Source organism: Dactylosporangium sp. CS-033363 (assembly GCF_050942475.1).
Classification (GTDB): Bacteria; Actinomycetota; Actinomycetes; order Mycobacteriales; family Micromonosporaceae; genus Dactylosporangium.
Genome location: NZ_CP192032.1, coordinates 8,998,291 through 9,448,836 on the forward strand (window position 1 = coordinate 8,998,291; position 450,546 = coordinate 9,448,836).

General features: G+C 72.3%; 411 protein-coding genes, 7 tRNA genes, 1 other RNA gene, 7 pseudogenes and 1 riboswitch (1 of these 427 only partly in view). Of the genes and pseudogenes, 174 read left to right on the top strand and 252 right to left on the bottom strand.

From position 1 onward, the window contains the following. Window positions 1-81 precede the first annotated feature (81 nt). Together ACQPZ4_RS41430 and ACQPZ4_RS41435 are read left to right on the top strand one after the other, a co-directional pair. Window positions 82-1,863: a sensor histidine kinase gene (locus tag ACQPZ4_RS41430; protein WP_433048963.1), complete on the top strand. Its 1,782-nt coding sequence runs from the start codon at window positions 82-84 to the stop codon at window positions 1,861-1,863. After that, window positions 1,827-2,483 carry a response regulator transcription factor gene (locus ACQPZ4_RS41435; RefSeq protein WP_433048966.1) on the top strand — a complete coding sequence of 219 codons (657 nt, stop codon included), beginning with the start codon at window positions 1,827-1,829 and terminating at the stop codon, window positions 2,481-2,483. Before ACQPZ4_RS41430 ends, ACQPZ4_RS41435 begins: the two co-directional genes overlap by 37 nt. 130 nt (window positions 2,484-2,613) lie before the next feature. Here the strand turns inward: ACQPZ4_RS41435 and ACQPZ4_RS41440 are convergent, their stop codons facing one another. Then, window positions 2,614-3,639 carry an ROK family protein gene (locus ACQPZ4_RS41440; protein WP_433048969.1) on the bottom strand — a complete coding sequence of 342 codons (1,026 nt, stop codon included), beginning with the start codon at window positions 3,637-3,639 and terminating at the stop codon, window positions 2,614-2,616. Between the two features lie 179 nt (window positions 3,640-3,818). Here ACQPZ4_RS41440 and ACQPZ4_RS41445 point away from each other — a divergent pair, with 179 nt between their 5' ends. Continuing rightward, the gene (locus ACQPZ4_RS41445; protein ID WP_433048972.1) at window positions 3,819-4,721 is read left to right on the top strand and encodes an NADP-dependent oxidoreductase; all 903 of its coding nucleotides are present in this window, start codon (window positions 3,819-3,821) and stop codon (window positions 4,719-4,721) included. Between the two features lie 66 nt (window positions 4,722-4,787). Here the strand turns inward: ACQPZ4_RS41445 and ACQPZ4_RS41450 are convergent, their stop codons facing one another. Continuing rightward, window positions 4,788-5,366: a hypothetical protein gene (locus tag ACQPZ4_RS41450; protein ID WP_433048975.1), complete on the bottom strand. Its 579-nt coding sequence runs from the start codon at window positions 5,364-5,366 to the stop codon at window positions 4,788-4,790. Window positions 5,367-5,621: 255 nt separating this feature from the next. Between ACQPZ4_RS41450 and ACQPZ4_RS41455 the strand changes: the two genes are divergently transcribed. Further along, window positions 5,622-6,590: a pirin family protein gene (locus ACQPZ4_RS41455; RefSeq protein ID WP_433048978.1), complete on the top strand. Its 969-nt coding sequence runs from the start codon at window positions 5,622-5,624 to the stop codon at window positions 6,588-6,590. A 40-nt stretch (window positions 6,591-6,630) separates the two neighbouring features. Here ACQPZ4_RS41455 and ACQPZ4_RS41460 read toward each other — a convergent pair whose 3' ends face one another. From ACQPZ4_RS41460 to ACQPZ4_RS41480, 5 genes are all read right to left on the bottom strand, one after another. Continuing rightward, window positions 6,631-9,522: an RICIN domain-containing protein gene (locus ACQPZ4_RS41460; RefSeq protein ID WP_433048981.1), complete on the bottom strand. Its 2,892-nt coding sequence runs from the start codon at window positions 9,520-9,522 to the stop codon at window positions 6,631-6,633. A gap of 88 nt (window positions 9,523-9,610) precedes the next feature. Continuing rightward, entirely contained in the window at window positions 9,611-10,690 is a 1,080-nt protein-coding gene (locus ACQPZ4_RS41465; protein ID WP_433048984.1) for a hypothetical protein, read from the bottom strand. 471 nt (window positions 10,691-11,161) lie between these two features. Continuing rightward, window positions 11,162-11,710: a sigma-70 family RNA polymerase sigma factor gene (locus ACQPZ4_RS41470; RefSeq protein WP_433048987.1), complete on the bottom strand. Its 549-nt coding sequence runs from the start codon at window positions 11,708-11,710 to the stop codon at window positions 11,162-11,164. 1,097 nt (window positions 11,711-12,807) lie between these two features. Next, the gene (locus ACQPZ4_RS41475; protein ID WP_433048990.1) at window positions 12,808-13,329 is read right to left on the bottom strand and encodes a hypothetical protein; all 522 of its coding nucleotides are present in this window, start codon (window positions 13,327-13,329) and stop codon (window positions 12,808-12,810) included. Window positions 13,330-13,339: 10 nt separating this feature from the next. After that, window positions 13,340-14,356 carry a potassium channel family protein gene (locus tag ACQPZ4_RS41480; protein WP_433048993.1) on the bottom strand — a complete coding sequence of 339 codons (1,017 nt, stop codon included), beginning with the start codon at window positions 14,354-14,356 and terminating at the stop codon, window positions 13,340-13,342. Between the two features lie 77 nt (window positions 14,357-14,433). Between ACQPZ4_RS41480 and ACQPZ4_RS41485 the strand changes: the two genes are divergently transcribed. The 6 genes from ACQPZ4_RS41485 to ACQPZ4_RS41510 all read left to right on the top strand — a co-directional run bounded on the left by ACQPZ4_RS41485 (window position 14,434) and on the right by ACQPZ4_RS41510 (window position 19,939). After that, window positions 14,434-15,582 (top strand): polysaccharide pyruvyl transferase family protein, encoded by a 1,149-nt coding sequence (locus ACQPZ4_RS41485; protein ID WP_433048996.1) that lies wholly within the window; start codon window positions 14,434-14,436, stop codon window positions 15,580-15,582. After that, window positions 15,579-16,994, top strand: a complete 1,416-nt coding sequence (locus tag ACQPZ4_RS41490) for an FAD-dependent oxidoreductase (protein ID WP_433048999.1) — start codon at window positions 15,579-15,581, stop codon at window positions 16,992-16,994. The genes ACQPZ4_RS41485 and ACQPZ4_RS41490 overlap by 4 nt, the downstream gene beginning before the upstream one ends. A 31-nt stretch (window positions 16,995-17,025) precedes the next feature. After that, window positions 17,026-17,643 carry an FMN-binding negative transcriptional regulator gene (locus ACQPZ4_RS41495; protein WP_433049002.1) on the top strand — a complete coding sequence of 206 codons (618 nt, stop codon included), beginning with the start codon at window positions 17,026-17,028 and terminating at the stop codon, window positions 17,641-17,643. 134 nt (window positions 17,644-17,777) lie between these two features. Next, complete coding sequence (locus ACQPZ4_RS41500) at window positions 17,778-18,719, top strand: hypothetical protein (protein ID WP_433049005.1); 942 nt, start codon at window positions 17,778-17,780, stop codon at window positions 18,717-18,719. 9 nt (window positions 18,720-18,728) lie between these two features. Then, window positions 18,729-19,376 carry a 4'-phosphopantetheinyl transferase family protein gene (locus ACQPZ4_RS41505; RefSeq protein ID WP_433049008.1) on the top strand — a complete coding sequence of 216 codons (648 nt, stop codon included), beginning with the start codon at window positions 18,729-18,731 and terminating at the stop codon, window positions 19,374-19,376. After that, window positions 19,373-19,939, top strand: coding sequence for an HD domain-containing protein (locus tag ACQPZ4_RS41510; RefSeq protein WP_433049011.1), 567 nt, complete (start codon window positions 19,373-19,375; stop codon window positions 19,937-19,939). Before ACQPZ4_RS41505 ends, ACQPZ4_RS41510 begins: the two co-directional genes overlap by 4 nt. 66 nt (window positions 19,940-20,005) lie before the next feature. Here ACQPZ4_RS41510 and ACQPZ4_RS41515 read toward each other — a convergent pair whose 3' ends face one another. The 8 genes from ACQPZ4_RS41515 to ACQPZ4_RS41550 form a co-directional block, all read right to left on the bottom strand. Next, complete coding sequence (locus ACQPZ4_RS41515) at window positions 20,006-21,352, bottom strand: rhamnulokinase (protein WP_433049014.1); 1,347 nt, start codon at window positions 21,350-21,352, stop codon at window positions 20,006-20,008. Next, window positions 21,349-23,352, bottom strand: coding sequence for a bifunctional aldolase/short-chain dehydrogenase (locus tag ACQPZ4_RS41520; RefSeq protein ID WP_433049017.1), 2,004 nt, complete (start codon window positions 23,350-23,352; stop codon window positions 21,349-21,351). Before ACQPZ4_RS41520 ends, ACQPZ4_RS41515 begins: the two co-directional genes overlap by 4 nt. Continuing rightward, on the bottom strand, window positions 23,349-24,527 hold the full coding sequence (rhaI, locus tag ACQPZ4_RS41525) for an L-rhamnose isomerase (protein WP_433049020.1): 1,179 nt from the start codon (window positions 24,525-24,527) through the stop codon (window positions 23,349-23,351). The genes ACQPZ4_RS41520 and rhaI overlap by 4 nt, the downstream gene beginning before the upstream one ends. Next, window positions 24,524-24,847: an L-rhamnose mutarotase gene (locus ACQPZ4_RS41530; RefSeq protein ID WP_433049023.1), complete on the bottom strand. Its 324-nt coding sequence runs from the start codon at window positions 24,845-24,847 to the stop codon at window positions 24,524-24,526. Before ACQPZ4_RS41530 ends, rhaI begins: the two co-directional genes overlap by 4 nt. A gap of 84 nt (window positions 24,848-24,931) precedes the next feature. Beyond that, complete coding sequence (gene rhaS, locus ACQPZ4_RS41535) at window positions 24,932-25,987, bottom strand: rhamnose ABC transporter substrate-binding protein (protein WP_433049026.1); 1,056 nt, start codon at window positions 25,985-25,987, stop codon at window positions 24,932-24,934. Between the two features lie 56 nt (window positions 25,988-26,043). After that, complete coding sequence (locus ACQPZ4_RS41540) at window positions 26,044-27,018, bottom strand: ABC transporter permease (RefSeq protein WP_433049029.1); 975 nt, start codon at window positions 27,016-27,018, stop codon at window positions 26,044-26,046. After that, window positions 27,015-28,043, bottom strand: a complete 1,029-nt coding sequence (locus tag ACQPZ4_RS41545; protein WP_433049032.1) for an ABC transporter permease — start codon at window positions 28,041-28,043, stop codon at window positions 27,015-27,017. Before ACQPZ4_RS41545 ends, ACQPZ4_RS41540 begins: the two co-directional genes overlap by 4 nt. Beyond that, window positions 28,040-29,524: a sugar ABC transporter ATP-binding protein gene (locus ACQPZ4_RS41550; protein WP_433049035.1), complete on the bottom strand. Its 1,485-nt coding sequence runs from the start codon at window positions 29,522-29,524 to the stop codon at window positions 28,040-28,042. Before ACQPZ4_RS41550 ends, ACQPZ4_RS41545 begins: the two co-directional genes overlap by 4 nt. 166 nt (window positions 29,525-29,690) lie before the next feature. Between ACQPZ4_RS41550 and ACQPZ4_RS41555 the strand changes: the two genes are divergently transcribed. The 6 genes from ACQPZ4_RS41555 to ACQPZ4_RS41580 are packed head-to-tail and all read left to right on the top strand — an operon-like array spanning window position 29,691 to window position 34,930. Further along, window positions 29,691-30,722, top strand: coding sequence for a LacI family DNA-binding transcriptional regulator (locus tag ACQPZ4_RS41555; RefSeq protein WP_433049038.1), 1,032 nt, complete (start codon window positions 29,691-29,693; stop codon window positions 30,720-30,722). A 5-nt stretch (window positions 30,723-30,727) separates the two neighbouring features. Further along, window positions 30,728-31,453 (top strand): (Fe-S)-binding protein, encoded by a 726-nt coding sequence (locus ACQPZ4_RS41560; protein WP_433066899.1) that lies wholly within the window; start codon window positions 30,728-30,730, stop codon window positions 31,451-31,453. Beyond that, complete coding sequence (locus ACQPZ4_RS41565) at window positions 31,450-32,904, top strand: LutB/LldF family L-lactate oxidation iron-sulfur protein (RefSeq protein ID WP_433049041.1); 1,455 nt, start codon at window positions 31,450-31,452, stop codon at window positions 32,902-32,904. Before ACQPZ4_RS41560 ends, ACQPZ4_RS41565 begins: the two co-directional genes overlap by 4 nt. Continuing rightward, on the top strand, window positions 32,897-33,499 hold the full coding sequence (locus ACQPZ4_RS41570; protein WP_433049044.1) for a LutC/YkgG family protein: 603 nt from the start codon (window positions 32,897-32,899) through the stop codon (window positions 33,497-33,499). Before ACQPZ4_RS41565 ends, ACQPZ4_RS41570 begins: the two co-directional genes overlap by 8 nt. Beyond that, complete coding sequence (locus ACQPZ4_RS41575; RefSeq protein WP_433049047.1) at window positions 33,500-34,453, top strand: helix-turn-helix domain-containing protein; 954 nt, start codon at window positions 33,500-33,502, stop codon at window positions 34,451-34,453. Window positions 34,454-34,468: 15 nt separating this feature from the next. Continuing rightward, a complete protein-coding gene (locus tag ACQPZ4_RS41580; protein WP_433049050.1) occupies window positions 34,469-34,930 on the top strand; it encodes a cupin domain-containing protein in 462 nt (153 codons plus the stop codon). On the opposite strand, the gene ACQPZ4_RS41585 is transcribed toward ACQPZ4_RS41580, so the two are convergent. From ACQPZ4_RS41585 to ACQPZ4_RS41645, 13 genes are all read right to left on the bottom strand, one after another. Beyond that, entirely contained in the window at window positions 34,894-35,568 is a 675-nt protein-coding gene (locus ACQPZ4_RS41585) for a 4Fe-4S single cluster domain-containing protein (RefSeq protein ID WP_433049053.1), read from the bottom strand. The genes ACQPZ4_RS41580 and ACQPZ4_RS41585 overlap by 37 nt on opposite strands. Further along, the gene (locus ACQPZ4_RS41590; RefSeq protein ID WP_433049056.1) at window positions 35,552-36,316 is read right to left on the bottom strand and encodes a ComEA family DNA-binding protein; all 765 of its coding nucleotides are present in this window, start codon (window positions 36,314-36,316) and stop codon (window positions 35,552-35,554) included. The genes ACQPZ4_RS41585 and ACQPZ4_RS41590 overlap by 17 nt, the downstream gene beginning before the upstream one ends. After that, window positions 36,306-36,506, bottom strand: a complete 201-nt coding sequence (locus ACQPZ4_RS41595) for a DUF2997 domain-containing protein (protein WP_433049058.1) — start codon at window positions 36,504-36,506, stop codon at window positions 36,306-36,308. Before ACQPZ4_RS41595 ends, ACQPZ4_RS41590 begins: the two co-directional genes overlap by 11 nt. Next, window positions 36,503-36,952, bottom strand: coding sequence for a hypothetical protein (locus tag ACQPZ4_RS41600; protein WP_433049061.1), 450 nt, complete (start codon window positions 36,950-36,952; stop codon window positions 36,503-36,505). Before ACQPZ4_RS41600 ends, ACQPZ4_RS41595 begins: the two co-directional genes overlap by 4 nt. Before the next feature lie 2 nt (window positions 36,953-36,954). Beyond that, the gene (locus ACQPZ4_RS41605; protein WP_433049064.1) at window positions 36,955-38,571 is read right to left on the bottom strand and encodes an AAA family ATPase; all 1,617 of its coding nucleotides are present in this window, start codon (window positions 38,569-38,571) and stop codon (window positions 36,955-36,957) included. 60 nt (window positions 38,572-38,631) lie between these two features. Beyond that, window positions 38,632-39,048, bottom strand: a complete 417-nt coding sequence (locus tag ACQPZ4_RS41610; protein ID WP_433049067.1) for a hypothetical protein — start codon at window positions 39,046-39,048, stop codon at window positions 38,632-38,634. A gap of 4 nt (window positions 39,049-39,052) precedes the next feature. After that, the gene (locus ACQPZ4_RS41615; protein WP_433049070.1) at window positions 39,053-39,601 is read right to left on the bottom strand and encodes a M15 family metallopeptidase; all 549 of its coding nucleotides are present in this window, start codon (window positions 39,599-39,601) and stop codon (window positions 39,053-39,055) included. Window positions 39,602-39,648: 47 nt separating this feature from the next. Beyond that, window positions 39,649-40,068, bottom strand: coding sequence for a PIN domain-containing protein (locus tag ACQPZ4_RS41620; protein WP_433049073.1), 420 nt, complete (start codon window positions 40,066-40,068; stop codon window positions 39,649-39,651). Then, a complete protein-coding gene (locus tag ACQPZ4_RS41625; protein WP_433049076.1) occupies window positions 40,065-40,271 on the bottom strand; it encodes a type II toxin-antitoxin system VapB family antitoxin in 207 nt (68 codons plus the stop codon). The genes ACQPZ4_RS41620 and ACQPZ4_RS41625 overlap by 4 nt, the downstream gene beginning before the upstream one ends. Window positions 40,272-40,382: 111 nt before the next feature. Then, window positions 40,383-41,108: a YcnI family protein gene (locus ACQPZ4_RS41630; protein WP_433049078.1), complete on the bottom strand. Its 726-nt coding sequence runs from the start codon at window positions 41,106-41,108 to the stop codon at window positions 40,383-40,385. A gap of 65 nt (window positions 41,109-41,173) precedes the next feature. Beyond that, window positions 41,174-41,650 (bottom strand): vitamin K epoxide reductase family protein, encoded by a 477-nt coding sequence (locus tag ACQPZ4_RS41635; RefSeq protein WP_433049080.1) that lies wholly within the window; start codon window positions 41,648-41,650, stop codon window positions 41,174-41,176. Then, window positions 41,637-42,563: a DUF929 family protein gene (locus tag ACQPZ4_RS41640; protein WP_433049083.1), complete on the bottom strand. Its 927-nt coding sequence runs from the start codon at window positions 42,561-42,563 to the stop codon at window positions 41,637-41,639. Before ACQPZ4_RS41640 ends, ACQPZ4_RS41635 begins: the two co-directional genes overlap by 14 nt. Window positions 42,564-42,680: 117 nt before the next feature. Beyond that, a complete protein-coding gene (locus ACQPZ4_RS41645; protein WP_433049086.1) occupies window positions 42,681-43,298 on the bottom strand; it encodes a TetR/AcrR family transcriptional regulator in 618 nt (205 codons plus the stop codon). Window positions 43,299-43,347: 49 nt separating this feature from the next. Here ACQPZ4_RS41645 and ACQPZ4_RS41650 point away from each other — a divergent pair, with 49 nt between their 5' ends. Genes ACQPZ4_RS41650 through ACQPZ4_RS41660 form a run of 3 tightly spaced genes read left to right on the top strand, consistent with a single transcriptional unit; the run spans window position 43,348 to window position 45,795 of the window. Then, complete coding sequence (locus ACQPZ4_RS41650; protein WP_433049089.1) at window positions 43,348-44,682, top strand: FAD-dependent monooxygenase; 1,335 nt, start codon at window positions 43,348-43,350, stop codon at window positions 44,680-44,682. A 5-nt stretch (window positions 44,683-44,687) separates the two neighbouring features. Next, window positions 44,688-45,515 (top strand): cyclase family protein, encoded by an 828-nt coding sequence (locus ACQPZ4_RS41655; RefSeq protein WP_433049092.1) that lies wholly within the window; start codon window positions 44,688-44,690, stop codon window positions 45,513-45,515. A gap of 55 nt (window positions 45,516-45,570) precedes the next feature. Continuing rightward, complete coding sequence (locus ACQPZ4_RS41660) at window positions 45,571-45,795, top strand: CbtB domain-containing protein (RefSeq protein ID WP_433049095.1); 225 nt, start codon at window positions 45,571-45,573, stop codon at window positions 45,793-45,795. Here the strand turns inward: ACQPZ4_RS41660 and ACQPZ4_RS41665 are convergent. After that, entirely contained in the window at window positions 45,792-46,412 is a 621-nt protein-coding gene (locus tag ACQPZ4_RS41665; RefSeq protein ID WP_433049097.1) for a (2Fe-2S)-binding protein, read from the bottom strand. The genes ACQPZ4_RS41660 and ACQPZ4_RS41665 overlap by 4 nt on opposite strands. A 31-nt stretch (window positions 46,413-46,443) precedes the next feature. Between ACQPZ4_RS41665 and ACQPZ4_RS41670 the strand changes: the two genes are divergently transcribed. The 5 genes from ACQPZ4_RS41670 (at window position 46,444) to ACQPZ4_RS41690 (ending at window position 49,319) form a co-directional block, all read left to right on the top strand. Beyond that, window positions 46,444-46,818 carry a hypothetical protein gene (locus ACQPZ4_RS41670; RefSeq protein ID WP_433049100.1) on the top strand — a complete coding sequence of 125 codons (375 nt, stop codon included), beginning with the start codon at window positions 46,444-46,446 and terminating at the stop codon, window positions 46,816-46,818. Window positions 46,819-46,885: 67 nt separating this feature from the next. Beyond that, window positions 46,886-47,395, top strand: a complete 510-nt coding sequence (locus ACQPZ4_RS41675; protein WP_433049103.1) for a sigma-70 family RNA polymerase sigma factor — start codon at window positions 46,886-46,888, stop codon at window positions 47,393-47,395. After that, window positions 47,392-48,060 carry an anti-sigma factor family protein gene (locus tag ACQPZ4_RS41680; RefSeq protein WP_433049105.1) on the top strand — a complete coding sequence of 223 codons (669 nt, stop codon included), beginning with the start codon at window positions 47,392-47,394 and terminating at the stop codon, window positions 48,058-48,060. The genes ACQPZ4_RS41675 and ACQPZ4_RS41680 overlap by 4 nt, the downstream gene beginning before the upstream one ends. A gap of 72 nt (window positions 48,061-48,132) precedes the next feature. After that, complete coding sequence (locus tag ACQPZ4_RS41685; protein ID WP_433049108.1) at window positions 48,133-48,537, top strand: GntR family transcriptional regulator; 405 nt, start codon at window positions 48,133-48,135, stop codon at window positions 48,535-48,537. Window positions 48,538-48,548: 11 nt separating this feature from the next. Further along, a complete protein-coding gene (locus tag ACQPZ4_RS41690; RefSeq protein WP_433049111.1) occupies window positions 48,549-49,319 on the top strand; it encodes an SDR family NAD(P)-dependent oxidoreductase in 771 nt (256 codons plus the stop codon). Between the two features lie 8 nt (window positions 49,320-49,327). On the opposite strand, the gene ACQPZ4_RS41695 is transcribed toward ACQPZ4_RS41690, so the two are convergent. From ACQPZ4_RS41695 to ACQPZ4_RS41715, 5 genes are all read right to left on the bottom strand, one after another. Next, window positions 49,328-50,008, bottom strand: coding sequence for a PP2C family protein-serine/threonine phosphatase (locus ACQPZ4_RS41695; protein WP_433049114.1), 681 nt, complete (start codon window positions 50,006-50,008; stop codon window positions 49,328-49,330). A 105-nt stretch (window positions 50,009-50,113) separates the two neighbouring features. After that, window positions 50,114-50,776: a hypothetical protein gene (locus ACQPZ4_RS41700; protein WP_433049117.1), complete on the bottom strand. Its 663-nt coding sequence runs from the start codon at window positions 50,774-50,776 to the stop codon at window positions 50,114-50,116. Between the two features lie 17 nt (window positions 50,777-50,793). Then, complete coding sequence (locus tag ACQPZ4_RS41705) at window positions 50,794-55,590, bottom strand: diguanylate cyclase domain-containing protein (protein WP_433049120.1); 4,797 nt, start codon at window positions 55,588-55,590, stop codon at window positions 50,794-50,796. A 632-nt stretch (window positions 55,591-56,222) separates the two neighbouring features. Continuing rightward, complete coding sequence (locus ACQPZ4_RS41710) at window positions 56,223-57,557, bottom strand: IS4 family transposase (protein WP_433046682.1); 1,335 nt, start codon at window positions 57,555-57,557, stop codon at window positions 56,223-56,225. Window positions 57,558-58,100: 543 nt separating this feature from the next. Then, window positions 58,101-58,979 (bottom strand): LysR family transcriptional regulator, encoded by an 879-nt coding sequence (locus ACQPZ4_RS41715; RefSeq protein WP_433049123.1) that lies wholly within the window; start codon window positions 58,977-58,979, stop codon window positions 58,101-58,103. Between the two features lie 71 nt (window positions 58,980-59,050). Between ACQPZ4_RS41715 and ACQPZ4_RS41720 the strand changes: the two genes are divergently transcribed. After that, window positions 59,051-59,848, top strand: coding sequence for an SDR family NAD(P)-dependent oxidoreductase (locus tag ACQPZ4_RS41720; protein ID WP_433049125.1), 798 nt, complete (start codon window positions 59,051-59,053; stop codon window positions 59,846-59,848). On the opposite strand, the gene ACQPZ4_RS41725 is transcribed toward ACQPZ4_RS41720, so the two are convergent. Further along, window positions 59,845-61,656, bottom strand: a complete 1,812-nt coding sequence (locus ACQPZ4_RS41725) for a hypothetical protein (RefSeq protein WP_433049128.1) — start codon at window positions 61,654-61,656, stop codon at window positions 59,845-59,847. The two genes, ACQPZ4_RS41720 and ACQPZ4_RS41725, sit on opposite strands and share 4 nt — an antisense overlap. 128 nt (window positions 61,657-61,784) lie before the next feature. Here ACQPZ4_RS41725 and ACQPZ4_RS41730 point away from each other — a divergent pair, with 128 nt between their 5' ends. After that, the gene (locus ACQPZ4_RS41730) at window positions 61,785-62,330 is read left to right on the top strand and encodes a GNAT family N-acetyltransferase (protein ID WP_433049131.1); all 546 of its coding nucleotides are present in this window, start codon (window positions 61,785-61,787) and stop codon (window positions 62,328-62,330) included. On the opposite strand, the gene ACQPZ4_RS41735 is transcribed toward ACQPZ4_RS41730, so the two are convergent. From ACQPZ4_RS41735 to ACQPZ4_RS41745, 3 genes are read right to left on the bottom strand one after another with little or no spacing between them, the layout of a single operon-like run. After that, window positions 62,270-63,457 (bottom strand): amidohydrolase family protein, encoded by a 1,188-nt coding sequence (locus tag ACQPZ4_RS41735; RefSeq protein WP_433049134.1) that lies wholly within the window; start codon window positions 63,455-63,457, stop codon window positions 62,270-62,272. The two genes, ACQPZ4_RS41730 and ACQPZ4_RS41735, sit on opposite strands and share 61 nt — an antisense overlap. A gap of 45 nt (window positions 63,458-63,502) precedes the next feature. After that, window positions 63,503-66,193 carry an AAA family ATPase gene (locus ACQPZ4_RS41740; protein WP_433049137.1) on the bottom strand — a complete coding sequence of 897 codons (2,691 nt, stop codon included), beginning with the start codon at window positions 66,191-66,193 and terminating at the stop codon, window positions 63,503-63,505. Between the two features lie 15 nt (window positions 66,194-66,208). Beyond that, window positions 66,209-66,649, bottom strand: a complete 441-nt coding sequence (locus ACQPZ4_RS41745) for a MarR family winged helix-turn-helix transcriptional regulator (protein WP_433049140.1) — start codon at window positions 66,647-66,649, stop codon at window positions 66,209-66,211. Window positions 66,650-66,697: 48 nt separating this feature from the next. On the opposite strand from ACQPZ4_RS41745, the gene ACQPZ4_RS41750 reads away from it, so the two are divergent. Then, on the top strand, window positions 66,698-67,045 hold the full coding sequence (locus tag ACQPZ4_RS41750) for a nuclear transport factor 2 family protein (protein WP_433049143.1): 348 nt from the start codon (window positions 66,698-66,700) through the stop codon (window positions 67,043-67,045). Here ACQPZ4_RS41750 and ACQPZ4_RS41755 read toward each other — a convergent pair. Genes ACQPZ4_RS41755 through ACQPZ4_RS41765 form a run of 3 tightly spaced genes read right to left on the bottom strand, consistent with a single transcriptional unit; the run spans window position 67,010 to window position 70,173 of the window. Beyond that, window positions 67,010-67,471: an HIT family protein gene (locus ACQPZ4_RS41755; RefSeq protein ID WP_433049146.1), complete on the bottom strand. Its 462-nt coding sequence runs from the start codon at window positions 67,469-67,471 to the stop codon at window positions 67,010-67,012. The genes ACQPZ4_RS41750 and ACQPZ4_RS41755 overlap by 36 nt on opposite strands. After that, window positions 67,468-69,501, bottom strand: a complete 2,034-nt coding sequence (locus ACQPZ4_RS41760; protein ID WP_433049149.1) for an NAD(+) synthase — start codon at window positions 69,499-69,501, stop codon at window positions 67,468-67,470. Before ACQPZ4_RS41760 ends, ACQPZ4_RS41755 begins: the two co-directional genes overlap by 4 nt. Window positions 69,502-69,549: 48 nt before the next feature. Beyond that, window positions 69,550-70,173 (bottom strand): hypothetical protein, encoded by a 624-nt coding sequence (locus ACQPZ4_RS41765; RefSeq protein WP_433049152.1) that lies wholly within the window; start codon window positions 70,171-70,173, stop codon window positions 69,550-69,552. A gap of 415 nt (window positions 70,174-70,588) precedes the next feature. Here ACQPZ4_RS41765 and ACQPZ4_RS41770 point away from each other — a divergent pair, with 415 nt between their 5' ends. Further along, window positions 70,589-71,389 (top strand): hypothetical protein, encoded by an 801-nt coding sequence (locus ACQPZ4_RS41770; protein WP_433049155.1) that lies wholly within the window; start codon window positions 70,589-70,591, stop codon window positions 71,387-71,389. A gap of 222 nt (window positions 71,390-71,611) precedes the next feature. On the opposite strand, the gene ACQPZ4_RS41775 is transcribed toward ACQPZ4_RS41770, so the two are convergent. The 5 genes and pseudogenes from ACQPZ4_RS41775 to ACQPZ4_RS41795 all read right to left on the bottom strand — a co-directional run bounded on the left by ACQPZ4_RS41775 (window position 71,612) and on the right by ACQPZ4_RS41795 (window position 73,058). Next, window positions 71,612-71,941 (bottom strand): helix-turn-helix domain-containing protein, encoded by a 330-nt coding sequence (locus ACQPZ4_RS41775; protein WP_433049158.1) that lies wholly within the window; start codon window positions 71,939-71,941, stop codon window positions 71,612-71,614. Beyond that, window positions 71,938-72,310: pseudogene (locus tag ACQPZ4_RS41780) on the bottom strand (type II toxin-antitoxin system RelE/ParE family toxin). Before ACQPZ4_RS41780 ends, ACQPZ4_RS41775 begins: the two are co-directional and overlap by 4 nt. A 119-nt stretch (window positions 72,311-72,429) precedes the next feature. Then, window positions 72,430-72,504: transfer RNA gene (locus ACQPZ4_RS41785), tRNA-Val, on the bottom strand. Window positions 72,505-72,539: 35 nt separating this feature from the next. Further along, window positions 72,540-72,609: transfer RNA gene (locus ACQPZ4_RS41790), tRNA-Cys, on the bottom strand. A 179-nt stretch (window positions 72,610-72,788) separates the two neighbouring features. Further along, entirely contained in the window at window positions 72,789-73,058 is a 270-nt protein-coding gene (locus ACQPZ4_RS41795) for a hypothetical protein (RefSeq protein WP_433049161.1), read from the bottom strand. An 89-nt stretch (window positions 73,059-73,147) separates the two neighbouring features. Here ACQPZ4_RS41795 and ACQPZ4_RS41800 point away from each other — a divergent pair, with 89 nt between their 5' ends. The 3 genes from ACQPZ4_RS41800 to ACQPZ4_RS41810 are packed head-to-tail and all read left to right on the top strand — an operon-like array spanning window position 73,148 to window position 76,089. Further along, a complete protein-coding gene (locus tag ACQPZ4_RS41800; protein ID WP_433049164.1) occupies window positions 73,148-73,570 on the top strand; it encodes a GntR family transcriptional regulator in 423 nt (140 codons plus the stop codon). A 16-nt stretch (window positions 73,571-73,586) separates the two neighbouring features. Then, window positions 73,587-74,327: a peroxide stress protein YaaA gene (yaaA, locus tag ACQPZ4_RS41805; RefSeq protein WP_433049167.1), complete on the top strand. Its 741-nt coding sequence runs from the start codon at window positions 73,587-73,589 to the stop codon at window positions 74,325-74,327. After that, entirely contained in the window at window positions 74,260-76,089 is a 1,830-nt protein-coding gene (locus tag ACQPZ4_RS41810; RefSeq protein WP_433049170.1) for a hypothetical protein, read from the top strand. The genes yaaA and ACQPZ4_RS41810 overlap by 68 nt, the downstream gene beginning before the upstream one ends. Before the next feature lie 4 nt (window positions 76,090-76,093). Here ACQPZ4_RS41810 and ACQPZ4_RS41815 read toward each other — a convergent pair. Then, a tRNA-Gly gene (locus ACQPZ4_RS41815) sits at window positions 76,094-76,166 on the bottom strand. Between the two features lie 71 nt (window positions 76,167-76,237). Here ACQPZ4_RS41815 and ACQPZ4_RS41820 point away from each other — a divergent pair. The 7 genes from ACQPZ4_RS41820 (at window position 76,238) to ACQPZ4_RS41850 (ending at window position 82,401) form a co-directional block, all read left to right on the top strand. Next, window positions 76,238-77,284 (top strand): CapA family protein, encoded by a 1,047-nt coding sequence (locus ACQPZ4_RS41820; RefSeq protein ID WP_433049173.1) that lies wholly within the window; start codon window positions 76,238-76,240, stop codon window positions 77,282-77,284. A gap of 110 nt (window positions 77,285-77,394) precedes the next feature. Next, window positions 77,395-77,467 (top strand) — tRNA-Gly (locus ACQPZ4_RS41825). Between the two features lie 14 nt (window positions 77,468-77,481). Next, window positions 77,482-77,552: transfer RNA gene (locus tag ACQPZ4_RS41830), tRNA-Cys, on the top strand. A gap of 35 nt (window positions 77,553-77,587) precedes the next feature. Next, window positions 77,588-77,662: transfer RNA gene (locus tag ACQPZ4_RS41835), tRNA-Val, on the top strand. 332 nt (window positions 77,663-77,994) lie between these two features. Further along, window positions 77,995-80,187: a WD40 repeat domain-containing protein gene (locus ACQPZ4_RS41840; protein ID WP_433049176.1), complete on the top strand. Its 2,193-nt coding sequence runs from the start codon at window positions 77,995-77,997 to the stop codon at window positions 80,185-80,187. 73 nt (window positions 80,188-80,260) lie between these two features. Continuing rightward, window positions 80,261-82,036, top strand: a complete 1,776-nt coding sequence (locus ACQPZ4_RS41845) for a hypothetical protein (RefSeq protein ID WP_433049179.1) — start codon at window positions 80,261-80,263, stop codon at window positions 82,034-82,036. A 14-nt stretch (window positions 82,037-82,050) separates the two neighbouring features. Then, the gene (locus tag ACQPZ4_RS41850) at window positions 82,051-82,401 is read left to right on the top strand and encodes a death domain-containing protein (protein WP_433049182.1); all 351 of its coding nucleotides are present in this window, start codon (window positions 82,051-82,053) and stop codon (window positions 82,399-82,401) included. A gap of 3 nt (window positions 82,402-82,404) precedes the next feature. Here the strand turns inward: ACQPZ4_RS41850 and ACQPZ4_RS41855 are convergent, their stop codons facing one another. The 3 genes from ACQPZ4_RS41855 to ACQPZ4_RS41865 form a co-directional block, all read right to left on the bottom strand. After that, window positions 82,405-85,311: a PQQ-dependent sugar dehydrogenase gene (locus ACQPZ4_RS41855; protein ID WP_433049185.1), complete on the bottom strand. Its 2,907-nt coding sequence runs from the start codon at window positions 85,309-85,311 to the stop codon at window positions 82,405-82,407. Window positions 85,312-85,520: 209 nt separating this feature from the next. Next, on the bottom strand, window positions 85,521-86,687 hold the full coding sequence (locus ACQPZ4_RS41860; protein WP_433049188.1) for a glycoside hydrolase family 16 protein: 1,167 nt from the start codon (window positions 86,685-86,687) through the stop codon (window positions 85,521-85,523). Between the two features lie 149 nt (window positions 86,688-86,836). After that, window positions 86,837-87,724 carry a sigma-70 family RNA polymerase sigma factor gene (locus ACQPZ4_RS41865; RefSeq protein ID WP_433049191.1) on the bottom strand — a complete coding sequence of 296 codons (888 nt, stop codon included), beginning with the start codon at window positions 87,722-87,724 and terminating at the stop codon, window positions 86,837-86,839. A 191-nt stretch (window positions 87,725-87,915) separates the two neighbouring features. On the opposite strand from ACQPZ4_RS41865, the gene ACQPZ4_RS41870 reads away from it, so the two are divergent. Next, the gene (locus tag ACQPZ4_RS41870; RefSeq protein ID WP_433049194.1) at window positions 87,916-89,634 is read left to right on the top strand and encodes a RecQ family ATP-dependent DNA helicase; all 1,719 of its coding nucleotides are present in this window, start codon (window positions 87,916-87,918) and stop codon (window positions 89,632-89,634) included. A 27-nt stretch (window positions 89,635-89,661) separates the two neighbouring features. Further along, complete coding sequence (locus ACQPZ4_RS41875; RefSeq protein ID WP_433049196.1) at window positions 89,662-90,078, top strand: nitroreductase/quinone reductase family protein; 417 nt, start codon at window positions 89,662-89,664, stop codon at window positions 90,076-90,078. On the opposite strand, the gene ACQPZ4_RS41880 is transcribed toward ACQPZ4_RS41875, so the two are convergent. Further along, a complete protein-coding gene (locus ACQPZ4_RS41880) occupies window positions 90,065-90,421 on the bottom strand; it encodes a DUF6980 family protein (protein ID WP_433049201.1) in 357 nt (118 codons plus the stop codon). The two genes, ACQPZ4_RS41875 and ACQPZ4_RS41880, sit on opposite strands and share 14 nt — an antisense overlap. Before the next feature lie 163 nt (window positions 90,422-90,584). Here ACQPZ4_RS41880 and ACQPZ4_RS41885 point away from each other — a divergent pair, with 163 nt between their 5' ends. Next, window positions 90,585-91,025 carry a hypothetical protein gene (locus ACQPZ4_RS41885; RefSeq protein WP_433049204.1) on the top strand — a complete coding sequence of 147 codons (441 nt, stop codon included), beginning with the start codon at window positions 90,585-90,587 and terminating at the stop codon, window positions 91,023-91,025. Between the two features lie 37 nt (window positions 91,026-91,062). On the opposite strand, the gene ACQPZ4_RS41890 is transcribed toward ACQPZ4_RS41885, so the two are convergent. Then, on the bottom strand, window positions 91,063-91,977 hold the full coding sequence (locus ACQPZ4_RS41890; protein ID WP_433049207.1) for a helix-turn-helix domain-containing protein: 915 nt from the start codon (window positions 91,975-91,977) through the stop codon (window positions 91,063-91,065). A 67-nt stretch (window positions 91,978-92,044) separates the two neighbouring features. On the opposite strand from ACQPZ4_RS41890, the gene ACQPZ4_RS41895 reads away from it, so the two are divergent. Continuing rightward, window positions 92,045-92,854: an isocitrate lyase/PEP mutase family protein gene (locus ACQPZ4_RS41895; protein ID WP_433049209.1), complete on the top strand. Its 810-nt coding sequence runs from the start codon at window positions 92,045-92,047 to the stop codon at window positions 92,852-92,854. On the opposite strand, the gene ACQPZ4_RS41900 is transcribed toward ACQPZ4_RS41895, so the two are convergent. After that, entirely contained in the window at window positions 92,835-93,650 is an 816-nt protein-coding gene (locus ACQPZ4_RS41900) for an oxidoreductase (protein ID WP_433049212.1), read from the bottom strand. The genes ACQPZ4_RS41895 and ACQPZ4_RS41900 overlap by 20 nt on opposite strands. Before the next feature lie 71 nt (window positions 93,651-93,721). Here ACQPZ4_RS41900 and ACQPZ4_RS41905 point away from each other — a divergent pair, with 71 nt between their 5' ends. Further along, the gene (locus tag ACQPZ4_RS41905; protein WP_433066902.1) at window positions 93,722-94,621 is read left to right on the top strand and encodes a LysR family transcriptional regulator; all 900 of its coding nucleotides are present in this window, start codon (window positions 93,722-93,724) and stop codon (window positions 94,619-94,621) included. Window positions 94,622-94,687: 66 nt separating this feature from the next. Here ACQPZ4_RS41905 and ACQPZ4_RS41910 read toward each other — a convergent pair. Next, window positions 94,688-95,773, bottom strand: a pseudogene (locus tag ACQPZ4_RS41910) (diguanylate cyclase domain-containing protein); the annotation flags it as partial. 300 nt (window positions 95,774-96,073) lie between these two features. Between ACQPZ4_RS41910 and ACQPZ4_RS41915 the strand changes: the two are divergent. Next, window positions 96,074-96,502 (top strand): hypothetical protein, encoded by a 429-nt coding sequence (locus ACQPZ4_RS41915; protein ID WP_433049215.1) that lies wholly within the window; start codon window positions 96,074-96,076, stop codon window positions 96,500-96,502. 5 nt (window positions 96,503-96,507) lie between these two features. Here the strand turns inward: ACQPZ4_RS41915 and ACQPZ4_RS41920 are convergent, their stop codons facing one another. Both ACQPZ4_RS41920 and ACQPZ4_RS41925 read right to left on the bottom strand, forming a co-directional pair. Continuing rightward, window positions 96,508-97,089 (bottom strand): hypothetical protein, encoded by a 582-nt coding sequence (locus tag ACQPZ4_RS41920; RefSeq protein WP_433049218.1) that lies wholly within the window; start codon window positions 97,087-97,089, stop codon window positions 96,508-96,510. Window positions 97,090-97,253: 164 nt separating this feature from the next. Then, on the bottom strand, window positions 97,254-97,739 hold the full coding sequence (locus ACQPZ4_RS41925; RefSeq protein WP_433049221.1) for a beta-class carbonic anhydrase: 486 nt from the start codon (window positions 97,737-97,739) through the stop codon (window positions 97,254-97,256). A gap of 85 nt (window positions 97,740-97,824) precedes the next feature. Here ACQPZ4_RS41925 and ACQPZ4_RS41930 point away from each other — a divergent pair, with 85 nt between their 5' ends. Together ACQPZ4_RS41930 and ACQPZ4_RS41935 are read left to right on the top strand one after the other, a co-directional pair. Further along, window positions 97,825-98,943 carry a geranylgeranyl reductase family protein gene (locus tag ACQPZ4_RS41930; RefSeq protein ID WP_433049224.1) on the top strand — a complete coding sequence of 373 codons (1,119 nt, stop codon included), beginning with the start codon at window positions 97,825-97,827 and terminating at the stop codon, window positions 98,941-98,943. 5 nt (window positions 98,944-98,948) lie between these two features. Beyond that, a complete protein-coding gene (locus ACQPZ4_RS41935; protein ID WP_433049227.1) occupies window positions 98,949-99,395 on the top strand; it encodes a YdeI/OmpD-associated family protein in 447 nt (148 codons plus the stop codon). On the opposite strand, the gene ACQPZ4_RS41940 is transcribed toward ACQPZ4_RS41935, so the two are convergent. Further along, window positions 99,375-100,028, bottom strand: a complete 654-nt coding sequence (locus ACQPZ4_RS41940) for a pentapeptide repeat-containing protein (protein WP_433049230.1) — start codon at window positions 100,026-100,028, stop codon at window positions 99,375-99,377. The two genes, ACQPZ4_RS41935 and ACQPZ4_RS41940, sit on opposite strands and share 21 nt — an antisense overlap. A gap of 68 nt (window positions 100,029-100,096) precedes the next feature. On the opposite strand from ACQPZ4_RS41940, the gene ACQPZ4_RS41945 reads away from it, so the two are divergent. Continuing rightward, window positions 100,097-102,349 carry a tetratricopeptide repeat protein gene (locus tag ACQPZ4_RS41945; protein ID WP_433049233.1) on the top strand — a complete coding sequence of 751 codons (2,253 nt, stop codon included), beginning with the start codon at window positions 100,097-100,099 and terminating at the stop codon, window positions 102,347-102,349. Here ACQPZ4_RS41945 and ACQPZ4_RS41950 read toward each other — a convergent pair. Next, on the bottom strand, window positions 102,289-103,296 hold the full coding sequence (locus ACQPZ4_RS41950) for a LacI family DNA-binding transcriptional regulator (RefSeq protein WP_433049236.1): 1,008 nt from the start codon (window positions 103,294-103,296) through the stop codon (window positions 102,289-102,291). The two genes, ACQPZ4_RS41945 and ACQPZ4_RS41950, sit on opposite strands and share 61 nt — an antisense overlap. A 36-nt stretch (window positions 103,297-103,332) precedes the next feature. Beyond that, window positions 103,333-104,478: a low temperature requirement protein A gene (locus tag ACQPZ4_RS41955; protein WP_433049239.1), complete on the bottom strand. Its 1,146-nt coding sequence runs from the start codon at window positions 104,476-104,478 to the stop codon at window positions 103,333-103,335. 80 nt (window positions 104,479-104,558) lie between these two features. Here ACQPZ4_RS41955 and ACQPZ4_RS41960 point away from each other — a divergent pair, with 80 nt between their 5' ends. Further along, a complete protein-coding gene (locus ACQPZ4_RS41960; protein ID WP_433049242.1) occupies window positions 104,559-105,146 on the top strand; it encodes an ArsR/SmtB family transcription factor in 588 nt (195 codons plus the stop codon). A gap of 1 nt (window position 105,147) precedes the next feature. Beyond that, window positions 105,148-105,891 (top strand): SRPBCC family protein, encoded by a 744-nt coding sequence (locus ACQPZ4_RS41965; protein WP_433049245.1) that lies wholly within the window; start codon window positions 105,148-105,150, stop codon window positions 105,889-105,891. Here ACQPZ4_RS41965 and ACQPZ4_RS41970 read toward each other — a convergent pair. From ACQPZ4_RS41970 to ACQPZ4_RS41990, 5 genes are read right to left on the bottom strand one after another with little or no spacing between them, the layout of a single operon-like run. Further along, a complete protein-coding gene (locus ACQPZ4_RS41970; RefSeq protein ID WP_433049248.1) occupies window positions 105,888-106,508 on the bottom strand; it encodes a response regulator in 621 nt (206 codons plus the stop codon). The two genes, ACQPZ4_RS41965 and ACQPZ4_RS41970, sit on opposite strands and share 4 nt — an antisense overlap. Next, entirely contained in the window at window positions 106,505-107,686 is a 1,182-nt protein-coding gene (locus ACQPZ4_RS41975; RefSeq protein WP_433049251.1) for a sensor histidine kinase, read from the bottom strand. Before ACQPZ4_RS41975 ends, ACQPZ4_RS41970 begins: the two co-directional genes overlap by 4 nt. Then, entirely contained in the window at window positions 107,629-108,423 is a 795-nt protein-coding gene (locus ACQPZ4_RS41980; protein ID WP_433066905.1) for an ABC transporter permease, read from the bottom strand. Before ACQPZ4_RS41980 ends, ACQPZ4_RS41975 begins: the two co-directional genes overlap by 58 nt. Before the next feature lie 2 nt (window positions 108,424-108,425). Beyond that, window positions 108,426-109,253 (bottom strand): ABC transporter ATP-binding protein, encoded by an 828-nt coding sequence (locus ACQPZ4_RS41985; RefSeq protein WP_433049254.1) that lies wholly within the window; start codon window positions 109,251-109,253, stop codon window positions 108,426-108,428. Between the two features lie 19 nt (window positions 109,254-109,272). Beyond that, window positions 109,273-110,427, bottom strand: a complete 1,155-nt coding sequence (locus tag ACQPZ4_RS41990) for an ROK family transcriptional regulator (RefSeq protein WP_433049257.1) — start codon at window positions 110,425-110,427, stop codon at window positions 109,273-109,275. A gap of 225 nt (window positions 110,428-110,652) precedes the next feature. On the opposite strand from ACQPZ4_RS41990, the gene ACQPZ4_RS41995 reads away from it, so the two are divergent. The 3 genes from ACQPZ4_RS41995 to ACQPZ4_RS42005 are packed head-to-tail and all read left to right on the top strand — an operon-like array spanning window position 110,653 to window position 113,829. Continuing rightward, window positions 110,653-111,951 (top strand): ABC transporter substrate-binding protein, encoded by a 1,299-nt coding sequence (locus ACQPZ4_RS41995; protein ID WP_433049260.1) that lies wholly within the window; start codon window positions 110,653-110,655, stop codon window positions 111,949-111,951. Between the two features lie 21 nt (window positions 111,952-111,972). Then, window positions 111,973-113,331 (top strand): GH1 family beta-glucosidase, encoded by a 1,359-nt coding sequence (locus ACQPZ4_RS42000; protein ID WP_433049263.1) that lies wholly within the window; start codon window positions 111,973-111,975, stop codon window positions 113,329-113,331. Between the two features lie 54 nt (window positions 113,332-113,385). After that, window positions 113,386-113,829, top strand: coding sequence for a DUF5709 domain-containing protein (locus tag ACQPZ4_RS42005; RefSeq protein WP_433049266.1), 444 nt, complete (start codon window positions 113,386-113,388; stop codon window positions 113,827-113,829). Window positions 113,830-113,849: 20 nt separating this feature from the next. On the opposite strand, the pseudogene ACQPZ4_RS42010 reads toward ACQPZ4_RS42005, so the two are convergent. Further along, window positions 113,850-115,046, bottom strand: a pseudogene (locus tag ACQPZ4_RS42010) (amino acid permease); the annotation flags it as partial. Between the two features lie 72 nt (window positions 115,047-115,118). Between ACQPZ4_RS42010 and ACQPZ4_RS42015 the strand changes: the two are divergent. After that, window positions 115,119-116,534, top strand: a complete 1,416-nt coding sequence (locus tag ACQPZ4_RS42015; protein ID WP_433049269.1) for a PLP-dependent aminotransferase family protein — start codon at window positions 115,119-115,121, stop codon at window positions 116,532-116,534. A gap of 10 nt (window positions 116,535-116,544) precedes the next feature. Then, entirely contained in the window at window positions 116,545-117,390 is an 846-nt protein-coding gene (locus ACQPZ4_RS42020) for a L,D-transpeptidase (RefSeq protein WP_433049272.1), read from the top strand. Window positions 117,391-117,459: 69 nt separating this feature from the next. Here the strand turns inward: ACQPZ4_RS42020 and ACQPZ4_RS42025 are convergent, their stop codons facing one another. Continuing rightward, window positions 117,460-118,254 carry an ArsR/SmtB family transcription factor gene (locus ACQPZ4_RS42025; protein ID WP_433049275.1) on the bottom strand — a complete coding sequence of 265 codons (795 nt, stop codon included), beginning with the start codon at window positions 118,252-118,254 and terminating at the stop codon, window positions 117,460-117,462. Between the two features lie 145 nt (window positions 118,255-118,399). On the opposite strand from ACQPZ4_RS42025, the gene ACQPZ4_RS42030 reads away from it, so the two are divergent. Next, complete coding sequence (locus ACQPZ4_RS42030; RefSeq protein WP_433049278.1) at window positions 118,400-119,056, top strand: histidine kinase dimerization/phospho-acceptor domain-containing protein; 657 nt, start codon at window positions 118,400-118,402, stop codon at window positions 119,054-119,056. A gap of 154 nt (window positions 119,057-119,210) precedes the next feature. Here ACQPZ4_RS42030 and bioD read toward each other — a convergent pair whose 3' ends face one another. Then, window positions 119,211-119,960: a dethiobiotin synthase gene (gene bioD, locus ACQPZ4_RS42035; protein WP_433049281.1), complete on the bottom strand. Its 750-nt coding sequence runs from the start codon at window positions 119,958-119,960 to the stop codon at window positions 119,211-119,213. 22 nt (window positions 119,961-119,982) lie between these two features. Next, entirely contained in the window at window positions 119,983-121,134 is a 1,152-nt protein-coding gene (locus ACQPZ4_RS42040; RefSeq protein ID WP_433049284.1) for an 8-amino-7-oxononanoate synthase, read from the bottom strand. A 104-nt stretch (window positions 121,135-121,238) separates the two neighbouring features. Here ACQPZ4_RS42040 and bioB point away from each other — a divergent pair, with 104 nt between their 5' ends. Together bioB and ACQPZ4_RS42050 are read left to right on the top strand one after the other, a co-directional pair. Then, on the top strand, window positions 121,239-122,222 hold the full coding sequence (gene bioB, locus ACQPZ4_RS42045; RefSeq protein WP_433049287.1) for a biotin synthase BioB: 984 nt from the start codon (window positions 121,239-121,241) through the stop codon (window positions 122,220-122,222). Further along, window positions 122,168-122,401, top strand: a pseudogene (locus ACQPZ4_RS42050) (hypothetical protein); the annotation flags it as partial. The gene bioB and the pseudogene ACQPZ4_RS42050, both read left to right, overlap by 55 nt. Here the strand turns inward: ACQPZ4_RS42050 and ACQPZ4_RS42055 are convergent. After that, window positions 122,391-123,551, bottom strand: a complete 1,161-nt coding sequence (locus ACQPZ4_RS42055) for an FAD-dependent oxidoreductase (protein ID WP_433049290.1) — start codon at window positions 123,549-123,551, stop codon at window positions 122,391-122,393. The pseudogene ACQPZ4_RS42050 and the gene ACQPZ4_RS42055 overlap by 11 nt on opposite strands. Further along, complete coding sequence (lgt, locus tag ACQPZ4_RS42060) at window positions 123,551-124,555, bottom strand: prolipoprotein diacylglyceryl transferase (protein WP_433049293.1); 1,005 nt, start codon at window positions 124,553-124,555, stop codon at window positions 123,551-123,553. Before lgt ends, ACQPZ4_RS42055 begins: the two co-directional genes overlap by 1 nt. A gap of 120 nt (window positions 124,556-124,675) precedes the next feature. Between lgt and ACQPZ4_RS42065 the strand changes: the two genes are divergently transcribed. Both ACQPZ4_RS42065 and ACQPZ4_RS42070 read left to right on the top strand, forming a co-directional pair. Then, entirely contained in the window at window positions 124,676-125,161 is a 486-nt protein-coding gene (locus ACQPZ4_RS42065; RefSeq protein WP_433049296.1) for an NUDIX hydrolase, read from the top strand. An 84-nt stretch (window positions 125,162-125,245) separates the two neighbouring features. After that, window positions 125,246-125,902: an SGNH/GDSL hydrolase family protein gene (locus tag ACQPZ4_RS42070; RefSeq protein ID WP_433049299.1), complete on the top strand. Its 657-nt coding sequence runs from the start codon at window positions 125,246-125,248 to the stop codon at window positions 125,900-125,902. Here the strand turns inward: ACQPZ4_RS42070 and ACQPZ4_RS42075 are convergent. Genes ACQPZ4_RS42075 through trpC form a run of 4 tightly spaced genes read right to left on the bottom strand, consistent with a single transcriptional unit; the run spans window position 125,889 to window position 130,007 of the window. Next, a complete protein-coding gene (locus ACQPZ4_RS42075; RefSeq protein ID WP_433049302.1) occupies window positions 125,889-127,115 on the bottom strand; it encodes a PQQ-binding-like beta-propeller repeat protein in 1,227 nt (408 codons plus the stop codon). The two genes, ACQPZ4_RS42070 and ACQPZ4_RS42075, sit on opposite strands and share 14 nt — an antisense overlap. 56 nt (window positions 127,116-127,171) lie before the next feature. Then, window positions 127,172-127,969, bottom strand: coding sequence for a tryptophan synthase subunit alpha (gene trpA, locus ACQPZ4_RS42080; protein WP_433049305.1), 798 nt, complete (start codon window positions 127,967-127,969; stop codon window positions 127,172-127,174). Then, window positions 127,966-129,183 carry a tryptophan synthase subunit beta gene (gene trpB, locus ACQPZ4_RS42085; protein ID WP_433066908.1) on the bottom strand — a complete coding sequence of 406 codons (1,218 nt, stop codon included), beginning with the start codon at window positions 129,181-129,183 and terminating at the stop codon, window positions 127,966-127,968. The genes trpA and trpB overlap by 4 nt, the downstream gene beginning before the upstream one ends. Window positions 129,184-129,203: 20 nt before the next feature. Continuing rightward, entirely contained in the window at window positions 129,204-130,007 is an 804-nt protein-coding gene (gene trpC / locus ACQPZ4_RS42090; protein ID WP_350617520.1) for an indole-3-glycerol phosphate synthase TrpC, read from the bottom strand. Between the two features lie 173 nt (window positions 130,008-130,180). On the opposite strand from trpC, the gene ACQPZ4_RS42095 reads away from it, so the two are divergent. Beyond that, window positions 130,181-131,260 carry a hypothetical protein gene (locus ACQPZ4_RS42095; protein WP_433049308.1) on the top strand — a complete coding sequence of 360 codons (1,080 nt, stop codon included), beginning with the start codon at window positions 130,181-130,183 and terminating at the stop codon, window positions 131,258-131,260. A 1,116-nt stretch (window positions 131,261-132,376) separates the two neighbouring features. On the opposite strand, the gene ligD is transcribed toward ACQPZ4_RS42095, so the two are convergent. From ligD to hisI, 4 genes are all read right to left on the bottom strand, one after another. Then, window positions 132,377-133,669, bottom strand: a complete 1,293-nt coding sequence (gene ligD, locus ACQPZ4_RS42100) for a non-homologous end-joining DNA ligase (protein WP_433049311.1) — start codon at window positions 133,667-133,669, stop codon at window positions 132,377-132,379. A gap of 62 nt (window positions 133,670-133,731) precedes the next feature. Further along, complete coding sequence (locus ACQPZ4_RS42105; RefSeq protein ID WP_433049314.1) at window positions 133,732-134,223, bottom strand: Trp biosynthesis-associated membrane protein; 492 nt, start codon at window positions 134,221-134,223, stop codon at window positions 133,732-133,734. A gap of 59 nt (window positions 134,224-134,282) precedes the next feature. Beyond that, window positions 134,283-135,818, bottom strand: a complete 1,536-nt coding sequence (locus ACQPZ4_RS42110; RefSeq protein ID WP_433049317.1) for an anthranilate synthase component I — start codon at window positions 135,816-135,818, stop codon at window positions 134,283-134,285. Further along, complete coding sequence (gene hisI / locus ACQPZ4_RS42115) at window positions 135,815-136,162, bottom strand: phosphoribosyl-AMP cyclohydrolase (protein ID WP_433049320.1); 348 nt, start codon at window positions 136,160-136,162, stop codon at window positions 135,815-135,817. Before hisI ends, ACQPZ4_RS42110 begins: the two co-directional genes overlap by 4 nt. Window positions 136,163-136,456: 294 nt before the next feature. Here hisI and ACQPZ4_RS42120 point away from each other — a divergent pair, with 294 nt between their 5' ends. Both ACQPZ4_RS42120 and ACQPZ4_RS42125 read left to right on the top strand, forming a co-directional pair. After that, entirely contained in the window at window positions 136,457-139,594 is a 3,138-nt protein-coding gene (locus tag ACQPZ4_RS42120; protein ID WP_433049323.1) for a hypothetical protein, read from the top strand. Between the two features lie 61 nt (window positions 139,595-139,655). Further along, on the top strand, window positions 139,656-140,093 hold the full coding sequence (locus ACQPZ4_RS42125) for a hypothetical protein (RefSeq protein ID WP_433049326.1): 438 nt from the start codon (window positions 139,656-139,658) through the stop codon (window positions 140,091-140,093). On the opposite strand, the gene ACQPZ4_RS42130 is transcribed toward ACQPZ4_RS42125, so the two are convergent. From ACQPZ4_RS42130 to ACQPZ4_RS42150, 5 genes are all read right to left on the bottom strand, one after another. Further along, the gene (locus ACQPZ4_RS42130) at window positions 140,090-140,680 is read right to left on the bottom strand and encodes a TetR family transcriptional regulator (RefSeq protein ID WP_433049329.1); all 591 of its coding nucleotides are present in this window, start codon (window positions 140,678-140,680) and stop codon (window positions 140,090-140,092) included. The genes ACQPZ4_RS42125 and ACQPZ4_RS42130 overlap by 4 nt on opposite strands. A gap of 10 nt (window positions 140,681-140,690) precedes the next feature. Then, entirely contained in the window at window positions 140,691-141,428 is a 738-nt protein-coding gene (locus ACQPZ4_RS42135; RefSeq protein ID WP_433049332.1) for an ABC transporter permease, read from the bottom strand. A 3-nt stretch (window positions 141,429-141,431) separates the two neighbouring features. After that, entirely contained in the window at window positions 141,432-142,172 is a 741-nt protein-coding gene (locus ACQPZ4_RS42140) for an ABC transporter ATP-binding protein (RefSeq protein ID WP_433049335.1), read from the bottom strand. A 197-nt stretch (window positions 142,173-142,369) separates the two neighbouring features. After that, window positions 142,370-144,166: an ABC transporter ATP-binding protein gene (locus ACQPZ4_RS42145; RefSeq protein WP_433049338.1), complete on the bottom strand. Its 1,797-nt coding sequence runs from the start codon at window positions 144,164-144,166 to the stop codon at window positions 142,370-142,372. Continuing rightward, complete coding sequence (locus tag ACQPZ4_RS42150) at window positions 144,163-146,019, bottom strand: ABC transporter ATP-binding protein (RefSeq protein ID WP_433066912.1); 1,857 nt, start codon at window positions 146,017-146,019, stop codon at window positions 144,163-144,165. The genes ACQPZ4_RS42145 and ACQPZ4_RS42150 overlap by 4 nt, the downstream gene beginning before the upstream one ends. A gap of 108 nt (window positions 146,020-146,127) precedes the next feature. Here ACQPZ4_RS42150 and ACQPZ4_RS42155 point away from each other — a divergent pair, with 108 nt between their 5' ends. Together ACQPZ4_RS42155 and ACQPZ4_RS42160 are read left to right on the top strand one after the other, a co-directional pair. After that, window positions 146,128-146,748, top strand: a complete 621-nt coding sequence (locus ACQPZ4_RS42155) for a TIGR03085 family metal-binding protein (RefSeq protein ID WP_433049341.1) — start codon at window positions 146,128-146,130, stop codon at window positions 146,746-146,748. A gap of 199 nt (window positions 146,749-146,947) precedes the next feature. Further along, window positions 146,948-148,789, top strand: coding sequence for an AMP-dependent synthetase/ligase (locus ACQPZ4_RS42160; protein WP_433049344.1), 1,842 nt, complete (start codon window positions 146,948-146,950; stop codon window positions 148,787-148,789). An 84-nt stretch (window positions 148,790-148,873) separates the two neighbouring features. On the opposite strand, the gene ACQPZ4_RS42165 is transcribed toward ACQPZ4_RS42160, so the two are convergent. Both ACQPZ4_RS42165 and ACQPZ4_RS42170 read right to left on the bottom strand, forming a co-directional pair. Beyond that, a complete protein-coding gene (locus ACQPZ4_RS42165) occupies window positions 148,874-150,346 on the bottom strand; it encodes a PLP-dependent aminotransferase family protein (RefSeq protein WP_433049346.1) in 1,473 nt (490 codons plus the stop codon). A gap of 12 nt (window positions 150,347-150,358) precedes the next feature. Beyond that, a complete protein-coding gene (locus tag ACQPZ4_RS42170) occupies window positions 150,359-151,261 on the bottom strand; it encodes an EamA family transporter (RefSeq protein WP_433049349.1) in 903 nt (300 codons plus the stop codon). A gap of 72 nt (window positions 151,262-151,333) precedes the next feature. On the opposite strand from ACQPZ4_RS42170, the gene ACQPZ4_RS42175 reads away from it, so the two are divergent. Next, window positions 151,334-152,281 carry a LysR family transcriptional regulator gene (locus tag ACQPZ4_RS42175; RefSeq protein ID WP_433049352.1) on the top strand — a complete coding sequence of 316 codons (948 nt, stop codon included), beginning with the start codon at window positions 151,334-151,336 and terminating at the stop codon, window positions 152,279-152,281. A 67-nt stretch (window positions 152,282-152,348) separates the two neighbouring features. Further along, window positions 152,349-152,834: a hypothetical protein gene (locus ACQPZ4_RS42180; RefSeq protein ID WP_433049355.1), complete on the top strand. Its 486-nt coding sequence runs from the start codon at window positions 152,349-152,351 to the stop codon at window positions 152,832-152,834. On the opposite strand, the gene hisF is transcribed toward ACQPZ4_RS42180, so the two are convergent. From hisF to ACQPZ4_RS42225, 9 genes are all read right to left on the bottom strand, one after another. Beyond that, the gene (hisF, locus tag ACQPZ4_RS42185; protein WP_433049358.1) at window positions 152,831-153,592 is read right to left on the bottom strand and encodes an imidazole glycerol phosphate synthase subunit HisF; all 762 of its coding nucleotides are present in this window, start codon (window positions 153,590-153,592) and stop codon (window positions 152,831-152,833) included. The two genes, ACQPZ4_RS42180 and hisF, sit on opposite strands and share 4 nt — an antisense overlap. Then, the gene (gene priA / locus ACQPZ4_RS42190; protein WP_433049361.1) at window positions 153,589-154,317 is read right to left on the bottom strand and encodes a bifunctional 1-(5-phosphoribosyl)-5-((5-phosphoribosylamino)methylideneamino)imidazole-4-carboxamide isomerase/phosphoribosylanthranilate isomerase PriA; all 729 of its coding nucleotides are present in this window, start codon (window positions 154,315-154,317) and stop codon (window positions 153,589-153,591) included. The genes hisF and priA overlap by 4 nt, the downstream gene beginning before the upstream one ends. 32 nt (window positions 154,318-154,349) lie before the next feature. Next, on the bottom strand, window positions 154,350-154,664 hold the full coding sequence (locus tag ACQPZ4_RS42195) for a hypothetical protein (protein ID WP_433049364.1): 315 nt from the start codon (window positions 154,662-154,664) through the stop codon (window positions 154,350-154,352). Next, complete coding sequence (gene hisH, locus ACQPZ4_RS42200) at window positions 154,661-155,266, bottom strand: imidazole glycerol phosphate synthase subunit HisH (RefSeq protein WP_433049367.1); 606 nt, start codon at window positions 155,264-155,266, stop codon at window positions 154,661-154,663. Before hisH ends, ACQPZ4_RS42195 begins: the two co-directional genes overlap by 4 nt. Window positions 155,267-155,276: 10 nt before the next feature. After that, a complete protein-coding gene (locus ACQPZ4_RS42205; RefSeq protein WP_433049370.1) occupies window positions 155,277-155,423 on the bottom strand; it encodes a hypothetical protein in 147 nt (48 codons plus the stop codon). An 82-nt stretch (window positions 155,424-155,505) separates the two neighbouring features. Then, complete coding sequence (hisB, locus tag ACQPZ4_RS42210) at window positions 155,506-156,120, bottom strand: imidazoleglycerol-phosphate dehydratase HisB (RefSeq protein ID WP_433049373.1); 615 nt, start codon at window positions 156,118-156,120, stop codon at window positions 155,506-155,508. Then, window positions 156,117-157,193, bottom strand: a complete 1,077-nt coding sequence (locus ACQPZ4_RS42215) for a histidinol-phosphate transaminase (RefSeq protein WP_433049376.1) — start codon at window positions 157,191-157,193, stop codon at window positions 156,117-156,119. The genes hisB and ACQPZ4_RS42215 overlap by 4 nt, the downstream gene beginning before the upstream one ends. Further along, window positions 157,190-158,491, bottom strand: a complete 1,302-nt coding sequence (gene hisD, locus ACQPZ4_RS42220) for a histidinol dehydrogenase (protein WP_433049379.1) — start codon at window positions 158,489-158,491, stop codon at window positions 157,190-157,192. The genes ACQPZ4_RS42215 and hisD overlap by 4 nt, the downstream gene beginning before the upstream one ends. A gap of 30 nt (window positions 158,492-158,521) precedes the next feature. Further along, entirely contained in the window at window positions 158,522-159,163 is a 642-nt protein-coding gene (locus tag ACQPZ4_RS42225; protein ID WP_433049382.1) for a TetR/AcrR family transcriptional regulator, read from the bottom strand. Between the two features lie 94 nt (window positions 159,164-159,257). Between ACQPZ4_RS42225 and ACQPZ4_RS42230 the strand changes: the two genes are divergently transcribed. Further along, window positions 159,258-159,956 carry an LON peptidase substrate-binding domain-containing protein gene (locus ACQPZ4_RS42230; protein ID WP_433049385.1) on the top strand — a complete coding sequence of 233 codons (699 nt, stop codon included), beginning with the start codon at window positions 159,258-159,260 and terminating at the stop codon, window positions 159,954-159,956. An 8-nt stretch (window positions 159,957-159,964) separates the two neighbouring features. On the opposite strand, the gene ACQPZ4_RS42235 is transcribed toward ACQPZ4_RS42230, so the two are convergent. From ACQPZ4_RS42235 to dnaE, 3 genes and pseudogenes are all read right to left on the bottom strand, one after another. Beyond that, the gene (locus tag ACQPZ4_RS42235; RefSeq protein WP_433049388.1) at window positions 159,965-160,363 is read right to left on the bottom strand and encodes a hypothetical protein; all 399 of its coding nucleotides are present in this window, start codon (window positions 160,361-160,363) and stop codon (window positions 159,965-159,967) included. Between the two features lie 117 nt (window positions 160,364-160,480). Then, entirely contained in the window at window positions 160,481-161,446 is a 966-nt protein-coding gene (locus ACQPZ4_RS42240; RefSeq protein WP_433049391.1) for a DUF2567 domain-containing protein, read from the bottom strand. 104 nt (window positions 161,447-161,550) lie between these two features. Further along, window positions 161,551-164,817 (bottom strand): annotated as a pseudogene (gene dnaE, locus ACQPZ4_RS42245) (DNA polymerase III subunit alpha); the annotation flags it as partial. A 50-nt stretch (window positions 164,818-164,867) separates the two neighbouring features. Between dnaE and ACQPZ4_RS42250 the strand changes: the two are divergent. After that, window positions 164,868-166,232: a transaminase gene (locus tag ACQPZ4_RS42250; RefSeq protein ID WP_433049394.1), complete on the top strand. Its 1,365-nt coding sequence runs from the start codon at window positions 164,868-164,870 to the stop codon at window positions 166,230-166,232. Here ACQPZ4_RS42250 and ACQPZ4_RS42255 read toward each other — a convergent pair. Then, a pseudogene (locus tag ACQPZ4_RS42255) lies at window positions 166,207-167,283 on the bottom strand (MinD/ParA family ATP-binding protein); the annotation flags it as partial. The gene ACQPZ4_RS42250 and the pseudogene ACQPZ4_RS42255 overlap by 26 nt on opposite strands. A 150-nt stretch (window positions 167,284-167,433) precedes the next feature. After that, on the bottom strand, window positions 167,434-168,243 hold the full coding sequence (locus ACQPZ4_RS42260; RefSeq protein ID WP_433049397.1) for a hypothetical protein: 810 nt from the start codon (window positions 168,241-168,243) through the stop codon (window positions 167,434-167,436). Window positions 168,244-168,353: 110 nt separating this feature from the next. Here ACQPZ4_RS42260 and ACQPZ4_RS42265 point away from each other — a divergent pair, with 110 nt between their 5' ends. After that, entirely contained in the window at window positions 168,354-169,877 is a 1,524-nt protein-coding gene (locus ACQPZ4_RS42265) for a carbohydrate binding domain-containing protein (protein WP_433049400.1), read from the top strand. 7 nt (window positions 169,878-169,884) lie between these two features. Here ACQPZ4_RS42265 and ACQPZ4_RS42270 read toward each other — a convergent pair whose 3' ends face one another. The 23 genes from ACQPZ4_RS42270 to mraZ all read right to left on the bottom strand — a co-directional run bounded on the left by ACQPZ4_RS42270 (window position 169,885) and on the right by mraZ (window position 193,029). After that, window positions 169,885-170,814 (bottom strand): RluA family pseudouridine synthase, encoded by a 930-nt coding sequence (locus ACQPZ4_RS42270; RefSeq protein WP_433049403.1) that lies wholly within the window; start codon window positions 170,812-170,814, stop codon window positions 169,885-169,887. Beyond that, on the bottom strand, window positions 170,807-171,358 hold the full coding sequence (gene lspA, locus ACQPZ4_RS42275; protein ID WP_433049406.1) for a signal peptidase II: 552 nt from the start codon (window positions 171,356-171,358) through the stop codon (window positions 170,807-170,809). The genes ACQPZ4_RS42270 and lspA overlap by 8 nt, the downstream gene beginning before the upstream one ends. Before the next feature lie 35 nt (window positions 171,359-171,393). Further along, entirely contained in the window at window positions 171,394-171,825 is a 432-nt protein-coding gene (locus ACQPZ4_RS42280; RefSeq protein WP_433049409.1) for a TraR/DksA family transcriptional regulator, read from the bottom strand. A 361-nt stretch (window positions 171,826-172,186) separates the two neighbouring features. Then, window positions 172,187-173,704, bottom strand: coding sequence for a potassium/proton antiporter (locus ACQPZ4_RS42285; RefSeq protein ID WP_433049412.1), 1,518 nt, complete (start codon window positions 173,702-173,704; stop codon window positions 172,187-172,189). Continuing rightward, window positions 173,701-173,988: a DUF167 domain-containing protein gene (locus ACQPZ4_RS42290; RefSeq protein ID WP_433049415.1), complete on the bottom strand. Its 288-nt coding sequence runs from the start codon at window positions 173,986-173,988 to the stop codon at window positions 173,701-173,703. Before ACQPZ4_RS42290 ends, ACQPZ4_RS42285 begins: the two co-directional genes overlap by 4 nt. A 64-nt stretch (window positions 173,989-174,052) precedes the next feature. Continuing rightward, window positions 174,053-174,823 (bottom strand): hypothetical protein, encoded by a 771-nt coding sequence (locus tag ACQPZ4_RS42295; RefSeq protein ID WP_433049418.1) that lies wholly within the window; start codon window positions 174,821-174,823, stop codon window positions 174,053-174,055. Between the two features lie 250 nt (window positions 174,824-175,073). Then, entirely contained in the window at window positions 175,074-175,868 is a 795-nt protein-coding gene (locus ACQPZ4_RS42300) for a DivIVA domain-containing protein (RefSeq protein ID WP_433049421.1), read from the bottom strand. A gap of 49 nt (window positions 175,869-175,917) precedes the next feature. Next, on the bottom strand, window positions 175,918-176,223 hold the full coding sequence (locus ACQPZ4_RS42305; protein ID WP_223096957.1) for a YggT family protein: 306 nt from the start codon (window positions 176,221-176,223) through the stop codon (window positions 175,918-175,920). A 19-nt stretch (window positions 176,224-176,242) separates the two neighbouring features. Next, window positions 176,243-176,908 carry a cell division protein SepF gene (locus ACQPZ4_RS42310; RefSeq protein ID WP_433049426.1) on the bottom strand — a complete coding sequence of 222 codons (666 nt, stop codon included), beginning with the start codon at window positions 176,906-176,908 and terminating at the stop codon, window positions 176,243-176,245. A gap of 126 nt (window positions 176,909-177,034) precedes the next feature. Then, window positions 177,035-177,742 (bottom strand): YggS family pyridoxal phosphate-dependent enzyme, encoded by a 708-nt coding sequence (locus ACQPZ4_RS42315; RefSeq protein WP_433049429.1) that lies wholly within the window; start codon window positions 177,740-177,742, stop codon window positions 177,035-177,037. An 80-nt stretch (window positions 177,743-177,822) separates the two neighbouring features. Beyond that, window positions 177,823-178,935 carry a cell division protein FtsZ gene (ftsZ, locus tag ACQPZ4_RS42320; protein WP_433049432.1) on the bottom strand — a complete coding sequence of 371 codons (1,113 nt, stop codon included), beginning with the start codon at window positions 178,933-178,935 and terminating at the stop codon, window positions 177,823-177,825. 198 nt (window positions 178,936-179,133) lie between these two features. After that, entirely contained in the window at window positions 179,134-179,634 is a 501-nt protein-coding gene (locus tag ACQPZ4_RS42325) for a DinB family protein (RefSeq protein WP_433049435.1), read from the bottom strand. Then, entirely contained in the window at window positions 179,631-180,392 is a 762-nt protein-coding gene (locus ACQPZ4_RS42330; RefSeq protein WP_433049438.1) for a cell division protein FtsQ/DivIB, read from the bottom strand. Before ACQPZ4_RS42330 ends, ACQPZ4_RS42325 begins: the two co-directional genes overlap by 4 nt. A gap of 59 nt (window positions 180,393-180,451) precedes the next feature. Next, window positions 180,452-181,894, bottom strand: coding sequence for a UDP-N-acetylmuramate--L-alanine ligase (gene murC / locus ACQPZ4_RS42335; protein ID WP_433049441.1), 1,443 nt, complete (start codon window positions 181,892-181,894; stop codon window positions 180,452-180,454). Continuing rightward, window positions 181,891-182,997, bottom strand: coding sequence for an undecaprenyldiphospho-muramoylpentapeptide beta-N-acetylglucosaminyltransferase (gene murG / locus ACQPZ4_RS42340; RefSeq protein ID WP_433049444.1), 1,107 nt, complete (start codon window positions 182,995-182,997; stop codon window positions 181,891-181,893). Before murG ends, murC begins: the two co-directional genes overlap by 4 nt. Continuing rightward, window positions 182,997-184,394 (bottom strand): FtsW/RodA/SpoVE family cell cycle protein, encoded by a 1,398-nt coding sequence (locus ACQPZ4_RS42345; RefSeq protein WP_433049447.1) that lies wholly within the window; start codon window positions 184,392-184,394, stop codon window positions 182,997-182,999. The genes murG and ACQPZ4_RS42345 overlap by 1 nt, the downstream gene beginning before the upstream one ends. Before the next feature lie 49 nt (window positions 184,395-184,443). Continuing rightward, window positions 184,444-185,565 (bottom strand): phospho-N-acetylmuramoyl-pentapeptide-transferase, encoded by a 1,122-nt coding sequence (gene mraY, locus ACQPZ4_RS42350; protein ID WP_433049450.1) that lies wholly within the window; start codon window positions 185,563-185,565, stop codon window positions 184,444-184,446. Further along, on the bottom strand, window positions 185,562-186,962 hold the full coding sequence (locus ACQPZ4_RS42355) for a UDP-N-acetylmuramoyl-tripeptide--D-alanyl-D-alanine ligase (RefSeq protein WP_433049453.1): 1,401 nt from the start codon (window positions 186,960-186,962) through the stop codon (window positions 185,562-185,564). The genes mraY and ACQPZ4_RS42355 overlap by 4 nt, the downstream gene beginning before the upstream one ends. Continuing rightward, window positions 186,959-188,455 (bottom strand): UDP-N-acetylmuramoyl-L-alanyl-D-glutamate--2,6-diaminopimelate ligase, encoded by a 1,497-nt coding sequence (locus ACQPZ4_RS42360; RefSeq protein WP_433049456.1) that lies wholly within the window; start codon window positions 188,453-188,455, stop codon window positions 186,959-186,961. The genes ACQPZ4_RS42355 and ACQPZ4_RS42360 overlap by 4 nt, the downstream gene beginning before the upstream one ends. A 45-nt stretch (window positions 188,456-188,500) precedes the next feature. Next, window positions 188,501-190,828: a peptidoglycan D,D-transpeptidase FtsI family protein gene (locus ACQPZ4_RS42365; RefSeq protein ID WP_433049459.1), complete on the bottom strand. Its 2,328-nt coding sequence runs from the start codon at window positions 190,826-190,828 to the stop codon at window positions 188,501-188,503. Window positions 190,829-190,877: 49 nt separating this feature from the next. Further along, window positions 190,878-191,363 carry a hypothetical protein gene (locus tag ACQPZ4_RS42370; protein ID WP_433049462.1) on the bottom strand — a complete coding sequence of 162 codons (486 nt, stop codon included), beginning with the start codon at window positions 191,361-191,363 and terminating at the stop codon, window positions 190,878-190,880. A 50-nt stretch (window positions 191,364-191,413) separates the two neighbouring features. After that, on the bottom strand, window positions 191,414-192,400 hold the full coding sequence (gene rsmH, locus ACQPZ4_RS42375) for a 16S rRNA (cytosine(1402)-N(4))-methyltransferase RsmH (protein ID WP_433049465.1): 987 nt from the start codon (window positions 192,398-192,400) through the stop codon (window positions 191,414-191,416). Between the two features lie 197 nt (window positions 192,401-192,597). Beyond that, complete coding sequence (gene mraZ, locus ACQPZ4_RS42380; RefSeq protein WP_433049467.1) at window positions 192,598-193,029, bottom strand: division/cell wall cluster transcriptional repressor MraZ; 432 nt, start codon at window positions 193,027-193,029, stop codon at window positions 192,598-192,600. A 396-nt stretch (window positions 193,030-193,425) separates the two neighbouring features. Here mraZ and ACQPZ4_RS42385 point away from each other — a divergent pair, with 396 nt between their 5' ends. Then, a complete protein-coding gene (locus ACQPZ4_RS42385; RefSeq protein WP_433049470.1) occupies window positions 193,426-194,670 on the top strand; it encodes a MurT ligase domain-containing protein in 1,245 nt (414 codons plus the stop codon). Then, window positions 194,660-195,370 carry a type 1 glutamine amidotransferase gene (locus tag ACQPZ4_RS42390; RefSeq protein WP_433049473.1) on the top strand — a complete coding sequence of 237 codons (711 nt, stop codon included), beginning with the start codon at window positions 194,660-194,662 and terminating at the stop codon, window positions 195,368-195,370. The genes ACQPZ4_RS42385 and ACQPZ4_RS42390 overlap by 11 nt, the downstream gene beginning before the upstream one ends. 42 nt (window positions 195,371-195,412) lie before the next feature. Here the strand turns inward: ACQPZ4_RS42390 and ACQPZ4_RS42395 are convergent, their stop codons facing one another. The 3 genes from ACQPZ4_RS42395 to ACQPZ4_RS42405 all read right to left on the bottom strand — a co-directional run bounded on the left by ACQPZ4_RS42395 (window position 195,413) and on the right by ACQPZ4_RS42405 (window position 200,502). Then, window positions 195,413-195,967: a Uma2 family endonuclease gene (locus tag ACQPZ4_RS42395; RefSeq protein ID WP_433049476.1), complete on the bottom strand. Its 555-nt coding sequence runs from the start codon at window positions 195,965-195,967 to the stop codon at window positions 195,413-195,415. A 75-nt stretch (window positions 195,968-196,042) separates the two neighbouring features. Beyond that, window positions 196,043-198,880 (bottom strand): leucine--tRNA ligase, encoded by a 2,838-nt coding sequence (leuS, locus tag ACQPZ4_RS42400; RefSeq protein WP_433049479.1) that lies wholly within the window; start codon window positions 198,878-198,880, stop codon window positions 196,043-196,045. Window positions 198,881-199,065: 185 nt separating this feature from the next. Beyond that, the gene (locus ACQPZ4_RS42405) at window positions 199,066-200,502 is read right to left on the bottom strand and encodes a serine/threonine-protein kinase (protein WP_433049482.1); all 1,437 of its coding nucleotides are present in this window, start codon (window positions 200,500-200,502) and stop codon (window positions 199,066-199,068) included. A gap of 283 nt (window positions 200,503-200,785) precedes the next feature. Here ACQPZ4_RS42405 and ACQPZ4_RS42410 point away from each other — a divergent pair, with 283 nt between their 5' ends. From ACQPZ4_RS42410 to ACQPZ4_RS42420, 3 genes are read left to right on the top strand one after another with little or no spacing between them, the layout of a single operon-like run. Continuing rightward, window positions 200,786-201,841, top strand: coding sequence for an AAA family ATPase (locus tag ACQPZ4_RS42410; RefSeq protein WP_433049485.1), 1,056 nt, complete (start codon window positions 200,786-200,788; stop codon window positions 201,839-201,841). A gap of 2 nt (window positions 201,842-201,843) precedes the next feature. Beyond that, window positions 201,844-203,142 (top strand): DUF58 domain-containing protein, encoded by a 1,299-nt coding sequence (locus ACQPZ4_RS42415; RefSeq protein WP_433049488.1) that lies wholly within the window; start codon window positions 201,844-201,846, stop codon window positions 203,140-203,142. Between the two features lie 22 nt (window positions 203,143-203,164). Further along, on the top strand, window positions 203,165-205,651 hold the full coding sequence (locus ACQPZ4_RS42420; protein ID WP_433049491.1) for a transglutaminase TgpA family protein: 2,487 nt from the start codon (window positions 203,165-203,167) through the stop codon (window positions 205,649-205,651). 1,037 nt (window positions 205,652-206,688) lie between these two features. On the opposite strand, the gene ACQPZ4_RS42425 is transcribed toward ACQPZ4_RS42420, so the two are convergent. Together ACQPZ4_RS42425 and ACQPZ4_RS42430 are read right to left on the bottom strand one after the other, a co-directional pair. Beyond that, window positions 206,689-207,072 carry a DUF3040 domain-containing protein gene (locus ACQPZ4_RS42425; protein ID WP_433049494.1) on the bottom strand — a complete coding sequence of 128 codons (384 nt, stop codon included), beginning with the start codon at window positions 207,070-207,072 and terminating at the stop codon, window positions 206,689-206,691. 153 nt (window positions 207,073-207,225) lie between these two features. Next, a complete protein-coding gene (locus tag ACQPZ4_RS42430; protein WP_433049496.1) occupies window positions 207,226-208,533 on the bottom strand; it encodes a DNA polymerase IV in 1,308 nt (435 codons plus the stop codon). A gap of 67 nt (window positions 208,534-208,600) precedes the next feature. On the opposite strand from ACQPZ4_RS42430, the gene ACQPZ4_RS42435 reads away from it, so the two are divergent. Further along, window positions 208,601-209,074 carry a hypothetical protein gene (locus ACQPZ4_RS42435; RefSeq protein ID WP_433049499.1) on the top strand — a complete coding sequence of 158 codons (474 nt, stop codon included), beginning with the start codon at window positions 208,601-208,603 and terminating at the stop codon, window positions 209,072-209,074. Window positions 209,075-209,562: 488 nt separating this feature from the next. Here the strand turns inward: ACQPZ4_RS42435 and ACQPZ4_RS42440 are convergent, their stop codons facing one another. The 9 genes from ACQPZ4_RS42440 to thiE form a co-directional block, all read right to left on the bottom strand. Next, a complete protein-coding gene (locus tag ACQPZ4_RS42440; protein WP_433049502.1) occupies window positions 209,563-210,711 on the bottom strand; it encodes an alkaline phosphatase family protein in 1,149 nt (382 codons plus the stop codon). Then, window positions 210,708-211,424, bottom strand: a complete 717-nt coding sequence (locus ACQPZ4_RS42445; protein ID WP_433049505.1) for a methyltransferase domain-containing protein — start codon at window positions 211,422-211,424, stop codon at window positions 210,708-210,710. Before ACQPZ4_RS42445 ends, ACQPZ4_RS42440 begins: the two co-directional genes overlap by 4 nt. Before the next feature lie 10 nt (window positions 211,425-211,434). Next, complete coding sequence (gene thiC / locus ACQPZ4_RS42450; protein ID WP_433049508.1) at window positions 211,435-212,952, bottom strand: phosphomethylpyrimidine synthase ThiC; 1,518 nt, start codon at window positions 212,950-212,952, stop codon at window positions 211,435-211,437. Between the two features lie 58 nt (window positions 212,953-213,010). Then, window positions 213,011-213,826 carry a bifunctional hydroxymethylpyrimidine kinase/phosphomethylpyrimidine kinase gene (gene thiD, locus ACQPZ4_RS42455; RefSeq protein WP_433049511.1) on the bottom strand — a complete coding sequence of 272 codons (816 nt, stop codon included), beginning with the start codon at window positions 213,824-213,826 and terminating at the stop codon, window positions 213,011-213,013. Continuing rightward, complete coding sequence (locus ACQPZ4_RS42460; protein ID WP_433049514.1) at window positions 213,823-214,347, bottom strand: thiamine phosphate synthase; 525 nt, start codon at window positions 214,345-214,347, stop codon at window positions 213,823-213,825. The genes thiD and ACQPZ4_RS42460 overlap by 4 nt, the downstream gene beginning before the upstream one ends. Then, window positions 214,341-215,093, bottom strand: coding sequence for a thiazole synthase (locus ACQPZ4_RS42465; protein ID WP_433066915.1), 753 nt, complete (start codon window positions 215,091-215,093; stop codon window positions 214,341-214,343). The genes ACQPZ4_RS42460 and ACQPZ4_RS42465 overlap by 7 nt, the downstream gene beginning before the upstream one ends. Window positions 215,094-215,106: 13 nt before the next feature. Next, on the bottom strand, window positions 215,107-215,319 hold the full coding sequence (gene thiS / locus ACQPZ4_RS42470) for a sulfur carrier protein ThiS (protein WP_433049517.1): 213 nt from the start codon (window positions 215,317-215,319) through the stop codon (window positions 215,107-215,109). After that, window positions 215,313-215,423: riboswitch (TPP riboswitch) on the bottom strand. Its footprint overlaps the gene before it by 7 nt. 24 nt (window positions 215,424-215,447) lie before the next feature. Continuing rightward, the gene (gene thiO / locus ACQPZ4_RS42475; RefSeq protein ID WP_433049520.1) at window positions 215,448-216,485 is read right to left on the bottom strand and encodes a glycine oxidase ThiO; all 1,038 of its coding nucleotides are present in this window, start codon (window positions 216,483-216,485) and stop codon (window positions 215,448-215,450) included. After that, the gene (thiE, locus tag ACQPZ4_RS42480) at window positions 216,482-217,090 is read right to left on the bottom strand and encodes a thiamine phosphate synthase (RefSeq protein ID WP_433049523.1); all 609 of its coding nucleotides are present in this window, start codon (window positions 217,088-217,090) and stop codon (window positions 216,482-216,484) included. The genes thiO and thiE overlap by 4 nt, the downstream gene beginning before the upstream one ends. Window positions 217,091-217,108: 18 nt before the next feature. On the opposite strand from thiE, the gene ACQPZ4_RS42485 reads away from it, so the two are divergent. Then, entirely contained in the window at window positions 217,109-218,089 is a 981-nt protein-coding gene (locus ACQPZ4_RS42485) for an aldo/keto reductase (protein ID WP_433049526.1), read from the top strand. Between the two features lie 65 nt (window positions 218,090-218,154). Here ACQPZ4_RS42485 and ACQPZ4_RS42490 read toward each other — a convergent pair whose 3' ends face one another. Further along, a complete protein-coding gene (locus ACQPZ4_RS42490; protein ID WP_433049529.1) occupies window positions 218,155-218,580 on the bottom strand; it encodes a hypothetical protein in 426 nt (141 codons plus the stop codon). Window positions 218,581-218,774: 194 nt separating this feature from the next. Between ACQPZ4_RS42490 and ACQPZ4_RS42495 the strand changes: the two genes are divergently transcribed. From ACQPZ4_RS42495 to ACQPZ4_RS42505, 3 genes are read left to right on the top strand one after another with little or no spacing between them, the layout of a single operon-like run. Further along, a complete protein-coding gene (locus ACQPZ4_RS42495; protein WP_433049532.1) occupies window positions 218,775-219,137 on the top strand; it encodes a hypothetical protein in 363 nt (120 codons plus the stop codon). Beyond that, the gene (locus ACQPZ4_RS42500; RefSeq protein ID WP_433049535.1) at window positions 219,130-219,567 is read left to right on the top strand and encodes a hypothetical protein; all 438 of its coding nucleotides are present in this window, start codon (window positions 219,130-219,132) and stop codon (window positions 219,565-219,567) included. The genes ACQPZ4_RS42495 and ACQPZ4_RS42500 overlap by 8 nt, the downstream gene beginning before the upstream one ends. A 19-nt stretch (window positions 219,568-219,586) precedes the next feature. Beyond that, on the top strand, window positions 219,587-220,369 hold the full coding sequence (locus ACQPZ4_RS42505; RefSeq protein WP_433049538.1) for a hypothetical protein: 783 nt from the start codon (window positions 219,587-219,589) through the stop codon (window positions 220,367-220,369). Between the two features lie 42 nt (window positions 220,370-220,411). Here ACQPZ4_RS42505 and ACQPZ4_RS42510 read toward each other — a convergent pair whose 3' ends face one another. From ACQPZ4_RS42510 to ACQPZ4_RS42535, 6 genes are all read right to left on the bottom strand, one after another. Then, a complete protein-coding gene (locus ACQPZ4_RS42510; RefSeq protein ID WP_433049541.1) occupies window positions 220,412-223,717 on the bottom strand; it encodes an error-prone DNA polymerase in 3,306 nt (1,101 codons plus the stop codon). After that, on the bottom strand, window positions 223,717-225,234 hold the full coding sequence (locus ACQPZ4_RS42515) for a DNA polymerase Y family protein (protein WP_433049544.1): 1,518 nt from the start codon (window positions 225,232-225,234) through the stop codon (window positions 223,717-223,719). Before ACQPZ4_RS42515 ends, ACQPZ4_RS42510 begins: the two co-directional genes overlap by 1 nt. Next, window positions 225,231-225,959: a hypothetical protein gene (locus ACQPZ4_RS42520; protein WP_433066917.1), complete on the bottom strand. Its 729-nt coding sequence runs from the start codon at window positions 225,957-225,959 to the stop codon at window positions 225,231-225,233. The genes ACQPZ4_RS42515 and ACQPZ4_RS42520 overlap by 4 nt, the downstream gene beginning before the upstream one ends. A gap of 485 nt (window positions 225,960-226,444) precedes the next feature. Next, on the bottom strand, window positions 226,445-226,900 hold the full coding sequence (locus ACQPZ4_RS42525; RefSeq protein WP_433049547.1) for a hypothetical protein: 456 nt from the start codon (window positions 226,898-226,900) through the stop codon (window positions 226,445-226,447). Between the two features lie 259 nt (window positions 226,901-227,159). After that, window positions 227,160-227,681, bottom strand: a complete 522-nt coding sequence (locus ACQPZ4_RS42530; RefSeq protein ID WP_433049550.1) for an SAV_6107 family HEPN domain-containing protein — start codon at window positions 227,679-227,681, stop codon at window positions 227,160-227,162. A 932-nt stretch (window positions 227,682-228,613) separates the two neighbouring features. After that, the gene (locus ACQPZ4_RS42535) at window positions 228,614-229,687 is read right to left on the bottom strand and encodes a winged helix DNA-binding domain-containing protein (protein WP_433049553.1); all 1,074 of its coding nucleotides are present in this window, start codon (window positions 229,685-229,687) and stop codon (window positions 228,614-228,616) included. Between the two features lie 261 nt (window positions 229,688-229,948). Between ACQPZ4_RS42535 and ACQPZ4_RS42540 the strand changes: the two genes are divergently transcribed. From ACQPZ4_RS42540 to ACQPZ4_RS42565, 6 genes are read left to right on the top strand one after another with little or no spacing between them, the layout of a single operon-like run. Continuing rightward, window positions 229,949-230,437 carry a YbaK/EbsC family protein gene (locus ACQPZ4_RS42540; RefSeq protein ID WP_433049556.1) on the top strand — a complete coding sequence of 163 codons (489 nt, stop codon included), beginning with the start codon at window positions 229,949-229,951 and terminating at the stop codon, window positions 230,435-230,437. A 47-nt stretch (window positions 230,438-230,484) separates the two neighbouring features. Further along, window positions 230,485-231,102 carry a monooxygenase gene (locus ACQPZ4_RS42545; protein ID WP_433066920.1) on the top strand — a complete coding sequence of 206 codons (618 nt, stop codon included), beginning with the start codon at window positions 230,485-230,487 and terminating at the stop codon, window positions 231,100-231,102. Then, entirely contained in the window at window positions 231,099-231,635 is a 537-nt protein-coding gene (locus ACQPZ4_RS42550) for a GNAT family N-acetyltransferase (RefSeq protein ID WP_433049559.1), read from the top strand. Before ACQPZ4_RS42545 ends, ACQPZ4_RS42550 begins: the two co-directional genes overlap by 4 nt. Continuing rightward, the gene (locus tag ACQPZ4_RS42555) at window positions 231,632-232,372 is read left to right on the top strand and encodes a carotenoid biosynthesis protein (protein ID WP_433049562.1); all 741 of its coding nucleotides are present in this window, start codon (window positions 231,632-231,634) and stop codon (window positions 232,370-232,372) included. Before ACQPZ4_RS42550 ends, ACQPZ4_RS42555 begins: the two co-directional genes overlap by 4 nt. Then, window positions 232,360-233,466, top strand: coding sequence for a glycosyltransferase (locus tag ACQPZ4_RS42560; RefSeq protein WP_433049565.1), 1,107 nt, complete (start codon window positions 232,360-232,362; stop codon window positions 233,464-233,466). Before ACQPZ4_RS42555 ends, ACQPZ4_RS42560 begins: the two co-directional genes overlap by 13 nt. Further along, window positions 233,454-234,893 carry a phytoene desaturase family protein gene (locus tag ACQPZ4_RS42565; protein ID WP_433049568.1) on the top strand — a complete coding sequence of 480 codons (1,440 nt, stop codon included), beginning with the start codon at window positions 233,454-233,456 and terminating at the stop codon, window positions 234,891-234,893. Before ACQPZ4_RS42560 ends, ACQPZ4_RS42565 begins: the two co-directional genes overlap by 13 nt. Here the strand turns inward: ACQPZ4_RS42565 and ACQPZ4_RS42570 are convergent. The 3 genes from ACQPZ4_RS42570 to metF form a co-directional block, all read right to left on the bottom strand. Next, the gene (locus ACQPZ4_RS42570; RefSeq protein ID WP_433049571.1) at window positions 234,877-235,233 is read right to left on the bottom strand and encodes a hemerythrin domain-containing protein; all 357 of its coding nucleotides are present in this window, start codon (window positions 235,231-235,233) and stop codon (window positions 234,877-234,879) included. The two genes, ACQPZ4_RS42565 and ACQPZ4_RS42570, sit on opposite strands and share 17 nt — an antisense overlap. A 168-nt stretch (window positions 235,234-235,401) precedes the next feature. After that, window positions 235,402-236,061, bottom strand: a complete 660-nt coding sequence (locus tag ACQPZ4_RS42575; protein WP_433049574.1) for a CDP-alcohol phosphatidyltransferase family protein — start codon at window positions 236,059-236,061, stop codon at window positions 235,402-235,404. Continuing rightward, the gene (gene metF / locus ACQPZ4_RS42580) at window positions 236,048-236,965 is read right to left on the bottom strand and encodes a methylenetetrahydrofolate reductase [NAD(P)H] (RefSeq protein ID WP_433049577.1); all 918 of its coding nucleotides are present in this window, start codon (window positions 236,963-236,965) and stop codon (window positions 236,048-236,050) included. The genes ACQPZ4_RS42575 and metF overlap by 14 nt, the downstream gene beginning before the upstream one ends. A 146-nt stretch (window positions 236,966-237,111) precedes the next feature. Here metF and ACQPZ4_RS42585 point away from each other — a divergent pair, with 146 nt between their 5' ends. Both ACQPZ4_RS42585 and ACQPZ4_RS42590 read left to right on the top strand, forming a co-directional pair. Beyond that, on the top strand, window positions 237,112-238,782 hold the full coding sequence (locus tag ACQPZ4_RS42585; protein ID WP_433049580.1) for a hypothetical protein: 1,671 nt from the start codon (window positions 237,112-237,114) through the stop codon (window positions 238,780-238,782). 379 nt (window positions 238,783-239,161) lie between these two features. After that, the gene (locus tag ACQPZ4_RS42590; RefSeq protein ID WP_433049583.1) at window positions 239,162-240,223 is read left to right on the top strand and encodes a polyprenyl synthetase family protein; all 1,062 of its coding nucleotides are present in this window, start codon (window positions 239,162-239,164) and stop codon (window positions 240,221-240,223) included. A gap of 51 nt (window positions 240,224-240,274) precedes the next feature. Here ACQPZ4_RS42590 and ACQPZ4_RS42595 read toward each other — a convergent pair whose 3' ends face one another. The 3 genes from ACQPZ4_RS42595 to ACQPZ4_RS42605 are packed head-to-tail and all read right to left on the bottom strand — an operon-like array spanning window position 240,275 to window position 241,208. After that, window positions 240,275-240,580 carry a lycopene cyclase domain-containing protein gene (locus tag ACQPZ4_RS42595; RefSeq protein WP_433049586.1) on the bottom strand — a complete coding sequence of 102 codons (306 nt, stop codon included), beginning with the start codon at window positions 240,578-240,580 and terminating at the stop codon, window positions 240,275-240,277. Next, window positions 240,577-240,897, bottom strand: coding sequence for a lycopene cyclase domain-containing protein (locus ACQPZ4_RS42600; protein ID WP_433049589.1), 321 nt, complete (start codon window positions 240,895-240,897; stop codon window positions 240,577-240,579). Before ACQPZ4_RS42600 ends, ACQPZ4_RS42595 begins: the two co-directional genes overlap by 4 nt. A gap of 2 nt (window positions 240,898-240,899) precedes the next feature. Continuing rightward, window positions 240,900-241,208 carry an Rv2175c family DNA-binding protein gene (locus tag ACQPZ4_RS42605; protein WP_433066922.1) on the bottom strand — a complete coding sequence of 103 codons (309 nt, stop codon included), beginning with the start codon at window positions 241,206-241,208 and terminating at the stop codon, window positions 240,900-240,902. Between the two features lie 92 nt (window positions 241,209-241,300). Here ACQPZ4_RS42605 and ACQPZ4_RS42610 point away from each other — a divergent pair, with 92 nt between their 5' ends. From ACQPZ4_RS42610 to ACQPZ4_RS42625, 4 genes are all read left to right on the top strand, one after another. After that, the gene (locus tag ACQPZ4_RS42610) at window positions 241,301-241,936 is read left to right on the top strand and encodes a hypothetical protein (RefSeq protein WP_433049592.1); all 636 of its coding nucleotides are present in this window, start codon (window positions 241,301-241,303) and stop codon (window positions 241,934-241,936) included. A 34-nt stretch (window positions 241,937-241,970) separates the two neighbouring features. Beyond that, on the top strand, window positions 241,971-243,965 hold the full coding sequence (locus ACQPZ4_RS42615) for a protein kinase domain-containing protein (RefSeq protein WP_433049595.1): 1,995 nt from the start codon (window positions 241,971-241,973) through the stop codon (window positions 243,963-243,965). Beyond that, the gene (locus ACQPZ4_RS42620; protein WP_433049598.1) at window positions 243,965-244,825 is read left to right on the top strand and encodes a deoxyribonuclease IV; all 861 of its coding nucleotides are present in this window, start codon (window positions 243,965-243,967) and stop codon (window positions 244,823-244,825) included. The genes ACQPZ4_RS42615 and ACQPZ4_RS42620 overlap by 1 nt, the downstream gene beginning before the upstream one ends. 156 nt (window positions 244,826-244,981) lie before the next feature. Then, entirely contained in the window at window positions 244,982-246,148 is a 1,167-nt protein-coding gene (locus tag ACQPZ4_RS42625; RefSeq protein WP_433049601.1) for an MFS transporter, read from the top strand. Window positions 246,149-246,196: 48 nt separating this feature from the next. On the opposite strand, the gene ACQPZ4_RS42630 is transcribed toward ACQPZ4_RS42625, so the two are convergent. The 4 genes from ACQPZ4_RS42630 to ACQPZ4_RS42645 all read right to left on the bottom strand — a co-directional run bounded on the left by ACQPZ4_RS42630 (window position 246,197) and on the right by ACQPZ4_RS42645 (window position 251,061). Further along, window positions 246,197-247,225, bottom strand: coding sequence for a threonine aldolase family protein (locus ACQPZ4_RS42630; protein ID WP_433066923.1), 1,029 nt, complete (start codon window positions 247,223-247,225; stop codon window positions 246,197-246,199). Between the two features lie 4 nt (window positions 247,226-247,229). Further along, window positions 247,230-248,624: a class II 3-deoxy-7-phosphoheptulonate synthase gene (locus ACQPZ4_RS42635; RefSeq protein ID WP_433049604.1), complete on the bottom strand. Its 1,395-nt coding sequence runs from the start codon at window positions 248,622-248,624 to the stop codon at window positions 247,230-247,232. An 83-nt stretch (window positions 248,625-248,707) separates the two neighbouring features. Continuing rightward, window positions 248,708-250,087, bottom strand: a complete 1,380-nt coding sequence (gene lpdA, locus ACQPZ4_RS42640; RefSeq protein WP_433049607.1) for a dihydrolipoyl dehydrogenase — start codon at window positions 250,085-250,087, stop codon at window positions 248,708-248,710. Beyond that, window positions 250,084-251,061 (bottom strand): magnesium transporter CorA family protein, encoded by a 978-nt coding sequence (locus tag ACQPZ4_RS42645; protein ID WP_433049610.1) that lies wholly within the window; start codon window positions 251,059-251,061, stop codon window positions 250,084-250,086. The genes lpdA (ACQPZ4_RS42640) and ACQPZ4_RS42645 overlap by 4 nt, the downstream gene beginning before the upstream one ends. 28 nt (window positions 251,062-251,089) lie before the next feature. On the opposite strand from ACQPZ4_RS42645, the gene ACQPZ4_RS42650 reads away from it, so the two are divergent. Beyond that, a complete protein-coding gene (locus ACQPZ4_RS42650; RefSeq protein WP_433049613.1) occupies window positions 251,090-251,845 on the top strand; it encodes a thioesterase family protein in 756 nt (251 codons plus the stop codon). Here the strand turns inward: ACQPZ4_RS42650 and ACQPZ4_RS42655 are convergent. Next, entirely contained in the window at window positions 251,838-253,829 is a 1,992-nt protein-coding gene (locus tag ACQPZ4_RS42655; RefSeq protein WP_433049616.1) for a diguanylate cyclase domain-containing protein, read from the bottom strand. The genes ACQPZ4_RS42650 and ACQPZ4_RS42655 overlap by 8 nt on opposite strands. 92 nt (window positions 253,830-253,921) lie before the next feature. Here ACQPZ4_RS42655 and ACQPZ4_RS42660 point away from each other — a divergent pair, with 92 nt between their 5' ends. The 4 genes from ACQPZ4_RS42660 (at window position 253,922) to ACQPZ4_RS42675 (ending at window position 257,509) form a co-directional block, all read left to right on the top strand. Then, the gene (locus ACQPZ4_RS42660) at window positions 253,922-254,311 is read left to right on the top strand and encodes a hypothetical protein (RefSeq protein ID WP_433049619.1); all 390 of its coding nucleotides are present in this window, start codon (window positions 253,922-253,924) and stop codon (window positions 254,309-254,311) included. 374 nt (window positions 254,312-254,685) lie between these two features. Next, complete coding sequence (locus ACQPZ4_RS42665) at window positions 254,686-255,309, top strand: winged helix-turn-helix domain-containing protein (RefSeq protein ID WP_433049622.1); 624 nt, start codon at window positions 254,686-254,688, stop codon at window positions 255,307-255,309. Further along, complete coding sequence (locus ACQPZ4_RS42670) at window positions 255,272-257,128, top strand: endonuclease/exonuclease/phosphatase family protein (RefSeq protein WP_433049625.1); 1,857 nt, start codon at window positions 255,272-255,274, stop codon at window positions 257,126-257,128. The genes ACQPZ4_RS42665 and ACQPZ4_RS42670 overlap by 38 nt, the downstream gene beginning before the upstream one ends. Window positions 257,129-257,209: 81 nt before the next feature. After that, complete coding sequence (locus tag ACQPZ4_RS42675) at window positions 257,210-257,509, top strand: hypothetical protein (protein WP_433049628.1); 300 nt, start codon at window positions 257,210-257,212, stop codon at window positions 257,507-257,509. 90 nt (window positions 257,510-257,599) lie between these two features. Here the strand turns inward: ACQPZ4_RS42675 and ACQPZ4_RS42680 are convergent, their stop codons facing one another. The 13 genes from ACQPZ4_RS42680 to ACQPZ4_RS42740 all read right to left on the bottom strand — a co-directional run bounded on the left by ACQPZ4_RS42680 (window position 257,600) and on the right by ACQPZ4_RS42740 (window position 272,845). Beyond that, on the bottom strand, window positions 257,600-258,886 hold the full coding sequence (locus ACQPZ4_RS42680; protein ID WP_433049631.1) for an AAA domain-containing protein: 1,287 nt from the start codon (window positions 258,884-258,886) through the stop codon (window positions 257,600-257,602). Then, window positions 258,883-260,358 carry a hypothetical protein gene (locus ACQPZ4_RS42685; protein ID WP_433049634.1) on the bottom strand — a complete coding sequence of 492 codons (1,476 nt, stop codon included), beginning with the start codon at window positions 260,356-260,358 and terminating at the stop codon, window positions 258,883-258,885. Before ACQPZ4_RS42685 ends, ACQPZ4_RS42680 begins: the two co-directional genes overlap by 4 nt. Further along, the gene (locus ACQPZ4_RS42690) at window positions 260,355-261,482 is read right to left on the bottom strand and encodes a hypothetical protein (protein WP_433049637.1); all 1,128 of its coding nucleotides are present in this window, start codon (window positions 261,480-261,482) and stop codon (window positions 260,355-260,357) included. Before ACQPZ4_RS42690 ends, ACQPZ4_RS42685 begins: the two co-directional genes overlap by 4 nt. A 12-nt stretch (window positions 261,483-261,494) precedes the next feature. Then, window positions 261,495-262,313, bottom strand: a complete 819-nt coding sequence (locus ACQPZ4_RS42695) for a hypothetical protein (protein ID WP_433049640.1) — start codon at window positions 262,311-262,313, stop codon at window positions 261,495-261,497. A gap of 78 nt (window positions 262,314-262,391) precedes the next feature. Next, window positions 262,392-263,429: an acyltransferase family protein gene (locus ACQPZ4_RS42700; RefSeq protein ID WP_433049643.1), complete on the bottom strand. Its 1,038-nt coding sequence runs from the start codon at window positions 263,427-263,429 to the stop codon at window positions 262,392-262,394. Window positions 263,430-263,548: 119 nt separating this feature from the next. Next, complete coding sequence (locus ACQPZ4_RS42705; protein WP_433049646.1) at window positions 263,549-264,025, bottom strand: DsbA family protein; 477 nt, start codon at window positions 264,023-264,025, stop codon at window positions 263,549-263,551. A 72-nt stretch (window positions 264,026-264,097) separates the two neighbouring features. Continuing rightward, window positions 264,098-265,285, bottom strand: a complete 1,188-nt coding sequence (gene tuf / locus ACQPZ4_RS42710) for an elongation factor Tu (protein WP_433049649.1) — start codon at window positions 265,283-265,285, stop codon at window positions 264,098-264,100. Between the two features lie 638 nt (window positions 265,286-265,923). Continuing rightward, complete coding sequence (locus ACQPZ4_RS42715; protein ID WP_433049652.1) at window positions 265,924-267,012, bottom strand: FHA domain-containing protein; 1,089 nt, start codon at window positions 267,010-267,012, stop codon at window positions 265,924-265,926. A 283-nt stretch (window positions 267,013-267,295) separates the two neighbouring features. Continuing rightward, a complete protein-coding gene (locus ACQPZ4_RS42720; protein WP_433049655.1) occupies window positions 267,296-267,796 on the bottom strand; it encodes a DUF2199 domain-containing protein in 501 nt (166 codons plus the stop codon). A 548-nt stretch (window positions 267,797-268,344) separates the two neighbouring features. Beyond that, the gene (locus ACQPZ4_RS42725; RefSeq protein WP_433046682.1) at window positions 268,345-269,679 is read right to left on the bottom strand and encodes an IS4 family transposase; all 1,335 of its coding nucleotides are present in this window, start codon (window positions 269,677-269,679) and stop codon (window positions 268,345-268,347) included. A gap of 509 nt (window positions 269,680-270,188) precedes the next feature. Continuing rightward, a complete protein-coding gene (gene proC / locus ACQPZ4_RS42730; protein ID WP_433049658.1) occupies window positions 270,189-270,992 on the bottom strand; it encodes a pyrroline-5-carboxylate reductase in 804 nt (267 codons plus the stop codon). A 64-nt stretch (window positions 270,993-271,056) separates the two neighbouring features. Then, window positions 271,057-272,085 carry a 6-phosphofructokinase gene (locus ACQPZ4_RS42735; RefSeq protein ID WP_433049661.1) on the bottom strand — a complete coding sequence of 343 codons (1,029 nt, stop codon included), beginning with the start codon at window positions 272,083-272,085 and terminating at the stop codon, window positions 271,057-271,059. 121 nt (window positions 272,086-272,206) lie between these two features. Beyond that, window positions 272,207-272,845: a MerR family transcriptional regulator gene (locus tag ACQPZ4_RS42740; protein WP_433049664.1), complete on the bottom strand. Its 639-nt coding sequence runs from the start codon at window positions 272,843-272,845 to the stop codon at window positions 272,207-272,209. A gap of 181 nt (window positions 272,846-273,026) precedes the next feature. On the opposite strand from ACQPZ4_RS42740, the gene ACQPZ4_RS42745 reads away from it, so the two are divergent. Both ACQPZ4_RS42745 and ACQPZ4_RS42750 read left to right on the top strand, forming a co-directional pair. Beyond that, on the top strand, window positions 273,027-273,956 hold the full coding sequence (locus ACQPZ4_RS42745; protein WP_433049667.1) for a hypothetical protein: 930 nt from the start codon (window positions 273,027-273,029) through the stop codon (window positions 273,954-273,956). Continuing rightward, entirely contained in the window at window positions 273,956-274,426 is a 471-nt protein-coding gene (locus ACQPZ4_RS42750) for an ABA4-like family protein (RefSeq protein ID WP_433049670.1), read from the top strand. Before ACQPZ4_RS42745 ends, ACQPZ4_RS42750 begins: the two co-directional genes overlap by 1 nt. Here ACQPZ4_RS42750 and ACQPZ4_RS42755 read toward each other — a convergent pair. Next, window positions 274,376-274,870: a polyadenylate-specific 3'-exoribonuclease AS gene (locus tag ACQPZ4_RS42755; protein WP_433049673.1), complete on the bottom strand. Its 495-nt coding sequence runs from the start codon at window positions 274,868-274,870 to the stop codon at window positions 274,376-274,378. The two genes, ACQPZ4_RS42750 and ACQPZ4_RS42755, sit on opposite strands and share 51 nt — an antisense overlap. 33 nt (window positions 274,871-274,903) lie before the next feature. Next, window positions 274,904-275,788 (bottom strand): phosphotransferase, encoded by an 885-nt coding sequence (locus ACQPZ4_RS42760; protein WP_433049676.1) that lies wholly within the window; start codon window positions 275,786-275,788, stop codon window positions 274,904-274,906. A 312-nt stretch (window positions 275,789-276,100) separates the two neighbouring features. On the opposite strand from ACQPZ4_RS42760, the gene ACQPZ4_RS42765 reads away from it, so the two are divergent. Then, window positions 276,101-276,793: a Crp/Fnr family transcriptional regulator gene (locus ACQPZ4_RS42765; RefSeq protein WP_223097114.1), complete on the top strand. Its 693-nt coding sequence runs from the start codon at window positions 276,101-276,103 to the stop codon at window positions 276,791-276,793. A 114-nt stretch (window positions 276,794-276,907) separates the two neighbouring features. Further along, complete coding sequence (locus ACQPZ4_RS42770) at window positions 276,908-280,495, top strand: ATP-binding protein (protein ID WP_433049679.1); 3,588 nt, start codon at window positions 276,908-276,910, stop codon at window positions 280,493-280,495. Here ACQPZ4_RS42770 and ACQPZ4_RS42775 read toward each other — a convergent pair. Then, window positions 280,437-281,153 (bottom strand): lysophospholipid acyltransferase family protein, encoded by a 717-nt coding sequence (locus ACQPZ4_RS42775; RefSeq protein ID WP_433049682.1) that lies wholly within the window; start codon window positions 281,151-281,153, stop codon window positions 280,437-280,439. The genes ACQPZ4_RS42770 and ACQPZ4_RS42775 overlap by 59 nt on opposite strands. Before the next feature lie 178 nt (window positions 281,154-281,331). Here ACQPZ4_RS42775 and ACQPZ4_RS42780 point away from each other — a divergent pair, with 178 nt between their 5' ends. Beyond that, complete coding sequence (locus tag ACQPZ4_RS42780) at window positions 281,332-282,159, top strand: DUF308 domain-containing protein (protein WP_433049685.1); 828 nt, start codon at window positions 281,332-281,334, stop codon at window positions 282,157-282,159. A 4-nt stretch (window positions 282,160-282,163) separates the two neighbouring features. Here the strand turns inward: ACQPZ4_RS42780 and ACQPZ4_RS42785 are convergent, their stop codons facing one another. From ACQPZ4_RS42785 to ACQPZ4_RS42810, 6 genes and pseudogenes are all read right to left on the bottom strand, one after another. Beyond that, entirely contained in the window at window positions 282,164-282,955 is a 792-nt protein-coding gene (locus ACQPZ4_RS42785; protein WP_433049688.1) for an alpha/beta hydrolase, read from the bottom strand. Between the two features lie 11 nt (window positions 282,956-282,966). Beyond that, on the bottom strand, window positions 282,967-284,379 hold the full coding sequence (locus tag ACQPZ4_RS42790) for a flavin-containing monooxygenase (protein WP_433049691.1): 1,413 nt from the start codon (window positions 284,377-284,379) through the stop codon (window positions 282,967-282,969). Between the two features lie 18 nt (window positions 284,380-284,397). Further along, the gene (locus tag ACQPZ4_RS42795) at window positions 284,398-285,072 is read right to left on the bottom strand and encodes an endonuclease/exonuclease/phosphatase family protein (protein WP_433049694.1); all 675 of its coding nucleotides are present in this window, start codon (window positions 285,070-285,072) and stop codon (window positions 284,398-284,400) included. Between the two features lie 12 nt (window positions 285,073-285,084). Beyond that, window positions 285,085-286,029, bottom strand: a complete 945-nt coding sequence (locus ACQPZ4_RS42800) for an ROK family glucokinase (RefSeq protein ID WP_433049697.1) — start codon at window positions 286,027-286,029, stop codon at window positions 285,085-285,087. A gap of 47 nt (window positions 286,030-286,076) precedes the next feature. Continuing rightward, window positions 286,077-286,364 (bottom strand): annotated as a pseudogene (locus tag ACQPZ4_RS42805) (hypothetical protein); the annotation flags it as partial. Then, the gene (locus ACQPZ4_RS42810; RefSeq protein WP_433049700.1) at window positions 286,361-286,804 is read right to left on the bottom strand and encodes an SRPBCC family protein; all 444 of its coding nucleotides are present in this window, start codon (window positions 286,802-286,804) and stop codon (window positions 286,361-286,363) included. The pseudogene ACQPZ4_RS42805 and the gene ACQPZ4_RS42810, both read right to left, overlap by 4 nt. Window positions 286,805-286,945: 141 nt before the next feature. Between ACQPZ4_RS42810 and ACQPZ4_RS42815 the strand changes: the two genes are divergently transcribed. The 3 genes from ACQPZ4_RS42815 to ACQPZ4_RS42825 all read left to right on the top strand — a co-directional run bounded on the left by ACQPZ4_RS42815 (window position 286,946) and on the right by ACQPZ4_RS42825 (window position 291,220). Further along, window positions 286,946-288,736, top strand: a complete 1,791-nt coding sequence (locus ACQPZ4_RS42815; RefSeq protein ID WP_433049703.1) for an AMP-dependent synthetase/ligase — start codon at window positions 286,946-286,948, stop codon at window positions 288,734-288,736. Window positions 288,737-288,952: 216 nt separating this feature from the next. Beyond that, window positions 288,953-290,518 carry a sensor histidine kinase gene (locus ACQPZ4_RS42820; RefSeq protein ID WP_433066925.1) on the top strand — a complete coding sequence of 522 codons (1,566 nt, stop codon included), beginning with the start codon at window positions 288,953-288,955 and terminating at the stop codon, window positions 290,516-290,518. Window positions 290,519-290,551: 33 nt separating this feature from the next. Continuing rightward, window positions 290,552-291,220 carry a response regulator transcription factor gene (locus tag ACQPZ4_RS42825; RefSeq protein ID WP_344610478.1) on the top strand — a complete coding sequence of 223 codons (669 nt, stop codon included), beginning with the start codon at window positions 290,552-290,554 and terminating at the stop codon, window positions 291,218-291,220. Between the two features lie 397 nt (window positions 291,221-291,617). On the opposite strand, the gene ACQPZ4_RS42830 is transcribed toward ACQPZ4_RS42825, so the two are convergent. After that, window positions 291,618-292,745 (bottom strand): glycosyltransferase family 4 protein, encoded by a 1,128-nt coding sequence (locus ACQPZ4_RS42830; protein ID WP_433049708.1) that lies wholly within the window; start codon window positions 292,743-292,745, stop codon window positions 291,618-291,620. A 42-nt stretch (window positions 292,746-292,787) separates the two neighbouring features. Further along, window positions 292,788-293,366, bottom strand: a complete 579-nt coding sequence (locus ACQPZ4_RS42835; RefSeq protein ID WP_433049711.1) for a GDSL-type esterase/lipase family protein — start codon at window positions 293,364-293,366, stop codon at window positions 292,788-292,790. 88 nt (window positions 293,367-293,454) lie between these two features. Here ACQPZ4_RS42835 and ACQPZ4_RS42840 point away from each other — a divergent pair, with 88 nt between their 5' ends. Beyond that, window positions 293,455-294,681, top strand: coding sequence for a D-alanyl-D-alanine carboxypeptidase family protein (locus ACQPZ4_RS42840; protein WP_433049714.1), 1,227 nt, complete (start codon window positions 293,455-293,457; stop codon window positions 294,679-294,681). Between the two features lie 8 nt (window positions 294,682-294,689). Continuing rightward, complete coding sequence (macS, locus tag ACQPZ4_RS42845; RefSeq protein WP_433049717.1) at window positions 294,690-296,684, top strand: MacS family sensor histidine kinase; 1,995 nt, start codon at window positions 294,690-294,692, stop codon at window positions 296,682-296,684. A 697-nt stretch (window positions 296,685-297,381) separates the two neighbouring features. Here the strand turns inward: macS and ACQPZ4_RS42850 are convergent. The 3 genes from ACQPZ4_RS42850 to ACQPZ4_RS42860 form a co-directional block, all read right to left on the bottom strand. Then, a complete protein-coding gene (locus ACQPZ4_RS42850) occupies window positions 297,382-298,638 on the bottom strand; it encodes a M48 family metallopeptidase (RefSeq protein ID WP_433049720.1) in 1,257 nt (418 codons plus the stop codon). A 9-nt stretch (window positions 298,639-298,647) separates the two neighbouring features. Further along, complete coding sequence (locus tag ACQPZ4_RS42855) at window positions 298,648-298,887, bottom strand: hypothetical protein (protein ID WP_433049723.1); 240 nt, start codon at window positions 298,885-298,887, stop codon at window positions 298,648-298,650. A 117-nt stretch (window positions 298,888-299,004) separates the two neighbouring features. Beyond that, window positions 299,005-300,477, bottom strand: coding sequence for an NYN domain-containing protein (locus ACQPZ4_RS42860; RefSeq protein ID WP_433049726.1), 1,473 nt, complete (start codon window positions 300,475-300,477; stop codon window positions 299,005-299,007). Between the two features lie 128 nt (window positions 300,478-300,605). Between ACQPZ4_RS42860 and ACQPZ4_RS42865 the strand changes: the two genes are divergently transcribed. The 7 genes from ACQPZ4_RS42865 (at window position 300,606) to ACQPZ4_RS42895 (ending at window position 310,541) form a co-directional block, all read left to right on the top strand. Further along, window positions 300,606-301,553, top strand: a complete 948-nt coding sequence (locus tag ACQPZ4_RS42865) for a GAF domain-containing protein (RefSeq protein ID WP_433049729.1) — start codon at window positions 300,606-300,608, stop codon at window positions 301,551-301,553. Between the two features lie 35 nt (window positions 301,554-301,588). Next, window positions 301,589-303,322 carry a DEDD exonuclease domain-containing protein gene (locus ACQPZ4_RS42870; protein WP_433049732.1) on the top strand — a complete coding sequence of 578 codons (1,734 nt, stop codon included), beginning with the start codon at window positions 301,589-301,591 and terminating at the stop codon, window positions 303,320-303,322. A gap of 2,005 nt (window positions 303,323-305,327) precedes the next feature. Continuing rightward, on the top strand, window positions 305,328-307,118 hold the full coding sequence (locus ACQPZ4_RS42875) for a RelA/SpoT family protein (protein WP_433066928.1): 1,791 nt from the start codon (window positions 305,328-305,330) through the stop codon (window positions 307,116-307,118). A 17-nt stretch (window positions 307,119-307,135) separates the two neighbouring features. Beyond that, window positions 307,136-307,654 carry an NUDIX hydrolase gene (locus tag ACQPZ4_RS42880; protein ID WP_433049735.1) on the top strand — a complete coding sequence of 173 codons (519 nt, stop codon included), beginning with the start codon at window positions 307,136-307,138 and terminating at the stop codon, window positions 307,652-307,654. Between the two features lie 369 nt (window positions 307,655-308,023). Then, on the top strand, window positions 308,024-308,842 hold the full coding sequence (locus ACQPZ4_RS42885; RefSeq protein WP_433049738.1) for a nucleotidyltransferase family protein: 819 nt from the start codon (window positions 308,024-308,026) through the stop codon (window positions 308,840-308,842). Between the two features lie 280 nt (window positions 308,843-309,122). Next, entirely contained in the window at window positions 309,123-309,410 is a 288-nt protein-coding gene (locus ACQPZ4_RS42890) for an Lrp/AsnC family transcriptional regulator (protein ID WP_433049741.1), read from the top strand. Window positions 309,411-309,524: 114 nt separating this feature from the next. After that, window positions 309,525-310,541, top strand: a complete 1,017-nt coding sequence (locus ACQPZ4_RS42895) for an aspartate-semialdehyde dehydrogenase (protein ID WP_433049744.1) — start codon at window positions 309,525-309,527, stop codon at window positions 310,539-310,541. Window positions 310,542-310,598: 57 nt separating this feature from the next. Here the strand turns inward: ACQPZ4_RS42895 and ACQPZ4_RS42900 are convergent, their stop codons facing one another. Further along, a complete protein-coding gene (locus ACQPZ4_RS42900; RefSeq protein ID WP_433049747.1) occupies window positions 310,599-312,461 on the bottom strand; it encodes a S9 family peptidase in 1,863 nt (620 codons plus the stop codon). A gap of 57 nt (window positions 312,462-312,518) precedes the next feature. On the opposite strand from ACQPZ4_RS42900, the gene ACQPZ4_RS42905 reads away from it, so the two are divergent. Further along, entirely contained in the window at window positions 312,519-313,337 is an 819-nt protein-coding gene (locus ACQPZ4_RS42905) for an alpha/beta hydrolase family protein (protein ID WP_433049749.1), read from the top strand. Between the two features lie 51 nt (window positions 313,338-313,388). Here ACQPZ4_RS42905 and qcrB read toward each other — a convergent pair whose 3' ends face one another. The 4 genes from qcrB to ctaE form a co-directional block, all read right to left on the bottom strand. Beyond that, window positions 313,389-315,020, bottom strand: coding sequence for a cytochrome bc1 complex cytochrome b subunit (gene qcrB, locus ACQPZ4_RS42910; RefSeq protein ID WP_433049752.1), 1,632 nt, complete (start codon window positions 315,018-315,020; stop codon window positions 313,389-313,391). Beyond that, window positions 315,017-316,117 carry a cytochrome bc1 complex Rieske iron-sulfur subunit gene (qcrA, locus tag ACQPZ4_RS42915; RefSeq protein WP_433049755.1) on the bottom strand — a complete coding sequence of 367 codons (1,101 nt, stop codon included), beginning with the start codon at window positions 316,115-316,117 and terminating at the stop codon, window positions 315,017-315,019. Before qcrA ends, qcrB begins: the two co-directional genes overlap by 4 nt. Continuing rightward, a complete protein-coding gene (gene qcrC, locus ACQPZ4_RS42920; RefSeq protein ID WP_433049758.1) occupies window positions 316,114-316,980 on the bottom strand; it encodes a cytochrome bc1 complex diheme cytochrome c subunit in 867 nt (288 codons plus the stop codon). Before qcrC ends, qcrA begins: the two co-directional genes overlap by 4 nt. A gap of 105 nt (window positions 316,981-317,085) precedes the next feature. Beyond that, on the bottom strand, window positions 317,086-317,685 hold the full coding sequence (ctaE, locus tag ACQPZ4_RS42925; RefSeq protein ID WP_433049761.1) for an aa3-type cytochrome oxidase subunit III: 600 nt from the start codon (window positions 317,683-317,685) through the stop codon (window positions 317,086-317,088). A 128-nt stretch (window positions 317,686-317,813) separates the two neighbouring features. On the opposite strand from ctaE, the gene ACQPZ4_RS42930 reads away from it, so the two are divergent. The 6 genes from ACQPZ4_RS42930 to ACQPZ4_RS42955 all read left to right on the top strand — a co-directional run bounded on the left by ACQPZ4_RS42930 (window position 317,814) and on the right by ACQPZ4_RS42955 (window position 321,900). Then, the gene (locus ACQPZ4_RS42930) at window positions 317,814-318,740 is read left to right on the top strand and encodes a cytochrome c oxidase assembly protein (RefSeq protein WP_433066931.1); all 927 of its coding nucleotides are present in this window, start codon (window positions 317,814-317,816) and stop codon (window positions 318,738-318,740) included. Continuing rightward, complete coding sequence (locus ACQPZ4_RS42935) at window positions 318,737-319,132, top strand: hypothetical protein (RefSeq protein ID WP_433049764.1); 396 nt, start codon at window positions 318,737-318,739, stop codon at window positions 319,130-319,132. The genes ACQPZ4_RS42930 and ACQPZ4_RS42935 overlap by 4 nt, the downstream gene beginning before the upstream one ends. Before the next feature lie 72 nt (window positions 319,133-319,204). Beyond that, on the top strand, window positions 319,205-320,266 hold the full coding sequence (gene trpD, locus ACQPZ4_RS42940) for an anthranilate phosphoribosyltransferase (RefSeq protein WP_433049767.1): 1,062 nt from the start codon (window positions 319,205-319,207) through the stop codon (window positions 320,264-320,266). A gap of 31 nt (window positions 320,267-320,297) precedes the next feature. Continuing rightward, window positions 320,298-321,044, top strand: coding sequence for a hypothetical protein (locus ACQPZ4_RS42945; RefSeq protein ID WP_433049770.1), 747 nt, complete (start codon window positions 320,298-320,300; stop codon window positions 321,042-321,044). A gap of 57 nt (window positions 321,045-321,101) precedes the next feature. Next, the gene (locus tag ACQPZ4_RS42950) at window positions 321,102-321,284 is read left to right on the top strand and encodes a hypothetical protein (RefSeq protein WP_433049773.1); all 183 of its coding nucleotides are present in this window, start codon (window positions 321,102-321,104) and stop codon (window positions 321,282-321,284) included. A 79-nt stretch (window positions 321,285-321,363) separates the two neighbouring features. Next, complete coding sequence (locus tag ACQPZ4_RS42955; RefSeq protein WP_433049776.1) at window positions 321,364-321,900, top strand: phospholipase; 537 nt, start codon at window positions 321,364-321,366, stop codon at window positions 321,898-321,900. Window positions 321,901-321,948: 48 nt separating this feature from the next. On the opposite strand, the gene ACQPZ4_RS42960 is transcribed toward ACQPZ4_RS42955, so the two are convergent. Beyond that, window positions 321,949-322,392, bottom strand: a complete 444-nt coding sequence (locus ACQPZ4_RS42960; protein ID WP_433049779.1) for a cytochrome c oxidase subunit 4 — start codon at window positions 322,390-322,392, stop codon at window positions 321,949-321,951. Between the two features lie 13 nt (window positions 322,393-322,405). Further along, a complete protein-coding gene (ctaC, locus tag ACQPZ4_RS42965) occupies window positions 322,406-323,284 on the bottom strand; it encodes an aa3-type cytochrome oxidase subunit II (RefSeq protein WP_433049782.1) in 879 nt (292 codons plus the stop codon). Between the two features lie 89 nt (window positions 323,285-323,373). Here ctaC and ACQPZ4_RS42970 point away from each other — a divergent pair, with 89 nt between their 5' ends. Next, window positions 323,374-324,522: a cysteine desulfurase family protein gene (locus ACQPZ4_RS42970; RefSeq protein WP_433049785.1), complete on the top strand. Its 1,149-nt coding sequence runs from the start codon at window positions 323,374-323,376 to the stop codon at window positions 324,520-324,522. Window positions 324,523-324,569: 47 nt separating this feature from the next. Further along, window positions 324,570-324,725: a sulfurtransferase TusA family protein gene (locus tag ACQPZ4_RS42975; protein WP_433066933.1), complete on the top strand. Its 156-nt coding sequence runs from the start codon at window positions 324,570-324,572 to the stop codon at window positions 324,723-324,725. On the opposite strand, the gene ACQPZ4_RS42980 is transcribed toward ACQPZ4_RS42975, so the two are convergent. The 6 genes from ACQPZ4_RS42980 to ACQPZ4_RS43005 all read right to left on the bottom strand — a co-directional run bounded on the left by ACQPZ4_RS42980 (window position 324,722) and on the right by ACQPZ4_RS43005 (window position 328,772). Next, the gene (locus tag ACQPZ4_RS42980; RefSeq protein ID WP_433049788.1) at window positions 324,722-325,174 is read right to left on the bottom strand and encodes a hypothetical protein; all 453 of its coding nucleotides are present in this window, start codon (window positions 325,172-325,174) and stop codon (window positions 324,722-324,724) included. The two genes, ACQPZ4_RS42975 and ACQPZ4_RS42980, sit on opposite strands and share 4 nt — an antisense overlap. Before the next feature lie 43 nt (window positions 325,175-325,217). Then, the gene (locus ACQPZ4_RS42985; RefSeq protein WP_433049791.1) at window positions 325,218-325,643 is read right to left on the bottom strand and encodes a DUF4395 domain-containing protein; all 426 of its coding nucleotides are present in this window, start codon (window positions 325,641-325,643) and stop codon (window positions 325,218-325,220) included. Beyond that, the gene (locus ACQPZ4_RS42990; protein WP_433049794.1) at window positions 325,640-326,041 is read right to left on the bottom strand and encodes a thioredoxin family protein; all 402 of its coding nucleotides are present in this window, start codon (window positions 326,039-326,041) and stop codon (window positions 325,640-325,642) included. The genes ACQPZ4_RS42985 and ACQPZ4_RS42990 overlap by 4 nt, the downstream gene beginning before the upstream one ends. Before the next feature lie 61 nt (window positions 326,042-326,102). Next, window positions 326,103-327,083 (bottom strand): carbohydrate kinase family protein, encoded by a 981-nt coding sequence (locus tag ACQPZ4_RS42995; RefSeq protein ID WP_433049797.1) that lies wholly within the window; start codon window positions 327,081-327,083, stop codon window positions 326,103-326,105. Between the two features lie 107 nt (window positions 327,084-327,190). Then, window positions 327,191-327,559, bottom strand: coding sequence for a HesB/IscA family protein (locus tag ACQPZ4_RS43000; protein WP_392812907.1), 369 nt, complete (start codon window positions 327,557-327,559; stop codon window positions 327,191-327,193). Window positions 327,560-327,653: 94 nt separating this feature from the next. After that, window positions 327,654-328,772: a glycerate kinase family protein gene (locus ACQPZ4_RS43005; protein ID WP_433049801.1), complete on the bottom strand. Its 1,119-nt coding sequence runs from the start codon at window positions 328,770-328,772 to the stop codon at window positions 327,654-327,656. Between the two features lie 56 nt (window positions 328,773-328,828). On the opposite strand from ACQPZ4_RS43005, the gene nadA reads away from it, so the two are divergent. The 3 genes from nadA (at window position 328,829) to ACQPZ4_RS43020 (ending at window position 332,204) form a co-directional block, all read left to right on the top strand. Beyond that, window positions 328,829-329,992, top strand: coding sequence for a quinolinate synthase NadA (gene nadA, locus ACQPZ4_RS43010; RefSeq protein WP_433049804.1), 1,164 nt, complete (start codon window positions 328,829-328,831; stop codon window positions 329,990-329,992). 183 nt (window positions 329,993-330,175) lie between these two features. Further along, window positions 330,176-331,519: a UDP-N-acetylglucosamine 1-carboxyvinyltransferase gene (gene murA, locus ACQPZ4_RS43015; RefSeq protein WP_433049807.1), complete on the top strand. Its 1,344-nt coding sequence runs from the start codon at window positions 330,176-330,178 to the stop codon at window positions 331,517-331,519. A 64-nt stretch (window positions 331,520-331,583) separates the two neighbouring features. Then, window positions 331,584-332,204 carry a DUF3043 domain-containing protein gene (locus ACQPZ4_RS43020; protein ID WP_433049810.1) on the top strand — a complete coding sequence of 207 codons (621 nt, stop codon included), beginning with the start codon at window positions 331,584-331,586 and terminating at the stop codon, window positions 332,202-332,204. Window positions 332,205-332,877: 673 nt separating this feature from the next. On the opposite strand, the gene ACQPZ4_RS43025 is transcribed toward ACQPZ4_RS43020, so the two are convergent. From ACQPZ4_RS43025 to ACQPZ4_RS43035, 3 genes are all read right to left on the bottom strand, one after another. After that, window positions 332,878-333,165 (bottom strand): hypothetical protein, encoded by a 288-nt coding sequence (locus ACQPZ4_RS43025; RefSeq protein WP_433049813.1) that lies wholly within the window; start codon window positions 333,163-333,165, stop codon window positions 332,878-332,880. Between the two features lie 12 nt (window positions 333,166-333,177). Beyond that, window positions 333,178-333,990: a hypothetical protein gene (locus tag ACQPZ4_RS43030; RefSeq protein WP_433049815.1), complete on the bottom strand. Its 813-nt coding sequence runs from the start codon at window positions 333,988-333,990 to the stop codon at window positions 333,178-333,180. Window positions 333,991-334,349: 359 nt separating this feature from the next. Further along, the gene (locus ACQPZ4_RS43035; RefSeq protein ID WP_433049818.1) at window positions 334,350-334,481 is read right to left on the bottom strand and encodes a hypothetical protein; all 132 of its coding nucleotides are present in this window, start codon (window positions 334,479-334,481) and stop codon (window positions 334,350-334,352) included. Window positions 334,482-335,409: 928 nt separating this feature from the next. Between ACQPZ4_RS43035 and ACQPZ4_RS43040 the strand changes: the two genes are divergently transcribed. Together ACQPZ4_RS43040 and ACQPZ4_RS43045 are read left to right on the top strand one after the other, a co-directional pair. Further along, entirely contained in the window at window positions 335,410-337,002 is a 1,593-nt protein-coding gene (locus ACQPZ4_RS43040; RefSeq protein ID WP_433049821.1) for a WG repeat-containing protein, read from the top strand. A 27-nt stretch (window positions 337,003-337,029) separates the two neighbouring features. Continuing rightward, window positions 337,030-338,028 (top strand): aldo/keto reductase family protein, encoded by a 999-nt coding sequence (locus tag ACQPZ4_RS43045; protein WP_433049824.1) that lies wholly within the window; start codon window positions 337,030-337,032, stop codon window positions 338,026-338,028. 15 nt (window positions 338,029-338,043) lie between these two features. On the opposite strand, the gene ACQPZ4_RS43050 is transcribed toward ACQPZ4_RS43045, so the two are convergent. Further along, entirely contained in the window at window positions 338,044-338,847 is an 804-nt protein-coding gene (locus ACQPZ4_RS43050) for a site-2 protease family protein (RefSeq protein WP_433049826.1), read from the bottom strand. A 2-nt stretch (window positions 338,848-338,849) separates the two neighbouring features. Continuing rightward, entirely contained in the window at window positions 338,850-339,050 is a 201-nt protein-coding gene (locus ACQPZ4_RS43055; RefSeq protein ID WP_433049828.1) for a hypothetical protein, read from the bottom strand. Window positions 339,051-339,145: 95 nt separating this feature from the next. On the opposite strand from ACQPZ4_RS43055, the gene ACQPZ4_RS43060 reads away from it, so the two are divergent. Further along, entirely contained in the window at window positions 339,146-340,912 is a 1,767-nt protein-coding gene (locus tag ACQPZ4_RS43060) for a bifunctional adenosylcobinamide kinase/adenosylcobinamide-phosphate guanylyltransferase (protein ID WP_433049830.1), read from the top strand. Next, the gene (cobS, locus tag ACQPZ4_RS43065; RefSeq protein ID WP_433049833.1) at window positions 340,900-341,625 is read left to right on the top strand and encodes an adenosylcobinamide-GDP ribazoletransferase; all 726 of its coding nucleotides are present in this window, start codon (window positions 340,900-340,902) and stop codon (window positions 341,623-341,625) included. The genes ACQPZ4_RS43060 and cobS overlap by 13 nt, the downstream gene beginning before the upstream one ends. On the opposite strand, the gene gcvT is transcribed toward cobS, so the two are convergent. After that, entirely contained in the window at window positions 341,618-342,715 is a 1,098-nt protein-coding gene (gene gcvT, locus ACQPZ4_RS43070; RefSeq protein WP_433049836.1) for a glycine cleavage system aminomethyltransferase GcvT, read from the bottom strand. The genes cobS and gcvT overlap by 8 nt on opposite strands. Window positions 342,716-342,841: 126 nt before the next feature. Between gcvT and ACQPZ4_RS43075 the strand changes: the two genes are divergently transcribed. Then, window positions 342,842-344,389 (top strand): leucyl aminopeptidase, encoded by a 1,548-nt coding sequence (locus ACQPZ4_RS43075; RefSeq protein ID WP_433049839.1) that lies wholly within the window; start codon window positions 342,842-342,844, stop codon window positions 344,387-344,389. Here the strand turns inward: ACQPZ4_RS43075 and ACQPZ4_RS43080 are convergent, their stop codons facing one another. Next, window positions 344,390-344,695: a hypothetical protein gene (locus ACQPZ4_RS43080; protein ID WP_433049842.1), complete on the bottom strand. Its 306-nt coding sequence runs from the start codon at window positions 344,693-344,695 to the stop codon at window positions 344,390-344,392. Window positions 344,696-344,900: 205 nt separating this feature from the next. Between ACQPZ4_RS43080 and lpdA (ACQPZ4_RS43085) the strand changes: the two genes are divergently transcribed. The 3 genes from lpdA (ACQPZ4_RS43085) (at window position 344,901) to ACQPZ4_RS43095 (ending at window position 349,174) form a co-directional block, all read left to right on the top strand. Then, on the top strand, window positions 344,901-346,286 hold the full coding sequence (lpdA, locus tag ACQPZ4_RS43085) for a dihydrolipoyl dehydrogenase (protein WP_433049845.1): 1,386 nt from the start codon (window positions 344,901-344,903) through the stop codon (window positions 346,284-346,286). Between the two features lie 42 nt (window positions 346,287-346,328). Continuing rightward, entirely contained in the window at window positions 346,329-348,155 is a 1,827-nt protein-coding gene (sucB, locus tag ACQPZ4_RS43090; RefSeq protein WP_433049848.1) for a 2-oxoglutarate dehydrogenase, E2 component, dihydrolipoamide succinyltransferase, read from the top strand. Window positions 348,156-348,280: 125 nt separating this feature from the next. Next, complete coding sequence (locus ACQPZ4_RS43095; protein WP_433049851.1) at window positions 348,281-349,174, top strand: TIGR01777 family oxidoreductase; 894 nt, start codon at window positions 348,281-348,283, stop codon at window positions 349,172-349,174. On the opposite strand, the gene ACQPZ4_RS43100 is transcribed toward ACQPZ4_RS43095, so the two are convergent. Next, complete coding sequence (locus ACQPZ4_RS43100; protein WP_433049858.1) at window positions 349,147-350,382, bottom strand: extracellular catalytic domain type 1 short-chain-length polyhydroxyalkanoate depolymerase; 1,236 nt, start codon at window positions 350,380-350,382, stop codon at window positions 349,147-349,149. The genes ACQPZ4_RS43095 and ACQPZ4_RS43100 overlap by 28 nt on opposite strands. A gap of 132 nt (window positions 350,383-350,514) precedes the next feature. On the opposite strand from ACQPZ4_RS43100, the gene lipB reads away from it, so the two are divergent. Continuing rightward, entirely contained in the window at window positions 350,515-351,129 is a 615-nt protein-coding gene (gene lipB / locus ACQPZ4_RS43105; RefSeq protein WP_433066935.1) for a lipoyl(octanoyl) transferase LipB, read from the top strand. 13 nt (window positions 351,130-351,142) lie between these two features. Here the strand turns inward: lipB and ACQPZ4_RS43110 are convergent, their stop codons facing one another. Continuing rightward, window positions 351,143-351,718 carry a DUF6928 family protein gene (locus tag ACQPZ4_RS43110; protein WP_433049863.1) on the bottom strand — a complete coding sequence of 192 codons (576 nt, stop codon included), beginning with the start codon at window positions 351,716-351,718 and terminating at the stop codon, window positions 351,143-351,145. Between the two features lie 100 nt (window positions 351,719-351,818). Here ACQPZ4_RS43110 and lipA point away from each other — a divergent pair, with 100 nt between their 5' ends. Further along, entirely contained in the window at window positions 351,819-352,754 is a 936-nt protein-coding gene (gene lipA / locus ACQPZ4_RS43115; RefSeq protein WP_433049866.1) for a lipoyl synthase, read from the top strand. Window positions 352,755-352,823: 69 nt separating this feature from the next. Then, on the top strand, window positions 352,824-353,522 hold the full coding sequence (locus ACQPZ4_RS43120; RefSeq protein WP_433049869.1) for a DUF4191 domain-containing protein: 699 nt from the start codon (window positions 352,824-352,826) through the stop codon (window positions 353,520-353,522). 12 nt (window positions 353,523-353,534) lie between these two features. Here the strand turns inward: ACQPZ4_RS43120 and ACQPZ4_RS43125 are convergent, their stop codons facing one another. Further along, window positions 353,535-353,894, bottom strand: coding sequence for an RDD family protein (locus ACQPZ4_RS43125; protein ID WP_433049872.1), 360 nt, complete (start codon window positions 353,892-353,894; stop codon window positions 353,535-353,537). A 179-nt stretch (window positions 353,895-354,073) separates the two neighbouring features. Between ACQPZ4_RS43125 and glnA (ACQPZ4_RS43130) the strand changes: the two genes are divergently transcribed. Continuing rightward, window positions 354,074-355,498: a type I glutamate--ammonia ligase gene (gene glnA, locus ACQPZ4_RS43130; RefSeq protein WP_433049875.1), complete on the top strand. Its 1,425-nt coding sequence runs from the start codon at window positions 354,074-354,076 to the stop codon at window positions 355,496-355,498. Window positions 355,499-355,561: 63 nt separating this feature from the next. On the opposite strand, the gene ACQPZ4_RS43135 is transcribed toward glnA (ACQPZ4_RS43130), so the two are convergent. From ACQPZ4_RS43135 to ACQPZ4_RS43145, 3 genes are all read right to left on the bottom strand, one after another. Then, window positions 355,562-356,122, bottom strand: coding sequence for a hypothetical protein (locus ACQPZ4_RS43135; RefSeq protein ID WP_433049878.1), 561 nt, complete (start codon window positions 356,120-356,122; stop codon window positions 355,562-355,564). Window positions 356,123-356,215: 93 nt separating this feature from the next. After that, window positions 356,216-359,128, bottom strand: coding sequence for a bifunctional [glutamine synthetase] adenylyltransferase/[glutamine synthetase]-adenylyl-L-tyrosine phosphorylase (locus tag ACQPZ4_RS43140; RefSeq protein WP_433049881.1), 2,913 nt, complete (start codon window positions 359,126-359,128; stop codon window positions 356,216-356,218). Continuing rightward, window positions 359,128-359,916 carry a type 1 glutamine amidotransferase gene (locus tag ACQPZ4_RS43145; protein WP_433049884.1) on the bottom strand — a complete coding sequence of 263 codons (789 nt, stop codon included), beginning with the start codon at window positions 359,914-359,916 and terminating at the stop codon, window positions 359,128-359,130. The genes ACQPZ4_RS43140 and ACQPZ4_RS43145 overlap by 1 nt, the downstream gene beginning before the upstream one ends. A gap of 44 nt (window positions 359,917-359,960) precedes the next feature. Here ACQPZ4_RS43145 and ACQPZ4_RS43150 point away from each other — a divergent pair, with 44 nt between their 5' ends. Beyond that, on the top strand, window positions 359,961-360,560 hold the full coding sequence (locus tag ACQPZ4_RS43150) for a sulfite oxidase-like oxidoreductase (RefSeq protein WP_433049887.1): 600 nt from the start codon (window positions 359,961-359,963) through the stop codon (window positions 360,558-360,560). Then, window positions 360,530-361,240 carry a ferredoxin reductase gene (locus ACQPZ4_RS43155; protein ID WP_433049890.1) on the top strand — a complete coding sequence of 237 codons (711 nt, stop codon included), beginning with the start codon at window positions 360,530-360,532 and terminating at the stop codon, window positions 361,238-361,240. The genes ACQPZ4_RS43150 and ACQPZ4_RS43155 overlap by 31 nt, the downstream gene beginning before the upstream one ends. 5 nt (window positions 361,241-361,245) lie before the next feature. Here the strand turns inward: ACQPZ4_RS43155 and glnA (ACQPZ4_RS43160) are convergent, their stop codons facing one another. Further along, window positions 361,246-362,598 carry a type I glutamate--ammonia ligase gene (gene glnA, locus ACQPZ4_RS43160; RefSeq protein WP_433049893.1) on the bottom strand — a complete coding sequence of 451 codons (1,353 nt, stop codon included), beginning with the start codon at window positions 362,596-362,598 and terminating at the stop codon, window positions 361,246-361,248. 132 nt (window positions 362,599-362,730) lie between these two features. Here glnA (ACQPZ4_RS43160) and ACQPZ4_RS43165 point away from each other — a divergent pair, with 132 nt between their 5' ends. Together ACQPZ4_RS43165 and panB are read left to right on the top strand one after the other, a co-directional pair. Then, on the top strand, window positions 362,731-363,207 hold the full coding sequence (locus ACQPZ4_RS43165; protein ID WP_433049896.1) for a hypothetical protein: 477 nt from the start codon (window positions 362,731-362,733) through the stop codon (window positions 363,205-363,207). A 103-nt stretch (window positions 363,208-363,310) separates the two neighbouring features. Further along, window positions 363,311-364,144 (top strand): 3-methyl-2-oxobutanoate hydroxymethyltransferase, encoded by an 834-nt coding sequence (gene panB, locus ACQPZ4_RS43170; protein ID WP_433049899.1) that lies wholly within the window; start codon window positions 363,311-363,313, stop codon window positions 364,142-364,144. Window positions 364,145-364,253: 109 nt separating this feature from the next. On the opposite strand, the gene ACQPZ4_RS43175 is transcribed toward panB, so the two are convergent. From ACQPZ4_RS43175 to ACQPZ4_RS43190, 4 genes are all read right to left on the bottom strand, one after another. Continuing rightward, window positions 364,254-365,822, bottom strand: coding sequence for a methyl-accepting chemotaxis protein (locus ACQPZ4_RS43175; protein ID WP_433049902.1), 1,569 nt, complete (start codon window positions 365,820-365,822; stop codon window positions 364,254-364,256). Window positions 365,823-365,901: 79 nt separating this feature from the next. Next, entirely contained in the window at window positions 365,902-367,095 is a 1,194-nt protein-coding gene (locus ACQPZ4_RS43180) for a cytochrome P450 (protein WP_433049905.1), read from the bottom strand. Next, window positions 367,092-367,784 carry an NADPH-dependent F420 reductase gene (npdG, locus tag ACQPZ4_RS43185; protein WP_433049908.1) on the bottom strand — a complete coding sequence of 231 codons (693 nt, stop codon included), beginning with the start codon at window positions 367,782-367,784 and terminating at the stop codon, window positions 367,092-367,094. The genes ACQPZ4_RS43180 and npdG overlap by 4 nt, the downstream gene beginning before the upstream one ends. Before the next feature lie 527 nt (window positions 367,785-368,311). Beyond that, window positions 368,312-369,718 (bottom strand): RNB domain-containing ribonuclease, encoded by a 1,407-nt coding sequence (locus ACQPZ4_RS43190; RefSeq protein ID WP_433049911.1) that lies wholly within the window; start codon window positions 369,716-369,718, stop codon window positions 368,312-368,314. Window positions 369,719-371,589: 1,871 nt separating this feature from the next. Here ACQPZ4_RS43190 and ACQPZ4_RS43195 point away from each other — a divergent pair. After that, window positions 371,590-373,860 (top strand): hypothetical protein, encoded by a 2,271-nt coding sequence (locus ACQPZ4_RS43195; RefSeq protein WP_433049914.1) that lies wholly within the window; start codon window positions 371,590-371,592, stop codon window positions 373,858-373,860. A 749-nt stretch (window positions 373,861-374,609) separates the two neighbouring features. Then, window positions 374,610-375,884 (top strand): 3-phosphoshikimate 1-carboxyvinyltransferase, encoded by a 1,275-nt coding sequence (gene aroA / locus ACQPZ4_RS43200; protein WP_433049917.1) that lies wholly within the window; start codon window positions 374,610-374,612, stop codon window positions 375,882-375,884. 7 nt (window positions 375,885-375,891) lie between these two features. Here aroA and ACQPZ4_RS43205 read toward each other — a convergent pair whose 3' ends face one another. Then, entirely contained in the window at window positions 375,892-376,134 is a 243-nt protein-coding gene (locus ACQPZ4_RS43205) for an excalibur calcium-binding domain-containing protein (protein WP_433049920.1), read from the bottom strand. A gap of 40 nt (window positions 376,135-376,174) precedes the next feature. After that, window positions 376,175-376,855, bottom strand: a complete 681-nt coding sequence (locus ACQPZ4_RS43210; RefSeq protein WP_433049923.1) for a fascin domain-containing protein — start codon at window positions 376,853-376,855, stop codon at window positions 376,175-376,177. Between the two features lie 385 nt (window positions 376,856-377,240). Here ACQPZ4_RS43210 and ACQPZ4_RS43215 point away from each other — a divergent pair, with 385 nt between their 5' ends. Beyond that, the gene (locus ACQPZ4_RS43215; RefSeq protein ID WP_433049926.1) at window positions 377,241-377,510 is read left to right on the top strand and encodes a hypothetical protein; all 270 of its coding nucleotides are present in this window, start codon (window positions 377,241-377,243) and stop codon (window positions 377,508-377,510) included. A 16-nt stretch (window positions 377,511-377,526) separates the two neighbouring features. Here ACQPZ4_RS43215 and rnpB read toward each other — a convergent pair. After that, window positions 377,527-377,914, bottom strand: an RNA gene (gene rnpB, locus ACQPZ4_RS43220) — RNase P RNA component class A. Window positions 377,915-377,943: 29 nt separating this feature from the next. Here rnpB and ACQPZ4_RS43225 point away from each other — a divergent pair. Continuing rightward, window positions 377,944-378,702: a sulfite exporter TauE/SafE family protein gene (locus tag ACQPZ4_RS43225; RefSeq protein WP_433049928.1), complete on the top strand. Its 759-nt coding sequence runs from the start codon at window positions 377,944-377,946 to the stop codon at window positions 378,700-378,702. 4 nt (window positions 378,703-378,706) lie between these two features. Here ACQPZ4_RS43225 and ACQPZ4_RS43230 read toward each other — a convergent pair whose 3' ends face one another. The 5 genes from ACQPZ4_RS43230 to ACQPZ4_RS43250 all read right to left on the bottom strand — a co-directional run bounded on the left by ACQPZ4_RS43230 (window position 378,707) and on the right by ACQPZ4_RS43250 (window position 383,283). Next, on the bottom strand, window positions 378,707-379,753 hold the full coding sequence (locus ACQPZ4_RS43230; RefSeq protein ID WP_433049931.1) for a histidine phosphatase family protein: 1,047 nt from the start codon (window positions 379,751-379,753) through the stop codon (window positions 378,707-378,709). A gap of 4 nt (window positions 379,754-379,757) precedes the next feature. Next, complete coding sequence (locus tag ACQPZ4_RS43235; RefSeq protein ID WP_433049934.1) at window positions 379,758-380,498, bottom strand: zinc ribbon domain-containing protein; 741 nt, start codon at window positions 380,496-380,498, stop codon at window positions 379,758-379,760. Further along, entirely contained in the window at window positions 380,495-381,301 is an 807-nt protein-coding gene (locus ACQPZ4_RS43240) for a Nif3-like dinuclear metal center hexameric protein (protein WP_433049937.1), read from the bottom strand. The genes ACQPZ4_RS43235 and ACQPZ4_RS43240 overlap by 4 nt, the downstream gene beginning before the upstream one ends. Before the next feature lie 9 nt (window positions 381,302-381,310). Beyond that, entirely contained in the window at window positions 381,311-381,865 is a 555-nt protein-coding gene (locus tag ACQPZ4_RS43245; RefSeq protein WP_433049940.1) for a flavoprotein, read from the bottom strand. A 185-nt stretch (window positions 381,866-382,050) separates the two neighbouring features. Beyond that, window positions 382,051-383,283, bottom strand: a complete 1,233-nt coding sequence (locus tag ACQPZ4_RS43250; protein ID WP_433049943.1) for a helix-turn-helix domain-containing protein — start codon at window positions 383,281-383,283, stop codon at window positions 382,051-382,053. Between the two features lie 193 nt (window positions 383,284-383,476). Between ACQPZ4_RS43250 and ACQPZ4_RS43255 the strand changes: the two genes are divergently transcribed. Further along, window positions 383,477-384,091 carry a bifunctional DNA primase/polymerase gene (locus ACQPZ4_RS43255; RefSeq protein ID WP_433049946.1) on the top strand — a complete coding sequence of 205 codons (615 nt, stop codon included), beginning with the start codon at window positions 383,477-383,479 and terminating at the stop codon, window positions 384,089-384,091. A 1,145-nt stretch (window positions 384,092-385,236) separates the two neighbouring features. Here the strand turns inward: ACQPZ4_RS43255 and ACQPZ4_RS43260 are convergent. Both ACQPZ4_RS43260 and aceE read right to left on the bottom strand, forming a co-directional pair. After that, a complete protein-coding gene (locus ACQPZ4_RS43260; protein WP_433049949.1) occupies window positions 385,237-385,386 on the bottom strand; it encodes a hypothetical protein in 150 nt (49 codons plus the stop codon). Window positions 385,387-385,811: 425 nt separating this feature from the next. Continuing rightward, window positions 385,812-388,571, bottom strand: coding sequence for a pyruvate dehydrogenase (acetyl-transferring), homodimeric type (aceE, locus tag ACQPZ4_RS43265; RefSeq protein WP_433049952.1), 2,760 nt, complete (start codon window positions 388,569-388,571; stop codon window positions 385,812-385,814). 280 nt (window positions 388,572-388,851) lie between these two features. On the opposite strand from aceE, the gene ACQPZ4_RS43270 reads away from it, so the two are divergent. The 5 genes from ACQPZ4_RS43270 to ACQPZ4_RS43290 all read left to right on the top strand — a co-directional run bounded on the left by ACQPZ4_RS43270 (window position 388,852) and on the right by ACQPZ4_RS43290 (window position 393,197). Further along, window positions 388,852-389,250, top strand: coding sequence for a hypothetical protein (locus ACQPZ4_RS43270; RefSeq protein ID WP_433049955.1), 399 nt, complete (start codon window positions 388,852-388,854; stop codon window positions 389,248-389,250). 19 nt (window positions 389,251-389,269) lie between these two features. Continuing rightward, entirely contained in the window at window positions 389,270-389,674 is a 405-nt protein-coding gene (locus ACQPZ4_RS43275; protein ID WP_433049958.1) for a YjbQ family protein, read from the top strand. A gap of 12 nt (window positions 389,675-389,686) precedes the next feature. Further along, window positions 389,687-390,121, top strand: coding sequence for an NUDIX hydrolase (locus tag ACQPZ4_RS43280; RefSeq protein WP_433049961.1), 435 nt, complete (start codon window positions 389,687-389,689; stop codon window positions 390,119-390,121). A gap of 74 nt (window positions 390,122-390,195) precedes the next feature. Beyond that, complete coding sequence (locus ACQPZ4_RS43285; RefSeq protein WP_433049964.1) at window positions 390,196-392,658, top strand: transketolase C-terminal domain-containing protein; 2,463 nt, start codon at window positions 390,196-390,198, stop codon at window positions 392,656-392,658. 107 nt (window positions 392,659-392,765) lie between these two features. Then, entirely contained in the window at window positions 392,766-393,197 is a 432-nt protein-coding gene (locus ACQPZ4_RS43290) for a DUF3052 domain-containing protein (protein ID WP_360379081.1), read from the top strand. 145 nt (window positions 393,198-393,342) lie between these two features. On the opposite strand, the gene ACQPZ4_RS43295 is transcribed toward ACQPZ4_RS43290, so the two are convergent. After that, window positions 393,343-396,129 (bottom strand): Hsp70 family protein, encoded by a 2,787-nt coding sequence (locus ACQPZ4_RS43295; protein ID WP_433049967.1) that lies wholly within the window; start codon window positions 396,127-396,129, stop codon window positions 393,343-393,345. A 46-nt stretch (window positions 396,130-396,175) separates the two neighbouring features. Between ACQPZ4_RS43295 and ACQPZ4_RS43300 the strand changes: the two genes are divergently transcribed. Further along, complete coding sequence (locus ACQPZ4_RS43300; protein ID WP_433049970.1) at window positions 396,176-396,634, top strand: peroxiredoxin; 459 nt, start codon at window positions 396,176-396,178, stop codon at window positions 396,632-396,634. A gap of 27 nt (window positions 396,635-396,661) precedes the next feature. Further along, a tRNA-Val gene (locus tag ACQPZ4_RS43305) sits at window positions 396,662-396,733 on the top strand. A gap of 43 nt (window positions 396,734-396,776) precedes the next feature. Here the strand turns inward: ACQPZ4_RS43305 and ACQPZ4_RS43310 are convergent. After that, on the bottom strand, window positions 396,777-397,763 hold the full coding sequence (locus tag ACQPZ4_RS43310) for a hypothetical protein (RefSeq protein ID WP_433049973.1): 987 nt from the start codon (window positions 397,761-397,763) through the stop codon (window positions 396,777-396,779). Between the two features lie 42 nt (window positions 397,764-397,805). After that, complete coding sequence (locus ACQPZ4_RS43315) at window positions 397,806-398,225, bottom strand: GntR family transcriptional regulator (RefSeq protein WP_433049976.1); 420 nt, start codon at window positions 398,223-398,225, stop codon at window positions 397,806-397,808. Window positions 398,226-398,303: 78 nt separating this feature from the next. Between ACQPZ4_RS43315 and ACQPZ4_RS43320 the strand changes: the two genes are divergently transcribed. Then, the gene (locus ACQPZ4_RS43320) at window positions 398,304-398,729 is read left to right on the top strand and encodes a hypothetical protein (protein ID WP_433049979.1); all 426 of its coding nucleotides are present in this window, start codon (window positions 398,304-398,306) and stop codon (window positions 398,727-398,729) included. A gap of 4 nt (window positions 398,730-398,733) precedes the next feature. Here ACQPZ4_RS43320 and ACQPZ4_RS43325 read toward each other — a convergent pair whose 3' ends face one another. Further along, entirely contained in the window at window positions 398,734-400,302 is a 1,569-nt protein-coding gene (locus tag ACQPZ4_RS43325; protein WP_433049982.1) for a methyl-accepting chemotaxis protein, read from the bottom strand. A gap of 150 nt (window positions 400,303-400,452) precedes the next feature. Between ACQPZ4_RS43325 and ACQPZ4_RS43330 the strand changes: the two genes are divergently transcribed. Both ACQPZ4_RS43330 and ACQPZ4_RS43335 read left to right on the top strand, forming a co-directional pair. Continuing rightward, window positions 400,453-401,631: a cellulose binding domain-containing protein gene (locus ACQPZ4_RS43330; RefSeq protein ID WP_433049985.1), complete on the top strand. Its 1,179-nt coding sequence runs from the start codon at window positions 400,453-400,455 to the stop codon at window positions 401,629-401,631. Between the two features lie 24 nt (window positions 401,632-401,655). After that, window positions 401,656-402,120 (top strand): hypothetical protein, encoded by a 465-nt coding sequence (locus ACQPZ4_RS43335; protein ID WP_433049988.1) that lies wholly within the window; start codon window positions 401,656-401,658, stop codon window positions 402,118-402,120. Here the strand turns inward: ACQPZ4_RS43335 and ACQPZ4_RS43340 are convergent. Further along, a complete protein-coding gene (locus ACQPZ4_RS43340) occupies window positions 402,107-402,880 on the bottom strand; it encodes an aldo/keto reductase (protein WP_433049991.1) in 774 nt (257 codons plus the stop codon). The genes ACQPZ4_RS43335 and ACQPZ4_RS43340 overlap by 14 nt on opposite strands. Before the next feature lie 36 nt (window positions 402,881-402,916). Here ACQPZ4_RS43340 and ACQPZ4_RS43345 point away from each other — a divergent pair, with 36 nt between their 5' ends. The 3 genes from ACQPZ4_RS43345 to ACQPZ4_RS43355 all read left to right on the top strand — a co-directional run bounded on the left by ACQPZ4_RS43345 (window position 402,917) and on the right by ACQPZ4_RS43355 (window position 405,296). Continuing rightward, entirely contained in the window at window positions 402,917-404,272 is a 1,356-nt protein-coding gene (locus ACQPZ4_RS43345; protein ID WP_433049994.1) for a GH1 family beta-glucosidase, read from the top strand. A 69-nt stretch (window positions 404,273-404,341) separates the two neighbouring features. Beyond that, on the top strand, window positions 404,342-404,752 hold the full coding sequence (locus tag ACQPZ4_RS43350) for a hypothetical protein (protein ID WP_433049997.1): 411 nt from the start codon (window positions 404,342-404,344) through the stop codon (window positions 404,750-404,752). 124 nt (window positions 404,753-404,876) lie between these two features. Continuing rightward, complete coding sequence (locus ACQPZ4_RS43355) at window positions 404,877-405,296, top strand: winged helix-turn-helix domain-containing protein (RefSeq protein WP_433050000.1); 420 nt, start codon at window positions 404,877-404,879, stop codon at window positions 405,294-405,296. 10 nt (window positions 405,297-405,306) lie between these two features. On the opposite strand, the gene ACQPZ4_RS43360 is transcribed toward ACQPZ4_RS43355, so the two are convergent. Further along, complete coding sequence (locus ACQPZ4_RS43360; protein WP_433050003.1) at window positions 405,307-408,168, bottom strand: BTAD domain-containing putative transcriptional regulator; 2,862 nt, start codon at window positions 408,166-408,168, stop codon at window positions 405,307-405,309. A gap of 56 nt (window positions 408,169-408,224) precedes the next feature. Between ACQPZ4_RS43360 and ACQPZ4_RS43365 the strand changes: the two genes are divergently transcribed. After that, complete coding sequence (locus tag ACQPZ4_RS43365; protein ID WP_433050006.1) at window positions 408,225-409,124, top strand: alpha/beta fold hydrolase; 900 nt, start codon at window positions 408,225-408,227, stop codon at window positions 409,122-409,124. A 17-nt stretch (window positions 409,125-409,141) separates the two neighbouring features. Here the strand turns inward: ACQPZ4_RS43365 and ACQPZ4_RS43370 are convergent, their stop codons facing one another. From ACQPZ4_RS43370 to ACQPZ4_RS43390, 5 genes are all read right to left on the bottom strand, one after another. Then, entirely contained in the window at window positions 409,142-409,882 is a 741-nt protein-coding gene (locus ACQPZ4_RS43370; protein WP_433050009.1) for an ABC transporter permease, read from the bottom strand. A gap of 5 nt (window positions 409,883-409,887) precedes the next feature. Next, entirely contained in the window at window positions 409,888-410,754 is an 867-nt protein-coding gene (locus ACQPZ4_RS43375; protein ID WP_433050012.1) for an ABC transporter ATP-binding protein, read from the bottom strand. Further along, a complete protein-coding gene (locus ACQPZ4_RS43380; protein ID WP_433050015.1) occupies window positions 410,754-411,059 on the bottom strand; it encodes a winged helix-turn-helix domain-containing protein in 306 nt (101 codons plus the stop codon). Before ACQPZ4_RS43380 ends, ACQPZ4_RS43375 begins: the two co-directional genes overlap by 1 nt. Further along, window positions 411,056-411,700 (bottom strand): transporter, encoded by a 645-nt coding sequence (locus ACQPZ4_RS43385; RefSeq protein ID WP_433050018.1) that lies wholly within the window; start codon window positions 411,698-411,700, stop codon window positions 411,056-411,058. The genes ACQPZ4_RS43380 and ACQPZ4_RS43385 overlap by 4 nt, the downstream gene beginning before the upstream one ends. Window positions 411,701-413,524: 1,824 nt before the next feature. Next, complete coding sequence (locus ACQPZ4_RS43390; protein ID WP_433050021.1) at window positions 413,525-416,701, bottom strand: efflux RND transporter permease subunit; 3,177 nt, start codon at window positions 416,699-416,701, stop codon at window positions 413,525-413,527. Window positions 416,702-416,826: 125 nt separating this feature from the next. Between ACQPZ4_RS43390 and ACQPZ4_RS43395 the strand changes: the two genes are divergently transcribed. Continuing rightward, window positions 416,827-417,303, top strand: coding sequence for a MarR family winged helix-turn-helix transcriptional regulator (locus ACQPZ4_RS43395; RefSeq protein ID WP_433050023.1), 477 nt, complete (start codon window positions 416,827-416,829; stop codon window positions 417,301-417,303). Window positions 417,304-417,334: 31 nt separating this feature from the next. Then, window positions 417,335-418,585 (top strand): cellulase family glycosylhydrolase, encoded by a 1,251-nt coding sequence (locus ACQPZ4_RS43400; RefSeq protein WP_433050025.1) that lies wholly within the window; start codon window positions 417,335-417,337, stop codon window positions 418,583-418,585. 9 nt (window positions 418,586-418,594) lie between these two features. On the opposite strand, the gene ACQPZ4_RS43405 is transcribed toward ACQPZ4_RS43400, so the two are convergent. The 3 genes from ACQPZ4_RS43405 to ACQPZ4_RS43415 all read right to left on the bottom strand — a co-directional run bounded on the left by ACQPZ4_RS43405 (window position 418,595) and on the right by ACQPZ4_RS43415 (window position 422,825). After that, the gene (locus ACQPZ4_RS43405; protein WP_433050027.1) at window positions 418,595-419,602 is read right to left on the bottom strand and encodes a WxL protein peptidoglycan domain-containing protein; all 1,008 of its coding nucleotides are present in this window, start codon (window positions 419,600-419,602) and stop codon (window positions 418,595-418,597) included. A 59-nt stretch (window positions 419,603-419,661) separates the two neighbouring features. Then, complete coding sequence (locus ACQPZ4_RS43410) at window positions 419,662-421,614, bottom strand: fibronectin type III domain-containing protein (protein ID WP_433050029.1); 1,953 nt, start codon at window positions 421,612-421,614, stop codon at window positions 419,662-419,664. Window positions 421,615-421,709: 95 nt separating this feature from the next. Beyond that, window positions 421,710-422,825, bottom strand: a complete 1,116-nt coding sequence (locus ACQPZ4_RS43415) for a HupE/UreJ family protein (RefSeq protein WP_433050031.1) — start codon at window positions 422,823-422,825, stop codon at window positions 421,710-421,712. Between ACQPZ4_RS43415 and ACQPZ4_RS43420 the strand changes: the two genes are divergently transcribed. Further along, window positions 422,824-423,594 carry a hypothetical protein gene (locus ACQPZ4_RS43420; protein ID WP_433050033.1) on the top strand — a complete coding sequence of 257 codons (771 nt, stop codon included), beginning with the start codon at window positions 422,824-422,826 and terminating at the stop codon, window positions 423,592-423,594. The two genes, ACQPZ4_RS43415 and ACQPZ4_RS43420, sit on opposite strands and share 2 nt — an antisense overlap. On the opposite strand, the gene ACQPZ4_RS43425 is transcribed toward ACQPZ4_RS43420, so the two are convergent. From ACQPZ4_RS43425 to ACQPZ4_RS43435, 3 genes are read right to left on the bottom strand one after another with little or no spacing between them, the layout of a single operon-like run. Continuing rightward, a complete protein-coding gene (locus ACQPZ4_RS43425; RefSeq protein WP_433050035.1) occupies window positions 423,511-424,884 on the bottom strand; it encodes a TIGR04013 family B12-binding domain/radical SAM domain-containing protein in 1,374 nt (457 codons plus the stop codon). The two genes, ACQPZ4_RS43420 and ACQPZ4_RS43425, sit on opposite strands and share 84 nt — an antisense overlap. 36 nt (window positions 424,885-424,920) lie before the next feature. Beyond that, window positions 424,921-426,450: an MFS transporter gene (locus tag ACQPZ4_RS43430; protein ID WP_433050037.1), complete on the bottom strand. Its 1,530-nt coding sequence runs from the start codon at window positions 426,448-426,450 to the stop codon at window positions 424,921-424,923. Beyond that, window positions 426,447-427,220 (bottom strand): SDR family NAD(P)-dependent oxidoreductase, encoded by a 774-nt coding sequence (locus ACQPZ4_RS43435; protein ID WP_433050039.1) that lies wholly within the window; start codon window positions 427,218-427,220, stop codon window positions 426,447-426,449. Before ACQPZ4_RS43435 ends, ACQPZ4_RS43430 begins: the two co-directional genes overlap by 4 nt. Window positions 427,221-427,334: 114 nt before the next feature. Here ACQPZ4_RS43435 and ACQPZ4_RS43440 point away from each other — a divergent pair, with 114 nt between their 5' ends. Further along, the gene (locus tag ACQPZ4_RS43440) at window positions 427,335-428,216 is read left to right on the top strand and encodes a LysR family transcriptional regulator (protein WP_433050041.1); all 882 of its coding nucleotides are present in this window, start codon (window positions 427,335-427,337) and stop codon (window positions 428,214-428,216) included. Here the strand turns inward: ACQPZ4_RS43440 and ACQPZ4_RS43445 are convergent. The 5 genes from ACQPZ4_RS43445 to ACQPZ4_RS43465 are packed head-to-tail and all read right to left on the bottom strand — an operon-like array spanning window position 428,213 to window position 432,797. After that, window positions 428,213-428,680 carry a hypothetical protein gene (locus ACQPZ4_RS43445; protein WP_433050043.1) on the bottom strand — a complete coding sequence of 156 codons (468 nt, stop codon included), beginning with the start codon at window positions 428,678-428,680 and terminating at the stop codon, window positions 428,213-428,215. The two genes, ACQPZ4_RS43440 and ACQPZ4_RS43445, sit on opposite strands and share 4 nt — an antisense overlap. Next, a complete protein-coding gene (locus ACQPZ4_RS43450; RefSeq protein WP_433050045.1) occupies window positions 428,677-429,261 on the bottom strand; it encodes a MarR family transcriptional regulator in 585 nt (194 codons plus the stop codon). Before ACQPZ4_RS43450 ends, ACQPZ4_RS43445 begins: the two co-directional genes overlap by 4 nt. 39 nt (window positions 429,262-429,300) lie before the next feature. Further along, window positions 429,301-429,684, bottom strand: coding sequence for a hypothetical protein (locus tag ACQPZ4_RS43455; protein ID WP_433050047.1), 384 nt, complete (start codon window positions 429,682-429,684; stop codon window positions 429,301-429,303). Between the two features lie 12 nt (window positions 429,685-429,696). Then, window positions 429,697-430,593, bottom strand: a complete 897-nt coding sequence (locus ACQPZ4_RS43460) for a ParA family protein (protein WP_433050049.1) — start codon at window positions 430,591-430,593, stop codon at window positions 429,697-429,699. Then, window positions 430,590-432,797, bottom strand: coding sequence for a HelD family protein (locus tag ACQPZ4_RS43465; RefSeq protein WP_433050051.1), 2,208 nt, complete (start codon window positions 432,795-432,797; stop codon window positions 430,590-430,592). The genes ACQPZ4_RS43460 and ACQPZ4_RS43465 overlap by 4 nt, the downstream gene beginning before the upstream one ends. A gap of 127 nt (window positions 432,798-432,924) precedes the next feature. On the opposite strand from ACQPZ4_RS43465, the gene ACQPZ4_RS43470 reads away from it, so the two are divergent. The 6 genes from ACQPZ4_RS43470 to fabF all read left to right on the top strand — a co-directional run bounded on the left by ACQPZ4_RS43470 (window position 432,925) and on the right by fabF (window position 439,104). Further along, a complete protein-coding gene (locus tag ACQPZ4_RS43470; RefSeq protein ID WP_433050053.1) occupies window positions 432,925-433,944 on the top strand; it encodes a glycoside hydrolase family 5 protein in 1,020 nt (339 codons plus the stop codon). 66 nt (window positions 433,945-434,010) lie between these two features. Continuing rightward, window positions 434,011-435,234 carry a PucR family transcriptional regulator gene (locus ACQPZ4_RS43475; protein WP_433066937.1) on the top strand — a complete coding sequence of 408 codons (1,224 nt, stop codon included), beginning with the start codon at window positions 434,011-434,013 and terminating at the stop codon, window positions 435,232-435,234. A gap of 171 nt (window positions 435,235-435,405) precedes the next feature. After that, on the top strand, window positions 435,406-436,569 hold the full coding sequence (locus tag ACQPZ4_RS43480) for an acyltransferase domain-containing protein (RefSeq protein ID WP_433050055.1): 1,164 nt from the start codon (window positions 435,406-435,408) through the stop codon (window positions 436,567-436,569). Further along, complete coding sequence (locus ACQPZ4_RS43485) at window positions 436,566-437,519, top strand: beta-ketoacyl-ACP synthase III (RefSeq protein WP_433050057.1); 954 nt, start codon at window positions 436,566-436,568, stop codon at window positions 437,517-437,519. The genes ACQPZ4_RS43480 and ACQPZ4_RS43485 overlap by 4 nt, the downstream gene beginning before the upstream one ends. Window positions 437,520-437,572: 53 nt before the next feature. Continuing rightward, window positions 437,573-437,818, top strand: a complete 246-nt coding sequence (locus ACQPZ4_RS43490) for an acyl carrier protein (RefSeq protein ID WP_223097536.1) — start codon at window positions 437,573-437,575, stop codon at window positions 437,816-437,818. 68 nt (window positions 437,819-437,886) lie between these two features. Beyond that, a complete protein-coding gene (gene fabF / locus ACQPZ4_RS43495) occupies window positions 437,887-439,104 on the top strand; it encodes a beta-ketoacyl-ACP synthase II (RefSeq protein ID WP_433050060.1) in 1,218 nt (405 codons plus the stop codon). Window positions 439,105-439,164: 60 nt separating this feature from the next. Here the strand turns inward: fabF and ACQPZ4_RS43500 are convergent, their stop codons facing one another. Both ACQPZ4_RS43500 and ACQPZ4_RS43505 read right to left on the bottom strand, forming a co-directional pair. Beyond that, window positions 439,165-440,823 (bottom strand): glycoside hydrolase family 3 protein, encoded by a 1,659-nt coding sequence (locus tag ACQPZ4_RS43500; protein ID WP_433050063.1) that lies wholly within the window; start codon window positions 440,821-440,823, stop codon window positions 439,165-439,167. Window positions 440,824-440,883: 60 nt separating this feature from the next. Next, window positions 440,884-441,375, bottom strand: a complete 492-nt coding sequence (locus tag ACQPZ4_RS43505; protein WP_433050066.1) for a DUF3145 domain-containing protein — start codon at window positions 441,373-441,375, stop codon at window positions 440,884-440,886. 254 nt (window positions 441,376-441,629) lie between these two features. Here ACQPZ4_RS43505 and ACQPZ4_RS43510 point away from each other — a divergent pair, with 254 nt between their 5' ends. Together ACQPZ4_RS43510 and ACQPZ4_RS43515 are read left to right on the top strand one after the other, a co-directional pair. Next, window positions 441,630-441,962 carry a hypothetical protein gene (locus tag ACQPZ4_RS43510; protein WP_433050069.1) on the top strand — a complete coding sequence of 111 codons (333 nt, stop codon included), beginning with the start codon at window positions 441,630-441,632 and terminating at the stop codon, window positions 441,960-441,962. Window positions 441,963-442,671: 709 nt separating this feature from the next. Continuing rightward, complete coding sequence (locus tag ACQPZ4_RS43515; protein WP_433050072.1) at window positions 442,672-443,658, top strand: alpha/beta fold hydrolase; 987 nt, start codon at window positions 442,672-442,674, stop codon at window positions 443,656-443,658. Window positions 443,659-443,689: 31 nt separating this feature from the next. Here the strand turns inward: ACQPZ4_RS43515 and ACQPZ4_RS43520 are convergent, their stop codons facing one another. Further along, window positions 443,690-444,691, bottom strand: a complete 1,002-nt coding sequence (locus tag ACQPZ4_RS43520; protein ID WP_433050075.1) for a saccharopine dehydrogenase family protein — start codon at window positions 444,689-444,691, stop codon at window positions 443,690-443,692. A gap of 58 nt (window positions 444,692-444,749) precedes the next feature. On the opposite strand from ACQPZ4_RS43520, the gene ACQPZ4_RS43525 reads away from it, so the two are divergent. Beyond that, window positions 444,750-445,400 (top strand): DedA family protein, encoded by a 651-nt coding sequence (locus tag ACQPZ4_RS43525; RefSeq protein WP_433050078.1) that lies wholly within the window; start codon window positions 444,750-444,752, stop codon window positions 445,398-445,400. A 68-nt stretch (window positions 445,401-445,468) separates the two neighbouring features. Beyond that, window positions 445,469-447,622 (top strand): HelD family protein, encoded by a 2,154-nt coding sequence (locus ACQPZ4_RS43530; protein WP_433050081.1) that lies wholly within the window; start codon window positions 445,469-445,471, stop codon window positions 447,620-447,622. Between the two features lie 25 nt (window positions 447,623-447,647). On the opposite strand, the gene ACQPZ4_RS43535 is transcribed toward ACQPZ4_RS43530, so the two are convergent. From ACQPZ4_RS43535 to ACQPZ4_RS43555, 5 genes are all read right to left on the bottom strand, one after another. Next, window positions 447,648-448,019 carry a type II toxin-antitoxin system VapC family toxin gene (locus tag ACQPZ4_RS43535; RefSeq protein WP_433050084.1) on the bottom strand — a complete coding sequence of 124 codons (372 nt, stop codon included), beginning with the start codon at window positions 448,017-448,019 and terminating at the stop codon, window positions 447,648-447,650. After that, a complete protein-coding gene (locus ACQPZ4_RS43540; RefSeq protein WP_433050087.1) occupies window positions 448,016-448,264 on the bottom strand; it encodes a type II toxin-antitoxin system Phd/YefM family antitoxin in 249 nt (82 codons plus the stop codon). Before ACQPZ4_RS43540 ends, ACQPZ4_RS43535 begins: the two co-directional genes overlap by 4 nt. Window positions 448,265-448,326: 62 nt before the next feature. Continuing rightward, complete coding sequence (locus tag ACQPZ4_RS43545; protein WP_433050090.1) at window positions 448,327-449,184, bottom strand: carbohydrate ABC transporter permease; 858 nt, start codon at window positions 449,182-449,184, stop codon at window positions 448,327-448,329. Further along, on the bottom strand, window positions 449,181-450,056 hold the full coding sequence (locus ACQPZ4_RS43550; protein ID WP_433050093.1) for a carbohydrate ABC transporter permease: 876 nt from the start codon (window positions 450,054-450,056) through the stop codon (window positions 449,181-449,183). The genes ACQPZ4_RS43545 and ACQPZ4_RS43550 overlap by 4 nt, the downstream gene beginning before the upstream one ends. Next, window positions 450,053-450,546 carry the 3' portion of an ABC transporter substrate-binding protein gene (locus ACQPZ4_RS43555; protein ID WP_433050096.1) on the bottom strand. Its footprint extends 781 nt past the window's final position, so the window shows 494 of its 1,275 coding nt (coding positions 782-1,275); the start codon falls outside the window, past its right edge; the stop codon is at window positions 450,053-450,055. The genes ACQPZ4_RS43550 and ACQPZ4_RS43555 overlap by 4 nt, the downstream gene beginning before the upstream one ends.

Below are 450,546 nucleotides of genomic sequence, written 5' to 3' on the forward strand. Positions count from 1 at the left end.
ACGCGGGGGTGCAGTTATCTGCACCCCGGACGGCAGTCAGGGCCGATGTGCGGGGCGACGGGGAAGGCGAGGCTCGGTGGCATGACGTACCCCAAGGCGCTCGCCCGCAGCGCGCTGCTGCTCGGCCTGACCGTGGTCGTGTTCGCCCAGTTCCTGGTCACCGTGCTGGGGGCGTGCCTGATCCTGATCCAGCCGGGCATCGCGAGCCGCCGGCTGACCAACCGGTGGCGGGCGATGTTCGGCGAGTGGCTCGGCCGCGTGATCCCCGTGCCGTACCTCCGGGCGCCCGAGCCGCCCCGGCCGGACGAGGAGGGGCTGTACCGGCACGACACGCAGCTGTACCGCTCGCCGCGCTTCCCCGCCTACATGGCCCGGATCGACTGGTTCACCAAGGACCCGGCGCTCGCCCGGGACCTGCGGTGGCAGTGGCAGTTCCCGTTCGCCGTGCTGCTCATCATCCCGATCGGCCTGCCGGTCGCGCCCTGGGCGGTGCGCGCGGTCGCCGCCTGGAGCGCGTGTCTCCTGCGCCCGGCCGACGCCCCGCGCAAGGCCCGGGTCAGGCGCACGGACCGGGTCCTGCTCGCGTGGGCCCGCTGCGGCTTCCTCGTGCTCAGCGCCGCCATGCAGGTCGCGCTGTTCGCGGTCACCGCGGTCCTGTGGACCTTCGGCTTCGGGCTCGGCCTGGTGTTCCTGATCCCGCTCGGGCTGACCCACTTCCGGTGGCTGGCCAACCTCCGCCGCTCGTACGCGTCCTGGGCCGGGGTCGCCATCGAGCGCCCGTACACCCCGCGGCGCCGGCCGGAGCTGCGCGAGGACGGGATGTACCGGGTGGGGCGGACGCTGTACAAGACGGAGAACTGGGCGCAGTTCAACGCCAACTGGCAATGGGTCTGGCACGACCCCGCCTCGTGGCGGGACCTGGTGTGGCTCGTCGCCGACGCGGTCGTGGTGGGTGTCGTGGCCGGCATCCCGGTGGTGGCGGGCATCTACGGCGCCTGGGGACTGGCCCTGCCGTGGCTGTGGACCGAGCTGTTCGACGCCGGCTGGAGCCGCTGGTACGGCGCCTTCGACGGCAACCGCCCGCTCGGCCTGACGATCGGCCTGGTGCTCGTGGCCGGCGCGCTCGCGCTCGCCCACCCGGTGCTTGCGTTCGCCTCCCGCTGGACGGCGCTGCTGCTGCGCCCGACCGCGAAGGAGGAGCTGCGGCGGCGGGTCGCGCGGCTCACCGAGACCCGCGCGGACGCGGTGGACGCGCAGGCGGCGGAGGTACGCCGGATCGAGCGCGACCTGCACGACGGCGCGCAGGCCCGGCTCATCTCGGTCGGGCTGACCCTGGGCGCCATCGAGCGGCTCATGGACACCGACCCCGACGCCGCCCGCAAGCTCGTGGCGCAGGCCCGGGAGACGTCGCAGACCGCCCTGACCGAGCTGCGCGACCTGGTGCGCGGCATCCACCCGCCGGTGCTGTCCGAGCGCGGCCTGCCCGACGCGGTGCGGGCCCTCGCGCTGGACACCGCGGCCGACGTCACCGTCACCGGCCGGCTCCCGGGCCGGCTGGCCGCGCCGGTCGAGTCCGCGGCCTACTTCGCGGTCAGCGAGCTGCTGGCCAACGCGGTCCGGCACGGTCGCGCCACCACCGTCATGGTGCACATCGTGCACGGCGACGGCCGGCTGCGCATCACGGTGACCGACGACGGCGAGGGTGGCGCCGATCCCTCCCGCGGGACCGGGCTGCGCGGCATCGAGCGGCGGTTGGGTACCTTCGACGGAACGCTCGCCATGCACAGCCCCGCCGGCGGGCCGACCGTCGCCTCGCTGGAGCTGCCGTGCGCGTTGTCCTCGCCGAAGACCTCTACCTCCTGAGGGACGGCATGGTCCTGCTGCTGCAGAGCCATGGCTTCGAGATCGTGGCGGCCGTCGACACCGGCCCGACCCTGCTCGCCGCCCTCCTCGAACACCGCCCCGACGTGGCCGTGGTCGACGTGCGGCTGCCCCCGTCGTTCACCGACGAGGGCCTGCAGGCCGCGCTGGCCGCCCGGCGCGAGGTGCCGGGCCTGCCGGTGCTGGTCCTCTCCCAGCACGTGGAGCAGTTGTACGCCCGCGAGCTGCTCGCCGACGGCACCGGCGCGGTGGGCTACCTGCTCAAGGACCGCGTGTTCAACGCCGGCCAGTTCATCGACGCGGTACGGCGGGTGGCCTCGGGCGGCACCGTCATGGATCCCTCGGTGATCGCGAAGCTGGTGGCCCGGCCGACGCCGCAGACGGGCACCCTGACCCCGCGGGAGCGGGAGGTGCTGACGCTGATGGCGGAGGGGCGCTCGAACGCGGCGATCGCGAAGCAGCTCTTTCTCAGCGAGAGCGCGGTGAACAAGCACATCGCGTCGATCTTCGGGAAGCTCAACCTGCCGGTGTCGGACGACGACAACCGGCGGGTGCTCGCGGTGCTTGCCCATCTTCAAGGCGCGAAAAATCCCGACGCCTAGCGGCGTCAGGATTTTTCGGACATATCATGATTTAGCGGGGCAGTGAACAGTTCAGCGCTTGAACAGTTCAGCGTTTGAACAGTTCAGCGTTTGAACAGTTCAGCGTTTGGACAGTTCAGCGCTTGATCGACTACGCGACGACGGTCCCGGCGGCGGCGATCGCGGCCCCGCGTGCGCCCGCCATGTCCCGCTCGGGCACCAGCGAGAACTCGGCCACCGCGGCCTGCTCCTCGCGCAGCAGCGTGTGCTCGCGCACCCGGGCCAGGAACCAGTCGCGGAAGTGCGGCGCCGCCTCGACCACGCCGCCGCCCACGAAGTAGCAGTCGGGGTCGGTGAAGTTGGCGGCGATCGTGAACAGCCGCCCGAGCCCCATCGCCTGCTGCTCGAAGATCTTCAGCGCCAGCCCGTCGCCCTGCTCGGCGTAGGAGCGGACCTGCTTGGCCGCCGACTTGAGGGAATCGGCACCGTGGAGCGGGTGGTCGGGGAAGCGAGTCAGCCAGTACGGGAGAAGGTTGCGCACGATCCCGGTGAGCGACGAGACGCTCTCCACGTCGCCGAGGAACCCGCACCCGCAGGACGGCAGCGGCTGGCCCTCCTCGAGCAGCCCGTGCATCGGGATGTGCACGTGGCCCAGCTCGCCCGCCATGCCGGCCGCGCCCCGGATGACCCGGCCCTGCTCGATCACGCCGCCGCCCAGGCCGGTGCCGACGATCGCGGAGACCGACGACTTGCTGTCGGAGGCGGCGCCGAAGTAGACGTGGTGGGCGTACAGGGCGGCCGCGTTGCCGTCGTTGTTGTAGACGACGGGCAGGCCGAGGCGGCGCTCGAGCGCGCCGCGGAAGTCGTAGCCCCACCAGGCCGGCTGCGAGAAGTTCGTCGCGCCCTTGGAGGAGATCACCCCGTCGGCGCTGGCCGGGCCCGGCGTGTCGAGCCCGACGGCAACGACGCGGGACCGCTCGACCTTGGTCACGGCCAGGATGTTCTCGAACGCGCCGGCCAGCGACTCGACCGCCGCCTCCGGCCCGTCGAGCACCCGGCTCGGCACCTCGACCAGCCCGTCCACCAGGAACGAGCCCTCGTGGTCGAGCACCGTCGCGTTGTTCGCCGTGCCGCCGTTGTCGAGCCCGACTACGACCCAGTCCTTCGCGTTCACCATCGCCGACTCCCTGAAGACTTCACGACGCGGTGCACGGTACCCCATTGACCTCGACCGCGCTTGAGGTCGCACAGCCGTTGCCCATACGAGCCTTGACCTCAACCTCGCTTGAGGTCGCACAGCCGTTGCCCATGCGAGCCTTGACCTCAACCTCGCTTGAGGTCGCACAGTTGTTGCTCATGAGAGCCGCTGCCTTCGCCGAGCCCGGTCCGCCCGACGTCCTCCGCCTCCACGACCTGCCCGAGCCGCAGGCCGGACCGGGTGAGGTCCGGGTGCGTGTACGTTTCGCCGGCGTCCAGCCCTTCGACGCGGCCCTGCGCGGCGGCTGGGTCCCGCCGTACGCGGCCGTCACCCTCCCCCAGCCCCCCGGCAACGAGTTCGCCGGCGTCGTCGACCAGGGCACCGAGGCCGTACCGGCGGGAACGGAGGTGCTCGGCTTCAGCGTCTTCGGCGCGTACGCGGAGTACATCGTGGTGCCGCAGGACCAGGTGACCCCGAAGCCCCCGAGCGTCCCGTGGGAGGTGGCCGGCGGCTTCACCGCGGGCTGGCAGACGGCCCGCCTGGCCCTCACGGAGATCGGCGTCGGCCCGGGCGACACGGTCCTGATCAACGCGGCCGCCGGCGCCACGGGCACGGCCGGCGTCCAGCTGGCGCGCATCATGGGCGCCACGGTCATCGGCACGGCCAGCGAGTCCAACCAGGACTACGTGTCCTCCCTCGGCGCCATTCCCGTCGTGTACGGCCCAGGCCTCGCCGACCGCGCCCGCGCCCTGGCCCCGGGCGGCTTCACGGCGTCCATCGACGGCGCCGGCGGGGAGGGCCTGGAGACTTCACTCGAGCTCGTACCCGACCGCAAGCGCATCATCACCCTCGTCGCCCACGACCGCATCGAAGAGCTGGGCCTGGCGAACATCCAGGGCCGCCGCAGCGCCGCGGCGCTCGCGGAGCTGATCGCCCTCTACGCTTCCGGCCGTACGCAGTGGCACGTCCGGCGGGTCTATCCGCTGGCGGAGGCGGCCGACGCGCACCGCGAGATCGAGACGGGGCATGGGCGCGGCAAGATCGTGCTGTCTGTCGGGTGATGTTGGCGCGATATGTCGGGCGCTGGCGCGCCGCGACATATCTCGATTTTTCGCCTGACGGGGTATTTATTCGGACTTCGCGGACAATTCGGCGGGAGCGGGCGCTCGCGCGACGTTCTCGGCCGTGAGGTTCAGCTGCCCCTTGTCGTCGCGCTGCCAACGCCGGCCGCTCGCGTCGGTGAAGCGCAGCTCGACGTGCATGTCGGCCGACGGGGCGAGCCGGATCGTGCCGTCGTCGTTGATGCGGTCCCGCTCCACGGGTCCGTCGGTCGACTCCTGGTCGAAGCCGGCGTACACCTCGGGCTGCTCCCCCGGCGGCACGATCCGGACCCGCCTGATCGCCGTCCAGGCGGCGGGCGGGTCACGGAACACGATCTCGACGTCGTACACGGGCGCCTGGCCCGCATTGCGCACCGCGGCCCCGACCACGCCACGCGTGATGATCTTCTCGAAGGTCTCGCGCTCGCTGACGGCCCAGGCGCACACGCGCTCGGCGTCGCGGCGGTCCTCAGCCATGGTGTACTGCGCGATCAGCTCGCCCACCGCGACCGCCGCCTGACGGGCGGCCTGCAGCGCGGTCCAGCCGACGTAGACGGCGGCCCCGGCGACGAGGACGGCGAGGACCGCGGCGACGAGAAGCCCCACGATCGACAACGTACCTGGGGTTCGTCCGCTTCGCCCCGGCTATTCGGACATTGCGCTTTTATCGCCTGACGACGGATAAATCCGATAAGTCGCGGCGTGCCAGCGCCCGACTTATCGTTCACCAGCACCGCGCGAGCCGCGTAAGTCGCGACGTTCCCACCCTTTTGCGCACCAGAGTCCGGCGCGGCGTTCCAACGCACGTCGCGGCGCGCCGGAGCTGACGCCGCGGCACCGAGGCGCGGCACAATCGGGGGCGTGAGCAATCTGGAAGGGCAGCCGGCCGAGGTGGAGCTGCCGGTCGAGACCGATGCCGCCCCCTGCGCCGAGCTGCTCGAGGGCCGCGACGTCCCCCTCGGGCGGTACACCGTCGTGCGGCGGAGTCTGCCCAACAAGAGTCGCCGTACCGTCGGGGCCTGGTGTTTTCTCGACCACTTCGGGCCCGAGGACGTCACCGGCAAGCCCGGCATGCGGGTGCCGCCGCATCCGCACATCGGGTTGCAGACGGTCAGCTGGCTGCTCGGCGGCGAGGTCCGCCACCGCGACAGCCTCGGGTCCGACCAGGTCATCGTGCCGGGGCAGCTCAACATCATGACGTCCGGGCGCGGGATCGCGCACTCGGAGAACTCGCCCAGCGAGAAGCCGCCGATCCTGCACGGGCTGCAGCTGTGGGTGGCGCTGCCCGCCGAGCAGCGCGACCGCGCGGCCGCCTTTCAGCACATCGCCGACCTGCCCGAGCTGTCGGACGGGGCGGCGCGGATCACGGTCGCGGTCGGGGAGCTGGAGGGGGCGCGCTCGCCCGCGACGGTGTACTCCGAACTGCTCGGGGCCGACATCCGCCTGGCCGGGAGCACGCGGCTGGCGGTGCGCCCCGACTTCGAGCACGCGGTCGTGGTGACCGAGGGCACGGCCCGCGTCGAGGGGGTCGACGTCGCCCCGGGATCGCTCCTGTACCTCGGGGCAGATCGCGATCGCATCGAGTTCTCGGTGAAGGAAGCGGACCGGCCGGCGCGGCTGTTTCTGCTCGGCGGGGTGCCGTTCGAGGAGGAGCTCGTCATGTGGTGGAACTTCGTCGGGCGCTCACACGAGGACATCGTCGCCGCCCGCGACGAATGGATGAGCGGGTCTGCGCGGTTCGGGACGGTTCCGGGCGGCGAGCAGCCGTTGCCCGCGCCCGGTCTGCCCACGACGCGCCTGATGCCACGGCCCCGGCACCGGCGCCTCTAGCGGAGAGGCGCCGGCACAGGGGGTACAAGAGCGGCAGTTCTTACAGCAGTTTCCACAAATGGTCGGCGGTGCCGTTGTCGGCGAACTGCACCACCTGCGCGCTGTTGGCCGTGGACATTCCGGAGACGCCCAGCACCTTGAGGCTGTGCTGGACCTGGATGCGGACCCAGCCGTCGCCGTTGTCGACGAGCCGCCACAGGTGGTCGGCGCTGCCGTTGTCGTCGAACTGCTGGACGAGCGCGCCGTCGGCGGTGGACATGTTCTGCACGGCGAGCAGTTTGCCGCTGTTCTGGTTCATGATTTTGTACCATCCACCGCCCGCGTCGATCAGGCGCCAGTTGTGGTCCGCCGTACCGTTGTCGTCGTACTGCACGACATTGGCGCTGTTCGCTGTGGACATGCCCGCGACGCCCAGCACCTTGAGGCTGTTCTTGTTCTGGATGCGCTTCCAGGCGATCGGCGCCGTGGTGCCCTCGACGCGCATCTCCAGGATGCCGCCCGAGAAGCCGGCCTTGAGCTGGACGGCCACGCGCAGGGCGGACGTGGTCACCGCGTTGAAGGTCACGCGGTTGAGGGTGTTCAGCGCGGTACCGTACGCCGACGCCCCGCTCACCGCCGTCCACTGCCCGCTCGCGTTGAGGTACTGCACCTGCCACGACTGCGGGACGCGGCACTGGCCGGCGCCGGTGTCGTCGAACCAGTACACGGAAACCGCGCCCGTGTTGATCGGCGTCGCGTAGGACAGCTGCGCCCACTCGCTCGTGCCGACGTGGTCCCACCAGGTCAGCCGCGGGATCGACTGGTCGCCGGAGCTGCTCGGGACCTTGCCGTCGTTGATCGCCCCGACGCTGTCGCCGCCCCAGCACCAGGAGGCCGACGGGGTCGCCGGGATCGACCACTCGATCGCATCCGAACCGTCGCTGATGCGCGGGAACGTCGTGATGCGCACGCGCTGCGCGCCCATCGGCAGCAGCGTGACGGTCTCATTGGGCTGGGTCGAGCGCGCCGGGCTCTGCTGCAGCGTGCGCACGACCCCCTCGGCGTCGGCCTGCCAGTTCGGAATCTTCCTGGCGGTCGCGGTCAGCGAGATCGGCGCGCCGTCGCGCGTGAACGGGTTCGCGGCGAGCGCGCCGGGCTTGCGCGTGACGGTCACCGCCGGATTGCCCGGATCGAGCAGAAGACCATAATTCCAAGCGCCGTCCGTGTACACCTCGTTCGTCGGCCAGGCGTCGCTGCCCCCGATGCGCGACCACCGCTCGGGAATGGACAGCGAGAACGTGAGCGGGCCGTTGTCCACGCTGATCGCATTGCCGTTCTTGGCCCAGGTCCGCACCGTCGTGCGCATCGGCAGCGTGACGGTCACCTTGTCGCCGTTGTTGAACGTCTGGTCGACGATGACGAACGAGCCGGACTGCAGCGTGCCGGTGACGAGCGTGCCGTTCACGCGCACCTGCGCACCCTGCGACCAGGCCGGGATCCGCAGGTACAGCGGGAAGCTCACGGCCCCCGGCGTGCCCAGCGTCAGCGTGATCGTGTCGCTGAACGGGTAGTCCGTGTCCTCGGTGACGGTGACGGTCGTGCCGTTCGCGCCGACCTTCGCGGTCACCTGTGAGGCCCCGTACATCGCGGCGCACAGGCCGTTGTCCCACGTGCCGAACCAGAGCTCCTGCGCGTAGTACGGCCAGCCCATGCCGTAGTTGTGCGGGCAGCAGCGGTAGTTGTGGATGCCCAGCATGTACGCGAGCATCGGGAAGCCGTTCTGGAACTGCCCCTGCGTGAGCGTACGGTCGGTCAGCCCGATACTGTTCGCGCACGTGATGTAGTGGATGCCCTTCTGCCCCGGGTCGAGCGCGGCGGGCAGCGAGTTGAACGCGAGGTCCTCGCAGCGGTCCAGCCACACCGAGTCGCCGGTCATCCGGGCCAGCATCTGGTGGCTGTGCATGAACTCGACGATGCCGCAGGTCTCGAAGCCCTGGCGCGGATCGGTGTACCCGGAGCGGCAGTTCTCGTCGCCGGCGAACCCACCGCCGGGAAAGTTGCCGTATAGCCCCATCACGGTGTTGTAGTCGTTGTACGTCGCCTGCGGGTACTTCGGGTCGGAGTCGAGCAGCCCGAACTGGGCCGGCTCCCGGAACCCCTGCGCGAGGTTCACGTTGTGCCAGTTCGGAATGCCGTTGGTGTAGTCGGCCGACCCCGCGTGGATCTTCCGCACCAGGTCGAGCAGCCAGCTCTCGTTGATCCGGTTGTACAGCCAGTAGATGCTGTCGATGTTGTCGCCCCACCGCAGCGCGGCCCAGCTCCGATTGAACACGGCGGCCGGCTGCGCGTTCTGGAACTGGAAGTACTTGCGCATGAACGGCACGACCCGGGTGTCCCCGCTGTACTCGGCCCAGCTCCGCAGCGCGTCGAGCAGCGGCATGTGCGGCCAGAAGTCGGGCCCGTTCTCCAGGCTCGTCCGCAGCGCGTTGGGCCCGAAGAACCCGTCGGCCGCCTGGTTGGCGATGATGCCGTCGATCCACTGCTTGGCGAGCGCCAGGATGCGCGTGTTGCCGGTGACGTACCCGAGGTCGCCGAAGCCGCGCAGCCAGTACGGCAGCTCCTCCCAGCCGCCCTTGGTCTTGTCGACCCACCCGTTGCCGGCGTACACGAGGTAGTCCGAGACCTCGGTCATCCGCCCGCACAGCCCGTCGGCCTCGATGTTGAGCTGGTTGCGGATCCACCCCCGCGGCTGCACGGCCCCCGGCGGCAGCTTGAGGAACGGGGTGGCCTTGAGCGGCGCGAGGTTGGGCGAGTACCGCCCTGTCCGCGCCCCGGCCGTAACGGTCTTGGCGGTCCGCACAGCCGCGTCAGCCCGAGACGCAACGGCAGTACTGAGCGCAATCGCGCCGCCGGTGACGACGGCCCCTCGCGCGACGAACGTCCTACGGTCCACGATCGGACTCCTTTGCTCCTGGCGGGGAACATCGATGCCCGATTATGCAAAGAAAAGGGGGTTCATGAAAGAACCCGTGCGCTTTTGTTTACTTCTCCTGCCCCGTGTGTGCGTTCTTGATGCCGTCACCGTGTCCCGGGCGCTCTCGCTCACCGGCAGCGCCGCGTCTCGGGCGCTCCTGTTCGCCGGCAGCAGCGTGTCCCGGGCGCTCTGGTTCGCCGGCAACTCCGTGTCCCGGGCGCTCTTGTTCGCCGGTCGCCCGGTACCACCGCAGTCCCCCGGCGACGGCAAGGCCGGCTCCCACGGCAAACGCGACGGCAACGGCAACCCGCCCCCAGCCGGGCCCGGCAAGCGTCCCGTACCGGAACACGGAGGAGTCCCCGACCCCGATCATGACGGCCAGACAGGCCCCGGCAATCCCCACGACGATGTCGACACGTTTGAACACCAACAGCACCCCGGCGCCGACGACCCCGACCGCGGTGACCAACGGCCAAAGCCTCGCAAGCAGCTGCACCCCCACCCCGTCGGCCGGCGACGCGGCAAGCGAAGCGGACTGAACAATCCACACGCCCGCGACAAGGCCCCCCACGACGGCCGCCCCGGTCAGCGCGGCCCGCCACCGCCACAACAGCCCGACAACCACGGCCCCGAGCAGTCCGCCGACCCACCACCACCCGGTCTCGGGGGTCTTGGCCGCCTCGACGGTACCGCGCACAATCCCCGGTTCCCGCCCGTCCACCAGCAACGGAACACTCCAAGCCCGAGCAGGCAGTTCCCGCGCCCGCTCGTCATGCCACCGCACGTCGGGCGTGGCGGCCACCAGATGCCACTCAGGCACAGCGGCAGCGTCGCCGCCGTTGGCCACCCCATTGATGGACCGACTGGCAAACCAGGTAGGCGCCTGCCGATTCTCCTCAACCCCCCGCGGCCCGACCCGGAGAAACTCCTCCCCTTGCAGCCCCAGCACAGTGACTTCCCGCGCCGACCTGTTGACAAGCTGCAGCCGAGCGCCCCCCTCAACGGCCCGAACCTCAACCCCGGGGACAGAAACCGACTGCACCCGAACGACGTAGTTGACGGCCACAGGCGCATCAGCCCCGTGCGCGGAGGCAGGCCCGCCGTAGAGCACCACGCCGAGAAGCCCGACGCAGACCGCAACAAGCACCCGCCACACCGTCAAACGCGAGTCGGCAACCTGCCGCCAGCGACCCCGATCACGCCCGCGCGCCGCTCCCCCGGCGAGGCTCGTTTCCCCGCCGCGGCTCGTTTGCCCGCCGCGGCTCGTTTCCCCGCCGCGGCTCGTTTCCCCGCCGCGGCTCGTTTCCCCGCCGCGGCTCGTTTCCCCGCCGCGGCTCGTTTCCCCGCCGCGGCTCGTTTCCCCGCCGCGGCTCGTTTCCCCGCCGCGGCTCGTTTGCCCGCCGCGGCTAGAGCCCGCGGCGTAGCTCGCAGATCGCTTTTCCGCGGCGTGGCTCGCACCCGCGACGTGGCTCGCAGATCGCGCAACGGCCAGGCGCCAACCGCCGATCATGCGGCGACCCCGATCACGGCCGTAGACCGGCTCCAGACGCAGGCCTCGGATCGCGCAGCGGTACGCGAGCGGCGGAGCGGCAACGGGCAAGTCATGCGGCGGAAGGCTTCATCCGGCGCGGGAAGCGGCAATCGCGGCAACGAGGTCGGCGCGGGCCCGGGCCACGCGGGAGCGGATGGTGCCGACGGGGACGTCCTCGATCTCGGCAGCTTCCGCGTACGAGATGCCGAGGACCTGTGTCAGCACGAACGCCACCCGCCGCTCGGCCGGCAGTGCCGCAACCAGCGCGTTCGTGGCGTGCAGCCCGGCGTGGTCGCCCTCGGCCAGCGTCGTGGGCTCGCCCACGACCCGGGCCTCGAGCCGCCGCGCCCGCACGGCCGCCCGCACCTGGTCGGCGCACGCCCGCCGCGCGATGGCCAGCACCCACGTGCGCGCCGAGGAGCGGCCGGCGAACTCGGGCAGCGCCCGGAACGCCCGCAGGTACGTGTCCTGGGTCACGTCATCGGCCTGCCCGACCCCAACCAGCGCCGCCACGAACCGCCAGACCTCCGCCTGCGTGGCCCGCACGAACGCCGCCGCGGCCCGCTCGTCGCCCGTGCGCGCGGCCAGCAGCGCCTCGGTCGCCGGGTCCACCTCGCCGTTGGCCTCAGCAGTCACGCAGCGAGCCTAGCGCCCCACCCTGGAAACACTCCTTCCGCCTCACCAGGGTGTAGCCCGCGCAACGTCCGGACCACCCGGCCGCCGCCGCCCGCCGACCCCGATCCGCCTCGGCATCCGCGCCCGAGCCGGCAACGACACCACAGCCAATCGGGCGGCGCCCGAACTCCGACCTGAGCCATCGATGCACGCCACCGTCTTGGGGGCACCGCCACGAAGACGCGCGCCGCCGGCGCCGCCCGCGCCGTCCAGGCCTCGCGACTCGGCCCGCGCGCAGGAGAAGTCCGCCGACCCCGCCCGCGACTTCGAGCGCAGGGTGTGGAACTTTCCGACGCCCGCATTGGACCACCGGAGCCCGTGCCACCGAGGGCCCGATCGCCACGAGCCGGGCTAGTCCGAGGCGCCGGGCCCCCACCGCGGGCCGGATCGCCGCAACGAGCTAGCTCACCGCAACGAGCCGGGTCGCCGCCCGGGGGAGCAGAGCCACCGTCCGGAGCAGCCCCAACGTCCAGAGGAGCCGGGTCCCCGCCCGGAGCCGCCGCACCGCCCGGAGCCACCCCACCGACCGGAGAGGCCAAATCGCCACCCGGAACCGCCGCACCGCCCGGAGCCACCCCACCGACCGGAGAGGCCAAATCGCCACCCGGAACCGCCCCACCGCCCGGAGCCACCCCACCGACCGGAGAGGCCAAATCGCCACCCGGAGCCACCCCACCGCCCGGAGGAGCCGGATCGCCAGCCGGAGGAGCCGGGCCCCCGCCGGAAGCCGGGCCGCCACCACCATCACCCCGAGCGGAACCACCCCCACCAGAGCCCCGCCCCGCCCGCGCATCGCGCTGCGCCCACCCAGCCAAAACCTCCGCCGACGCCGCCTCCCGGTCCAACAGCGCCAACCGCTCCGCCTGCCGAGCCTCCAACCCCCGCCGCCGAGCCTCCGCGAACGAGGCCCGCCCCGCCGCGCGCCGGGAGCGGCGGAGCCGGTGCTCGGCCAGCATCGTCTCCAGCCGGTCGCGCCATTCCGCCGGTCCTTCTGCTGCCAGCACCCCACTCATGCGGCCAGATTAGAACAAGGGTACGACAGAAATCGCGACCCAAGATCAAGAGCGGCGGGACAAGTAGACAGCCAGGCCCGCGCCCAAGACGACCAGGGCGCCCAGCGTGATCCACAGCGGGGTCAGGCTGCCGCCGGAGGACGAGGGGGCGGGGGGAGCCGAGGTGGCCGGGATCAGGCAGGCGACCTCCGTCGGCTGCGCCGTGGCCGCGGGGTCGGCGACCTGGATCAGGGCCTGGCAGTGGCCGTTCACCGGGGTGCCGAGGTCGATCGCGACGCGCCACGAGCCGGGGGTCAGGGTGCCGCTGTACGTCTGCGTGCCACGCTCGTCGCCGGTTTGTCGCAGTACCGACGGAGCCACGGAAGCGGCCGAAGCGCTGTTCGCGGCGGTCATGGTGACGGCGGTGGGCTCGTTGATCGGGTGGCCGTCCTGCCACTGGGCGGTGATCCACACGGAGCCGTGGCCGTCGGAGTGGATGGTGACGGACGCGCCGCCGTGGGCCTGCGCCGGAGTGGCCATCAGCAGCAGGAGCACCACGGCGGACAGGATCGTTCCCACGCGCGCCACGCGTGGGAATCTACGGCATGTTGGGGATCACTTCGGGGCGGTCGTCGCGCACGTAGACGATCATGTCGCCCGTCTGGATGGCGGTGCCCTCGGGGTCGGCGAGGGAGAGGACCTTGCCGCGCCGGAAGAGGGCGATGACGAGCTCCTTGAGCTCGCGCGGGGCCGTGCCGACCTCGTCGCGGCGGGCCGAGCGCATGGCCAGGGCCATCCCCTGCCCGGGCGTGAGCAGGTCCTCGACCACCTCGATGAGCGGCGGCGCGGTCGTCGACAGGCCGAGCAGCCGGCCGGCGGTCGCGGAGGACACGACGACGTGGTGGGCGCCGGACTGGCGCAGCAGCGGCGCGTTCTCGGCCTCGCGGACGGCCGCGATGATCGAGACCTTGCCCGCCGTGAGCTGCCGGACGGTCAGCGTGACGAGCACCGAGGCGTCGTCGCTGTCGGTGGCGATGATGACGGCCTTGCACTCCTGCACGCGGGCCTCGACCAGGATGGCCGAGCGCGTCGCGGAGCCCTCGATCGCCACGAGCCCGTCGGCCGTGGCCTGGCGCAGCGCGGCGCGGTCGCTCTCGACGACCACCACGCTGGTCTTGTCGTAGCCGTTCTCGAGCAGGGTGCTGACGGCCGCGCGGCCCTTGGTGCCGTAGCCGCACACGATGACGTGGTTCTTCACGCGCTTCCTCCACCGCTGCAACCTGAGGTTCGTGCGGTACTGATCGGTCAGGACTTCGAGGGTGGTGCCGACCAAGATGATCAGGAACAGCACGCGGGCCGGGGTGATGATCAGGATGTTGACGAGACGGGCGGACTGGGAGATGGGGGTGATGTCGCCGTAGCCCGTCGTCGACAGCGTCACGACGGCGTAGTAGAAGCAGTCCAGCAGCGACAGGCCGTCCTCGTTGACGTCCCGGTACCCGTTCCGGTCGATGAAGATGACCGCGACGATCACGCAGACCAGGCCGACGGCGAGGCCGAGACGGGCACTGATCGCTCGCAACGGACCGCGTCGTACAGCCGGAAGGTGGATCACGAAATCCACCATAAGGGTCGGGTGTGACAGTTTCGCTCGTGGGTAGTGGCGCGCATTCCGGCGACGGGAGGGGCGTCATGTCCGAACACGGTCCACGGGTGGGAGTCCTCGGCTCCTACGGCGGGTACAACCTCGGCGACGAGGCGATCCTGGCCAGTCTCCTCTCCGACCTGCGGGCCAGGCGCCCGGACGCCGATGTCCTCGTCTTCTCCCGGGACCCCGACCACACGGCCAGGGAGCATCCCGGCGTCGCGGTGGCGCCGTGGGAGGGCGTCGGACGCGACCGCACCGCCGAGGCGCTCGGCCGGCTGGACCTGCTCGTCCTGGGCGGCGGCGGCATCCTGTACGACACCGAGGCCCGCCGCTACCTGCGCGTCGTGCGCACCGCGCAGGAGCAGCGGGTCCCCGTGTTCACGTACGCCATCGGCGCCGGCCCGCTCACCGAGGAGCTCGACTGCCGGATGGCCCGCGACGTGCTCGGCGCGGCCACGGAGCTGACGGTGCGCGACGAGGAGTCGAAGGTCGCGCTGGAGGAGGCGGGCGTGACCGCGCCGGTCACCGTGACCGCGGACCCCGCGCTGCTGCTGCAACCGGAGGAGTTCGACGCCGCGGTACTGCACGACTCGCTCCCCCCGGGCCGCCGCGTCGTCGGCATGAGCGTGCGGGAGCCGGGCCGCGCCGCGCAGCACCTCGCCGCCGACGAGTACCACCAGCTGCTCGCCCAGGTCGGCGACTTCATCGTGCACCGGCTCGACGCGTCGCTGGTCTTCGTGCCGATGGAGCGCTCCGACATACGGCACTCGCACGCAGTACTGTCGCGGATGACGGCGGCCGAGCACTGCCGGGTCCTCAACGGGCAGTATCGCCCCGGGCAGATCCTCGACCTGATGCGCCATCTGGACCTCGCGGTCGGCATGCGGCTGCACTTCCTCATCTTCGCGGCTCTGGCGGGGGTACCGCTGCTCGCCCTGCCGTACGCCGGCAAGGTTTTCGACTTTGCGCAACGCATCGGTGCACCCGTTCCGCGCGGGGTCGTCCGGGAGGCGGCCGGGCCGCTCATCGCCCAGGTCGACCGGCTGTGGGACGAGCGCCCGCAGCGGCAGGAGGAGACCGCCGCCCGGGTCGCCGCCCTGCGCCAGCGCGCGACGGAGACCGGCCGCCGGCTGGGTGCGCAGCTCGATCGGCTGTCCCCGCTGACGGAGCGGGAGCCGGTGGTGAGCGCATGATGAACGCCCTCGAGCAACCGCACGGGATGCCGTCGGTACAGCTCCCGCCCCGCAAGGCCACGCACGGCGGACGGGCGGAGGTGCTGGTCGTCGGGGGTGGACCGGCCGGCATCGGCGCCGCGACCGGCGCGGCCGCGGCGGGTGCCGACGTGGTCCTCGTGGAGCGCTACGGGTTCCTCGGCGGCAACGCGACGGCCGCCCTGGTCATGCCGCTGATGAGCTTCCACAACGAGATGAAGCAGGCGGTCGGCGGGGACGACAACCGGCTGCTGCCGACCGACCACGGCGAGGGCGAGCCCGTCGTCGCCGGCGTGCTGTGGACCCTCCTCGACCACCTGGTCCGGGCCGGGGGTGCCACGCCGCCGGACCCGAGCACCGGCTACACCGTGCCCTTCGACCCCGAGCTGTTCAAGCTCGTCACCTACGACATGCTGGCCGGCTGCGGCGTCCGGCTCCTGCTGCACGCCTTCGCCTCCGACCTGATGCCGCTGCCCGACGGCGGTTCGCGGGTCGTGTTCGAGACGAAGTCGGGTCCGGTCGTGCTCGACGCCGACGTGGTCGTCGACTGTACGGGCGACGGCGACCTCGCCGCCGCGACCGGCGCGCCCTACGAGATCGGCCGCCCCGACGACGGCCTGACCCAGCCGATGACCCTGATGTTCCGGATCGGCAACATGGACCGCGCGGGCTTCCTCGAGTACGCCCACGAGCACCCCGACCAGTGGAAGGGCGTGCACGGCCTGTGGGACCTGATCCGCCAGGCGCGCGACGCGGGCGAGCTCGACCTGCCGCGCGAGGACATCCTCTTCTTCGCCACGCCGCACCCCGACGAGGTCTCGGTGAACTCGACCCGGGTCGGCGGCCTCGGCATCAGCGTGTGGGACCTGACCCGCGCCGAGCTGGCCACGCACCAGCAGCTGGCCCAGATCGCGCGGTTCCTGCACACGCGCGTCCCGGGCTTCGAGCACTCGTACGTCATGCAGAGCGGCGTCCAGGTCGGCGTCCGCGAGACCCGCCGCGTGCTGGGCGACTACCAGCTCACCGGCGAGGACGTGCTGAGCGCCCGCTCGTTCGACGACGTGATCGCCCGCGGCGCGTACCCGGTCGACATCCACAACCCCAACGGCCCCGGTACGATCCTGCGCCGCCTGCCCCAGGGCTGCTCCTACGACATCCCGCTGCGCACGCTCCTCCCCCGCGACACCGACGGCCTGCTCGTGGCGGGCCGCTGCATCTCCGGCGACCACGTGGCCCACAGCTCGTACCGCATCATGCCCATCTCGATGGCCACCGGCCAGGCCGCGGGCGTGTGCGCGGCCCTCGCCGCCCACGCGGGCAAGCCGCCGCGCGAGATCCCGGCGTCGCAGGTCCAGCGCGTCCTGCGCGCCCAGGGTGCCAGCCTCCCGACCTGATCGCTTGGCCCCGCATGGCACGCTGGCAGCCGTGCTGGTACATCCATGGGACGCGCCCATCGACGAGTCCGAGTGGCGGCGGTGGCTTTCCGCGCACGACTTCGGGCAGCTGATCGCCCCCGGCCGCGGGCGGGACCTGCCGGTCGTGGTGCCGACCCATTTCTCGTACGACGGGGCGGAGACCGTCTGGCTGCACCTGGCGCGGCCGAACCCGGTGTGGGCCGCGCTGGACGAGCGCCCGCGGGCGCTGCTGACGCTGGTCGGCGACTACGTGTACGTGCCCTCGGACTGGAACGCCAAGCCGGGCACCGATCCGCTCGACGGGGTGCCGACGTCGTACTACGCGGCCGTGCAGCTGTCGTGCGACGTGCGCGTCGTCGACGACCCGGCCGAGAAGGCGGCCATCCTGCGGCGGCAGCTCGCGCAGTTCCAGCCGGCGACCGAGCGCTCGCCCGTGCTGCCGACCGATCGCAACCTGCCGGGGATTCGCGGCATCGAGCTGACGATCACCGCGGTGGCGGGCAAGTTCAAGTACGGCGGGAACCGTACCGCCGAGCACCGCCACGAGCTCGCCGGACACCTGGCCGAGCGGGGCGGGCCGATGGACGCGGAAGCTCGCGCGCACCTGTTGCGCCGCCTCACCCCCTGACACCCCAAATGGGTGGTTCGCCGAACGGGGCTGTGCTCATGGGCACGATGCGTCAGGATCGATGGGTGGCGACGACCGTCTCTGAACGTACCGCTGTCCGCCGGCCGGTTTCGAGCGCGCGGCGGGATCTGATCGTGGCGCTGGCGTCGGTCTGGCTGGCCGGCGGGCTGTTCATGGACGGGTGGGCGCACACGCACGTGCCGTCCCTCGAAACGTTCTTCACGCCCTGGCACGGGGTCTTGTACAGCGGGTACGCCGCCCTGGCGATCAGCCTCGTGCCGGCCCGGCTGTGGCGCGGCCGCCCCGAGGGCCCGGTGCAGACCTGGGTGCCGGCCGGCTACGGGCTCGGGCTGCTCGGCGCGGTGCTCTTCGCCGTCGGCGGGGCGCTCGACATGACCTGGCACATCACGTTCGGGATCGAGGTCAACCTCGAGGCGCTGCTCAGCCCGCCGCACCTGCTGCTGCTCACGGCCGGGTCGCTGATGATCGCCACCCCGATCCGCGCCGCGGCCGCCAAGCGCGAGGCCGCCTCCATCACCAACGACGTGCCGGTGCTCATCAGCGCCGTCAGCGGCACCTCCGTGGCCGCGTTCTTCCTCGACTACCTCTCGCCGTTCACCGACGCGCCCGCCGCCAACAGCGGGTACGGCAACGGGCAGGCGTTCGGGCTGGCGCAGTACCTGACGTACACGATGCTGGTGCTCGTCGCGGTGCTCTTCGCCTGGACGCGCCTGCGGCGGGTGCCGTTCGGGCTCGTCACGCTCGTGGTGGCCGCGGCGTCGGTGCCCAACGGGGTGTTCGACGACTTCGAGAACCTCTCGGCGCAGCTCTGGCCGCTGCTCGGGGCGGTCATCGCCGACATCGCGGTGCAGGGCGTGGCGGCCCGCCGGCCCGACCTGGTGCCGCTGGCGATCGGCGCCGTGGTGCCGATGATGGTGTGGACCACGCACCTCGTCGGGGTGCAGCTCTCCCTGGGCGTGGCCTGGTCGCTCGAGCTCTGGAGCGGGGTCGTCGTGCTGACCGCGCTCGCCGGTTCCGTACTCGGCGGCCTGTTCCTGACGAAAAAGCCCGGTTAAAGTCGCGGGGTGCAGGACCTGTTGCCGGACTGGGTGGCCGTCGAGGTCGCCGGCGAGGCCGACTACACGGCCGAGCTGCTCCCCGCCGAGGCCGCCGGCCTCAGTCCCCGGGCCGTGGAGAGCCGCCGCCGCGAGTTCACCGCCGGGCGCAGCTGTGCCCGGCGCGCCCTGGGCCGGCTCGGCGTGCACGGGCATCCGCTGGTGCCGTCGGAGAACCGGGCGCCGCTCTGGCCCGACGGCACGACCGGCAGCATCACGCACACCGGCGGGTACTGCGCCGCCGCCGTCGCGCTGCGCAAGGACGTGCGCGCGATCGGGATCGACGCCGAGCGCCGCACCGTCCTGCCCACCAACGTCCGGGGCGCGATCTGCCTGCCCGAGGAGCTCGCCTGGTGCGACCGCCGGGGCGACGAGGACTGGTGGCCGGCCGTGCACTTCTCGGCCAAGGAAGTGGTCTACAAGCTCTGGTCGCCGCTCGTCGGCACCTGGCTGGACTTTCTCGACGCCCGGCTCACGATCGACATCGCGACGCAGTCGTTCGAGGCGGAGATCCTCCCGGAGAAGTTGCGGAAGTCGCCCGGGGCGCCGAGCCACTTCCGGGGTCGCTTTCACACCGCCCCCGACCTGGTCAGGAGCGCCGGAGTCAGCACCGCATGAACACGCTCGACCAGGCGCTCACTGAGCCCGGGCTGCGGCCGTTGCCGGAGGCCGCCGCCGAGCTCCTACGCCGGGTCGGGGCGCCGCCGCGGCTCGGTGCCCATCTGCGGGCCGTGCACGATGTTGCCGTACAGATCGTCGACCGGGTCGGGGCCGAGGTCGGCGTGGACCGCGACGCCGTGCTGTTCGGCGCGGCCACCCACGACTTCGGGAAGGTGCGGTTCCCCGCCGAGCTGTCCGGGCCCGGTGCAGAGCACGAGCCGGCCGGGCAGGAGCTGCTCCTGGCGCTCGGGGTCGAGGCCCGGCTGGCCCGGTTCGCCGCGCTCCACGGGCAGTGGGACCGCGCCGGCGCCACGCTCGAGGAGCTGCTCGTCACGCTGGCCGACAAGGTCTGGAAGGGCCGGCGCGAGCACGGCCTCGAGGAGCAGGTCGCGCAGGTCATCGCCGCCGAGCGGGGCGAGCCGGTCTGGTCCGTCTTCATGCGCCTCGACGACGAACTCACCCGCATCGCCGACGGAGCCGACGCGCGGCTGGCGTTCCAGAACCGGTTCCCGGCCGCCTAACTCATGATCTAGAACATCCGTTCTAACCATGCCGTCACCGTACCGCAGGGCTACGACAATTTCCCGTCAGGCGCGCGGTTCGTACCGTGTGATCGGTTGTGTCGCCGCCAGCAGCGCCCGCATGTCGGACAAGTCGGAATCGACGACACCCAACGTCCGCGCCTGCACCAGAATGTTCCCCAGCGCCCCCGCCTCGACCGGCCCGGCGAGCACCGGCAGCTCACAGGCGTCCGCCGTCAGCTGGCACAGCAGCGCGTTCAGCGACCCCCCGCCCACCATGTGCACGACGTCCACGGACACGCCCGCGAGCCGGCGCGCGTCGTCGACCGCCCGCCGGTACGCGAGGGCCAACGAGTCGAGAATGCACCGCGTCATCTCCACGGGCGTCGACGGCACCGGCTGCCCAAGAGCACGACAGGCGGCCGCGATCCGCCCCGGCATGTCCCCCGGCGCCAGGAACGCCGGATCGGTCGCGTCGACGACGCTGCGCCGCGGCTGCGCGGCAGCGGCCCCGGCCAGCAGCGCGTCGAGCGGCAGCGACCACTCCCGCATGCACTCCTGCAACAGCCACAGCCCCATGACGTTGCGCAGGTACCGCACCGTCCCGTCGACGCCGATCTCGTTCGTGAACCCGGCCTCGTACGACTCGCGCGTCACCACCGGCGCGGCCAGTTCCACGCCGACCAGCGACCACGTCCCGCACGAGATGTACGCGAAGTTCCCGGCCCCGGGCACCCCGGCCACCGCCGACGCCGTGTCGTGCGAGGCCACCACGGTGACCGGGGTGCCCGAGTCCCGGATCACGCCCGCGGCGGTCCCCGGCGCGCGCAGCGGCGGCAGCAGCGACTCCTCGATGCCCGCGAGCGCGAGCATCTCCGGCGCCCACCCACCGCCGCCGGCCGCGAGCAGGCCCGTCGTCGAGGCGTTCGTGAGCTCGGTCCCCTCGACGCCCGTCAGGAAGTACGAGAGCAGATCGGGAATCAGCAGAAGACGCCGCGCCGCGGAGAGCTGCGCGCTCCCCCGCGCCGCGACCAGCTGGAACAGCGTGTTGAACGGCAGCGTGGCGATCCCGGAGGCCGCGTAGAGCGCGCGGCCGTCGAACCGCGCGGCCACCCCGTCCGTGCGCGCGTCGCGGTAGTGGACGGGGTTGCCGAGCAGCGCGCCGTCGGCGTCGAGCAGGCCGTAGTCCACGGCCCACGAGTCGATCCCGACGGAGTCGACCGGGCCGGCGGCGCGCAGGCCGTCGAGGACGCCGCGGTACAGCGCCAGGATGTCCCAGTGCAGCGTCCCGTGCACGGACACCGGATCGTTGGCGAAGCGCGCCACCTCGGCGAAGGTGATCGCCGAGGACGACACGTCCGCGACGATCACCCGCCCGTTGGAGGCCCCGAGGTCGACCGCCGCGATCCTCATCGCAGGAACGCCGCCGCGACCCCGGCGTCGACCGGGACGTGCAGGCCCGTCGTCAGCGACAGCTCGCCCGCGGTCAGCGCGAACACCGCGTCGGCCACGTGCGCGGGCAGGACCTCGCGCTTGAGCAGCGTCCGCCGGGCGTAGAAGGCGCCGAGCTCCGACTCCGGCACCCCGTAGACCGCCGCCCGCTGCGCGCCCCAGCCCGAGGCGAAAATGCCCGAGCCCCGGACCACCCCGTCGGGGTTGACGCCGTTGACGCGGATCCCGTACTCCCCCAGCTCCGCCGCCAGCAGCCGGACCTGATGCGCCTGGTCGGCCTTGGTCGCCCCGTACGCGACGTTGTTCGGGCCGGCGAACACCGCGTTCTTGCTCGCGATGTACACGATGTCCCCGCCCATGCCCTGTCTGATCATGGCCCGGGCGGCCTCCCGCGCGACCAGGAACGAGCCGCGCGCCATGACGTCGTGCTGCAGGTCCCAGTCGGCCGCGGTGGTCTCCAGCAGCGGCTTGGAGACGGACAGGCCGGCGTTGTTGACGACCAGGTCCACGCCGCCGAAGGCGAGCACGGCCGCGTCGACGGCGGCCCGTACCGCCGCCTCGTCCGTCACGTCGACGGTGACCGGGATCGCCACGTCGCCGCCGCCGATCTCGGCCGCCACCTTCGCCGCGGCGCCGGCGTCCCGGTCGGCCACGACGACGCACGCGCCCTCGGCGGCCAGCCGCAGCGCGATGGCCCGCCCGATGCCGGAGCCGCCGCCGGTGACCAGCGCGATCCGGGTCGCGAGCGGCTTGGGCTTCGGCATCCGCTGGAGCTTGGCCTCCTCCAGCGCCCAGTACTCGATCCGGAACTTCTCGGCCTCGTCGATCGGCGCGTAGCTGGAGACGGACTCGGCCCCGCGCATCACGTTGATCGCGTTGACGTAGAACTCGCCGGCCACGCGGGCGGTCTGCTTGTTCGCGCCGAACGAGAACAGCCCGACGCCGGGGACGAGCACGATCGCCGGGTCCGCGCCGCGCATGGGCGGCGAATCCGGGGCCGCGTGCCGCCGATAGTACTCTTCGTAGTCGATCCGATACTGCGCGTGCAGTTCCCGGATGCGTTCCTCGGTGCCGCCGCCGGCCTCGAGTACCATCGGGCGCACCTTGGTCCGCAGGAAATGATCGGGGCACGACGTTCCGAGCCGCGCCAGCTCGGGCATCCGCGCCGATCCCACGAAGTCCAGCACCACGTCGTCGTCCCGGAAGTGGCCGACCTGCCGCCGGTCCGTGGACACGAGCCCCCGCAGCAGGGGCATCAGCGCGGCAGCGATATCCCGGCGATCCTCCAGCGGCGCGTGCACCCGCGCGCCGAAGGGTTCGGAGCGGCCCTTCGAAGCCAAGAATGCCGCAGCGGTACCGATCATGCTCAGCGAATTCCGCTCGCACTCCTCCGACGTGGCCCCCCACGCGGTGATCCCGTGCCCGCCCAGGATCACGCCGATCGCCTGTGGGTTGGCGCGCTGGACGGCCGCGATGTCCAGGCCCAGCTGGAACCCCGGGCGCCGCCACGGGACCCACAGCACGCTGTCGCCGAAGCACTCCTTGGTCAGCGCGGGCCCGTCGGCCGCGGTGGCCAGGGCGATGCCGGCGTCGGGGTGCAGGTGGTCGACGTGCGGGGCGTCCACGAGCCCGTGCATCGCGGTGTCGATCGACGGCGCCGCGCCGCCCCGCCCGTGCAGGCAGTAGTCGAACGCGGCGACCATCTCGTCCTCGCGCTCGACGCCCGGGTACACGCCGGCCAGCGCGCGCAGCCGGTCGAGCCGCAGGACGGCGAGCCCGGCGGGCGTGAGCGTGCCCAGGTCGCCCCCGGAACCCTTGACCCACAACAGTTCCACCGGGCCGCCGGTGACCGGATCGGTGTCAGTGCCCTTGGCCGACGTGTTCCCGCCGGCGTAGTTGGTGTTGCGCGGATCGGCGCCCAGCCGGTTCGAGCGCGCGATCAGCTCGTCGGGCGTGCTCACGCGCCCCACCCGGCCTGGGAACCGCCGACGCGCTCGGCGACGATCTTCTCCAGGTAGCCGGAGCGCTTGTACGCGCCGATCGGGTCCGGGTCCAGGCCCATGTCCTCGCGGATCGAGCGCAGCAGCGGCCGCACGTCGGTGTTGTACGCGTCCATGAGCGCCTCGTTGGCCTCGAGCACGTCGCCGGACTCCTGGGCCGCGCGCAACGCCGCGTGGTCGACCAGCAGCGCCTTGGCCGTGGCCTCCTGCACGTTGAGCACCGAGCGGATCACGGCCTGGATCTTCGGCTCGATGTTGTGGCACTGGTCGAGCATGAACGCGATCCCCGGGGCGGCGACCGCGTCCGCCAGCACGATCTCGTGCATGATCCGGAACAGCTGGAACGGGTCGGCCGCGCCCACCATCAGGTCGTCGTCGGCGTAGAAGCGGGAGTTGAAGTCGAAGCCGCCGAGCCGCCCGGCCCGCAGCAGCTGGGCCACGATGAACTCGATGTTCGTCCCGGGCGCGTGGTGGCCGGTGTCGATGACCACCTGGGCCCGCTCGCCGAGCGCCACGCAGTGCAGGTAGGCGGTGCCCCAGTCCGGCACGTCGGTCATGTAGAACGCGGGCTCGAACAGCTTGTACTCCAGCAGGATCCGCTGGTCCTCGCCGAGGCGGTCGTAGGTCTCGCGCAGCGCGGCGGCGAGGCGGTCCTGGCGGGTGCGCACGTCGTCCTGGCCCGGGTAGTTGGTGCCGTCGGAGAACCACAGCTTCAGGTCCCGCGACCCGGTCAGGTCCATGATGTCGACGCACTCCAGCAGGTGCCCGATCGCCTTGCGCCGGATGCCCGGGTCGGGGTTGGTCACGCTGCCGAGCTTGTAGTCGTTGTCCTGGAACACGTTGACGTTGATGGTGCCGGCCCGCACGCCCAGCTCGGTCGCGTGCCGGGCCAGGTCGGCGTAGTCCTCGACGAGGTCCCACGGGATGTGCAGGGCGACGCTGGGCGCCACGCCGGTGAAGCGGTGGACCTGGGCGGCGTCGGCGAGCTTCTCGTACGGGTCCCGGGGCACGCCCTCCTGCGGGAACACCTTGAACCGGGTGCCCGAGTTGCCGTACGCCCAGGACGCCGTCTCGATCCGCTGTTCGCGCAGCCGCGCCGCGACACGCGCCCGCGTCTCCGGGGCGAGCTCAGTCATTGCAATGCTCCAAGCTGGTGCTCCAGGTTGAACACCTCGTCGAGGACGACCAGCTGCCGCCCGTGGGTGAAGAACTCCGCCATCTGCGCCTCCCAGCGCGCGGACACCGCGGTGGCGTCCATGGCGGCCTGCGCGGCGGCCAGATCGCCGGTCAGCAGCGTGCCGACGAGCAGGCCGTCATCGCGGAGGAAGAGCTGATAGTCGTGCCAGCCGGCGTCGCGCAGGGCGACGAGCATCTCCGGCCAGACCTGGGCATGGCGGCGCCGGTACTCCTCCAGCCGCTCCGGCTTGACCTGCAACGTGAAGCAGACCCGGCGCACGCCATGCCCCTTTCGGTCGGGCGTTCCCGACATGTCAGATAAGTCGCGGCGCGCAGCGCCCGACTTATCGGGACCCAACCAGCGTCAGAAGTTGAACTGGTCGATGTTGTCGGCCTTGAAGGTGTACGGGTCGCCGAGCAGCACCGTGCCGTCCTTGCCGACCGTGAACTCGCCGAGCTTGCCGGCGGTGAACTTGTCGCCCTCCTTGCCCTTGATGAGGCCGGAGGCGAGGGCGGCGCCGCCCCAGGCGGCCAGGTAGCCCAGGTCGGCCGGGTTCCACAGGGCGAAGGCCTTGACGGTGCCGTCCTTGACGTAGGCCTTCATCTGGTTCGGGGTGCCGAGGCCGGTGAGCTGGACCTTGCCCTTGTAGGTCGAGCCGGACAGGTAGCGGCCGGCGGCGGCGATGCCCACCGTGGTCGGGGCGATGATGCCCTTGAGGTTGGGGTGCTTGGCCAGCAGGCCCTGGGCCTCCTGGAAGGACTTCTGGTCGTCGTCGTCGCCGTAGACGGTGTCGACGAGCTTGAGCTTGCTGTTCTCCGGCTTGGCCAGCTCGGTCTTCATCTGCTCGATCCAGGCGTTCTGGTTCGTCGCGTTGGCGGTGGCCGACAGGATCGCGATCTCGCCGCCGTCGGGGCCGATCGCGTCGGAGATGAGCTTGATCTGGATCTTCGCGATGCCCTCGCTGCTGGCCTGGTTGATGAACAGGTCGCGGCACTCGGGCTTGGTGTCGGAGTCGAAGGTGACGACCTTGGCGCCGTTCTGGCGGGCCTCGTTCAGCGCGCCGCAGATGGCGTCCTTGTCGTTGGCCGAGACCGCGATGACGTTGGTGCCCTGCTGCGACAGCGTGTTGATGTAGCTGACCTGGGCCGACGGGCTCGCCTCGGACGGGCCGGTCTCGCTGTAGGTGCCCTTGAACTCCTCGACGGCGACCTTGCCGCCCTTGTTGTCGGAGGTGTCGAAGTACGGGTTGTTGACCTGCTTGGGCAGGAACGCCACCTTGAGGCCGGACTTGATGGTGCCCGAGCCGCCGCCGGCCGCGCCGCTGCTGTCGGTGGACGTGGAGGAGTCGTCCTCGGCGCAGGCCGCCATGCTGAACGCGAGCGCGGTCGCGACGACGGCCGCGAGGAGCTTGCTTCTCATGTGAATCCTTTCAACGGGGTGTCAGCTGAGCCGGGGGTGTTTGCCAATGCGGACTTTCAGGCGGTTCGCCGCCGCCGGAGGCGCTCGCGCGCCATGGCGACGGCGTTCGGTCCGACGACCGAGGCGATGAGCAGCGAGCCGGTGACGATGGTGAGGGTGTTCTCCGGCACGGACGCGAGCTGCAAGGTGTTGCGCAGCACGCAGATGAGCACGACGGCGCCGAGGACGCCGAGCAGGCCGCCCCGGCCGCCGAAGATGGAGACGCCGCCGAGCAGCACGGCCGCGACGACCGCGAGCTCGAGGCCGTTGGCGTTGTCGGCCCGGGCGCTGGCGAAGCGGAACGTCCAGAACACGCCGGCCAGCGCGGACATGGTGCTGGTGGTGACGAACAGCCAGAACTTGGTGCGCCCGACCGCGACGCCGGCGAATCGGGCCGCCTCGGCGTTGTTGCCCATCGCGTACAGGCCGCGGCCGATCGGGGTGGCGTGCAGTACCAGAGCGAACAAGACCGCGAGGACGGCGACCACGATGACGAACCAGGGAATGGTGAGTCCGGGGATGGGCTTCGTCGCGCCGCTGGTCCACGAGAACGGATAGTCCGAGATCGCCTTGTCGCCGAGCACGACATAGGCGAGTCCGCGGTACAGCGCGAGGGTCCCGATCGTGACCGCCAGCGACGGCAGCCCGAAGACGGTGATGAACAGCCCGTTGACCGCGCCCAGCACCGCCCCGAGGACCAGGCTCAGCACCACCAGCACCGGCAGCGAGGTCACCCCGTGCGCCCACAGGCTGCCCATCACGGCGCAGGTCAGGCCCATCACGCTGGCCACCGACAGGTCGATCTCGCCGGTGATGACGACCAGCGTCAGCGGCAGCGCCACGAGCGCGATCGGGATGACCTCGAGCGTCACGAACCGCCAGAAGCGCGGGCTGGCCACGCCGTCGACCGCCGACGCGCCGACCGCGACGACGAGCACGAGGGCCAGCAGGACGATCAGGTCCCAGGACCCGATTCTGCGCACGATGCTCACTGGTGTACCCCTCGCTGCAGGCTCTTCGTGACTCGCACCGACAGCGCCCGGTCCAGGCCGATCGCCGCCAGGATCAGCGCGCCGACGGCGGCCCGCTGCCAGAACGGGGTGACGCCGAGCACCGGCAGCGCGCTGCCGATCGTGGTCAGCAGCATCGCGCCCAGCGCCGCGCCGTAGACCGAGCCGCTGCCGCCGAAGATGGCCACGCCGCCGACGACGACCGCGGCCACCACGTTGAGCTCCTGGCCGAGGCCGGCGTTGGCGTCCAGGGTGCCGAAGCGGGCCACGTACAGCACGCCGGCCAGGCCCGCGAGCGCCCCGCAGGTGACGAACGCGAAGAACACCCGGCGCCCGACCGCGATGCCGGACAGCCGGGCCGCGGCGGGGTCGGAGCCGATCGCGTACAGCTCGCGGCCGCTTCGGTACGAGCGCAGGTAGAATCCGGCGGCGAGGACGACGGCGAGGGCGAAGAGCGTCAGCAGCGGTACACCCAGGATCGTCCTGGTCCCCATGTGCAGGAACGACACCGGGATGTCGGCGGCGTTGATCTGCTTGCCGGTGGCCCAGCGGTAGTCGATGCCGCGGAAGACGTACAGCGTGCCGAGCGTGACCACGAGCGCCGGCACCCGGGCGGCGGCGATGAGGGCGCCGTTGACCGCGCCGCACACCGCGCCGAGCGCCGCGCCCGCCACCAGCACCACCGGGATCGGCAGGCCGGGGTGGTTCAGGAACAGCGTGCCGGTGAGGAACGCCGACAGGCCGAGGACGGAGCCGACCGAGAGGTCGACGTTGCGCGTGATGACCACGATCGCCTGCCCGGTGGCCAGGATCGCCAGGATCGTGGCGCCGAGCAGCAGGTCCTTGACGCTCTGCTGGGACAGGAACCGCGGGTTGGTGATCGCGGTGATCCCGATCAGCAGCACCAGCGCGACCAGGATGCCGAGCTCGCGGACCAGGAACACCCGGTGCGTGAGCCGCGTGGCGCGGGCGGTGCGCGGCGGCGCGGGGGTCTCGACTGCCGTCATCGCGACTCCTGCCCGGTGGCGGCCAGCATCACGGACTCCTCGTCGGCTCGGGTGCGGGGGATGTCGGCGGCGAGCCGCCCTTCGTGCATGACGAGGACCCGGTCGGCCATGCCCAGCACCTCGGGCAGCTCGCTGGAGACCATGAGCACCGCGACCCCCTCGCCGGCCAGCCGGCTGAGCAGGCGGTGCACCTCGGCCTTGGTACCGACGTCGATGCCCCGGGTCGGCTCGTCCACGATCAGCACGCGCGGCTCGGTGGCCAGCCACTTGGCCAGCACCACCTTCTGCTGGTTGCCGCCGGACAGCGTGGAGACCGGATCCCCCAGCCGCCGCGCCTTGACCTGCAGCCGGTCGGCCCAGTCGCGGGCCGAGCGCCGCTCGGCGCTGCCGAACAGCAGGCCCAGGCTCGCCAGCGACCACCGCCGGGGCAGGGTCGCGTTGCGCTCGACGGACAGGTCCATGATCAGCCCCTGCTGGCGGCGGTCCTCCGGCACCAGGGCGAGCCCGGCCGCGATCGCCGCCGAGGTGTCGGCCCGCCGCAGCGGCTTGCCGTCGACCAGGACCTCGCCCGAGTCGTACCGGTCCACCCCGAACACGGCCCGGATGACCTCCGAGCGCCCGGCCCCGACCAGCCCGGCCAGGGCCACAATCTCTCCACTGTGGACGGTGAAGGCGATGTCGTGGAACGCGCCCGCCCGGTGCAGCCCGCGCACCTCCAGGCGGGGCTCGCCGATGCTGGCCGGCTCCTTCGGGTACAGGTCGCCGACCTCCCGGCCGACCATGCGCCGCACCACGTCGGCCACGGTCAGCTCGTCGGCCGGGTCCGTGGACACCCACCGCCCGTCGCGCATGACGGTGATGCGCTGGCAGAGCGCGAACACCTCGTCGAAGCGGTGCGAGATGAACAGGACGGCGGCGCCCGCGTCGCGCAGCGAGCGGGCGACCGTGAACAGCCGCTCCACCTCGACGCCGGACAGCGCCGCGGTCGGCTCGTCCATGACCAGGACCTTGGCGTCGAAGGACAGCGCCTTGGCGATCTCGACCAGCTGCTGGTCGGCGATGGACAGCCCGCGCGCGGGGCGGTCGGGGTCCATCTGCACGCCGAGGCGGGCGAACAGGTCGGTGGCGCGGGTGCGCATCGCGGCGGTGTCGATGCGCCGCCCGGACCGCAGCGGCTGGCGGCCCATGAAGATGTTCTCGGCCACCGAGAGGTCGGCGAAGAGCGTCGGCTCCTGGTAGATGACGGCGATGCCGGCCGCGCGGGCGTCGGCGGGGTTGCCCAGCACCAGCGGCCGGCCGTCCATGGTGATCGTGCCGGCGTCGGGCTGATGGGCCCCGGCCAGGATCTTCACCAGCGTGGACTTGCCGGCGCCGTTCTCGCCGACGAGCGCGTGGGCCTCGCCGGCGCGCAGGTCCAGGCGCACGTCGCGGAGCGCCGCGACGGCTCCGAAGGACTTGCTGACATCCTCGAGAACGAGCACCGGGCCCCCTTCCGGGAGATTCTTGTGAAACGTTTCATCGATTGGTTAGAGTGACGGTAGAAGCCGAGCCTCGACCCCGTCAAGGGTTTCGATCGCGTTACCGATTTGATACACCGGACGCGGCGGCTGACCGCGCCCCCGGGGCTTGACACGTTTCAGGAGATAGATGACCACCACCACGGGCATCAAAGAGGTGGCGCGACGCGCCGGGGTCTCCATCGGTACCGTCAGCAACGTCCTCAACCGCCCCGAGCTCGTCGCCACCACGACCCGCCAGCGCGTGCTCGACGCGATCGCCGAGCTCGGGTACGTGCGCAACGACTCCGCCCGGCAGCTGCGGGCCGGGCAGAGCCGGCAGATCGCGCTCGTCGTGCTCGACGTGACCAACCCGTTCTTCACCGACGTGGTCCGGGGCGCGGAGGCCGCCGCCGAGGACCACGGCGTGATGGTCGTGGTCTGCAACAGCGGCGAGGACGCGCACCGCGAGCACCGCCACCTCGAGCTGCTGGAGGAGCAGCGGGTGCGCGGGGTGCTCATCACGCCGGTCGACGAGGGGCCGAGCTCGCGGCTGGAGCAGCTCATTCAGCGCGGTACCCCGGTCGTGCTCGTCGACCGCGGCTCCGGCCGGCACAGCCGCTGCTCGGTCGCGGTCGACGACATCCTGGGCGGGCGCCTCGCCGGGACGCACCTGGCCGAGCAGGGCCACAAGCGCATCGCGTTCGTCGGCGGGCCGATGTCCATCGCGCAGGTCCAGGACCGCCACGCCGGCTTCGCCGAGGCCGTCGACGGCCGGGCCGAGCTCGTGGTGGTGCCGACGCCGAACCTCACCGTCGCGTCGGGCCGGGCCGCCGCCACGCAGATCGCCTCCAGCCCCGCCGACGCCCGGCCGACCGCCATCTTCTGCGCGAACGACCTGCTCGCGCTGGGTGTACTGCAGGAGATGACGCTGCGTGGCGTCCGCGTGCCGCAGGACGTGGCGATCGTCGGGTACGACGACATCGAGTTCGCCGCGGCCGCCGCGGTGCCGTTAAGCTCGGTCCGGCAACCCCGCGAACAGCTCGGCCGCACGGCGGCAGCCCTGCTGCTCGAGGAGATCGAGGACGACGGGCGGCACGAACACCGGCACGTCGTCTTCCAGCCCGAGCTGATCGTCCGCGAGTCGAGCGCCCGCCCACGGGGCCGCAAGAAAGGCCGGTGACGCCGGTGCGCGTCGCGCTGTTCGTCACGTGCCTCGCCGACGCCATGTTCCCGCAGGTCGGGATGGCGACGGTGACGCTGCTGGAGCGGCTCGGGCACGAGGTGGTGTTTCCCGAGGCCCAGACCTGCTGCGGGCAGATGCACGTCAACACCGGGTACCAGCGCCAGGCCGTGAAGCTCGTCGAGCACCACATGCGCACGTTCGAGCCGTACGACGCGATCGTCGCCCCCTCCGGCTCGTGCGTCGGCTCGGTGCGCCACCAGCACGCGGCCGTCGCCACGCGGGCCGGCAAGCACCAGCTCGCGGCCCGGGCCGGCGAGGTCGCCCGGCGCACCTACGAGCTGTCCGAGTTCCTCGTCGACGTGCTCGGCGTGACCGACGTCGGCGCGCGCTACCCGCACCGGGTCACGTACCACCCGACCTGCCACTCGCTGCGCATGCTGCGCGTCGGCGACCGGCCCCTGCAACTGCTGCGCGCGGTGGACGGCATCGACCTGGTCGAGCTGCCCGACGCCGAGCAGTGCTGCGGCTTCGGCGGCACGTTCGCCCTGAAGAACGCCGACACCTCGGCCGCGATGCTCGCCGACAAGCTGCGCAACGTGCTGTCCACGTCCCCCGACGTCGTCTCCGCGGGCGACTCGAGCTGCCTGATGCACATCGGCGGCGGGCTCTCGCGGCTGTCGACGGAGACTCGTCCAGTACACCTGGCGGAGATTTTGGCTTCGACATGACGACCTTTCTGGGCATGCCGCAGGTCGCCCCGCGCGGGGTGGGCCAGCTACGCGGGGACGAGCCGTTCCCGGTCGCGGCGCGCCGCGAGCTGGGCAACGAGCAGCTGCGGCGCAACCTCGGCCACGCGACCCGCACGATCCGGGCCAAGCGCGCCGCGGTGGTGGGCGAGGTGCCGGACTGGGAGCAGCTCCGGCTGGCCGGCGAGGCGCTCAAGGCGGCCACCATGGCCCGCCTGCCCGAGCTCCTCACGCAGCTCGAGGAGCAGGTCACGGCCCGGGGCGGGCACGTGCACTGGGCCCGCGACGCCAACGAGGCGAATGCCATCGTCGCCGATCTGGTACGGGCAGCCGGCGCCGACGAGGTCGTGAAGGTCAAGTCGATGGCCACCCAGGAGATCGGGCTGAACGAGGCCCTGGAGGCGCAAGGAATCGCGGCCTGGGAGACCGACCTGGCCGAGCTCATCGTCCAGCTCGGCCACGACAAGCCGTCGCACATCCTGGTGCCGGCGATCCACCGCAACCGCACCGAGATCCGCGACATCTTCCTGCGTTCCATGCCCTCGGTGCCGGCTGACCTCACCGACGAGCCGCGCCAGCTCGCCATGGCCGCCCGTGCGCATCTGCGCCGCAAGTTCCTGTCGGCCAAGGTTGCCGTGTCGGGCGCCAACTTCGCCGTCGCCGAGACCGGCACGCTCGCCGTGGTCGAGTCCGAGGGCAACGGCCGGATGTGCCTGACGCTGCCGCAGACGCTGATCACCGTCATGGGCATCGAGAAGCTCGTGCCGGCCTGGACCGACCTGGAAGTGTTCCTGCAACTCCTGCCGCGCTCCTCGACCGGCGAGCGGATGAACCCGTACACGTCGCTGTGGACCGGCGTCACGCCCGGCGACGGCCCGCAGGACTTCCACCTGGTGCTGCTGGACAACGGCCGCACCGCGGTGCTCGCCGACGAGGTGGGCCGCTCCGCGCTGCACTGCATCCGCTGCTCGGCCTGCCTGAACGTGTGCCCGGTCTACGAGCGCACGGGCGGGCACGCGTACGGGTCGGTGTACCCGGGCCCGATCGGCGCCGTGCTCTCCCCGCAGCTGACGGGCGTCGAGGACAACGCCTCGCTGCCGTACGCGTCGAGCCTGTGCGGCGCCTGCTTCGACGCCTGCCCGGTGCGCATCGACATTCCCAGCCTGCTGGTCCACCTGCGCGCCCGGCACGTCGAGGAGCACCGCGGCCCGTCGGCCGAGGCGATCTCGATGGCCGCGGTCTCCTGGGTGATGGCGAACCCGGGCCGGTTCCGCGGCGGCGAGCGGCTCATGCGGCTGGGCCGCCTGCTGGGCCGCAAGCGCGACCGGATCGGCGCCCTGCCCCCGCCGATGTCGGCGTGGACGGCGAGCCGCGACCTGCCCCGCCCGCCGGCCCAGACCTTCCGCGAATGGTGGCGCACGCGCAATGGCTGACGACGCCCGCTCGGTCATCCTGGCGCGGATCCGCTCCGCGCTGGGCTCCTCGCCGGACGCCCCGCCGGTCCCCCGCGACTACCACCCGGCCGACCCGTCCCGGCGCGGCGACCTCGACCTGTTCGTCGACCGCCTGGAGGACTACAAGGCGACCGTCATCCAGACCACCGCCGCCGCCCTGGAAGCGGACCTGGCGGCGGCGCTGGCCGGCCTGACCCCGCTGATCGTGCCGCCCTCCCTGCCGTTCGCCGTCCCGGAGTCCACAGTGGACAACGGCACCTTCTCCCCCACCGAGCTGGACGCGTTCGCGGGCGTGGTGACGTGCTGCGCGGCGGCGGTGGCGGAGACCGGGACGATCGCGCTGGACGGGTCCCCGGATCAGGGGCGGCGGGCCGTCACGCTGGTGCCGGACCGGCATTTCTGCGTGGTACGGGCCGATCAGGTCGTACAGTCGGTGCCGGATCTGCTGGCGCGGCTGACGCCCACCCGGCCGCTGACGCTGATCAGCGGGCCCTCGGCCACCAGCGACATCGAGCTGAACCGGGTCGAGGGCGTGCACGGGCCGCGGACGCTCGTCGTCCTGCTGGTGCGATGAATGGCCGGCAATCTCGACACGTTCCGGGACGAGCTGGCCGCCTGCGGGTTTCCGCCGCTGGTCAACAAGCTGGCCGGGGCCGGCTTCCGGGGCCGGATCGCCACCCGTGACCTCGGTCCGCTGCGGCTGGTCTCCCTCGACACGCCCGCGAGCGCCTGTACCGGGCGGGAACGCGACGCCGCCGACGGCGAGAACCTGGCCGTCAAGGTGATGACCCGGGGCCGGACACGGATCGAGCAGGGCCGCGGCGACGCCGAACTCGGGCCGGCCGACCTGGTGCTGCTCGATCCCACGCGCCCGCTCCGGTTCGAGAGCACCGCCGCGGCGCACGTCACCATCCTGGTTCCGCGCCGGGAGCTTCGGATCCGGCCCGCGCAGATCGACCGGCTCATCGGCGAGCGCATCGACGGCAACCGCGGTCCGGGCGCGCTCGTCTCCGTGCTGGCCCGGGAGTCGGCGCGGTCGGCGACCGAGTTCCGCGAGGCGGAGGCGCTGCGGTCGGCGGCGGCCGTCATCGAGCTGATCGCGGTCGCCCTGGAGGCCCGGCTGGGCGACGGACACCCGGCCCCGGACGAGGGACTGCGGAACCGGATCGCCGGCTACATCGAGGCCCGGCTGGCTGATCCCGGCCTGTCTCCGCCCAGCATCGCCGCCGCCCACCACATCTCCGTGCGGCGGCTGCACAAACTGTTCGAGGACCAGCCGCTCACCGTCGCGGCCCTGATCCGCCGTCGCCGCCTGGAGCGCTGCCGGGCCGAGCTGACCGGAGGCGGACGCACGGTCACCGCCGTGGCCGTCCGGTGGGGATTCTCCGATCCCGCCCATTTCAGCAAGCTCTTCACGACGACGTACGGCTACAACCCCCGCGCACTGATAACCGGCAACCGTGCACGGACGACCAAGACGCGCGCAGCCGAACCGGAACAGGATGGTGGTCACCAAGGCCGGCAATAGCAATGGGAGAGCGTCGTGGCGAAGGTACACATCGTCCGCCCCGGTGAGGGCGAGATCCTCGGCAGCGGGGCGCAGCAGATCCGGATCCTGGAGAACGGCGAGCACACCGCCCACCGCCTGGGGTTCGCCGAGGTCACCATTCCGCCGGGCACCCCGAGCCCGTTGCAGCACCGCCACGCGCAGCACGACGAGGGCTTCTACGTGCTGGCGGGAACGTTCCGGTTCACCGTCGGCGCGGACCAGTACGACGCCGGACCGGGCACCTGGGTCATCGTGCCGACCGGAGCCCCGCACACGTTCGCCAACGTGGGCGACGAGAACGCCGTCATGCTCAACACGTTCACCCCCGACCTGTACGTGCAGTACTTCCGCGACTTCAAGGCCATGATCGATTCAGGGCAGCCGGTCAACGCCGAGACCATGCAACCGCTGTGGAAGCACTACGCCACCGAGATCTCGGACGAATACGCATCGTGAAGCGCGTCCGGGCGCTGTCTCCGGCCTAGGTCATACAGGAGGGCGTCGAGCGTCTCGTCGTCGGCCCAGCCGTTCACGGACAGCAGCCCGTCCTCGGCCACCGTGATCTCCAGGCGGTCGGGAGTGCGCGAATACGGCAACCGGTCGCCGCGCTGGACGAACTCCTGGTTGGTGGAGCCGGCCCAGGGGCGCTCGCGGTCGACGAGCTCGGCGACGTACGGCCCGGCGACGAGCAGGTCCGTCGCCTCCAGCAGCGCCGCGACGTCGTCCCGTCCGCTGTGGACCGCTTCGTCCAGCTCGGCCGTCGTGTAGCCGGAGAACGTCATGACCGTGCGGCCCGCCTCGCGCACGCCCGCGGCGATCACGGCGAGGGGCGCGGCGTGGTCGAACGGTTCGCCGCCCAGCAGGGTCAGGCCGTCCGTGTCCGCTTCCAGGACCCGGTGCAGGACCTCGGCGGTCGGGGTCGGGGTGCCGCCGCGGAACGTCCACAGGTGCGGGTTGAAGCAGCCTCGGCAGCGGATGGTGCAGCCCTGGACCCAGATGGCGGTGCGCTCGCCCGGGCCCTCGGCGACGGTGCGCTCCAGGAACCGGCCGACGACCAGGGTGTCCGCCGGTACGGCCTCAGAAATCGAGGACACGCCCAGGTCCCGGCTGCTGTTGCTGCGGCGCGCGCGGGCGCGGGGTGCAGGTCAGCACCGTGCGCAGCCGGGCGAACTCGTGCGGCGGCAGCGCGGCCGCGGCGGCGAACTCCTCGACGGACTGGAACCCGCCCCGCGCCTCACGGTCCGCGACGATCCGCTGCGCCCGCGGCAGATCGAGCCGGGCAACCTGCGCGAGCTGCTCCGGGGTCGCCGCGTTGAGCTCCAGACCGGGCGCGGCATTTGCAAACGCCGGAGGTGGCATCGTCGGCGCGGGCATCGTCGCTGCGGGCATCGTCGCTGCGGGCATCGTCGCTGCGGGCATCGTCGCTGCGGGTGACGGAGTGAAAGCCGGCGGCGGAGCGAAAGCCGGCGGCGGGGCGAAAACGGGCGGCGGGGCCAGCGGGGCGGGCTGCGGCTCGAACCACGGCCGGTTCGCCGCCCGCCAGCGCAGCCAGGAGCCGTTCAACATCAGCGCGTGCACGATGCTCGCGAACCACAGGGCGAAGTACGCGACCGCGATGGCCGAGCTGACGGAGGACTCGCGGGGCAGGCGGTTGATGGCGACGAGCGCGGACCAGGGCAACAGGAGGTACCCGATGCCGATCCCCCACCACGAGGGCTTGCGCGCGGTGATGCCGATGTAGAGGAAGCCGGTGCCGCCCAGGCAGCCCAACCCGAGCACGACCAGCAGCACCCACCAGCTGTTGCGCAGCCGCCAGCCGAAGCTCGCCGGGTTAGAGGCCATCGTGCTGCTCCTGCCTGTGCGTGACGGTGTTCGTGCCATGAAAATCGCGCGTGTACTCGCTGTGCACCGTCTGCGCCGCCAGCAGATCCTCCAGCAGGGCGACGTAGTCCAGGCACTTCGAACCGGTGATGCCGTGCGTCTCGGCGGAGACCGTCCCGTCCTCCGCGACCGTGACGACGATGTGTTTCACGAGGACCGCTCCACCGCGAAGACCAGCCGCACCGCCCGGTCGGGGGTGACCGCGCGCGACTCCAGGCGCAGCCCGGCCGCCGGGGCGCGCTCGGTCAGGCGGGCGAGCACGGCCTGCTGGACCTGCCGCCCGTACGCGACGTCGAGCGCCCGCACGATGTCCACCGCCCGCGGCTCGTCGACGTCGCCGGTGAAGTGGGCGGTCCAGACGTGCTGCTCGTCGCGGACGAAGCGGGCCCGCACGCCCGCCCAGTCCGCGACGAGCCCGTCATCGTCGGGCGTCACCGCCGCCCGGGTGTCCCGCAGCGCGGCGGCGAGCAGGCCCGCGTCGCGCATCCGGGTCTGGACCTGGCACACCGTGGCGTCGCCGGTGCGGCCCTTGGTGAGGCCGGCGTGCGCGGCGGCCGCGGCGATCGCCAGGGGGAGCAGAATCAGGGAGACACTCATCGTCAGACCTCGATCGTCCGGCCGTGCACGCCGATCATCGGCAGCGCCGCGGTCGGTGGCTCCTCGTCGGCGTCCCAGTCCTCGGGCGCCGTCGCCGCCACGGCCCGCGTGCGCGCCCAGTCCCGCAGCGCGTCGAGCTTGGCGGATTGCGTGACGCTGAGGGGTACCGTGGCGGAAATCGCGCGCAGAAGGTCCTCCCGGCGCAGCGGACGCCGCTCGGAGAACGCGTCGAAGAGCGCCGCGACGACCGCCTGCTCGATCTCCGCCCCGGAGTAGCCGTTCGTCACCGTGCACAGCTCGCGCAGCAGCCCGTCGTCGACCAGCAGCGCGCCCTGCACCGCCGGGCGGGACAGGCGCCGGCGCAGGTGCACGCCCCAGATCGAGCTGCGCTCGGCCCGGCTCGGCAGGTCCACGAAGAAGATCTCGTCGAACCGGCCCTTGCGCAGCAGCTCCGGCGGGAGCCGCTCGATGTCGTTGGCCGTCGCGATCACGAACACCGCGCCGGTCTTCTCCTGCATCCAGGTCAGGAACGTGCCGAAGACCCGGTTGCTGGTGCCGCCGTCGTTGCTCCCGCTCGCGAAGCCCTTCTCGATCTCGTCGACCCACAGCACGCACGGCGCGCCGGCCTCGGCGGTGCGCAGCGCGGCCCGCATGTTCTGCTCGCTGGAGCCGATCAGCCCGGAGAAGACCCGCCCGATGTCCAGGCGCAGCAGCGGCAGCCCCCACCCGGCCGCCACGGCCTTCGCGGTCAGCGACTTGCCGCACCCCGGCACGCCGGTGATGAGCACGCCCTTGGGCGCCGGCAGCCCGTACTCCTCCGCCGCCGCCAGCCACGAGTTGTCCCGCTTGGCCAGCCAGCGCTTCAGGTTCTCCAGCCCGCCGACCTCGTCGAGCCGCACGTCGGCCTCGACGTACTCGAGCACGCCGGACTTGCGCACCGCCTGTCGTTTCTCCTCGTGTACCACGCCGAGGTCGTGCAGATCGAGCACGCCGTCGTTCACCATGGCCCGGGCGAACGCGTTCTCGGCCTCGTTGAGCGTGAGCCCGCTCGCGGCCTTGGCGAACTTCTCCCGCCCCACCGGATCGAGCTCGATGCGGATCCGCCCGCCGGCCGCGTTCCCGGCGATCATCGCCTCCAGCACCCCGCGGATCTCGGCCTCGCTCGGCAGCGGGAAGTCGACGATCGTGACGTCCTTCTCCAGGTCCGCCGGAATCCGCAGCACCGGCGCGACAATGACCAGCGTCCGCGGCGCGGCACCGGCCTTGAACGCCGCCGCGATGTCCCGCAGCCGGCGCACCACGCTCGGCAGCACCGGCACGTCCCCGCCCAGCGAATTGTGCAGGTCGCGGAACACGAACAGCCCGGGCTGCTGAATCCGCAGCACCGCATCGAGCGCGTTGTCCGGTTCCGTCGTGTACTGCGTGGCAGCCCCGTCCGGCTGCACCAGCCCACTGGTCGCCGACCACGTCCACACCGGCCGCGGCGTGCGCACCAGCCCGGCATCGGCGGCGACCGCCACGAGCTCGGAGAGCACGCGGTGCTCCTCGTAGGACTCGACGTACAGGACCGGAAATCTGGCCTTGAGCAGTTGTGCCAGATCGTGGCGGAAACCGGTCACGACGCTGTCCTCTCCTTACCCGCGGTTGGCTGTCGCACGACAGTAACCGCGGCAGGGAGATCAGAAGAGTCCGCTGGTTGCCGCCAGAGCTGTCAGAAACGCGCCACCGGCAAGCACCGTCATCGCCCAGGCCTGCACCCGCAACGCCCGCCGGAACCCCTCCCGCTCGGCCGGCAACGCGAACACCCGCTTCGGCCAGTGCCGCCAGCTGACATGCGCAAAGATCCCGGCGGCAACGACGTACAACGGCAGCACGTAATAGATCTTCGCCAGCGTCGCGGTGACGAGCAGCCCCGCAATGAGCGGCGCCACCTTCCACCGGTTCCCGTGCGCCATGACGAGCAGAAAGTCCTCGAGCTGGCCATCGTCCTCGAAGAACCGGGCGGCCTTGGGTTGCACGACGAGCAGGCTGTACCCCATCGCCCCGGCCCACGCAGCCGCCAGCGCGAGGAAGACGAACGTGAAGATCGCGGTCACCCGCTCATTTTGCTCGATACGCCCAGTGCCACGGCTCCCGCGGCGTGGTTTCGGCGAACCCGAACCGCCCCGCGTTCTGGCGCATCCATGCCTGAGCCTTGCCGTCCAGGTCGAGGTCGACGGCGAGCCCCCAGCCGTGATCGCTGGTCCCGGGCTTGGCCGCGAGCCCGCCCTGCGAGTAGAGGCCCTTGCGCTTGGCCAGGTCGACCTGCTCGGCGTACGGGCGGTAGGAGTCGGTGATCCCGATGTTCACACCCTGGCTGCGGGCGGCGCGCATGAGGGCTTCGAGGCTGGTGGCGGCGGGGGCCCACAGCTCGTGGCCGGTGGCGCCGACCTTCTGGAGCGCGTTCTCCGGGACGCGGCCGTTGCCGTACTTGCTCAGCTCGACCGGAACGCCCTCAGGGGTACGCGCGGTCTTGAGCGTGGCGTCGAGGGTCTGCTGGAACGACTCGGCGCCGTCGGCCGCGTTGGTGGCCGGCGGGCGGAACGCGTTGATCTGGCTGCGGATCTCCGCCATGCGGGTCGCGATGCCGGCTACGCCTGTGGCCTCCACATCGCAACCATCGGCCACCCGAACCGCAACCTTTGCAATTCGCCCGGCTACGACACGGAACCTTTCGGCGCCACCCAGTCGACAGGTTGTCCGGTGACCGCAGCAATGTGATCGAAGTCAGCGTCGTAATGCAGGACCGAGGCGCCGTAGTGCTCCGCCGCGGCGGCGGTGAGCAGGTCCATGACGCCCGCGGCGCGGTGTTGGCTCCGCGTAGCCATCAGCGCCTGCACCTCCCGCGCGCGCATCGCGATCTCGTCGATCGACGCGAGCTGGACGAGGTGACTGCGAGTACGGAAAATCCCCTGATGCTCGGCGGGATCGCGGGCCGAGTAGCCCAGCTCAAGATCCACCGTGACGAAGGTGGCGAGCACCCCATCCGCCGCCAACGCCCTGAGGCGCCGCTCCGCCGCCGAGGAACGACGAGCGATCGTGTAGGCCGACGTATCAGCGAGAAACAGCGTGCTCAACGCCGCGCGCCACGCATCACCTCAGCGTCGGTGAGATCCGAGCCGCCGAGGAAGAACGGGTCGTCAAGAACGGCTCGCGAGCGCGCATTTCGCTCAGCTACATAGCGCAGCGCCTCGTTGACCGTGTCTTTCTTCGTAGCGGTGCCGAGCTCCGACTGGGCGGCGTCGAGCAGGGCATCGTCAACATCAATGATCGTCCGCATAGGCCCATGATATCAGCCTGCCCCTGCTGTATACATCGCCGCTGAGATTGCCGGCGGCGCGCCCACCCCACAACAAGGAGGCGCGCCGCCGGCAAGCACAAGGTCAGAAGGTCAGGCGGCGGGAGTGGAAGGCGTCCGGCGGTACGCCAGAATGCCCACCACCAGGCCCGCCAAGCCCAGGACCAGGCCCGCGATCCCCAGCCCGATCGCCGTCCCGTTCGACGGCGACGAGGTGTCCGACGCGTCGGCGGCCACGGTCGGGCCGGCGGAGGTGGTCGTCGAGGCGGCCGCGGTGTCCGACTTCTTCGAGAGCTTCAGCACCGGTGCCGGGTGCTCGGCCTCCGCGCCCGCGGCCGGCTCGTCGATCCAGCGGACCACCTCGCCGCTGGAGTAGGTCTGGAGGGCCTTGAAGACGATCTGGTCGGTCTGGGGCAGGGGGCCCAGCGAGACGTCGAACTCCTGGAACTGGTGGGGCTTGATGGCGGAGTTCGGGTCCGCGGTCCAGGTGATCTTCGAGATGGCCTCGGTGATGTCGCCGTCGTCGGACTTGATGGGGGTGGTCAGCTTGGACGTTTCCGTCACGGCCGTCCAGCCCTGGACCGGCTTCAACGAGACCGACGCGATCGGTTTGTCGGTCGGGATGGCGATCTCGACCTTGGTGGTGCTGGCGTCGTCGCGCTCGGTCGGGACGCGGAAGGTCACCTTGGTGTAGCCGCCCTGGACGGCGGTGTTCGGGTTGACCGTGACGTGTGCCGAGGCGACGGCGGGGAAGGCTAGCGCGGCGGTGGCGGCCGCCGCGGCGGCTACGGCGGCGCGGACCACGTGGGTCAGGCGCATGACGGGGAGGTCCTCTCGGTGGGATGCGTGTCGGCGGATAGTCGGCCCGCATCCCCCGAAAGTTCCTAGAGGTCGGCGGGATCCGCGTACGCGGTGCCCAGGGCGGTGACGGCGAACAGGCCCACCGCCAGCACGTGGACGCCCGTACACCAGAGGCAGATGGCGTCCAGGGTGAAGAACTCGGCGAAGACCAGATAGAAGACGAACAGCACGCCGATCGAGGCCATGGCCAGCCTGCCGTACCGGATGGCCGGCAGTTTGGACCGCCACAGCGGGGCGGGCGACAGGGCGAGCATGACCACGAAGTACACGAGGCCGAGCACCGCCACGGGGATGCCGAACACCGCCGACTGCTCCGAGGTGGTGACCTTCACGCAGTTCAGGGCGCCGGTCTCCGGGCAGGCGAGGGTGGTGGAGGCGGTGAAGTGCTCGATCGTGAGGTACACCGAAACGCCTAGACCGAGCACCGACATGACCAGCGAGGCCAGCGGGACCCACGGCTGGACCAGGGTGCGGTCGAGCTCGACTTCACTGGCCGACATTGGCGAACTCCCCCTGGTAGGCCTTGACGGCGGCGCTGGTGCACACGTCGCCGGGCTGGCCGCCGGTGATCTTGCACAGCAGGGCGGTCATGGCGTTGGCGCTGCCGTCGACGGCGCGGCCGAGCTGGCTGTTCGGGTCCTTGATGGCGTCGACGACCTGCTGGTGGCTGTGGTCGGCGAGCAGCTGCGGGCTGAACGAGGCGCCGGCCTGCAGGGCCTTGTTGCCGAAGTCGATGAACGGGATCGCGCCCGCGGAGTCGGCCGGCACGTACGGGGCGGCGTTGTACTTCTGCAGCACCTGCTGCTGCGCCGGGGTGAGCTGGTCCAGCGGCGCGTACTGGCCGTTGACCCGCTTGTTCGTGGTCGTCTCGACGCCCTGGAAGGACAGGTACTGGCTCGTGTACGTCGCGCCGTGGAACGAGACCGTGGGCGTGTTCGGGTACGTGTCGTCCGCCGCCGACGTGGTGAGCGACAGGCCGGTGAAGGTGCCGAACCGCGACAGCGCGATGACCACGGGCCAGCGCTGGGCGGCGCAGAACGGGCAGTACTCGGCGCCGACATAGAGGATCAGCGGCTTGCCGCCGTCGGTGAGGGCCGGTTGGCCGGTCAGCGCGCTCGGCAGGGTCGGCTTGGTGCCCGCCGCGACCGTGTCGAGCGTGGTGGCCGGGACCGAGGTCAGGCCGGTGATGACCGCCTCGGCCGCGGCGCCGGTCGGCAGGGCGCTGGGTTCCTCGCCGCCGCCCCCGCCGCCCGCGGTGCCGAGCTTGACCAGCCCCATCACCACGAAGACCAGCAGGACGGCGCCGATCGCGGAGTACGCGACGCGCATCCGGCCGCGCCTGGCCGTCGCCCGTTCCTGGATCATGCGCATGCGCCGCGCGTAGTCGCGCGAGTCGCGCTGCCGTTTCGACACCCGGCCAACCTCCTGCTGTGCGGTGCGTCCTCCACTTAGTCGCACACGGTGGGGCGACGGTTCCCGGTTTCGGGCGAAAGATCACCCACCGCGTCCCGATCCTAGGCGAAATGCCACTTACCGCTCCCGGGGCGAAAGTCCCGAGTACGTCGCGACGAGGGGCAGGAACAGCTCGTCGACGATCGCGGTGATCCGCGCCTCGGACGGCGGGCGCAGGTCCATGAGCAGGTCATGGCGTACCAGGTCGAACGGCATGGCGAGGACGGCGGGCGGGATGCGCGCCAGGTCGAGCTCGCCCCGGTCCTGGGCCCGCCGGTAGACGGCCCGCACCGGCGGGAGCGGGTCGGCCTCCATGACCCGGTCGCGGGCCTGGGCCGGGGTCAGCCCGGTCCCGGCCTGCAGCCCGGAGAAGGCGGCCGCCGCGGCGACGGCGAAGAACGCCGCCCGGGCCTCGCTCAGCGCGGTCAGGGTGCCGATGAGGTCGCCGCGCAGGGAGCCGGTGTCCGGGTCCTCCACCGGATGGGTGGCCCGCCGGTGCTCCAGGGCCGCGAGGACCAGCTGATCCTTGTTGCTCCAGCGCCGGTACAGCACCGCCTCGCTCGTCCCGCCCCGCACGGCGATCGACTCCATGGTGAGCCGGCCGTACCCGACCTCGACCAGTTCGTCCCAGGCGGCGGCGAGCAGCGCGGCCTCCAACTGCGGGCCGCGCCGGCGGCGGACGGGTTCGGTCTCCACCCGAGCTAGTCTACTAAGAAAGCTTTTCCTTTCTTAAGGAGGCAAGATCATGGAGACGGTGCTGATCGTGGGAGCCGGCCCGACCGGACTCACGCTGGCCTGCACGCTCGCCCGCGCCGGGGTCCCGTTCCGGATCGTCGACGCCGCGCCCGGGCCGCAGCCCGGCTCGCGCGGCAAGGGCCTGCAGCCGCGCACGCTGGAGGTCTTCGCGGATCTCGGCATCGCCGACCGCGTCCTCGCGCACGGCCGGACGGGGATGCCGATCCACTCCACCGGCCCGGACGGCCAGGTCAAGGTCAGCATCCCGGACATGCCCGCGAGCCTCATCACGCCGCAGTGGCGTACGGAAGAGGCGCTGCGGATGCGGCTCGAGGAACTCGGCGGCGCGGTCGAGTTCGGCACGGCCTATGCAGCACACGACATGCCGAACGCCCGCTGGGTCGTCGGGTGCGACGGCGGGCACAGCGCCGTGCGCAAGGGAGCCGGGATCGGCTTCGTGGGCGACACCCGCGACGAGATCCGGATGATCGTCGCCGACGTCGCCGCCGACGGGCTCGACCGCGACGCCTGGCACGTGTGGCGGCACGCCGAGGGCATGCTCGCCCTGTGCCCGCTGCCCTCGACCGACGTATTCCAGTTCCAGGCGAGCATCGCGCCCGGCCAGGACCCGGACCTGTCCCTGGCCAACCTGCGGGCGATCCTCGAGCGGCGGACCGGGCGCGCCGACCTGAAGCTGCACGAGCCGCAGTGGTCGTCGCTCTGGCGGGCCAACGTCCGGCTCGCCGAGCGGTACCGCGCGGGCAACGTCTTCCTGGCCGGCGATGCCGCGCACATCCACTCCCCCGCGGGCGGGCAGGGCATGAACACCGGCATCCAGGACGCGTACAACCTGGGCTGGAAGCTCGCCGCCGCCGCCCACGGCGCGCCGGAGTCGCTGCTGGACACCTACGAGGCCGAGCGGCGCCCGGTCGCGGCCGGGGTGCTCGCGCTGTCCGACGCCCGGCTCAGGCAGGCCATCGAGGAGCGGGGCATCCCGACGCAGCGCGACGCGAGCACCACGCAGCTCGGCATCGGGTACCGCGGCTCCGTGCTGGCCCGCGACGACCGCGACGACACTTCGGCGGTCCGGGCCGGCGACCGCGCGCCCGGCGGAGCCCCGACCGGCGGCCAGTGGACGCTGCTCAGCTTCGGGCCCGAGGGCGCGCCGGCGGGCGTCCGGGCGGTGCGGGCCCAGCTCGGAAGCGACCTCGCCGCCGCGTACGCCGCGACCGCGCGCACCGTGGTGCTGATCCGCCCGGACGGGTACGTCGGCATGATCTCCGATGCGGGTGACGTGTCGGCCGTGTCGGACTATCTCGCCGAGATCGGCGGCGCCGTACATTGACGACCATGCAGAGACGACACCTGCTCGCAGCCGCCGCCGGAGGAGCCGTCGCCGGCGCCGCCGGACTGGCCGGATCAGCCGCCGCCGCGCCCTCCGGCACCGACGCGTTACGTCCCGGCAAGACGAGGCTGATCAGCCTCTCCCACGTCAACGACCCGGCCAAGACCAACATCTACCCCGGCGACCCGGCGTTCACCCTCGAGACGATCGCGACGATCGAGAACGAGGGGTACTACCTGCAGTACGTCCGCGAGGGCGAGGCGACCGGCACCCACTGGGGCGCGCCGGGCCACTTCAACGCCGGCGAGCCGCTCGCCGACGACCTCGACCCCAACGACCTGTTCCTGCCCGCGGTGAAGATCGACGTGCGTGACAAGTGCGCCCGCAACGCCGACTACGCCCTGACCATCGACGACGTCAAGGCGTGGGAGCGCAAGCACGGCCGCATCCCGGACGAATCCATGATCATCATGTGGACCGGCTGGGAGTACAAATGGGGCACCAAGGCTTTTCCGAACCTCGACCAGGACGGCGTCCTGCACCAGCCCGGCTTCGCGCCCGCGACCGTGCAGTGGTTCATCGACACCGGGCGGATCGGGCGCAACGGCGGCACCGGCATCGACACGTTCGGCCCTGACCTCGGCACCGACCCCGAGTTCCTGGCCTCGCTGCTGATCTACCAACGGCACCGGATCAGCCTGGAGATCCTCGCCAACCTGGCGCAGTTCCCGACGACCGGCGCGTCGGTGCTGGCCGGCGGGTTCATCAACTACAAGGGCTCGGGCTCGACGGCGCTCGTCTTCGGCGTGATTCCGCCGGGGGTACATGTGTGAGTGAGGTCGGGCCGGTCCGATTGACGTAAGGACCGGCCCACCTTAGTGTCCTTTTATGAGCACGATGTCCGGAGCCGAGTCGCCCCAGGCGGCCACCACCCCGCTGGTCCTGCCGCTGAACCGCTCGCTGATCTGGCTCGGGGGCACCGCGCTGCTCGCCCTGCTGCTCTACTACTTCATCGGCATCGACCAGGGCGCCGTCTCGATCTTCGGCAGCGACACCCACGTGCACGAGTTCGTCCACGACGGCCGGCACTTCCTGGGCTTTCCCTGCCACTAGTCCCTGGTGAGGACGCAGTCTCCGCACGTGCCCCCGCCGGGGATGCGGTAGTACAGGCAGCAGTTGTTCCGGCGCAGCCGGCCGTTGCTGACCGCGGCCATGCCCTTGAGCGGCGGACGCTGCAGCAGGCCCGCAACCGTGGGCCAGGCGCCGTCGAGCTGCCCGGCCGCTCCGCCCAGGGCCGACGCCACGTTGCCCCACAGCACCTGCGACGACAGGTGGAACGTGCGCGCGAAGACGTCCTCCAGCGGGTCCACGAGCCCGAACACGACGTCGGACAGCTCCTCGGCCGGCCGCCTTCCATCCAGGTGTACCGCTACCGGCAACGGCCCGCCCGGCACCTCCCGCCACCAGAGGTCGTCCGGTCCCACGTCCGGCACCGAGCCCTCCAGCGCCTGGGCGAGGGGCGGGGAGACGAGGCGGGACGCGTACCCGAGGAAGAGCACCGACGCCACCACCCGCTCCGGCAGCGCGTCGAGCTCCAGGCCGAACATCCCCGCGAGGGCCTGCCGTGAGGCGGCCACCCGCGCCGCCGCCACGTCCGGGTCGAGCAGGTCGGCGAACGGCCGCCACCCGGCGCTGCCGTCGAACGACTCCCAGACGAAGTACGGATTCACGCCCCGACCCTAGCGGCCTACCATCGACGGCGTGCTGTACCGGCCGAAGGTGCTGCGACTGTTGCCCGGGTACCGTGCGCTGCTGCGCGACGGACACCGGGCCAAGGCCGTCGTGATGGCGGAGAAGATGTGGTGGGGCACCTCCGGGTCCGTCGCCCTCAACGCGCGGCTGCGGCTGAAGGTGCACTTCGACGACGGTACGAGCACCGAGATCGACCGCGTCGAGCGCTACCGCGAGCTGGGCGGGCTCAGCGCCGTCGGCTCGATCCTGCCGATGCGCTACGACGGCGACCGGATCGAGGTCGACCTGCCCGAGCTGCGCCGCCGCCGCGAGGTCGAGCGCGCGCGGGACGGGCGCCGCGCGATCCGGGCCGCCGAGGCGAAGCTGCGCAAAAAGTCCCCGTAAAGTTGTTGAACCCTGAACCGTCTGGTGGGGTAGACCTCGACAGGGAGGCCGTCGAGAGGGGCTGCGCGTGACGCGCGACGAGGAGCTCATGACCGCGCTGTACACCGAGCACTACGGTGTGCTGCTCGCGTTCGTCTCGCGGTACGAGCGGGACCGGCACCGCGCCGAGGACCTCGTGCAGGACACCCTGCTGCGCGCCTGGCGGCACATCGAGCGCATCGACGTGAGCCGGGACACCACGCGGGCCTACCTGCTGACCATCGCGCGCAACGTCGTGAGCAACAACTGGCGGGCCGAGCAGCGCCGCCCCAAGCTCGTCTCCGACCCCGACGCGGTCGCCGCCGTCGCCGACTCCGACAACGTCGACGAGCTCGTCGAGGGCTGGCTCATCACCGCCGCCCTGGACCGCCTCTCCGCCGAGCACCGCGAGGTGATCCGCTCCGTCTACTACGACGGCCGCACGGTCGCCGACACGGCCAGACGACTGTCGGTACCGGAAGGTACCGTCAAGTCGCGCGCGTACTACGCGGTCCGTGCGCTTCGGGCGGTGTTCGAGGAGATGGGGGTGTTACGGTGACCGCCGGCCACGACGCGGTGCGCCGGTTGCTCGGGGCGTACGTCCTGGGCGGCCTCGACGACACCGACCAGCACACGGTCGACGCCCACCTGAGCACGTGCGCCGAGTGCCGCACCGAGGTGGGCCGCCTGGCCGCGGTACCGGAGCTGCTGCAACGCCTCCCGTCCGGCCCCGGCGCGCCGCTCGAGCCACCCTCCCGCGCCGGCCTGGACTCCCTCCTGCGCCGGGCCCGCCCGCGCCGCCTGCCAGTGCTGGCGCTCGCCACGGCGTGCGTGATTCTGCTGGTACTGGTCGGCGTGCTGGCCGTCCGCCGCCAGTCCCTGCCGGCCCCGCAGGCCCAGGCCTCGCCCTCTGCGTCCGCCGCCGGCACCATCGTCCAGTTCGTGGCGGCCGACGGCAGCGGCCTGTCGGGCCGGGCGACGCTGAGTCCCCGCCAGTGGGGCGTCTCGGTCTCCCTGGAGCTGGCCGGCCTGCCCGGCGAGGGCCCGTTCACGATGAACGTGCTCGGCCGCGGCGGCCAGTCGGAGCAGGCCGCGTGCTGGGGCCGCACCCAGACCGCCCAGGCCCGGGTCACGGGCGCCAGCTCGATCCAGCTGGCCAACGTCGACTCGATCCAGGTCGCGGACCACGACGGCCACCTGCTCGGCTCGGCTCGGCTGACCTGACCCGTCGCTATTCGTAAATTCGGACATGCCCGCTGGTTCCATCCGTGTGGCCACTTGGCTACATTGAGGGACGTGGCGCGTTACGACCAGATCGCCGAGATTCTGCGACAGCGGGTTGGCTGCGGGCAACTGGCCGTCGGCGCCGAGGTACCCAGCGCCGACCAGCTGGCCCGCGAGTTCGGCGTAGGCCGCGACACCGCCCTCAAGGCCGTGAAGCTCCTCCGCAACGAGGGCCTGCTCACCTTGGGCCGGGACTGCGTGGTCCGGGTCGAGCGCCGGCACACCAGCGTTGTCGAGCAGCCGGGCACGGTCGTCGACGTCCCGGCCGTCAGCGTGGTGAAGGCCAGGATGCCGACCCCGAAGGAGCGCGAGGAACTCCAACTGGCCGAGGGCGTCCCGGTCCTGGTTGTCTGTCTCGGCGACGTCGAGGAGGTCCACCCCGGCGGCGAGACCGGCATCCGAATGTCTGGCGTGTAGAGGAGCGGCTGATGCGGCGGTACGAGGGAAAGGTCGCACTCGTCACGGCCGCGGCCCAGGGCATCGGCGCAGCGGTCGCCCGGCGACTCGCCGCCGAGGGCGCCGCAGTGGTCATCACCGACATCCGCCCGGACGCCGCCGAGGCGCTGGTCTCGGAGATCGGTGTCGAACAAGCGCTTGCTCTGAAGCTCGACGTAGGCTCCCGTACCGACGTCGACGCCGCGGTCGCCGCAACGCTGGACCGCTTCGGCCGGCTGGACCTGCTGGTCAACAACGCGGGCGGTTGCATCGTCACCTCAGAGCCCGAGGACACGACCACGGAGGACTGGCACGGCCAGCTGGACTTCACCCTGGTGAGCGCGGCCCGCTGCATCCAGGCGGCCCTCCCCCACTTGATCGGGGTCCGCGGCAACGTGGTCACCATCAGCTCGGTGAACGGCCTGGCGGCCTTCGGCGGCGTGGAGTACGCGGCGGCGAAGGCCGGGCAGATCGCGATGACCCTGAACTTCGCGGCCCGCTACGGCCGGCTGGGCGTGCGCTTCAACGTGGTGGCCCCCGGCACGGTCCGCACCCCGATCTGGGACGACCAGGCGGACGACCTGGCACGCCTCGAGAAGCTCTACCCCCTCGGCCGAGCCGGCGAACCGGAGGACATCGCCGCCGCGGTGGCCTTCCTCGGCTCGGACGACGCGGCTTGGATCACCGGCCACACCCTGCCGGTGGACGGCGGCATCCTGACCGGCCCCAACCCCCTGGACCTCGGCCCACCGCCGACCCGGTGACCTGCGAGCTAGATGTTGTCGACCACAACGACGGTGACGTTGTCGCGGCCGCCGGCCAGGACGGCCCGCCGCACCAGTTCGTCGGCTGCCGCCTGCGGATCCTCGCAACCGGTCAGAACGTCCGCGATCTCCTCGTCGGTGAGTTCCAGCGAGAGCCCGTCCGAGCAGACCAGGAACCGCTCCCCCGCCTCAGCGGTCCGCACCCAAAGGTCCGGCCGCGGCCCAGGGTCGGTCCCGAGCGCCCGGGTGATGACCCCCCGCCGCATCGTGACCGCCTCAGGCGCCACGTGGTCGACGGTGAGCTGGTCGAGGGTGCCGGCGCCGAAGCGGTACACCCGGGAGTCGCCCACGTTGAAGACGATCCAGCACTCGTCGCCGTCGACCTTGCCCAGGCAGAGGCCGGCTGCGGTGGTGCCCATGCCGCCCTGCGTCGGGTCGGCCGCCGCCGCGGCGAGGATGTCGGCGTTGGCCTGGATGATCTCGTCGCGGATGTCCAACGGGCCCGGGCCCGCCACGCCGTCCAGGCGCTGCAGGGCCGTCACCGCCAGGTGGCTCGCCACGTCGCCGGCCGCGTGGCCGCCCATGCCGTCGGCGACGGTGAAGACGCACTCGCCGATGTAGAAGCTGTCCTCGTTGCGGCGGCGGACCTTCCCGACGTCGGTGGCCGCGCCGGCCCGGATTGTCGCCATCAGTCCTCCACCGCCCCTGAAACCCTGAACGCCATCAAGATCCCACTAATGTCAAGATCGTGCCATCGGCGGAACGACCGGAGACGGCGGGCCGCCCGGTGGCCATTACACGCCCACCGGCTGCGCGAGCAGTGCCAGCAGGCGGGCGACCACGGTCGCGCGGGCCAGGGGGCGGCCCGGGTCCGGTCGTTCCAACGAGTCGGACATGAACCAGGCACCGGTCGCGCTGCGGGCGACCGCGACGCCCGACTCGTCGGCGGCGCCGGCCTGGGTGCGGATGAGGACCGTGGCCGCGCCGTCGCCGGAGGTGCACAGGTCCAGGAAGCGGATCACGGGGGCGGACAGCGGCTCGGCGGCGTCGATCAGTTCGACGGAGAACAGGCCGTACGAGCCGGGGTAGACCGCAAGGCGGCCCGTCACGCCGGAGAACAGGTGCACGACCACCGGGCGCTCGTCGAGCCAGCCGGCCGCCTCGGTGCTGGTGTGCCGGGTGGCCAGGGCGGCGATCGCGCACTGGACGAACTCCCCCGGCACCACCCGGTCGCCGTCGAGGCGGCACAGGTCGCGGGCGACGAGGGAGGCGACCCCGGAGGCGACGACGATCCCGGTCGACACGCCGGGCTGGAAGTTGAGGCGGCGGCGCACGTCGTCCACCTCGACCCCGCGCTCGGCCGCGGAGCGCAGGACGAACTCCAGCTCCGCGAACGTCAGCGTCACCGGCCCGCCGGCCTGCTCGCCGGTGGGCTGGTCCGCGCGGTGGTCGGCCATTCCCGTTGCTTGCTCCCTCAAAACGCTGAGATTACCGGGGGCCGCAAGCCCGGCGCGACCCGGTTGCGCCCTTCGCGCTTCGCGTCGTACAGCGCGACGTCCGCCGCCTCGACGAGTTTCTCGGGCTCGCCGCCCCCGTACGGCCGGTGCGCGGCCACCCCGACGCTCACCGTGACCACGCCCGGGCCGGTGCGCGGGTGCGGCTCGCCGATCGCCTCGACGGCCGCGCGGAGGCGCTCGGCGGCGACCGTGGCGGCGCGCAGGTCGGTGTCGGGCAGGACGACCGCGAACTCCTCCCCGCCGAGCCGCGCCACGAGGTCGGTGGCGCGCACCGTGTGCTGCAGGGCGGCGGCGACCTTGCGCAGGCAGGTGTCGCCGCCCGGGTGGCCGAAGTGGTCGTTGTACGACTTGAAGTGGTCGATGTCGATCATGGCGACGGCGAGGATGCCGTGCGCGCGGGCGGAGCGCCGCCACTCGTCGCCGAGCCGGTCGGTGAAGCGGCGCCGGTTGGCCAGGCCGGTCAGCGGGTCGGTGACGCTGAGCGTGGCCAGGCGCTCGTTGGCCGCCTCCAGGGCCTCGGTGCGCTCGGCCACCTTGCGCTCCAGCGACCCGTACAGCAGCGCATTGTCCAGCGACACGGCCAGCTGACCGGCGATCAGGTCGACGGCGTCGAGCCGGTCGCCGGTGAACGCGCCGCGGCTGAGCCGGTTCTCCAGCACCAGCATGGCCCGCGGCTGGCCCTGCACGAGCACCGGCAGCACCATGAGCGAGCAGGCGGCGAGCCCGGCGAAGTAGGGGTCGCGGGCGAAGCGGCCGTCCTGGACGGCGTCGGCGACCACGAGCGGCTCCCGCACCCGGTCGGCATAGCGCACCGCCGACACCGGCACCAGTCCCGCCGCGCCGGCCGCCTCCAGCCGCCGCTCGCCCTCGGCCGTCGACAGCCGCCAGGCCCGGGCGTCAGAATCCCACAGCAGCAGTTGTACCGCCGAAGCCCCCGTCATCGCGCTCAGCACCTCAGCCACCTGGTCGCGCAGCCGGTCGAGGCTGGTCTGCGAGGACAGCGCCCGGGCGGCGGCCAGCACGGCCATCAGGTCGATCGAGTCCGACGTGACCAGCGCCTCGGCCGGCCCGTGCGCGGCGCCGCGGGACTCGTCGGCGGCCTTGGCGCGGGCCCCCCACGCCGCGTACAGCCGGCGCGCCTCGGCCAGCAGCGCCTGCCCGGTGTGCGAGAGCCCGGCGGCCAGGTGCGCGCGGCCCATCCGCTCGGTGATGAAGGCGCGGTGCCAGGGGCGGGGCTCAGGCGGTACCAAATCCAGGGCTTCTTGAAACGCGCGCAGCGCCGACAGCGGCTCGGTGCACCGCTCGGCCGCGACGAGGGCGGCCAGGTGCGCGAACGTGCCCGGGTTCTCGGCGGCCCGCGCCCGCAGCCACGCGTGGACGCGCTCGAGCTCCTCGTCGTCGCCCTCCCCGCGGGCCGGCGCGCGGACGCCCTCGGACTCCTCATCGCCGCTCTCCCCGCGGGCCGGCGCGCGGACGCCCTCGGACTCCTCGTCGTCGCCCTCCCCGCGGGCCGGCGCGCGGACGCCCTCGGATTCCTCGCCGGCGCCGGGCCCGCGGGTCAGGGCGAGGGCGCGCACCAGGTGGGCGGCGGCCGTGGTGTAGATGCCGGGGATGGCGCCGAGCATCGTCATCGCGGTCGCGCTGTGCTCGCGCAGGAGCCGCTCGTCGCCCAGCAGCGCGCCCTCGAGCGCCCGGTAGACGTGGAAGTTCGCGAGCGCGACCGGCTGCTTGGCGTAGTCGGGGTCGGGCCGCCGCGGCTCCCCGCGCAGGGCCCGGAGCAGCTGCGCGAACGGCTCGTACGCGAGGGTGCCGATCTCGTTGCGGGTCCGCTCGGCCAGGGCCAGCCCGGCGTCGATCTCGGCCCCCCACGCGTCGAGGGTCGGCGCGCAGTCGAGCTGGGCGGCGATCGAGAAGTCGTACGCGAAGCACGCGTACTGCACGTCGCCCGCGTGCAGGACGTCCTCCCGGGCCCGTTCGAGGGTCGCGACGTTGGCCTCGAGCGGCTCGAACCACGGCTGCACGAAGCCGGCGAAGACGTAGCGGACGCGGGCGGCGGCGAGGAAGTACCCGCGGTCCTCCCCGACGGCGAGCACGTGCCGCGCGACGTCGTACGCGGTCCGGTAGTCCTGCGCCATCGCGGTCACGACCGTCGGGATGCGGCCGAGCCCGGCCATGAGCGAGACGCTCGGCCCGTACTCGACCCAGCGCCGGTGGCTCTCCAGCACGACCCAGATGAAGGCGAGGCGGTCGCAGAAGAACGCCGGGGACAGCATCTTCTCCAGGATCTTGCCGATCCCGGCCTGCAGCGGGGCGCGCTGCTCGGGCCGTTCGTCGCGGCCGAGCGCCACCTCGGCCGCCCACCGGGCCAGGCCGCGCAGCCGCTCGGCGATGGTGTCGCCGAGGTCCGCCGGGCGGGTGACGCCGAGGCGCGCGAGGAGGCGCTCGCCGAGCGCGACCGCCTCCGGGGAGCGGTGCCGGTTGGTGAGGCTGTAGATCTGCACGCAGGTGGCGTCGACGAGTTCCAGCGGCTCGGTGCCGCACCGTTCCAGCTCGGCGTAGAGCTCGTCGGCCTCCGCGAGGCGCCCCAGCTGGTACAGGGTGGCGTGCAGGTCGGTCAGCAGCGGCGGGTCGGCCTCGGCGCCGAGGTCGCGCGCGGCGAGCAGGAAGCGCTCGGCGACGGTGCCGTTCATGAGCCGGATCGCGCCGGCCGCGGCCCGGAACATGCCGGCCACCCGCGCCTTCTCGGCCGGGTCGTCGAGCAGGTCCACGGCGTGCAGGTACTGCTCCGCGGCCAGGTTGTCGTCGCCGACCCGCCGGGCGATGTGCAGGTGCCGGGCCCGGCGCTGCTCGGGGGCGAGCATCCGGTACGCGGCCTGCTGCACCCGGTCGTGCCGGAACCGCACGACGTCGCGCTGCTCCTCCAGCACCAGCAGCCCGTCCTCCAGGGCCGGCACGAGCGCCGCGGCGTCCTCCACGTTGCCCAGCTCCACCTCGCCGCCCAGGCAGGCCAGCGACTGCAGCGCGTCGCGGGTGGCGGGCGGCAGCGCCTCGATGCGGGCCACGACGAGGTCGAGGACGTCGGTGGCGCCGATGTGCCCGCGCACCGCGGTCGGGTCCCAGCGCCAGCCCTCGGCCTCCAGGGTCAGCACCCGGTCGCGGCGCAGCGCGTTGACGAGCTCGACGGTGTCGTACGGGTTGCCGCCGGTGTGCCGCCCGACCGCCTCGGCCAGCCCGGCCGCCCGCGCCGGCTCCAGGCGCAGCATCTCGGCGAGGAACTCGGCCAGGTCGGCCGGCGGCAGGTTCGAAAGGCGCAGCACCGCCGGGGCGCCCGGCTGCCGGGCCCAGCGCGCCTGGGTGGCGGCGAGCGGGTGCGCCTCGTCGACCTCGGCGTCGCGGTACGCGCCGACGACGAGCACCCCGTGCAGCGTCGGGTCGGACAGGATCGCGTCGATGACCCCGATCGGGAACGCGCCGGCCCACTGCAGGTCGTCCAGCACCATCACGACCGGGTGCACCGGCGACGCGACCGCGCGCAGGATGTCCACGGCGGCCTGCTGCAGCCGCGCGCCGACCTCCAGCTCGGAGGTGTCGCCCTCGGGTTCGCTCCGCAGCAGTACCGCGAACTCCGGCAACGCCGCCGCCACGAGCCCGGCGTTGGGCCCGAGCGCGTCGCGCAGCCGCGGCCCGAGGTCCTGCCCCGGCTCGGCCAGCAGCAGCCGGGCGAGGGCGCGCATCGCCTGGCGGGCGGCGTCGGATTCGGCGTCGCGGCGGTACTGGTCGAACTTGCCCATGACGAACCAGCCGCCGCTCGCCGTCACGAGCGGCCGCAGCTCGTTGATCAGCGCCGTCTTGCCGACCCCCGGCGCCCCGGCGGCCAGCAACCCCCGCGTCCGCCCGGCGAGCGCGTCGGCGAACGCCCGGTGCAGCGCCTCGACCTCCCGCTCCCGCCCGATGAGCCGCGACGGCGGGCTGAGCCGCTTGGCGAAGTCCCGTTCCCCCAGTACGGCCGGGTGCGTGCGCAGGTCGTGCAGCAGTCCCTCGGCACTCTGGTACCGCCGGTCGGGCTCCTTCTCCAGCAGCTTCGCGATGATCGGCCACAGCTCGCTGTCGATCGCCTCGGGCGCGGTCGCGAGATGGTCGTGCACGAGCTGCAGCGCCGATCCGGCCTGAAACGGCGGCCGCCCGCTGGCGTACTCGTAGAGCGTCGCCCCGAGCGAGTACAGGTCGGCCCGATGGTCGACGGGCCGCCCGGTCCGCCCCGTCTGCTCGGGCGCCAGGTAGGCCAGGGCCCCCGCGATCTCGTCCTGATGCGTGAATCCGGGCCGCTCCTCGGCGAACGTGGTGGCAAGATCAAAGTCAACGAGCAACGGCCCGCGCGGCGTGGCGTACACGTTGGCCGGGTTCACGTTCTTGTGCACGACCCCGCGGTCGTGCACGTCCCGCAGAATCCGCGCCAGCCCCGCCGCGAGCTCGCGCAGCGCCTCCGCCGCCTGCCGCCCGGCGACCGGCTCCCCGCCGGCGTCCTCGAGCAGCAGGCACGCCCCGTCGCACGGTTCGAGCACCACGGGCACTCCGGCAATCCCGCGCAGCCGCCCCAGGATCGCGCCCTCGCGGCGCAGGCGCTCGGACGCGTCCCCGCCCCCGACCCACTCCTTGCGCACGGCCCGCCGCCCGTCGGGCAGCGTGACAGGCGTGAGCGACTTCGCGCCGGTGCGCGGCAGTGCGCCCAGCCGGCCGGCCGCCTCCTGGTCCACACCGCCCCCATCGGCAGGCCCACGGCCCACTTGACCGTTTTATCCGTTTGTTCCGCCCCACCGACTCGGCGCGGACGGCGCGGACGGCGCGGACGGCGCGGACGGCGCGGACGGCGCGGACGGCGCGGACGGCGCGGACGGCGCGGACGGCGCGGACGGCGCGGACGGCGCGGACGGCGCGGACGGCGCGGACGGCGCGGACGGCGCGGACGGCGCGGACGGCGCGGACGGCGCGGACGGCGCGGACGGCGCGGACGGCGCGGACGGCGCGGACGGCGCGGACGGCGCGGACGGCGATCCTTGCCGTCGTCTCCTCATTCACTGGCGGCTGAGTCTGGTCCGCCGCTGCGGAGCAGGCCGATTCCGGCGTCTCTTCGCGCAGCCGCCGCAACTTCTCGGCATGACGCTGGGCCAGTCCCCAGTCGCAATGCCACGTAGCTTAGTTTGATCTTGTGGTGAGTGGGTGGTGGCGGATGGTTGGGGGTTTGTCGTGGCGGGTGCTGGCTGGTTCGCCGGGTTGTTTGAGGCGGTAGTGGCAGTGCCGGACGCGTTTGATGGCGCGGGGGCAGGTGCGTTCGCGTCGTGGCGGGATGCGGTGGGTGGTGATGTGGTGGAGGTGGTCGGGGAGTTGCTCAGTCCAGTGGTGAGGGGGGAATAGCGGCTGTTCCGGTGGCGGTGCGGCGGATCAGGCGGAGGGTTTTGGTGAAGGAGATCTGGTCGGGGTCGAGGTCGGCGGCGGCGGAGGCTTGGGTGATCAGGGCGGTGACGGCGTGGTGGACGATGAGGTAGGCCCAGATTTCCTGGTGGACGAGGTCGGGTAGCCGGGAACGCAGGACTTGGCCGGGGCCGCGGAGGTGGGTTTTGAGCTGGTCATGGCTGGTTTCTTGTTCCCAGCGCTGGTGGTAGGCGGCGGCGAGTTCGTCGGCGCGGGCGTCGGCGGGGTTCAGGATGGTGGTGGTCAGGGCGATGAGTTCGTGGTGGCCGTCGCCGGCGCGGTCGGGGATGTCGTACTCGATGACGCGGACGAGATGCGCGATCGGTTCGCCGTGGCGGTCGAACGCCTCGGGGATGTGATCGAGGTTGTCCAGGTGGGTGCCGGCGCGGGCGGCGGCCAGCAGCCGGTCCCGGCGTGGGATGAACCGGATCTCGGGTTTGATCAGGATGCTGAGGTAGGTGCCGTCGGGCAGGATCTTGATCACGGGCAGGTGCAGGTTCGTCGGGGCCCGCCACAGCAGCGCCGCGCCGGTGGCCTGCGCCGTCTGCCAGCCGCGCCAGGAGTAGAAACCCCGGTCGGCGGTCAGCAGTTCATCGCCGTGCAGCTGTGGGTAGAGCGTGGCGGCGAGGGTTTTCTCGCCGCTGGTGTGGGTGCCGACCGCGGCGGCGACGAACGCGTGGGTGCCGCACTCGGCGAGGGCCACGACCCGGGCTTTGGGGAACGACGACTGTTTCTCACCACTGCCGGCATAGCCGAACTCCGCCACGTTCGCGGGTGTGTCAGGCACGTCGATCTCGAACCCGTCGATCGCCAGGAGCCGCCACGAGCGCAGGAACGAACCCCGTGCCGCGCCCAGCGCCGCCGCGGCCGCCGCCGGACCGGCCCGCCCGGCGACCGGCCCGCAGGTGCCGCGGAACAGTTCGGCGAACAGTTCACGACCCAGCCGTTTCCGGGCCTGCGTGATCGCCGACGAGGTCGGCACGCTCCAGCCCGCGTCCCAGACCCCGAACCGGTCCAGCGACCCTGTCACCTTCGCGGCGACCTCCTCATAGTCATCGTCAGGGAACAACGCCAACGCAAGCGTCAGATACGCCGTCACATGCGCCGGCAGCTTGCCATCCGAACGCCGCTCCCGTACCCCGCACACCGCCACAGCGTCATCCACCGCATCCCGCGGCACCTGCGAGATCAGCACGCCCAGCGTGACCTGATCAGGACGCACCACCGGCCGATCCACCACCACCGAGGTCATGACCCGCGATCCAAACCGGAACCGCCATCGATGTCACCACACCACGCCGAGCACCCAACAAGATCAACTTAAGCTACGTGGCATTGTCCCCAGTCGCGGTGTCTTTTGTGCTCCTGCCGGAATTTCTCCGTGCTGGCGCAGTAGTTTCTTCGTCTCGTGGTGTCTCGCATTGCTGTCAATTCGGCTCGGCCGAACAATGACATCTGGCCCACGTATTTATTATCTCATCGCGGTGGTTCAAAAGCAATGCGCCGGACCGATGGGCACCACATATGTGCCCTCGCCGGAATGTATAAGCGTGGTCCCGGTAACGACTCTGGTCACCGTTCGATGGTCCAGGAGAGAAATTGCAAAAAAAGGATTCCCGAGTTGCACCACCGAATGATGACCACGACGGACCCGGCAGTCCCCGACGGTCTGGACCACCAACGCTGACCAAAGTCGAACCGGGACCACGCCAACCCTGTGGGCCGCCGACAGGCGGCCCGAACCATCGGACGAGCGCACATATCTGGTGCCCATCGGTCCGGCCCAGAAAAGACATCACAGCGCCACAGCCCGAAGCGCCTCAATCAGCCGAACAGCCGCCTCCGTAACAGGACCAGGCCGCCGCGCGAGGGTGAGCCGCCGAAGCTCCCGAGGCCCACCCCGAACCGGCAGCAGCCGCACCCCCTCCGGAACCGCCGGCGCAAGCGAAGCCGGCACCGTAGTAACCCCAAGCCCCGCCGCCACGAGCCGCAGCTTCGCCAGCCAGTCCCGAGCCGTATGCGCCACCACGGGCCGCCCGCCAAGTCCGGGCCACACGCCCATCAAAGGCCCGTCGATCCAGCGCACCCCACGCAGGTCGGACACGTCGACATGATCGCCGGCCGCCAAGGCGTGCCCCAACGGCAGCGCCACCAGCAGCTCCCGCTCCGCCAGCACCTCGATCTCCAACGGCGGATCCTCGGCATCCGGCGGCCGGAACGGCGGCGCCGCCGCGAGCAGCGCCAGATCAAGCGTCCCGGCCCGCAACGCCCGGACCAAAGCCGCGGTCGACCCCTCGCGGCTCAGCACGGTGATGGTCCCGTCCAGCCGAGCCAGGGCGCGCGGCACGATCACCGCCCCCGCGCTCGGGAACCAGCCCAGCCGGACCGTACCGCCACGAGCGGTCAGGCCGGCCAGATCACGCGTCGCCGCGTCGGCCTCGTCGAGCATGGTGGCGGCCCGGCGCAGGACGATGCGGCCCGCGGCGGTGAGCCGGACGCCGTCCGGGCGGCGGTCCAGCAGGCGGGCACCTGTGGCGCGTTCCAGCGCGGCGATCTGCCGGGACACGCCCGACTGGGTGTAGCCGAGCGCGGCCGCGGCGCCGGTCAGGGTGCCGCGGGCCGCGATCTCGCGGAAGACGCGCAGACCTACGAGGGAGACGTCACCGAAGCCCATGACGAATACGCATACCAGACCTGCGGGACTCGCGTTGGCCGCATGGCCGGAGCGCTCCTAGCGTCGGACGCATGACCACCGCACTTGTCACCGGCGCGACGCAGGGCCTCGGGTACGCCCTGGTCGCCGGGCTGGCCCAGCGCCTGGGTTCGGGCGATGTCGTGTACCTCACCGGCCGTACACCCGCCGCGGCTCTTCCGGAAGGGCGGGCGAAGGTCGTCGGCCTCCATTTCGATGTGGCCGATCCCGGCGCGGCCGAGCGGGTCGCGGGCGAGGTCGGCGAGGTCGACATCGTGTTCGGCAACGCGGTCATGCGGGTCGGGCCGGACGACGAGCCGGCCGCGATCGTGGACGCCTACACGCAGGTGAACAACTTCGGCACGACGCGGCTGCTGCGGGCGTTCGCGCCGCGGCTGCGCGACGGCGGGCGGCTGCTGGTCGTGGCCAGCTCGCTCGGGACGCTGCACCACCTGGCGCCGGTGCTGCATCCGCGGTTCGACGGCCTGGACTCGCTTGACGCCGTCGACGCGGCCACGGCCACATGGCGCGACGAGGTGCTCGACGGGCGGGCCAAGGGCATGGCGTGGCCGGGGTTCGTGAACATCCCGTCGAAGATCGCGCAGGTGGCGGCCGTGCGCGCGCTCGCGGCGCAGCGGCGGGACGAGGACGCGCGGCGCGGCATCCTGCTCGCCGCCGTCTGCCCGGGGATGATCAACACGCCGACGTCGGGGCTGTGGTGGGACGTCAGCGGCGCGCCGACGCCGGACGAGGCCGCGGTGGCGCTGCTGGATCTCGCGCTCGGCGAGATCCGGCCCGGCCACTACGGCGAGCTCGTCCGGCACGGCAAGGCGTTGCCCTGGAAGCCCTAGACGGGCCGGTACGAGCACTGCCGCCCGGTGTGGACCGTCTCGCGCAGGTGCCGCCCGAGGCCGGAGTCGGCCTCCTCGACCCGGCCGATGGCGCGGCGGATCGCCTTGCCCACGGCCACCCGGGCGCGCTCGGCGTTGTCGACGAAGCGCCGGCTGCGCCCGCCGATGCCGACGCTGCCCGCGAGCTGGGCCAGCAGCGCCGCGGTCTCCTCGCGGGCCGCGTCCGCGCGCCGGGTGCCCGCCGCCGACTCGATCTCGGTGCGCAGTTCGGCGACGCGGGCGCGGTACCGCCGCATCGCCTCCTGATCGAGCATCTCCTGCGGCACCGTCTGCGCCCCGGCCGCCCGCGCCAGCCCGGTGACCCCCATCGCCAGCTCGACGGCGGGGATCTCGGTGCCGGCGTTGGCCAGCAGCACGGCCAGGTGCAGCATCCCGACGCTGTGCTCGACGAGCACGGTGCGCTCGCCCCAGCCCAGCCGCCAGTGCTGCCGCTCCCGCACGCACGTGGCGCGCGCGGGAGCGGCCGGGCCGAGCCGGTCGAGCGCCTTGCGCGACTCCTCGGCGGCCGGCCAGTGCCCGAGCGCCCGGTTGTGCGCGACCGCGCGGGTCAGGTGCTGCACGGCGAGGTCGCGCCGGCCGGACACGTCCGCCGCGATACCGAGCGCATGGTGTACCGAACCGAAGCACGCGATCCCGAGACTCACCATGGCCGGGAGCTCGGCGTGCGGGAGCAGCAGCTCGTAGGCCTCGGCGGCCAGGTCGGCGTCGCCGACGAGCCGGGCCGCCTCGACGATGCCGTGCATGGTCACCAGCCAGCTGCCCGAGCGCGGCAGTTCCTTGAGCGACGGCCCGCGCAGCCGCGCGAGGGCGCCCGCGGCCGCGCGCAGCTCCCCCGCCTCGGCCGCGGCGACCGCGTGCACCGCGTAGTACGCGTTGTCCACGATGGACAGCGTCGGGGAGTGCACGAGGCGCTCGAGCATGGGGCGCAGTTCCTGCAGGCGTCCCTGGTACCACCGGATCGCCACGAGATGCGCCCCGTACCACCCGGCGGCGTCGGCGTCGCCGGCCTCCTCGCCGCGCCGGAAGCACGCGTGCGCGGCGCGTTCCGCCTCGGCGAACCGCCCGGCCCGGATCTCGCGCATGACGTCGATGGCGTCGGCGACGTACCCGGCGGCGAGGTGCGGGCGCTGCGCGAGGACGGCCCGCAGCTCCTCCAGCCGGCGCTCGGCGTGCCGGTCGCCGTCGAGGAACAGGTCGGCCGTGCGCCACAGCAGCCCCATCACGAGGTCGCCGCGGCGTCCGGTGCGGGCGCTCACCCCGAGCAGCTCCACGGCGATCTCCCGGCGCAGCAGCCGCTGCTCGGGGCCGAGCAGGCAGTGGTGCGCGAGGCTGAGCGCCTCGGCGTGCGCGACGGGGTCGCCGTGCGCGCGGGCGTCCTCCAGCGCGGCCAGGACCGCGTCGCTGCGGCCCTCGCGATAGTCGCGCTCGGCGGCGAGACGGGCGCGCAGGCGTACCGCCAAAGCCCCCTCGGCCTCGGCCAGCCCCAGCAGCCCGTGCAGCCGCTGCTCCAAGATGGCCGCGTCCGCGCCGATGCGGTGCTCGTGCACCCACACACCGGCGAAGCCCAGTGCCGCCTCGGCCATGCCGGGCACGTCCCCGGCCGCCTCCGCGCGCGCGTACGCCGCGTCGAACCACCCCCGTGCGGTGCTCAGGTCCCCGTCGGCGTGCAGCGCGCGCAGCCCCTCGGCGACCGGTTCGTTCACGATGTCGATCTCGGCGCTGCGGTGCGCGCCGGAACCCGACGTCATTGCGGTTCTCCAACCTCTGCCCGCCGCCCATCATCGTCGAACGCCACCGGGATCGGCCGGTCGGCGACGGGTACTCGACACAGTGCAACCGACCGCGCCGCACAGTGATCCGCCGGTACGCTGCTGCGGTGGAGACCCCGGACGTGGTCCTGCGGCCGGTCGCCGCCGCCGACCTGTGGGTGCTGGAGCGCCAGGCCGACGACCCCGAGGCGGGCGGGCTGTTCAACTGGTCCGGCTACCGCGACATCGCCGCCACCCGCCGCCGGTTCGAGGAGAACCGGCTCATCACCGCCGACGGCGGGTGCCTGATCGTGCAGGTCGCCGGGGCCGCCGCCGGCAACGTGGTGTGGAGCCGGCACACCTACGGGGTGCCGATCTGGGCGTGCTGGAACATCGGCATCGCGCTGCTGCCGGAGTTCCGCGGCCGGGGCGCGGGCGCGGTCGCGCAGCGCATGCTGGCGGCCTACCTGCTCGACACCACGCCGCTGGAGCGCGTCGAGGCCTACACGGACGTGGAGAACGTCGCCGAGCAGCGCTCGCTCGCCAAGGCCGGGTTCACCCGGGAGGGCGAGATCCGCTCGGCGCAGTTCCGCGAGGGCCGTTGGCGGAGCCTTTACCTGTACTCGCTGATCCGCGCCGAACTCGCCGGTGCCACGGCCACGCCGCGCACGTAGACCGCGCGGATGCGGTGCAGTGCGGCCGGATCGGTGAGCGGGTCGCCGTCGACGGCCAGGACATCCGCGTCGTACCCGGGCCGCAGCCGCCCCTTGCGGTCGCCGAGGCCGATCGCCGCGGCCGCGCGGGCGGTGACGGCGTGCAGGCACCGCGCCGGGTCGAGGCCGAGCTGGGCCAGGTGCGCGGGGGCGTCGCGGACCACGTCGTGCGGCTTCATCGGGGCGATGCCGGCGTCGGTGCCGACCACGATCGTCGCGCCCGCCTCGGCCATCCGCCGCGCGTTGGCGACGAGCTTCGGCAGCAGCGCCACCATCTCCGGCGGCGGCCCGACGCTCGCGCCCGGGCGGAAGCCCAGCGTCAGGCTGATCACGATGCCGCGGGCGACGATCTCGTCGAGCAGCCCGTCCGGGATGGGGTCGACGTCGTCGGCGGTCATGAACGACGCGTGCTCGAGGCTGTCGACGCCGGCCGCGACCGCGTCCACGATCGCCGCCGTGCCGTGCGCGTGGGCGGCCACCGGCAGGCCCAGCCCGTGCGCCTCGTCCACCAGGGCGCCGAGTTCCCTCCTCGTGTACTGCGAGAGCTCCCACCGGCTCCCGGGCGTCATCCGGCCGCCGCTCGCCATCACCTTGATCACGTCCACGCCGCGGGCATGCCGCTCGCGGACCGCGGCGCGCATCTCCGCCTCGCCGCGCACGCCCTCGCCGAGGAAGTGGCAGTGCCCGCCCGGCGTCGTCACCGGTACACCCGAAGCGACCACGTGCGGCAGCGTCGGATCGGTGCGCGCGGCGTCGCGGACGCCCAGGCCCAGGTAGCCGGAGTCGCCCAGGTCGCGCACGGTCGTCACGCCGCCCTGCACGGCCCGGCGGCCGGCGGCGCACATGGCGGCGAACGCGTCCGCGGCGTCGCGGGCGGCGAGCGCGGCCACCGGGTCCGGGGAGGCGTCGAAGGCCAGGTGCACGTGCGTGTCGACGAGGCCGGGCAGCAGGGTGGCGCCCGGCAGCTCGAGCACCTCCGCCCCCTCGGGGGCGGGGCCGGGGACGATCTTCCCGGCGTCGATGCAGATCTCGGTGTCGGCGGTGACGGCGGTACCGTCGAAGACGCGCGCGGCGCGCAGAACCTTCATGCCCGCCAGCGTCGCCCCGGCGGGGTCCTCGGCGCGTCCGTGGTACTACGTATCCGGGGTACGGCTCCGCGCGTGCCAGGTCGCCAGTTGCGTGCGGTTGGCCAGGCCGAGCTTGGTCAGGATGTGCTGGACGTGGGTCTCGACCGTGCGCTCGGACAGGTGCAGCTCCTGCGCGATGCTCCGGCTGGTCTTGCCCTGCGCGACGTGGGCGGCGATCTCCCGCTCGCGCTTGGTCAGCGGGCCGCCTGCCAACGCGTGCGCGGCGGTCTGCAGGGGGCGCATGCCGAGTTCTGCGGCTTGCGCGGCAGCTTGTAGCGCGTACTTTTCGGACAGTTCCGGATTTTTCACGGTACGGGCGAGGTGGTAGCGCGCGGTCGCGGCGGCCGGGGGCATGCCGGCCCGCTCGGCCAGGTCGATCGCGGCCCGCAGGTGCTCCTCCGCCTCGTCCAGGCGTCCGAGCGCGGCGGCGCCGATGCCGAGCGGGAGCCGCACCGGCCCCTCGATGATGATGACGCCGGCCCCGCCGCAGACGAACCGGGCCGCGTGCGGGAGCAGCTCGCCGTACATCCGCTCGACCATCGCCGTGTCCCCGAACGCGGCCGCCATCTCGATCAGCCCGCTCGCCGCCGGCAGCCGCACGAAGTCGGGCAGCTCGGTGACGCCGGGCAGCCCGCGGTACCACTCCTCGGCCTCGTCGAGGCGCCCGGCCGCGAACATCCACTTCGCCAGCATGCCCCGCAGCCCCACGGTCGCCGACTCGTCGATGTGCCGCAGGATCGTCTCCTCGGGCCGGTCCGTGAAGTCCCCGACCATGGCGCGCACGGCGAGCAGGTACCCGAACGACGGCAGCGTCGACCCGTCGTGCCCGGAGCGCCGCGACAGCGCGATCGCCGCCTCGCCCAGCTCGATCGCCTCGGCGAACCGGCCCCGCGCGGCCGCGAGGGTGGCCCGGGTCCGGATCGCGTGCCACCGGGCGAGCGGGCTGCGCATCCGCTCGGCCATCGCGGTCAGCGCGGACGACTCCCGGGCGACCGCGGTGAGGTCACCGAGCTGCGCGTACGCGTCGAAGCGCCACAGCCGCCCCCACATCGCCGCGTCGTCGTCGCCGCGGCGCATCCCGAGCAGCCGCGTCCCGAGCGCGAGCCGCTCCTCCGCCCCGGCGGGCCCGGCGCACGCGAACTGCCGCGCCCGCAGCGCCTCGACGACGGCGTGCCGGTCCCCGGCCCGCTCGGCCATCCCCAGCGCCGCGCGGGAGCGCGCGTCGGCGTCGGGCGGCACCCGCCACATCTCCATGACGACCGACCCGGCGAGCAGCCGCGCCCGCAGCCCCGAGTCGTCGTCGGGCAGCGCGGCGAGGGCCTCCTCGGCGAGGGCGCGGCCGGTCGGGTCCCAGAGGAAGTCCGACACGCCCTCCATGACGAGCACGGCGCGCGCGATCGCCGCCCCGTCGCCCCGCTCCCGCGCGATCGCGGCCGCCGCGAGCAGCGAGGCCCGGGCGCCTTCGATGTCGTACCCGCGCTTCTGCGCCTGCGCCCGCGCGATGAGGATCTCGGCGCGCCGCGCTCCGGGTTCGGCGGCGAGCGCCCGCCCGTACCAGTCGGCGGCCTCCTCCCACGCGAGCTGCCCGGCCGCGAGGTCCCCGGCCCGGCGCGCCCACTCGGCGGCGGCCGCGGCGTCCCCGAGCGGCAGCGACTCCAGCAGGTGGTGCGCGACGCGCGGCACGTCACCGCTTCCGCGCAGCGCCTCGGCCGCGGCGGCGTGCATGGCGAGCCGCTCCGCCGTCGGCACCTCGGCCGCCGCGGCCTCGCGGATGAGGTCGTGGGTGAACTGGCCGGCGTCGAGGATCCCGGCCGCGCGCGCCTCGTCGACCGCGGCGATCACCGCGGCGCTGGAGACCTGCGCGACCGTGGCGAGCAGCGCGGTCTCGCCCGCACCGACGACGGCGGCGACGGCCACCACGGCCCGCGTCCCGGGCGTGAGCCGGGCGAGGCGGGCCCGGACGGCGTCCCTGATCCCGGCGGGCAGAGCCCCCGCGTCGGTCATCTCACGCCGCGCGAGCTGCGCCCCGAGCTCGCCGACGAAGAACGGATTCCCCCGCGTGCGCCGGTGCACCGCGGCGGCGACGGCCTCCGGCACCGCGAACCCGGCCACGGCGTCGAGCTGCGCGGCGACCTCGTCGGCGGCGAGCCCTTCGAGCCGGATGCGGTCGACGGCGCTCTCGCGCGCGAGGGCGGCGAGCGCGTCCCGCAGCGCCGGCACGGGTTCGGTGTCGCGGTACGTGGCCACGACACAGACCGCCTCCCGCCCGACGTTGCGCGCCAGGTGCACGAGCAGCCGCAGCGATCCCGGATCGGCCCACTGCACGTCGTCGAGGACCACGAACAGCCCGCCCCGCTCGGCGCCGGCCCGCGCCATGATCTCGACGAGGTTCTCGTTGCGCCGCAACCGCTCGTCCCGCTCGTCACCCGCCGGGTCGATCCCGCCCTCGGCGCCGATGGCGCGCAGGATCTGGTTCACGGCGTACAGCGGCGGGCAGCCGTCGTCGTCGACCGCGCGCCCCTGGGCGCAGCACATGCCGAGCGCCGCCGCGGCCTTCGCGGCCTCCTCGGCGAGCCGGGTCTTCCCGACGCCGGGCTCCCCGCCGACCAGCACGACGCCGCCGGCCCCCTGCCGGGCGGCACGGACCCGCTCGGCGAGCAACGCCCGCTCCCTGCCGCGCCCGACGAACGCGCCCACGCGGCCATCGTAGGGCTAGGTCGACGGGTCCAGCCGGGCCTGGGCGTCGACGAGCCGGCCCATGAGCGCGACCAGCGCCCGCACGTCCTCGTCCGGCCAGCCCGCGGTGAGCTCGCGCAGCACGCCGTCCTGCCAGGCGTGCGCGTCCGCGAGCAGCGCCTCGCCCGCAGGTGTGGCGCCGACCGCGCTGGCCGCGCCGACCCCGCGCGGCGCCTCCCGGCGCAGCAGGCCGAGCCGCTCCGCCCGGGTGATCAGCCGGCTGGCCCCGGACTGGTCCAGCCCGAGCTCCCGCGCCACGTCGTTGACCGACGGCGCCGCCCCGCCGCCGCGCCCCGCGAGGGCGGTGATCGCCTCGAGCACCATGACGTCCCGCCCGCGGTCGGGGTCGGCGCCGGTCCAGCGCCGCGACCAGAACCGCACGAACGCGAACAGGACCCGCCCGCTCCCCGCTTCCATGCGCCCGCCCCCTTGTCGTCCCGTATGCAAAACGCATACGGTGCCATCATGGTAGAGGAAGCGATCAACGCCTGGCACGACGCCGTCAACCGGCGCGACCTCGACGCCGCTCAGGCCGCCGTCACCGACCCGGTCGACGTCTCCGGGCCCCGCGGCGCCGGCCCGATCCCGGCCGCCGACTTCGCCGGCTGGATCATCCGGTCGGGCATCCGGCTGTCCCCGCTCTCGTACCACCCGGCCGGCCCCGGCGCGATGGTCGTCGAGCAGGACGCCCGCTGGAACGACGACGGCGAGCCGGCGCGGGTCGCGACGCTGTTCCGGGTGCGCGACGGGAGAATCGCGCTGGCGCATCGCTTCGCGTCACTGCACGAAGCGCTCGCCGCCGCCCAGCAATGACGCCAGCCGGGCGGACAGTTCGTCCACCTGCGCCACGGGAATCTGTCGCTCGGGCGGCGGCCGCAGCACCCCGAACACCCGCGGCCCGATCAGGTCCGCGGGGTGGTCGGCGGCCCGCGGGACGATGTGGAAATGCACGTGCTCGAAGCCTTCCGCCTCCGAGAGCTGCGCCACGTACGTCTTCACGCATCCGGTCGCCTCGTGCAGCGCGCGGGACAGCCGGACCTGCCACGAACCCAGCGCCGCCGCCTCCACGTCGGTCAATTCGGCCAGCGCGGTCACGTGCCGCCGCGGGACCAGAATCAGCCACCCGGGCAGCCCCGTGTCGAAGGCGTGCGCGACCCGCCAGTGCGCGTCGCCCGCGATTCGCTCACGCAGGGGCAGCGCGTCCGGCTGGGCATTCCGGGTACAACTGAAGCAGCTCACGACAGGTCGAACCGGGCCAGATCGCGCAGCCACGCCTCGGCGTTGCCGTCCGAAGGGGCGCGCCAATCGCCGCGCGGGGAAAGGGACCCGCCGGCCGAGACCTTCGGGCCGTTCGGCAGGGCCGAGCGCTTGAATTGCGCGAACCCGAAGAACCGCTTGCAGAACACCTCGAGCCAGTGCCGGATCTCGGGCAGGTCGTAGGCGACGCGGCGGTGCGGCGGGAAATGCACCGGCCACGCCCCGGCCTCCACGTCGCGCCACGCGTGCCAGGCGAGGAAGGCGATTTTCGAGGGGCGCATGCCGTACCGGAGGACATGGAAGAGCGTGAAATCCTGCAGCGCATAGGGTCCGACCTTGGACTCCGACGACTGCAGTTCCTTCCCCGGCACGAGCTCCGGGCTGATCTCCTGCTCGACGATGACGCTCAGAATCTTCCCGACCGACTCGTCGAACTGCCCGCTGTTGCTGACCCAGCGAATCAGGTGCTGGATCAGCGTCTTCGGCACGCCGCCGTTGACGTTGTAGTGGCTCATGTGGTCGCCGACGCCGTACGTCGACCAGCCCAGCGCCAGTTCCGAAAGGTCCCCGGTGCCGAGCACGATGCCGCCGCGGTAATTGGCGATCCGGAACAGATAGTCGTAGCGCAGCCCGGCCTGCACATTCTCGAACGTCACGTCATACACCGGCTCGCCCGACGCGAACGGATGCCCCAGTTCGGCGAGCATCAATCGGGCGGTCGCGGTGATGTCGAGCTCGTGCACACTCACACCGAGCGCCCGCATCAAGGCGAAGGCGTTTTCTTTGGTACCGCCCGAGGTGGCGAAACCCGGCATCGTGTACGCGAGAATGTCCGTGCGCGGACGGCCCGCCCGGTCCATCGCCCGCGCCGCCACGATCAGGGCGTGCGTCGAGTCCAGCCCGCCGGAGACGCCGATCACGACCTTCGGCTCCCCGATCGCGGAGAGCCGCTGCCGCAGGCCCGACACCTGGATGTTGTACGCCTCGTAGCAGTCGAGGGCCAGCCGCTCGACGTCCGCCGGCACGAACGGGAACCGCTCGACGACCCGCCGCAGCCCGAGGTCGGTCGCGGGCGGGTCGAGGGTGAACGGGATGCGCCGGAAGTCGCCGGTCCGGTCCTGGTGCGTGCGCCGGTTGTCGTCGAAGGAGTTCATCCGCTGCCGCTCCTGGCGCAGCAGGTCGAGGTCGACATCGGCCACCGAACGCCGGTCGCCGTCCGGGAACCGCTCGGTCTCGGCGAGCAGCACCCCGTTCTCGTAGATCATCGTCTGCCCGTCCCAGGACAGGTCGGTCGAGGACTCGCCGAGGCCGGCCGCGGCGTACACGTACGCGGCCAGGCACCGCGACGACGCCGACCGGCTCAGCAGCTTGCGGTCCTCGGCGCGGCCGACCGTGATCGGGCTGCCTGACAGGTTCGCCAGCACTGTCGCCCCGGCGAGGGCGGCCTCGGCGCTCGGCGGCACCGGCACCCACATGTCCTCGCACACCTCGACGTGCAGGACGAACCCCGCGACGTCCTCGGCGGCGAACAACAGATCCGGCCCGAACGGCACCTCGCGGTCCCCGACGAGGATCGTCCCGCCGCGTTCGAGATCGCCCGGGGTGAGCTGGCGCGTCTCGTAGAACTCGCGATACGTCGGCAGATACGACTTCGGCGCGACGCCGAGGACCCTGCCCTTGTGTACGACCACCGCGCAGTTGAAGACCCGCCCCCGATGCCGCAGCGGCGCCCCGACCACCAGGACGGTGAGCAGCTCCGCCGAACCGGCCACGACCTGGGCGAGCGCGTCCTCCACCCCGTCGAGGACGACGTCCTGGAGGAGAAGGTCTTCGATGCTGTACCCGCTGAGCCCCAACTCCGGGAACACGGCGAGCGCGACGCCTTCGTCCGAGCACTCGCGCGCCTGCCGCAGGATCGCCTCGGCGTTGGCGGGCGGGTCGGCGATGGCGGTCCGCCCGGTGCAGGCGGCCACCCGGACGAAGCCGTGGGCGTAGATCGACCGGAAGTTCACGTTCCCATCATGGTCCAACCCCGCCCACCGGCTCCGCGCAGGTTGTTTTCAGCGCCTGACCGGCCCGCGCTCGATCACCAGGGTGAGGTGGCCCGGGTACGCGCGGTACTCGGCGGTCGGGTTCACGATGTTCCCGTCCGGGTCGATCGCCTGGCGCAGGATCGACAGGCACGCGGTACCGGCGGGAATCTCCTGCGACCACCGCTGCCCGGACCGGACCGCGAGCAGCCCGTTGCTGGTCCCCGGGAACGGCGCGAAGTTCTCGTTGCCGGTCGAGTACCAGACCCGCAGCCCGTACGCCACACCCGTGTCGTTGCAGAAGTTCAGCCACGCCGACCGCGGATCGGCCGCCCCGGCCTGCACCGGCGGAATGGTCAGCGAGGTGATCCCCTCGCGCTCGATGTTGATCGGACCCAGCGAAGCGCCCATGTCGTCGTCATCCTCCTCGGCAAAAGCCGCGCCGATCGTCTGCCAGGGTTGCGTACCGTCGGCCCGCGAATCGCCGACGACGGAAAGGTGCCCGTGCGTGAAGTGCCGGTCGCCGTTCTTCGGGTTGTACGGTCGCCAGGCCCACGCCGGGTACCCGCTGACCGCATAACTCGAGAAAATCTGCCCGTTCGAGATCCCGTACTTGACCCGGGCATCCCGGGACCGCCGAATATCGTCGAGCACGGCATGGGCATCAAGCCCCAGATCCGGCCGATTGGGAAAGTCCGCCGCGGTGACGATCTGACTCCCCCACCCAGGAAAATCATGCGGCGTGTGATCCGACGTCGGATCATGCGCCGCGTCCCCGATCAGCCCCCACTCATCGGCCCCGGTCCCAGGCGGCCGCGCCCGCGGCGCCCCGGCCTGTAACTGTTGTTGGAGGACCAGCAACGAGCGTGCGGCTCTCCAGGCCATCGCTACCTCCCGTTGTAGGTATCGACGCCGACGCTATCCCCCCGCCGGAAGATCGACGACCACCATCACTCATCCGGTCGGCCACACCCACATGAACGCGCGTCCCCTCGCACCCCGCCCGGCCAGCTGGCGCCTTGGCTTCCATGCCGCACGCGGCCGCACGGGCCATGGCAAGATCGTCGCCGTGCGGAGGACGTTGATGGTGACCCTCGTGGCGTTCGTACTGGCCACGGCGGGCTGTGACGCGAAGCCGGCCGGCTCGGCTCCGGCGTCGCCAGGGCCTGGCTCGCCCGCGGCGTCGTCGTATGCGAGCGCGCGGGCGGAGCTGGCCGCCGGGCTGGTGCGGACGGCGGCGGTCCCGAGCGCGTACACGGTGGAGACGGCCGAGGAGAGCGGCGCCGTGATCGGCACCATGACCGGCGTCAGCGACCCGGCACGCGAGGCCTCCAGCGGCAGGATCGAGGTCCGGTCCCCCGTCGTGGGCAAGCTCGAGACCACGGTGATCGGCGACGATGTGTACAGCCGCGGCAACGCGAGGGCGCTGACCGCCGACCACTGGACGCACCTGAGCCTCGCGCGGGCGCCGCTGGTCGCGGCGATCGGCTTTCCCGGCATCGTGGCGACGGTCGGCTCGGCCGGCGCCCTCGCCGACGTGGCCCGGACGGGGCCCGGGACGTTCACGGGGCACCTGAACCCGTCCAAGGTGAGCCGCACCTCGTTGTTGTACGGCTGGCATGAGCAGGTCTCGTTCGAGGCCACGCTGGACGGGCAGGGCTACATCACGAGCCTGGTCCTGCACACCTCGCCGGCCGTGGACGGCATGGGGATGAAACCGGAACGGATCACGATCCGACTGAGCGAGTTCGGCACGCCGGTGACGGTCGCCGCCCCGCCGCCGGCCGAGGTCAAGGAGGCCGGCGACGAGGCCTACGCCCTGTACGGCGACGTGTCGATGGCCCCGCCGAGCGGCACCGGCCCAAGTTGATGCCGGTAGACGGCCTCGGCCACGGAGTTCCGGCGTGCCCCACGATGCCCGGCCCTGGGACCGGTACGGCGCGACTGGAATGCGCCCGGAGCAGCCGGCAGGCGGACGGCGGCGGACCAGGTGGCTCAGCCGGACCGAATCTTCGCCGGCCAGGACCGGGAAGTAGGGGCGAGCTAGGGAGTCATGTCACCCAGTCGCCACACAGTCATCGGTCGTGAGACCTCACGCGACTCGCAGCGTGAGCGGACCCCGCGACACGACTATCGAGACCTCGGCGCCGAGGGCTTCGGCGTAGGCGCGCAGCATGTCCAGGCTGTCGACCTGACCGTGCTCGATCTGCGAGATCCGGGCCTGACTGACGCCGAGAACGGCGGCTACCTCTGCCTGGGACAGTCCGGCCGATTTCCGCATCTCGGCGAGCTCGTGCCCGCGGATGCGGCCGACGTTCTCCGCGCGGACCTCGGACCGCTGAGCCTCGGCCTCGGCACTGCCCAGCCACGGCTGCCGCTCCTTCGCCTCGGCCTTGACCTCACTCCATCGGCGAGCGGTCATGATCCCTCCACATTCTTACGTTCGACCAGATATTGCTCGTATCGACTCTCCGCGATCGGAATGTTCTCCCGATACCACTGGATCCACTGACCGGCCTTGTTCCCGGCGACGAGGATCACCGCTTCGCGCTCCGCGTCGAAGATGAACAGCAGGCGGATCTCGGAGCGACCGGTCGAGCCCGGTCGTAGCTCCTTGAGATTGTGCAGGTGGCTGCCGTGGACGCGGTCTACCAGGGGTCGCCCGAGGCCGGGACCCGCCTGCGCCAAGTGGTCGATCGCCTCCATGACGCGGTTGGCGGTGGGTCGGATCGGACTCGCACAGGTCCAGGAACCGCTCGCCGACCGGAGCGAGCAGCACGACCTCCCACATGTCGCCAGTATAAACCCCACCTTATAACCGCGGGGTTGCTGCGCCGTGTCGGAGGCGAGCGCCGCAGGCACTCAACACATGAAAGAGGGCCTGTCGACGAATCGACAGGCCCTCTGAGCTGGTGGGCGATACTGGGTTTGAACCAGTGACCTCTTCCGTGTCAAGGAAGCGCGCTCCCACTGCGCCAATCGCCCTTCAAAGGTGCCACACAGAAAATGCTGCGGCTCCGAGGTGGGAACGGGATTTGAACCCGTGTACACGGCTTTGCAGGCCGTTGCCTCGCCTCTCGGCTACCTCACGGACCCTCCCCCTGGCCAGAAGCCGCGGACGCGGGCGCGGCGTGTTACCTCGACTGGCTCACCCTCACGAAGAGGCGCTGACGACTCCCGAACAGCGCCACGAAGCCCGTCGTCCGTGGGGCGCAGAAGTAGATGTGCCCGATCTGCTTCCGGTGGTCCGATTCGTAGCACGCGGTACTCTAGGCGACGTGGCCCTGCTCGGGTTCCTCTGAGGCCGGTAGCTGCTCACGGGTCGCGCGGAGGCCAATCGGGACGCCGCGCGGGGTGCGGCTGTCCTCGTCGTTCCAGAGCGAGATGACGTGCCCCTCGCCGTACGTCTCGACAATCAGCGCCTTCGCGGCAGCCAGTGACGGCGCCAGCAGCTCCAACCGAATCCCCGGTTCGTCGCCGATCCACAGCAGCGCCCGGTACTCCCGCATCAGCGCCCGTCCCTCGCCGTCCACCGTCACCCCGCGCCTTCAATCCCGCCAAGCGTCTTGTACCGCTGCGGCTGAAGCAACTTCGTTGTGTAGGGCCATAGGGGCCTACATTCACCGCCGTGGACAAACGGGGCCGCAAGGGGCAGGCGCGGTACCGCCACATCGCCGACGCCATCCGCGAACGTATCTACGCCGGGGAGTATGTCGCGGGGCTTCCGCTGCCCTCCGAGGCCCTGCTCACCGCGGACTTCGGCGTCAGCCTCATGACCGTCCGGCGGGCGCTCGCCGTGCTGCGCGAGGAGGGTCTGATCGCCACCAAGCGCGGCCGCGTTGCGCGAGTGCGCAAGCCGCCGCCCCGGCGCCGGGTCGTGCTGCCCGCTGGCGCCACGCTGGTCAGCCGCATGCCCAGCGACGACGAGCGTGCGCGACTGAGCATCGAGCGTGGCGTACCGCTGCTCGAAATCCGCTATGCCGACGGCACCGTTGCGCAAGTGAACGCCGAGACCGTCGAGGTGGTGTCCGAAGAGAACACAGAGCCCTGAGCGGTACTGTCCGCAAGTGCTCATCCTCCTCCCGCCCTCCGAAGGCAAGGCCGACGCCCCCCGGCGCGGGACGCCGCTCGATCTGGCCGGCCTCTCCGTGCCGGCGCTCACCGGCGCCCGCCGGGCCGTGCTCGACGACCTGGTGAAGCTCGCCGCCGAGCCGGACAAGGCGCTCGCCGCGCTCGGGCTCACCGAGGGGCAGCTCGGCGAGGTCGAGCGCAACACCCGGCTGGAGACCGCGCCCGCCGTCGCCGCCGGCAAGGTGTACACCGGCGTGCTCTACGACGCGCTCGGGCTGGCCACGCTCGACCCGGCCGCGAAGCGCCGTGCCGCGAAGCAGCTGCTGATCTTCTCGGGGCTGTGGGGCGTGGTGGGCATCGGTGATCGGATCCCGCCGTACCGGTGCTCGATCGGTGTTCGTCTGCCCGAAACCGGAACGCTCACCGCGCACTGGAAACGCGCACTGCAGGCGCCGCTGGACGAGCTGGCCGGGGGCGGGCTCGTGCTCGATCTGCGGTCGTCGGCGTACACCTCGATGTGGGCCCCGCGCAACTGCGTCACTGTCCGTGTGCTGCACGGGGGCAAGGTGGTCAGCCACTTCAACAAGGCCACCAAGGGCCGCATCGTGCGCGCGCTCCTCATCGCCGGCGCGCGGCCCCGTAACACCGTGAAGCTCACGGAAACGTTGCGTGAACTCGGATATCGCGTCGAGGAACCCCGATCGGGTCAACTGGACATCCACGTGGAGCAGCTTTAGCCATTCGGCTGCGGGGCCCGGCGTCGATCCGGGAACGTCAGGGAATGTGGACCACACGCTGACCCGCCGTACCGTGCTCGCGACCGCCGGCGCCGCCCTCGCCGGGGCGATACCGAACTCCGCCGAGCCGACCGAGGATTGGGCCGCCGCACTGCCGGCCGCCGGGAATGCGCGGCCGATCAGCATGGCGATGCACATTCACGGGCCGTTCAGCGAGGGCACCGCGAGCTTCTCCGCGCACTTCGAACAGGCCCGCAAGCTCGGCGTCGACGTGATCTGGTGGACCGATCACGACTTCCGCATCGCCGCGTTCGGGCACCGCCAGGCCGTGCATTTCGACGGCGCGTCCGAGCCGGAGAACGGCGAGGACTGGAAGTGGGTCAAGGAGACCGAGGGAAAGCCGACCGGCACCGTCACCGCGTTCGTCGCGTCGCCCCATTCGCCGCAGGACGGCACCGGCAAGGCCCTCCGGCTGGCTTCCAAGGGCAAGGGCATCATCTGGTACCGCGGGCAGTCCTGGAACAACACCATGAACGCCTGCATCGCCGACACCGAACTCACGCTGGACCTGTTGCCGGAAACGCTTCCGGCCGACGGCTCCCTGCTGTTCGAGCTGCAATTGTCGAACCATCCCGGCAAGGGGGTGCTGACGTTGCGGTACCAGATCGGGCCCTTCCCGGCAGTCACGCACACGGCCAAGGGGGCGGTCGGGACGGTGCGCCTGCCCATCAAGCCGGCGCAATGGCAGGAATTCACGTTCGTGCTCGTCGACGACGTCGCCAAGCTGTGGCCGGACATCGCCGCCGGCGACAATGCGCTGACCGGTCTGCGGATCGGCACGCAGAATGCGGGCTTCGTCGTCGACCGGCTCACGTTCCACCGCTCGCGGCGCGCCGGGCAGGCCGGTGAGCTGCTGCGGGCCGAGGTCATCGCGGCCGCGGCGGCCAGGCACGGGGCCGGGATCACGCATTACCGGGCGCTGGAGGTGTCGCTGGTGCGGCACCTGAACTGGTTCGGCGGCGACCTGCGGTTCCCGTCCTTTCCGAACCCGCCGATCCGCGACAACAACCCCGACCTGACCGCCTCGATGGTCCGCTACCTCAAAGCGCACGGCGGCCTCGTCTGCTGGAACCACCCGATGGACGTGGCCAAGCGCGACGAGCTCGTGAAGCTGATGCTGGAGCGCGATTTCCTCGGCGTGGACCTGGTCGAGATCGGCCGCAAACCGTACGACGATCTGCTCTGGGTCTTCGATGTCGCGGCCCGCAACGCGCTGTTCTTCACCGCCGTCGGCAGCAGCGACGACCACGACGCCAAGGATTGGGCGAAGGAGCCGGAACACGACATCACGTACGTGTGGGCGAACTCGACGGCGCAGGCGGATCTGCTGGCGGCCCTGGCCAAGGGCGCGGCGTGGTTCACGGATCTGGCGCGGTACCGGGGAAGCCTGGATCTGCGCATCGGCGGCGTTTCGCACATGGGCGCGGTACTGCTGAGCAAAACCCCCGTGACCGTCGAGGCGATCGCGACCGGACTGCCCAGCGGGGCCAAGGCGGAAGTGGTCGTGGGGGTGGCGGACGAGGCGGGAACGGTACCGTCGAAAAAGGTCGAAAAATCGAAGACCGTCACGGTGCAGCCCGGCCACTATGTCCGCGTCCAGGTCCGCCTCGCCGGCGGCGACATCGTGGGAGTGTCCAACCCGCTGTGGGTGCTCGCGAAGGCGCCGAAACGGCCGATTCCCGCGGTTCGCCTGCGGGCATGAAAAGAGCGGACGACGGGATTCGAACCCGCGACCCTCACCTTGGCAAGGTGATGCGCTACCAGCTGCGCTACGTCCGCACTGAGAAAGCAGTGTAGCGCATTGCGCGGCGGGACTGCCGCCGGGGGCGGTCACCCGTTAGCGTGACGCCGTGAAGGTGCGCGTGCTCGCCCTGACGCTGCTGCTCGCGGGCTGCAGCGAGTCCCCCGCGGCCCCTACCCCGCCGGCCGCGGCCGCCGCAAGTCCGGCACCGTCCGTGACGACGTCGCCCCCGCCGGCCGAACTGCGCCTCGCCTTCGCCGGTGACGTCCATTTCATGGAGCGCACCGCCAAGCTGCTCGCGAACCCGGAGACGGCGTTCGGCCCGATCGCGTCGACCCTGGCAGACGCCGACATGACCGTGGTGAACCTCGAGACCGCGATCACGTCGCGCGGGACGCCGGAGCCCAAGACGTACCATTTCCGCACCGAACCGAAAGCGATCGACGCACTCAAGGCCGCCGGAATCGACGCCGTCACCATCGCCAACAACCACATCCTCGATTACGGCCGCGTGGGCCTGCTGGACACCCTGGACGCGCTGCACGCCGCCCAGTACCCGTACTTCGGCGCGGGCAAGAACACCGACGACGCGTACGCCCCGCTGTACACGACGGTGAAGGGCGTGAAGATCGCCCTGCTCGGCTTCAGCCAGGTCCACGAACTCGCGTCGACGTGGGGCCCCGGCCCCGACAAGCCCGGCGTGGCGCTGGCCTTCGACACCAAACGCGCGGTAGCCGCCGTGACCGCCGCGCGAGCCCAGTCCGACCTCGTGATCGTCTTCAACCACTGGGGCGAAGAGGCGAACAGCTGCGCCAACGGCGAACAGAAGACCTTCGCCGCCCAGCTCGCCAAGGCCGGCGCCGACCTCATCATCGGCGCGCACGCCCACACCCTGCAGGGCTCTGGCTGGCTGGGCAGCACGTACGTCGCCTACGGCATGGGCAACTTCCTCTGGTACGGCACCTCCAAGAGCACCGAGACCGGCGTCCTGCGGCTCACCGTGCGGGCTCGCAGCGTCATCCGCACCGAGTTCCTGCCCGCGGTCGTCTCCGACACCGGCCAGCCCGTCCTGCTGACCGGCGACAAGGCCCAGAAACTGACGCAGCGGTACAGCGGGCTGCGCGCCTGCGCCGGCCTGGCCCCGTCGGCGAGCTGAATTTCCGCAGCTCAGACCTGTTCGACGCGCCGAAGCGGGATACCGGTTTGGCATGGGGGTTGGCGGTCGGCTAAAGTTTGCATCCGTCGCCGACGAACGCGGTCGGCGGTGCGGACGTAGCGCAGCTGGTAGCGCATCACCTTGCCAAGGTGAGGGTCGCGGGTTCGAATCCCGTCGTCCGCTCGGGAAGTCACCACGGTGGGGTGGCCGAGAGGCGAGGCAACGGCCTGCAAAGCCGTGTACACGGGTTCAAATCCCGTTCCCACCTCGGAGCCGCAGCATTTTCTGTGTGGCACCTTTGAAGGGCGATTGGCGCAGTGGGAGCGCGCTTCCTTGACACGGAAGAGGTCACTGGTTCAAACCCAGTATCGCCCACCAGCTCAGAGGCCATGTCCATGGACATGGCCTCTTTTGCGTCTTGAGTGCACATCTGAGTGCCGAATTTCGCCGTTCGTCGTCGTCGACCGGCGGCCCGCGGGTCCTCCGGCGGTAACCCTCCGGTCCACGCTTCGCCGGCTCGCTTCGATCCGTGCCGCGGTCGGCGTTTTAACGCGACGCGAATGACGATCTCCCGAGACCCGCGGACGATGAGCCGGGACGAGTTGCTGGCGTACTTCGACGGCGGCGGTGACCTCTCGGAGCTGCTCCGCGATGCCGTCCCGGGCCAACCCAATAGCTCCCACCACACGTGGAGGGCCCAGACTGTACTGATGGCTGACGATGCCGGGTCGGTGTTCGAGCGAGAACTGGTCCTTGCCACCCTCGCCGGATGGGCCGCCCTCCCCGTCGACGGAGTGCGGCGCCTGGTCGGGGCGGCCGCCGCCGAAGACCGGCTCGACCAGCTCATCGCGGCGCCCGGCCTACTCACAGCAATCAACCCAGGCGTACTCCTGACAGCCCTCCAAACCGCCGGCGACCGAGGCCGCATGTGGGCCGCGGTACTCGACGCCGCCGACCTCAACGAGCCGAGCAACACGGCCGACCGGGTGCGGCTCGCGCTCGCCGGGTTCAAAAAAGCTCCAAGATGGCCGGAAGGAACGGCACACCCCGTCTGGAGCACCGCCCCCGCCGCAGCCGCCGCGCCGATGGTCGGGCACACCAACGAGGTGCAGGACGTCGCGGCGGTACCGCAGCAGAACCTGGTGGTCTCCGCAAGCCGCGACGGCACGGTGCGGGTGTGGGACCCCGTCACCGGAGTACAGGTCGGCAAGGAGTTCACCGGCCACACCGGCTGGGTGGAGTCGGTCGCGGTGGTACCGCTCGCCGACGGCCGGACGATGATCGCGTCCGGCGGCGAGGACGGCGCGGTGCGGCTGTGGGACCTCGCCACCGGGCGGGCGGAGGTCCTCCAAGGGCACGGCAAGCGCGTCTCCGCCGTCACTGCCCTGCCGCTGTACAACGGGCGGACCCTCGTGGCCTCCGGTGGCCAGGACGGCAAGGTACGCCTGTGGGACCCCGTCACCGCGAAGGCCGTAGGTGCGCCGATCGACACGGAGCACGACTGGGTCTCAGCCCTGGCCGCGGTCCCGCTGGACGACGGCCGGACGGTGCTCGCCTGGAACGCGGCCCGCGCGACGATCCAGCTCTGGGACCCGATCAACGAGCAGCCCGTCGGAAAGCCGATGCGAGGCCACCACAGATCCGTGACGGCCCTCGTGGCCCTCCCACTCAAGAAGACGCTGCTGGCCTCCGGAGGCGACGACGGAATCCGGCTGTGGGATCCCAACACCGGCGAAGCAGTCGGCAAACCAATGACCGCTCCGGTACTGACCCTCGCCGTCCTCCCACGCAAGAAGCCGCTCCTGATCTCCGGCGGCGGCGACGGAGCGGTCCGGCTATGGGATCCCGACACCGGGGCAGCCGTGGGAGTACCGCTGACCGGCCAGTCCCACAACGTCGCGGGCGTCGCGGCCGTCCCGATGCCCGACGGGCGGACGATGATCGCGTCCGGCGGCTGGGACCTGACGGTCCGCATGTGGGACTTCGCCGCACCGCCGATCACCACGCCGCCGCGGACCGGACACACGCGCTGGGTGCGGGCGCTGACCGTCCTGCAGACCCGGCAAGGAACGCTGGTCGCCTCCGGTGGCCTCGACGACACGGTGCGGCTGTGGGACGCCGGCACCGGTGAGCCGTTCGGCAGGCCGCTGACCGGGTTCAAGGACTCGGTCCGGGCGCTGACCGCACTCGACATGCCCGACGGGCGGACGCTGCTGGCCACCGGCGACGGGAACTACCAGGTGCGGCTGTGGGATCCGCTGTCCGGCTGGCCGGTCGGGCGGCCGATGAGCCAGCGCGGCGAGGTGCAGGCCCTGGCCGCGGTACCCCACGAAGGGCGAACCCTGCTCGCCTCGGCCGGCGGCGACAAGACGGTCCGGCTGTGGGATCCCGACACGTGCGAAGAGGTCCGGGAGCCGATGCGGGGCCACAGGTACGCGGTCAGCGCCCTGGTCGCCATCCCGTTGGAACGGGCGCTGCTGGCCTCGGGAAGCCTGGACGACACGATCCGCCTCTGGGACGTCGAGACCGGCGAGCCGGTCGGCGAACCGCTCACGGGGCACTCGGGGTCCATCCACATGCTGGCCTGGGAGCCGCGCACCGAGCTGCTGATCTCCGCCAGCTCGGACCGGACCCTGCGGTTCTGGGACCCGCGCACCGGAAAACCGGCCGGGGACCCGCTGACCGCGCACGACAGCAAGATCCAGGGCGTGGTGGTCACAGGGACGAACATCGCCACCGTCAGCCTGGACCATTCCCTGCGGTGGTGGGACCTCGAAACGCGCACGCAGGTGGGGCGGCTCGACACCCCGGACGTGATGTGGGCGCTCGCCGCGCTGCCGGACGGGCGGGTCGCGATCGGCTACGGCAACGACATCGCCGTCGTGCGCGGGCCGAACGTTTGATTGAAGCTTGTCTGTTTCGGCGATGCCATTCCGCGATCGCAGCGAAAGGGATCGATTGTACGATCCCAGCACCATGACGCTCGCCACCCGGCGCCTGTGTGCCGGAACGTATCTGGACACGCATTTCTGTCAGCGGGTCCTGCTCGACGCCTACGCCGACCGGTCGCGCTACGTGGCGCCGTCCTACGGGTTCTCGCTCGCCCAGGTCGCCTTCCACGCGCGGCGGGCCTGGTGGCTGGACACCGCCCAGCACGTGCTCGTCACCGGCGTACTCCTCGTCGCCCTGGTCCGCTCCCCGCTCGCCCTCGTGCTGGCCGGCGCGGTCCTCCTGCACTGGCACGCGGCCCTGGTGCTCGGCCGGCTCGGTGGGATGATCGCCCGGTACTTCCGCGAACGCCCGTCCTGGAACCAGTTCTCCGGCGACCTCTGGCTGCGGCTGCGGTTCTCGCTCAAGGCGCTCGTGGTGGCGTGGGCGGTGCTGCTGCTGTCCGGGATCGCGGCGCTCGGCTTCAGCAGCGTGGCCAGCATCTGGGACGGCAACCCGCTCGCCGGGCCGATCGTGGTGACCGTCCGGCAGGCCGCCGCCGACCTCGCGATGGTCGCGCTCGTGGTGCTGCTGTTCGCCCTCGCGCGCCAGGTGCTGCTCGCGCACATGCTGGGGATGGGCGAGGTGCCCAAGGAGCGGCTCAACCGCCGGATGCGATACATGCACGACCAGGAGCGCGAGCCCGTCACCTACTACGCCGACTTCCGGCCGTTCATCGGCAGCGGCGAGGAGCTGCAGACCTGGAGCATGGACCTGCGGCTGCGCAACCGGCGGGCGCCCGGCGACGACGGCGGGTTCGAGCTCGAGGCGGACTCCGAGGTGTGGGAGGACGACGGCCAGGACCGGATCGAGTTCACGTCGCGCAAGCTCAACCGGAAGATGCGCGAGCACCTCGAGCGCCTCGCGACCGACGCGAACCCCGAGGTGAAGCTGTCCGGCCTCGAGATCACCGAGCGCGTCTTCGCGGTCGGGAGCGCGGCCCGCGACATGCCCGCGGCGACCCAGGAGGCGATCGAGAAGGCCCGGACCGATCCGACCGGACCGGCGCGGCACTATCTGTCCTGCCGCGTCGACTCCTGGAAGGGCGAGATCGTCACCAACGTCTTCGTCCACGTTTCGTTGCAAGGGCGGCTCTTGTACGTCGAGTTCTCCGCCTGGGCGCTCCTGCCCACCCGCCCCGACTTCCATGTGCCCGACTCCCCCGGTGCGCTGTGGCGCCACGTGCACCCGGTCGCGATCGGCCGGCGGATGGGCAACCTGCCGGAGGAGATCAGGCGGCTGCCGGCGGCTCTGTGGAGCGTCGCGGTCTTCGCCGGTCGGCGGCTGCCGCGGTTCTGGCGGTCGGGGCCGGCGCGCTCGGCCCGCGACCCCGGCGCCCGGTTCAGCGTGCGGGAGGACGGCGCCGTCTCCCGGTATGTGGCGGGCATCGCCGGATACACGCCGACCGACCTGGTGCCTGTGAGCCACCGCAACGTCCTGCTCATCGAGGAGTCGGACCCGCAGTCCGAGCGCAACGCGCTCAAGGCCCTGCGCGAGGCTCAGCGGCTCACCCGGCAGGCGGCCAGGGCGGTGAACTACTTCCAGATCCGCGACGTCATCCGGCACTCGCGGATCGTCGAGCGGCGGGTCCTCGCCGCGCTCAACGACTTCCTGGTCGAGGAGGGCCTGGACACCACCGAGTACCGCGCCCGGGCCCAGCAGATCATCAACGCGAGCATCAATGTCTTCCAGGCGCCGGTCGACGCGCGCGGAGCGACATTCGGCAATAGTGGCACCAGCCCCGCGAACGCGGGCCGGACCTGACGGCTGGAGGGGCGATGCCCGACAACGCGCAGTACAACCAGAACATCTTCAACGCACCCGTGAACGCCCAGGGCGCCTACTTCGGCCCGGTGCACCACCAGAGTGCCGCGCAACCGGGCGCGACAACCCACAGCGGAAGCCTCAAGCGGCAGATCTGCGAGCGGCTCGTGCAGGACTGGCCGGACCTGGCCGACGAGCTCAGCGTCCCGGTCTCCCACCGCGCCCGCTTCCAGCCCGGCCGGCAACCAGCAGACCTGTGGGACTGGCTGGAGCAGCGCGGCCGCCTCGGGGAGCTCAAGGCCGCGCTGCGCAGCATCGGGCGGGGCGACCTCGCCGACCGGCTCGACGGCGAGGTCGCACCCTGAGCATCACGCCGGGGCGAGGCTGAACTTCTCCCAGGCGCCGACCTCGTTGCGGTTGGCGATCAGCGGCCCGTTCCCGCCCTGATCGGCCGTCACGAACTTCCCGTTGGCGTTGGCCCGGAAGCTCACCGTCCCGTCCGGGTTGTTCACCATCTGGAACATCTCCCACGCCCCGACGACGCCGCGGTTCGCGATCAGCGGGCCGTTGCCGCCGTTCGCCGCCGACACGTACTGGTAGTTGGCGTGCGAGATCAGCGCCACGTAGCCGTTGCCGAGGTCCAGGACGTCGTAGGTCTCCCAGGCGCCGACCTGGCCGCGGTTGGCGATCAGCGGGCCGTTGCCGCCGTTGGACGCGGACACCAGCAGGTTGTTGATGTACGCGGTGACGCTGACCGTGGTCGGGGCCTTGACCTTGGTGAACCGCTCCCAGGCGCCGACGGTGTCGCGGTTGGCGATGAGCGGCGCGTTGCCGCCCTGGTCGGCGGTCACGTACTTGCCGTTGGCGTTGGCCTTGAGGCTGACCGTGCCGTCGCCGTTGTCGATGAACTGGAACTTCTCCCAGTCGCCGACGGTGTCGCGGTTGGCGATCAGCGGGTTGTTGCCGCCGGCCTCGGCCGTGACGAACTTGAGGTTCGCGCGGCTGCGCAGGCCGACGAAGCCGCCACCGACGTCCATCACGTCGAACTGCTCCCAGAAGCCGACCACGCCGCGGTTGGCGATCAGCGGGAGGCCGCCGCCGTTGGCCGCCGAGACGTACTGCCCGTTGGCCCCCGCCCGCAGCTCGATCGGCGGGATGCCGTTGTAGGTGGCGGTGTACGTGGTCGCCGAGGCCGGGGCGGTCAGCGTGTGGGTCTGCGCGCCGCCGTCCGACCAGGAGCCGTAGCCGTAGGTCATCGCGGCCGTCGTCTGCGGGCCCGGGGCGCTGATGGTGTTGGTCGAGCCGACGATCACCTTGCGGGTGAACGGCGTGACCCCGGCCGTCGAGCCGACCGCGAGCTGCAGCCCGGACGGCTTGGAGGCGAAGGACATGTCGACCGTCTTGGGCTGCAGGTCGACGGTGGAGACGCTGGTCAGGCCGCCGGAGTCGGTGGCCGTCAGGCGCAGCCGCAGGTAGGACGGGTACTCGTGGTCGGGCGCCGGGAACGAGCCGCTCGCCACGCCGTTGAAGGTCTGCAGGAAGTGCGTGTGGCACGCGTCGGGGGTCGTGCAGTGCTCCAGCAGCACCTCCCACTTCAGCGCCGAGGCCGGCAGGTTGCCCTGCTGCGGGTCGGTGGCGTGGCCGGAGAACGACACCGTGTCCCCGACGCCCCACTTGAAGGTGGCCGTCGGCGAGTCGATCGCGGCCGTCGGCGAGCCGTTGCCCGCGGTGATGGTGACCGAGGACGTGTCGCTGGCCCCGAGCGGGTCGGTGACCTTCAGCTGGGCCGAGTAGCCGCCGTCGCTCGTGTACGTATGGCTGGCCGTCACCCCGGTCGCGTCGAACGTGCCGTTGCCGTCGAAGTCCCACTGGTACGTGAGCTGGTTCTGGTCGGCCACGTCCTGGTCGGTCGAGGCGGACGCGTTGAAGGTCACCGCGAGCGGCGTGGTGCCGGAGGTCGGGGTGGCCGTGAACGAGGCGATCGGCGGGCGGTTGGTCGGGAAGTACCGGATCCGGCGGATGGTGCCGCCGACCATGTCCACGTAGTACAGGTCGTCGCCGGGGCCCATGGTGATGTAGGCCGGGGTCGACGCGCCGCCCGCGAACGTCTGGATCTGCGCCGGGTCGGGCAGGCCGTTGGCGCCCTTCATCATCGCCCAGATGCAGCCGCGCGAGTAGTCGGCGAAGAACAGGGCGCCGTTGTACGCCGACGGGTACGAGCCGCCGCCGGTCGGGTAGAACGCGAGGCCGGTGACCGACGAGCCGCCGGAGCCGCACGCCTCGCCGGGGACGACCTGGCTCATGTGGTTGTACGTGTAGTACGGCCCGGTCTGCCCGGACCCGGTGTACAGGCTCTGGCAGATCGGCAGCGCCGCGCCCTCGTAGCCCGGCTGCACGGCGTTGCCCTCGTAGCAGGGCCAGCCGAAGTTGGTGGCGGTGCCGGCCGGGTTGGTGATCCGGTTGATCTCCTCCCACGAGTTCCAGCCGACGTCGCCGGTCCAGATCTCGCCGGTGCCCGGGCGGGTGGTGAACCGGAACGGGTTGCGCAGGCCGTAGCCGACGATCTTGGCGCCGGCCGGGTTGGCCGGGTCGACGCGGACGATCGAGCCGGAGAACCGCAGCGGGTCACCGGTCGTGCGCAGGTCCTGGGAGCGCAGCGCGCCGCCCTCCATCGCCGGGTCGCCGCACGGGTTGGCCGGGGTGCCGAACTGGCCGTAGTCGGCGCCGCCGAAGCTGGCCCCGTCGCCGCCGGAGACGTAGAGCGCGCCGTCGGAGCCGAAGTGCAGGTCGCCGATGGAGTGGCTGGGGAACTGCTGGCACCAGTCGGTGATCAGCGGCTGCTCGGTGCCGGTCCAGGCGTTGCCGTTGGCGGTCAGCTTCGACAGCCGGCCGCTCATGACGCAGTTGCCGCCGGCGCCGCCGCCGGGGACCACGCAGTCGTCGCCGTAGGTCGGGGCGGCGCCGCCGATCGGGGCGTCGTAGGCGTACAGCACGTAGACCGAGGGGTCGGCCGGGAACGTCGGCGCGAGCGCGAGGCCCAGCATGCCGCGGTCCCAGTAGTCGTGCACCTTGCTGGAGAGGTCGGCGAACACGGACGGGCTCGGGTCCGACAGGTTGTCGAAGACCTTGACCACGCCGTTCTTCTGCGCGACGAAGACGCGCCCGTCCGAGGCGAACTGCACGCTCGTGGGCTGCGTCAGGCCGCTGAACACGACCTGCTCCTGGAAACCGTTCGGCAGCGTCGCCGCATTCGCGGCGGAATGCCCGAAATTCAATGCAATTACTGCGCCCGCGAGGGCTACTGCACCGGTTGTCAAAAACGACAAACGCCGACGCAACGACATTTTTTGCACTCCCTGTTGATGGGCCCCGTCCCCAAAGTGGCGACAGCCTAACCCGGCCCGTCAACAGGCTTCATGGTGCGTAAGGGTGAGTTTTGCTCACCCTCAAGGTCAAAACGACCGTCTATCCCAGGTTTGCCCTGCTAGGCGGCCGTCTGCTGATACACGCGGATGTAGTCGACCTCCAGCTGGCGGGTCAGCGTCGGGTCGGTCAGCCCGACGTTCCAGGAGCGCTGCCACTCGTTGTCGACCATCATGTGCAGCAGCAGCTGCATCGGGCCGTTCTCGATCGCGGAGGCGTCGCTGAACCGGGCGCACTCGACGCCGTCGATGTACCAGGAGATGTGGTCGGGCTCCCAGTCCACGGCCAGGCGGACGTAGTCCTTCGAGTAGTCCTTGGCCGGGCACTTGCCGTTGCTCTTCTTGCCGTCGTTGACGTGGTACTCGTGCTGGCGCTCGCCCCAGTGGTAGGTCATGAACATCGAGGCCGGGTCGTTGCCCATGACCTCGAGGATGTCCAGCTCGGAGCGGTAGTTGTAGGACGGGTCGGCGGGCAGCATCCAGAACGCGGTGAAGAAGCCCTGGGTGCCCGGGAACTTCAGGCGCGACTCGACGTAGCCGTACGTGAACGAGTACAGGTACTTGTTGGTGCCCGAGTTCGGCCGCGCGGTGGAGACCAGGCCCGCCTTGTACGTGCACGAGCCGCCCTGGCAGGCGCTGCTCTTGTAGGCCGGGCTGAGCGGGGCGGCGATGAGCTTGGCGGTGCCGCCGGAGACCTGGACCTGGCTGGGCTGGTAGTGCTCGCGCCCGCCGTTGAAGGTCGAGGTGCAGTCGCCGCTGTTCCAGTCGAAGCACGGGGTGAGCTTGGACTTGTCCAGCGCGGTGCCGTTGAACTCCTCGCTGAAGCCGACCGTCCAGCGCTTGCCGGCCGCGGGCGTGATCGGCGGGGCGCCCGGGGCGTTGGCCGCGCCGCCGGCGGCCTTGGTGGTCGCGCCGGGCTTGCCCGAGGCGGACGCGGCGGCCGAGGCGGGGGCCGACGCCGAACCGGAGGCGCCCGCTTCGAGGAGGCCGGACGCGCCGGCCGGGTCGGCGTTGCCGATGCCCTCGGGGTCCGTGCCGGTGCCGGTGTCGGCGGCCGAGTCGCGGCTCATGAACGCGACCGCGCCGGCGCCCGCCCCGACGAGCAGGACGGCGGCCGCGGCGGCGACGACGATCCAGAGCCGGCGGCCGCCGGAGCGGCGCGCGGGGGCGCCGATATGGTGGATTTCGCCGGTTTCCGGGTGCTCGGATGCTGCCGGTTCGAAACGCATTCGCCCGCCCAATCGGTGCGTATTTCGCAGGTGTGAACATCTGCCGGACCAATGTGCAGCGGCCACCCTACCACCGGAAAACGAGCGGTCTTCAAAACGATCTGGGGCCCGCCATGAAGAATGGCGGGCCCCGGATCGGTGACGGATCTTTATGCGTGGCGGCCGGACTGGATGAACGGCATGCCGTGGTGATTGGTCTGGGCCAGCCGGCTGTTGAGGTTGCCGGCGTTGGCGATCTTGTCGTGGTACGCCTCGCGGCGGCGCGCGACGCAGCCCGTCGGCTTCTCGCTGGCCGAGACCAGGTCCGGGTCGAGGTGGGTGTTGAGCCCGTCGCGCAGCAGCATCAGCGCCTCGGCGCGCAGCTGCGAGACCCGCGACTCGGTGACCCCGAGCTCGTGCGCGATCTCCATCATGGGGCGCTCCTGGAAGAAGTACCCCTTGACGACCTTCCCCAGCCGCTCGGGCAGCGCCTCCACGGCGTTGTGCAGGTACCCGATGCGCTCCCGGTGCAGGATCAGGTCCTCGGGCCCCGCGGCCCGCTCCGGGACCATGTCCTCCGCACTGCCGGCCGCGAAGCCCTGCAGCGACAGCACGGCCGCGCGCTGCACGTCGTCGTCGATCGCCTGCAACTCGTCGACGCCCACCCCGAGCGCCTCCGCGAGCTCGTGGTTCGTCGGGGTGCGGCCGAGCGCCGCGGTGAGCTCCTGTTGCATCGCGTCGACCTGCCTGGCCCTGGCCCGCACGGACCGGCTCGCCCAGTCCAGCCCCCGCAGCTCGTCCAGGATCGCGCCCCGGATGCGCGTCGTGGCGAAGCTGCCGAACGGAATGCCGCGGCTCGGGTCGAACGCCTTCGCGGCGCCGGCCAGAGCCGCCATCCCGGCCGAGACCAGGTCCTCGCGGCTGACGTGGGCAGGCAGGCGGCCGAGCGTCTGGCGCACCAGATGCCCGACGAGCGGCAGGTGCTCGCGGATCAGATCCTCGAGCTCGCGGCCTTCCAACTGGACCTTGAGCGTGGCACCCTCAAGGGTCGTTGTCATCGGTTCCCCCTCGTGTCCGGGTGGACCCCGTGCAGGCGGTCCACCTGCTGACACGAAGAACTTTCGACTACGAAGGGTGCTTACGCCGTCACTTTCGGTTGCATATCGGGTGCAGGACGGTGAGAGTCCTCAAGGCTCGGCGTGTCGCGTAGCGCGCCGAAGCGTTCGAACACCGGTACAGTCCCGAACCGATGAATCTTGTGCCTCCCGGGCCCCGCCTGCGCCGGGCCGCCCGCCAAGAGTTCGGCTGGGACACGCTCCGCCCCGGACAGCTGCCGCCGATGCGCGCCCTGCTCAAGAAGCGTGACGCTCTCGTCGTGTTACCCACCGGCGGCGGAAAATCCGCGATCTATCAGATTCCGGCGACCTTGATCGCCGGCCCGGCCATCGTCATCTCACCACTTCTCGCGCTCCAGCAGGACCAGATCGCCGGTCTCAACCGCCGCCGCGAGGGCCAGGCGGTGCGGATCAGCTCCGCCGAGACCCCCGCGCAGCAGCGCCGCGCGCTCGAGGCGCTGCAGGCCGGCACCGCCCGCTTCCTGTTCATCACGCCCGAGCAGCTCGGCAACCCGGACCGCCTCGCCGAGGTCCGCGCGCTGCGGCCCGGGATGGTGGCCGTCGACGAGGCGCACTGCGTGTCGGCCTGGGGCTACGACTTCCGCCCCGACTACCTGCAGCTCGGGCACCTGATCCGGGAGCTCGGCCGGCCGCCCGTCGTCGCGCTCACCGCGACCGCCTCGCCGCCGGTGCGGGCCGACATCATCGCCGCGCTCGGCCTGCGCGACCCGTTCACCCTGGTGGCCGGGCTCGACCGGGCCAACCTCGAACTCGGCGCGGTGCACTGCACCAGCGACGAGCAGCGCTGGCAGCGCCTGCTGGCCCAGGTGCAACAAGAGCAGAACCCCGGCATCGTGTACGCCCCGACGCGCGCCATCGCCGAGCAGTACGCGCAGCGGCTCGACGAGCGCGGCATCCCCGCCGTCGCCTTCCACGCCGGACTGTCCGCGGGCGAGCGCAACCGGCGCTACGAGGACTTCATGGCGGACAAGATCCCGGTCATGGTCGCCACCAGCGCGTTCGGCATGGGCGTGGACAAGCCCAACATCCGCTGGGTACACCATGTGGCCCTGCCGGACTCGCCCGACAGCTATCTGCAGGAGATCGGGCGCGCCGGACGCGACGGCGCCAAGTCCCGCACGATCCTGTTCTTCCGCCCGGAGGACGTCGCCCTGCAGCGGTTCTTCGCCACCGGCGCGCCGGACGGCAAGGAGCTGACCCAGCTCGCCGCCGCGCTGCGCGAGGGCCCGACGACCCGGACCGGCCTCGCCACCCGCAGCGGGCTGCCGGCCCGCCGGATCACGTCCCTGCTGAGCCTGCTGGAGCAGGTCGGGGCGGTCGAGGTCGGGGCCGGCAACAAGCTCACCGCGCCCCGCTACGCCCCCGCGCCGGCCGAGGCGGCGCGGCTCGCGCTGGCCCAGTTCGAGCGGCACCAGACGCTGCGCAAGTCGCGGATCGACATGATGCGCCAGTACGCCGAGAGCGCCAACTGCCGCGGCCGGTCCCTGCTGGCGTACTTCGGCGAGCAGGCCGACGGGCCGTGCGGGCACTGCGACAACTGCGCGAACGGCACCGTCGTCGTCGACCCCGTCGTGCCGCGGCTGCGCTGGTACCAGAAGCTGTTCCGCAGGGCCTCCGCGCCGATGGCCGCACCCGAGGTCGCGGTGCCCCGGCAGGCCGACCACGAGCGGCCGTTCCCCGTCTCCAGCGAGGTGCGGCACACCACGTGGGGCACGGGCACGGTGATGGCCTACGAGCAGGACCGCGTCGTGGTGCTGTTCGAGGAGGTCGGGTACAAGACGCTGAGCGTGCCGATCGTGCGCAGGTCGAACCTTCTGGAACCCGTCGGATAGCGCTCACCGAGTAGTTAGGGTCGTCGCATGGCTGAGATTCCCGCCGATCTGAACGCCGCCAACGCCGCGCTCATCGAGCAGTTCCGCGCCGCCGGGCGCAAGCTCGACGGCCGGCCGCTGCTGCTGCTCACCACCACCGGGCGGCGCAGCGGCAAGCAGTACACCAACCCGATGATGTTCGTCCGGCTCGACGACCGGCTGCTCGTGGTCGCCTCGGCGGCCGGGGCCGAGCACGACCCGGACTGGTACCGCAACCTCGCCGCCGACCCGGACGTCACGGTGGAGGTCGACGGGGAGCAGTACCCGGCCGCGGCCCGCCCGGCCGAGGGGGCGGACCGCGACGCGCTGTTCGAGCGGATCGCCGGGCAGTACCCGTTCTTCAACGACCACCAGGCCGGCATCGAGCGCCGCATCCCGGTGGTGGAGCTGATCAGACGGGACTGACGACCCGCTCGGGCTCGACGAAGTCCCGGCTCGTGCCGTCCTGCTCCGGGTTCCACCACGCGTCGGTCAGGTACTCCTCGGGGACGTCGTCCTCCCACGGGTCCAGGCCGAGGCGCTCGATCGCGTCGAACCAGGCGTCCCGCCGCGACTCGGGCAGGCGGGCGCCGCACCACGGGCAGAAGCCGATCACGACCATCGAGGAGCCGCCGTCGCGGACGGGCAGGCCGTACTCGTCGAACTTCGGCATGTAGACGACCACGACGTCCGGGTCGTCCCACGGGTCCTCGGTGCGGTCCTCGGCGTCCAGTTGCGCGCGCATCCCGTCGCAGCAGTGTCGTAGCACCGCAGGAGTATGCACGCTTCCCGTCGTTGGGACGAAAACTGGCTGATCAGCTGTCATGTGGGGGATAGTTCCGCCGCTCGTACGGGTCTAGCTTCGAATCCCAGCACCACTTGACCATGAGCAAACGCAACGCGGCTCGCCGCGGCCCTCGAAGGGAACCATCATGAGCGACTACGAGACCGGCGACACCGGCGACACCGGCGCGGACTACGGCCACTACTCGGCCGGCCAGGAGAGCACCGAGCTCGACCAGCTGCACCAGGCCCAGGGCTCCGAGCAGGACGCGCAGTCCCAGTTCGGCGTGTACGAGAACGACCACCACGCCCAGGAGTCGACGGACTTCTCGACCGGCCAGCACGTCGAGTACGACCAGCCGGCCGCCGTGCACTTCGAGTCCGACAACTACACGAACTACAGCCACGACGCGTCCGAGGACGACCACGTCTTCGCCGCCGAGGGCAGCGAGTCCTCGCACTCCGCCGAGTTCTCCGAGCTCGACGCGCTCGAGCAGCGCTTCGACGCCGCCTTCGCCGAGGGGACCCAGTTCCACCAGGACGGGATCCCCGGCGGCGGCGCCGCCGAGCTCGGCCCGGCCGACAAGTAACGCTCTTGCTTGGCAAAACGAACGGCCGGTCGGTGCCCTAGGGCGCCGGCCGGCCGTTCGCTTCGAGCAGGACCTCGGCCGCCGCGGTGCGCACGTTGAGCACGGACCGGCCGTCGCGGTGGGTGCGGACCAGGCCCGCCGCCCGCAGGACGGCCAGGTGCTGGGACACGCCGCCGGGCGTGATCCCGATCCGCCCGGCCAGCTCCGAGGTCGAGGACGGGACGGCGAGCTCGGTCAGCAGCCGCGCCCGGGCCCGCCCCACGAGCGCCCCCAGCGCGTCCGCGCCCGCGTCCGGCGGCGACTCCCACAGCGCGCCGATGCCGCGCGGCGGATAGGCCAGCTGGGCCTGCGCGCCGAACACGGTCAGCACCGACGGCCACACGAACACGGACGGGATGAGCACCAGGTCGCCGCCGTCCGGCACGTCCGCGGCCGTGCACCAGCGCTGCAGCACCGACAGGGTGCCGCCGGCGAACGAGACGTTCGCGTGCAGGTCGTTGAGCAGGCCGCCCACCCCGTCGGCGGCGAGGGTCCGGGCCCGCGCGTACACCTCGGCCTCCAGCAGCGCGCGGATGCGGGGCCAGTCCGGGGCGAGGGCGGCGTCGAAGTACGACCGCAGCTCCTTCGCCAAGGCCGCCGGGTCGGGCGGATCTCCGGCGCCGGTCTGGGCCGCGACCACCTCCGGCGGCGTGGCGGCCAGCACCGCGAGCTCGTCGTCGAGGTCCGGGAACGGGCCCGGCGGGGTCGGGGTGAGGAAGTCGGGGATGTACCCGGGCGCCGGCGCCACCAGCAGCGGCACGCCCAGCCCGCGGACCCGGCGCACCCACGGCAGGTGGACCGCGTGCCCGCCCGGATCCCGCAGGACGCGCAGGCTGGCGATCGTCTCCCAGAGCGGCGAGACGGCGAAACGGATCCGCGCGATCGCGGACGCGGACAGGCCGATCGACACCATGGAGTACCAATGTAGCGGCACCTAAAACGTTGGGGCGGGTGCGCGCGGCGGCGGAAGAATGGCCCGCATGACCAACCGCGCCGCTCACTTCCGGTCCCTGCACACCGCCGCCGCCCCGCTGGTGCTCGCCAACGCCTGGGACCCCGCCTCCGCCCGCATCGTCGCCGCGTCCGGCGCGCCGGCCATCGCGACCACCTCGGCCGGCGTGGCCTGGACGCTGGGCGCCCCCGACGGCGACGTCCTCGCCCGCGACCGCGCCCTGGAGCACCTGGCCCGCATCGTGCGCGCGGTCCCTGAGGCGCTGCCCGTCACCGCCGACATCGAGTCCGGCTTCGGCGACACCCCGGCCGGCGTGGCCGAGACGATCCGCGGCGTGCTCGCGGCCGGCGCCGTCGGGATCAACCTGGAGGACACCGCCCGCGACGGCGCCGCGGCGACCCTGCGCGACGTCGCCGGCCAGCAGGCCCGGATCGCGGCCGCCCGCGCCGCGGCCGACGACGCCGGCGTCGAGCTGTACATCAACGCGCGCGTCGACACGTATTTCCGCGGCCGCCCCGAGGAGACCCTCGCCCGCGCGGAGGCGTACCTGGCGGCCGGCGCGAGCGGGATCTTCGTGCCCGGGGTCGCGGACGCCGACACGATCGGCACCCTGGCCAAGGCGATCCCGGCGCCGCTGAACGTGCTCGCGCAGGACGGGACGCCGCCGGTGGCCGAGCTGGCCGCGCTCGGCGTGGCCCGGGTCAGCCTCGGCTCGTGGATCGCCGAGGCCGCCTACGCCCTGGCCCGGCGGGCCGCCGAGGAGGTCTACTCGGCCGGCACCTACACCTCGCTGGCCGGCTCGTACGACTTCGGGGAGCTCAACTCCCTGATGGCGTGAGATCCGTCGAGCGGCTCAGGTTCTCCCAGCTCGCCAGGTCGGCCGCCAGCCACTCGTGGTGGGCGCGGATCGCGTCCACCGCGTCCGCGCCCAGGGCCAGCCGCAGCGGGGCGTCGGACGCGTCGAGCAGCGCCAGGATCGCCTGGGCCGCGCGGTCCGGGTCGCCGGGCTGGCCGCCGTCCATCGCCTCCACCGCGGCCCGGGTCGCCGCCGTCGTCTCCGCGTACGCGGGCAGCCGCGGCGAGCGGTGCAGGCTCGCGCCGCCGAAGGAGGTGCGGAAGGCGCCCGGCTCGACGATGTGCACGCGGATGCCGAGGGGGCCCGCCTCGGCGTACAACGCCTCCGAAACGGCCTCGAGGGCGAACTTGGCCGCGCAGTAGGCGCCGAAACCGGGCATGGTCAGCTGCCCGCCCATCGACGAGATCTGCACGATCGCGCCCGAGCCGCGGGCGCGCATGTGGGGCAGGACGGCCTGGGTCACGGCGACCGCGCCGAAGAACATCACGTCCATGATCGAGCGCAGGTGCCCTGGCTCGATCTCCTCGACGGCCCCGACCGAGCCGTGCCCCGCGTTGTTCACCAGGACGTCGATCGAGCCGAGGCGCTCGGCGGTCAGCGCCACGGCCGCCGCGACCGAGGCCGGGTCGGTGACGTCGAGGCGGGTCCGGTCCGGGAACCCGGTCAGCGTCGCGGGGTCGCGGCCCGTCGCCATGACGCGGTCGCCCGCGTCCAGGGCGGCCCGCGCGATCGCGGCGCCGAAGCCGGACGAGCAGCCGGTGATCAGCCAGTTTCGCATGCCTCCAGCCTCGGCCCGGGCGGTGCGCGGCGGCCAACACACGCTCCCGGGAGCGGTTACAGTCAGAGCCTGTGACCCTTCCCGAGCTGCGGCAGCTGCGGTACTTCGCCGCCGTCGCCGAGCACCTGAGCTTCACGACCGCGGCGCGGGAGCTGCACCTCGCCCAGCAGTCGCTCTCGCAGCAGATCGCGGCACTCGAGCGGACCGTCGGCGCCCGGCTGTTCGACCGCGACACCCGCGGCACCCGGCTGACCGAGCCCGGGCGGCTGTTCCTGGCCGAGGCGCGGGCCGTCCTCGCCGCCGCCGGGCGCGCGGTCGCCGTCGCCCGCCGCGCCGAGTCCGGCGAGCTCGGCCGGGTGCGGCTCGGGTTCCTCGCCTCCGTCGCGAACTACATGCTGCCCCTCGTCGTCCGGGCCGGGCGCGAGCACCTGCCGGACGTCGAGCTCACCACGGCCGACCTGGCGATCGAGCCGCTCGTCGGCGGGTTGCGCGACGGGACCATCGACCTGGCGTTCACGCGGCCGCCGCTGGTCGCGGACCTGAGCACCCGGACCCTCGCGCGGGAGCCGGTCTGCGCGGTCCTCCCGGCGCGGCACCGGCTGGCCGGGGCGGCCGCGATCGCGCTCGCCGACCTGGCGGACGAGCCGTGGGTGCTCACGCCGCGGGCGTCGTGGCCGCCGTGGCACGAGAAGTACGACCGGGACTTCGCGGCGGCCGGGTTCGCGCCGGCGGTGGTGCACAGGGCGGCCACGGTACCGAACCTGCTCGGTCTCGTCGCCGCCGGTGTCGGGGTCACGAGGCTGGCCGCGTCGGCTCGGACGCTGCGGGACACGGGCGTGGTGTTCGTGCCGATCGCGGGCGACACGGCCGAGACCGTGGCCGCCTGGCGCACCCTCTCCCCCGCCGCCGAGCGGCTGCTGGAGCTGCTCACGGACCTCGCGGCGCGGACGGATCTCACGCGGGCCGGCTAGCGGCCGCCTTCCGGGCGCGTTTTCGGCGTACATCGCGAGGTCCGCGCTCCGCAGCAGCGCCCGCGCCTGGGTCGGCTCGGGGCCCGACACCGCCACGCCGACGCTGCAGCCGACCCGCACGGTGTGCCCGGCCACGTGCATGTCCCGCTCGATCGCGGCGACCAGCCGGGCCGCGACCGCCTCGGCCACGTCGGTGCCGCCGACGCGGGTCAGGATCACGCCGAACTCGTCGCCGCCGAGCCGCCCGACGATGTCCGAGGCCATGGTCGAGCGCCGGATCAGCCGGGCCACCAGGGCCAGCAGCTCGTCCCCGGCCTCGTGCCCGAGCGAGTCGTTGACCTGCTTGAAGCCGTCCAGGTCGACGAAGAGCAGCGCGATGCGCGCGGGCGCGGCCAGCGCCGCCTCCAGCTCCAGCATGAACGTCTGGGCGTTGACCAGGCCGGTGAGGGCGTCGTGGGTGGCCGCGTACGCGACCTCGTCCTGGGCCGCCCGCCGCTCGGTCACGTCGCGGTAGTGCCCGACCACGCCCTGGATGGCCGGGTTGTCCAGCAGGTTGCGGGAGCTGACCTCGAACCAGCGCCACTGCCCGGTCGCGTCGCGGATGCGGAACTCGCCGCGCTCCTCGTTCGTCTCGTCGCCGGCCAGGACCCGCCCGAGCAGCTCCTGGGCGGCGGCGATGTCGTCGGGGTGGATGCGCTGCCACAGCTGCTGGCCGAGCAGCCGGTCGGGCTCGATGCCCAGGACGCGCTCGGCGGCGGGCGAGACGTACGTGAGGCCGGTGTCCGGCCCGGCGATCGCGATCAGGTCGCTGGAGTCCTGCACGAGCACCCGGAACCGCTCGTCGCGGGCGCGCACCGCGGCCTCGGCCCGCTCCCGCCGCGAGACCGCCCGGCCCAGGACCCGGCAGGTGGTGGCGGTGCCGATGGCGACCAGCGCGGCCACGCCGTGAATCTCGGGCGACGGGAGGTACGAGTAGAGGCCCACCGCCACGCAGAGCTGCCCGATCGCGAGGGAGGCGACGCTGCCCAGCGCGCCGGGGCGCCAGGCGCGCGAGCCGGACCACTCCAGGTGCATCGACAGGATGTGGAAGTGCGCGACGGCCAGCAGCGGGCCCCAGCCGAGGATGTACGCGAGTGCGGTGGTGAGCAGCATGTGCACGGTGATGCGCGCGGCGACCCGGTTGCGCAGGTCGTGGCCCGAGAGCCACAGCTGGACCTCGGGCTGCTGGTACACGGCCCCGGCGAGCAGCGGGATCGCCGGCACCCACACCGGGGCCGGTCCCGCCACCCCGAAGTGGTGCAGGACCGCGATCACCAGGAGCACGACGAGCGGCTCGATGCCGTTGCGGGCGTACCGCAGGAGCCTCACCCAGCCCACATCGGCAGCGAAACGGCCGGTTTTCGCCCTTCCGGCCGGTGTCGTTCGGGCTTTTCGCCGCGGGACAATCCCCGGGTGACGCTGCCCGTGCCGTACAGCGGCACTCCCGCCTACAACGGCCCCGACGTGCAGATCGGCGACGTGCGCGTCGACGGGGTGGCGATCTACACGCCGCTGGGCGTCTGGCCGGTGCGCGGGAGCCGCTGGATGGTCGTCTCCCAGCCGATCCCGATCACCACCACCGCGGGCTGGGGCGTCGGGCTGGCGGTGACCTGCGCGATCCTGGCCGTACTGCTGTCCCTGTTCACCTGCGGCCTGAGCTTCTTCCTGCTCTTCGGGCTGCTGTTCCTCACGGCGAAGACGCACTCGATGTCGGGGCCGCTGGTGGTGTCGATCCAGTCCGGGCCCTACCACTACCTCGCCCAGGAGCTGGTGTACTCCCCGGTGCACGCGGCCGAGGCGATCCAGCGGGTCAACTTCGCCCAGGCGCTGGCGACGATGTAAACGGCTCAGCCGGTACCGTATGCGTCGTAACCGGCCAGCAGATGCGCCCGCGTGCCGGTCAGGTGCGGCTCGATGTCGCTGACGCGGGTCAGCGCCAGCCCCTTCGGCTCCACCCCGGACGCGCGCAGCAGCAGGCCCGGCACCTCGTCGAGGATGGCCAGCCAGCCGCGGCCCCGGTCCTCCCCGAGCGGCTCGTCGGGCCAGCGGGAGAACTCGCGGGGCGCGCCGTCGACGGTGATCGCGACCCGCTCCCCGGCCGGACTGGAGGCGGCGTCCAGCGCGCGCTCCAGGGCCCGGCGGTCACCGGGGCGCTCCCCCGCGGCGGCCATGCGCAGGTCGATCAGCTGCGGCATCGGCGGCCCGGCGGTGGTGATCACCTCGATCCAGGGGCCGGCCGCGGCCTCGAAGTGCAGGCCCGCGTGCATCAGCCGGTCGTCTTCCCAGCCCCAGGCGCCCAGGCGGCAAGGACCCGGCCACCCGGCCGGGCCGTACAACGGCAGCGTGGTGACGCTGGCGCGGATTCGGTTCGCCTGCTGGTCGATCAGGGCCGTGAACTCGATCCGGTTGAGTCTCCCCCCGTATCGCATGCGTCCGATGGTGCCGCATTCGTCACCCGTTCTGGACACCTCAGATCCCTCGGCGCCACCCCCGCAACATGCAAATTGCGCACGCACCGCGAGCCCTTCGTACACGTACGGTGCGGGCCGCGCCGGTGTTCACATTGCGGACGCGGGTGTCCGATCTGCGGGACTCAGACGACCTCTTCGATCTTCGCGGTCGCCACGTCGAAGATGAAGCCGCGGACGTCCTCGCGGTTGGGGATCCACGGGCACTCCCGCACCGTGCGGATCGACGTGCGCATGGTGTCGTGCAGGTCGGTGAAGCCCGGCACGTCCCAGCTGGGCGTCCGGCCGGTCGCGGCCAGCTCGGCCCGGAACGCCGGGTCGTCGAAGCCCTCCATGCCGCATTCCGTGTGGTGGATGATCACCACTTCGCGGGTGCCGAGCTTGCGCTGGGAGATCGCGAGCGAGCGCAGGACCTCCTCGGTCGGCAGGCCGCCCGCGTTGCGGATCAGGTGGGCGTCGCCGATCTCCAGGCCCAGCGCGCCGAAGAGGTCCAGGCGCGAGTCCATGCACGCGATGACGGTCAGGCGCAGCTTCGGGCGCAGCGGCCGGGGACCCGGGAACGTCTCGGCGTACCGGGCGTTCGCGTGGATGAGATGGTCGATCGCGGACATGCTCCGAGTGAAGCAGATCCGTCACCCGAACGGCTGATGTGTTGGTCACACGAGGCCAAAGTCACCTGCCCGTTAAGGTTCTCGGGTGACTGACTGGGATGTGGCGATCGTCGGCGGCGGACCGGCGGGACTGTCGGCCGCGTACGAGGCGGCCCGCCGCGGTGCCCGCACGCTCGTCCTGGAGAAGGCGACGCACCCGCGGTACAAGACCTGCGGCGGCGGGCTGATCGGCCAGACAGTGGCGGCGGTGCGCGACCGCATCGCGATCCCGGCGGACGACCGCATCGAGCGCGCCGAGTTCACCCACGACGGGCGGGCCCCGTTCGCCCGCACCGCCAAGCCCGGCAGGACGCTGCTGGCGATGGTCCGCCGGCCCGAGTTCGACGACGCCCTGCGCCTGGCCGCCGAAAAGGCGGGCGCGACGGTACGGCAGGCCACCGCCGTCCGCCGCCTCGAGCAGGACGGCGACGGGGTCGCGATCCGCCTCGGCGACGGCGAGACGATCACGGCCACGTCGGCGATCGGCGCCGACGGCTCGTCCGGCATCACGGCGAAGCACGTCGGCGTGGAGTACGGCCAGGTCGACCTCGGCCTGGAGGTGGAGCTGCCGATCGACCGGGCCCGCCAGGAGCACTGGAAGGGCCGCCTGCTCATCGACTGGGGCCCGCTGCCCGGCTCCTACGCGTGGGTGTTCCCCAAGGGCGACCTGCTGACCGTCGGGGTGATCTCGGCGCGCGGGGACGGCGAGCGGACCAAGGCGTACCTGCGCGACTTCGTCCGGCGGCTCGGCCTCGACGGGATCGAGCCCGTGCACGACTCGGGGCATCTGACGCGGTGCCGTACCGAATCCTCGCCCCTGCGCAACGGCAGCGTCATCGTCGCCGGGGACGCCGCGGGGCTGCTGGAACCGTGGACGCGGGAGGGCATCAGCTTCGCCACCCGCTCCGGCGCGCTCGCGGGAGCGGCGGCGGCCGACGGGGAGCTCGCACGGTACGAGCGGGAGGTCGAAACCACGCTGGTGCCGACGATGCGGGCCGGCACCAAGCTGCTCGCCGCGTTCGCCCGCCGGCCGCGGCTGTTCCACACGATGCTGCGCACGCCGCCCGGCTGGCGGATGTTCGAGCGGTTCTGCCTCGGCGAGACGTCCTTCGAGGGCACGGTCGAACGTTTCCCTGTACGGCAGGCGCTGCGCCTGCTTGGCTGAGCCGCATGAGGTTTCGCACGACGCTGCAGCTGAACGGCAAGACCGCGACCGGCCTGACCGTGCCCGCCGAGATCGTCGAGGCGCTGGGCCAGGGCAAGAAGCCGAAGGTGGCGGTGACGATCAACGGGTACACGTACCGGTCGACGGTCGCCGTCTACGGCGGGGTGCCGATGCTGCCCGTCGCGGCCGAGGTGCGCGCCGGCGCCGGGATCGCGGCCGGCGAGGAGATCGACGTCGACATCGAGCTGGACACCGCCCCGCGCGTCGTCGAGGTCCCGGCCGACCTGGCCGCCGCCCTGGACGCGGAGCCGCAGGCGCGGGCGGCGTTCGACAAGCTGTCGTACAGCAACCAGCGCCAGCACACCCTCTCGGTCGAGGGCGCCAAGACCGAGGAAACTCGAAAGCGCCGCGTGGCCAAGGCGGTCGCCGCGCTACTTGACCAGAATCCCTAGCGCCGCCGCGAGGGCGGGCCCGAGCTCCATGAGCTGCCGCTCGTCCACGATCGCCCCGCGCAGCGAGTCCGCCCCGTCGGCCACGTCGAGCTCCCGCGCCCCGCGAAAGTCCACCTTCTTGCACTTCACCTGCGAGAACCGCGCGCTGCGCACCGCCGACCCGGGAAACGTCACGTTCGTCAGCGACGCCCCGGCACAGTCGAGCTCGTCGATCTCACAGTCCTCGAACACCACGTCGACCAAGGTCGCCCCCCGCAGGTTGAGCGTGTCGATCTTGCACCCGCGGAACGTGACCCGCCGCAGCCGCGAGCTGTAGGCCTGCACCCCGGCGAGCGAACTGTCGAGCACGGCCACGTCGAGCCACTCCCCGTCGACGACCCGCACCCCGACCCACCGGTTCCGGCTGAGCCACACGTCACTGAACCGCGCCCGCTCGAGCCCGACCTCGGCCATGGTCACCCCGGTGAGCGCGGCCTCGATGAACTTGGCACTGGTCGCCTCGCCCCCGGAGAACTCCACCGAGTCGAAGTGCACCTCGGTGTAGTTCCCGTCCGGCTCCAGCGCTTCCCCGTCGGGGTGCACCTGCAGAAACGCGGCGTACGGAAGCTCCGACAACGACTGCGCGACACCCATCGGCCCACCCTAACGGGCCAGCGCCGGGTTGCCGTTCCCGGTTACCCTGCGTCCCCGGAGGTGTACTCGTGGCTCCTCGCTCGTCTCCCCGCACGCGCGGCTGGGCGCTGCTCGTGGTCTCGGCCCTGTCCGTCGCGGCGGCCGGCCTCGCCGCGGCCCGGTGGCCGGACCAGCCGCTGGTGGTGGCCCTCGCCGCCGTGGGGACCGCCGTCCTCGGCGTCGCCGCGGCGCGGGGCGAGGAGCTGCTGGCCCGCCACCGCGAACTGCGGTCGGCACTGCCCGACGGTCTGCTCGTCACCGGCCCGGGCGGCCGCCCACCGCTGGTCCGCGACGTCGACGACCCCCTTGCCGTACGCGTCCACCCCGCCGAGGCCGCAGACGGACTTCTTGATCGGGTGCCGCCCTACATCGCCCGTGACGCCGACGACCGGCTCCGCGCCGCGCTCGACCGCGGCGGCCTGGTGCTGCTCGTCGGCGACTCCACGGCGGGCAAGACCCGCGCGGCGTACGAGGCGGTCCGCGCCCGGTTCCCCCGGCACGCGTTCGTCGCCCCCGCTGACCGCGAGGCCCTGGCCCGCATCATGCCGCTCGTCGCCGAACTCCGCCGGGCCGTCGTCTGGCTCGACGACCTGGAGCGCTTCCTCGGCGTCGGTGGCCTGACCCCCGCCGCGGTCCGCCGGATGCGCGGCCCCGGCGACCGGGACGTGCGGCTGGTGGCCACGCTGCGCAGCGCCGAGTACGACCGCCTCGCCTCCCCCGCCGACCCGTCCGACGCGGCCCGCGGCACCTGGCGCGACGCCCGTGACGTGCTCGGCCAGGCCACCGTCGTGGAGCTGCCCCGCCGGTGGAGCGCCGCCGAACTGGCCCGCGCCCGGACGCGCGGCGACGACCCCCGCATCCGCGCCGCCCTGCGCAACGCCGGCGACTTCGGCGTGGCCGAACTGCTGGCCGCCGGCCCCGACCTGGTGCGGGCGTGGCGGGCCGGTTGGAGTCCGGGCGCGCACCCGCGCGGCGCCGCCCTCGTCGCCGCGGCCGTCGACTGCCGCCGCGCCGGGGTGCACGACCCGCAGCCGGTCGCGTTCCTGGCCGACCTGGCCGAGGAGCGCCTGCGCCGCCGCGGCGGCGCGCTGTTGCGCCCGGAACCCCTCGACGAGGCGGTCCGCTGGGCCACGGCGCCCGCGCACGGCGCGAGCAGCCTGCTGCTGCCGACCGCCGACCCGGACCGCGTGCTCGCCTTCGACTACCTGATCGACGTCGACGGCCAAGACCGCGTGCCTCCGGCGACGTGGACGGCCCTGATCGACCGCGCCGCCCCCGCGCAGGCGTTCGACATCGGCGTCGCCGCCGCGCAGCGCTTCGTCAACGACGCCGCGGTGGCCGCGTTCCGCCGCGCGGCGAGCGGCGGGGTCGCCGACGCGGACGTGGCCGCCGCCTTCCACGCCCGCATGCTCGTCGGCGACCGCACGGCCCTCGACGACCTGGAGAGCGTGTGGCGGGAGCGCGAGCGAGTCCTCGGCCCCGACGACCCGGCGACCCTGCGCGCCCGGGCCAAGCTGGCCGAGGCCTTCGCCGACGGCCACGACCGGGCCGTGGCGGCGCGGATGTACGAGACCCTGGTGCCGGACCTGCAACGGGTGCTGGGCCCGGACGACTCCGACACGCTCAACGCACGGCGGATGCATGGCTACGCGCTGGGCAAACTGGGCCGGGCCACGGCGAGCCTCGCGCTGCTGGAGCAGGTGCGCCGCGATCACGAGCGGGTCTACGGCCCGGACCACCACGACACGGTGCTGACCGACCACTACATCGGCTCGTTCCTGGCCGAGCAACGGCCGGTCGAGGCGCTGGCTCTGCTGGAGGAGGTCCGCGCCGCCTACGCCCGGCTGCTCGGCGCCGACAGCCAGCGGGTGCTGCAGGCTCGCACCCTGATCGCCCAGATCGCCGCGAGCGCCGGGGAGTTCGACCGGGCCGCCCGGCTCGCGCAGGGCCTCGCCGAAGACCGGGAGCGGACCCTCGGCCTGCACCATCCGCACACGCTCGCCTCCTGGCTCGACACCGCCGCGTGGGCGTTCAAAGCGGGCGAGCGCGACGCGGCGGAGGCGATCCTGCGGCGGATGGACACGGACGCGGCACCGGACGAGATCATGCACGCCGTCGTCGGCGGCAGCGAGCGGCTGTTCGAGCGGATCGAGATCAGCCGGCTGCACGCGCGGGCCGAGGCGTGCACCGCGGTGCTCGGGTCCGGGCACCCTCTGGCGGTCTACCTCACCGCGCGGGTCGAGGACCGCACGATCAGGCGCGGGGGAAACACCAGCTCCTGATGGCGGTGGCTGGTGGCCGTCTCGGAGAGCAGCAGCTCGGCGGCGACCCGCCCCAGTTCCCGGATCGGGCGCTGCACCGTGGTCAGGGCCGGCCGGACGTGCGCGGCCCACGGCAGGTCGTCGTAGCCGACCACCGAGAGGTCGTCCGGCACGCTCAGCCCGCGCGCCTGCATGGCCCGGATCACCGCCAGCGCCACCACGTCGTTGACGCACGCCACCGCGGTCGGCGGGTCGGCCATGGAGAGCAGGGCGCCGACCGCGGCATCCGTGCCCTCGGCGAAGCCGCCCGGCGCCAGGCGTACCTCGATCGGGTCGGCCGACAGGGCCCGGCGCAGCCCCTCGCGGCGCTCGCGGACCGGGTCGATGTCGGGGCCGTTGGTGATGAAGGCGACCCGCCGGTGCCCCAGCGCCGTCAGGTGCTCGCCCGCCAGGCGGCCGCCCAGGTCGTGGTCCACCGTCACCGCGCACAGGTCCAGCCCGTCCTGGCGGGCGTCCAGCAGCACCACGGGTGTACCGCGCGAGCTCACCGCCGCGAACCGCCCGCCGTCCTCGCCCGTTGGGGTCACGATGACGCCGCGCGGGGACTGTTCCTCGAGCAGGTGGAGGGCGCGCAGCTCCTTGTCCGGGCGCAGGTCGGTGCTGCACGCCAGCAGCATGCAGTCCTCGCCGTCCAGGTGGTCCTCGATGCCGCGGTTCAGTTCGGCGTAGAACGGGTTGCCCTGGTCCAGCGTCACCGAGCCGACCAGCCGGCTCGGCAGGCCGCGCAGTTGCCGGGCCGGGCCGCTGCGGACGAAGCCGATGGCGTCCATGGCTTCCTCGACGCGGCGGCGGGTGGGTTCGGCGACCACGCCCGGGTTGTTGAGCACGTTGGCGACGGTGCTGACGGACACCCCGGCGGCGGCCGCCACGTCGCGCATTCCCCGGCGCCGGTTGGCGGCATTGACCACGACCGGCACGATACAGCCGTCGATCAATACCGGCGGTCAGCGTCCGAAGTCGTGGATCCGGGTGGTGCGGGTCTGGCGTACCGTCCGCAGGTCCCGCGTGATCGCCGCCGCCATCATGACCAGCAGGACCGCCGCGAGCTGGGCCACCGCGCGCCAGTGGCCGAGCGGGATGACGGCGAGCACTCCCAGGGCGCCGATCAGGCGGTACGAGATGCCGGGTATCCCCATCAGCTGGAGGAACCAGGCGTGGCCGAGCAGGAACACGGCCACGCCGGCGCTGAGCACCACGGCGCTCGGCCAGGGCAGCGGCTCGGTCGCGTGGCCGACGGAGAGCTCGACGCCGACCGCGGTGCCGACGATCCCGGCCAGCAGCAGGACGTGGGCGTAGCCGTACGCGAACACCCCCAGCCGGGCCTTGCGCGCCGGGTCGGCCTCGGCGTGCAGGGCGTGCTCGGCGCGCGCCTCGTCGCCGGAGAAGTACGTCCAGTACAGGTAGTACGCGATCGCCAGCCCCAGCACCGCGACGGCGAGGGTGCCGGCGTCGAGGTGCGCGTCGCGGAAGGCCAGGCCGATCGCGACCACCGACTCGCCGATCGCGACGATGATCACGAGGCCGTGGCGCTCGGCGAAGTGGCCCGCGTTGATCGTCCAGGAGCCCATCCGCTGCAGGTACGGCGCGGCCACGATGACGGCGAGCGCGGCCGCCCACAGGCCGGTGCGCCAGCCGCCGTGCAGGAAGCCGCCGGTGAGGACGAGGGCGGCGCACAGGCCGTTGATCGGGGCCAGGTTGGCGATCGCGCGGCCGATCGAACCGTTGTCGTCGGCGTGCAGGAACAGCGTGCTGTGCACCACGATGACGATCGCGTAGCCGACGCCGAAGGCCCAGCCGTCCTCGTGGAACGCCTCGGGGACGGCCAGCGAGATGATCAGGAAGCCGACCATGCCGGCCAGCAGCAGGGTGCGGCGGGTCGTGCTGCTCGGGGCGACGGCGTTGGTGAGCCAGTTGTAGCCCGCGTACATCCACCAGATCAGCCCCAGCATGAGCAGGACCTGGCCGGTGTGCGCCCAGTCGACGTGGTGCACGAGCACCGACGCCAGCTGGGTCACGGTGAACACGAAGACGAGATCGAAGAACAGCTCGATCGTGGACACCCGCGGCGCGCGCGTATCGGCAGCAGTCACGGCGACACGATAGCGCTCAGGCAGTACCGACAAACTTTTTTGTCTTGACAAGAGAAGTTGTCCGAGCCTAGGGTTGGGCCATGTTCGACGTCAGCGTCATCGAGGAGCCGGCGGCCGCCGAGGTCGCGCTCGACCCGGTCCGGGCCCGGCTGCTGGCCCTGCTGGCCGAGCCGCACTCGGCCACGAGCCTGGCCGCGCTCGTCGGCCTGCCCCGGCAGAAGGTCAACTACCACCTCAAGGCCCTGGAGGCGCACGGCCTCGTGGAGCTGGTCGAGGAGCGGCGCAAGGGCAACATGACCGAGCGGGTGCTGCGGGCGGCCGCGGCCTCGTTCGTCATCTCGCCGATCGCGCTCTCCGCGGTCCAGCCCGATCCGGCCCGCTCCCCCGACCGGCTCTCCGCGCGCTGGCTGCTCGCCCTCGCGGCGCGGCTGGTCCGGGAGACCGGGCAGCTCATCACCGGCGCCGAGAAGGCCGGCAAGCCGGTGGCCACGTTCGCCCTCGACGGCACCGTCCGGTTCGCCTCCGCGGCCGACCGGGCCGCGTTCGCCCAGGAGCTCACGGCGGCCGTGACCGCGCTCGTGAGCCGCTACCACGACGAGGCCGCGCCCGGCGGCCGCGAGCACCGGGTCATCGTCGCCATCCACCCCGTCGCAGAGAAGGAGTCCTGAGATGTCCGAGACCCACGAGTTCGAGCTGACCCACGACATCGACCTCCCGGCGAGCCCCGAGCAGGTCTGGCAGGCCATCGCCACCGGCCCCGGCATCGACTCCTGGTTCATGGGCCGCAACGAGGTCGAGCCGCGCACCGGCGGGCAGACCCGGATGGCGATGCCCGGCTTCGACGCCACGGCGACCGTGACCGCCTACGAGCCGGGGCGGCACTTCGCCTACCGCAGCGAGGCCGGCGAGGACGGCACGTTCATGGCGTTCGAGTACCTCATCGAGGGCCGCGACGGCGGCAGCACCGCCCTGCGCATGGTGCACAGCGGCATCCTCGGCGGGAACTGGGAGGAGGAGTACGACGCGCTGAAGAAGGGCAACCCGCTGTACCTGCGCTCGCTCGCCGAGTACCTGCGGCACTTCCCGGGCCGCACCGCCGTGCCGGTCGCCGCGTTCGGCCCGCAGCAGCCCGACCAGGACACGGTCTGGGCCGGCGTCGCGCAGGCGCTGGGGCTGTCGAAGGACGTCCAGGAGGGCGACGCCGTCCGGCTCACGTTCGGCGGCCGCGAGGTCACCGGCGTGGTGGACATCGCACTCGAGCCCAGCTTCCTCGGGGTGCGCACCGGCGACGCCCTGCTGCGCTTCGTCGGCCGGGGCGGCTTCATCCTCACCGGCCACCACATCTTCGCCGAGGTGGACCGGGAAGAGGCCGAGGCCGCCTGGACGGCCTGGCTCGCCGAGGTGTTCGTCTAGAGAAGGCCCAGCGCCATCGCCGTCGTGACCGCGGCGGTCCGGTCGGCCACGCCCAGCTTGTTGAAGGTCCGCAGCAGGTGGGTCTTCACCGTCGCCTCGGCGATGTGCAGGGCGTGGCCGATCTCGGCGTTGGTCAGCCCCCGCCCGACCAGCGCCAGCACCTCCACCTCCCGCGCGGACAGGATCGGCGGCGCGGCCCGGCGCCGGGTCTCCCGGGCCAGCCGGTCGGCCACCGAGGGCGCCAGCACCGTCTCCCCGCCGGCCGCGGCCCGCACCGCCGCCGCGAGCTCGGCCCGGGTGGCGTCCTTGAGCAGGTACCCGCGGGCCCCGGCCTCGACCGCGCGCAGGATGTCCTCGTCGGTCTCGTACGTCGTCAGCACCACGATCCGCGTCTGCGGCCGCGCGGCCAGGATGCGCTCGGTCGCGCCGACCCCGTCCAGCCCCGGCATCCGCAGGTCCATCAGGATCACGTCGGGCCGGCGCGCGGCCGCGGCGACCACCGCCTCGTCGCCGGAGCCCGCCTCGCCCACCACGTCCAGGTCGGGCTCGGCCTGCAGCATCCCGCGCAGCCCGTCGCGGACCACCGGATGGTCGTCGACCAGCAGGACCGTGATCACGCCGCACCGACCGGCAGGGTCACGGTCACCGTCGTGCCGGCCCCGGGCGCGCTCGCCACGGTGCAGCTCCCGCCGATCTGCTCCGCCCGCGCCCGCATGCCGGCCAGCCCGAAGCCCGCGGTGGCGGCGCCGGGCGTGAACCCCGCGCCGTCGTCGGTGACGGTCAGCTCCACCGCCGCACCTGCAGCGCGCAGGACGACCTCCACAGTGGACGCCCCGGCGTGCCGGCGGGCGTTCGACAGCGCCTCCTGCGCCGCCCTCAGAAGAACGACCTGCAGCGCCGTCGGTACCGCCTCAGCTCCGTCGGCAACGTGCAACGCCGTGCCCAGCCCGGTCTCGGCGGCCAGCCGGTCGAGCTGCCGGCGCAGCGCCGCGCCCAGGCCGGTCGCCTGCAGGTCGGCCGGGGCCAGCGCGGCGACCAGGGCCCGGGCCTCGGCCAGGTTGTCGCGGGCGGTGCGCACCACCAGGTCCAGCCGGCGGGCGGCGGCGGGCGGGTCGGCGTCCAGCTCCGACTCGGCCGCCTGGGTCAGCGCGATGATGCTGGTGAAGCCCTGGGCGAGGGTGTCGTGGATCTCGGCGGCCAGCCGGGACCGCTCGGTCGCGACGCCCGCCTCGTGGGAGAGCCGGGCGACCTCGGCCCGGCTCGCGGTCAGCTCGGCGATCATCGCGGCGCGCTCCTGGTTCTGGTCGGTGAGGCGGGCGACGTACGTGCCGATCAGCGCGGCGAAGGCCAGGCCCAGCGCGGTCAGCGGGAGCAGCCCGTGCACCTTGGCCGTGGTCCCGTCGCGCAGCAGGGCGATCGGGACCGGCAGCAGGTCGAGCGCGGCCACCACGGCGAGGGCCGGGCGCAGCGGCAGCGCCTGGAACACCATCGGGCCCCAGGCGAACAGCGCGAACGCCGCGGTGTGGTCGATCCAGACGGCGGCCAGCTGCACGGCGCCCAGCACCGCCACGAACAGCCACGGGCGGCGGGCCGTCGCGAGGTACCAGAGCAGGCCCAGCACCAGCAGCACCGACGAGACGACCGCCCGGCCCAGTCCCGGGCCGCCGTGGTCGAGCAGCAGGAACGCCACGACCGCGGCGACCACGACGGCGTAGAAGGCGTCCCAGGGCAGCCGGCTCAGCGGCGGTCGGTCCAGCGGAACGTCGCCAGGCTCAGCGCCAGCCCGATCACGCACCAGGCCCCCAGTACCAGCGCGGTCCTCCCAGGCTCCCATGCTCCGGCCACCTCCTCTGCGGCGAGCGCGTCGGGCAGGAACACGGAGCGGAATCCCTGGCCCATCCACTTGACGGGGAACAGCGCCGAGACGTTGACCATGGCGCTCGGCAGTGCGGCGATGTGGACGAAGATCCCGGAGGTGAACTGCAGGACGATGACCGGCACGTTGAGCACGGCGCCCGCGCTGCGGGCGGAGGGGGCCGGCGTGCTCGCCGCGATGCCCAGGAGGGTACAGGCGACCACCGACAGCACCACCAGCCAGCCGAACGTGAACCAGCGCCCGGCGTCGTGCGGCAGCGGCAGGTCGAACAGCGCGACGGCGACCGCGAGCAGCAGCGCCACCTCGAACAGCGTCGCGAAGAACACCAGCAGGATCTTGCCCAGGAAGTACGCCCCGGCGGTGGCGGGCGTGCCGCGCAGGCGCAGCAGGGTGCCGTCCTCCCGGTCGATCGCGATGCCGACGCCGACGCTGATGAACGCCGTGGACAGGATGCCGTAGGCGATCATGCCGGCCGCGAGCACCTGCGAGTGGGTGGTGGCCTCCCCCGGCGTCACCGGGGTGTCGAAGATGGTGCCGAGCAGGACCGTGAGCAGCGCCGGGAAGGCGAACGTGAAGATCACCGCCTCCCGGCTGCGCAGCGTCTGCAGGATCTCGATGCGGCCCCGGGAGGTGCCCACCCGCAGCGTCGACGGCATGGTCATCGGTCCGCTCCGATCAGCGACAGGTAGACGTCCTCGAGGGTGGGGCGGGTGACGCGCAGGTCGGTGAAGCCGGCGCCGAGGCCGGCCACGACCGCGTCGGGCTCGCCGGTGCGCACCTCGTGCCGGCCGTCCGCGTCGCGCCAGCTGACCACGGCCTGGGCCCGGTCGCGGCCGCCGACGGTCGCCGGGGTGCCGGCCGCGACGATCCGCCCGCCGGCCAGTACGGCCAGCCGCCCGGCCAGGGCCTCGGCCTCGTCGAGGTAGTGGGTGGTGAGCAGGATCGTGGTGCCGTCCGCGGCCAGGGACCGGATCAGGTCCCAGAACCGCCGGCGGGCCTCGGGGTCGAAGCCGGTCGTCGGCTCGTCGAGGAAGACCAGCTCGGGCCGGCCGACGATGCCCAGCGCGACGTCGAGGCGGCGGCGCTGCCCGCCGGACAGCGAGCGCACCCGCGCCCCGGCCTTCTCCGTGAGGCCGACGGCGGCGATGACCTCGTCCGGGTCGCGGCGGCTCGGGTAGTACCCGCCGTAGTGCCGCACGGACTCGCGCACGGTGAGCTCGGCGGCGTCGGCCGCGGTCTGCAGCACCACCCCGATCCGGGCCCGCCAGCGCCGCCCGGCCGCGCCCGGGTCCTCGCCGAGCACGCGGACCTCCCCGCCGTCGCGGCGGCGGTGCCCCTCCAGGATCTCCACGGTCGTGGTCTTGCCGGCCCCGTTCGGGCCCAGCAGGGCGAACACCTCGCCCGGTTCGACATCCAGGTCGATGCCGTCGACGGCCGGGTGGGCCCCGTACCGCTTGCGCAGCCCGCGCACTTCGATCGGTCGCATGCATCGATGCTCGCGAGAATCAGGAGGCCCCGGGTCCACCGGACGACGGACACGCGCCGCCCTCGATCAGGAACCGGGCCAGCGGCAGCGTCGCCGCGCCGAGCGCCACCGCGTCCAGGCCGAGCCGGCCCAGCTCGATCGCGGCCTGCTCGTAGGGCTGGCGCAGGGCGTGCCGGCGGGCCGCCTCGCGGATGCGCGGCAGCAGTCCGGACAGCGCGACCGCGGCCCACCCGCCGAGCACCACGACCTCGGGGTTGAACAGGTTGATCAGGTTGGCCACGCCCGCGCCGAGGTAGCCGGCGGTCTCGTCGAGGACCGCGCGGGCCGTCGCCTCGCCGCCGGCGGCCAGCCCGACCAGGGCCGTGAGCCGGGACTCCTCGTCCTGCCCGGGTGCCGGCCGCCCGGCCTGCTCGCGGTAGCGCTCCAGGACCGCCTCGGCCCCGGCGTACGCCTCCAGGCAGCCGCGCGAGCCGCAGCGGCAGGGGCGGCCGCCGTACACGAGCGTGGTGTGGCCCCACTCCCCGGCGCTGCTGGACGCGCCGCGATAGCTCACCCCGTTGGTCACCACGGCGGCGCCGACCCCGGAGCCGAGCAGCGCGAACACGGCGTGCCGGCGCCCGCGTCCGGCGCCGAACCACATCTCGGCCTGGCCCAGCGTCTTGGCCCCGTTGTCGAGGTGCAGCGGCAGGCCGGTGCCGGCCCGCAGCATCGCCTCCAGCGGTACCGCCTCCCAGCCCAGCGTCTGCGCGTGCACGAGGGCGCCCTCGGGCCGCTGCTGGACGATCCCGGAGACGCCGACCCCGACGCCCAGCGGCGCCCGATTCCCGGTCACGCCGGCCAGACCGGCCAGGATGTGCTGGGCCACCGCCTCGGGCGGGGTGCCGCCGGGCTCGATCGGGTGGTCGGCGTCGGCGAGGCGGCGCATCGCGAGGTCGAACAGCTCGACGCGGACCCGGGTCTCGCCGACGTCGACCCCGGCGACCGTGCCGTAGTCCGGCGCCACCCGCAGCATCATGCTGGGCCGGCCGCCCTCGGACTCCAGCGCGCCCGCCTCGGCCACGATCCCGTCGTCGATCAGGTCGCTCACGACGTTGCTCACCGCGGGCTGGCTCAGCCCGGTGCGGCGGGACAGGTCCTGCCGGGTGAGCGGGCCCTCCAGGAACAGCCGGGTCAACAGCGCGGAACGGTTGCGCAGTCGTACCTCTCGATGGCTCGCGCGCTCGACCTGCACTCCGACCCCCGGTGGTCCTTGCCAGTTGCGCTCGCCACTCTAAGGGCCCGGCCTTGACTCGGCATGGCGGCGCCTTTTAAATGGCGACATAAATTAAGTATCGATATAAAGACCTTGGCAGGAGCACCCCCGCCGCCACCTCCCCTCCTGTCGAGAAGGGCGTCACCCATGTCGATCCGCCGTGCAGTTGCGGCCGCCACCGCCATCGTTGCCTTAGCCGGGTCGGCCGCGGGATGCGGCGGTGACAGCGCGGCCGACGCCAGGACGCTCGTCTACTGGGCCAGCAACCAGGGCCCCAGCCTGGACTTCGACCGGGCCACGCTGCAGCCCCAGCTCGACGAGTTCGAGCACGTGACCGGCATCCACGTGCAGCTCGAGGTGGTGCCGTGGTCGGACCTGCTCGACCGGCTGATGGCCGCCACCAAGGACGACGACGGGCCGGACGTGGTCAACATCGGCAACACCTGGTCCGCCTCGCTGCAGGCGACCGGGGCGTTCGTGCCGTTCGACGGGCAGACCCTGGACAAGGTCGGCGGCCGGGACCGGTTCGTGCCCAACGCGCTCGCCGCCGCGGGCGCCGCCGGCACCCCGCCGTCCGCGGTGCCGCTGTACTCGCTGTCCTACGCGCTGTACTACAACAAGCGCATGTTCGCCGAGGCGGGCATCGCGAACCCGCCGAAGACGTGGGACGAGCTCGTCGCCGACGGCAAGAAGCTCACCAAGCCGGCCAAGGGCCAGTGGGGGCTGGCGGTCGAGGGGGCCAACCCCGCCGAGAACGCGCACCACGCCTTCACGTTTTCGCAGCAGTACCGCGGGCAGTGGTTCGGTCCCGGAGGTGATGCCACGTTCGCCACCGAACCGAACGTGGCGGCGATCAAGCGCTACGTCGGGCTGATGGCGGACGAGCACATCGTCAACCCGGCGGACGCGGGGTACAGCAAGAACGAGTCCCGGGCCGACTTCGCCTCCCGCAAGGCGGCGATGCTGATGTGGCAGGCGGCCGGCCCGTCGCTGCAGCAGGCCGGGCTGAACGCCGACGAGTACGGGGTCGCGCCGATGCCGTACCTCGCCGACCCGTACACGGCCGGCGGCGTGCGGATCAACAGCATGGTCGCCGGCATCAACATGGCCGTCTACAAGCACACCCGCAATCGCACCGGGGCCCTGGAGTTCGTCGAGTTCATGACCAGCGACAAGGAGCAGATCATCCTGAACAAGGCGTACGGGTCGCTGCCGTCGGTGCGCTCGGCGTACTCCGACGCGGCGTTCCGCACGCCCGAGCAGGAGGTGCTGTTCCAGGTGCTCAACTCCACCGCGGCCCCGCTGCCGCAGGTGCCCGAGGAGAGCCAGTTCGAGACGCTCGTCGGCACGGCGATGGCGGAGCTGTTCGCCGACGCGGCGGCCGGGAGACCGGTGACCCCCGAGTCCATCAGGGCCAAGCTCAGCGCGGCCGAAGGCAAGCTGTAGACCTAGAGGAGAACGAGTCCCGTGCTGGATCTCTCCGCACTACCCCCCGGCTTCATCTGGGGCTCCGCCACCGCGGCGTACCAGATCGAGGGCGCCGTCGCCGAGGACGGCCGCAAGCCGTCCATCTGGGACACCTTCTCCCACACGCCGGGCGCCGTGGACAACGGCGACACCGGCGACGTGGCCTGCGACCACTACCACCGCTGGGCCGAGGACGTCGCGCTCATGCGCCGGCTCAACCTCGACGCGTACCGCTTCTCCGTCGCCTGGCCCCGCGTGCTGCCCGACGGCACCGGCGCGGTGAACCAGGCCGGGCTGGACTTCTACGACCGCCTCGTCGACGAGCTCCTCGCGGCCGGCATCCGCCCGTTCGCCACGCTCTACCACTGGGACCTGCCGCAGGCCCTGCAGGACGCGGGCGGCTGGCCGGACCGGGCCACGGCCGAGGCGTTCGCCGACTACGCCGCCGTCGTGGCCGGGCGCCTGGGCGACCGCGTCGCCGACTGGAACACCGTCAACGAGCCGCTGTGCGTGTCCTGGATCGGCCACCTCGAGGGCCGCATGGCGCCGGGCGAGCGCGACCTGACCCGGGCCGTGCACACCTCGCACCACGTGCTGCTCGGCCACGGCCTGGTGAACCAGGCGATCCGGGCCTCGGCGCGGCTCGCCCCGAGCGTCGGCATCGTGCTCAACCTGAGCCCCATCGAGCCCGGCAGCGACCGGCCCGAGGACGTCGCCGCCGCCGTACGCGCCGACGGCCACACCAACCGCTGGTGGCTCGACCCGGTCTTCGGCCGCGGCTACCCGGCCGACATGATCGAGGTCTACGGCGTCGAGCCACCCATCCGCGAGGGTGACCTGGCCGTCATCGCCTCCCCGACCGAGTTCCTCGGCATCAACTACTACTTCCGCCAGATCGTCGTGGACGACCCGGCCGGCACCGCGCCGTTCGCGCGGCAGATCCCGGTCCCGGGCTCGGTCGAGACCGCGATGCCGTGGGAGGTCTACGGCAAGGGGCTGGAGGACATCCTGGTGTCGGTGGCCGAGACGTACCGCCCGGCCAGCATCCTCGTCACCGAGAACGGCTCGGCCTGGTACGACACCGTGGAGCCGAACGGCGAGATCCAGGACAAGGAGCGCACCGACTACCTGGAGCAGCACCTGGACGCGGTGCGGGCGGCGGTGCTGCGCGGCGCCCCGGTCGACGGGTACTTCGCGTGGTCGCTGCTGGACAACTTCGAGTGGGCGTACGGCTACGACAAGCGCTTCGGGCTGGTCCGGGTCGACTACGACACCCAGGAGCGCACGATCAAGGCGAGCGGTCACCGGTACGCGGACCTCATCACCACGCACAAACGTTCGCGCGAATCGGTGATCTAGGCTCAGAATCGGGCATCACTGTGCTCGAATCTGCACCTTCGAGGGGATACCGACATGACGCAGCAGACCGACAGTTGGGACCCGGATCCGGACGACGAGGGCCAGCTGTCAGCGGAGGACACCCTGTCCGACCGCGGGCTCGACGACAGCCTCGACGAGGGCTACTCGCCGCCGGAGCGCCCGCGCGGGGTGACCGCGTTCGGTGTCACCCAGGCCGAGGCCGAGCAGGGTGAGTCGCTGGACCAGCGGCTGCGCCAGGAGGAACCGGACCCGAGCACCCGCCTGGACCAGGACGACTACGGCCGCACCACCGAGTCGGGCGAGTTCTTCGACGACGGCGAGGTCGGCGACCGGCGGGCCGGGCGGCTCGTCGCCCCCGACGAGGGCATCGGCGAGGACGAGGAGAAGGACGAGGTCGGCTCGGACGTCGGCATCGACGGCGGCGCGGCGTCGGCCGAGGAGGCCGCCATGCACATCGTCGACGACCGCGACCTGTGAGCGCGCGCGGCGGCGGCCCGGTAGGTGAGGGCCGCCGCCGCGACCAGCGCCGTCCACAGCAGGTACACCCCGGTCAGGGCCAGCAGCCCGGCGACCGAGATCAGGGCGGCGACGGCGGTGCGCCGGGCCCATGACCGGCGCGGCAGCAGCTTCACCGCGGCGGCCGAGCCCAGCAGGTACACGACGACGAACGATCCGGTCGTGAGCAGCATGATCGGCCGCGGACCCAGCCCGGTGACCGCGGCGACGCCGAGCGTCCCGGCGGCCAGGGCGGCGACGACCCCGAGGCTGCGGCGGGGCACCTCGCCGGCGGCGGACCCGCGGGCGAACCAGGCGGGCAGCGCACCGTCCCGGCCGAGCGCGGCCCCGAGGCGGGCGGCCCCGGCGAAGTAGGCGTTCATCGCCCCGGCGGTCAGCAGCAGCGCGACGAGCGCGGTCAGCGCCCGCGAGCCGTCCCCGAAGCCGAGCGCCAGCAGGTCCGCGAGGGGCGCGTCGGACGGGTGGGCGAGGACGAGCTGGCTGGTGGCGGCGACCGCGAGGTACAGCACCCCGACCACGGCGACCGCGATCCAGGTGGCCCGGGGCACGTCCCGGCGCGGGTCGCGGTAGTCGGCGGCGAGCGAGGTCAGCGCCTCCCAGCCGGCGAAGCCCCAGACCAGCACCGCGACCGCCGGTCCGATCGCGAGCCACCCGTGCGGCGCGAACGGCCGCAGGTTGGCCAGGCTCGCGTGCGGCAGCGCGGTGACGATCGCCGCGAGCAGCAGCGCCACGAGCGCCGCGGCCAGGCCGAGCTGGACCCGCCCGCTGGTCCGCACACCCCCGAGGTTCGCAGCGGTCACCAGCGCCACGAGGGCGGCGGCGGTGAGCAGCGTCGTGCGGTACCCGCCGCCGAGCACGGCCGTCACGTACGCGCCGCCGAACGTGGCCGCGGGCAGCGCGCCGACCGGGACGGCGGCGTAGAAGGTCCAGCCGACCACGGCCGCCGCGCGGGGCCCGAAGGCGCGCCCGACGTACGAGGCGACGCCGCCGGTGTCCGGGAACCGCGCCCCGAGCGCCGCGAAGGTCAGCGCGAGCGGCGCCGACAGCACGATCAGCGCGGCCCAGGCGACGAGCGCGGCCGGCCCGGCGATCTGGGCCGCGATCCCGGGCAGCGCGATGACCCCGGTGCCGAGCACGGCCCCGACGGACAGCGCGGCGCCCTGCTTGACGGTGAGCACACCGTCGACGCTAGGGTCGGCGTTGGCCCGGCTGAAGGGCCAATTCGCCGCCAGATCGATTGGGCCAAGGCCGTGGACCTGCACATCAGCCTCGAGGGGCGCGGCGACCGCACCGACCGCATCTACCGCCAGCTGCGCGACGCGATCCTCGACGGCCGCCTGCGCCACGGCGAGCGGGTGCCGCCGAGCCGGGACCTGGCCCGCGACCTGGCCGTCGCCCGCAACACCGTCGCCGCGGCCTACGACCGGCTCGTCGGCGACGGGTTCCTGGCCGGGCGGGCCGGGGCGGGGACGTTCGTGGCGTACACCGGGAAGGTCGCCCAGCCCCGGCGCGCCCCGGCCGGCCCGCTGCGCCCGTCGCGCCGCTTCGGTGCCCTCACCGGTCTCGCCGTCGACGAGCCGACCCCGCCGGCCCGCTACGACCTGCGCATCGGGCACCCGGACGGGACCCTGTTCCCGCTCGCGACCTGGCGCCGGCTGCTGGCCCGCTCGGTGCGCGCGTCGGCCGGCTACGCCGACCCGTCGGGCCTGCCGGCGCTGCGCGCGGCGATCGCCCGGCACGCGGGCCTGTCCCGCTCGGTCCGCGCCGCCCCGGACGACGTGCTCGTCACCGCGGGCGCCCAGCAGGCCATCGACCTGGTCGGCCGGGTGCTCATCGAGCCCGGCACCGTCGCCGCCGTCGAGGAGCCCGGCTACCGCCCGGTGCGCCGGCTGTTCCAGAGCCACGGCGCCCGCGTCGCCGGCGTCCCGGTCGACGCCGACGGCATCGTCGTGGACGCCATCCCCGACACCGCCCGCCTCGTCTACGTCACCCCGTCCCACCAGCACCCGCTCGGCACCGCGATGTCGCTGGAGCGGCGCACCGCCCTGCTGGCCTGGGCCGAGGAGCACCGCGCGGCGATCGTGGAGGACGACTACGACAGCGAGTTCCGCTACTCCGACCGCCCCCTGGAGCCGCTGCAGAGCCTGGACCGCGCGGGCCGCGTCGTCTACGTCGGCTCGTTCTCCAAGACCCTGCTGCCGTCCCTGCGCCTCGGGTTCCTGATCGCCCCCGAGCCGCTGCTGCCCGCCCTGCGCACGGCCCGCCGCCTCGCCGACTGGCACGGCGAGCAGGCCGCCCAGGCCGCCCTGGCCGACTTCATCGACGCGGGCCTCCTGCAGCGCCACCTGCGCCGGGTCGGCCGCGTCTACGCCGCCCGCCACGAGCTCCTGCTGCAAGCGTCGTTCCTCAAAACCTGGTTCGCATTCGTACCGTCCAGTGCCGGCCTCCACCTCGCCCTGCGCAGCCATGCGGACCTGGACATCGACGCCCTCGTGCGCGGCCTGCGCGCGGTGGATGTGGCCGTGGATCCGCTCGCGCGCTTCTACGCGTCACCGCCGCGCGTCCCGGATCCGGGGCTTGCCATCGGCTTCGGCGCGATCGCGACGGCCGACTTGCCGTCCGCCCTTAACCGGCTGGCCGACGTGGCAGCCGCGATCACCGGCTAAGTTGGTGGACATGCTCGCCCGCCGCGCCGTCGTCCTCGCCGCGCTCGCGGCGACCCTGCTCGCGGGATGCTCCTCGAAGCACAAACCGACCGCGACCGCGACCGCCCCGTCGGCCCCCGAGCCGACGACCCTCGTGGTCGGGCCGTCCTCGCCGGCCCCGTCGACCGCCCCGCCCACGGTCGCCGAGGCCCCCGCGGGCCTGACGACGATCACCTACACGCAGGCGGCCACGGGCTTCCCGGCCGACCCCGACCAGACGTCGACGGCCCCCCTGACCGAGGCGCTGCAGCTGCGGGCCAAGTCCGCCGTGTACGACGCGGTGGGCGGCACCGCCCGCGCGTACCTGACCCCGCAGATCAGCGGCGTGGACCTCATCATGCCCATCGTCGCCCGGCAGAGCGGCTGGACCGCGGTCCTGCTCCCGTCGATGAACCGCAGCATCGGCTGGCTCCCGCCCGGCGACTACGTCACCAGTCCCCTGCGCGACCAGATCGTCGTCCACCGCGGCGCCTACACCCTGACCTGGGTCCGCGACGGCCAGCCCCAGCAGACCTGGACGGTGACGGTCGGCGCCCCGGCGACGGAGACCCCGCTGGGCCGCACGTTCGTCCTGGGCCGCTCGTCCCTGCCCAGCAAGGTCTACGCCGGCCTCGACGTGCTGGCCCTGGGCGCCGTCCCGGACGACAAGAAGGCGGTCGCGAGCGGCCTGGCCGACGCTCACACCGGCATCCACGCCTGGTACCGCAACGAGTTCGGCTACCGCAAGTCCAACGGCTGCGTCCGGATGCCCCCGGCGGCCCAGAAGGTGCTGCTCACCAACATCGGCTCCGGCACCAGCGTGGTCGTCCTGCCGTAGGGCGGCTTTGGCCCGATATGTCGGGCGCTGGCGCGCCGCGACATATCGGATTTATCGTATATGCGCGGTCTATGCGGTTTTCAGGGCCGAACCGGTCTCCAGCAGCGACTTCAGGCTCGCGAGCAGCTCCGGCCAGCCCTCGGAGACGCCCGGCAGCACGGCGCTGTCCTCGCCGAACCCGTCGTGGATCACGGTCAGCCGGACGTGCTCACCCTTGGGCTCGAGCTCGAACGTGACCTTCGAGCGCGGCTCGGCGGCGACCTTGGCCACGTACTCCGCGTCGATGTCGTAGGCCTTGGCCCACTCGTCGGTGAAGGTGTGCCACGAGTACGACAGGCGCGTGAACGGCTCGGCCTCGAGCACCACCTGGTCCGGGTGCGCGATCGCGGTGTCGTTGCGGTCGAGCCGCCAGGTCATCGGCGAGCCGGGGCGCCAGTCGGTCTCGAAGGCGGTCCCCCAGTACTGCCGGGTGAACGCGGGGTCCGTGAGCCCCTTCCACAGCTGCTCGGGCGTGGTGCGGACGTACGTGGTGTAGACGAACTCGGGCCTGCTCATCGGCGTTCCCTCCAGGGCCTGCTTCAGGTCGGCGAGCGCGTCGACCCGCCGCCGGTCGTAGCGGCTGATCCAGCGCTCGGCGATGTCGCTGATCGGGGCGGCGTTGAGGTAGTGCAGCTTCTCCCGGCCGCGGCGCACGGTGGTCACCAGGCCGGCCTCCTCGAGCACCGCGAGGTGCTTGCTGACCGACTGCCGGGTCATGGCCAGCCCCGCGCACAGTTCGCGCAGGGTCTGCCCGTTGGCGCGGTTGAGCCCGTCGAGCAGCGCCCGGCGGCTCTCGTCGGCCAGGGCCCGGAACACGTCGCTCACGCGGTCGCCCCTTCATCGGATATGCAGCCTTTCGGTTGCCTATATTAGGCAGCCATTTGGTTGCCTGTCAACCGCCACGCTTTCGGGTGACGGGGCGAACCTTCGCGGTGCGGTTCTCGGTTTGACGGCGTGAAAGGGGGCTCTCTTGTTCGCGACCGGTGATGACCCGGCGGCCCGGATGCGGCACGAGCTGCACACGCCGCTGACCTCGATCAGGGCGTACACCCGCCTGCTGCGTGACGACCTCCCGCCGGACGCCCCCAGCGAGGGCACGGCCTGCCTGGACGCCATCGACCGCAACGCGGTGCGGCTGGAGCGCTATGTCGACAGCGTGGTGCTGCCGCTGGCCGCCGCCCCGGTCCCGGAGCCCCAGGAGCGGGCGACGGACCTGGTGGCCGTCGTCCGCGACGCGGTGGACCTGGCCCGCCGGGTGGCGGTGGCGAGCGCGGTGAGCGTCCACGCCGACGTGCCAGACACCGCGCGCGTGGCCGTCGACGAGATGATCTGCCGCCACCTGGTGAGCCAGCTCGTCCTGTGGCTGACGATCGCCGCCCCGCCCCGCGCCCACGTGGCGATCGCGATGCGCCGCGACCCGTCGGTGACCGTGGACGCCCGGGTCACCCCGGCCGGCGAGCTGACCGCGGCCCAGCAGCGCCGCCCGAGCGACGACCCGCCCCGGCCGGTGCCGGACCTGCAGGTCGCCCGGGCGGTGGCCAACCTGTGCGGCGGCGACCTGCGCCTGGACGAGACCTCGTTCCGGCTGACCCTGCCGTCCTCGGTGCTGGCCCCGGCACCGCGATAACCGGCGCCGCGACAAAACGGCGCCGCGCAAAACCGTGGCCGCGCGAAACCGTGGCCGCACAAACCGTGCGCAAAAACCGTGGCCGCGCGAAACCGTGGCCGCACAAACCGTGCGCAAAAACCGTGGCCGCGCGAAACCGCAGCCGCGCGAAACCTCAGCGGCTGTGGGAGCGGAACGCCACCGGGTCGAAGCGGCCGTGCAGGCGGGGGTCCAGCCAGTGCAGTGACTCGCGGCGGAACACGTCGGGGTCGAGCTCGCCCGCGCCCTCGGGAATGGCGCCGGCCAGGTCGGCGTCCAGGTCGTACAGGTTGGTGCGGTGCACGAGCTCCGGGTCGGCGGGCCAGGTGCCGAACACGACCAGCGCCGGGATGTCCCGCTCGGCCAGGGCGCGCAACGTCAGCGCCGTGTGGTTCAGCGTGCCCAGGCCGGGCCGCGCCACCACGATCGCCGTCGCGCTCAGCGCCGCCGCCAGGTCGAGGATCGTCCAGCCGCCCTCGCCCAGCTGGACCAGCAGGCCGCCGGCGCCCTCGATGAGGGTCAGGTCGTACTCCTCCGCGATCGACCGGATCGCCAGCTGCGCCATGACCGCGGTCAGCGCGTCCTCCCCCGCCACCCGCGCGGCGGCGAGCGGGGCCAGGGCGTCCGGGAAGTCCGACAGCGTGCGGGTCAGCGCCGGCTCGGCCAGCCGGGCCACGGTCAGCGCGTCGGGCTCGTCGCCGTCGGCCGTGCCGGTCTGGGCCGGCTTCACCACCGCGACACTGCGCCCGGCGGCCGTCGCGGCGGCGGCGATGGCCGCGGTGACGATGGTCTTGCCGACGCCGGTGTCCGTCCCCGTGACGATCAGCGGCCCGCCCAGCGGCCCCGCGATCTCCTCCCCGAAGAGCGCATCGAGCGGAGCCGTCACGGGCGCTCCTGCACAAAAGCCATCACGGGCGCTCCTTCACGATGACGTCCAGGGCCTCGTCGAAGGCCTCCGGCGCGAGGCCGACGTTGATGGTGAGCCGCAGCCGCGACCGCCCGTCCGGCGTCGACGGCGGCCGGAAGCACCCCACGGCCACGCCCCGCTCCCGGCAGGCGGCCGCCCACGCGAACGCCTCGTCCGGCCCGGGCGCGCCGACCGACACCACGCCGCCGGCGGGGTCGGAGACCTGCAAGCCCTCCCCGCGCAAGCGATCCACGGCGCGCGCGGCCCGGGACCGCAGCTCGGCCCGCAGCTCCTCGCCTGCGGTCAGCAGGTCGAGCGCCGCGAGGGCGCCCGCCGCGACCGCGGGCGGCAGCGCGGTGTCGAAGATGAACGTCCGCCCGGTGTCGACCAGCTGGCGGCGCAGCTGCGCCGGGCCCGCGACCACGCCGCCGGCCGCGCCCAGGGACTTGGACAGCGTCGCCGTCACCGCGAGCCCGGGTGCGCCCGCCAGGCCGGCCGCGGCCACCCCGCCGGCGCCGCGCGGGCCGAGCACCCCGAGGGCGTGAGCGTCGTCGACGAGCATGAGCGCGCTGTGCTCCCGGGCCACCGCGTACAGCTCGCGCAGCGGCGCCAGGTCCCCGTCGACGGAGAAGACGCTCTCGGTGACCAGCAGCGCCGGCCGGCCCGGGTGGGCCCGCAGCAGCGCCCGCACCGCGTCCGGGTCGGCGTGCGGGGCGACCACCGTCTCGACGCCGTCGCGGCCGGCGCGGGCCATCCGGCAGCCGTCGACGATCGAGGCGTGGTTGTGCGCGTCGGAGACGATCAGCGCGCCGGGGCGGGCCATCGCGCGGACGGCGCCGAGGTTGGCGAGGTACCCGGACGAGTACACCAGCGCCGCCGGGAACCCCAGCAGCGCGGCGAGCCCGTCCTCCAGCGCGTGGTGCGCGTCGGTCGAGCCGCGCACCAGCCGCGACCCGGTCGCGCCGAGCCCGAACGACAGCAGCGCCTCGGCCGCCGCCGCGAGCACCGCGGGGTGCCGGGACAGGCCCAGGTAGTCGTTGCCGGCCAGATCGGCCACCGGTTCCCCGGTCGCGGCGCGCGGGCGCAGCTCACGGCGCAGGCCCGCGGCCTCCCGGGCGGCGGCCTCGGCCTCGAGCGCGTCCAGCCAGTCCAACCGGCCCTCCCCAGCGTTGTAGGACCCCTACCATACCGATTGTCCAGTGTGCACAAAGTCATCGGGTGCGGACAGGCGACCCGAACGCTTTGTAAGGTACGAGCATGCTTGATGCTGCGAAGGCGGTCCTCGACACCGGCCAGGGACTCGACCGCGACGGGGTGCTCGCGGTGCTCAACTGCACCGACGCCGAGCTGCCGGAGTACCTCGCGATCGCCCACGACGTGCGGATGCGCTGGTGCGGCCCGGAGGTCGAGGTCGAGGGGATCGTGTCGCTCAAGACCGGCGGCTGCCCCGAGGACTGCCACTTCTGCTCGCAGTCGGGGCTGTTCGCCTCGCCGGTCCGCGCGGTCTGGCTCGACATCCCCTCGCTGGTCGAGGCGGCCCGGCAGACGGCGGCGACCGGGGCCACCGAGTTCTGCATCGTGGCGGCGGTGCGCGGGCCCGACGAGCGGCTCATGGCGCAGCTCGCCGACGGGGTCGCGGCGATCCGCGCCGCCGTGGACATCAACATCGCCGCCTCGCTCGGCATGCTCGACCAGGCGCAGGTGGACCGGCTCGCGGAGCTGGGCATCCACCGGTACAACCACAACCTGGAGACCGCGAAGTCCTACTTCCCGCAGGTCGTGAGCACCCACACCTGGGACGAGCGGTGGGACACCCTGCGCATGGTGCGCGCCGCGGGCATGGAGGTGTGCTGCGGGGGCATTCTCGGCCTCGGCGAGAGCGTCGAGCAGCGCGCCGAGTTCGCGCTGCAGCTGCAGGAGCTGGACCCGCACGAGGTACCGCTGAACTTCCTCAACCCCCGCCCGGGCACGCCCCTCGCGGAGCAGCCGGTGCTCGACCCGAAGGACGCGCTGCGGGCCATCGCCGCGTTCCGGCTGGCCCTGCCGCGCACGCTGCTGCGCTACGCCGGCGGCCGGGAGATCACGCTCGGCGACCTCGGCACCCGCGACGGCCTGCTCGGCGGCGTGAACGCGGTCATCGTCGGCAACTACCTGACCACGCTGGGCCGCTCCCCCGCGCAGGACCTGGCTCTGCTCGACGAGCTGTCGATGCCGGTCAAGGCGCTGTCGGCGACGCTGTGAACGCCTACTGCGACCGCTGCGGGGAGCCGCTGGCGAGCGGCTCCCACGCGGCGTGCGCGGCGGCCCGGGAACTGGAACCGCCGCGCTACTGCGCGCAGTGCCGCCGCCGCATGAAGGTCCAGGTGCTGCCCGGCGGCTGGTCCGCGTCGTGCGTGGAGCACGGGGTGCTCACCCGGTAGGGCCGGCCCACTCCGTCGCCGCGGCGGCCGCCCGCTCCAGCGTGCGCGGATTGACCCTGGCGAATCGGTTGCGCTGCTGCAGTACTGATGCCGCCTTCTTGGAATGCTGCAGCACCCGCAGGATCCGGGGACGACGGAGCCGGTCGTACTCCGCGAGCGCCGCCGGCACCGCCCCGCCCGCCAGCACCGTCTGCAGGGTGGCCACGTCCTCCAGCGCCAGCGACGCGCCCTGGGCCAGGTGGTGCGGCATGGCGTGGGCCGCGTCGCCGATGAGCGCGTAGCCCCCGCTGCCCGCGACCGGCCCGAACGTCTCCGGCAGCGGCGCGAGCTCGCCGACCGGCTCCTGCACCAGGTCGTCGGCCTCGGTCGCGGCCAGCAGCTGGGCCACCGGCGCGTGCCAGCCGGCGAACCAGCGCCGCAGCAGCGCCAGCTGGCCCGCGGGCGGCTCGGGACGCAGCGCCCCGGGCACGGTCGCGACCCAGTAGATGCCGCCGCGGGTGGAGCCGCCGGCCGAGCCGCGTTCGCCGAGGCTCGCGTACGCGAACCGGTGCCCCGCCCCGAGCAGCTCGCCGTGGGCGGGCAGGCCGGACGGGAGCTCGGGGGCGCGGTACCAGGGGATGACGGCCCGCCACGCGGCGAACCCGGCGCTGGCGAAGGTGCTCGCCGCGCTGAGCCGGCGGCGGACCGCGCTGTCCGGCCCGTCCGCGGCCACGACCAGGTCGCCCTCGAACGTCACGCGGCCGTCGCCGACCGCGGGCCGGTCCCGGTGCACCCGGGCGCTCTGCACGGCGACCCCGCCGCGGACGTCGACCTGCTCGCCGAGGCCCGCGATGAACGCGTCGTGCAGGTCCTCGCGGTGCACCACGACCGGCGGCGTGTCGATGTCGGCCACGCCCGGCGGCACCAGCCACGAGCCGTCGGGCTTGCGGATGCCCGCGGGCGGCACCGGGGTGGAGATGCCCTCCAGCCCGGCGGCCAGGCCCAGGGCCCGCAGCGCGCGGACCCCGTTCGGCCACAGCACGAGCGCGGCCCGGCCCGGCCGGAGCCGGTCGTCGCGCTCGAGCAGGGTGACCTTCCAGCCGGAGCGGGCCAGCGCGCCGGCGGCGGCGAGCCCGCCGATGCCGGCGCCGACCACCACCGCGGCCCGCATCAGCCCTGCGTTTCCTTGGTCTCCTTCTTCGCCTCTTCCGGTTCGTCCTCCGGTTCGTCGGCGGGCTCCTCGACCTCGTCCGGAGCCTCGATCGCCTTCGGCTCCTCCCCGGCCGGTGCCGCGTCAGCGCCGACGAGGGTGATGTGCCCGTCCTCGTCGTACGTGACGTGCTCCTGCGGCCCGCGCACGCGCAGGAAGTACACCAGCGCGGCGGCGAAGACGAGGATCGACGTCCAGTTGTTCAGCCGCATGCCGAGCACGTGGTGCGCGTCGTCGATGCGCAGCAGCTCGACCCAGAAGCGGCCGACGGTGTACAGCATGACGTACAACGCGAACGCCCGGCCCCGCCCGAAGCGGTACTTCCGGTCGAGCAGCCACACCGCCACCGCGACGCCGACGCACCACAGCGACTCGTAGAGGAACGTCGGCTGGAACACGCCCAGGACGATCGGCTGCCCGCCGGCCTCCAGGGCGCGGCCGTGCTCGGTGTCCCAGTTGTAGACCTTGAGGCCCCACGGCAGGGTGGTCTCCTTGCCGTACAGCTCGTTGTTGAACCAGTTCCCCCAGCGCCCGATCGCCTGGGCGACCGGCAGCGCGACGGCGAGCGAGTCGGCCGCCATCGCGAAGGGCAGGTTCATCCGGCGGCAGGCGATCCAGGCGCCGAGCGCACCGGCCGCGATGCCGCCCCAGATGCCGAGGCCGCCCTCCCAGATCTTGAACGCCTTGAGGATCGAGCCGTTCTCGCCGAAGTACGCCTCCGGGGACGTGATCACGTGGTAGAGCCGGGCCCCGACGATGCCGAACGGCACCGCCCAGATGGCCACGTCGAGGATCACCCACGGCGGGGCGCCCCGGGCCCGCAGGCGACGGTCGGCGATGTAGCAGGCGGCCACGATGCCCAGCACGATGCAGAGGGCGTAGGCGCGCAAAGGAATAGGTCCGAGGTCCCAGACGCCACGGGTCGGGCTCGGGATCTCGGCCAGCGGAGACAGGACATCAGTCACGGGTGCACACGCTACCGCCGATGTCGAGCAAAGCGATGCCCGGGCCGGTGCGTCCGTTCGATAAAGATCACCATGAGCGAAGGTATCGCGACGCTGCGCGCCGGAGCCTAAAGTCGGGACATGAGCTACTCGACGCTGAGTAACGGCAGCAAGGTGACCACCGCGGTCGCCGCGGTCATCGAGGACGCGGCCGGCCGCGTCTTGTTGTGCAGGCAGGCCGGTGGCCACCAGCTGTGGGGCCTGCCCGGCGGCAAGACCCGCGCGGACGAGAGCCCGGTGCACGCCGTCATCCGGGACATCCGCGAGGAGACCGGCCTGGAGTCGGAGATCGTCGAGCTGATCGGGCTGTACCAGCTCACCGGCGACGCCTGCGGCAGCACCACCCCCGACCTGTTCGTCCACGTCTTCCGCGGCCGGCTCGACGGCGGCGGCCCGGCCCTCAACGCCCCCGGCCGGATCAGCCAGCTGTCGTGGCACTCGGCCGACGCGCTGCCGGAGCCGCTGACGGTCACCACCCGCACCGCGATCGCCGACGCGGCCGCCGGGCGCACCGGCGTGATCCGCGAGGTGCAGCGCGACAAGGAACCCGACGTCATCGACGCCTGAAAATTTCGCTCACTGAGCTTCCGGTGCGGCTTTCGTACCTGCACCGACGCGAAATCCCGCTGGATCGCCGCCGGGCGATCGTAGATGATCCAGTCCATGGTCCCGCGGTACTTCGCGCTCGGCGACTCGATGTCGATCGACGACTACGCGGGCGGGCCCGGCCTGGGCGCCGCCTCCCTGCTCGCCGACGACCTCGGCATCGAGCTGCTGCTGCTCGCGCGCGACGGCGCGACGAGCGACGACGTGCTGCGCCGCCAGCTCGGCCGGGTGCGCGACCGCCCCGCCCTGGTCACCATCACGATGGGCGGCAACGACCTGCTGACCGCGATCGTCGAGTCCCCCGACAAGGTCCCGGCCGCGGTGGCGGCGACGGCGGCCAACTACGACGCCTGCCTCGCGAGCCTGGCCGCCACGGGCGCGCGGATCGTGGTCAGCACCGTGTACGACCCGACCGACGGCACCGGCGACCTGTCCTGGGCCGGCCTGCCCGACGTCGACGAGGGCCTGGCCCTGCTGCACTCGATGAACGCGGCGATCCGCGCGTCGGCGGCCCGGCACGGCGCGCTGGTGGCCGACCTGCACGGCGCCTTCCTCGGCCACGGCGCCCAGGCCGGCGACATCACCCGGCCCGACTCCCACCCGGCCAACCGCGAGCTGTGGCTGTGCGGGCACATCGAGCCCAACGCCTGGGGCGCGCAGGCGATCCGCGACACCTGGCGGGCGGCGCTCAGGGGCGCTTGATGCCGAGCGCGTGCAGCTGTTGTACCGCCGCGAAGTACAGGTGGTCGCCCGCCAGGATCAGCGGCTCGTCGCCGTGCATCGCGTCCACGTCCAGCTCCAGCCGCCGCAGCAGCTTGCCGGTGCCCGCGTCGGCCGCGACCAGCTCGACGCGGTGGGTGCTGACGCCGCCGCGGACCGCGAAGTGGTACACCACCGCGTACACGACCCCGCCGCCGTTCACCGGGGCCCAGTAGCTGGCGTCGACCTCGGCGTGCAGGCCGTACGTGGTGTGCCAGCGCCCGGCCCCGCTCGCGGCGTCGAACGCGGCCAGCCCGCCGTGCCCGTCGACCACGAACAGCGCCCCCTCGCCGACGCTCGCGTGCACCGGCGACTGCAGCGTCCCGGCGTCGCACCAGCGCTGGGTGCCGTCGGCCGCGGCGTACGCGCAGACGCCGCGCTCCCCCACCGCGTAGACCGCGTCGCCGGCCGCCACGAGCTCGGCCCCGCTCACGTCGCGCCGCCAGGCCGGGGCGCCGGTGCGCGCGTCGAAGGCCTGCAGGTCGCCCGGCTCGGTGGCGGTCAGCACCAGGTCCCCGGCCCGCACGGGCGCGTGGAAGCCGGGCTCGCCGCTGAGCTGGGCGGACCACGCGACGTCGCCCGTCGCGCCGCGATACGCCGTCAGGGTGGCGCCGGCCCCGCGCAGGATCAGGTCGCCGGCCACCGTGAAACCGCCGGAGACCGCGTCCGGAAGGTCCACGGTCCACGTTTTCAGGCCCCCGCGGGTGTACGCCCTGAGCGTCCGTCGCAGCGCCGGCCGCTCGATCGCCTCGACGACCAGGGTGTCCCCGGTCGCCGCCAGCTCGCCGAAGGCCTGGCCGGGCTCGTCCACGAGGGGGCCGAGGTCGTCCCCGGTGGCGGCGTCGTACCGGCGGATCTGGCCGCTGGGGCCGCCCGAGGACCGGTAGACGGTGCCGTCGAGGACCACGGCGCCGCCGACCTGCTCGCCGGTGCGGGTGGCGGGCGCGGACCACGTCGTGCGCAGGGCCTTCGCCGTCGTCGCGTCGAGGGTGCCGGTCAGCGCCTGGTGGCCGCTGCGGCCCTGGTCGCCGCCGTTCTGCCGCCAGTCCGCGTCCGCGCCGGCGCCGTAGCCGGGGGTGGCCGCGCTCGCGTGCGCGCCGGGAGTGGCCGTGTTCGCGTGCGCGCTCGCCGGGGTGAGCGCGGAGAGGACGAGCACTAGCGGTACAAAACGGAAAATAAGCCGCACGAGGGACTCAACGAGCCCTGGACGGGTTAGTTCCGGCGCACGCCCTCGGCGAGTTCGGCGCTCAGTTTGCCGACCGCGGCCACGCCGGCCGCCGGGCTGTCGGCCTCGAGCAGGCACCGGACCAGGGCGCTGCCGACGATCACGCCGTCGGCGAACGCGGCCACCTCGGCCGCCTGCGCGCCGTTGGACACGCCGAGCCCGACCGCGACCGGCACGCTCGACCCGGCCGCGCGGACGCGGGAGACGATCACCGGCGCCGCGCTGCTGGTCTGGTCACGGGCGCCGGTGACGCCCATGACGCTCGTGGCGTACACGAAGCCGCGGCACTGCGCGACCGTGCTCGCGATCCGCGCGTCGGTCGAGGACGGCGAGACCAGGAAGACCCGGTCGAGCCCGTGCTGGTCGGCGGCGGTGATCCACTCCCCGGCCTCGTCGGGGATCAGGTCGGGCGTGATCAGCCCGGCCCCGCCCGCCTGCGCGAGGTCGGCCGAGAAGCGCTCGACGCCGTAGCGCTCGACGAGGTTCCAGTAGGTCATGGTGAGGATCGGCGCGCCGGTCGCGGCGGCCGCCTCGACGGTGCGCAGGCCGTCGCGGACGCGGAACCCGGCGCGCAGGGCGGCCTCGGTGGCGCGCTGGATGGTCGGGCCGTCCATGACCGGGTCGGAGTACGGCAGCCCGACCTCGACGATGTCCACCCCGTTGTCGATCATGGCCTTGATCGCGTCCGTGGCCGTCGGGACGTCCGGGAACCCGGCCGGCAGGTACCCGATGAGCGCGCTGCGCCCCTCGGCCCGGGCCTTGTCGAACGCGGTCTGCACGCTCATACGCCGAACCACTCCCGCGCGGTGTCCATGTCCTTGTCGCCGCGGCCCGACAGGCAGATGATCACGGTCGGCTCGCGGCCCAGGTCGGCGGCCAGCCCCGGGATGACCCGCAGGGCGCCGGCGACCGCGTGCGCGCTCTCGATGGCCGGGATGATGCCCTCGGTGCGGCACAGGAGCTTGAACGCGTCCATCGCCTCGGCGTCGGTGACCGGCTCGTACGCCGCGCGGCCGATGTCGTGCAGGTAGGCGTGCTCCGGCCCGACCGCCGGGTAGTCCAGCCCGGCCGAGATCGAGTGCGACTCGACGGTCTGGCCGTCCTCGTCCTGCAGGAGGTAGGTGCGGGCACCGTGGAGTACACCCATGGAGCCACCGGTGATGCTGGCCGCGTGCCGGCCCGTGTCGACGCCGTCGCCGCCCGCCTCGAAGCCGAACAGCCGCACGCCCTCGTCGGGCACGAACGCGTGGAACGCGCCGATCGCGTTGGATCCGCCGCCGACGCACGCCGCGACCGCGTCCGGAAGCTTCCCGGTCTGCTCGAGGATCTGGCGGCGGGCCTCGACGCTGATCCCGCCGACGAAGTCGCGCACCATCGCCGGGAACGGGTGCGGCCCGGCCGCGGTGCCCAGCAGGTAGTGCGTGTCGTCGACGTTGGTCACCCAGTCGCGCAGGGCCTCGTTGATCGCGTCCTTGAGCGTCCGGGAGCCGGTCGTCACCGGGATGACGGTGGCGCCGAGCATGCGCATCCGGGCGACGTTGAGGGCCTGGCGGCGGGTGTCCTCCTCGCCCATGTACACGACGCACTCGAGGTCGAGCAGCGCACAGGCGGTGGCGCTGGCCACGCCGTGCTGCCCCGCTCCGGTCTCGGCGATGACCCGCGACTTGCCCATGCGCTTGGTCAGCAGGGCCTGGCCGAGGACGTTGCGGACCTTGTGGGCGCCCGTGTGGTTCAGATCCTCGCGCTTGAGAAAGATCGTCGCTCCGGTACCGCGGGCAAGGCGCTCGGCCCGGTACAGCGGGCTCGGCGTGTTGGCGTAGTCGCGCAGCAGCCGCCCGAACTCCGCCTGGAACGCCTCGTCGGCCTGCGCGTGCCGGTAGGCGGCGTCGAGCTCGTCGAGCGCGGCGATGAGCGCCTCGGGGACGAACCGCCCCCCGTACGCGCCGAAGTGCCCCTCCGGATCGGGCAGCAGCCCGGCCGCCGACAGGAACGCGCTCACCGGGGCGCCCGCGGGGAGGCTCACCGGGCCGCCCGCGGGGTGGCCGGGTGGCTGCCCGCCGTGACCAGCTCGGCGACCGCGTCGCGGGGGCTCTTCTGCGTGACCAGGCCCTCGCCGACCAGCACCGCGTCGGCACCGGCGGACGCGTAGCGGATCAGGTCGTGCGGCCCCCGCACCCCCGACTCGGCGATCTTGACGACCTCGGCCGGCAGCCCGGGCGCGATCCGCTCGAACACCGTCCGGTCCACTTCCAGCGTGCGCAGGTTGCGCGCGTTGATCCCGATCACCCGGGCGCCGGCCTCCAGCGCGCGGTCGGTCTCCTCCTCGTCGTGCACCTCGACCAGCGCCGTCATCCCGAGGCTCTCGATGCGGTCGAGCAGCCCGGACAGCGTGTTCTGGTCCAGCGCGGCGACGATCAGCAGCACCAGGTCGGCCCCGTAGGCCCGCGCCTCGTGCACCTGGTAGGACGACACGACGAAGTCCTTGCGCAGCATCGGGATGTCGATCGCGGCCCGCACGGCGGCGAAGTCGTCCAGGCTCCCGCCGAACCACCGGCCCTCGGTCAGCACGCTGACGCAGCGCGCCCCGCCCGCCGCATACTCCTTCGCCAGCTCAGCCGGGTCCGGGATCTCGGCCAGCGCCCCCTTGGACGGGGAGGCCCGCTTGACCTCGGCAATCACGCCAACACCCGGCGCGCGCAGCTTGGCATACGCGTCCCGCGGCGGCGGAGCCTCGGCGGCGCGCTGTTTGATCTCTGCCAGGGGCACCTGGGCCTCGCGGACCGCCAGGTCCTCGCGCACTCCGGCGAGGATCTCGTCGAGCACCCGGCCGCTTTCCGCGTTGATCAAGGAGCTCCCCTCTCCGGTGGTCATGCGACCGATGCTAGGTCGCCCCCGGTCAGTGGACGGTCGCGGGGGTATGGCCGACATCACCTGAGTGGCTAGGGCATAATGCCTCGCCGCCGAGTTTTGTCGTACCCCCGTTCTAGGGTGTCGCCATGAGCGTGACGCGAGCAAACACATTGACGGCCACCTGGGCGTCCATGACCGCCGCGGCCGCTTTCTCGGCGTCGGCGATCTACCCCCTGCTGGCCCTGCTGGCCTCCGTGGCGACCGGCCGCGCCGCGTTCGAGTTGTCGGCCGTGGCCCCCACCCCGCTGGACCTCCCCCTGCGCGGCGCCCTAGGCCTGTGGACCCGCGAGGGAACCCCGCTCACGCTGGACTGGGCGGCGCGCGCGGACCCCCGCCTGACCGGCGACCCGCTGATCGACCGCCCGCTGCTGGACGCCTGGGCGGCGGCCCAGACCGGCGCTCCCGTCCCTCCGTTCCACTTACCCGGCGCGGACGAGGACACCCTCATCCTCGCCGCGGCCCTGGCAGTGACGGCGGACTGGACGACCCCGTTCACGGACGGCGTGCTGCGCCCTTCGACCGGCCCATGGGCAGGCCGCCGCCTGGCGTCGCTGCACCGCCGCACAGCGGACCTGACGCCCTTGCGCGTGGCCGCGACTCCCGCGGGCCCGGTCACGCTGCTGACGATCGCCGGCACCGGGGAGGTGGACGTCATCCTGTGCACGGCGGGCGGCCTGGCCTCGCCGCAGGCCGTCCTGGCCGCAGCCGTGTCGTCCTTCGGGACCGCGGCGCCCGCACGCAAGGGCCCGGGCGTGGTGTCATCGCTGGTGGACGCGCCCGACCCGGCACCGGAGCTGCTGGTGAAAGTTCCGCGCTTCGCCGCCGCGACGGTGCACGACTTGCTGGCCCCCGGCTTGGCGGACGCCTTCGGCCTGCGGTCGGCCACGGGCCCGTCGCCGTTCCCGGGCATCAGCTCCGCGCCCCTGCGGGTGGCGACGGCCGCGGTGAGCGTGGCGGCGGCCTTCACAGCGCCAGGCTTCCGCGCCGCTCCGGTGACACAGACCCCGCTGGTCCCCATGCCGTACGGCCCCCCGGCCCCAGCCACGGCGCGCCGCCTCCAGGTGACGGCCCGCTTCGACGAGCCGTTCGGCTACTTGGCGGTACATCGATCGACGGGCCTGGTGCTGATGGCGGGCTGGATCGACGACCCGGAGCCCGCCCGCTGACTTTTGTTCTTGCTCTTGTCCTGCTGTTGTTCTTGCCGCTCGCCTCGTAGGACAACTCCCCGCCGCCTCAGCCCTCCCCAACCTCAGCCGGCACCCTGATCTCACCTGGCGGGCCCGGGCGCAGTCGACCGCGCCTCTCCCTCGCAATCCGAAGACCCACCCGCGCTCTGATCGCGCAAATCCGCGACGGCCGCAAGATGCGGTCCGTCCTGGGCAGGGTTGGGCGGCTCGGCAACTTGCGTCAACTCATGTAAGAACTTGCGTCAGACAGCCGGCCGATGCCCTGCCGCGTCATTCCGCCGGCGCCTCCGGCGCCCCTCGCTACGCGAACCGCAAGATTCCCCCGGCGCCGCAAGGCGCCCAGCCCCGCAACCCGCAACGAGCCGCAAGATCGTTCCAGGCGCCACCGGCGCCACGGCTTCGCGCCCCTCGACGGACCGGATGCTGCCCCGGGCGCCGCAAGGCGCCCACCACCCGATCCCCACGGCGGCCCGCAAGCCCTTCCCGGCGCCGCCAGCGCCACGACCCGCAACCAACCGCGAACCGCAAGATCCGCCCGGCGCCGCAAGGCGCCCTCCACCCGCAACCCACCACGAACCGCAAGCCTTTCCAGGCGCCGCAAGGCGCCGCCGACCCGCAACCCACCACGAACCGGAAACCCGCTCCTCCGCCGCAGGCGCCCCCGGACCGGGACCACCGAACGACGACCACCACGGACCCGGCAGCGAACGACGGCCTGGACCACCGAACGGTGGCCAAACCACAGACACGGACCACGCCAATCGCGGTGCATAGGGCGGGCCGAAGGCGCCCCAAACCCACGACCAGGTGTGGCCCGGTGCTCCCCAGCCCAAGCGGCCGAACCCCGCCCACCCAACCAACCACACCGGCAAGCCCAACCCCCGAGACCCACGACCAGCACGAGCAACGGCCGGCGTCAACGCGCGCGGGCGTACGAGGGCGACCAACGAGCCGAGCAACAGCCCGACTGCCGAGGCCCATTGCGCACAAACGACGGCGACTGCGGACGTGCGGCGGCGGGGCGTTCCGGTCTTCCCACGCTATCAACCCCCACCAAGTTGATCAGGGATCCAGTCGCCACCCCGCTACGCAGGGCTACTCCGGAGGCGAATCCGGGGTTTCCGCAAGGTCGTCCGGAGCCGCGGCAGCATCGGGACGGCGCCAGCGAGCTGGGATTTCGCCCCTGGCAGCCATCTCCTTCCATTTTGCAAATGGATCAAAGTCGTGTTCCAGCGGTTCCTGCTCCGGGCGCTCCGCCTCCGGGACGTGGATGAGGTTGACGCGGATGCGGTACCAGACGGAATTGATGCCGCGCATGGAGTCGACCAGGACGTCGGCCGGTTCCAGGAGGGGCCAGACCTTGGGGTGGCGGTCCTTCCAGCGGTCGAGGTCGGCCAGGGCCTCCTCGCGCGTGGCGGTGCGGGTGATCTCGATGAGGGGCATCGTCGGCTGGCGGCGGCCCGCGCCCTTCTTGGCCGGGGCTCGCTTCTTGAAGGTCGACGCCAGCTCCAGCAGGGGTTCCAGGGAGCCGCGGGCGTGCTCGATGCCGGTCCACGGGTCGGGGCGGCCGGGGACCGTGTCCATCGTGTACCCGGACGGGTCGCAACCCGGAACCTCGTCCCAGCTCAGCGGGGTCGAGACCTTGGCCTCCTCCGACGGGCGGACCGAGAAGCCCGAGGCGGTGGTGTGGTCCTTGGCGTTCTGGTTGTAGTCCAGGAACACGCCCTGCCGCTCCTCCTTCCACCAGGCGCCGGTCGCGAGGTCCGGGGCGCGGCGGGCGACCTCGCGGGCGAAGCCCTCGGCGGCGCGGCGTACCTCGGCGAAGGTCCACCGCGGCTCGATGCGCGCGTAGATGTGGAAGCCGCGGGAGCCCGAGGTCTTGGGCCAGCCGGCCAGGCCGTACTCCTCCAGGACCTCGCGGGCGATCAGCGCCACGTCCACGACCTGGCCCCACGGCACGCCCGGCACCGGGTCGAGGTCGATGCGCAGCTCGTCCGGGTGGTCGAGATCCTCGGCGAGCACCGAGTGGGTGTGCAGCTCCAGGCAGCCCAGGTTCACGACCCACGCCAGCTGGGCGGCGTCGCGCAGGACGACCTCCTCCGCGGTACGCCCCGACGGGTACCGCAGTTCCGCCGTCTCGATCCAGTCCGGGCGTTTGGCGGGCGCGCGCTTCTGGAAGAAGGCCTCGCCCTCGATGCCGTTCACGTACCGCTTGAGCGCCATCGGCCGCCCGCCCGCCCCGCGCAGGGCGCCGTCGGCCACGGCCAGGTAGTAGCGCACCACGTCGAGCTTGGTGCGGCCGGACTTCGGGAAGTACACCTTGTCCGGATTGGTGATCGTCACCTCGCGCCCGGCGACCTCGATCACGTGCTCAGCGCTGCTCGCCATGCGCCGAACCCTACTAGGGCCGATCTCCCACCGCCCGACCTTCGCGAGGCCCGAAGCGCACCTCAGGGCCGGTCGTCGTCCGTGGGGTCCTCGCCGCGGTCCAGCGCATCCCACAGCTCGGTGTCGGGGTCGCGCTTCCGGTCCCGGGCGGGAGCGGCCGGAGACTCAGAAACAGCAACAGACGGCCGCTCGTACCGCGCACCCATACCCGGCCACGACCGTCCCACCCGCACGGTCACGAACCCCGCCGCCAGCACGACCAGCCCCAGCGGGACGCACACCAGCGGCCACACGAGCCTGACGTCGTCGCCCAGCGTGGCCAGGGAGGCGATCACGATCCCGGCCCCGGCGACGAGCAGCAGCACCCCGACGACCAGCCGGGCCACGGCGCGGGTCGCGAACAACGCGCCCGCCCCGGCCAGGGCGACCACGGCGAGGGCCGGGAGCCACGGCGCCAGCTCGGTGCCGGTGCGGTCGGTGTGCAGGGGTGGCAGCGGCGCGGGCTGGGCGACGGAGAGGGCCTGCCAGGATCGGGTGGCTGCCAGCAGTACCAACGCAGCAGCAACGGCGCAGGCTCCCGCCGTCGTCGCCAGTCCGCGCCGTCCGGTCCACGTCATCGGGCGGGCTTCAGCGTCTCGGCGGTCGCGATGGCGGCCAGCACCGCCGCGGCCTTGTTGCGCGTCTCGGTCTCCTCCGCGGCCGGGTCGGAGTCGGCGACGATGCCCGCCCCGGCCTGCACGTAGGCGATGCGGTCGCGCAGCAGGGCGGTGCGGATCGCGATCGCGGTGTCCATGTCGCCGCCGAAGCCGAAGTAGCCGACGACGCCGCCGTACAGGCCGCGGCGGGTCGGTTCGAGCTCCTCGATGATCTCCATCGCGCGGACCTTCGGGGCGCCGGACAGGGTGCCGGCGGGGAAGGTGGCGGCGAGGGTGTCGAAGGCGGTCCGGTCGTCGTTGAGCTCGCCGACGACGGTGGAGACGATGTGCATGACGTGCGAGTACCGCTCGACGGTCATGAACTCCGGCACCTCGACCGTGCCCGGCTTGCAGACCCGGCCGAGGTCGTTGCGGGCCAGATCGACGAGCATCACGTGCTCGGAGCGCTCCTTGGGGTCGGCGAGCAGGTCCGCCGCGAGCGCCGCGTCCTCCTCCGGCGTCGCCCCGCGCCACCTGGTGCCCGCGATGGGGTGCAGCAGCGCTCTTCTTCCATCGACCTTCACGTGTACTTCCGGTGAGGACCCGACCACGTCGAAGCCCTCGAAGCGCAGGAGGTACATGTACGGGCTCGGATTGGTCGTGCGCAGCACCCGGTAGACGTCGAGGGGGTCGGCGTCGGTCGGGCGCTCGAAGCGCTGGGCGACCACGATCTGGAAGCACTCCCCCGCGCGGATCGCCTCCTTCGCGGCCTCGACCGCCTTCGGGTACTCCCCGGCCGGCGTCCGGCTCACCACCTCGCCGAGCGGCACCCGGTCCACTGTGGACACCAGCGGCGGGGTCGGCCGGGACAGGGCGGTGGTCATCGCGTCGAGCCGGCCGATGGCCTGGTGGTACGCCGCGGTCACGGTCGCCTCGTCCGCCCCCGCCTCCGGCAGCACCGCGTTGGCGATCAGCAGCGCGGCGCCCTCGAAGTGGTCGAGCGCGACCAGGTCGGTGGCGAGCATCATCCCCAGCTCGGGGTGGCCGAGGTCGTCGAGCGCGATCTCGGGCAGGCGCTCGAAGCGGCGCACCGCGTCGTACGAGAGGAATCCGACGAGGCCCCCGGACAGCGGCGGCAGGTTGAGCGCCCGCAGGTCCGAGTCGTCGGCGGTGAGGGCGTCGATCGTGGCGCGCAGCACCTCCGTCGGCGCGCCGTCGGCCGGGACGTTCGCCGGGGGCGCACCCAGCCAGTGCGCGCGCCCTTCGCGCTCGACGAGGGTGGCGACACTGCGGACACCGATGAAGCTGTACCGCGACCACACCGCTCCGGCCGCGCCCGCCCCCTGCTCGGCGGACTCGAGCAGGAACGTGCCCGGGCCGCCGGCGAGCTTGCGGTAGACGCCGACCGGGGTCTCGCCGTCGGCCAGCAGCCGGCGCGTCACCGGGACGACACGGCGGGTGCGCGCGAGCTCGCGGAAGGTGGCCTCGTCGGGGGCCACGGCGCCGGTCGTCATCCGGTTACCTCCAGTGGGCTGTAGAAGCACGTGTGGTTGCCGGTGTGGCACGCGGCGCCGGTCTGCTCGACCGTGACCAGCAACGTGTCGCCGTCGCAGTCGATCGCGACGGCCTTGACGTGCTGGTGGTGGCCGGAGGTCTCGCCCTTCACCCAGTACTCCCCGCGGCTGCGCGACCAGTACGTCGCCCGCCCCGTGGTGAGCGTGCGATGCAACGCCTCGTCGTCCATCCACGCGAGCATCAGCACCTCGCCGGTGCCGTGCTCCTGCACGATCGCCGGCACCAGCCCGGCCTCGTTGCGACGGAGACGGTTCGCGACTTCTGGATCAAGGTTCGACGGCACGACGGCAATTCTCCCGCACGGCACGAACTCGGCGGTTTGGGGTCTATGGCTGCTGGTGTTGAAGGGGTACCTTGCAGGTGCGCCGCCAGGAAGATCTGCGCGGTCGCCCACCCTTCCCCGCCTGCCGACGGCCACCCCCTACCCGTCTTCCAGGGGGCACCCCAGCCGTCCGGCCATGCGGTCGTCGGTCCCGGGCGCCGCACGGCCTCCCGGCGTCCGCGACCCCAGCGCTGAGCCAACCTGCAGTCCGACCGGGAGGCTGCCCCCGTTCGGACCGAGCCGGACGGAGGACCCATGCAACCAAACCTCACCCCGCCGAACGACCAACCACCCACGGACGGCCCCGCCGAGACGGCCGAGGCGGTCGTACCGTCGCCCCGCCAGCCCCTCGACGCCGAGACCGAAGCCACCACCGAAGCCGTCTCGACCGACGCCCCTGCGGCCGAGCCGGCTGACGCCTCCCCCGCCTCCTCGCCCGCCTCCTCGCCCGCCTCCTCGCCCGCCGAGGAGCCCCTCGCCGAAGGCGAACACCTGGCGGACGACCCGGCGATCTCGGTCGCCGTGCCGGACGACATCTCGGCCCTGGTCGGGCCGGCAACCGGGGTCGAGGACGCGGAGACCGTCGCGGAGGACGACACCCCGGCCGTCACCGACTCGGCCACCGCCACCACGGAGAGCGAGGCAACCGATGCCGACCCGCTCACGGACCTCGAAACGCCGCCGACCGACACCGCGCCTGCGGAGACGCCGGACGTCACGCTTGAGGACGACCAGGCGGCACTGACCGACTCGGCGGCTGTCGCCGAGGACGCGGTCGCCGAGGACATCGCAGCCGAGACCGCCGACGACGCCGAGGTTGCCGACGCCGTCGCGGAAGACGTCACGACCGAGACCGCGGACGCCGAGGGCGCGGACGCTGTCGCGGAAGAGGTCGCGACCGAGACCGCGGACGCCGAGGGCGCGGACGCTGTCGCGGAAGAGGTCGCGGCCGAGACCGACGAGACCGCGGACGCCGAGGGTGCGGACGCGGAAGCCGTCGCCGAGGACCTCACCGCCGAACCGACCGACGAAACCGCGGACGCCGACGGTGCGGACGCGGTCGCCGAGGACGTGACCACCGAGACCGCGGACGCCGAGGGCGCGGACGCTGTCGCGGAAGAGGTCGCGGCCGAGACCGACGAGACCGCGGACGCCGTCGCCGAGGACGTTGACGCCGAGACCACCGACGACGCCGAGGTTGCCGACGCCGTCGCGGAAGACGCCACCGCCGAGACCGACGAAGCCGCCGAGGACGAGACCGCGGACGAGCCGGCCGCCGAGGTGGCCGAGGACATCGACGCCGAGTCCGCGGAGGACGCCGAGGCCGAGGTTGCCGACGCCGTCGCCGTCGCCGAGGACGCCACCGCGGAGACCGACGAGGCCGCCGAGGACGAGACCGCAGAAGAGCCGGCCGCCGAGGTGGCCGAAGACGTCGACGCCGAGACCGCTGGGGAAGCCACGGACGCCGTCGCTGAGGACGTGGACGTCGAGACCGACGAGGCCGCGGAAGAGCCGGCCGCCGAGGTCGCCGAAGACGTCGACGCTGAGACCACCGAGGACGCCGCGGCCGAGGCCGACGACGCCGAGGTTGCCGACGCCGTCGCCGAGGACGCCACCGCCGAGACCGACGAGACCGCCGACGCTGAGGCCACGGACGAGCCGGCCGCCGAGGTGGCCGAGGACGTCGAGGCCGAGAGCACCGACGACGCCGGGGACGCGGAAGCCACCGAGGAGCCCGCCGCCGAGACCGACACCGAGTCGGACGAGGACACCGCGGAGGAGCCGGCCGCCGAGGTCGCCGAAGACGTCGACGCCGAGACCAGCGACGACGCCGAGGTTGCGGAGGAGCGGGCTGCCGAGGTCGCCGACGCCGAGACCACCGAGGACGCCGCAGCCGAGGCCGACGACGCCGAGGTTGCCGACGCTATCGCCGAGGACGCCACCGCCGAGACCGACGAAGCCGCCGACGCTGAGGCCGCGGACGAGCCGGCCGCCGAGGTTGCCGAGGACGTCGAGGCCGAGAGCACCGACGACGCCGGGGACGCCGAAGCCAGCGAGGAGCCCACCGCCGAGACCGGCAGCGACTCCGAGGACGAGGCGGCCGAAGAGCTGGCCGCCGAGGTCGCGGAGGCCGTTGACGCTGAGACCACCGAGGACGCCGCGGCCGAGGCCGACGACGCCGAGGTTGCCGAAGCCGTCGCCGAGGACGCCACCGCCGAGACCGACGACGCCGCCGAGGACGAGGCTGCCGAAGAGCCGGCCGCTGAGGTTGTCGAGGACGTCGAGGCTGAGAGCACCGACGAGGCCGGGGACGATCAGGCCGCCGAGGAGGCCGCCGCCGAGGCCGACACCGAGTCGGATGACGAGGCGGCCGAGGAGCCGGTTGCTGAGGTTGCCGACGACGAGGCGGCTGAGGACGTCGACGCCGAGGAGGCCGTTGCTGACGTCGCTGCCGAGGACGAGAGCGCCGTGGAAGACGACGCCGCCGAGGAGCCGGTTGCTGAGGAGGTGGCGGTGATCGAGGTCGTTGCGGACGAGGACGGCGAGAGCGCGGCCACGCCCGAGACGATCGCCATTGCCGAGGAGCAGACCAACGCCGAGCTTGCTCGGGAGGCGGCTCTGGAGGAGGCGGCCGAGGCTGTTGCGGCTGAGGACGTTGCCGAGGAGCTCGCGGCCGAGGCGGACGAGGTGGACGAAGAGGCGGGGGCCGAGGACGTGGTGCTCGTCGTCGTCGAAGCGGACGCTGACGAGGCCGTCGAAGAGGCCGTTGAAGAGGACGCCGCCGAGGAGCCCGCGGTCGAGGTCGAGGCCGTGGTGCTCGTGATCGAGGACGAAGCGGCCCAGGACGAAGCGGCCGAGGACGACGCGGCCGAGGACGACGACGAGGACGAGGACGAGGACGAGGACGGCGACATCGCGGCTGAGGCCGACGATGACGACGAGGACGAAGACGAGGACGTCGTGCTCGTGGTTGCCGATGTCGTCGATGAGGACGGGGTCGAGGAAGGCGTCCTGCTCGTCGTCGCCGAGGTGGACGAGGACGAGGAAGAAGAGGTCGACGAGGACGAGCTGGAGTACGCGGCCGTCGCGCCCGCGCCGTTGCGGCCCGGGGACATTGTCGAAGAGCGGATTGTGCTGTGGAAGCGCAAGCGGGCCGACAAGTTCCGGTCGCGGCTGGTGAAGGCCGAGTCGAAGTTCGTCGACGACCCGGTGAAGGCCGTTGCGCGGGCCAGTGCCGTGGTCAGTGACGCGATCGAGACGCTGGCCGAGAAGTTGCAGGAGCAGCAGCACGCGCTGAACCCGAGCAAGTCGTCGAAGCACCCCGACACCGAGGCGCTGCGGGTGGCGCTGCGGCAGTACAAGGACTTCCTGGAGCGGGTGCTGTCCCTGTAAGGACGCACGAGAAGGCGGGCCGGTTGGAGCCGGTCCGCCTTTTTGCGCATAGATTAAGGCCATGGCAGCCGGGGGGCGCCGATTCGTGCCGCTGCAGGTGCGCATCGCGGTGACGGGGTTCAACGCGGTGGGTGCCGTCATGCTCACGCTCGCGCTGACGGCGCTCGGCGTGCTGCTGTCGGGGATGCAGGTGGATCCGGTGGCTCAGGGCGGTACCGGATATCTGGATTTTGTCCTGTTCTTCAATGCCGCGCTGTTCCTGTCACCGCTGGCCGGGGTCCTGGTGTTCCTCGGCGTGCGGGTGCGCCGCGGCGAGCACTGGGCGTGGCTGTCGAGCCTGGTGTTCTGGGCCTTCGTCGGCACGATGATGCCGCTGCTGGCCTGGGTGCTCGAGGCGCCGCTCGGCCTGCGACTGCTCCCGGTCGTCGGCGCGGCCGCGATGATGGCGCTGCTGATGACGCCGCAGGCGCGGCTGCACTGCGCCGATCTCGAGGACTAGGGCAGCGGGTCGGCCAAATAGCGCTGGATCGTCGGGGCGAGGTTGCGCACGATGTCCTCGGGGGGCATCGAGGCGAGGGGTTCGAGCTTCAGGATGTACCGCAGCATCGCCATCCCGATCATCTGCGAGGCGACCAGGGAGGCCCGCGTCGGCGCCTCCGCCGGGTCGAGGTCCAGGGTCCGCGTGGCGCGTCGCAGGACCTGGCTCACCAGGAACTCGCGCAGCATGCGGGCCGACCAGTCGTGCTGCATGGCGCTGCGCACCAGGGCGACGACGGGCGTGCCGGCCGGGGAGTCCCAGACCGACAGGAACATGCGGACCAGGCGCTCGCCGACCCCGTCGAGGCCGGGTTCGAAGACCTGGGGCAGCAGCTCGCCGGGGTCGATGGGGGCGTTCATGGTGGCCAGGAACAGCTGGTCCTTGGCCCCGAAGTAGTGGTGCACCAGCGCGGGGTCGACCCCCGCGCTGGTCGCGATGTGCCGGATCGACGCCCCGTCGAAGCCGCGCTCGGCGAAGGCCTTGCGGGCCGCCTCCAGGATCGCCTCGCGGGTGTCCTGATTGCCGGGGCGCCGACCGGTACGAGCCATGTGGATCAGCCTATGCGGTACGCCGGCGCAGCGTCGCGGCGCCGAGCAGGAGGGCGACCACCACGCAGCCGACGACGATGCCGAGGTCGCGCCACATGATGCCGGTCGGGTCGGGGTGCGCGCCCAGTTCGGTGAGGGCCTGCACGGCGTACGACATGGGCAGCACGTCGCTGATCGCCTCCATCCAGCCGGGCATGCGGTCGCGGGGCTGGAGCAGGCCGCAGAGCAGGACCTGGGGCAGTACCACGGCGGGCATGAACTGCACGGCCTGGAACTCGCTGTCGGCGAACGCGCTGACCAGCAGGCCGAGGGCCATGCCGAGGACGGAGTTGCCGACGGCGATCACCCCGACCAGCCAGGCTGGGCCGAGGGTGTCCAGACCCAGCAGCCAGTACGCCAACGCCGACGCGATCGCCGCCTGCACCGCGGCCGCCACGGCGAAGGCGAGCCCGTAGCCGAGCAGGATGTCGACCTTGCCGATCGGGGTGGTGAGCAGCCGTTCGAGGGTGCCGCTGGTGCGCTCGCGGAGCATCGCCACGCTGGTGAGCAGGAACATGATCACGAGCGGGAAGACCCCGAGCATGATCAGGCCGACCCGGTCGAACAGGAACGGGTTGTCGTCGTAGAGGTACCGCAGCAGCGTCAGCAGCACCGTCGGCACCACGAGGATCAGCGCGATGGTCCGCCGGTCGTGGCGCAGCTGGCGCAGGATCCGCCCGGCGGTGCCGAAGGTCAGTCGCAGGGACATGGCTCAGCCCACCGTTTCCGTCTCGAGCGTCTGCGTCTCGTGGGCCTGGACGAGGCGCAGGAAGGCCTCGTCGAGGTCGTCGGTGCCGGCGGACTCGCGGACCGCGGCGGGGGTCTGATCGGCGATGAGGTACCCCTCGCGGATCAGCAGCAGGCGGTCGCAGCGGCCCGCCTCGTCCATCACGTGGCTGGACACGAGCAGGGTGGAGCCGGCCGCGGCCATGGCGTGGAAGCGCTGCCAGAGCTCGTTGCGCAGCACCGGGTCCTGCCCGACGGTGGGCTCGTCGAGCACCAGCAGCTGCGGCTTGCCGACGATCGCGCAGGCCAGCGAGGCGCGGGCCCGCTGCCCGCCGGAGAGGCGGCCGACCAGCTGGTCCTTGGCCTTGCTCAGGCCGACGTCGGAGATCGCCGCGTCGGCGTCCTTGGCGCCGAGGCCGTAGAGGGAGGCGAAGTACCGCGCGTTCTCCCGCACGGTGAGGTCGGCGTACACGCTGGGGGCCTGGGTGAGGTAGCCGACCTTGTCGCGCAGCGGCGCCGACCCGGCGGGGTGGCCGAGGACGGTGACGGTGCCGCCCGCGACCTTCTGGACGCCGACCACGGCGCGCATGAGGGTCGTCTTGCCGCTGCCGCTCGGGCCGAGCAGGCCGGTGACGCTGCCGTGCGGCACGGTGCAGGTGAAGTCGTGCAGCACCCGCCGTTTGCCGCGCACGACGACGAGGTGCTCGACCTCGATCGCGTTGCTCATCGGGGTGGTCCTTCCTGGCGGTGGAACCTGGATGGGGGTCGAACTCAACACCTGATGAACTCAACGGTAGATGAAATCCGCGGACATGAGCAAGCCCGCAAAGACGACAGTCGCGAGTTTCAGCGCGCCGCGCCCAGCCCGGCCGCGGCGTGCCGCCGCCAGACGCGGCAGGCCGCGCCGCGAGGGCGTTGGCCCTCCTAGCGGGTCTGCTCCAGCCAGGACGCGTACAAACGCGCGTAAATCGAGTCGGGATCGGTGAGCAGCGCCTGGTGCGCACCCCGCTGCACCACCCGCCCCTTGTCCACCACGATCACCTCGTCGGCGGACTGCGCGGTCGAGAGCCGGTGCGCGATCGCGATCGTGGTCCGCCCCCGGGTCACCGCGTCGAGCGTGCGCTGCAGCCGCACCTCGGTCGCCGGGTCGACGGCGCTCGTGGCCTCGTCGAGCACCAGCAGGTCGGGGTCGGCCACGTACGCCCGCGCGAGGGCCACCAGCTGCCGCTCCCCCACCGACAGCGACTCCCCGCGCTCCCCGACCGCCGTGTGCAGGCCCTCCGGCATCGAGTCGAGCCAGTCGATCAGCCCCAGCTCGGTGAACGCGGCGGTCAGCTCGGCGTCGGTCAGGGCCGGCCGGGCGAAGCGGACGTTGTCGGCGATCGTCGCGTCGAACAGGAACCCGTCCTGCGGCACCATCACGACCCGGCTGCGCAGCGAGTCGAACCGGATCGCGTCCAGCGGCACGCCGGAGAGCAGGACCCGCCCGGTGCTCGGGTCCATGAGCCGGGTCAGCAGCTTGGCGAACGTGGTCTTGCCGCTGCCCGTCTCGCCGACGACGGCCACGCGGGTGCGGGCGGCCACGGTCAGGTCGACGTCGCTGAGGACCTCCGGCCCGTCCGGGTACGCGAAGTGCACGTGATCGAACCGCACGTCGATCGGCCCGTCGGGCAGGGACCGGCCCGACTTGCCCGGATCGGCGACGTCGGGCTCGGTCTCGATGATGTCGAGCACCCGCCGCCAGCCGGCGATCGCGTTCTGCGCCTCGTTGAGCACCTCGGTCGCCACCTGCACCGGCTGGACGAACAGCGTGGCCAGGAACAGGAACGCGGTGAGCTGCCCGACCGTCAGGTGACCGCCCACGCCCAGCAGGGTGCCCACCACGATCACGCCGGCGAGCGCCAGCCCGGCCGCCAGCTCGCCGAAGCTCATGCTGATCACGTTGTTGGTCTGGGCCCGGAACAGGTTGCGGCGGGCCTTCTCGATCGAGCCGTCGAGCCGCTCGCCGGTGCGGCCCTGGATGCCGTAGGCGCGGACGACCGGGGCGCCGACCACGCTCTCCGCGATGACGCCCAGCATGTGCCCGACGCTCTCGCGGACCTCCAGGTAGAGCACGCTCAGCCGGCGCTGGAAGTGCCGCACCACGAAGATCAGCGGGGCGAAGGCGGCGAAGACGACCAGGGTGAGCTGCCAGGAGTACACGAGCATCACGATCGTGGTGACCGTGAGCTGGCCCAGGTTGATCACGAAGAGCAGGCCGCCGAACTGCAGGAACTGGCTGATCTGGTCGACGTCGCCGGTGACCCGGGAGACGAGCGCGCCGCGCCGCTCGGACTGCTGGTGCAGCATCGACAGGTCGTGGATGTGGCGGAAGGTGCGGGCCCGGATGCCGGCCAGCGCGGTCTCGCTGACCGTGAACAGGCGCACGTTCATGAGGTACGCGCTGATCATCGTGAGGAACAGGACGCCCGCCGTCACGGTCACGATCCGCGTGATGACGCCCAGGTCGGGGCCGCCCGGGGCCTGGATGCCGTGGTCGATGCCCTGCTGGATGGCGATCGGCACGGCGACCCGGCCGGCCGTGGCCACCAGGGCCAGGCCGAGCGTGCCGGCCAGGCCGGTGAACAGCTCCGGGGACAGGGCGAGGCCCCGGCGCAGGATCGAGGCCCGGGTGGAGGGGGCAGCCGGGGCGGCGGCGGTGGCGTTCTCGACGGTGGTCATGCGGGCAGGGTCTCCTCGTCGAGACGCGCGGCGGTCTCGCGGCCGTCGTCCAGGCGGTCGCCGTCGAAGGCGTGCTCGCGCTCCCGCTCCTCCTCGGCCTTCTCGTAGGCGGTGACCAGGTCGGCGTAGCCGGGCGCGGTCTCCAGCAGCTCGCCGTGGGTGCCGCGGGCCACGACCCGGCCCCGCTCGAGGTAGACCACCTCGTCGGCCAGGGCGATGGTGGCCCGGCGGTACGCGACGACCAGGATCGAGGCCGCCTGGGTGTCGCCGTCGTCGCGGCGCAGCGCGGCCAGGATTGCCGCCTCCACCCGCGGGTCGACGGCGCTGGTGGCGTCGTCGAGCACGAGCAGCCGCGGCGAGCCGGCCAGCGCGCGGGCGATCGTCAGCCGCTGGCGCTGCCCGCCGGACAGCGACGTGCCGCGCTCGCCGACGGTGGTGTCGAGCCCGTCGGACAGGTGCCCGACGAACCCGTCGGCCTGGGCCAGCCGCAGCGCCTTCCAGGCCTGCCCGTCGTCGACGCCGGGCCGGTCGAGCGTGATGTTGCCGCGGACGGTGTCGTCGAAGACGAACGGGACCTGGGCCACGAGCGCGGTCGCGCCGGTGAGGCTGTCCTGGCTGAGCTCGCGCAGGTCCACCCCGTCGAGGGTCACGGTGCCCACGGCCGGGTCGACCAGCCGGGCGGCGAGCGCGGCCACGGTCGACTTGCCGGAGCCGGTGGGGCCGACCAGCGCGACCGTCCGCCCGGCCGGCACCTCGAACGTCACCCCGTGCAGCACCGCCGGACCGGCCCCGTCCTCGTCGGTGTACGCGAAGTCCACGCCGTCGAAGCGCAGCGCCGCCGGGGCGGTGCCGGTCAGCTCGGCGGTGCCGTAGACGGTGTCGCCCTCGGCGTCGAGCACCCGGCGGATGCGCTCCCAGCCCACGACGCTGCGGGGCAGCTCGGCCAGCACCCAGCCGATCGCCCGGACCGGGAAGGCGAGCACCGTGAACAGGAACGCGACGCTGACCACCTCCTCCACGCCGACCGCGCCGGAGCGGAACCGGTAGCTGCCCACGACCAGCACCGCGAGGGTGCCGATGCTCGGCAGCGCGTCGAGGACCGGGTCGAACATGGCCCGGACCCGCCCGACGCGGATGGTGGCGTCGCGCAGCTCGACCGCCTTGGCGGCGAACCGCTCGGTCTCCGACGCCTCCCGCCCCATGGTCTTGACCACCAGGGCGCCGTCGAAGCTCTCGTGGGCGACCGCGCTGACGTCGGCCCGCAGCTGCTGGGCCCTCGCCACCCGGGGCGACATGCGGCGCGAATACGCCACGTTGACCAGCAGCAGCGCCGGGAAGATGGCCAGCCCGACCAGCGCCATCGCCCAGTCGGTGACGAACAGCGACACCACGGCGGCGGCGAGCATGACGACCGTGCCGACCGCGAACGGGAACGGCGCGATCGGGTACCAGGCCGACTCGACGTCCGCGTTGGCGTTGGACAGCAGCGTGCCGGTGGCGTGGCGCTGGTGCCACGCGAGCGGCAGGCGCAGGTAGCGGCGGGTCACCGCCCGGCGGTACTTCGCCTGCAGGTTGAACTGCATCGCGCCCGCGCCGAGCCGGCGGCCGAAGATCCCGACGATCTTGCCGAGGCTCACCGCGAGCACGGCCAGCCCGCCCAGCAGCAGGGTGCCGGTGGCCACGCTGCCCCGGCTGAAGGCCGGCACCACGATCTCGCCGACCACCCGCCCCGACACGAACGCGGTGGCGATGGTCAGGAGGCTGAACAGCACGCTGCCGAGCACCGACCAGACGAACATGTGAGGCTCGTCACGGACCGCGTGGCCGAGCACCCGGAAGCCCTTCGCGAGCACCTTGCCACTGGTCACAACACGCCCCCCTGGTTCCGCGGCCGTAAGTGTCCCGGTCGCGCAGTTACCTTACCGAGGGGGTACGACAATTCTGGGGCTAGCGTTATGCCCATGACTTCCTACGCCCGCGCCGAGCGGGCGGCGCTCGCCGACGTGCTGCTGGCCGCCGGCCCCGACGCGCCCACCCTCTGCGACGGCTGGGCCACCCGCGACCTGGCCGCCCACATCGTGCTGCGCGAGCGCCGGCCCGACGCCGCCGCGGGCATCATGTTCAAGGCCGCGGCCGGGCACACCCGGAAGGTCCAGGACAAACTGGCCGCGGGCGACTGGCCGGCCCTCGTCGAGCGCCTGCGCACCGGCCCGCTGCTGCTGCGCCCGCTGGACGAGGCGATGAACGCGGTCGAGTTCTTCGTCCACCACGAGGACGTGCGCCGCGCCGCGCCGGACTGGACGCCCCGGGAGATTCCGCCGGGGTACTCCCAGGCGCTCGCCGCCCGCGCGAAGTCCACCGCCCGCCTGTCGGCCCGCCGCTTCCCGGCCCGCCTCGAGGTCTCCGGCCCCGGCGTCGAGCCGTTCACCGTGAACCCGAAACAGGAACAGGCCGTCCAGGTGCAGGGCGCACCGGGCGAGCTGATCCTGTTCTTCACCGGCCGCCAGGCCCACGCCGACGTCGCGATCACCGGCCCCGAGCCCCTGACCTCAAGACTCCGCGGCGCCCGGCTCGGCATCTGAGCGCGCGCAGCGCGCCTGGGCGCTTCGCGAGGAGGCTGGCGTCGTCATCGAAATGTCACAACGGCACATGACGCCAACGTTTCGGTCACAGCACTAGCCCGTTGCGGGATCGACGGTTTACCGTCTGGTAACCGACGGACGTGACGCCAGTCACGGGCGGCGGCGTACTCTCCCGGACGCCCCGGAAGGCACCCCGACCATGACCCAGACCCAGCGGCTCGAACTGCCGTACCGCTCGATCCCGGACATGTTCCTCAACCGGGTGGCCTCCACCCCCGACGCCCGCGCCCTCGCCCGTCCCGCCCCCGACGACGCCGGGGACCCGATCTGGATGACCTGGCGCGAGGTCGACGCGCGCGCCCGGAACATCGCCGCCGGCCTGACCACGCTCGGCGTGCGGCCCGAGGACCGGGTCGGCGTGCTGTCCAGCACGCGGCTGGACTGGATCCTCGCCGACCTCGGCATCATGCTCGCCGGTGCGGCCACCACGACGGTGTACCCCACGACCGAGCCCGAGGAGGCCGTGTACATCGTCACGGACTCCGGCTCCAAGGTGCTCTTCGCCGAGAACCCGGAGCAGGCGGCCAAGCTCGACGGGGCCGATCTGCCGCACCTGACGCACATCGTGCTGATCGACGGTTCCCCCACCGGTACCGAGGTCAGGCCCACGATGAGCATCGCCGACCTCGAAGCCGCGGGGCAGGCCGCCAACGCCGCCGACCCGGGCCTGATCGACGGGATCGTGGCGGGCATCGCCGGCGACCAGCTCGCGACGCTGATCTACACGTCGGGCACGACCGGCCGCCCCAAGGGCGTCGAGCTGCTGCACGCCGGGTGGATCTGGCAGGGCAGGACGCAGCAGGACACGGGCGTGCTCAACAGCAGCGACCTGCAGTACCTCTGGCTGCCCCTGTCGCACTCGTTCGGCAAGACGCTGCTGTGCGGGATCATCTACGTCGGGCTGCCCACGTACGTCGACGGGCGGGTGGACAAGCTCATCGACAACCTCGGGAAGATCCAGCCGACGCTCATGTGCGCGGCGCCGCGGGTGTTCGAGAAGGTCTACAACCGGGTCGTGACCGGGGCCCAGGCCGACGGCGGGGCCAAGCTCAAGATCTTCAGCTGGGCGCTGGGCGTCGGGCGGCGGGTCGTGGCCGAGCGGCAGGCCGGGCGCGAGCCGGGCGGGGCGCTGAAGCTGCAGTACGGGATCGCCGACAAGCTCGTGTTCAGCAAGCTGCGCGCGCGGCTCGGCGGCCGGATGCGCGCGATGGTCTCGGGCTCCGCGCCGCTCGCGCCGGAGATCGCCCAGTTCTTCTTCGCCGCCGGGCTGCCGATCCTGGAGGGGTACGGCCTGACCGAGACCTCCGCCGGCTCGTTCGTCAACCGCGAGGGCAAGGCGAAGATCGGCACCGTCGGGCAGTCCCTGGGCGACCTGGAGTGCCGGCTCGACACCGACGGCGAGGTGCTGCTGCGCGGCACGCCGGTGATGCGGGGGTACCACAACCTGCCCGACGAGACCGCCGCCGCCTTCACCGAGGACGGCTGGTTCCGCACCGGCGACATCGGCGAGCTCGACGACAACGGGTACCTGCGGATCACCGACCGCAAGAAGGACCTCATCAAGACGTCCGGCGGCAAGTACGTGGCCCCGAGTCACATCGAGGGCCTGTTCAAGTCGGTCTGCCCGTACACCTCCCAGGCCATCGTCGTGGGCCAGGCCCGCAACTACGTGACGATGCTGGTGACCCTCGACCCGGACGCGATCAAGGGCTGGGCCGCGGGCACGCCGCTGGAGGGCAGGTCGTACGAGGAGATCGCGGGCTCGAACGAGGCGCAGGAACTCGTCGCCGGATACGTCCAGGAGCTCAACGCGAAGCTCAACCGCTGGGAGCAGATCAAGAAGTTCACGATCCTCGGCCGCGACCTGTCGATCGAGGACGGCGAGCTCACGCCGTCGCTGAAGGTCAAGCGGCGCGCGGTCGAGAAGTCCTTCGCGGCCGACATCGACGGCATGTACGCGGGCACGCTAGCGGAGATCTGACCACAGTCCTCTATTCACACCCCACAGTGTCGTGGCCCCCGGGAACCGCCATCCCCGGGGGCCACGACGCGTCTCACGCAGGTTCTAGGCCAGGACGGTCTGGGCCTGCCAGGTGTGCCGGCGCGGCCGGTCGAGATCCGTGCGGGCCTCCGCGAGCCGCCGCACCGCCTCGATCAGGTCGGCCTCCGGCAGCGTGAACGGCAGCCGCATGAAGCGCTCCATCGTCCCGTCGGCGCCGAAGCGGGGCCCCGGCGCCACCCGCACGCCCAGCTCCTCGGCCGAGCGGGCCAGGGCGCTGGACACCGGCGCGTCGAGCTCGGCCCAGATCACCATCCCGCCCCGCGGCAGGACGAAGCGCCACTCCGGCAGCTCGGCCCGCAGCGCCGCGGCCAGGGTGTCGCGCTGCACGAGCAGCTGCTTGCGGCGCGCGGCGACGATCGTCTCGCGGCGCTGCAGCAGCCGGGTGGCCACCAGCTGGTCGAGGACCGGGGAGGCCATGTCCACGCCGACGCGGGCGGCGGCCAGGCGGGCGATCAGCGAGGCCGGGCCGCGCACCCAGCCGATGCGCAGGCCGCCCCAGAAGGCCTTGCTCATCCCGCCGATCGTCAGCACCCGCGCGGTGCGGTCGAACGCGGCGACGGCGGGCGGCATCGAGCGGGCCAGCTCCGGCTCCAGGGCCAGGTCCACGAACGACTCGTCGATGACCAGGTCGGTGCCGGCGGCGTGGGCGGCCGCGGGCAGCTTCTCGCGCAGGGACACCGGCATCAGGTGGCCGGTCGGGTTGTGGAACTCCGGGATGAGGTACGCCACCCGCGCCTGCGCCGCCCGCACGGTCGACAGCAGCAGGTCGGGATCCCAGCCGTCCGGGCCGATCGCGTACGAGCTGATCCGCGCCCGCCCCGCCAGGAACGCGCTCAGGGCGTTCGGATAGGTCGGGGTCTCCACCAGGGCGCGCTGGCCCGGGGCGACCAGCAGGCGCAGCAGCAGGTCCAGGGCCTGCTGCACGCCGCCGGTGATCATCACCTGGTCGGGGTCGGTGGGCAGGCCGCGCTCGGTGTAGTGGCAGGCGATCGCCTCGCGCAGGGTCAGCAGGCCCATCGGCTGGTAGCCCGGGCCGCACAGGTACGGCTCCAGGTCCGTCACCGCCTCCGCCGCCGCGACCGACAGCTCCGGCGGGGCCGGCATCGCCGCGCAGCCCAGGTCGATCAGGCCGGCGTCGTCGCTGGGCGTCCACAGCCCGGAGGTGCCGACCCGGTGCCCAGCCGGCAGCTCGGTCCAGCTGCCCGCGCCCCGGCGGCTCGACAGGTGCCCGCTCTCGCGCAGTTCCCGATAGGCGGCCGTCACCGTTGTACGCGAAATGCCCAGCGCCGCCGCCAGCTCCCGTTCCGCGGGCAGCCGCACCCCGAGCGCCAGCCGCCCGTCGATGAGCAGGCCGCGCACGGCGTTGGCGAGCACCACGTACTCGGGCCGCTTCCCCGCCGGGCCGCGGACCCCGACGGCGACCTGCCAGGCGTTGAGCATGCGGGCCAGTTGCGCGCCCCGGACGATCGCAGACACCGATTGGCCTCCTTACACCCGCTCCATTGGCCTTACCCTGGCACCTGTGGCCTGCCTGGGCAAGTCCAATTTCAGCGCCGACAGCAGGACCCCACCGAGGATCAATGCCCCGCCCGCGAGGTCGTACCAGTGGATCGCCTCGTGCAGGAACAGCGCCGAGGACAGGATCGCGAAGACCGGCGCGAGGGCCGCGAACGGCGCCACCGTCCCGGCCCCGTAGCGGCCGATCAGCCGGCCCCAGATCCCGAAGCCGAGCAGCGTGCTGAGGTAGGCGATGTAGCCGATCGCCCCGATGGCGACCAGGTCGAGGCCCTGCAGGGCGCCCCAGACGTACCGCGGGCCGTCGACGGTCAGGGTCAGCAGGATCAGCGGCGGGGTCGCGACGGCACTGACCCACACCATGAAGTTGAGCATGTTCTCGGCCGACGCCTTGCGCATCGCGATGTTGGCCAGGCCCCAGGCCGCGCCGGCCGCCACGACCAGCAGGAACGCGCCGAGCGGGCGGTCCAGGCCGAGCTGGGTGGCGATGAGCGCGATGCCGGCGCCGGCCAGGACCACGCCGCCGATGCGCCGGGGGCCGGGGCGGTCGCGCAGCAGTACCGTGGCGAACACCAGCGTGAAGATCACCTGGCTCTGCAGGACCAGGGCCGACAGCCCCGACGGCAGCCCGGCCGCCATCCCGGCGAAGAGCAGCGAGAACTTGACCACGCCGAGCGCGATGCCGGTCGCGATCACCCAGCGCCACGGCGCCTGCGGCCGGCCGACCAGGAACACGGCGGGCAGCGCGGCGACCCCGAAGCGCAGGGCGCAGAACAGCAGCGGGGACATGCTGTCGAGCCCGACGTGGATGACTACGAAGTTGACGCCCCAGATGACGCTGACCACGGTCGCCAGGGCGAGGTCGCGAGGTTTCATGCCCCGATGATTGGCCCGGCGGACCGTGAAGCACCATCGAAAAGTACTGCATGATGGTTTTAGTATTGCTTCATGCTTGACCTCGCGCGCCTCCAGGCGCTCCGCGCGGTGCAGACGTTCGGCACGGTCACGGCCGCCGCCGGGGCGCTGCACATCACCCCGTCGGCCGTGTCGCAGCACCTCGCCAAGCTGGAGCGGGAGACGCGGGCAACACTCGTGGAGAAGGACGGCCGGCGGCTGCGGCTGACCGAGGCCGGGCGGGTCCTGGCCGAGCACGCGGCCCGGGTCCTCGCGGCGGTCGAGGAGGCCGAGGCGGCCCTCGCCGCGCACCAGGAGACGGTGTCGGGCCGGCTGAGCATCGCGTCGTTCCCGACGGCGTGCCGGGGCCTGCTCCCGCACGCGCTGCGCCGGCTCGCGGCCGACCATCCGGCGCTGGAGCCGGCCCTGCTGGAGTCGGACCGGGAGTCGAGCTTCGCCGGCATCCTGCGCGGCACCGTCGACGTCGCCCTGATCGACGAGTGGCTGGAGATCCCGGTGACGTACCCGGCGGGCGTGGCCAGCGTCGAGCTCGGCCTGGACGTCGGGGACCTGATCGTGCCGGCCGGGCACCGCCTCGCCCGCGGGCCGGGCCCGGTCACCCTCGACGAGGTGCGCGAGGAGCGCTGGATCGCCTCGACGCCGAACACCGTCTGCCACGAGTGGCTGCTGCGGATGCTGCCCGGGCTGGAGCCGGCGATCCTGGTCAACGAGTTCGAGACGCAGCTGACGTTCGTGGCCGAGGGGCTGGGCGTGGCATTCATCCCGCGGCTGGCCCGCACCGCCCTGCCGGCCGGGGTGGTCGCGCGCCCGGTCGCCCCGGAGGCGGCCCGGCGGGTCAGCGTCGCGTGGCGGGCGGCGGCCGCGGTCCGGCCCGCCATCGGGGCCACGGTTTCCGCCCTCCGGGAGGCCTGGGCCATGCGTCCGGCGCCGGGCGAAATGCCCGAATGGGCGAATCATCAGGCCGTTGTGCAGGTGGTCTGAACCCCCGGGGGTTTCATTCACACTATTCATTTCAGCGGGGATCCGGAGCGCCCCTTACATTCAGGGCATGGCCCTCTTCCGTTCCCGGACCGCGACCGGCGCAGGCATCCTGGCGACGGTCCTTCTGGTGCTGATCTTCGGCAACCAGATCTTCACTGAGTGGGTCGACCGGCACAGCGACGGGTCGACCGTGTGGGGCTTCTTCCTGCGCAAGCTGGCCTGGCCGCGCTGGTGGATCAGCCCGCGGGACGGTTCGGGCGACGCCGCCCGGGACCTGCTCGCCAACGACCTGCGGGCGCTGCTGACCATCCTCTTCGTCGCGCTGGTGCTGGCCGTCTCGGCCCGCACGGTGGCCGGCGGCGGAGGTGCCTTCGTGGTCGGCTGGGCGGCGCTGATCTTCGGCGCCGCGCTCTCCGCGTTCGCGACCGCCTTCATCGTCTCCAACCCGTCCATGCTCAACGCCTTCCAGGCGGCCGTCGAGGCGTCGGGCTACGGCCTGTTCGTCGGCTGGATCGTCGGCATCGCGGTAACCGCCGGCAAGAAGGCCGACTAGCGGATCGGGTGCCCGGCGACCCGCAGGGCATCCTTCACGTCGCCGATGCTGAGCTCGCCGAAGTGGAACACGCTCGCGGCGAGCACGGCATCGGCGCCCGAATCCACGGCCGGCGCGAAATCCGACACCTTGCCGGCCCCGCCGCTCGCGATCACCGGAATGTCGACCACCGCACGGACGGCCCGGATCAGCTCCAGGTCGAAGCCGTCCTTGGTCCCGTCGGCGTCCATCGAGTTCAGCAGGATCTCCCCCGCCCCGAGCTCGGCCACCTGCGCCGCCCACGCGACCGCGTCCAGCCCCGCCCCGCGGCGCCCGCCGTGCGTGGTCACCTCGAAGCCGCTGGGCTGCCCCTCGCCCCGCCGCACGTCCAGCGACAGCGTCAGCACCTGGTTGCCGAAGCGCTGCGCGATCTCGGCGATGAGCTCCGGGCGCGCGATCGCGGCCGTGTTCACCCCGACCTTGTCCGCGCCCGCGCGCAGCAGCGTGTCGACGTCCCCGACGCTGCGCACGCCGCCGCCGACGGTGAGCGGGATGAAGACCGTTTCCGCGGTACGCCGGACAACTTCGAGCATCGTCGCCCGGCCCTGCGACGACGCGGTCACGTCGAGGAACACGAGCTCGTCCGCGCCGGCGGCGTCATAGGCGGCCCCGAGCTCCACGGGATCGCCGGCGTCGCGCAGATTGAGGAAGTTGACGCCCTTCACCACCCGCCCGGCGTCGACGTCCAGGCACGGGATGACCCGGACGGCGACGCTCACGGCGCCACCCGCAGCGCCTCGAGGGCCTCGGTGACGGTGAACGCGCCCGCGTAGAGCGCCTTGCCCACGATCACGCCCTCGACCCCGGCCGGCTCCAGCGCGGCCAGCTGGCGCAGGTCATCGAGCTTGGACACGCCGCCCGAGGCGATCACGGGCTTCTTGGTCCGGCCGGTGACCTCCAGCAGCAGGGTCAGGTTCGGGCCGGTCAGCGTGCCGTCGCGCATCACGTCGGTGACCACGTACCGCGCGCAGCCCGCCTTCTCCAGCCGGTCGAGCACCTCGAACAGGTCCCCGCCCTCCTTGGTCCAGCCGCGGGCCGCGAGCTGGTGGCCGCGCACGTCGAGGCCGACCGCGACCTGGTCGCCGTAGGTGGCGCAGACGTGGTCGCACCAGTCGGGGTTCTCCAGCGCCGCGGTGCCGAGGTTGACCCGGGTCGCGCCGGTGGACAGGGCCGCCTTCAGCGAGGCCTCGTCGCGGATCCCGCCGGACAGCTCCACCTGCACGTCGAGGCGGCGCACCACGTCGGCGAGCAGCTCGGCGTTGGAGCCGCGGCCGAAGGCGGCGTCGAGGTCGACGAGGTGGATCCACTCCGCGCCCTGCCGCTGCCAGGCGAGGGCGGCCTCGAGCGGGTCGCCGTACGTGGTTTCGCTGCCGGCGGCGCCCTGGACGAGACGGACCGCCTGGCCGTCGGCGACGTCGACGGCGGGCAGGAGCTGCAGGGCCATGGTTTGCGATCCTTCTTGAGAGACGGCGGTTTTCAGATGCGACGGTCGAGGACGAGCACGGTGAGCGCCGGAGTGGCGACGATGACGATCGCGCTGATGCCGATCCGGGCCGGCCAGGAGTCGAAGGACACCCAGACCAGCACCAGGACCGCCAGCACGAGGATGGCGATGATCGCCTTCTGCTTGCGGGAGCGGCGAGCGAAAATCTTACCGGTACGCCCGACCCGGACCTTGGGCACCAGCCGGCGCACGGCGGCCCGCCGGGCCCGCTTGCGCTCGTGGCGCCGCATGCGTTCGGCGCGCTCGGCCTCCAGCAGAGCGCGCCGTTTCGCCCGTTCCTTGCTCAAAGGGTCCGGAGCCAGTTGGCCAGCAGGGTGGCACCCGCGTCGCCGGACTTCTCGGGGTGGAACTGGGTCGCCCGCAGCACGCCGGTCTCGAACGCGGCCACGAACGGCTCGCCGTGCACCGTGATCGCGGTGCCGGCGCCGGCCGAGGTCGCCGCGTAGGAGTGCACGAAGTAGAAGCGGGTGTCGGCGGGGAGGCCGGCGCCGAGCACCGAGTCCTCGGGCCAGGCGACGGTGTTCCAGCCCATGTGCGGTACGACGGGAGCCTGAAGGCGCGTCACCGAACCCGGCGCGAGACCGAGGCCCTTGGTCACCACCCCGTGCTCCGCGCCCTCGTCGAACAGGATCTGCATGCCGACGCAGATGCCGAGCACCGGCGCGCCGGCGCGGACCCGCTCGGCGATCGTCGGACCGGCCCCGAGCGCCTCGATGCCGGCCATGCACGCCGCGTAGGCCCCGACGCCCGGCACGACCAGGCCGTCCGCGCGGGCCGCCCGGTCCAGGTCCGCGGTCACCTCGACGTCGGCGCCGACCCGGGCCACGGCCCGCTCGGCCGAGCGGAGGTTGCCGGAGCCGTAGTCGAGGATCACCACTCGCTTCGCCACGAGACGCCTCCTAGTTGAAGGACCACAGCAGGCCGCCGACCGCCGCGAGGGCGGCCAGGGCGAACGTGATGATCGACGGTACCTTCGACGTGTTCTGCCGCAGCGTGAGCGCCCCGCCGAGCAGCAGCCCGGCCAAGCCGAACAGCAAAATACTCACGCCGTCACCTCCGCAGGCTCCGGCGCCGGCGCGGTCAAACTGTGCCCCCGGTGAGCGGCTCCTCCGCTTCGCTCCAGACCGCTCACAGTGCACCCTTGGTACTGGGCACGACCCCGGCATTGCGCGGGTCGAGCGCGCACGCCTGGCGCAGCGCCCGGGCCACCGCCTTGAACTGGGCCTCGACGATGTGGTGGGCGTCGGGCTGGGCCCCGTGCCGACCGGCCCGCAGGATGCTCACGTGCAGCGTCACCTTGGCCGAGTGCCCGAAGGACTCCCAGATGTGCCGGGTCAGGCTCGTCGGGTAGTTGCCGCCGATGTGCGGGGCGATGTTCGCCGGCTCGTCGTGCACCACGTACGGGCGGCCGGACAGGTCGACGACCGCCGAGGCGAGCACCTCGTCCAGCGGCACCTGCGCGTGGCCGTAGCGGGTCACGCCCGCCTTGTCCCCCAGCGCCTCGGCGAACGCGGCCCCGAGGGCGAGCGCGGTGTCCTCGACGGTGTGGTGCGCGTCGATCTCCAGGTCGCCCACGGTCTGCACGCGCAGGTCGAAGCCGCCGTGCTTGGCGATCTGGTTGAGCATGTGGTCGTAGAAGCCGACCCCGGTCGCGATCTCGCCCACGCCGGTGCCGTCGAGGTCGAGCTCGACCAGGACCTTGGTCTCCTTGGTCACGCGCTCGATCCGGGCGGTACGACTCACAGCAGTTCCTCCAGGGCAGTCAGGAAGGCCCCGGTCTCCTCCGGGGTGCCGGCGGTGACGCGCAGCCAGCCGGGCAGGCCGACGTCGCGGATGAGCACGCCCCGGTCGAGCAGGGCCTGCCACGTCCCCTTGCTGTCCCCGCGCGGGGCGCCGAACAGCACGAAGTTGGCGTCGCTGTCGGCGACCGGCAGCTGCCAGCCGCGCAGCGTGGTGACGATCCGGTCGCGCTGCTCCTTGATCGCGTCCACGGTCGACAGCAGGGCGTCGGTGTGCGCGAGCGCGGCCCGGGCCACGGCCTGGGTCATGGCGCTCAGGTGGTACGGCAGCCGCACCAGCTGCACCGCGTCCACCACGGCGGCGTCGGCGGCCAGATAGCCGACCCGGCCCCCGGCCAGCGCGAACGCCTTGCTCATGGTGCGGGTCACGACCAGCCGCGGGGAGCGCTCGACGAGGCTCAGCGCGAAGACGGTGCCGGGGCGCGCGAACTCCGCGTAGGCCTCGTCGACGATCACCATGCCCCGGGCCGCCCCGACCGCCGCCTCGACGACCTCCAGGGGCAGCGCGGTGCCGGTCGGGTTGTTCGGCGAGCACAGGAACACCAGGTCGGGATCGTGCTCGGCGATCTTCGCGACCACGTGCTCGGCGCTCAGCGTGTAGTCCTCGGCGCGCCGCCCGTCGATCCACGCCGTGCCGGTGCCGGCGGCGAGGAGGGGGTGCATGGAGTACGACGGCGTGAACCCGAGCGCGGTGCGCCCCGGCCCGGCGAAGACCTGCAGCAGCTGCTGCTGGATCTCGTTGGAGCCGTTGGCCGCCCAGACGTTCGCGGCGGTGAGGCCGTGGCCGAGGTACGCCGCGAGGTCCGTCCGCAGCGCCATCGCGTCGCGGTCCGGGTAGCGGTTGAGGTCCCGCAGCACCGTCCCGAGCGCCTTCTCCATCTCGGCGACGGCGGGCTCGGGCACCGGGTACGAGTTCTCGTTGGTGTTGAGCCGCACGGCCACGTCGAGCTGGGGCGCGCCGTACGGGGTCATCCCCCGCAGCTCGTCGCGCAGCGGCAGGTCGTCCAGCGCGGTCATGCCTGGAACCTCACGGTCACCGCGGCCCCGTGCGCGGGCAGATCCTCGGCCGCCGACAGCGCCACGACGTGCCCGGCAACCTCCTGAAGGGCATCGCGGCTGTACTCGATGAGCTGCACGCCCCGCAGGAAGGTCTGGGTCGACAGGCCGGACTGGTGCCGCGCGCAGCCACCGGTCGGGAGCACGTGGTTGGAGCCGGCGCAGTAGTCGCCGAGGGAGACCGGCGACCAGGCCCCGACGAAGACGGCCCCGGCGTTGCGGACCCGCTCGGCCACGGTGCGCGGGTCGCGGGTCTGGATCTCCAGGTGCTCGGCCGCGTACGCGTCGACGACCCGCAGCCCCTGCGCGAGATCGTCGACGAGGACGATCGCCGACTGCGGCCCGGACAGCGCCTCGCGGACGCGCTCGAGGTGCTTGGTCGCGGCCACCTGCCGCTCGACCTCGGCCTCGGTCGCCTCGGCCAGCTCGGCCGACGTGGTGACGAGCACGCTCGCCGCGAGCGGGTCGTGCTCGGCCTGGCTGATCAGGTCGGCGGCCACGTGGCGCGGATCGGCGCTGTCGTCGGCCAGGATCGCGATCTCGGTCGGCCCGGCCTCGGCGTCGATGCCCACCGTCCCGCGCAGCATCCGCTTGGCCGCGGTCACCCAGATGTTGCCCGGCCCGGTGATCATGTCGACCGGCTCGCAGCCGGGCTGCTCGTCGGTGAACCCGTACCCGAGCATGGCGATCGCCTGCGCCCCGCCGACCGCGTAGACCTCGTCCACCCCGAGCAGCGCGCACGCGGCCAGGATGTTGGCGTTGGGCAGGCCGGTGTCCTTCTGCGGCGGGCTGCTCACCGCGATCGACTCGACCCCGGCGGCCTGGGCCGGGACGACGTTCATGACCACGCTGGACGGGTACACGGCCAGCCCGCCCGGCACGTAGAGCCCGACCCGGCCGACCGGCAGCCAGCGCTGGGTGACGGTGCCGCCCTCGGCCAGCACGGTCGTGGTCTCGGTCCGGCGCTGGTCGCCGTGCACCTTGCGGGCCCGCGCGATCGACTCCAGCAGCGCCGCGCGCACGTCGGGGTCGAGCCCGGCCTCGGCCCGCTCGATCTCCTCCCGCGGCACCCGCAGCTGCTTGACGTCGACCCGGTCGAAGCGCAGCGCGGCCTCGCGGATCGCCGCCGCCCCATGCTCCCGGACCCCCTCCACGGTCGAGCGCACCTGCTCGGCGGCGACGGATACGTCGATGGCGGCTCGGGGCAGCAGACGGCGCGGGTCCTCGGCGGAGCCGCGCAGGTCGATCCGGTTCAACACCCTTGCGAGTCTATTCGGCGCCGCCAGCGGTTATGCGTCGCCGTCCCGCCCTGCGGGCTGTCGGGATCTCGTCCACCGCCAGTTCAGCTCGTCCGGCGCCGCGGGCGGACCGGGCAGCTCCCCGCGCTCGCCGCGGCTCATGCCATCGAGGGTCATCGCGAGGTACCGGCGGCGCAATTCGCTCGTTCTGTCCCGATCCGGGAGCCTGATCGCCGCACAGCCCTCCAGCACCAGCCCGACGTCGGTCGGCTGAATCTCGGCCCGCAGCCGCCCGCCGGCCCGCGCCCGCTCGACGAGCGCGTTGGTCAGCACGCCCGACCGCCGGGCGTCGGCCACCATCTCGGGCGTCGAGACGAACGTCCCGGCCAGATGCACGGTGAGCGAATGCACATCCGCATCCACCACGGCGCGCAGGAACGTGGCGAGCGCCTCCCACCCGTCCTCGATCGCGGCGGCGGCCTCGGCCTCGGCGATGAACACCCGCAGACCGTCGTGGCACAGCGTCCTGAGCAGCTCTTCTTTGCTCGTGTACCGCCTGTAGAGCGCACTGATCCCCACGCCCGCCCGCTCGGCGACGGCGGCGATCGGCGCCTTCGGATCCGCGATGAACACGTCCCGCGCGGCGGCGAGAATGACCCCGTCGTTCCGCTCGGCCTCGCGCTTACGTCCCATGGGTCCCATCCTAGCCGGACCTCGGAACGGATTGCTCCGCTCCGTATGCCGTCCTGAGCAACGGTCGCGTTCTTGCTCGGCTACGCTTCCGCTCGTGGAGCTGCTCCCACTCTTTCCGCTGGGCACCGTGCTGTTTCCGGGCCTGGTGCTGCCGCTGCACGTCTTCGAGCCGCGGTACCGGACGCTCGTGCAGCACCTCACCGAGCTCCCCGCCAGCCTCCCCCGCGAGTTCGGCGTCATCGCCATCCGCCGCGGCTGGGAGGTGGGCCGCCAGAGCGAGGCCCAGGACGCCACCATCACGGCCGGCGAGTCCCTCTCCCTGTACGAGGTCGGCTGCGCCGCCGAGATCCGCCAGATCACGGAGCTCCCGGACGGCCGCTTCGACCTGATGACCCTGGGCCGCCGCCGCTTCCGCCTCCTGGGCCTGGCCCGCAACGACGCCCCGTACCTGACGGGCGAGGTCGAATGGCTCCCCGAGCCCAAGGGCGAACCGGACCGCGAGGGCGAACTGGCCGCGGGCGTCCTGGCCGCCTACCAGGACTACCTGCGCGCCGTCCGGGCCGACGACGACGGCGAGCAGCTCCCCGACGACCCGACGGTCCTGTCCCACCTGGTCGCGGCCACGGCGTCGCTGACCATGGAGGACCGCCAGGCCCTGCTGGCCGAACCGGACACCGAGAGCCGCCTCAAGGCGGAGCGCGTGCTCCTCCGCCGCGAAACCGCCCTGCTGGGCCAGGTCCGCGCCGTGCCGGTGGCCTTGGGCGACCTCGCGGTCCCCTCCAGCCCCAACTGACCGCGCCGCTAGCTCTTCCGCCCCACGTGCTCCCAGCGGTCCCCGGGCACCAACATCACCATGCGATGCTCGTAGTTCTGCGTGTCGATGATCCAGGTCCGCTCGTCCTTGAGCGTCTGCCGAATCTTGGCGGGCGACATCGGTTCGCCGCTGTCCCACCGGCCGTCGTGCGGTTCCCGGATCTCGATCCACCCACGCTCGATCATGTCGGCCACCACCCGCGCGAACCGCGGGATCAGCCGCCGCATCCCGTCGTCGTCAAGATTCGAGCTCGCCTGCGGATCGCCGAGCAACTCCCGCCGCCGCCGCGCGTCGTAGTCGGTGATCACGCCGTTGAGATACCCGTTCTCATAGGCGTTGATCATCACCGCGTACTGCTCCGGCGACAGCTTCTGCCACATCGTCACCGCGCAATCCTCAGCCACCACCCGCCGCGCGAGGCACCGATTTTCTGGCCGCCCGGCGTCGCCCCCTGCAGCCGGGCGTCGCCCCCTACAGCCGGGCATCGCTCGGCGGCGGCGGGGTCAGGGGCGCGGCTGGTCCGAGTGCGGCGGGTTCGACGGCTCCGGCGACGGCCACACCGGTGCGTCCGCGGTCGAGGGAGGCGGTGGCGGCGGGGCGCCCGGGTCCTGCCACGACGGGGCGGGCGCGGACGGGGCAGGTGACGACGAGGCGGGGGCGGACGGCGCCGGCGGGAGCTCGGAGCTGACCGGGCCCGGCGGGTAAGGCGACGCCGACGGCGGGAACTGCGGCTGGGCCGCGCCCGGCGGGTAGGGCGACTCGGCCGCCGGGAACGGGTACGGCTGGTACCCCGCGCCCTGGAACTGCGGCTGGTCGGCGGGCTGCGCGGGGTACGACGTGCCCTGCGGGGGCGCCAGGTACTCCGGCGGGATGTTGTCGTAGCGCAGGGTCGGCGAGACGTGGAAGCCCGCCATGCCGGTGTAGATCGCGGCCGCGGCCAGGGCCTGGATCAGCATGGTGCCGCGGACCCAGGGGATGAAGCCCAGGTAGAGGCTCGACACGCCGGTGCGCAGCTTCACCGGGCGGAAGATGTGGGTGTTCACCGGGGCGTGCTCGGCGAGGTCCAGGTAGCGGTCCCAGCCGATCTTGTTGCCCAGCCAGGCGGCGATGACCGAGGCGGCGGCGGAGCCGATGACCAGGCCGGCCAGCATCAGGGGGCCCCGGTAGCGGCGGAGCAGGAACCAGGCGGCCAGGGCGACGACGATGCCCATGCCGATCGACATGAGGACGAACCAGCCGTCGTCGGCCCAGTAGCCCTCGGGCTCGGGGTCGAGCGGGTACGGCCCGTACTGCGTCTGGACCAGCTCGACGTGCGGGGCCAGCTTCGACCACAGCCAGCCGAACGGCGCCCCCAGCGCGGCCACCACGACGGCGGCGAGCAGCGCGAACAGCAGCTCCCGAACGATCGGCACGCGGGCCGGGCGGGCAACCTCCGGCTGTTCGACCGGCGAAATCGGGGCGATGCTCACGATCCCATCCTGCCAGGCGCGGGCGACGTTCCGGCAAGCGCGTCGGCGATCCCGCCCGAACCCGGCGAACCGCCCGAATCGCCGGTTGCGGCGGGCGGCGGCGGGGCGGTCAGGTCGGGCAGGGCGAGGTCCATGGCCATCAGGCGGGGCACCTCCTCGCGGCGGTCCACCCGGCCTTTGACCGAGACGACCGCGTCCTCGATGACCCACTGGTCGACCAGCTCGTAGGTGTCCGGGAAGAACATGACCTCGACGCTGCCGTCCAGGTCCTCGAGCACCGCCTGGGCCCACGGGCGGCCCTGGCGGGTGACCTTGCGCTGGACGCCCGACAGGATGCCGGCCAGCCGGACCACGGCGCCGTCCGGGATCGAGCCGTCCTCGGCCAGAGCGGCGATCGGGCGGTCCGCCGCGGCCCGCAGGACGTGTTCGAGGCCGCGCAGCGGGTGATCGGAGACGTAGAGGCCGAGCATCTCGCGCTCGAAGGCGAGCCGCTCCGGCTTGTCCCACTCCATCGCGGGCACCGGCGGGGCGGTCATGAGCGGCGCCCCGAAGAGGTCGAACTGGCCCATGGCCTCGTTGCGCTTGACGCTCGACACGGCGTCGAGGGCGTCGGCGTGCACGGCGAGCAGGCCGCGGCGGGAGTGGCCCAGGGAGTCGAAGGCGCCGGCCTTGATCAGCGACTCGATGGTCTTGCGGTTGCAGACCACGGCGTCGACCTTGGACAGGAAGTCGTAGAAGTCGGCGAAGGCGCCCCGCTCGCGGCGGGCCCGCAGGATGGCCTCGACGGCGGCGGCGCCGACGTTGCGCACGGCGCCGAGGCCGAAGCGGATGTCGGTGCCGGCGGCGGCGAAGCGGCCCTGGGAGGCGTTGACGTCCGGCGGCAGCACCTTGATCCCCATGTGCCGGCACTCGGCGAGGTAGAGGGCGGAGCGGTCCTTGTCGCCGCCGACCGAGGTCAGCAGGGCGGCCATGTACTCGGCCGGGAAGTTCGCCTTCAGGTACGCCGTCCAGTACGCCACCAGCCCGTAGGCCACACTGTGCGCCTTGTTGAACGCGTAGTCGGAGAACGGCACCAGGATGTCCCACAGCGTGCGGATCGCGCCCTCGGAGTAGCCGCGCTCGCGCATGGCCGGGGCGAACAGCGTGAACTCCTGGTCGAGGATCTCCTTCTTCTTCTTGCCCATGGCCCGCCGGAGCCGGTCGGCGGCGCCCAGGGTGTAGCCGGCGACGCGCTGGGCGATCGCCATGACCTGCTCCTGGTAGACGATCAGCCCGTAGGTGTCGCCGAGGATGTCCGCGAGCGGCTCGGCGAGCTCCGGGTGGATCGGGGTGACCGGGCGGCGGCCGTTCTTGCGGTCCGCGTACTCGTTGTGGGCGTTGGCCGCGATCGGGCCGGGCCGGTAGAGCGCGCCGACCGCGGAGACGTCGGCGAAGCCGTCCGGGGCCATCGAGCGCAGCAGCTGGCGGACCGGCGTCGCCTCGAACTGGAACACGCCCAGGGTGTCGCCGCGGGACAGCAGCGCGTAGGTCGGGACGTCGTCCAGCGCCGCGTCCTCGATCGCCACCTCGCGGCCGCGGTTGTGCCGGATCGCGTCGAGGGCGTCGTCGATGATCGTGAGGTTGCGCAGGCCCAGGAAGTCCATCTTGAGCAGGCCCATGGACTCGCAGGCGCCCATGTCCCACTGGGTGATGATCGCCCCGTCCTGCTCCCGCTTCTGGATCGGCAGGACGTCGATGAGCGGCTCGCGGGACAGGATGACGCCGGCCGCGTGCACGCCCCACTGCCGCTTCAGCCCCTCCAGCCCGCGCGCGGTGTCGACAACCGTGCGCACCTCGGGCTCCGACTCGTACAGCCGCCGCAGCTCCCCGCCCTCCTTGAACCGCGAGTGCGCGGGGTCGAACACGCCCGACAGCGGCATGTCGCGCCCGAGGACCGGCGGCGGCACCGCCTTGCTGATCCGCTCGCCGAGGGAGAACGGGAAGCCCAGCACCCGGGCCGCGTCCTTGATCGCCGCCTTGGCCTTGATCGTCCCGTACGTGATGATCTGCGAGACCCGGTCCTCGCCGTATTGCTCGGTGGCGTAGCGGATCATCTCGCCGCGCCGGCGCTCGTCGAAGTCCATGTCGATGTCGGGCATGCTCGGGCGCTCGGGGTTGAGGAACCGCTCGAAGAGCAGCCCGTGCGCGAGCGGGTCGAGCTCGGTGATCCCGAGCGCGAAGGCGACCAGGGAACCGGCCGCCGAGCCGCGCCCCGGCCCGACCCGGATGCCCTCCCGGTGGGCGTGGGCCACCAGGTCGGCCACCACCAGGAAGTAGCCGGCCAGGTCGGCCCCGAGGATCACCGACAGCTCGTAGTCGGCCTGCCGGGCGTGCGGACCCGGCACCCCGTCCGGGAAGCGCCGGTCCAGCCCGCGGGCGACGGCGGCGCGCAGGTAGGAGTCCTCGGTCTCGCCCGCCGGGACCGGGAACGCCGGCATCAGGCTGCGGTGCGCGAACACCTCCGCATAGGGCCCGATCCGCTCGGCCACGAGCAGGGTGTTGTCGCAGGCGCCGGGCACCTCGGCGTCCCAGATCCGGCGCATCTCCTCGGCGGGCTTGAGATAGAAGTCGCGGGCGTCGAACTTGAAGCGCTTCGGGTCGGCCAGCGTGGTCGCGGACTGCACCGCGAGCAGGGCCTCGTGGGCGTCGGCGTCGCCGGCGAACGTGTAGTGCAGGTCGTTCGTGGCCACCGGGGCCAGCCCGAGCCGCTTGCCCAGCCGCAGCAGGTCGGCCCGGACCCGGCGCTCGATCGGCAGCCCGTGGTCCATCAGCTCCAGGTAGAGGTTGCCCTCGCCGAAGATGTCGCGCAGCTCGCCGGCGGCCGCGCAGGCCCGCTCGAAGTCGCCGATGCGCAGCCAGGTCTGGATCTCCCCGGACGGGCAGCCGGTGGTGGCCAGCACCCCGCCCGCGTATTCGGCCAGCAGCTCGCGGTCGGCCCGGGGCTTGTAGAAATACCCCTCGGTGCTGGAGCGGGACGAGAGCCGGAACAGGTTGCGCAGCCCGGTCGCGCCGGCGGCCAGCAGCGTCAGGTGGGTGTAGGCGCCGCCGCCGGAGACGTCGTTCTCGCCGCCGTCGGCCCAGCGCACCCGGGTCCGGTCGCGCCGGTGGGTGCCCGGGGTCAGGTAGGCCTCGACCCCGATGACCGGCTTGATCCCGGCGGCGGTCGCGGCGGTGTAGAAGTCGTGGGCGCCGAACATGTTGCCGTGGTCGGTCATGGCCAGCGCGGGCTGGCCGAGCCGGGCGGCCTCGGCGAACAGCGGTCCCAGCCGGGCCGCGCCGTCGAGCATCGAATACTCGGTGTGTACGTGCAGGTGTACGAACGAATCCCCCACGGCTGCGAACCTATCGCGGGGGTACGACATTTTCGGCCACACTGCAGGCCATGATGGACCGTGACCGGCTCCGCGCCCTCCTGGCCCGCGAGCGAGCCGCCTTCGCCGCGCGCAATCCCCGCTCGGCCGCCGAGTTCGCGCGCGCCTCGAACCTGTTCGGCCGGGTCCCGATGACCTGGATGAACAAAACCGCGGCGGGCTTTCCCCTGTACCTCGCTGAGGCCCGCGGCGCCCGCGTGACCGACGTGGACGGGCACGAATACACCGACTTCAGCCTGGGTGACACGGCGGCCATGGCCGGGCACTCCCCCGCGCCGGTCGTCGCCGCGGTCAAGGAGCGCTTCGAGACGCTCGGCGGGGCGTGCGCGATGCTGCCGACCGCCGACGCGGCCTGGGTCGGGGCCGAGCTGACCAGGCGCTTCGGGGTCACCCGCTGGAGTTTCGCGCTGACCGCCACCGACGCCAACCGCTGGGCGATCCGGCTGCTGCGGGCGGTCACCGGCCGGCCGAAGATCCTGGTCAACAGCTACTGCTACCACGGCTCGGTCGACGAGTCGCTGATCGTCACCGGTCCGGACGGCGCGCGCAGCCGCGAGGGCAACGTCGGCGCCCCGGTCGACGTGACCGTGACCAGCCGGGTCGCCGAGTTCAACGACCTCGCCGGGCTGGAGCGCGAGCTGGCCCACCGCGATGTGGCCGCCGTGCTGATGGAGCCCGCCCTGACGAACATCGGCATCGTCCTGCCCGAGCCCGGCTATTTGGCCGGCGTACGCGAGCTGACCAGGAGGTACGGCACCTACCTGATCAACGACGAGACGCACACGTTCTCGGCCGGCCCGGGCGGCGCCACCGGCCTGTGGAACCTCGAACCGGACGTGGTGACCATCGGCAAGGCGATCGGCGGCGGCATCCCGGCCGCGGCGTACGGCCTCTCCGAGCAGGTGGCCCGCGACATCGAGGCCATACCCGGCCTCGACCTGATCGACATGGGCGGCGTGGGCGGCACCCTGGCCGGCAACGCCCTGTCGATCGCCGCGACCAGAGCCACCCTGGAGCACGTTCTGACCAACGCCGCCCATGCCGAAATGTCCGAAAAATCCGATATGTGGAGCAGCGGCGTCCAGCGCGTCATCGACGAACACGATCTCCCGTGGTCGGTCACCAGACTGGGCGCCAGAGCCGAGTACCGCTTCGCGAAACCCGCACCCACAAGCGGTACCGAAGCAGCCTCAAAAAATGACGCGGACCTGGAGGACTTCCTGCACGTCCACCTGGCCAACCGCGGCATCCTGCTCACGCCGTTCCACAACATGGCCCTGATGAGCCCCGCGACCACCCGGGATCAGATCGCCGAGCACACCAGGGTCTTCGAGCAGGCCGTCGCGGAACTCACCGCGCGAACGGGTCCATCATGACCGCCGCCGCCCGCAGCCACGCCCGCTTGGTGGCCGGCGCCAGCATCGGGTACTCGATGTTGGAGCCGCTCTCCAGCGCCGGGTCGTAGGGCACCACGACCACGGCCCGCGTCCGCGTCCGGAAGTGCCCGGCAAGGTCGTCGATGAGCGGCGTCGGGTTCGGCGTCGGGCAGGACAGCAGCGTGACCGCGTTCGCGACCAGCTCCTCCATCCCGGCCTCGTCGAGCAGGTCGAGCATCCAGTCGGCGGTGAACGCGGCGTCCTCCCGCGGCACCGAGGTGACCACGAGCTGGTCGGCGGTCTGCAGCACGGTCTGCCAGTTCGGGCTCTCGACGTTGTTGCCGGTGTCGACGCAGATCACGTCGTGGGTGCGCCGCAGCAGCTCCAGGACGCGGCGCACGGTGTGCGGGTCGAGGCGCTGGGCGAAGCGCGGGTTCTCCTCGCCGGCGAGGACGTCGTAGGAGCCGTCGGAGGCGTGCCGGAGATAGTCGTCGAGCATGTCGTACAGGTCGTAGCCCGTCGCGTGCTCCACGCGCACGAGGTCGGCGATCAGGTGGCGGATCGTGCGGGCGTGCCGCGCGCTGCCGGCGCGCAGGCCGAGGGTGCCGCGCAGCTCGTTGTCGTCCCACGCGATGACACCCTTGCCGCGCACGCTGCCGATCGTGGCCGCGGTGAGCACGGTGGCGGTGGTCTTGTGCACCCCGCCCTTGGGGTTGGCGAAGGCCAGGACCTTCGGCGTCGGGATGTCCCGGCGCAGGACCTGCACCATCTGCTCGGTCGGGTCGGCCGCCGCCCGGGGCGCCTGGTACTCGACCTCGGGCCCACGCCGAGGGGCCGCCGCGGCGGTCCGGGGCGGTGCGTCGTCATACGGGCGGGTGCCGTTGGTGGGAGGCATTGGTTCGTCATCGTAGGGCCGCCCGGGCGGGTACGGGGCCGTGGGGCTCTCGAACCGTCCGTCGTAATCCAGATCACTCGGGCTCGATCGGCCCAGCAGGGCCCGGTCCAGCAGCGAGCGCCAGCGGGGAGCCGGCTCGGCCGACCTGTCCTCCCACATGGCATCCGCTCGCTCAGCCACGCCCGGCCCTCCTCACACGCGACGCGTCACAACCCGCTCCCCAGGCTACGGACCGAACAGTATTCGGACCACTCCTGCGAGCCCATCCCCTGCATCAACTGCACGACAGGCCGAAGGGATATCGCCTCAGGACGGACCGGGGGACGCGACGACGGTTCCGGCACCCTCACTGACCGGTTCCGCGACCGTAGTCTGCTCGGGCAACGGGGGCAGGAACACCGTGCGATCAAGCCGTTGCATCTCGGTGATCGGGTCGACGACGCGGGTCTCCGGGCGCGCCCCGACGGCGCGCAGGGCGGCCGGGGATGCGTAGACGACGGCGGCGTACACGCACGAGCAGTGCTCGCGATAGGCGGTGGCCTCCTGATCGGCGACGATGGCGCCGGCGAGGTACAGCTGCCGGTTCTCCTCGGGAATCCCGTCGACCCGGGCCAGCAGGTCCCGGTAGTGCGCCGCCTCCTCGGTCTTGCGCCCGGCGGTCTCGTCCATCGCCGCCACCACGTCGTCGGGCAGCTTGTACGCGCCCAGGCGGACCAGCTCGGTCTGCGCGTCGGGCAGCGGCACCCGGGCGAAGACGCTCGACACCGAGACGTCCGCGAGCACCGGGGTCAGCCGTTCGGGGGCCAGGTAGGCGGTGAACGACACCAGCGCGTAGACCGGCTCGTCGCCCGGCAGCGCGGCCAGCTCGTCCCTGCCCGCCTGCAGGTACGCCGGGATGGAGGCGCCCTCGGCCACCCCGACCCGCAGCACGTCGCCCAGGGACGGGTCGCTGCCGGGCCGGTCGGTGCGGTGCACCGCGAGCAGCGTCGCCGTCACCGCGAGCACGCCGACCACGATCGTGAACGCGCGCAGCCGCTGAGCACCCCGGAAGACCCGGGCGAGGACGTCGCCGACCGGCGGCAGGAGCCACTGGTCGAGCTGGAGGAGCCGCTTCATCGCCCCACGAGGGTCGCACGCCTGCCTTAAGGGTCGGTCATGGGGTCTTGACATCCACGCAGCGAAGGATTTCTATCAGTCAAGTTTACTAATAGAAACGAGGAGGGTCCGTGCGAAGGTCACTCATCGCCGCCGCCGCGGTGGCACTCACCGCCGCCGGCGTCGTGTTCGCGGTCACCCCGTCCGCCCAGGCGGCGACCGCCATCCCCGCCCACGTCTTCGCTCCCTACTTCGAGGCCTACAACGGCGACAGCCTCAACGGGCTGTCCCAGCAGTCCGGTGACAAGTACCTGACCATGGCCTTCATCCAGACGGCGAGCCGCGGCTCGTGCACCGTGTACTGGAACGGCGACACCGGCATGCCGATCTCCAACGCGACGTTCGGCAGCGACATCGCCGCGATCCGGGCCCGCGGCGGCGACGTGATCCCCTCGTTCGGGGGGTACGCGGCCGACAACGGCGGCACCGAGATCGCCGACAGCTGCACCGACGTCAACCAGATCGCGGCGCAGTTCGAGAAGGTCATCACCACGTACGACGTCACCCGCATCGACCTCGACGTCGAGGACAACTCGCTGACGAACACCGCCGGCATCGACCGCCGCAACAAGGCGATCAAGATCGTCGAGGACTGGGCCGCCGCCAACGGCCGGACCATCCAGTTCGTCTACACGCTGCCCACGACCACGAGCGGCCTGGCCGACAGCGGGCTCGCCGTGCTGCGCAACGCGGTCGCCAACAACGCGCGGGTCGACATCGTCAACCAGATGACGTTCGACTACTACGACAACCAGCCGCACCAGATGGCCAACGACACCAAGAGCGCTTCCAACGGCCTGCACAGTCAACTGCAGCAGTTGTACCCCACGAAGAGCAGCCAGCAGCTCTGGTCCATGATCGGCGTGACCGAGATGATCGGCGTCGACGACTTCGGACCGGCGGAGACGTTCACGATCGCGGACGCCAACGCCGTCTACACCTGGGCGACCCAGCAGGGCCTCGCGGAACTGTCGTTCTGGGCGCTGCAGCGCGACAACGGCGGCTGCCCCGGCGGAGCGGCCTCCGACACCTGCTCCGGCATCTCGCAGAGCACCTGGCAGTTCTCACACATCTTCGCGCCCTTCACAAGCGGCGGCGGTACCCCCGGATCCCCGTCCCCCACGCGAACCAGCGCGTCGCCGAGCGCATCCCCTTCGCGGAGCCCGTCCGCGTCCCCCAGCCCTTCGCGGAGCACCAGCACTCCCCCGCCCGCCGGCCTGGCGAACGGCAACTTCGAGACCGGCTCCCTGACGCCCTGGACGGGGAGCCTGTGCAGCGTCGTGAGCACGCCCGTGCACGGCGGCACCAAGGCGCTCAAGGCGGCCGCCACCAGCTCGGACAACGCGCAGTGCGCGCAGACGGTGGCCGTCCAGCCCAACCGGACGTACACCCTCAGCGCCTGGGTGCAGGGAAGCTACGCCTTCCTGGGCGCCACGACGGGGGCGGGCGACACGAGCACCTGGACGGCCGGCGGCTCCACCTGGACCAAGCTGACCGTCAACGTCAGCACCGGCAGCTCGACCTCGATCAAGGTGTGGGTGCACGGCTGGTACGGCACCGGCACCATCTACGTCGACGACGTCACGCTGGTCTAGCGGGCACCTACGCGGCGGCGCTCAGCACCTCGAGCGCCGCCGCCAGGTCGGCCGGGTACTCGCTGACGAACGAGACGTACTCGCCGCCGCGCGGGTGGATGAAGCCCAGCTCGCGGGCGTGCAGCCACTGCCGGGCCAGGCCCAGCCGGGCGCTCAGGGTCGGGTCGGCCCCGTAGGTCAGGTCGCCCACGCACGGGTGCCGCAGCGCCGAGAAGTGCACCCGGATCTGGTGCGTCCGCCCGGTCTCCAGCTTCACGTCGAGCAGGCTCGCGGCCGGGAACGCCTCGATCGTGTCGTAGTGGGTGACGCTCGGCCGCCCGCCGGAGACGACCGCGAACTTGTAGTCGTGGCTCGGGTGCCGGTCGATCGGCGCGTCGATGGTGCCGCGCAGCGGGTCGGGGTGGCCCTGCACCACGGCGTGGTAGCGCTTCTCCACCTCGCGCTCCTTGAAGGCGCGCTTGAGCAGGCTGTACGCCATCTCGCTCTTGGCCACGACCATGAGCCCGGTGGTGCCGACGTCCAGCCGGTGCACCACGCCCTGCCGCTCGGCCGCGCCGCTCGTGGCGATGGTCTGGCCCATGGCCGCCAGCCCGCCGATCACGGTCGGGCCGGTCCAGCCGGGGCTCGGGTGGGCGGCCACGCCGACCGGCTTGTCGACCACGACGATGTCCTCGTCGCTGTAGACGATGGCCAGGCCGTCGACGGGGACCGCCTCGACCTCGACCGCGCCGGGCGGGGCCGGCAGCGTCACCTCGAGCCAGGCGCCCGCCTTGACCTTGTCGGACTTCGCGCGCACGACGCCGTCGACCGCGACGTCCCCGGCCTCGACCAGGTCCGCCGCGGTCGTGCGGCTGAGTCCGAACAGCCGGGTCAGGGCCTGGTCGAGCCGCGTGCCGTCGAGCCCGTCGGGCACCGGCAGGGACCGGACCTCACGCATCTTTCTTGGCCCGGGTCCCGTCGCGGCGCCGGCCCATGAACTCCAGCAGGATCGCCAGCGCCACCCCGACGGTCAGGGCGGAGTCGGCGATGTTGAACACCGGGAAGTGCCCGCCGTGGTCGTCGAGGAAGCTGAACATGTCCACGACGTGGCCCTGGAACGGGCCGGGGGCCCGGAAGAGCCGGTCGCCGAGGTTGCCGGCCGCGCCGCCCAGGACCAGGCCCAGCGCGACCGCCCAGGCGGCCGAGAAGGTGCCCTTGATCATCCAGAACAGCCAGCCGATCACGCCGATCGCGATCAGCGGGAAGATCCAGGTCTGGTCGCGCAGCATGCTGAACGCGGCCCCGCTGTTGCGCGTGTAGATCACGTAGATGAGGCCGCCGAGCAGCTTCACCGGCTCGCCGTGGGCGACGGTCGAGGTCGTCCACTGCTTCACGGCCAGGTCGATCGCGATGATCGCCAGGCCGACAAGGCCGAAGATGCCCCAGGCCCGCGACCGCGCCCGGGGGTCGGGCGGCGGCGTGGGCCCGGCGGTGTCGTCCACCAGCTCGGTCCGATCCTGGGTGGGCTCCTGAGTGGTCAGCGCCGCTCCTCCAACTGCTTGCAGGTGACGCAGAGCGTAGCGGACGGGAACGCGGCCAGGCGCTCCACGGGGATGGCGTTGCCGCACTTCTCACACCAGCCGTAGCCGCCCTCGTCGAGCCGCTCCAGGGCCCGCTCGACCTGCAGGACGCGGTCGGCCAGGTTGTTGGCGATGGTGATCTCCTGCTCGCGCTCCCCGGTCTTGGTCCCGGTGTCGGCCTGGTCGTCGCCGGCGGAGTCCGTGAGCCGGTGCTGCTGCAGCTCGTGGATCTCGGTGAGGGTCTGGTCGTGCTCGGCCTTGAGCTCGTCGCGGCGCTCGGTCAGCGCGGCGCGGATCTTCTCGGTCTCGGCTGCGGTGCGCGTGCCACGGGCGGGCTTCGCCGTAGCGGTCTTGGCCGCGGTGGTCTTCGGTTCTGCGGTCTTGGCCATCGTGGCTCCCTCGGCCGCCCGGGCGGCGTTTGTGGTCGGCGCATTCTTGGTGCTGGTGGTGCGCGGGGCCTTCGCTGCGGCCGGCGCCGCCTTCGTCCCCCGGGACGATGTCCCGGCTTGCCGAGAGGTGGGTTTCTGTGCTCTTGTCACAGTGGTACCTCCCGTCACATCGGCGGCCTTGCCCCGCCCGGCACCGCTCGCCGACGCGCCCTTCGGCACCGCATCAGCCCGCTCGGCCATGGCTCCCCCAGATGCAAAATGGGCGCGCGACGCGCGGTCGCGCACTCCAGTGGCTGGCAAGAATACGGAATGTACACGCGTCCGACAAACACGCCACACGCATTCCGACCAATTTGATCAGTTATTGGCGCCGATCATCGCCATGTTCGGCAAACCAGCGGGCCAGTCTCCCCCGCCTGCTCACGGCCCGCAGGCGCTGTTCCGCCGCGTCACGCACCTGTTCGGTGGCGACGATCAGGAGGCTGTCGCGAGTCTTCAGGCGGGTCTCCGGCGCCGGCACGAACGCACCGCCATCGCGCAACACCAGCGTCACGACCGCACCGAGAGGCAATCGTAACTCGTCCACGTGCACGCCGTTGAGCTTCGAGCCGTCCGGCACCTCGACCTGCAACAAGTCCGCGCGCATGCGTTCGAGCGGGGCCGCCTCGACCTCCAGGTCGGTGGGTTCGGCGGGCGCGGTGACGCCCAGCCGGCGGGCCACCGGGGGCAGCGTCATGCCCTGCAGCGCCGTGTAGATCACGACGAGCACGAAGACCACGTTGAACAGATCCTGCGCGCCGGGCAGCCCGGCCGAGAGCGGGATCGTGGCCAGCACGACCGGCACCGCCCCGCGCAGCCCGGCCCAGGACAGGAAGGCCTGGTCGCGCCAGCCGGGGCCGGTGCTGGTGAGCAGGAACGGGGCGCTGGAGACCAGCACCGACAGCGGGCGGGCCAGCAGCACCAGGACCAGGCCGACGACGAGCGCGGTGACCACCGCCCCGCCCAGCTGGCTCGGCGAGGCGAGCAGGCCCAGCAGCACGAACAGGCCGATCTGGGCGAGCCAGGCCAGGCCGTCGGCGAACCCGAGCATCGCCCGGCGGTGCGGCAGGCGGGCGTTGCCCAGGACGACGCCCGTGACGTACACGGCGAGAAATCCCGAAGCGTGGACAACCGATCCGGCGGAGTAGGCCAGAACGGTCAGACCAATCGCGGCGAGCGGATAGAGCCCGGCGGACGGCAGCGCGGCCCGGCGCAGGGTCCACGCCCCGCCGAACCCGGCCACCAGTCCGATGGCGGCCCCGGCGATCAGCTCGTAGCCGACGAGCCCCGCCTGCTGCCACCACGCGCCCTGGTGGTCCAGCGGCGCGGAGAGCAGCACGACGAGGATCACCACGGGGGCGTCGTTGATCCCGGACTCGGCCTCGAGCAGCGCGGCCAGGCGCGGCCGCACGGGCACCCGGCGCAGCGTGGAGAAGACCGCGGCCGCGTCGGTGGAGGAGAGCACGGCGCCGTACAGCAACGCCTGCTGCCACCCGACCCCCAGCGCGAAGTGCACCACGGCCCCGACGACGGCGACGCTCACCACCACGCCGACGGTCGACAGGACAACGGCCGGCCCGATCACCGGCCGCAGCGTCGACCACCGCGCGGTGAGGCCGCCCTCGGCGATGATCACCACGAGCGCGCAGATGCCGAGGGTCCGGGTCAGCTCGGCGTCGGTGAACTGGATGCCGAGCCCGGCCTCCCCGAGCGCGACCCCGAGCAGCAGGTACACCAGGAGGCTGGGCAGCCCCAGGCGGACCGAGAGCCGGACCGCGCCGACGCACACCAGCAGCACGGCCGCGCCGACGAGCAGCGCGATGTTGAGCTCGTGGTTCAACGGCGGTCCGCCAGCAGGCCGGCGACCCGCGCCCCGAGATCGGCGGGCGGATCGGCCAGCTCGACCAGCTTGTCCCGGCTGGCCGCGCCGGCCTTGAGCCGCAGCGCGGACGGGCGGACCCCGATGGCGGCGGCGAGGGCCTTCAGCGCGGCCTCGGTGGCCTGCCCGTCGACGGGGCGGGCGCCGACCGCGACCACCACGGCGGGCCCGTACGGCCCGGGGTGGCTCCCGCCGACCGCGGTGCGCGACGCACCCGGCCGGACGCGGATCGCGATCGTAGGCATGCCTCATTGTGAGGGTTCACCCGATCGAGGTCGATCCTCCGGCCGGGCGGTATCGCCGCCGGGCTCAGCGGCGGGCGGCCAGCAGGACGTCGTTGGGGGCGCACACCGCGCACGGCGTGAAGCCCAGCTCGACCGCCTCGTGGGCCGGCAGCGGCTCGTGCTCGCGGCCGAGGAGGTGCGGGCAGTTCGGCACGTGGTAGCGCGGCCGGCCGTCGATGACCAGGACGTCGTCGTTGAGGGCGGCGACGCGGGCGAGGTCGGCGGCCGAGGAGTGCTGGATCGCCGGCTCGTCGGCCGGGTCCTCGTCGTCGTAGTCGTCATCGTCGTCGTCATCGTCGTCGTCATGGACGCGGTCCGTGTAGTTGCCGGCCGGCGGGTGCTGGTCGAACTGGGCCGGGTACTCGTCGTAGCGGTCGCCCTGCTGCGGGATCTCCGGCTCGTCGCGGATCGGCGCCATCATGGCGGTCTCGTCCGGGGCGGCCGGGCGGCCGCCGGCGGAGCCGCCGTACGTGGTGCCGGTGCGCGCCCCGGCCGCGACGGCCTGGCGCTCGGAGCGGCGGCCGTACTCCCCCGAGTGCTCCAGGTCCTCGCCACCGAGCTCGTCGGCCCCGAGGTGCGAGGCGAACGGGTCGTAGCGCTCCGACGGCACCTGGCGTCCGGTGCGCGTGCGGGCCGAGCGCGCCGCCGCGGCCTGGCGACCACCGACGATCAGCGCGACCGCGGCCAGCAGGCTCGCCCCGATCGACGCGACGAGCAGCGCGTCCGATCCCTGGAGCAGTCCCAGCACGAGCAGGCCGACGGCTACCACGATCAGCAGCAGGCTTCCGACGATCACGGCCCTGTCCCTCCGCAAAGGCAATCCCGGGGCGAGTGCCGATGGCATCTCCGGGCGAGTGTCTCTCAGCCGGTACAACGACCGAACTCGGCGGAAGTCTCCCAGAATGACCGGCGCCCCAGCCGAATTTCGACTGGGGCGCCGCGTGTCGCATTGACCGGCCGCGTGTCAGGGGTCGCGGCCCGCTGCTGTTCACTCGTGTGGGTGCCGCTCGTGCACTTCCGGGAAGCCGTGCACTTTCAGAAAAGGGTCAGCGACCCGCGCCCTCGTAGCCGCCCGCGAGCCCGGCCGTGGCCAGACCGCCGCCGACCGCCGGACGCTGAGCGCCCTCGCCGCGCTGGGCCATCTCGGCCTCGAGGCTCTGCTCGCGGCCCGTGAGGTCGCGCAGCTGGCTCTCCAGGTAGGCCTTGAGGCGCGTGCGGTACTCGCGCTCGAACTGCTTGAGCTCTTCGATGTGCTTCTGCAGCGCGGTGCGCTTCGCGTCCAGGCCGCCCATGGCCTCCTGGTGGCGCTGGCGGGCGTCGCGCTCGAGCGCGTCGGCCTTCGCCCGCGCGTCGCGGGTGACCTCCTCGGCCTTGGTGCGGGCCTCGGAGAGCAGCTTGTCGGCCTCGCGGCGCGCGTCGGACACGTGGTCGTCCGCGGTGCGCTGGGCCATCATGAGCACGCGCAGGGCCTGCTGCTCGCCGTCGCCGGTGCCACCGCCGACCGCGCCGCCCTGGGCGCGGAGCTGATCGAGCTCCTGCTGCATGCTGCGGGCGGCCGACTCGGCCGACGACTTCTCCCGCTGGACGCGCTCGAACTGCGTCTTGAGGTCGGCGAGCTCGGAGGCCAGGCGGGGGTCGCCACCGGCACCGGGGGCCACACGGGCCGCGCCGCCGCCGCGCTCGAGCTGCGCGCGCAGCTCGTTGTTCTCTTCGATCAGCCGGGCGAGCTCACGCTCGACCTCGTCGAGGAAGGCGTCGACCTCCTCCTCGTCGTAGCCCCGCTTGCCGATCGGGGGCTTCTTGAAGGCGACGTTATGAACGTCGGCCGGGGTCAGCGGCATCGAAACTCCTCGGGTCAGTTGCGGCCGCGTGGCCGCCGAGCGGTGCGTGTCACGAGAACGCCGCGATCAGCCGCCCTAACACGACGTACATCAGCACGAACAGGATAACCAGCAGCACAAGCGAAGACAGGTCCACGGCCACGGTACCAATACGCAGCGGACGAATCACCCGCCTCAACGCTTTGAGCGGCGGATCGGTGACGCTCCACACCACTTCGAGCGCTGCCGCGGCCCCCCGGCCGGGTTGCCAGCGGCGCCCGAACTGCATGACGTAGCCCATCACAAAGCGTCCGAGGAGCGCCACCAGGAAGAGGTAGAGCAGCAGATGCACGATCTGCAAGGTGATGGACACCACGGCCGTTGTCGTCCTCGCATCAGCTCTGGTTGAAGAATCCGCCCTCGGCGATCTTAGCTTTGTCCTCGGCGGTGACCTGGACATTTGCCGGTGAGAGCAGGAAGACGCGGTTGGTCACCCGCTCGAAGTTACCACGCAGGCCGAACACGAGTCCGGCCGCGAAGTCGACCAAACGTTTGGCGTCCGACTCATCCATTTCGGTGAGGTTCATGATCACCGGCACGCCGTCGCGGAAGTGCTCACCGATCGTGCGCGCCTCGTTGTACGTGGTCGGGTGCAGCGTCGTGATCGCGTAACGGCGGTCGTCGCTGTCCTCTTCCACCTGCGGGCGCTCGCGGACCGAGTTGGTGGGAGCAAGTGCGAGATTGTCGCGCGTCGGGTAACTGACGGACGTGGTCGGGCGCGTGATCGAGCGGACGGTGCTCGTGCGGCTCGCGGCGCTCGACTCCATGCGGTCGGCGGCCGACAGGCGCTCGGACGTGGCGAGCCGGTCCGAGGCCGACAGGCGCTCGGAGGCGGACAGCCGCTCGGAGGTCGTGCGGGAGCGCGGCGCCGGCACCTCGTCGACCTCGTCCTCGTCGTCGAGAAGGTCGTCGCCATACCGGTAATGACGATCGTCGTACCCACGATCGTCCTCGTCCTCGACGAGACCGAGCCAGACGCCCGCCCTGCGCAGAGCACCCATACGCGCTCCTCCGTCCACCGCCATGCGGCACTTCCCCCCGTTGTCGGTGCCACCGATCACGTTGTGCGACACCGCCCCGCCGGCGCAGAACCACACCCGTGTAGTTTTCCGTTCCCGCGGGCCAGGCTACCCCAGCGGAGTGCGTTTTCCGAGCAATGCACTGCCGACACGAACGTGTGTCGAGCCGTGCAGAATCGCGGATTCGAGATCGTCGCTCATACCCGCGGATATCCAGTCCGCCGCACCGTCCGGACCGGAAAAACGCTGACGAATGCGTGACGCGATCGCCGCCAGCCGGGCGAACGCCTCGTCCGGCTCCCAGCCCAGCGGCGCGACCGCCATGACCCCGCGCAGGGCGAGGACGGGACTGGCCGCGATCGCCTCGGCGACCTTCTCGACCTGTCCCGTAAGTGCCCCGCCGCGGTGCTCGTCGTCGTCCAGGCTGACCTGCACGAGCGCGCCGAGCGGGGCGGCCCGCCCGGCCTTGACCACCGCGTCGGCCAGGGCATCGACCAGGCGCAGGCTGTCCACGGAGTGCACCGCCTCGGCGTAGCCGGCCACCGAGCGGGCCTTGTTGCGCTGCAGCTGCCCGACGAAGTGCCAGTGCACACCGGGCACGGCGGCGGCCTTGGCGGCCGCCTCCTGATCCCGATTCTCGCCGACCTCGGTCACGCCCAGTTCGGCCAGGCGGGCCACATCCTCGGCCGGGTAGGTCTTCGTCACGGCCACCAGGGTGACCGATTCCGGCTCGCGTCCGGCGGCTCGGCAGGCCGCCGCGATCCGCTCCCGCACCGAGGCGAGATTGGCCGCGATCTGCTCCGTCCGCGCGTCCACGAAAAACCCCCTGAATACGGCGAATGGGTAGGCCGCGCTTGCGACCTACCCAATTCAACCAGAGGTCAAGCAGTGATCAATCACGCACCGTTTTTCAAGAAGTCCGGCACGTCGACATCGTCGAAGAGCACCCGCCGCGGGGGCGGCGGGGCCTGGCGCTCCTGCGGGGCCGGCTCCTTGGGCTGGCTGTGCTGCGGCCCGTGCGACGTGCGCGGGGCGCGCGCCTCGACCGGGCGGTACGCCGGGGCGCCCCCGTCGAAGCCGGCCGCGATGACCGTGACGCGCACCTCGTCGCCGAGCGCGTCGTCGATGACCGCGCCGAAGATGATGTTCGCGTCCGGGTGGGCGGCGTCGGTGACCAGCTGGGCCGCGTCGTTGATCTCGAACAGGCCGAGGTCCGAGCCGCCGGCGATGGACAGCAGCACGCCCCGCGCGCCGTCCATGCTCTGCTCGAGCAGCGGGCTGGAGATCGCCGACTCGGCCGCCTCGACCGCGCGGTTGTCGCCGCGGGCGCTGCCGATGCCCATGAGCGCACTCCCCGCGCCGCTCATGACGCTCTTGACGTCGGCGAAGTCGAGGTTGATCAGGCCCGGCGTGGTGATCAGGTCGGTGATGCCCTGCACACCGGAGAGCAGCACCTGGTCGGCCTGGCGGAACGCGTCCATCATGCTGATGCCGCGGTCGCCGAGGGCCAGCAGCCGGTCGTTGGGGATCACGATGAGCGTGTCGCACTGGTTGCGCAGCTCCTCGATGCCCGCCTCGGCCTGCACCTGGCGGCGCTTGCCCTCGAACGAGAACGGCCGGGTGACCACGCCGATGGTCAGCGCGCCGAGCTTGCGCGCGATGTTGGCCACGACGGGCGCGCCCCCGGTGCCCGTCCCGCCGCCCTCGCCACAGGTGACGAAGACCATGTCGGCGCCCTTGAGCACCTCTTCGATCTCGTCCCGGTGGTCCTCGGCCGCGTTCTTGCCGACGTCCGGGTTGGCGCCGGCGCCGAGGCCGCGGGTCAGCTCGCGGCCGACGTCGAGCTTGACGTCGGCGTCGCTCATCAGCAGGGCCTGGGCGTCGGTGTTGATCGCGATGAACTCGACGCCCTTGAGGCCAACCTCGATCATGCGATTGACGGCATTGACCCCGCCGCCGCCGATGCCGACGACCTTGATGACCGCGAGATAGTTGTGCGGATGAGTCATCGGACCACCTTTCCTTCCGAGGTTGACCAGCGCCGGTCCGGTTGATGACGACGGCGTCGGCCAAATGCGAATCGCACGAGGATGAGGCCCGCAAACCCTCAACCTCTACTAGAGGCTTATAGTTATGTCAACTAATGCCTTATCGCAAGGTAAGGGCCCGACTGTCGTGATCCAAGGACCGTCCTCGGCGTGTCGGAGCTAATCGCCCACGACGCCGTCGACGCATTCCCTAACGGCGTCGAGGTGCCCGTTGTGACGGGCGGTCTCCTCGATCATGTGCAGAAGCACCCAGCGGACCGACACGGCGCTGCCGTGGCGGCGGCCGGCGCACAGCGCGTCCGGGGCGAGGCCGGCCGCGAGGCGGCGGGAGACGTCGCACTGGGCGCGGTACGCCGCGAGCGCCTCCGCCAGCCCTTCCCCCGGCCGCCGGCGCCACTCCAGGTCGGGGTCCTCCGCGGTCCAGTGCGACGGCACCTCGAGCCCGGCCACGACCTGCTCGAACCACATGGACTCGACCGCGGTCAGGTGCTGCACCAGCCCGCCGATCGTGGTCAGCGGCGAGGCCGGCAGCGGCGCGCGCCACGCGTCGGCCTCCGCCACCCCGGCGCACTTCAGGTGCACGGTCTCGCGGTGGAAGTCCAGCCACGCGGCGAGCAGGGCGGGCTCGTCGCCGGTGTAGGGCACCTCGGCGCGGTTCACTTCTCCAGCACCACCCCGGGGGCGCTCACGTCGAGGGTGCGGCCCGGCTCGATGCTGGAGCGCTCCAGGACCCGGACCTTGGCCGCGTTCTGCGTGGCGTCGCCCCAGATCACCGTCCGGTCCCCGGTCAGCTCCAGCCGCAGCCGCGTCGGGGACTCGGCGACCAGGGCGACCATCTGGACCCGCACCGCCGGGGAGAGCGCGGCCAGCACGGTCAGCGCGCTCTCGGTGGTCTCGTCGCCGGGCTCGGGCTGGGCCACCCGCACCGTCGGCAGCCCCGGCGGCGCGGCGTCGACCGGCAGGAACGCCACGCCCTCCTCGTCGAGCAGCGTGAAGCCGCCGACCTTGGGCACGACCGCGACGGCGGTGCGCTCGCGCACGGCGATGGTGAGGGTGTGCGGGTACCGCGCCTGCACGCTCACCGCCCGCGCCGGCTTGAGGGCGGCCTTGACCCGCCGCTCGATGGCCGGCGGGTCCAGGCGCGGCAGCGGGGTGCCCGCGGGCACGGCGGCGGCCGCCCGCACCGCCGCCGGGTCGAGCACCGACACGCCCGCGACCTCGACGTGCTCGACGCCGAGGGCGGGCGTGAGGTACACGATCGCCGCCGCCCCGCCCAGCAGCGCGGCGAGGCCGAGCGCGATCAGCCAGGGCAGGGCCGCGCGGAGGCGGTGCCGCCGGGCCGCCTGCGCGAAGAGCCGCACCGAGCGCGGCGCATCGCGGGGCGCCAGCACGAGCCGCCATCCGCGCGTCTGGGTCACCGGCGATCAGCCTCCGGGAGTCTCACGCCGGCCTCGCACCGGCTCGGCACGGCGTTCGGTCAGTCGTCGGCCCGCGAGTGCCGGCCCACGTACTCGTCGCTCTCCCCGCCGCCCTTGAGCGCGGCGAGCAGCTCGTCGCCCATCAGCGAGATCGGCGGCGCGCCCATGGTGACGACCACGTCGCCCTCGCGGACCCGGGCCACGACCTCGCCGGGGACGTCGTCCCAGGAGGGCACGAACACCTTGCGCTCGTCGGGCAGGTCGATCTCGGCCGTGAGGGCCACGCCGCCCTCCCCCGGCTCGCGGACCTCGCCGGGCCCGAAGACCTCCATGACCACGGCCTCGTCGGCCAGCGACAGCCCGGCCGCGATCTCCGACTGGAAGTCGCGGGTGCGGTAGACGCGGTAGGGCTGGAAGACCACCACGAGCCGGCCCTCGCCCGCCACCTCGCGCAGCGTGCGCAGGGCCGCGGCGATCGGGACCGGGTGGTACGCGTACTCGTCGTAGACCCGCACGCCCGCCTCGGCGCCCTTGAACTCGAAGCGCCGCCGCACGCCCGGGAACGTCGCCAGGCTCTCGATCGCGGTCTCGGCCGGCACCCCCAGCCGCAGCGCGGCCAGGATCGCCCCGGCCGAGTTGAGGCCCAGGTGGGCGCCCGGCACCGGCAGGAACACCTCGCCCAGCGGCACGCCGTCGTGGTGGGCCACGTAGCGCACCCCGTGCACCGACGAGCGGACCTCGCTGATGCGCAGGTCGGCGTCGGGCGCGGTGCCGTAGGTGACGACGTCGGCGCCGGCCGCGCGGGCCCGCACCGCCATCCGCATCGCCCCGGCGTCGTCGGCGCAGGTGACCACGAAGCCGCCCGGCTCCACCTTGCCGCAGAACTCGACGAACGCGTCCTCGAGGCCCTGCAGGTCGCCGTAGGTGTTGAGGTGGTCGGCGTCGATGTTGGTGACCAGCGCGACGTGCGGGCTGTAGAGCAGGAAGGACCGGTCGCTCTCGTCCGCCTCGGCCACGAACAGCTCGCCGCTGCCGTGGTGGGCGCTGGAGCCGATCGCGGAGATCTCGCCGCCGATCACGAACGACGGGTCGAGCCCGGCGTGCTGCAGGATCAGCGTGAGCATCGAGGTGGTGGTGGTCTTGCCGTGGGTACCGGCCACGGCGATCGCCCGCCGCCCGGTCATGGTCGCGGCCAGGGCCTCGGAGCGGTGCAGCAGGCGCAGGCCCCGCTCGCGCGCGGTGGCGAGCTCGATGTGGTCCTGCGGGATGGCAGTGGAGTAGACGACCGTGTCCACGCCGTCGAGGTTGGACGCCTCGTGGGTGCGGTAGATCGTGCCGCCGAGGGCCTTGAGGGCGGCCAGGTGGGGCCACTCCTTCAGCTCGCTGCCCGAGGTCGGGATGCCGCGGGTGAGCAGCAGGCGGGCCAGCCCGCTCATGCCGACCCCGCCGACCCCGACGAGGTGGACCTTGCCCAGCTCCTCGGCCGTCAGGTTGTTGCTCATGCTCCGACCACTCCCAACAGGTACCGGCGCAGGGCCTCGTCGCCGTCCCGGCGCCCGTAACCGGCCGCCGCCTGGCTCATCGCGGCGAGCCGGCGGCCGTCGCGGGCGAGCGGGACGATCTGCTGCGCGATCAGCTCGGACGTCAGGTCGCCGTCCTCGACGATCATGCCCCCGCCGGCCTCGACGACCGGCAGCGCGTTGCGCCGCTGCTCGCCGTTGCCCCACGGCAGCGGCACGTAAACCGCCGGCATGCCGATCGCCGCGGTCTCGGCGCAGGTCATCGCGCCGCCCCGGCACAGGGCCAGGTCGGCCGCGGCGTAGCCGAGCTCCATCTCGGACAGGAACTTGATGCGCACGTAGGGCGCGGCCAGCCCGGCCGGGACGTCGAAGTCCTCGTTGCGGGCGCCGACGATGTGCAGCACCTGCACGCCGGCCGAGGTGATCGCCTTGGCCGCGCCGGCCACCGCGTTGTTGATCGAGCGGGCGCCGGAGGAGGCGCCGAACACGAACAGCGTCGGCAGGTCGGGGTCGAGCCCGAAGTAGCGCCGGGCCTCGGCGCGGCGGGCGAAGCGGTCCAGGGTGGCGATGCTCTGCCGCAGCGGCACGCCCACCACCGGCGCGTCGGCGACGGCGGGCATCTGCTGGGCCTGGTGGGGGAAGCCGAGCACGATGTTCTTGGTGAAGCGCATGCCCATCTTGTTGGCCACGCCGATCGGCACGTTGACCTCGTGGATCACGGTGGGCGTGTGCCGCCGCCAGGCGGCCAGGTAGGCCGGGACCGACACGTACCCGCCGAAACCGACGACGGCGTCGGCGTTGACCTCGTCGAGGATCGCGCGGGTGGCCCGAGCCGCCTTCCACATCCGGTCCGGGGTGCGCACCAGGTTCAGGTTCACCGAGCGCGGCAGTTGGTACGCCGGGACGTGGCGCAGATCGTAGCCGCGCGGCGGGATGAGGTCGTTCTCCATCCCGCTCGGCGACCCGATGCACGTGATGCGGACGTCGGGGTCGTGCCTGCGCAGGCAGTCGGCGAAGGCCAGCAACGGGTAGATGTGCCCGCCCGTGCCTCCGCCGGCCAGCACCACCGAGCGCAGCGCTGCCATCAGGTGCTCCTTCCGCGGGGCGGCACCGTGAGGGTGGGCCGGCCCGTCGTGCGTGTCGAGGGGTCCGTGCCGTCGTCCTCCTCGCGGGCGCGCGGAAGCGGCGGCAACGGCGCCCAGAGTAGTCGCACCCATTTCCGCGGCGGACGCGCGTGCATGGCTCGGGCGCTGTCCGGCTCGGCCCGGGCGGCGGAGGTGAGGATGCCGGCCGCGCCCAGCGCGACCACGAGGGCGCTGCCGCCGTCGGAGATGAACGGCAGGGGAAGGCCGGTGATCGGCATCAGGCCGACGACGCCGCCGATGTTGATGATCGCCTGGCCGACGAACCAGATCGTGATCGCGGCGGCGACCAGCCGGCGGAACGGGTCCTCGACCCGGCGGGCGATGCGCAGGCCGGTGTAGGTGAGCATGCCGAACAGCAGCAGCACCACCATGCAGCCGACCACGCCGAGCTCCTCGGCGATGATGGCGAAGATGAAGTCGTTGTGGGCGTTGGGCAGCCGGCCCCACTTGAGCTGGCCCTGGCCCAGCCCGACGCCGAACCAGCCGCCGTCGGAGACCGCCCACAGGCCGCGCAGGTACTGGTAGCGCCCGTTCTTGGCGTCCGGGTCGATGCTCGGGTCGAAGAAGACCTTGAGCCGGTCGAGCCGGTAGTCCTTGTTCGCCGGCAGCAGGATCAGCGCGACCACGCCGGCCAGGAAGAACGTGCCGAGCCAGGCGAAGACCGGCAGCCGGGCCCCGGCCGCCCACAGCAGGCCGGTGAACAGCACCACCATGCAGATCATCGAGCCGAGGTCGTTGTAGCCGACCATCAGCAGCAGCACGATGGTGACCGGGAAGAGCGGCATGAGCAGCTCGCGCCAGGTGGTGATGGTGCGGCCCTTGCGCACCAGCAGGTCGGCGCCCCAGATCACCAGCGCGATCTTGGCCAGCTCGGCCGGCTGCAGCTGGAACCCGCCGATGTGCAGCCACAGGTCCTCGACCCAGATCGGGCCCAGGTGCACCGGGTCCACCTCGGCCCCGGGCGGCGTGCGGCGGGCCGCCACCCAGCCCATCAGGTCGACGAAGGCCATCAGCACGAACGCGGCGACCAGCGACGGGATGGCCACCGCCCGGAACGTCCGCACCGGCAGCCGCTGGCAGACCCAGAACGCGACCAGCCCGACCACCGCCGAGATCGTCTGCTTGGCGATCGACGTGAACGGGCTGCCCGTGGCCGCGTAGCTGCCGACGCTGGTCACCGAGAAGACCATGACCAGGCCGATGAACACGAGCAGCCCGACGCTGGACAGCAGCAGGTAGTAGGACGCGAGCGGGCGGTCCAGCAGGCCCCGCAGGGACCCCACCAGGTTGCCGAGCCACCCGCCGTCGTTCGGAACTTCCTCCCCGTCGCTCCTCATGCCGCCATCATTCCGGCTGCCCGGTGTCAGCCGGGTGTCGACGCGCCGGTCAGGACGTCCCGCTCATGACGCGCAGGAAGTCGGCGGCGAAGAGGCCCAGGGAGGCCGCGACGCCGAGCCCGGCGATGATCCAGAACCGGACCACGATGTTGACCTCGCTCCATCCGGCCAGCTCGAAGTGGTGCTGGAGCGGGACCATCCGGAAGATGCGTTTGCCGGTCGTGCGGTACGAGCCGATCTGCATGACCCACGTCACCACGATGATCACGAAGAGCAGGCCCAGCAGCGGCAGCAGCAGGACGGTCTTGGTGGCCACCGCGAGCCCCGCGATGAGCGAGCCGAGCGCCATCGAGCCGGTGTCGCCCATGAAGATCCGGGCCGGCGACGTGTTCCACCACAGGAAGCCGACCAGCGCGCCGACGGCGGCCCCGGCGATCAGCGCCATCTCCAGCGGGTCGCGCACGTCGTAGCAGTAGCCCGCCTTGTACGACGGGTCCGCGCACCAGTGCCGGTACTGCCAGAACGCGATCGCCATGTAACTGATGAGCACGAGGATCGAGGTGCCGGTGGCGAGGCCGTCGAGGCCGTCGGTCAGGTTGACCGCGTTGGACATCGACATGACCACGAACACGAAGAAGACGACGGCGCCGATCTTGGTGATGTTGAGCCAGTCGATGTCGTGCACCCACGACAGCTTCGGGCTGCCCACCGTGCGCACGACCTGGCGCCCGGCCTGCTCGGCCGGCACGTAGAGGGCGATCGCGCCGAAGATGGCCCCGATCAGCGCCTGGCCGATGAGCTTGCCGCGCTTGTTGAGCCCGTCACTGTTGCGCTTGGAGACCTTGAGGTAGTCGTCCAGGAAGCCCAGCAGGCCGGTGAAGACGAACAGCCCGAGCAGGACCACGGCGGTGGCGGTCGGCCCGGCCGGGCGCAGCTGCGCGTCGGGCAGCGTGGTGAGCGCGATGTGCCCGCCGGTGTAGGCGACCAGCGTGGCGAAGATGAACACCACGCCGCCCATGGTGGGCGTGCCCTTCTTGCCGAGGTGGGTCTGCGGGCCCTCGGTGCGGATGGGCTGGTCGGCCTTCAGGCGGGTGAAGTACCGGATCGCGATCGGCGTGCCGAACAGCGAGATGAGAAACGCGACGAAGGCCGCGACGAACACGGCCCTCACTTGCGGAAATCTTCCGTACGCAGGGCGTCGACGACGTCCCAGGTGCGGTATCGGGATCCCTTGACCAGGACCACGTCGCGTGGAAGCAGCTCGGCGCGCAGCAGCGCGACGGCGGCCTCCTGATCGGTCACGAGCACCGAGTCTCCTCCCCAACTCGCCACGGCGGCCGCTCCGGTCAGGATCGGCGCGGCCTGCTCGCTGACGGCCACGAGACGGTCGACGCCGAGTTCCGCGGCGAGACGACCGACCTCCTCGTGACCGGCTCGCTCGTACCCGCCGAGCTCGGCCATGAAGCCCAGCACAGCGATCTTCCGCCGCCCGCCGGCCACCGCGACGAGCGCGCGCAGCGCCGCCGCCATGGACGCCGGATTGGCGTTGAACGAGTCGTCGATGACCGTGACATCGTCGGCACGGTCGAAGACATCCATCCTTCGGGTCGACAAACCACCGGGATCGCCGAGTCCGGCCGCGATCGCCTCCGGTGCGAGGCCCGCGAGGGACGCGACGGCCGCGGCGAGCAACGCGTTGCCGACGGAGTGCCGCCCCGCGACGCCGAGCCGGACCGGAACGGCCTGCGCACCCGGAACGTGCAGGGTGAAGCCGAACCGGCCGCGGTCCAGGGCCTCGACGTCGGTGGCCCGGATCTGCGCGTCGGCGGCCTCGCCGGCCAGCACGACGCGGCCGGCGGTGCGGGCGGCCATGGCCCGCACGCGCTCGTCGTCGGCGTTGAGCACCGCGACCCCGCCCGGCCCGAGGGCCTCGACGAGCTCGCCCTTGGCCTGCGCGATGCCCTCGACCGAGCCGAACTCGGCGATGTGCGCGACGCCCACGTTGAGCACGACGGACACGTCGGGAGGGGCGATCTCGCAGAGGTACCGCAGGTGCCCGACCCCCCGCGCACCCATCTCCAGCACCAGGAAGCGGGTGTCCGGCCCGGCCTTGAGCACCGTGTACGGCGTGCCGAGCTCGTTGTTCTCCGACCCGGCGGTCGCCACGGTCGGGCCGTGCGCCTCCAGCAGCCGGGCCACGAGGTCCTTGGTGCTGGTCTTGCCGGAGGAGCCGGTCAGCGCGACGACGGTGAGGTCGCCGTCCGCGTGCAGCCGGTCGAGGACGGCCCGGGCCAGCAGCCCGAGGGCGTGGCGGGGGTCGTCGACCACGACGGTGGGCACGCCCTCGACGGCGCGGCTGCCGAGGACCCCGGCGGCGCCGTCGGCCATCGCCTTGGGGGCGAACTCGTGGGCGTCGATCTTCGCGCCCGCGAACGCCACGAACAGGCTGCCCGGGCCGATCTTGCGGGAGTCGTACTCCACGCCCCCCGACACCACCGCGTCCGCGCCGCCGCCGCGCAGGTCGCCGCCGACGATCGCGGCGATCTCGGCCAGCGTCAGGGCGATCATGAGGCGGCCTCCGCCAGCGCCGCGGCCAGCTCCACCCGGTCGTCGAACGGGAGCACCTCGCCGCCCACCTCCTGGCCCGTCTCGTGGCCCTTACCCAGCAGCGCGATCACGTCGCCGGGCTTGGCCAGCCCGACCGCGTGGGCGATGGCCGCGCGCCGCCCGCCGACCTCGGCCACCGCGCCGGGAGCGGCCGAACCGACGTCCCGGGCACCGGCCAGCACCTCGGCGCGGATCGCGGCCGGGTCCTCGGTGCGCGGGTTGTCGTCCGTCACGATCACCAGGTCGGCGCCCTCGGCGGCGGCCCGGCCCATGAGCGGGCGCTTGCCGCGGTCGCGGTCGCCGCCGGCCCCGACCACGCAGATCACCCGGCCGCCGCGGGCGGCGGCGAGGGTGCGCAGGGCCTTGAGCACCTCGACCATGGCGTCGGGCTTGTGTGCGTAGTCCACGACGCCGACCACCTCGCCGGGGGCCTCGACGCGCTCCATGCGGCCGGGCGAGCCGGGCGCGGCGGCCACGGCCCGGGCGGCCACGTCGAGGTCCACGCCGACGGCGACGCACGAGGCGATGGCCAGCAGCGCGTTGGCGACGTTGTGCCGGCCCGGCAGCTGTACCCCGGACCGCGCGGTCCGGCCCCGCCAGTGCACGTCGAACGTCTGGCCGTACCCGTCGACGGTCACGTTCGAGGCGCCGAAGTCCGCGAGATCATGCTCAACGGAATAGGTCCAGGAGGCCGGTTTGCGCAGTCGCATTACCGACTCGTCGTCGAAGTTGAGGATCTCCACCGCCGCGCGGCCGTCGAACAGCCGCGCCTTGGCCGCGAAGTAGGCCTCCACCGTCGGGTGGAAGTCGAGGTGGTCGAGGCCGAAGTTGGTGAAGCCGGCGGCGGCGAAGCGGACCCCGCCGACCCGGCCGACCTCGAGGGCGTGGCTGGAGACCTCCATGGCCACCGACTGCACGCCGCGCTCGAGCGCCGCCGCGAACAGCGCGTGCAGGTCGGTCGCCTCGGGGGTGGTGCGGATGCTCTTGACGGTCAGGTCGCCGAGCCGGGTCTCGACCGTGCCGATGAGCCCGGTGACCTGCCCGGCGGCGCGCAGGCCGGCCTCGATGAGGTACGTCGTCGAGGTCTTGCCCGCGGTCCCGGTGATGCCGATCGTGGTGAGGCGGCGGGTCGGCTCGCCGTACACCTTGGAGGCGATGTCGCCGAGCACGTCGCGGGGCTTGTCGACCACGATGAACGGCACGCCGGCGTCGGCGCGCACCCCGGCCGGGTCGGTCAGCACCGCGACCGCGCCGCGCTGGAGGGCCTCGGGGATGAACTGGGCCCCGTGCACGCGCGCGCCGGGAAGTGCCGCGTAGAGATCACCCGGCAGCACCGCCGAGCTACTGTGGGTCACCCCCGTGACCGCAACGTCGTCAGCGCCGCCGCCGAGCTCACCGCTGAGCTCGCCGACTTGTACTGGGCGGACATTCCGCGGACGGGGATAGCCGGGCACGGGGTCAGACCCTACCCGCCCGGCCCAGGGCCCCCGGAGCCGGTGTCACGGGTAGATCGTGAGCTTCGGCGGCTCGGTACCGGTCGGCGTCACCCCGAAGCTGGACAGGGTGAGCGCCATCATCTCCTTGAACGCGGGGGCGGCCACCGAGCCGCCGGCGCCGGTGGGGACGTGGGCGGTCACCGCGACCACGTAGCGGGGCGCCTCGGCCGGGGCCATGCCGATGAACGACACCACGTCGCCCTTGGCGTAGCCGCCGGCGTCGGGCAGCTGCGACGTGCCCGTCTTGCCGGCGATGCGGTAGCCGGGGATGGCCGCCTGCTTGCCGGTGGCGTCGTCGAGCGTGGTCACGCCCTCGAGCATGACCCGCAGCTCCTGGGCCACCTGCGGGTCGAGCACCCGGCGGGTCTGCTGGGCGGCGGGCTTGGTCGCGGTGCCGTCCGGCCCGATGATCTTCTTGACCAGGGTCGGCTGGACGTAGAGGCCGTCGTTGGCGATCGTGCCGTACACCGCGGCCATCTGCATCGCGGTCGTGGCCACGCCGTTGCCGATCGGGATCGAGCCCGGGCTGGTGCCCTTCCACTGGTCCGGGGGCAGCAGCTGGCCGGGCGACTCGTTGGGCAGCCCGACGCCGGTCCTGGAACCGAGACCGAACTTCTTCTGGTACTCGTACAGCTTGTCCTTGCCCAGCTGGTCCGCGACCGCGATGGTGCCGACGTTGGAGGACAGCGCCAGGATGCCCGGAATGGTCATCGGCGTGCCGTCCTTCTGCGGCGGGTGATCCGTGTAGTTCACCCCGCCCTTGTTCACCTTCGAGTTCACCGTCACCGCCGTGGTGGGCCTGATGATCCCCTCCTGCAGCGCGGCGCCCATGACGATCACCTTGTGGATCGAGCCGGGGTCGAAGACGGTGGCCGTGCACTGGTCCTTGAGCAGGGCCGGGTCGACGCTGCCGGGGTCGGTGGCGGCGAAGGACGGATAGCTCGCCATCGCCATCACCTCCATCGTGTGCGCGTCGAGCACGATGGCGCTGGCAAAGTCGGCGTTGAGCGGCTTCATCCGCTCGGCCAGGGCGCTCTGCACCGAGTACTGCAGGTCCTGGTCGATGGTGAGCTCGACCGAGCTGCCCGGGCGGGCGGGGTTGAGCTCCTCGTAGCCGTACGGCAGGGGCTTGTCCAGGTCCCCCTCGCCGTGCTCGTAGACGTGCAGCCCGTCGACGCCGCGCAGCACCGAGTCGTACTGCTTCTCGATGCCCATCTGCCCGGCCAGATCGGGCCGGGAGGTGAACCCGATGATGTTGGACGCCAGGTCGTAGCCGGGGATCTCGCGGCGCTCGTCCCGGTCGACCTTGAGCGCGCCGAAGTGCAGCGCCTCGATGCGGTCGCCGTCGGCCACGTCGATCTGGTGCACGAGGTACTCGAAGCGCACGTTGGTCTTGCCGTCCGCCGCCTTGTGCGGGGTCATCTTGCGCACCAGGTCGGAGCGCGGCACGCCGTACTTGTCGAGGATGGTGAAGAGCTTGTCGGCGAGCGCCTCGGGGTCCTTGACCGCCATCGGGTCGACCGCGACGTAGCGGGTCTCGACCGAGTGCACGAGGATCTTGCCGTTGCGGTCCAGGATGGAGCCGCGCGAGGCGGGCAGCACGGCGCGCACGAGGCGGTCCTTGAGCCCCTCGGCGGCGTACGCGCTCGCGTCGGTCAACTGCAGCTGGACCAGTCGCACGCCGATCGCGGCGAACATCACCAGCGCCAGCACGGTGGCCAGGCGCAGGCGGCGGCGCGGCTCGGCGAGCTTGGGCAGGCCCGGGCGGCGCTTCAGCCGCGGTACCGCGACCCGGCTCTGCTTCTTGCGGACCGGTGCCCGCTTCGGCGCCTTTCGCGGGGTGGTTTGCGCCTTTTTCGTGGCCGGGACGGTCGTGCGCCGCGGCCGGGCCGGCGCCTCCCGGGTCTCCCGCACTTCCCGTGGCTCCCGTGGCTCCCGGCGCGGCGGGGCCTCGTCCTCGAGCGGCGGGGCCTGGGTCGCCACGGGCCGGCGGCCGGCGCGGCGCGGCTGCTCGCTGCGCCCGCCCTGGATGACCTCCAGCGCCGGGCGGAACGGGTCCTTGCGCCCGCCCGCGTCGACCGAGGCGTCGCGGACCGTGCGCCCGCGCGGGGTGTACCGCTTCGCCTCGGACATCGTCCCGCGCAGCGGCGGCTCCGGCGGCTCCGGGGACCCGCCGCCCGCATGGGAACGGGCGGAGGCACCGGCACCCCCCGCGCCGGCGCGACCGCCCGTTCGCTGCCGGCCGGCGGCACTCCCGCGCTCGGTGGTCTCCCGGCGCCCGGCGCCCCCGCGCCGCTCGCCGCCCCGCCGATCAGGAGTGTCGCCAGCCATGTCCTGACTTCCGTTAATAGTCCACTATGGACGTGAATGGACCGTTGACCTACTTGCTCGGCCCCGGCATTTCGAGCTTGGTCCCGTCCGGCAGCACCAGGAAGGCCGGCGTGCGCGACGGCACGAGCCCCAGCTGCTTCGCCCGCGACGCGAGCGTCACCGGCGATTCCTTGTTGGCCAGATCGCTGCGCAGCCGCTCCTCGTCGCGGTCGAGGCCCGCCTGCTTCGTCTTCAACGCGTCGAGCTTGAACGCGTTCTCGGCGATCCGGGTGTTGAGCACCAGGATGCCCACCACGCCGGAGAGCACCAGCACGAGCACCAGCGCCACGAAGGGCGCCCGCGGCGCACTGACCGGTGCCGGCGGCGCCGCCCGCAGCCTCTCGGCCGGCGGCGTCCGTCCCTCGTTCGCGGGCTGGCTGCCCGCCGGGAGTACCACCATCTCGTTCGTGGTCTCGTGCTCCGGCTGCAGTGCCGTCGCACCGTCGGTCCGGTGGTCCCGTCGCGGCTCCGTGGTCCGGCCCCCCGACCGCGGCACGCCCCGCTGACTCCTACTCTGCCGATCACTCGGCAGTGTCGTCACGTTCATCACACCTCCCCCAAGGTATTTCGCGCCCGATCCCCAGACGGATCCGGGCGTTGCTTGCGTTCCACCGCGCGGAGTCGCACCGACGCCGCGCGCGGGTTGGCCGCCGTTTCGGCCGCACCGGGGAGCTCGGCCCCCCGGGTGAGCGCCCGCAGCTCCGGTTCGCTGCCGGGCGGCTCGAATGGCAGCTCGACCGGGACGGTCGAGCGGGTCCGCACGGTGATCGCCTGCTTGACCAGGCGGTCCTCGAGCGAGTGGTACGACAGCACGACCAGCCGGCCCCCGGGCCGCAGCGCGTCGAGCGCCGCGGGGATCGCCCGCTCGAGGACCGCGAGCTCGCGGTTGACCTCGATGCGCAGCGCCTGGAAGGTGCGTTTGGCCGGATGCCCGCCGGTGCGCCGGGCGGGCGCGGGGATGGCGTCGCGGACCAGCTCGGCAAGGCGGGCCGAGCTCGACAGCGGCGTCTTCTCCCGTTCCCGGACGATCGAAGCGGCGATGCGGGAGGCGAACTTCTCCTCCCCGTACACGCGCAGGACCCGGGCCAGCTCGCCGTGGCTGTAGGTGTTGAGCACCTCGGCCGCGGTGGTGCCGGTGGTCTGATCCATGCGCATGTCCAGCGGTGCGTCCTGGGCGTAGGCGAACCCCCGCCCGGCCTCGTCGAGCTGCATCGACGACACGCCCAGGTCGAACAGTCCGGCGTCGATCCGCTCGTCGCCGAGGACCTCGGGCAGCTCGTCGTAGACGGCGTGCACGAGGCGGATCCGGTCGGCGAACGGCGCCAGCCGCTCCCCCGCCAGGCGCAGGGCCTGCGGGTCACGGTCCAGGCCCAGCAGCCGGGCCTGCGGATGTGCGGTGAGCACGGCCTCGGCGTGCCCGCCGAGGCCGAGGGTGGCGTCGAGGTACAGGGCGCCCGGCCGGGTGAGCGCGGGGGCCATCAGCTCGAGGCAGCGCTCGAGCAGCACGGGCACGTGAACGTCCCGCTCCCCCATCGTCGACCCCCTGCCGGCGGCGGGTTCGCGGCCCGCCGTGGTGTTGCCCTGCCCAGTTGCGCGAGCGCCGTACCGCCAGCTCCCCATCCGCCCCTCCGCCCTGGCGCCGGGGAAGTGGCGTCAGGACCTCGGATAACGCTGAGCGGCTGGAGAGCTGCCGGTACGGCGGCCTCAAAGTCGGTAACTGCAGTTGGACCTCACAGCCCTCCCGGCAGCACCCCCTCCTCGATGCCCGCGAAGTCCTCTTCGCTGTCGGCGAGGTACGTGTCCCACGCCTGCCGGTCCCAGATCTCCACCCGGGTGCTCGCCCCGATCACGACGAGGTCGCGGTCCAGCCCGGCATACTCGCGGAGATGCTGCGGGATGGTGACCCGGCCCTGGCGGTCGGGAACCTCGTCGTGCGCGCTGGCGAAGAACACCCGGCTGTAGGCACGGGCCGCCTTGTTCGTCATCGGTGTGGCGCGAAGCTGCTCGGCGATCCGGGCGAACTCGGTGCCCGGAAACACGTACAGACAGCGCTCCTGCCCCTTGGTGATCACGACACCTCCCGCCAGTTCGTCCCGAAACTTGGCCGGCAGGATCAACCGGCCCTTTTCGTCCAGGCGAGGAGTGTGGGTGCCCAGAAACACGGAGCATCCACCCCCCTCCTACCGCGAACGGTCCCCCCGGGGCCGGCCGAGCCCCCCGGCTCCGCCATCGCGCTCCACTGTACTCCACTTCCCTCCACCGTCAACGGAAAACACCCTGATCCGGCTGCGAGCGCCGTGAAGAATTCCCACGTCAAACGGGGTGGGGCCGGGTGGAGGAGCCCGGGCGTGCCCGATCGGCGGAGGGCGTTCCCCCTGCCCCAGAATCCGGACATAACGCCCGCTTGGGCGGACATCCCCGCACGCTCGGCGCGTCCGGGGGCCGCGGTGGAGCGAAGTGGGGGGACTTTGGGGATGGTTGTGGAGGACGGTGGTCCGATTGGGGCCGAGGCACGATCCAGGTAGGGTCAGCGCATCCCCGGACACCGTGGAAGCGAGATGACGGACAACAAGCTGCCGATGCGGGCCAAGCTCGCCACCTCACTGTCGCGCGGTGCCGCCGCGCTGTCACGCGCCACCGGGCGAGGAGACGGATCGGTCATCGGTGGCCGCATCGGCCTCATGGTCGACCCGAACCTGCTCGCCGAGCTCGCCGCCGGCCGGGAGATCGCGCTGATCTCCGGGACCAACGGCAAGACGACCACCACCCGGCTGACCGCCGCGGCGATGGGCGTGCTGGGCGACGTGGCCACCAACAGCCTGGGCGCCAACATGCCGACCGGGCACACCTCGGCGCTGGCCAAGGCCGGCGCCACCCCCTACGCGGTGCTCGAGGTCGACGAGCACTACCTCAAGCAGGTGCTCGACCAGACCAGACCGAAGGTCGTCGCGCTGCTCAACCTGAGCCGCGACCAGCTCGACCGGGCCAAGGAGGTCGCCATGATGGCGGCCCTGTGGCGCGACGCGCTGCCCGGCCGCGGCCTGCACATCGTGGCCAACGCCGACGACCCGATGGTCGTCTGGGCCGCGAACAAGGCCGTCGCCGAGGGCACCCCGGTCACCTGGGTCGCCGCCGGCCAGCGCTTCCACGACGACTCCTGGGTGTGCCCGGAGTGCGGCGCCTCCATCGAGCGCTCCGGCGAGCAGTGGGCGTGCGTCCAGGGAAACCTGAGCCGCCCCGTGCCGCACTGGACGGTCAGCGGGGACGGCGTGGTCGACAACACCGGGACGTACCACCAGATCACCCTGCAGCTGCCGGGCCGGGTGAACCGCGCGAACGCCGCGACCGCCCTGGCCGTCGCCGCGCACTTCGGGGCCCCGCCCGCCAAGGCGGTGCCGGAGCTGGCCAAGGTCGCCTCGGTGGCCGGGCGCTACGCCACCGTGCACCGCGACGGGCGGGTCATCCGGCTGCTGCTGGCCAAGAACCCGGCCGGCTGGCTGGAGTCCTTCGACATGGCCGAGGACGTCCCCACCCTGCTGGGCCTCAACGCCCGCGACCCCGACGGGCTCGACACGTCCTGGCTGTACGACGTCGACTTCTCCCCGCTGCGCGGGCGCCGCGTGCTCATCACCGGCGACCGGGCGATGGACCTGGCGGTGCGGCTGGAGGTCAACGAGGTGCGGTTCGAGCACGTGCGCTCGTTCGGCCAGGCGCTCTCGCTGGTGCCGCCGGGCCGGCTCGAGGTCATCGCCAACTACACCGCCTTCCAGGACATCCGAGCGGAGCTGGACCGTGTCAACTGAGTCGCACCTGCGCCTGATCTGGCTGTACCCCGACCTGTTGTCCACGTACGGCGACCGCGGCAACCTGCTGATCCTGGCCCGCCGCGCCGACCTGCGGGGGCTGCCGGTGGAGTGCGCCGAGGTGCGGGCCGACCACCCGGTCCCGACCGACGGCGACGTGTACCTCATCGGCGGCGGCGAGGACGGCCCGCAGGCCCTGGCCGCCCAGCGGCTCATCACCGACGGCGGCCTGCACCGGGCCGTGGAGCGGGGCGCGACGGTGTTCGCGGTCTGCGCCGGCTACCAGCTCATGGGGCACTCGTTCTTCGCCAAGGGCGCGAAGTACCCCGGCCTCGGCCTGCTCGACATCGACTCCAACCGGGGCGAGACCCGGGCCGTGGGCGAGCTGGCCGGGGAGATGCACCCGGCGCTGGGCCTGCCGACGCTGACCGGCTTCGAGAACCACGGCGGCCGCACCCAGCTCGGCCCCGGCGTGAAGCCCCTCGCGAAGGTGACCACCGGGATCGGCAACGACGGGCAGTCCGAGGGCGCCTGGAACGGCCGGATCCTCGGCACGTACTCGCACGGCCCGGCCCTGGCCCGCAACCCCGGCATCGCCGACCTGCTGCTGCGCTGGGCGACCGGGGCCAACATGGAGCCGATCGACGACCGCTGGCCCACGGCCCTGCGCAACGAACGGCTGTCCGCGGTCGCCAAGTAGTGCAAGAGACCGGGCGCCCGAGGCGCCCGGTCTTCCTGCTCGTCAGCCGAGGTGGTCGCTCGGAGCCGTCTGCAGCAGCCAGGCGAGCGGCATCTTGGCGTACTCCTCGTACTCGCCGTCCGGGCCGAGGCGGTTGAGCCCGGCCGTCAGTGCGGCGTCCCGGTTGATGACCCAGTAGTGGGCGATGCCGGCGGCCGCGTACTCACGCCGCTTGATCACCTCGTCCATCGCCTCGGAGCCCGGCGACACGATCTCGACCACCAGCAGGAGCCCTGCGGCGGACAGCCACACGCCGCGCGGCGGCGGAGTCCGCCAGACACTGAGGTCGGGAATACGGCCGCCGACGCCGTTCGGGCCCGGGATGCGCACCCCAGCCACCTGGAATACCTGCTCGGGTGGCCAACCGGCAATGATCAGCCACGCGAAAAGGCGGCTCGCGATCGTCGCGTGCTCCGAATCGGGGGGCGGCATGACCGAGAGAACCCCCTCAGGGCTGGTCTCATACCGGTGGCCATTGCTATCGGCGGCGTTCATTGCCGCCAGGTCAGCGAGCGTCACCACGGCGGGCATGTGCATGCCCACGGCCTCAGCGCTCATGGCGAACATCGTACGTGACTGCCCATGTAAGAAGGGGCCGGCTCGCACTCGAGCCGGCCCCTTGGTTCAGACAGGTCAGACGACGACCGAGACCATCCGGCCCTTGACGACGATGACCTTCTTCGGGGTCTTGCCGCCCAGCTGCTCGGCCACCTCGCTCAGCGCCGCCGCCCGCACGGTGTCCTCGTCCGCGTCGGCCGCGATCTCGACCTTGCCCCGGACCTTGCCGTTGACCTGGACCGGGATCGTCACCGACTCGGCCACCAGGTAGGCCGGGTCGGCCTTCGGGAAGTCCGCGTACGCCACCGAGGTCTCGTGGCCCATCCGCTGCCACAGCTCCTCGGCCAGGTGCGGGGCGAACGGGGCGATCAGCCGGGCCAGCGGGTCGGCGACCTCGCGCGGGGTGCCCGCGGACGAGATCTGGGTGACCCGGTTGGTCAGCTCGATCATCTTGGCGATGGCCGTGTTGAAGCGCATCTCCTCGATGTCGACCCGCACGCCGTCGATGACCCGGTGCAGCAGCCGGCGCGTCTCGCCGTCCAGCGCGTCGTCGGTGACCCGCAGGCCGTCGGTCTGCTCGTCCACGACCAGCCGCCAGACCCGCTGCAGGAAGCGCTGCGCGCCGACGACCGCCCGGGTCTCCCACGGGCGGGAGACGTCCAGCGGGCCCATCGACATCTCGTACACCCGGAAGGTGTCCGCGCCGTAGCGCTCGCACATCTCGTCGGGCGTGACGACGTTCTTCAGCGACTTGCCCATCTTGCCGTACTCCCGGCTGACCTCCCGGTCGCCGAAGAAGAACTTGCCGGTCTGGCGCTCCTCGACCTTCTCCGCCTCGACGTACACGCCACGCGCGTCCTTGTACGCGTACGCCTGGATGTAGCCCTGGTTGAACAGCTTGCGGAACGGCTCCTCGGAGGAGACGAAGCCGCGGTCGAACAGCACCTTGTGCCAGAAGCGCGCGTACAGCAGGTGCAGCACCGCGTGCTCGACGCCGCCCACGTACAGGTCGACGCCGCCGACGTCGCCCGGCTGCTGCGGGCCCATCCAGTACCGCTCGTTCTCCGGTTCGACCAGCTTCGAGGAGTTCGCGGGGTCCAGGTAGCGCAGCTCGTACCAGCTGGAGCCGGCCCACTGCGGCATCACGTTCGTCTCGCGGGTGTAGGTCTTCGGCCCGTCGCCCAGGTCCAGGGTGACCTCGACCCACTCCTTGGCCCGCGACAGCGGCGTCTCCGGCATGCTGTCCGCGTCGTCGACCTCGAACGTGCGCGGCGAGAAGTCCTCGACCTCCGGCAGCTCGACCGGCAGCATCGCCTCGGGCAGCGCGATCGGCATCCCGGTCCCGTCGTAGACGATCGGGAAGGGCTCGCCCCAGTACCGCTGGCGGCTGAACAGCCAGTCGCGCAGGCGGTACGTGATCGCGCCGACGCCGTGCCCGTTCTCCTCCAGCCACTCGATGATCGACGCCTTGGCCTCGGCCACGCCCAGGCCGTTCAGGAACGACGAGTTGATCGCCGGTCCGTCGCCGGTGAACGCCTTGCCCTCGAAGCCGTCGGACGGCTGCACGGTACGGATGATCGGCAGTTCGAAGACCTCGGCGAACTCCCAGTCCCGCTCGTCCTGGCCGGGCACCGCCATGATCGCGCCGGTGCCGTAGCCGGCCAGCACGTAGTCGGCGATGAACACCGGCACGGACCGGCCGTCGACCGGGTTGACCGCGTAGGCGCCGGTGAAGACGCCGGTCTTCTCCTTGGCGTCGGCCTGCCGCTCGACGTCGGACTTGCCCGCGGCGAACGCGCGGTAGGCGGCGACCGCCTCGGCCGGGGTGGCCGCGCCGCCGGTCCACTTCTCGTTGGTCCCGTCCGGCCAGGCCGCGGGCAGCAGCGAGTCGACCAGCTCGTGCTCGGGGGCCAGCACCATGTACGTGGCGCCGAACAGCGTGTCGGGGCGGGTGGTGAAGACCCGGATCGGGGTGCCCGCCTCGGTCGCGAAGTCCACGTGCGCGCCGCGGGACCGGCCGATCCAGTTGCGCTGCATGGACTTGACCTTGTCGGGCCAGTCCAGCCGGTCCAGGTCGTCCAGCAGGCGGTCGCCGTATGCGGTGATTCGCATCATCCACTGGCGCAGGTTGCGCTTGAAGACCGGGAAGTTGCCCCGCTCGCTGCGCCCGTCCGGGGTGACCTCCTCGTTGGCCAGCACGGTGCCCAGGCCCGGGCACCAGTTGACCGGGGCCTCGGAGATGTAGGCCAGGCGGTGCTCGTCGACGATCCTCCGGCGCTCGACCGCGGACAGCGCGTCCCAGGCGCGGCCGTCCGGAGTCGGACGGGAGCCGTCGGCGAACGCGGCGATCAGCTCGTCGATCGGGCGGGCCTTGTTCTGCTCCGCGTCGAACCACGAGTTGAAGATCTGCAGGAAGATCCACTGGGTCCAGTGGTAGAACTCGGTGTCGGTGGTGGCCACGCTGCGCCGGTCGTCGTAGGCCAGGCCCAGGCGGCGCAGCTGGCTGCGGTACCGCTCGATGTTGGCCTCGGTGGTCGTGCGCGGATGGGTACCGGTCTGCACCGCGTACTGCTCCGCCGGCAGGCCGAACGAGTCGAAGCCCATCGGGTGCAGGACGTTGTAGCCCGCCATCCGGAAGTACCGCGTGTAGCAGTCCGTGCCGATGTACCCCAGCGGGTGCCCCACGTGCAGGCCGGCGCCCGACGGGTAGGGGAACATGTCCATCACGTACAGCTTCGGGGCCCCGGCGCGCGGGTGGTTCGGGTCGCTGAGCGGGCCCGTCGGGTTCGGCGCGTGGAACGTGCCGTGCTCGGACCAGTAGTCCTGCCAGCACGCTTCGATGTCCGTCGCCATCGCGGCGGTGTAGCGGTACGGCGGGATGTCGACCGCCCCGTCGGTCACTGCCTCGCTCATGACTTCGTCGCCACCCTCGGGTCTCGGAATTCCCCAACATTGTCCGGGCATGAAAAAACCCCTCGCGCAGGAGGGGTCGCCGTGCTGTTCGCGAGGTGTGTTCGCGTCAGCACGGCTCGCTAAGAAGCCGGACTACCCGGGTCATATCCGCAGTGTACCGCAGCCCGCGAGGGCATTTCCGAGCGCTAATGCTCGGTGGCGACCGGCGCGCCGCCCGCGCACTCGACGTCGTAGCGCAGCCGCTCACCCCGCTTGCGGAACTCGACCTGCGCCTTGGTGTGCACGCCGAGGTCGGCCCGCACCACCTGGGCCCCGCTCGCCGGGAAGACGCCGACCAGGCTGACCTTCTGGCCGACACAGAGCGCGACCACGGTGCCACCCGCGGTGGTCACGCTGGTGCTCGACCGGCCGGGGGTGGTCCGGTCGTCGCCGGCCGGGGTCGCCGCGGTGCTCGCCGGCGGCTCGGTCGCCGCCGGCTCCGCGCTCGGCGGCGGCTCCGGCGGGGCGGGCTCGGACGACGCGGACGACGGGGCGGGCTGCGTGATCACGGGAGCCGGCCGGAGCGGGTCGGCGGTGCTGGTCGGCTCCTCGCCGGAGCCGCGCAGCGCGACGCCGGTGAGCAGGGCGGCGATCGCGACCAGGGCACCCACGCCGAGCAGTACCCGGCGGCGGTCGCCCGGGTGCTCGACCGGCTCGGTCGCGTCCGCGGAGACGCCCGGCAGCAGTGGGAGGGCGACGAGTTCGGTGCTGTCGTCGGGCTGGGCGGTGCCGGGGGCGGGCTCTTGCAGTACCACGGAAAAACGCGGCACGATGCCCGCCGCTCTGGCCAGCCGGGCCGCCACCACCACGGCCTCCGGGCGCCGCCGCGGCTCCTTGGCCAGGCACTGCATGCACAGCTCGCGCACGTCGGCCGGGAGGTCGGCCAGCTCCGGCAGCGGCGCCGGGGCGACCGTCATGTGGGCCATGACCATCTGGGTCGTGGTCTCGGAGTCCCAGGGCAGCCGGCCGGTGAGGCAGCGGTACAGCAGCAGCCCGAACGCATAGACGTCGCTCGCCGTGGTGATCTCGCCCGCGACCAGCCGCTCCGGGGCCAGATAGGCGGGCGTGCCGAGGACCTGCGGGGAGCCCTCGTCGATGTCCGGCACCCCGACGAAGCCGACGATGCCGAAGTCGAGGACCTTGGCCGCGTCCGGCGTGAGGATCACGTTGGCCGGTTTCACGTCGCGGTGCACCAGGTCCTCGGCGTGCGCGGCGGCCAGGCCGGCGGCCACCTCGGCGCAGATGCGCAGCGCGGCCGGCGTCGGCAGCGGGCCGTGCAGGAGCCGCTCGGCGAGGGTCGGGCCGCGGAGCAACTCCATCACGACGAACGGAACCTGATCCGAAGTCTCCCCGTAGTCGTACACACTGGTGATGTTCGGATGGGTCAGCCGCGCGGCCGCCTGCGCCTCGAGCCGGATGCGCCGGCGCCAGTCGTCGTCCGCGGCCAGCCGGGAATTGAGCACCTTGACCGCGACCGCGCGGTCGAGGACCAGGTCGCGGGCGCGCCACACGACGGACATGCCGCCCTCGCCCAGCTGTTCGGCGAGGAGGTACCGCCCGTTGAGCAGTTGCCCGGCATCCATCCTGCCCAGTGTGCCCCAATCGACGCGGACCGACACGGGGAAGGCCCGTTTAGCGCAGATTTCGACGGGTACGTCGGCGCGGCCAGAAAACTCCGGCCGACTGGTCGACTGGGATGTCCGATATCAACGTATTCGCGTCCGGCGGCTTGTCAATTCCCCGGCTAGCCTGAGGGGATAACAACGGCTCGGTTGCAATCTGATGACAACGTTTTTCTGCAACCGGGCGGTTCACCTATGGGTCTTACACCTAACGGTGGCCACGGCACGACCACGAGGAGGCCAGTTGACCAGGCACCGCACGTTCGAGGAACTCGGCGCGCCGCTACCAGCGCCCGAGTTCCGCGCCGCGACCGATGCGATCGTGTCCAACATCGAGCAGGTCATCGAGGGCAAGACCGCCACGGTGCGGCTGGCGCTCGCGGTGATGCTCGCTGAGGGCCACCTCCTCATCGAGGACGTTCCCGGCGTCGGCAAGACCAAACTCGCCAAGGCCCTCGCGCGGTCGATCGACTGCTCGGTCCGGCGGATCCAGTTCACGCCCGACCTGCTGCCCAGCGATGTCACCGGCGTGAGCGTCTACAACCAGGAGACCCGCGACTTCGAGTTCAAGCCCGGCGCGGTGTTCGCGAACATCGTGGTCGGCGACGAGATCAACCGCGCGTCGCCGAAGACCCAGTCGGCGCTGCTGGAGAGCATGGAGGAGCGGCAGGTCACCGTCGACGGCGCGACGTACCCGCTGCAGATCCCCTTCATGGTGGTGGCCACCCAGAACCCGATCGAGATGGAGGGCACCTACCCGCTGCCCGAGGCCCAGCGCGACCGGTTCACCGCCCGCATCGCCATGGGCTACCCGGACATGAACGCGGAGCTGGCGATGCTCGACGTCCACGGCCGCCACGACGCGCTGGACGACCTCGCACCGGTCTCCGACGGCAGCATCATGCGCCGGATGATCGCCACGGTCCGCGACGTGCACGTGGCCGACGCGGTCAAGCAGTACGCGGTCAACATCGTCACCGCCACCCGCGAGTCCGGCGAGCTGCGCCTCGGTGCCTCGCCCCGCGCCACGCTGCAGCTGCTGCGCACCGCCCGGGCCGTCGCCGCCATCGAGGGCCGCGAGTTCGTCCTCCCCGACGACCTGCAGGCGCTCGCCGTGCCCGTGCTCGCCCACCGCGTGATCCCGACCGCCGAGGCCCAGCTGTCCCGGCGCACCACCGACGCGATCATCGCCGAGCTCGTGCACCGCCTGCCCCTGCCGTCCGACCGGCAACCGCGCTCGCCCTACGACACCCGGCCGCAACCGCAGCAGCAGCGGCCCCAGCAGTACGGGGGCCGCTGAGCATGCGAGAGGCGCTGCGGGGGCTCACCACCCGGGGTCGTAGTTTCCTGGCCGCCGCCGCAGCGGCCCTCATCGCCGCGCTGATCCTCGGCGAACGCGACCTGCTGCGGGTGGCCCTGCTGCTCGCCGCGCTGCCGCTGCTCTCGGCGGCCTATGTGGGGCGGACCCGCTACCGCCTCTCCTGCAGCCGCACGCTCGACCCGCACCGCGTCCAGGTGGGCGCGAGCGCGCGGGTCATCCTGCGGCTGCAGAACCTCTCGCGGCTGCCCACCGGCACGATGCTGCTGGAGGACCGGCTGCCCTACGCGCTGGGCAGCCGGCCGCGGCTGGTGCTGGAGAAGCTGGGCGCGCACCAGGCCAGCTCGGTGGCGTACACCGTGCGGGCCGACGTGCGCGGCCGCTACGAGGTCGGCCCGCTGGTCGTGCGCCTGACCGACCCGTTCGGGCTGTGCGAGCTGACCCGGGCCTTCCCGTCCGTGGACCGGCTCACCGTGATCCCGCAGGTCGTGGCGCTGCCGTCGGTGCGCCTGGCCGGCGAGTTCGCCGGGTCCGGGGAGAGCCGGGCCCGCTCCGTCGCCGTGCACGGCGAGGACGACGCGGCCACCCGGGAGTACCGCTACGGCGACGACCTGCGCCGCGTGCACTGGCGCTCCACGGCGCGCACCGGCGAGCTCATGGTGCGCCGCGAGGAGCAGCCGTGGGAGAGCCGGGCGACGGTCGTGCTCGACACCCGCTCCACCGCCCACCGCGGCGAGGGCCCGACGGCGAGCTTCGAGTGGGCCGTGTCCGCGGCGGCGAGCATCGCGGTGCATCTGCGGCACGCGGGGTACAAGATGCGGCTCGTCACGGACGCCGGTGTGGACGTCGACGCGACCGAGATCGACGGCGACGGCCCCCTGCTCGACCAGCTCGCCGACGTGCGGCTGGCCCAGCGCGGGGACATCGCCACCCTCATCGAGCGCGTCCGCCGGCGCAGCGACGGCGGCCTGATCATCGGCATCTTCGGGCTGCTGTCCTCGGCCGAGGCCGAGCTGCTGGCCGGGTTCCGAACCAACAACGCGACCTGCATCGCGCTGTTCATCGACTCCTCGACGTGGCTCAACCTGCCGACGGCGGCGCGCGAGGAGGCGGACAAGGCGCGGGGCGTCGCGTCGCTGGCGCTGCTGCGCAGCGGCTGGCGGGTCGTCGGGGTGCCGCACGGGGCCAAGCTCTCCGGGCTGTGGCCGCAGACCGGCCGCGGTTCGCAGGGCTTCGCCTGGCGGGCCGCGTCGGCTGAAAGCGTCGCCGGAGGAGTGCGTTGAAGTCTTTTGTCTGGGGGGCCAGGTGAACCAGCGCAAGCATTTGACGTTGATCGCGGCCGGGTCGGCGTTTCTCGCGTCGCTGCCGCTGATCAACGTCTTCGACCACTACACCTGGGCCATCCGGGCGTTCCTCGTCGTGGCCGTCATGTGCGGGGTCGGGCTGCTGGTGCGCAGCCTGCGGGCGCCCGCGTGGGCCCCGACGGCGGCCATGGCGCTGGCGGCGCTGCTGTCGCTGACCTGGCTGTACCGCAGCCACGAGGAGTTCCTCGGCATCCTGCCCTCGCCGGGCACGATCGCCCACTTCGGGCAGCTGCTGCGCACGGCGTCGGAGGAGATGAGCGAGTACGCCACGCCCGTCGGCGACCGCGAGGGCTTCCTGTTCCTCGCCACGCTCGGCGTCGCCGCGGTCGCGCTGCTCGTCGACCTGTTCGCGGTCGTGCTGCGCCGGCCCGCGCTCGCGGGTCTGCCGATGCTCGCGATCTACTCGGTGCCGGTCACCGTCGACACCGAGACCACCGCGTGGTTCCCCTTCGCGCTCGGCGCCATCGGCTTCCTGTGGCTGCTGGTCACCGACAACGTCGACCGGGTCCGCCGCTTCGGGCGCCGCTTCACCGGCGACGGCCGCGACGTCGACCTGTGGGAGCCCTCGCCGCTCGCGGCCGCGGGCCAGCGCCTCGGCGCGATCAGCGTGGCCGCGGCCGTGCTCATCCCGTTCGTCCCGTTCGCGATGCCGGCCGGCGTGCTCGACAGCCTCGGCACCGGGGCCGGCGGCGGGGGCGCCGGGGTCGGCAACGGCAAGAACGGCAAGTCGGTCAGCATGTTCGCGCTGCTGTCCGGCCAGCTCACCCGGGACAAGCCGTTCGACATGGTCAAGGTGACCAACAACGACGACGACCACCCGTTCTACCTGCGCTTCAACGTGCTCGAGGACCTCAACAACAAGGGCTTCGCGGCCCGCCCGATCACCGGCGGCGCGCCCGTCAGCAACGGCTTCAGCAAGCCCGAGTGGGGCCCGCAGGTCAAGGCGGAGACGCACACGGCCAAGATCGAGGTCACCAACGAGCTCGCGATCAGCTTCATGCCGATCTACACGTGGCCCTCGAAGATCGACAAGCTGAGCAACCAGTGGGCGTTCGATGCCAAGACCGCCGTCGTGTACTCCACGAAGGACAACACCGCCAAGAAGACCTTCAACATCACGTACCAGCGGCCGGACATCAGCCCGGACCAGCTGCGCGGCGCCCCGGCCGTCAACCTCTCCGACCCGCTGCTCAAGGACCTGGCCACGGCCCCGAGCAACCCGTTCGTCAAGAGCAAGGTCGACGAGCTGATCAAGGGCAAGAACAACGAGTACGACAAGGTCAAGGCGATCTACGACTTCTTCTCGCCGGACAACGGGTTCGTGTACGACATCACCACCGGCCCCGACACCAGCGGCACGAAGATCGCCGACTTCCTGACCAACAAGCGCGGCTACTGCGCCCAGTACGCGGCCGCCTTCGGCTGGATGCTCCGCGAGGCCAAGATCCCGGCCCGGGTGGCCTTCGGCTTCGCCCGCGGCGGCACGCGCAACGGCAACACGATGACGCTGACCAACTTCAACCTGCACGCCTGGACCGAGGTCTACTTCCCCGGGTACGGCTGGCTGCCCTTCGACGCGACCCCGTCGACCCAGATCAGCGGCTCGGTGACGGCGTCGTACCTGCCGGCCGCGGGCGCCGTGACCGGCGACGACTCGGTCGACCGGCCGGGCAACGACCGCAACCCGCAGACCGACACCTCGGCCGCCCCGCAGGCCGCCGACCCGCACAACAACCCGGGCGACACCACGGGCCAGTCGGGCGGCACGGGCGACTCCTTCGGCACGATCGTGAAGGACTTCGTCCTGAGCGCGGCGGGCATCACGCTCTTCGCGGTGATCGTGGCGCTGCTGCTGCTGGCGGCGCCGGCGTTCTCCCGCTCCCGCACCCGGCGGCACAGGCTGAGCTTCGGCCCGACCGTGACACCGATGGCCACGCCGGTCGGCGACGGCCCGGCGATGCAGGTCATCCCGGACGAGGGCACGCTGACAACCGCGCGGAACGATGCGCACAAGGCCTGGGACGAGCTCATCGACACGATGGTCGACTACCGGGTCCCGATCGACGAGGCCGAAACCCCGCGGGCGACCGTGGAACGCCTGGTGGTGAAGGAACGGCTGCAGGAGCAGGCCGCCTCGGGGGCCCGCCTGATCTCGACGGTGGAGGAGCACGCCCGTTACGCGCGGCGGCCTCTCACCGGGCGGGAGTTGCGGTCGGCGATCACGGCGGTGGAGTCGGCGTTCGCCTCCAACGCCACGCGGAAGGTACGGCTTCTGGCCCGCTTCCTGCCCCCGTCGGTACTCCGGCGGTGGCGGACGGCGTTCTCGAACAGCTCCAGCGGGGCGGCGCTCTCGATGGGGCGCGGGTGGGATGCGGCTATGCGTACCTTGAGCGTGCGGCGGATTGTGGCTCGACGGGCTGATCAGTAACGCCGGCACTTTTCTTTGGGGCCGCTCCTGCTTCTTGCGGGGGCGGCTCCTTTTTGTCCGATAAGTCGGGCGCTGACGCGCCGCGACTTATCGGATTTTTCGCCTGGCGGGTCTTATTTCCGATTTGTGGGTGTCGCTGCGGCGGAATTGATCTTTCGTTCGGTGAAACTGTCACGCTCGGCTGCGGTGGAGAGGCTCATTTGAGGCGTGGGACGAGCAGACAAGCGATGTGTGTGCGGCCTGGTCGCCCTCCGCGGCAGCGCTCATCCCGTATGGACCGCACGGGTCCCCCACGGACCGCCACGACCGGATCGAAGTGGGGTGGCGTGTGCGCGGGGTCCAGAGCGGGCCGGCAGGCTTCGGGGCGATGGGATTCGGCAGGCACGGACGCCATGGTCGGCGGTGCGGAGGCTGATGGCAGCGGGCCCCTGGAATGTGGCGAGGCTCGGCAGGCTGGCGGCGACGCGCGGGCTGGTTGCGGCCGTGGCGGAGGGTGGCACAGCCGGCGGCGGGCGATGGCACGGCGGACCGTAGAAAGGCAGCGGCCCTCAGCTCACGGCTCGACCGGCGGGCGATGGCGCGGCGGGCGATGGCACCGCGGGCGATGGCACGGCGGACCGTAGAAACGCGGCGACCCTCAGCTCACGGCTCGACCAGCGGGCGATGGCGCGGCGGGCGATGGGCTGCGGGCGGCGGCAATCGTCAGCTCGCGGCTTGACCGACGGGTCGGGGGCGCGGCGAACGTGCGGACGGCGGCGGCGGGCGGCGGGCGGCGGATCAAGGCTCAGCAGATGGGCGCAGGGCAGCGGCAGACACGCGGATGGCAGCGGCAGACGGGCGGAGAGCGGCGGCGGACACGAGCAGGGCGGCGGCAAGGTCGCGGCGAAAGCGGTGGCGATAAGGCCACTACGCCCGATCAAGCCCGCAAACCACCCACCCCAGGTCGAGCATCCAACTCCGTGGCTGCTCGAGGGCATGGTTGAGCCACCTGGGGCCGTCCGTGGTCAGCGGGCGGCCCGAGCCCAGCCGGCGAGCCGCTAGAGGTCACCCTCAGGACGGCGGCGCCAGCGCTCCTCCAAGCGGTCCACCAGGCCACCACGGCGCTGGCGGGTCCGGCGTGTGGCCGTTCCGCCGACCGCGTGCAGGTCGGTGGACTGGCCGCGGCGGTACGCCTGGACGCCGAACGCCAACGCGCCCAGCATCACCAGGAAGCCACCCACGCCGAGGAGTGGAATTCGAATAGCCACGCCGTAGACAAGCAGCGCCATGCCGGCCAGCAGGAGGATCCCTGCGACGATCATCCGGCGCTTGGCATGGAACCGCGGGTCGGTGGCGCGCACCGCCGAAGCAAACTTGGGATCCTCGGCTAGCGACCGCTCGATCTGCTCGAACAGCCGCTGCTCGTGCTCCGAGAGCGGCACGGCACTCCTCCCCGGTCGCGAAGGCCGGCCCCTGAGAGGACCGGCAGTCCGGCACAGCCGGACGGCTGCGTACTGGCAAGTTTACGAGGGGTTCAACCCGTCGGAAAGCGGGACGATGGTCCGGCCGTGCCGATTTTCCGACGAGTCTTGCTCCTATGTCCTTCCATTGTGTCCTCTCGGTGCCTGTTCCGTCCCCTCCCCGCGCGGTGCGGCTCCGTTTCCGTCGGTGCGCATCCCGTCGCCGCGCAGCAGGCTGGCCGGCTTGACCAGCCCCCGGCCGAACCGCGCGGCGACCGCGTCGGCGGCCCGTTCGGCGTCGCGCCAGCCGTGGTCGCGCTCACCCAGCGTCATCTGCCGCGGCGTACCGTCGGCGTGCACCAGCCCCTCCACCCGCACTCCGACCAGCCGAATGCGCTCGCCCGGGCGCCCGGCCTGGAACAACGCCCAGCCGATCTCGAAGATCTCGCGGGCCACGTCGGTCGGCACGTCTACGGTGCGTGACCGGCTCAGCGTCTGGAAATCGGCCAGCCTGATCTTCACCGCGACCGTCCGCCCGGCCTGCCCGGCGTGCCGGAGGCGCTCGGCGACCTTGCCGGACAGCGCGAGCATGGTGCGTCGGATGGTCGACAGGTCGCTCACGTCGACGTCGAACGTGGTTTCCGCGCCGATCGACTTCTCCACGTGCTCGGGAATCACCCGTCGGGGGTCCCGCGCCCAGGACAGCTCGTGCAGGTGGTGCGCCGCCGCGTCCCCGACGGCCGAGCGCAGCATCCCCACCGGCGCCGCCGACAGGTCGCCGATGGTCTTGAGCCCCAGCCGCTGCAGCGCCTCGGCCGTCCGCTCCCCCACGCCCCAGAGCGCCTCCACCGGCAGCGGATGCAGGTACTCCAGCTCGCGGTCCCGCGGCACGACCACCATCCCGTCCGGCTTGGCCCGCGTCGACCCCAGCTTGGCCAGGAACTTCGTGCCGGCCACCCCGACCGAACACGTCAGCCGCTGCTCCTTGGCGACCCGCGCCCGGATCTGCGCGGCGATCTCGGCCGGCCGCCCGAGCAGCTTGCGCGCCCCCGCCACATCGAGGAACGCCTCGTCGAGCGAGAGCGGCTCCACCAGCGGCGTCACGTCCCGGAAGATCGCCATCACGGCCTGCGACGCCTCCGTGTACGCCGCGAAGTCCGGCGGCAGGAACACCGCCTGCGGGCACAGCCGCTGCGCCCGGCTCCCCGGCATCGCGCTGCGCACACCGTATTTCCGCGCCTCGTAGCTCGCCGCCGACACCACCCCGCGCGGCCCCGCCCCGCCGACGATGACGGGCTTTCCCCGCAGCTCGGGCCGCCGGCGCACCTCCACCGAGGCATAGAACGCGTCCATGTCGACGTGCAACACGGTGCAGCCCGTGTCATCGGCGCCCGGGCCGAACTCCTCGGCGCCTCCGCGTGGTACCACCTGACTTCGCCCCACACCGCAGACCCTAGCGGCCCCCTATGACAAATTTGACGAAAACTTAGGTTTGCCTTACCTTCCGGGCATGGCCAATGTCGCGATGACCTCGCCCCTGGCGCCGGTCGTCGCGGCGCTCGAGGGACTCCGCCGCCGTCACCCGGCCCTGACCTGCAGCGTCGTCCCCGGTCTGGTGATCACCCCGACGGCGGACTGGACAAGAGCCATAAACCCCGAAGCCGCGGCGGTACTCCTAGTGCTCGGCTGGACCCGCGCCCGCCGAGTCCCCCTGTTGCTGCCCAGCGAGACCTACCTGAACCGCGCCGGTCAACTGGGCGTGCGCCGCGCCGACATCGCCGTCCTCGCCGACGACCCCGCGGCTGGCTCCCCGGGCGTGCTGGTCGCCGCCGACCGGGACGAGCTCCTGGCCCTGGTCGCCGACCACGCCGGGCCCGACATGCCGCGCCTGGAACTGGCCCGCCACGTACGCCACCTCACCGCCCTCCTGGCCACCCCCGCCCTGCCGAAGCCGCGCCGCCGCCACCCGGTCCTGCAGCCCTGACCCACCCCGGCCCACGCCGGCACACTGCCCGCCACCCGGTCCTGCAGCCGTGGCCGGCCCCGGGCCGCGCCGACACTGTCCGCCACCCGGTCCCGCAGCCCTGACCCACCCCGGCCCGCGCCCGGCACTGCCCGCCACCCCACACGGCCGTGCGGCGTCAACGCGCGCATCGACGAGGTCGAGCCAGGCCCGCATCAGGCGGCGATCGGAGGCCGCGCGACCTGCACCGCGACCCAAGAACTGTCCGCCGCCCCCACACGGCCGTGCGGCGTCAACGCGCGCGTCGACGAGGTCGAGCCAGGCCGGCATCAGGCGGCGACCCGAGCCCGCGCGACCTGCACCGCGACCCAAGAACCGCTGGTCAATCCTTGATCACCGCCGCCCGAGCCGCCACAAAGCCCGCGAATGCGCATATATGACCGGTCAGGGTATAAGTCCGAAATGTCGGGCCGAGGCACGAGGCCCGACATTTCGTGACAAACAGCACCCTACCGCCGCACGACCAGCAGCGGGATCTCCATCTCCGCCCGGGTACTGGAGCCGTGGAAGGCCACCATCTCCCCCAGCCGCGCCGGCTCGTGGTTGCTCGCCAGCAGAATCCAGCGGTCCCGGCACACCGCCACCACGTCGCCGATGCGCTGCAGATGGGATTCCGGGACCGGGCCGAACCAGCCCGCCGCCACCGCTTCCTCCCGGGGGACGATCCAGGCCCGGTCGCCCAGGACCGAGCGCCACGTGGCCAGGACGTCCGCCTCCGCGCCCGGGACCGTGTGGAGGTAGCGGACCCTTGCCTCGCCCGTGACGAACGCGACGCCCTTGGTCAAGGCCGGCTGGTCCGCCAGGTCCAGGCGAAACTCCGGCGGGATGTTCAACTGGCCGTGGTCGGCCGTCACCAGCAGGGCCGTGTCCGGCGGCAGGGCGTCCACCAGGCGGGTCACCAGGCGGTCCGCGTCCGCCGCGGCCTGGTGCCATTCCGGGGTGGCGATGCCGAAGTCGTGGCCGGCGCGGTCCACGTCCGGGAGGTAGCCGTACACCAGGCGGGACTCCGGCAGCGCGGCCAGCATCTCCTCCGCCACCGCGTCCGCCTCCACGCCCGGGCCGAGGCGGGCGCCGCGGTACGCCGACTGGGACAGGCCCGTGCCGGCGAAGCGGGGATTCGTGACCACCGTCGGGGCCAGGCCGGCCTCGTGGGCCCGGGTGAATGCCGTCGGGATCGGCTGCCAGTCGGCCGGGTCCGGTTCTCCGGTCCAGTGCAGGTGGTTCACCACCTGGTCGGTGCCTGGCCGATGCAAATTGAAGCCGACGATGCCGTGCCGGCCGGGGGCCGTGCCGGTGCCCAGGGTGACCAGGCTGACGGGGGTCGTGGACGGGAAGCCCGAGGTGATCGGGCGGGCCAGGCCCAGGCGGCCCTCGACGATGTCGGTCATGGTGGGGGCGGCGAGGGCGGCCAGGGGGAGCTGGTGCCAGCCGAGGCCGTCGAGCAGGACCACCGCGATCCGGCGGACGCCGTCCAGCTCCGCGGCCAGGTTCAGGACGTCCTCCGCGCCCGGTACGCCCAGGGCGGCCAGCGCGGTCGGGAGGACGTCGGCCAGGCTGTCGTGGCCGTAGCGCGGCTCGACCGGCGCCAGGAGGTTCATCCGCGGCGGGCGAGGAGGTGGAGCTGGGTGGCGATGTCGCGGTACGGCGGGGTGCCGGCCAGGGCCAGCTCGAACGCGGCCAGGGCCTCCGGCTCGCTCTCGGCCACGGTGCCGGGGACCAGGTCGGCGACCACGCGGACGCCGTGGACCTGCTCGACGGTCAGGCCGCACTCGTCCAGCAGGGCGGTGGCGGTGCCGGCGTCGTAGCGGCGGCGGAGGCGGTCGCGGCTGTCGCCCCGGCCGTCGGGGCTCGCCACCAGCAGGGACGCGGCCGCCAGATGGCCGCTGATCGCGCGGGCCAGGACGGCGGCGGCGCGGTTGGCGACCACGACGCTGGCCGCGCCGCCGGGGCGCAGGGTCCCGGCGAGCGCGGCGACGACCTTGTGCGGGTCGTCCACGACCTCGAGCAGGCTGTGGCAGAGGACCAGGTCGACGCTCTCCGGCTCGACCAGGTCGGCCAGGCCGTCGCCGTCGCCCTGGACCGCGCGGACCCGCTCGCCCACGCCGGCCTCGGCGGCGCGGCGGATGAGGGCGGCCAGGGCGTCGGGGCTGGCGTCCACCACGGTGACCGTGTGGCCCGCCTGCGCGAGCGGCACGGCGAAGCCGCCGGTGCCGCCGCCGACGTCGAGGGCGTTCAGCGGACGCTCGGCCCGGGCCAGCTCGCGACGCAGCACCTGCCAGACGACCGCGGTGCGGGGCGCAGAAGACTCCACCCCGGCAACCTTAGTGGAGCAGCGGGAGGTACACCTGACCACCTGCCGCGGTGAACTCGTCGGACTTCTGCCGCATGCCGAGCTCGGCGTACTCGCGCAGGTCCTGGCTGATCCGCATGGAGCAGAACTTGGGCCCGCACATGGAGCAGAAGTGCGCGGTCTTGGCGGGCTCGGCCGGGAGCGTCTCGTCGTGGTACGAGCGCGCCGTGTCCGGGTCCAGGGCCAGGTTGAACTGGTCCTCCCAGCGGAACTCGAACCGGGCCTTGGACAGCGCGTCGTCCCACGCCTGCGCGCCCGGGTGGCCCTTGGCCAGGTCGGCGGCGTGCGCGGCGATCTTGTAGGCGATCACGCCGGCCTTGACGTCGTCGCGGTCGGGCAGGCCGAGATGCTCCTTGGGGGTGACGTAGCAGAGCATCGCGGTGCCGTACATCGCGATCATGGCCGCCCCGATGGCCGAGGTGATGTGGTCGTACGCGGGTGCGATGTCCGTCGTCAGCGGCCCGAGCGTGTAGAACGGCGCCTCGTGGCACCACTCCCGCTGCAGGTCCACGTTCTCCTTGATCTTGTGCATCGGCACGTGCCCGGGGCCCTCGATCATGACCTGCACGTCGTGCTCCCAGGCGATGCCCGTGAGCTCGCCCAGGGTCCTGAGTTCGGCGAGCTGGGCCTCGTCGTTCGCGTCGGCGATGGAGCCCGGGCGCAGGCCGTCGCCGAGCGAGAAGGCCACGTCGTACCGCGCGAAGATCTCGCACAGTTCCGCGAAGTTCGTGAAGAGGAAGTTCTCCTCGTGGTGCGCCAGGCACCAGGCGGCCATGATCGAGCCGCCCCGCGACACGATGCCGGTGACCCGCTTGACGGTCAGCGGCACGTACCGCAGCAGCACGCCCGCGTGCACCGTCATGTAGTCGACGCCCTGCTCCGCCTGCTCGATCACGGTGTCGCGATAGGCCTCCCAGGTCAGCTTCAAGGGATCCCCGCCGACCTTCTCCAGGGCCTGGTAGATCGGCACGGTACCGATGGGCACCGGCGAGTTGCGGATGATCGCCTCCCGCGTGGCGTGGATGTGCTTGCCCGTCGAAAGGTCCATGACCGTGTCGGCGCCCCAGCGGGTGGCCCAGGTCAGCTTGGCCACCTCCTCGTCGACGCCGGAGGACACCGCGCTGGTGCCGATGTTGGCGTTGACCTTCACCAGGAACCGCGACCCGATGATCATCGGCTCGCTCTCCGGGTGGTTGACGTTGTTGGGCAGGATGGCCCGGCCGGCCGCCAGCTCGGCGCGCACCAGCTCCGGCTCGACGCCCTCGCGGATCGCCACGAACTCCATCTCCGGGGTGATCACGCCCTGGCGCGCGTAGTACAGCTGGGTCCGCTCGACCGGGCCGCGCGCGGCGATCCACGGCCGGCGGTCGGTCACCGGCCCCGACGTGTCGTAGAGCCGCACCGGCGGGTTGTCGCCGGCCAGGTCGACCTCGGCGAAGGGGACGCGGAGATCCTCGCGCGAGCCCTGGACGTACACCTTGCGCTTCATGCTCTTCCTTCCTGAAAAAGGGCAGACTCCACCCCAAGAACCGACCGATTTGTCCGAATTAGCGGAAAGGCCCCCAGGCCAGCGGCCCGTGACCGGCACCGAGCGACCAAGCGGCAGCCCGGGTCAGGGCGTTGTGCACATAGGTCTTGGCCCCGTCGAGCGCGGTGGGCAGGTCCTCACCCGAAGCGAGCCGCGACACCACCGAAGCCGCGAACGTGCAGCCGGTCCCGTGGTTGTTGGACGTGGTGATCCAGGGCGCGGTCAGGAGCGAGGTGCGCCCGTCGTACCAGATCGCATCGACCGCCTCCGCGCTCCCCCGCAGGTGGCCGCCCTTCACGACGACGCACCGAGGACCGAAGGCGGCGAGATCCGCGGCGGCCTTCGCGGCGTCGTCGGCGTCGAGCACCTCGCGGCCCAGCAGCACCGACGCCTCGCGCAGGTTCGGGGTGACGACGGCGGCGTGCGGGAAGAGCAGCTCGAGGTACGCCCGCTCGGCATCGGCGGTGAACAGCCGGTCGCCCGAGGACGCGACGAGCACCGGATCGACCACGAGCCCGGGCAGCCGCGGCGCGTACTTCGCGATCACGGCGACGGTCTCGGGCGTGGCCAGCATCCCGGTCTTCACCGCGGCGACGGGCAGGTCGTCGAGCACGGCCTCGAGCTGGGCGGCGACGAACGACGGGTCGACGGCGGAGATGGCCCGCACGCCGGCGGTGTTCTGGGCGGTCAGCGCCGTGATCACGCTGGTGCCGAAGACGCCGTGCGCGGCGAAGGTCTTGAGGTCGGCCTGGATGCCGGCCCCGCCGCCCGAGTCGGAGCCGGCGATCGTCATCGCGACCGGTGGGCCGGCGCTCATGCCAACAACAGCGCTCATGCGGTCAGCAGCTCCTTGACCAGGCGGGCCGGGTCGTCGGCGCGCATCACTGCGCCCATCACGGCCACGCCCGCCGCGCCCTCGTCGAGGCAGTCGCGCACCCGGGCCGGGGTGTCGACGCCGCCGAGCGCGTACACCGGGACCGGCGCCACGACGGCCATCCGGCCGAGCGCGGCCAGTCCGAGGGGCGGGCCGTACCCCGGCTTGCTGCGGGTGGCGAAGATCGGGGAGAGCGTGACGTACCGGAAACCCTCGCCCGCCGCCGCGAACAGCTCCTCCAGGCCGTGGCACTTGCGCAGTGCCCCGTCCTCCTCCAGCAGCAGGCTGCCGCCGACCTGGTCGAGGCGGGTGCGCAGGGCGGCCGCGAGCTGCAGCCGGCGCCGCGGCGGGAGGTCGTGCTCGCGCAGGACCACCACCCGCGCGCCGCCGTCGATCGCGCCCGCGACGACCTCGTCCAGGGGGCGCTCGGCCTGCCGCCGGTCGGTGAACAGGATGAGACGCGGCTCGATCGGCTCTACCACGGCATGCCTCCGGTCGGGCTGGATGCGGTCGCGTGCAGCCGGCGCGGGATGCGCCCGGCCAGGTGGGCCAGCCGCCCGGCCCGCACCGCGAGGCGCATCGCCTCGGCCATGCGCGCGGGGTGCTCGGCCCGGGTGACGGCGGAGGCGAGCAGCACCCCGTCGCAGCCCAGCTCCATGCCGAGGGCGGCGTCGGACGCGGTGCCGATCCCGGCGTCGAGGATGACCGGCACGCTGACCAGCCGCCGGATGAGCGCGATGTTGTGCGGGTTGCGGATGCCCAGCCCGGAGCCGATCGGCGCGCCGAGCGGCATGACCGCGGCACAGCCCACGTCGGCGAGGCGCTGGGCGAGGATCGGGTCGTCGCTCGTGTACGGCAACACGACGAACCCGTCCGCCACGAGCTCGGCCGCCGCGGTGACCAGCTCGACCCCGTCCGGCAGCAGGGTCTCCTCGTCGCCGATCACCTCGAGCTTCACCCAGCTGGTCCCGAAGGCCTCCCGCGCCAGGTGGGCGAGCTTGACCGCCTCGGTGGCGGTGTAGCAGCCGGCGGTGTTGGGCAGCACGCGTACCCCGCACCGCTCGACCACGTCGAGCAGCGAGGGCGCGGCCGGGTCGAGCCGGCGCAGCGCCACGGTGACGAGGGCGGTGCCGCTGGCCCGGATGGCGGCCTCCAGCGCGGCGTGGCTGGTCGCGCCGCCGGTACCGAGAATCAGCCGGGACGGCAGCTCCACCCCGTCGAGGACCATGACGTCCGCGGTGTCAACCACCCTGCACCGCCGTCAGCACCTCGACATGGTCGCCGTCGGCCGGGCGGGTCCGCGCCCAGCTCGACCGGGGCACCACGGCACCGTTGAGGGCGACCGCGATCCCGCGGGGATCGTCCCCGGCGAGCGCGAGCACCACGTCGGCGACGGTGGTGTCGTCGGCGACCGTCGATGCGACGGCGTTGACCACGAGCTGCATATGGCTCATCACTCCTGCCTCCCTGCGCCGGCATGACCCGGATCAGGTTCGACGGTCGGGGGCTCACAGCCCCCCTCTCAGCCCGGTCACACCGGACTCCCGTGGGATACGCCTCGACCATAACGCCGCCGTCGGGCTCAGGTAAAGCGGCCCGACCCGAACGCGCTGATATCGATTTCCGTCGAATCGAAGACGATGAGATCGGCGATCGCCGCCGCGGTGGCCGGGGCCAGCAGGACGCCGTTGCGGTGGTGCCCGGTGGCCACCAGCGCGCCGCCGGGCAGCCGGTCGATCACCGGGGCGTTGTCCGGCGTGCCGGGTCGCAGGCCGGCCAGGGTCTCGGCGAGCACCAGCTCGGCCACCCCGGGCAGCAGGTCGGCGGCCGGGCGGAGCAGGTCCAGCACGCCGCCGGCGGTCACCGTCAGATCGGCCCCGCGCTCCTCCTCCGTGGCCCCGACGACGAGCTCGCCGTCGGCCCGCGGCACGAGGTACACGTCCCGCCCCGCCGCCACGCCCCGCACCACGTGCCGCAGCAGCGGTTCCGGCCCGCGCAGCCGCAGCAGCTGGCCCTTCACCGGCCGCACCGGCAGCCCGGTCAGCGCGGCCGAGCCGATCCCGGTGGCGACGATCGTCACATCTTCCCGAAGCGTGGACAGATCGGTGATCTCGCGCCGCTCGAACCGCACCGGCAGGGTGCGCAGCGCGCGCAGCAGGAGCCGCGGGTCGACCTGGTGATCGCCCGGCGCGAACGCCCCGCCGCGCACCCGCGGGGCCAGCAGCGGCTCCCGCGCGCGGAGCTGGCGGCCGGTGAGGGGCTCGATGGCGGTACCGGCGCGGCGGTAGAACCCGATCAGCCGGTCGACCTCCGCCTGGTCGTCGGCGGTGAGGGCGACGAGCAACGTGCCCTCGGTCCGGTAGGCGATCGGCACGCCGGTCCGCGCCTCGACCCGCGCCGCGAACGACGGCCAGCGCCGCACCGACTCGAGCATCAGGGCCTGCAGGTCCTCCTCGCCGAAGACGGCCTCGGCGGTGGGCGCGAGCATCCCGGCCGCGACCAGCCCGGCCCCCCGCCCCGGATCGCCGTCGTACAGCACGATCCCCTCCACACCCCGCTCGACCAGCTCGAACGCGATGCTCAGGCCGATGATCCCGGCCCCGACGATCGCGACGCTCACCGGAGGAACTCCGCGGCCGCGGCGTAGGGGTCGGCCGCCCCGCTCACGGCACCCACCACGGCGACCGCGTGCGCGCCGGCCGCGTAGAGCTCGGGCGCCCGGCGCGCGGTCACCCCGCCGATCGCCACCACCGGGACCTGGACCGCTTCCGCGACCGCGCGCACCCCCGCCACCCCGATGGCGTCGGGCAGGCCGGCCTTGGTGTCCGTCGCGTAAGCAGGACCTACGCCGAGGTACGAGGCGCCGTCGGCCACCGCCTGGCGCGCCGTGACCGGGTTGCGGGCGGTCGCGCCGAGGATCGCCGACGGGCCGAGGATGCGCCGGGCCGCGGCCACCGGCAGGTCGTCGGCGCCCACGTGCCCGCCGTCGGCCCCGGCCGCCAGCGCGATGTGCAGCCGGTCGTTGACCAGGCAGGTGCGGCCGAGCTCGCGGCACATGGCCAGCACGCGCACGGTCAGCTCGTAGGCCTCGCGATCCGTGACGTGGTCCTCGGGGCGCACCTGTACCACGTCGAAGCCCGCGCGCAGGGCCGCCGCGACGACGGCGAGGGTGTCGCGGCCCGGTCTCGTGTCGGTGATGAGATGCAGTCGTCCAGCAGGATGCACCGCGATAGCTTTTCAGACATGAAGCAAGTACGACTCGGCCGGACCGGCCTGCAGGTCTCGGAAATCTGTCTCGGCATGATGAGCTACGGCGACCCGGCCCAGCGCCCGTGGGCGCTGGAAGAGGAGGGTGCCGACCCGTTCGTGCGCCGCGCCGCCGAGGCCGGCATCACGTTCTTCGACACCGCCGACGTCTACTCCCTCGGGGCCAGCGAGGTCATCACCGGCCGGCTGCTCGCCAAGTACTTCGAGCGCCGCGACGACTACGTGCTGGCGACCAAGGTGCACGGCCGGATGAGCGACGTCCCCAACGACGGCGGCCTGTCGCGCAAGCACATCCTGGCCGGCATCGACAACTCGCTGCGCCGCCTCGGCACCGACTACGTCGACCTCTACCAGATCCACCGCTGGGACCCGAACACGCCGATCGAGGAGACCCTGGAGGCCCTGCACGACGTCGTGCGCGCCGGCAAGGCCCGCTACATCGGCGCGTCGAGCATGTACGCCTGGCAGTTCTCCAAGGCCCAGTACCTCGCCCGCGCGAACGGCTGGACCCCGTTCGTCTCCATGCAGAACCACTACAACCTCGTGTACCGCGAGGAAGAGCGCGAAATGCTCCCGCTCTGCCAGGACCAGGGCGTCGGTGTCATCCCGTGGAGCCCGCTCGCCCGTGGCCTGCTCGCCGGCAACCGGGGCCGCGACGGCGAGCGCCGCACCACGCGGGCCAACAACGACCCGTTCGGCGACTCGCTGTACTCGGAGAGCGCCTTCGACATCGTCGACGCCAACGCCGAACTGGCCGCCGAGCGCGGCGTCACCCCGGCCCAGACCGCGCTGGCCTGGCTCCTCGCCCAGCCGGCCGTGACCGCCCCGATCGTCGGCGCGACCAAGCTGCACCACCTGGAGGACGCCATCGCGGCGACCGACCTGACCCTGGACGAGAAGGAGCTCGAGCGCCTGGCGGCGGGCTACGTCCCGCAGGCCGTCTCCGGGCACTCCTGACCGGCCGCGCACACGAACGAGCGCCCGGCCGACCGGCCGGGCGCTCGCGAAAAAGCTAGGAAAAGCTAGTTGGCCGCGACGCCGAACTGGCCCTCGCCGCCACCCGCGTGGAACTCGGTGCCCTCGGCGAACGCGCCGTCGAAGCGCTGCGACAGGGCGTCGAGCTCGCCGAACTCGGCGGAGTGCGACTGCTCGCTGCCCTCGGCCGCGAAGACGTGGTCGTCCTCGGACGCGTCGTGGCTGTAGTTGGTGAAGTTGTCCGACTCGTAGTGGACGGCGGCCGGCTGGTCGTACTCGACGTGCTGACCGGTCGAGAAGTCCGTCGACTCCTGCGCGTGGTGGTCGTTCTCGTACACGCCGAACTGCGACTGCGCGTCGTGCTCCGAGCCGTGCGCCTGGTGCAGCTGGTCGAGACCATCGTGCTCCTGGCCGGTCTCGAAGTGGCCGTAGTCCACGTCGTGGCCAGTGTCGCCGGCGTCGAAGTCGCTCATCGTGTTCCCCTTGGTCGTCGTATTGCGTTGCCATGAACGTTACGGCCACGGTCGCGCGGAAGAATCCCGGAAACGTGCCAGTGGCGGCTTGCCGACAGAAGTGAACCACGCTCGCGGAGCGCGGCATGTCCTACCGCCGGCCAGGACCGATGCTGCCGAGGATACCGATCCGCGGCGGGGATACGCTGTCGGCCGTGATCGGGCCGCTGGCAATCGCCGCACACGTGCTGTCGCTCGTGGTCGCCGTCTGGGCGTTCGTCGAGTTCTTCCGGCAGCGCGAGCCGTCCCGCCCGCTGTTCATCGGCCTGTGGGCGGTCGAGGCGCTGGTGGTGGTGCAGGTCGTGGCGCTGATTGTCGGGCTGGCCGACGGCAGCCGGCCGACCGGCGGCGACATGGTCACGCTCATCGGGTACCTGCTGACCGCTGTCCTGCTCCCCCCGGCCGGCATCGTGCTGGCCCGCATGGAGCCGACCCGCTGGGGCTCGCTGCTCATCGGGGCGGCGGCGGTCATCGTGCCGGTGCTCATCCTGCGACTCGGACAGATCTGGAATGGCTGACAAGACCGGGAAACCCCTCAACCGCGGCTTCGGGCGCGTGCTCGTGTTCGTGTACGGCGTGTTCGCCCTCTCCGCCAGCGCGCGGGCCGGCGTCCAGATCGGCACCAAGTTCCACGACGCGCCGCTGGCCTATTCGCTCTCGGCGCTGGCCGCGCTGGTCTACATCGTGGCCACCGTCGCCCTCGCCCGCTCCAGCCCGGCCTCCCGCCGGGTCGCCTGGTTCGCGGTCGGCTTCGAGCTGCTCGGCGTGCTCGCGGTCGGCACGGCCAGCCTGGTCGACGAGGCCGCGTTCCGGCACCCGAGCGTCTGGTCCGGCTACGGCGAGGGCTACGGCTGGGTCCCCCTGATCCTGCCGTTCGTCGGACTCTTCTGGCTCTGGCGCACCTCCGGACAGCGCGCGGTCGCGGAGACGACAGCGGCGAACGGCTGACTGCTCCACCATTCGCGCCATGACCACTTCCCGTGGGCCGGCCATCGTGATGTACCTCGTGGCCGTCTTCGAGTTCCTGCTCGGCGGCGTCTTCGTCGGCGTCGGGGCCGTCGTGCCCGAGCTCACCACGACATTCACGCTGGTCGGTGGCGCGCTCATGCTCACCGCCGTGATCCTGTTCCTGTTCGGCCGGCGCTTCCACCGGCGGTTCAAGGACGCCCAGGCCCTGCGCGAGCACGGCGTGCGCGGCACCGCCCAGGTCCTCGGCGCGCGCCAGACCGGGGTGTACATGAACGAGCAGCCCCAGGTCGCGCTCCAGCTGCGGATCACGGCGCCCGGGCACGGCACCTACGACACGACGGTGAAGGAGTACGTGCCGCTGATCGCGACCGGCATGCTCGGCACCGGCCGCCCGCTCACCGTGCTCGTCGACCCGCTCGACCCGGCCAAGGTCGTCATCGAGTGGTCGTTCGCGGCCGAACAGCCGACGGCCGCACCCACGCCTCCCCCCGCCGCCGACCCCTACCTGAAGCAGCAGATCCTGGCCACGGGCATCCCCGGGACCATCCGGGTGCTGTCCGCCGAGTTCGCCGGAAGTCTCGACGAGCAGGGGCGGCCGTTGTACTCCGCGCAGCTGCACATCGCCGTCGACGGTCGCGCGCCCGTGGCGGGGCCGGCCGTCTTCGCGGTACCGCTGGAACGGGTCTCGGTCATGCAGCCCGGCGGGGTGATCCCGATCAAGGCCAACCCCAGCGACCCGATGCAGTTCGCCGCCGACTGGGACCGCCTGGCCACCGGCTGAGCCGTCGCCGGAGCCGCACCGGAAGCCGCGCTCACCGCAGCGTCAGCGGAAGTCGCGGCTCGGCGAGCGGATCGGCAGGGTCAGCGCGGCCAGGTGGTCGGCCCGCAGGTTGAGCACCCCCTCGGCCTTCTCGAGCACCCCGCGGATGACCATCGCGTTGGCCGTGCGGGCCACCCGGCGGTACCGCTGCCACAGCCCCGGCGTGCAGGTCACGTTCAGCATCCCGGTCTCGTCCTCGAGGTTGATGAACGTGACCCCGCCGGCCGTGGCCGGGCGCTGGCGGTGGGTGACGATGCCGCCGACCGACACCCGCCGCCCGGCGCTGACCGCCTGCAGGCCCTCGACCGACACCGCGCCGATGGTGTCGAGGTAGGGCCGGGCGAACTGGGCCGGATGCGCGTCCGGGGCCAGGCCGGTGGCCCACACGTCGGCGACCATCCGCTCGACCGCGTCCATGCCGGGCAGCATCGGCGCGTGCTGGCCGCCGACCGTGCCCGGCAGCCGGTTCGCCGTCTCGCGGGCCGCGGCGCCGGCCGCCCACAGGGCCTCGCGGCGGGTGAGTCCCAGGCTCGCGAAGGCGTCCGCGGTCGCGAGGGCCTCCAGGTGTACCGCGGACAGGCCCGCCCTCCGCGCGACGTCGGTCAGGGAGGTGTAGGGGCCGCCGTCGTGCCGTACCGACGCGAGCTTTTCCGCCACCGCGTCCCCCAGCGTGCGCACGGACCTGAACCCCAGACGGACCGCGGGGCCGTCCCGGCCCCAGTCGCGCGGCAGCTCGGACACGTCGGGCTTGGGGTCGCCCTCCAGCGTGGCCGCCGCCTCGCTCGCGTTGATGTCGGGCCGGCGCACCTCGACCCCGTGCCGGCGGGCGTCGTCGACCAGCGACTGCGGCGAGTAGAACCCCATCGGCTGGGCGTTGAGCAGCGCGGCGCAGAACGCGGCCGGGTGGTAGCGCTTGAGCCAGGCGCTGGCGTAGACCAGATAGGCGAAGCTCATCGCGTGGCTCTCCGGGAAGCCGTAGTTGGCGAACGCGGCCAGCTTCTCGAACAGCTCCTGCGCGAGCGGGCCGGTGATCCCGTTGCGGGCCATGCCGGCGAAGAGCCGGTCGCGGATCGCGCTCATCCGCTCCATCGAGCGCTTCGAGCCCATCGCCCGGCGCAGCTCGTCGGACTCGGCCGGGGTGAAGCCGGCGACGTCGATGGCCATCTGCATGAGCTGCTCCTGGAACAGCGGCACGCCCAGGGTCTTCTCGAGCGACGGCTTGAGCAGCGGATGCGGATAGGTGACCTCCTCCTTGCCGTTCTTGCGCCGGATGTACGGGTGGACGGAGCCGCCCTGGATCGGGCCCGGCCGGATCAGCGCCACCTCGACCACCAGGTCGTAGAACGTCCGCGGCTTGAGCCTCGGCAGCGTCGCCATCTGGGCCCGGCTCTCCACCTGGAACACCCCGACGGAGTCGGCGCGGCAGAGCATGTCGTACACCTCGGGGTCGTCCAGCGGCATGTGCGCGATGTCCAGCTCGGAGTCGATCATCTCGAACGCGTACCGCAGGGCCGAGAGCATGCCGAGCCCGAGCAGGTCGAACTTGACCAGCCCGACGGCGGCGCAGTCGTCCTTGTCCCACTGCAGGACGGTCCGGTTCTCCATGCGGGCGTGCTCGACCGGGCAGACCTCGATCACCGGGCGGTCGCAGATGACCATGCCGCCGGAGTGGATGCCGAGGTGCCTGGGGAACGTCATGAGCTCGTTGGCGAAGTCCACCACCGGCTTGGGGATGTCCTCGCTCTCCGTGACCTGGACGGCGCCCCAGCGCTCGACCTGCTTGCTCCAGGCGTCCTGCTGGCCCGGGGAGTGCCCGAACGCCTTGGCCATGTCGCGGACGGCGGACTTCGGCCGGTACGAGATGACGTTGGCGACCTGGGCGGTGAAGGTGCGGCCGTACTTGCGGTACACGTGCTGGATCACCTCCTCGCGGCGGTCGGACTCGATGTCGATGTCGATGTCCGGCGGCCCGTCGCGCTCCGGGGACAGGAACCGCTCGAACAGCAGCCCCCACCGCACCGCGTCGACGTTGGTGATCTTCAGCGCGTAGCAGACCGCCGAGTTGGCCGCCGAGCCGCGGCCCTGGCAGTAGATGCCGTTGTCGCGGCAGAAGGTGACGATGTCGTGCACGACCAGGAAGTAGCCGGGGAAGTCCAGCTCCTCGATCATCGCCAGCTCGTGTTCCAGCTGGGCGTGGGCCTTCTGGTTTCCTGGGTACCGCTCCTTCGCCCCCTCCGCCGTGAGGTGCCGCAGCCACTCCATCTCGCTCACGCCCGCGACCGGCACGGGGTAGTCGGGCAGGTTGGGGGCGACCAGTTGCAGGTCGAAGGCGAGCTCGCGGCCGAGGCGGGCGGCGTTGGGTACCGCATCCGGATAGGCGGCGAACCGTTTGGCCATCTCGGCGCCGGAGCGCAGGTAGGCGGAGCCGGCGGCGGGGAGCCAGCCGTCGATCTCGTCGAGGCTTCTCCTCGCCCGTACCGCGGCCAGGGCGGTGGCGAGTTTGCGCTGCCTCGGCACGGCGTAGTGGACGTTGTTGGTGGCGATGATGTTGTTTGAGAGGGCGTGGAGGACGTCGTTGCGCTCGTCGTCCAGCGGGTCGCCGTGGGAGGTCAGCTCGACGACGACGTTCTCGCTGCCGAAGAGGGCCTCCAGCTGGTCAAGCGCTTGTCTGGCCGCCTCCGGGCCGTGTTCCAGCAGCGCCGCCTGCACCGGGCCCTTGCGGCAGCCGGTGAGGACCACGGCGTGGTCGCGCAGGGCGGCGGCGGTCTCCTCCAGGTCGTACACCGGACGGCCCTTCTCCCCGCCGCGCAGATGGGCCTCGCTGAGCACGCGGGAGAGCCGGGCGTACCCCTCCGGACCGCGGGCGAGCAGCAGCAGGTGGCGGCCGAGCGGGTCCGGCTCGCCGTTCTGCGGCCCGGGCAGGCCGAGGGAGAGCTCGGCGCCGAACACCGTCTTCAGGTCGAGCGCCCGGGCCGCCTCGGCGAAGCGCACCACGCCGTAGAAGCCGTCGTGGTCGGTGATGGCGAGGGCCTCCAGACCCAGGCGGGCGGCGGTCTCGGCCAGCTCCTCGGGGTGGCTGGCGCCGTCGAGGAAGCTGAAGTTGCTGTGGCAGTGCAGCTCGGCGTACGGCACCGCGTCCCGCGCCTTGGCGATCGCGGGCGGGGTGTACTCCGCGCGCTTGCGCGTCCAGGCCGGCGAGTCGCCGCCGTCGGCCGCCAGCACGTCCGGGTGGTAGTCGGGGCCCGGGGGCTCCCAGCTCATCCGGTCGTGCAGCTTCGACCAGGGGATGTCGGGGTTCGTGAAGCCCATCAGTCGTACAGCGCTTCCATGTGCCAGGCTCCGTTTCGCAGTACCGCCAGAAAGGCCCGGCCGTCCGCCAGCAGCAGCTGGAACCGGGCCGCCCGGACCGCCTCCTCCTCGTCCCACCAGCGCTCGTCGATCGGCCAGGGCCCGGCCCAGCCGGTGATCTCGCTGGTCTCACCGGCGAGCTCGATGTCGTGCGGGTCGCCCGTGAGCTCCAGGCGGCCGCTGACCCCGACCGGTCCGCCGCTCGCGTCGCGGACCACGGCGGGGATCGGCTCCGGGTACACCGTGGCCGGGCTCGGGCTCGGAATGCGGCCGGGCCACGGCGCCTCGGTCGCACGGGCCTCGCGCTCGTCGCCCCAGGGCACGAGCCTGACCCGGCTCTGGTCCGCCCGCCCGCCGTCGAGGACCGCGGTGAGCACCGAGTCGGGCCCGAGCAGCCCCTGCACCCGGGACATGGCGCGGTGGGCCCGGTCCCGCTCCTCGCCGGCCTCGCCCCAGAGCCCCGGCTGCAGGCCCAGGTGCTGGATGACCCCCTCGGGGACGAGCGTGAGCGTCTTGACGGCGCGGTCCTGCCCGCTCCTGACCCACCCCTCCAGCTGCCACCGCAGCCGGTCGGCGACGGCGTTGATGCTGAGCAGCCCGTCGTGCCGCCAGGTCCGCACCAGCTCCTCGCCCGTCTCGGTGACGGCCTCGATGGCCAGGCGCGTGCAGGCCAGCCCGTGCCGCCCGAGCCGGTCGTGCAGCCGCTCGGCCAGATTCCGCGCGGCGAACGCGGCGGCGTCGACCCGCTCGACCGGCTCGTCGAACGTCTCGCTCACCATGAGATCGGGCGGCGCCTGCCGCGGCGCGAGCGGCCGCTCGTCCCGCCCGCCCGCGAGCCGGTGCGCGAGCGCGGCATCGAACCCGAACCGGTCCAGCACGTCGGCCCCCGGCAGCGCCGCGAACTCCCCCAGCGTGTGGATGCCCAGCCGGCGCAGCAGGTCGACGAGGTTGGGCCGCCCGATCGCCGCGATGCTCTGCAGCGCCAGGAACTCCGCCGTCTCCCCGTCGGGCACGATGATCCCGGCCCGCGCGGCGAGCCCGGCCGCGAACGTCCCGTCGGCGATCCCGGCCTGCGCCTCGACTCCGCACTGCTGCGCGATGTGCTCGACGATCCGCTCGGCCGCGACCGCCTCCCCTCCGTAGTACCGCGCGGGCCCGCGCACCGCCAGCGCGCACGCCCCCGGCCGCAGCGCCTCGACCCCGGCGGCCACGGCCTCGACGGCGGCGAGCACGGGCTCGAACGCGAGCATGTCCCGCCCGGGGTCGTAGTCGAGCACAATGAGATGCGGGCAGCGGCCTTGCGCCTCGCGCTTGCGCAGCCCCCGCCGGACCCCCTCTTCTCTTGCTGCGGGCGAGGCCACGAGCACCTTGTTGGCGTGCAGCACGGCGACGGGCTCCTGCGACGGGTACCCGTCCACGATCTCGGCCGCCACGATGGGCCAGTCGGGACACCAGACGACGATCGTGCGCATGCTCATCCCACCCTGCGCAGCTTGACCGGTGCTTGTTCGGGCTGCTCCCCGGTCGTCACCGGTGGCGCTTGTATCGAGGGCAGGACGCCGGTCATCTCGGGGAGCTGCAGCGTCGCCTCGCGCGGCGCGCTGGCGGCCCCGCGGCCGCGCGCCTGGACGGTGAGCTCGCGGTGGCGGAGGCGGCCTCGTCCGGTACCGATGCCGCTCCAAACGCCGTCGACGGGCGCCAGCGTGAGGTCGGCCCCGGCCCACGACCCCGCCGCCATGAGCACGCTCCCCCGCTGCCGGGCCCGCGCGGCGAGCCGCCCGGCCACGACCGGCGCGATCGCCCCCGGCGGCGCCGTCACCACGATGTCGAACCCATCAAGCATGGCGGCGACGATGGTCGTCCATTCGGTGCCGGGATGCGGCACCAGCACCAACCGCTCGAGCGCGATCCCCATCTCGGCCGCCGCGACGGGATTGAACGACGGCAGCCCCACGACCGCACACCAGGACCCGGCCTTGGACGCGGCGGCCAGCATCGCGAGCAACACCGACGAGGTGTGCACGGCAATGGTCGCCCCGCGGCGCAGCCCGCCGCCCGGCAGCAGCTCCCGCAGTCCCGCGACCACCGGCAACGTCCTGGTCCCGGCGACGACCTCGACGTCCCGCTCCCCCGCGGTGCGCACGACCCCGTCGAGCTTGGCCGGCCGCACGACCTGCAGCCGCTCCTTGGGCTTCCCGGCCAGCCCGACGACAAAGGCCCGCGCGGCCTCGATCTCCTTGGCTTTCGCGACGCTCTTGTCGGCGCTCGCGGCGCTTTTGCCGGCGCTCGCGCTCTTGTCGGCGTTCGCGGCGCTCGCGCTCTTGTCGGCGTTCGCGCTTTTGTCGGCGTTCGCGGCCGACCGGTCGATGCGCCGGGACGCGCGGCCACCGACGACGCTGATCGTGGACCAGTCGTCGTCCTCGGGCCGCACGTCGTCGTACGCCCCATCCTCGAGCTCGGCAACCGCCAAAGCCGATGCGCCAGCCACGGCCTTTCTTGCTCCCCCACGCGCTCGTATCAGCCTGTACAAATATGGGCAAATCGCCCACACTTATGAAAAGCTCCCCCTTCCTTCACCAGCGACAGTTCGACCCTCGCGCCCTGCTGGACTGGTCTTCCCGCTCGCGGCCGGCGGTTCGGCCCTTCCACGTACCGCCGGGCGATCAGTTCTCGCAGTCGGCGCGGGACTCAACCCTCGCGGTCACCATCGGGCGGCGCCGTGAGAAACCCCGCCCAGGCCGACCCAGGCCCGGGCGGAACGACCCGCGAATCGGACTCCGCGTCGGGGGAAACCGGGACCGGCACGAACACGACGGTGGGGGCCATCGGCACGAACCCAATCCCAGGCGACGACGCAGTCCCACCCACGGCCGGCGACGAGAACTCAAGCAGCGGAACGGCCCCACCCACGACGGGCTGCTCGGCGGGCACAGGCGCGGAGCCGCTCTCCTTGAACGCGGCGCCCTCGAACGCGGAGCCGCTCTCCTCGAACGCAGCGCCCTCGACCGAGAAGGCGGGCACGGCGAAGCCCCACCGCGGCACGAGCGTCGAACTCGCGACCACGGCGGGCTTCACCTGAGACGTGGATGCAGCGACGCCGCCCTCTTCAGCGATCCCGATCCCGCGGGCGATGTCAGCGGCCACGGCGTCAACTACCGCCACACCGCTCTCCTGCCCGGCGCTTGAGCCCGCGGAACCGGGCTCGAGCGAAGCCGGGCCGGGCGCCACGGCGTGGAGGTGCTGCGGGCGTTCACCGCCGGATCGCCACCGAACGGCCGGCGCGGACGGCCGGGCCGACGTCGGATCAGGGCCGGGCGTTGGGGCCGGCGTCGGAGTCGAGGGCGCGGCGAACGGTGAACGCGGGCGGCCGGCTGTCGGATGCACGAGCTTGGCTGAGCGCGGGTCAGCTGGCCAGGCCTTCGAGCCTCGGCTGGTACGAGTAGCCGAGGGCGACCTCAACAACAGCAATGAACTGCTCCGCGGAGCGCATCAGGTCATCGGCCTCGCGAGCGGTGACCACGCGGGGGATGCCGGCCTCGGCGGCGGAGCGCTTGCTCGCCGTCGCGGCGAAGAAGGCGGACCACTCGCTCAGCTCCGGCGCGACCAGGACCAGCAGCGACCAGACACTGGTCACCCGGCTGCGGCGGCCGGGAGCGGCGGGCACGGCACGAGCGGCGAGCACCGCGGCGGCCGCGCGCAGGGCCGCGAGGTGGGCCGTCGCGTACCGCATGCCGTCGGCCCGAATCTCGGCGGCCTCTTCCAACCCGTGGCGGGCCATGGTGAGCAGCTCGCGCGGCGTGCGGTGGGGAAGCGCATGCGCGGGAACCGGAAGCTGCTGGCGGGAAGCACCGCTCGGCCCGGCGGCCGGAGTCGGGGCCGGGAAACGACTGATGTTGGACGAGCTGGTCGAACGGTTCGTCGGCATCGGTGCTCTCCCTCGGTGGTACGTCGGCAGGTTTTCGTGCCTGCGCCGATGAGTTGCGCTCTGGTGCGCATGCCGAGCCGCTGCGGGGGGAGTCGCAACCGCCTGGCGTATGAACTGAAGCTGGCTATGGACCGTGGGGCCGGCTCTGGACTGCGAAGGCTGCGAAGGCTGCGAAGTGGCGCTTCGAGCCTCGCGGACCTTCAAACCTGTGGCACTGGTGGAACCGTGACGCTGTGGAACTTTCGAAACCGTGGCCCCGGCGCTGCGGAACCGGTGGAACCGGTGGAACTTCGGGCTGCGGACCCTAGGCGCTCCGGCTGTGCGGAACGGACTGCGGAACCTCAGGACCGTGCCGAACTTCAGGGCCCGCGTGGAACCTCAGGACCGTGCGGAACCTCAGGACCGTGCGGAACTTCAGGACCGTGCGGAACGAGGTGCGGGTGGAGCCGGCGTCACGGATGCGGCGCCGGTCGCCCCCTGGCCGAACCGGCCGCGATCGGAGGTGATCGCGAACGGAGCGGCAAGACAGAGGGCGGCTGGAGCGATATGGAGTTGTGGGCCGAACGGGTGCCGGTCCGCGACTGCGACGGCGTGCCGGTCGGGCGTGGAGCTTCCCCACACCACACCCGACCGGCTGGGTCGCCGTCCGCCGCCCGGGGGTCGTGGGCGGCGAACGGCGGCCCCGCCTGAGGCCAGACCCGCGAAAATCCGGCCTCCGCGGTGTCGCGGACCGCGCTCGGGATTGGCGCCGCGAATCGCCTTCCCCGAAGCAGTTCGAACACTCGTTCGATGGCTCAAGAGTACACCGGCCGACCCGGTGAGTGGCAATGGTTCCGCGAGGATTTTCGTACATCCGTTCGTACGATCATCCCGCCGAGTGCCTCCAGCCCGCGCGACCAGGGATGACGGCAGGGACAGCAGCGGCCGGAAGCTCATGCGTCCTCCCAGGCCGGCGTCAGGCGTTCGCCCAGGAAGCGGGACATGTCCGCCACCTCCGACTCCAGGGCGCCGCGGACCTTGCCCGGCAGCCGGGCGCCGGGGAACGGCCGCAGCACGACCCGCCGTCCGGCGCGTCGCCACAGGCCCGCCACCTGGCCGTCGATCAGCAGGGTGGGGGCGATCATGCCGCCGCCGGTGTTGACGCGGCGGGCGTGTTCGGGGGGTAGGACGAAGGAGCGGTCGCGGTACCCGAGAAGGACGGCATCGAACTGGCCCAGCAGGCGCGGTGGGGGCACCGCCGCGGAGAGGCTCGCCGCGTCGGGGCACAGGGCCAGGGCGCGCTGGGCGCTCTCCATCGGCAGGCCCGACCAGGCGGCGAAGTCGGCCGCGTCGGCCGGGCCGTAGCCGAGCAGGTAGCGCCGGGCGAGCTCGGCCAGGGCGGCGTCGCCGGTGAAGTGGCGAGCGCAGTCCGGTGAGGGCCGTCCCGAGCCTCGATCCGAAGACGCTCGTAAGGCGGTTTGGATGTCGGCGGTCAGGATCACCGTGGGCCGGCCGCTCAGGTCGGGGCCGCGGCAGACGAGGCCGGTCGAGGCGGCGTACGCGACCAGGTGCGCCGGCGCCTGCCCGCTCCCGTCGATCCGCACGCCGCGGCGGGACAGGCGGGCGACCAGTTCGCCGCGGTCCATCGGGCCCGCGCCGGACAGGATCCCGGGCAGCTCGGCCAGGGCGCGGGCGGCGGTGGCGGCGTCGACCCCCAGCTCCGCCCGGCGCCGCTCCCCCGCGGCGCCGTTGCGGGGACCGAAGAGCTCGGTCAGCCAGCCGAGGTCGGCCGCCGCCACCAGGTGCAGGGTGCCGCGCATCAGCCAGGTGCGGGCCAGCTCGCCGCGGGCCAGGGCCCGGTCGACATCGGCGGCGGTCAGGTCGCGGGTCCGGGCGCGCACGGCGAGGCGGGCCGCGGGCCAGGACTGCGCCTGTACCCCCACCACCCGCTCGACCGCCCCCAGCACGCTGTCCGCGGGCGGCCCGGACAGCAGCTGGGCCCGCAGTCGCCGCGCCCCAACCGTCATACCCCGCACCATAGCCACCGGGTACGACAAAAAATCCGCGATGATCAACGCGAGGAGAACGCCACTAAAACCGACATATACCCCGTCGCCGTATAAATCCGATAAGTCGCGGCGCGCCAGCGCCCGACTTATCGGACCAAGATCAGCCCGCCGCGAGCAACCAGCAAAAGCGCATAAAGGAGCCGTCAGGGTATAAGTCCGATAAGTCGCGGCGCGAAGCGCCCGACTTATCGCCCCAACCCCCAAGGCAAGATAGACACCATGCAGCAACACCCCAACGTCCAAGCGATCCAGGACGCGCTGGACGCAGCCGGCGCCCGCGACGCCGCCGGCAACGCCTGCCGGGTCAAGGTCCTCACCGACCCGGTCCACACCGCCGCCGCGGCGGCCGAGGCGATCGGGATCGAGGTCGGTCAGATCGCCAACTCACTGATCTTCGAGGCCGACGGCGAGCCGCTGCTCGTCCTCACCTCCGGGGCGCATCGCGTCGACACCGCCAAGGTCGCGGCGCTCATCGGGGTCACCAAGATCAAGCGGGCCGGCGCCGAATTTGTTCGCAGCAGCACCGGGCAGGTCATCGGCGGGGTTTCGCCGCTGGCGCACCCCAAGCCGCTGCGGACGCTCGTCGACGTCGATCTCGGGCAGTACGACGAGGTCTGGGCGGCCGGCGGGATTCCCCAGGCCGTCTTCCCGATCACGTTCGCGGAGCTGGTGCGGGTCACCAGCGGTACCACAGCCGAAGTGGCGTGACGGTCCGGCTGCACGTCTGGCGAGTGCCCCGCCGGGCCATCCCGGCGATGTTCTGGTCGATGGCGTTCGACCGGAGCAAAGCCAGGCGCGGGGCCGAGTTCGCCAAGCTGCTCGGCACCGGGCGGGGCAGCGCGTTCGGCGTGGGCTCGGCCGACCTGACGCGCTGGGCCGCCATCGTCGTGAGCGACGCCGCGACCGAACCTGAAAAGCCACCGATGCGCGGCGCGATCGCCGCCTGCACGCTGACGCTCGAGCCGATCGCCAGCCGGGGCACGTGGTCCGGTGCGTCCCCGTTCACGCCGGAGACAGCCACGAAGTCCGATGGGCCCGTGGCCGTGCTGACCCGCGCGCGGCTGCGGGCGCGGCGGGCCCGGGCGTTCTGGCGGGCCATCGATCCGGTCGGGGCGGCGCTCAACGACCCGGCCACGGAGGGGCTGCACTGCGCCTTCGGCTTCGGGGAGGCCCCCGTAGGATTCCAGGGCACGATGAGCGTCTGGCGCTCCGCGGCGGACGTCGTGCGGTTCGCGTACCGTCGGCCCGAGCACGCCGCGGTCGTGACGCGCACGGCGGAGCTGGGATGGTACGCGGAGGAGCTGTTCGCACGGTTCCGCGTGCTCGGCATCGACGGCGACCGAGAGGTGATCGGGTGGAGGGACGGCCAGTGAGGCTCGTTCGGTGGCGCGGCGAGGACCTGCTCGATCGGCTCGACGACGTCATCGCCGTGTACGGGGAGGCCATGGGCTACTCCGTACAGCTCCTCCAGACCCGCCGCGGCTACGTCGCCGGGCACACCCGCCGCGAGTCGTTCCAGGCGGTCGCCACCCTCGACGACGACAACAACCTGCTCGGCTTCGGGTACGGCTACCGCGGTACCGGCGGCCAGTGGTGGCACGACCAGGTGCGCAACGCCCTGCGCCGGGACGCGCGCAAGTTCTGGCTCACCGACTGCTTCGAGCTCGTCGAGCTGCACGTCCGCCCGCACGCGCAGGGGCACGGCATCGGCGCGCGCCAGCTGCACGAGCTGCTCACCAACGCGCCGCACCAGACCGTGCTGCTGTCCACGCCGGAGGCGCCCGAGGCCACCTCGCGGGCCTGGCGGCTGTACCGCCGGTTCGGCTTCGTCGACGTCCTGCGCCACTTCAACTTCCCGGGCGACGACCGCCCCTTCGCCGTGCTGGGCCGCCGGCTACCCCTGTGAAGGCGCTCTGGTGGCTCTTCGCCGCCCTGGTGCTCGCGGAGATCGCCTACCCGCTGACCGGCGGCCAGGTGCGGACCGGCTTCGTCGTCGCCACCGTGGTCATCGGCTACGCCGTGTCGGTCGGGCACGCCTGGGCGACCCGCGGCCCGCGCACCGCCGGCGCCCTGGTCCTCGTCACGACCGGCGGCGGCCTCCTGGTCGAGGCGCTCGGGCGCGCGACCGGCTTCCCGTTCGGCGACTACGACTACACCGCCGCACTCGGCCCGCGGCTGCTCGGCGTGCCGCTGGTCATCCCGCTCGCCTGGACCTGGATGGCCTGGCCCGCCTGGGTGGCCGCGGGGCGCCTCGCCGCGCGCACGCTCCCGCGCGTCGCCGTGGCCGGAGCCGGGCTCGCGACCTGGGACCTGTTCCTCGACCCGCAGATGGTTTCGCAACGGTACTGGCTGTGGCACACCGACACCGCCACCCTCCCCGGCGTCCCCGGCATCCCGCTCACCAACTACCTCGGCTGGCTGCTCGTGGCCGTGGTCCTGATGGCCCTGCTGCGCGCGGCGATCGGCCCGGACGCGCCGCAGCCCGGCACCGATGCGCCGATGTACGCCATGTACCTCTGGACGTACGCGTCGAGCGTCCTCGCCCACGCTGTCTTCCTCGGCCTGCCCGCCTCGGCCGCGTGGGGCGCGCTGGGCATGGGACTGGTCGCGATCCCGCTGGCGGTGCGGCTGTGGCGGTCCTGATCGCGTGCGCGGTCCTGATCGCGTGCGCGGTCCTGCTCGCGCTCCTCGTCCACACGCTCGTCAACGCGCGCCTGCTGCGCCGCCCGGCCCCGGCGCCGACCAAAATGTCCACTGTGGACTCGATCGCCGTCCTGCTGCCGCTGCGCAACGAGGCCGAGCGCGTCGAGCCGTGCCTGCGGGCGCTGCTGGCGCTGCCTCAGGCGGTACAACTGCTGCTTCTGGACGACGGTTCCACCGACGGCACCGCGGATCTGGTGCGGCGTCTGGGCGGCGACCGGGTGACCCTGCTGTCCGGCAAGGACCTGCCGCCGGGCTGGCTGGGCAAGCCGCACGCGTGCCAGCAGCTCGCCGACGCCGCCCCTGACGCGACGGTCCTGGTCTTCGTCGACGCCGACGTGGTGCTCGCCCCGGACGCCGTGGACCGCGCGGTCGCGCTGCTGCGGTCGTCCGAGGTGGACCTGCTCAGCCCGTACCCGCTGATCGAGACCGGCACCGCCGGCGAGCGCCTCGTCCAGCCGCTGCTGCAGTGGTCCTGGCTCACGTTCCTGCCGCTGCGGGCCATGGAGCGCTCGCCCCGCCCGTCGCTGGCCGCGGCCGGCGGGCAGTTCCTGGTCGTGCGGCGCGACGCGTACGCGCGCGCGGGCGGGCACGCGGCGGTGCGGGACAAGGTGCTGGAGGACATCGAGCTCGCCCGCGCGATCAAGCGCGCCGGCGGGCGGATCGCGCTCGCGGACGGGGCGGGGCTGGCGCGCTGCCGGATGTACACCTCCTGGAGCGAGCTGCGCGAGGGCTACTCGAAGTCGCTGTGGGCGTCGTTCGGCTCCCCCGCGGGCGCGGCGGCGGTGCTGGCGCTGCTGCTCGCCCTCTACGTGGCCGCGCCCGCGTCCGTCCTGTTCGGACAGTGGTGGGGCCTGCTCGCGTACGGTCTGGGCGTGGCCGGGCGCGTCGCGAGCGCCCGCGCGACGGGGAGCCGCGCGCTGCCCGACGCGCTCGCCCACCCGGTGTCGGTGCTGGTGTTCGCCTGGCTGGTGGTGCGCTCGTACGGGTACCGGCGCAGAACCGTGTGGAAGGGGCGCCCGACGTGGCTGCCGTAGTCGTCATCGGCGCCGGGGTCGGCGGGCTGTCGGCGGCCGCCCGGCTCGCCGCGGCCGGGCACCGGGTGAGCGTGTTCGAGCAGGCCGAGACGGTGGGCGGCAAGCTCGGGCGGCACGTGCGCGAGACGGGCGCCGGGACGTTCCGCTTCGACACCGGCCCGAGCCTCTTCACGCTGCCCCAGGTCGCGGCCGAGCTGTTCGCGTCGACGGGCGGCGGCGGGCTGGACCTGGTGCCGCTCGACCCGATCGTGCGCCACCACTTCCCCGACGGCTCCACGCTGGACTCGGCGGCCGGCGACGCGTTCGCCGAGCGGATCGCGGCGTCCTTCGGCGCGGAGGCGGCCGCGGACTGGCGGCGGCTGTGGCGGCGGGCCGGGCGCGTCTGGGCCGCGTCGTGGCGGCACGTGCTGACCGCGCCCGTGGACAACCCGCTGCGGATGGCCGGCCTCGCGTGGCGGCTGCGCGACCTCGCCGCGATCGCCCCCGGCCGGAGCCTGCGCGGCCTGGGCCGTTCCCAGCTGCGCGACCCGCGGCTGCGGATGCTGCTGGACCGGTACGCGACGTACACCGGCGCCGACCCCCGCCGCGCCCCGGCCGCGCTGCTGGCGATCCCGTTCGCGGAGCTGGAGTACGGCGGGTGGTACCTCCGCGGCGGCCTGCGCACCCTCGCGGACCAGCTGCTGGCCCGCTGCGAGGAGCTGGGCGTGCGCGTCGTCACCGGCGCGGCGGTCCGCTCGATCACCGTGACCGGCTCCCGCGCGGCGGGCGTGGTCCTGGCCGACGGCACCGCGATCCCCGCCGATGTCGTGGTCGCCAACGCCGACGCCCTCCAGGTGTACCGCGAGCTGCTCCCCCGCCCCCGCCAGGCCCGCAAGCTGGAGGCGCGCAGCCTCGGCGGCTTCGTGCTGCTGCTGGGCCTGCGCGGCCGCACGCCGGGCCTCGCGCATCACACGGTCTTCTTCCCGCGCGACTACGACGCCGAGTTCGATGCCATCTTCGGTACCGCGCCCCGCCCCGTCCCCGACCCCACGATCTTCGTCACGGCGGCCGACGACCCCCTCGTCCGCCCGGACGCCCACGAGGGCTGGTTCGTGCTGGTGAACGCCGCCCCGCAGGGCCCGGTCGACTGGACCACGGCCGGCGAGGACTACGCCGACCGGGTCCTCGACGTGCTGGCCGCGCGCGGCCACGACGTGCGCGGCCGCCTGCTCTTCCGCGACGTGCTGACCCCGGCGGACCTGGAGCGCTCGACCTTCTCACCGGGAGGAGCCATCTACGGTACGGCCAGTCACGGCCTCCTGCGCCCCCCGAACCGCGCCCCGCTGCCGGGCCTGTTCCTGGTGGGCGGCTCGGTCCACCCGGGCGGCGGGCTGCCGCTGGTCATGCTGTCCGCGAAGATCGTCGCCGACCTCATCGGAGCCGGCTGATCAGCGGCACCAACTCCCGCTCCTCGAGCGCGAAGTGCTCCTCGAGCTCGGCCGCCATGAGCTCCAACGTGTCGGCGTCGGGCTGCTCCTCGATCTGCCGCGCGATCCGCTCATGCTCGGCCCGCAGCCGTCGCAGCAGCGGAGCGGCCTCGGGAAACGCCGCCTCGACCCGCGGGAAAACGGCGTCCTCGTTGCGATGATGCGCCCCGAGCGCGGAGCAGAACGCCAGGCAGTGCACCCGCGGGTCACGGCGCGCCGCGGCCAGATCCCGGCGCAGCGCGTCGTGGATCGTGGCAAGCATCTGCGCCGCGGCGCGGAGCCGGTCCTCTTCATCGGTCACGACCAGCTATTTGAGGCCGGTCCTCCGGTCGCCGCAACCGGTTTTGTCGATGCTTGATGTGTCGGATTCGCGGACGGCGCTGGCGCGCCTAGGGCTAATCCGACACATCAGCATTTAAGTCGCGCTGGGCGACACATTGGGGTTTGCGCCCGGAAACGGCGCTGACGGTCAGCGGAGGATCTTGTGGACGGCGCGCAGGAGCTGGGCGAATCCGACGAGCGCGACGAGCAGGGCCGCCGCCATCGTGACCGTGGCGGCGCGCTCGTCGAACAGCGTCGCGAGGAGGCCGAAGATGGCCAGGAGGATCCGCGTGGGGCGTTCGGCGATCGTGACCGCGCCGATGTCGGTCATGCCGGCGGCGGAGGCGCGCGCCCGGACGTACTCGTGCAGCCACATCACCCCGCCCGCGGCCACGACCAGCCACGCCGGGGCGCCCAGGAGCGCGAAGGCGAGCAGCCAGGCGGCCTCGGACAGGCGGTCGGCGGCCGCGTCGTACACCTGGCCCAGGCGCGTGGCCCGCTCGGCGACCACCGCCAGCACGCCGTCGACCGTGTCGGCGAGGGCCGAGCACAGGATCAGGAGGGCGGCCCAGAGGGGACCGGCGGGGAGGAGGGCCACAGGGGGTACACAAGCGGAAAGCAGCAGGCCGAGGGACGTGACGGCGTTGGGGCTGCGGACGCCCGCCCGCAGCAGCGTGGTGCCCATCGCGTGGCCGAGGCGCAGCCAGCCCCGCACGAGGGCGGGCGCCTCGCGCGGGTCGTAGCCGCCGTGGGCCACCGACCAGCGCTCGGCGTAGGCCTCCCAGTCGAGCGGCTCAGGCGCGCGCACCGACGCCGAGCTGCTGCCAGACCTCCCGGGTCGCGGTGGACCGGTTGAAGGTGATGTAGTGGATGCCCGGCACGCCCTCGGCGAGCAGGCGCTGGCTCATCTCGGTCGCGTGGTCGATGCCCAGCCGGCGCACGGCCTCCGGGTCGTCGGCCACGCGCTCGAACCGCGCGGCCAGGTCCGCCGGGAACGGGGCGCCGGAGAGCTGCTGCGAGCGCGCGATCGTGCCGATCTTGGTGACCGGCATGAGCCCGGCGACGATCGGCGTGTCGCACCCGGCCGCCGCGACCCGGTCCCGCAGCCGCAGGTAGTCGTCGACGTCGAAGAACATCTGCGTGATCGCGAAGTCGGCGCCGGCCCGGCACTTGCTCACGAAGTTGGCCGTGTCCGCCTCGACGTCACTCGACCTCGGATGCTTGTACGGGAACGCCGCCACGCCGATGCTGAAGTCCCCGGCCTCGTGGACGAGCCGGACCAGATCCTCGGCGTAGAGCACGCCGTCGGGGTGGCGGACCCACTCCCCCATCGGGTCGCCGGGCGGATCGCCGCGCACCAGCAGGAAGTTGCGGATGCCGGCCCCGGCCAGCTGGCCGATGACGTTGCGCAGCTCCGCGATCGAGTGGTTCACCGCGGTCAGGTGGGCCATGGGCAGCAGCGTGGTCTCGGTCGCGACCCGCTCGGTCACCGCGACGGTGGTGTCCCGGGTCGTGCCACCGGCCCCGTACGTGATCGACACGAACGACGGCTGCAGCGACTCCAGCTCCCGGATCGCCTGCCAGAGCTGCCGCTCGCCCTCGGGCGTCTTGGGCGGCGAGAACTCGAACGAGAACGTGGGGCCGTGCTGCGCGATCAGGTCACCGATCGCGGCCGGCCGGCCGGCCATGACAGAGGGAAGTCCGAGAGCCACGCCCTGAACTGTAATGCCCCGCCCCCGCCGGCAGGCACTCCCCACTTGCCGGGCGGAACTGTCGTACCCCTGGGGTAGAAAGGGGGTCGGATATTGCTTCGGGTGGGCGGGGGCCCCGCGGGGCGACGTCCGCCGGGAGGTGGAACATGCCTGTCCGACCAAGCCCCGACCCCGGCGCCGGCGAGATCTTCGGCGCCCTGCTGACCCGTCTGCGCCTCGCGCGGGGTCGATCCCAGCTGCGGCTGGCCGAGGCGCTGTGCGCGGCCGCGGGGGTGCCGACGATCACACGGCACGAGGTGTCCCGCTGGGAACGCGGCGAGCGGGTGCCGAGCCCGTCCTGGCTGGCGTGGATCGCGTTCGTGCTCGAGGCGCCGGTGGAGGAGCTGGAGGAGGCGGCGGCGCGGTCCCGGCGCGGCCGGCTGCCTACGCGCTCGGCGCCTCTGGAGGAGGGCGGGCGGCGAGCCGGGATTCCCGGGCCCGGGACCGGGCGCGCGGGGCGCACGGCACGACGTCAGGAGGCGGCGGCGGACGCGGCGACCGGGCCACGGCAGACGGCGGCGGACGCTCTGCGGCAGACGGCGGCGGACGCGGCGACCGGGCCACCGCAGACGGCGGCGGACGCTCTGCGGCAGACGGCGGCGGACGCGGCGACCGGGCCACCGCAGACGGCGGCGGACGCTCTGCGGCAGACGGCGGCGGACGCGGCGACCGGGCCACCGCAGACGGCGGCGGACGCTCTGCGGCAGACGGCGGCGGACGCTTTGCGGCAGGCGGCGGCGGACGCGGCGATCGGGGCGCGGCGGGTGGCGGAACTGCGGCGGATGGACGATCTCGTGTCCGGGACCGAGGTGGTCCGGGTCGTGCGGGACGCGTATGCGGCGGCCGTGCGGCAGGTCGCGGACGGCGGCGGCGACCCCGCGCGGGCCGCCCCGGCGCGGCTCGGGCTCGTGGCCGAGCTGGCGCAGCTCGCGGTCTGGGCCGGGGTGGATGCCGGGGCCGCGGTCGGCGGGCGGGGCGTCACCGGGCTCGTGCGGGACGGGGTCCGGGCGGCGCTGCGCGGCGGGCAGCGGGCCCTGGCCGGGCACCTGCTCGGCTGCCTGGCGCAGCTGCGGGCCGAGGACGGCGACGGGCCGGGCGCGCTGCGAATGGCCCGCGCGGCGCGGCGGATCGCGGCGCCCGCCGACGCCGGGACGCTGGCGGTGCTGTGGTTGCGGGAGGCGTACGCCGCGGCCGTCCAGGCAGAGCGCGCTCGATGCGACGCGGCCCTGGCGGCGGCCGAGCGCGCGCACGGCCTGCGGCGGCCCGAGCACGACCCGCCCTGGCTCTACTGGCTGGACGACGCCCACCTGGCCGCCGCGAGCGGGCGGTGCCACGCGGTGCTGGGGCGGCACCGGGCGGCGCTCCGGCTGTTGGACGACGCGGTACGGGAGCGCGGCGCGGGGAGGCGCCCACGGCGGAGCGGGCCGCCGCCGGAGTCCGGATCGCGGCGGACGGGGGCGGCGTCCCGGCCCGGGGCGCGGGATGGCGGAGTGCGCCTGCGGGGGCTCGGGCTGGTGCAGGTGGCCCGCGCCCGGGCGCTGGTCGCCGCCGGGGAGCTCGACGCGGCCTGCGCGGCGGCGGAGGAGGCGGTCCTGGCCGGCGTGCGCTGCGGGTCGGTGCGGGTGGCGCGGGATCTGGCCGGCGTACGGCCCGAGCTGCGGCGGGCGGGGCGCTACCGGGAGTTCGCCGAGCTGTACGAGTCGGCGCGCTGGATGCCGCTCGACCCGGTGGAAACGGCCGGGCGGACACCGACGGAGGGGGAATCGATGCGGGACTGAGCGCGGAGACCGGGCACAGCCACCCGCGCACCGCCACCCGCGCACGGAGACCGGAGGCGGCTGACGGAGGCGGCTGACGGAGGCGGCTGACGGAGGCGGCTGAGGAGGTGGCTGAGGAGGTGGAACGTTCCGCGTCGTTGAACAGACGCCCGGGCGCAGCCACCCGAGCGTGAGACGGCAGCGAGGGACGGCGGCGGAAGACTTGCGCAGAGATCGAGCACCGAGGTCGAGCTCTCAGGCCGGGCGCCGAGGCCGGGCGGCGGAGGAGGTGGAACGTTCGGCGGCGTTGGGTGAAATGTGAGGGTTTGGGCGGGCGGGGTGGTGCGACGGTCGCTGCGCGGTTCGGCGAGGTGGCGGTTCTCGGGCTAGCGTCTCTGGCGTGACGCACCCCTTCCTCGACCGGGCCCGGCTGCGTGAGCGGGTTCGCGACGCGCTCGGCGCGTTTCTGCAGCGGCGGCGGCTCCGGCTCGCCGAGATCGAGCCCGCGGCGCTCGCGCCCGTCGCTGAGGCGATCGAGGGGCTGGTGCTCGGCGGGGGGAAGCGGCTGCGGCCGGCGTTCGCGTACTGGGGGTATCGGGGGGCCGGTGGTGAGGACCGGGACGAGATCGTGGCCGCCGTTGCCGCGCTCGAGCTGGTCCAGGCGAGCGCCCTGATCCACGACGACGTGATGGACGGGTCCGAGACGCGGCGGGGGGAGCCGGCGGTGCATCGGCGGTTCGCCGCGCTGCACGGGGCCGAGGGCTGGCGCGGCGACCAGGACGGGTTCGGGACGGCGGCGGCGATTCTGCTCGGGGATCTCTGCCTGGTCTGGTCCGACGAGATGCTGCACGCCAGCGGGGTCGATCCGGAGACGCTGGCCCGGGCGCGGCCGGTGTTCGACGCGATGCGGACCGAGGTGACCATCGGGCAGTACCTCGACGTGCAGACGCAGGCCACCGGGGACACCTCGACGGCGCGGGCGAGTCTGGTGGCGCGGTTCAAGTCGGCCAAGTACACGATCGAGCAGCCGCTCGTGCTCGGGGCGGCGCTGGCCGGGCGGGAGCAGTTGAGCAAGGCGTACTCCGCGTTCGGGCTCCCCCTCGGCGAGGCGTTCCAGCTGCGCGACGACGTGCTCGGGGTGTTCGGCGACCCCGCCGTGACCGGCAAGCCGGCCGGGGACGATCTGCGCGAGGGCAAGCGGACCTACCTGATCGCCGCCGCCATCGAGCAGGCCGGCACCGCGGTGTTCGACGACCACCTCGGCGATCCGCGGCTCGACGAGCAGGGCGTCGGCCTGCTGCGCAAGACGATCGTGGAGAGCGGGGCGCTGCAGCGGACCGAGGAGCGGATCGCTCAGCTCACCGCCGAGGCGCTGCAGGCCCTCAGCGAGGCCGAGATCACCGAAGAGGCCCGCGAGGTGCTCACCGGCCTGGCCCAGGCAGCGACCCAGCGCGCGGTCTGAAAAAGCGGCTCACCGGCCGGGCTCAGCGAACGGTCTAAAAAGCGCCAACGCTCACCGGTCAGGCTCAGCGCGCGGTCTGAAGAAGACCCAGAGCGCCAGCGTGCTCAGGACCAGCGCGAACCCGAAGGCGAGATCCTCGATCGGGGCGTAGACCAGCCGAATCCCCAGGATGTCGGACGGGTTGTAGAGCACCACCCCGCGCCCGGTCAGGATGCCGTTCGACAGCAGCTGGAAGACCACCACGATCGGGTACGAGAGCCAGAACACGCGGCCCAGGACCAGGCGCGTGCGGAGGACCAGCACATCCAGTACCAGAGCAGCGGCCACTCCCAGAAGGGCGGCTGCGGTGTAGGTCACCGCCGCGACCACCGCAGCAGGGTCAGCCTGGTCGCCTCGAAGCCCAGGATCGCGCAGACCGGGACGACCAGGAAGAACAGCAGCTCCTCCAGCGGAAGGTCACCCGGGAGGATGACACCGGTGATCTGGCGCGGGTCGAAGTGCCAGTGGCCGGCGCGGATGGCCAGCAGGTCCCAGACGACGAAGACCAGGGCCACCGGCGCGATGGCCAGCACGAGCCGGCGGACCTGGCGCAGCACACCCACCTTGAGCAGCGGTTCGAGCCACAGCGCGCCGAACAGGCAGCCGGCCAGGACCAGCAGGTACGTCCAGCGCACCGTCAGAAGCCCAGGGCCTGAGCGCGCCGCTTGACCTCGGTCGCCCGGTTGCCGCGCAAGGCCTCGGCGGGGGTGCCGGGCAGCGACTCATCCGCGGTGTACAGCCACCGCAGGGCCTCCGCCTCGTTGTACCCAGCGTCGTACAACACCGTCAGCACGCCGGGAAGGTGCTTGACCACCGCCCCCTCCGCGATGAAGTCCGCGGGGATGCGCAGGACACCGTTCTCCCGGACGGCGATCAGGGAGTGCTCACGCACGAGCTGGTGCACCCGGTTCACCGGGATGCCGAGGCGCTCCGCGACGTCGGGCATGGTCAGCCACTCGGCCGGACCGACAGGTTCTTCACTCACAGAAGCCACGGAAACACGATAATCCGTGGCGCGAAATCGGGAAGGAACGGGCAGTGGGGGTCTGGCTCAAGGTTCACCGAGAGGTCGCCGGTGCCTGGCGCTCCGCGTGCTACGACATGTACCGGCACGCGAGCCGCCGGCGCGCGGTGCGGCTGCGGATGGCGGACACCGCCGAGTACGCGCCGCGCAATCATCGGGGGCAGCACGTCATGCGCGCGCCGAACCGGAACAAGGCGGCCGCCACGACCGGGGTCGCGCTGCTGGTCGCGGGGGGTGCCGCCGGCACGTACCTCGCGGTGGCCGGGAGCCTCGCCGCGCTGCAGCCCGAGCCGGCCGAGCCGCCGATGGCCGCGCCGGCCGCGCCCGTGATGAGCACCGGGTCCGCGCCGAGCCAGATCCAGCCGCCCGCGCCGCAGCCGACCCAGGTGCGGCCGCAGGTGCGCCGGACCACGCCGCAGAACGTGCTGGCGATGCCGGAGATTCAGGCCCCGCCGGCGGTACCCACGCAGCAGACCACGGATCCGGAGAGCACTCCGACGCCGACGCCCAGCCTGTCACCCAGCGAGACGGCCAGCCCGTCACCCTCGGTGAGCAGTCCGTCGCCCTCACCGTCGTGGACGAAGCGCTCGAAATGGGGACAAAAGTCCGCCGACGGTACCACTGCGGGCCAATCCCGTGCCGGGCGCTGAGTAATCGGGGTCCCCAGCCGTACACTCGCAGCCAATGGATACCACGGTCGCCGATCCTCTCCTCGGTGCGCTTGTCGACGGGCGCTACCGCGTTCGTTCGCGTGTCGCCAAGGGCGGCATGGCGACGGTGTACACGGCGCTCGACGAGCGCCTCGAGCGCACCGTCGCGTTGAAGATCATTCATCCGGCGCAGTCGCGGGATCCACTGTTCGTGGACCGGTTCACCGACGAGGCCAAGACGATCGCCCGGCTCACCCACCCGAACGTGGTGGCCGTGTACGACCAGGGCACGCACCACGGCCTGCCGTACCTGATCATGGAGTACGTCCGCGGCCACACCCTGCGCGAGCTGCTCGCCGAGCGCCGCCGCCTGCAGCCGCAGGAGGCCCTCGCGATCATGGAGCAGATGCTCGCCGCGATCGCCGCCGCGCACCGGGCCGGGCTCGTGCACCGCGACGTCAAGCCCGAGAACGTGCTCGTCGCCGAGTCGCCGGGCGACGCCCACAACCTCATCGACGGCGTGGTCAAGGTGGCCGACTTCGGCCTCGCGCGCGCGGTCGAGGCGAGCGCCGACGAGACCGGCTCGCACCTGATGGCCACCGTCGCCTACGTCGCACCCGAGCTCGTCACCGACGGGCACGCCGACCCGCGCACGGACGTGTACTCGGCCGGGATCGTGCTCTTCGAGATGCTCACCGGCCGGGTGCCCTACGAGGCCGACCGCCCCGTCGAGGTGGCCTGGCAGCACGTCGACCGCGACGTGCCCTTCCCCTCGCGGTACGTGCCCGGGCTGCCCTCCGCCGTGGACGACCTCGTGGCCCGCGCGACCCGCCGCGACCCGGGCGGCCGCCCGACCGACGCCGGCGCGATGCTCGCCGAGGTGCAGGCGGTCCGCGAGGACATCGGCACCGCGACCGGCACCCGCAACCGCCAGGTGGCCCCGCCGACCGTGATGGTCCCGCGGGTCGAGTCGGTGCCGCAGACGCAGTCGCAGTCGTACCCGCAGACCCAGACCTACCAGGCCAGCCGCCGCCCGTCCTGGGCCCGGCTGCCCGCCACCGCTCCCCCGCAGCCCGTCGCCCGCCGGCACGGCGCCGGCGCTCCCCGCCGCGACGAGCGCGAGGGCGGCCTGCAGGGGCTGCTCGCGCAGATCAACGCGAACCCGCGCACCCGGCTCGCGGTGATCGCCGCCATGCTCACGTTCGGCCTGCTGGTGGCCATCGGCGGGTACTGGTTCGGCGTCGGCCGCTACACCGACGCCCCCGACCTGCGGACCAAGTCCAAGGAGCAGGCCGCCCACCAGGCCAACGTCGCCGGGTTCAAGGTCAAGTGGGCCGAGCCGAAGTTCGACGCGCGGGTGCCCAAGGACGAGGTCCTCACCCAGGACCCGGCCGCGGGCGGGCGCATCCTCAGCGGCGGCACCATCACGCTCACGCTCTCGCTCGGCCCCGAGGTCTACAAGGTGCCGGACATCGCCGGCAAGGAGTGGGACCTCGCCCAGGTCGACCTGCAGGCGATGAAGATCACCGGGAACAAGGCCGACAAGTTCGACGACGCCGTGCCCGCGGGCTACGTCGTGGACACCGACCCGAAGATCGGCACCCAGGTCCAGCCGGGCCAGGCGATCACGGTGTTCGTGAGCAAGGGCCCCAACCCGGTGAAGGTCCCGCTGGTCGTCGGCAAGACGCTCGACCAGGCCAAGGCCGACCTCGGCAAGGTGAAGATCGCGGTCGGCAAGGTCGAGGAGGTCGAGAGCGACAAGCCGAAGGGCCAGGTCGTCTCGCAGAGCATCGCCGACGGCAACAGCGTCGCCGACGGCATGGTCATGGACCTGCAGCTGTCCAAGGGCCCGGCCCAGATCCCGATGCCCGAGGTGCGCGGGATGCCGCTCGACCAGGCCAAGGCGCTGCTCGAGTCGCAGGGCCTGGTGGTCGACGTGCAGGGCTTCGGCACGGTACGCCAGCAGAACCCGCCGCCCCAGACGCCGGTCACGCCAGGGCAGCACGTGTCGCTGTTCGCCTTCTTTTAATGCCTGACGTCGGCGGGCACGCACCCGCCGCCGGAGGCCTCGCCAAGGCCGCCCTGCGCTACGTGGCGGCGACGACGGCGTCGGCCGTGCAGGTGTACGTGTCGAACCCGCGCGGCTGGGCGCTGACCGAGGGCGACCCGAAGCAGGACGACGGCTTCCTCAAGGGCTGCGCCGAGCACGGGGTGACCGCCTACGTGCACGCGGCGCTGCTGGTGAACCTCGGCTCGCCGACGGAGGCCACGGTCGAGCGCTCGGTGGCGACCCTCTCCCACGCGCTGCGCCGCGCGCACGCGATCGGGGCGCGGGGCGTGGTCTTCCACGCGGGCTCGGCGGTGGATGCCGAGCATGCCGAAAGAGCCTTCGCCACGGTACGGCGTGTGCTCCTTCCCCTCCTCGACCGCGCCGCCGCGCAGGGCTGGCCGCCACTCCTCGTCGAGCCGAGCGCGGGCGGCGGGCGCTCCCTCGCGTCGCGGGTCGAGCACCTGGCCGAGTACCTCGCCGCCGTCGACCACCACCCGCTCCTCGGCGTCTGCTTCGACACCTGCCACGCCTGGGCGGCCGGGCACGACCTGGCGACTCCCGGCGGCATGACGGCGACCCTGGACGCGCTGGTCGCCGCGGCGGGCGCGGACCGGCTCAAGCTCATCCACGCCAACGACTCGAAGGACGCGTGCGGGTCGCTGCGGGACCGGCACGAGTCGCTGGGCAAGGGGCTGATCGGGGCGGCGCCGTTCGCGGAGCTGCTCGCCCACCCGGCGGCCCGCGGCGTGCCGCTGATCGTGGAGACGCCGAGCGGGGACGACCACGCGGACCATGCGGCGGACATCGCCTTGCTGCGGGCGGCTGCTCCCACCTCCTGATCGTGCTGCTCCGGATATGTCGGGCGCTGGCGCGCCACGACATATCCGACATTTCGCATATGCGGCTTTCTGACCGATTCCCCGCACGCGCGGCGGGTGTTGCGGCGGGTTGTGGAGGCAGCGCGGCAAGGGCCGTCGCCGCTAGGGTGGCCAACCGTGAGTGATCGGCAAGCGCGGCGTGATCTCAACCTGCTCGCCGCCGGACTGGCCCTGTCCACCGCCGGCGACGCCGCCGCCCTCGTGGCCCTCCTCCTGCGCCTCCAGCCCCACGGCAGCGCGTGGGTGGCCGGGCTGCTGGCCGCGGAGCTCATCCCGTACGTCGTGCTGGCCCCGCTCACCGGCCGGGTCGTCGACCGCTTCGAGACCCGCGGCGTCCTGCTCATCGCGCTGGCCGGCCAGGCCGTCCTCTGCGTCCCCCTGGCCTTCGCCGAGCCGCTCTGGGCCACCCTCGCGCTCTTCGCCGGCATCATGGCGCTCTCCGCCTTCGTCCGCCCCGCCACCTCCGCCCTGGTGCCGGCGATCACGGGCAAGGAGGAGGCCCAGCGCGGGTACTCCAGGCTGGCCACCGGCACCGGCCTGGGCTGGATCTTCGGCCCGGCCGCGGGTGGCCTGCTCACCGGCGCGTTCGGTCCCACAACGGCGATCCTGGCCGACGCCGCCACCTTCGCGCTGCTGACGCTGGCCTGCTCGGCCGTACGGGCCCGGCGGCACCCCGCCCCCGCCGACCCGGACGGCCCCACAGCGCGCGGCGGCCTGCGCCTGCTCTTCGGCGACCGCCTGCTGCGCACCGCGCTCATCGGCAGCGCCATCGCGATCAGCAGCGGCGTGATCGACAACGTGGCCGCGCCGTTCCGGTTCGTCGACCAGCTGCACGCCGGGGACTCCGGCTACGGCCTGTACCTCACGCTCTGGGGCCTCGGCGCGCTCGTCGGCGCCCAGCTCGTGCCGCGCATCCGGCTCTCCAGCGCGGTGCTGCTGGCCGTGGGGAACCTGCTGTGCGGGCTGGGCATCGCGGCCATCGGGCTCGCCCCGACGCTGGTGCTCGCCTTCGTGGCCTCGACGGCGGGCGGGGTCGGCAACGGGCTCATGAACGTCACCCAGAGCGCGCTGATCAGCGAGCGCACCCCGGCCACCCAGCACGGCCGCGCGTTCGCCGCCTCCGGGGCCGTCATCCAGACCGCGATGGGCGCCGGCACCGCGGTCGCGGCGCCCCTGGTCGCCCTGCTCCGCGCGGACGGCGCGATGCTCACCGCGGGCCTGGTCACCGCCGCATCGTCCCTGGTAGCGCTCTTGATCACGCTAAGAAACCGGCATAACCGATAAATCCGATATGTCGCGGCGCGCCAGCGCCCGACATATCGGATCAGAACATCACACCAGCGTGGGCAGCACCTTCACCGCGTGATCAATCCCGTCGGCGGTCTGATCCATGTGCGTGACCAGGCGAACCAGCCGCCGGCCCAGCACCGAGACCAGAATGCCCTCCGCGCGGGCGGCCGCCGCGAAGGCCGGGCCGTCCACGGAGGCGCCGGAAAGGTCCAGCGGCACGATGTTGGTGCGGATGCGCGCCGGGTCCACCACGCCGTGCGGGGCGAGCGCGACCGCCAGGCGGTGGGCCCGCTCGTGGTCCTCGGCGAGCCGCGGGATGTTGTGGCGCAGCGCGTAGAGGCCGGCGGCGGCCAGGATGCCCGCCTGCCGCATGCCGCCGCCCAGGCGCTTGCGCAGCTTGCGGGCGGCCGCGATGCGCTCCGCGGACCCCACGATCAGCGAGCCGACCGGGGCGCCGAGGCCCTTGGACAGGCAGACCGAGAGGGAGTCGAAGAGCCGGCCGTAGTCGGCCAGCGGCACCCCGTCGGCCACGTGCGCATGCCAGATCCGGGCCCCGTCGCAGTGCAGGTGCACGCCCGCCTCGTCGGCGACGGTGCGCAGGGACCGCAGGGTGGCCAGCGGGATCACGGCACCGCCGAGGCGGTTGTGGGTCTGCTCAAGAGCGACGGCCCGCGTCGGTACCGCCACGAAGCCGTCCGGCCGGATCATCTCCGCCACGGTCGCGGGGTCGAGGTCGGCTGCGGCGGAGGGCCAGGTGCGGGTCGACACGCCGCCCAGGGCCGCGGCCGCGCCGATCTCGTCGGTGACCACGTGCGCGGCCGCGTCGCAGAGCAGCTCCTCGCCGCGCGGGACGGCGAGCTGCAGCGCGATCTGGTTGGCCATGGTGCCGCTCGGGCAGAACAGCGCCGCCTCGTGGCCGAAGAGCTCAGCGACGTGGGCCTGCAGCTCGTGCAGCGTCGGGTCCTCGTCGAACACGTCGTCGCCGACCTCGGCGGCCGCCATCGCCTCCCGCATGGCCGCCGACGGCCGGGTCAGCGTGTCCGAGCGGAAGTCCACGACGACCTCGGCCACACCGTCAGCCACGCAGCATCTCCGCCACCAGGAAGGCCAGCTCGAGCGACTGCTGGGTGTTCAGGCGCGGGTCGCACGCCGTCTCGTACCGGTCCGGCAGGTCGGCGTCGACGATGGCCTGGGCGCCGCCGAGGCACTCGGTGACGTCCTCGCCGGTCAGCTCGACGTGCAGGCCGCCCGGGTGGGTGCCGAGCTCGCGGTGCACCTCGAAGTAGCCGAGGACCTCGTCCACGATCCGGTCGAAGTGCCGGGTCTTGTACCCGTTGGAGGACTCGTGGGTGTTCCCGTGCATCGGGTCGCACTGCCAGACCACCCGGCACCCGGCCGCGGTGACCTTCTCCACGATCGGGGGCAGGGCGTCGCGGACCTTGGTGCTGCCCATCCGCGAGACGAACGTCAGGCGGCCCGGGATGTTCTCCGGGTTGAGCTTCTCGAACAGCTCGATCGCCTGCTCCGGCGAGGTGCTCGGGCCCAGCTTGACGCCGATCGGGTTGGCCACCCGGGACAGGAAGTCCACGTGCGCGCCGTCGATCTGGCGGGTCCGCTCCCCGATCCACAGGAAGTGCCCGGACAGCCCGTACGGCCGGTCGCCCGCGATGCGCACCAGCGGCCGCTCGTACTCCAGCGCGAGGGCCTCGTGGGAGCAGTACAGCGTGACGGTCCGCAGCGCCTGGTCGTCGTTGACGCCGCAGGCCTGCATGAAGCGCAGGGCCCGGTCGATCTCGCGGGCGATGGCCTCGTAGCGCTGACCGGCCGGCGAGGTCACGACGAAGCCCTTGTTCCAGTCGTGTACCGCATGCAGGTCGGCCATCCCGCCGCCGAGGTACGCGCGCAGCATGTTCATGGCGCTGGACGAGTTGGCGTAGGCCCGGACCATGCGCTGCGGGTCGGCCACGCGCGCCTCGGGGTCCTTGTCCAGCGAGTTGATCATGTCGCCGCGGTAGGCCGGCAGCCCGAGCGAGTCCAGGGCGGCCGAGCGCGGCTTGGTGAACTGGCCGGCCACCCGGCCGATCTTGATCACCGGCAGCGAGGCGCCGTAGGTCAGCACGATGGCCATCTGCAGCAGGGTGCGGGCGTTGCCCAGCACGTGCGCCTCGGTGTTGTCGGCGAACGTCTCGGCGCAGTCACCGCCCTGCAGCATGAAGGCCTTGCCGTCGGCGACGAGGGCGAGGCGCTCGCGGAGCTGGTCGACCTCGTACGGCGCGACGATCGGCGGCACGGACGACAGCAGGTTGGCGACCTCGTCGACCGCGGCCTGGTCCGGCCACGGCGGCGTCTGCGCCCGGGGCATGGTCCGCCACCGGTCGAGGCCGAACACGTCGTCGTCGGAGTTGCCCGGGACGGCGACGCGGGAGATCTCCGGGCCGGGGTACGTGAAGTGATGCCACTCCTGGCGCATGGGCAAAGCGTACCGAGACGGATCGGCGGGCGGCCCTCGCCACCCGCCGATCCCGCAAGCTGGACCCCGTTGCGGCGGAAGCGCTACATGTTGATCATGTGGCCGGCGAGCCCGTGGATGGCCTCCTTGACCGCCTCGCCCAGCGTCGGGTGGGCGTGCACGTTGCGCGCGACCTCGTGCACGGTGAGGTCCCACTGCTGGGCCAGGGTCAGCTCGGGCAGCAGCTCGGTGACCTCGGGGCCGATCAGGTGGGCGCCGAGCAGCTCGCCGTACTTCCCGTCGCTGATGATCTTCACGAAGCCGGTCGGGTCGCCCAGGCCGTGCGCCTTGCCGTTCGCCGTGAACGGGAACTTCGACACCTTGACGTCGAAGCCCTGCTCGCGGGCCTGCGCCTCGGTCCAGCCGAAGCTGGCGACCTGCGGCTGGCAGTACGTCGCCCGCGGGATCATGACGTAGTCGAGCTCCATGGTCTCGGCGCCGGCGATCGTCTCGGCGGCCACGATCCCCATCGACTCGGCCGCGTGGGCCAGCATGAGCTTCGCGGTCACGTCGCCGATGGCGAAGATGTGCGGGACGTTCGTGCGCAGGCGCCCGTCGACGGCGATCGCGCCCCGCTCCGTCAGCCGCACGCCCGTCTTCTCCAGGCCGTAGCCCTCGACCCGCGGTACGAAACCGATGGCTTGCAGCAGTTTGTCCGCTTCGAGGGTCTGCGTCTTGCCGCCGGAGGACACCGTCACGGCCACGCCCTTGCCGGACTCCTCGACCGTCTCCACCTTCGTCGAGGTCAGCACCGAGATGCCGAGCCGCTTGTACCGCTTGAAGAGCTCGGCCGACACCTCCGCGTCCTCGAGCGGCACCATCCGGTCCAGGAACTCGACGATGGTGACCTTCACGCCGTAGTTGTGCAGCACGTACGCGAACTCGACGCCGATGGCCCCGGCGCCCGCGATGATGATCGACTCGGGCAGGTCCTCGGTGAGGATCTGCTCCTCGTAGGTCACCACGCGCTCGGAGAGCTTGGTGCCGGGCAGCAGGCGGGTCGTCGCGCCGGTGGCGATGATGCAGTTGGCGAACGTGATGGTCTCGTCGCCGACCTGCAGCGTGTGGTCGTCGAGGAACGTGCCCCGGGTCTCGTACTGCCGGATCTCGTTCTTCTTCATCAGGTAGTGCACGCCCTTGACGCGCCCGTCGGCCACCTTGCGGCTGCGCTGGAACGCCGCGCCGTAGTCGAACGTGACCTCGCCCGAGATGCCGAACGTCTTCGCCTCGTGGTTGAAGATGTGCGCGAGCTCGGCGTTGCGCAGCAGCGCCTTGGAGGGGATGCAGCCCACGTTGAGGCAGACGCCGCCCCAGTACTTGTCCTCGACGATGGCGGTGCGCAGGCCGAGCTGCGCGGACCGGACGGCGGCGGTGTACCCGCCCGGGCCGGCGCCCAGGACGACGACGTCGAAGTGCTCAGTCATAGCCAGTCCTTGCGTTTGAAGGTGACGTACAGCACCACGGACAGCGTCACGATGAGCACCGCCGAGATGATGAACCCCGACAGCTTCTCAGAACCCGGGTACGGCACATTCTGCCCGTAGTAACCAGTAACGGCGGTGGGCACCGCGATGATGGCCGCCCAGCTCGTGACCTTTTTCATGATGGTGTTCTGCCGGTTGCCCTGCACCGCCAGGTTGGACTCCAGAATGGTGGCCGTGAAATCGCGCAGGTTCTCGGTGAATTCCGTCACGCGGATCACGTGGTCGTAGAGATCCTGGTAGTACGGCACCATCTCCTCGTCCACGAGGTGCTCGCGGGAGTGCATGATGGCGCCGACCAGCTCGCGCATCGGCATGATGACCTTGCGCATCCGGCCCAGCGTCTTGCGCAGCCGGAAGCTCCGCTGCTGCACCTCGCGGATCGCACCGGGGCTCTCCTCGAAGAGGCGGTCCTCCAGGCCCTCCAGCTCCTCGTCGAGCTGCTGCACGGCGTCGAACTGCCCGTCGACGATGACGTCGAGCAGGCCGTGGGCCAGCCACGGCACGCCCTGGCGGGCCATCTCGGCGGTCGCGTCCCAGCGCTCGACGACCGCGTCCATGTCGAACTTCGCGCCGTGCGCGGTGATCAGCGCCCGGTCGGTGAGGAACGCCGAGACCTCGTGCAGCTCCGCACTGCCGTCGCCGTCGCCGCCGTTGAACCGGACCGAGTAGGCGTTGAAGAACATGTGCTGCGGATAGTGCAGCAGCTTGGGCCGCTCGTGCGGCGAGGAGGCGTCCTCGATGGCCAGCTGGTGCAGCCCGAACTCCTCCTGCACCCGGTCGTAGTCGGCCTGCTCGGGGTCGGTCAGGTCGAGCCACACGACCGCCGCGGAGTCCTTGAGGTGCTCGGAGATATCGTCGAGCGGGAAGTCCTCGGCTTCCAGCTTCCCGTCCCGGTAGAGCCGCGTGCGCGCCATAGGCTCATCAAAGCAGAAGGAGGCCCCGGTGGCCGGTTTCGCGGAGGCGACCGCCGTCGAGGAGGGCGAGGCCCTGCTCGATCCACAGTGGACCGTGGGCGGCCGGCCGAACGGCGGCTACCTGCTCGCCCTGCTGGCCCGGGCCGCGGTGACGGCCGCGCACCCGCATCCGCTGAGCGCGAGCGCGGTGTACCTGTCGCCGCCGGAACCCGGCCCCGCCTCGGTCGCGGTGGAGACGCTGCGCGAGGGGCGCTCGGTCAGCCAGGCCCGGGTCCGGCTCACGCAGAAGGACAGGACCTGCGTCGAGGCGCTGTTCACGCTGGGCGACCTGGCCGCGGCCGGGGAGCCGCGGTTCACCGCCGCCGAGCCGCCCGCGGTGGCGGACCGGGAGACGCTCGCCCGCACGCCGGTCGAGCCGCCGGGCGCCGGGGTGCGGATCACCATGCTGGAGATGGTCGACCAGCGCATCGACTTCGCCGGACCGGGCGACCTGCGGGGCTGGCTGAGCTTCGACGACGGTGCCCCGTTCGACGCCTTCTCGCTCCTGTACGCCGTGGACGCCTTCCCGCCCGCCTCGTTCACGCTCGGCGGCAGCGGCTGGACGCCGACCCTGGAGCTGACGGCCTACGTGCGCGGGCTCCCGGCGCCGGGGCCGCTGCGCGTGCGCCAGTACGCCCGGATGGTCACCGACGGCCAGCTCGACCAGGTCTGCGAGGTCTGGGACTCCACCGGCCGCCCGGTCGCCCAGGCCACCCAGCTGGCGATCTATCGCCGGCCTAGCTGAGGACCGCGTACGCGCCGCGCTTGGCCTCGTACATCGCGATGTCGGCGCGGTGCAGGACCACGCGGCTCTCCTCGCCGGCCGCGAAGCGGGTGCCGCCGACGCTCGCCCGGGCCTGCACCAGCGTGCCGTCGAGGACGGAGATCGGGGCGGCGAAGGCCGACTCGACCCGCTCGGCCAGCTCCGGCACCCCGGTGGCGCCCAGGGTGCCGTGGGTGAGCACGACGAACTCGTCGCCGCCGAGGCGGGCGACCACGTCGCCGGCCCGGATGCAGCCGCCGAGCCGGCCGGCCACCGCGGCCAGCAGCTCGTCGCCGGCGGCGTGGCCGAGCGAGTCGTTGACCGCCTTGAAGCCGTCGAGGTCGATGAACAGCACCGCGCCCTCGCCGGTCTCGATGGCCGACTCCAGCGCGGCCAGGAACGCCCGCCGGTTGGACAGCCCGGTGAGCGGGTCGACGTGCGCGAGGCGCCAGTTGGTCTCCAGCAGCTCGCAGGTGCGCAGCACGGTCGCGGCCTGGTCGGCCACGCCCACCATCCGCCCCGCGATCTTGCGGGCCTGGGCGGTGTCGCGCGGGTTGTCGTAGGCGGCGACCAGGATGCCGTACGGGTGCCCGGGCAGCGCGATGTCCACCACGACCATCATCTGGTGGCCGAACGCCTCGAGCAGCCCGGCGATGTACGGGTCGGCGCTGTCGCGGTCGTAGACGCGCGCCTCGCCGGTGCCGGCCTGGAACCGCTCGAACAGGTCGGTGTCCGCGCGGGAGATCGCCAGCCGGCGGGCCCGGCGCTGCCGCTCGTCGCCGCCGCCCGCGGTGGCCGCCACGCGCAGGTGGCCGTCGCTGTGCAGCAGCACGGTGGCGCTGTCCGCGGCCATCACCGAGCGCACGGCGTCGGCGGTGACCCCGGCGACCTCGTCCGCCGTGCGGGCCGTGGTGAGCCGGCGGGCCAGGTCGAGCAGGCTCTCGGCGAGGCGCCGCCGCTCGGCCGCGCTCTCCAGGGCCGACAGCGCGTCGAGCGTGACGGCGGCCAGGTTGGCGTAGGCGTCGAGCATGCGCCGCTCGGCGTCGAAGAAGTCCCGGCAGAACGCGACGAGGTACCCGTAGTAGCGGTTCGGCGAGGCGATGTCGACCACGAGCGTGCCGGCGAAGCTGGTCGGCGGGGCCGCGGACAGCACCTCGATCTCGGAGTCGCTCAGGCCGTAGCCGTGCACCTGCCGCGGCGCGTCCGGGGCCGGGCTGGCCACGAGCAGGAAGGCCTCGGCGTTGACCGCGTAGCCGGCCCGGTCGGCCACGATGGCCAGGGCCCGCTCGGGCTGCTCGGCCGCGACGAGCTCGGCGACCGTGCGCTGCAGCAGCTCGATGCGCCCGGCCAGCATGTCGCCGGAGGCGTCGTCGGCCCGCGCGCCCGCGCGGTTGCGCCGGAACCAGCGCCGCTGCCGCCAGCGCACGGTGTAGACGCAGGCCTCGGCCCCGCGGACCTGGCACTGCTCGTGGTCCACGGTCGCGGCCGGGCGGCCGAACAGCGCCGGCAGCTGGGTCAGCAGGCCGCGGGTGTAGTCGCAGTCGTACTGCGAGGGGCGGTAGCCGGGGCGCAGGCGGTACTCCACCGTCGCCTGGTTGCGCGCGACCGACAGCGTGGACATGTCGGCCGCGTTGTTGAACTTGGCGCTCGTCGCCGCGATCACGCGCAGGAGCTGGGACGGGCCGCCGAGCAACAGCAGCCCCAGGCGCAGCGGGTGGTTCACCGAGTACGACAGGATCGACTGCCCCACGTGCAGCCCGATCCCCTCGTCGCCCAGCACCTTGGCCGCCGCGTCGAAGACGTTGATCTTCGTCTGGTACGACCACCAGCGGCGCGGATCGTCGTAGGCCTCGGCCGGCTCGGTCTCCCCGGCCAGCTGCAGCGCGAGCCGAACCGCGCCGTCGCCACCCCGGGCGCGAACGTACCGAAGGATCGCGCGCAGGGTGACGCCCGCCGTTTCCCGCATCGTTGTCTCCATGGCGCCCTCCGAGTCCGGACATCGGCCCGCCGGGACGCGGCCTGAGGGGAAACCGGCCGCGGCGGGGTAAGCATGACCACATGGAACCGCTCATCATCGTCGACGGCGCCAACGTGGTCGGGTCGGTGCCCGACGGCTGGTGGCGCGACCGGGCGGGCGCGGCGGCCCGGTTGCGCGACGCGCTCGCCGGGCGGGACACGGCCGCGCTCCCCGGTGACATCACGCTCGTGGTGGAGGGCGCGGCCCGCGGGGTGGCGTCGATCGACGGGGTGCCCGTCGAGGCGGCGCCGCAATCCGGCGACGACCACATTGTGGCGCTCGTGCGCGACAATGTGTCACATCGGTCAGTGGTGGTCGTCACGTCCGATCGCGGACTGCGCGAGCGAGTGATCGAACTCGGGGCGAGTATTGTCAGCCCCGGGCAGCTGCGCGCCACGATCTCATATGGTGGACATCGCGACTCTACCTAGCCGATAGGATTTACGGGAGCCTTCACCACTGCATGCATGGGTAGTGATACGAAATCCTATAGCGATCTTCCACTATGTGGGAATCCGTTGACCGCGACCGGCGGCTCACCCAAAGTTATCGGGGTACCGGTGTCATGAATTGCCGGTGAATACCGCGCCAAAACGTCTGACGAATTAGTGTCGATCTATTCTGTGCGGCACGTAACACGACTGTCGCATCATGTGACGTAGCTGGTAAGGTCGGTGCCATGTGCCCTGAGGTGCAGATCGATCCGATGTGGATATCCCGCCGCGAGCACCATTTCGACGGCCTTTGTCGAGTGACACCCGGTTGATATCGGCGTTCATTCAGAAGGTTTTCGAGAGGATTACCAATGGCCGTTTCGGTCGTGGGCGCACCTGAGGTCGCGCCCGCCGTGGTCACCATCACCGTCCACATCACGCTCAACGGCGACGAGCTCCCACCGGAGGCCTCCCGCCTGCTGAGCGATCTCGAGGCCCTCGCCGCCAGCCAGGCGAGCCACCAGATCCAGCGCCCGGCGCCGCTGCCGCGCACGCCCTCCGCCGCCCCCTCCCCCGCGCGCAACCTGCGCCTGGTGGAGCAGCCGGCCGAGCCGGTGGCCGTCGCGGCCGAGATCGTCGAGGCCGACACCAGGGTCCGCCGCATCGGCCGGGCCACCCCCGACGCGCCCTCCCTCTACCTGTGCACCGGCTCGCGCCTGGTCCTGCAGGACGGCGCCCCGGTGCCGCTGACCCGCCGCGAGTACGACCTGTTCCTCTTCCTGTGCGAGCACCCCCGCCGCGTGTTCAGCCGCGCGCAGCTGCTGCGCCAGGTGTGGGGCTACGACATGGTGGGCACCGAGCGCACCGTGGACGTCCACGTCCGCCGGCTGCGCGTGAAGCTCGGCGACGCCGCTCGGATCATCGCCACCGTCCGCGGGGTCGGCTATCGTCTCGACGATGACGCCGCCGTCCAGGTCGTGGTCCGGGAAGACTGACGTCGCAACCGCCGCCGGAGTCCTGCTGCTGCTGGACCTCCTGCGGGTGTGGCTCCCGTCGATCATCACGATCTTCGGGCAGGCGGCCTCGACCCCGGCCGAACTCATGGGCGCCTTCGCGCTCGCGTGGTTCGTCGCCGGCGTCGCGGCCGCACCGCTGGCGAACCGCCTCGGCCCCCGCCGCCTCGCGCTCGCCGCCGGGGCGCTGCTCGTCCTGGCCCGGCTCGCGCTGATCTTCGTCCGTGGCGGCCAGCCGCAGCTCTACGTCGCCTCGCTCGGCCTGCTCGCCGGCCTGGCCTTCCTCGCCGCCACCGCGACCGGCGGCGCCTCCGTCGCCACCGGCGTCCCGGCCGGGCTCGCCGCGGCCGCCCTCGAACACGCCGCCCTCGGTACCGTCGACGCGACCTGGCGGGCCTGGTGGATCGCCGTCCCGCTCACGGTCGTCGCGGGCGCCGCGCTGCTCTGGGGAGCCACCGGGCATCAGGGCGGGCGGGGTGACCGGTCCGCGCCCGGCGGCTGGTTCCTCGTGGGCCCGGTCATGCTCCTCACCGGCATGTACGCCCTGTCCCCCGCCGTCGCCGCCACCGCCGCCTCGTACGGCGCGCACGGGTTCGCCTCGACGCCGCCGGCCGCGCTGCCGCCGCTGGCCATCGGGCTGGCCGTGCTCGCGTTCCTGGCCGCCGCGTTCGCGCCCCGGGTGCCCTCCGGCCGCGCCGCCCGCGTGGTCGCCGCGGTGCTCGTGATCGCCTCGGCCGCCTGCTTCGCGTTCGAGTTCGGCGCGCCCGGGCCGCTGTGGCTCGCGCTGCTGCTCGGCGCGCCCGGGCTCGGCCTGGCCCTGCGGCTGGCGGGCGGGCGGTCCGCGCGGCGGGCGGGGTACGCCGCCACCCTGGGCATGCTGGTGTTCGCGGTCGCGGCGATCGCGTACTACGCCGCCTACGACATCGGCTACCCGAACCAGTGGGTGCCGGTCGCGGTCGCGCTGGTCCCGGCCGGGTTCCTGCTGTTCGCGGCCGGGCCGGCGACCGTCCGGCTGCCGCGGCGCACGTGGGTCGCGGCCGCCGCGGTGTGCCTGGTGCTGCCGCTGGCCGGGCTCTGGGTGCCGCCCCCGGCGCGGGACGGCGGGGTGGCGGGATCGATCAGGATCGTGGCGTACAACATCCGCATGGGCTTCGGTCTTGACGGGACCTTCCGTCCCGCGGACGCGGCCGCCGCGATCGCCGCGAGCCGCCCCGACATCGTCCTGCTCTCCGAGGTCGACCGGGCCTGGCTGCTCAACGGCGGCCACGACGACCTGGCGGTGCTCGCCCGCGAACTGGGAATGCGCTACTGGTTCGGGCCCGCCGCCGACGCCGTGTGGGGCGACGCGATCCTGACCCGCCTGCCCGTCGGCGCGGTCGAGTCCCGGCCGCTCACCGCCGCCGGCGCCCCCACCGGCGCGCAGGCCCTCGGCGCGATCGTCACCGTGGGCGGGCGCGAGATCGCCGTGGTGGCCACCCACATCCAGCCGCCGCCGGACGCCGAGCCGCTGGTGCAGGCGCGCGAGATCGCCGAGTTCGCCACCCGGTTCGGGCGCGGGCGGCCCACGTTCATCGCCGGGGACCTCAACATCAAGCCGGGCAGCGCGCCGTTCGCCGTGCTGACCGGCGCCGGGTACACCGACGCCTTCGCCGCGCTGCGCCCGCTGCCCACGTTCCCGGCCGACGCGCCGGTGGAGGAGATCGACCACGTGCTCGTACGCGGCCTGACCTGCACCGGCGTGACCGTCGGGCGGGCGGTGACATCCGACCACGCCCCCGTCGCGGCCACGCTCGCTTTGTGAAAAATGCACCTCATCCGGCGACCCCGTGATTGATCCGCGGCGCTATTGGGCATCCCGGATACAAGAGAGAAAGGGGCAGCGATGAGCGTGACACATGCGAACGGAAGCGTTACCGAGACCCGCAAGGACTTCGGCACCGCCGTGACCGACCTGTCCACGAAGGCCAAGGAAGGCGCGGCCGAGCTGGCCACGCAGACCAAGGAAGTGGCGCAGCGCCGTCCCGTTCCGCTGGTGGCCGCCGCCGCAGCCGGGCTCACCGCCGTCGTCGTGGCAGTGGTGGCCGTCGTCCGCAACCGCAAGGCGCATCAGACGCCGAAGCAGCGGGCGATGAGGGCGTTGCGACGCACCAGTAAGAGCGTGCAGAAACGGGTCAAGCGGTAACCTCCTCTCCCCACAGGGCCGCGGCCCCGCACCTATCCGACAGGTGCGGGGCCGCGGCTTGTTCAGGCCGCTGTGTTCAGGCCGCTGTGTTCAGGCCACTGTGGACAGATGTGCCAGCATCGCCTGGTTGGCCTCCCAGCCGTCGGGGAAGCGCACCGGCACGTTGAGGTGCACGGGCTCGGCCGACGGGTGGGTGTCGAGCAGCTCGGCGATGCCGGCCCGGGCCACCACGATGCACGCGTGGCGGTGCCGGGACGCGAGCACGCAGAGCCGCCCCGCCTCCAGGTGGAACGCGCTCGCGTCGCGCCGGCCCGAGAGCGGGTGCAGGATCACGGTCACGTCGTACTCCCGGCCCTGCAGCCGGTTCGCCGTGTCCACGGTCACGTCGGCGGCGACGGTGTCGGCCAGGGCCAGCCGGATCGCGGCGACCTGGTCGCGGTGGGCGGCGCCGACGGCGACCCGGTCCGCGGTGACCGGGCGGCCCTCGGGGGCGTGCTCGGAGTACGCGACGGGCCCTCGTCGTAACAGACTCACGACCAGGTCGGCGATGGCGGCGACGGCCTCGCGGTCGGTGCGCACGGTGTGCCGGGCCGGCAGCTCGTGCAGCGCCCAGCCGGTGCGCCGGGCCGTCTCCAGCGAGGTCTCGATGTGCGGGTTCCCGCCGATGGCCCGCACCGAGAACTCCAGGCTGCGGTCGTTGGGCTTGGTGCCCGCCTGGAACGGGGTGAACGGGTAGAACGCGGCCGAGACGACGTCGGCGGCCGACGGGGGCAGCCGCCACGAGACGGGCAGGCGGTGCACGGGCAGGTCCGGGTTGTGCCGCAGCAGCACGGCGACCGCGCTCTGCATCGGGTCCCAGGACAGCCCGGCCCAGCGCTCGACGGCGACGACGGAGAACGGGTCGAGCTGGCCGGGGTCGCCGACGAACAGTCCCCTCGAGAACCGGCCCGCTACGCGCAGGAGCATGTCGGAGCGCATCTGGTACGCCTCGTCGACGATCGCCCGCTCCCAGGTGCCCTCGGTGACGGTGGCCCACTTGGCGGCGGTACCGATGACGACGGCACTGGTCTGCACGTCGGCGACGGCGCCGCTGACGGTCACCGAGCCGTGCTTGGCCACCCGCTGGGCCGGCACGTACGTGGACGCCGACAGCCGCCCGATCTCGATCTGCGGCGCGGCGCTCGCGAGCCGGTCGATGAGGTCGTCCACCTGCTCGTTGGTCTGGGCCACGACCATCAGCCGCTCCCCCGCCTCGGCCATGGTGCGGGCCGCGCGGACCACCAGGGTGGACTTGCCGGCGCCCGGCGGGGAGTCGACGACCACGCCCCGCCCGACCGCCTGGCCGAAATCCGTGAGGATCTCGTCGATGATGGTCACGACCAGTCCTCCGCCGCGTCGGTGTCGGTGGGCTGGTAGTCCGGCGGCGGCCCGCCGTGCGTCCAGGGGGTCTCGTCACGGGTCGGGAACCGGCCCGGCGGCTGGTAGGCGTCGCTGACCGGGCCGTACGTGACGACCTCGCCGACCTCGGGCACCGAGCCGGGCGCGGCCTGCTTGGTCGAGCGGCCCATGCCCTTGGACAGCTCCAGCACGACGTCCACCGAGGACACCGAGACCACCATGGCCTGCTGGGAGAGGCGCGCGGGCGAGACGAGCAGCGCGCCGGGCTCGAGCCGGACCGGGTCCTCGGTCTGCACGGTGATGTGCGGGCGCAGGGCCGCCTTCTTGCCCGACGTGTCGACGCGGTTGGGCGAGGCCGACACCACGGTGCCGGTGAACGCCTCGCCGGCCAGCCGGAACTCGGCCATGACGAGCGGGTCGTCGAGGGCGCGCTGGGCCTCGTACCGGGCCTGCTCGCGCTCCAGGCGGTCGAGCCGTCCGGCCGCGGCGACCGCGCTGTCGCGCCGGGGCTGTGGAAGGGCGGTGCCTTCGGCGAGGGACATGTGGTACACCGTGAAGGCATCGCGATCGATGCCCCAGCGCGCCTCGACGGATGCGCCGGCCGGCCGGGCCCGCAGCAGCTCGACCGCGCGCCACATCAGGCCCCAGGTCGGCTCCAGCTGCTCCTGCAGGGCCCCGCCGAGCGCGGCCTCGGCCCGGCTCTGGGCCTGCGGATCGGCGCCCCGGGCGTAGGCGGCCAGGGCCGGGGCCAGGATCTCGTTGTCGAACGTCGGGTCGGTGCTCGGCCCGGCCGGCGGCCAGCGCAGCGGGTCCTCGGCGAGCTCGGCGGCGGCCGCCCCGTCCAGCCCGGCCGGCGGGTCGATCCAGCCCAGCAGCGCGGCGAGGTTGGCGTCCTCCAGGCCGCTCTGGCCGGTGGCCCAGTGCTCGCCGAGCACCTCGGTCAGGGCCAGCAGCATCGCGGAGCCCGGGTGGTCGGCCCGCTCGCGCAGGAACGTGAGCCACTGACCGAGCAGCGGAACGCTCCGGTGTACCGGATGTGGCCCGTACGTCCGCCGGAAGCGCGTCGAGCGGCCGAGCAGCCGGATGAACTCCACGCCGCCGCGGTTGGGCACGAGCACCTGCGGCGCCTCGGCGTAGCGCAGCTTCGCGGTGTGCCCGGTGTCGACGGCGCGGGAGCAGCCCTCGACGTACGCGAGCACGATCTTGGCCAGCTGGGCGACGAACTGGAAGCGCTGGGTGCGGTCGCGCGGGTTGGCCACCACGAGCAGGCGGCCGGCGCGCGGGTCGGTGCCGACCATGGCGGCGAGGGGCGCGGCGGCCTCACCGGCGAGCGCCAGGGGTACGAGCACCAGCGGCCGCTCGGCGACGTGCGTGTGCCGGACCGTGGTCAGCAGCTGCGCCCGCCCGGACTCGACCGCCTCGGCCCGGGCAAGCGCGGTCAGGACGCTCACGCAGCTCCCTGCAGGCACTCGCGCCGGAGTCGGTTGGCCACCCGCAGCAGGGCGGCGATCTCCTCCTGGCCGGCGCCCGGGGTGAGCGTGCCGCGGGCCAGGCCGAGCACGGTCGAGACGCTCTCCACGCCGCCGAGGTCGTCGCGGACGGAGCGGCCCAGCGCCGTGGTGGAGCCGGCCGACTCGTCGCGGCAGAAGAAGGCCATCTCGCAGGAGCCGAGGCAGTCCGGGCTGTACCGCGCGTCGATCTCGCTGACCGCCTTGCGCAGCTCGTCCGGGGGCCGGGTGGCGTTCTGGTCGGTGTCGTAGGCGAGGTCGAAGGACAGCCCGGCCGGCAGCGCGTCGAGGATCTTGTCGAGCCGGGTGAGCCGGCTCAGCTGCCGCTGCAGCACGGTGAGCTGCTTGCGCACGTCGACCAGGGTGGCCGTCGGCCGGTTGGCGAAGTTCTCCGGGCAGACCAGCACCACGTCGTGCGACACGCTCTCCGGCGGGTACCCCAGCTCGCCGAGCAGCTCGCGCATGGCCAGCACGTAGACCGCCGACTGCTTGGCCGCGGCGGCCGCCTTGCCCGGGTCGGCCTGCCCGTCGATGACCGCGAAGGACTTGATCTCGACCACGTGGAAGCGGCCGCCGACCCGGAAGGCGATGAGGTCCGGCTCCAGGTAGGCGTAGTAGCCCGCGATGTCCAGGCGCAGCATCGGGTGGTCGAACAGGGTGCCGGCGTCGTCGCGCTCGGCCGCGGCCCGGGCCAGCAGACTGCGGGTGCGGGCGTAGCGCACCTCGCGGCTGGCGTTGCCGCCCACGTTGGACAGGTCGTCGTAGGCCACCTCGGGGATGGCCAGCCCGAGCCGCTCGCGCAGCAGCTGCAGCAGCTCGGCCGCGCCGTCGGCCTTGACCTGGGCCTCGAACGCGTTGCCGCGGGCGATCGCGAAGCGGGACTGGCCGAAGGCGGCGGGGAAGCCCAGCTGCCCGGCGACCGCGCCCTTGTTCACCCCGGCCGCGTCCATCAGCCCCCGCCGGCCGCAGCCGGGATTGGTGGTGAGCGCGGCGATGGTGCGCGCGTTGTGGTTGCGCGGCGCCACGGTGCCGCGGATGCGGTCCAGCCGGTCTACCAGTGCGTCCATGGGGATCTCATCTCAGTTCGCGGTTTTGCGCAGGCGCTGGAGACGGGCGCCGAAGAGGCCCTCGGCGCCGTCGAGCCGGTCCTGGGCACGGGAAGCTGCCGCGGCGCGGTCCGCGGTGTCGGCCTCGCGATGTACGTCGAGCTCGGCCTCGGCCTGTTTCGCGACGGTGTCGGGGTCGGCCCCGCCGCCGATCGAGGCCGCGCCGGGGATGCCGGCGGCGAAGCGCCACAGCAGCCGGCGCGCGTCGTGGGCGTCGTCGGGGAGCTGGGCCACCCGCTGGGCCACCTTGACGGCGGCCACGAGGAAGTCGACGCGGGCGCTGAGCGGGCCGACCACCCGGGTCTCCAGCGGCCAGGTGGAGATGGCCAGCAGGCCCCGGGCCGGGGAGAGCAGGTCGGCGGTGAGAGCGGGGCAGAGATAGTACGGCCGGTTGTACGGCGCGACCTTGAACGAGCGCTCCTCGTCGCGGCGCAGGCTGGTCAGCCGCGCGGCCACGAGCTCGCCCGGGAAGAAGGCGTCGTGGACGGCGATGATCAGCTTGGGGGCGGCGGGAACCGTGAGCAGGGTGAGGGCGTGGTGCACCTGCTCCCGGATGGACAGCATCGGCGGCGCGGCGGCCAGGCTGCGCTCCCGCTGCTGCGGCACCCGGTCCTGCAGGTCGGCCAGGGCCTCGTCCCACGCCTGTTCCACCCGGCGCAGCTCGGCGCGCAGGGTGCGGGCGTGGGCGCGGTCCCCCGTCGTGGCCGCGCGGCGCAGTTCGCCGCGCAGCCGGTCGATCCGGCGCTCGAGCAGCTCGATCTGCTCGTCCGGGGCCGAGATCGATTCGGACACGAACGGAACATAACTGGTACTTGCTGGAGATTGCTGGAACCAATCCCGGCGTGTCGCGCTTGCTTTTTCCCGACAGACCTATGCGGGTACGGGCTGTGGCTGCTCGACTGCCCTCGGTACCGGCGCGCGCTTCGGCATCGGGATGATCTGCGGCTTCCGGCGGGCGGCGAGATCCTCGACCCAGCCGAACGCGAGCACCAGCAGCGCCGTGAGCGTCACCACCATGCTGAACTGCAGCACGCTGTGCCAGCCGCCGACGAGCGTGATGCCGAACCACACGCCGACCAGCCGGACGAACGTGATCGCGGCCTCGTGCCAGAGGTAGATCGTCAGGGCGCGCCGGTTGACCGCCTCGACCAGCGGCTCGGCGACCCCGAGCGACATGGCGGCCGGCGCGATGTTGAGCATGATCAGCAGGAACGCGGTCGAGTACAGCGTGTCGGCGATCGGCGCGTCGTTCATGTCGTACCCGCGCGGCCCCGGCGTGTGGAACAGGATCGCCAGGCCGATGCCGCCCATCACCAGGCACACCGGCCACAGGATCTTCTTGGAGATGCGCTGCAGCGTGCCGTCGTGGTGCGCGAAGCCCAGCATCCAGGCCGGCGCGTACATGAAGAAGTCGCGGATCATGCCGCCGGTGCCGTAGCCGGTCTCCCAGAGGATCACCAGCACCGTGAACGGCACGACGACGCTCGGGATCGGCCACTTGCGGAACAGCCACAGCAGCACGGGCGAGGCGATGATGAACCAGAGGTACGAGCGGACGTACCAGATCTGGCTGAACCAGAGCCCGCCCTTCTCGGTCGTGGGCGGGTCGTCCAGCGGGACGAACCACAGCAGCGTGCGCCACGTGTGCTCCATGCCGCCCCAGAGCGACATGAGCGTGATGGCGAACACGCCGAGGACCCAGAACGGTACGACGATGCGGCGCATGCGCCGTCCGATCGCTTTGACACCCGAGCGGTCGAGCGAGGCGGCCATCAGGGAGCCACCGAGCGCGAACATCAGGCCCATAGCGGGGAAGGCGACGGTCAGCCACGCGAATCCGAGTGTGTGGTACGTGACCACGCGGATGATCGCGACGGCTCGCAGGAGGTCTACGTACCGGTTCCGCATCCCCTACAGGTTGCCCTGCGACCCTTAGGGGCAACCCCGTTCCAGCTCAAAATTGGCTGTGTTTCTTCTCAAAGATCCTAGGAGGCTGCCGCCGTAACCGATTGGGCAATCGATTGGGTTCACCCTGTATTCACCCCGAGTGCCTGGCTGAGCGCGGAGAAGTCGTTCGGTCCGGCATGCGGCGTCCCGTTCACGAAGAACGCCGGGCTGCCCTGCACCCCCCGCTCCCGGCCGCTGGCCATGTCCTGCGCCACCCGTTCGTGATGAACGCGCGTGCCGCCCGTGTCGGGCAGGCCGAACCGTTCGGCGTACCGGGCCAGGTCCTCGTCCTCGAGCTGCTCCTGGTGGGTGAGCAGCAGCGCGTGCATGCCCCAGAAGGCGTCCGCGTCGGCGGCGGCCTCGGCCAGCAGCGCGGCCGGCATGGCGCGCGGGAACGCGTCCACGAGCGGGAAGTGCCGGAACTCGAAGCGCAGGTCCTTGCCGTAGTGCAGCTGGAGTCGTTCCACGACACCGAAGGCGCGACCGGTGTCGGGGCAGGCGTAGTCGCCGTACTCGACGAGGCTGAGCGGTGCGCCGGTCTTCCCTTGAGCGTGCATGCCGCTCTGGTGCCCAGTTTTGGGGCGTGAATGCCCCCGCGGGTTTTCCCCTACGGGGGCATTCACGTTCCGCTAGTCGAGCACCTCGGTCACGGTGCCGGCGCCGACCGTCTTGCCACCCTCGCGGATGGCGAAGCCGAGGCCGGCGTCCATCGCGATGGGCTTGCCGAGCTCGACGGTCACGTCGACCGTGTCGCCGGGCATCACCATCGTGATGTCACCCAGGTCCACCGAGCCCATCACGTCCGTGGTGCGGAAGTAGAACTGGGGCCGGTAGTTGGCGAAGAACGGCGTGTGCCGGCCGCCCTCCTTGGTCGTCAGCGCGTACACGTGCGCCTTGAACCGCCGGTGCGGGCTGACCGAACCGGGCAGGGCGACCACCTGGCCGCGCTGCACGTCGTCCCGCTTCACCCCGCGCAGCAGCAGCGCCGCGTTGTCGCCGGCCTGCGCCGAGTCGAGCTGCCGGCCGAACATCTCCATCCCGGTGACCACGCTGGACTGGGTGGGCCCCAGCCCGATCACCTCGACGGGCGTGTTCAGCACGAGCGTGCCCCGCTCGACCGAGCCGGTCACGACGGTGCCGCGGCCGGTGATGGTGAGCACGTTCTCGATCGGCATCAGGAACGGCTCGCCGGTCACCCGCTCGGGCAGCGGCACGTACTCGTCGACCGCGTCGAGCAGGTCCGCGACGGACTGGACCCACGCCGGCTCGCCGGCGAGCGCCTTGAGCGCGGACACCCTGACGACGGGGATGTCGTCGCCGGGGAACCCGTACTCGCTCAGCAGCTCCCGCACCTCGAGCTCGACCAGGTCCAGCAGCTCCGGGTCGTCGACCGCGTCGGCCTTGTTCATGGCCACGACGAGGTACGGCACCCCGATCCGCCGCGCCAGCAGCACGTGCTCGCGGGTCTGCGGCATGACCCCGTCCACGGCGCTGACGACGAGGATCGCCCCGTCCACCTGCGCCGCCCCGGTGATCATGTTCTTCACGTAGTCGGCGTGCCCAGGCATGTCGACGTGCGCGTAGTGCCGCGTGCCCGTCTCGTACTCGACGTGCGAGATGTTGATGGTGATGCCGCGAGTGATCTCCTCCGGCGCCCGGTCGATGCCCTCGAAGCTCGTGTACCGGTTGACGCCCGGGTACCGCTCGGCGAGCACCTTGGTGATGGCGGCGGTCAGGGTCGTCTTGCCGTGGTCGACGTGACCCATCGTGCCGATGTTGAGATGAGGCTTGTTCCTCGTGAACGCCTGCTTGGCCATCTGACTCTCCACAGTGGATTTGTGGGGTGGATGCGCAGAACCCTTGCCGTTCCGGTGGCTTTGTGAGGGCGTACCGGCTCGGCCGGCTCACCCTCCTCCGTCGGTTCCGCATATGAAGGCTGCGGGAGGAGGGTCAGCTTCGCAGGCCGGCCTCTAGCGCTGCGGCTGGCGCCTTGCTCGCCCAGGCGACCGCCGAGCCGGCCGGGTGGCCGTGCTCCATCGGGGCGGTCGTGGTGATCACGTTTGGAAAGGTAGCTCGCGGTTGTTTCCTCAGCAACGTATTTACCGGTGGCGTTGCTCACTACCCCCTGGGGGTATGTCGCGATCCTGAAATGTCGGGCGCTGGCGCGCCGCGACATTTCCGGATTTATACCCCGACGGGGGGACGAAACGGACCTTCGGCCTTCTCGCGCGGGGCAGGCGCAGGTCAGCGCGGCGGCGGGGCAGGCGCAGGAGCTGGCGCGCGCTGGTCACCGCGACGACCAGGAGCCCAGGCCCGCGGCGGGCGGCAGCGCGGCCACCCGACCAGCGCGCGCGGGCGCCGATGCGCTGCGGCATCAGCGCAGAGGCAGGGCGTGCGCGAGAGCCGGCACGCGTTCGTCACCGCGACGATCGCGGGGCGCCGGCACGCGGAGGCGTCAGCGCGGCGGCGGGGGCAGGCGCAGGGCGATCGTGGGCGCGTCGGCCATGACCGAGTTGGGGGCGCCGCCGGTGGGAGCGTCGGCCGGCGGCCGGTCCGCCCGCCCGACGGTGATCTCCGGGTAGATCTCGACCTCGTCCCACTCCCCCATGGCCTTGGGCTCGCCGCGGGTCAGCTCGATCTCCCGCGGCGCCGCCGTCGGCCCGGTGCGGGCCAGCACCGCCGCGCCGTTGGTGCTCACGTCGGTGACCAGCAGCATCCCGTCGCGCAGCTCGAAGCGCAGGTGGTTGCGGCTCACCCGGCGGCTGGACTCGTCGTCGAGCCAGGTGCCGATGGTGATGCCGCCCGGGTCCTCCGGCGCGCGGCCGACGACCACGGGCCGCGCGGCGGTGACCGTGAACCGCGCGCGCACGGTGCCGTTGATCCGTACCGCCAGGCCGAGCGCGGGCGGCCGCGGCCCGGAGTCGATCAGCCGGTCGCCGTGGCGGGGACAGATCGGCGCGCCGCTGGGCAGGGCGGGCGGCGCCTGTCCGGCCCCCGCGGCCGGCGGACGGCCGAAGACCGGGCAGTCGGAGGCGGGGCAGCGCCAGTACCGCAGAAGGACAGGATGCGGCCGCGGCGTCGAGCCGGTCGCCGGGGCGAGGGTCAGCTCCATGCCGCCGGGCGCGCCGGTCGTCAGGTAGACCGGGCCGGGATGGCCGGGCAGCGGATTGCGACTGATCACCGGTACCCCGGTCAAATGCGCCACCTCTCGCACCCGCGCATTGACGCGGGCGTTCGGCGGCAGCATCTCGATCAGCCCGTCGTCCGACCACCGGCGCAGGACCATGCGCTCGTTCGACGTGAAGTCGGTGTCGGACATGGCCCCGCGCTCGGCGATCGCGTAGAGGCCGGTGTTCCCGTCGCCCAGCCGCCGGCTCAGCGCGTCGATGAACATGCCGAGGCGCAGCAGCGCGGCCGGCCGCCCACCGTCGAGGTCGACGCTGCGCGCGGCCTCCACCAGGTCGATCACGCCACCCGCGGCCAGGGGGTCGACCGTGAGTCGCCGCTCGATCGCGTCCAGTGCCCGGCTCGTTTCGAATCGCACCGCAACATTCTGCCTCAGCCCCGGCCGAGGACTGGAAACGACGGGCAACCAACCGCAAAGCCGCCGCCGACCACCTCTGCGGTCGACGGCGGGCCTTGCGCCGCGCACTCCGGCCAACCTCGGGGGGAGGGGAGGGAAGGCGCCGGGCGCGGTACACACGACGGAGGCAATTGGGGGGAATGCCCGTCTCGTCGTGAGTAGTCGGGTTCTGACTGTTGGTAAGGAAAAGGTAGATCACCGGTCGCAGACGTCAACAGCGGTGAATGCCTGAATGAACGAGATCTCACCCGCCGCAGGTCTTCGCGACCTCCAGAAGCCGGTGCGCGTCAATGCCTTCCCGCTGCTCGACGGCGAGCGGATGGTCGGTCGGCTCCAGCTCGACCAGCGGCCGGCGGCCCGGTTCCCGAGTATGCACGCGGGTCTTGAGCTGGATCGTGTCGGGGTACCCGGGGATGTTGTTGGACAACCACCCGAAGTACGGCTTCTCCTCGGCCCGCGCCGGGTCGTCCCACAGCTCGACCGCCCGCTGAAAGTTCGCGGCGCTGAGACTGACCCACACGTTGTACGTCAACGGCTCGTCGGTCCCCCGCACCGGAATCTCGATCAGCCCGCGCATGAAGAAGTGGAGCTCGTCGAGTTCGGGCGCATCGATGCAGCACAGCTCCTCCTCGAGGAAGGATTCGCCGCCGGCCTCGGGCGCGCCCCAGTAGTCGGGCGCGGAGAACGCCCACACGGCCGGAGTGTCGCCGACCTCCGTGCCGCAGCACTCGCAGACAAACGTCACCGCGGCATGGTAGACCCGCAGCCTGGAGCCACGGCCAACTTGGCTCAGCCAACTTGAGAACCGGCATGTCGCCTGGCGGGGTATAAATCCGATATGTCGGGCTGGCGGAGCGCCCGACATATCGACGTCCTTCCGCCGCCGGCGCTCGCGGGGCCGGGAGCGGCGGCACGGCTTCGTCCAGCGACACGGCTTCGTCCAGCGACACGGCTTCGTCCAGCGACACGGCTTCGTCCAGCGACGCACTGAGAGGTGCAGAACGAGCGGCTGCTTCCGCGGCCTCGTCCCGCTCCTGCCGCAACCGCCGCAACTTCTCGGCATGCCGCTGAGCAAGCCCCCAGTCCCAATGCCACGTAGCTTAGTTTGATCTTGTGGTGAGTGGGTGGTGGCGGATGGTTGGGGGTTTGTCGTGGCGGGTGCTGGCTGGTTCGCCGGGTTGTTTGAGGCGGTAGTGGCAGTGCCGGACGCGTTTGATGGCGCGGGGGCAGGTGCGTTCGCGTCGTGGCGGGATGCGGTGGGTGGTGATGTGGTGGAGGTGGTCGGGGAGTTGCTCAGTCCAGTGGTGAGGGGGGAATAGCGGCTGTTCCGGTGGCGGTGCGGCGGATCAGGCGGAGGGTTTTGGTGAAGGAGATCTGGTCGGGGTCGAGGTCGGCGGCGGCGGAGGCTTGGGTGATCAGGGCGGTGACGGCGTGGTGGACGATGAGGTAGGCCCAGATTTCCTGGTGGACGAGGTCGGGTAGCCGGGAACGCAGGACTTGGCCGGGGCCGCGGAGGTGGGTTTTGAGCTGGTCATGGCTGGTTTCTTGTTCCCAGCGCTGGTGGTAGGCGGCGGCGAGTTCGTCGGCGCGGGCGTCGGCGGGGTTCAGGATGGTGGTGGTCAGGGCGATGAGTTCGTGGTGGCCGTCGCCGGCGCGGTCGGGGATGTCGTACTCGATGACGCGGACGAGATGCGCGATCGGTTCGCCGTGGCGGTCGAACGCCTCGGGGATGTGATCGAGGTTGTCCAGGTGGGTGCCGGCGCGGGCGGCGGCCAGCAGCCGGTCCCGGCGTGGGATGAACCGGATCTCGGGTTTGATCAGGATGCTGAGGTAGGTGCCGTCGGGCAGGATCTTGATCACGGGCAGGTGCAGGTTCGTCGGGGCCCGCCACAGCAGCGCCGCGCCGGTGGCCTGCGCCGTCTGCCAGCCGCGCCAGGAGTAGAAACCCCGGTCGGCGGTCAGCAGTTCATCGCCGTGCAGCTGTGGGTAGAGCGTGGCGGCGAGGGTTTTCTCGCCGCTGGTGTGGGTGCCGACCGCGGCGGCGACGAACGCGTGGGTGCCGCACTCGGCGAGGGCCACGACCCGGGCTTTGGGGAACGACGACTGTTTCTCACCACTGCCGGCATAGCCGAACTCCGCCACGTTCGCGGGTGTGTCAGGCACGTCGATCTCGAACCCGTCGATCGCCAGGAGCCGCCACGAGCGCAGGAACGAACCCCGTGCCGCGCCCAGCGCCGCCGCGGCCGCCGCCGGACCGGCCCGCCCGGCGACCGGCCCGCAGGTGCCGCGGAACAGTTCGGCGAACAGTTCACGACCCAGCCGTTTCCGGGCCTGCGTGATCGCCGACGAGGTCGGCACGCTCCAGCCCGCGTCCCAGACCCCGAACCGGTCCAGCGACCCGGTCACCTTCGCGGCGACCTCCTCATAGTCATCGTCAGGGAACAACGCCAACGCAAGCGTCAGATACGCCGTCACATGCGCCGGCAGCTTGCCATCCGAACGCCGCTCCCGTACCCCGCACACCGCCACAGCGTCATCCACCGCATCCCGCGGCACCTGCGAGATCAGCACGCCCAGCGTGACCTGATCAGGACGCACCACCGGCCGATCCACCACCACCGAGGTCATGACCCGCGATCCAAACCGGAACCGCCATCGATGTCACCACACCACGCCGAGCACCCAACAAGATCAACTTAAGCTACGTGGCATTGCCCCCAATCCCGATGCCGCTTGTGCTCCCGACGAAACGCCTCGTTCCTGGCAGAGTAATTCCGACGCCTCGTGCAATCCCGCATAGCGGCCAATTCAGCCCGCCCAAACAATGACAACTGCCCCACACACAAATTGTCCCACCAGGCCCAAAATGGACCAAGCCCAACAACCGAACAATCGCAAATGAGCAAGGTAAAACCGGGACCACCGAACGATGACCACGGCGGACCCGGCTCCCGAACTACGGCCCGGACCACCGAACGGTGACCAGAGTCTTCACCGGGACCACGCTTATACATTCCGGTCGCCGCAGGCGGCCGGGGACCATCGGACGAGGGCACATATGTGGTTGCCCATCGGTCCGGCGCATTGTTTTTCCCACCGACCCGATGGTCAATCCGGAAACGAGGTGCTGAGCCCCGTCAGCCCTGCGCGGCGATCTCCCGCGCCCGATCCCGGGCCGCCTCCAAAGCCGAAAGCAGAGCCGCCCGAACCCCGTGATTCTCCAGCTCCCGAATCGCGTTGATCGTCGTACCGGCCGGCGACGTCACCGCCTCGCGCAGTTTCACCGGGTGCTCCCCCGACTCGCGCAGCATGATGGCCGACCCGATCGCCGTCTGCACGATCAAGTCGTGCGCCACCTGGCGCGGCAGGCCCAGCAGGATGCCGGCGTCGGTCATGGCCTCGACGAGGTAGTAGAAGTACGCCGGCCCGGAGCCGGAAAGCGCCGTAACCGCATCCTGCTGCGACTCCGGCACCCGAATAGTGCGGCCCAGCGGGCGGAACATCTCCTCGGCCACGGCCAGGTGCTCCGCCGTCGCGAAGGAGCCGGCCGAGATGGCGGTCATCGCCTCGTCGACGAGGGCCGGGGTGTTCGTCATCACGCGTACGACCGGGGTGCCCTCCGGCAGGTGCTTGGCGAAGAACGTCGTGGGCAGGCCGGCGCACAGCGACACCACGAGCTTCTCGGCCGGCATCTTCGGGCCCAGGTCGGCCAGCAGCGCGCCCGCGTCCTGCGGCTTCACGGCGATCGTGACGACGTCCGCCTCGCGGAGGGCGGTTTCGTTGTCGACGACGCGGATGCCGTACCGCTCAGTCAGTTCCCGCGCCCGCTCGGGCCGCCGCGCGGTGGCGATGAGGCGGTCCGGCGACCAGCCTGCGCGCAGCAGGCCGGAGAGCAGGACCTCGCCGAGCTTTCCGGCACCGAACACGGCGATGATGCGCACGCGGACTCCCCAACAGTGAGAAAGAAAAAGGGGGCTGCCGGAGCAGCCCCCTGGAGCCGGCGGCTCAGGAACCGAAGAAGACCTCGGCCTCGGTGTAACGCTCCACCGGGACGGTCTTGAGCTCCTTGGTGGCCTCCTGCAGCGGCACCCGCACGATGTCGGTGCTCTGCAGCGCGACCATCTTGCCGAAGTCGCCCTCGTGCACGGCGTCGATCGCGTGCAGGCCGAAGCGGGTGGCGAGGACCCGGTCGAACGCGGTCGGGGTGCCGCCGCGCTGGATGTGACCGAGGACGACCGTGCGGGCCTCCTTGCCGGTCTTGGCCTCGAGCTGCTCGGCGAGCCACTGGCCGATGCCGCCGAGGCGGACGTGGCCGAAGGAGTCGAGCTCCTGGTTGTGCAGGACCATCTGGCCGTCGAGCGGCTGGGCGCCCTCGGCGACGACGACGATCGGGCTGTACTGCGTCTGGAAGCGCTTCTCGACGTAGGTGGCGACCTGGTCGACGTCGAAGTTGCGCTCCGGCAGCAGGATCACGTTGGCGCCACCGGCGAGGCCGGCGTGCAGGGCGATCCAGCCGGCGTGGCGGCCCATGACCTCGACGACGAGGGTGCGGTGGTGCGACTCGGCGGTGGTGTGCAGCCGGTCGATCGCCTCCATGGCGATGTTCACCGCGGTGTCGAAGCCGAACGTGTAGTCGGTCGCGCCGAGGTCGTTGTCGATCGTCTTCGGCACGCCGACGACGTTCACGCCGAGGTCGGTGAGCTTGCTGGCGACGCCCAGGGTGTCCTCGCCGCCGATCGCGACGAGCGCGTCGACGCCCAGGTCGGCCAGGTTCGACTTGATCTTCTCGACACCACCGTCGATCTTGAACGGGTTGGTGCGGGACGAGCCGAGGATGGTGCCGCCGCGCGGCAGGATGCCGCGAACCTGGGCGATGCCCAGCTCGCGCGTGATGCCCTCGAGGGGACCGCGCCAACCGTCCCGGAAGCCCACGAACTCGTGACCGTAGGTGGAGATACCCTTGCGGACCACGGCACGGATGACCGCGTTGAGGCCGGGGCAGTCGCCGCCCCCGGTCAGTACGCCGATACGCATGCTGATTCTTGCCTTCCTGGTTGCGTGCCCGAGCCGCACGACGGGCGCGGTCGAGCCGGAGGTACCCGCTCATGGCGACGCTGCCGATTCACAGCGCACTGTAGTCGCTCCGGCTGAACCCTCAGCAGTCGTCCCCGCGGATTCCGAACTTCTTCGCCGACTCGTGTTCCTGGGTCATGCGGCGCAGCGCGGCCAGCAACGAGTCGCCGAGGACCGAGCCGACGACCGCCGCGTACAGCATTTTCTCCGGCCCCTCGGCCCGCGCCACGAACTCCAGGTCGTGCCCGGCGATCTGCTCGGCGACGTCGGCGTACCCCTCCAGTAGTACTCCCACGTCGGCCCCCACCTGCTCGAACGCGGCAAGCACCTCGGCCGCGACCTGGCGCGCGGGTGCGTTCTCGCCGACCAGCCACTCGCGTTCGGCGGCGAGCTTGTCGATGCGCGTGCGGGCCGCGGCGACGGTGTCGGGATCGATGGACTCCTTGTTGCCCGCGGTCGAGGGCAGGGCGTGGCCGAGCACGTGATGCACGTCCGGATCCGGCTCGTCGAGCGCCTCCAGGAGTTGACGGATCGTGGCGATCGGCAGCCTGCCGACGTCCAGAAGCACCCGAACGAGGCGCAGCCGCTCGACGTGGCGCTCGTCATAGCGGGCCTGGTTCGGGCTGGTCAGCTCGCCGGCCGGGAGCAGGCCCTCGCGCAGGTAGTACTTGATCGTCGGCACGGGGACACCGGTCTGCCGGCTCAGCTCCGCGATGCGCATGGAACTCCTTCCGATCACCACATGGATAGTGTACCTTTCCATTAGCGGACAGCGGAGCTATCCACTATCCGAGAGCGGCACTATCCGCTATCTGCCGAGAACCTACAAAAATACGAAATGTCCGAAAAGTCGCGGCGCGCCAGCGCCCGACTTTTCGCCCCAAACCACCCGGGAGCTGAACATGCACCGGCCCCTCAAGACAGTCGCCGGCCTCATGGCCGCCATCGCCCTCGTCAGCCTCGTCGGCGTGTTCGTCGACGACCGCGTCCTCGTCGGCGCGCCCATCTGGCTCAAGCCGTTCAAGTTCGCCGTCTCCATCGCCATCTACGCCACCACGATCGCCTGGTTACTGCCGCGGCTCGAGCGGCGTCCCAGAACGGCCTGGTGGCTCGGCACGGTCATCGCCGCCGCCATGCTCATCGAGATGGTGATCATCGTCGGGCAGGCCGCCCGCGGGCGGCAGAGCCACTTCAACGCGGGCACGCCGCTCGACGGCGCGCTGTACAGCATCATGGGCGCCACCATCGCCACCGCCTGGGTGGCCACGCTGGTCATCGCGATCCTGCTGCTCATCCAGCGCATCCCCGAGCGGGCCACGGCCCTGGCCGTCCGGCTGGGCATCCTCGTCGCGCTCGGCGGCATGGGCGTCGGGTTCCTCATGACCATGCCGACCCCGGCCCAGCTCGGCCAGGAGCGGCCCACGATCGTCGGCGCGCACGCGGTCGGCGTCGCGGACGGCGGGCCCGGCCTGCCGCTGGTCGGCTGGAGCACCACCGGCGGCGACCTGCGCGCCGGGCACTTCATCGGCATGCACGCGCTGCAGGCCCTGCCGCTGTTCGCGTTCGCGCTGATGCTGGCCGCCCGCCGGATCGCCCGCCTGCGCGACGAGTGGGTCCGCACCCGGCTCATCGGAACATTCGGGTTCTTCTATGCTGGGCTGGTGGTGCTGGTCACCTGGCAGGCGCTGCGGGGGCAGTCACTGATCCACCCCGACGCGCCGACCCTGGCCGCCGCCGCGCTCCTGCTGGTCCTGACCGCGCTCGGCACGGCCTGGTCGCTCGCCGGGCCGCGCCACTCCCCCGTCACCGTCGCGCCCGCGGAGGTCTGCTGATGTCCGAGACGCTCTTCCAGCTCGCGTTCCTGGCGACGGTACCGTTCTGGGCCCTCATGATCCTGGCCCCCACCTGGGGCTGGAGCCGCCGGATCATCGCGTCGCCGTTCATCGTGCTGCCCACGCTGGTCGTCTGGGCGGTCGCGATCGCGCCGGCCCTCGGCGACTTCGCGCGGGAGATGCTGAACCCGGACCTGGCCGGCGTGAAGGCGTTGCTGGCAAGGGACGAGGTGGTGGCGGCGGTGTGGGCCCAGGTCATCGCCTGGGACCTGTTCATCGGCCGGTGGATCTACCTCGACAGCCGCACGCGCGGCCTGCACCCGCTCCTGATGGCGCCCGTCCTGGTGCTGACGGTCCTGCTGTCCCCGATCGGGCTTCCCGTGTACTTCCTGTTGCGCCTCACCAAGCGCCCGCAGCCGTCAGCCGTGCATGACGCGCCAGCGGGCGAGGTTGTGGCGCGCGTCGACTAGGGCGTCGTGGCGGCCCTCCGCGACCGGCAGCGGAGGGCGCCCGGCGTCGTCCCACAACTGGCGCAGGTCCTTGGTGAACCGCGGGATCTCCCGGGGCAGCGTCGGCATCGAGCCCCACAGTTGGGCCAGCGCGACGTGGTCGTAGGCGGCGTACCAGGCCCACAGCTCGATCTCGTCCGCCTCGCCGGAGCGCAGCGGCTCGGTCAGGAACTCGAGCAGGTCCTCGCGGATCCGCTCGCGCGAGCGCCAGGCCTTGTCGCCCGGCGACGGGAGCTTGTCCAGCACGTTGCGGCGCACCCACGACACGGCCCGCGAGTCGTCGAACTCGGTGGAGATCGCGTAGAACTCCCGGCCGTGCTCGTCGACCACGCCGATCGAGACGAGATCGATCAGCCGACCGTCCTCGATGAACTCGCAGTCGTAGAAGTACCTGTAGCGCGCCACCAGGCCCATCCAACACCATGGCCCCGGCGGTGATCAGAGCGCGTCGGACAGTTGCGTGTACAGCCCGGCGAGTCGGGTGAGCTCCGCGTGGTCGCCGAGGCGGCCGCCGTCGGCGTGGATGCGCTCGGCCACGCCGGCCGCGTCCAGGGCCGCGCGCAGGCACAACAGGGCGGGCAGGGCGGCCTCGCACTCGTCGCGCGGGACCCGCGAGGCGCGCAGGTAGGCGTCCTCCAGCCCGTCGGCGGCGGCCGGCCCGCCCGCCGCGAGCACCGCCGCGGCCAGGTCGGCCAGCAGTGGCCCGACGCCGGCCCCGGACCAGCCGACCAGGCCGACGGCGCCGGTGGACGGGTCGAGGCGGAAGTGGGCGGCCTGCGGGTCGTTGTGCAGCACGCCGTACGTGAGCTGGTCCGTCACCATGATCCGGCGCACCGCCGCGACCGTGTGCCGGACCGCCGGTCCGAGCCAGGACTCCAGGTCGAGGTGGGGGCCCTGATGCGGTACCGCCGCGGGGTCGAACTTCACGAGGTGCGGATGCGTGAACTGGCGCAGCGTGCGGTGCGCGTGGCCGAGGGTGTCGCCCCACCACTGCCGGTCGAGCGGGTCGGCCGCCCGCAGCGGGCGCCCGGGCACCAGGTGCAGCAGGGCCACGGCGCCGTCCTCGGCCGCCACCGTGAGCCCCCCGTCAGCGGCGCGGACCGGCATTCCGGCCCCGACGCCGAACGTGTCCACGTGCTCGGCGGCGCACAGCCCCGCTTCCAAACCGGATCTGCGGTGCATCGGCACCCATTTGCCGACGAATTGGCCGTTGTTGATCTCGACCTGCCACGCATCGCGGCCCAGCGGAATGCATGGACCGGGATTGCACTGCCAGCTTCGGCGCAGTGTCGTGCGCATCTGCTCGGCGGCGGGGGCAGCCACGCAGCGCATTATGCGCCGTCACTGTCCGGCGCACTTGAAAACGGGCGAAAATGGTCGAAGATCCTCTTCGATGAAGGGACCGAGGCCGATGCACGCACCACCGGATCCTCGGTCCCCACCCCGCCCCCCAGCGGTTTGCGCGTGGGCACTAGCCTGCCTGCGGACTCATGAACGGCGCTGTCGGAGAGCCGATGCGGGGGATGTACAGACTCCGACACGCACGTCATGATCTGGTAGAAGTTCCTTACAGTCGTCGTGATCACCTAACGTGATCACGAGTCCGATCAACGCCGAACCGGGAGGGGTTTGACCGTGGAGGGTCGGCTGCCAGATCCCGGCGACGCACTGACCGGTGTGGAAATGTTCAGTGGTCTGGAGCCCGATGTGCGTCAACGGGTCATCCAGGCGGCGGTGCCACGGACATACCGCAAAGGCCAGCTGCTGTTCGTCGAAAACGATCCGGGAGAGTCGCTCATCGTGCTCAAGCGCGGTGCCGTGATGGTCTTCCGGACCGCTCCGACCGGCGAACGCGCGGTCCTTTCCGTGGTCCGGCCCCCGGACACGCTCGGCGAGGTCTCCCTGCTCGACGGCGCGGCCCGCTCGGCCTCGGCCGAGGCGATCGAGGACTGCCAGGCCCTGGCCCTGTCCCGGCACGCGTTCATCGAGCTGGTGCACGCCAACCCGCGGATCCTCGACGCCGTGATGCGCTCGCTGGGCCTGCTCATCCGGCGGCTCACCGAGCAGAACGCCGACCACGTCTTCCTCGACCTGCCCGGCCGGGTCGCCAAGACGCTGGTCCGGCTGGCCGGCGAGACCACCGCGCCGATGGTCACCATCGAGCTCAACCAGAGCCAGCTCGCCGAGATGGCCGGCGGCTCCCGGCAGAGCGTCAACCAGGCGATCGGGTCGTTCGCCAGCCGCGGCTGGCTGCGCACCGAGGGCCGCCGCATCGTGGTCACCGATCTCACCGCCCTTCGTCGTCGCGCCGGGATGACCGACCGGTAAGCACCGATTCGGGCAGCTCCACAGGGCTGGACGGCCGGGGTCCCGGGTGCCATTTCGGACACCTGGCCGCCCCGGCCGCCGACGTGTGAGGATGGGTTCTCACAGGGCAAGGGAGTGTCGGCGATTTCCAGTCAGTGCGCACGCTGCGGCCGCCAGGCGGGCGAGGGCGACCGTTTCTGTGGTGGTTGCGGCGCCGAGCTGAGCCCACCCTGCCCCACGTGCGGCCGCACGCTCGCCCCCGACGCCGCCTTCTGCACCGGCTGCGGCACCCCGCGGGCCGACACGACCGCGGCCCGCGGCCTGCTGATCCGCGCCGAGCGCGCCACCGGCCGGGCCCAGGTGCCCACCATCCCGGCCGCCCGCAGCGAGGACCGCCGCCGCATCAGCGTGCTGTTCGTGGACCTGATCGACTTCACGCCCTACGTCGAGCGGGCCGACCCCGAGCTGGTCCGGGAGCTGCAGAAGCGCTTCTTCTCCACCGCGCGCGAGGTGATCGGGCAATACGGCGGGGTCGTCGAGAAGTACATCGGCGACGCCGTCATGGCCCTGTTCGGCGCGCCCGTGGCCACCGAGACCGACGCCGTGCGCTGCGTGCGGGCCGGGCTGGAGCTGCAGCGGGTCCTCGCGCGGTACGCCAGCACCGGCGAGGGCGAGCGCGAGCTGCGCTTCCGGGTCGGCGTGGCCACCGGCGAGGCGCTCGTGGACGTGGCCGCGGCCCGCGACGGCGGCCAGGCCATCGTCGCCGGCGACGTGGTCAACACCGCCTCCCGGCTGCAGTCGCTCGCCCCGCCCGGCGGGGTGCTGGTCTGCGGCACCACGTACGCGCTGACCAAGTCCTCGATCCGGTTCGAGCAGCAGCCGCCGGCCACGCTGCGCGGGCGCTCCACGCCGACCGAGGTCTGGCTGGCCCTGGCCCCGCTGCGGCGCAATCACCCGGACCGCGAGGCCGGCTCCACGCCGCTGGTCAACCGCACCCACGAGCTGAGCCTGCTGGTCAACGCGCTGCACCGGGGCCTGCGCGAGCGCACGCCGCAGCTGGTGACCGTGCTCGGGCACGCCGGGATCGGCAAGAGCCGCCTGGTGCACGAGTTGTTCCTGCACGCCGAGCGGCTCTTCGACGCGCCGGTGGCCTGGCGGACCGGGCGCTGCCCGCCGTTCGGGGAGAACGTCACGTACGCCGCGCTGGCCGACATCGTCAAGGCGCAGTCCGGCATCCTCGACACCGACTCGGCCGAGACGACCCGCGAGCGGCTGGACACCGCCCTGGCCACGATCGTCGAGCCGTCCGAGGCCGAGCGGCTGGCCGAGGCGCTCAGCCCCCTGGTCGGACTGCCGGGGCCGAAGCTCGCGCCCGACGAGACCGAGTCCGCCTGGCGCCGCTTCGTCGTCGCGCTGGCCGCCCACCGGCCGACCGTCCTGGTCTTCGAGGACCTGCACTGGGCCGACGAGTCGATGGTGCGCTTCGTCGAGCGGCTGGGGGCGTCGGTGCGCGACGTACCGCTGCTGCTGTTGTGCACGGCGCGCCCGGAGCTGCTGGAGCGCAACCCCAGCTGGGCCGGGGCCGTGGCCGGGGCGGTGTCGATCACGCTGCCCCCGCTGCGCGACGCCGAGATCGCGACCATGTACGCGCACCTGCTCGGGGCGGCCACGTTCCCGTCGCAGTCGCTGAGCTCCCTGGTCGAGCTGGCCGACGGCAACCCGCTGTACGCGCTGGAGTACACCCGCATGCTCGCCGAGCAGGGCAACCTGCCCGCCACCGACGCGCTCGGGCGCGAGCTGCCGATGCCCGACAGCGTGCACGCGGTCATCGCCAACCGGGTCGACCTGCTCGACGCCGCCGACCGGGCGGTGCTGCAGGCCGCGGCCGTGGTCGGGATGAACTTCTGGCCGGGCGCGGTCGGCGCCGCGATGAGCCGGCCCGCCGACGGCATCGAGCGCTCGCTGCGCCGGCTGGAGCAGCGCGACCTCATCCACGAGCAGGCCGCCTCGACGATGGCCGGGCAGACCGAGTACCGCTTCGGCCACGTCCTGGTCCGCGACGTCTGCTACCAGCGGCTGCCCCGCACCGAGCGGGTGGCCCGGCACGAGCGCACCGCCGAGTGGCTCGACGGGCTGGCCGCCGACCGGGACACCGACCTGGCCGAGGTGGTCGCCAACCACCGGTTCATCGCGTACGAGATCGCCCGCTCGCTCGGCCTGGACGGCGCCCGCTACACGGTGCCCGCACGGGACGCGATGCACCGGGCGGCCCGGCGCGCCTACGCGCTGCACGCCCTGGAGGCCGCGGCCGCCCACGCCGGCAAGGCCCTGGCGCTGTGCGACCCGGACACCGACCCGCTCGAGCGGCTGCGGATCGAGCAGCTCAGCACCGAGATCGACTTCTACGCCAACCCGGAGGCGTTCCTGGGCACGGGCGGGGCCGACCGGCTGGTCGGGCTGGCCGAGCGGCTCTACGCGGCCGGCGACCAGGCCGCCGCGGCCCGGGCCTGGACCGTGCGCGGCCAGGCCGCCTGGCTGCGGGCCGACCGCCTCGACGCGCTGTCCTGCCTGGACCGGGCGGTCGAGCTCTTCGACGAGCTGCCCGACGGGCCGGCCAAGGCGGACGCGTACGCCGAGCTGGGCCGCCTGCACATGCTGAACTTCGAGGTCGACCCGGCGGTCGCCGCGGCCAGCGCGGCCGCCGAGATCGCCGACCGGCTCGGCCTGGTCGAGGTGGCCACCGGCGCCCGGATCACCATCGGCACCGCGCTGTTCCAGGCCGGCGACCGCTCGGGCCTGGTCGAGCTGCAGTCGGCGCTGGAGGTCAGCCGTGAGCGCCGGCTGCTCTCGGAGCACCGGGCCCTGCGCAACGTCTCCTGGGCACTGCTGGAGGACGGGGACTGGACCGCGGCCCGCGCCCTGCTGGACGACAGCCGCAACGCCGTCCCCGGCAGCCACACCCTGGCCACCGGCTACTCCGACGTGTGCCAGTCCGCGTACTTCACCGGCGACTGGCCCGGCTACGTGGCCGCGGCCGAGGCAGCCATGGCCGAGCCCGGCGGCGAGTGGGACCTGCAGGTGCGCGGCGTCCGGGCCTGGATCCGCACCCTGCGCGGGGAGGACGGCGGCGACGACGTCGAGGACATCGTGGCCGCGGGCCGCCGCTCGGGCTTCTACCGGCTGCAGTGGGTCGCGCTCGGCCACGGCGCGCTGTGCCTGGCCCTGCAGGGGCGCGACCGCGACGCCGAGGCGCTGATCGTGGAGCTGGCCAAGACCTGGCGCGAGGTCCGGGCGATCGCCAGCGGCGAGTGGATCGACGCGACCGCGCACGCGGCGGTGCTGTCGGGCCGGGTGGCGATGATGGCGGTCCGCGACATGCTGGCCGACGTGCCGCACCGCACCCCGTGGGTCGAGGGCGCGCTGCGCACGATCACCGGGGCGATCGCGTTCGTCGACGGCGACCACGCCCGGGCGGCGGACATGCACCTGGCCGCGGCCGAGATCTTCGGCGAGATCCCGAACAACTCGGCGCGCATGCTGTCGCTGGCCTGGGCCGTGCGCGCGCTGGGCCGCGGCGGGGACCCGCGGATCGAGCCGTGGCGGGCCGAGCTGTGCGGCTACGCCGAGGAGACGGGCACCCCGCGCCTCCTCGGCCTGGCGGAGGTCACGCCGCCACCGGCTCCTGCGAGTCCTGCGGGCTCGGCTGGGCCGACGCGCTCTTGACCTTCTGGGCGTACATGTCGATGTACTCCCGCCCGGACAGCGTCATGAGCTCGTACATGATCTCGTCGGTGACCGCGCGCTCGATGAACCGGTCCCCCGCCATCCCGGCGTAGCGGGAGAAGTCCAGGGGCGGCCCGAACTTGATGTGCACCCGCTTGAGGTTCGGCAGCTTCTGCCCGATCGGTTGCACTTTGTCCATGTTCATCATCGCCACCGGTACCACCGGGGCGCCGGACTCGAGCGCCAGGCGGGCGACGCCGGTCTTCCCGCGGTACAGGCGGCCATCAGGAGAGCGCGTGCCCTCGGGGTAGATGCCGAAGATCCCGCCCTCGCGCAGGATCTTGAGGCCGACCTCGAGCGCGGCCCGGGCCGCCTTGCCGCCGGAGCGGTCGATGGGGACCTGGCCGGTGCCGGCGAAGAACAGCTTCGTCAGCCAGCCCTTGATCCCCTTTCCGGTGAAATACTCCGCTTTGGCCGGGAACGTGACCCGGCGGCGGACGCTCAGCGGCATGAAAATCGAGTCGGCGAAGGAGAGATGATTGCTGGCGATGATCACGGGGCCGGTGGCGGGCACGTGCTCACGCCCCTCGACCTTCGGCCGGAAGACCAGCTTCAGCCAAGGTCCGAGGACGATGTACTTGAGGAACCAGTAGAGCACGGCCGGCCTTTCGGGATCGCGCGACAATCGGTGATGACCGTCGCAAAGAGCCTACGAACCAGTACGGCACACCACAACGCACTCCCGGAACGACGGCCGGGCATGTCAGGATTTCGGTCAGCGGTTTTTTCGCGGCGCACCCGGTCGTCGCGACGGCGGCCGCGGGGAGGGGCGAGCTGTGCCAGGGGGTGGGGCGCGGCGCGGCCGGCGGGACAACGGCCTGGTGGCGCAGGAGTACGCGGTGGTGGGCGACGTCGACCCGCGCGTCGGTGAGCATCTGCTGGAGATGCTCGCGGAGGGCGGGATCGCGGCATACCTCCAGCCTGCCTCGGATCTGCATCCGCTGACGCGCACGACGACGCTGCCGGCGCGGCCGACCGACCGGCTCTACGCCGACCGGGACCATCTCGCCACCGCGCGGGACTATCTCGCCCAGCTGACCTCGGCCGTCCCGGAGCAGCACACGCCGGCCGGGGAGGTCGCCGCGCCGGTACCGATGGAGGGCACGACCCCGCCGAGCCAGTCCGACGAGGACGCGTTCGCCGCGATCGTGGCCGGCTTCCACACGACCGTCGATCCGACCCACGCGGTGCCGTGGCCGGCCGCCGAGGACCTGGACTCCTCCAGCACCGCCGCCCCGGACATGGACACCGAGCCGGCCCCGCGCACGTCGCTGCGGCGCCCGTCGGACGCGGTGGACCGCTCGCTGCTGGACAGCCTGGACACCTTCGGCAACGACCTGCCCGACGAGGTGGAGGACGAGGAGGGCTACACGCCCCCGCCCCCGCCGCCGCTGCCCCGGGTCGCGCCGGTCACCGTGGTGGCCATCGTCGCCCTGGCCGCCGGTCTGGTCCTGCTGTTCTGGCCCGACCTGCTGCCGCTGGGCTCGCAGACCACGCTGTTCCTGGGCTTCGCCGGCGTCCTGGCCGGGTTCGTGACCCTGGTCCTGCGCCTGCGCCCGGGCGACGACGAGGACGACGACCCGGACAACGGCGCCCGGGTCTAGCTCGCTACCCGACCTGCTTGAGCCAGTCCGCGATCGCGTCGATCGGCTCCTGCCAGCGGGCGTCGAGCATCAGGTCGTGGCCCATGCCCGGGAAGAGCAGGGGCGATCCGCCGTACCGCCTTGCCACCCACTCCAGCGCCGAGCCCGCCACCACGCGGTCGTCCGGGCTGCCCACGACGAGCACCGGCGGGCGCCCGACCGGCGGCTCCGGCTCGTGCCGGGCGATGAGCTGGCGCTGGGCGCCGCCCGGGACCCGCTGGAGGCGCTGGGCGTACGACTGCGCCGTGTTGCCCGGCAGGGTGCGGCTGAACAGCTGCTCGCGGCTCAGCGTGACGCGGCCGCCGAGGATCCCGGGCAGGGTGCCGGCCGGGTTGCGCCCGAGCAGGCCGAACGCGGTGCCGAGGCCGCCGAAGACCGGGGACACCAGCACACCCGCCTTCACCGGGTACCGCGCCATGGCCATCGCCACGACCAGGGCCCCGGCGCCGTGGCCGATCAGGACCGCCTGGCGCGGCAGGCCCGCCGCGACCTGGGTCACGTCGTGCACGTAGTCGCGCAGGCGGGCGTCCGGCGCCGGGCCCGACCCGCCGTGGCCGCGCAGGCTCATGGCGTACGACGGGAAACCCCGCTGGGCCGTGTGCTCCAGCCAGTGCTCGGCGAAGGCCCAGGCGCCGTGGCCGTAGCCCGGCACGAACAGCACGGGGGTCGCGGCGGGGTCCGCCGGGCCGGGCGGCTGGGCGTCGAGGATCTCGCGCCGCACCGGCTTCGGCGGGTCCGACCACTCGTCGGACCGCATGACACGGGTGGTCACTTGACCGCCTCCAGCTCGTGCAGGGTCTTTTCGAGCTCCTTGAGGTACACGAAATGGCTCACCTCGAACCAGTGCCGGGTGGACTCCGTGACCTTGGCCTGGGTGTAGCGGCGGTCGCCCTCGGTGCGCAGGCGGGCCCAGACGGCCTGGGCGCGGTCGGGCGCGGCGTCGAGGACCCGCAGCCACTGCGCGATGAACACGGCCTGCCAGTGCGAGAGCGTGAACAGCGCTGAGTCCGGCTGCAGCAGCCCGGCCACGGCGAGCGTCGGGTGGGTCCGGGAGAGCAGCTGCAGGGCCAGCCGCGGGCGCCCGGCGGCGTCGGCGGAGAGCAGCTCCGGGGCGAGGAAGTCGAACTTCGGCAGATATCCGGTGGCCATGACCACGAGGTCGGGGTCGATCACCCGCCCGTCGGCCAGCACCACGTCGTGCGACTCGAAGTGCTTGATGTCCGGTACCGCCACCACGTCGCCGTGCCCCAGGTAATACGGCAGCTGGCTGTTGACCAGCGGGTGCATCTCGAGGATGCCGTGCTCGGGCTTGGGCAGGCCGAAGCGGGTCAGGTCGCCGACGGTCATGTTGATCGTGCGGTGCAGCAGCCACTGCCGGACCTTGGTCGGCAGCCGCATCGCCAGGACCTTGTCGTTGACCTGGTCGGCCGGGCGGCCCAGGGCGAACTTGGGGGCGTACCAGTAGCCGCGCCGGGTCGAGTGCCAGCACTTCGCCGCCTGCTGGGCCGCCTCGACCGCGATGTCGCAGCCGGAGTTGCCCGCCCCGATCACCAGCACCTTGCGGCCGCGCAGCTGGGCGGCGTCCTTGTACTGGCCGGCGTGGATGACCTTGCCGCGGTACTCCGTCAGCCCCTCGTACTCGGGCATCTTCGGCGCCCAGTTGTGCCCGTTGGCCGCGACCACGGCCGCGTAGCGCATGGTCCGCGGGGCGCCGCCGCGCGAGCCCTTCACGGTGACGTCCCAGCGCGGCGGGCCGCCCGCGGCGTCCTCGGCCGGCTCGACGCGGGCCACCTCGGTGCCGAACCAGATGTGCTCGCGCAGGCCGAAGTGGTCGGCGTAGCGCTCGAAGTACTGCAACATCTGCGAGTGGTGCGGGTAGTCCGGCCAGTCGTCGGGCATCGGGAAGTCCGGGAACTGGGTGAACGGCTTCGAGGAGATCAGGTGGGTGCTGGCGTAGACCGGGCTGCGGTCGTGCCGCCAGTTCCAGCCGCCGCCGACGCCGGTCTCGCGCTCGTAGCAGTCGACCCCGAACCCGGCCTCGCGCAGGTTCTTGATCGTGGTGAGCCCGGTGCCGCCGGCGCCGATGACGCACACGGTGTCGCCGCGGTCGTACACGGGCTCACCGTCGCGCCAGTGGGTCGCGTTCCCGGTGAGATCTTCGAACCGACCGTCTGCGCTCACCGCGGCATCATGCCGGATTTATTCGGTGATTTCCAGGTCGGCGATGACCGGAAAATGGTCGCTGGCGGCGCGGGTCTGCGGGGTGTCCAGCACGTCGTACTGCAGGACCGCGATCCGGGGATCGGCGAAGATCACGTCGAGCCGCTCGCGGGCGGCCGTGGCCGGGAACGTCGGGCGCTCGTCGGGCCCGGCCGCATCGGTGAGCCCGTCGGCGATCATGCGCCAGGCCCCGCCGCCGGAGTTCTCGTTGAGGTCGCCCGCGAACACCAGCGGCTCGGCGACGTCGTCCATCTCCCGCTTGAGCAGCTCGGCCTGCATCGGCCGCTCGGTCGGGTCGGTCGAGAGGTGCGAGCCGCCGGCGACGAACGTGGACCGGCCGACGCGGCACCGCACGAAGGCGGCGCCGCGCATGTGCCGGCCGGGGGTCAGCGGGTAGCGCAGGTTCCACCCGGTCACCACGCGGACCCGCAGGTTGACGAGGATCAGGTTGCCCAGCGCCGGCAGCCCGCCGCCGGCGACCACGAGCTCGAGCTCGCGGGCCAGGGCGGCCGACTTCTGCCGCCACCGGAAGCGCCGGGGCGCCTCCTGCAGGATCGCGATGTCCGGGGCGGCCTCCCGCACGGCCGCGGCGAGGGCGCGCCGGTCGTCCTTGAGGCCGTGCAGGTTGTACGACAGCACCCTGATCTTCGTCATGCCTGTTTGTCCCTACATACGGGCGAGGTCTGCGGCGCCGACCACCCCGGCCAGGTTGCCCATCAGGGCGGGCCGGATCTCGGCGACCGGGAGGCGGCCGCGGTTGGAGAGTTGCTCCTCGTAGCTGGCCCGGGCCGGCTTGAGCAGCAGGTCGCCGGCCTCGCTCACGCCGCCGCCGATCACGATGACCTGCGGGTCGAGGGTCTGCACGATGTCCACGAAGGCGACCCCGAGCCAGCGGCCGACCTGCTCGAACGCGCCGATGGCGACCGGGTCGCCGAGCCGCGCGGCGGCGGTGACGGCCGGGCCCTGGATCTTGTCCGGGTCGCCGCCGGCCTCCTGCAGCAGCAGGGCGGCCGCCTCGGGCCGGGCCCTGGCGTCCGCGCGGGCGAAGCGGACCAGGGCGTTGCCGCTGGTGTACTGCTCCAGGCAGCCCTGCCGCCCGCAGCCGCACGGGTGGCCGCCCGGGACCATCGTGGTGTGCCCGATCTCGCCGGCCACGCCGTTCGCGCCGCGGATCAGCCGGCCGCCGATGACGATGCCGCTGCCGATGCCGGTCCCCACGGTGTACAGCACCATCGAGTCGTCGGCGTCGTGCGCGGCCCCGAACCGGAACTCGGCCCAGGCCGCCACGTTGCCGTCGTTCTCCACCACGGTGGGCAGGCCGACCGCCTGCTGGATCTTGTCGCGCAGCGGCTCGTCGCGCCAGGCCAGGTTCGGGGCGAACTGCACGATCGAGCGGGTCGCGTCGACCCACCCGGCCGCGCCGATGCCGACGGCCTCCACCTCGTGCGCGGCCGAGAGCTCCTTGATCACGTCGATGATCCGCTCCGCGGTCTCGCCCGGGTCCTGCGCGGGCGTGTCGCGGCGCGTCTGGATCAGCACGTCGCCCGCGGTGTCGACGACACCGCCGAGCACCTTGGTTCCGCCGATGTCGACGCCGATGGTCAGCCCCATTGCGGGAAGCTCCTCTCGTTCTGGGGTCAATCCTCTGCGACGTCGCTGTCGGTGGTTGACGTTTCACGCGTGGCGTCATGCCACGGTTTGCTCGGTTTCTCGCCGAAGCCCCGCAGGAACGAAGCCACCCCGGCCGCCACGTCCCCGGCCCCGGTGGCCAGGCGCTCGGCGAAGTCCGGATCGGGATCGCGGGCCGCGGCGATGGCCTTGCACAGCGGGCAGACGCAGCACTCGCCGGAACCGGTGGCGAACCCGGCCGTGCTGTTCGCCGCCATGGACACGGCGGCGAGGGCGGCGGCGACGAGGCGCTCGGCCTCCTCGCGAGGGTCCCTCATGCGCCCTCGACCCGGCGCTTGAGCTCCTTCAGTGCGGTGTCCATGATCATCTTCTCGGCCTTGCGCTTGAACATGCCGATCATCCCGATCGCCAGCTCCACCGACAGCGAGTAGGTCACCGTGGAGGTGCCGTCCGGATTGGCGCCGATGTCGTAGGAGCCGTCCTGCTGCTTCTGCATCTTCGACGGCGCGGTGAGGCTCCACTCGATGCGGCTCAGGTCCTCGGCATACTCGTAACGCAGCGTGTACTCGTCCGTCACCGGGCCGGAGTCGAGCACGAAGTGGACCTGGCTGGCGTACCCGTCCTCGTACTCCTCGACCACCTCGGCCGACTTCACCGCCGCGACCCACTCCGGGTAGCGGGCGAAATCGGCGATGACCGCGGCGACCCGCTCCGGGGGCGCGTCAATGACGATCGACTGCGTCGAAGTGTCGGCCATGCGTGGCAGGCTACCTCTGCCGCGCCGTTCGCGAAGCGTCGGCTCGCCTCGCCAACTGTTCGGGGTGCAGGCACCCTGTGCACCCGTGCGGGCGTACCGGTAGGTTCCCGTTACAGAAACAGCGTCGAAATGGAGCCGGACGTGCGTGAGTTCTCCGTCCCCGCCGCGGTCACCGTCGCCGACACGGCCACGTTGACCGACCCGGTCTGGGACAACGCCGCGGTGGCCCCCGCCACGGTGCAGTTCCAGCGCCTGGACGGCGGCCGCTGGCTCGACGTGACCTGCGCGGAGTTCCTCGACCAGGTCGTCGACCTGGCCCGCGGCCTGCTCGCGGCCGGGATCGAGCCGGGCGAGCGGGTCGCGCTCATGAGCAAGACCCGCTACGAGTGGACGCTCATCGACTACGCGATCTGGTCCTGCGGCGCGGTCACCGTCCCGATCTACGAGACCTCCAGCCCCGAGCAGGTGGCCTGGATCCTCGAGGACTCCGGCGCGGTCGCCTGCTTCGTGGAGACCGACGCCCACCGCGAGGCCGTGGACCGGGTCCGCGACCGCGCGCCCGCCCTGACCCACGTGTGGCAGATCGACGGCACCCCGGGCGCGCTCGAGCAGCTCGCCGGCGAGGGCGCGGCGGTGACCCGCGAGGACGTCGAGCGGCGGCGCGCCGCGACGAAGGCCGACGACCTGGCCACGATCATCTACACCAGCGGCACGACCGGCCGGCCCAAGGGCTGCATGATCACGCACCGCAACATGCTGGCCGACATCGTCAACGCGATCCCGGAGCTGCGCTCGCTGTTCAACGAGGGCGCCCGCACGCTGCTCTTCCTGCCCCTGGCCCACTCGTTCGCCCGGCTGATCCAGATCGGCGTCGTGCAGGCCCGGGCCACCATGGGGCACACGGCCGACACCAAGAACCTGGCCGACATGCTCAAGAGCTTCAAGCCCACGTTTGTACTGTCCGTGCCCCGAGTGTTCGAGAAGGTCTACAACACCGCGAAGCAGCGCGCGCAGGCCGACGGCAAGGGCTCGATCTTCGAGCGGGCCGAGAAGGTGGCCATCGACTACAGCGCCGCGCCCTCGCCCGGGCTGCTGCTCAAGGCCCAGCACGCGCTGTTCGACCGGCTCGTCTACAGCAAGCTGCGGGCGGCGCTGGGCGGGCAGTGCACGCGGGCCATCTCCGGCGGCGCCCCGCTCGGCGAGCGGCTCGCGCACTTCTACCGCGGCATCGGCGTCACGATCTACGAGGGCTACGGGCTGACCGAGACCTCCCCCGCGACGAACGCCAACCGGGACAACGGCGTGCGCATCGGCAGCGTCGGGCGCCCGCTGCCCGGCGTGACGATCCGCATCGGCGACGACGGCGAGATCCTCGTGCAGGGCGACATCGTCTTCAAGGGGTACTGGAACAACCCGGACGCCACCGCCGAGGCGATCGACGCCGACGGCTGGTTCCACACCGGCGACCTCGGCGAGCTCGACGACGACGGGTTCCTGCGGATCACCGGGCGGAAGAAGGAGATCATCGTCACCGCCGGCGGCAAGAACGTCGCCCCGGCCGTGCTCGAGGACCGCGTGCGGGCCCACGCGCTGATCAGCCAGTGCATGGTCATCGGCGACCGCAAGCCGTTCATCGCCGCGCTGGTCACCATCGACCCCGACGCGCTGCCGGCCTGGAAGAAGGACAACGGCAAGCCCGGGGACGCCTCGATGGAGAGCCTGGTTGACGACGAGCAGCTGCGCGCCGAGGTGCAGAAGGCCATCGACGAGGCCAACCAGGCGGTGTCCAAGGCCGAGGGCATCAAGGTGTTCCGGATCCTGCCCCGCGACTTCACGGAGGCGACCGGAGAGCTCACTCCGTCGTTGAAGGTGAAGCGGAACGTCGTGATGAAGGAGTACGAGGGCGACATCGCCGCCATCTACGAGCGCTGACCTCGGGTCGCGTGCCCTCCCGTCCCGTGGTTACGTGTCCTGGGGGGACCCGCCGGTGATCGGCTTGCCAGCTGGAAGGGAACGCTGTTGACCGACCTGCCCACCGCCCGCGGCACCACGACCACCGCCGCCGCTCCGGCCCGGGCCGGCGGGGGCCCGGAGCGCGCCTCCGCGTCCTCGGCGTCCGCCGCCCAGGCGCAGCGGGCGATCGTCGCCGTGCGGGCGCTGCTGCTGGCCCTGGCCGCCGTCCTCGTGCTCACCGACGGCGACGTGCGCCCGTCCGAGCTGCTCTGGCTCGCGCTGCTGCTCGCCGCGGCCGTGGTGGCCACCGTCGCGCCCGAGTCGCACGAGGTGGCCCGGCTCGGCCGCACCGCCGAGGTGCTCATCACCGCGTTCGCCGCCTCCACGCTCAACGGCGACGCCCAGGCCCTGCTCGTGTACCTCCCGGTGCCGATCGTCGCCGCCGCGCTCTCCGAGGGCCGCCGGATGGCCGGGGCCTACGTGGTCGCGGCGGCCGCGCTGCTGGCGGTCGGCGGCGGGGTCGAGGGCCGGCTCGACGAGCGCGACTACATCGCGGCCGGCGCGCAGTGGCTGCTCATCGCCGGCGTCGCGGCCTACCTGACCACGATCCTGCAGCGGGTCCTGCTGGCCCGCCGCCCCGAGGAGCAGCCCCAGCCCTACGCCGAGGCGACCCGCCTGCTGACCCAGCTGCGCAGCGTCGCCCGCCAGCTGCCCGGGGCCACCCTCGACCCGGGCGGGCTGGCCGAGCACCTGCTCGACGAGGTGCGCGCGATGGTGCCCTCGACCCGCGGCGCCGTGCTGTCCGGCAGCGGCGGCGGCCGGCTGGTGGTGCTGGCCCAGGCCGGCGTCGAGCGGCTCGACTGGGAGACCGCCCTGGACACCGAGAGCGCCGTCGCCGACGCCTGGGCCACCCAGCAGCCGGTCGTCTCCGGCCGCTCGCAGGCCCGCTCGGTCGCCCGCGGGCAGAGCATCTCCTCGATGGCGGTGCCGCTCATCGCCGGAGTGCGCACCGTCGGGCTGATCGTGCTCGAGTCCGACTCCCCCGGCGCCTACCCGCCCGCCACCGTCACCAAGGTCCAGTCGGTCACCGGCCCGGCGGCCCTGCGGCTCGAGGCGGCCCTGCTCTTCGACGAGGTCCGCTCGCTGGCGACCACCGAGGAGCGCCAGCGGCTGGCCCGCGAGATTCACGACGGGGTGGCGCAGGAGCTGGTGATGGTGGGGTACGGCATCGACAACGCCGTCGCCGCCCTGCCCGACGCCGAGGCCGCCGAGGAGGAGCTGCGGATCCTGCGGGCCGAGGTCACGCGGGTGATCACGGAGCTGCGGCTGTCGCTGTTCGAGCTGCGCAGCGAGGTCGACCGCTACGGCGGGCTCACCGCCGCGATCTCCGACTACGCCCGCACCGTCGGCGCGTCGGCCGGCCTGCGCGTGCACCTGTCGCTCGACGAGACCACCGCCCGGCTGCCCGCCGCGGTCGAGGCGGAACTGCTGCGCATCGCCCAGGAAGCGATCACCAACGCGCGGAAACACGCCGGCGCGGAGAATCTTTGGGTAACGTGCGCGGTCGATCCTCCGTTCGCTCAGGTAGAAATATCCGACGATGGCAGCGGCATCGGTGAGAACCGTCCGGACGGTCACTATGGTCTTGCGATCATGGCCGAGAGGGCGGAACGTATCCGAGGCCGGTTGGAGATCACGCCACGCGTGCCGAATGGGACCACAGTGGCGGTTGTGCTCGGAACCGCACCGCGTGCGCGGTAGCGTGAAGGCACCCAGAGGGAGAGAGCACCGGGAATGTCTACTACCGCGACGCCGACGACCCGCACCAAAGTGTTGCTCGTCGACGACCACGATCTGATTCGCCGAGGACTGCGGCACGCGTTCGAGCGCGACCGCCAGTTCGAGGTGGTGGGCGAGGCCGCGACGGCCGCCGAGGCGATCCGCCAGGCCGGCGCCCTGCAGCCCGACGTCGTGATCATGGACCTCCGCCTGCCCGACGGCAGCGGCCTGGAGGCCACCCGCGCCCTGCGCAAGACGAGCAACAGCATGGGCATCGTCGTGCTGACCATGTACGCCGGCGACGACCAGCTCTTCGGCGCCCTCGAGGCCGGCGCCTCGGCCTTCGTGCCGAAGACCGCCCCGGCCGACGAGGTCGTGGCCGCGGCCCGGCACGCCGCCTCGGCCCCCAGCGCCTTCACCGCCGCCGACCTGGCCGAGGCCATGAAGCGCCGGCTGGCGCCGAGCGGCCCGCAGCTGTCCCCCCGCGAGGGCCAGGTCCTGCGCCTGCTCGCCGACGGCATGAGCGTGGCCGGCATCGCCAAGCAGCTGTTCGTCTCCGAGTCCACCGCGAAGACCCACATCTCGAAGCTCTACGAGAAGCTCGGCGCCGCGAACCGTGCCCAGGCCCTCATGACCGCGCTCCGCCTCGGTCTGCTCGAAGCCCCCGACGCCCCCAGCTTCTAAGGCTTTTCACCCCCGAATCGCGCGTACGGCCGGCTCCCGTTACCCCCGGGCAGCCGGCCGCGCCATTTCCTCGCCGCACTTCGGTTTCCGGCCGCCGTTTTCGGAATGCGTGGGCCGTTGCCGCAGAATGCGCTGGGCCGAACGGACATTCCTGTGCAACAAGCGCGTGCAGGAACGGACCGCCTATCGCTTCGCGAATCGCGCTTCTTTCCCCTCGCCGCTTCGTCTCGCCGCTTCGGCGCCGGTTCGTCACCGCGGTCTCTCGCCGCTTCGTCTCGCCGCTTCGTCTCGCCGCTTCGTCGCCACCACGGCGCCGTGGTCATTCGCCGCTCCGGCACCGCGGTCTCTCGCCGCTTCGGCGCCGTGTCGCTCGGCGGTTGGTTCTCTCGGTGTGGCGCTATTTGCCGTCGAGGAGGGCCTGGAGCCGGGCGGCCTGCGTCTCCCAGCGCCACTCGGCCTCGACCCAGGCCCGCCCGGCGGCCCCCATGCGGGCGGCGAGCTCCCGGTCCTGCAGCAGCGTGATCAGCCGGTCGGCGACGGCCTCGACGGACCGCCCCGGCACCACGAAGCCGGTCTCGCCCTCGCGAACGGCGTTCGGCGCGCCGCCCGAATCCCCGGCGAGCACGGGCAGGCCGGTGGCGGAGGCTTCGAGGTACACGATGCCGAGTCCTTCGACATCGAGTCCCTTGCGCCGGGTCCGGCACGGCATCGCGAACACGTCCCCCGCGGCATAGTGCGCCGGCAGGTCGGCCCAGCTCACGGCCCCGGTGAAGACGACCTCGCGCTCGACGCCGGCCTCGCTGGCCAGCCGCTCGAGCGTCGCCCGGTACGGCCCCCCGCTGACCACCAGCAACGCCGCGTCCGGCACCGCGGCCCGAATCCTGGGCAGCGCCCGGATCAGCACGTCCTGCCCCTTGCGCGGCACCAGGCGGGAGACGCAGACCACGACGGGCCGCCCCTCGAGCCCGTACCGCTTGCGCACCTCCGACCCGTCCACGAGCGGCGAGTAGGCGTCGACGTCCACGCCGGGCGCGAGCTGCTGGAGCTCGGTGAGCCCGCCGATGGCCCGGGCGAGCCGGACCCGGAAGTACTCCCCCAGGTACGTGACGACGTCCGTCCCCCGCGCGATCCGCCGCAGCAGCGTCCGCGCCCCGGGCAGCGCCGCCCACCCGGCCTCGTGCCCGTGCGTGATGGCGACCGCCCGCTCGATCCCGGCCCGCCGCCGCAGCCCCTCGGCCAGCAGCCCGAGCGGCGCCGCGGCCCCGAACCAGACCCGCTCGCACCCCCGGGCCCGCGCGATCTCGGCCGCCCGCCGCGCCACCTTGGGCGTGGGCAGCAACATCCCGGTGCTCTCCCGCACCACCTCGAACGGCTGCGCGGCATCGAACCGCTCGGCCCCCTCGTACGTCGAGGCGTAGACCACCACGTCATCCCCCGGCAGCCGGACCGCCAGGTTGTGCACAAACTGCTGAATCCCACCCGGCCGAGGCGGAAAGTCGTTGGTGATCAGCAGTGAGGTCGCCACCCGGCGACTCTAGCTTCGCCCCGGTCCGTCGTTGAGCGGACCTCAGCCCTCCACCCACCTGGTCCACGCGGGCGCGACCAAGCGGGCGAGGGCCTCATAGCCGGCCGCGCCCGGATGGGCGCCGTCGCCGTCGCGGACCTCCTGCATCCAGGCCGGATCGCGGACCAGGGCGGGCAGGGTCGGCACGTACGGCACACGCAGTTCGCGGCAAGCGGTGGCGAAGGCCTCGTCCAGCGACGCGAGGGCCCGGTTGGCCGGCTCGTCGTCGACCGGCGGCGGCCCGACGACCAGGCGCGGCAGCGGGGCGGCGGCGGTCAGCAGCGTCCGCAGATTCCGCAGCGACTCGACCGCCGGCAGCCCCTGCACGGTGTCGTTGACGCCGAACGAGACCACGATCCGGGCATCGCACCCGTCGGGCAGGCGCGGGGTGCACTCCGCCTCCCAGCGCGCGAGCACGTCGGCCGAGGTGTCGCGGCGCACGCCGAGGTAGTACGCGGTCAGGGGTGTCCCCCGCCGGTGGCTCAGCGCCGCCAACCGGCCCGCCCAGCCCAGGCAGTGAGGATCGCCGACCCCGGCCACGAAGGAGTCCCCGAGGAAGCACACGCGCAGATCCGACGACATGGCTCCATTGGATCTGAGTGCCGGTACCTAGCGCGACTGGGTACCCGGACTCAAGCCCACGAGACCCGCCGCGCGGGAGATTCTTCGCATGTTCGCAGACGGGGGCGCCGCGACCATCGAGCGCCGGGACACCACAACCATCCGGCCCGGCATCACCGCGCCGACGCAGCGCGGCGATGCCACGACCGACCGGCCCGGAACCGCCGCACCCGCACAGCGCGGGAATGCCACTTCCACGCGGCGTCGGGACCGCGCGGCCGCACAACACTGGAACGCCGAGACCGCCGCGCACCCGGACGCCGCGTCTGAGCGGCACCCGGACGCCGCGACCGCGCAGCCCTGGGACGCCGAGACCGCCGCGCACAGCAACGTCGCGGCCGCGCGGCACCGGGACGCCGCAGCCGCGCCCTTCGCCACGGTCGTGCGGTCCCGGCACGCCGTGGCCGTGCGGTCCTCGAACACCGCGACCGCGCGGGACGGGGAGGCCACGATCGTGCGGTCCTCGAACGCCGCGACCGCGCGGGACGGGGTGGCCGCGGGCGTGCGGTCCTCGAGCACCGCGACCGCGCCGGACGGGCAGGCCACGATCGTGCGGTCCTCGAACGCCGCGACCGCGCGGGACGGGGTGGCCGCGGGCGTGCGGTCCTCGAGCACCGCGACCGCGCCGGACGGGCAGGCCACGATCGTGCGGTCCTCGAACGCCGCGACCGCGCGGGACGGGGCGGACGCGGGCGTGCGGGACGGGGATGCCACTTCCATGCGGCGGCGGGACTTCGTCTATCGGCGGGTGACGCGGGCGTTGGCGGTGGCGCTCGTGCCGGTGGCGTGGGTAGTGGCGTCGCGGCGCAACGGGTCGGCTCGGCATGTGGCCTGTCAGTGGGCGCTCGCGGCGCGGTTTCCGGCGGAGGACCTCGGCGGGCTGACCGGGGCGACGCGGGAGGCGTTCGAGGCGGCGCGGGCCGAGGCGCTGTGGCGGTACGGGGAGCTGATCGGGCTGACGTCCGGCTATCGCGATCCGCTGGAGCAGGCCCGGCTGTTCGCGGCGGCGGTCGAGCGGGACGGGTCGGTCAGTGCGGCGTGGCGGCGGGTGCTGCCTCCGCATGCGTCGCGGCACGTCGCCGGGACCGCGCTCGACATCCGGCCGGCCGAGGGAGCCTTGTGGCTGGAGCGCCACGGTGGGCGGCATCGGCTCTATCGGACGTATGACAACGAGTGGTGGCACTTCGAGTACCGGCCGGATGGTTGTCCTGTGCGGTTGCCCCATCCCGGGCTGAGTGATCCACGGGTGTGCATGGTTTCCGCGGATCGGTCATGATCCTTGCGATGCGACTCCCAGCTTCCTTCCTGAGCCGCCGGAGCGTGGCCCTGGCCGGCGCGCTGAGCGGGGCGCTGCTGCTCGTGGCCGCCTCCTCGATGCGGACCTTCGACGGCGGGCCGAGCGGCATGACGATCCTGGCCGCGCTGACGGCGCGCCCGCGCGACGCCCTCGGCACCGCGAGCGCGCTGGCGCCGATCGTCGTGGTCACGGCGGGCCTGATCCTGCTGCGCTGGTGGCCGTTGTTGCTGGCGGGGGCGGGACTGCTGGCGGTACCGACGCTGCTGCCGCTGCACGTGCGCATGGAGCTGCCGCTGTCGGTCGGATTGCTGACCCGGTCCAGTCAGCCGCTGGCGCTCGTCGCGCTGCTCGCGGCCGCGCAGGCGATGTTCCGGCGCGGCGAGACCCGGCGGGGCACCCTGGTCGCGGGGCTCAGCGTCGGCTCCACGCTGCTGGGGATGGGCATCGCCAACTCCTGGGCGCGGCCGCTGTTCTACGAGCCGGACGACTGGCCGCGCCCCCTCGTGCTGCTCGCGATCGCCGGCACCGCGACGGCGGCCTGGTTCCTGCGCGGCCGCGACCCCGCCGCGTGGCCGGCCGGCGCGGCGCATCAGGGCTGGGCGCGGCTGCGGCTCGTCCTCGCCGGCGGCCTCGCCCTGGCCCTCGCACTGCCGCTCGGCCTGCTCACATCCGACCGCCTCGCGCTGTTGCTGGGGGTCACGCGGGGGGCGATGTACCGGCACGGGTACGTCTTCGGGGCCGTGATCGGCACCATCGCGCTCATCGTCGTCGCCGCACTCGCCGCCATGGCCGGCCCCTGGACCCTCGGCGGCGCCCTGACGGCCGCGACGGTCCTGGTCGCGATGAGTGCTCCGCTGATCCTGGCGATGGGCATTTTGCAGTACACACGGCTGCCCTTCTTCAGTGTGCTGGCCGGACTGGCCCTCGGCGCCGGCCTCGCGTGGTCGCGGCTCCGCGTGCCGCTGACGGTCGCGGTGACGCTTGGGGCGGCGACGGCCCTGTTCATCGCGTACGCGGGGACGACCGGCCACCCCGAGCGCCTCGCCGAGCAGCGCATCGCCGTCCCCGGCATCCTGATCGCGGTCCTGGTCACGGCGGCGGCGACGGCGATCCCGGCCACGGTCGCGCCGGCCCTCGCCCCGTCCGGCGCCATCCCGGCGGCCCTGGGCCCGCTGGCCCTGGTCCTGGCGATGGGCGGCCGCGAGGCGGTCGAGTCCACGTACCTGCGCGACGGCCTGCCGGAGTCCTCGTACTTCAGCCCGGTCTTCCACCTGACCACCTCGGCCGTCCTGCTCCTCGTGGCCGCGGCCGGCGTCGGCGGCCTGGGTTACGCGCAGCAGTGGGCGACCCGCCGCGCCGACCGCCTGCGCGCCGAACAGATCCGCCGCGAGGCCGCCGAGGCCGAACGCAACCGCCTGGCCCGCCCGATCCACGACGGCGTCCTGCAGGTCCTGGCCCTGATGCAACGCCACGGCAACGAGCTGGGCGGCCCCGGCCCGCAACTGGCCACCCTCGCCGGCGAGCAGGAACAGGCGCTGCGCACCCTCCTGTCCGGCAACCCGGCGGCGGCGCCGGCCTTCTACCTGGACCTGCGCGCGCTGCTGACGGCCCTGTCCTCCCCGACGGTGGAGATCGCCGCCCCCGCGGATCCGGTACTGCTCCCCGCCCAGACCGCCCAGGAACTCGCCGCCGCGGCGCAGGCCGCCCTGGACAACGTCTCCCGCCACGCCGGCCCGACCGCGCGCGCCTGGGTCCTGCTGGAGGACGAGGGCGACGCGGTACGCGTCACCGTCCGCGACGACGGGGTCGGCTTCGCACCGGAACGCCTGGCGGAGGCCGCCGACGCGGGCCGCCTGGGCGTCGCCCAATCCATGCGCGGCCGCGTGGCCGACCTGGGCGGCACGACGGAGATCTCCAGCCGCCCGGGCCGCGGCACCGAGGTCGAGTTCCACGTCCCCCGCCGCCGGGGCCCGACCACCTGAGGGTTCGCCTGGTTCGCCGCCGCACCTGCGATGTGCCGCAGCGTGACCCAGCTACGGCATTTTCGTGCGGGCGACCGGCAACGTCGAGCCCCGGCCGCGCCGCAACCTGGGCTGGGCAGCCGTCGCCTGTGCGCGCCGCGGGCATCGACGGCTCCTGAACGCGGTGCGACATGGCGAGCGCACGGTGCTCAACATGCACACAGGCAAGCCCGGCGCTCGGACCCGCCTCCCGGCACGGCGGCGCGAAGCGTCCCGCGCTCCTGATGGGCCTTCGCCGAAAGTCCGCGGACAGGATGCAACTCGGTCGCGATCGGCGGCCGCGCGGAACTGGTCCCATCAGGGCGCGGCAGGTGGAAGCCGCCTGTGCGAACGTCTCGCGGCACGGCGACCGAAGACGCCCCCGCCAGTGGCGGGCCCTCGCGGCCCGCGACCAGGTCCCGGCCGGGACGTCCGCGGGCAAATCCGGGGCCACGCACCCGGGGAACAGGTCTGGGCCCGGGCACCCGAGCGCGAGCGCGAGCCCGAGCACCCGGGGAGCAGGCCTGGGCCCGGGCACCCCAGCGCGAGCCCGAGTCCGCGCACCCGGGGAGCAGGCCTGGGCCCGGGCACCCGGGCGCGAGCCCGAGTCCGCGCAGCCCAAGGAGCAAGTCCGCACCGGAGCGTCCGAGCGACAAGTCCGAGTCCGCGCGCCTCCTGGCTAGGGGTGAGCTCGGGCCCAGGCTCGCGACGCGGCCATGCGCTCCACCGCCGTCGGGTGGGAGCCGAACAGGAACTGTTCCAGCGGGTTGGGGTCGGGATCGCCGAGGTTGACCAGGGACAGCCGGCCCTGCATCGCCTCGAACTCGGTCGGGTTCCGGGTCAGGGTCAGGGCGTGCTGGTCGGCCCGCGCCTCGACGCGTCTGGAGACCAGGGCCTGCAGCGGCCCCGCGACCAGGCCGCCGACCGTGGCCAGGGCCAGCAGCAGGGCCAGCGCGCGCGGCTCGGCTATCGAGTCGACGCGGGCCAGGCGGAGCAGGGCGGTCCACGAGCCGATCAGGTACAGCGCGCACACCGCGGCGGCCGCCCCCAGCGCGCCCAGCAGGGTGCCGGTCAGGACGTCGTTGTCCTTGGCATGGCCGAGCTCGTGGGCCACGACCGACTCGACCTCGGCCGCCGGGGCCTTCTCGAGGAGGGTGTCGTAGACGACGATGCGGCGGGTGGGGCCGAAGCCGGAGACGTACGCGTTCACGGCGCGCGTCCGGCGGGAGGCGTCGGCGACCAGCACGTCGCGGACCGGTACGCCGTCGCGGGCGGCCATCGCCATCAGGCTCGTGCGCAGTTCGCCCTCGGGCATCGGGGTGAACTTGTTGAAGATGGGCTCGACGAGGACCGGGAAGACGAACGTGAACAGGACGGTGAGCAGCGCCGCGCCGGCCGCGGCCCAGGCCCACCACCAGCGCGGGGCGAAGTGGGTGACGGTGTAGAAGCCGACGAGGACGATCGCGCCGATGACCGCGCCGACGGCGTAGCCCTTGAACAGGTCGACGGTCCAGGCGCCCCAGTCCTGGGTGGACAGTCCGTAGCGGCGCAGGATGGACTGGCGCCAGGCCGACAGGGGCAGCGCCACGACCTCGCCGACCAGGGTGACGACCAGGCCGCCGAGCAGGGCGCGGGCCAGCCAGTGCCCGCCGAACGGGCGGCCGGCCTGTTCCACGAGCCAGGAGCCGGCCGGGGTCAGGCCCAGCAGCAGGGCGACCACCAGGCCCAGGACGATCGACAGGTACATCCCTGGGCGCAGCGCCGCATGGAACGCCCGTCCCTGGGCGACCGCGTCGCGGGGCAGCGTGTCGAGCGCGGCCAGCTGGTCGGCGCGCGGCGCGGGCGGCGCCGACCACGGCACCCGCAGCAGCGCGACGGCGGCCGCCGCGACGACCAGCACGACGAGCGTGATCGTGGCCCACAGGCGAGGCGTCATCGCGTCAGCCTATGCGGCGCGCCCGCGGCGGCGCCGGGGTGCGGGGACGGGGGTCAGGGGGATGTTGTGCTCGAAGTGGGTCGGCTCCAGCACGGTGACCTCGAACCCGGCGAGTTCGAATACCTCGATGGCCGCCACCTCCTCGGCGCCGAGCTGGTGAAACGCGGGCGGGGTGTCGAGCAGCAGGGTGACCACGCAACTCGTGCAGGCGTCGCCGCGGACCGTGCAGCTTTCGCAGTCGACGAGCATCGCTCCTCCAATGCCGACGTTCCGCCGTGACCGGGCTTGACCCCGGGTTTGGCGTATCGGTGAACCCGATAGCACGAACGGTAGCGAGGGGGTACGACAAAAATGCAAACGCCCAGGTCAGGACCGTGAAAGGCGGCGCAGCAGGGTGTCCGACGACAAGGGATAGGCCCCGTGGCGGCGCACCCCGTCGATGACCTCCTTGTCCGAGGAGATCACCACGATCGGCCGCCCGGCCGGTTCGGCCCGCACCAGCCGCCGGATCAGCTCGTCCGCCGTCTCCCCCTTGCGCGAGAACAGCACCCGCACGCCCCGCGGCGCCGGCGGCAGCCCGTGCACCCGCTCGGCCCCGTCGAAGACCACGGTGACCTCGGCGCGGGTCTGGGCCGCGAGCCCGCCCACCCCGGCGATGAGGCGGTTGCGCTGCTGTTCGAGGGAGATCTCGGCGTACCCCTTCTTGGTCACGTTGTAGCCGTCGACGATCATGTGCGCCTTGGGCAGGCTGAGCAGCTGGTCCAGGCGCGCCGGGTCGTCGGCGTCCAGGGCGCGCGCGGCCGCGGTGAGCCCCTCCGGACGGTCGGCGGCGGCGTCGGCCACGAAGTCGGCCGGCAGCTTGTCGGTCGGGTCCAGGGCAAGCTCGCGGCGCAGGCCGACGGCCGCCTGGCCGATGGTCTCCAGCAGCAGCCACAGCCGGGCGTCGTCCACGGCGCGCGCGTCCTTGGCGCTCTGCCGCTGCGCACCCGCGGCGGTCTCGGCCTCGGCCAGCCGCGCGCGGAGGCGGCGCAGCTCGGCGTCGTGGTCCGCGTTGATCTTGGCGGCCCGGCCCTTCTCGGCCGCGAGCATGTCGGTGGCCTTGCGCTCCTTGGCCTGCGACTCGCGCAGCGCCTTGCCCAGCGAGCGCGCCTCCTCGCGCAGGCCGGAGGTCTCGTCGCGGAGCCGGGCCAGCTCGTCGCGCAGCTTGTCGGCCTCGACCCGGGCCACGGCGCGGTCGTGCTCCGCCCGGGCGAGGCGCTGCTCGACGTCGCGGACCCGCTCGGCCGCGATGGCCCCCTCGGCCTCGGCTCGTACCGTCTCCGTGGCATCGGCGACAAGGGCACGCCAGCCGTCGGGGCGGGCCAGGTACGCCAGCGCCGCCACCTCGACCGGGTCGGCCGCCGCCGGCGCGAGCCCCTCGATCACGGCCGCGCCCAGGTCACCGGCGTCGTTGACGACCCGCGTGGCGATGCGCTGACGCAACAGCGGGTCGCCGGACAGCTGCATGGCGATCACGGGGCCGCCCAGGCGGGCCCGCCGGTTGGGCGCGAACTTGGCCACCCGCCGCAGCGGCATGGGCAGTTCGTCCAGCGGCAACCCGGTCATGGCCCCGGCCGCGAGCGAGACGACCCGCTGGCGAACGGCCTCGGGCAGCACCGGCTCCAGCTCATCGCCACCGTCGGCGCCCGGAACAGCCTCAGCGGCATCAGCGCCCCGAACAGCGTCGGCAACGTCGTCAGCACCGTCGGCGTCCGGAGAAGAACCCCCGGAGCCGTCCAACTGCGCAGCGTCCAGCGCGACCTCGGGATCGAGGCCGTCCGGAGCGTCGTGCGCAGACATCACTCCAGTGTCGCATTGTCGACCACATTCGCCCGGGATGGTGTCCAGGACCGCCGCCTTACCTCGAACGGCTAAAAGCTGACATATCCTTATTTCACCCAATTAGGTGTACAGCACGGGAGGCGGCGATGGCGGCACCGGTACCCAGCAACGAGGCGGACCGCGTCTCAGCGCTGCACGCGATGGCTGTCCTGGACACGCCGCCGGAGACCGATTTCGACGACATCGTCCGGATCGCGAGCGAGGTCTGCGGCGCACCGATCTCACTGGTCACGCTCGTGGACACCGAGCGGCAGTGGTTCAAGGCCAAGGTCGGCGACCTGGACCTGGACGAGACGCCGCGCGAGGTCGCGTTCTGCGCGCACGCGATCATGGGCCGCGACCTCATGGTCGTGCCCGACGCGACGGCCGACGCGCGCTTCGCGGACAACCCGTTCGTCACGCAGGACGACGGGATCCGCTTCTACGCGGGCGCGCCGCTGCTCACGGCCGAGGGCGCGGCCCTGGGCACGCTGTGCGTGGTCGATCACAGTCCGCACCGGCTGAACCTGGACCAGATGAAGGCCCTGCGCGCCCTGGCCAAGCAGGTCACCGAGCTGCTGGAACTGCGCCGGCTCGTGGCCACCGACGAGCTGCGCCCGAAGACGGAGCCGCGGTCAGTGGACCTGGCCTATCTGACCGAGGCGCGCATCCGGGAGCTGCGCGGGATCGCCGACGCGCGCAACATCGCGATCACGCTTGGTCTGACCGACTCGGCATCGGTACACGCCGATCCCGCCAAACTCTCGCGAGCCCTCGACTACGTCATCTTCAGCGCCCTCAAGCTGGCCCCGGCCGGCGGACGGGTCGCGGTGCGGGTGCTGGGCTCACCGGCCCCGACGATCGAGATCGGGCACTCCGGGGGCAGCATCCGGCCCGAGTGGCAGGTGGATCTGGCCGGGCAGCGGGAGGCCGACGAACCGGTACCGCACGCCGTCGCCGACATCCTGCGCGCCCACGGAGCCTCGGTCACCGACACATCGGCGTTGATCGGCTCGCCGGACGTACGGCTTCAGCTGCGGTTTCCTCCGCACTGAGATTTTTTGTCACACCCTGGTCGTAGTGTGCGCCCGTGCCCCACTACCACCAGGAAACGCTCGACGACCTGTTCGACGATCCCCGAGCCGCCACCCTGTTCTCCACCACGTTCGTCGTGGTCGACCTGGAGACCACCGGCGGCGCCCCGGACGGCGGCGGCATCACCGAGATCGGCGCGGTGAAGGTCCGCGGCGGGGAGATCCTGGGCGAGTTCGGCACGCTGGTGAACCCGGAGGAGCGGGTGCCGGCGTTCATCACGGTGCTGACCGGCATCACCGAGATGATGCTGCTGGAGGCGCCGAAGCTGGACACGGTGCTGCCGAGTTTCCTGGAGTTTGCGCAGGGTGCGGTGTGGGTCGCGCACAACGCGCCGTACGACACCGGTTTTTTGAAGGCGGCGTGCGCCAAGCACGGGTATGCGTGGCCGAAGCCGATCGTCCTCGACACCGCCGCCATCGCCCGGCGCGCGATGATCGCCGACGAGGTGCCCAACCACAAGCTGTCGACCCTGGCCCGGCACTTCCGCTCGGCCGTGCAGCCGGTGCACCGGGCCCTGGAGGACGCCCGGGCCACGGTGGATGTGCTGCACGGGCTGTTCGCGCGGCTCGGCAGCCTCAAGGTGCACACGGTCGGCGACGTGATCGAGTTCGTCAAGGCGGTCAGCCCGGCCCAGCGGCGCAAGAAACACCTGGCCGAGGGGCTGCCGGACGGCCCCGGGGTCTACGTGTTCCGCGGGCACAAGGACCGGCCGCTCTACATCGGGACCAGCTCGTCCATCGCCACCCGGGTGCGCAGCTACTTCACGGCGGCGGAGAAGCGGGCCCGGATCAGCGAGATGATCACCGCGGCCGAGCGCGTCGAGGCGATCCCGTGCGCGCACTCGCTGGAGGCCGAGGTCCGGGAGCTGCGGTTGATCGCGGCGCACAAACCGCCGTACAACCGGCGCTCGAAGTTTCCCGAGCGCGTGGTGTGGCTGAAGCTGACCAGTGAGGCCTACCCGCGGCTGTCGGTCGTGCGCGAGCACCAGGGCGACGGGGCGGCCTACCTCGGGCCGTTCGGCTCGCGGCGGTACGCCGAGCTGGCGGCGGCCGGGGTCTACGACGCGCTGCCGATCCGGCAGTGCACCCACAAGCTGTCCCTGCGCACGCAGACGCCCGCCTGCGCGCTCGCCGAGCTCGGCCGCTGCCCGGCCCCCTGCGAGCACCGGATCTCGCCGGCCGACTACGAGGCGGCGGCCGCGGAGCCGTTCCGGGCGGCGACCGTCGGCGACCCCGGGGCGGTCGTGCGGGGGCTGATGGAGCGGATCGAGGCGCTGGCCGAGGTCGAGCGGTACGAGGACGCCGCGACCATCCGCGGCCGGCTCGTCGCGTTCCTGCGCACCGCGATCCGGCAGCAGCGGCTGGCCGGGCTGAGCGGATTGCCCGAGGTCGTGGCGGCCAGGCCCGCCGCGAGCGGGGGCTGGGAGATCGCGGTGGTGCGACACGGGCGACTCGCCGCCGCCGGGGTGTCACCCCCGAGGGTGCATCCACAGCCGACGCTGGATGTGGTCTTGGCCACAGCGGAAACGGTCCTGCCGGGGCCGGGACCGACGCCGCGGGCGACTCCGGAGGAGACCGAGCGCATCCTGGCGTGGCTCGAACGGCCGGAAACTCGGCTGGTCAAGACCGATATTGGCTGGTCATCGCCGGTGAACGGAGCCGCGCGGTGGCGAGCCTTCCTCGCCCGGGCCGAGGCGGCCGCCTCGGTTCGAACTGACTTGGACGGGTAGGTACATCGGACGAACGCACATACTCAAATGACCGATCGGATGCCCCGAGGGAAACTAGGCTGGAACCTACCCAAACCCAGGCCAGCATCCGGCCCGTCGGTGAGGAGGTGCCGCTATGGAGCCCGGTATGCAGTCCGGCGCGTCTTTTGGTGCGGGCTCCTCCCCGTCACCGGTCCCTGGTGGAGAGTCCCACGACTCGGGGGCTTCAAACATTTCGGGTATGCCGAATGCGACGCACAGCGAGTACATGGTGGACCCAGCGGCGTCGGACGGCAACCCCACGGAGTTTCCGAATTTCCGCGCCGCGCCGCCCGGATCGCTGACAGGCCCCGCGACCAGCCAAGACGCCCACCACTTGGTCGACGAGACAGTCGCCGCGCTCGACGAGTCCGGCGTGTCGCAGCCCCGCCCCGCGCCCGGCGCCCCCCGCACGATCCGCGTCGAGAACCTGAGCTCCGGCACCTTCCTCACCCCGCCGGGCAACAACGGCACCGGCGCCCGGCCGTCGGAGATGTTCCTCGGCCCGAAGGGCCTGCCCACCGCGACGATCACCACCCCCGACCGCCGCCGCCCCGCCCCGGCAGCACCCGCCGAAGCCCCCGCCACCGCCGAGCGGCCCCACCCGGACCGCACACAGCACGACCGCACACAGCACGACCACGCACAGCACGACCGCCCACAAAACGACCGCAAACAGCACGACCGCTCCCAAAGCGACCGCGGCGGCAGCGCCCAGAGCGAGCACACCGCGAGCGACAGCAGCCGGAATGGCCGCGGCGGAAGTGCGCAGAGCGAGCACGCCGCCAGCGACAGCAGCCGGAACGGCCGCGGCGGCAGCGAGCAGGCCGCAGACGACCGCGAACACGACGCCCGCGGCGGCAAGGTCCGGAGCGAACACGCAACGCGGGAACGCAACCAGAACGGCCGCGGCGGAAGTGCGCAGCAGGGCGAGCAGGTAGCGGACGAGCGCGAGCAGCTTGGGCACGGCCGACATGCGCGGGGCGAGCAGCCGGTGGTCGAGCGAATGCGACCAGAGCGCACGCAGGGTGAACAGGCGACCGCCGAGCGAACCCGCGAAGAGCGAATGCGCGGCGGGCGTACGCAGGGTGAACGAACCGCCACCGAGCGATCGCCGAATGATCGCGGTGGGGATGGGGCCGAGAGGCAACACGCAGCGTCAGGACACGCGGACCGAGTGCCCGCGGATCGTACGGCTTCGGATCGGGCGCGCCGCCCCGATCATGCGCCGTCCGACCGCGGGCATCAGCATGACCGGGCGCTGAACGACCGGGCCGCGCCCGGGGACCGCGGGGGCAACGAGCACGTATCCCGGGGCGAGCGCGGGACCAACGAGCACGAGCGGCCCGGGAACTGGCCGGCCAACGACCGGGCGATCGAGAAACGGCGCGAGGACCGCGAGCACGAGGGCGACACCGCACCGGCCACCGGCGGCCTGGCGATCGAGACGGACCAGCACGCCGAGACCCACACCGCGCCCAGCCCCGAAGCCCGCACCGCGACGAACACCGACGCCCGCACCGCGACAGGCGGCGAACCCCGCACCGCGACAGGCGGCGAAACCCGGCACGCCGCAAGCACCGAAGCCCGGATCGCGGCAAGTGCCGAAACCAGCGCCGACGCCCGCACCGCAACCAACGCGGACGCCCGCCACGCAAAAAACCTCGCGACAAGCGCCGAGGCCGGGCACGGAACAAGCTCGGCCATGAGCGCCGAGGCCGGGCACGGAACAAGCGCCGCGATGAACGCCGAAGCCGGGCACAGGACGAGCGCGGCCATGAGCGCCGACGCGCTGCCCGGGATCGACGAGCCGGGCACCGACCAGGGCGGGAAGCCCCGCAACACGCATCAGCACGCCAAGCCGCAGCCCAGGGCGCCGCGGCGGGAGGCGTTCCTCGACGACCGGTACGCCGCCCCGCGCAAGAAGCTCACCGCCCCCGCCGCCGACGACTCCCCCGAGGTCCCGCCGCCGCCGAGCTACTCGGCGCTGGTCGGAGGCGCCGTTCCGGGCGACCCGACGGCGACGTACACGGCGATCATCGGCTCCCGGCTGCGCGCCATGCTCCCCTGGCAGTCCAGCGACGATCCGATGGCCGGCATCATCCGGTCGCACCGGCAGATTCATCCCGCGGCGGATGCGGCGTTGTTGCGGCGGGCGTACGCGACGGCCGAGCAGATGCACCGCGGGCAGATGCGCAAGAGCGGCGAGGCGTTCATCTCGCACCCGCTGGAGGTCACCGAGATCCTCGCGGACCTCGGGATGGACACGACGACGCTGGTCGCGGCGCTGCTGCACGACACCGTCGAGGACACCGACTACACGCTCGGGGCGCTGGAGCGGGACTTCGGCGGCGAGGTGGCGCTGCTGGTCGACGGCGTGACCAAGTTCGACAAAATGTTCTACGGCGCCGACGCCGAGGCCGAGACGATCCGCAAGATGATCGTCGCCGCCGGGCGGGACGTGCGGGTGCTGGTCATCAAGCTGGCCGACCGGCTGCACAACATGCGGACCATCGACGCGCGGTCGGTGAAGAGCCGGGTGCGGATCGCCACGGCGACGCGGGAGGTGCTGATCCCGCTGTGCGAGCGGCTCGGGATCCAGGCGCTGAAGCGGGAGCTCGAGGACTGGGTGCTGCGGGCCGTCTCGCCGAGCGGGTACGCCGTCGTCGACGACTACGTGCGCCAGCGGGTCGGCTGGGACGGGTACCTCGACAAGGTCATTTCCGCCCTGAACACCGATCTGAAGCGCTTCGGGCTCGATGCGACGGTCTCGCCACGGCCGCGGCACCTGTACTCGATCTGGAAGGACACCGTCGACGGCAACCACGCCGAGCCGCACGACCTGCCGCGGGTCGTGATCGTGGTCGACGGGCCGGACACGGATTGCTACGCGGCGCTGGGCGCGGTGCACGGCAAGTGGCGGCCGGTCCCGGGCCGGTTCAAGGATTTCATCGCGACGCCGAAGAACAACAACTACAAGTCGCTGCACACCACGGTGCTCGGGGCCGAGGGGCGCTCGGTCGAGGTCCTGATCCGCACCGTCGAGATGCACCAGGCCGCGGAGTACGGCATCGTCGCGAACTTCCGCTATCCCACCACCGCCGCGCGGTTCGGGCCGGCGACCAAGGCCGAGCAGCTCGACTGGCTGCGCCGGCTGCTGGACTGGGAGGCGGCCGCATCGGACCCGTCGCAGTTCATCGCCTCGCTGCGCTGCGACCTCGCCGAGGACCAGATCCTGGTGCTCACGGCGGGCGGCGGGCGCCCGGTGCTGCTCCCGGCCGACGCGACCCCGGTCGACCTGGCGTACATCCTCGGCGCGGACGTCGGCAACCGATGTATCGGCGCCCGCGTCAACGGCCGCCTCAGCGCCGTCTCCTCCCCGCTCGCCGACGGCGACACGGTCGAGATCATCACCCGCGCCGGCCAGCGCGACGAGTTCGACTTCGACGCCGACGCCCCCGCGCGCGGGCCGTCGCCGGAGTGGCTCGACTTCGTGCGTACCCCGCACGCCCGCCTGCACATCAGCCGCTGGTTCGAGGCCCACGAGGCCCCGGCGATCACGGTCGCCAACAAGGTCCGCCTGGGCCGGCTCGCCATCGGCCTCGCGCTTCGCCAGCAGGGCCGCGGCCTGGCCAGTGACCTCCCGCTGGTACGGCTGGCGCCCCGGCTCGGCTTCCCCGACCTCGAGACGCTGCTGGTCGCCGTGGCCGATCACGCCCGCAGCGCCGACGACGTCGTGGCCGAGTTGATCGCCCTGGTCGACCACACCCCGCACTAGCTCACTAGCCTTACCGGATGACCGACTTGCGTGGGCGCGTGCGCGCGCTGGCGTACCGCACGTTCTACCGCCTCCCCGGCCGCTGGAAACGGCGGATCGTGCGCACGTTCCAGCCGACGTACACCATCGGGGCCGTGGTGATCGTCCGCGACCCCGCGCGCACGCAACTCCTGCTGCTCCGCCAGCCGCCGGGCGCGGGCTGGTCGCTGCCGGCCGGGCTGATGGACCGCGGCGAGAAGCCGGTCGGCACCGCCTGCCGCGAGCTCGCCGAGGAGACCGGCCTGAAGGTCGCGCCGCAGGACATGCGCGCGGCCTCCCCCAACGCGATCGTGCACACCGGCGGCCAGTGGGTCGACATGGTCTTCGAAACGGAGCTGGAACCGGGCCCCGCCCTGGTGGTCGACCAGGCCGAAATCCTGGAGGCGGCCTGGCACCGTCTGGACAACCTGCCGCCGCTGACCGTGTCGACGTCCCGGCTGCTCGCGCACTACGGGATAGGGCCCTACAAGGACTACCCAGAAGTGCTAGAAGCATGAGAGCCGGATTTTGTACCTCCACACAGCAAACCAGTCGCGCTGGAACCACGATGCGAAGGCGCGGCACGAACCCCGACGCTTCCGCCCGCGGACGGCGGCCCGGGACGCGGCGTGAAGGGCACGGCACGAACCCGGGCGCCGGCACCCCCGAACGGCGCGGCACCGGACGCGACGCGAGGAGCGCGGCATGAACCCCGACGCTTCCGCCCGCGGACGGCGGCCCGGGACGCGGCATGAAGGGCACGGCACGAACCCCGGCGCCGGCACCCCCGAACGGCGCGGCACCGGACGCGGCGCGAGGAGCGCGGCACGAACGCTGACGCTTTCGCCCGCGGACGGCGGCCTGGGACGCGGCGCGAGGAGCGCGGCATGAACGCTGACGTGTGCGCGGTCGTGCTGGCGGCCGGCGAGGGGCGGCGGCTGCGGCCGCTCACCGAGCACCTGCCCAAGGCGCTGTGCCCCGTCGGCAACGTGCCCCTGCTGGACCGGGCGCTGCAGCGGGTCGAGCACTTCGGCCTCGACGTCGCCGTGAACGCCTGCTACCTCGGGCACATGGTCGTCGAGCACGTCGGCGAGCGGGCCCACCTGTCCGTCGAGCCCGGCGACCCGCTCGGCACCGCCGGCGGGCTCGGGCTGCTGCGGGACTGGATCGGCGGGCGCGGGGTGCTGGTCGGCAACGCCGACGCGTACCTGGCGGCGGAGGACCTGGCGCCCGGCGAGGACATCGCGGCCCTGCTCGAGGGGTGGGACGGGCACACGGCGCGGCTGCTGACGGTACCAGGGCCGCCGTTTGAGTTTGGCGCTTCGCGGTTTGCCGGCTTCTCCCTCCTGCCGTGGGATCTGGTGCAGGACCTGCGCCCGGAGCCGTCCGACCTGGTGCGCCTCGCGTGGCGGCCGGCCGAGCGGCAGGGGCGGCTGGAGATCGTCGCGTATCCGGGGACCTACCTGGACACCGGCACCCCGGCGGACTATCTGGCGGCGAACCTGCACGCGGTACACGAGAAGGAACTCGTCGCGGAGGACGCCGTCGTGACCGGGGAGCTCGCCGGGGCCGTCATCGGGGCCGGAGCGCGCGTCGAGGGCCGGGTGCACCGCGGGGTGGTGTGGCCGGGCGGCGTGGTCGCGGCGGGCGAGACCCTGACCGACGCGATCCGGGTCGGCCGGGAACTCACCGTCGCCGCCCACTGAGCCCGCGGGCGCGACGCACGCGATCCGGGTCGCGCGGGGGCCGACCGTCGCCGCCCACTGAGCCCGCGGGCGCGACGCACGCGATCCGGGTCGGCCGGGCGCTGACCGTCCCCGCCCACTGAGCCGCGGGCGAGACCGCACGCGATCCGGGTCGCGCGGGCAAGACCGCACGCGATCCGGGTCGCGCGGGCAAGACCGCACGCGATCCGGGTCGCGCGGGGGTCGACCGTCGCCGCCCACTAGCATGACGGGTGTCCACAGGCCGGAAGGAGCTCCGCAGGTGATCACCGCGATCGTCCTCATCGACTGCGCCACCGACTCGATCCCGGAGGTGGCCGAGAACATCGCCAACCTCGACGGCGTCAGCGAGGTGTACTCCGTCGCCGGCAACGTCGACCTGATCGCCATGGTGCGGGTGCAGCGCTTCGACGAGATCGCCGAGGTCATCGCGAACCGCATCTCCAAGGTGCCTGGCGTCGTGGAGACGGACACGCACATCGCGTTCCGCGCGTATTCGCGGCACGATTTGGAAGAGGCTTTTGCGATCGGGCTGCCCGACGCCGACTAGTTTTCCCGGTCTTTCTCAGAAAAACGCAAGAAAGCCCTGTTTGCCCTGCTCACCGCGTCGGGAGTGCGGCAAATCGCATCGAGAGAGGGCCTCTGACCGGGTACCCTCGCCGCCATGAGGATCGGCATCGTAGGGGCCACCGGGCAGGTCGGCAGCGTCATGCGCCACATCCTGGCCGAGCGGCAGTTTCCGGTAGACGAGTTGCGCCTGTTCGCCTCCGCCCGCTCGGCGGGGCGGCCCATCGACTGGCAGGACACGCAGGTCACGGTCGAGGACGCGGAGACCGCGGACTTCGCCGGGCTGGACGTCGTGCTGTTCTCGGCGGGCAAGGGCACGTCGAAGGAGCTCGCCCCGAAGGTGGCCGCGGCCGGCGCCGTCGTGATCGACAACTCGTCGGCCTGGCGCATGGACCCCGACGTGCCGCTGGTCGTGGCCGAGGTGAACCCGCACGCCGCCCACAACCGGCCCAAGGGCATCATCGCCAACCCCAACTGCACCACCATGGCCGCGATGCCGGTGCTGCGCCCGCTGCACGGCGAGGCCGGCCTGGTGGCCCTGGTCGCCGCCACCTACCAGGCAGTGTCCGGCGCGGGCCTGGCCGGCGTGGCCGAGCTCGACGAGCAGGTGCGCAAGGTCGCCGACGGGGCCGCCGCGCTCGCCTTCGACGGCGCGGCCGTGGAGTTCCCGGAGCCGAAGAAGTTCGCGGCGCCGATCGCCTTCAACGTGCTCCCCCTCGCCGGCGGGCTCGTCGACGACGGCTCGTTCGAGACCGACGAGGAGCAGAAGCTCCGCAACGAGAGCCGCAAGATCCTCGAGATCCCGGAGCTCAAGGTCTCCGGCACGTGCGTCCGGGTTCCCGTGTACACCGGGCACTCGCTGCAGCTCAACGCCCGTTTCGCCCGCCCGATCAGCGTGGCCCGCGCGACCGAGCTGCTCGCGTCCGCGCCCGGCGTGGTGCTCAGCGCCGTACCCACCCCGCTGCAGGCGGCCGGCGCGGACCCGTCCTTCGTGGGCCGGATCCGCATCGACGAGACCGTGGACAACGGGCTGGCGCTGTTCATCTCCAACGACAACCTGCGCAAGGGCGCGGCCCTGAACGCGGTCCAGGTGGCGGAGCTGCTCCTGGCTTAGCGACTCGCGCGAAGCGCGGCTACAAGCGCGAAGCGCGGCTACAAACGCGAAGCGCGGCTACACGTGCCGGCCGAACCAGTCGAGGATGGCGTCGAAGCGCTGGATCCGATGGGACGGCCGGCCCGTGCGCGACAACTCGTGGCCCTCGCCGGGGAAGAGCAGCAGCTCGGCGGGGGCCCCGTTGCGTTTGAGGGCCACGAACAGCCGGTAGGCCTGCTCGACCGGGCAGCGCCAGTCCTGCTCCGAGTGCATGATCAGCATCGGGATCGAGATCCGGCCGGCGTACGTGAGCGGGCTCTGCCGCGCGAAGTCGCCCTGGTACAGCGCGTCGGCGAAGAACCAGCCGATGTCCGACGTCCCGGCGAAGCTGTCGATCGCGTTGACCGCCCGCTCCGACACCGCCGCCTTGAACCGCTCGCCGTGGTGCGCCGCGAGCCAGGTGGTCATGAACCCGCCGTGCGACCCGCCGAGCACCCCGACCCGACCCGCGTCGAGCCCGGGCTCCTTGAGCGCCGCGTCCAGCAGCGCCAGCAGGTCGGTCGCGGTGACCTCGCCGACGTTCCCGCGGATCGGCCGGCCGTGCGCCCCGCCGTAGCCCGACGAGCCGCGGGGGTTGCCGTAGACGACCGCATACCCGCCGCCGGCATAGACCTGGGCCTCGTCGAAGAGCCGCCATCCGTACTGCGTGTAGGGCCCCCCATGGATCATCAGCAGCACGGGGTGCGGACCCTCACCGCCCGGGCGGACGATCCAGCCGTGCACCGGGTACCCGTCGGGGGCCTCGGTGGTGATCTCGACCTGCTCCAGGTGCTCCTGCCCGGCGCTGAAGGAGGTCAGGCGGCGCTCGCCGGCGTACAGCTCGCCCCAGTCGGCCGGCCCGGCGATCACCACGGCGTCCCGGTCGAACCCCGCGACCTGCCGCTCGCCGTCGACGAGGACGGTGGGCGCCCCGCCGTCGTACGGTACGCGCAGCAGCTGCACCGCCCCGCGATGCTCGTTCGTGAACAGCACGCCGTCCCCGGTCGCGTCGAGGTCCCCGCCGGGCGCGGCCAGGTGGTACCGCTCCGGGTCCAGCAGCGGGCGGGCGGGTCCGCCGGCGAGCGGTACCGACCAGAGCGTGTCGTTCTGCAGCACCGGATCGGCGAGCTCGGCGGCGGCGAAGACCACCGCCGTGCCGTCCGGCGTGAACCGGGGCAGCGCGGCCACCAGCGTCCCGTCGGTGAGGGCCCGCAGCTCGGAGCCGTCGGCCCGGCACACCCACACATCGGCCGACCAGTCGTCGCGGCGGGACGAGGCGAACGTCAGCCACTGCCCGTCGGGCGACCAGCGAGGATCCCCGTGGTCGTACGGCTCGTCGGTGACCTGTTCCGGCTCGGCCCCTTCGGCGACGGCGAGCGTGAACAGCTGAGCCGGCCGATCCCGGAAGAACCCGAGCCCGTCGAGCCGGTTGAACAGGGTGGTGATCCGGCGCGGCGGCTCGCCGTCGGCCCCGATGGTCTCCCCGTCGCCGGACTTGGCGGTGCCGTAGCGGGGCTCTTGCGGTACCCGAGCGGCAAAGGCAAGGCTCTTCGAGTCGGGCGCCCAGGCGGGTGCGCCGGCGCCGAGCGGCTGGTCGGTGAGCCGCCGGGCCTCTCCCCCACTGACCGGCAGCACCCACAGCTGCGGCTTCGCGCCCTTGTCCTGGCGGCGCAGGAACGCGAGCCACCGCCCGTCCGGCGAGAAGCGGGGCGCGCTGTCGTGCCACCCGTGGGTCAGCTGCGTGGGCTCGCCGTCGCCGCTGGTGGGCACGCGCCACAACTGCGCGGTGTACGAGTCGGTGGGCAGGTCCGGGCGGCTGACCGCGACAACGGCGACGGTACCGTCGGGGCTGAGGGTAGGCGCCCCGGGTATGCGCATTTGCGGCAGATCGGTGGGTTTCACGTTGAGCACCCTAGCTCTGTTCGGCCCCGTTGAACCCGCGCCCCTACCCTGACTGGCATGGAAACGGTCGCCCGCGAGTCCGACACAATCGCCCTCCACTTCCACCCGGCCCCCGAGGACGCCCCCACCCTCGCGGTCCTGTGGCCGGCCATGGGCGTCCCGGCGCGCTACTACCGCAAGTTCGCCGAACAACTGGGCGCAGCGGGCGTGGCCACCGTGGTAGCGGACCTGCGCGGCACGGGTTCGAGCACGCCGTCGCCGAGCCGCGCCTCCCGCTACGGCATGGCCGACCTCACCGCGGACATCGAAGCCGTCCTGCAACACCTGAAGCCCCGCCGCGCCGGCCGCCGCACGATCCTCATCGGGCACTCCCTGGGCGGCCAGGCGTGCGCCCTGCACCTGGCGTCGGAGCCGACGAGCGACGTGGCGGGCCTGGCCCTGCTGGCGGTGGGCCTGCCGTACTGGCGCGACTACCCGGGTTCGCGCCGCCTTCCGGTGCTGGTGCAGACGCAGACCCTGGGCATCGCCTCCGCCGCGCTGGGGGTGTGGCCGGGCTGGGGCTTCGGCGGCCGCCAGTCCCGCGGGGTGATCCGCGACTGGGCGTACACGGCGCGGAAGGGCCGCTACCCGCACCTCAACGGCGTCGACGTGGAGGCGGGCCTGGGCCGGGTCACGGTGCCGGTGCTCGCGGTGGACATGGCGGGCGACCGGTACACGCCGCCGGGAACCGTCGACCGGCTGCTGGCGAAGCTGCCGAGCGCCCCGGTGACCCGCGAGACGTACGCGCCGGACGGGGTGCCGATCGACCACTTCCGCTGGGCCAGACACGGCGAACCCCTCGCCGCCCGCGTGGCCGCCTGGTCCGGGGCGCTGTAAAGCCGAAAGGCCCCCGGCGACCAGCGCCGGGGGCCTTTCGAAACGCGGAGCTCAGTGCCCCGAAGTGATCTCTTCGCGCTCGGCGTCCGCCACCTGGCGCGGGGCCGGCTTCGCCGGCGGGGCGGCCTTCTCGATCGGGTAGAAGAAGCCCTTCACCGTCGGGGCCAGAGCGCCCAGGCGGTTCATCTTCTTCGGCACGACCCAGCCGCCGTACTCCAGCCCGTGGTGCCCGTCGCCGTCCGCGTGGCCGTTGGCCGAGGGCAGCGGCTGGTGGACCTCGATGAAGCGCCCGTCCGGGAGGCGGCGGATGATGCCCGTCTCCACGCCGTGGGCCAGGACCTCGCGGTCGTGCTGCTGCAGGCCCAGGGCCACCCGGTACGCCACGTAGTAGGCCAGCGGCGGCACGACCAGCATGCCGATGCGGCCCGCCCACGTCATCGCGTTGAGGCTGATGTGGAACTTGTCGGCCAGCACGTCGTTGCCGCCGGAGATGAGCAGGACGACGTAGAACGCGATGGCCATGGAGCCCAGCGCCGTGCGGAACGGGTTGTCCCGCGGGCGCTCGAGCAGGTTGTGCACGGCCTTGTCCTTGGTGAACCTGGCCTCGATGAACGGATAGAAGATCGGCAGCATCGTCAGGATGCCCGGCAGGACGACCGTCGGCCAGAAGATCGGTGGGATGGTGTAGCCGTCACCCCAGCCGAACAGGTCGAATCTGATCTCCCAGGCCGGGAAGAGACGCGTGGAGCCGTCCAGGAACATGACGTACCAGTCGGGCTGGCTCGCCGCCGAGACGACCGCGGCCTTGTAGGGGCCGAACAGCCAGATCGGGTTGATCTGGAAGAGGCCGGCCAGGGCGGCGACCATGGCGAACACGATCATGAAGAAGCCGCCGGCCTTGGCCGCGAAGCCGGGGAACATGCGCACGCCGACCACGTTGGTGTTGGTCCGGCCGGGGCCGGGCCACTGGGTGTGCTTCTGCTTCACCAGCAGGCCCATGTGGACGCTGATGAGTGCCAGCAGCGCGCCCGGGATGAGCAGCACGTGGACGATGTACAGCCGGTCCAGGATCACCGTGCCGGGGAACTCCCCGCCGAACAGCGAGGTGGTCACCCAGGTGCCGACGATCGGGATGGAGAGCATGATCGCCGAGGCGATGCGCAGGCCGGTGCCGGACAGCGCGTCGTCGGGCAGCGAGTAGCCGCCGAAGCCCTCGAGGAAGCCCATCCAGAACAGCAGCACGCCGACGATCCAGTTGGCCTCGCGCGGCTTGCGGAACGCGCCGGTGAAGAACACCCGGAACATGTGCACCACGATCGCGGCCATGAACAGCAGCGCGGCCCAGTGGTGCATCTGGCGCATGAACAGCCCGCCGCGCACGTCGAACGACAGATGCAGGGCGGTGTTGTACGCCTGCGACATCTCCACGCCCCGCAGCGGGGTGTAGCTGCCGTTGTAGACCGTCTCCGCGAGGGACGGGTCGAAGAACAGCGCCAGGAAGATGCCGCTCAGCAGCAGCACGATGAACGAGTAGAGCGCGATCTCACCCAGCAGGAACGACCAGTGGTCGGGGAAGACCTTGTTCAGCAGGCGGCGAAGCGGGGTGGCCGCCTGGAACCGCTCGTCGAGCGCGCTCGCCGTGTTGCCCGGCAGGGCGCGCATGTCGATCTTGCGCCGTTTCATGGCCGCTCCCAGAAGGCCGGTCCGATCGGGATCCGGTAATCAGACGTCGCTACGAAGTATCCCTCATCGTCCACCGTGATCGGCAGCTGCGGCAGCGCCCGGCTGGCGGGTCCGAAGACCGGCCGCGCGTTGTCGGTGATCTGGAACTGCGACTGGTGGCAGGGGCACAGCAGGCGGTTCGTCTGCTGCTCGTACAGGCTGGCGGGGCAGCCGGCGTGGGTGCAGATCTTGGAGTACGCCACGTAGTTCTGCCACTGGGAGTCCTTGTTGACTTCCTTGGCGTTCTTCAGCGTCTCCAGCGCGTCCTGCTCCCGCAGGTGGATCAGGAGCGTCGGCGAGTCGGCGTACTTGTTCGTCGCACCCTCGGGGATGCCCGGGAAGACGGTGATCTGGCCGCCGACGCTGACGTCGGCCGGGCGGATCGGGGTGCCGTCCTCGTGAGTGAGGCGGACCGGCTTGCCGTCGTTGTGCTTGGGGTCCCAGCCCGTGGTGAAGAAGATGTTCTCGTCACCCTGCTTCGGGGCCTTGATCAGCGAGCCGACCAGGACCGCACCGGCGACCGCGCCCAGCGGGGCGGCGCCGGCCAGGAAGGCCAGCCCGACGAACTTGCGGCGCTTGAGGCCCAGCTCGTCGCCCATGTTCAGGATGGTCGCCGCGGTGAGCTTCTGCTCGGTGCTGTCCGAGTGCCCGTCGTGGCGCTCCTGGATCGAGACCTCCTCGGGGAGGAGCTTCTTCGACCAGGTGATGATGCCCAGGCCCAGGGCCAGCAGGCACAGGCCGAGCGTCGCGCCGAGGACCGGCGTGTAGAACGGGAACCAGGCCTGGTACGTCGAGTCGCCGTGCCCGTAGTGCCAGGGCCACCAGATGTAGGCGACCACGAACGCGGTCCCGAAGAGCCCGGTGAGCAGGAACAGGAACGACAGCACCCGCTCGATGCGCTTCTCGGCCTTCGTGCCCGGGACCGGGAACCGCGGCGCGTAGTGCACGATCTCGACGCCGTCGCGGCGAGCGCCCTCGCGGACGAGGTCGAACCGGGTGAGCTCCGGGTCGCTCGCGTCGAACTGCTCCTCCGTGGGAGCGCTGTGCGTGGTGGTCATGACTTCCCTGCAATCCACAGCGTGGCGAAGACGAGCGCCGCGATACCGACGAGGAAGATGACGAGCCCCTCGGGGACCGGGCCGTAGCGCCCGATGTTCCAGCCACCGGGGTCGCTCGCCGGGTTCTCATTGAGGTTCTGGACGTAGGCGATGATCGCGGCCTTGTCGTCCGGGCTCAGCTGGTTGTTGCCGAACACGGGCATGTTCTGCGGGCCGGTCAGCATGGCGCCGTAGATGTCGCGGTTGGTGGAGTGCTGCAGCGAAGGGGCGAACTTGCCCGAGGACAGCGCGCCGCCGCCGGTGCTGAACGCGTGGCAGGACGAGCAGTTGACGCGGTACAGCTCACCGCCGTGGGCGAGGGTCTTGGGGTCGGCCTTCGCCTTGTTGACGTCCGCGTCGAGGCTCTCCGCGGTCGGCAGCTGCGGGCCGCCGCCCAGCTCCTGGATGTACGCGCCGATGTCGGCCGCGTCCTTCTCGCTGTACATCGGCTGCTTGCGCTCGGCCTGGGCCTCCTGGCGCGCCAGCGGCATGCGGCCGGTGTTGACCTGGAACTCGACCGCCGCGGAGCCGACGCCGATCAGGCTCGGTCCGCGGTTGTCCACACCCTGCCCGTTGGTGCCGTGGCAGGTGATGCAGCTGGTCTCGTAGAGCTCCTTGCCGTGCTTGGCGGCGTCCGAGAGGGCCGGCACGTCCTCGGCCCGGCCGACGCCCGGGGCGTATGCGCTGTAAAGGCCGCCGACAATCGTGAGCGCGGCGATCAGGCGCACGGCCGCCTCAAGGCGCCGGCGCAGCTTGCTCCGCGCCGCGCGCCTACCACCCGGCACCAGCCGGGCAAGCGGCCGCTTGCTCTGCTCAGAAGTCATGGCTTCACCTTTGTCGTCATCACCTATGTCGTCTCGGTGGTTGTTCGTTCTGGTGGTAAGACACTGCGGGTGGTCCGGGTGTGACGGGGCCCGGGTGCGATCGGTCTACTGCAGGAAGTAGATCATCGCGAACAGCGCGATCCAGACCACGTCGACGAAGTGCCAGTAGTACGACACGACGATCGCCGCCGTCGCCTGGGCCGGCGTGAAGCGCCCCATCGTCGTGCGGATGAGGTAGATGACGAACGCGATGAGGCCGCCCGTGACATGGAGGCCGTGGAAGCCGGTCGTCAGGTAGAACATCGAGCCGTACCCGTCGCCGTTGATCTTCACACCCTCGCCGACCAGGTTGCGGTACTCGTTCACCTGGCCCAGCACGAAGGTCAGACCCATGATGAAGGTCAGCGCGAACCACCGGCGCAGGCCGTGCACGTCACCGCGCTCGGCGCGGAACACGCCGATCTGGCAGGTGATGGACGACAGCACGAGGATGACGGTGAATGTCAGCGCGTAGGGGACGTTCAGCACCTCGGTGTGCTTCTCCCAGAGTTCCGGCGCTGCCGCGCGGATGGAGAAGTACATCGCGAACAGTGCCGCGAAGAACATCAGTTCGCTGGAGAGCCACACGATCGTCCCGACACTGACCATGTTGGGCCTGGTCAGTGAGTGGATCTGGCTCTTGGCAATCGCTGGGGCCGCAGTCACAGCGCCATTATTGCCCCCGATCATCACCGCGTTTGCGCGGGGTCCACCAGACACGGACGATTCGTGCGGCGGCATAGTGTGGAGACGTGCTCCAAGCTGCCGAATCAGGCCCTCCCAGCGCGGCCACGATCCTCGGGTCGTTCCACGTGTCGTGGCTGACGCTGGTGCTGCTGGCCGCGGCCGGTGTCTACCTCGCCGGCGTGGTGAAGCTGCGCCGCCGCGGCGACGCGTGGCCGATCTCCCGGACCCTGTTGTTCCTGTTCCCCGGCCTGGGGGCCATCGCGTCTGTCACGATGAGCGGGGTCGAGGAGTACGACACGACGCTCCTGAGTGTCCACATGATCCAGCACATGGTGCTGTCCATGATCGCGCCGATCTTCCTGGCGCTGGGCGCTCCGGTGACCCTCGCCCTGCGCACGCTGCCGCCCCGCGGCCGCAAGACGCTATTGGCGGTCGTGCACTCCCGGGCCGCGCGGATCCTGGCATTTCCGCTGGTGGCCTTCGGCTTCTTCGTGGTGACGCCGTTCGTGCTCTATTTCACGAATCTCTACGAGCTCACGATGCGCCACGAGTGGTTCCACGAGCTCACGCACGCGCACTTCATCGCGGTGGGCTGCCTGTTCTTCTGGCCGCTGATCGGGCTCGACCCGCTGCCGGGGCGGTGGCCGTACCCCGCCCGCGCCCTGCTGATGTTCCTGAGCACCCCGTTCCACACGGTCCTCGGGCTCACGATCATGCAGAGCAAGGCGCTGCTCGGCGGCGACTGGTACCCCTCACTCCACCTGAGCTGGACGAACCCGGCCGCCGACCAGGTCACCGCGGGCGGCATCCTGTGGGCGGGCGGCGAGTTCGTCTCGGTCACGATGCTCGCCGTGCTGGTCGTGCAGTGGATGCGCCAGTCCGACCGGGAGGCCAAGCGCATCGACCGGCAACTGGACCGCGAGGAGCAGCTGGCGCGCGAGGAGGCCGAGTGGTCCGCCCGCACGGGAATCGCCATCACCCCGGACGGTACGATCCCGGAGGCAGACGCCACACGAGGAGCAGCACGCACATGAGCGAGCACATTGTCCTGCTGTACAGCGACGACGCCGAGGTCCGCGACCGCATGCGGCTGGCCATCGGCACCCGCCCCGCGGCCGACCTGACGGTCCGGTTCGTCGACGCCTCGACGTACGCCGAGGTGGTCAAGCTCGTCGACGACACCGACATCGACCTGCTGGTGCTCGACGGCGAGGCGACCCCCGGCGGCGGACTGGGCATCGCCCGGCAGCTCAAGGACGAGATCGCCGACGCGCCCCCGGTCGTGCTGGCCATCGCCCGCGCCGCGGACCGGTGGCTCGCCTCCTACGCGAAGGTCGAGGGCACGGTCATGTACCCGCTCGACCCCGTCACCACCGGCGAGACCGTCTCCGCCCTGCTCCGCGCATACCCCGCCATCCGCCGGTAGGCCCCGGCGCGCACCGGCAGGGCCGCCGGTGAGGCGCGTGGGCAACTGGGACATCCCCCTCTGGAGGCCGCCATGGGCGACCGCACCTGGCCGACGCTGCTCACCGCCCTGCTCCGCGGGGAGGACCTGTCCACCGAGGACACCCGGTGGGCGATGGGCGAGATCTTCTCCGGCTCCGCGACGCAGGTTCAGACCGCGGCGTTCGTGATCGCCCTGCGCGCCAAGGGCGAGACCCCGGCCGAGGTGGCCGGCTGCGCCGAGATGATGCTGGAGTTCGGCGCCAAGGTGCCGGTCTCCGACGAGCTGCGCAACGCGGCCGTGGACATCGTCGGCACCGGCGGCGACCGGGCCAACACCGTGAACATCTCCACCATGGCCGCGGTCGTGACCGCGGCCGCCGGGGTGCCGGTGGTCAAGCACGGCAACCGGGCCGCCTCGTCCTCGACCGGCGCCGCCGACCTGCTCGAGCGGCTCGGGGTGACCATCGACATGGGCCCCGAGGACGTGGCGCGCTGCGTCCAGGAGGTCGGCATCGGCTTCTGCTTCGCCGCCCGCTTCCACCCGGCCATGCGCCACGCGGGCGTGCCGCGCCGCGAGATGGGCGTGCCCACGGTGTTCAACTTCCTGGGCCCGCTCACCAACCCGGCCCAGCCCACGGCGGCCACCATCGGCTGCTTCGACCTGCGGATGGCCCCCGTGATGGCCGATGTCCTGGCCAAACGCGGTTTCTCGGTACTGCTCGTGCGCGGCGAGGACGGCCTGGACGAGTTCACCACCGGGGCGGCGACCAGGGTCTGGGTCGTCGGCGGCGGGACGGTCACGGAGACCCTGTTCGACAGCACCGACCTCGGCCTGGCCCGCTCGGCCCCCGGCGACCTGCGCGGCGGCGACTCCGCGCACAACGCCGACGTGGCGCGGCGGATGTTCGCCGGCGAGCCCGGCCCGGTCCGCGACGCGGTGCTGCTCAACGCGGCCGCCGCGATCGCCGCGCGGGCCGGCGGACTGACCGTCGACGGCCTGGCCGGGCAGCTCGCGACGGGCCTGGAGCGGGCCGCGGCGGCGGTCGACTCGGGCGCGGCGACGGCCCTGGTCGAGCGCTGGACCGCCTTCAAATCCACCCCCATCGACGCATAACCGGCGGCGCGGCGCCCGCGTTGTCTGAGACGTGGCCGAACTCCCGCGCAACAATCCCAAGAAGGCGATGCTCTCCGCGGTCGTGGCGGGCGCGCTCACCCTCGGCTTCGCCGCGACGATGGCGAAGTCGTGCGGCGCGCCGGCCAAGCAGCAGGCGGAGCCCGCCAACCAGGCCCTGGAGATGGTCGACTCGCTCGCCTCGCGCCTGGTGCTGGGCCTGGACACCGACGCGACGCTGCAGTACGCGACGCCGTCCGGGGCCATCGTGACCGTCTCGCAGTCCTCGCCGCGGCGGGCGTACCGCAGCGGCGGCGTGACGTACATCTCGACGCCCGACGGCACGTACTTCTGCAGCACCGGGGTCGCCCCGTCGCCCGCCAAGGGCAAGAAGCCGCTCACACCGCCCGTGACGTGCCAGGAAGGGCCCGGGCAGGACACCATGTCCCCCACCGAGGCCAAGGCCATCAGCGTGGCGTTCGGGGGCGAGTTCCTGGCCCCCGAGGCGGCGCTGGGCCGGCTGGCGACGATCGCCAAGGGCCAGGGGGTGCGCGCCGGGGCCTCCAAGCGCGGCGACGCCCAGTGCGTGTCGGTGACCGCGACCGGGATCCGCACCGAGATGGCCTGCGTGAACCCGGCCGGCCTCCTCGCGTACTTCCAGGGCACCAGCGACGCCGGCAAGACCACCGAGCTGACGCTGCAGTACACGACCCCGAGCGTGAGCGAAGAGGCGTTCCTGCCGCCGAAGCCCGCGCCGAGCGCCACTGCCGCCAAAAAGTGACCTGACACGCGCGGGTGGATGCACCGGGAAGTCTTCGAACAGTGCGACCGTGGCCGCATGGAGCTGCACTGCGACACCTGCGCCCGGGTGCGGATCTTCGAGAAGCCGGCCTGTGCCGACCACCCGCGCGCGACCTGCCCGGACCGGGCCTGCACGGCCTGCGGCGCCGCGATCGTGGTGGCCCCGGTGATCATGCTGATCGACCGCCGGCCCCGGGTCATCCTGCGCCGGGCCGCCTGAACCTCCGTTCAGCTCCCGGTAAGGACCGCTTGGCGCAAGGACCCGCCGCGGGACACATCGACGCGTGAGAATCCCGTCCATGAAGCTCCGCCGCCTGGCAGTCCCCGTTGCCGCCCTGCTCCTCGCGGTCGGCGTCGCCACCGACGCGCACGCCGCCGTACCCACGGACAAACCCGCCGTCATGGCGAGCTGGTCGCAGCCGACCAGCGCCAGCGCCGCCGCCTGGAACTCGGCCCGCCAGCATCAGGCCGACTGGGCCGCCTACGCCTTCGACTGGACGACCGACTACTGCTCGTCCAGCCCCGACCAGCCGCTCGGCTTCGACTTCCGGCTGCCGTGCCAGCGCCACGACTTCGGCTACCGCAACTACAAGGCCATCGGCGCGTTCCCGGCCAACAAGAGCCGCATCGACGACTCGTTCTACTTCGACCTCAAGGCCAAGTGCTCGACGTACAACGCGTTCGTGCGCCCGGCCTGCACCAGCCTGGCCTGGACGTACTACCAGGCGGTCTCGGTCTTCGGCAGCGTGCAGCTCTCCGACGCCGCCCTCGACAAGGCCCAGGACCTGCTCGCCAAGGGCCAGCGGGCCCAGGCCGCGGCCGAGTCCCGGGCATAACGCAAAAAAAAGGGGGGCCCGAGTCGGGCCCCCCTTTTCACGTGAGCGTCAGTGCTCGGCCCCGCGCCGGGTGCCGGTGTAGTACTCGAACATCAGCCCGCACGTCGCGAACAGCACCGCGATCAGGCCGGCGGCGACGAGCCACCACTGGTCGAACGCCAGGCCCAGGCACGCGACGCCGGCCGAGAGGGCCAGGCCGAAGGGCCAGTAGCTGCCCGGGCTGAAGAAGCCCAGGTCGCCGGCGCCCTCGGCGATGTCCGCGTCCGGGCGGTCCTCCGGGCGCGGCTCGATGCGCCGGGAGATGATCCACAGCGCCCCGCCGATCATGGTCAGCAGCAGGCCGGACAGGATCAGCCCGACGACGCCGATCCACTCCACGCCCTGGTGCCCGGACTGCTCCAGCGGGGCCGCGTTGGTCCACCAGCCGTAGAGCGCGGCCATGGCGAACACGAACAGGGCCAGCACGAAGAAGAGACGGTTCTCAGCCTTCATCGCCGTTCCCCTCTCAGCTCGAGGACCGCTTGGTGCGGTCGGTGTCGAACGGGTGGGTCGTGGTCGCGTACCCGTTGTTCGGGAAGCCCAGCGAGGCCAGCGCCTCCGGGGTGCTCTTGCCCGCGGTCCGCAGCGACAGGTACTGCGTGTACTGCTCGGCGCTGACCACGCGCAGCTCGAAGTTCATCATCGAGTGGTACGTGCCGCACAGCTCCGCGCAGCGGCCCACGTAGGCGCCCTGGGCGTTGTCCTTGAGCTTGATCTCGAAGCGGTTCTCCACGCCCGGGATGACGTCGCGCTTGAACAGCACGTCGGGCACCCAGAAGGAGTGGATGACGTCCCGGGAGGTCTCCTTGAACTGCACGGTCTTGCCGGCCGGCAGCACGAGGACCGGGATGTAGTCGTCGGAGCCGACCGTGGTCACCGGCTTGCCGTCCGGGCCCTTCGAGTCGGTGTAGACGAACTGCCAGTTCCACTTCGAGGCGACCACCTCGACGTTGACGTCCGGGTTCTTGGAGAGCCGGTCGACGTCGGTCTGGATGACCGCGGTGTAGAAGAACAACACGGCGATGATCACGAAGGGCGCCACCGTGTACAGAATCTCGAACGGCATGTTGTAGCGCGTCTGCGGCGGGAGCTCGTCGCCCCGCTTCCGGTAGCGCACCACGCACCAGAAGATCAGGCCCCAGACGAAGACACCGACGGCGAGCGCCGCGACGACCGACCCGATCCACAGGTCGTACATCCGGTCACCCTGCTCGGTGATGCCCTTGGGCCAGCCGAAGCCGTTGAACGTGTCCCCGACGGAGCAACCGGCGAGCAGGGTCGTCGCCCCGATGGCCGAGACGGCGAGCCCGACGGCGCGCGCGGGGCTCAAACCTCTTGAGACCACCTGCTCCTGCCTCCTTAGCAGCGCCGTGAAAGCCCTCTGCAGTAGCTTCGCACGGCAAGCCTCACCAACGCTGGCGAGCGTACTCGACCATGTGCGGTCCGCCCGGCTTGGGGTGGTCGTGTCCGGGTCGGGATACCGTTGCGAGGGTGGGCGTCTACCTTGACTCGGCGACCGCCGCTCCCCCGCATCCCGTTGCGCTGCAAGCGTTTCAGGCCGCGATCGCGGACGGCTGGGCCGACCCCGGCCGGCTCTACACCCCCTCGCGGCGCTCCCGGCAGTTGCTCGACGCGGCCCGGGAGACGGCGGCCGGCGCGCTGGGCGTGCGAGCCGATGAACTGCAGTTCACGGCCGGTGGAACGGATGCGGTACGCCGCGCCGTGGCGGGCGTGCGCCGCTCGCGCGACCGGCGCGTGGTGGTGCACAGCGCGGTCGAGCACTCCTCGGTGCTGCGGGCGGCCGGCACCGACGCCGTCTCCATTCCCGTCTCGCGCACCGGGGTGGTCGACCTCGACGCCCTCGAATCGGCCCTGACCTCGGGAAATTCCGCGGAAACGGCCCTCGCGGCGGTGCAGAGCGCGAATCATGAGGTGGGAACCGTCCAGCCGGTCGCCGCGGCGGCCGAGCTGTGCGCCGCGGCCGGGGTGCCGCTGCTGGTCGACGCCGCCCAGTCGATCGGCCGCGCGCCGCTGCCCGCGGGCTGGTCGCTGCTCACCGGCAGCGCCCGCAAGTGGGGCGGCCCGGCCGGGGTGGGCCTGCTGGTGGTCCGCAAGGGCACCCGGTGGGAGGCGCCCTGGGAGGACGCGGCGGCCGACGTGCCGGCGGTGGTCGCGGCCGCGGCCTCGCTGCGGGCGTTCGCCGAGGACGCCCGGGTGGAGTCGGTACGGCAACGCGCCCTCGTCGAGGAGATCCGCCGCACGGTCGCGGCGACCGTGCCGGACGTCGAGGTCGTCGGCGAGCCGGACGAGCGGCTGCCGCACATCGTCACCTTCTCCTGCCTGTACGTGGACGGCGAGGTCCTGCTCACCGCCCTCGACCGGGCCGGGTTCGCGGTCTCGTCGGGCTCGGCCTGCACGTCGGACACCCTGCGGCCCTCGCACGTGCTGGCCGCGATGGGCGTCCTCACCCACGGCAACGTGCGCGTCTCACTCCATAGTGGAGTGTCCACGGCGGACGTCCGGAGCTTCCTGGACGTGCTGCCGGGCCTGGTCGCCGCGGCCCGCGCGGAGGCCGGGCTGTGAATCTTGTCATCGACGCCCGCGGCAAGCGCTGCCCGCTCCCGGTGATCATGCTGGCCAAGCTGGCCGCGCAGCAGGAGCCGGGCACGGAGATCGCGGTGCTGGCCGACGACCCGGCCGCCGCGATCGACATCCCGGCCTGGTGCCGCATGAAGGGCCACACGTTCGTGGCGACCGACGGCGACCGGCACACCGTGCGGATCTAAGGAACGGTGACCGCCACCCGGTCGCCGGCGACGCACAGCCACTCGTAGGCGGCGACCCGGTCGACGCCGGCGAGGGTGACCCGGCCCCGGACGACCCGCGGGAACTGCGCCGGGCGGCGGGACTTCACGGCCGCGGCCATGATCGGCGCGAACAGCACCAGCGGCACGGCGGCGATCGCGATGCTCGGCAGGGTCAGCATGAGCACCAGGGTGGCCACGCCGGCCAGGGCGGTGACGATCGCGATCGGATACCCCCAGCGCCGGGCCTGCTCGTAGCGGCGGAAGGCGCGGGCCTGCTCGCCGGTCAGGATGACCGGCACGGCCCGGCGGCGCCATGGCAGGCCGCTGTCGGCCTCGACGGCGGCGACCTCGCCCGGGCGGCCGTCCACGACGGAGCGGCCGGGCAGGGGCAGGTGGTCGGTGACGCGCGCATCCCACGACACATTCACGCGAGCCATCATGCGGCACACGCGGCACACGCGCTACCCCGTGTTACGAGCCGCTCACCGCCCCGGCGCGCAGCCGCCGGATCAGCAGGTAGGCCTCGCAGCCCAGGCAGAGCCCGAAGAACCCGTTGAGGAACGCGGCGACCAGCGCGAACGCCGCGAAGACGATCCCCAGCACCGGGATGCCGCCCGTGTACCCCACGACGGCCACGACGGTGAACGCCAGCCCGACGGCCTGGGCGAACCGGACCGGGGCGGGGTCCTCGCGCTCGACCGGCGGGGCCAGGCGCGGCGCGACGATATAGCGGTACGCGAGGGCATACGGCGTGCGGCGCGGGTCGAAGGCGCCGATCGCGAACACCACGGCCTGCGCGAGGGCCAGCCAGCCGGACCCGGTGAGCAGGACGATCACGAAGACGACGGTGGTCAGCACCGCGGCGAAGCGCGGACCCCGCGGATCCAGGCCGTTCATGCGGCGAGCACCTCCGTGACGGTCCGGCGCAGGTCGGCGCGGTCGGGGACGCCCACGGTGCGGTGGGCGACGCGGCCGGCCCGGTCCACGATCAGCAGGGTCGGCAGGCGCCAGATGTCCAGCGCCCGGACCTCGTCGAGGTGGGCATCGGCGTCGACCTCGACATGCCGTACCAGAGCCAGGTCCTTCGCGAGATCAGCGCAGACGGCCCGGACCTGACGGCAGGGGGCGCACGTCGCCGACGTGAAGTGCAGCAGGGTGACACCGTCCGCGCGGCCCGGGGGCAGCAGGCCGGGCGGCAACTCGCCGCCGGAGACGCGAAGGCGACCGTAGCGGGCCCGGTAGACCAGGCCGGCCACGGTCGCCGCGGCGAGCACCGCCAGGACCACGTAGATCACGGCGGCAACGATACTCTCAACCCTACCTGTCCGATAGGGATAGCTGAGTCACCTCAACGGGTCACGCCGGCAGGTGCGGGCGGATCTCGTCGGCCGCCGCGTCGCCGTAGGTGTCGGCGATGCGCTTGGCGAAGTCGTCGCGCTGGATCGTGTACTCCTGCGGGCCGACGGTCTCCAGCACCAGCGCCGCCACCATCGAGCCGGTCTGGGCCGCCCGCTCCAGGGAGAGTCCCCAGCTCAGGGCGGCGAAGAAGCCGGAGCGGAAGCCGTCGCCGACGCCGGTCGGGTCGACCGTCTGCACGCCGCGGATGGCCGGCACCCGGATCTCCCCGGCCAGGCTGCGGCTGCGGATGACCACGCCGTCCTTGCCCAGCGTGGTGATCACGATCCCCACCTTGTCCAGCAGGTCCTCGGTGGTCAGGCCGGTCTTGCTCTCCAGGAGTTCCTTCTCGTACTCGTTGGTGAGCAGGTACGCCGCCCCGTCCACGAGCTTGGCGATCTCCGTGCCGGGCATGATCGCCAGCTGCTGGGAGATGTCGGCGGCGAAGGCGATCCCCCGCTCGCGGCACTCCTCGGTGTGCCGGAGCATGCCGGCCGGGTCGTTCGCGCCGATGATGACCAGGTCGAGGCCGCCGACCCGGCTGTTGACCGGCGACAGCTCGATGTTGCGCGCCTCGGACATCGCGCCCGCGTAGAAGGAGGCGATCTGGTTCATGTCGTCGTCGGTGGTGCAGACGAACCGCGCGGTGTGCGCCACCTCGCTGACCAGGATCGAGTCGCAGTCCACGCCGTGGCGGGTCAGCCAGCTGCGGTAGTCGGCGAAGTCCGCCCCGACCGCGCCGACCAGGATCGGGCGCAGCCCGAGCAGGCCCATGCCGAACGCGATGTTGGCGGCGATCCCGCCGCGCCGGACCGTGAGGTCGTCGACGAGGAACGACAGCGACACCTTGTGCAACTGGTCAGCCAGGAGCTGCTCCGCGAAGCGGCCCGGGAAGTGCATCAAGTGGTCGGTCGCGATCGAGCCGGTGACGGCGATCTTCATAGGAGAACCTCAATGGATCGGCGGGTGCGAGCGTCGACAGCCTACCCCGAAGACACCGAACGGCCGCCCGGAAGTAACCCGGGACGGCCGTTCAGAAGAAGGCTCGATCAGTGGAAGGAGTCGCCACAGGCGCAGGAGCCCTGGGCGTTCGGGTTGTCGATGGTGAAGCCCTGGGCGTCGATGCGGTCGGCGAAGTCGATCGTCGCACCGGTCAGGTAGGGCACGCTCATGCGGTCGACGACGACCTCGAAGCCGTCGTACGTGCTGACCTTGTCCCCGTCGAGCGAGCGCTCGTCGAAGAACAGCTGGTAGCGCAGGCCCGAGCAGCCGCCGGGCTGCACCGCGACGCGCAGCCGCAGGTCGTCCCGGCCCTCCTGCTCGAGCAGGCCCTTCACCTTGAGAGCGGCATCCGCGGTGAGGCCGATGCCGGCCGGGTTGTCCGTCTGAACGGGCTCGGCAAGCTGCGAAGCGGTCACGATCAAAGCTCCCTGCGGTGATGTCTACGGTTCCTCGAAGGTCAACGCCGCGGCCTCCGGGGGCTATTCCCATCTCATAGTGACACGACTTCTGCTAGCGGCTCCACTGCCTGGCCAGGCGTTGTCCGAGCGCACGCAGCCCGTCGGCCGGCCGCTCCATGGCCCGCTGGACGCTGCCGAAGTGCTCCACCAGCGAGTGTGCCTCGGTCACGCCGATGGAAGCGGCCTCCCGGCGACCGGCGTCGACCCGGCCCGCGAGCACCACACATGGCACACCCAGATCGCGTGCGGCGTTCGCCACACCCGCCACGACCTTCCCGCGCAGCGACTGCTCGTCGAACGACCCCTCACCCGTCACGACCAGGTACGCGTCCTCCAGCTCGGCGTCCAGCCGGGTGAGCCGGCGCACGAGCCCGATGCCCGACTCGACCCGTCCGCCCAGCGCCAGGATCGCCGCGCCCAGGCCGCCGGCGGCACCGGATCCGGGCAGCTCGGCCAGGTGCTCCGGGCAGCTTTCCAGCGTCGTCAGTACCGCACTGAAGTGCGCCAGCGCGCCGTCCAGCACGAACACGTCTTCCCTGGTCGCGCCCTTCTGCGGGCCGTAGACCGCGCTGGCGCCGCGCAGGCCCAGCAGCGGGCTGTCGACGTCGGTGGCGGCCACCAGCGTGGCGCCCCGCAGCCGGGGGGTGTCGCTCAGCGACGCGCAGGCGGCCAGGGCCGCGCCGCCGTAGGGCAGGGCGTAGCCGGCGGCGTCCAGCGGGGCGGCGCCGAGCGCGGCCAGCAGCCCCGCTCCCCCGTCGTTGGTCGCGCTGCCACCCAGGCCGATCACCACCTCGCGGGCGCCCGCCTCGAGCGCGGCGAGGACCAGCGGGCCCAGGCCGAAGCTCGTGGTGTGTTTCGGGTCACGCTCGGCCTCGGCCAGCAGGTGCAGGCCGCACGCCTCGGCGCTCTCGACGTACGCGGTGTCGCCGTCCAGCAGCACGTGGCCCTCGGCCGGGCGGCCCAGCGGGTCGGTGGTCGGCACCGCGAACCGTTTCGCGTCCGGCAGGGCCGCGGCCAGCACCGAACCGAAGCCGGGGCCGCCGTCGGAGAGCGGGCGCAGTACCAGATCGTCCTGGGGTTTTTCGGCGAGCCAGCCCTCGGCGAAGGCCGCGGCGACGTCGGGGGCGGAGATCGTGCCGGCGAACTTGTCCGGGCACACGAGCACGCGCATTCGGCCATTGTGCACGTCACAGTCACCGGCTCGACGCCGCGTGGGACGATCGGGAGGTGACCTGGGCTGAACCTTCGTCAACCGCCACCGCGCTGCTGCTGCTGGGCCGCGGCACCGACCCTGACACCGAGAAGGGTGTCGAGTGCCCCGGCGACCTGCCCGCCCCGAGCGACCCGGACCTGGTCGAGCGCGCCCGCGCCGCCAAGGCCGCGCTCGGCGACCGCGTCTTCGTGCTGGGCCACCACTACCAGCGCGACGAGGTGATCCAGTTCGCCGATGTGACCGGCGACTCCTTCAAGCTCGCCCGCGAGGCCGCCGCGCGGCCCGGCGCGGAGTACATCGTCTTCTGCGGTGTGCACTTCATGGCCGAGAGTGCCGACATCCTCACCAACGAGCGCCAGCGGGTCGTGCTGCCCGACCTGGCCGCGGGCTGCTCGATGGCCGACATGGCCGTGCTCGCCCAGGTCGAGAAGGCGTGGGAGCGCTTCGCCGAGCTCGGCATCGCCGGCGACGTGGTGCCCGTCACCTACATGAACTCCTCGGCCGACATCAAGGGCTTCGTCGGGCGCCGCGACGGCGTCGTGTGCACCTCGTCGAACGCCGAGACCGCCCTGCGCTGGTCGTTCGAGCAGGGCAGCAAGGTGTTCTTCCTGCCCGACCAGCACCTCGGGCGGAACACCGCGGTGCTCAAGATGGGCTTCGAGCTGTCCGACTGCGTCCTCTACGACCCGCACAAGCCCGGCGGCGGCCTGACCGACGAGCAGCTGCGCGGGGCCAAGATGATCCTGTGGCGCGGGCACTGCTCGGTGCACGGGCGGTTCTCGCTGGACGCCGTGGAGGACGTGCGGGCCCGGGTGCCCGGGGTCAACGTGCTCGTGCACCCCGAGTGCACGCACGCGGTCGTGACGGCGGCGGACTACGTGGGCTCGACGGAGTACATCATCCGGGTCATCGACGAGGCGCCCGCGGGCTCGGCGTGGGCCGTGGGCACCGAGCTCAACCTGGTCCGCCGGCTCGCCCTGGCGCACCCCGACAAGCAGATCATGTTCCTGGAGCGCAACGTCTGCTACTGCTCGACGATGAACCGGATCGACCTGCCGCACCTCGTGTGGGCGCTCGAGGAGCTCGTCGCCGGCCGGGTGCCGAACCAGATCACCGTCGACAGTGAGACCGCCCACTACGCGCGGGTGGCGCTCGACCGGATGCTCGCACTGCCGTAGCGCATACCACGTCCTCACCCTGTGTGGTGATCCGTGTCGAAGTCCCGTCTTCGTGCCAAGGCTGACGTGCGGCCGACTTTTGCATGCAGTAGATGTGGATATGCTGCGCGGGCGACGCGATGCGCACTCGCGCACCGGTAACGCTGCGTGTCTTCTTTTTTCCTGCCTGCAGGAGGGTTTCCCGTGACCAACTACGACGCCGGTGACGTGCTCACCGTCCACGGCGGCACGCCGCTCAACGGCGAGCTCCGTGTGCGCGGGGCCAAGAACCTCGTCTCCAAGGCGATGGTGGCCGCGCTGCTGGGCGAGACGCCGAGCCGGCTGTACGACGTCCCCGCGATCCGCGACGTCGAGGTGGTCACCGGCCTGCTCGAGCTGCACGGCGTGAAGGTCACCAAGGGCGCGCTGGACGGCGAGCTCATCTTCGACACCTCCGACGTCGAGTCGGCCAACGTCGACGAGATCAACGTGCACGCCGGCTCCAGCCGCATCCCGATCCTGTTCTGCGGCCCGCTGCTGCACCGCCTCGGCCACGCCTTCATCCCGGACCTCGGCGGCTGCAACATCGGCGGCCGTCCCATCGACTTCCACATCCAGGCCCTGCGGGAGTTCGGCGCCGTCGTCGACAAGTCCGAGAAGGGCATGGACATCACCGCGCCCGACGGGCTCAAGGGCGCCAAGCTGCACCTGCCGTACCCGTCGGTCGGCGCCACCGAGCAGATCCTGCTCACCGCCGTGCGGGCCGAAGGCGTCACCGAGCTGCGCAACGCGGCCGTCGAGCCGGAGATCATCGACCTCATCTGCGTGCTGCAGAAAATGGGCGCGATCATCAAGGTGCACACCGACCGGGTCATCGAGATCCAGGGCGTGCCCCGCCTCGTCGGCTACAGCCACCGCCCGATCCCGGACCGCATCGAGGCCGCCAGCTGGGCCGCGGCCGCCCTGGCGACCCGCGGCGACGTGTTCGTCAAGGGCGCCAGCCAGGTCGACATGATGACGTTCCTGAACCTCTACACCTCGGTCGGCGGCGCCTTCGAGATCGACGACACCCCGGGCGAGGGCGGCATCCGCTTCTGGCACCCGGGCGGCGAGCTCAAGGCCGTGGCCATGGAGACCGACGTGCACCCCGGGTTCATGACCGACTGGCAGCAGCCGATGGTCGTGGCGCTCACCCAGGCCCGCGGGCTCTCGATCGTGCACGAGACGGTGTACGAGCGCCGCCTCGGCTACACCGCGGCGCTGAACCAGATGGGCGCGACCATCCAGACCTACCGCGAGTGCCTGGGCGGCACGCCCTGCCGCTTCGGCCGCCGCAACTTCATGCACTCGGCGGTGATCGCCGGCCCGTCCAAGCTGCACGCGGCCGACCTGGTGATTCCCGACCTGCGCGCCGGCTTCTCGCACCTGATCGCCGCGCTGGCGGCCGAGGGAACCTCGCGGGTGTACGGCGTGAAGCTCATCCAGCGCGGCTACGAGGACTTCGAGGGCAAGCTGCACGCCCTGGGCGCGCTCGTCGAGCTGGGCTGAGGGTTTTCGACTGAGGGGTAGCCGACGCTGCTGATCTTCCGCGGCGTCGGCTACCCTTCGTGTCGTGCCGTCGCTGTTTCGCCGCAAGCCAGAAGAGCCCGCCGCCTCCGTCGTCGTGTCGGAGCCCGAGCCCGAGGTCGGTCCAAGGGGCCAGACCCCGAGCAAGCGCGACCTCGGCCAGAAGACCCCCAAGCGGGTCATCGCCGGGCGCCGCATGCCCGAGCCCCCGGCGGCCAACCGCAAGGAGGCGGCCAAGCGCCTGCGCGACAAGCAGCGCCAGGAGCGCGTCGAGGCCCGCGAGGGCATGGCCAACGGCGACGAGCGCTTCCTGCTCGCCCGCGACAAGGGCCCGGTCCGCAAGCTGGTGCGCGACATCGTCGACTCCCGCCGCACCATCGGCACGTTCTTCTTCGGCACCACGTTCCTGGTGATGCTGGTCGGCTTCAACCGCAGCCTCAACCCCAACATCTACTTCGCGGCCAACGCCCTCTTCTTCGTGATGCTGCTGGCCACCGCGGTCGACGGCTTCCTCATCTCGCGTACCGTGAAGAAGCTCGTCAAGCAGCGCTTCCCCGACGCCAAGGACCGCATGGGATCGCTGTACCTCTACGCGATCATGCGCTCGATCTCCTTCCGCTTCATCCGCAACCCGAAGCCGCAGGTCAAGATCGGCCAGGCGATCTGACCCGCCGCAGCTCGCGGACACGTTTCGACGTCGACGGTGGCGTCGGGAGGGTGCGAGGCCGTACCCTCCCATCGCGACCGGACCACGATTTGCGCCCAACCCGGCTCGGTAGCGCCTCGCGGTGACCGACCCGGGTTTTCCGCAGATCCTCCGGGTAATGGCGCGTGCGGGCGCCGGTGCATGATCTGGACCGGAGTGGGGCGAGGAGAGCGAAGCTGTGAGCGACGAGTACCCGGGGGAAGAGCCGGGAACCGCCGCGCCCACCTGGGCGGCCGTGCCGACCATGCCGTGGGGCCGGGTGCCGGAACAGCGCCGCGACGAGCCGGACGGCCGTCGGTCCCGCCGCGAACGGTCTGCTGCTGACCAGGGCGAACACCCCCGCCAGGGGCACGACGCACCTCGCCCGCACCCCGACCGCCATGCCGGGGACCGCTCTTCGGACCGCGCCTCGGACCGCGCCTCGGACCGCGCCTCGGATCGCTCTTTGGACCGCACGTCAGATCGCTCTTCGGACCGTTCTGGTGATCGCTTTGACGATCGCTTTGACGATCGCCGCCCGGACGACCGCGGGCATGACCGCCGCTCCGACGACCGGGGCCAGGACCGCCGCCCGGACGAGCGGGGCCGTGAGGAGCGCCGGCCGAGCGACCGGCGCTCGGAAGATCGCCACCCATCAGACCGCCACCCTGCTGACCGTGGCCACGACGACCGCCGTACTGGTGATCGCAGCTCCGGTGACCGCAGCTCCGGTGATCGCAGCTCCGGTGACCGTAGTTTCGATGACCGCCGCGGCTATGACGACCGGCAGAGCCGAGACGGCGGCGGCTATGACGACCGGCAGAGTCGTGAGAGCAGCGGCTATGACGACCGTCGTACCCCTGCGGATCGCGGCTATGACGACCGTCATGACCGCCCAGACCGTGATCGCACCACAGACCGAGGCCGCGACGAACGCCGGCACGACGATCGCACCTCACGGGATCGCCGCCACGACGACCGCGGCTACGAAGGCCGGGACCGGGGTGGCCGGGGCTACGACGACCGGGACGTGATCGACCGTACGTACGACGACGAACGCGGCTTCGACGACCACGCCTACGGCGACCGCGGCTTCGACGAGGACCGCGACCGTGACCGCAGCCGGGATCGCGATCGGGATCGCGACCGCTATGACGACCGCCCTATCGGCGCCCGTCGAGGCTATGACGACCGCCCTGGTCGCGACGGCCAACGCTATGACGATCGGCATATCACCGTCGAGCGTGCCTATGACGACCGTCAGGGTCGCGATGGCCAGCGCTATGACGACCGTGGACCCGCCGGCGACTTCCGGCGCGGTGACGGTCGCGGCTACGACGGCTACCGCAGCCCACGCGACCTCGACCGGGACCCGCGAGATTTCGACCGCGATCCTCAAGACCTCCGTGACCCACGAGACACCCGGGATCCACGCGACCTCCGGGACCCTCGGGACCCACGCGACCCTCGGGACCCACGCGATCCTCGGGACCCACGCGACCCTCGGGACCCACGCGACCCTCGGGAACCACGAGACCTTCGGGAACCACGAGACCCGCGCGACCTTCGGGACTCCCGCGACCCCCGGGACTTCGACGACCGCCGCGGGTACGACCGGCGCGGCTCCGAGGACGACCCCGTCTTCCGGGATGCTCGGGACCAGGCTGGCCGGGGCCGAGGCGGCACTGCGTACGGGCGGCCGCGCAGCCGGGCCCTGGACGAGCCCACTGACGAGGTCCCCCGCGTACGCCGCGATGCCCCCGGACACCCGAGAAACCCGCAGGGCCCCCAGCCGGCGCCAGGCAGGACGTCCGGCCGGGCGAGCGTGGGCGGCGACCGCGGCGGCGTGTACGGCGCGCCCCGCAACGCCCCCATCAGCGGCGCCCCGGTCAGCAGCGGGCCACTCAGCAATGCGCCGGTGAGCAGTGCGCCACTGAGCAACGCCCCGATCAGCGGCGTCCCCCTGCGCAACGCCCCGATCAGCGGCGGCCCGGTACACAACGCGCCGATCAGTGGCGCGCCCCGCAACGCCCCCATCAGCGGCGGCCCGCTTCCCGGCGACACCCCGGTCAGCGGCGGCGCCGTCTACGGCACCCCCGCCAACGCCGCCGTCAGCAGCGCACCGCTCTACGGCACGCCCAGCAACGCCCCGGTCAGCAGCGGCCCGCTCCCCGGCACGCACCCGAGCAACGCCCCGGTGAGCAGCGGCCCACTGAGCAACGCACCCGTCAGCAGCGGGCCGCTCAGCAGCGCGCCCATCAGCGGTGCGCCACGGCACGGAGCGCATTCGAGCGACGCCCCGGTCAGCGGCGGCGCCGTCTACGGCACGCCCATCAACGCCCCGGTCAGTAGCGCACCGCTCCACAGCGCCCCGCCGAGCAACGCCCCGGTCAGTAGCGCACCGCTCCACAGCGCCCCGCCGAGCAACGCCCCCATCAGTGGCGGGCCACTCAGCAACGCACCCGTCAGCGGCGTGCCGCGACACGGAGCGCACTCGACCGACACACCCGTCAGCGGCGGCGCCGTCTACGGCACACCCAGCAACGCCCCGGTCAGCAGCGCACCGCTCCACAGCGGACCCCCGGCCGACGCACCCGTCAGCAGCGGACCACTCGGCAACGCGCCCGCGGGCGGTGGATCACGCCACGGCGCCCACCCCGCCGACGCACCCGCCAGCAGCGGACCACTCGGCGACGAACTCGCGGGCGGTGGATCACGCCACGGCGCCCACCCCGCCGACGCACCCGCCAGCAGCGGACCACTCGGCAACGCGCCCGCGGGCAGTGGATCACGCCACGGCGCCCACCCCGCCGACGCACCCGCCAGCAGCGGACCACTCGGCAACGCGCCCGCGGGCAGTGGATCACGCCACGGCGCCCACCCCGCCGACGCACCCGCCAGCAGCGGACCACTCGGCAACGCGCCCGCGGGCAGTGGATCACGCCACGGCGCCCACCCCGCCGACGCACCCGCCAGCAGCGGACCACTCGGCGACGACCTTGCGGGCAGTGGGTCGCGGCACGGGGCGCTTTCCGTTGACGCGCCGGTCGGGGACGGGCCGGTCAGTGGTGGGGACGAGCTTGATGGTGTCGCGCCGGGCAGTGGGGCGGCGGGTGGGCAGGCATCAGGCGGTACCAGTGGAAATTCGTTCTTCGGGCCGACGCACGGTGAGGAAGAGGCGGCCGAGATGGCGGCGGACGCGCCGGTCAGCAGTGGACCGGTGAGCGGCGAGGCGCAGGCCAACGCCGGTGGCGGGATCAAGGTGGAGTTCGTCGAGGCGGCCGGGACGTCCATGGGGGCGTACCAGTCGGGGCGGGTCACCGGGGCCGGGGTCGACGGGTTGCAGGCGACCGGGTACCTGCCGATCGTGCGGCCCGGGGCCGAGGGGTTCCCGCCCGAGCTGGCGGCGATCGCGCCCACCTCGCCGCCGGGGCCACGCCAGGGCGAGAACGGCGAGCAGGCCGGGCCCGATCCCGAGCAGGTGCTGGCGACCTTCGTCTGGAAGTTCGACCCCGACACGCTGCGCGAGCAGATCGAGGGCGATGAGGTGACGCAGCTCACCGACATTCGCGATCAGCTCACGGCCAAGCTCAACCGGGTCGAGGACAACCCGACCAGGGCGCGGCTGCTGAGTCTGCGGGCCGTTGTCTCGCGGATTCTCGGGGATCTGCCCAAGGCGTTCGCCGACGGGAAGCTCGCGCTCGCGCACGCCGAGGCTACCGGGGAGCTGCGGCGCATCGCGATCGCGCAGGCCCGGCTCGCGCACGTGCTGCAGTGGCGGGAGGAGTTCGAGGAGGCCGACCGGCTGTTCACCCTGGCCAACTCCTCGGAGCTGCCGGACCGGCTGCGGGCCACGATGCATCAGCACGCCGGGAAGTGCTCGTACGACCAGGGCCGCTTCATGGAGGCCTGCAACCACTTCGAGCGGGCCCTCGACCTGCGCAAGGAGGAGGACCCGGAGCTCATCGCGCAGACCGAGCTGGCGCTGGACGCGGTGTTCCGGCGGGTCGCGGAGAAGGGCTGGGGGCCGTACCCGCGCAGCCGCGAGGAGATCCTGCAGATCCGCAAGGCGCCGGCGCCCGCGTTCGACGAGCAGACGCAGCGGTGGGGGTACATCGAGGCCGACGGGAACTTCGTGATCGGGCCCGGGTATCTCGACGTGCAGCCGTTCCGCGACGGGGTGGCCTGGGTGCAGCGGCAGGGGTCGCAGACCTGGGAGCTGATCGACGACAGCGGGCGGGTGCTCATCGAGCCGACCGTGGGGTACATCGGCGTCGGTAGCTTCTCCGACGGCGTGGCCTGGGTCTCGCGCGACGGGACGACCGGCTGGATCGCGATCGACAAGAACAACACGGTGCTGATCTCGACCGGCTACGACGACGTGCGGCCGTTCCGGCGCGGGGTGGCGGCGGTGCGGCGCGGGCGGTACTGGGGCGCGGTCGACTCGGTGGGCCGGGTCGTCGTGCAGTTCCAGTACGACGGGTTCGCGACCGCGCTGCTGGACGGGCGCTACATCGACGGGTTCAGCGACGAGGGGCTCGCCGTCGTCTCGCTGGACGGGCGCAAGGGCGTGGTCGACCGGTCCGGGCGGGTGCTGGTGCCGCCGATCCACCACACGATCATGATCCACCCGGTGGCGTTCCTGATCGTCGACGACTCGCAGCGGTGGGGCGCGCTCGACCGCCGCGGCCGCACGATCATCCAGAACACGTTCGCCAGCAGGACGGGCGTCACCGACGAGATCGACCGGCTTCTCGCCGACACCCGCCCCGTCATGTAGGAGAAGCCCGGGCATAGGGTCGGAACCATGGAGTTTCGACACCTCGGCCGTTCCGGGCTGCTCGTCAGCGAGATCTCATACGGCAACTGGATCACCCACGGTTCGCAGGTCGAGGCCGAGCAGGCCACCGCATGTGTGCACGCCGCCCTCGACCTCGGCATCACGACCTTCGACACCGCCGACGTCTACGCCGGCACCCGCGCCGAGGTGGTGCTGGGCGACGCGCTGAAGGGCCAGAACCGCGACGGGCTGGAGATCTTCACCAAGGTCTTCTGGCGTACCGGGCCCGGCCGCAACGACAGCGGCCTGTCGCGCAAGCACATCATGAAGTCGATCGACGGCTCGCTGCGCCGGCTCCAGACCGACCACGTGGACCTCTACCAGGCCCACCGGTACGACTACGCGACCCCGCTCGAGGAGACCATGGAGGCCTTCGCCGACGTGGTGCGCTCCGGCAAGGCGCTCTACATCGGCGTCTCGGAGTGGCGGGCCGAGCAGATCCGGGCCGCCGCCGCGCTCGCCAAGGAGCTGCGGGTCCAGCTGGTGTCGAACCAGCCGCAGTACTCCGCGCTCTACCGGGTCATCGAGACCGAGGTCGTCCCGGCGTGCGAGGAGCTCGGGCTCGGCCAGGTCGTGTTCTCGCCGCTGGCGCAGGGCGTGCTGACCGGGAAGTACCGGCCGGGTCAGCCGCCGCCGGCGGGCTCGCGGGCCACGGACGAGAAGTCCGGCGCCGCGTTCATCTCCCGGCTCATGGCCGAGGATGTGCTTTCCGCGGTACAGCAGCTGCGTCCGCTGGCCGAGCAGGCCGGACTGTCGATGGCCCAGCTCGGCGTGGCCTGGGTGCTGCAGAACCCCAACGTCTCGTCGGCGATCGTCGGCGCGACGCGGCCCGAGCAGCTCGAGGACAACGTCAAGGCGTCCGGCGTGACGCTCGACGCGGAGCTGCTCAAGCGCATCGACGAGGTGCTCGAGCCGGTCGTGCAGCGGGACCCCGCGCTCACGCAGAGCCCCGCCGGACGCCCGTAGTGCGGGGGCCGCGGCTCAGTAGTAGGAGTCGCGGTTCCAGAACCTGAACAACCGCAGGCCGTCGCCGGCCTGGCCGGTCGGGAGCCCGATCAGGCCGGCGAGCCAGTCGACGAGCTCGAAGAAGTACCCGCTGATCACCGGCGACCACAGCAGCGCGATGAGGATCAGCATGCCCCAGGGCGCCATGTGGTTGAAGCCGCGCTGCCACTGCGGGGACAGCCACGGGTAGATGAGGTTGCCGCCGTCGACGCCCGGCATCGGCACGAAGTTCAGCACGCTGGCCATGAGCTGCAGGTAGGCCAGGAACGCGAGCCCGGCGAAGAACACCGGGTGCGACCCGTCGTCCAGGCCGAACGTGAACGGCAGCACCAGCAGGATCGCCAGCACCAGATTCATCGCCGGCCCGGCGAAGCTGATCAGGCTGTCGACGAACTTGCTGCGGATCGCGCCGTGGTTGACCCACACCGCGCCGCCGGGCAGGCCGATGCCGCCGAGGATCACGAAGACCAGCGGCAGCACGATCGACAGCAGCGGGTGCGAGTACTTCAGCGGATTGAGCGTCAGATAGCCCCGGTGCGCGATGTCGTCGTCGCCGCCCTTGAACGCGACGAGCGCGTGCGAGTACTCGTGCAGGCACAGCGAGATGGTCCAGCCCGCGGCGACGAAGAGGAAGACGTTGAACTGCGCGTCGCCGAACCCGGCCCACGCCATCCAGCCGCTGACCGCCAGCAGGGCGACGAGCCCGAGGAAGATCGCGCTGGGGCGGAACGCCTCCTTCGGCAGGCGTCCGACCGAACTGCCGTAGCGCCCGTAGGACACCGTCAGCCCCCAGCCGGCAACAGGCTCATCTTGTACTCCGTGCGGTCGTCCTCGAGGAGAATCGCCGTCGCCGCGCCCTTGGCCACCAGGTCACGCCAGCTCTGCCCGAGCCACGACTCCGCGTCGGACTGGCTGGAAAACGCCTCGTTCGGGCCATCGACGGGCCTGTTCTCGGCGTCTTCGAACTGCCATGTCCACGCCATGGTCACACTCCTGTCCCAGGTAGAAGACTTCGAGCGTATCGGCCGCGTGGCCCTGAGCCGAGTCCGGCCACCGGTGTCCCTCTAAAGTACGGGGCATGCGGTTGCTGGTGCTCGGAGGAATCCGGTCCGGGAAGTCGGAAGTGGCGGAGGCGCTCGTCGCCGGGGCCGGTGCGGTGCGCTATGTCGCCACCGCACAAGAGAGCACGTCAGATGCCGGATGGGCGGCCCGGATCGCCGCGCACCGGCAGCGGCGCCCGGGGACGTGGCAGACCGAGGAGGTCGGCACCTCGCCCGGCCACCTGGCCGAGCTGCTGAACTCGGCGAAGGCCGACGAGACGATCCTGGTCGACGATCTGGGCAACTGGCTGTCCGGGGTGTACGACGCGGGCGGCGACCTGACCGACGCGCCCATCGCCGAACTGGCCGACGCGGTGCGCTCCTGCGGCGCCGGGCTCCTGGTGCTCGTGGGGCCGGAGGTCGGCCTCGGCGTGCTGCCCGCGACCGAGGCCGGGCGGGCCTTCGCCGACGCCAGCGGCCTGCTCAACCAGCGCGTGGCGGCCGCCTGCGACGGCGTCGCGCTGGTCGTGGCGGGCGAGGTGTCCTGGCTGCGCGGCGGCGACCTGGTCCAGCAGGCCGGCGTGCGCGAGGCCGCGGCCCCGCCCCGCAGCGAGCCGGCGACCGCGCCCGCCGAGCCGTTCGTCTTCGAGGCGGCCGGCGCCGGATCGGTCCTGTCGACGGCCGACGGCGGCGACACGCTCTCGTTCTCCCCCGGCATGGAACTTCCGCTGCCCGACGAGTCCGCCGCCCACGAGGCGGCCGAGCGGCTGCTCACGCTCCGGCTCAACGGCGCCGGCCTGGGCGCCCTGGTGCCCGTCGTGCGCTTCGCCGGCGGCGTGCAGGGCCGGCCCGACCCCCGGCCGTTCCAGAAGCCGCGGGCGCTGGTGCTGCGCGGGGACCGTACCGGTGGATTCAGTGCGGGCGACTCCGCCGAGGCCGCCGACCGCCGCCTCGACGAGGTCGTGGAGGGCACCGCCACCCTCGCCATGCTGGCCGCGACCGCCGGGGCGAGCGTCCAGGCCATCGACTGCCCGTCGGCCGGCCCGGCCGAGCTGCACGACGCGCTCGACGACACCGCCGTCGACGCGGCCCTGACGCTGGGCTGGCGGCTCGCCGACGCGGCCGCCAACGAGGGCGTCGACCTGCTGGTGCTGGCCTCGTGCGGGACCGGTTCGGACGCCGCCGCGGCCGCGGTCGTGGCCGTGCTCACCGGGGCCGAGCCGGCCGCCCTGCTGGGCCGGGTCGTGGACTCCACCGGGTTCGTCGACGACGCCGCCTGGATCCGCAAGATCGGCGCGGTCCGCGACGCCCGGCACCGCATCCGCAACCGCAGCCGCGAGCCGCACGTGATGCTCTCGATGCTCGGCGGCGGCGACATCGCGGTCGCCACCGGCATCGTGCTCGGCGCCGCCTCCCGCCGCCTGCCGCTGGTCATCGACGGCCCGGTCGGCATCGCGGCCGGGCTGGTGGCCCGCGACTACGGCGCGCAGACCCGCCACTGGCTGCTGATGCCCGACCACGGCGACAACCCGACCGTGAAGCTCGCCGCCGACGTGCTCGGCGCGGCCCCGTTCCTGTCGCTGCGCCTGGCCCTCGGCGAGGGCGCGACCGCGCTGGCCGCGCTGCCGATGGTGAACACCGCGCTGACCATCGCCGCCGCCACGCCGCTGCGCACCCCGGCCGACGCCGAGGCCGAGGCGGACGGGCTCAGCGAGCAGGAGCGGATCGAGGCCGAGATCCAGCGGGTGGTGGCGGACTCGCCGACGGCCGAGATGCCGTACGTGAAGCCGTCGTGGGAGGACTGAGGCTCGCCCTGAGCCTGTTCACGGTCGCCCCGGTCCGAGCTGATCGCGTCGACCGGCCGACCGTCCGGGTGGCCATGGTCCTGGCGCCCCTGGCCGGCGCGCTGCTGGGCCTGGTGCTGGCCGCGCTCGCGGGCGGGCTGGTGCGGCTGGGGGCGTCCTCGCTGCTCGGCGGGGCGGTGCTGGTCGCCCTCGCGCTGCTGCTCACCCGCGGCCTGCACATCGACGGGCTGGCCGACACGGCGGACGGGCTGGGCTCCTACGCCGGACCGGACAAAGCCCTCGAAATCATGAAAAAGTCCGACATCGGGCCGTTCGGAGTTGCAACCATCGCAGCGGTACTGCTTGTCGACGCCGCCGCCGCCACATCGCTCGTCGCCACCTGGTGGTCCGTCGTGCTCGCCTTCGCCGCAGGCCGCCTGGGAGCGACGGTGGCCTGCCGGCGCGGGCTGCCGGCCGCCCGGCCGGAGGGGCTCGGGGCGATGGTGGCCGAAACGGTACCGCTGTGGCTCCTGGGGCTGGTGACGCTGATCACGGCCGGCCTGGGCGCGCTCGTGGACCCGGTGCGGGGTCCGATCGCGGTCCTGGCGGCGGTGGCCCTGTCCTGGGCCCTGACCGCACACGCGCGGCGGCGGCTCGGCGGCATCACCGGGGACGTGATCGGGGCGGCCATCGAACTGGCGACGGCCGCCGCGCTCATCGTGCTCGCTATCTGACGGAGGACTTCACGAACGGCGGCTTGACCACCCGCACCGCGGAGCGGCGGCCGCGCACGTCGAGCGCCACCTCGTCGCCCTCGGCCACGCCGGCCGCGGTGTCGATGAGGGCCAGGCCGATGCCGACCTTGCGGGTGGGCGAGAACGTGCCGCTCGTCACCTCGCCGATCTGGTGGCCCTCGGCGTTCAGGACGCTCATGTGGGCCCGCGGGATGCCCCGGTCGAGCGCCTCCAGGCCCCACAGCAGCCGCCGCGGCCCGGCCTCCTTCTCGGCCAGCAGCACGTCGCGGCCCCAGAACGCCGGCTTCTTCCAGCCCACGGCCCAGCCCGAGCGGGCCTGCACCGGGGTGATCTCCAGCGAGAGGTCCTGGCCGTGCAGCGGGTACCCCATCTCGGTCCGCAGCGTGTCGCGGGCCGCGAGGCCGCACGGGCGGGCGCCGGCCTCGACGATCGCGTCCCACAGCGTGTGCGCGTCGTGCGAGGGGACGACCAGCTCGTACCCGTGCTCGCCGGTGTAGCCGGTCCGGCAGACCACCACGTCCGTGCCCTGGTACGACGAGACCGTGAAGCTCATGTACTCGTGGTCGGTCGGCAGCCCGAGCCCGTCCAGCAGCTCGGCCGAGCGCGGGCCCTGCACGGCCAGCACCGCGAAGAGCTCGTGCTGCTCGACCACGCTGATGCCGTTGGGCGCGGCGGCGGTGAGCCGGCGGACCACCTCGGCCGTGTTGGCCGCGTTGGGGATCAGGAACACGTCGTCGTCGCCGAACCGGTACGCGATGAGGTCGTCCACCACGCCGCCGGTCTCGTCGTCCAGGCAGAGGGTGTACTGCGCCTGGCCCGCGCTGATGCGATCGAGGTCGTTGCTGAGGCAGGTGTTGACGAACGCGGCCGCGCCGCGGCCCCGCACCCGGGCCTTGCCCAGGTGGGACACGTCGAACACGCCCACGTCCTCGCGCACGGCCGTGTGCTCCTTCAACACGCCGCCACCGGCGTATTCGAGGGGCATCTCCCAGCCGCCGAACGCCGCGAACTTGGCACCCAGCGCCACATGGCGGTGATACAGCGCGGGATGCCGCAAGGGTTGGGTCATGCCCGCAACCTATCGCGTTGGTTATCGTGTCCTGCACCCGATTGGGCGGCATGCTGAAGCTGTGGCAACCCCACAGTGAACGCCGCCGGCCGAAGCGCAGCGAACCATCAGTGATGTGGAGCACCAGTGACCTCCCTGACCTTGGTCGACACCGACCCAGCCAGCCTCGCCGTCGACGCGGTCGTCATCGGCCTGTACGCAGATGCGGGTGGCGACGCGAAACTGCTGCTCGCGCCCGGTTCCGAGAGCATCGCCGCGGCGTTCGGCGACCGGCCCGGGGGCGGGCTCGCCGAGACCCTCCGGGTGCTCGGGGCGACCGGCGCGCTCGGTGAGGTGACCAAGCTCGCCGCGTTCGGCGCGGTCAAGGCCCCCCTCGTGGTCGCGGTCGGCCTGGGCGCGGACACCGGCGCGGCGCCGGCGGCCGAGTCGCTGCGCCGCGCGGCCGGGTCGGCGGCCCGGGCCCTGGCCGGTTCGGCGTCGGCCGCCCTCGTGCTGCCCCTGGCCGGCGACGAGAGCGCGGAGGCGCAGAGCGCCGGGCTGCGGGCCGTGGCCGAGGGCGCGGTGCTCGGCGCGTACCGGTTCGCCGGCTACAAGTCCAAGCCGGTCGCCGGCCGCCGGGACCCGCTGCGCAAGGTGCTCGTGCACGTGCCGGACGCGGGCAGCAAGGGCGCCAAGGCCGCGCTCAAGCGCTCCACGGTGCTCGGCGCGGCGGTCACCCGCACCCGCGACTGGATCAACACGGCGCCCAACGAGCTGCGGCCGCCCGCCTTCGCCGAGCAGGTCGCGGCGGCGGCCCGCGAGGTCGCTCTCGATGTTTCGGTACTGGATGAGAAGGCGCTGGCCCGCCAGGGCTACGGCGGCATCCTGGCCGTCGGGCTGGGCTCGGCCGCGGCCCCGCGCATGGTCCGGCTGGCCTACGAGCCGGCCGGCGCCACCCGCCGGATCGCCCTGGTCGGCAAGGGCATCACGTTCGACACCGGCGGCGTGTCGATCAAGCCGACGGCCGGCATGTGGGAGATGAAGTCCGACATGTCCGGCGCGGCCGCGGTGGTCGCCACCATGCTCGTGATCGCGCAGCTCAAGCCCAAGGTGGCGGTCGTGGCGTACGCGCCGATGGCCGAGAACATGGTCTCCGGCAGCGCGTACCGGCCGGGCGACGTGGTGAAGATGTACAGCGGCGCCCAGGTCGAGGTGCTCAACACCGACGCCGAGGGCCGCATGATCCTCGGCGACGCGATCGCCCGGGCCTGCGAGGACGAGCCCGACTACCTGTTCGAGGTCTCGACGCTGACCGGCGGCCAGGTGATCGCGCTGGGCAAGCGGATCGCCGGGGTCATGGGCACGCCGGAGCTGTGCGAGCGGGTCCGCGACGCGGGCGAGCGGGCCGGGGAGCCGGCGTGGCCGATGCCGCTGCCGGAGGACGTGCGCAAGGGCATGGACTCCGACGTGGCGGACATCTCACAGGTCAACGCGGGGATGGACCGGGCCGGGCACATGCTGCAGGGCGGCGTGTTCCTGTCGGAGTTCGTGGCCGAGGGCGTGCAGTGGGCCCACATCGACATCGCGGGCCCCAGCTACCACACGGGCGAGCCGTTCGGCTACTGGACCAAGGGCGGCACCGGCGTGCCCGTGCGCACCCTCGTCGAGCTGGTCGAAGAGATCGCCGCCGAATAGTCAGGCCTTTTTGTTCTTCGCGTTGTAGTCGCGCCAGCGCTGCGGATATCCCACCAGCGCGATGTCGTAGACGGGCATGCTCAGGCGGTGCGCGAACTGGCGCGCCGCCTGAGGGCTCTCCATCCGCCGCCGGGTCCACTCGCCGTCGTGGGCGATGAGCAGCAGTGTCGTCTCCGTCACGGTCGTGCGCGGCTCGATGAAGCCCTCGACGCCCCGCCGCGAGCGGACGAACTCCTCGAGGTAGGCCAGGTCCTCCCGGCTGGCGGCGCGCCCTCCCGCAGGCTTTCGTCGGCGGAACCAAGCCACGACCGCTCCTCCTCATCGTCGAGTCCGTGCACAGCTCGTGCACAGGGTACGACGTCAGCGCCGGTTGCCGGGACCCCGCAAAGGCGCCCTACCGTCGCAGGCCAGGCTCGCTAGTGACAAGATGGCCCTGGATCGTCATGCGAAGGGCGACCCCCCATTCGCGCCGTCACGAGCCGGGAGGCTTGTGCATCACCTGGGAGAATTCGTGAGCGACCCACACGCCAACTCCTTCGACGTCCTTGTCCTGGGCGGCGGCAGCGGCGGTTACGCCACCGCGTTCCGCGCCACGCAGCTCGGCCTGTCCGTCGCGCTGGTCGAGAAGGACAAGCTCGGCGGCACCTGCCTGCACCGCGGCTGCATCCCGACCAAGGCGCTGCTGCACGCCGGCGAGGTCGCCGACGCGGCCCGCGAGGCCGATCAGTTCGGCATCCAGGCCGTGTTCAACGGCGTCGACATGAAGGCCGTCAACGCCTACAAGGACGGCGTGGTCACCAAGCTGTACAAGGGCCTGCAGGGCCTGGCCAAGGCGCGCAAGGTGACGCTGATCGAGGGCGAGGGGCGCCTCGTCGGGCCGGACGCCGTCGAGGTCGGCGGCACGCGGTACACCGCGAAGAACATCGTGCTGGCCACCGGCTCCTACTCCAAGACCCTGCCCGGCCTGGTCGTCGACGGCGAGCGGGTCATCACCAGCGAGCACGCGCTGAGCCTGGACCACGTGCCGGCCTCCGCGATCATCCTGGGCGGCGGCGTCATCGGCTGCGAGTTCGCGAGCGCCTGGAAGTCCTTCGGCGTCGACGTGACCATCGTCGAGGCGCTGCCCCGGCTGCTCGCGGTCGAGGACGAGGCCAGCTCGAAGGCGCTGGAGCGGGCGTTCCGCAAGCGCGGCATCGCGTTCAAGGTCGGCAAGCCCTTCGAGGGCGTCGAGCGCACCGACACCGGCGTCAAGGTGACGATCCAGGGCGGCACCACGATCGAGGCCGAGCTGCTGCTCGTGGCCGTCGGCCGCGGCCCGACCACCGCCAACCTCGGCTACGAGGAGCACGGCGTGAAGATGGAGCGCGGGTTCGTCATCACCGACGAGCGGCTGCGCACCTCCGTGCCGGGCATCTACGCGGTCGGCGACATCGTGCCGGGCGTCCAGCTGGCCCACCGCGGCTTCCAGCAGGGCATCTTCGTGGCCGAGGAGATCGCCGGCCAGCACCCGCAGGTCTTCGACGAGTCGGGCATCCCGCGGGTCACCTACTCCGAGCCGGAGGTCGCCTCGGTCGGGCTCAACGAGTCCAAGGCCCGCGAGCTGCACGGCGACGACAAGATCGAGACGGTGCAGTACGACCTGACGGGCAACGGCAAGAGCCAGATCCTGCGGACCGCGGGCTTCGTGAAGCTCGTCCGCGTCAAGGACGGCCCGGTCGTCGGGGTCCACATGGTGGGCGCCCGGGTGAGCGAGCTCATCGGCGAGGCCCAGCTGATCTACAACTGGGAGGCGTTCCCCGGGGACGTCGCCCCGCTCGTGCACATGCACCCCACGCAGAACGAGGCTCTCGGCGAGGCGCACCTGGCGCTGGCCGGCAAGCCGCTGCACGTCCACTAGGCATCCGACCGCAGCCAAGCACAGTACGAGGAGTCGTTTTACATGCCGGTATCGGTCACCATGCCCCGGTTGGGCGAGAGCGTCACCGAGGGCACCGTCACCCGCTGGTTGAAGCAGGAAGGCGACCAGGTCGAGGCCGACGAGCCGCTGCTCGAGGTCTCCACCGACAAGGTCGACACCGAGATCCCCTCCCCTGCGTCCGGGGTGCTGACCCGGATCGTCGTGCAGGAGGACGAGACCGCGGAGGTCGGCGCCGAGCTCGCCGTCATCGGCGGGGACGCCGCCGAGGGCGGCTCGGCCCCCGCGGAGGAGCCCGCCGAGGAGCCCTCCGAAGAGCAGGAAGAGCCCGCCGCGGAGGAAGAGCCCGCCGCGGAGGAGCCCGCTGAGGAAGAGGAGCCGGCCCCGGCCGCAGCCTCGTCCGGCGGTGGCGAGGGCACGTCGGTGACGATGCCCGCGCTCGGCGAGAGCGTCACCGAGGGCACCGTCACCCGCTGGCTCAAGCAGGTCGGCGACAGCGTCGAGGCCGACGAGCCGCTGCTCGAGGTCTCCACCGACAAGGTCGACACCGAGATCCCGTCGCCGGTCGCCGGCACCCTGCTGGAGATCAAGGTCCCCGAGGACGAGACCGTCGAGGTCGGCGCCGAGCTGGCCGTGATCGGGGCCGCGGGCGCCGCCCCGGCCGCCGCGAAGGCCGAGCCCAAGGCGCAGCCGAAGGCCGAGCCGAAGGCCGAGCCCAAGCCGGAGCCGAAGGCGGAGCAGCCCAAGCCGCAGCCCAAGGCCGAGGCCCCGAAGCCGGCGGCCAAGCCCGCCGCGCCCGAGCCGCAGCCCGCCGCGGCCGCCCCGGTCCAGGCCGGCCCGGCCACCAACGTGACCGCCGCCGGCGCCACGCCGGCCAACGGCAAGGTCGAGGGCGACGAGGCCGGGTACGTCACGCCGCTGGTCCGCAAGCTCGCCGCCGAGCACGGGGTGAACCTCGCCCAGCTCTCCGGCACCGGCGTGGGCGGGCGCATCCGCAAGCAGGACGTGCTCGACGCGGCCGCCAAGGCGAAGGAGGCCGCGGCCAAGCCCGCGCCCGCCGCCGCTGCGGCCGCCGCCCCCGCCGGTGGTGGCAGCACCGCCGCGGCCCCGAAGGCGGCCCCGAGCCCGCTGCGCGGCCAGACCCAGAAGCTCAGCCGGATGCGGGCGCTCATCGCCCGGCGGATGGTGGAGTCGCTGCAGGTCTCGGCCCAGCTCACCACGGTCGTCGAGGTCGACGTGACCAAGGTGGCCAAGCTGCGGGACAAGGCCAAGGCGCAGTTCCAGGCCACGCACGGCGTGAAGCTGTCGTTCCTGCCGTTCTTCGCGCTGGCCGCGGTCGAGGCGCTGCGGGTGCACCCTGCGGTCAACTCCTCGATCGACCTGGAGGCGGGCACCGTCACGTACCACGACGCCGAGCACCTGGGCATGGCCGTGGACAGCGACAAGGGCCTGATCGTCCCGGTCATCAAGAACGCCGGCGACCTCAACCTGGCCGGCCTGGCCAAGCGGATCGCCGACGTGGCCGACCGGACCCGCAACAACAAGCTGAGCCCGGACGACATCGCGGGCGGCACGTTCACGCTGACCAACACCGGCAGCCGGGGCGCGCTGTTCGACACGCCGATCATCAACCAGCCGCAGGTGGCGATCCTGGGCACCGGCGCGGTCGTCAAGCGCGCCGTCGTGGTCAGCGACCCGGAGCTGGGCGAGATCATCGCGCCGCGCTCGATGGTCTACCTGGCCCTGTCCTACGACCACCGGATCGTCGACGGCGCCGACGCCGCCCGCTTCCTGACCACGGTCAAGGAGCGGCTGGAGGCCGGGCACTTCGAGGCCGATCTCGGCCTGTAGCGAGCAAGTTGCAGGGTGCTCGGTCCGCCGGGCGCCCTGGTCACACCGCACGTCGCAGGGGCGCCCCGGTCCGCCGGGTGCGCCCCTTGATGTTCTCCGGGGCCGGATCCGGGCAAGATGACTGCATGCAGATCCTGATCGCGGGGGCGTCCGGGTTTCTCGGGCAGCGGCTCATCCCCCACCTGCGCGCGGCCGGACACCAGGTCACGCCGCTCGTCCGGCGGCCACCCCGCCCGGGTGAGGTGCGCTGGGACCCGACCGCCGGGGTGCTCGACGCGACCGTCGTGGCCGCCGCCGACGCGGTGATCAACCTGGCCGGCGCGGGCGTGGGCGAGAAGCGGTGGACCGCGCAGTACAAGAAGGTGCTCGTCGACAGCCGCGTGGACACGACGCGCACGCTGGCCATGGCGATCGCCGCGGCCCAGACCAAGCCACGGGTGCTGCTCAACGCCTCCGCCGTGGGCTTCTACGGCGACACGGGCGAGCGGGAGGTCGACGAGACCTCCCCGGCCGGCGAGGGCTTCCTGGCCGACCTGTGCAAGGTGTGGGAGGCGGCGACCCATCCGGCCGAGGACGCCGGCACGCGGGTCGCCCTGCTGCGCACCGGGTTCCCGCTGGACCCGGCGGGCGGCCTGCTCAAGCCGATCGCGATGCAGTTCCGGCTGTTCGCGGGCGGGCGGATGGGCAGCGGGCGGCAGTACCTCCCGTGGATCTCGGTCCCGGACTGGCTGCGGGCGGTCGAGTTCGTGCTCGAGCGCGAGCTGCCCGGGCCGGTCAACCTCACCGGGCCGGACCCGGTGACCAACGCCGAGTTCTCCGCCGCCCTGGGCCGGGTCATGCACCGGCCCAACCTGTTCCCGGTGCCGGGCTTCGCGCTGCGGGCCGCGGTCGGCGAGTTCGGCGGCGAGGCCCTGGCCAGCCAGCGGGTGCTGCCCGCGGTGCTGGTGCGCGAGGGCTTCCCCTTCGCGCACCGCACCGTCGAGGACGCGCTTCAGCAGGCCGTGTCGTCGATCACGTAGTAGTTGGTGCCGGTCTGGCGCAGGCCGTGGGTGGTGAACACGTTGTAGAGGCCCATGTTCTGGTTGGAGCCGTTGGCGTACGTGTACCCGCCGGTCTGGTGCGCGCGCCCGGCCACCACGTGCGCGTAGTTCGAGGCGCGTACGCACGGCCCGGAGCCCTGGGTCGGCGTGGGGCTGGCGGTCGGGCTCTTCGTCGGGGTCGGGCTCGACGTCGGACCGCCGGTCGTCGGGCCGGTGGTCGGGCCGCCGGTCGACAGGCCCCAGTCGAGGGCCTGGTAGTACGAGGAGCAGATGGTGTCCTTGTAGTACGTGCCGGCGGTGCCGCACTGCTCGGTCGCCGACCCGGGGTCGACGGGGGTGGCGTGGGTCATGCCCTGCACGAGGTACACCTTGACCTTGTCTCCGTAGTTGGAGAGCGACGTCCCGCCGGGCAGCGAGGCGGTCGCGGTCGGGGTCTGGCTCACGCCGAGGACGTTGGTCCACTGGTCGCGCAGCTCGGTCGCGTTCGCCGGGGCGACCGTGGTGTCCGAGGTGCCGTGCCAGATCGCGACCCGGGGCCGGGCGCCGGAGTAGCCGGAGTACGCGCCGCGGACCAGGTCGCCCCAGGCCGCCGGGGTCTTGTCGACGCCGGGGTTCATGCAGCTGTAGGCGTTGACCATGGAGGTCGCGCACCGGTACGGCAGGCCGGCCATGATCGCACCGCCGGCGAACACGTCGGGGTAGGTGGCGAGCATCACGGCGGTCATCGCGCCGCCGGCGGAGAGGCCCGTGACGTACACGCGGGCCGGGTTGCTGCCGTAGTTGGCCACCGCGTAGTCGACCATCTGCTTGATCGACAGCGGCTCGCCGGAGCCGCGGGCGGTGTCGCCGGTCTCGAACCAGTTGAAGCAGCTCGTGCTGTTGTTGGCGGACTTCTGCTCGGGCAGGACCAGCGCGAACTTCCACAGGTCGGCGTACTTGCGCCAGCCCGAGTTGGTGAAGTAGTCCGTGGCGTTCTGGGTGCACCCGTGCATGGCCACGACGACCGGCGCGCCGGAGGGCAGGCCGTCGGGGCGGTAGGAGTACATCGTGAGGTTGCCGGGGTTGGAGCCGAAGCTGCCCACGGTCGTCAGCGTGGCCGCGTAGGCCGGCGTGGAGACGGTGGTCAGGGCTACGGCGGCGAAGAGCGCGGCGATCCCGGGCAGGATCCAGCGCAGTGATCGGGGCATGGCGGCGCCCTTTCTCCTGTGGGGAGCCCCACGCTAGGTGTGAGGTTCGACGCACCACTATGTCCGGATCCCACACAATTCCGGCCGGCGTTGTGCCGGGCGTAGTCTGGGCCCGTGACCAGCGTGGTGGGAATGCGGATCGTCCGGGCCGGGCTCGTGGACTACGAGGCGGCCCTCGCCGAGCAGCGGCGGGTGCACGCGGAGGTCGCCGACGGCGCCGCGCAGGACACGGTCCTGCTGCTGGAGCACCCGAGCGTCTACACCGCCGGCAAGCGGACCGAGCCGGCCGACCGGCCCTTCGACGGTACGCCCGTGATCGACGTCGACCGGGGCGGCAAGATCACCTGGCACGGGCCGGGGCAGCTGGTGGGCTACCCGATCATCAGGCTGGCGGACCCGGTGGACGTCGTGGCGTACGTGCGGCGCATGGAGCAGCTGCTCATGGACGTCTGCGCGGAGTTCGGGGTGACCACGATCCGGGTCGAGGGGCGCAGCGGCGTCTGGGTCCCGGCCGACGATCGCGGGCCCGAGCGCAAGGTCGCGGCCATCGGGATCCGGGTCGCCCGCGGGGTCACCCTGCACGGGTTCGCGCTGAACGCGGACTGCGACCTCTCGCGGTACGACATCTTCGTGCCCTGTGGCATTCGCGACGCGGGAGTCACCTCGCTGTCGTGGGAGCTGGGCCGGGACGTGACCGTGGACGAGGTCCTGCCGGTCGTGGAGCGGCACCTCACGACGCTGTACTGATCCGGCGGCCCGCTCAGGATCTTGCGCTGATCCGGTACGCCACGACGGGGATGAGCTCGGGGTCCACGTCGTCCAGGCGGTCGTGGTTGTCGCAGGCGAAGCCGAAGAGGCCCTGCATCGACGCGCAGCCGAGCTCGTCCGGGTCGGTGTCCGCCCGCTCGAAGCCCAGCGGCTCCCCCTCGTCCTCCATGACGCCCGGGTCCGCGCACACGCTCAGCGCGCGGACGCGTTCGCCGTCGCGCCAGACGCCGTAGCTGGTCCAGCCGGCGTCGCTGTGGGCGGCGTGCAGGTACACGTGGCGGCGCCCGGACGCGGCGAGCACGGACCGGTCGAGGTCCGACGGGCGGCGCGGGGTGAGGCCCCAGCTGCAGACCAGGTCCAGGCCCGGGAAGCAGCCGACGTACACCACGTCGGCCGGCGGGTTCAGCGCGTCGACCAGCAGCTCGTCGCCGATCTCCTCGGCGTGGGCGCCCGGGAACAGCCGCTCGACGAGCGCGCGGGTGGCCGGTTTGTCGAGCACCGGGTACGAGCGCAGGACGTCGATCGGATTGCCGTCGGAGAAGGCCACCAGCGTGTCGTTGAGCACCACGCATGGCTCATTGCCGGGTCCGATGATCGGGAAACCTCTTCGAAGTGACGTCAATCGCGTTCCCGGTTCTTGAGCAGTCGCCGGGCGTAGTCTTCGAAACGTGACCGCCGTTGTTCCCGAAGGCCGTCGTCTGCTGCGCATCGAAGCGCGTAACGCGGAGACGCCGATTGAGCGCAAACCGTCGTGGATCAAGGTCTCGGCCAAGATGGGTCCCGAGTACACGCATCTGCGCGGGCTCGTGCAGCGCGAGGGCCTCCACACCGTCTGCCAGGAAGCCGGCTGTCCCAACATCTACGAGTGCTGGGAAGACCGCGAGGCGACCTTCCTCATCGGCGGCGACCAGTGCACCCGCCGCTGCGACTTCTGCCAGATCGACACGGGTAAGCCGGCCGAGTTCGACGCCGACGAGCCGCGCCGGGTGGCCGAGTCGACGGCGACGATGGGGCTCAAGTACGCGACCGTGACCGGTGTGGCCCGCGACGACCTGCCCGACGGCGGGGCCTGGCTCTACGCCGAGACGGTCCGCCAGATCCACGCCCTGGTCGAGGGGTGCGGCGTCGAGCTGCTCATCCCCGACTTCAACGGCGACGACGAGCAGCTGGGCGAGGTCTTCGCGGCCCGCCCCGAGGTGCTCGCGCACAACGTCGAGACCGTGCCGCGGATCTTCAAGCGGATCCGCCCGGCGTTCCGCTACGACCGCTCGCTCGGGGTCATCACCAAGGCCCGCGCGGCCGGCCTGGTGACCAAGTCGAACCTGATCCTCGGCATGGGCGAGGAGCGCTCGGAGGTCACGCAGGCACTCCGCGACCTGCACGAGGCCGGGTGCGAGCTGGTGACGATCACGCAGTACCTGCGGCCGACGCCCCGCCACCACCCCGTCGAGCGGTGGGTGAAGCCGGAGGAGTTCGTGGAGCTGCGCGAGGAGGCCGAGCAGATCGGCTTCTCCGGAGTGCTCTCCGGGCCGCTGGTGCGTTCGTCGTACCGGGCCGGGCGGCTGTACCGCCAGGCGCTGGACACCCGGGCGCTGCGCTCCTGACGTCATCCCGCCGGGGGCTGGACAACCTGGGCTCCCGGCCTGTGCCGCCATCCCTCTAGACTCGGGGGTATGGCAAAGGCCCAGGAGCCGGAGAAGGTCTCCTTCTTCACTCGGCTCAAGCAGATCGGCATGGTGTTCTCGTTCACCGCGAAGCGCGACAAGCTGTTCGTGCCCCTCGTGGTGGCCGTTGTCCTCGTGCCGCTGATCGCGGTCGGCGTCGCCATCGCGCTGGGTGTGTCCTGGATCTGGGCCCCGCTCGGCGTCCTGCTGGCGCTGCTCGGCACCGTCATCGTGCTCAACCTGCGCTCGCAGAAGGCGATGATGAAGGAGGCCGAGGGGCAGCCCGGGGCCGCCGCCTCGATCATCGAGAACATGCGCGGCGACTGGCGGGTCTCCCCCGCGATCGCGTCCACCACGCAGTTCGACATGGTGCACCTGGTCATCGGCCGCCCCGGCGTGATCCTGCTCGGCGAGGGCAACACCTCCCGGGTGAAGGGCCTCATCGCCCAGGAGCGGCGCCGGCTGGTCAAGGTGATCGGCAACGCGGAGCTGCGCGACTACATCGTCGGCAACGAGGAGGGGCAGATCCCCCTCCCGAAGATCCGCAACCTGCTGATCCGGCTGCCGCGCACCATCACCGCGAAGGACGTCAACTCGCTCGACAAGCGGCTCAAGGCGCTCTCCGCCCGGCCGCAGATGCCGCGGGGCGCCCTGCCCAAGAACATGAAGCCCCCGAAGGGCCAGTTCAAGGCCATGCGCGGGCGCTGAGTCCGGCTGTTCCTACGCGGTCTGCACGATGGAGCCACTGGCTCTGTCATGCAGGCCGCGTTGTTGTTGGTCCATGATCAAGCAGGTGATCAAAGGGAGCATCACGATCGCCCGGAGCAGCGCTCGCGGTACACCCAAGGGCCCTCCTGTGTTCATGGACACACAGCGGATGCGGAAGAGCCGCATGCCGAGGGTCTGGCCGAAGAAGCCGAGGAACAGGCCGTACACGACGACGAAAATGCCGGGGGCGAGCCACGGCTCATCGGTCGGCGTCGCGAAGGCACCTGCGATGAGCAGGCAAGATATCCAGTCGACGAGCAGCGCGCCGAAGCGGCGGGCGAGCGACGCCGGCGCGGTTTCCACGGTCTCCACGACGGGTCAGACTATCGAACGACGCGGGGCCGCCGATCGGCTGAGCCACGGGCCGCGAAACACAGCGGAAACAATTGAGACATGCCAGGGCAATCGCGCAGTTCTACGGTCGCGACCAACCAGCCACCTTCACACTGAAGTGATCACCAGACTGGTCATGCCTGCGACCTGGAGGACGAGTGTTCGCCAATTCTGAAGAGCTGTTGCGATACGTGAAGGATGAGGGCGTCCGCTTCGTCGACGTTCGCTTCTGCGACCTGCCGGGCGTGATGCAGCACTTCAACGTCCCGGTCGAGTCGTTCGACGATGCGGTCTTCAGCGACGGTCTGGCCTTCGACGGCTCGTCCATCCGTGGGTTCCAGGCGATCCACGAGTCGGACATGCTGCTCCTGCCGGACCCGACCTCGGCGTTCATCGACCCCTTCCGGGTCGAGAAGACCCTCGCCCTCAACTTCTTCATCCACGACCCGTTCACCCGCGAGGCCTACTCGCGTGACCCGCGCAACGTGGCGAAGAAGGCCGAGGCGTACCTCAAGTCGAGCGGCATCGCCGACACGGCGTACTTCGGCCCCGAGGCGGAGTTCTACATCTTCGACTCGATCCGCCACGAGACGTCGGCGAACCAGGCCTTCTACTACATCGACTCGATCGAGGGCTGGTGGAACTCCGGCAAGGAGGAGCCGGGCGGCAACCGCGGCTACAAGACCGCGTACAAGGGCGGGTACTTCCCCGTGCCGCCGGTCGACCACTACGCCGACCTGCGTGACCAGATCGTGCAGCGCCTCATCAGCGCCGGCTTCGTCGTCGAGCGCTCCCACCACGAGGTCGGCACCGCCGGTCAGGCCGAGATCAACTACAAGTTCTCCACGCTGCTGCACGCGGGCGACCAGCTGCAGCTGTTCAAGTACATCGTGAAGAACACCGCCTGGGCCGCCGGCAAGACCGCGACCTTCATGCCGAAGCCGCTCTTCGGCGACAACGGCTCGGGCATGCACACGCACCAGTCGCTCTGGCTGGGCGGCGAGCCGCTGTTCTACGACGAGGCCGGCTACGGCGGCCTGTCGGACACCGCGCGCTGGTACATCGGCGGCCTCCTGCACCACGCCCCGTCGCTGCTGGCCTTCACGAACCCGACGGTCAACTCGTACCGCCGCCTGGTCCCCGGCTACGAGGCCCCGGTCAACCTGGTCTACTCCCAGCGCAACCGCTCGGCCTGCACCCGCATCCCGGTGACCGGCACCAACGCCAAGGCCAAGCGCGTCGAGTTCCGCGTGCCCGACCCGTCGGCCAACGTGTACCTCGCCTTCTCGGCGATGCTCATGGCCGGCCTGGACGGCATCAAGAACAAGATCGAGCCGCCGGCGCCGATCGACAAGGACCTGTACGACCTCCCGCCGGAGGAGGTCGCCAACGTCAAGCAGGTCCCCGGCTCGCTGGACGAGGTCCTCACCACCCTGGAGGGCGACCACGGCTTCCTGCTGGAGGGCGGCGTCTTCACCCAGGACCTGGTGGACACCTGGATCTCCTACAAGCGCGCCAACGAGGTCGACCCGGTCCGCCTGCGGCCGACCCCGCACGAGTTCGCGATGTACTACGACGTGTGATCGTCAGCTCCACCGCGAGCGGCCCGTCCCTGTCTCAGGGGCGGGCCGTTCCGCGTTTCCGGCTCAGACTTTGATCCACATCCCGCAGCGGTGCGTCTCGAAGTCCTGGCCGGCCTTGATGGTGACCCGCAGGTTGCCGCCGCCGAGGTGGTTGTCGACGATGTCGCGCCCGTTGGTGCCGCTCTTCAGGATCGCCCAGTAGCAGTTCGATCCGGCCCCGGTCACCTTGTAGGTTCCAGCCGGGACGTCCTCGCCCACGGTCCAGGTGCCGTCCTCAATGGTGGCCGCCGGTGGGGGCGCGGCCGCGGTGGTCGGCGGGGCCGGGGGTGAGGTCGTGGCCGCCGCCGTCGTGGGGGCGGCGACGGTGACCGTGACCGTCACGTACACCGGGCTGACGCCGGGCGTGGCGGCCGCGAGCGCCGGATCGGCCGACCCGCCGTCGAGCGCCACGGTCGCGCCCGCGCCGATGGCCAGTCCGGCGACCAGGCCGACCACGGCGAAGGCGAGCGGCCTGGCGCCGCGCTTCGGCGGCTCGGGCACGATCACCGGGGGCGTCGCTTCGAGGCGCGGCGTGGGCCCGGGAACGTACGGTATCGGCGGCGGGGTGGCATCCGGCTCGGTCATGGTCGAGAGTGTGGCCCTGACGCAGCCGGACTGCCTCGGCCGATCATGCAGCGGGCGCCCTCAAGCGCATGGGAACCGCATCGCCCTCCAGGGTCAGGCCTCGTCGAAGATGCGTTCCACGGCGGCTCGGGCTCGGCGGGCCACGCGGAGGTACTCGTCCAGGAACTCCTGCGGCTCCGTGCCCGGGTCGAGGGCGGAAGCAGCCGCGGCCAGGTCGGGGCCCTGGCGGGGCAGCTGGTCGGTCGCGCGGCCGCGGACCAGGGTCAGCAGGTTGCGGACTCGCGTCGCCTGGCGCCAGGCCGTTTCCAGTTCCGCGGCGTCCGGGGCGCTCACCAAGCCCGCCGACGTCGCCGCGTGCAGGGCCTGGAGCGTCCGGGGGGTGCGCAAGGACGGTACCGAATGGCCGTGTTGCAACTGGAGGAGCTGGACGGTCCACTCGACGTCGGCGAGTCCGCCCCGGCCCAGTTTGGTGTGGGTTGCCGGGTCGGCGCCGCGGGGCAGGCGTTCGCTGTCGACGCGGGCCTTCAGGCGGCGGATCTCCAGGATCTGCTCGCGGGTCAGGCCGCCCGCCGGGTAGCGGTTGGTGTCGGCCAGCTCGAGGAACCTCGCGCCCAACGTTGGCGAGCCGGCGACCAGGCGGGCGCGCAGCAGAGCCTGCGCCTCCCAGACCTTGGACCAGCGGGCGTAGTACTGCTTGAACGCGGCCAGGCTGCGCACCAGCGGGCCCTGGCGGCCCTCCGGGCGCAGGTCGGCGTCCACGCCCAGCGGCGGGTCGTGGGCGGGGCGGGCCAGCAGGCGGCGGAGGTCCTCGGCGATCGTGAGCGCGGCCTTCGCGGCCACGTCGTCGGGAGTGCCCGGGGCGGCCTCGTAGACGAACAGGACGTCCGCGTCCGAGGGGTAGCTGGTCTCGGCGCCGCCCAGGCGGCCCATGCCGATGATGGCGAACTCCAGCGGTGGGGCGCCCGCCGCGGTGACGCCCAGGGTGGCGCGGAGGGTGGCGTCGATGACCGCCGAGAGGGCGTCGCCCACCGCGGTCACGTCCAGCAGGCCCAGCAGGTCGGCGCAGGCGATGCGGAACAGCTCGCGGCGGCGCAGGGCGCGCACCGCGTTGATCGCCGCCTCCGGGTCGCTGTGGCGGGCCGCGGCGGCCGCGAAGCCCTCGGTCAGGACCTCGGCGCTTCTGGGTACCAGCTCGGCGTCCTCGGCCAGCAGGCGCAGCGCCTCCGGGTCGTGGACGAGCAGGTCCGTCACGTAGCGGGAAAGGGCGAGGAGCCGGGCCAGGCGCAGGGCCACCGGGCCCTCGTCGCGCAGGAGGCGGAGGTACCACGGGGTGTTGCCGACCTTCTCCGAGACCTGGCGGTAGGCGAGCAGGCCGCGGTCGGGCTCGGGGGCGTCGGCGAACTCGCTGAGCAGGGCGGGCAGGAGCTGGCGCTGGATGGCCGCGGTTCTCGAGACGCCGCCGGTCAGGGACTGGATGTGGCGCAGGGCGCCGGCCGGGTCGGCGAAGCCCAGCAGGTCCAGCCTTGCGCGGGCGGCGTCGGGCGTCAGGCGGAGCTGTTCCGTGGGGACGCGCGCGACCGCTTCCAGCAGCGGGCGGTAGAAGAGCTTGGCGTGCAGGCGGCGGACCTCGCCGGCGTGGCGTACCCATTCGGCTCGGAACGACTCGACGGCGTCGCGGGCGGCGTTGGGGCGGTAGCCGAGGGCGTGGGCGAGCCAGCGCAGGCCGTCCGGGTCGTCCGGGACGGTGTGCGTGCGGCGCAGGCGCTGCAGCTGCAGGCGGTGTTCGACCACGCGCAGGAAGCGGTACGCCCGCAGCAGCGCCTCGCCGTCCGCCAGCCCCACGTAGCCGCCCTCGATGAGCGCGCGCAGGCCCGCCAGGGTGGTCGGGGTGCGCAGGGACTCGTCGGCCCGGCCATGGACCAACTGCAGCAGTTGTACGGCGAACTCGATGTCCCGCAGGCCGCCCGGACCACGCTTGATCTCGCGGTCCACTTCGGCTCTCGGAATGACGTCGATGATCCGCCGGCGCATGGAGCGGACCTCGTCCACCGCCTCCGGGCGCTCGGCGGCCGACCAGATCAGCGGCTGGAGCTCGGTCAGCCACTGCTCGCCCAGGGCCAGGTCGCCGGCGGCCGGGCGGGCCTTCAGCAGGGCCTGGAACTCCCAGGTCTTGGCCCACTTCTTGTAGTACGCCAGGTGCGAGGCGACGGTCCGCACCAGCGCGCCGCGGCTGCCCTCGGGGCGCAGGGCGGCGTCGACCGGCCAGGCCACGAAGCCGCAGATCTCCATCAGCCGGGCGGCCAGGGAGCTGCCGGCGCGCATGGCCTTCTCGGTGTCCGTGGTGCCGACCGGCTCGGCCACGAAGACCACGTCGACGTCGCTGACGTAGTTGAGCTCGCGGCCGCCGCACTTGCCCATCGCGATGACGGCGAGGCGGCACTCGTCGGTGCCCCGCTCGGCGACGGCGATGGCGAGGGCGGCCTCCAGGGTGGCGTCGGCGAGCTCGGTCAGGCGGCGCATGGTGACCTCGACGTCGGCCGCCGCGGTCAGGTCGGCGGCGACGATGCGCAGGAGCTCACGGCGGTACCCGCTGCGCAACAGCGGCACCGTGGAGACGTCCCGGGTCGAGTATCCGGCCGGGCGGTGGTTCTGCTCGCCGACGAGCTCGCGCCACTCGTCGGGGTTGGCCACCAGCAGGTCGCCGAGGGTCGCGGAGACGCCGAGGACCCCGATGAGGCGCCGGCGCAGCGCCTTGTCGGTCAGGACCGCCTCGCGCACGTCCTCCCCGGCCGCCTCGACCAGGCGGTGCAGCTGGAAGAGGGCGAGGTCGGGGTCGGCCGCGAAGTACAGCGTGTCGAGCACCGCCGTCGCGTCCTCGTCGGCCGGGCGGCGGGCGGCCGGGTCCCACAGCCGCAGCCCGTCGGGGCCGGCCATCCGCTCGGTGCGCTCGTTGTCGGTGAACCCGTACCGGGCCAGGTGCGCGGGGCTGACCTTGATCGGGTCCATCAGCGCGGGCCGATCAGCGGCAGCGAGCGCAGCCCGTCGGCACCGGCCGGGGGCGTGCGGCCGAGCGCCACCGCCGCGAACCGCTCGGCGAAGGGCTTCCAGACCTCGGCGACGTCGTCCTGGGCGGCCTCGACCCGCTCCAGCATCTCCACCGCGTCGATGCCGAGCTCGCCGAGGGTCTGCACGCCCTCCATGGCCCACTGCGCGAACATCGGCACGTCGCACTCGATGTGGAACTGCAGGCCCCAGGCGGCCGGGCCGAGCCGGTACGCCTGGATCGGGTAGTGCAGCGAGGCGGCCAGCAGGGTGGCGTTCAGGGGGAGCTCGACGATCTCGTCGACGTGCCACTGGAAGACGTCCGGGGCGAACGGGACGGCGGCGAAGATCGGGTCCTGGTCGGCGATGTCGCGCCGGGCGACCAGCTTGACGCCGATCTCCGGGCCGGCCGCGCTGCGCTCGACGGTGCCGCCGTGCGCGTGGGCGAGCAGCTGGGCGCCGAGGCAGACGGCCAGGGTCGGCACCTTGTGCCGGACCGCCTTGCGCAGCAGGCCGTCGAGCTCGTCGAACCAGGGCGCGGCGCGCTCGCCGGCCTCGTCGGGGAAGGCGTCCTGCTCGCCGCCGAGGACCACCAGGGCGGCGTACCCGTCGAGGTTCGCAGGCAGCGCATCGCCGGCGTGCGGCCGGACGATCTCGAGTTGCAGCCCGCCGGAGGTCAGCCAGTCGCCGAGCCGGCCGGGGCCGTCGGAGGGGTCGTTCTCGACCACGAGGGCCAGGTTCCCGATCGTCACACACCGACAATATCCAGCCCCGCGACAGGGGGGAGGATGGGCGCATGAGCATCGTTACGCCGGGGTTCCACGGGGCGCGCCGCGGGCGCGGGCCGGAGCTGCCGCCGGGGCAGTACCTCGCCCACGACTTCCCCGTCCTGTCCGCCGGGCCGACGCCGCGGGTGCGCACCGAGCGGTGGGAGTTCGTGATCGCCACCGAGTCGGGCGAGGAGAAGAGCTGGAACTGGGCCGAGTTCACCGCCCTGCCGTACGAGGACGTCACGGTGGACATCCACTGTGTCACCAAGTGGTCGAAGCTCGGCACCGGCTGGCGGGGCGTGTCCGTCGACACCCTCCTCGCGGACGTGGAGACCACCGCCGACTACGTCATGGCACACTCCTACGACGGGTACACCACCAACCTCCCGCTCGAGGACCTCGTCGACGGGCAGGCGTGGGTGGCGTACCGCTACGGCGGCGCGGCGCTGACCCCGGAGCACGGCGGGCCGGCGCGGCTGCTGGTGCCGCACCTGTACCTCTGGAAGTCCGCGAAATGGCTGCACAAGCTGCGGCTGATGACGCAGGACGAGCCGGGCTTCTGGGAGGAGGCCGGCTACCACAACTACGGAGACCCATGGCGCGAGCAGCGGTACCAGGGCGACTGACCTGGCGGAAGGCCGTCCTCAAGGCGATCCGGCAGGAGACTCCCACGGCGCGGACGCTGGTCTTCGACGTGCCCGACTGGCCCGGGCACCTGCCCGGGCAGCACGTCGACGTGCGGCTGACCGCGGAGGACGGCTACCAGGCGCAGCGCAGCTACTCCATCGCGTCCGCGGACGGCCTGGAGATCACGGTCCAGCGGCTGGACGGCGGCGAGGTCTCGCCGTATTTGTCGGAAATCTACGACATTTCGTGGCCGGTGGAGGTTCGCGGGCCGATCGGCGGATGGTTCGTGTGGAGAAACACCGACCCCGCGCCGGTACAGCTGATCGCCGGCGGATCCGGCGTCGTCCCGCTGATGTCGATGATCCGGGCGCGCGCCTTCGCGAAAAGCAAGACGCCGTTCAAACTGCTCTATTCGGTCAGAACGCCCGAAGACACGATTTATGCCGACGAACTCCGGCAGCGGGCGAGGGACGACGCCGGGCTCGACGTGCAGTACATCTACACGCGGGTCCGCGGTAAGCGGATCGGGCTCGCCGACGTCAACACCCACACGTGGCCGAACGACTTCAGCCCGAGCGTGTACGTCTGCGGCCCGACCGGGTTCGTGGAGACGACCGCCGACCTGCTCATCGCGCTCGGCCACGACCCTCAGCGGATCAGGACCGAGCGCTACGGCTGAGCGGGTTACATCATGCCGAGGTACCGCTCCCGCTCGAACGGCGTGACGACGCGGCGGTACTCCTCCCACTCCGTGCGCTTGTTCTTGAGGAAGAAGTCGAAGACGTGCTCGCCGAGCACCTCGGCCACCAGCTCGGAGCCGGCCATGACGTCGATCGCCTCGGACAGGTTCTCCGGCAGCGCCTCGTAGCCGGCCGCGCGCCGCTCGCCGTCGGTGAGGGCCCACACGTCGTCCTCGGCGCCGGGCGGCAGCTCGTAGCCCTGCTCGATGCCCCGCAGGCCGGCGCCGAGCATGACGGCGTAGGCGAGGTACGGGTTGCAGGCGGCATCCAGCGAGCGCACCTCGACCCGGGCCGAGTTGGGCTTGCCGTAGGCCGGGACGCGGACCAGGGCCGAGCGGTTCTTGTGGCCCCAGCAGACGTACGCCGGCGACTCGGTGATCCGGTTCGGCAGGGTCTGCGGGAACAGCCGCTTGTAGGAGTTCACCCACTGGTTGGTGATCGCGGTGTACTCCCGGGCGTGCACGAGCAGGCCCGCGATGAACGCCTGGCCGACCTTCGAGAGCTTCATCGGGTCGCTGGCGTCGTGGAACGCGTTGCGCTCGCCCTCGAACAGCGACAGGTGCGTGTGCATGCCGCTGCCGGGCTGCTCGGTGAACGGCTTGGGCATGAAGGTCGCGTGCACCCCGTGGGAGAGCGCGACCTCCTTGATCACGTGCCGGAACGTCATGATGTTGTCGGCCGTGGTCAGCGCGTCGGCGTAGCGCAGGTCGATCTCCTGCTGCCCGGGCGCGACCTCGTGGTGGCTGAACTCGACCGAGATGCCGATCCGCTCCAGCGCGAGGACCGCCTGGCGGCGGAAGTCGCGGGCCACGGAGTGCGTGGTGTGGTCGAAGTAGCCGCCGCTGTCCACCGGCCGCGGCACCGAGCCGTGCTCACCGAGGTTCTCCAGCAGGAAGAACTCGATCTCGGGGTGGGTGTAGAAGGTGAAGCCCTTCTCGGCCGCCCGCGACAGGGCCCGGCGCAGCACGTGGCGCGGGTCGGCCCAGGACGGCGAGCCGTCGGGCAGCGTGATGTCGCAGAACATCCGGGCGCTCTCGCCCGACATGCCGCCCTCGAACGGGAACACCTGGAACGTCGTCGGGTCCGGGATGGCGACCATGTCCGACTCGTACACCCGGGCGAAGCCCTCGATCGCCGAGCCGTCGAACCCGATGCCCTCCTCGAAGGCGGACTCGAGCTCGGCCGGGGCGACCGAGACGCTCTTCAGTGTGCCCAGCACATCGGTGAACCACAGCCGGACGAAGCGGATGTCCCGCTCTTCGAGCGTGCGGAGCACGAACTCCTGCTGACGGTCCACGTGATGCCCCCACAAAGCTCCGGCCGATTCGGGCCAGTCTGTCCCGGCGGTATTACACACAAGTTACCGGACCGCCGTATGTGACCAGGCACGGGCGTGAACGACCGGTCCGCGCTGGGTATGGAGGGGGCCATGACGCCGTCACCGCCCGATCTCTGGTCCGATCTCGTGATCCGCGTGCGCGACCGGGCCGGCTCCGGCCCCGTGGCCCTCGAGCTCACCGGCGACGTCGGCTCGGCGGTCGCGGCGGTCCTCGCCTGCGACGCGCTCGGCCCGGCCAACGTGACCGGCCTGGTCCTCGGCGACGAGGTCACCCCCGAGGTCCGGGAGCTGGCCCTGCACACCGGCCTGGACTTCCGGCTGGAGCCGGTGCAGCCGATGCTCGACGCGTTCCTGGCCAACCTGACCCTCGACGCCCCCGCGGCCGCGAACGTCGTGCGCCGGGTCCGCCGGGTGGTGCTCCTGGCCCTGGCGGAACAGGAGGGGCGCCTGGTGCTCGATCCCATTGCCGAAGTGCCGTCGGGTGTACTGCCCGAGCTCGCCCGCTGGCGCAACGACCGCGCCCTGGCCTCGGGCGATCCGGCGCCGATCCCGGTGGCCGCGATGTGAAAAACCGCATCGTCGCGGTACCGATCGCCGCCGCCGGTGCGACCATCGGATGTGTAGCCCGGGGACCCCGAATGGGGCCTCGAGGAGTCTGAGGAGGACACCGATGTCCGAAGTCCCGTCCTTGTACGGCGGCGCCGTCAACCGCCGGGTGCGCACCAGGGACCTGATCGCCGCCAAGGAGCGCGGCGAGCGCTGGCCGATGCTCACCTCCTACGACCAGTACACCGCCGGCATCTTCGACGAGGCCGGCATCCCCGTCCTGCTGGTGGGCGACTCGGCCGCCAACAACGTCTACGGCTACGAGTCCACCGTCTCGGTCTCCGAGGACGAGCTCCTGCCGCTGGTACGCGCCGTGGTCCGCTCCACCAGGCGCGCGCTCGTCGTCGGCGACCTGCCGTTCGGCTCCTACGAGGAGGGCCCGGCCCAGGCGCTGCGCACGGCGGTCCGCTTCATGAAGGAGGGCGGCTGCCACGCGGTGAAGCTGGAGGGCGGCCGGCGCGTCGCCCCGCAGATCGCCGCCCTGGTCAGCGCCGGCATCCCGGTGATGGCCCACATCGGCTTCACCCCGCAGAGCGAGCACGCCCTGGGCGGCTTCCGGGTGCAGGGCCGCGGCGACACCGCCGAGGAGGTCGTCGAGGACGCCCACGCGGTCGCCGAGGCGGGTGCCTTCGCGGTGGTCCTGGAGATGGTCCCGGGCGAGGTGGCCAAGCGCATCACCCACGAACTGCGCATCCCGACGGTCGGCATCGGCGCCGGCGCGGACACCGACGCCCAGGTCCTGGTGTGGCAGGACATGGCGGGCCTGCGCACGGGCCGGACGCCGCGCTTCGTCAAGCGGTACGCGGATCTGGCGGGCGCCCTGACCGACGCCACGAAGGCCTTCGCCGACGAGGTCCGCACGGGCGTCTTCCCCGCGCAGGAGCACACGTTCGACTGATGGTTTTCTCGCGATAAGGGCGATAAGTCCCGACACTCCGTGATCAGGACTTATCGCCCTTATCGGACTTATCGCCTGACAGGCGATATCGCAGCATCCGCCGGTTTGTTCAGAATCTGAAGTGCGACACCATCTGGCGCAGATCCTGCGACATCCGCGCCAGCTCGGCGGCCGCGCCCTTCGCCGCCCCGACGCCCTGCGTGGTGGCGGCGGTCGCGTCGGCCACGCCGGCGATGTTGGCCGCGATCCGCTCCGCGCCCGTGGCCGCCTCGGCGACCGAGCGGCTCATCTCGGCGGTGGTGGCCGACTGCTCCTCGACGGCCGAGGCGATCGTCGCCTGGTACTGGTTGATCTCCTCCACCACCTCGCCCATCCGCCGGATCGCGTCCGCCGTGGCGCCCGTGTCGGCCTGGATCGCGGTCACCCGCCGGCGGATGTCCTCGGTCGCCTTGGCCGTCTCCTGGGCCAGGTCCTTGACCTCGTTGGCGACGACCGCGAAGCCCTTGCCGGACTCCCCCGCCCGGGCCGCCTCGATGGTCGCGTTCAGCGCGAGCAGGTTGGTCTGCTCGGCGATCGACGTGATGAGCTTCAGCACGTTGCCGATCTCGGTCGACGACACCGCGAGCCGCTCGACCTTCTCGTTGGCCGCGGTCGCCTCGCGGACCCCGCCGGAGGCCACCCCGGCCGCGTCGGCGGCGTTGCGCGCGATCTCGTGGATCGACACGCCCATCTCCTCGGCCCCGGCGGCGACCGTGTTCACGTGCCGCGAGACCTCGTGCGAGGAGGTCGAGGCGTCGCCCATCTGCACGTTGGTCGCGTCGGCGGCCCCGGCGATCTCCTCACTGACCCGCGACAGCTGGCGGGAGGCGTCGGCAAGGCTGTCCGAGCTGGTACTGACGGCGGAAATCGAACCGCGGATGCTCCCCATGGCCGCGTCCAGGCTCGCGGCCATCTGGCCGATCTCGTCCCGCCCGGTCACGTCGGCGCGCTGGGTCAGGTCGCCGTGGGCGAGCGCGTCGAGCACGGCGCGGACCCGGCGCACCGGGTGCACGATCGCCTTCGCCACCGGCACCGCGATCAGCAGGAACACGACCAGCCCGGCCAGCAGCGCGATCGACGTCGTCCAGCGGGCCTGGCGCTGCGTGGAGGCCATGTTGCCGCGCTCCTGCGCGATGCGCGCGTCGAGCTTGTCCTCCAGCGCGCCGACCTTGTCGTCGACGGCGTGGTTGCGGGTGGCGATGTCGCCCTCGCGCTGGCGCACGCTCGCCTGATCGGCCTGGGCGTCCTTGATGAACGTACTGATGAAGTCGTTGAACGCGAGCGCGTCGGTCTTGATGCCGTCCAGGTCGGACCGGACGTCGGCCGGCAGCTCGAGCGCGTCGAGCTCGTCGATGGTGTCGGTGACGGAGGCGAGGTCGCCGGGCAGGTCGTCCAGGATCGCCGCGATGTCCTGCTCGGCCAGGGCGCGGTAGGCGTCGACCTTGAGCTCGGACTCGCGGGTGTCGAGGTGGTGCAGCCGGGAGCTGGCGACGTCCAGCACGTGCACGGCCTCGGCCTGGTCACTGAGCCGGTGCTGCGCGATGAGGCCGGCCGTCCCCGTCGCCGCCGAGACGAGGATCCCGGCGGCGCAGAGGATGCCGATCTTCGAGGCGATGCCCACATTGGCGAAGACGGCCATGAAGACCCCAATCACGTGGTTTTCGGAGGTGTACCCGTGATATCGGCCACTGGCGACGTCGGCTGAACCTTCTTCGCTCCTAGGTCGCAACCTCGAGGCGCCGCAGTCCCCGGATCACGTAGCCTGGCTTGTACTCGGGTTCGCTCACGAGGTACAAACGCGGCGCCTTTTGCAGGATGGACTCGAAGGACGCGGTGAGCTCGATCCGCGCGAGGGGCGCGCCGAGGCAGTAGTGGATGCCGGCGCCGAACGAGATGTGCGGGTTGTCGCGCCGCGTCACGTCGAGCTCCTCGGGCTCGGCGAACGCCGCGGGGTCGTGGTTGGCCGACCCGAACAGCAGCGCGACCTCGCTCCCGCGCGAGATCCGCACCCCGCGCACCTCGATGTCCTCGAGCACCCACCGCTCGAACATCTGCAGCGGGGTGTCGAAGCGCATGAGCTCCTCGATGGCCGTACCGATGAGGCCCGGATCTTTTTTGATCTTGTCCAACTGCTCCGGGTGCTGCAGCAGCGCCCGCCACCCGTTGCCGGTCACGTTGACGGTCGCCTCGTGCCCGGCGTTGAGCAGCAGCACGCACGTGCCGATGAGCTCGTCCTCGCTGAGCCCCTCGACGGCGGCGAGCGCGCTGACCAGGTCGTCGCGCGGGTCGTCCCGCCGCGCCCGCGCCAGGGTGCGCAGGTACTCGCTGAATTCCTCCGACGCCCGCACCGCGCTCTGCGCCGTCTCCCGGGACGGATTGAGCTCGTACATCCCGCAGATCGCCGCCGACCAGGGGCGCAGCAGGTGCCGGTCGGCCTCGGGCACGCCGAGCAGCTCCGCGATGACGGTCACGGGCAGCGGCTCGGCGACCTCGGCGATCAGGTCGCCGCCGCCCTTGCTCACGAACGCGTCGACGAGCTCGTCGGCGAGCCGCTGCACGACGGGGCGCAGGGCCTCGACCCGCCGCGGGGTGAACGCCTGCGAGACCAGCCGGCGGAGCCTGGTGTGGTCGGGCGGTTCGCGGTCGAGCATGCCGTTGTTGTTCAGGGTCCAGAACGGCTCCTGGTACTGCGGCGGTGCTTCGCGGCCCATCTGCTCGTGGCTCGCGACGTGCAGGTAGCTGCGGCCGAGGCGCCGGTCGCGGAGCAGGGCGTTGACGTCCTCGTGGCGGCTGATGAGGTACTGCCGGCTCGGCTCGAACCAGTGGACCGGGGTTTCCGCGCGGAGCTGCGCGTACGCGGGGTAGGGGCGCGCCACGAACTCCTGCGACCAGGGATCGAACTGGGCGCTCACAGGTCGGTCACCCGGATTCCCGCGTGGGCCTTGTAGCGCTTGTTGATGGCGATGAGGTTGGCGGTGAGCGCCTCGACCTGGCCGGCGTTGCGGAGCCGTCCCGCGAACACGCCGCGCATGCCGGCGATCCGTTGGGCGAGCGCCTGCACCTGCAGCGCGGCGTCCCGGTCGTCGCCGAGCACCAGCACGTCGAGCTCGACCTCGTCCACCTCGGGATCCGCCAGCAGTACCGCGCTGACGTGATGGAACGCCGCGCATACCTTGGCCTCGGGCAGCAGGGCGGCGGCCTGCTCGGCGGCGCTGCCCTCCTCCACCCGCAGCGGGTACGGCCCCTGCTTGTCGAACCCCAGCGGATTCACGCAGTCGACCACGATCCGCCCGCCGGTCAGGTTCGGCGCGAGCTCGGCGACGGTGTTCGCGTGCCCTTCCCACGGCACCGCGATGATGACGACGTCGGCGCCGGCCGCGAACGGGTTGTCGCCGCCCTCGACGGTTCCGGTGACACCCGGCAGCTCACGCAGCTCCTGGGCGGCTTGCTGGCCGCGCTCGGTCGACCGGGACCCGACGAGCACGCGCTGGCCGGCGCGCGCGAACCGGTACGCGAGCCCGCGCCCCTGCGGTCCGGTCCCGCCGATGATGCCCACGGACAGCCCGGACACGTCGGGCAGCTCGATCTGGTCGTAGCTCATGCCTTCTGTTGTACCTCCCGGGGCTCGCCTTGTTGGCGTCCGCCCCGGTGGTCGGCACCGACCAAAAGCTCACACCCCCGGCCGGTCCCCTTCCATCGCCGCGCCGTCACCCTGCCTGGCGCGTCGTCCCTTCCCGGTCTCGCGTTCTCGTCCCGCCGCGTCCGGTGCTCGCTCTTCCCCCTCAGGCGCCTCGCCTCGCCTCGGGGTCCTCTCCCCCGGCGCGTCGTTGTGCCCGGTTCGGCCGCGCTCATCCCCCGGCGCGTCCTCCTGCCTCGCGTTCGGCCTCGGTTCTCCCACCGCGCGTCGCCGCGCCCCACGGGCCGGCCTCGCGTTCGGCCTCGGTTCCCCCGCCGCGCGTCGCCGCGCCCCACGGGCCGGCCTCGCGTTCGGCCCCGGTCCTCCCACCGTGCGTCGCCGCGCCCCACGGCCAGCCTCGGTCCTCCCACCGTGCGTCGCCGCGCCCCACGGCCAGCCTCGGTTCTCCCACCGTGCGTCGCCGCGCCCCACGGCCGGCCTCGCCTCCGATCTCACACCTCGTGGAAGGTCACCTTTCGCTTGGCCGGGTCCGCCTCCGTCAGCCGCACCGTGATCCGCTCCCCCAGCGGCAGCGCGTCCCCCTCGCACCGGGCCCGCACCGGCGGCTCGTCGATCGCGATGTCGCCCCGGTGCTTGGCCCGGTCCACGTCGAGCACCGCGGCCTCGAACGTCTCCCCGACCCGCCCCTGCAGCAGCGTCGCCTCCACCAGGTCCACCGCCCCCCGCTCGGCCGCCCCCGCGACCCGGTCGGTGCGCGTCATGACCTCCGGCAGCTTCGGCAGCGCCTCCCGCGCCCACGAGGGGACCGCTGCGCCGACGTGGAGGGCGAGGCACACCTCGGTGACGTAGCGGTCGGCCAGGCGCCGCAGCGGGGCCGTCACGTGTGCGTACGGTGCTGCCACCGCGGCATGCAGCGGCTGCTCCGGCGGCGCCCCGTCGAACGGCGTGTAGCCGGCCCCGCGCATCATTTCGGCGGCCTGATCGAGCAACGCCGCCGCCCTCGGCTGAGCCGGGTCCAACGCCGCGATGACCCGCCCCGGAGTCGCACCCTCCGGCCACGGTACGTCCAGTGCCTTCGCCGCCAACCGCAACGCCTCCACGGTCTCAGCCGGCGCCGGCGGCATGGTCCGCAGCAGCCCGACCCCACCGGCCAGCATGATCTTCGCCGCCGCCATCCCCGTCAGCAGCGAAATCTGCGCGTTGTACTCCTCGACCTCCACCGGCGCCCGCAGCGTCAGCCGCCACCCGTCCCCGTCCGGCTCGACCTCCTGCTCCGGCAGCGGCAGGTTCACGGCCCCGCGGTCCAGTCCACGGGCCACGAGCAGCCTGCCCACCTCGGGCAGCAGCGCGATCGAGGGGTGCAGCTGCCCCTTGTCAGCGTCCTGCTGCACCGCCTCGTAGTTGAGCTTGGCCCGGCTCCGCACCAGTGCCCGCGCCACGTCGGCTCCGGTCGCGTTGCCCTGCTCGTCGACGTCGATCGTCCACAGCACCGCGGGCCGCGTCTGATCCGGCAACAGACTGGCGGCACCCTCACTGAGCACGGCCGGGTGCAGCGGCACCTTCCCGTCGGGCAGGTACACGGTCTGCCCCCGCTCCCAGGTCTCCTTCTCCAGGGCCCCACCGGGCGCGACGAACGCCGCGACGTCGGCGATCGCGTAGTACACCCGGTAGCCGCCCTCCCGCCGCTGCAACAACAGCGCCTGGTCGAGGTCCTTGGAGGTGGGCGGGTCGATGGTCACGAACTCCAGCTCGGTGCGATCCGGCCGGTCCTCGAAGACCCGACCGGCGGCCCCTTCGGCCTCCTCCTGCGCGGCGGCGGAGAAGGCCTCGGGAAGCTCGAGCTCGTGTCGGAGCGAACTGAAGTCGATGCGGGGGGCAAAAACTCGGCGAGCGGTCACGGGTCCAGTCTTACCAGGCCGGGTCACCCCGGAAATCACGCTAATGGCCGGTCCCGTTCCCGTTCTCACGGCCGATGCGCGCGTCGGCCCACGGACCGAGAAGTCCGGTCGTTCTTTCGGCCGATGTGCCAACCCCCACCGCGGCGCAGTCTTGTCGACGAACCCAGCACGGCTCCGGGAGCCGCCAGCGGGGAGGGCGGCACCGGACCAGCCAGGCCGACCGCCAGGCGTGGTGGTTTCGGTGGGACCGCGGGAACGCGTTGTTGGTGGGCGCCGTCGGCAGGCGGCGGCGGTGGGCGTGGGCAGGGCGCGTGACCGGAGTCGTCGGCGGTGCGCACGGGTCGAGGCGTGGACGCGTGACCGGACCGTGGACGGCGCCCGCGGCTGAGGCGTGGGTGGACGCGTGACCGGACCGTGGACGGCGCCCGCGGTTGAGGCGTGGGTGCGCGCGTGACCGGGGCCTGGACGGTGCGCGCGGGTCGAGGCGCGGGACCGGACCGGACCGGACCGTGGACGGTGCCCGCGGTTGGGGCGTGGGTGGGTGGGCGCGTGACCGGGGCCCGGACGGTGCGCGCGGGTCGAGGCGTGGGCGCGGGACCGGACCGTGGACGGCGCCCGCGGTTGAGGCGTGGGTGGGCGCGTGGACGGTGCGCGCGGGTCGAGGCGCAGGCGGTGCACACGGTCTGCGTGGGCGATGCGTGCGGACGGGTCGCGGCCGGCGCACCGGCGGGTGCGTGCAGGCGTCGCCTGCAGCGGCCAGCACCAGTCACGCAGCGGTCGGCGGCGCGCGACTGCGGCGGTCAGCGGGAGTCACGCGGCGGCTGGCGGCACGTGTCGACGATGCCGAGTGGAACAGCGGCGGCCGATGGACGCGGGCGGCAGCAGGCGGACGCGGGCGGCAGCAGGCGGACGCGGGCGGCGGCCGGCGGGTGGAGCAGCAGCCGGCGGACGCGGGTGGCAGGCGGTGGCGGTGGCGCGTGGCGATGGCGGTGGCCCGGCGGACGCAGGCCGCAGCCGACGGCGCGTGGCGGCAGTGGCGGCGGCGGGGTGCGAGTGAATTAGCAGCAGCCAGCCGACGCGGATGGCGGCCGGTCGCGCGTGGCGGCAGTGGCGGTGGCGTGGCGGCAGCCGGCGGACGCGGGTGGCAGGCGGCGGCGCGTGGCGGTGGCGGTGGCGGTGGCCCGATGGACGCGGGCCGCAGCCGACGGCGCGTGGCGGCAGCGGAGCCGTAGCGGCGGACGACGGCCGGTGGCGCGTGGTAGCGGCGGCGGTGGCTAGTGGAGCAGCAGCAGCAGCAGCCGGCCAACGCGGGCGGCGGCCGGTGGCGCGTGGTGGCGGCGGCGCGAGTGCAGCAGCGGCAGCCGATGGAAACGGGTGGCAGGCGGTGGCGCGTGGAGGTGGCCGTGGCCCCCTGGAGGCGGGTGGCAGCCGACGACGGTGCGTGGTGGGCGGCGGTGGCTAGTGGAGCAGCAGGAGGCGGCGGTGCGTGGAGGTGGCTCGGTGGACGCGGATGGGCAGCCGGCGGTGCGTGGCGGTGGCCCGGTGGACGCGGATGGCAGTCGACGGTGTGTGGCGGCGGTGGTCAGCGGGACTCGTGGTGCGGCCGGCGGAGGGTTGCGGCCGGCGGAAGGGGATCGCGGCGGTGTGAGTGGCGGCGGCTGACGGTGGGCGTGTTTGGCGGGTGGTGAGCGGCGGTGGAAAGGGGAACGGCCGGTCCCCACCGTTGTGGTGGACCGGCCGTTCTTGGGTGCTGGTGTTACGGGCGGGCGAGTGTGGCCCAGTCCTCCGGAGTCATGCTTGCGGCTTCCTCCGGGTTGTTGCCGTTCTCGCGGCCGGGGATGGCCTCGGCGGCCGTACCCGTGGTCGGCTCCGTGGCGGCGTCGGACGTGGCTGCCGTAGTGTCGGCGGTCAGGCCGCCCTCGGTCACCGCGGCTGCTGACGTGATCGGCTCCGCCGGGGTTGCTGCCTCCGGCGCAACCGTCGTGTTCGGAGTCGCGGTCGACTTCTTGGCCGGGGCCTTGCGCGGCGTTGACTTGGCCGTCGTGGACTTGGTCGCGGTCGACTTGGCCGGGGTGGCCTTGGCCGTCGTGGACTTCGTCGCGGTCGACTTCGCCGGGGCGGACTTTGCGGCCGTCGTCGACTTGGCTGCCGCCGTCGACTTCGTGGCCGACTTGGCCGGGGTGGCCTTCGACGTTGTCTTGGCCGGGGCCGACTTCGCGGCCGTCGTCGACTTGGCTGCCGCCTTCGTCGCCGTGGACTTCGTCGCTGACTTCGCCGGGACGGCCTTCGTCGTTGACTTGGCCGCGGTGGACTTGGCTGCCGCCTTCGTTGCCGCCGACTTGGCCGGGGTCGCCTTCGACGTCGTCGACTTGGCCGCTGCCTTCGTCGCGGTCTTGGCCGGGGCGGCCTTTGCCGTCGTCTTCTTCGCCGCCGCGGACTTCGTCGCGGTCGACTTCGCCGGGGTCGCCTTGGCCGTCGTGGACTTGGCCGCTGCCTTCGTCGCGGTCTTGGCCGGGGTGGCCTTCGCCGTCGTCTTCTTGGCCGCCGCGGACTTCGTCGCGGTGGACTTGGCCGTCGTCTTCTTCGCCGCCGCGGACTTCGTCGCGGTCGACTTCGCCGGGGTCGCCTTCGCCGTCGTGGACTTGGCCGCTGCCTTCGTCGCGGTCTTGGCCGGGGCGGCCTTCGCCGTCGTCTTCTTGGCCGCCGTCGACTTTGCCGCCGTGGACTTCGCCGCCGTCGATTTCGCGGCCGACTTCGCCGGAGTGGCCTTCGACGCCGTGGTCTTCTTGGCGGCCGCCGTCTTCGTCGCGGTGGACTTGGCCGGGGTGGCCTTCGCCGTCGTCGTCTTCTTGGCCGGGGTCGACTTGGCTGCCGCCGACCTTGCGGTCGTCGACTTCGCGGCCGTCGACTTCGCCGCGGTCGCCTTCGACGCCGTGGACTTTGCCGCCGTCGACTTGGCTGCCGTCGACTTTGCCGCCGTCGACTTTGCCGCCGTGGACTTCGCGGCCGTGGACTTCGCCGCCGTCGACTTCGTGGCCGACTTCGCCGGAGTCGCCTTCGACGCCGTGGACTTCGCCGCCGTCGACTTCGTGGCCGACTTCGCCGGAGTGGCCTTCGACGCCGTGGTCTTCTTGGCGGCCGCCGTCTTCGTCGCGGTGGACTTGGCCGGGGTGGCCTTCGCCGTCGTCGTCTTCTTGGCCGGGGCTGCCTTCGCCGCCGCGGTCGTCTTCTTGGCTGCCGTCGTCTTGGCGGCCGCCGAGGTCGTCTTGGCCGCCGGGGTGGCGGTCTTTGACGCCGTGGACTTGCGGGCCGCCGGGGTCGCCGACTTGGACGCCGTTGCGCGGCGGGTCGTACCGGCCGCCGGGGTCGCCGTCTTCGACGCCGTCGACTTGCGGGCCGTCGTGCCCGCCGCCGGAGTCGCCGACTTGCGGGCCGTCGTGCCTGCGGCCGGGGTGGCCGTCTTGGACGCCGTCGCGCGGCGGGTCGTACCGGCCGCCGGGGTCGCCGTCTTCGACGCCGTCGACTTGCGGGCCGTCGAGCTCGCCGCCGGAGTCGCCGACTTGCGGGCCGCCGTGCCTGCGGCCGGGGTCGCCGTCTTGGACGCCGTCGCGCGGCGGGTCGTACCGGCCGCCGGGGTCGCCGTCTTCGACGCCGTCGACTTGCGCGCCGTCGAACCGGCCGCCGGGGTCGCCGTCTTTGACGTGGCCTTGCGGGCCGTGGTGCCCGCCGCGGGGGTTGCCGACTTTGCGGCGGTCTTGCGCGTGGTGGTGGACGCCGGGGTTTCCGGGGTCACGGTGGCGGTCGTGGTGCGGCGGGGGGAGCCGGCCGCGACCGTCTTGCGGGCCCTGGCGGGGGCCTGCTCGGTCGTCGCGGGGGCCGTGGCCGCCGCGGTCGTCGCGGCCGCGCGCGCTGCGGCCGATCTCGTGGTGGCCTTCTTAGCTGCGGCCATCGTGGTCCTCCTGGAGGAGTTCTCCCGCGTCCTGCGGGATGTTCGCGGTTGGGTTGTGCGGGTGGTCGGGTTTTCGGGGAGCCGGCTTCCCGGGGCGGTTCGCGGTCGCTCCGGGCTCCGGCGCTTTGCTAGTGCTTGCCTTCCCACCGTTCGTCTTCGGCGTCCCACGCCTCGTTGCGTTCCTGGACTTTAGCGATAGCTTGTTGGGCTTCCGCCGCCGAGTCGTACGGGCCGAGGCGATCCCTTCCCGGGCACATGTTGTCCTCGGACTCGACCCGTTGGTGAGAAAGGCACCAGTAGTACCGCTCAGCACCGCTGCTGCTCATGACATCACTGTGCACCGCAAATGAAACATGCGCCACCGAAACCGGCAAATAGCTTGTTGAGATTCCACAGTAGACGCAACCGGCCGACAAGGGTCTCGGTGACGCCCGGGGGGTCGAGGCGGCTCCGATTCGCTTTCCGATGATGTCCGAAAGGCGTTGTCACACAACAGTTTGGCGATCATGGCGGGGGTGGCAATTCCGGGATTGCGGTGGGAGTTGCACGGGCGGGCTGTGGCAACTCTCACCCGCGGGTGAGCCGAACGGAGGAAACACATTCGAGTCGTCCGGTCGAGGGGCCGCTCCTCGTTCGGAGACGAACGAGGACGCGAGGAAGGCGTGAACGAGGACGCGAGGAAGCCGCGAACGAGGACGCCAGGAAGCCGCGAACGAGGACGCGAGGAAGCCGCGAACGAGGACGCCAGGAAGCCGCGAACGAGGGCGCGAGGAAGCCGCGAACGAGGGCGCCCGGCGGGATCGTCCAAGGTGGACAGGGCCCGGCAACGACCCGGCAAAAACGATCCGGGCGAGGGGCACCGAAACAAGCGGCACCTGAAAGCCGGGCGGTGGTGGTGGCAGGCACATGGGGTACCGGAGCAGGCTCTGAAAGAATCGCGGTGTGAGCCTCCATGCCGATGACCTGCCCGACGTCCTGGCCGTGCCGCCGCTGAGCGCGCCGCCCGACGTCACCCTGCGCCCGCCCGGGTCGAAGAGCATCACCAACCGCGCGCTCATCTGCGCCGCCCTCGCGCCGGGGCGCAGCACGCTGACCGGGATGCTGTTCGCCAACGACACCCACGCGATGCTCGGCGCGGTGCGGGCGCTCGGGGCGGCCGTCACCGTCGACGAGCCCGCCAAGACCGTGTACGTGGACGGCGTCGACCCCCGCACCGCGAGCGGCGAGGTGCGCATCGACGCGCGCCAGTCGGGTACGACGGGGCGGTTCATCCTGCCCGCCGCGGCCCTGCGCCCGGCGCGCGGCGTCGTGGACGGCGACCCGCAGCTGCTGGCCAGGCCGTTCGGGCCGCTCGTGGACGCGCTGCGGGAGCTCGGCGCGACCATCGAGGACCTGGGCCGGCCCGGGTACCTGCCGGTCGCCGCGACGGGGCCGGTGGCGGGCGGCAAGGTGGCGGTGCCGGGGCACATCTCCAGCCAGTACCTCTCCGGGCTGCTCATGGCCGGGCCGCTGATGGCCGACGGGCTGACCGTCGAGCTCACCTCGCCGCTGGTCTCGGTGCCTTACGTCGAGTCGACCACCGCCGTCATGGCCGCGTTCGGGGTGAGCGTGGACGGGCTGACGGTGCGGCCGGGCACGTACCGGGCGACCGAGTACGCGATCGAGCCCGACGCCAGCGCCGCCTCGTACCTGCTGGCGGCGGCCGCGATCACCGGCGGGCGGGTGACCGTCGAGGGGCTCGGCACCCGCAGCCTGCAGGGCGATGTGCGCTTCGCCGACCTGCTCGAGCGGATGGGCGCGCGGGTCGAGCGGGCGGCGGACAGCATCACGGTCACCGGTACCGGCGAACTGCACGGCATCGACGTCGACATGGCCGACATCTCCGACACCGCGCAGACCCTGGCCGCCGTGGCCGCGTTCGCCGACTCCCCCACCACCGTCACCGGCATCGACTTCATCCGGCGCAAGGAGACCGACCGGATCGCGGCGATCGTGACCGAGCTGCGCCGGGCGGGGCTGGACGCGACCGAGGACGTGGACGGGTTCACGGTGCGGCCGGGAGCGATCGCGGCGACGGATTTCGAGACGTACGACGACCACCGCATGGCGATGAGCCTGGCGCTGCTCGGGCTGCGCGTGCCCGGCATCCGCATCAAGCACCCGCGATGCATCGCCAAGACCTATCCGACGTACTTCGAGGATCTCGCGCTGTTGTGAGCCCGCGCTAACGCCGCTCGCAGGCCACGCCGTCCCTGTCGGCGTCGAGGCGCTTGTTGGCGTCGTAGGCGGCCTGGTTCACGGCGAACGTGGTGACCGGCTTCGCGCGGCGCGCGACCTTGTCCGTCGCGCCCGCGCGGGCCACGCCGTGCGGGAAGTCGTGCTGAAGGGCGGCGCAGCTGACGTACCGCTTCGGCGCGGCCTGTCCCGTCGGGAGCGCCAGCAACACCGCCAGCAGCACGTGCATCATGCCCGGTGAACTCGGCCGGGCGCGCCCGGACCTGAGGGTTCTACAGCGCGTCGAACCAGAGCGCCTCCCACGAGCCCGGAGCCGCACCCGTCGCCTTCATCTCCTGGTAGTACTGCCCGGTGTAGTCGAGCCGGCAGGTGAAGTAGGTGCCGCGGGCGGAGTTGCGCAGGTAGAACTTGCCGGCATCGGTCCACACGTCGAAGGTCTCCCACGTGTCGTTCCACTCGCCGCGCCCGCGCAGCATGCCGAGGTTCTTGCCGGTGTACCCGTACTCCGCGGTCACGAAATAGTCCGACGGCGCCTTCAGGAACACCGTGTGCCCGCCGTCCTCCGAGCAGACGCGGAACACCTCCCAGCTGCCGGTCTGGCCGGGGGCGGTGCGCGCGCGGAGCATGTTGTGGATGGCGCCGCCGTAGCCCTGTTCCTCGGCGATGTACCGGTTGGCGGCCAGGCTCAGAATCTTGTAGTCGCGGCACGTGGCGTCCAGCGCCGGCATCTTGGTGCCCTCGAACCCGAGCTGCTGCTCCCCGTCCCGCTCCAGCGGCGTACCGCCGGTCATGTCGATCTTCCCCGGCGACAGCCCCGGCGGCGGCGCGACGGCACTGCCGCGCCCGCTCGGGTGCCCGGGATCGCCCTCCTCGGCACGCGCGAGCGCGAGGGGCGTCACGACCGCCGCGACGACCGCCGCGGCCACCAACACGAGGATGCTTTTGCGCCGCACGGGGCACTCCGTTCACGCCGACGGCCGCTTCGTCCGGCCGTGTCGCGCACGATGCTCGGCCACGCCATCGACGGGGGTCAAGGAGCCAAAGCCGATCTTAAACTTCCCTTCAGCGCCCTTTCCACGTCGTCACACTGCGCATTCGGTACCGTCTGCAAGCGCAGTGAAAGCTGTTGAAAACGGTCTGAAATGTGCAGGGCCGCGACTCCCGCCCGTCACCGCGGCACCCCGCCGGTAGGGTGCCCCGGTGGGAATACGGGCCGGGCGGGTGGCCATGCTCGCGGCGGTCGTGGTGCTGGTCGTCGCCGGCTCCAGGTCGCGTCCGCGAACTCGACGCGGCGTTCGCAGGGACTGCTTCGTATTCCGAGCCGGATAGGCTGCAGCGATGGCCGCCTATTTCTTCTTCGGGGCGCTCTTCCTGATCGGAGTGGTCCTGGCCACCGACTTCCGGGGCTTCACCACCTGGTACGCCCGCAAGGCGGTGCGCCCGTCGCCGGGCGGTCTGCTGCTCAGCCATTGGACCGCGCCGTCAGGCCCGCGGGAACTGGAGCGGCGGCGAGGCGAGGCGCGGTTCCTGTTCCGCGTCATCGGCGGTGTGGCCGCCGGGGCCGGCCTGCTCATGATCTACGCCGTCGTCAGCGGGCCGCGGGGTTGAACCGCGGCAGGAGCGACGGACGAGTCGACCTGTACGCCGGGTTCTGTCCCCGCTCGGAAGCGGGGGACGGCCATCCATCTCGGCCTGCCGTCGCCGGCAGGCTCCAGCGGTCCACCCGCAGGCTCGGGCGGGCCGCCCTCGAACGCCTGCGCAGGCCGGGCCCGTGGGCCCGCGCCCTTTTGACCTTGCTCCGGGTGGGGTTTACCTAGCCGCCCCGGTCACCCGGGGCGCTGGTGGGCTCTTACCCCACCGTTTCACCCTTACCAGCTCGCGCTGGCGGTCTGCTCTCTGTGGCACTGTCCCGCGGGTCGCCCCGGGTTGCCGTTAACAACCACCCTGCCCTGTGGAGCCCGGACGTTCCTCGGCGGTGCCAGAAGCACCGACGCGGCCGCCCGGTCGACTCGTCCGTCGCGCTGACTATGGTAGTCAGACCATGGACCTCGCCGACATCGCATTGCTCTCCGTCGCCGGGCTGGCGGCCGGGACCGTCAACGCGATCGCCGGGGGCGGGTCGCTCATCACGTTTCCGGCGCTGATCGCGACCGGATTGCCGCCCGTCGCGGCGAACGTGACGAACAGCACATCCGTGTTTCCCGGGTACGTCTCGTCCGTCGTCGGCAGCCGCGCCGATCTCGGGCGGGCGCACTGGCGGCCGCTCGTGCCGACCGCGGTCGTCGGGGCCGCGCTCGGGTGCGCGCTGCTGCTGCTCACGCCGGCCGCGGCGTTCGACGTCGTGGTGCCGTTCCTGGTGCTCGGGGCGGCCGCGGTGCTCGCGTTCCAGGACCGGCTGCGGCGGCTGGTCGGGCATCCGCGGGAGATGTCGGCGCGGCGGCGGGCGCTGAGCCTGCACGCGATGGTCTTCGTCGGCTCGATCTACGGCGGGTACTTCGGCGCCGCCCTCGGCGTCATGCTCGTCGCCGGGATCGGCCTGGTCGTGGACGAGTCCATGGCCCGCGTCAGCGCGCTGAAGAACGTCATCTCGGCCGTCGTCGGGCTGGTCGGGGTGCTCGCGTTCGCGCTGTTCGGGCCGGTCGACTGGGCCGACGTGGCGGTCACGGCCCCGACCGCGCTGATCGGCGGGTACCTCGGGGCGCGGCTGGCCCGGCGGCTGCCGAGCATCGTGCTGAGGACCCTGATCGTCGCGTTCGGGACCGTGGTCGGCCTCGTCCTGCTCTATCAGGCTTTTTCGTAGCCAATCACGACAAGTGGCCCGTCTCGTTCACCGACCGCACCGCGACGCCACCGTCCGGCCAGGAGTCGACGAGCGAAATCCCCGCCGGATCGAGATACATCCGGAACAGGAACGAGTCACCGGCCGCGAGCGCGTCGCGGAGCAGCAGCTTGATCGGCGTCACGTGGCTGACGACGGCGATCTCCTGGCCCTCGAAGCGATCCTGCAACCGCCTGACGACCCGCCGGACCCGCATAGCGACCTGCTGAAACGACTCTCCTCCGGGCGGCGGCACGGCAGTCGAGGCGAGCCACCGGTCCTGCTCGGCCGCGTACCGCTCGCGGACCTCGCCGTAGGTGAGCCCCTCCCACTCGCCGAAGTCACACTCGATCAGGTCGTCCTCGACATGAATCGGCAGGTCGCCCAGGGCTGAAGCGGTCTCTAGGCACCGCTTCAGCGGTGAGCTGACGATCGCGGCCAGGTTCGGGGCCACCTCCAAAGCGCGCCTTGCGGCCTTGGCGGCCTGCTCCTGCCCGATCGGGGCCAAGGAGATGTCGCCGCGACCGGAGTACCGCTTCTCGGCCGTGTACGGGGTCTCGCCGTGGCGGATGATGACCATCCGCAGCGGAGAGCCGGTCGACGGCGGCGACCAGGAACGCTTCTCAGCCGGCTCCGCCTTGCCGTCCATCGCGGCGTTGGCCAGGCGGTCGGCGTCCTTGTTCTGCTCGCGGGGGATCCAGCTGTACCGCACCAGCGCGAACCCCAGCGCCAGCGCCTTGGCCTCGTCGGCCAGCGGGCGCAGCCCCGGGTGCTTGATCTGCCAGCGGCCCGCCATCTGCTCGATGACCAGCTTGGAGTCCATGCGCACGTCGACCTCGTCCGCGCCCAGCTCGCGGGCGGCCTTGAGCCCGGCGATGAGCCCGGAGTACTCGGCGACGTTGTTCGTGGTCACGCCCAGCGCCCCGAGCCGCTCGGCCAGCAGCCCGCCGTGCTCGTCGCGCACGACGGCGCCGTAGCCGGCCGGGCCCGGGTTCCCGCGCGAACCTCCGTCGGCCTCGACGGTCACCCGCATGCGGCTACAGCCCCGACTCGGCGGTGCGCACCAGGATGCGGCGGCACTCCTCGCAGCGCACGACGTCGTCCGCCGGGGCCGCCTTCACGCGGGCCTTGTCGCCGCCGGAGAGCTCGATCCGGCAGCCCTCGCAGCGGCCCTGGCGCAGCATCGCCGCGCCGATCCCGCCGCTGGACTCGCGGATCTTGTCGTACAGCGTGACCAGGTCGGCCGGCAGGTCGGCGGCGAGCGGACGGCGCCCGGCCCGCCGGAACTCCTCGTCCTTGGCGATCGCCGCGAGGGACTCGTCGCGGCGCTGCTCGGACGCGGCGCGGGTGGCCCGGGACGTCTCCAGCTTGCCGACGATCTCGTCGAGGGCGGCCTGGGCGGTCTCGCGCTGTTCCATGTGCTCCAGCTCGGCGTCCTCCAGCTCGGACTGGCGCCGGTTCAGCGTGGCGATCTCGTGCTGCAGGGCCTCCAGCTCGCGCGACGGGCCGCTGCCGCCGTCGAGGCGGGCCTGGTCCTTGTCCTTGCGGGCCCGGACCTGCTCGACGTCCTTCTCCAGCCGCTCGATGTCGCGGTCGATGTCGTCCACTGCGACCTGGGCGCGGACGCGCTGATCCTCCATCATGGACAGCTCGCGGGCCAGCGCGTCGAGCTCGGCGTGCTCGGGCAGCGCCTTGCGCTTGTGTGCGAGCTGGGTCAGCGCGATGTCGATCGCCTGGAGATCGAGCAGGCGGCGCTGGGCTTCCGGATCGGCCTTCACGAGTCGTTACCCTCCAACAGAACCCAGGGTGAGGTGTCCACATCGGACACGATGGTCTGCACGCCGGCCTCCGCGCGCAGGAACGCCGCGACGTCGTCCAGCCAGGGCCGCTCGGACGCCCAATGGGTGACGTCGACGAGGGCCGGCCCGCCGTTCGCGAGGTGCTCCTGCGCCGGATGATGGCGCAGATCCGCGGTCAAGTATGCGTCAACGCCCGCGCGCGTGGCGTCGGCCAGGAACGCATCGCCGGACCCGCCGGACACCGCGACCGTGCGGACGGGCCGGGACGGGTCCCCTGCCGCCCGTACCATGGCGGCGGTTTGATGCAGTTGATCGGCCGCATGCCGCGCGAACGCGGCCAGGGTCATCGGCTCGGGGAGCCGCCCGACGCGACCGTGCCCGCGCTCGGGTGCCCTCGGATCAGACCGCAGCGGGTGTACTTCCAGCAGGCCGAGCCGCCCCGCCAGCGCGTCCGACACGCCCGGGTTGGCGACGTCGCCGTTGGTGTGCGCGGTGTACAACGCGATCCCGGCCCTGATCATCCGGTGCACGATGCGGCCCTTGTAGGTCGTCGGCGCGAGGGTGGAGACGCCGCGCAGGAGCAGCGGATGGTGGGTGAAGACCAGCTCCGCCCCCGCCCGCTCGGCCTCCTCGACGACGGCCGGGTCGCAGTCGACGGCGAGCAGCACGCGGCTGACGGTCGCGCCGGGGTCGCCGAGGACGAACCCGACGCGGTCCCAGTCCTCGGCCCACTCCGGCGGGTACCGCTGCTCCAGCAGGCTGACGATCTCGGAGACGCGCACGGCGCTACGTTAGTCCACCGGCGCCTGCACGGACCGTTGCGCCTCCAGCGCGTCCAGCGGGAGGTGCCACGGGAAGTCGGTGCGGTTCTCGCCGATGCCGGGCTGGTGCAGCTCGATGACGTCGTCGCCGTACAACATGGTGACGCCCCACGACCGCAGCCGCTCGATCGCCTCGCCGAACGCGGGGTGGGCGGCCATGGCCCGGTTCGTGTACGGCACCGCGACGATCGGCAGCCCCAGCCCGAGCCCCTCGACGATGAGGCCGAGCGCGAGGGTGTCGGCGATGCCGGCCGCCCACTTGTTGACCGTGTTGACGGTCGCGGGCGCGACGATGATCGCCTCGGCAGCCGGCAGGACGTCCGGGTCGCCGGGGTATTTGTACCGGTGTCGTACGGGGTGACCGGTCTGCTTGACCACGCCGGGCACGTCGAGCCACTTGAGGGCGTCCGGCGTGGCGACCACGCAGACGTCCCAGCCACGCTCCTGGGCGAGCGAGACCAGATTGCCAACGCCGGCGGTGGCGGGTGAGCCACACACGACGGCGTACAAAACGGGTCGTGACATGCGGGCATTCTGCCCTGTTGCTTAGGCCCTGTCCTGTCAATCACGTCGAGCCGAGACGGAGTCCAGATTTCGTCTGCGTGCGCCCCGTGGAGGCCTGGTTACCGGGGTTGTAACCCGGCCTTCACGGGGGGTGCGCAGGCGGAATCTGGGCCCGTCGCAGGCCGGCGTGATTGGCAGGACAGGGCCTAAACGCCCACACTCATGTGCTCGGCAAGTTCCGCCACCGGGGCCGACGGCGTCCCCCGCGTGCGGCGCAGGACGTCGCTGAGCACCTCGCGGGCCAGGGGCCGGCACCGGATCTCCGACGGCGCCAGCCGGTCGCCCTCCAGGAGCATCTCGCTGGCCATGTCGATGTCGCCGATCAGCGCCTGGGCCCGGGCCTGGTCCAGATAGTGGTGCGCCCGGCGCTCCGGCAGCAGGGCGTTGAAAATATCAAGATCCAGGCTGTGGTGTACCTCCACCGCCACGCGCCCCTCGCCGAGTTCCACGGCGGCGGCGGCCCGGTGCAGCTTGACGTTCGTCGGCCCGAAGCACGACCAGTAGTAGTTGGCGTCGCCGTCCATGCCCCGCGCCGCGTCCTCGGCCCCGGCGAGCAGGTCGCGCACGGTCGCGCTGTCGCCGATCCGGGCGGCGGACATGGCGCCCTGCAGGAGCAGTTGGCCGTACACCGAAAGGCGTTCCGGGGTGCTGTCGTTCCCGCCGATGCCGGGCGCGAGCCGGTTCGCGATGTTGACGTTGATCTCCAGCGCCGGGCGGGCCCGGCCGAGGGACAGCAGCGCGCAGGCGACCCGCGTGGTGGCGGTGCCGGCCAGCAGCTGGTCGCCCGCGCGCTGGGACACGGCGATCGACCGGTCGGCCGCGAGCCACGACAGCTCGTGCTCGCCGAGCTTGCGCAGGGCCGACGAGGCGATCTGGTACACCTGGCCGAGCAGGTGCGCGGCCTCCTCCGCCTGGGCGCCGTCGCTGTAGGCGGTGTCGGCGGCCTGGGCCTCGCGCAGCAGGCGGGGCAGGGTGCGGGCCAGCATGCCGTACTTCGCGTGCTGGTACGACAGCCAGGCGTGGGTCACCGCCTTGCGCATCTCGGGCAGCGGGGGCGGCTCGGGCGGGGCGTAGAAGAAGGCGCTGATCTGGTCGTAGCGCTCCAGGGCGGCGCGGATCTCCTCGACCTCGATCTGGTCGACGCAGTTGATGCTGTCGGGGCGCCGCTCGGGGTCCCGGCCCAGCAGGATCTGCACGTCCAGCTGCAGGACGTCGGCGATCTCGTACACCACGGAGAACTTGTCGAGCCGGCGCACGCCGCGCTCGACCTTGTCGACCCAGCTCTTGGACTTGCCCAGCCGGTCCGCGAAGACCTGCTGCGACATCTTGCGCCGGTTCCGCCAGTAGGCCACCCGACGGCCGATGGGCAACTCATCCACGTCGCTCACCTCCGGAGGTCACCCGGCCGGTAGACATCGCACGATTTGTGCGGTTCATCCCGGTCGTTCGCTCATACGTTCCGATGTGCAAGTTGCAGCCCCCGTCGTACTGGCCAACGACGCACAACGCGTCCGGTAACGCGACGTGGTGCCGTGCGCACTTTCGAGTGATCTCGCCTGGTTGGAGACCGTCATGCTCTCGTGGGAACGCCTGCGGCTGCGCAAGGCCGCAGCCCGCTATGCGGCACACGGCTGGCCCGTTCGCCCGGGCGCCTTCCTGGTCGGCCGGCACGCCGGGCGCCACCTGCGCGAGCGGCGCTTCGACTGCGGCACCCCCGGCTGCCCGACGGTCGCCTGCCACCCCGCGCCCTTTACCGGGGACTCCGTCCGGGCCACCTGGAAGGAACACCCTTACACGGTGCTGCTGCCCACCGGCTTCGCCTTCGACGTGCTCGAGGTGCCCGGCGCCCTGGGCCGCGCCGCGCTGCTGGGCGACGGCTTCGTGGCCGCCCGCGGCCCGGTGGCGGTGGCGCCCGGGGACCGCTGGATGTTCCTGGTGCTGCCGGGCCACGGCGTCCTGCCCGAGCTCGCGGCGCACGCCGGCGTCGTCCTGCACGGCCAGGGCTCGTGGGTCCCGGCCCCGCCGAGCCGGCAGTTCGGCGGGCGGGTCCGGTGGGAGCTGGCGCCGGAGACGCACAACTGGAAGCCCGCCGAGCCGTACGCCGTGCAGGCCCTCATGCTCGACGCGATCGGCGCGGGCCCGTTGGCCACCGCGGGCCGCCGCGCTACTTGGCGAGCCGTCGCGTAGCGCTTGGTTTTTACTCAGCGCTCCGGTGCCGGCTTCCGTGCTCTTACTCAGCGCACACGACCGGACCGGCGCGTCACGCCGGTCGTCACGGGCCGTACCACTACGCTGCGTCGAGATCACAGAACCGGCTCTCCCACGGAAATGTTCACGTGCAGAATTCATGCCGGTGCCCAACGTAGCCTCGCTGTGGCCCCACGGTCGACCCTCGTAATCCGAACGTAGTACTCAAGGAACGCGAGGGTACCTACTTAAAGCCGCCGATTGATCTACTCTATTGATCATCATCGACCCGTAAGTCGGCGGAGGTCGAACCGTTACGGCTCTTGACGTCGGATGATCCGTTGCCGGGGGCGGACGCTCGGCCCACACGCTCCGGGATATCGACCGAGCGTAACGCTGCGCGACACAGTGCCAGAATCGCTCTTCAACTTGGTTGACGTCAATTCCACCATTCGTGGAACCCGCCTTTTCCGGAAATTTCGTGATTTGCGTCGTTCGCCGGATTCCGCGCATTCTCTTGATCAACGCCGGCCGATTGCGCGCCCATTCGAAGCAGCGGCTGAGGGGCGTGTTGCCCTCGCTATCGATCATCTCGCAGCCCAGCGCCTCCCCGACCCCGCGTAGCCCCCCGGCGCGGCACGGACCCCGGCGCGGCACACACCCAGCCCGCGTGGCCCCAGGCGCGGCGCAGACCCAGCCCGCGTGGCCCCAGGCGCGGCGCAGGCCCCGGCGCGCGGCGCGGACCTTGGTGCGGCAGGACCCCAGCGCGGCGCGGACCGGCCCCGGCGCGGCACGGACCCCGGCGCGGCGCGGATCGACCCCGGCGCGGCACGGACCCCGGCGCGGCGCGGACCCAGCGGCAGCTCGGCGTAGCGAGATCGGGCGCGGGGTGGGCCCGGCGCGGGGTCAGCACGGACCGGCAAGGAGCAAGGCCCGGCCCGGCTCGCCCGGCGGGCCGCGGGCGGCGAGCCCGTGCGGCATCGCCCGCTGCGGCCGAGTGGCGCCCAGCGCGGCCACTCGGAGCCCACCGCGGGCACGCGTCGGCCGGCGCGGCCAGGCACGGCTCGGCCCGCCCGCACGGCCGATTCGGCGCGGCGCCGCACGGCACGACCTCAGCCCCGATCCGGCCGGCCGCTCCCGCCGGCCTAGTCCGCGTGGCCCAGGTCGGGAAAGACCAACGTGAACAGCCACCCCATGGCGAAGAACACGAGCATGATCCCGAGCCCGCCGATTACGAACCCAATGGCGGCGGCCCGCAGCACGGCAAGAACGCTCGGATCCCGATTCGCCCGCATCCCTCCATCATCCGCCACGACTAGCGTTCCCGGCGCCCCGTGCGCCCGCAACAGTCACGGCCGTCCAAAGCGATCCTCCCCCAGCGCGCGGGCGAGGTGGCCAGGGCGATGACACGGCCCTCGGAGGGCTTGCGAGTCCGAGGGCCGGACGACACTCGCGATTGCGGCTCTGCACTGCCATGGCTGCGGCGGCGTTCCGGTCTTCACCACGCTACCCAGAGGCGCCAAGTCGACCTTGGGCCGCCGTCACGCAATGCGAACCTGCCGTGGCGGGGAGTCGACGGGCGCCCGCCCTGCGGCCGGAAAAGTCATGACCCGACGAAAACTCGCACGAAACCGACGGCCGCGGTCCGCAAGACGGCGCGAAGCATTGCAAAGGGGCCGCGACAGCGAACTGTCGCGGCCCCCTCAGACATGCAGCGATGTTACGAGTCGCCGCCGGTTTCGCCGACCGGCGCCGCGTTGACGTCGTCGATGGCGTACTTCTTGGCCGCGTCCGCGGCCGCCGAGGCTGGGACCTCGCCGCGGCGGGCCAGCTGGCGCAAGGTTGCCACCACGATGGACTCGGCGTCCACGTGGAAGTGGCGGCGCAGGGCGTGGCGGGTGTCCGACATGCCGAAGCCGTCCGTGCCGAGCGAGGTGTAGTCGTTCGGGATCCAGCGGGCGATCAGGTCCGGCACCGCGCGCATGAAGTCCGAGACCGCGATGACCGGGCCGGCCGTGTCCTGCAGGCGCTGGGTGACGTACGGGATCTGGGGCTCGTCCGCCGGGTGCAGGAGGTTGTGCTCCTCCGCCCGCACGGCGTCGCGGCGCAGTTCTGTCCACGACGTGGCCGACCAGATGTCCGCCGCTACGCCCCACTCCTCGGCCAGCAGCTTCTGGGCCTTCAGCGCCCATTGCATGCCCGTGCCCGAGGCCAGGAGCTGCGCCTTGGGGCCCTCGGCAGGAGCGCCTTCGAGAGCCGAAGCGGGCTGGTACCGGTACAGGCCCCGCAGCAGGCCGTCCACGTCCACGTCCGACGGCTCGGCCGGTTGGAAGATCGGCTCGTTGTAGACCGTCAGGTAGTAGATGAGGTCTTCCGGGGTCTCGCCGTACATGCGGTTCACGGCGTTCTCGGTGATGTGCGCGATCTCGAACGCGAAGGCCGGATCGTAGGCCACCACGGCCGGGTTGGTCGCGGCGATGAGCAGCGAGTGGCCGTCCTCGTGCTGCAGGCCCTCACCGTTCAGCGTGGTGCGGCCGGCGGTGGCGCCGAGGAGGAAGCCGCGGCTCATCTGGTCCGCGGCGGCCCAGATGCCGTCGGCGGTGCGCTGGAAGCCGAACATCGAGTAGAAGATGTACACCGGGATGATCGGCTCGCCGTGGGTGGCGTAGCTGGTCGCGGCGGCGGTGAACGAGGCTACCGAGCCGGCCTCGTTGATGCCCTCGTGCAGGATCTGGCCGGTCGTGGCCTCGCGGTAGGACAGGAACAGCTCGCGGTCGACCGGGGTGTAGTTCTGGCCGTGCGGCGAGTAGATCTTGGCCGTGGGGAAGAGCGAGTCCATGCCGAAGGTGCGGGCCTCGTCGGGGATGACGGGGACCCAGCGCTTGCCCATGCCCTTGTCGCGCATGAGGTCCTTGAGCATGCGCACGAAGGCCATCGTGGTGGCGACCTTCTGCTTGCCCGAGCCGCGCTTGATGTCGCCGTAGGTGGCGCTCTCCGGCAGCTGCAGCGGGATGTGCTTGGTCCGCCGCTCCGGCACCGAGCCGCCGAGTGCGCGCCGGCGCTCGAACATGTACTCCATCTCCTCGGACTTCTCGTCCGGGCGGTAGTACGGCACGGCGTACGGGTTCTCGCCGATCGCGCTGTCGGGGATCTCGAGGTACAGGCGATCCCTGAAGTCCTTGACGTCCTGCAGGGTCAGCTTCTTCATCTGGTGCGTGGCGTTGCGGCCCTCGAAGTGCGAGCCCAGCGTCCAGCCCTTGATGGTCTTGGCCAGGATGACCGTCGGCTGCCCGGTGTGCTCGGTGGCCGCCTTGTAGGCCGCGTACAGCTTGCGGTAGTCGTGCCCGCCCCGCTTGAGGTTCCAGATCTCGTCGTCGGTCAGGTGCTCGACCATCTTGCGGGTGCGCGGGTCGCGGCCGAAGAAGTGCTCGCGGACGTAGGCGCCGGACTCGGCCTTGTACGTCTGGTAGTCGCCGTCGGGCGTGACGTTCATGAGGTTCACCAGCGCGCCGTCGGTGTCGGCGGCCAGCAGCGGGTCCCACTCGCGGCCCCAGACGACCTTGATCACGTTCCAGCCGGCGCCGCGGAAGAAGGACTCCAGCTCCTGCATGACCTTGCCGTTGCCGCGGACCGGGCCGTCGAGGCGCTGCAGGTTGCAGTTGATCACGAAGGTGAGGTTGTCCAGCTCCTCGCGGGCCGCGACGCCGATGGCGCCGATCGACTCGGGCTCGTCCATCTCACCGTCGCCCAGGAACGCCCATACGTGCTGGTCGGACGTGTCCTTGAAGCCCCGGTTGTGCAGGTACCGGTTGAAGCGCGCCTGGTAGATCGCGTTGATGCCGCCGAGGCCCATCGAGACCGTCGGGAACTCCCAGAAGCCGGGCATGAGCCGCGGGTGCGGGTAGCTGGGCAGGCCGCCGCCGAGCCCGCGGTGCGAGAGCTCCTGGCGGAAGCCGTCGAGCTGCTGCTCGCTGAGCCGGCCCTCCATGAAGGCGCGGGCGTACATGCCGGGGGACGCGTGGCCCTGGAAGAAGACCTGGTCGCCGCCGCCCGGGTGGTCCTTGCCCCGGAAGAAGTGGTTGAAGCCGACCTCGTAGAGGCTGGCGGCGCTGGCGAAGGTCGAGATGTGGCCGCCGACGCCCACGTCCGGACGCTGGGCGCGCTGCACGAGCATGGCCGCGTTCCACCGGATGTACGCCCGGATGCGCCGCTCGATGTGCTCGTTGCCGGGGAACCAGGGCTCCCGCTCCGGCGCGATGGTGTTGATGTAGTCCGTGGTGGTGAGCGGCGGGACGCCGACCTGTCGTTCGCGTGCGCGCTCCAGGAGCCGCAGCATCACGTACCGTGCGCGCTTGGTTCCACGCTCATCGATCACGCCGTCCAGCGACTCGACCCACTCGGTGGTCTCCTCGGGGTCGATGTCGGGCAGCTGGCTCGGTAGGCCGTCGCTGATCACCGGGCGCTTGCGTTCGGTCGACACAGGCGTTCCTTCTGGGTTGCTAGCGACCGGAGTGGTGCTCGGCGGGACGCGTCGGGCGCTGCGACCGGTCTGGGTGGCCTCGGGGTGTGGCTCGATGGTTCATGGCCAGTTATGAGCCCATGTCCATCCTGCCTGCCTTCGGTGCCGTCCGTCACGCCTACGGGACGCCAACTGCGACGCTCGACACGATACCGGTCGGTAACTTCTGTGGCGTCTCCCTCTTGACGTAAGGGCGACATTGCGAGTATTCCAGGCCCGTCCGAGGGCTACGGTGCCGCCCGTGTCCGAGAACTCGTCCCTGTGGCTGCTGCTGCCGTGCGGCATCGTCACCGCCGCGGTGACCGTGGCGATCGTCACGGTCGTTCTTGTCGTACGGCGGGTCACCCGCTCCGTCCCGCGCAACGCCGACCACCGATCCGGCGGCTACGCCGAGTCCCCGAGCCCGCTGGACGCCAACTGGACCCCGGGCCCGCCGAGCGCCTCCTACACGCACACGGACCAGTCGTCCTCGTCGTCACATGACACCTGGCAGAGCCACGGCCACACGATCCACCACCACGACTCGGGACCGTCCTGGAGCGATTCCGGCTCCAGCAGCTCCAGCGACTCCGGATCCAGCAGTTCAAGTGACTCCGGCTCGAGTGATTCCGGGTCATCCTCCAGCAGCAGCTCAGACTGACGGCTGGGAGAATCGGCCGATGCGCACCGAGGTGATCACGGTCCGGACCGGTTCCCAGCCCGTCGTGCGGGACATCACGGAGGAGGCCGCCCGGTTCGTGCAGGACCAGGGCGACGGCCTGCTGCACGTGTTCGTCCCGCACGCCACCGCCGGCGTGGCCATCATCGAGACCGGCGCCGGCAGCGACGACGACCTGCTGCGGGCCCTCGACGAGGTGCTGCCCGCCGACGACCGCTGGCGGCACCGGCACGGCTCCCCCGGCCACGGGCGGGACCACGTGATGCCGGCGTTCATCGCGCCGTACGCCACCCTGCCGGTGCTCGGCGGGCGGATCGCCCTGGGCACCTGGCAGTCCATCTGCCTGGTCGACCCGAACGGCGACAACGCCACACGCCAGGTCCGCTTCAGTTTTGTCCGCGGATGACAGGATGAGCCCGTGATCGAGCGCCGTGTCGCCGTCGTGTTCCTCGTCGACCCCGAGGGACGCGTCCTCATGCAGCACCGCGACGCGCACGCCAAGGTGTCGCCGAACCAGTGGGCCATGCCCGGCGGCAAGATCGAGCCCGGCGAGTCGCCCGAGGAGGCCGCCCGCCGCGAGGTGATGGAGGAGACGGGCCTGGACGCCGGGGCGATCCGGCCGTACACCGTGCGCACCCGCCCCTCGGTGACCACCGCCGACGGCGAGGTCGAGATGCACGTCTACTGCGGCCCGACCGACGCCGCGCAGGACGACGTGGTGCTGGGCGAGGGGCAGGCCATGGTCTTCCTCACACCCGAGGAGGCGCTCGCCCGCGACCTGGGGGTGACCGCGGCGCTGCTGCTGCCCGGATTCCTGGCCTCACCCGAGTACCGGGCGCTGGCCGACCGGTAGCCGCCGGGTCGTTCCTTTGGCCTGATTCGGCCGGTACACCTGCCCTGGGTGGCATCAGATGACCGTTTTCGGCCATGCTGTCGAGCGTGACCACCCCTCAGGATCTCGACGAGCGGTTCCGTGCCGAGCTCGCCGGGCTCGTGGCCGCGGGTTCCGCGCGCGACGCCGACGAGCCCGTCCGCGAGGACACCGCGCTGACCGGGGAGCAGGCCCGCGCGCTCTACGACGCCCAGTCGACGAGCCGCCACCTGGACCTGGCCGCGCGATGGCTGCGCAGCTTCGACGCGGGGTACTACACGATCGGGTCCTCGGGGCACGAGGGGAACGCCGCCGTGGCCGCGGCGCTGCGCCCGACCGACCCGGCCCTGCTGCACTACCGCTCCGGCGGGTTCTACTGCATGCGCGCCTCCCAGGTGGCCGGCAGCGACCCGATCCGCGACGTCCTGCGCGGGGTCGTCGCCTCGTCGCGGGAGCCGATCGCCGGCGGCCGGCACAAGATCTTCGGGCACGCGGACCTGCACATCGTGCCGACCACCTCGACGATCGCCTCCCACCTGCCGCGGGCCGTCGGGGTCGGCTACGCGCTGGGCCGGGGCAAGCGGCTCAGCCCGCCCGGCGGCGGGCACGGCTGGCCGCCGGACGCGATCGTGGTCTCCTCGTTCGGCGACGCCTCGATCAACCACGCCGCCGCGACCGCCGCGTTCAACACGGCCGGCTGGTGCGACCACATCGGGCTGAAGCTGCCGCTGCTGTTCGTCTGCGAGGACAACGGGCTGGGCATCAGCGTGCGCTCGCCCGAGGGCTGGGTCGCCGCCGCGCTCAGCAGCCGCCCGGGGCTGCGCTACTACTCGGCCGACGGCTGCGACTCGGCCGAGACCTACGACCGCGCGGCGGAGGCGGCGGCCTGGGTGCGCCGGTACCGCCGCCCGGCCGTGCTGCACCTGACCACCGTGCGGCTCATGGGGCACGCCGGGGCCGACGCGGAGATGGCGTACCGCTCCCCCGTCGAGATCGCCGCCGACCTGGCCCGCGACCCGCTCGTGCGGACCGCCCGGCTGCTGGTCGAGGCGGGCGTGGCGGCGCCGGCCGAGCTGATGACCCGCTACGACGAGATCGGCTGGGAGGTGCGCCGGGTCGCCGAGGAGGTGCTCGGCGAGCCCAAGCTCGGCGGCGCCTCGGAGATCACCGCCCCGCTGGCCCCGCGCCGGCCGGTGCGGGTCTCCCGGGCCGTCGCCGACGCGGCCGCCCACCTCGGCGCCGACGAGCTGCCCGAGGAGCCGCACGACGATGCGGGCCGCGAGCTCGACGACGACCTGGAGTTCGCGTCCGAGCCGGCCGAGCCCGCGGCCGCGGCCTCCGACGAGGACTGGCCGGAGCCCGAGCCCACCCCGCCGCCCGCCGCCGAGGTCCGGCCGGTCTCCGGCACCCCGCGCAACAACGGCAACGGCAACGGCCACCCGGCCAGCCGCCTGGCCGCGTTCGGCGGGAAGCTGCCGGAGAAGGGCGGGCCGCTCACCCTCGCCCAGACCATCAATGCGGCGCTGACAGATGCCATGCTCGCGTACCCCCAGATGATCGTGTTCGGCGAGGACGTCGCCGCCAAGGGTGGTGTCTACGGCGTCTCCAAGGGCCTGCGGGACCGTTTCGGGGCGACCCGGGTGTTCGACACCCTCCTGGACGAGACGAGCATCCTGGGCCTCGGGCTGGGCGCCGGGGTGGCCGGGATGCTGCCGGTCCCCGAGATCCAGTACCTCGCCTACCTGCACAACGCCGAGGACCAGCTGCGCGGCGAGGCGGCCACCATGCAGTTCTTCTCGCAGGGGGCGTTCCACAACCCGATGGTGGTGCGGGTCGCCGGCCTCGCCTACCAGCAGGGCTTCGGCGGGCACTTCCACAACGACAACGCCCTGGCCGTACTGCGCGACATCCCGGGGCTGGTGGTCGCCGCCCCGGCCCGCGCCGAGGACGCCGCGCCCATGCTGCGCACCTGCCTGGCCAGCGCCGTCGTGGACGGCAGCGTCTGCGTGTTTCTGGAGCCCATCGCGCTGTACCACACGCGCGACCTGCACACCGACAACGACAACTGGTGGGTGGCGGACTACGCGCCGCCCAGCGAATGGCCCGCCATCCACGTGCCGATCGGGCGGGCCCGCGCGTACAGCAACGGCCCCAACGACGACCTGACCATCATCACCTTCGGCAACGGGGTGCGGCTCTCCCTGCGCGCGGCCGCCCGGCTCAGCGCCGAGGGCATCGCCTGCCGGGTGGTCGACCTGCGCTGGCTCTCGCCGCTGCCGGTGGGCGACATCATCAAGAACGCCTCCGACACCGGCCGCGTGCTCATCGTCGACGAGACCCGCCGCTCCGGGGGCGTCGGCGAGGGCGTGATCGCGGCCCTGGTGGACGGCGGATACGTCGGGGTGGCCCGCCGGGTGGCCGCCGTGGACTCGTTCGTCCCCCTCGGTCCGGCCGCCAATCACGTACTGGTGTCCGAAGAGCAGATCGTTCAGGGAGCGAGATCCTTGCTCGCCCGGTAACTTGGACAGACAGTTTTTCGATCGCATCGGTGCGCCACTTGCGTTGACGGCCCGTACTGTGTGGACTACGCGCTAACAGTGGTTGTTGCGACAGGAGGCAGTGGACAGTGAACGCGACCGCGGGTCAGGCCGAGGTGAAGAGCCTGGCGGACCGGTTCGGAGTCGAACCGGGCATGGTCGTTATGGAGATGGGGTACGACGACGACGTCGACCAGGATCTCCGCGACGTCCTGATCGACCGGTGCGGGGAGCTGGTTGACGAGGAAACCGACGAGGTCGTCGACGTGGTGCTGCTGTGGTGGCGCGACGAAGACGGGGACCTGGTCGAGACGCTCATCGACGCCCTCGGCCCGCTGGCGGACAACGGCGTGGTGTGGCTGCTCACCCCGAAGGCCGGCCGCCCCGGGCACGTCGAGCCGAGCGACATCAACGAGTCGGCGCCCACCGCGGGGTTGCAGCAGACCTCGACGGTCAACGCGGGCAAGGACTGGACCGCGGCCCGGCTGGTCGCGCCCCGTGCCGCGCGCTCGCGCCGGTGAGCTCGTGAAATAGGCCTTTCCCGGCCGCGTCCTCGCACGGCGCGGCCACCCTTCCGCCCGCTGAAGTCACGCCGTGGGCAGCGGCGTGGCCCTGCGCGGCCACTCGTCCGCACGCTCGGCGCTCACGCCGCAAGCGGCGCGGCGTTCACGCCGTGGGTTGCGGCGTGGCCTTCTTCGTGGTCGGCGCGGCCGACGGGCTCTTGGAGTTCCATCCCGAGCTCGACGTGGACGGCTGCGGGTTCTTCGTGCGGGTCGTGGTCGGGCCGTTGCCCGGCTGCCAGTCCTCGGGCATGAACACGCGCACCTGGGTGTACGAGGCGTCGGCGGACTTCCCCGTCAGGGTGAACGCGCCCAGGTTCACCTTCCCCGTGTGGATCTCGTCGTCGGTGACCGGGCCGAACTGCACGCCGTTGACGTAGGCGTTGAGCTGGTTCCCCTCGATCTTGAACGCGACGAACATGTCCTGCACGCCGCTGCCCGGCTTGTACGACCACTCCTTGATCAGGTCGTGCTCGTTCGGCGGGTCCTTGTACAGCTTGTACAGCCGCACCTTGTTGTCGTCGCAGAGACCCAGCGTGTACCCGTGCTCGCCGGTGCGCAGCCACAGCCCCGCGCAGCCCGCGCTCAGCTTGACCTTGGTCTCGATGCTGCCGTCGGTCATCGGCACGTCCAGCGGCGGCTTCAGCGTGCAGCCGGTCAGCCCGGGCGCCTGGTCGGTGGTGACCCGCAGCCGCCCGTTGCCGGTGTCGCAGCGGCCGCCCTCGGACTCCTGCTGCGACTTCCAGAGCTGGTCGACGGCCCCGAAGCCCTGGTCCCGCCAGCCGTTGGGCACCCAGGAGGGTTCTTCTTCGCGGTTGTACTGCGGGATCGCCCGCACCACGTCGCCCGAAGCGTCCGTGGCCGGGGCGGAGGTGCCGGCGTCCCCGGCCGCCTGGTTGCCGGTCTTGTCGCGGTTCTGGAACACGACGTACCCGGCCAGGCCGAGCGCCAGCACCAGGATGCCGATCAGCAGCGGGACGGCCCAGTTGCGTCCCTGCCTCGGGGGCGGCGGGGCCTCCTCGCGGGGCGGCGGGGCGTAGACGGTCGGCTGGGCGGCGGGCGAGACGTACGCCTGCGGGGGCGGCACCTGCGGGGCCGGGGTCATCGGGCGCAGCCGTTGGGTCGCCTGCGCGTCGGGGCCGTGGTGCGGCTGCTGGTGCTGCGGGACCGTGGGGTAGGCGCCGGGGTGCTGCTGCTGGAACGCGGCGGGGCTCACGGGGGCGACCGGGGCGCCGCTGACGGGCATCGTGGGGGCGCCGCTCACGGGGGCCGGGTGCTGGAAGGCGGCCGGGCTGACGGGGCTGCCGGCCATGTACTGGGGCTGCTGGTACTGCGGCTGCTGGTACTGGGGCTGCTGCTGGGGCTGCTGGAAGGCGGCCGGGCTGACCGGGGCGCCGCTGGCGGGGGCGCTGCTCACCGGGGCGTTGCCGGCCGGGGGCTGCGGGTGGGCGAACTGGCCTTGCTGCTGTCCCGGCTGCTGCCCGACCTGCTGCCCGACCTGCTGCCCGGCCTGCTGCCCGGCCTGCTGACCCGGCTGCTGTCCCGCTTGCTGACCCGGCTGAGCCGTCGGCTGGCCGGCCTGCTGGCCTGGCTGGGGCATGCCTTGCGCGGCCTGAGCGGCCTGTTGCGGCCACATGGGGGCCTGCTGACCGGCCGCTGCCGCTGGACTGGCTGCTCCGGCGGCTGCTCCCATCGCACCGGCGGCGCCCGCTCCAGCCGCGGCGGCGGTTGACGCGGCGGCCGGACTGCCAGCGGCACTTGACGGGGGTTCAGACGGTACAATGGCGGCGTTTTGGGGGTTTTGGGCATTTTGCGCGGGACGGGCGATGTTGACCCAGGCGCGCAGGCTGCCCTCCGCCACGACCAGTTCGGGCTGCTCGATGACGGTGGGGGCCAGGCCGAGCTCGCGCTGCAGGAGGGTGTTGACCAGGGGGACCCGGCTGGAGCCGCCGACCAGGAACAGGCCGGCGAGCTTGCTCTTGTCCATCCCGGCCCAGCGCATGACCGCGCCCGTCGTGCGCACGGTCTGCTCGAGCAGGGCGCGGGCCTTGTCCTCGAACTGCTCGCGGGTGATCGTCACGTCGGCCGCCGCGATCGGCACGTGCAGCGCGGCGCTCGGGGTGCGCGACAGCATCTCCTTGGCGATGCGCGCGTCGTCCCACAGCATGCGGCGGTGCCGGCGGTCCTCGGTGCTCTGCGGGTTGTCCAGCCGCGCCCACACCTCGGGGTTCTCGATCTGCCCGCGCGCGTGCTCCACGATCAGCGCGTCGAGGTCGAGCCCGCCCAGGTCGTCGATGCCGTCGACGGCGCGGACGTCGAAGCCCTCCCCCGACCGGCTGACCAGGCTCGCGTCGAAGGTGCCGCCGCCGAAGTCGTACACCAGCAGGCCCTGGTCGCCGGCGAGCGGCTTCTGCAGGACACCGGCGAAGTAGTGCGCGGCCGCGACCGGCTCGGGCATCAGGGCCGGCTGCGGCAGCCCGGCCAGTTTCGCCCCCTCGATCAGGGCGAGCCGCCGGGAGACGCCCCACGCGGCCGGGTGGGTCAGCGTCAGCTCGGCCACCGGCCCGCCCGCGACCCGCACCGCCTCCTGGTTGACGTGCCCGAGCACCGCCCCGATCAGCGACGGCACGCTCAGCTCCCGGTCCCCCAGCAGAACGGTCCCGTCGTCGATGCGCCGCTTCGGGCTGCCCTCGAACCGCGCCGGGTCGACCCGCGCGGCGTGCACCGCGTCGCGCCCGACGAGCAGGGCCCCGTCGGTCTGCGCGTACACCGCCGACGGCAGCAACGGCGACCCGTCGAACAGCAACGGGCGCACTCTCCCGTCCGGCCACGCGAGAAGCGCGACGGTGTGGGAGGTCCCGAAGTCGATGCCGAGCCGCGGCCCTGCTGCCATGCGGGTGAGTGTAGGTGCCCGGTACGACAACTGGCATATTCGAGGCATGACAGTGGATGTCGGAGATCCGGCACCGGACTTCGTCCTGCGCGACCAGAACAACCAGGAGGTCAAACTGACCTCGTACCGCTCCTACAAGGCGGTCCTGCTGGTGTTCTACCCGCTCGCCTTCACCGGCACCTGCCAGGGCGAACTCGCGGGCCTGCAGCGGCATCTGGCCGACTTCCAGAACGACCGCGTCCAGGTGCTGACGGTGTCGGTCGACTCCCCGTACGCGCACAAGGTCTGGGCCGACCGCGAGGGCTGGACCTTCCCGATGCTCGCCGACTTCTGGCCGCACGGCGCCGTGGCCGCCTCGTACGGGGTGCTCAACGAGGCCAAGGGGTACGCCGACCGGGGGACCTTCCTCGTCGACCCGGACGGCATCGTCGCCTTCACCGAGCGCGTTTCGGCAGGTCAGTCCCGCGACCCGGAGGTCTGGCGATCGGCCGTCGCCGCGTTGTGAAGTTGTTCGGTACCATGCTGGGTACCCGGGCGCGTAGCTCAGTGGGAGAGCACTCGCCTTACAAGCGAGGGGTCGTTGGTTCGAAACCAACCGTGCCCACGGTGCGAAGCAGGGGCTCATGCGAGCCCCTGCTTGCGTTTCGTCAGGCCGCCGGCATCGCGCCGAGGATGGCCTTCATCTCGTCGACCGCCTTGGGCTTGAGCTGGTCCTTGGGCACGAACGAGGTGCCGAAGGTCACCAGGCTGATCGAGAGGTACAGATTGCTGTCGACCAGCCGGATCGTGTAGTCGCTGGTCTTCGAGCCGATGTCCCAGTCCCGGTTCGTACCGTAGGCCCGCTCGCCCATGCCGCTGAGCTCGCTGTCGAAGTAGCGCTGCTTGTCCAGGTCGTACCCGGAGTCGAAGTAGGACTTCGCCTCCTTGGCCGTCGTGTACACCTGCGTCTTGATGTTGAAGGTGACCTTCACCCCGGCCGAGGTGCGCAGGTCGAAGTCGCAGTCGGCGCGCGCGATGCCACCGGTGTTGCGCACGTTGGGCGTGGACTTCTCCTTCTTGAAGGAGTACTGCCCGAGCGCGCTCAGGTCCATCCCGCAGACGTCGCCGGCCGCCTTGTACTTGACCGGCCCGGCGGCGGGCGCGGTCGTCTTGGTCGGCGTCTTGAGCCCGCCGGTGGTGGGAGCGGCACCGCCCGTGGTCGGCGGGGCGGCGAGGGGGGTGGTCGGCTCGTCGTCCTTGCCGCCGAACACCTTGGTGAGGACCAGCACTCCACCGATGACGGCGAGCACCAGGATGCCGGCGATGACGCCGATGGGCACCCAGGGGTTCGTCCGGCCGCCGCCGGGCGGGGGGCCCATGGGCTGCATGGGAGGCTGCATCGGGGGTTGCTGCCAGCCCTGCGTCGGCGGCGCCTGCTGCCAGCCCTGCGTGGGCGGGGGTGGCTGCCAGCCTTGCGTGGGCGGCGCCTGCTGCTGCCAGTCCTGCGCCGGCGGCGGGTACTGCGGCTGCGGCGGATACCCGGGGGCCGCCGGCTGCGCCGGAAATGCGCCGGTCGGTGGCGGCCCGGGCGGCGGCGGTGGATAGCCGCCGAAATATTGATTCTGGTTGGGCTCACCGGCCGGTGGATACGTCACGGGATCTCACCATAGTCGATGGTCACGGTCCGTATCGCCCCGTCAGAGCCCCGCCGGCTCGGGCGGCGTGATGATCGCGACGCGGTCGGCGGGGTGGTGGGACTCGAACTCGTCGGTGTGGATGACGATGAGCGGGACGCCTTCGAGCATGTCGAGCCGGTGGCGTTCGTCGTACGTGGGCATGCGGACGGTGATCCGGGCTGCCGGTGGCGCGTGGAGTTCTTCGACCGTGGTGGTTCTGCGGACTGAGGAGCGTCGGCCGCGGGTGGTGACGATGGTGCCTTCGGCGCGTAGCACGGCCATGGCGTCGCGGACGACGTCGCGGCTGACGCCGTATTCGTGGGAGAGGGTGTTTTCGCTCGGCAGGTCGGCGCCGGGTGGGAGTTCCCCGGTGCGCATCCGGTCCAGCAGGTTGTGGGCCAGTTGGCGGTACAGCGAGACCGGGGAACGGCGATCGAGCATGGCCGCGACGGTATCACCTATAAGGCCATGTGGCCATATAGCCGTCCAGGTATCGAAGGTTGTGGCAGGATCCGCTTCATGGGTGCGTCCGGCTGGGACCATGTTGTGCCGTTCGACGAGGACGTGGCCGCTGCGCTGCGGAAACTGCGGGCCGAGGTGTTCGCCTCCGGCGAGTACTACTGGCTGTACGAGGGCGACCGCCCGCGGCCCGGGACGGAGCGGGAGCTCTGGGCCGACGAGGAGATCCGGCACTGCATGACGCACTCCGTGCTCGACGTCTTCGAGGTCGGGACCAGCGGGCAGCGGGCGTTCGGGCGGACCTTCGCCGTCAGCGACGAGGAGGCCCTCCGCGAGCTCGGGACCGCGCAGCCCACGCCGGCGACCGTCGAGGACCGGGAGCGGCTGCTGCCGCTGCTGTCGGAGCGCGGGGCCGGGCGGCATCTCGTGCTGTACGCCGGCGGAAAGCCCAGTCAGTTGCTGTTCTTCGGCGCCACCGGGGACTGAGGGGTCAGTAGCGGAACGTCTGGACGATCGTGCGCAGGCTGCCCGACAGCCGCGCCAGGTCGCCCGCCGCGCGTTCGGACTCGGCCACGCCCGTCGTGGTCTGGTTGACCGACGAGGCCACCGCGGCGATCGTCTCCGCCACGTGGCGGCCCGTGGACGCGGCCTCCTCGACGCTGCGGTTCATCTCCTCCGTCGTCGCCGACTGTTGTTCCACGGCCGAGGCGATCGTCGTCTGGTACTCGTTGATGCGCGCGATGATGTCCGAGATCTCCGACATCGCCGCGACCGCGCCCGTGGTGTCCGACTGGATGGCCTGGACGCGCCGGGAGATGTCCTCCGTGGCGCGAGCGGTCTCCTGGGCCAGGTCCTTCACCTCGTTGGCGACCACCGCGAAGCCCTTGCCGGCCTCGCCCGCGCGGGCCGCCTCGATGGTGGCGTTCAGGGCCAGGAGGTTGGTCTGGCCGGCGATCGAGGTGATGACCTTGATGACGTTGCCGATCTCGGCGGAGGAGTCGCCGAGTTTGGACATGACGTCCGTCGTCGCCGCGGCGACCTCGACGGCGCGGGCGGCGACCGTCACGGCCTTGGTGGCGCTCTGGGAGATCTCGCGGATCGAGGCGCCCATCTCCGTGGCGCCCGAGGCGACCGTGGAGATGGTGCCGGACATGCGGTCGGCGAGGGTGGCCACCGCGCCGGCCTGGCGGGAGCCCGACTCGGCGCCGGCGGCGGACTCGCGGCTCGTCGCGGCCAGCTGTTCCGAGGCCGAGGCCAGGGCCGTCGAGTGCTCGGCCAGGTCGGCCACCGTGGTGCGCAGCTGGGAGCGGGCCTGGCGCAGCGAGTCCGCCATCTGGCCGACCTCGTCGCGCTGGTCGACGCCCGCGTCCTGGGTGAGGTCGCCGCCGGCCACGGCGCGCAGGACCGACGAGACGCGGCGCAGCGGGTGGACGATGACGTTCGCGATGTACAGGCTCATCGCCACGGCCAGGGCCAGCGCGACGCACAGCAGGGCGATGACGGCGACCCGGGTCTCGTTCGCGGTGCGGTCGAAGTCGCGGCCGGCGACCAGGGCGGCGTTGGCCCGTTTGATCTCGGTGTCGAGCAGGCCCTCGTACACCTTGCGCAGGTCGCGGTTGGCCCCGAAGGCGTCCGCGATCGCCTTGTCGCGGTCCGTGGGGTACGCCGCGAACTCCGTCTTCAGCGCGCCGAACCAGGCGTCCAGGGCGGCCCGGATCTGCTCGACGGCGGCGGGCTCGGCGGCCCGGGCGTTGTCGCGGGCGGTCTGCAGCGCGGCATTCACGGTGCTCTGGCGGCCGAGCGCCTCGTCGCGGAACTCGGTGTCGCCGCGCAGCAGGTAGCCCCGCTCGTCGTTCGCCGCCGCCTTGGCCGACAGGGCGGCCTGGTTCAGGGCGGCGACATACGGCACCGCGTCGCCGACCTCGCCGTTGCGGGTGTCGCGCAGCTGCGTGATGCCGACCAGGGCGAGGATGCCCGTGGCCGCGGTGCCGGCGACCGCGACGGCGGCGACCAGGAGGATCTTGGTGTAGACGCGGCGGGAACCCAGCCAACGGCGCATGAGGGCGGCTCCATTCAAGAACAAGAACATCCGCCTGTACGGCATGATCGGCGCCCGTTCAAGGGAAAGTTTCGCGGTCGTTTTGCCGGTCGCGGGCATACGCGCGCGCGTGCCGCAATGCGCGCGGCGGTGTGGCTTATATTCAGCGATATGAATCGCTTTCTGGTGGCGGCCGCCGTCGCCGCACTCGGTGCCGCGGTTTCCGCCGGCCCCGCCCGGGCCGCCGTGCCGGGCGTGGCCACCGCGACCTTCGTGCAGCAGAGCGCATGGCCGAACGGGTACACGGGGCAGTACACGATCGACAACGGGGCCGCGTCGGCGCTGACGTGGCGGGTGGAGTTCGATCTGCCGGGTGGAACGACGGTCGCCAATTCCTGGGGCGCTCGGCTGACCCGGACCGGCGATCATTACGTGGCCGTCGGGGAAGCGTGGAACGCGACGGTTCCGGCCGGCGGCAGCGCGACCTTCGGGTGGGTCGCGCAGGGAACCGGGAGGCCGCTCGGCTGCTCCCTGAACGGCGGGTCCTGCACCGGGGCGAGTGCGGACATCCGGACCCCGTCGACGCCCGGGAACCTGCGCGCGGCCGTCGGGACCACCACGTTCACGCTGCGCTGGGACGCATCGAGCGACGACATAGCCGTCACCGGGTACGAGGTCTACAGCGGGGCCAATCTCGTCGCGACGGTGACCGGCGACGAATACACCATGGGCATGCCGCCGCCGATGATCATCACGTACCGGGTGCGGGCGCTCGACGCCGCCGGGAACGCCTCGCCGTTCGCCGTCATCACGCCGGGCGGGCCGGCCGACACGGTGGCGCCGGGCGCGCCGGGTGCCGTCTACCCGGGGTCCACCACGATCCGGTGGACCGCCGCCACCGACGACGTGGCCGTGGCCGGGTACGAGGTCAGCGTCAACGGGGACCGGTACGGGGCGACGAGCAATCTGAGCCTGACGGTACCGCCGCTGGGGTTCGGGGTCTTCACGTTCGCCGTCGTCGCGTTCGACGGGGCCGGGAACCGCTCGGTGCCGCGCAGCATCATGGTGGCCGTCGATCCCGGGCCGGCGTCGGACGCGCAGGGGCCCACGCCGCCCGGCGACCTGCGGGTCACCGTCACCGAAACGCGGGTGACGTGGACCTGGAGCGCGTCGCGGGACAACGTGGGGGTGGCCGGCTACCAGGTCTTCCACGGCGCCGACTGGGTCGGGAACACGACCGCGGCCAGCTGGAGCGAGCCGCGGACGGCCGGCAGCACGCCGTACACCTTCAGGGTCCGGGCTTTTGATCAGGCCGGGAACAAATCGGCCTTCGCGGCGCTGACTTCCTGAACCCGGTGCGCGATCATTGGCGCCGTGGAGAGGTGGGTGCCGTTCCGGCGGTCGCGCCAGGACAAGGTCGTGGACCTCGTCCGGCGCGTCGCCGACGCCGGTGATCCGGGCGAGCACGGGCAGGGCGTCGAGGTGGTGGTCGAGGCGCCGCGCACGAAGTGGTGGCGGGCCCTGTTCAACCGCGACGACACCCTGGCCCAGGCCCGGATCGTGGTGACCCGCGAGGGCGGCGAGGTGCGGTACCCGTTCGACATCCAGCTCGTCACGGCGTACGGCGCCGGCGCGGCCCATCGCCTCGGCACCCGCCCCGGATGGGCGGTGAGCAACTCGGCCGGGATGGCCTTCGTCATCCAGAAGGGCACCCACCGCACCGGCTTCGACTTCGAGGAGCTCACCGCCGGCGCGGTGGCGGCCCTGGCCAGGCTGCGCCGCAAGCCTCAGGAGCGCGGCTGGCGGGCCCGGATCGACCGGGACATCACACGTCGTTGACCGTGGCGATCTCGTCGGCCGTGAGCGAGAACTCCAGGACCGCGAGGTTCTGGGCCATCCGCTCCGGGTGGGTGGACTTCGGGATGATGACGACGTCGTGGTGCAGCTGCCAGCGCAGCACCACCTGCGGCACGGTCACCCCGTGCGCCTCGGCGATCTTCACCAGCCGCGGGTCGTCCAGCGGCGTGTTCTTCAGGGCGCTGTAGCCCTCGACCACGACCCGGCGGTCGCGCATGTCGTCGAGGAACCGCGGGTCGTGCTGGGCCGGGCTCCACGGGACCTGGTTGACCACCGGCGTCTCGCCGGTCTCCTTGATGAGCTCGTCGACCAGGGCGGTGTCGTAGTTGCTGACCCCGGCCGAGCGGATCCGCCCGGCGTCGCGCTGCTCCAGGAAGGACACCCAGGTCGGCAGCGACCTGCCGCGGGCCGGCGGCCAGTGGATGAGCCACAGGTCGACGAAGTCCACCCCGAGCGCCTTGAGGCTCGCGTCGAGGGTCTGGCGCTCCTTGCCCGCCTGCGACGGCGGGAGCTTGGTGGTGATGAAGACCTCGGAGCGGTCGAGGCCGCTGTCGCGCAGGGCCCGGCCGATCTCCTCCTCGTTGCCGTACATGGTGGCCGTGTCGATGTGGCGGTATCCGGCGTCGAGGGCCGCCCGGGCCGACTCGTACGCCGACCGGCCCGTGATCTGCCATGTGCCGAAGCCAATGGTCGGCAGGTTCACGCCCGGCGCCAGCTCCACGGCTGGAATCTCGTGTGCCATGGGCCAATCTTGCCTCGAAGCGATAGCGTGCGCCGTATGCCGGATCTACCGCAGTTTCCGCCGGGCTTCCGCTTCGGCGTGTCGACCGCCGCGTACCAGATCGAGGGCGCCGTCGGCGAGGACGGCCGTGGACCGTCCATCTGGGACACCTTCGCCCACACGCCGGGGCGCGTCCGGGACGGCCACACCGGCGACGTGGCCTGCGACCACTACCACCGCTGGGCCGAGGACCTCGACCTGATCAAGGGCCTGGGCGCCGGCGCGTACCGCTTCTCCGTCGCCTGGTCGCGCGTCCAGCCCACCGGCAGCGGCCCCGCGAACCCGGCCGGCCTGGACTTCTACGAGCGCCTGGTCGACGGGCTGCTCGAGCGCGGCATCGACCCGCTGGTCACCCTCTTCCACTGGGACCTGCCGCAGGAGCTGCAGGACCAGGGCGGCTGGGCCAACCGGGACACGGCGATGCGCTTCGGGGAGTACGCGGAGCTGCTCGGCGAGCGCCTGGGCGACCGGGTGAAGCTGTGGATCACGCTGAACGAGCCGTACATCCACTTCGCCCTCGGGCACGTCCAGGGGGTCCACGCGCCCGGCCTGCAGATGATGACCGACCAGCTGCCCGTGGTACACCATCTGCTCCTGGCTCATGGTCTTGCAGTTTCGGCGCTGCGGCGGACCTCGAGCGCGCCGGTCACGCTCGCGAACAACCACTCGCCGGTCTGGCCCAAGAGCGATTCGGACGAGGATCAGCTCGCCGCCGCCGTCTACGACCTGGTGCAGAACCACCTGTTCACCGACCCGATCCTGCTCGGCCAGTACCCGCCCGGCTACGAGTTCCTGACCACCGCCGACGTCGACTCGATCATCATGGAGGGCGACCTCGAGGTGATCTCCCAGCCGATCCAGGCCATGGGCGTGAACTACTACAACCCGTCGCTGATCGCCGCCCCGCCGGAGGGCGACCCGCTGCCCTTCGTCCGCCTCGACATCGAGGGGTACCCGAAGACCGCCTTCGACTGGCCCGTCGTCCCCGACGGCCTGCGCGAGCTGCTCGTCGGCATGAAGGAGCGCTACGGCGACCGCCTCCCGCCGGTCTGGATCACCGAGAGCGGCTGCTCCTGGCCCGACCAGGACGACCAGTTCCGCATCGACTACATCGCCGGCGACCTGCGCGCGCTGCGGGCCGCGATGGACGCCGGGGTCGAGGTGCACGGTTACTGCACGTGGTCGCTGCTGGACAACTTCGAGTGGGCGGAGGGCTACCACCAGCGCTTCGGCCTGGTCCACGTCGACTTCGACACGCAGGTCCGGACGCCCCGCCGCTCCTACGACTGGTACCGGGAGGTTTGCACCGCAGCTGCACCCCAGCCGGACTTGCAGCGCGACCCGACCGGATGACACGGTGAGTGCGGCGGAATCCGTAGCGTTGCGCAGGTCAGTCCTGTGCAGCCGTTGGGAGTCCCCGCCGTGGCCGAGCAATACGCCGGAGCCCTGCTCTACCTGGTCCCCGTCCTCGTGGCGGCGGTCGTCGCCTTCATCGTGACGCGGCCGGAGAAGGACGAGGAGCCGTCGCCGGTTGTGGATGCTTTGCCGCGGCGCCCGGTTTCTTCGGTCTCGCGGCCGCGGATTCCGGGGCAGCGGACGTACCAGCCGCTGAACCGCCGCGCGAACCCCTCGACGGTGGCGCCTTCCCCGTCGCCGACGCTGCTGCACGCCGCGCTGTCCTCGCACCTCGCCGCGGTGGCGGGCGCCTCGGCTTCGTCTTCGGCGCCTTCGTCGTCGTCCATTCCGGCGGTACGGCCGGCGCGGCTGGTCTCGATCCGGCGGCCGGCCCGCATTCCGCGGCGGGCGATCCACCGCTGCCCGCACAAGCCGTAAATCGGGATCTGCTTTCTGCCGCCGCGAGCCTGGCTCGCGGCGGCTTTTTGCTTCCAGCGTCTCGGCTGATACAGGTAGCGGCTATTTATGGCCACATGGCCGTATGGGTGATAGCGTCGCGGCCATGCTGGATCGACGTTCCGGGATTTCGCTCTACCGCCAGATCGCCCACGACCTGCTCGATCGGATGCAGGGCGGAGAACTCACGCCCGGCTCGGAACTGCCCAGCGAGAACACCCTGTCCCTGGACTACGGTGTCAGCCGCGACGTCATCCGCGACGCGATGGCAGTGTTGCGTGCCGAGGGGGCGATCTCCACCACCCGCGGGCGCCGCTCGACGGTCCGGAAGGCGCCGGAGGTACGAGAGATTCTGGCGCCGCAGGCGGCCCGGATCACCGTGCGCATGCCGACGTACGAGGAACGCCACCGGCTCGACATGCTCGAAGGGGTACCGCTGATCGTGGTCCACACCGACGAGCTCGAGTCCTACCACCCCGCCGACCGCGTCGCGATCATTACGCCGCCTGCCGACGAGCCGGCCTGATCGGTGGACCTCAGAGGAAGTCGGCGACCGGGCCGAAGGTGAGGACTCCGCTGCCGGCCGCGTACTCGTGGGCGGCCGGCGCGAGCTCCGCCGCCAGCGCTCGATGCGCCTCGGTGTCGTCCAGTTCGATCGCCGCCCGCGCCGCCACGCACAGCCGCGCCTCCCACAACAGGTCGCGCGGGGACGGCGGCAGGTTGCGCAGGGCCGCCCGGGCCTCATCCAACCGGCCGCCTCGGATCAGCAGCAACGGCCGCGCCCACGGTTCGTACGGGCCCAAGTCGTCGTTCGGACCCAAACGGTCGATCGACAGCAGGGCCAGGCCCAGCAGACCCGCGCGCATTCCCGGCATCTGCGCCGTCGCCAGGTGGGCGTCGGCCCGGCGGTAGGAGGGTTCGCGCGACGTGCGCATCGCGGCGTACCACTCGGTGAAGACCGGGACCACCGGCAGCGAGTACGTCTCCGACAGCGCATCCGCCGCGGCCGCATGGGCGTCGGCGGACGCCGAGTCGTTCAGCGCGCACGACGACTGCACCGCGATCAGGTGGCCCAGCACCTCGAACGTCACCAGCCCGTGGGTACGCGACACATCGAGGAGCTCCTCGGCAATCGCCAGGCGTTGCGAAGCGCGGCCCGGCGACGCGAAGCAATGCAGGAATCGCGCGTTCAAGGCCAGCGCCCGCAGCTGTGCATTCGCGCCCGACAATGCGTATGCCTCGTCGGCGCCCCGCGGGTCGCCGCGGCCGCGCAGTTCCATCGCTTCGGCGATCAGCAGCCGCGCCCGCGCCTCGCCCGTGGTGCCGGGCAGGGCGCTGCGCGCCGCGGCCACGATCGCCGCGGACAGGGGCTCGTCGTCGTTGCGGGGCCAGATCGCCGGTACCGCGAACTCCGCCGTCGAGCCCTTCGCCAGTGCCGCCGCTCTGAGGTGGCGGGACTCGTCCAGGTGGCCGATCACGGCGAGGGCGCGGCTCAGGCCCAGCAGCGAGTCCACCGTGCCGCCGCCGTGCGCGACCGCCTGGCGCCAGAGGCGGGCGGCCTCGTGGGGGTTGTTGCGGTGCTCGGCCAGCACGGCGGCGGCCGCCGAGTAGCGGGCCGCCCGTGCCGCCGTGGCCCGGGTGCCCGCGGCGGCGAAGTGGTACGCCAGGGTCGCCACGTCGTTTGGGGCCAAACGGTGCGCGACTTCGCCGGCTTGGGTGTGCCAGGATTGACGGCGAGGGGTGGACAGGTCGCCGTAGATGGTGTCGCGGACCAGGATGTGGGCGAACCTGGTGCCGTCGGTCAGGAACCCGGCGCGGGTCGCGGCCTCCAGGGCGTCCACGACGTCGGTGCGGGCCAGCGCGGCGAGCAGCTCGGGGTCGATGTCGCGCCCCAGGATGGAGGCTTGGCGCAGAACTTGACGAGTGGGCTCCGGCAGCTGGGCCAGGCGGTGCCGGATCACGTCGCGGACCCCCGGCGGCACGGTGCGCAAAGCGGCCGGACCATCCGCGGCGACGAGGCGGGCCAGTTCGCGCACGAAGAACGGATTGCCGGCCGTTCTTTCCTGCAGCAGGTGTACCTCCCGTGCCCCCAACCCCCGCCCGACGACCTCCCGCACCAGAGCGGCCGTCGCCGGTTCGGCGAGGCCGGACAGCCGGACGCGCAACGGCTCCGCGCGCGCGAGCCGGGCCAGGAACGCGGTGAACGCGTCGCTCGGATCGGTGTCGCGCGCCGTCGCGAGGAGCCGCACGCCGCCGGGCAGGGTCGCAAGCACATCCCACACGTCCCGATCGGCGCGGTGGACGTCCTCGGCGACGAGCAGCACCGGCGCCAAGGCCGCCAGCTCGGTACCGGCGGTGCGCAGATCGGTCCAGGGCCAGGTGCCGGGAGCGCCCTCGTACTCGCCCGCCCTCCCCCACCGCACCGTCCAGCCGCGCGCCTCCTGCTCGCGCGCGAACGCCTCCGCCAACGCGCTCTTCCCGGCGCCCGCCTCGCCCTCGATGAGCGCCACCGACGCCCCACTGCCACGCAACCGCGCCAGCTCAGCCTCGCGCCCGAACAACACCGACGACACAACGCCACGCAATTGAGCCGGCTCGGAGTCGCGGCCGGACGGTGGCGGCGCGGCCGGCTCCGCGACCGACTGCGTCAGGATGTCCGCCTCCAACGCACGCAGCGCCGGCCCCGGGTCGACGCCGAGCGACGAAACCAGCACCTCGCGCGCCTCGCGCAACGCGGAGAGGGCGTCACCCTGGCGGTCCGAGCGGTACAACGACAACGCCAGCAACCGCCAGGACTCCTCGCGCAACGGGTGCGCCGCCACCAGCGCGCGCAGGTCGGCGGCCGCCTCCGCCGCACGGCCCGCGGCGACCAGGGCCGCACCACGGCGCTCCCGGGCCAGCTGATGCAGGTCGTCCAGGCGGTCGATCTCGGCGCGGGCCCAGCCTTCCGCGGCCCACTCCCCGTACGCGGGGCCGCGCCACAAGGACAGGGCCTCGTCCAGCGCCGCGAGCGAACCGGCCCCGGGCCCCGGCGATGCAGCCTCGTCCCGGCGCGCGAGCGAGCCGTCCGCGACCAGCTGCTCGAAGCGCCACGCGTCCACCGAGGAAGCCCGCAGCGCGTACCCGGGCGGGGCGGTGATCAGCACGCGCGCGGGCGTGCGCGGCCTGCGGTCCGGCTCCAGGGCGCGGCGCAGGTCGGCCACGAACGTGCGCAGCGCGCCGAGGGCTCCGGCCGGCGGCGTGCCCGACCACACGTCGTCCACGAGCACGTCGAGCGGGACGACCCGCCCGCGGGCGATGAGCAGGCGGGCGAGGATCGTGCGGTGCCGGGGGCCTTTGAGCGGTACGACATCGGGATCCCGGGCTTCCAGAGGACCCAGAACGCCGAAAGAGAGCACGAGTCGATTATTCGCCGCTGATCGGCTGCTGATCGGGGCGGTGCACGGTGGGCGGCATGAGTTTTTCGTACCGTCGGATCGAAGTCGCGCCGAATGTCTCCCTCAACGTTGCCATGTGCGGCAGTGGCAGCCCGATCGTGTTGTTGCACGGATTTCCGCAGACGCACCTGATGTGGCGGCATGTGGCGCCCCGGCTGGCGGCGGCCGGGCACACGGTCATCTGCCCGGATCTGCGCGGGTACGGGGACAGTGACAAGCCGGACGGTACCGGCGAATATGCCAAGCGGGTGATGGCCGCCGATGTCATCGCGCTCGCGGAGGCGCTGGGATTCGAGCGGTTCGCGCTCGCCGGGCACGATCGCGGGGCCCTGGTGGCGATCCGGGCCGGGCTCGACCACCCCGAGCGGATCACCCACCTGGCGTCGCTGGACGTGCTGCCGACGCTCGATTCGTGGGAGGTACTGCAGGGTGTGGGCGGGGTCGTCGGCTTCCACCTGTTCCTGATGGCGGCCCCGGCGCCGCTGCCCGAGCTGCTCATCGGCGGGGCGCCGGACGCGTTCTTCGGCCACTTCCTCGACGCCTGGGGCAACGGTTCACTGCCGGCCGAGATCCGCCAGGTGTACCTCACTGCCTCCCGCAACGCCGTTGCGTCCATTGTGGCCGATTACCGCGCGACCGCCACAGTGGACGTCGAGCACGACGCGGCCGACCGGGCCGCGGGGCGCAAGCTCGCGATGCCGGTGACGGTGCTGCAGCAGGACTGGGGCGCGGCGCTGGGCTTCGACGCCGCCGCGCGCTGGCGGGCCTGGGCGGCGGATCTGTCCCACCACACCGTCGCGGCCGGGCATTTCATGGCGGAGGAGGAGCCCGAGCTGGTGGTACTGCACCTGCTCGAGCTCCTCACCCGAACTCCCGCCTCCCCCGATGCCTCGGCGCTGAACCAGCGCGTCAGCTGAAGCGGGCGGCCCCGGCGCTAGCTGAAGCGGGCGCCCTCGTCGCGTTTGAAGGCCCACGCGGCGAGGGCGGCCATCGCGACCGTCCACACCGCGAACGCGACCATCGACGTCGTGGAAAGGTCGAAGTCGCCGACGGCGGCCCAGAGCAGCTCGACCGCGCCGCGGGTCGGCAGGTACGGCGCGATCGTCTCGACGAACCCGGGCGCCTGACCCGGGGCCGAGAGCAGGCCGCCGCCGAACGCCAGCGGGAAGAAGATGATCTGGGCGACGGCGAGGGCGGCCTTCATCGGCAGCGCGTACCCGATGGCCAGGCCCATGAAGGTGAACGGCAGCGCGGCGAGCACCACGGCGCCGAGGCCGAGCAGCAGCCCGGTCCAGCTCGTGGTGGCCGCGGTGAACAGCCAGCCGATGATGACGACCGGCACCAGCGAGATGGCCATGAACGTCAGGCCGGACAGGATCCGGCCGGCGAACGCGCTGGCGGGTCCCGCGGGCAGCGTACGGGTGAACGGGTCCCACGGCTGCGCGCGGTCCTCGCTGACGCCGACGCCGTAGTTGAACAGCGAGCTGGTCATCACCGCGAACATCACCATCGAGGCGGTGGCGAAGGTGGCGCCGACGGGGTCGCTGCCGGCGAACGGTACGACGAAGAAGAGCATCGACGCGGCCGGGAAGAACGCCCCGCCGACCACGGCGATCGGGATGCGGATGGTCTCCAGGATGCGGAAGCGGGCGTGGGTCAGGGCGAGCGAGGTCATGGCGCCTACCGTCCGGTGCTGGTGAGGGTCAGGAAGGCCTCTTCGAGCGTGGTCGGCTGGACCTGGAGGCCGCGGAACGGGACGCCGGCGTTGACCAGGTCGCGCACGAGCTGGTCGGCGTCGGCGGTCAGCAGGGAGGTACGGCCGTCGGCCTCTTCCATGCCGACGACGCCGGGCAGCTCGGGCAGGTCGCCGCTGGCGAGGCTGACCCGGTGGATGCCGACCATGGACCGGATCGCCGCGACGGTGTCGTCGGCCAGGATCCGCCCGTGGCCGACGACGACCACCCGGTCGGCGAGCGCCTCGATCTCCTCGAGGTAGTGACTGGTCAGTACAACCGTGCCGCCCTTGCTTGAAAAGTCGCGGATCGCGTCCCACAGCGCGCGGCGCGCCTCGACGTCGAGCCCGGTGGTGGGTTCGTCCAGGAACACCAGGCGCGGGCGGCCGACAAAGGCCAGGGCCACCGCGAGCCGGCGCTTCTGCCCGCCCGAGAGTCCACCCGTCTGGCGGCGGGCCATGTCGGTGAGGCCGAACTGGTCGAGGAGTGCTGCCTGCGGTACCGAATCCGGAAAATGCCGCGCCACGAACTCGACGCACTCGTGGACCCGCAGGGTGGACGGCAGCCCGGTCTCCTGCGGCGTCATGCCAATGCTGCGACGGTACTGCGGGTCGCGCGGATCCCCGCCGAACAGCTCGACGGTCCCGCTCGTGGGGCGGCGCAGCCCGACCAGCAGATTGATGAGCGTGGACTTCCCGGCGCCGTTCGGGCCGAGCAGGCCGAGCACGCCGCCCTGCGGGATGTCGAGCGAGACGCGGTCGAGGGCGAGGGTGTCGCCGTAGCGACGGGTGACGTCGATGGCGCGGGCGAGCATCAGGACTCCTTGAGGGGTGGGTCGATCAGTGCCCGTAAGGCGGCGGTGTAGTCGTCGAACGCGACCCGGCCGCGCCGCGTGAGGCCGGCGGAGGTCGTCGGGGTCCGGCCCCGGAACGACTTCACGACCTCGACGTAGCCCGCTTGTTCGAGCTTCGTCAGATGTACCGACAGATTGCCGGCGGTCATGTCGAGAACCTGCTGCAGCCTCGGAAACGTCATCCGGTCGCCGTCGCCGAGACTCGACAGCGCGGCCATGATCCGCAGGCGCGCCTGGACGTGGATCACGGGATCGAGCTCGCTCACGCCTTCCGCATCCGTTCCCTGAACTGCAGGATCAGCCCGAGCAGGATCAGCCCGCCGCCCCCGCCGAGCGAGATGATCAGCGAGTGCCAGCCGGCCCCGGCGGCGACCCCGGCGATGTTGATGACGGTGAGCCAAGCGCCGAAGACGAACATGTCGCGGGAGATCCAGATCGCGGCGCCGCACATGTACATCGCGCCGACGAGCGCCACGGACGAGGTCGCCCAGAGCAGCCCGCGCTCGGGTTCGGGCAGCAGCTTCGCGAAGTGGCTGATGGTGCTGCCGAGCCCGGCGAACGCGAAGAACCACGCGAGGCCGTAGGCCGTGCCCTGCCAGCTCGAGCGGCCTTCGAGCGCCCGCCCGCGCACGGCGCTGACGAACATGGTGCTGACCATCGCGAGGGCCATGAGTACGAAGAGGCTGGTGAGCGGGAGCCATTGCGGCAGGTTCACGTAGACGCGCCCGTCGGGGCCGTAGCGCAGGAACAGCAGGCCGAAGCCGATGAGCCAGGCCAGCCCCCACGGCACGTAGTAGAGCAGCGGGTTGAGCGCCACGACACGGGCCGCGTTGGCCCGCTCCTTGCGAATGAGCTCAAGCGACTCAGCAGCCGACGCCGGCGGCGCATCATCATCGACGGGGGTCATGCAAAGAACTTTACGCCATAAACTCGTTTACGCAACCCCGTCGATCGCGGGCCTGTGTCCTGGACGCCCGGCCAGCGCCTCTGACCTGCGACAACGTGGAGGCGCACTTCGTGTCGACTCAAGTCACCACTTGCGTCAGCGCCACATTTGGCCGCCGACGGGTTGGGTCACGCGCCTGACCTGCAGCGGAACGCGCCGCCAGCCGCAGCAGGGCCGCGCGAACCTGCGTCAACTCAAGTCACCCACTTACGTCACCGTCACCGCGGCCGGCCGGCGGGCTGGCCGGGCTGGCCGGGCTGGCCGGGCTGGCCGGGCTGGCCGGGCTAGCGGGCTGGCCGGGCTGGCCGGGCTAGCGGGCTGGCCGGGCTGGCCGGGCTAGCGGGCTGGCCGGGCTGGCCGGGCTAGCGGGCTGGCCGGGCTGGCCGGGCTGGCCGGGCTAGCGGGCTGGCCGGGCTGGCCGGGCTAGCGGGCTGGCCGGGCTGGCCGGGCTAGCGGGCTGGCCGGGCTGGCCGGGCTGGCCGGGCTAGCGGGCTGGCCGGGCTGGCCGGGCTGGCCGGGCTAGCGGGCTGGCCGGGCTGGCCGGGCTAGCGGGCTGGCCGGGCTGGCCGGGCTAGCGGGCTGGCCGGGCTGGCCGGGCTGGCCGGGCTAGCGGGCTGGCCGGGCTGGCCGGGCTAGCGGGCTGGCCGGGCTGGCCGGGCTGGCCGGGCTAGCGGGCTGGCCGGGCTGGCCGGGCTGGCCGGGCTAGCGGGCTGGCCGGGCTAGCGGGCTGGCCGGGCTAGCGGGCTGGCCGGGCTGGCCGGGCTAGCGGGCTGGCCGGGCTGGCCGGGCTAGCGGGCTGGCCGGGCTAGCGGGCTGGCCGGGCTAGCGGGCTGGCCGGGCTGGCCGGGCTAGCGGGCTGGCCGGGCTGGCCGGGCTAGCGGGCTGGCCGGGCTGGCCGGGCTAGCGGGCTGGCCGGGCTGGCCGGGCTGGCACATGCTCGGACCCTGCAGCGAAGTGCGCCGACGGGGCGCAACGGCGGGCTGCGAGGCTGCGGCGGCGCGAACTTGCGTCAACTCATGTCAGCGGTTGCGTCACCCAACCGCCTTCGCGCGCGGCTGGGGCCGGGCCGTCCCAAACGGGCCGCCCCTGGCACCGCGGATCAATCCCGACTGCCGGCGACCCACAACCGCCGGCGAGCCGGCCCTAGGCGGCGCAAGGCGCCGGCCACCCGCAGCCAACGGCGGCCCGCAAGCCCTTCCTGGCGCCGCCGGCGCCACCAACCGCGAACCGCAAGATCCGCCCGGCGCCGCAAGGCGCCCCACCACCAGAAACCCCACGGCAGACCGCAAGCTCTCCCAGGCGCCGCAAGGCGCCCCGGCCCGCAACCACCACGAACCGGAAACCCGCTCCTCCGCCGAAGGCGCCCTCGGACCGGGACCACCGAACGACGACCACGGCGGACCCGGCAGCGAACGACGGACCTGGACCACCGAACCGCAACCAAACTACGGTCCGGACCACGCTAACTGCGGTGCATAGGGCAGGCCGGAGGCGCCCCGAACCCACGACCAGGTGTGGCCCGGTGCCGCCCAGCCCAGGCGGCCGAACCCCGCCCACCAAAGCGCCGGCGCGATCGCGCGCGCGGACGTACGAGCCGACCAAAAGCCCGACTGCCAAGGCCCATTTGCGCACACACAACGGCGACTGCGGGACGTGCGGCGGCGGGGCGTTCCGGTCTTCCCACGCTATCAACCCCCACCAAGTTGATCAGGGATCGAGTCGCCGCCCCATCACACACAGCGAAGCCGGCCACCGAAGAAGGTGGCCGGCCTCAAAACTGTGCTATCAGAGCGACGAAGGCGCCGGCTCCAAGGGATCAACCCGGTGCCGCCCGTCCGGCTCCCCGCCCTCAGGCTCCGAAGCCGTCAACGGCGAAGCGTGCCGACCGGCGCGGCGCTCGCGGCGCTTCTCCTTCGTGGACTCGACCATCGTGTAGAGGGTCGGGACCAGGACCAGGGTGAGCAGCGTCGAGCTCACCAGGCCGCCGATGACCACGATGGCCAGCGGCTGCGAGATGAAGCCGCCCTCGCCCGTGAGGCCGATGGCCATGGGCAGCAGGGCGCAGATCGTCGCCACCGCGGTCATCAGGATCGGGCGGAGGCGGCGCCGGCCGCCCTCGACCACCGCTTCGCGGACGTGCATTCCGGATTCCTGGTACTGGTTGATCAGGTCCATGAGCACGATCGCGTTCGTGACCACGATGCCGATGAGCATCAGCACGCCGATCATGGCGGGCAGGCCCAGCGGGGTGCCGGTGGCCAGCAGCAGGATGATCGCGCCGGTCGCCGCGAACGGGATGGAGACCAGCAGGATCAGCGGCTGGGCCACGCTCTTGAACGTCGCCACCATGATGATGAAGACGATCGCGATCGCGGCGAGCATGGCCAGGCCCAGCTGGCCGAACGCCTCGGCCTGGTCCTGGCTCGCGCCGCCCAGGCTGACCGTCGCGCCGGCCGGCAGGCTGAGCTTGTCGAGCTCCGTCTGCAGGCTGGCCGAGACCTTGCCGAGGTTGTCGCTGTCGGCGCGGCCGGTGACCGAGGCGCTGCGGTTGCCGTCGATACGGGTGATCGACACCGGACCGGCGTCCTGGGTGACGTCGGCGATCTGGTCGAGGCGGATCACCGGCGGGTTGCCCCCGACGGGGATCTGCAGGGCCTTGAGGTCGTTCAGCGTGGCCGGGGCCGGGCCGGAGCGCAGCACCAGGTCGCGCTGCGAGCCGTCGATGGTCATCTGGGTGAGCGTCTGGCCGCGGTACGCCGCGGAGACGATGCCGCCCACCGCCGCGTCGCTGAGGCCGTAGCGGGCCGCCTGGTCGCGCTTGACCTTGACGTCGATGCGCGGGTTGCTGGCGGCGAGGTTGCTCTCGACGTCGTTGATGCCGTCGACGCCCTTCATGGCCGTCTCGACCTGCCCGGTGGCCTTCGCGAGGTCGTCGGGGTTGTTGGCCTTGATGATGACCTCGAGCTGGTCGCCCGAGCCGCCGCCGCCACCGGAGGTGATCTTCACCGTGCCGACGCTGTCGCCGGCCGCCGCGACCTGGGTGCGCAGCTCGTCGATGACCTTCTCGACGTCGGTGCCGTCCTTCGCGGTGACCGAGAAGTTCGACGTGTTGCCCGACTGGGCGCCCGCGAAGCCGAAGCCGGCCGAGGCGCCGATCGTGGCCTGGTACGCCTCGATGTCGGACCGCCCGCCGAGCAGGTCCTCGATCTTCTTGGCCGCCGCGTCGGTGGTGGCCAGGCTGGAGCCGACCGGCAGCTCCTGCGAGATGGAGAACTCGGTCTGGCCGGACTGGTCGATGAAGTTCGTCTTCAGCAGGCTCGCCAGGCCCATCGTGACGATGAAGACCACGATGCTGACGGCCACGGTGATCCAGCGGGTCGCCCGGCTGCGGGTGACCCAGGAGATGACCGGCACGTACGTGCGCTGCAGCGGGCTGCGCCGCTCCTTCTCCAGGGCCTTGGCCTCGATCGCCTCGCGCTCCTCCTCGGTGAGGGCGGACTTGCGGCGGCCGAGGAACCAGTACGCCATCACCGGCACCACGGTCAGCGCGACGAACAGCGAGGCGAGCAGGGCCACCGCGATGGTGACCGCGAACGGCCGGAACAGCTCGCCGGCCAGACCGCCGACCAGGCCGATCGGGAGGAACACGGCCACGGTGGTGAGCGTCGAGGCGACGACCGCGCCGGTCACCTCCTTCACGCCGGTCAGGATGGCGTGGATCTTTTCTTCGCCGTACTCGAGATGTCGTTTGATGTTCTCGAGCACCACGATCGAGTCGTCGACCACGCGGCCGACGGCGATCGTGAGCGCGCCGAGGGTCAGCAGGTTGAGCGAGTAGTCGCCGACCCACAGCCCGATGAGCGCGACGACCACCGACAGCGGGATCGACACCGCGGTGACCAGGGTCGAGCGCAGCGACACGAGGAACACCAGGATCACGATCACGGCGAAGAGCAGGCCGAGCGCGCCCTCGGTGGACAGGCTCTTGATCGACGACTCGACGAACGGCGCCTGGTCGAAGACCGAGGTCAGCCGGGCGTCGCCGCCGAGGCTCTTCTCCAGGTCGGCGAGCTTGTCGCGGACCGCGTGGGAGATCTTCACGGCGTTGCCGTCGGGCGAGGCCGTGACCGAGATGCCGAGGCTGGGTTTGCCGTTGGTGCGCGTGATCGAGGTGGCCTCGACGGTCTTGAGCTCGACCGTGGCCACGTCGCCGAGCTTCGCGGTCGGCGTGACGTTGAGGTTCTTGAGCTCGTCCAGCGTGGTCAGGGTGCCGCCGACCTGCACCGCGAGGGACTTGTCGCCCTCGGTCAGGGTGCCGGCGGGGAAGGAGACGCCGTTGGACTTGAGCGCGGCCGTCAGCGACTGCGCGTTGACGCCGGCCGGGATCGCCTTGGCCGGGTTGAGCGTGATGAGCACGTTCTGGGTCTCGGCGCCGGTCACCTCGACCTGGCGCACGCCCTCGATGCCCTGCAGCTCCGGTACGACGACCTGGTTGAGCTGCTGCGCGAACGCGATCTGGTCACCGGTCTTGGACGCGGCCAGGACCACGGCGGGCAGGTCGTCGGTCGAGCCGGCGATCACCTGCGGGTCGACGCCCGTCGGCAACTGCGTCCGGATACGCGTGATGGCCGTGTTCATCTTGTTGGTGATGTCGTCGACCGAGGAGCCGAAGTCGAACGACACCTGCACCGTCGCCACGCCTTCGCGGGTGGTGCTGGTGATGTCCGTCAGCCCGGGCACGCCCTGCAGCGCGCTCTCGATCGGTTCGGTCACCTGCTGCTCGACGATGTCCGGCGACACGCCCGGGTAGGACGCGACCACGAAGGCGGCCGGGAAGTCGATCGAGGGGATGAGCTGTTGTTTCAGTGATGGGATGGCAATGGCGCCGAAGCCCAGGACGACGATCGCGATGATCGCGACCAGCCCCCGGTTCGCCAAACTGAGCCGGGCGAGAAACGACATGTCTGGAGTCTTCTTCCGGTCGGCTACGACAAGCGTTAGTTCGTGTGATGCTAACGGTTCGCCTCGCGCAAAGTTTATCCAGGGGGTAAAACATTGCTGTGAACACTCACAGGGAAGCGCTCCTCTTGCGAGTCGCCGCCGCCGATGAGCGGATGCGCGCCCTGCTCGCGTACGACCGCACCAATCCGTTGCTATCAGTCAACCTCACGATGCAGCAGCTCAAAGTACTTATGCTGGTATCCCGGCACGACGGCATCGCCTCCGCCGAGCTCACCCGCCGCCTCGGTGTGAGCCTGGCCACGCTGTCCGGCATCGTGGACCGCCTGGTGGCCCAGGGCTACGTCACCCGGTCGGAGGACGCCCACGATCGCCGCATCCGCCGCATCCACCTCTCCCCCGCCGGGCGCGAGATCCTGTTCGAGATCAGCGACGGCGGGACGAAGGCCCAGCAGCGCCTGCTCGCCCGCCTCGACGACGAGACCCTGGGCATGCTCGCCTCGGTCCTGGAGCGCGTGATCGAGGTCGCCGTGGCCGACGCGCTCGAACAGGACAACGACGACCCCGCGCCGCCGGAGGACCGGTTCATCCCCGCCGCCGGGTAGGTCCGCCCGGCATCGGGTAGCCGCCGACCCTATGCGGAGCCTGTTGGTCCTGATCCTCCTCGCCGGCGCCGTCCTCCTGGCCCCGGCCGAGGCCGAGGCGGCCGAGACGACCCAGGGCATCCAGGTCCGCAACGGCAGGCTGGTCGAGGCCAACGGGAGTGACCTCGTGCTGCGCGGGGTCAACCACGACTTCATCTGGTACCCCGACAAGAACGGCTCGTTCGCCGCGATCAAGGCGACCGGCGCCAACGCCGTGCGGGTGCCGCTGGGGATGGGGTACCAGTTCCGCCGTACCAAGCCGGAAGAGGTCCGCACGATCGTCGGGCTGTGCCGGCAGCAGCGGCTCGTGTGCATCCTCGACGCGCACGACACGAGCGGGTTCGGGCAGGACAAGAAGGCCGTACCGATGGCGGATGCGGTCGCGTTCTGGCTGTCGCTGAAGTCGGAGCTGGCCGGCCAGGAGGACCACATCATCGTGAACGTGGCCAACGAGCCGTTCGGCGTCGGCGCCGACTGGCCGTGGGCCCAGCAGTCCGCCGACGCGATCCGGACGCTGCGCGCGGCCGGGTTCAAGCACACGCTGCTCATCGACGCGCCCGGCTGGGGCCAGGACGAGGCCTACATCATGCGCGACAACGCCGAGCAGGTGCGCGCGGCCGACCCGACCGGCAACACCGCGTTCGACATCCACATGTACGGCGAGTTCGACAACGCCGGCAAGGTGAACTCCTACCTGGGCTCGTTCACGCGCCGGAAGCTGCCCGTCATCATCGGCGAGTTCTCCGGCGAGCACGAGTGGGGCGACCCCGACGAGGACGCGATCATGGCCTACGCCGAGGGCCACTCGGTCGGCTACTTCGGCTGGTCCTGGAGCGGCAACGACACGCCCTACAGCTACCTGGACCTGGTCCACGACTTCAATCCGGCCAGCCGCACGGCGTGGGGCGAGCGGTTCCTCACCGGGCCCAACGGCATTTCGACGGACACGAGAGAAGCAACGACCTTCCGCAACGGTACTGCCGGTGCCTCACTCAAGGTCACCGACGTCACGAAGGACAGCGTGACGCTCACGTGGCCCCGGCGCTCCAGCGGTACCACCTATCTCGTCTATGCGGTGAACGGGGCGAGCCAGTCCCGCATCGCGGCGACCAAGCGCACCGAGGTCACCCTGCGCGGGCTCAAGGGGTCCACGGAGTACACCTTCGCGGTCCAGGCCCGGGGGCTGCTCGGCACCCGCTCGCCCCGCTCCTCACTCGTCTACGCGGTGACCCCGCCGGCGTGAAGCCCTCGCCTACGCGGTGACGCCGCCGGCCTGAAGCGCCTTCTCGACCGCTTCCCGTACCCGGGCGTCCTGGCGGGACTTGGTGCGCCTCAGGAGGTACCGGATCAGGAACACGAGACCGATGAGCACGAGGAGCCCGGCGAGCCACAGCCACGGCACCACGACCGTGCGCGCCTCCGCGGTGACGACGGGCAGCGAGGTGGTGGAGCCGGACGCGTCGGTCAGGCGGGGGGTCAGCGACGCGCGCGCGGTCAGCCACCCGGCCCGCGGGACGCCGTGCACGGGCACGGTCACCTGCCAGGTCTCGCCGGGCAGCAGCTGCGGCGGCGCCTGCACGGTGCCCGCCCCGGTGCGCAGCAGCCCGAACGGCCCGGCCACCGACACGTCCTGGTCGGCCGAGAGGATCGCGTTGCCGGTGTTGTGGATGGTGTACGTCACGGCGGCGTCGCCCCCGTCGAAGTGCACGGCCAGCCGCTCGACCGCGAGCGCCGGGTGCAGCGCGCCGCCGACCCGCAGCTTGATGGCGATGCCGAGGCGGCGCTCGACGGTGATGCCCTGGGCCTGGTCGGGCTGGGCGAGCGCGGTGACGACGCCGCCCGCGTAGTCGCCGGGCGTGGCGTTGCCGGGTACGTCGAGCGTGAACGGCACCTCGGCGCTCTGGCCCGGCGCGACGGTGACGGTGGCGCCGCCGGCGTGCAGCCAGGCCCCGATGCCGATGGACTTCTTGTCCTTGGTGAGCAGGTCCAGCTGCCCGGTGCCGGTGGTGAAGCCGTCGCCCGCGTACACCGCCAGGGTCAGCGGATCCTTGCCGCGGTTGGCCACCACCATGGCGTCCTTGACCTGGCCGCCGGGGTTCACCGCGTAGCTGTAGCTGGAGCGGTCGGAGCCGTAGGAGTTCGAGGCCGTCCGCACCGTCCAGGCGACGTCGCCGTCCTGCGCGTGCGCGGGGGTGGCGAGCCCGATGGCGGCGAGCAGGGCCAGTACAACGGCGGCAGTGGCGGTGGTTCGTAGACGCATGGCGTGTCCTCGCTCATGTGGAGGCGGGACGGGCCCGGGAGCCCGCCCCGCCGATCAACTCAGCTGCTCAGCGCGGTGATGGTGAGCGTGGCGCGGTACTCACCCTTCGCGACGTCGCCCGGGATCTTCAGGTCGAGCCCGGCACCCAGCTGGGCGTTGCCCTTGGGGTGACCCTGCTCGGCGTACCCGAGCTGGCGCGACACGGAAAGGCCCGTGCCGTGGTCGTCGAAGCCGGACGCGACGGGGGCACCGGCCTTGGCGCCCGCACCGGGGGCCAGGATCTTCGGCGTCCAGCCCAGGTAGGAGCCGGAGAACGTCTTGTCGGCGTCACGGAAGTCGCTGACGCTGGCCGAGACGGACCACGGCGCCTGGGTGCGGCGCGTGTCGGACACGACGATCGGGTTGAGGCTGCCGCCGGCGGCGAAGTACTCGCCGTTGTGCTCCTGCGCGGTGCCCAGGTTGACCAGGCCGTTGTGCCCGTCGATGGTCCACCCGAACTCGCCGGGGGCCGCGGTGGGCACGTTGACCTGCAACTGCTGGGCGTCGCCGTGGTACGGGTGGATGGCCACCTTGTCGACGACCGAGCCCACCGGCTGGTTGGCCGGCGTGTTGTTGCACCACGCGACGTTGCCGCGCTCGACCGCCGCGTTCGGGGCGGCGCAGGTGCCGCTGCGGAGGTTCTGCACGACGAGCTGGTCGCTGCGGACCTCGACCTTCACGTAGGAGCGCACGTGCTCCTGGTTCTGGACCGAGTTGTACCAGTAGTCGTTCGGGTTCAGCGGGTCGGCGCCGTTGCCCGCGCCGCTGGTGCCGCTGTTGTCGGGGGCGGTGATGTCGTAGTACTTCGACCCCGACGCCGAGTTGCCGGTGACGTAGATGACGCCGCCCGGGCCCGGGTACACGTCGGCCGCGCCGGGCTGCTCGTCCGGGTTCGCCTTCGCGCCGTTCTTGATCTCGTAGCTGCGCGAGTACGAGTGGTCGTGGCCCTGCAGCACCAGGTCCACACCGAGGTTGGAGAAGGCGGTCGGGAAGTCCACCCGGCGCGTCTTGTTGTCCCCGTCCTTGGCGTGGTCGGCCGGCGAGTAGATGGCGTGGTGGTAGACCAGCACCTTCCACTTCGCGTCGGCGCCGTGCTGGTTGATGACGTCGGTGACGTACGCGATGTGCGCCGCGTCGCCGCCGCCACCCGAACCGGTGGTGTAGGAGTTGCTGTTCAGGTCGATGAACAGCACATCCTTGTAGATGTACCAGTAGTCGCCGCCGGACGTGTTCGACGCCGGGTTGCCGTTGGCGTAGAGCGGGCCGGAGCGGTCGGTGTTCGGCGTGAACAGGTGCTGCTCGTACGCCTTGCCGCCGACGTCGTGGTTGCCGATGGTCGCCGCCCACGGGTACTGCCGCAGCTTGTCCGAGGACAGGAACGCGTCCCACTGCGACTCGGTGTTGGCCGTCTCGACCTGGTCGCCGCCGGAGACCAGCAGCTCGGCGTTCGGGTTGGCCGCCAGCGAGACGTCGAGCGTGTCCCGCCAGCCCGCCGCGTCCTTGGCCACGTCGCCGGACGAGCCGATCTGCGGGTCGCCGTAGAACAGGAAGTCGTAGTCGCCCTCGAAGTCCTGGGTCTTGAAGGCGAAGGTCGACGACCAGTTGCCGTCGGTGCCGACCCGGTAGGAGTACTGGGTGTTCTCCTGCAGGCCGGTGAGCACGGCGTGGCGGTTGAAGCCGCCACTGGTGGCGATGTTGGCCCCGCCGATCGCCGCGAACGTCGCCGCCGACGCCGGGAACGCCCCGTTGTCGAGCGCCGCCGTCGGGGCGACCTGGACCAGCTGGGCGGTGTCGACCGAGGAGTACCAGGTCACGATGCGCTGGGACTCGTTGGCGCCGACGCCGAGGATGATGCCCGTGAGGTTGGCCGGGTCCGCGGCCGCGGCGGGTGAACCGCCGGTGCCGATGGCCATGGCCAGCCCCAGAAGCGCCGCGGTGGCCGCTGCGGCCACGCGCGAGGTGCGTTGGTTCATCGGATTTCTTTCCTTTTCCGATGGGGGTTGGGGAAAAGCTCGATCACGCTTTCGCCGGTCCGTGAATCACGCGTGAACTCCGGCGGGACGCCCGCCTAGAGGCGTTGGAAGAACCAGACGAGCCCCATGGCGGCGACACCCGCCGCGATGCCACCGGTCACCCATCGCCCGGTTTTGGGTGCCTTGCGCCGCAGCACCATCAGCAGCGGGAAGGTGGCCGCGATGAGCCCGAGCTGCACCACCTCGATGCCGACGTTGAACACCAGCAGCGACCACAGCAACGTCCACGAGAACGGCTCGTCGATCCCCAGCGCCCCCGCGAACCCGAGCCCGTGCACCAGCCCGAACGCGAACACGACGACCAGCCGCAGGTTGCTGGGCGGCCGATCCCGGCGCAGATTCCACAGATGCAGCGCCGCCACGACGGCGATGGACAGCGCGATGACCGGCTCGACCAGCCCGGCCGGCGCGCTCACCAGCCCGAGCGCGGCCAGGATGAACGTCACGGAATGCGCCAGCGTGAAGCTCGTCGCGGCCAGCACCACGTCCCGCAACCGCCGCGACCCCGCGATCAGCGCCAACAAGAAGAGAATATGGTCGATCCCGGTGAGCAGGTGCTCGGCGCCCAGGCGGAAGAACTCCCAGAATCGCTGGTACCACGCCTGCCCCGGCGCGAACGCCGGATGCTGCGAGTCGAGGGCGGCGCTGCCCCTGTGGCCGCCGAGGTCGTACGTGGCGATCGTCTTGACGCCCTTGACGTAGCCCTCCTCGTCGGAGAACAGGGTGGCGCGGATCTCGCGGGGCTCCTTCGGACAGGCCCAGGTGATGAGGACCGTCGCGTAGGGCACCCCCTCCTGCTCGCCCATCGTGAAGCCGGGTTCCGGCGTCGCGGAGCACCCGCTGACGGTGAACCGCTCGGTGACGTAGTGGTTGACCTGGCTCGCATGGTCGTTCAGGGCCGCGGCCATCGCGTCGGCGTCCCCGTCGTCGAACGCCGCGGTCCCGGCCCGGAACAGCGGGTCGTCGTGCTCGGCGTCGGCCGTGGACACCACCAGGAGGTCGTACTCGAGCTCGAGCTTCGTATGGACCCGGGTCGGCTCTCCGGTCACGGTGAGGTACACCGTCGAGGAGAACCCGTGCGCCTGCGCCGGAGACGCGAGGAGGATGGCGAGCAGCGCGGCGGCAACGCCCACAACCGCAAGGCGAAACATGCGGCGCACGTTGCAGGCCCCAGGTGAACTCAAGTCCCCACATCGGCGAACCGATCAAGAACACCTTCTCCGACCAGTTGAATGGGTTGCCCGCCGTCTGCTGGTATTCGGTCTCGTGATGCGCCGGGTGCTCGTACCGCTGCTGTCGGCTCTTCTGCTCGCGGCCTGCGGCTCACCGTCCTCAGGCTGGGCTGAGCCGCGCCCGATGCCCTCCCCGATCGGCGCACTGCGCCCCGGCTTCGTCGACCCGTCCTCCCCACCGACGCCGGAGGGCACGATCACCCCGGCGCCCGGTTCGTGGGACGACGTGCATCCCCCACGCGACTACCGGGTCGTACTGCTGACGAAGGGCACCGACGCCCCGACCACCGCCCTGGTGACGGCAGTGCGTTCGTGGGCTTTGGCTGAACACACCGATTTGCGGGTTGTGGTCGTCGGCCCAGACCCCATCCCGGACATCACCCGAGCCCTCGACATGCACGCCGACCTGATCGTGAGCGCCGGCAACGACCTGATCGACCCCCTGGCCGTCATCACCGCGAGCCATTTGTCCCAGCAGTTCCTGGTGGTCGGAGCCGAACTGGCCGAACCGACCCACAACGTGACAGCGGTCGACTGGCCCGGCGCCTCCTTCCGCGGCGAGGGGTTGGGAGCCTCGTCGACGTACGACGAAACCTCCTTCACCTCAGCGCGCTGCGACGCCGCCATTCGCGCAGGCACCGCCGCCGTGCTCACCGGCTTGACGGGCATCGTGGTCTGGCTGCGCTAACGGCAGCAAGGTCCGGCTCCGCCCCGGCCGAGGCCGCTCGGCCGCCGCGGCCGCAAGCTCCCGCGCATGCGCCCGCTGCTTCTCCCAGTGCCCATAGAGCGCCCCCTGCTGCGCCAGCCGCGACACAGCCCTGATCGTCTCAGGATCGACATCCCCGGGCGCCGCATCCCGCCAGGGCGTCCCCGGCAACGGCATGAACACGTGCGAATGGATCCGCGCCCCGAGCCCAGCCAGTTCCGTGGCAAGCTCAAGCGAGGCCGCCGCGTCTTCTGGGTCCTCCCCCGGCATCCCGAAGATCATGTCCACGTTGATCCGGAACCCTTCGGCAATCCCGATCCGCACCGCCCGCCGTACCGACTCGACGTCATGCCCCCGCTTGGCCGCCTCGAGCACCCGCTCACTGCCGGACTGAGCCCCGACAATGAGATTGTCGTTGGCGCAGTACCGCTTCACGACCTTGAGCGCCGCGACGCTCATGTGCTCGGGCCGGATCTCACTGGGAAACGACCCGAAGAACACCCGCCCGCCCGGCCCGATCCCTTCCTTGCACGACGCCAGCAACTCCTCGACGGCGGCGAGATTCGGCTCCTCGTCATCGGCCCCGTAGGACAACGAGGTGGGCGTGATGAACCGGACGTCCCGCTTCCCGAGCTCCCGCATCCGATCGACATGCCACCGAACGTTCTCAACGCTGCGATGCCTGAACTTCGCGGAAAACATGAACGGCGTCTGACAGAACCGGCACGCGTAGACGCACCCTCTGGTGATCTCGATCGGGTTCATGCGCTTGTAGGTGAGCGGAAACGCCCGGTACCGCCCGAGCGGCTCCCGCTGCGCCTTCCCCGTGCGGTGCAGGGTGCCCTGCTCATCGCGGTACACGAGACCCTGGATGCCCGTGGGGTCACCGCCCTGGTCGACGAGGTTGAGCAGCGTGCTCTCCCCCTCGCCGACCGCGGCGATGTCCCACCCCGCATCGAGCGTCCGCACCGGCTCGGCCGTGGCGTGCACACCCCCGGCCACGTGCACGGCGCCTGGCGCGGCCGCCTTGATGCGCTGCAACTCCTCGGCCAGCGCGGCCGCGTCAGGCGAGTAGAACGACCACAGGACCAGCGTCTTCGCGCTTTTCGCGGCCGCCTGGATCGCGGCCACCGTGGCCTTCTCCGACTCGGCGAACACCACCTCGTACCGCGTGGAGGTCGGGTGCTCTTCGAGCGCGGCGAGCAGCACGTGGTGGCCGTAGGTGACGGCCTTGCGGTACCGCAGCACCAGGACGAGGTCGGGGTTGCTCACACCGCCATCCTGCCAGGACGTCCCAGGTCGCCGGTCTCACCGGCGGCTCGCGACCACCTCCGGGGCAGGCGGCGCCGCGACCGGCACGCGGCGCAACAAGGCGAACGCGGCCACCGCCGCGGCCACCAGTACCAAGGCGCCGGACAGCCCGGTCACGTCCAGCCCGCGGGTGAACGCCTCCCGCGCGATCCCCAGTAGATCGTGACCGGCCGGGCCGGGGACGGCGGCCGCGCTGCCGAGGGTGTCGCGGGCGGCGCGCATGGCCTCGCCCGTGACGCCGGGCACCTCCACCCCGGCCATCCGGTGGTGGTAGATGGCCGTACCGATCGAGCCCAGGATCGCAAAGCCCAGCGCCCCACCCAGTTCGGAGCCGGTCTCCGCAACAGCCGAGGCGGCGCCCGCCTGCTCCGCCGGGGCGGCCGAGAGCATCAGGTCGGCCGTCTGCGTGGTGGCCACCATCATGCCGGCGGCGAGCAGCCCCGCCCCGATGAGGATCACGGCAAGCGGCTGATGCACCCGCACCTGGGTCGTCACGGCCAGGCCGCACGCCGAGACCAGCAGCCCGGCCGCGATGAGGTACCCGGGCCGGACCCGGGTGCCCAGGATCCCGGTGACCGTCATGGCCACCGCGATGAACGGCATGACCGCGAGCGACCACAGCGACGCCACCAGCGGGCTCATGCCCCGCACGACCTGCAGGTACTGCATCGTGTAAAGACTGAACCCGAGCAACGCGAAGTTGGTCACGAGATTGACGCCGACCGCCGCGCTGTAGGTGCGGCGGCGGAAGAGGCGCAGGTCGATCAGCGGGTTGGCGACGGTCCGCTGCCGGTGCCAGAACACGAGACCGAGCCCGAGCCCGGCAATGACCGCGAGCGCGGGGCGGACGGCCCAGCCGTCCACGGTGAGCTCCTTGATGCCGTAGACCACCGGCAGCACGGCGGCCAGCGACAGCAGTGAGCCGAAACGGTCGAACCGGCCGGCGGCGGGGTTGCGGAACTCCGGCAGCAGGATCGGGCCGAGGATCAGCAGCAGGGCCATCGCGGGCAGGTTGATCAGGAAGGCCGACCCCCACCAGAAGTGTTCCATCAGCAGGCCGCCGACGATCGGGCCGACGGTGACGCCGGTGGTCATGGCGCCGGTCCACACGGCGATGGCGGTCTTGCGCTCGCCGGGGTCGTGGAACATGTTGCGGATCAGCGCCAGGGTCGACGGCATCAGGGTGGCGCCGGCCAGGCCGAGGACCGCGCGGGCGCCGATGAGCATGGCGGCGCTGGTCGAGTACGCGGCGACGAGCGAGGCCGCGCCGAACGCCACCGCCCCGGCCAGCAGCAGCCGGCGCCGGCCGATCCGGTCGCCCAGCGCGCCCATGGTGATCAGCGTCCCGGCCAGCACGAAGCCGTACATGTCCATGATCCACAGCAGCTGGGTGCCGGACGGCTCCAGGTGGGCGCTGATGAACGGCATCGCGAAGAGCAGCACGCTCACGTCCATCGACACCAGCAGGCACGGCAGCGCGAGCACCGCCAGCCCGACCCATTCCCGGGTACCTGCCTTGCTGTTCACATCGCCCCCTGGATCGGACCCAGAAAGGTGCCGCCGGACACGTCGACGGTCTGGCCGGTGATCCAGCGGCCGTGCGGCCCGGCCAGGAAGGCGGCGACGTCGGCGACGTCGGCCGGCTCGCCGAGGCGCCCGAGCGCGGTGATCGCCTCCAGCCCGGCGACGACCTCCGGGATGCCGGTGTACCCGGCGGTCAGATCCGTGCGCACCGCGCCGGGCGCGAGCGTGTTGACGGTGATGCCGCGCCGGCCCAGCTCGTTGGCCAGCGACGGGGCCATCGACGCCAGCGCCGCCTTGCTGATGGTGTAGCCGATCTGCGTCGACACGGCGAACCGGCTCGCCGTCGAGCCCAGGTTGATGATCCGGCCACCGTCGTTGAGCAGCGGCAGCGCCCGCTGGATGAGGAACAGCGGCGTGCTGACGTTCACCGCCAGCAGCCGGGCGAACTCCTCGGGCGTGAGCCGGCCGATCGGGCTGCCCGAGCCGATGCCCGCGTTGTTCACCAGGATGTCCAGCCCCCGCCCGGCCAGGCGTTCGGTGAGCCGGTCGAAGAGCAGATCCAGGGCTTCGTGTGTACCGAACTGTGCCCGCACCGCATACGCCCGTCCACCGGCGTCCTCGATCCGCGCCACCGTCTCCTTCGCGGCGGCCTCGTTGTCGCCGTAGTGCACGGCGACCTCCGCGCCGTCGGCCGCCAGCCGTTGCGCGATCGCCCGTCCGATGCCCCGCGAAGCGCCGGTCACCAGCGCCGTTTTCGCGGCCAGAATCGCCATCGTCACCCTCCACGTCGTGAGCCGGAATCGATGCTCAGCGTGCGGCCGGCACGGATCGGTGATCAACGACGTCCTCGGGCACAGAGTGTTGAGCGAACCGGCGATAATCCCGGGGTGATCGAGCTGCGGGACATCGAGATCTTTCTGACGCTCGCCGAGGAACTGCATTTCGGTCGTACCGCCGAGCGCCTGCGCATCACGCCCGGCCGCGTCAGCCAGTCGATCGCCAAACAGGAGCGCCGGGTCGGCGGGGCGCTGTTCGACCGCACCACGCGCCGGGTCCGCCTGACGCCGCTGGGCGAGCAGCTGCGGCAGGAGCTCAGCACCGGGTACCGGCAGATCATGGCCGGCCTGGACGCCGCGAGCACGGCCGCGGGCGGCGTCTCCGGAACGCTCACGCTGGGCACCATGGGCCTGCAGGCGTGGATGGTCCAGCGGGTGGTCGACGTGTTCCAGGCCCGCCATCCGGACGCCCGCGTCGCGCACCGCGACGTCAACCCGGTCAACCCGCTGGCCCTGCTGCAGTCCCGCGACGTCGACGTCGCCCACGTCTGGCTACCGGTCCGCGAGCCCGGCCTCACCGTCGGCCCGGTCACCCACACGTCGGATCAGGTACTCGTGATCGCCCCCACGCATCCCTACGCCGAACGCGCCTCGATCTGCCGCGAGGACTTCGGCGAGCTGACGTTCGTCGCCCACCGCTCACCGATCCCGGCGTACCTGGAAGAGGTGTTCCAGCCCTTCCACACGCCCTCGGGCCGCCCCATCCGCCGCGGACCGCTGATCACCAACTGGGACGACCAGCTCAAGGCGGTCAGCGCCGGCCAGGCCGTCATCGCCACCCCGGCCGAGGCCGCCCGCTTCTACCCCTGGCCGAACCTGGTGTACCTGCCGATCCGCGACGCCCCGCCCGTCCAGTGGGCCCTCGTCTGGCGCACCGACGCCGAAACCCCGCTGATCCGCGCCTTCGCCGCGGCAGCCACCGAGCCCGCCTAGGACAGCGGGCTCATCCGGTCCAGGACCTGGGCGGCGACGTCGAGGATCTGCTCCACCTTGGGTACGTCGCGCTCGACCTCCTCCGCGCTGACGGCCGGCGCCGAGCCGGACGGGTACTCGACCTGGTTGCGGCGCCGGCGGAGGCGGTCGAACGGGCGCAGGACGCCACCGAGCGGCGGGTCGAGCTGGGCCGTCACCGCGTCGCGGACCGCGATGTGCCCGCCCCGGCTCGTGGCCCGCACGCCCTGGTTCTCCAGAACCGCGGCGAGGGCCTTGCGGGCGGCGTCGTACAGCAGCTGGTACGCGCCGGCGGGGTCGGCGGCCGCGATCGCGCCGGCCGAGGTGAGGTGGCGGCGGGCCTGGCCGAGCAGGTGGTCGGCGTGCGCGCGGCTGGCCGGCACGCGCTCCAGTTCGCCGCGGGCGATCATGTCGGTCAGGACCTCGCGGCCCTGCTGCCATCTCATGGCCGGTCCTCGGGTTCCACGATCGGGTATGACGGGCGCGCGCGCACCGATGCCAGGAAGGGATCGTCGGCCGCGCCGTGCCAGGTCGTGGCCGACACGCGGTGGATGTTGACCTCGCGGCCGAGCTCGCGTTCGGCGGAGCGGGCGGCGTCGGCGAGGTCGTCCTCGTCCGCGTCGCCGACGACCAGCACGTCGACGTCGCGCGGTGGCGGGCCCGCCTCGCCGGCGTAGCGGGCCGCCCAGGAGCCGTAGATGTAGGCCGCGTCGACGCCCCGCACGGGTGGCAGCAGGTCGGCCAGGACCGCGGCCGGACCGTACGTCAGCGCCAGCAGTTCGGTGAGCGGGCGGGCGAGCGGGTTGTCCAGGTCCGCCTGCAGCAGGCGCATCTTGCCCCGCCGCTCCTCGCGCACGAGGCCCGCCTTGGCCAGGTGGTCGGCCTCCCGGCTGACGGTCGACTGGGAGGATCCGAACCGGCGGGCCAGCTCCGTCACCGAGTAGCTCTGGTCCGGGTGCAGGTACAGCCAGGCCAGCAGCTCACCCAGCAGCGGCGAGCGCAGCAGCGGCAGCAGGCGGGACCTCACTTGCACACCCTGAAAGATACCTTGCAGGATGTGCAAGCATCAACTCAGCGCGAGGCTGTCCAGGCGGCGGCCGACCGTGGAGTCGACGATCGAGTTGGTCAGGGCGACCTTCGTGGCCCTGGCGGGGACCGGGACGCCGAGGACCTTGGCCAGTTCCTTGACCTGCGGCACCGTCAGCTTCAGGTCGTTGATGTACTGCACCGCCGCCTGCCGGGTCTCCAGCTGGGCCAGCATCGACTCGATCTCGCTCACCGGGCGGGACAAGGCGGCCGGCGCGGCCTTCGACGGGCGGCCGCCCTTGGGGACCAGCTCCAGCTTCGCGGCGCCCGAGGCCAGGTCCTGCAACTGGTCGGCGGGGAGGGTCTTGACGAAGGCGGCCACGCGGAGGAGTACCTCGTGGGCAAGGTCGGCCGGGTCCGTCATCAAACGCTCCGCTCAGAGTCTTGTGCGCGCCAGGAACTCGCTGGTCAGTTGTTGCAGCTCGTATCGTAGGTTCTCGATCGCGGGCGTGCCCTGCGGCGCCAGCACCACCGGGACCGCGCGCAGGCCCGCCTCCGTGATGGCCGACTTGTTGTCGCGCACCGTCTGGCGGAAGACCGGCATCTCGATCTGGGTGGTGGACTTCACCGACTCCTGTTGGGTGTTCAGGGGGCCGTTCGCCGTGTACTGCACCATGGTGTACACCACGCCCACGATCTCCGGGTTGATCGGGGTGTCCGCGACCGAGTTGTACTCCTCGACCAGGGCCGACAGGCGGGTCCGCAGCAGGTCGATGCCCAGCGTGGACAGGTAGTCGGGGCGGGCCGGGACCACCACGTGGTCGCTGGCCACCAGCGCGGTCCGGGTGACCAGGTTGAAGTTCGGCGGGCAGTCGATCAGGACCGTGTCGTACTTGTTGAACGACGGGTCGGCGAGCGCTTCGGCGAGGAGGCGGTACACCTGGAGGTACCGCGGACTGCTCTTCTGAAAACGCGAACCGCCCAGGCCGGCGGCGAGATCGAGGTCGGCGTCGACCAGGCCGAGCTGGGAGGCGATCAGGTGCAGGTTGCCCCCGAGCGGCTGGACGAGGGCGTTGACCGCGGGCGGGGCGAGGACGTACTTGAACAGCGGCTCCGGCGCGCGCGTGGTGACGAAGGCCTCGAACCAGGAGCGGATCGTGGGCTGCTCGTCGAAGTCGGACGGGCGGTAGAAGGAGTACGTGAGGCTCGCCTGCGGGTCCAGGTCGATCAGCAGCACCTTGCGGCCGCGGGCGGCCAGCTCGGCGCCGAGGTTGGCGGTGATGGTGGTCTTGCCGACGCCGCCCTTGTAGTTGATGACGCTGACGACGCTCATCGGCTGTGGCGGCCCTTCGGTCGGTCGCGGCCCGCGCGCTGGTCGAGCAGGGTGGCGGCGCGCTGGAGGACCTCGTCCCACAGGGGCGGGGGCGAGCCGCCGGCGACCATCGCGGCCAGGTCCTCGGCCAGGCGGTCGAGCAGGGAGAGCTCCACCGTCGGGTCCGGGTCGGGCTCGATGACCCGGCGCTGCCGGGGGATGAACGGAGCCGCCGCGGACGGCAACTCAAGCGGCAGGGGATCGCCGCTCGCCACGATGTCCAGGAAGCGGATCGTGCGGGTGAGGGCGACGAACAGCAGGCGGTGGCCGCGCGGGTCCTCGGCGACGATCTCCTCCGGCTCGACGACGATGACGGCGTCGAACTCCAGGCCCTTGGCCTCCTGCGGGGAGACCAGGTTGAGGCTGCGCTCCAGCTCGCCCTGGTCGGCGCGGCCCCACGGCAGGTCGTTGGCGTGCAGGGCGAATTCCAGCTCGGCGCGCAGGACCGCGGGGCAGATGATGCCGACGAAGCGGTTGGCGTCGAGGTGTTCCCGGGCGATCTGGGCGACCCGGCCGGCGCGCTCGCCCGGTTCGACGACGTGCGTGCCGGGGTCGGCGGGGCCCTCGCGGACCACGTGGGTCGGCTCGACGCCGGGGGCGGCGAGCGGGAGGAGCATGGCCGCCAGCTCGTACACCTGGCGGGGCACGCGGTAGCCGTACCGCAGCGGGGCGATGACCCGCGGCTGCTGGGCCGGCAGGTGGGCGGTGACCTCGTCCCAGGAGTCGCGGGCCCAGGCGCCGGTGGACTGGGCCAGGTCGCCGACCAGGGTGAACGAGCCGTTGGACGAGCGCCGGCCGATCGCGCGCAGCTGCATCGGGGAGAGGTCCTGGGCCTCATCCACGACGATGTGGCGGTACCGCCCGGTCGTGCCGTTGACCAGCTCGTCCACCTCGTCGAGCAGCGGAATGTCCGCCGCGCTCCAGACCTGCGCGGAGAGCCGGTCGGCGCCGCGCCGGTACAGCAGCGCCACGTCCTGTTCGCTGAAGTCAGAGCTGAACTCCCCGCCGGCCGCGGCGGCCAGGCGCGTGCGGGAGCCGAACAGGCTGCGCAGGAACGCGGGCGGGCTCTGCAACGGCCACAGCCGCTCCAGGAGGTTCTCGACCGGGGGCAGGCGCTCGGCCTCGAGCGGGCCGCCGCGGTCCCGGACGAGCTCGGCGAGCCGGGCCCGCAGCCGCTGCCGGCGCACCGCGTAGGGGCCGCCGGCCTGGCGGGCGGCGGCGACCGCGTCGGCCACCTCGGCGCCGGTCAGGGTGAGGAAGCGGCCGTCGAACAGCATCCGCTCGGCCGCCTCGGGGGCGCCGATGCGGGCCTCCAGGGCGCGGGCCAGGAACCCGGCCATCCGCGCCTCGCCCTTGAGCCGGTGCGTGGCGGGGTCCTCCTGCCGGCCGCGCTGGACCGGCGGGCCGAGCTGGTCGATGTCGATCTGTTCGACCTCGGTGTCGCCGAGACTCGGCAGAACCCGGCGGATGTACCGCGTGAAGGCCGGATGCGGCCCCACGACGAGCACGTCGCGGGGGCGGAGGCTCTGCTGCTCGTTGTACAGCAGCCACGACACCCGGTGCAGCGCCACCGCGGTCTTGCCGGTGCCGGGGCCGCCCTCGATGACGAGGCAGTGCTCGAGCGGGAAGCGGATCAGGCGGTACTGCGCGGCCTGGATCGTCGCGACGATGTCGTGCATCTCGCCGGTGCGGCCGCGGTCGAGCTCGCCGAGCAGGGCGGCGTCGGGCCCGTCGAGGGCCCGGACGGCCGCCGCGAGCTGGGCGAACACGAGGTCCTCGAAGTCGAGGATGTGGTTCGCCTCGCAGGTGAAGGTGCGCTTGCGGCTCAGGCCGTGCGGGTCCTCGACCGACGCCTCGAAGAAGCTCTTGGCGAAGTCGGCCTTCCAGTTGACGACCAGGATCTGCCGCTGGTCGTCCCAGATCGACTCGTGGCCGATGTAGAAGCGCTCGTGCTCGATGTCCATGCGCCCGGTGGCGACGGCGTGCTCCGCGGTGGCCATGGCGTCGCGGCGGTTGCGGCGGAACCCGCCCAGCCAGCGACCGGCGCCGGCGTTCGCGGCCGCGTCGGGGTTGTCCCCCAGTTCGGCGCGCGCGCGTTCCCGGTGCTTGTGGGCGAGGTCGAAGTGTTGCTGCTCAGCAGCGATTTCGGCTGCCTTGGACTCCACGGAACTCCTTCTCGCACCCTGCGTGCGCCTCACGCTACCTTGCGCCGCGGAGGGCGGTCGATCCCCGCGGGGCCGAATCACCCTCGGACAACGGGTGAATGGCAGGGGCCCGGGTAGCGCCTCACCCGTGGTCAAACGGATAGCTATCAGGTCGGCGTTCCCCGCGCTGCTCATGGCGTTGCTGGGTGCGGCGTACGTCACCCCGGCCCGCGCCGGTGCGACCGACGGCATCCACGTGGCGGACGGCCGGCTGGCCGAGGCGGGCGGCGAGCCGCTGGTGCTGCGGGGCGTCAACCACGGGTACGCGTTCGGGCCCGGGCCGGCCTCGGTCTTCGACGACATCCGGGCCACCGGGGCCAACGCGGTGCGGGTGGCGCTGTCCAGCGGCCACGAGTGGGCGGCGACGAAGAAGGCCGCGGTCGCCGGGGTGATCGACCGGTGCAAGGCGGCCCGGCTGATCTGCGTGCTCGACGTGCACGACACCATGGGGTACGGCACCCAGCCCGGCGCGGCCACCATCGCCGAGGCGGTCGACTACTGGCTGTCCCTGCGCGACGTGCTGCGCCACGAGGAGCCCTACGTCGTGCTGAACATCGCCAACGAGCCGTCCGGCCACGCCGTGGACGCGGACTGGGTGGGCAACACGATGGCCGCCATCGCCCGGCTGCGTGCGGCCGGGCTGCGGCACGCGCTCATGGTCGACGCGCCGAACTGGGGCAACGACGCGTTCCGGGTGATGTACGACCACGCCGCCGCCGTCTTCGCCAGTGACCCGCAGCGCAACGTGGTGTTCGACGTGCACATGTACGGCCCGTTCGACACCGCGGCCAAGGTGTCGGGCTACCTGGACCACTTCGTCGCGCAGCAGCTGCCGATCGTCGTCGGGGAGTTCTCGTCGCTGCACGAGTACGGCGATCCGGACGAGGACGCGATCATGGCGTACTGCCAGGACCACGGTCTGGGGTATCTGGGCTGGTCGTGGAGCGGCAACAGCCCGGAGTACCACTATCTGGACGTGGTCTCGGACTACAGGGCGGGGCGGCTGACGCCCTGGGGGCGCCGGCTGATCGACGGCCCCGACGGGCTGCGCGCGACCGGGCGCACCGCGAGCGTCTTCGGCCGGCAGTGGCTGGCGGCAGCTCGGTGAACGCGCTCGTGCAAAGCTATGCGGGTGAGCGACCTCGGCCCGAACCTCCCGGAGCTGCTGGGCGGCGTGGAGCCCGCCGGCGCTGCGGGCGCGGCCGCGGGCGAGCTGGAGGACAGCGTCCGCTCGATCGAGCGCGCGGCCGGCGCGCTGGCCACGGCCAGCGTGGCGCGGATGGACGAGACGCTGCCGTGGTTCCGCGAGCTGCCGGCCGACCAGCGGGCCTGGGTCATGCTGGTCGCCCAGGCCGGCGTGCGCTCGATGGTCGAGTGGCTGCGCAACCGCGATCAGGACGGGCCCGCGCCGCCGGACAACTCCGAGGAGTTCTTCGACGCCGCGCCGCGCGCGCTGGCCCGGTCGATCAACCTCGCCCAGACCGTACAGCTGATCCGGGTCACCATCGAGGTGGTCGAGGAGCACCTGCCGCGCCTGGCCGCGCCCGGGCAGGAGACGCCGCTGCGCGAGGCCGTGCTCTATTACAGCCGCGAGGTCGCGTTCGGGGCGGCGCGCGTCTACGCCCGGGCCGCCGAGACCCGCGGCGCGTGGGACGCCCGGCTGCAGGCCCTGCTGGTCGACGCCCTGCTGCGCGGCGACTCCTCCGACGTGCTGGCCAGCCGGGCGGCCGCGCTGGGCTGGGCCGACGCGCCACCGGTCGCGGTCGCGGTGGGTCGCTCTCCAGGAGGAGAAGCCGCGGCGGTACTGCACACCGTCTACCGCGCCGCCCGTCGCATCGGCGTCGAGATCCTCGGCGGCGTACACGGCGATCGCCTGGTCGTCGTACTCGGCGGGGCCGCCGACCCGATGGCCGCGACCGAGCGCCTGCTGGTCGGCTTCGGCGACGGGCCGGTCGTGGTCGGGCCGGCGGTGCCGTCGCTGGACGAGGCGACCGAGTCCGCCCGCGCCGCGCTGGCCGGCTACCGCGCCGCCCCCGCCTGGCCCGCCGCGCCGCGGCCGGTGTCCGCGACCGACCTGCTGCCCGAGCGCGCCCTGGCCGGTGACGCGGAGGCGCGCCGGATGCTGCGCCAGGAGGTCTACGGCGCGCTCGTGCGGGCCGGCGGGGAGCTGCTGGAGACGCTGGACGCGTTCTTCGCCGGCGGCGGGGTCCTGGAGAGCGCCGCGCGGGGGCTGTTCGTCCATCCGAACACCGTCCGGTACCGGCTGCGGCGCATCGGCGAAGTGACCGGTTTCACGCCGCTGGTACCCCGCGACGCCTTCGCATTGCGCATCGCGCTGACCATTGGGAGGCTGGATCCGTTCGGCCCGGCGCCCACCACCCCGCCCACATCGGGGTGATTTGTCCGATTATCCTGTCCGGGGCGTGAACAACGGACGCCATCGGGTAACCGGGCGGATCTGTTGGCACAACACCACGCGATCTTTTGTAGGGTTCCTACAAGTGACGTCGTCCAGTTTGGTGTCTCGCGGTACCCGCGCGACCGTAGTGAATCCGGAAAAGTCTTAGAGGTGCTCGCCCTACTCGCTCCAGGCCAAGGCTCGCAGAAGCCCGGATTCCTGACCCCGTGGCTCGCCCGGCCCGGCGCCGAGGCCCGTCTGCGCTGGTGGTCCGCCCTGTCCGGGGTCGATCTCGTGCACCTGGGCACCGAGGCCGACGCCGAGGAGATCAAGGACACCGCGAAGACCCAGCCGCTGCTGGTCGCGGCCGCCCTGCTGACCGCCGCCGAGCTGCCCCTGCACGACGTGGCCGTGGTGGCCGGGCACAGCGTCGGCGAGCTCGCCGCCTCGGCCGTGGCCGGCGTGCTGAGCCCCGAGGCCGCGGTCACCCTCGCCGGGGTGCGCGGCCGCGAGATGGCCGCCGCCTGCGCCCTCGAGCCGACCGGCATGAGCGCCGTGCTCGGCGGCGACCCGGACGAGGTCGTCGCCGCGATCGACGCCGCCGGGCTGTTCCCGGCCAACCGCAACGGGGCCGGCCAGATCGTCGCCGCCGGCGCCCTGAGCGGGCTGGAGAAGTTCGGCGCCGAGCCGCCCGCGCGGGCCAAGGTGATCAAGCTGCAGGTGGCCGGGGCGTTCCACACGCCGTTCATGGCCCCGGCCGAGGCCGCGCTGGCCACGGTGGCCGCCGGGATCACCCCCGGCACGCCCGGCAAGGTGCTGCTGTCCAACCGCGACGGCAGCCCGGTCGCCGACGGGCCCGAGATGCTGCTGCGCCTGGTCCGCCAGGTCACCGCGCCCGTGCGCTGGGACCTGTGCATGGAGACCATGGCCGCGCTGGGGGTGACGGGCGTGATCGAGCTGGCTCCCGCCGGTACACTCGCGGGCTTGGCCAAACGGGCCCTCAAGGGCATCGAGATCGTCACCGTCAACACCCCGGACGACCTGGTCAAGGCGCGTGACGCGATCGCGCGCCACGGCGGGGACCCGGCCCGTCCGGCGGCTCGCTCGCAGGACAGCGTCGCGATCTCCCCCGGCGCGGGCCCGTTCACCCCGGCCGCGGACCTCGCCGCCGGCACCCGCGTCGAGTCCGGCCAGGTCATCGGGGCCGTGCTGACCGCGCGGGGCCCCGTCGACGTCGCCGCGCCCGGCGCCGGCGTGCTCACCGAGTGGCTCGCCCGTCTCGACGAACCGGTCGCCCCCGGCCGGCCGCTCGCCCGCATTGGAGGCCAACTATGACCCCGGCTGCCGGATCCAAGATCCTGGCGTTCGGCCACTACCAGCCGTCCCAGGTCATCACCAACGACGACCTGTCGAAGGTGATCGAGACCAACGACGCCTGGATCCGCGACCGGGTCGGCATCGCCGAGCGGCGCGTGGCCGGCTCCGAGACCGTCGCCGACATGGCGATCGCCGCGGCCGGCAAGGCCCTCGCGGCCTCCGGGCTGACCGCCGCCGACATCGACACCGTCATCGTGGCCACCTGCAGCTCGATCGACCGCTGCCCGAACGTGGCCACCCGCGTGGCGGCCAAGCTCGGCATCAACGCGCCGGCCGCGTACGACCTCAACACCGCCTGCTCCGGCTTCTGCTACGGCCTGGCCAGCGCCGACCACGCGATCCGGGCCGGTGCGGCCCGCAACGCCCTGGTCATCGGGGCGGAGAAGCTCTCGGACGTGACCGACTGGACCGACCGGACCACCGCCGTGCTCTTCGGCGACGGCGCCGGCGCGGCCGTGGTCAGCGCCGTGGCCGAGGGCGAGCAGCCCGGCATCGGCCCCGTGGTCTGGGGCTCGGCGCCCGAGAAGGGCGACGTGCTCAAGATTGAGGGGTGGCGCCCCTACATCAAGCAGGAGGGCCAGGCGGTCTTCCGCTGGGCCACCACCGCCATCGCCCCGTACGCCCAGGCCGCGCTCGACCGCGCCGGCGTGCAGGGCAAGGACATCGCCGCGTTCGTCGCCCACCAGGCCAACACGCGGATCATCGACGGGATCGTCAAGCGGCTCGACCTGCCCAACGCCGTGGTGCTCAAGGACCTCGTCGAATCGGGCAACACGTCGGCCGCCAGCATCCCGCTGGCCCTGTCCAAGGCCATCGAACGGCACGAGATCCCCTCCGGGGCGCCCGTGCTGCTCTTCGGCTTCGGCGGCGGCCTGACGTACGCGGGCCAAGTCATCCACTGCCCGTAGCGATCTGTTCATCTCGTCCTGACGAGCGCGTCAACCCTAGGAAGGAAAGCTCTATGTCCACCCGTGAAGAGATCGCCGAAGGCCTCGCCGAAATCCTCGAAGAGGTCGCCGGAGTCAACCCCGACGACGTCGCCGAGGAGAAGTCGTTCACCGATGACCTGGACGTCGACTCGCTGTCCATGGTCGAGGTCGTCGTGGCGGCCGAGGAGAAGTTCGGCGTGAAGATCCCGGATGACGAGGTGCCGAACCTCAAGACCGTCGGCGACGCCGTTTCTTACATCGAGAAGTCGCAGGCCTGATGCTGCCGCCGGGGTCCCGCACCGGGACCCCGGCGCACCGGGTTTGCCGCAGAGGGAGTTGTTGAGCAGTGAGTGTTGAGGTCGTCGTCACCGGCATGGGGGCCACCACTCCCCTCGGCGGTGACGTGCCGTCCACCTGGGACGCCATGCTCGCCGGCAAGTCCGGGGTATCGGCGTTGCCCCAGGAGTGGGCCGCGCAACTGACCGTCCGGATCGCCGCGCAACTCGCGGCCGACCCGCTCGAGAAGATCGACCGGGTCCAGGCCCGCCGCCTGGACCGCAGTGAGATGACCGCCATCATCGCCGCCCGCGAGGCCTGGGCCGACGCCGGCTCGCCCGAGGTGGAGAAGGACCGGCTCGCCGTCAGCGTGGGCACGGGCATCGGCGGCGCCCAGACTCTGCTCAACCAGGACGACATCCTGGAGGCCAGCGGACCCCGCAAGGTCTCCCCGCACACCGTGCCGATGCTCATGCCGAACGGCCCCGCGGCCTGGATCGGCCTGGAGCTCGGCGCCCGGGCCGGCGTGCACTGCGTCGCCAGCGCCTGTGCCACCGGCGCCGAGGCGATCGCGCACGGCCTGGACCTGATCCGCCTCGGCCGCGCCGACATCGTCGTGGCCGGCGGCACCGAGGCCGTGATCCACCCGCTGCCGATCGCCGGGTTCGCCTCGATGCGCGCCATGTCGGTGCGCAACGACGACCCGGAGCGCGCCTCCCGCCCGTGGGACAAGGGCCGCGACGGCTTCGTCCTCGGCGAGGGCGCCGGCGTCATCGTCCTCGAGCGCGCCGACCACGCCCGCGCCCGCGGCGCCCGCATCTACGCCCGCCTGGCCGGTGCCGGCCTGAGCTCCGACGGGTACGACATCGTGCAGCCCCACCCCGAAGGCGACGGCGCGGTCCGGGCCATCGAGTTCGCCCTGCGCGACGCCGGCGTGGCCAAGTCCGACGTCCAGCACGTCAACGCCCACGCCACTTCGACCCCGGTCGGCGACATCGCCGAGATCAAGGCGCTGCACCGCGCCCTGGGCGACCACCCGATCCTGACCTCGACCAAGTCCATGACCGGCCACCTGCTGGGCGCGGCGGGCGCGGTCGAGTCGATCGCCACGATCCTCGCGGTCCACCACGGCGTCGTACCGCCCACGATCAACCTCGACGACCCGGACGACGCGCTGGACCTGGAGGTGGCCGCCCACAAGGCCCGGCACCTCGAGATCCCGGCGGCCCTGAACAACTCGTTCGGTTTCGGCGGGCACAACGCGGCACTGGTCTTCGCCCGCGTCTGAGTCCGAAATCTCTTCGGGGCGCTCCTTTCGAGGGGCGCCCCGATGTGTTTGCCCGGCTTTTCAGCAGGCCGTCGCCGGGAGGCCCGGCACCGGAACCGGTGAGCGGCCCGGCGCCTTCGCCTTGCCCAGCAGCACGTCGGCCAGCGCCGACATCGAGGCCCGCGAGGACGAGTACGTGGCGAGCAGGGTGCCCTTCGCGGAGCCGAGCACGTACGGGGTGTCCAGGGCCACCGTCACCGCGGCCGTCGAGGACAGGTCGGCGGAGCCGCGGCCGTAGCCGATCAGGCGGACCTCCGAGCCGCCCTGGGTCACCACCTCTGCGCCCGCCGCGCGCAAACTCTCCTCCAGCCAGCCGCGGGCCGTGTCCGAACCGGCCGTCGTGACGCGGATCGGGCCGGTGACCAGGGGGCCGGAGCACTTGCCGCGCAGGACGGTGATGGCGCCCGCGGCTCCGGCGCGCGCGGCCTGCTTGCCGTCGGCGCCGTCCACCACACCGGGATCCGGCTTCGGTACCGTCGCCAGCCGCGCCTTCAGCGCCAGAATCCTTGTCGCCGACTCAATCAAGCGCTGTTTCGTGATGCGGCCGGACTTCACGGCTTCGAGCAGGCTCTTGTACGCGGCGGACAGGTTCGTCGGCATGAGGAGGATGTCGTTGCCGGCGAGGATGGCGCGTACCGCTCCCTCGCCCGGGCCCCACTGCTCGGCGGGAGCCATGTTCAGGGCGTCCGTGACCACGACGCCGGTGTACTTGAGCTTCGTCCGCAGCAGGTCCACGAGCACTTTTGAGGAGAAGGACGCCGGTACACCCGGATCGATCGCCTTGACGTCCAGGTGGCCGGACATGATCAGGCCCACGCCGGCGTCGCGGGCGGCGGTGAAGGGTGGGAGGTCGCCGGACTCCAGGGCGGTCATGTTCTGCGAGAGGACCGGCAGGGTGCTGTGGCTGTCGGTCGTCGTGTGGCCGTGGCCCGGGAAGTGTTTGACCGTTGCCGCCACGCCCGCCGACTGCAGGCCGCGCACGGCCGCGCTGACCTGGGTGGAGACCTTGGCCGGGTCGCTGCCGTACGAGCGGGAGCCGATCACCCCGCCCGGCTGGCTGCCCAGGACGTCGGCGTCGGGGGCGAAGTCGACGTTGAGGCCGATCGCGGCGAGCTCGGTGCCGGCCGCCTTCCACGCCGCCTCGGTGAGGGCCGGGTCGCCCGCCGCGCCGAAGGCCAGCGCCGAGGGGAGCTGGACGATGCCGTCGCGGAGGCGGGTGACCTGGCCGTACTCCTGGTCCGTGCCGATGAGCAGCGGCAGCCGGGCCGGTTGGCTCAGGGCCGCCTGCTGCAGGCCGGCGGTGAGCTTCGCGACCTGGGCCGGGGACTCGACGTTCGTGGTCTTGTTGGTGCCGGCGGTCGGGTCGTCCGCACTCGACGAGACGAGGATGATGCCGCCCAGGTGGTACTTCTTGATGATCTCGGCGGGCGTCGATGCTCCGGCGTACGTGCGGTTGGCCGACGCCGAGCCGGAGGACACTTTGTCGGCCGCGTTGCCGTACGCGTACGGCATCAGCAGTTGTCCGACGAGTTCCTCGTCCGAGAGGCGGGCGGCCAGCGCGGCCGGGTCCTCCCCCGGCACCAAGGCCGACCCGGGCCCGCTCTGGTTCGCCGTCGGGTCGTTGCCGTCGTCCCCGCCGCAGCCGCTCGCGAGCAGGGCGAGGGCGGTCAGGGACAGCATGAGGCGACGCGCGGGACTCGGCACCGCCCTACTCAACCATGACCATGCAATGTGGGCGATTCACCCAACCCGGGTGAGAAGGGTCATCGGGACGCCGTCGGCGGCGTGGCGGTACGGCTCCAGCTCCGCGTCCCACGGCGCGCCCAGCGCCTTCTCCAGGGTGTGCGCGAGCGACTCGTAGCCGCGGGCGCTCGCGACCAGGGCGCGCAGCCGGTCCTCGGACAGCACGATGTCCCCGTTGGCGCTGGTGGACCCGCGGAACAGGCCGCGCCCGGGCACGTGCATGAACCGCTCCCCGTCCACGCCGGGGCTCGGCTCCTCGGTGACCTCGAAGCGCGTCATCGGCCATTGCCGGAGCGCGGCCGCGAGCTCTCCGCCCGTGCCGGTCGCGCCGGACCACGAGCACTGCGCCCGGCGGGCCGAGGGCTCGACAGGCTGCACCGACCACTCGAGGCGGACCGGCGCGCCGAGGACGCGCGCGATCGCCCACTCGACGTGCGAAGACACGGCGAGCGGAGACGAGTGAACGTATATGACGCCACGCGTGGGCACGTAAGACCTCCTGGAGACCGAGGTGCGTCTTCCCCTACGACCTCGTGCTCCATGGGTCATGCCAGGCTGTGCGGCGGTGACTGTTGGGACCAATGATGACGATGTTGAGCGCGGTGCGCCAGAGAAACAGCGAACCGGTCCTACGATTTGTCCAACGGACGGATCATCTATCGGTTACTCGCCTTTTTTCGGCCGGTCCGAGCGGCTGTTACACTTTCTTGTCTTCCGTACAGCCTCGACAAGGAGTTCCCGCCGTGGCGAGCAACACCTCAAAGACCGCGCGGGCCTCAGTCCGCGCCGGTCAGGCCGGTGCATCCGGCGCCCTCAGTGTGCTGGGTGAGTTCAAGTACCTCATCCCGCTCAACAAGGGCAAGCACGTGTACGTGCGCAACCTGACCAATGGCAAGACCGTCCACCTGAGCACCTCCTCCGACGCCTTCGCCGAGGAGATCCGCGTGCTCGCCGGGGCCGGCCACGCCGCCAAGATCCGGGCCGAGATCCAGGCCCTGGCCGCGGCCGAGCCGGAGAACGGCTGGGACGCCACCGAGAAGCGCCTCGTCGACGCGGGCGTGTTCGAAGCCGCCTGACGCTGGTTTCACGCGAGACGCCGCCGGACCCCGGTCCGGCGGCGTTTGGCGTTTCTTCAGCTCGCCGCCCCCGAACGTGGCGGGTTCCCGCAGCTCCCCGCACCGCCGTGGCGGATTTCCGCAGCCCACCGCCCCCGAACGCGGCGCACTCCCGCAGCCCACCACGCCCGAACGCGGCGCATTCCCGCAGCCCACCGCCCCCGAACGCGGCGCATTCCCGCAGCCCACCGCCCCCGAACGCGGCGCACTCCCGCAGCTCGCCGCGGCGCCGTGGCGAGTTCCGGAGGGAACGGCTACCGCGGCATGGAGATGGCGATGGCGGCGAGGCCGTGGCCGGGGATGCGCACAAGAGCGGCTGCAGCGAGCCGGCGAGGTGCGGGCCGATGCCGCAGGTGTCGCCAACCAGACCCGCGCTGGAGGCCGGCGCGCGGCAAACGAGCCGGATGCGCTGACACGGTCGGCCAAGAGCGCGGCAGACCCGACCGGCAAGACGTTTTAGCTGGTCAAGCGCTTGATCGATAAGTCCGACACGCCGTGATCGGACTTATCGCATTTATACCCCGTCAGGTTATAAGTCCGAAATGTCGCGGCGCGCAGCGCCCGACATTTCGCAAGATCACCCGCGCCGTCCGGTTACGTGATCAGAGTGTTATCGGAGTAGGCACGGGTGACAGGGGTAATCCGCGTAACTCGCGGGTAACAATCTTTCATGGGTACCGTCGTCTCCAAGCCCGTGCGGCTCAAGGACGGCGCCCGCCTGTACAGCGTGCTCCACCCCGCCAAGGCGAGCGCGGTCTCGCGGCGGCCGATCACGGTGGTCCTCCTGCACGGCTGGACGCTCGACAATCGACTGTGGCGCCGGCAGATCGCCGACCTGCCCGAGCGGCTCGGGGCGCCGGTGCAGATCCTCGCTTTCGATCTTCGTGGGCATGGGCGGTCCGACGCCACCCGCGGGACCACGGCCACGCTCGAGCAGCTCGGGGACGATCTCGCCGAGGTCATCGAGCAGCTCGTCCCGCGCGGGCCGATCGTGCTGGCCGGGCACTCGCTCGGCGGGATGGCGATCATGGAGTACGCCCACCGCCACGCGGCCACGTTCGCGCGGCGGGTCGTCGGGATCGTGCTCGTGTCCACGTCCGCCGAGGGGTCCTCGCGGACCAGTTACGGGCTCAGCCCCCGGCTCGCGCGGGTCATGCGCGTGCTCGAGGTGCAGGGTGCGGGGCTGCTCGCGCGGTCCGGCGCCTGGCGGCCGCACCGGCGGCTGATGCCCCTGCTCGCGCCCGGGGTGCGCTGGCTCGTCTTCGGGCACCGGGTCGACACGAGCTGGGTCGCGCTCACCGCGTCCATGGTCGGCAACGCCCCGCTGTGCGCGATCGGCGGGTTCCGGCCCTCGGTCGACCTGCACCACCGGGTGGAGACCCTGGCCGCGATGCGGGGCCTGCCCGTGGCCGTCCTCGTCGGTACCGCCGACCGCCTCACCCCGCCCGCCTGCGCCGAGACCATCGCGCGCGAGCTGCCCGACGCCGAGCTGCGGCTGTGCGACGAGGCCGGGCACATGCTGCCGATCGAGCGCCCGGACTGCGTGACCGACGCCATCGTGTCGGTCATCAAGCGCTCCGGCCACAAGCCCCGCCGCACTCCGCGTCAGCGCACCGCCAAGCCGGCGCCGGCCAAGCCGACCGCCACGGCCGCATAAAAGCCCGCAAAAGCGACAGAAGCCGAAAACGTCACGACAGCGTGACCGTCACCCCGTCCAGCGTTCGGACGAAGCCGGCCCCCAGCGCGGACGACGGCGTGTGCACCCCCGGCGCCACCTCACCGGCGAGGACCCGCTGCACGGCGCGCAGCGACGCGTCGGCCGTCAGCGCGTACGCGTTCGGGCCGGTCAGCGTGCCGGTCCGCACCGCGCCGGCCCCGTCGCGCACCTCCGCCCACACCTCGCAGCCCTGCGCCGCGCGCACCGCGTCCGACGGCCCGCCGCGGCGGACCATGGCGCGCGCGGCGCGGCGCAGCGGCCCGAAGCGGAACAGCGGGGCGAGCGACGAACCCGGCGGCAGCGGCATGTACACCGTGATGTCCGCAATGCCCGTCGACCGGTACGCGGTGACGAGGTCGCCCCAGCGGGTCGCGCCGACACGCCGTACACCGGAAGGAAACGGGACCGAGCGCGACGGCTCGCCGAAGCGCGTGCGCACCAGCTCCCCGCCGATCCGCCGGGCGGCGCCGGAGCCCATTTCGGCCAGAGCGGTTCTCGCGGTACCGCGGGACAGGCCGCCGGGCGCCGCGAAGGCCAGTTCGAGCGCGACCGCGCCCGGCAGCTCGGCCGCGAGCAGGGCGGCCAGGCAGTCGGTCGGCACCACGTCGAACCCGGCCCCGGTGATCATGGCGACCCCGGAATGCCGGGCGGCCGTATCCTGGTTGAACATCCAGTCGAACACGTCCAGCTCACCCGTGATGTCGAGGTAGTGCACCCCGGCTTCGAGGCAGGCGGCCACCATCGGCGCCGCGGTCTCGGCGAACGGGCCGGCGCAGTTGACGACGGCCCGCACACCCTCCAGCAGTTCCAAGGACGGAGCGCCGATCCGGTACGGCAACCCGAGCTCTTCCGCGAGCGCCCGCACGGGCCCCGCGGAGCGGCCGGCGAGGATCGGACGCTCACCGCGCGTCACCGCCAGCCGGGCAAGGAGTGACCCGCTGTAACCGTTCGCGCCGTACACCAGACAGCCCACGCTCAGGAAACTATGAGACGCTTACCGAGAACGGAAGCTCACAGGGGGAGGGGTCCGGGTGCATCACATCGAGGTCTGGATGGGCACACTGTCCCCGATCTGGGTGTACCTCCTGGTCGGGGCCGTGATCGGGATCGAGAGCATGGGTGTGCCGCTCCCCGGTGAGATCACGCTCGTCACCGCCTCGCTGCTGTCCGTGACGACCTCGGTGAGCCCGTGGCTGGTCGCCTCCTCGGCCGCCGTCGGCGCGATCGCCGGCGACAGCATCGGCTACGTGATCGGCCGGCGGGGCGGGCGCGCGCTGCTGGAGCGGTTCGGCCGGCGCTTCCCCAAGCACTTCGGCCCCGAGCACCTGGCCAAGGCCGAGCGGGCGTTCAGCCGCTGGGGCGTGTGGGCGGTCTTCTTCGGCCGGTTCATCGCCCTGCTGCGCATCCTCGCCGGGCCGCTGGCGGGCGCCCTGCGGGTGCCGTACGGCAAGTTCCTGCTCGCCAATGCCTCGGGCGGCATAGTCTGGTCGTTCGGCACCGTGTTCGCGATCTACTCGCTGGGCCAGGTCGCCGAGAAGTGGCTCAAGGACTTCTCCTGGGTGGCGCTCGCCGTCGCCGTCGTCGCGGGCCTCGCCACCACCTTCTACCTGCGACGCAAGGCGGCCGCCGAGGCCAAGGCCATCCGCGAGGAGGCCGAGAAGGAGCCCGCGGCCACGCCGTGATCGGACGAACCTCGAGTGGCGAGTAAGCTTTCGGGGTTGTTTTTTCGCCGGGCGGCAGGAGTGGTGCGTTGAGCGACGCGGTTCGCGACTCGGAGATCGCCGCCGAGCAGGCGTATCTCGACCGGGTCTACGTGCGGCTGGACCAGCTGCGCATCTCCGCCGCCGAGGTCGAGAAGGCCGGGTACAGCCTGGCCCGGGTCGGCAACTTCGGCGCCCTGGTCGAGCGGGACGCCATGGTGTACCACGCGGCCCGGCGCCGGCGCGCCCTCGAGAGCGAGCACGACGGGCTGGTCTTCGGCCGGCTCGACCTGGGCCCGGAGGGGGTCTCCGGCGCGGACGCCGCGGCCGTGGAGCCGGCGGTGCCGGACGGCGAGGTCCGGTACATCGGGCGGCTCGGCCTGCGCGACGAGGAGTACGAGTCGCTGGTCGTGGACTGGCGCGCGCCCGCCGCGGCCCCGTTCTACCGGGCCACCCCCGCCGACCGGATGGGCGTGGTGCGGCGGCGGAGCATTCGCAGTACCAACGAGAAGGTTGTCTCGATCGAGGACGACCTGCTGGATCCGGCGGCCGCGCCCGCCGACCTGCCCGTGATCGGGGACGGCGCGCTGCTGGCGAACCTGTCGCGGGCCACCGGCCGGGGCATGAAGGACATCGTCGCGACCATCCAGCGCGAGCAGGACGACGCCATCCGCTCCCCCGCGTCCGGGGTGACGATCGTGCGGGGCGGGCCGGGCACCGGCAAGACCGCCGTCGCGCTGCACCGGGCCGCGTACCTGCTCTACGCCGACCGCAACCGGTACGAGAGCGGCGGCGTGCTCGTCGTCGGCCCGTCGGACGTGTTCGTCGGGTACGTCTCGCGGGTGCTGCCGTCGCTCGGCGAGGACACCGCGACCCTGCGCTCCCTCGGCCAGCTCGTGATCGGCGTGCAGGCGACCCGGCACGAGCCCCCGGAGGTGGCCGCCGTCAAGGGCTCGCTGCGCATGCAGCGGGTGCTGAGCCGGGCCGCACGGGGGCCGGTGCCGGATTCCCCCGATCGCTTCCGGATGTTGTACCGCGGGGAGCTGCTGACCCTCGACAAGCAGGCCCTCGACGAGCTGCGCCGCACCGTGCTCAACCTCGGCGTGAAGCGCAACGCGGCCCGGGCCAAGGCGGCCGGGCACGTGCTGGACGCGCTGTGGCGGCAGAGCACGGAGCTGCTCGGGTCGGGCCGCACCCAGCAGCGCGCCGAGTTCGCCTCCGACACCGCCGAGCGCCAGGAGTTCATGCAGTTCATGCGCGGCTGGTGGCCGGTCCTGCGGCCCACCGAGGTGCTGGGCTGGATGGCCGACCGCCATCGGCTGCAGCGCTGGGCGAACGGCGTGCTGAGCAACCGCGAGATCGCCACCCTGGCCGCCTCGATCGACGTCGAGCACCTGTCGGTCGAGGACGTGGCGCTGCTGGACGAGCTGCACGAGTACCTCGGCGACCCCCCGGTCCGCAAGCGCGCCGCGCGCGACCCGTTCCAGGTGGCCGAGGGCGTGCACGAGGTCTCCACGTCCTACGAGCGCATGGCCGCCGCCCGCGCCCAGGCCATCGAGCGCCCCGACGACTACCGCGACTACGCCCACATCATCGTCGACGAGTCCCAGGACGTCTCCCCCATGCAGTGGCGCATGGTCGGCCGCCGCGGCCCGCACGCCACCTGGACCATCGTCGGCGACCCGGCCCAGGCCGCCTGGAACGACGCCGCCGAGTCCGACCGCGCCATGGAGGCCGCCGTCGGCACCCGCCGCCGCTCGTCGTTCACACTGACCACCAACTACCGCAACTCGGCCGAGATCTTCGCCGTCGCCGCCCGCGTGATCCGCGCGGCCCAGCCGGACCTGGAACTCCCCACGGCGGTACGCTCCTCGGGCATCGACCCGATCGAGACGGTCACCGAGGACCTGGCCCCGGCCGTCCGCGAGGCCGCCAAGACCCTGCTGGACCAGGTCGAGGGCACGGTGGGCGTGATCACCCCGACCGCCCGCCGCGACGAGGTGGCGGCGTGGCTGGACGGCCTCGACCCGCAACGCCTGCAGACGGTCGGCGCCCTGGACTCGAAGGGCATGGAGTACGACGGCGTCCTCGTGGTGGAGCCGGCCGCCATCCGCGACGAGGCGGCGACCGGCGTGCGCACGCTGTACGTGGCCCTGTCCCGAGCCACCCAACGCCTGACCACCGTCGGCACGCGGCCCTTCTGACGCCGGCGGGGCGAGCTCCCGCCGGTCAGACCGCCAGGATGTTGAGGTCGTACTTCTGGATGCTGGCGTCGCGGGTGGCGAGCGTGAGGCCCTCGACCCGGGCCTGCGCGATGAGCATGCGATCGAAGGGGTCGCGGTGGATCAGCGGAAGCCGACCGGCGACGATCCCGTGCCCCGCCGCGATCGGCAGCGGGCGGAACCCGCTGTCGCGGACCAGTTCCGGCAGGTCAACCGGCCCGAGCTTGCCCAGCGACTGCTTGATGGCCACCTCCCACACGGTCGCGGCGCTCACGTAGACATCGGGATCGCGGTCGAGCCGATCCTTGAAGCCGCCGTCGAGCGTGGGATCGTCCATGAGCCACCACAGCACGACATGCGTGTCGAGGAGCAGGCTCACGAGTAGAAGTCCTCGGCGACCGCGGCGTTCACCTCGGGCGAGTCCCAGTCGTCGGCCAGGACCAGCCGACCGGCGAGGGAGCCGCGGCCGGTCCGGCGAACCTCGCGGTTGAACGGGACGAGCTTCGCGACCGGGGTGCCGGCCCGGCTGATGGTGATCTCCTCGCCGTGCTCGACGCGCTCGATGATGCGGGACAGGTTCGTCTTCGCCTCGTGGATGTTGAACTGGGCGGCGACCTCGGTCATGGCGACCTCCTTAGCTAAGAGGTTAGCCCACCCAGGGCCGGTTGACGACACTCGAGTACCGGTCAGCCCTTGGCGGCTCCGAGGGTGAGGCCGGCCACGAACTGGCGTTGCAGGGCGAAGAAGACGATCAGCGTGGGCAGGGCGACCAGCAGCGAGCCCGCCGCCAGCAGGTTGTAGTCGGTGAAGAACTGGCCGCGCAGGTTGTTCAGGGCGCTCGTCACCGGCAGTTTGTCGCCGGTCGAGATGAGGACCAGGGCGTACAGGAAGTCGTTGTAGATCCAGGTGAACAGCAGCGTCGCCAGGGCGGCCAGGGCCGGGCGGCACAGGGGCAGGGTGACCTTCCAGTACTGCAGCCAGACGCCCGCGCCGTCCATCACCGCGGCCTCGGTGATCTCCGTCGGCAGGGTGCGCATGAAGTTGGACAGGACGAAGACGCAGAAGCCGACCTGGAACGCGACGTGGATGAGGATGAGGCCCGCGTAGGAGTCGTAGAGGGTGCCGGACTCCGAGACGAAGGCGGGGACCGGGATCTGCTTGTACATCTCGTACAGCGGCGTCACCAGCACCTGCGGCGGCAGCAGGTTGCCGGCGGTGAACACCACGAGCAGCGGCAGCGAGAAGCGGATCCGCAGGCGGGCGATGCAGAAGGCCACGAACGAGGCCAGGAACAGGGTCAGGATGACGCCCGGCACCGCGACGATCAGGGAGTTCGTGAAGTACTTCGGCAGCTCCGCCGAGTCCCACACCTGGGCGTAGTAATGGAGCGTGAGCTTGTCGGGCCAGGAGAAGTACCCCTTGCGGGACGTCTCCTCGTAGGGGCGCAGCGAGGCGTAGACGGCCAGCGCGAGCGGGGCCAGCCAGCCCAGCGCGACGATCATCAGGGCCGCGTTCAGGACGAGGCGGGCGGGTCTGAGTCTCATCGCTCCTCCCGCAGGATGCGCACGAGATAGGTGACGATGAAGCCGAGCGAGATCAGCAGCAGGATCACGGCGATCGCCGAGCCGAAGCCGATCCGGCTGGCCTCGCCGATGATGTTGTCGGTCACGAGCACGCTCAGCAGTTCCAGGCCGTTGCGGCCGCGGTTGATGGCGTAGACGATGTCGAAGGCGCGCAGGCCCTCGATGACGGTGATGACCAGGACGATGATGTTGACCGGGCGCAGGGTGGGGAACGTGACCCGGAAGAAGGTCTGGGCCTCGTTGGCGCCGTCCAGGGCCGCGGACTCCTTCAGCGCCGGGTCGACCGCCTTGAGGCCCGCCAGGTACAGGATCATCACGTACCCGACGTGCCGCCACCCCACCGCCACCAGCACGGCCCAGATGTTGATCGACGGGTCGCCAAGGAAGTCGATGGGATTTCCGGTGCGGCCGAGGATGTTGTTCAGGGCGCCGTAGTCGCGGGAGTACACCAGCTGCGCGATGAAGCCGACGATCGCCAGGGACAGCACGACCGGCAGGTAGAGCGCGCTCTGGTAGAACCGGCCGAGGCGCAGGCTCTTGTCCAGCAGCACGGCGAAGAACAGCCCGAGCGGGGTGGCGATCAGTCCCAGGAACGCCAGCCACAGCAGGTTGTGCCGCATCGCCGGCCAGAACGGCGGATAGACGTTGACGATGGTGTCGTAGTTCTTCCCGCCGACCCAGACGGGGTCGGTGACGCCGTTCCAGGACGTGAAGGACAGCCCGACGGAGGCGATCGTGGGACCCCAGATGAGCGCGAGGTCCAGCACGATCGCCACGCCGAGCACGACCGCGATGACGGCGCGGTCGCTCATGCCGAAGCGCTTGATCTTCACGACGTGAAGATGGTCTTCTTCTGGGCCTCGATGTTCTTCAGGAGGCCGTCGACGTCGTCGGGCTTGTTGATGAAGGTCTGCAGGGCCGGGATCATGACCTGCGAGGCGAAGTCGGGGCGGGTGTCGCGGTCGAGGAACTGCGAGATGTGCTTGGCGCTGCTGATGAGCTCGGCGGACTTCTTCTGCAGCGCGGTGTAGCCGGACGTGTCGGCGGTCTTGTTGCCGGCCACGTTGGTCGGGTTGCTCTTGAGGTACGCCAGCTCCGCGGGCCCGGTCGCCAGGTACTTCAGCAGCTCCTTGGCCCCCGCCGCGTTCTTGGGCTTGGCCGCCATCATGAAGCCGTCGATCGGCGCCTCGACCGCGTCCTGCCCGAACTCCGAGTTGATCTCGGGGAAGGCGAAGAAGTCGAGGTCGTCGAGGTCGGCCCCGGTGAACTGCTCGCCGACGAAGGTGCCGCCGACGTACATGCCGGACTGCTTGTTCAGCAGCG

What these genes read in the sequence shown, in the direction of transcription:
- ACQPZ4_RS41430 (WP_433048963.1), top strand. Translation starts at nt 82, where the DNA reads ATGACGTACCCCAAGGCGCTCGCCCGCAGCGCGCTGCTGCTCGGCCTG.
- ACQPZ4_RS41440 (WP_433048969.1), bottom strand. Translation starts at nt 3,639, where the DNA reads ATGGTGAACGCGAAGGACTGGGTCGTAGTCGGGCTCGACAACGGCGGC.
- ACQPZ4_RS41445 (WP_433048972.1), top strand. Translation starts at nt 3,819, where the DNA reads ATGAGAGCCGCTGCCTTCGCCGAGCCCGGTCCGCCCGACGTCCTCCGC.
- ACQPZ4_RS41485 (WP_433048996.1), top strand. Translation starts at nt 14,434, where the DNA reads ATGTCCGAACACGGTCCACGGGTGGGAGTCCTCGGCTCCTACGGCGGG.
- ACQPZ4_RS41490 (WP_433048999.1), top strand. Translation starts at nt 15,579, where the DNA reads ATGATGAACGCCCTCGAGCAACCGCACGGGATGCCGTCGGTACAGCTC.
- ACQPZ4_RS41510 (WP_433049011.1), top strand. Translation starts at nt 19,373, where the DNA reads ATGAACACGCTCGACCAGGCGCTCACTGAGCCCGGGCTGCGGCCGTTG.
- ACQPZ4_RS41515 (WP_433049014.1), bottom strand. Translation starts at nt 21,352, where the DNA reads ATGAGGATCGCGGCGGTCGACCTCGGGGCCTCCAACGGGCGGGTGATC.
- rhaI (WP_433049020.1), bottom strand. Translation starts at nt 24,527, where the DNA reads ATGACTGAGCTCGCCCCGGAGACGCGGGCGCGTGTCGCGGCGCGGCTG.
- rhaS (WP_433049026.1), bottom strand. Translation starts at nt 25,987, where the DNA reads ATGAGAAGCAAGCTCCTCGCGGCCGTCGTCGCGACCGCGCTCGCGTTC.
- ACQPZ4_RS41545 (WP_433049032.1), bottom strand. Translation starts at nt 28,043, where the DNA reads ATGACGGCAGTCGAGACCCCCGCGCCGCCGCGCACCGCCCGCGCCACG.
- ACQPZ4_RS41555 (WP_433049038.1), top strand. Translation starts at nt 29,691, where the DNA reads ATGACCACCACCACGGGCATCAAAGAGGTGGCGCGACGCGCCGGGGTC.
- ACQPZ4_RS41565 (WP_433049041.1), top strand. Translation starts at nt 31,450, where the DNA reads ATGACGACCTTTCTGGGCATGCCGCAGGTCGCCCCGCGCGGGGTGGGC.
- ACQPZ4_RS41570 (WP_433049044.1), top strand. Translation starts at nt 32,897, where the DNA reads ATGGCTGACGACGCCCGCTCGGTCATCCTGGCGCGGATCCGCTCCGCG.
- ACQPZ4_RS41575 (WP_433049047.1), top strand. Translation starts at nt 33,500, where the DNA reads ATGGCCGGCAATCTCGACACGTTCCGGGACGAGCTGGCCGCCTGCGGG.
- ACQPZ4_RS41590 (WP_433049056.1), bottom strand. Translation starts at nt 36,316, where the DNA reads ATGGCCTCTAACCCGGCGAGCTTCGGCTGGCGGCTGCGCAACAGCTGG.
- ACQPZ4_RS41600 (WP_433049061.1), bottom strand. Translation starts at nt 36,952, where the DNA reads ATGAGTGTCTCCCTGATTCTGCTCCCCCTGGCGATCGCCGCGGCCGCC.
- ACQPZ4_RS41625 (WP_433049076.1), bottom strand. Translation starts at nt 40,271, where the DNA reads ATGCGGACGATCATTGATGTTGACGATGCCCTGCTCGACGCCGCCCAG.
- ACQPZ4_RS41630 (WP_433049078.1), bottom strand. Translation starts at nt 41,108, where the DNA reads ATGCGCCTGACCCACGTGGTCCGCGCCGCCGTAGCCGCCGCGGCGGCC.
- ACQPZ4_RS41635 (WP_433049080.1), bottom strand. Translation starts at nt 41,650, where the DNA reads ATGTCGGCCAGTGAAGTCGAGCTCGACCGCACCCTGGTCCAGCCGTGG.
- ACQPZ4_RS41650 (WP_433049089.1), top strand. Translation starts at nt 43,348, where the DNA reads ATGGAGACGGTGCTGATCGTGGGAGCCGGCCCGACCGGACTCACGCTG.
- ACQPZ4_RS41655 (WP_433049092.1), top strand. Translation starts at nt 44,688, where the DNA reads ATGCAGAGACGACACCTGCTCGCAGCCGCCGCCGGAGGAGCCGTCGCC.
- ACQPZ4_RS41660 (WP_433049095.1), top strand. Translation starts at nt 45,571, where the DNA reads ATGAGCACGATGTCCGGAGCCGAGTCGCCCCAGGCGGCCACCACCCCG.
- ACQPZ4_RS41690 (WP_433049111.1), top strand. Translation starts at nt 48,549, where the DNA reads ATGCGGCGGTACGAGGGAAAGGTCGCACTCGTCACGGCCGCGGCCCAG.
- ACQPZ4_RS41695 (WP_433049114.1), bottom strand. Translation starts at nt 50,008, where the DNA reads ATGGCGACAATCCGGGCCGGCGCGGCCACCGACGTCGGGAAGGTCCGC.
- ACQPZ4_RS41700 (WP_433049117.1), bottom strand. Translation starts at nt 50,776, where the DNA reads ATGGCCGACCACCGCGCGGACCAGCCCACCGGCGAGCAGGCCGGCGGG.
- ACQPZ4_RS41710 (WP_433046682.1), bottom strand. Translation starts at nt 57,557, where the DNA reads ATGACCTCGGTGGTGGTGGATCGGCCGGTGGTGCGTCCTGATCAGGTC.
- ACQPZ4_RS41715 (WP_433049123.1), bottom strand. Translation starts at nt 58,979, where the DNA reads ATGGGCTTCGGTGACGTCTCCCTCGTAGGTCTGCGCGTCTTCCGCGAG.
- ACQPZ4_RS41720 (WP_433049125.1), top strand. Translation starts at nt 59,051, where the DNA reads ATGACCACCGCACTTGTCACCGGCGCGACGCAGGGCCTCGGGTACGCC.
- ACQPZ4_RS41725 (WP_433049128.1), bottom strand. Translation starts at nt 61,656, where the DNA reads ATGACGTCGGGTTCCGGCGCGCACCGCAGCGCCGAGATCGACATCGTG.
- ACQPZ4_RS41735 (WP_433049134.1), bottom strand. Translation starts at nt 63,457, where the DNA reads ATGAAGGTTCTGCGCGCCGCGCGCGTCTTCGACGGTACCGCCGTCACC.
- ACQPZ4_RS41745 (WP_433049140.1), bottom strand. Translation starts at nt 66,649, where the DNA reads ATGGAAGCGGGGAGCGGGCGGGTCCTGTTCGCGTTCGTGCGGTTCTGG.
- ACQPZ4_RS41750 (WP_433049143.1), top strand. Translation starts at nt 66,698, where the DNA reads ATGGTAGAGGAAGCGATCAACGCCTGGCACGACGCCGTCAACCGGCGC.
- ACQPZ4_RS41775 (WP_433049158.1), bottom strand. Translation starts at nt 71,941, where the DNA reads ATGACCGCTCGCCGATGGAGTGAGGTCAAGGCCGAGGCGAAGGAGCGG.
- ACQPZ4_RS41840 (WP_433049176.1), top strand. Translation starts at nt 77,995, where the DNA reads ATGGCTGACGATGCCGGGTCGGTGTTCGAGCGAGAACTGGTCCTTGCC.
- ACQPZ4_RS41845 (WP_433049179.1), top strand. Translation starts at nt 80,261, where the DNA reads ATGACGCTCGCCACCCGGCGCCTGTGTGCCGGAACGTATCTGGACACG.
- ACQPZ4_RS41850 (WP_433049182.1), top strand. Translation starts at nt 82,051, where the DNA reads ATGCCCGACAACGCGCAGTACAACCAGAACATCTTCAACGCACCCGTG.
- ACQPZ4_RS41860 (WP_433049188.1), bottom strand. Translation starts at nt 86,687, where the DNA reads ATGCGTTTCGAACCGGCAGCATCCGAGCACCCGGAAACCGGCGAAATC.
- ACQPZ4_RS41865 (WP_433049191.1), bottom strand. Translation starts at nt 87,724, where the DNA reads ATGACAACGACCCTTGAGGGTGCCACGCTCAAGGTCCAGTTGGAAGGC.
- ACQPZ4_RS41870 (WP_433049194.1), top strand. Translation starts at nt 87,916, where the DNA reads ATGAATCTTGTGCCTCCCGGGCCCCGCCTGCGCCGGGCCGCCCGCCAA.
- ACQPZ4_RS41875 (WP_433049196.1), top strand. Translation starts at nt 89,662, where the DNA reads ATGGCTGAGATTCCCGCCGATCTGAACGCCGCCAACGCCGCGCTCATC.
- ACQPZ4_RS41885 (WP_433049204.1), top strand. Translation starts at nt 90,585, where the DNA reads ATGAGCGACTACGAGACCGGCGACACCGGCGACACCGGCGCGGACTAC.
- ACQPZ4_RS41890 (WP_433049207.1), bottom strand. Translation starts at nt 91,977, where the DNA reads ATGGTGTCGATCGGCCTGTCCGCGTCCGCGATCGCGCGGATCCGTTTC.
- ACQPZ4_RS41895 (WP_433049209.1), top strand. Translation starts at nt 92,045, where the DNA reads ATGACCAACCGCGCCGCTCACTTCCGGTCCCTGCACACCGCCGCCGCC.
- ACQPZ4_RS41900 (WP_433049212.1), bottom strand. Translation starts at nt 93,650, where the DNA reads ATGCGAAACTGGCTGATCACCGGCTGCTCGTCCGGCTTCGGCGCCGCG.
- ACQPZ4_RS41920 (WP_433049218.1), bottom strand. Translation starts at nt 97,089, where the DNA reads ATGCGATACGGGGGGAGACTCAACCGGATCGAGTTCACGGCCCTGATC.
- ACQPZ4_RS41925 (WP_433049221.1), bottom strand. Translation starts at nt 97,739, where the DNA reads ATGTCCGCGATCGACCATCTCATCCACGCGAACGCCCGGTACGCCGAG.
- ACQPZ4_RS41935 (WP_433049227.1), top strand. Translation starts at nt 98,949, where the DNA reads ATGAGGTTTCGCACGACGCTGCAGCTGAACGGCAAGACCGCGACCGGC.
- ACQPZ4_RS41940 (WP_433049230.1), bottom strand. Translation starts at nt 100,028, where the DNA reads ATGGGTGTCGCGCAGTCGTTGTCGGAGCTTCCGTACGCCGCGTTTCTG.
- ACQPZ4_RS41960 (WP_433049242.1), top strand. Translation starts at nt 104,559, where the DNA reads ATGTTCGACGTCAGCGTCATCGAGGAGCCGGCGGCCGCCGAGGTCGCG.
- ACQPZ4_RS41965 (WP_433049245.1), top strand. Translation starts at nt 105,148, where the DNA reads ATGTCCGAGACCCACGAGTTCGAGCTGACCCACGACATCGACCTCCCG.
- ACQPZ4_RS41980 (WP_433066905.1), bottom strand. Translation starts at nt 108,423, where the DNA reads ATGCCGTCGACGCTGCGGGTGGGCACCTCCCGGGGCCGCATCGAGATC.
- ACQPZ4_RS41985 (WP_433049254.1), bottom strand. Translation starts at nt 109,253, where the DNA reads ATGCGACCGATCGAAGTGCGCGGGCTGCGCAAGCGGTACGGGGCCCAC.
- ACQPZ4_RS41995 (WP_433049260.1), top strand. Translation starts at nt 110,653, where the DNA reads ATGTCGATCCGCCGTGCAGTTGCGGCCGCCACCGCCATCGTTGCCTTA.
- ACQPZ4_RS42005 (WP_433049266.1), top strand. Translation starts at nt 113,386, where the DNA reads ATGACGCAGCAGACCGACAGTTGGGACCCGGATCCGGACGACGAGGGC.
- ACQPZ4_RS42020 (WP_433049272.1), top strand. Translation starts at nt 116,545, where the DNA reads ATGCTCGCCCGCCGCGCCGTCGTCCTCGCCGCGCTCGCGGCGACCCTG.
- bioB (WP_433049287.1), top strand. Translation starts at nt 121,239, where the DNA reads ATGCTTGATGCTGCGAAGGCGGTCCTCGACACCGGCCAGGGACTCGAC.
- ACQPZ4_RS42055 (WP_433049290.1), bottom strand. Translation starts at nt 123,551, where the DNA reads ATGCGGGCCGCGGTGGTGGTCGGCGCCGGCATCGGCGGGCTCGCCGCC.
- ACQPZ4_RS42065 (WP_433049296.1), top strand. Translation starts at nt 124,676, where the DNA reads ATGAGCTACTCGACGCTGAGTAACGGCAGCAAGGTGACCACCGCGGTC.
- ACQPZ4_RS42070 (WP_433049299.1), top strand. Translation starts at nt 125,246, where the DNA reads ATGATCCAGTCCATGGTCCCGCGGTACTTCGCGCTCGGCGACTCGATG.
- trpA (WP_433049305.1), bottom strand. Translation starts at nt 127,969, where the DNA reads ATGAGCGTGCAGACCGCGTTCGACAAGGCCCGGGCCGAGGGGCGCAGC.
- ACQPZ4_RS42095 (WP_433049308.1), top strand. Translation starts at nt 130,181, where the DNA reads ATGAGCGTGACGCGAGCAAACACATTGACGGCCACCTGGGCGTCCATG.
- ligD (WP_433049311.1), bottom strand. Translation starts at nt 133,669, where the DNA reads ATGGCGAGCAGCGCTGAGCACGTGATCGAGGTCGCCGGGCGCGAGGTG.
- ACQPZ4_RS42110 (WP_433049317.1), bottom strand. Translation starts at nt 135,818, where the DNA reads ATGACGACCGGCGCCGTGGCCCCCGACGAGGCCACCTTCCGCGAGCTC.
- ACQPZ4_RS42120 (WP_433049323.1), top strand. Translation starts at nt 136,457, where the DNA reads ATGCAACCAAACCTCACCCCGCCGAACGACCAACCACCCACGGACGGC.
- ACQPZ4_RS42125 (WP_433049326.1), top strand. Translation starts at nt 139,656, where the DNA reads ATGGCAGCCGGGGGGCGCCGATTCGTGCCGCTGCAGGTGCGCATCGCG.
- ACQPZ4_RS42130 (WP_433049329.1), bottom strand. Translation starts at nt 140,680, where the DNA reads ATGGCTCGTACCGGTCGGCGCCCCGGCAATCAGGACACCCGCGAGGCG.
- ACQPZ4_RS42135 (WP_433049332.1), bottom strand. Translation starts at nt 141,428, where the DNA reads ATGTCCCTGCGACTGACCTTCGGCACCGCCGGGCGGATCCTGCGCCAG.
- ACQPZ4_RS42140 (WP_433049335.1), bottom strand. Translation starts at nt 142,172, where the DNA reads ATGAGCAACGCGATCGAGGTCGAGCACCTCGTCGTCGTGCGCGGCAAA.
- ACQPZ4_RS42145 (WP_433049338.1), bottom strand. Translation starts at nt 144,166, where the DNA reads ATGACCACCGTCGAGAACGCCACCGCCGCCGCCCCGGCTGCCCCCTCC.
- ACQPZ4_RS42155 (WP_433049341.1), top strand. Translation starts at nt 146,128, where the DNA reads ATGACTTCCTACGCCCGCGCCGAGCGGGCGGCGCTCGCCGACGTGCTG.
- ACQPZ4_RS42160 (WP_433049344.1), top strand. Translation starts at nt 146,948, where the DNA reads ATGACCCAGACCCAGCGGCTCGAACTGCCGTACCGCTCGATCCCGGAC.
- ACQPZ4_RS42170 (WP_433049349.1), bottom strand. Translation starts at nt 151,261, where the DNA reads ATGAAACCTCGCGACCTCGCCCTGGCGACCGTGGTCAGCGTCATCTGG.
- ACQPZ4_RS42175 (WP_433049352.1), top strand. Translation starts at nt 151,334, where the DNA reads ATGCTTGACCTCGCGCGCCTCCAGGCGCTCCGCGCGGTGCAGACGTTC.
- ACQPZ4_RS42180 (WP_433049355.1), top strand. Translation starts at nt 152,349, where the DNA reads ATGGCCCTCTTCCGTTCCCGGACCGCGACCGGCGCAGGCATCCTGGCG.
- priA (WP_433049361.1), bottom strand. Translation starts at nt 154,317, where the DNA reads ATGGCCCTGCAGCTCCTGCCCGCCGTCGACGTCGCCGACGGCCAGGCG.
- ACQPZ4_RS42215 (WP_433049376.1), bottom strand. Translation starts at nt 157,193, where the DNA reads ATGACCGCGCTGGACGACCTGCCGCTGCGCGACGAGCTGCGGGGGATG.
- ACQPZ4_RS42225 (WP_433049382.1), bottom strand. Translation starts at nt 159,163, where the DNA reads ATGGGACGTAAGCGCGAGGCCGAGCGGAACGACGGGGTCATTCTCGCC.
- ACQPZ4_RS42250 (WP_433049394.1), top strand. Translation starts at nt 164,868, where the DNA reads ATGATGGACCGTGACCGGCTCCGCGCCCTCCTGGCCCGCGAGCGAGCC.
- ACQPZ4_RS42260 (WP_433049397.1), bottom strand. Translation starts at nt 168,243, where the DNA reads ATGAAGCGGCTCCTCCAGCTCGACCAGTGGCTCCTGCCGCCGGTCGGC.
- ACQPZ4_RS42270 (WP_433049403.1), bottom strand. Translation starts at nt 170,814, where the DNA reads ATGCGTGAGGTCCGGTCCCTGCCGGTGCCCGACGGGCTCGACGGCACG.
- ACQPZ4_RS42280 (WP_433049409.1), bottom strand. Translation starts at nt 171,825, where the DNA reads ATGGCCAAGACCGCAGAACCGAAGACCACCGCGGCCAAGACCGCTACG.
- ACQPZ4_RS42290 (WP_433049415.1), bottom strand. Translation starts at nt 173,988, where the DNA reads ATGCCTACGATCGCGATCCGCGTCCGGCCGGGTGCGTCGCGCACCGCG.
- ACQPZ4_RS42300 (WP_433049421.1), bottom strand. Translation starts at nt 175,868, where the DNA reads ATGCCGCTGACCCCGGCCGACGTTCATAACGTCGCCTTCAAGAAGCCC.
- ACQPZ4_RS42310 (WP_433049426.1), bottom strand. Translation starts at nt 176,908, where the DNA reads ATGGGTGCTCTGCGCAGGGCGGGCGTCTGGCTCGGTCTCGTCGAGGAC.
- ftsZ (WP_433049432.1), bottom strand. Translation starts at nt 178,935, where the DNA reads ATGACTCATCCGCACAACTATCTCGCGGTCATCAAGGTCGTCGGCATC.
- murC (WP_433049441.1), bottom strand. Translation starts at nt 181,894, where the DNA reads ATGAGCAACAACCTGACGGCCGAGGAGCTGGGCAAGGTCCACCTCGTC.
- murG (WP_433049444.1), bottom strand. Translation starts at nt 182,997, where the DNA reads ATGGCAGCGCTGCGCTCGGTGGTGCTGGCCGGCGGAGGCACGGGCGGG.
- ACQPZ4_RS42345 (WP_433049447.1), bottom strand. Translation starts at nt 184,394, where the DNA reads ATGAGGAGCGACGGGGAGGAAGTTCCGAACGACGGCGGGTGGCTCGGC.
- ACQPZ4_RS42355 (WP_433049453.1), bottom strand. Translation starts at nt 186,962, where the DNA reads ATGATCGCCCTGACGCTGGCCGAGATCGCCGCGATCGTCGGCGGCGAC.
- ACQPZ4_RS42365 (WP_433049459.1), bottom strand. Translation starts at nt 190,828, where the DNA reads ATGGCTGGCGACACTCCTGATCGGCGGGGCGGCGAGCGGCGCGGGGGC.
- rsmH (WP_433049465.1), bottom strand. Translation starts at nt 192,400, where the DNA reads ATGGGGGAGCGGGACGTTCACGTGCCCGTGCTGCTCGAGCGCTGCCTC.
- ACQPZ4_RS42385 (WP_433049470.1), top strand. Translation starts at nt 193,426, where the DNA reads ATGACGGACAACAAGCTGCCGATGCGGGCCAAGCTCGCCACCTCACTG.
- ACQPZ4_RS42395 (WP_433049476.1), bottom strand. Translation starts at nt 195,967, where the DNA reads ATGAGCGCTGAGGCCGTGGGCATGCACATGCCCGCCGTGGTGACGCTC.
- leuS (WP_433049479.1), bottom strand. Translation starts at nt 198,880, where the DNA reads ATGAGCGAGGCAGTGACCGACGGGGCGGTCGACATCCCGCCGTACCGC.
- ACQPZ4_RS42405 (WP_433049482.1), bottom strand. Translation starts at nt 200,502, where the DNA reads ATGGATGCCGGGCAACTGCTCAACGGGCGGTACCTCCTCGCCGAACAG.
- ACQPZ4_RS42415 (WP_433049488.1), top strand. Translation starts at nt 201,844, where the DNA reads ATGCGAGAGGCGCTGCGGGGGCTCACCACCCGGGGTCGTAGTTTCCTG.
- ACQPZ4_RS42435 (WP_433049499.1), top strand. Translation starts at nt 208,601, where the DNA reads ATGGCCAATGTCGCGATGACCTCGCCCCTGGCGCCGGTCGTCGCGGCG.
- ACQPZ4_RS42440 (WP_433049502.1), bottom strand. Translation starts at nt 210,711, where the DNA reads ATGAACCTCCTGGCGCCGGTCGAGCCGCGCTACGGCCACGACAGCCTG.
- thiC (WP_433049508.1), bottom strand. Translation starts at nt 212,952, where the DNA reads ATGAAGCGCAAGGTGTACGTCCAGGGCTCGCGCGAGGATCTCCGCGTC.
- thiD (WP_433049511.1), bottom strand. Translation starts at nt 213,826, where the DNA reads ATGAGCGCTGTTGTTGGCATGAGCGCCGGCCCACCGGTCGCGATGACG.
- ACQPZ4_RS42465 (WP_433066915.1), bottom strand. Translation starts at nt 215,093, where the DNA reads ATGGTCCTCGACGGGGTGGAGCTGCCGTCCCGGCTGATTCTCGGTACC.
- thiS (WP_433049517.1), bottom strand. Translation starts at nt 215,319, where the DNA reads ATGAGCCATATGCAGCTCGTGGTCAACGCCGTCGCATCGACGGTCGCC.
- ACQPZ4_RS42485 (WP_433049526.1), top strand. Translation starts at nt 217,109, where the DNA reads ATGAAGCAAGTACGACTCGGCCGGACCGGCCTGCAGGTCTCGGAAATC.
- ACQPZ4_RS42490 (WP_433049529.1), bottom strand. Translation starts at nt 218,580, where the DNA reads ATGAGCGACTTCGACGCCGGCGACACTGGCCACGACGTGGACTACGGC.
- ACQPZ4_RS42500 (WP_433049535.1), top strand. Translation starts at nt 219,130, where the DNA reads ATGGCTGACAAGACCGGGAAACCCCTCAACCGCGGCTTCGGGCGCGTG.
- ACQPZ4_RS42505 (WP_433049538.1), top strand. Translation starts at nt 219,587, where the DNA reads ATGACCACTTCCCGTGGGCCGGCCATCGTGATGTACCTCGTGGCCGTC.
- ACQPZ4_RS42510 (WP_433049541.1), bottom strand. Translation starts at nt 223,717, where the DNA reads ATGGGCTTCACGAACCCCGACATCCCCTGGTCGAAGCTGCACGACCGG.
- ACQPZ4_RS42515 (WP_433049544.1), bottom strand. Translation starts at nt 225,234, where the DNA reads ATGAGCATGCGCACGATCGTCGTCTGGTGTCCCGACTGGCCCATCGTG.
- ACQPZ4_RS42530 (WP_433049550.1), bottom strand. Translation starts at nt 227,681, where the DNA reads ATGCCGACGAACCGTTCGACCAGCTCGTCCAACATCAGTCGTTTCCCG.
- ACQPZ4_RS42535 (WP_433049553.1), bottom strand. Translation starts at nt 229,687, where the DNA reads ATGACGGTTGGGGCGCGGCGACTGCGGGCCCAGCTGCTGTCCGGGCCG.
- ACQPZ4_RS42540 (WP_433049556.1), top strand. Translation starts at nt 229,949, where the DNA reads ATGCAGCAACACCCCAACGTCCAAGCGATCCAGGACGCGCTGGACGCA.
- ACQPZ4_RS42545 (WP_433066920.1), top strand. Translation starts at nt 230,485, where the DNA reads ATGTTCTGGTCGATGGCGTTCGACCGGAGCAAAGCCAGGCGCGGGGCC.
- ACQPZ4_RS42585 (WP_433049580.1), top strand. Translation starts at nt 237,112, where the DNA reads ATGCCTGTCCGACCAAGCCCCGACCCCGGCGCCGGCGAGATCTTCGGC.
- ACQPZ4_RS42605 (WP_433066922.1), bottom strand. Translation starts at nt 241,208, where the DNA reads ATGCCCGACGTCGCGGAGCGCCTCGGCATCCCGGTGAACCGGGTGCAC.
- ACQPZ4_RS42615 (WP_433049595.1), top strand. Translation starts at nt 241,971, where the DNA reads ATGGATACCACGGTCGCCGATCCTCTCCTCGGTGCGCTTGTCGACGGG.
- ACQPZ4_RS42620 (WP_433049598.1), top strand. Translation starts at nt 243,965, where the DNA reads ATGCCTGACGTCGGCGGGCACGCACCCGCCGCCGGAGGCCTCGCCAAG.
- ACQPZ4_RS42635 (WP_433049604.1), bottom strand. Translation starts at nt 248,624, where the DNA reads ATGCGCCAGGAGTGGCATCACTTCACGTACCCCGGCCCGGAGATCTCC.
- lpdA (WP_433049607.1), bottom strand. Translation starts at nt 250,087, where the DNA reads ATGACTGAGCACTTCGACGTCGTCGTCCTGGGCGCCGGCCCGGGCGGG.
- ACQPZ4_RS42645 (WP_433049610.1), bottom strand. Translation starts at nt 251,061, where the DNA reads ATGGCGCGCACGCGGCTCTACCGGGACGGGAAGCTGGAAGCCGAGGAC.
- ACQPZ4_RS42655 (WP_433049616.1), bottom strand. Translation starts at nt 253,829, where the DNA reads ATGCGGGAAACGGCGGGCGTCACCCTGCGCGCGATCCTTCGGTACGTT.
- ACQPZ4_RS42660 (WP_433049619.1), top strand. Translation starts at nt 253,922, where the DNA reads ATGGAACCGCTCATCATCGTCGACGGCGCCAACGTGGTCGGGTCGGTG.
- ACQPZ4_RS42665 (WP_433049622.1), top strand. Translation starts at nt 254,686, where the DNA reads ATGGCCGTTTCGGTCGTGGGCGCACCTGAGGTCGCGCCCGCCGTGGTC.
- ACQPZ4_RS42670 (WP_433049625.1), top strand. Translation starts at nt 255,272, where the DNA reads ATGACGCCGCCGTCCAGGTCGTGGTCCGGGAAGACTGACGTCGCAACC.
- ACQPZ4_RS42675 (WP_433049628.1), top strand. Translation starts at nt 257,210, where the DNA reads ATGAGCGTGACACATGCGAACGGAAGCGTTACCGAGACCCGCAAGGAC.
- ACQPZ4_RS42690 (WP_433049637.1), bottom strand. Translation starts at nt 261,482, where the DNA reads ATGGACGCACTGGTAGACCGGCTGGACCGCATCCGCGGCACCGTGGCG.
- ACQPZ4_RS42700 (WP_433049643.1), bottom strand. Translation starts at nt 263,429, where the DNA reads ATGCGGAACCGGTACGTAGACCTCCTGCGAGCCGTCGCGATCATCCGC.
- ACQPZ4_RS42705 (WP_433049646.1), bottom strand. Translation starts at nt 264,025, where the DNA reads ATGCACGCTCAAGGGAAGACCGGCGCACCGCTCAGCCTCGTCGAGTAC.
- tuf (WP_433049649.1), bottom strand. Translation starts at nt 265,285, where the DNA reads ATGGCCAAGCAGGCGTTCACGAGGAACAAGCCTCATCTCAACATCGGC.
- ACQPZ4_RS42725 (WP_433046682.1), bottom strand. Translation starts at nt 269,679, where the DNA reads ATGACCTCGGTGGTGGTGGATCGGCCGGTGGTGCGTCCTGATCAGGTC.
- ACQPZ4_RS42735 (WP_433049661.1), bottom strand. Translation starts at nt 272,085, where the DNA reads ATGCGTATCGGCGTACTGACCGGGGGCGGCGACTGCCCCGGCCTCAAC.
- ACQPZ4_RS42740 (WP_433049664.1), bottom strand. Translation starts at nt 272,845, where the DNA reads ATGCGCATCGCGGAGCTGAGCCGGCAGACCGGTGTCCCCGTGCCGACG.
- ACQPZ4_RS42745 (WP_433049667.1), top strand. Translation starts at nt 273,027, where the DNA reads ATGCACCGGCCCCTCAAGACAGTCGCCGGCCTCATGGCCGCCATCGCC.
- ACQPZ4_RS42750 (WP_433049670.1), top strand. Translation starts at nt 273,956, where the DNA reads ATGTCCGAGACGCTCTTCCAGCTCGCGTTCCTGGCGACGGTACCGTTC.
- ACQPZ4_RS42785 (WP_433049688.1), bottom strand. Translation starts at nt 282,955, where the DNA reads ATGCGGTCCGACGAGTGGTCGGACCCGCCGAAGCCGGTGCGGCGCGAG.
- ACQPZ4_RS42795 (WP_433049694.1), bottom strand. Translation starts at nt 285,072, where the DNA reads ATGACGAAGATCAGGGTGCTGTCGTACAACCTGCACGGCCTCAAGGAC.
- ACQPZ4_RS42800 (WP_433049697.1), bottom strand. Translation starts at nt 286,029, where the DNA reads ATGGGGCTGACCATCGGCGTCGACATCGGCGGAACCAAGGTGCTCGGC.
- ACQPZ4_RS42810 (WP_433049700.1), bottom strand. Translation starts at nt 286,804, where the DNA reads ATGGCCGACACTTCGACGCAGTCGATCGTCATTGACGCGCCCCCGGAG.
- ACQPZ4_RS42825 (WP_344610478.1), top strand. Translation starts at nt 290,552, where the DNA reads ATGTCTACTACCGCGACGCCGACGACCCGCACCAAAGTGTTGCTCGTC.
- ACQPZ4_RS42835 (WP_433049711.1), bottom strand. Translation starts at nt 293,366, where the DNA reads ATGTCGTCGGATCTGCGCGTGTGCTTCCTCGGGGACTCCTTCGTGGCC.
- ACQPZ4_RS42840 (WP_433049714.1), top strand. Translation starts at nt 293,455, where the DNA reads ATGTTCGCAGACGGGGGCGCCGCGACCATCGAGCGCCGGGACACCACA.
- macS (WP_433049717.1), top strand. Translation starts at nt 294,690, where the DNA reads ATGCGACTCCCAGCTTCCTTCCTGAGCCGCCGGAGCGTGGCCCTGGCC.
- ACQPZ4_RS42850 (WP_433049720.1), bottom strand. Translation starts at nt 298,638, where the DNA reads ATGACGCCTCGCCTGTGGGCCACGATCACGCTCGTCGTGCTGGTCGTC.
- ACQPZ4_RS42855 (WP_433049723.1), bottom strand. Translation starts at nt 298,887, where the DNA reads ATGCTCGTCGACTGCGAAAGCTGCACGGTCCGCGGCGACGCCTGCACG.
- ACQPZ4_RS42860 (WP_433049726.1), bottom strand. Translation starts at nt 300,477, where the DNA reads ATGTCTGCGCACGACGCTCCGGACGGCCTCGATCCCGAGGTCGCGCTG.
- ACQPZ4_RS42865 (WP_433049729.1), top strand. Translation starts at nt 300,606, where the DNA reads ATGGCGGCACCGGTACCCAGCAACGAGGCGGACCGCGTCTCAGCGCTG.
- ACQPZ4_RS42880 (WP_433049735.1), top strand. Translation starts at nt 307,136, where the DNA reads ATGACCGACTTGCGTGGGCGCGTGCGCGCGCTGGCGTACCGCACGTTC.
- ACQPZ4_RS42885 (WP_433049738.1), top strand. Translation starts at nt 308,024, where the DNA reads ATGAACGCTGACGTGTGCGCGGTCGTGCTGGCGGCCGGCGAGGGGCGG.
- ACQPZ4_RS42895 (WP_433049744.1), top strand. Translation starts at nt 309,525, where the DNA reads ATGAGGATCGGCATCGTAGGGGCCACCGGGCAGGTCGGCAGCGTCATG.
- ACQPZ4_RS42905 (WP_433049749.1), top strand. Translation starts at nt 312,519, where the DNA reads ATGGAAACGGTCGCCCGCGAGTCCGACACAATCGCCCTCCACTTCCAC.
- qcrB (WP_433049752.1), bottom strand. Translation starts at nt 315,020, where the DNA reads ATGAAACGGCGCAAGATCGACATGCGCGCCCTGCCGGGCAACACGGCG.
- qcrA (WP_433049755.1), bottom strand. Translation starts at nt 316,117, where the DNA reads ATGACCACCACGCACAGCGCTCCCACGGAGGAGCAGTTCGACGCGAGC.
- qcrC (WP_433049758.1), bottom strand. Translation starts at nt 316,980, where the DNA reads ATGACTTCTGAGCAGAGCAAGCGGCCGCTTGCCCGGCTGGTGCCGGGT.
- ACQPZ4_RS42935 (WP_433049764.1), top strand. Translation starts at nt 318,737, where the DNA reads ATGAGCGAGCACATTGTCCTGCTGTACAGCGACGACGCCGAGGTCCGC.
- trpD (WP_433049767.1), top strand. Translation starts at nt 319,205, where the DNA reads ATGGGCGACCGCACCTGGCCGACGCTGCTCACCGCCCTGCTCCGCGGG.
- ACQPZ4_RS42950 (WP_433049773.1), top strand. Translation starts at nt 321,102, where the DNA reads ATGGAGCTGCACTGCGACACCTGCGCCCGGGTGCGGATCTTCGAGAAG.
- ACQPZ4_RS42955 (WP_433049776.1), top strand. Translation starts at nt 321,364, where the DNA reads ATGAAGCTCCGCCGCCTGGCAGTCCCCGTTGCCGCCCTGCTCCTCGCG.
- ACQPZ4_RS42960 (WP_433049779.1), bottom strand. Translation starts at nt 322,392, where the DNA reads ATGAAGGCTGAGAACCGTCTCTTCTTCGTGCTGGCCCTGTTCGTGTTC.
- ACQPZ4_RS42970 (WP_433049785.1), top strand. Translation starts at nt 323,374, where the DNA reads ATGTGCGGTCCGCCCGGCTTGGGGTGGTCGTGTCCGGGTCGGGATACC.
- ACQPZ4_RS42975 (WP_433066933.1), top strand. Translation starts at nt 324,570, where the DNA reads ATGCTGGCCAAGCTGGCCGCGCAGCAGGAGCCGGGCACGGAGATCGCG.
- ACQPZ4_RS42985 (WP_433049791.1), bottom strand. Translation starts at nt 325,643, where the DNA reads ATGAACGGCCTGGATCCGCGGGGTCCGCGCTTCGCCGCGGTGCTGACC.
- ACQPZ4_RS42995 (WP_433049797.1), bottom strand. Translation starts at nt 327,083, where the DNA reads ATGAAGATCGCCGTCACCGGCTCGATCGCGACCGACCACTTGATGCAC.
- ACQPZ4_RS43005 (WP_433049801.1), bottom strand. Translation starts at nt 328,772, where the DNA reads ATGCGCGTGCTCGTGTGCCCGGACAAGTTCGCCGGCACGATCTCCGCC.
- ACQPZ4_RS43035 (WP_433049818.1), bottom strand. Translation starts at nt 334,481, where the DNA reads ATGGGCGCGCTGCTGAGCGGCCCGCTGCTGACGGGTGCGTTGCTCAGT.
- ACQPZ4_RS43040 (WP_433049821.1), top strand. Translation starts at nt 335,410, where the DNA reads ATGGCGGCGGACGCGCCGGTCAGCAGTGGACCGGTGAGCGGCGAGGCG.
- ACQPZ4_RS43045 (WP_433049824.1), top strand. Translation starts at nt 337,030, where the DNA reads ATGGAGTTTCGACACCTCGGCCGTTCCGGGCTGCTCGTCAGCGAGATC.
- ACQPZ4_RS43055 (WP_433049828.1), bottom strand. Translation starts at nt 339,050, where the DNA reads ATGGCGTGGACATGGCAGTTCGAAGACGCCGAGAACAGGCCCGTCGAT.
- ACQPZ4_RS43060 (WP_433049830.1), top strand. Translation starts at nt 339,146, where the DNA reads ATGCGGTTGCTGGTGCTCGGAGGAATCCGGTCCGGGAAGTCGGAAGTG.
- gcvT (WP_433049836.1), bottom strand. Translation starts at nt 342,715, where the DNA reads ATGACCCAACCCTTGCGGCATCCCGCGCTGTATCACCGCCATGTGGCG.
- sucB (WP_433049848.1), top strand. Translation starts at nt 346,329, where the DNA reads ATGCCGGTATCGGTCACCATGCCCCGGTTGGGCGAGAGCGTCACCGAG.
- ACQPZ4_RS43095 (WP_433049851.1), top strand. Translation starts at nt 348,281, where the DNA reads ATGCAGATCCTGATCGCGGGGGCGTCCGGGTTTCTCGGGCAGCGGCTC.
- ACQPZ4_RS43100 (WP_433049858.1), bottom strand. Translation starts at nt 350,382, where the DNA reads ATGCCCCGATCACTGCGCTGGATCCTGCCCGGGATCGCCGCGCTCTTC.
- lipB (WP_433066935.1), top strand. Translation starts at nt 350,515, where the DNA reads ATGCGGATCGTCCGGGCCGGGCTCGTGGACTACGAGGCGGCCCTCGCC.
- ACQPZ4_RS43120 (WP_433049869.1), top strand. Translation starts at nt 352,824, where the DNA reads ATGGCAAAGGCCCAGGAGCCGGAGAAGGTCTCCTTCTTCACTCGGCTC.
- ACQPZ4_RS43135 (WP_433049878.1), bottom strand. Translation starts at nt 356,122, where the DNA reads ATGACCGAGCCGGATGCCACCCCGCCGCCGATACCGTACGTTCCCGGG.
- ACQPZ4_RS43140 (WP_433049881.1), bottom strand. Translation starts at nt 359,128, where the DNA reads ATGGACCCGATCAAGGTCAGCCCCGCGCACCTGGCCCGGTACGGGTTC.
- ACQPZ4_RS43150 (WP_433049887.1), top strand. Translation starts at nt 359,961, where the DNA reads ATGAGCATCGTTACGCCGGGGTTCCACGGGGCGCGCCGCGGGCGCGGG.
- ACQPZ4_RS43155 (WP_433049890.1), top strand. Translation starts at nt 360,530, where the DNA reads ATGGCGCGAGCAGCGGTACCAGGGCGACTGACCTGGCGGAAGGCCGTC.
- ACQPZ4_RS43165 (WP_433049896.1), top strand. Translation starts at nt 362,731, where the DNA reads ATGACGCCGTCACCGCCCGATCTCTGGTCCGATCTCGTGATCCGCGTG.
- panB (WP_433049899.1), top strand. Translation starts at nt 363,311, where the DNA reads ATGTCCGAAGTCCCGTCCTTGTACGGCGGCGCCGTCAACCGCCGGGTG.
- ACQPZ4_RS43175 (WP_433049902.1), bottom strand. Translation starts at nt 365,822, where the DNA reads ATGGCCGTCTTCGCCAATGTGGGCATCGCCTCGAAGATCGGCATCCTC.
- npdG (WP_433049908.1), bottom strand. Translation starts at nt 367,784, where the DNA reads ATGAGCTACGACCAGATCGAGCTGCCCGACGTGTCCGGGCTGTCCGTG.
- ACQPZ4_RS43205 (WP_433049920.1), bottom strand. Translation starts at nt 376,134, where the DNA reads ATGATGCACGTGCTGCTGGCGGTGTTGCTGGCGCTCCCGACGGGACAG.
- ACQPZ4_RS43215 (WP_433049926.1), top strand. Translation starts at nt 377,241, where the DNA reads ATGGCCGCCTATTTCTTCTTCGGGGCGCTCTTCCTGATCGGAGTGGTC.
- ACQPZ4_RS43225 (WP_433049928.1), top strand. Translation starts at nt 377,944, where the DNA reads ATGGACCTCGCCGACATCGCATTGCTCTCCGTCGCCGGGCTGGCGGCC.
- ACQPZ4_RS43230 (WP_433049931.1), bottom strand. Translation starts at nt 379,753, where the DNA reads ATGCGGGTGACCGTCGAGGCCGACGGAGGTTCGCGCGGGAACCCGGGC.
- ACQPZ4_RS43245 (WP_433049940.1), bottom strand. Translation starts at nt 381,865, where the DNA reads ATGTCACGACCCGTTTTGTACGCCGTCGTGTGTGGCTCACCCGCCACC.
- ACQPZ4_RS43255 (WP_433049946.1), top strand. Translation starts at nt 383,477, where the DNA reads ATGCTCTCGTGGGAACGCCTGCGGCTGCGCAAGGCCGCAGCCCGCTAT.
- ACQPZ4_RS43260 (WP_433049949.1), bottom strand. Translation starts at nt 385,386, where the DNA reads ATGCGGGCGAATCGGGATCCGAGCGTTCTTGCCGTGCTGCGGGCCGCC.
- ACQPZ4_RS43275 (WP_433049958.1), top strand. Translation starts at nt 389,270, where the DNA reads ATGCGCACCGAGGTGATCACGGTCCGGACCGGTTCCCAGCCCGTCGTG.
- ACQPZ4_RS43285 (WP_433049964.1), top strand. Translation starts at nt 390,196, where the DNA reads ATGCTGTCGAGCGTGACCACCCCTCAGGATCTCGACGAGCGGTTCCGT.
- ACQPZ4_RS43295 (WP_433049967.1), bottom strand. Translation starts at nt 396,129, where the DNA reads ATGGCAGCAGGGCCGCGGCTCGGCATCGACTTCGGGACCTCCCACACC.
- ACQPZ4_RS43300 (WP_433049970.1), top strand. Translation starts at nt 396,176, where the DNA reads ATGACAGTGGATGTCGGAGATCCGGCACCGGACTTCGTCCTGCGCGAC.
- ACQPZ4_RS43315 (WP_433049976.1), bottom strand. Translation starts at nt 398,225, where the DNA reads ATGCTCGATCGCCGTTCCCCGGTCTCGCTGTACCGCCAACTGGCCCAC.
- ACQPZ4_RS43320 (WP_433049979.1), top strand. Translation starts at nt 398,304, where the DNA reads ATGGGTGCGTCCGGCTGGGACCATGTTGTGCCGTTCGACGAGGACGTG.
- ACQPZ4_RS43325 (WP_433049982.1), bottom strand. Translation starts at nt 400,302, where the DNA reads ATGCGCCGTTGGCTGGGTTCCCGCCGCGTCTACACCAAGATCCTCCTG.
- ACQPZ4_RS43330 (WP_433049985.1), top strand. Translation starts at nt 400,453, where the DNA reads ATGAATCGCTTTCTGGTGGCGGCCGCCGTCGCCGCACTCGGTGCCGCG.
- ACQPZ4_RS43340 (WP_433049991.1), bottom strand. Translation starts at nt 402,880, where the DNA reads ATGGCACACGAGATTCCAGCCGTGGAGCTGGCGCCGGGCGTGAACCTG.
- ACQPZ4_RS43345 (WP_433049994.1), top strand. Translation starts at nt 402,917, where the DNA reads ATGCCGGATCTACCGCAGTTTCCGCCGGGCTTCCGCTTCGGCGTGTCG.
- ACQPZ4_RS43355 (WP_433050000.1), top strand. Translation starts at nt 404,877, where the DNA reads ATGCTGGATCGACGTTCCGGGATTTCGCTCTACCGCCAGATCGCCCAC.
- ACQPZ4_RS43365 (WP_433050006.1), top strand. Translation starts at nt 408,225, where the DNA reads ATGAGTTTTTCGTACCGTCGGATCGAAGTCGCGCCGAATGTCTCCCTC.
- ACQPZ4_RS43370 (WP_433050009.1), bottom strand. Translation starts at nt 409,882, where the DNA reads ATGACCTCGCTCGCCCTGACCCACGCCCGCTTCCGCATCCTGGAGACC.
- ACQPZ4_RS43375 (WP_433050012.1), bottom strand. Translation starts at nt 410,754, where the DNA reads ATGCTCGCCCGCGCCATCGACGTCACCCGTCGCTACGGCGACACCCTC.
- ACQPZ4_RS43385 (WP_433050018.1), bottom strand. Translation starts at nt 411,700, where the DNA reads ATGACCCCCGTCGATGATGATGCGCCGCCGGCGTCGGCTGCTGAGTCG.
- ACQPZ4_RS43390 (WP_433050021.1), bottom strand. Translation starts at nt 416,701, where the DNA reads ATGTCGTTTCTCGCCCGGCTCAGTTTGGCGAACCGGGGGCTGGTCGCG.
- ACQPZ4_RS43400 (WP_433050025.1), top strand. Translation starts at nt 417,335, where the DNA reads ATGCGGAGCCTGTTGGTCCTGATCCTCCTCGCCGGCGCCGTCCTCCTG.
- ACQPZ4_RS43405 (WP_433050027.1), bottom strand. Translation starts at nt 419,602, where the DNA reads ATGCGTCTACGAACCACCGCCACTGCCGCCGTTGTACTGGCCCTGCTC.
- ACQPZ4_RS43410 (WP_433050029.1), bottom strand. Translation starts at nt 421,614, where the DNA reads ATGAACCAACGCACCTCGCGCGTGGCCGCAGCGGCCACCGCGGCGCTT.
- ACQPZ4_RS43420 (WP_433050033.1), top strand. Translation starts at nt 422,824, where the DNA reads ATGCGGCGCACGTTGCAGGCCCCAGGTGAACTCAAGTCCCCACATCGG.
- ACQPZ4_RS43415 (WP_433050031.1), bottom strand. Translation starts at nt 422,825, where the DNA reads ATGTTTCGCCTTGCGGTTGTGGGCGTTGCCGCCGCGCTGCTCGCCATC.
- ACQPZ4_RS43435 (WP_433050039.1), bottom strand. Translation starts at nt 427,220, where the DNA reads ATGGCGATTCTGGCCGCGAAAACGGCGCTGGTGACCGGCGCTTCGCGG.
- ACQPZ4_RS43445 (WP_433050043.1), bottom strand. Translation starts at nt 428,680, where the DNA reads ATGAGATGGCAGCAGGGCCGCGAGGTCCTGACCGACATGATCGCCCGC.
- ACQPZ4_RS43455 (WP_433050047.1), bottom strand. Translation starts at nt 429,684, where the DNA reads ATGACGGACCCGGCCGACCTTGCCCACGAGGTACTCCTCCGCGTGGCC.
- ACQPZ4_RS43460 (WP_433050049.1), bottom strand. Translation starts at nt 430,593, where the DNA reads ATGAGCGTCGTCAGCGTCATCAACTACAAGGGCGGCGTCGGCAAGACC.
- ACQPZ4_RS43485 (WP_433050057.1), top strand. Translation starts at nt 436,566, where the DNA reads ATGACCCCGGCTGCCGGATCCAAGATCCTGGCGTTCGGCCACTACCAG.
- ACQPZ4_RS43490 (WP_223097536.1), top strand. Translation starts at nt 437,573, where the DNA reads ATGTCCACCCGTGAAGAGATCGCCGAAGGCCTCGCCGAAATCCTCGAA.
- ACQPZ4_RS43500 (WP_433050063.1), bottom strand. Translation starts at nt 440,823, where the DNA reads ATGCTGTCCCTGACCGCCCTCGCCCTGCTCGCGAGCGGCTGCGGCGGG.
- ACQPZ4_RS43515 (WP_433050072.1), top strand. Translation starts at nt 442,672, where the DNA reads ATGGGTACCGTCGTCTCCAAGCCCGTGCGGCTCAAGGACGGCGCCCGC.
- ACQPZ4_RS43540 (WP_433050087.1), bottom strand. Translation starts at nt 448,264, where the DNA reads ATGACCGAGGTCGCCGCCCAGTTCAACATCCACGAGGCGAAGACGAAC.
- ACQPZ4_RS43545 (WP_433050090.1), bottom strand. Translation starts at nt 449,184, where the DNA reads ATGAGACTCAGACCCGCCCGCCTCGTCCTGAACGCGGCCCTGATGATC.